This is a genomic window from Allobosea sp. P1_B10 (assembly GCF_056406735.1).
The window spans coordinates 1-461373 of the sequence record NZ_JBFTZP010000003.1; the positions used below are offsets into that span (position 1 = coordinate 1).

Consider the following 461373-nt stretch of genomic DNA (forward strand, 5'->3'; position numbering starts at 1 on the left):
GCAGCACGATGATCTTCACAGCGGGAATGGCGGTGGCTTCGACGGTCAGCATGGCAGTCTTCTGTTGGATTTAAAAACGCGCGTCAGGCCGCGCCGAGGCGTTCGCCGCGATAGACGCCGGAGCGGATGTCGCCCCACCAGCCGGGATTGTCCAGATACCATTCGACCGTGCGGCGCAGGCCCGAGGCAAAGCTCTCCTTGGGGGTCCAGCCGAGTTCGCGGCCGATCTTGCCGGCGTCGATGGCATAGCGCGCATCATGCCCGGGCCGGTCGGTGACGTAAGCGATCAGGCGCTCGCGCGGGCCGGTCGGATCGGGCCGCAACTCGTCGAGGAGCGCGCAGATCGACTTGACCACGTCGAGGTTGCTCATCTCGTTATGGCCGCCGACATTGTAGGTCTCGCCGACCTTGCCGGCTTGCGCCACCAGCAGCAACGCGTCGGCGTGATCGTCGACATAGAGCCAGTCGCGCACGTTCTGGCCATTGCCGTAGACCGGCAGCGGCTTGCCCTCGAGCGCATTGATGATCATCAACGGGATCAGTTTTTCGGGGAAATGATAGGGCCCGTAATTGTTCGAGCAGTTGGTCATCAGCGTCGGCAGGCCATAGGTGTGATGCCAGGCCCGCACGAGATGGTCGGACGCCGCTTTCGAGGCCGAATAGGGGGAGTTGGGCTGATAGGCCGTGTCCTCGCGGAAAAAGCCCTCGGCCCCGAGCGAGCCAAAAACCTCGTCGGTCGAGATGTGGTGGAAGCGGAAGGCGGCCTTGCGCGCCGCGTCCAGCCCGCGCCAGTGCCGCAGCGCCTCCTGCAGCAGCGCGAAGGTGCCGACGATGTTGGTGTCGATGAAGGCCGACGGTCCGTCGATCGAGCGGTCGACATGGCTCTCGGCCGCCAGATGCATCACGATATCGGGGTCGAAATCCGCAAAGACTGCGCGCATCGCCTCGCTATCGCCGATATCGGCCTGCTCGAAGCGATAGCGATCGCTGCCCGCGACCGGCGCCAGCGACGCCAGGTTGCCGGCATAGGTCAGCTTGTCGACCACGCAGACGCGATGCTCGGTCTTACCAATCAGCTTGCGAACGACAGCCGAGCCAATAAAGCCGGCGCCGCCGGTGACCAGAAAACGAAGTGCCAAACCTGATGTCCCCGATCGCAATTGCAGCAGGATTTGCAATGCTCATAGCGGTTTTCCGCGCCCCGACATAGCCGCGCCCCGGCATTTGGCAAAGCCCTTCAAAACAAGAGGGTTAAGCGCAAGGTCAAGTCCACGCTCTGTGCTGCCGGCAATTGCACGTCGCAGCGACGGCCCTCATATCAGGTCCGGCTGCGACGACCCGCGCTTGTCGCCACGCCTCCCGCTGGGATAACCATGATGCGGCTCGGCCTCAGCGCGAGCTGAACGGATGGCAGATGAGCTTCCATAACATCCACGCGCACGGCTTCGTGCGGATCGCCTGTGCTGCCCCGCGCCTCGGGGTTGCCGACCCCGCCTTCAATGTCGGGGAGACGCTACGCCAGTTGCGCGAAGCCGATGAACGTGGGGCCTCGCTGGCGTTGTTTCCGGAACTCGGGATCAGCGCCTACGCGATCGATGACCTGCTCCAGCAGAATGCCCTGCTCGACGGTGTGATCGCGGCGCTCGGCAGGCTGGTCGAGGCGAGCCTCTCCTTGCGGCCTGTCGCGGTGGTCGGTGCGCCCTTGCGGGTCGATGGCCGCCTCTTCAACTGCGCGGTGGCGATCCATCGCGGCACCATCCTCGCGGTCGTCCCAAAGACTTATCTGCCCAACTATCGCGAATTCTACGAGCGCCGGCAGTTTGCCTCAGGCGAGCGCGCAGCGGCCACCTCGATCAGCCTTTGCGGCCAGGACGTGCCCTTCGGCACCGATCTTTTGCTCAAGGCCAGCGATATCGCCGATTTCACCATCCATATGGAAATCTGCGAGGATGTCTGGACCCCGGTCCCGCCGTCCTCATTCGCGGCGTTGGCGGGAGCGACCGTCCTGCTCAATCTCTCCGCCAGCAATGTCACGATCGGCAAGTCGGATTGGCGCCACGCGCTTTGCAAGGCCCATTCCGGACGCTGCCTCGCCGCCTATGCCTATTCGGCCGCCGGGCCCGGCGAATCCACCACGGACCTCGCCTGGGACGGCCAGGCCATGATCTATGAGAGCGGTGCGCTGATGGCCGAGGCCGAGCGCTTCGCCACGCAGCCGCAGCTGATCGTCGCCGACATCGACCTCGACAGGCTGGTGATGGACCGCATCCGGCAGAACACGTTTGGCGACAACGCCGATGCGCTGCGCGACAGGCTGTCCTTCCGCACGGTGACGTTCGAGGCCGATCCCGATCGCGAGTCCGACCTCGGGCTGGAGCGCGAGGTCGAGCGCTTCCCCTTCGTGCCGAGCGACGATGCGCGGCTGAACGAGCTGTGCTTCGAGGCCTACAACATCCAGTCGCATGGGCTGCGCAAGCGCATGGAGAGCGCTCGCGTGGAGAGAATCGTGATCGGCGTCTCGGGTGGCCTGGATTCCACGCAGGCCCTGCTTGTGGCGGCGCAGACCTTCGATGCGCTGGGGCTGCCGCGGAAGAACATCCTCGCCTATACGCTGCCGGCTTTCGCCACCAGCCGGGACACCAAGGCCAATGCCTGGCGGCTGATGGATGCGCTGGGCGTCACGGCGACCGAAATCGACATGACGCCGGCCTGCCGGCAGATGCTGGTCGATATCGGCCATCCCTTCGCCAAGGGCGAGCCGGTCTACGACATCACCTTCGAGAATGTGCAGGCAGGGGCGCGGACCTCGGTACTGTTCCGCCTGGCCAACCAGAACAACGGGCTGGTGCTGGGCACGGGCGACCTCTCGGAGCTCGCTTTGGGCTGGTGCACCTATGGCGTCGGCGATCACATGTCGCATTACAACGTCAACGGCTCCGTCTCGAAGACGCTGATCCAGCATTTGATCCGCTGGGTCGCGCAGTCGCAGCGTTTTGGCGTGGACGCCTCGGCCGCCATGCTCGACATCCTGGCGACAGAGATCTCGCCCGAACTGGTGCCGGGCGAGGGCGACAAGCCCAGCCAGAAGACCGAGGATTTCGTCGGTCCCTACGCGCTGCAGGATTTCAATCTGTTCTACATCACGCGCTTCGGCTTCAGGCCGAGCAAGGTCGCGTTCCTGTCGCACCATGCCTGGTCGGACGCCGCGCGCGGCGACTGGCCGCCACATATGGAGGCCGCCAAGAAGCTCGCCTACGACCTAGCCACGATCAAGCGTTGGCTCGGGGTCTTCGTGAAACGCTTCTTCGAGACGAGCCAGTTCAAGCGCTCGGCGGTGCCCAATGGGCCCAAGGTGAGTTCCGGCGGCTCGCTTTCGCCGCGCGGTGACTGGCGGGCGCCCAGCGACGCGTCGGCTGCCGCCTGGCTCGCCGACCTCGACAATATTCCCGATTGATGCCGGCCTCTGTCGCGGAAAGGACATGCCGGTTTGTCATTTGACCGTGCGGTGCTAAACGCGCCGCAATCGTCTCTGCCCTTACCCCGAGGACAAACGTCGGCGACATCTCGAAAGGTGGTCCAGTCGTCACTGGATCGTCTTTAGCGACGCGATGTCGGGACTCCCGTTGGGGCGGGTTCTAATTATCTGGCTGAATGGCCCTGGAGTTATCAGATGCGCCTTGTGATGGTGGGCTCGGGCTATGTCGGGCTGGTGTCGGGCGTCTGTTTTGCCGATTTCGGCCATGACGTCGTCTGTGTCGACAAGGACCCCGCCAAGATCGCGCGGCTGAAGGCCGGCGAGGTCCCGATCTTCGAGCCCGGCCTCGATGCGCTGCTCCATGCCAACATCCGGGCCGGCCGGCTGTCCTTCACCACCGATCTCCCCGACGCCGCGCGCGACGCCGATGCGATCTTCATCGCTGTCGGCACGCCGACCCGGCGCGGCGACGGCCATGCCGACCTTACCTATGTCTATGACGCCGCCCGCGAGATCGCAGCGGTGGCGCCCGACAATGCCGTCGTGGTGACCAAGTCGACCGTTCCCGTCGGCACCGGCGACGAGGTCGAGCGGATCATGCGCGAGATGCGCCAGGGCAGCGGCATCAGTGTCGTCTCGAACCCCGAATTCCTGCGCGAGGGCGCGGCGATCGAGGATTTCAAGCGGCCCGACCGTATCGTCGTCGGCACTGACAGCGAACATGCCCGCAAGGTCATGACCGAGATCTACCGGCCGCTCTTCATCAACCAGGGGCCGCTGCTCTTCGTCAGCCGGCGCACCTCGGAGCTGATCAAATACGCTGCCAACGCCTTCCTCGCGATGAAGATCACCTTCATCAACGAGATGGCGGACCTCTGCGAGGAGGTCGGTGCCGAGGTTCAGGACGTGGCGCGCGGGATTGGCCTGGACAACCGCATCGGCTCGAAATTCCTGCATGCCGGCCCCGGCTATGGCGGCTCCTGCTTCCCGAAGGATACGCTGGCCCTGGTCCGTACCGCCCAAGAGGCAGGCGCCCCGACCCGCCTGATCGAGACCGTCGTCGCGGTCAACGATCAGCGCAAGACCCGTATGGCGCAGAAGGTCGTCGCGGCCTGCGGCGGCTCGGTCGCTGGCAAGCGTATTGCCGTGCTCGGCCTTGCCTTCAAGCCGAACACCGACGACATGCGCGACGCGCCCTCGCTGTCGATCATCCCGGCGTTGCAGGCGGCGGGCGCAGAGATCGTCGCCTATGATCCCGAGAGCATGGAGCAGGCGCGGCCTCATCTCGCCGAGGTGCGCTTCGCCGAAGGGGCCTATGACTGCGTCGAGGGGGCCGATGCCCTCGTCATCGTGACCGAGTGGAACGCTTTTCGCGCGCTCGATCTCAAGCGCGTCAAGGCGGCCCTCAAGACGCCTGTCGTCGTCGATCTCCGCAACATCTACCGGCCGCAAGAGATGAAGGCGCTCGGCTTCGCCTATCACGGAATCGGCCGGAGGGGCTGAGCCCGCCGCGGCGGCTGTCGCCGCCGCCTCATCGCATTCCGCAGTGCGAAGCTGGAGCTCCGGCGCTCCAGGTCATCAAAACGCTCTCAGAAACGCTCCCGAAACAAAAATGCTCGCCACAAGGGCGAGCATTTGAGGCTTTGAGCGAGGGCGCCCTGATCAGGCTGCGACGGCCTCGATCACCTTCTTTTCCCATTCCGGGCCCCAGACCATCACGGCATGGCCAGGCGAGACCTCGCGGAAGATGCGCTCCGGCGGCTGGAAGTCGGCCGGACGCACCGGGCTCTTGATCTCGTCGTTCGACGGCGCGGCCTTCTCGTGACGGCGAGTCGGGTCGGCGATCGGCACGGCGGCGAGCAGACGCTTGGTGTAGGGGTGCTGCGGATTGCCGAAGATGGCCTCGCGCGGACCGATCTCGACGATCTCGCCGAGATACATCACGGCGACGCGATGGCTGACACGCTCCACCACCGCCATGTCGTGCGAGATGAAGAGATAGGCCAGGCCCATGCGTGCCTGCAGCTCGAGCATCAGGTTGATCACCTGCGCCTTGACCGAGACATCGAGCGCCGAGACGGATTCGTCGGCGACGATCAGGCGCGGTTCCACCGCAAGCGCGCGTGCAATGCAGATGCGCTGGCGCTGGCCGCCTGAGAACTCATGCGGGAAGCGGTTGGCCATATCCGGCGACAGGCCGACGCGGCGCAGCAGCTCGGCGGTGATCTCGCGGGCCTGGGTGCGGTTCGCGAGCTTGTTGATGATCAGCGGCTCGGCGATCGCGGCGCCGACATTCATGCGCGGGTTCAGGGACGCGAAGGGGTCCTGGAAGATCATCTGCATCCGCTTGCGCTGCTCGCGCAGAGCTGTCTGGTCGAGCTTCAGCACATCGACGCCGTCAAGCAGCACCGAGCCGGCCTGCGGCTCGATCAGGCGCATCACGGAGCGACCGGTCGTGGACTTGCCGCAGCCGGATTCGCCGACCAGCGCCAGCGTCTCGCCTGGAAGCACGCTGAAGGAGACGTTCTCGACCGCGTGAACGCGGCCGGTGACGCGGCCCATGATGCCCGAACGGATGTCGAAGCGTGTCGTCAGCTTGCTGACCTCGAGCACCGGCCGCTCGGCGGCCTTGACGGTGTCGGGCGTCTCCTCCGGCACGTCGGACTCACCCGTCAGGCGGTCGACGACGGGGAAGCGCATCGGCCGGCTGTGACCTTCCATCGAGCCGAGCTTCGGCACGGCGGAGAGCAGCGAGCGGGTGTAGGGGTGCTTGGCGCGGGCGAAGATATCCTCGGTGCCGCCGGTCTCGACCGCCTCGCCATTGTACATCACGACCGTGCGGTCAGCGATTTCGGCGACCACGCCCATGTCGTGGGTGATGAAAAGGACCGACATGCCCTCTTCGTCCTGCAGCAGCTTGATGAGCTGCAGGATCTGCGCCTGGATCGTCACGTCGAGCGCGGTGGTCGGCTCGTCGGCGATCAGGAGCTTGGGCTTGCAGGCCAGCGCCATCGCGATCATCACGCGCTGGCGCATGCCGCCCGAGAACCGGTGCGGGTATTCGTTGAAGCGCGACTTCGCCGCCGGGATGCGGACCTTCTCGAGCAGGCGCACGGTCTCGGCCTCGGCCTCGGAGCGCGACATGCCGCGATGCAGGATCAGCGATTCTGCGATCTGGAAGCCGATTGTGAGCACCGGGTTCAGCGACGTCATCGGCTCCTGGAAGATCATCGCCATGTCGTTGCCACGGATCTTGCGCATCGCCGGATCGGGCAGCGTCAGCAGCTCCTGGCCGGCCAGCTTGATCGAGCCCTCGGTCTTGCTGTTGCCCGACGGGGTCAGGCGCATGATCGAGAGCGCGGTGACCGACTTGCCCGAGCCGGACTCGCCGACGACGGCCACGGTCTCCTTGGGCGCGATGTCGAAAGAGACATTGCGCACGACGGGCTTCCACAGCCCCTCGACGCGGAAGGAGGTCGAGAGGTTGCTGACGGAGAGGATCGGGGTCTGGGTCATGATGCGTCCATTCTCAAATCTGGGCGTTTCGGCCTGTCACGATGGCTGTCAGATCACGCGACGCGGGTCGAGTGCGTCGCGCAGGCCATCGCCGATGAAGTTGATCGAGAGCACGGTCAGGAAGATCGCCGCTCCGGGGAAGAGAGCCCAGTGCGGCGCCGAGTCGAGATGGTCCTTGGCGTCGAACAGCAGGCGGCCCCAGGTCGGGATATCCGGCGGGAAGCCGAGACCGAGGAAGGAGAGGGTGGATTCGGCGATGATCGCCGAGGATACCTCGATCGTCGACGCGACGATGACCGGCCCGATCGCGTTGGGCAGGATGTGGTGCACCATCTGGCGGTACTTGGTGGCGCCCTGTGCCCGTGCCGCCTCGACGAACTCCTTTTCGCGCAGCGACATGAACTGGGCCCGCACGAGGCGCGCCACAGGCATCCAGCGCAGGCCGCCGATGACGACGACGATCAGCACGAAGACACCGCCCTCGACGCCGAACAGGGCCTTGAGCTGCTCGCGGAAGAGATAGATCACGAGCAGCAGCAGGGGCAGCTGCGGCAGCGACAGGAACAGGTCCGTCAGCCACATCAGGAAGGGGTCGGCGTATTTCCGCGACATGCCGGCCACCGAGCCGACCACGACGCCCACGACCGTCGCCACAACCATGGCGGCGAGACCCACGGCGAGCGAGATCCGGCCGCCATACATCATGCGCGACAGGATATCCTGGCCGAGGTCGTCGGTCCCGAAGGGATGGTTCCAGGACGGCCGCTCGAGCTGGGCCGAGAAGTCGATCTCGTTGATCGGGATCGGCCAGAGCCAGGGTCCGATCACGACGCCCAGGATGAGCATGGCGAGGACCACCGTGCTGGCCATAGCCAGCCGGTGGCGCCGGAAACGGCGCCAGGTTTCGCGCCCGGGCGAGACCGCGGCGCTCTTCGTTGCTGTCCCTGCCATGGGATCAGCTGAAGGAGATGCGAGGGTCGAGCCAGCCATAAAGCAGATCCGCAATGAGGTTGAAGAGGACGACGAGGCAGGCGAAGACGAAGGTCACGGCCATGATCACCGGGGTGTCATTGGCCAGGATCGCGTCGATCAGCAAGGAGCCGATGCCTGGCACGCGGAAGATTTGCTCGGTCACGATGGCGCCGCCGAACACGGCCGGCATCTGCAGAGCGACCAGCGTCACGACCGGGATCAGCGCGTTGCGCGTGATGTGGCGCAATGTCACGGTCCGTTCGCCAAGGCCCTTGGCGCGGGCGGTCGTGACATAGTCGAGCCGGATCACGTCGAGCACCGCCGAGCGGACATAGCGGGTATAGGATGCCGCCTGGAACAGGCCGAGCACCATGATCGGCATGATCGCCTGGCGGAACATCTCCCAGTACCAGCGCCAGCCGGTCGCCGCGATATCGGAGCGATAGACGAACGGGAACCAGTCGAGGCTGACCGAGAAGATCAGGATGAAGAGCAGGCCGGTGAAGAAGGTCGGCAGCGAGAAGCCGACAAAGGCCAGCGTGTTGGCGATCTGGTCGAAGATCGAATAGGGGCGCGTTGCGGCATAGATGCCCACAGGCAATGCCACGCACAGCGCCAGGATCTGCGACGAGCCCACGACGAAGAGCGTGGTCGGCACGCGCTGCAGGATCAGCTTGTCGACGTCGATTCGGCTGGCGAAGGAAAAGCCCCAATCACCCTGCAGCATCGCCTTGAGCCACCGCGCATAGCGCACCAGGATCGGGTCGTTGAGGCCGAAGCTGGCCCGGATTGCCTCGCGGACTTCGGGCGGAACGTTGGGATTGGTCGCCATTTCCGAGAACGGGTCGCCCGGCGCCAGCGCCAGGACCGTGAACAGAATGAGGCTGATGCCGAGAAGGCTCGGAATTGCGATAAGCAATCGCCGTAACAGGTAACTGGCCATAAAAATGTCTCTGTATGCCTGGCTTGCGGATCCGCAGGCCGGTGCGCAAAGGGGCTCGCTTGCCCTTTGCATGAACTGTTCCGGTTGCACAAGGCGGGCCGAATGGCCCTCGCACGTGCCCTAAAGCACGTGCGAGGGGTCTTAGTGCAGGATCAGCTGCGATACCAGGCGGCCAGGTTCCAGGTATCGACGTCCCAGCCGCTGTGGTCATGCATCAGGTTGGTCACGGCCGCAGCGACGCGGGTGCGCGAGAGCAACGGCAGGATGATGTTGGCCTCGCAGAAGATCTCGTTGACCTTGATCAGCAGCGCGGCGCGCTTTGCAGGGTCGAGTTCCTTCTGGGCGGCCTTGTAGGCCTCGTCGGCAGCCGGGTCGGAGTAGCGCGAGACGTTGCGGCCCAGCCACTTGTTCTCCTTGGTGGCGACTTCCCACGAGGTGAACTGGTTGAGGAAGCGCTCCGGATCGGGCTGCGGCTGCGTCGTGGTGTACATCTCCATGTCGACATAGAGCTTGGTGTAGGTGTCGGGGTTCGCCACATCCGACGAGAAGAACACCGAGGCCGTGACCGACTTGAGCTCGAGGTCGATGCCGGCGCGCTGGCAGGCCTGCTTGATGATGGCCTGGGTCTTCTGGCGCGGGGCGTTGATCGAGGTCTGGAAGACGTATTTGAGCTTCTTCCCGTCCTTCTCGCGGATGCCGTCGGAGCCGCGCTTGTAGCCGGCGTCGTCGAGGATCTTGTTGGCCTTCTCGACGCTGAACTCGTATTTCAGCTTCTGCGACTTGAACTGCTTGGGCTCGTTGACGAAGCTCGCCGTCGCGATGCCGCCGCGGCCATAGATGAACTTCTGCACGGAATCGCGGTCGATCAGCAGGTTGATCGCTTCGCGGACCTTCGGATCCGACAGGGTCGGATGCTTGGTCTTGAGGCTCGAGCGCTCGCCATCGACCTCGGTCCACGGGTCGGTCGGGTTCAGGATGATGAACTCGATGTCGCCCGAGGGAACCGACGAGACCTTGCCGCGTCCGCCGGTTTCCATGCGCTTGAGGACTTCGTCCTCGACCTGCAGGTTCCAGGCATAGTCGTATTCGCCGGTCTGCAGCACGGCGCGGGCCGCCGAGACCGCGTCGCCGCCGCCCTTGACCTCAAGCGTGTCGAAATGCGGCTGGTTCTTGACGTGGTAATCGGCGAAGCGCTCGCCGGTGAGGGTGTCGCCCGGCTTGAATTCGACGAACTTGTAGGGGCCGGTGCCGATTGGCTTCAGGTTGCCGGGAGCCTCACGCGATTTGGCGCCAACATAGTCGCCGAACTGATGCTTGGGCAGGATCTGGCCGGTGACGCCGACGAAGGGGTCGGCCCAGAACGGCGTGGGCTGCGGGAAGGTGATCTTGATCGAGAGTTCGTCGACCTTCTCGACCTTGATGTCCTTGTAGGCGCCGGTGGTGTAGGCGGCGGTCGCCGGGTCCTTGGCGTATTCCCAGGTGAAGACGACGTCGTCGGCGGTGAAGGGCTTGCCGTCATGCCACTTGACGCCGGGCTTGAGCTTCCATGTCACCTGCGTGCCGTCGGCGGAGAGGCCGCCATTGCCCTTGGACGGGATCTCGGCTGCGAGCTGCGGGATCAGGTTGCCGTCCTTGTCCCAGCCGGCGAGCGGCTCGAAGAAGATGCGCGAGGCGATCTGGTCCTTGGTGCCGGACGCGAAATGCGGGTTCAGCAGTGTCGGGGCCTGCCAGAGCAGGATCTTGAGGGGACCTCCGCCGCCAGCCTTGGTTGGCTTGTAGGCGAGCGTGGCGTTGGCCATCGCGACATCGTTCCAGACCAGGATCTGGCTCGCGATCGGCGCCGCCACGCCCAGCGCAAGGGCCTTCTTGATGAATGAGCGCCGCGACAGGGCACCGTCCTTAACTTCCGCGATCAGCCGTCGCAGGTCCTGCTCTTTCATAGAATCCTCCACTTATATCAGCACACAAAAACAAGGCGGCGCTTGTTGCGCCGCTCTCTCCCACCCCCTGAGCAAGGCATGTGCCAATCGACGCGTCAACCATGCAGCGCAGCGGCGCGGTGGATGGCCTAGGCTGCATGCTCGCGATCGACCCACGGTGCCAGCCCGGCGGCGCACGGATTGTGCCGCAAAATGAGGCAAGACACAATTAACTGCCTTTCAATCGATAAAACTCACCGCTTTCTGCCGTTGAGGATAAGTCGATCTTGCACAGACTGCGGCGCCGGCTGGGCTGGCGGCAACTCTCCGTTGACGATCCGGAGCGGTGAAAGCGCGCCAGGCGTTCGCGCGGAGGGCGCCACTCAGGAGCCTCTGACGTTTGGAGAGGCCGCCGCGCGCACGCGGCGAGACGCTCGCGCGCCACAGGAAGAGGCGTCCCGGTGCGCGCCTGCCTAATGAAGTGGCGTTGCGGCGAGAGCGATCCTGCGGCTGCGGCCGGCCTGCCAGCGCCCAGGTGTGCTCATTTCAAGCCGATCTCGCCCTAAAATGAGCACTTTCAACCGTCATTTATGATAAGTTGGCTAATGAAAAATAAGCGAATACGCGCTATGATCCGCGCTTGAATCGAAGGAAACACCAGCAAAGATGACGTCGAGCGAGACTGCGACGACCATCCTGATCCACCTCGCAGGTGGCGTGGCGCTCCTGATCTGGGCGGTCAGGCTCGTGCGCACCGGTGCGTTGCGCGCCTTTGGCTCGTCGCTGCGGCAGGCTCTTGCGACCTTTACCAAGAACCGCTTCGCGGCTTTCGGCAGCGGCGTCGCCGTGACCATGATCCTGCAAAGTTCGACGGCCACGACATTGCTCGTGTCCTCCTTCGCCGGGCGCGCCCTGATCCTGCCGGCGATGGCGCTCGCCGTGCTGCTCGGTGCCAATCTCGGCACGGCGTTGGCTGCCTTTGTGATTTCGCTGGATCTGGGCTGGCTCTGGGGCCTGTGCCTGGCGATCGGCGTCGCGCTCTATCTCGGCAACGAGGCCATGGAGCGTGCCCGCAATATTGGCCGTATCCTAGTCGGCATCGGACTGATCCTGCTCTCGCTGATCGAGCTGAATGCAGCCGCGGCCCCGCTGGCACAGTCACCGACCTTCCGCACCATTCTCGCCGCGCTCGGCCATGAGCCGCTCCTGGCGGTGCTGGTGGCGATTGCCGCGACCTGGCTGACGCATTCGAGCATCGCGGTCATACTGCTCATCTCGACCTTCGCCGCCTCGGGGCTGTTCCCGCCGGCGACTGCGCTCGCGCTCGTGATCGGCGCCAATCTTGGCAATGCGCTAATCCCGGTGCTGGACCAGCTCGGCGCGCCGGCGGCGCAGCGCCAGGCTGCCCTCGGCAACCTATTCACGCGCTTGCTGCTCGCGCTGGTGCTCCTCCCCTTCACCGGGCCGCTGGCTGCCTGGATGCAGGCGCTGCCCCTGCTCGACACGCGCTTCGCCATCGAGTTCCACCTGGCGCTGAACCTCGTCGGCGCGCTCGTCTTCCTGCCCTTCGTCACGCCCGTGGCGCGGCTGGTCGAGCGTGCCCTGCCCGGCAAGGATGCCGCGGACGCCGCAGTCAGGCCGCGCCATCTCGACCCCTCTGTGCTCGACAGCCCGTCTGAGGCGCTCGCCTGCGCCATGCGCGAGGCGCTGAACCTCGGCGACCGCGTCGAGCTGATGCTGCGCGATACCATGACGCTGCTCGAGAAGGACGAACTCAAGCTCTCCCGCGCCATCGCCCAGGCCGATGACGGCGTCGACACGATCCATGAATCGATCAAGCTCTATCTCGTCCAGGTCTCGCGCAACGAGCTGACCGAGGAGGAGGGCCGCCGGCTGCTCGAGATCATCACGCTGATCACCAATCTCGAGCATATCGGCGACATCATCGACAAAAACCTGCGCGAGCTCGCCGAAAAGAAGATCCGCAAGCGCTACGCCTTCTCGGCGGAAGGGTTGGCCGAGATCCGCGATTTCCACCAGCGCGTGTCGCAGGGGCTGGTTCTGGCGCTGAACGTCTTCGCCAGCCGGGACCTCGCCCTGGCGCGCCAGCTCTTCGCCGAAAAGGCGACGATGCGGGATGCCGAGCGGCGCGCGACCGAGAGCCATTTCCAGAGGCTGCGCAGTGGCCGCTCGGAATCGATCGAGACCAGCGCGATCCATCTCGACATCATCCGCGATCTCAAGCGCATCCACGGCCATGTCGCCTCGATCGGCTATCCGATCCTGGAAGGCGCCAATGCCCTGCGCGAAAGCCGGCTCAAGGAAAATCGCAACGCCGAGTCACGACAAGGCGGCGAGGGGCTTGCCCCAGTGCCGTTCCAGCCAGCACGGCAGCCCGGTTCATGATCAGGCCGGCGCGTCAGCGCTCCGGCACGCCCGCAATGCTGCGGATCAAGCTGCTCAGGCCCGGCTCGTCGACAAGGTCCGCCGCGTCCTCGGGCTTGAACCATTGGCAGTGCCGCTGCCCCTGCTCGGCCCAGCTCGGGAGCTGAGTGCGCACGTCCAGCAGATAGAGTTTGACGCTGCACAGCACGAAATGATCGGCCAGGCGCTTCCAGTAATCATAGCGTCCGGCCGGCTTTTTCGCGATCACTCCAACGACGCCGGCCTCCTCATAGGCCTCGCGAGCAGCAGCGTCGTAGTCCTTCATCCCCTTGATCGGCCAGCCCTTCGGCACGATCCAGCGCCGTGTCGTGCGCGAGGTCACGAGCATGATTTCGAGCGAGCCGTCGCCAATGCGGCGGATCGGCATGGCCGCAACCTGTCGGCGCGGCTCGCCCGGCAAGCGCTTGGTCTTCGCCATTGTGGGCTGGCGTCTCCTGTCCGAGGCAAAAAATCGATCGGGCGGCGTCGCGAATCGCATCCGTCCCCTGCCTCATTCTCCCGCATCGAGCCTCGATTGGCGACATCCCGCGCAAGCTGCTTCGGAAAAGATTTGACGGCTATCTGTCGGCGCGCACGTTTGTCGCGGAAAGCTCTCAGCCGACCTTTGCCGGCATGAGATCGTCCGCATCAGGCGTCGTCATGTCGAGGCCGGCGGCCAATTGGGACACGCGGCCCATAGCCTCGGTCCGCGCCGCGAGGAGATCCGCCAGCGGCTGCGTGACCTCCGCGCCCGCATCGATCGCCTGCTCGACCGCGCTCGCGGCCGCCGAGAGCTGCGCGAAGCCGAGCAACCCCGCCGTCGAGACGATGGCGTGCACATCCGCCCGCAGTGCGGCGACATCCGTCGACTGGAAGCGCGTGGGCAGCTCGTCGCGGAAGCGCGTCAGCAACTCACGGGTCTTGTCGAGGCCGATCAACGCGGAGAGTTCGGTCTGGCACGAGCGATCCAGCACCGGTGGCCGGACATGGATGGCGTCGGCAGCATCACTCGTCCATCGTTCGACGATAGCGAGCAGGTCCTCGCGATAGAAGGGCTTGCCGAGGTGATCGTTCATCCCGGCATCGCGATAGCTCTCGATCTGCTGCGAGAACACGTTGGCGGTCAGGGCGATCACCGGCACATGCCGCGCCTGCCCGTCGAGATCGCGGATCCGGCGGGTCGTCTCGAGCCCGTCCATGCCGGGCATCTGCACATCCATCAGGATCAGGTCATGGCGGCCGTCGCGCCAGGCCACGATGGCGCTCGGCCCGTTATTGACCGAGGTCACGCAATGCCCCGCCGACCGCAGCATCTCGCCGACGATCTCGAGGTTGATGCTGAGGTCGTCGACCAGCAGGATCGAGCGCGGCGTCACGGCCTGCGCTGGGACCGGCCCCGGCGAGGTTCCGTCGTCGATCTCGGCTTCGGCCTCGACCAGGGGCAGGGTGAAATGGAAGGTCGAGCCCTGGCCCACGACGCTGGTCACGCCGATGAGCCCGCCCATCAGCGTGATCAGCCGCCGCGAGATGGAGAGGCCCAGCCCGGTTCCGCCATAGTGTCGGCTGATCGAGCCGTCGCCCTGCACGAAGTCCTGGAACAGATGCGAGATCCGGTCGGGCGAGATGCCGATGCCGGTGTCGGTGATCTCGACCGCCATGGCGTCGCTGCCCTCGACCGGCGCGACCGACAGCGCGACTGATCCCGAGACCGTGAACTTGACCGCGTTGTTGAGCAGGTTGAGCAGCACCTGGCGCAGCCGGGCCTCGTCGGCGACGATGCGGGCCGGGATCGAGGGCGCTACCGAACATTCCAGGGCGATGCCCTTCTGCTTGGCCAGGCCGCGCGTCATCGAAAGGCAGTCCTCGACGAGCTCGCGCAGGTTCAGCGGCCGCTCCTCGAGCTCGATCTTGCCAGCCTCGATCTTGGAGAGGTCGAGCACGTCGTTGATGATCGTCAGCAGCGACTCGCCGGCTTTCCGGATCAGCTGGATCTGGCGCCTCAGTTCGGGGTCGCGGTCCAGTCGCTCATGCGCCAGCGCGGCGAAGCCGAGGATTGCATTGAGCGGCGTCCGGATTTCATGGCTCATGGTCGCCAGGAACTGCGTCTTGGCGAGGCTTGCGCGCTCGGCGGCCTCCTTGGCCCGGCCGAGCTCCTCGGCATGGGCCTGCCGGGCCGAGATGTCGCGCGCCACCACGAAGAGCCGTTCGGGCGTGCGGCCGATCTCGTGCACCGGCGTGATGATGAAATCCCACCACTTGGCAATCCCGCCCTGGGTGCGGCACATCCGGGTGAAGCGATCGGTCTGTCCGTCGCGGACGCGTCGCAGGGCGAGCTCGACGCGGCTGCGCTGCTCGTCGGCGAAGAACGCCGCGAAGGGCGTGCCACGGACGGATTCGAAATCGGTGATCTCGAACTGCTCCTGCCCGAGATCGCTGATGAAGATGATGTTGCCGTTGAGATCGAGGAGCTGGATGCAGTCGGGGCTCGAATTCACCAGCGAATTGGCAAATGCCATGCTGGCATTCATGTCGTCGATCGCCTTCCGGCTCTCGGTGATGTCACTGTAGGTTCGCAGCGTGCTGCCGTCAGGCAGCGGGCTGGAGTGGATTTCCAGAACCGCGCCATTGGGCCGGACGCGGACATAGCGGCTTGGGTTCCGGGCTGGCAGGGCGCGCACGATCTCGTCGATCATGTCCGGGGGCATGGTCGCGAATTCGCCGCGGTTGTTCTGGTAGGTGAAGATCTCCGAGGGCCGGGGCCGGCGCGCCATCAGGCTGTCGGGCAGCTCCAGTAGTTCCAGCAGGCGACGGTTATAGATGTCGGCGTGCTGGTTGCGCCCCACGAGAAGCAGGCCCTGGTCGATATGCTCCAGCGTCGCATGGAGGAGGGCGAAGGCCCTGTCGCGCTGGCGCCTGGCCAGCACGAGCGCGATGACGAGGGCTGGGACAGCGAGCGCGACGAGAGCTGCGATCGCGACATCGCTCCAGGGACGGTCCCGCCAGGTTTCGAAGGCTCCGAGCGCCCAGACGCCCGCCAGGCCTGCGAGGAGAGCCATGACGCCAGCGGCGAGCGCGACCACGAGCGGGACGTTTCGTCCCCCAAGGCTGCGAAATCCGCGCAATACCGTCATTCTTTGTCACCCATCGCCGCGCATCAGCTGCGCAGCCGCCGGTTTCGACGCAATCATGCGTAAGGTTAACCAAACCTGAAGCCGGGCCTGCGCCCCGCGGCGCCCCATGCAGCATGGCAGGGCGCCGTGGCCACCGCCAGACAGATATTGCGTTTGGGGGCGTTGGAGCCTCGTTTCCGGCCCTGAAACCAGCCCGTTTCTCCTTGTTGGCCTTCTTCGTCCTCATGGCCTAGGCCAAGAGACAGATAGACGTGCCCATTTGGATGAGCGCCCTATCCGGCCAGTTTGGGCGACTTCGCGCAATCGCGGCGCCCATCCGGCGCATTCCTGTCGCGCCCGATCGAGCGGTGGAGTATTATGGCTCGATAGCCAGCATTGAGCCTGCAGAAGACTGCATTGCCGGAGTCGATCAGCCTAGGCCTGAAGGAGTGAATTGTTGCGACAGGTGCGAATTTTGCCGCCGGCAGGCCGATCCCGCGCACTTTACGCTTCGGCATTTCTGACGTTAGCGTTAACTCCGTGTGAAGATGCTTGCAGCCTTCTGGACCGGCCGGCGCCCTGCCGGACTGTTCTGAGCGGCCCGAAACAATGACAATGACCCGTTCCTGTGCCCTGATTGCCGATGACGACGCCTTTTTCAGGATCGCACTGGCCGCTATTCTCACCCGCCAATTCAACTTCGAGACCGTGCTCGAGGCGGGTTCGCTCGATGACGCGCTCGAGCTTCTCGGCACACGCCAGGATATCGCGCTGGCCTTGTTCGACCTGTCCATGCCCGGCATGAAGCAGGCCGAGAGCCTGGCTGCGGTTCGCGAATGTGCCGACAATGTCACGCTCGCGGTCGTCTCCGGCTCGGTCTCGCGGCAGGATATACTGGCGGCGCTCGGTGCCGGCGTGCACGGCTATATTCCCAAGGCGCTCGGGCCGGCCGAACTGGTGCGCGCGCTCGAGGTTGTGCTCGCCGGACAGATTTATGTCCCGCCGATGCTGGCCAAGGCGTCGGCTTCCGAGCCGTCCGCCGTGCCGGCCCCAGCCGAACCCGGCGCGGACGCGATGAGCAGGCTGACGCCGCGCCAGCGTGAGGTTCTGCAGGCGCTGATCAGCGGCCGCTCCAACAAGGAGATCGCACGTCAGCTCGGTCTCGGCGAAGGCACCGTCAAGATCCACGTCGCGGCGCTGCTGCGCACCCTGCAGCTGCCAAACCGCGCCGCGGCTGCGGCCTTCGGCGCCCGCCAGGCCGACTTCAACTGACAGGCCGCCTTGAACTGAGCGTCAGCGTCGCCCCGTCGACCGGCCTGACGGCGAGCACCTGAGCAGGATATAGCCGGCAACTCCCGACAGCAGCGAGCCTGCGAGAACGCCGATCTTGGTTGCGTCCTGGAGTGCGGCCGATGACGGGAAGGCCAGCAGGCCGATGAACAGGCTCATCGTAAAGCCGATGCCGCAGAGCAGGGCGATGCCGTAGAACTGCCGCCATGTCGCATGGCTCGGCAACTCCGCCAGCCCGGCCCGGATTGCGACCCAGCCGAAGCCGAAGACCCCGAGCTGCTTGCCGAGGAAGAGCCCGAGCGTGATGCCGAGCGGAACGGGCTGCGTGAGCGCCGCCAGGCCGACGCCCGCAAACGACACCCCGGCATTGGCGAATCCGAAGATCGGGATGATCAGGAACGCCACATAGGGATGCAGCCCGTGCTCGAGGCGGTGCAGCGGCGAATGCGCATCATCCGGCGCGGCGGGGGATGCCTTCAGCGGGATCGTCAGCGCCAGCGCGACACCCGCCAGCGTGGCGTGGATGCCCGACTTCAGGACGAAGAACCACAAGGCCGCGCCGACGACGAGATAGGCGGAAAGCCGCGTCACGCCCATCCGGTTGAGCACGATCAGCACGACGAGCGTCGCCAGAGCCAGTCCCAGCATCAGCGCCGACAGATCGGCGGTGTAGAAGATCGCGATGATCAGGACCGCGCCGAGATCGTCAAGGATCGCCAGCGCCGTGAGGAAGACCTTCAGCGAAACCGGTACGCGCGGGCCCAGCAGCGACAGCACGCCGAGCGCGAATGCGATGTCGGTCGCGGCCGGAATCGCCCAGCCGCGCAGGCCCTCGGGCGAGCCGCTATTGACCGCGACATAGATCAGCGCGGGCGCGACCATGCCGCCCAATGCCGCGAAGCCCGGCAGGGCCCGGCGCGACCAGTTCGACAACTGCCCGTCGAGGAACTCGCGCTTGATCTCCAGCCCCACCAGCAGGAAAAATACCGCCATCAGCGCGTCATTGACCCAATGCAGCACGGAAAGGCCCAGCACATAGCTGTTCAGCACGCCGAAATAGAGCGGCGCCGCCGGGGAGTTCGCAATCACGATCGCGATCACAGCGACCGCCATCAGGACGATGCCGCCGGCTGCCTCGCTGGTCAGGAACGCCCGCAGGACGGATGGGGGCTTCGATGCGTCGGTCGTCTTGGCCATAAATCCGTCCGGTCGGGTTGCTCGTGCGAAGCGCTTCGCGCTGCAACCCTACCGGCCCGGACCCCGGCGACCAAATCCAGCGCTAGCCCGCGACGGCCTCCACTCCGCACCACTCGGCCACGAACAGCGCCATCGAGCCGGTGATGCGCTTCAGCGAGGCCAGGCTGACGCGCTCGTCGAAGGCATGGATGTTCTCGCCCATCGGGCCGTAGCAGAGCGACGGAATCTTGTCGTAGAGCGCATGCACGCGGGCATCGAGATAGGCTGCCGTCATGAATGACTTGAGAGGCTTTCCGAGCGCCGCCTGATGAGCGCGCCCGAGCACGGCCTCGGCCTCGCTACCGGGCTGCAGCACATAGCCCTCGGCCCAGAAGCCGTTGAACGTCACCTTTGGCGGGTTGTTGGCGAGGAAGGCGTCGGTGCGGGAGGCGTTGCGGATGCAGTCCTCGATGCGCTTGGCCGCCTCCTGCGCAGTGACGCCGGGATAGAGCCCGACGCGGCAGTCGACCCGGCACCAGCACGGCACCGAGGAGGCCCAGTCGCCGCCCTCGATCTTGCCGATGTTCAAATTGATCGGATGCGCATCGTCCTCGAAATGCTCGCGGCCAACCTTTTCGGCGTTGAACTCTTCCTCGAGCGCCCTGAGCGCGGTGATCACGCGATAGGCGGCGTCGATCGCATTGGCGCCAGTGCCCATCTCGCGGACATGTGCCGGCACCCCGCGGACCTCGAACTGGAACCAGATCACGCCGGCATTGGCGCGGCACAGCATCTCGTATTCGGGCTCGGGGATCAGCGCCGCATCGGCGCGATAGCCGCGTAAGTGCGTCATCAGCGCGCCATTGCCGGTCGATTCCTCCTCGACCACGGATTCCAGATAAAGCGTCGCGGCGGGCTGCAGGCCGATGCGCCGGAGCGCGTCGAGGCAATAGAAGTTCGCGCCGTGCCCGGCCTTCATGTCGGCGCCGCCGCGGCCATAGAGCCAGTCACCCTCGATCACGGGGTCGAACGGCGCATGCTTCCATTGATCGACCGGCCCGGTCGGCACCACGTCGACATGCGCCTGCAGGATCAGCGAGCGACCCTTTTCCTCGCGCGGATGATGAATGCCGACCACGATCGGCGCGGTGGAATGCGTGTCGGAGAAGGGCGCGCCACCCGGATGGGCCGCGATCAGGTCGCGGTCCATATGGAAGCGGTCCATCGTGAAGCCGCGCTGCTTCAGGGCGCGGAAGACAAAGTCCTGGCAGGCATGTTCCTCGCCCCTGAGCGAGGGAAAGCGGATCAGTTCCTGCGTGAAGGCGACCTGTTCGGCAAAGCCGGCCTCGACGGAGGCAAGGATCTTGTCACGCAAGGCGGGTTCGAGAGGCATGGGCGGGCTCCTGAGGCTATGCCGTCATGCTCGGCCTTGTGCCGAGCATCCACGCCTTGCGACGCGGATAATGAGAAGACGTGGATGGTCGGGACAAGCCCGACCATGACGAGAAAACGCGGGGCGCAACATCAATGCCCGAACCGCCCGCCGCCCGGCACTGCCGCGAGCAGCTGGCGCGTATACGCATGCTGCGGATCGGCGAAGAGCGCCGCCGTCGGCCCGGTCTCGACGATTCTGCCGCGCTGCATCACCGCGATGCGGTCGCAGATCTGGGCTGCGACGCGGAGGTCGTGGGTTACGAACAGGATCGCCAGCCCCAGCCGCTGCTGGATCTCCTTGATCAGCGTCAGGATCTGCGCCTGCACCGAGACGTCCAGTGCAGAGACGGCTTCGTCGGCCACCAGCACGTCGGGTTCGAGCGCGAGCGCCCGGGCGATGCCGATGCGCTGGCGCTGCCCGCCCGAAAATTCATGCGGATAGCGGTCGACGGCGTTGGCCGACAGCCCCACCAGTTCGAGCAGGTCCTTCGCCTTGGCGATCGCGACGCTGCGCGCCATGCCATGGGCCACCGGCCCGTCCGAGATGATGCGCCCGACGGTCTGTCGCGGGTTGAGAGAGGCGAACGGGTCCTGGAAGACCATCTGGATGCGGTTGCGATGCCTACGCAGGGCGGACGGGCCGAGATCGCTGAGGACGAGATCGTCATGGCCCCGCCCCCGCAGCGAGATGCGCCCGCCATCGGGCTCGATCAATCGCAGGCAGCAGCGCCCCACCGTCGACTTGCCGGAACCGGATTCGCCCACCAGCCCGAGCGTCTCGCCACGCGCCAGCGTGAAGGAGATATTGTCCGCCGCCCGGACCTCGCGTCCGCCGCCGAAGAAGGAACGCTTGCGATAGGTCTTTCCGAGCCCCTCCACGCTGAGCACCGGTGTCAGGTCGGGCAGGGCCGCGCGCTGCGGCGGCGTCAGCGAGGGCACGGCCGCCAGCAGTTTTTGCGTGTAGGGATGGCGCGCAGCGCCCAGTACTTGGTCGGCGGTGCCTTCCTCGACCAGCACGCCCTTCTCGAGCACCGCGATCCGGTCGGCGATCTCGGCCACGACGCCCATGTCGTGGGTGATGAACAGCACGGCGGTGCCATGCTTGTGCCGGAGGTTGTCGATCAGCTTGAGGATCTGCGCCTGCGTCGTCACGTCGAGCGCGGTAGTCGGCTCGTCGGCGATCAGGAGCTTCGGTTCCAGCGCCAGGGCCATCGCGATCATCACGCGCTGGCGCTGCCCGCCCGAGAGCTCATGCGGATAGGCCTTTGCCAGCCGGGCGGGGTCGGGCAAGCCGACCTCGGTCAGCAGGTCGATGGCCCGCGCCCTGCGCTGCGCCTGGCTGTGCAGCCCATGCGCCTCAAACGTCTCGACGATTTGGTCGACGACCCGCATCACCGGGTTGAGCGAGGTCATCGGCTCCTGAAAGATCATGCCGATCTCCCGGCCGCGCACGCCTTGCATCGCCTCCTCGTCGAGCGCGAGCAGGTCGCGCCCCGCGAGTCGGATCGCACCGCCGTCCGGCTTCACAGCCTTGGGCAGCAGCCCCATCACGGCATGGGCGATCATCGACTTGCCGGAGCCGGATTCTCCGACGACGCAGAGCGTCTCGCCGGCGACGATCGAGAGGCTGACGCCATCGACGGCGTAGGCGCGGTCGGCGAGTGCCGGCAATGCCAGCTTCAGGGATTGGATGGCGAGGACCGGCTCGGCCATCACTCGCGTCCCCGGGCGAGGCGCGGGTTGAGCGCATCGTTCAGACCTTCGCCGGCAAGGTTGAGCGCCAGCACGGTCAGGAAGATCGCGAGCCCCGGAAAGAAGCTGATCCACCAGGCGTCGAGCAGACGCGTGCGCCCGGCGCCGACCATGTAGCCCCAGCTCATCAGATTGGGGTCGCCCAGCCCCAGGAAGGAGAGGGCGGATTCGAGCAGGATCGCAGAGCCGATCATCAGCGAGCCCATCACGATGATCGGGGCCACCGTGTTGGGCAGCACCTGGCTGAAGATGATCCGCGGCGTCGACTGGCCGATGGTGACGGCCGCCTGGACATATTCCCGCGTTCGCAGCGAGAGCACCTCGCCGCGTACCAGCCGCGCCACGGGCGGCCACGAGACCACGCCGATGGCGAGCACGATCGACCCGAGTTGAGGCTGCAGGATCGCGACCAGCACGATCGCCAGCGCGAAGGAGGGAATTGTCTGGAAGAACTCGGTGAAGCGCATCAGCGCATCGTCGACGAAGCCGCCGGCATAGCCTGCCATCGCCCCCAGCGGCACGCCGATCAGCAGCGCCACCAGTGTCGAGACGACGCCGATCATCAGCGACACCCGCGCGCCATGAACCATCCCCGACGCGATGTCGCGGCCCAGCGTGTCGGTGCCGAGTGGGAAACGATCGAGCGCAAACGGCGCCATGAACGGCCGCCCGACCATGCGCCAGGGCGATTGCGGATAGAGCGACGGCGCCAGCAGCGCGAAGGCGACCACGGCGATCAGGATGACGAGCCCGAACACCGCGCCCCGGTTGCGGCAGAAGCGCTTGAGGAAATTCATGGGCGGGCCATCCCGTCATTGCGAGGAGCGGAGCGACGAAGCAATCCAGGGGCGGCCATGCACTGGACCGCCATGGTTGGCTTCGCTGCGCTCGCAATGACGGTGAGCAACTCCTCGCCGTCATGCTCGCCCTTGTGGCGAGCATCCACGTCTTGAACGCCGCGCTCACCAAGTGAAGACGTGGGTGGTCGGGACAAGCCCGACCATGACGGCTGGGACATCACAATCATGCCCCGGCCTCGATGCGCGGATCGGCGAGCCGATAGACCAGGTCGGTCAGGATGTTGAAGCCGACGACCATCGCCGAGGAGATGAAGAACACGCCGAGCAGCACCGAATAGTCGCGCTGGACCAGCGCATCGAACATCAGCCGGCCGATGCCGGGCCAGGCGAAGACCGTCTCGGTCAGCACGGCGCCGCCCACGAGCTGTCCGGCCTGGAGACCCGCCAGCGTCACCACAGGCAGGATCGCATTGCGCGCGACATGGCGGCGCGAGACGATTCCAGCCGAGAGGCCTTTGGCACGCGCCGTCTTGACGAAATCGGCCCCGGCCACCTCCAGCATCGAGGCCCGCATCATCCGGGCATAGAGCGCGGTGAAGAACAGGCCCAGCGTCAGTGCCGGCAGGATCAAATGGTGGCCGATGTCGAGCGCGCGGGCGAGGCCCCTGTAGTTCCCACCGATTGTCTCGTAGCCGACATTGGGCACCAGCCCGAACTTCAGCGAGAACACGATCTGGCTCATCAGCGCGATCCAGAACAGCGGTGTCGCGTAGAAGACCAGCGCCAGCGTCGTGATCAGGCTGTCCGACCAGCGCCCGGCCCGGCGCGCGGCGAGCGCGCCCATGACGATGCCCAGCCCCAGTGAGACGAAGAACGCCGCACCCGTCAGCAGCAGCGTCGCGGGCAGCCGGTCGAGCACGAGGTCGAGCACCGGCTGCTGCTGGCGATAGCTGAAGCCGAGATCGAAGGTCATATAGCCCTTCAGATAGATCCAGAGCTGCGTCAGCAGGGGCTCGTTCAGCCCGAAGCGCTCGCGCAGCTGTTCGAGCAACTGCGCATCGGCAGCGCCGGCCTCGCCGGCCAGAACCTGCGCGGGGTCGCCCGGCGCGGCGCGGATCAGGAAGAAGTTCAGCACCGCGATGGCGAAGAGCGTGAGCACGCCCTTTGCCAGCCGGCCTCCCAAAAATTGCAGCAGGTTCATTCAGGCATCCGCATCGACGTGGCTCCCACCGTCATGCTCGCCCTCGTGGCGAGCCTCCACGTCCTGGACACGCGGCGCGCGAAGACGGGGATGGTCGGGACAAGCCCGACCATGACGAACAGCGTCGCGCCTGCTGTGCAAGCGCCGCCCGCCTCAATCCTTCCACGCCTCCTTGAAGCCGTCGTTCACGCCGATGGCGGTTGTGACGAGGTTCTTGATGTTGCAGCGGTAGATCGTCGGGAAATCCATCTCGAGCTGCCAGAGCACAGGGACCTCATCGGCCAGGATCTTCTGAATCTTGGTGTAGAGCTCTTGGCGTGCGGCGTCGGAGGGCGCGATCGCGGCCTCGGCGAACAGCTTGTCGATATCGGGATTGATATAGGCGCCCTGGTTGCCGAAGGGGTTGCCCTTGACGATGTTCGTCGAGATGTAGTTGCGCGCCACGCCGGTTGCGGGGTCGCCGAGCTGGTAGAGGAAGTTGAAGGTCAGGTCGAACTCGCCATTGCTGGCCTTCTGGGTCCAGCCCGGCACGTCCGTCGTCTCGATCGACAGGTTGACGCCGGCATCCGTCAGGTTCTGCTTGATGGCCTCGGCCCAGCGGTTCCAGACCTCGCCATAGGGTAGAGCCAGGAGCTTGATCGGCTCGCCCTTGTAACCCGATGCCTTGATCAGTTCCTTGGCCTTGGCGACGTCATAGCCGTATTTCGGCACGTCGGCGGAGTAGAACTTGGTCTTCGACGAGATCGGCCCGGTCGGCAGCTTGCCGAGGCCGCCCCAGACCACATCCTTGCCGAATTCCCGGTCGATCGCGAACATCAGGCCCTGACGGAACTGCTTGTTGGCGAGCGGGCCGCCGCGCGCGATGTTGGGCGTCAGCCAGGCATGGGGAGCAAACATTTCCCAGCCCTTGGTGGTCATGCAGGTGTTGGGCAGCTTCGAGAGCCGCGCGACATCGTAGACATCGACGGAACCGCCGGTGAGCACGTCGATCTTGCCGGTCTCGAAGGCAACGGCGCGGGCAGCGGCATCGGGAATGATCTGCCAGTAGACCTCGTCGAGGTTCGGCTTGCCCTTCTGCCAGTAGTTCTCGTTCTTCACGAGGTGGATGTAGGAGCCCTTCTTCCACTCCTTGAGCTTGAAGGGGCCGGTGCCGATCGGCGTGTTGTTGGCGGGGTTGGCGCGGTAATCCGTGCCGTCATAAATGTGCTTGGGGATCATCGGCGCACCGGCCGCTTCCTGCGAAAGGATCAGCGGGCCGAAGGGCTGCTTCAGGACGATCCTGACCGTGAGATCGTCGACCTTTTCGATCTTCTCGACCTGGGTGTTGGCGATCGGGCGCCAGCGCGGATGCACCTCGCGCAGGAACTTGTCGAGCGAGAACACGACGTCGTCGGCGGTGAAGGGCTTGCCGTCATGCCAGGTCACGCCCTCCTGCAGCTTGAAGGTGTAGGTCTTGGAATCCGCTGAAATATCCCAGCTCTTGGCGAGCGAGGGCTGCGGCTGGAGCTTCTCGTCATAGCGCAGCAGGGATTCGTAGATGTTGCCGGCGACCATGTTGGTCGGGCCGTTCTGGTTCAGGCCCTGCATCAGCATCGGCGGTTCCGGCTGCACCACGACATGGACCGTACCGCCCTTCTTGGGCTCCTGGGCCTGGACGGCCGGGGCCGTGACCGCGAACAGGGCGAGCGCCGTCGTCACAACGAGATGCTTGCGGATTGCCGTTAGGACCATGCTTCTCTCCCCGATGCGTTCAAGGTTCGCGCGTGGCGAACGCTGGGGAAACTAGAGCATAGCTCTCCGATCCCGCACAGGGCGCGAACGCGTCGAAAGTAGCATGCCGGTGAATATTTTTGCCGCAACACGACGATGATTTGCGCAGCCGCGCGCGCCGGGCGCGGGACGGGCCGCCGCAACGGCCGACGCCTTCGCTCTGGCGCATGCCGGGAGCGGCGCGATTGCGCCGTTAGAGCATCGCGATGGGCGAGAAATGCTGCTCGATCGCCGCCAGCAGCGACGCGCCGACGATCCAGGACGACTTTGGATTGCTGGGCGAGGGCCGGTTGGCAATACTCAGGCTCATCGTGCCGAATTCGCTGCTTGCGGTCACAATATGGGTGTTGCCGGTGGCGGCGGGATCGCAGACCACGGCGACTTCGGTCGCCTCGAAGCCGGGACCGGCCAGCGCCAGGGCCGCAGCGACGTTGAGATTCTGCGGATAGGCCGAAGCTGCCTGCCGGGCATTGCCCGAGAACAGCGTCACCGGCGCCTCCAGCCTGTCTGGATCATGGCCGAGCGCGGTCAGTTCGGCGCGCCAGGCGGCCGGCGGCTTGCGCGATTCATAAGCCAGCGAAAGCGCGCCCGCTCCACGCACCGCGCGCACATAGTCGAGCGCGCCGAGCGCGCCGGAGGCCAGCAGAAGACGCCCGCCACTGGCGCGGGCGGTGGCGACGAGCTGTTTCAGCAACGCATCGTCATGCAGCGCGCCGATCGACGAGATCAGGACGGGAAGGCCGCGTGCGAGGCAGTCGGGAACGACGCCGCGCACCGCCTCGTGACCTGCCGCCTCGACCACGAGATCGGGGGCGAAGTCTGCTAGCTCCGCGACCGAGCCGAGCACCGTGCAACCGGTCGGCACGCGCTGGCGGGAGGCGGAGCCCGGCTTCAACAGCACGCCGAGCGCATAGGCCGGCTCGCGCGTCGCCATCAAATTGGCCGCGAGATCGCCCGCGATTGCCCCAAAGCCGATCAGGACGACGCGGCGCGGCTTCATCCGAGTTCGCCGACCCATTCGGCCACGTTCGCCGTGAAGGCGTCGGGCCGGGCCACGGGGAAGAAATGTCCGCCGGTGTCGAGCATCGTCTTGCGCGAGCCGGGTAGGGCCGCCGCAAGCTCCTCCTGCAGGAAGGCCGGCACGATCATGTCGTCGCGCGCGCCCAGAACCAGCACGGGCATCACGATGGCGCCGAGATCGGCCGAGCCGTCGAACGATATCAGCGCGTCGATCCGCTCGCGCACCACCTGCTGCGCCTGCGCGGTCACCGGCGCGGCCGCGACGGCGGCCTCGTAGGTTGCCCAGTTCGCCTCGATCCAGGCTGGCGGGTAGGCCATCAGCACCGCGGTCGCGGCATAGGCCTGCGGGTTCTCGGCGAGGATGGCGCGGCGCGTGCCGAACAGGCTGCCCATGTAGCGGCTGGGCCGCAGCCAGCTGCCGCTCAGGATCAGCCCGTCGAGCCGCCCGCCGGACAGCCGCGCCATGGCCTGGCCGATGCAGCCGCCGGTCGAGTGCCCCAGCACGACCGCGCGGTCGACGCCCGCGGCATCGAGCACGTTGAAGCAATCCAGCGCCAGCTGGTCGATGGTGACGGGGGCCGTGCCGCGCGTGCTGGCGCCGATGCCGCGCTGGTCGAAGCTGATCACGCGGAAGGAGCGTGCCAGAGCGGCTGCGGTACCGCTCCAGAACCCGGCGGTGCCACCGAGCCCGCTGACGAGCAGGAGCACCTGTCCGCTGCCCTGCGACTTTGCCTGGAGGACCGCGCCATCGGCCGTCTCGGCGGTGAAGATTCCGGCCGCACCGGATTGCGTGGCGGCGCTCATTGCAGCGGCGAGTAGGAGACGGGGTTGAGGATACGCGTGTTCTGGATGTCGATCAGCCCGTCGACGCGCTTCAGGTAGTCCTGCCAGGCCGGGTCGGCGAGCATCGTCTTGCGCTTGGCTGCACGCTCGTCGAGGCTCTGGTAGCTCCACAGCGCGACGACATGGTTGAGTTCGCCGATCTCGGTGGTGAAGTAGCCGATGAAGGTGCCCAGATGCTGCTTCTGAAGCGGCAGGCCGTATTCGCCATAGATCTGGACGAACTCGCCGAGCTTCCCGGCCCTGATGCGATAATCGCGTTCTTCGTAGATCATCGAACGACCCTCCCCGTCTCGCTCGTCATGCAGGAGAACCTTCGCTCTCTGCCTGTTCATGCGTCATTTGCATCCGTACAGCCGACACGTCCGCATGCGGGCTGTTGGCCATGCGGGCGAAGCATGGCCCAGCCCGCACGCGCTAGCCATACCCGCAATGGCGGGGGTGGGACGCGGGCCATGCAGATCGATCCGATGCCGTTTCACGCCTGCATCCCCCGAACTAGGGGCAACTCTCGTCCGCAACCCCGCCGGACGGGACGCGGCCGGAACGCCGAGGAGCGCCATTCAGCGTTCATTCATATCAAGTTCATGCGATGCCGGCTAACCCTGCGTCACTTCCGGGTCGGGCGCACTCTGGTCTTGCGGGCACGGTCGTCGATCCGGGGGGACCGTCGCGCTTGTTGAAGCTCAACGACACGCCTGATGCTAGCGCCCTGCCGAGCGATCGACAGGTGACGTTGCGCTTCGCGCGTCTCACTGGCGGCTTCTGGCGCGGGCGGACCGCCCGCATAGCCTGGTTCTGGTCGCTGACGCTGGCCTGCGCGACGATCCTCACGGTCTTCGTCAATGTCACGATCAACCGCTGGAACGGCTGGTTCTTCGACGCCTTGGAGAAGAAGGACAGCGAGAGCGCCCTGATCGCCATGGCGGTCTTCCCCGTGCTGATGCTGATCGTGGCGGGTCTCGGCGTCGCCATCCTGGTCTCGCGCGAGACGTTCCAGGTGCATTGGCGCAAATGGGTCGCCGACAAGCTCGCTGATGGCTGGATCAACGAGCGTCGCTTCTTCCGGCTCGGCCTGTCCGGCCATGAGCCGGCCAACCCCGAATACCGCATCGCCGACGATGTCCGCTGGGCGACCGAGCCGGTGGTCGACTTCGCCATCGGCCTGCTCTCGGCGCTCATCACCATCATCACCTTCATCGAGATCCTGTGGGAGATCGGCGGTTCCCTCACGCTACCGGCGGCAATGGGTGCGATCACGATCCCGGCCTATCTCGTGCTGGCGGCGATCACCTATGCGGTGCTGGTATCCAGTCTCATCACCATTGTCGGGCGCCGCCTGCCGCGGCTGATGGCGGCGCGAAACGAGGCCGAGGCGCGGCTGCGCTTTTCGCTGATGCGCATCCGCGACCATGGCGAGACCATCGCGCTCGCCCGCGCTGAGGCGGGCGAGAGACGCGCCGTCGCGCGGACCTATGACGGGCTCGTCCAGCGCTGGCTGACGGTGATCCGCCAGCGCGCCCGTCTGACCTGGATCACCAATGGCAGCAGCGCGCTCGTGCCGGTCGTGCCGCTGTTGCTCGCCGCGCCGAAATACCTGTCGGGGGAGATGTCGCTGGGCGGGGTGGTCCAGGTCGCGGCCGCCTTCGTCGCGGTCCAGAACGCCTTCAACTGGTTCCTCGACAACTTCATCCGCATCGCCGAGTGGCTCGCGGCCGCTCGGCGCGTCAATGAGCTTGCCGACGCCCTCGAGAGCATCGATGACAAGCCGTCCGGCGACCACCTTGCGCTACGGCCCAGTGCCGATGGCCTTCTGCGCCTCGACGACGTCACGCTGGTCGATCGCGATGGCCGCACCTTGGCGGCCGACATTGCGCTCAGCGTCCCGCGCTGCGGCTTTCTGCACGTCTCCGGCGAACTCGGTCTCGCCAAGCCGGCGCTGATCCAGGCCGTGGCCGGGCTCTGGCCCTGGGGCCGCGGCGAGGTCGCCTTGCCGCGCGGGGCGTTGGTGACGGTGGTGCCCCAGAAGCTGCATCTCAGCGAGGGCACGCTGCGGGCCGCGCTCGACACGACGACGCCCCGCACTGAGCCCGAGATCAAGGAGGCGCTGCGGCGTTACGGCCTGTCCAGCCTCGCGCCCCGGCTCGACGAGAGTCGCGACTGGGACAAGGAACTCGCCAGCGGCGACCGCCAGCGGCTCGCCTTCGCCCGCGCCGAGCTGGAACTGCCCGACGTCGTCCTGCTCGACGAGGCGACGAGCGCGCTGGAGACCGAGGTGGCGCTCGAACTGCTCGGGCAGCTGCGGGCGCAGCGGCCCGACGCGATCATCCTCGCCTTCGGGCACAGCGCCGGCTTCGCCGAGGCCGCGACGCACCGCATCCTGATGAAGCGGGCGGGCGGCGTCGTGCGGCTGGCCTATGCCGAGGGGCGGCGCCCGGAGCTGCATCTGGCGCGTGCCGAACCGGTCGAGCCCGGTCCGTCATGAGCGGAGCGTTCTGACCCGGTGCCGCCACCCTGACCATGCCCACCACAGCCGCGCCGGGAAGCGCCGGCATCACCCTGACGGAGCCAAGACCATGACCGCTACCGCCGCGACCATGAATATCTGGGATGCCTATTGGGGCCTGCGCGTCGAGCAGTGCCCCTGTGACGTGCACCTCGTCGAATGGCTCGAGGAGCAGGGGCTGACCGGCAAGCGCATCTACCATTTCGGCACGGGCGGGCATCATTACGTCGGCATCCGCTGCGCCGAGCCCGCGCTCGCCTGCACCGTGCTGGGGATCACCGCCTCACCGCAGGAATACGACGCGTTCGTGAAGCTCGCGACCGCAAATCCGACCATCACCAAGTCCTATTCGGCCTATTTCGGCGACATCTACACCAGCAATGCCAGGCTCCTGCCGCGCTTCGATATCGTCACGCTGTTCCATACCGGCGAGTTCAGATCGGAGGCGAACGACGCCTATGGCGCGCTGACCGACCGCGAGGTCATCGATCTCTTCACCGCCCAGACCGATATCGGCGGATATATCCTGTTCTACACCGGCTCCTATGCCTACGACATCGCCGAGCGGAACATCGCGGCATGGATCAAGACCGCGCCGGTCGAAGAAGTCGCAGGCTTCAAGACCTTGCGGATATTCAGGAAAACTGCCTGAGCCGCGGCTGGCGCAGGGGCGGATCGCGCCCGGTGGGAGCCGTTTGCGCTTGTGCAACGGCGACGAGGCGCTATCTGTCGGGGCAAGGGTCGCCTCCAGCGGCCTGCCCTCCCGCCTAGGGGATTTCGCGCTCAGGCGTGGTCCCGATCAGCCTTCGAGCGAGTTTGTCCGGATGTCGTTCGGCCCGCATGAGCCAGGTACCTCACTGCGTCCGGGCATGCCCCTGCGCCGCCGCAGCCGCTGGTGGTGGCTCGGGCCGCTGGCGAGCGGACTGATCTTCTGCGCCTCGCTGGTCGTGCTCTGGTTCATCGTCAGGGAAATCCAGCCCGGCGAGTTGGCAGGCGCCTTCGCCAATGCAAGCCAGCGTCAGCTCGGCCTTGCGGTCGGCTTCACTGCGCTGAGCTATCTCCTACTGACCGGCTATGACGCCCTCGCGCTCAAGCGTCTGGGGCTCTCGATCGCCTATCGCACAACAGCGCTGGCGTCCTTCACCAGCTATTCCGTCTCCTTCACGCTGGGCTTCCCGATCGTGACCGGCGGTACGGTGCGCTACTGGATTTACTCGCCCAAGGGCGTGCGTGCCTCGGAGGTCGCGAGCCTTACCGTCATCGCGGGGCTGACCTTCTGGCTTGGCCTGGGCGCGATCCTGTGCGCCTGCCTGATCTATGCCGCGGATTCGGTGGCCGTGCTGGCGCGGACCTCGCCGCTGGTCATGCAGGGGGCAGGCGCAGCCGTCGCGCTCGGCACGCTGGGCTATCTCGCCTGGATCGCCAGTGGCGAGCGTACCATCCGCGTCAAGGGCTGGAACCTGCCTTTGCCGGGCCTCGGCATCACGCTAGGCCAGATGTTCCTGGGCGCCTGCGAGGTCTGTGCGGCGGCGGCCGTGCTGTTCGTGCTGCTGCCGGGCGGCCACAACATCGACTATCCCAGCTTCCTCGCCGTCTACGTCTTCGCCGTGCTGATCGGCATCGCCAGCCATGCGCCCGGTGGCCTCGGCGTCTTCGAGGCGACCATGCTGATCGCGCTCAGCCGCCTGCCCTATGAAGGCGTGCTCGGCGCGCTGCTGCTGTTTCGCATCATCTACTACCTGCTGCCCTTCATCCTGGCGCTGGTCATGCTGGCGCTGAACGAGATGTTCCGCCGGATCAAGCGGCGCGAGCGCTAGGCGGCCGGGCCGTGGGCGCGCGGCTCAACGCTCGCCGCCCTTGGCGAGATAAGTATCCGCCGCCAGCACGATCTCGTCGTCGATCTCGCCGATCGCCTCCTCGTCCTTGTCCTTGTAGGGGATCGCGTTCAGCACATGGCGGATCGTGTTGAGGCGGGTCCGGAACTTGTCGTTGGCGCGCACCACGCACCACGGCGCCCAGGCGGTCGATGTGCGCGACAGCATCCGCTCGAAGGCATCGGAGTAAGCGTCGAAACGGGGCAGCGCCTCGAAGTCGATCGGCGACAGCTTCCAGCGCTTCAGCGGGTCGTGCCAGCGCGCATGCAGCCGGGTGATCTGCATCTCGCGCCCGATGGTGAGGAAGAACTTGATCAGCCGGACGCCGTCGCGCGTGAACATGCCCTCGAACTGCGGCGCCTCGCTCAGGAAGTCGTCGGCCTGCTCGGGCGTGCTGAAGCCCATCACCCGTTCGACGCCGGCCCGGTTGTACCAGGACCTGTCGAACAGCACGATTTCTCCGGCCGTCGGCATTTCGGCGGTGTAGCGCTGGAAATACCATTGCCCCTTCTCGGTATCGGACGGCTTGGACAGCGCCACGATCCGGACCTGCCGTGGATTGAGATGCTGCGAGAACCGTGCGATGGCGCCGCCCTTGCCGGCGCCGTCCCGTCCCTCGAAGACGATGACGATGCGCTCGCCGGTCTCGCGCGCCCAGCTCATCAGCTTCAGGAGCTCGATCTGCAGAGGCAGGAGCGCCTTCTCGTAATGCTTGCGCTTCATGCGCTTGCCGTGCGGGTAGTCGCCGCTGCGAAACGCCGCCTCGACGATCTCCTTCGGCAGGGACGGGGCCTCGATGTCGAAAGCCGGCCCCTGATCGGTGGCGGAGGCGCCGCCGGGCCCCTTCGCCTTCGTCTTGCGGGTCGGTGTCTTGGTCTTGGCCATCTGGCAGCTCCCTTACGAAGCGACAGGCTAGAGCATGGCGCGGGAAAGGGGGAGCCTGCCATCCGGCCTGCGCCGGGCCCGCCATCCCCCGGGCCTCGTCGCGGGGGAATTGACGCGCGCCCGCGTTTTCGATCAGGAAGAAGCCGATGCGCCGGACCCTGTCGGGCATCCTGCGCCTCCCCGATCGCAGACAGCCGTCAGGCGATCACCTTCAAGGGCAACGCGTCGTGTTCACTGCCGCCGATCTGAAAGCTCCGGCGACGCTGGCCCTGATCGAGGCCACGGGCGCCGCCGTCGTCCTGCTCGACCCGCGAGGCCTGGCCCAGGCGACGAGCCCGGCCATGCGCGCGCTGATGCCCAGCCTCAGCCTGGGCCAGCCGCTCGCGCTCGTGATGCGCGACCCCGATCTGATCGACGCGATCGCGCAGGTCACGAACGGAGGAGGCCGGCAGGTCATCGAACTCGTCGAGCGAGTGCCCCTCGAGCGCACCTTCCGCATCCACATCGCCGCACTCGACGGCCCCGGCGGCCGGCACCCCGTGCTGCTGACCTTCGAGGATTTGAGCGAACAGCGCGTCACCGAGCGCATGCGCGTCGATTTCGTAGCCAATGCCAGCCACGAGCTGCGCACGCCGCTGGCCTCGCTGCTCGGCTTCGTCGAGACGCTGCAGGGTCCCGCCCGCAACGATGCCGGCGCCCGGGACCGCTTCCTCGCGATCATGCGCGAGCAGGGCCTGCGCATGGCGCGGCTGGTCGACGACCTGCTGTCGCTCTCGCGCATCGAGCTGCGCGCCCATCTCGCGCCGGAGACACCCGTCGATCTTGCCGGAATTTCGCGCGAGATCGTGGATTCGCTCACCCTGATGGCACGCGAGCGCAATGTCACATTGCGCCTGTCGATGCCCGACCAGCCGGTCATGGTCGCGGGAGACCGCGATGAGTTGCTGCGGCTGATGGAGAACCTCGTCGAGAACGCCATCAAATACGGCAAGCGCGGGGGCGAGGTCGCCATCGATGTCGTCGAGGGGCCGGTCGAGGTCAGCGTCAGCGTGCGCGACGATGGTCCCGGCATCGCGCCCGAGCACCTGCCGCGCCTGACCGAGCGCTTCTACCGCGTCGACACCGCCGCGAGCCGCGAAGCCGGGGGCACGGGGCTGGGCCTCGCCATCGTCAAGCACATCGTGCTGCGCCATCGCGGCCGCCTGGCGATCGAGAGCGCGCAGGGGGCGGGTGCGACCCTCCGCGCGGTATTCCCGCGCCAGGGCAGCGCGCCGCGGGCCCAGGCCTGAGCCCTTTGTGACAGCGATAATGACGATCTGTCATGTAGGTGTCATACAGAAGGTGTTCTGACAGGCTCGCTAAGACGTGCGACCCAGAGAGGACATCTCAATGCGCAAAATTCTCATTCTCGCGGCCGCGACGCTCGGTCTGTCCGGCGTGGCTGTGGCCGCCGACATCACCGGCGCTGGCGCGACCTTCCCCTTCCCGATTTATTCGAAGTGGGCCGAGGCCTACAAGAAGGAGACCAATATCGGTCTCAACTATCAGTCGATCGGCTCCGGTGGCGGCATCCGCCAGATCAAGGCCAAGACGGTCGCCTTCGGCGCCACCGACGCGCCTCTCAAGGGCGATGACCTCGAGAAGTCCGGCCTGATCCAGTTCCCGACCGTGATGGGCGGCGTCGTCCCCGCCGTGAACATTGCCGGCGTCGAGCCCGGCAAGCTCAAGCTCACGGGCCCGATCGTCGCCGAGATCTATCTCGGCACGATCAAGAAGTGGAACGACCCGAAGATCACCGCGATCAATTCCGGCCTGACCCTGCCCGACGCCAACATCAACCCCGTCTACCGCTCGGACGGATCGGGCACGACCTTCGTGTTCACCGACTATCTCTCTCGCGTTTCGGCCGACTGGAAGTCCAAGGTCGGCGCCAACGCGTCGGTCCAGTGGGCTGTCGGCATCGGCGGCAAGGGCAATGAGGGCGTCTCGGCCTCGGTGAAGCAGGTCGCCAACTCGATCGGCTACGTCGAATCCGCCTATGCCAAGCAGAACAAGCTCTCGCATGCCCTGGTCCAGAACGCCGACGGCAACTTCCCGGCCCCCGACGACAAGTCGTTCCAGGCCGCCGCTGCCAACGCCAATTGGAACGAGGCTCCCGGCTTCGGCATCTCGCTGAACAACCAGAAGGGCGCGCAGGCCTGGCCGATCACCTCGGCCACCTTCCTCCTGGTCTATGCCAAGCCCGACAAGCCGGAAGAGACCCAGGCTGCCCTGAAGTTCATCGACTGGGCCTACAAGAACGGCGACAAGCTCGCCCTCGATCTCGATTACGTGCCGCTCCCGGGCGCCGTGAAGGACCAGGTCCGCAACGCCTGGAAGGGCGTCACCGACCCGACCGGCAAGCCGATCTTCTGAGGATTGACGTGCCAGGGCGAAGCGGGGACACCCGCTTCGCCGCCTACGCTCTCAGCCCTTACCTGATGAGCCGCGCCGCGGTGTTTCAGCACGAGGCCTGGAGGCGGTTTGCCTGATGGTTGATCTGCCTGCGCCTATCTAACCGACGAGACCGGAGTACCAGCGGATGACCGCCGTGACACAGATGATGACCGGATCACCCGCCCCGGCCGTGCGCAAAACGCCGAAGGGCACCTTCGACCTCGTCTTCCGCAATGCCAGCTTCCTGGCGGCGCTGCTCGTGCTCGTGCTGCTCGCCGGCATCATGCTCTCTATGGTGATCGGCGGCTGGCCGGCCTTCCGCGAATTCGGCCTCAGCTTCATCACTTCGAGCGTCTGGGACACCCAGAACGACCAGTACGGTGCCTGGCCCGCCATCGTCGGCACGCTCGCCACCGCGCTGATCGCGCTGGTCATCGGCGTCCCGCTCTCGCTGGGCATCGCCGTCTATCTCACGCAGCTCGCGCCGCCCTGGTTCAAGCAGCCGGTCTCGACCGCCATTGAGCTGCTCGCAGCCGTGCCGTCGATCATCTACGGCATGTGGGGGCTGTTCGTGTTCGTGCCGCTGTTTGCGGCCTATGTGCAGGTGCCGCTCTCGAACATCGTCGAGGGCATCCCGCTGGTCGGCACGGTGCTCTATGCGCGCTCGCCCTCGGGGCTCGGCATTCTCACGGCCGGCTTCATCCTCGCCTTCATGATCATCCCCTTCATCGCCTCGATCACCCGCGACATGCTTGAGCAGATCCCCTCCGTGCTGCGCGAGAGCGCCTATGGCATCGGCGCCACGACCTGGGAGGTCGTGCGCCATGTGCTCGTGCCGCAGGCCGGTGTCTCGATCATCGGCGCGATCATGCTGGGGCTGGGACGCGCGCTCGGTGAGACCATGGCCGTGACCTTCGTGGTCGGCAACGCCAACCGGCTCTCGGCCTCGATCATGGATCCAGGCTCGACCATCGCCTCGCGCATCGCCAACGAGTTCAACGAGGCGATGGGCCTGCAGCTCAACGCCCTGATCGCGCTCGGCTGCATCCTGTTCTTCGTCACCTTCGTCGTCCTCGTCATCGCGCGCATCCTCGTCTCGCGCGTCAAGGCCTATTGAGCGGAAGCCGATCATGAGCATGACGACACCCTCCACCGTCCGCGAATTGCCGCATGCCCCCTGGGGCCGCGTGCGCCAGTCGCGCCGCACCGCCGACCGCCTGATGAAGCTCACCGCCGCCGGCTTCACTTTCGTCGCGATCTTCGTCCTGTTCTGGATCCTCGGCATGCTGGTCGTGAAGGGCATCGGCGGTCTCTCCGCCGCGACCTTCACCCAGACCATGCCCGGGCCGGGCTCGGAAGGTGGCGGCCTCGCCAACGCCATCGTCGGCTCCGTCGTGCTGACCTTCCTCGGCATTGTCGTCGCGACCCCGATCGGGGTGCTCGCGGGCACCTATCTCGCCGAGTACGGCCGCGGCTCGAAGCTCGCCAACCTGATCCGCTTCGTCAACGACATCCTGCTGTCGGCGCCCTCGATCCTGATCGGCCTGTTCGTCTATGTCGTGCTGGTCGAGCCCTTCCGCGGCTATTCCGGCTGGGCCGGCGGCGTCGCGCTCGGCATCATCGCGATCCCCGTCATCGTGCGCACCACCGAGGACATGCTGCGTCTGGTCCCGGCGCCGCTGCGCGAGGCCGGTGCCGCGCTCGGCGCCCCACCCTCCGTCGTGATCACCTCGGTGACCTGGCGCGCCGCGAAATCGGGCATGGTCACCGGCATCCTGCTGGCGCTCGCCCGCATCGCCGGCGAGACCGCGCCCCTGCTCTTCACCGCGCTGAACAACAATTTCTGGTTCTCGCCCTCGCTGGTCGGCGGCGTCTCCAACCTGCCGGTGACGATCTACCAGTTCGCCTCGGCCCCTTACGAGAACTGGCAGCAGCTCGCCTGGGCGGGCTCGCTGATCATCACGGTCTCGATCCTCGTGCTCTCGCTCATCGCCCGCCGCATAGTGCGCGGCTCCAGATAAGCCGCCGCAAAACAACAGCCCGACGTCAGACCCCGTCGCGTCCGATCTGAAGGAACCTGTCGATGCTTTCGACCCTTGAACTCTCCCCGCAGACGCTCGATGCCGAAGCCCCGGTGCGGATCGCGGTCAAGAACCTCGATTTCTACTATGGCGAGCACAAGGCCCTGAAGGGCGTGAACCTCGATTTCCGCGACCGCCATGTCACGGCGCTGATCGGCCCCTCGGGCTGCGGCAAGTCGACCCTGCTGCGCATCTTCAACCGCATCTACTCGCTCTATCCCGAGCAGCGGGCCACCGGCGAGGTCATGCTCGACGGGCGCAACGTCATCTCCAACGATATCGACGTCAACGAGCTGCGCTCGCGCATCGGCATGGTCTTCCAGAAGCCGACGCCCTTCCCGATGTCGATCTACGACAACGTCGCCTTCGGCATCCGCCTCTACGAGAAGCCGCCGAAATCCGAGCTCGACGACCGCGTCGAGGGCGCCCTGCGTCGCGCCGCGCTCTGGGACGAGGTCAAGGACAAGCTCAAGGCCTCCGGCATGGGCCTGTCGGGCGGACAGCAGCAGCGGCTGTGCATTGCGCGCACCATCGCGCAGCGCCCCGAGGTCATCCTGTTCGACGAGCCGACCTCGGCGCTGGACCCGATCTCGACCGGCAAGATCGAGGACCTGCTGGAGCAGTTGAAGACCGACTTCACGATCGTCATCGTGACCCACAACATGCAGCAGGCGGCTCGTATCTCGCAGTACACCGCCTTCATGTATCTCGGCGAGGTCATCGAGTTCGCGCCGACCAACACCATCTTCATGAACCCGCATAAGAGGCAGACGCAGGACTACGTGACCGGCCGCTTCGGCTGAAGCGTTCCAGACGATCCGCTCTCCAGCCCGCGCCGCCAAGGGAATAACGCCATGTCCGACCACATCGTCCGCTCCTATGACGCCGAACTGGAATCGCTGCGCCGCAGCCTTGCCGAGATGGGCGGCATGTCCGAGCGCATGCTCGGCGATTCCACCGTCGCGCTGGTGCGTCGCGACACCACCCTGGCGCAGAAGGTGATCGCCGCCGACCAGCGGCTCGACAACCTGCAGCGCGATGTCGAGGAGCGGGCGGTGCTGACCATCGCGCGCCGCCAGCCGCTCGCCAACGACCTGCGCGAGCTGATCTCGGCGATCCGCATCGCCTCGGACATCGAGCGCGTCGGCGATCTCGCCAAGAACATCGCTAAGCGCGCGGTCGCTATCTCCGGCCAGTTCCAGCCGCCGCATCGCGCCGTGGTCGGCCTCGAGCATATGAGCCGCCTGGTGCAGGCCCAGCTCAAGGACGTTCTCGACGCCTATGCCGCCGGCAATGAGCAGAAGGCGCTGGAGGTCTGGCACCGTGATGGCGAGATCGATGCGCTCTACACCTCGCTCTTCCGCGAGCTGCTGACCTATATGATGGAAGATCCGCGCAACATCACCTTCTGCACGCATCTCCTGTTCTGCGCCAAGAACGTCGAGCGTATCGGCGACCACACCACCAACATCGCCGAGACCATCCACTATCTGGTTACCGGCGAGTCGCTCGATCTCAATCGCCCGAAGATCGACACCACAGACATCAGCGTCGAGGCCGTCACGGGGCGGTGATACGTACGGCCAATGCGGACGCGTCATTCTCGGGCGAAGCGAAGCGCAGACCCGAGAATCTCATGACAGAATTGCATTGGTCCAGAGATGGTCGGGTCAAGCCCGACCATGACGTCAAGTCTTCAAACGGAAACGCGCCATGCCCGCACGCATCCTGATCGTCGAGGACGAGGAGCCGTTGACGCTCCTGCTGCGCTACAACCTGGAGGCCGAAGGCTTTGAGGTCGACAGCGTCGCGCGCGGCGACGACGCCGAACTGCACCTTCGCGACCACACGCCCGACCTCGTCCTGCTCGACTGGATGCTGCCGGGGCTGTCTGGAATCGAACTTTGCCGGCGCCTGCGGACCCGCCGCGACACAGAGCGCGTACCGATCATCATGCTGACCGCACGCGGCGAGGAGACCGAGCGCGTGCGCGGCCTGGCGACCGGCGCCGACGACTATGTCGTCAAGCCGTTCTCTCTGCCGGAACTGATCGCGCGCATCCAGGCGCTGCTGCGCCGGGCCAAGCCCGGCCATGTCGCAGGGCTGCTGACGGCGGGCGATCTCGAACTCGACCGCACCACCCGCCGCGTCCGCCGCGCCGGTACAGAGCTGCATCTGGGCCCGACTGAGTTCCGGCTGCTTGAATTCCTGATGCAGGCTCCCGGCCGCGTCTATTCGCGCGCCCAGCTGCTCGACGCCGTCTGGGGCCGCGACGTCTATATCGACGAGCGCACGGTCGACGTGCATGTCGGGCGCCTGCGCAAGGCGATCACGCCGGGCGACGCCAAGGACCCGCTGCGCACGGTGCGGGGCTCAGGCTACGCCTTCGACGAGACGTTTGCGCGCAGCTGAGGGCACAGCCTCCGTCGTCATTCCGGGGTGCCCCACAGGGGCGAGCCCGGAACCCGTGACGACGGTCAAAACTCTGTCTGATCGGCTGAGTCGTCATTGCGAGCGCAGCGAAGCAATCCAGTCTTTGTAGAGCGCTACGCCCTGCTGGATTGCTTCGTCGCTGCGCTCCTCGCAATGACGGTGGTGCGTCGCTCAGAGAGCCGCGCGCAGCCGGCGCGTATCGCCCTCGACATCATCGCCGCCGAACACCGCGCCGATCACGGCGATGCCGTCTGCTCCCGCTGCCATCACACTCGCCGCATTCTGCGCCGTGATGCCCGCGATCGCGCCGATTGGCAGCGCGCCCAGCACCGTGCGGGCCTGTTCGCGCAGCGCGGCATAGCCATCGAGCCCGAGCGGTGCGTCGGCATTGTCCTTGTGGACCGTCGCGAAGATTCCGCCGATGCAGGCATAGTCGATCCGCGCCGAGCCGCGATAGGGCAACTCGCTGGCGTTTTTCAGCGTGGCACCGATGATCGCGCTTTCGCCGAGCAGGCGGCGCGCATCGGCAAGCTCCATGTCGTCGGCTCCGACATGGACGCCGTCCGCGCCTGAGGCCAGCGCGACGTCGATGCGGTCATTGATCAATAGCGGCACGCCTGTGCCAGCCAGCGCCGCCTTGATGGCTCGCGCCTCGCGGACCATCTCGCGGGTCGAGGCGTCCTTGGCGCGGTACTGGATCAGCGTGGCCCCGCCACGAGCCGCAGCGGCGGAGAGTTCTGCCAGCGACCGACCCCTCCCGATCTGCGGATCGACGATGCCGTAAAGCAGGATATCGACGCTCACTGTTGTTCTCCCATGCCCGCACGCAGCGTCGCTTCATCGATGGCGGCCAGCGCGTCGATCAGCTCGACGCCAAAACTGCCGGGGCCCCTGGAGCGCTGGGCTGCGATCTCGCCGGCGATACCATAAGCGATCAGCGCCGCCGCCGCCGCGCGGGCAAAATCGCTCTCGACGGCGCAGCAGGCTGCGATCAGGGCGCCGGCCGCGCAGCCGACCCCGGTCACTTTGGTCATCAGCGGGTGGCCATGCGCGACGCGATACTGGCCCGACGCGCCCTCGATCAGGTCGACCCTGCCGGTGGTGACGCAGGTCAGGTTGCGCTCGCGGGCATCGTCGAGCGCCGAGCCGAGCGCCGCCATTTCGGTGGCGTTGCCACGGACCACGACATCACGAAGCTTCAGGACCTCGCGCGAAACATGCTGGCGCAGCGGCGACAGCTCGACGAAGACGGGATCGAACACCAGCGGCTTGCCGTGATCGCGCGCCGCCTCTAGCAGCTTGGGAATAGCGAGTTCGCTCTCGGCATTGATCGTGCCGATATTGATCAGGATCGCGCCGGCGCCGCGCGCCATCGCCGCGACCTCGTCGACATGGATCGCCATGGATGGGATCGCGCCGAAGGCGAGCAGCATGTTGGCGGTGATGTTCTGGGCGACCGTATTGGTCAGGCATTGCACGCGCGGGCGCTGCGACGCGACGCGGGCGAGAATGGCGGCAGCGCCGGCGGCATCGATATGCTGTGCCGTCATCTGGCCTGGCCGGTCTGTGGTGGTGGGGACGTTCATCTGGATCTCCTCCTTGGTCCAAGGTTCAGGAGATCCGGGTTGGTTGAGCGGGTTAGTCGCTGTTAAGCGGCCACGCCAAAGGTAAGCCGCGTTCCAGTCCCTCCGCCGGTATGACCCGGATCAGGTTCGACGGGTTTGGCCCTGCGACCATCTCAGCTCTTGCGAGCACCCCTCGGAACGACGGAGAAACTAGGCGCGAAGTCGCGCGGGTGCAACCGGCGGATGCTGCAGGATCGATCGCCGGCCCGCAAGCCGGGCATGCCGCAGGCTCACGCCGAGATGTCGACGGCGCCGCCCTGGCCAGCCGGGAGCGTTGCCTTCTGCTGGGCCACGCTCTGCTCGAGCAATTCGAGCACCGCCTGGTCGCTGGCGGCCTGCTGGCGCAGCATTTCGGTCTGCAGGGCTTGCTGTGTCGCAGCTGCACGCGTCGCCATGGCGCTTTGCGCGATGGCGAGGGATGAATCGCTCATGGTCAGGCTCTCCTGCCCGGCAGGCTAGGAGGGACATCTTTCGCAATCGTAAATCGAAACGCTCGGTTAGGGCGCGATGATCGAGGGCACGCCGCGTGGCATCGGCGGGTCACGCTCGATCTGCGACGGGTTGCTGGCCTGTCGCACATTGCGTGGCCGCGCCGGCGGCGAAGGCTGGGCCGTATCGCCCAAGGCGCGTTCGCGTTCTGCGACCGTGCCGGGACTGGGAGCAAGCGGAATGCCCGGGGCGCGTTGCCGTTGCAGGCTGGTTCCCGGGTCGGCCTGGGCAATGCGGGTTTGCTCCAGCGCGACAGCGCCGCCGGCACTGAGGCCAAGCAGGAGTGAACCGATCAAGAACCTCTTATGCATGCGCATGACCTCGGCTCCTTTCACAGGGCTCCGGCGCGGTACCGGGGCGCTAGGATATCAACCGGGATATACCGCTGCGGTTCCCTGAGAGGGCAAAGCCGAAGGGAGCGGCCAAAGCGGCCGCTCCCCAAGGTTCTCAGCGGCTCTGGCCGGTGAGCAGTGGCGTGATACGCCGCAGTGTGACGCGGCGGTTTTCGCGGGCGGCGTCCTGCGTCGCCAGCTTGAGGTATTGCTCGCCATAGCCCTGTGTCGTCAGGTTCTCGGGCGGCACGCCGAAGTCACGCGTCATGATCTCGGCCACGGCCTGCGCGCGACGGTCCGACAGCGACAGGTTGTCGATGTCGCTGCCGACCGCATCCGTGTGGCCCTCGATCAGGAAGACCTCGTTGGGCGCGGCCTGCAGCGCCTGCCGGATCGATGCCGCGATCAGCGACAGCCGCTGTGCCTGGCCGTTGCCGACGACCCAGGACCCACTCTCGAAGGTGATGGTGTCGATATCGACGCTGCGCATGCGCGCACGCAGGTCAGGTGAGTATCGGACCTCGTCGAGCGTATAGCGCCGCGGGATCGCCGCGATCGGCGGCGCTGTGATGGTCTCGTAGAGCAGGCGCTCATCGGCGCGCTCAGCGTCGACGATATAGCGCTCGCGCGGCATCGGCAGCGGCGGGGGCGGCAACACCACGACCTCGTCCGAGAAGCGCTCGGGCCGGTCGCGACGCGTGTTGTCGATGATGACGAACTCCTCGCCGCCGCGCATCTGGCGGGTCCGCCGGATCAGGCGGCCATCCTCGTCGGTTATCGTGACGATGCGGGTGCCGTCGGGACGCTCGAACACCGAGCGCGTCTCGCCATTGCCGCGCTCGACGCGCTGGTCGATGCCGAGATCGCGGAACCGTTGCGTCTCGTCGCGCCGAATGATCGTGCGGTCGTCGTCGCGGATGATCGTGCGGCCGGGCTCGCGGATGATGGTGACGTCACCCTCTCGCCGTTCCTCGCGGCGGCCGCGCACATCCTCGAAGCGCTCCGCGCCCTGCGTCGCCATGATGCCGCCAATCGCGGCGGCGCCAAGACCGATCGCGGCCGCGCCGCCAAGCCCGATGCCGCCGCGGCGACCCTGCCGGTCGGGCGGGGGAACCTGGCCGGGGAGCGGGGGCTGGCCTGGAGCCATCTGCCCGGGCGCCGCCTGCCCAGGCGCCATTTGCCCAGGAGCCATCTGGCCAGGCGCCGCGACGGGCGGAACGGGGCGCGGCATGCCGGGCTGCACTCCGGGCTGGGCCTGCGGGGCTGGTGGTGGCGGCAGCGCCGAGGGCTGCCCGGGCACCGGGACAGGCCGGCCGGTGGCGCCATCGACCCCTGCCGCTCCGGGAGGAGGCGGGGGAGCGGGCGGCTGGCCGGGGAGCGGCTGCGGCCGCGCGCCGGTGGCATCGCTGCCGGGAGCCGTGATCGGCGGCACCGGACGCGGCATCGCCGGTGCTGCGCCGGGTTGACGCGGTGCGGGCGGGGCTGGCGGCAGCGCAGAGGGCTGGCCGGGAGCCGGAGTGGGCCGGGCCGCCGGAGGCTGGCCTGCCGGCGCGGAGATCGGCGGCACGGGACGCGGCATGGCCGGTTCTGCGCCGGGCTGGCGTTGAACCGGGGCCGGGCGTGTTGCGGGCGGCTGGCCGGGAGCGGCCTGGGGCGCGGGAGGGGCAGCGCGCGGCACGGCCGGAACGGCCGGCGTTACGGGAGCAACCGGCGCGGCTGGGGCCGGGGCTGGGGCAGCCGCGGGCGGCGACGCACGGCGCGGTTCCGCGCCAGGCGTGCGTGGCAGGCCTGGCCGCAGGCCAGGTTCGGCCCCTGCGGGCGGTGCGGGCGTCGGCCTTGGCGCGACCTGGGCGGGTGCCGGGGCGGGCGGGGCGGCAGCCGGCGGGCGCGGTGCGGCGGGAGGCGCTGCATTGGGAACCGCGGGAGCAACGGGGCGCTGTATCGCGGGCGGCTGGCCAACGGGCTGGCCCGGCGCTGCGCGCGGACCGGCAGGAGCGCCGGGGCCTGCGCCAGGGCCTGCGCCGGGGCCGGCAGGGCCTCCCGGAGCGCGGGGCGCGCCTTGAGGACGTTCGCGCCTGGGCTGTCCCGGCTGATCGTCGGGGGCAGGTGGGGCCTGGGCAATCTGGACGGCCACCGGTGCTGGCGGAGCGGCAAATCCGCCCTGCGCCAACGTGATGGCAGGCAGCATGGTGCCGATCAGGAGCCAGTTCTTGGTGCGTGTCATGAGATCCGTTTCCGGTTTCAGGTCGAGCCATCGAGCGCCGGTGGCGCTGAACCCGTCGTGAACCGAAAACGGCTGAAATCGGGCGCGGTTCCCGAAGGATCGCTGCCGCGCCCGATCGGGCAGGCCTTTAGAGGCCGGCCTGTTGCTTCACATAGGCCGCGATCTCGGCATGACTGGCGAACCAGACATCGCCCTTGGCCTTGGCGTGTTCGATCAGCTTCTCGAGGATCCAGAGGCGCGAGCGATAGGTGATGATGTGCGGGTGCATCGTCAGCAGGAACAGCCCGCCATCCTCGTAGGCGCCGTCGAATTCGCGCTTGAAGATGTCGAACACGGTCTCCGGCGCCGTATAGGGCCGCAGCGCCTGGAAGCGGTTCATGTTGAAGTAGACCGCGTCGTCGCGGATCCACTCGACGGGCAGCTCCACGATGCCGGTGCGCTCGCCCTTCTCGATCAGCTCATAGGGATCGTCGTCGGCGAAGAGCGAGCTGTCGTAGAGCAACCCGAGCTCGCGCTCGATCGCGAGCGTGACTTCGGAAAAGTCCCAGGACGGCGTGCGCATGCCCACCGGACGGACGCCGGTGATCTTTTCCAGCGTGTCGGCCGAGCGCAGGTGAAGTTCGCGCTCCTGGACTGGCGGCACGGCGGTGTTGACCTCGTGGATCCAGCCATGCAGGCCGATCTCGTGGCCTTCCGCGACGACGCGGCGCTGTTCGTCGGGATAGAGCAGGGCGGTTACGGCCGGCACGAAGAAGGTCGCCTTGATGTCCTCCTTCTTCATCAGCTCCAGGATGCGCGGCATGCCGACGCGGTTGCCGTACTGGCCCCAGGACAGGCGGCCGACCGACTTGCCGCCGTCGCGCAGTTCATTGGTCTCGTGGTCGACGTCGAACGACAGGGCGACCGCGCAGCGCGCGCCGTTGGGCCACTGGGCCGGCTTGAGGTTCTGGCCGGCGCGAACGCGATCGACCTTGCCGCGCCACGTCTCCTCCGGCCACTGCCAGGGTTCAAGAACGGCGTCTGTCATCGGAAGGCTCCTTTGCTACTGCTTTTCGTCATTGCGAGCGTAGCGAAGCAATCCGGAGGCGGCAGAGCGCTTGAGTCCCCTTGGATTGCTTGCTCCGCTCGCAATGACGCTACGGGTCGGTGTCACCCCGTTGGCAGCACGGGCACGGCTGCTAGCAGCCGCCTGGTGTAGTCGTGCTGGGGATGGTCGTAGACCTCGCCAGCCGGCCCGCTCTCGACGATCTTGCCGCGATACATGATCGCGACCCGGTCGCAGAGGTGACGGACCACCGAGAGGTCGTGCGAGATGAAGATAAGCGTCAGGTCGAGCTCCGAGCGCAAGCGTATCAGGAGATTGATGATCTGCGCCTGGATCGACACGTCGAGCGAGGCGACCGGCTCGTCGCAGATCACGACATCGGGCTGCATGGCGAGCGCACGGGCGATTGCGACGCGCTGGCGCTGTCCGCCCGAGAACTGGTGCGGGTAGCGGGTGGCGAAGGCGGGATCGAGCCCGACCGCTGCGAGCCATTGCCGGACGTATTCGCCGGCCTCGGCCCGGCTGACCAGCCCATGCGCGACCGGTCCCTCGCTGATGCTGTCGCCGATGCGCATGCGCGGATTGAGCGAGGCGAACGGGTCCTGGAAGATGGTCTGGACGCGGGTCGTGATCTTGTGGGGCCGCTCGCCCGCGCTCATGACGTGCTCGCCATCGAGCAGCACGAAGCCGGCATCGGGCGGGTAGATGCCAGCGGCCAGCCGTCCGAGCGTCGACTTGCCGCTGCCGGATTCGCCCACGAGCCCGAGTGCCTCTCCGCGCGTCAGGGTCAGGCTCACCGCATCCACCGCCTGGACGATTGATGACGGCCGGCCGATGCCGAGCTTGAGGGCCAGCAGCTTCAGGACGCCGGGCTTCTGCTGGAAGCGCTTGCCGACATCCTCGATCACGAAATAGGGCGCGTCGGACTTCGGCTTGCGGGCCGCATCCTTGCGCGCCAGGCGCGGTGGCGGAGCTGCGTCGGTGCCCGCGCCACGCGACAGCAGCGCGCCGGGTTTCGCCCGCGAGGGCAGGGCGTCGAGCAGCGCCTGGGTGTAGGGATGCTGCGGCTTCGTCAGCACGTCGAGCATCGGCCCGGCCTCGACGATTTTGCCGAAGCGCATCACGCAGACCTTGTCGGCGATCGAGGCGACGGTCGCCAGATCATGGCTGATCCAGATCAGGGCGGTGCCGAGTTCGGCGACGAGCTCCTTCATTTCGGCCAGGATCTCGGCCTGGATCGAGACATCGAGCGCCGTCGTCGGCTCGTCGCAGATGATCAGCTTTGGCCGGTGCAGCAGCGCGATCGCGATCGCGACGCGCTGGCGCATGCCGCCCGAGAACTGGTGGGGATGGAAGTCGACCTTGCTCTCGGGATCGGGAATGCGGACCTGCGCGAGCGCTGCGATGGCGCGCCGGCGCGCCTCGGCCCGCGAGACCTTTTCATGGGCCTCCAGCGCCAATGTGATCTGCGCGCCGATGGTCAGCATCGGGTTCAGCGTCATCATCGGGTCCTGGAAGACCATCGAGATGCTTTTTCCCCGGATCTTGCGCAGCTCAGCCGGGGGCAGGCCGACGAGCTCGCGGCCCTCCAGCTTCACGGAGCCGGATTCGATGCGGCCTGGCTGGTCGATCAACCCGATGATCGAGAAGCCGGTGATGCTCTTGCCCGAGCCGGATTCGCCGACAAGGCCCATGACCTCGCCGCGCTTCAGGCTGAACGAGACGCCGTCGACGGCCTTCACCACGCCGGCGCGGGCGTGGAAATAAGTGGCGAGATCTGTGACCTCGAGGAGGGGGGCGTCGGTCATGGGCGCCCACTCCGAAGCGTACCGTCATTGCGAGGAGGCGAAGCCGACGAAGCAATCCAGCAAGGCGTCGAGCGCACGGCCTGGATTGCTTCGCTTCGCTCGCAATGACGAAGAGGCGCGATCATCGCTTGAGCCTCGGATTGACCTGGTCTCGGATGCGGTCGCCCACGAGGTTGAGCGCCACGATCAGCGCGATCAGGGCCAGGCCGGGATAGATCGAGATCCAGTAGCGGCCCGACAGCATGTACTGGAAGCCGTTCGCGATCAGCATGCCGAGCGACGGCTCCGTCACCGGCAGTCCGACGCCCAGGAATGACAGCGTCGCCTCCAGCGCGATCGCGTTGGCGACCTGGACCGTCGCGACCACGATCAGCGGCGGCAGGCAGTTCGGAAAGATGTGGCGCAGCACGACGCGCCAGGCCGGCAGCGGGGTCGAGAGCACGGCCTCGACGTAGTCCTTGCCGCGCTCGGCCGCGGCCGCGCCATGGGCGGTGCGGGCGAAATAGGCGTATTGGGCAGCCGCCAGCGCGGCGATCAGCTGCGCCTTGCCCTGGCCCAGCAGCGCCGAGAGCACCAGCGCCAGCAGAATCGCGGGGAAGGCGAGTTGCAGGTCGATCACCCGCATGATGAAGGCCTCCCAGCGTCCGCCGACATAGGCAGCGCCGATGCCCAGCGAGACGCCGACGACGAAGGCGATCGTGCCGGCGACCAGCCCCATCTGGAGCGAGATGCGCAGGCCGTAAAGGATGGCCGAGAACAGGTCGCGCCCCTGCGCGTCCGTGCCCAGGATATGGCTGTAGCCGGCCGAGCCGACGAAGCCCGGCGGGCGACGCGCATCCATCAGCACGAGATTAGCGAGGTCATAGGGGTCTTGCGGCGCAAACAACGGCGCAAAAACCGCGACGCCGACGATCGCCACGACAACGATCAGCGCTGCCACCGCGACCTTGCTCTCGCGAAACTCGTTCCAGAACCGGGCAGTCGGGGAGATCTCTTTCGCACTCATCGCGAGCCCGCCTTCCGCAGCCTGGGATCGAGCGCGACATAGGCGAGATCGACAGCAAAATTGATCGCGATGAAGACGAAGGCGACGAGCATGAGATAGGCCACCATCACCGGCCGATCGAGTGACTGGATCGAATCGATGATCAGCTTGCCGATGCCGGGCCAGGAGAAGATGGTCTCGGTCACCACCGCAAACGCCAGGGTCGAGGCAAATTCCAGCCCGAACACGGTGACCAGCGGGATCGCAATCAGGCGCAAGACATGCCGGCGCAGCACGGTCCATTCCGAGAGGCCGGCCGCGCGGGCGAACTTCACGGTGTCGGACAGCATCGCCTCGCGCGTCCCGGCGCGTGCCAGCCGCGTCATCAATGCGAGCTTGAAGAAGGCGAGGTTGGCGGCCGGCAACAGCAGGTGGCTGAGCCCGTTCAGGGTCAGGAAGCTCCATTCGACACCGAGGATCGCCACCGTGTCGCCCCGCCCGCCGGCAGGCAGCCATTGCAGCTCGACGGCGAAAGCCAGGATCAGCACGAGGCCGATCCAGAAGGTCGGCACGGAGAAGCCGAGGATCGAGACCGTCATGATCAGGCGCGCGAAGGGGCTGTCGGGGCGATAGCCCGCATAGATGCCAGCGGGAATGCCGATCAGCGCGGCGCCCAGCACGGCGGCGAGCGTCAACTCCAGTGTAGCGGGCAGGCGCGACAGGATCAGCTCCAGCACCGGCATGCCGAAGACAAAGGAGCGGCCGAAATCGCCGTGCAGGATGCGCCCGAGGAAGGTGAAGTACTGCTCCCAGAGCGGCCGGTCGAGCCCATAGCGCGCGATCGTCTGGAGGCGGATGTCCTGGCTGACATCGGGGCCGATCAGCACGTCGATCGGGTTGCCGATGGCATAGACGCCGACGAACACCAGCGCCGACATGACCAGCATGACGACGAGGGCCTGGAAGAGGCGTCCGACGATGTGGCCTAGCATGGTGTTGCCAATGGGTGCGGCGCGCGCTCAACCGTCATTGCGAGCACAGCGAAGCAATCCAGCGTCTCGCACGGCCCTTCTGGATTGCTTCGCTGTGCTCGCAATGACGAGAAGGGCGTCACGGCCAGTCCTCCACCAGCGCCGCGCGGGTCTCCTCGACGCCGATGCGCCAGAGCTCCAGCATCTCGGCATCGGGGCGCTCGTAGCGGCCGTGGAAATTGCCGTCGCCGAGAATCTCGCGACGTTTGGCCGGATTGGCGGCCTGGTAGAGCGGGTTGTTGAAGGGCGGTTTGATCCCTTCGGGCTGCGTCACACCCGCCAGCCGCGTCCACGGAAAATTCTCCATCCAGGAGGCGTGTGAGGCGGCGGGGTCGAGCGCCTTGACTGCGGTCTGGAAGCGTGGCCCTGCCCACCAATTGTGCATCCGCACGCTGGCATCGGTGCGCCGTCCCATCCATTCCGTGCACAGGGTCATCGCCGGCGAATTGCCGCCATGGCCGTTGACCAGCACGATGCGACGGAAGCCCGAGCGATAAAACCCTTCGAGAAGGTCCTCGATCAGGGCGACATAGGTGCTGATCCGCACCGAGACCGTGCCGGGATAGGCGGCGAAGCTCGGCGTCATCCCGTAGGCGAGCACGGGAAACACCGGAATGGAAAGGGGCTCGGCCGCATCATTGGCGACCTTCTCGGCCAGGATCGCGTCGGTGGCGAGGCTCAGATAGGCGTGCTGCTCGACGCAGCCGAGCGGCAGGACGCAGCGATCATCGACCTTGGCCTGGGCCTCGATCTGCATCCAGTTCATCTGGTCGACACGCACGGCGCAATCCTTGCATCTACTCTGCTGCGCCAGGCTTATCGTCTAGGGACCGGGCCGCCGCATCATCCTTGACTCCCGCACGCAACAGCGTCAAGTTCCATTTGGAACTAAATGAGAAGGCTGATGATGCGCCGCGCTCCGACTGCCTTGTCGCGCCTGGACAGTGAGCGCGAGGCCGCCCTGCATGCTCTCGATCCGCTCACCGTGACCAAGCTGTGGGACAACCCCTGCTGGCTGTCCTTTCGGCTGAACTTCGTCGCTTTCCGGTTCAATGACCCGGTCTATCGCTGGATCGAGACACGCTATGGCCTGGTTCGGCCGGAATTCGTCGCGCTCTATGCCGTCGGTCTGAAAGAGGGCGTGGCTGCCAAGAACATCGTGGCCTCGTCGGGTCTGCCCAAGAACACCCTCTCCCGCGCCATCCAAAAACTGCTGCAGCGCCGCTTGCTGAAGCGCGAGACCGATCGCGACGACTTGCGCAGCTTTGTCCTGCACCTGACGCCGGCCGGGCGCGCCATTTTCGACGAGACCATGCCCCTGATGGTGCGCCAGCAGACGGCGATGCTCGGGGGGCTGACGGAAGCCGAGCAGCGTCAGCTCTGCGAGCTCATGGACAAACTCGTCATCGCCTCTCCAAGCTGGCCCTCCGATCTCGATCCGCAGTCATAGCGCGGGAGGAAGCCGATCGTCTTTCCAAATATATAGCATGCCATGACAGATCTATCCTCGCCGCGATCAAAAGAACGGAAGAAACGTCTGGTCGCGACGAGTCTACTATGAAGCCACTTTATGCCGTTGGCCTTCGCGGGCGCGGCCAAACTCAGGGTAAGGAATCCTCATATGGCAATTGCATCGTCCCTTCGCCTCCTCGCCCTTGCGGGCCTGCTCGGGGCTTCCGTATCAAGCGCCGCGCTCGCGCAGAACCTGACGATCGGCGTGCGCGCCGGCCCGGAATCGATCGATCCGCATTTCACCGCGACCGGCACGCATGCCGAGGCGCTGAAGCATGTCTTCGACACGCTGACCTGGTCGGGCGACAAGCTGCAGATCGAGCCCCGGCTTGCGCTGAGCTGGAAGGTGATCGAGCCCACGGTCTGGGAATTCAAGCTGCGTCCCGGCGTGAAATTCCATGACGGCTCAGACTTCACCGCAGAGGACGTCAAGTTCTCGATCGAGCGGATTCCCGTGGTCGCCGGCCCCAATCCGACGACGATCTATGTGCGTCGCGTCCAGCAGGTGAAGATCGTCGATCCGCTGACGGTCCATATCGTCACCGACGGCCCGGCCCCGAACCTGCCCAATGATTTCATCCGGCTCTTCATCGTCTCGCACAAGGCGGCGGCCGGCCTGACCAAGGACAATGCCAACGAAGCGTTCAACGGCGGCAAGGCCGCGATCGGCACCGGGCCCTACAAGTTCGTGTCCTGGACGCCCAAGGACCAGATGGTGCTCGAGCGCTTCGACGGCTATTGGGGCCCCAAGGAGCCCTGGGCCCGCGTCACCCGCAAGGAACTGCCCAACGACGCCGCCCGCGTCGCGCAGCTGAAGGCCGGTCAGGTCGACATCATCGTGCGCGCGCCGGCCTCCGATGTCGCGACCCTGAAGCGCGACCCGAAGCTGACGGTCGCGACCATCGACACCGTCTATGTCTTCAACATGGAACTCGACATGCGGGACAAGACCCCGCAGGTCAGCGCCAAGGACGGCTCGGCCCTGCCGAAGAACCCGCTACAGGACCCGAAGGTGCGTGAGGCGATCGACCTCGCCATCGACCGTCCCGCGCTCGTCGAGATCGCGATGGAGGGCCTCGGCGCTCCGGTCAACCAACTCGTCACCTCGACCATCGCCGGCTTCAACAAGAGCCTGCCGCCGCTCAAGCCCGATCTCGCCAAGGCCAAGAAGCTGATGGAGGAGGCCGGCTATCCCAACGGCTTCAAGGCGACCTTCTCCTTCACCAGCGACCGCCTGCCGGGTGACCGCCAGGTCGGCACCTCGATCGCGCAGATGCTCGCGCGCATCGGCATCGAGATCAACGCCAACGCGATGCCCGGCGCCGTCTTCTTCCCGGCCCGGACCCGCGCCGAGTTCTCGCTCTCGATGTCGGGCTGGGGCACGCTCACCGGCGAGGCCAATTACACGCTGTCCTCGGTGGTGCACTCCAACGACCCCGCCAAGAAGCTCGGGCCCTTCAACGTGCTAGGCTACAAGAACGAGGCACTCGACAAGCTGATCGAGGACGCCGCGGTCGAACTCGACGAGCCCAAGCGCAACGAGCTGCTGTCGCAGGCCAATGCGATCGTCGCCAAGGATCGTCCGCGCCTGCCGATCGTCGCGGTGGGCTCGGCCTGGGCGATGCAGAAGGACAAGGTCACGATCGCGCCGCGCATCGACGAGGACACGCTGGCGATGGACATCAAGCCCGCCAAGAAGTGACGTTGTGACGACGGGGCCGTCTGCGAGTGGAATGGCTCGCAGGCGGCCCGAATTTTTGCGACGAAAAGACCGTTCGCGGAGCTGCTGGGTGGGCAATCAATCGCCCGAAAGAGCGCGCCGCAACTGGCTGGCCCGCTGCAGATGGCTGCGCATCAGGGCCGAGGCCACCTCGCGCTCGCCGGCGGCGAGATATTCGAGGATCCGCAGATGCTCGGTGGAGTTCACCTCGACCCGCTCCCAGCCGAAGACCCAGTCGTAATTCGAGACGCGGCGCAATTCGTTCTGGCGCCGCACAGCGGAATGAATGAAGCGGTTGCCCGAGGCGGCGGCCAGGCCTTCATGGAAGGCGGCGTTCATCTCGAAGAAGCCGATCGAGGATCCCTCGCGCCAGGGGCGCGACAGCGTCTCCAGGTGCCTGGTCTTCATCTCGGCGATCCAGCTTTCCTCCAGCCTGAAGCCGGGCTCGAGCAGGCCCATCGGCTCGATCAGCAGGCGGAAGCGGTAGCGCTCGTCATGGATGGTGGGATCATGCGGATCGTGCAGGAAGCGCCAGCCATATCCGGGCTTGCGTTCCACCATGTCGAGGTCGGACAGCCGCGCCAGCAGGCGCTGGGCCTCGAGCCGGCCGATCTCGTAGCGCCGCATCACTTCCAGTTCTGAGATCTCGTCCGCGAGGCAGCCGTTCTGGCGATCGCGCGCGATCCGCACCAGCACGACTTCCGCGCCGTCGACCGTGCCGTTCTCGGGCTCCGGCTCGGGGATGGCCAGGAGTTCGACGCCCTTGTTCGGCAGCCGCTGGACCACGCCGCGTTCCGCCAGCACGTCGAAGGCCGCGCGAACCGGCGTGCGCGAGACGCTCAGGCGCTTGGCTGTGCCGCTCTCGTTGAGGCGTGAGCCCGGCGCGAGGTCGTCTTCACGGATCATGCCGAGGATCCGTTCCGCCAGCTCGTGTTGAAGGCGCGTCGGCTGTGACATGAAATACCTTGATCGCTTTAGTTATCGATGAAATACAATATGCGGAGGCGTCATGCCAGACTGATTTTGAGTGGAAGCCTCCGATGGTCGAACCCTGCCCCTTCGTCGATGTCTCCGGTTCGCCCTATGAGCGCGGCCGCCAGCAGGGGGCCGCAGTGCCGTCCCGCGTCAAGCGCTCGATCGAGCTTTACGGTGGCCAACTCGGCGATCTCGGCTTCGACGCTGCCGCGAAGTCCGCGCTGATCGCCGAATTCGCCCGCGAGATCGAGGCGTTCGGCGCACATTACATCGAGGAGATGCGCGGCATCGCCGATGGGGCGGAGGTGGCGTTCGAAGACATCGTCATGGTCAATGCCCGCACCGAGGTCATTGCCAAGGCGAAATTCCTGAAGAGCCAGCCGGTCGGCGAGCACGAGGAACTCGACGATGGCTGCACCGGCGCGATTATCCTCCCCGAGCGCAGCGCCAGCGGCAAGCTGATCCACGGCCAGAACTGGGACTGGAAGTCCGAATGCGCGGAGACCGCGATCGTGCTGCGCGTGCGCCGCGAGGACGGTCCTGACATCCTGACCTTCGTCGAGGCCGGTGGGCTTGCCCGTTGCGGCATGAACTCGGCCGGCATCTCGATCACCGCCAACTACCTGGAATCCGAGCGCGACTTCACGCAAGCAGGCGTTCCGCTTGCCCTGATCCGCCGAAAGGTGCTCGAGCAGGAGCATTTCGCCTATGCGATCAAGGCTGTCGCCGGCACGCCAAAAGCCTGCTCGAACAACATGATGATCTCGACAGTCGCCGGCTTCGGCATCGATTTCGAATGCGCGCCCGACGAGGCCTTCCCGCTCTATCCGAGCAACGGCATGATCGTGCACGCCAATCACTGGGTCGGTGCGGTGGCGCTGTCCAAGCTGCGTGATACCGGCATCCAGCGCGTGCCCGAGAGCTTCTATCGCGACTGGCGCGTCCGCAAGCTGCTCGACGAGGCCGGTGACAAGCTGACTGTCGACGATCTCAAGAACGCGCTGTTCGACGATTTCCTGACGCCGCATTCGGTCTGCCGCCCGGTCCGCCCCAACGACACCGGCAATCTCTCTGCTACCGTCGCCATGGTGATCATGCAGCCCGACAAGGGCATCATGGAGGTCGCGCCGCTGCCCGCGCAGAACCGCGTCTTCACGAGATACAGCCTGACGGAGCAGCCCGTGACCATGGCCCGCGCCGCCGAATGACGCCTGACGACGCCGTCGGAACCACAAAAAACAGATGGGGACTGTGATGAACCGAACGCTGAAATCGACCCTGCTGACCGCCGGCCTTGCGCTGGCGGCCTTGCCGGGCATTGCCGAGGCCGCGACAACGCTGCGCGTGCAGCTGCGCGCCGACATCCGCTCGATCAACCCGGGCGTGAATCGCGACCACAACACCGACGGCATCGTTTTGCATATGGTCGAGGGCCTCGTCGCCTATGGCGAGGATGCCGAGCCCAAGCCGCTGCTGGCTGAGAAGGTCGCGATCTCCGAGGACGGCAAGACCTACAGCTTCACGCTGCGCAAGGGCGTCAAGTTCCATAACGGGGCCGACATGACCTCGGGCGACGTGGTCTGGAGCTGGAACCGCTACATGGATCCGAAGACGGACTGGCGCTGCCTATCCGAGTTCGACGGGCGTGGACTGGTCAAGGTCGAGAGCGTCACGGCTCCGGATGCCGGCACGGTCGTGTTCAAGCTCGACAAGCCGAGCGCGCTGTTCCTGAGCTCGCTCGCCCGCACCGATTGCGGCATGACGGGCGTGATGCACAAGGATTCGGTCAAAGCCGACGGGTCCTTCGACAAGCCGGTCGGGACCGGCCCGTTCAAGTTCGGCGAGTGGAAGCGCGGTGAAGTGATCCGGCTGGAGCGCTTTGCCGGCTACGCTGCCCTGCCCGGCAAGATCGATGGCCTCGCCGGCGCCAAGCGCCCGCTGGTCGACACCGTCGATTTCGTCGTTGTGCCCGATCTCGCCACCGCCAAGGCGGCGCTGCTGCGCGGCGACATCGATGTGCTCCCCGACGCAGCCAACGCCGACATCGCCGAGCTCAAGACGAACGACAAGGTCAAGCTCTCGGTCGTGTCCAGCATGGGCCTGGTCGGCCTGATCATCCAGACCCGCGATCCCGTGATGGGCAACGTCAAGCTGCGCCAGGCGATGGCTGCGGCGCTCGACATTCCGGAACTCGTCGCGGCCGTGACCGACGGCATCGGCGTGCCCAATGCCTCCATCGTGCCGACGCTGTCGGCCTATTACGGCCCGGTACAGAAGCAGGGCATCAAGCACGACGCCGCAGCCGCAAAGAAGCTGCTCGCGGAGTCCGGCTACAAGGGCGAGAAGATCGTCATGATGGCCAACAAGCGCTATCCGCAGAGCTTTGACGCCGCCGTGATCGCCCAGCAGATGCTGAAGACGGCAGGCTTCAACATCGAGATCGAGGTGCTCGAATGGGCGACCCAGCTCGACCGCTACAGCAAGGGCAACTACCAGGTTCAGGCCTTCCCCTATTCGGGGCGCCTCGATCCCGCGCTCAGCTTCGAGTCGGTCACCGGTCCGAAGGCGACCCAGCCGCGCAAGCTCTGGGACAATCCCGAGGTCCAGGCCCTGCTCGACAAGTCGATGGTCATCAGTGACAAGGCCCAGCGCCAGGCGATCTTCGACGAGCTGCACAAGCGCTTCATCGCAGATGTCCCGATGGTGATGCTCTATAACGGCATAGTTGGCGGGGCGGTGGCCAAGCGCGTCAGCGGCTACACCTCGTCGCTGACCTCGCTGCCGCGGCTCTGGGAAGTCTCGGTCGACTGAGGCGAGGCGCTGTCGGGCGCCGTGTCCCTGTCGATATGGCGATGGATCAGCCCCGACAGGGTCCCGGCGTCGCGAGCCCTGATAGCCGCGACCATTTCGTAATGGTCGCGGTCGCTCTCCAGCAGGGACTGGTGCGACGTCCAGACCGTCACGGCTGAACCGCGCGAGCGGTCCCGCAGGCCCCAGATCGTCTCCTCGATCACCGGGTTTCCGCAGAACGAATACATCAGCCGGTGAAAGCTGCGGTTGACCTCGCTCTGGCGGATGCGCGTGCTGTTGTGGATCGCATCCGTGAATGCCTGTGCGAGCTCATCCAGCCGCGCGATGCCGGCCGCATCGATTCCCTCGATGATGCCCGGCGCGGTCGCGGGCTCCAGGATCAGGCGGGTCTGCCGGATGGCGCGATAGGTCGCCATGTCGATCTGCGCGACGCGGTAGCCGCGATTGGGCACATGCTCGATCGTCTTGCGCACGGCCAGCTCGTCGAGCGCGCTGCGCACGTCGAAGCGGGTCGCCTTGAAGGTCTGCTCGAGATCGATCTGGCGCAGCCACTCGCCGGGTCGGAAGGCGCGCAGCTCGATGGCCTCGGCGATCTCGGCGGCGAGCGCGCGTTTCTGTTTCAGCTGGGATTTGGAACGGGTCGTCATGGGGCGTCCCTAGCAGATTTTGACGAATGCATCTGGAGTTGCGGCTCCCTCGATATCATGCAACATAATTGGCGCCAATTGATACGCCAATAGAAGGGCGCGTTTATGACCACGCCGTCAGCTACTGCCTCTGCGCAGCCGGAAGATTCCGCCGCCATCGCCCGCGCGCTCTACGACATGGGCCCGACGCCGGTGATTGCCTGCAAGGCCGATCCGCGCTTCAGCTATTGCCTCTACGTGCCCAAGACGCTCGGCAAGGGCGGCCAGGCTCCCGAGCTAGTCGTCGCCATGCACGGCACCGGCCGCGGCTTCACCGGCTATCGCGATGCCTTCGCGGAGTTCGGTCGCTGGAACAACTGCATCATCCTCGCCCCGCTGTTTCCGATCGGCGTGATGGGCGACGATAATCGCGACGGCTTCAAATACATGCGCGAAGGCACGGTCCGCTACGACCAGGTTCTGATCGCGATGGTCGATGAGGTGGCGCAGCGCTACGGCGCCAAGTTCGACCGCTTCGCGCTGTTCGGCTATTCCGGCGGCGGTCATTTCACCCACCGCTTCCTGATGCTCCAGCCGCAGCGGCTCTGGGCGGCCTCGATCGGCGCGCCGGGCTCGGTGACGCTGCTCGACCCGACCCGCGATTGGTGGGTCGGCACCCGCAACATGGCGGAGCTGTTCGGCGCGAGCCCCGATGTCGAGGCCATGCGCAAGGTGCCGGTGCAGATGATCGTCGGCGCGGCCGATCTCGAGACCTGGGAGATCACCCACAAGCCGGGTGGGCGCAACTGGATGCCTGACGCCAATCATGCCGGCGCCACGCGCCCCGAACGCCTCACGGCCCTGCGCGATTCCTTTGCCGAGGCGGGCATCGCGGCCCAGCTCGATCTGGTGCCCAACATGGCCCATGACGGGCTGCGGGCCGTCCCAAAGGTGCAGGACTTCTTCGCCGGCGTGCTCGCCGAGCGCCGCAAGACGACGGCCTGAGCACCGACCGTGACGTCCAACCAATCAGAAATCAGAGGGAATTTCGCAATGAAGCGCTTGCTTGTCTCCGCTGTCGCATTGGCAGCGTCTGTCGCTGGCCTGTCCGCTCCCGTCGCCGCCCAGTCCGTCACGGTGGCCGTGGCGGCCGATCTGCGCAGCAACAATCCCGGCGTCAATCGCGACGACAACACGGATGATTTCGCCCTGCAGATCGTAGAGGGCCTGGTCGCCTACCGCGAGGACGGCACGGTTGCGCCGCTGCTGGCGGAAACGGTCGAGACCTCGGCCGACGGCCGGACCTACACCTTCAAGCTGCGCGACGGCGTCACCTTCCACAACGGCGCTCCGCTGACCTCTGCGGACGTGCTGTGGAGCTGGAATCGCTACATGGACCCGAAGACCGACTGGCGCTGCCTCTCGGAATTCGACGGCCGCAGCGGCGTCAAGGTCGAGTCCGCCACGGCGCCCGACGCGAAGACCTTCGTGATGGTGATCAACAAGGCCAACGCGCTGTTCCTGGACTCGCTGGCGCGCACGGACTGCGCCATGGTCGGCATCACCCACAAGGATTCCGTCAAGGCCGACGGCAGCTGGGACAAGCCGATCGGCACCGGGCCGTTCAAGTTCGGTGAGTGGAAGCGCGGCGAATACTTCACCATGACCGCGTTTGACGGCTACAAGTCGCCCAAGGGCGACAAGGTCGACGGCTATGTCGGTTCCAAGCGCCCGCTGGTCAAGGATGTGAAGTTCCTGATCGTCAAGGACCCCGCGACGGTGAAGGCGGGCCTCACCTCCGGCGCCATCGACCTCTCCGAGATCCTGCCGAGCGACGTCGAGGAAGTCCGCAAGAACAGCAAGCTCGCCGTCGTCACCGCGCCGACGGCCACGCGCCACGCCTTGCTGATCCAGACGCGCGACCCGGTGATGAGCAACGTCAAGCTGCGCCAGGCCATTGCCGCCTCGCTCGACATGGACGAACTGGTCGCCTCGGCTTCCAACAACCTCGGCGCGCCGAATGCGTCCTTCATCTATTCGCGCTCGGCCTATTTCAGCGACGTCCAGAAGAAGGGCTTCAGCTACGATCCGGCGCGCGCCAAGGCCCTCCTCAAGGAGGCCGGCTACAAGGGCGAGAAGATCTCCCTGATCGCCAACAAGCGCCCCACCGTCCCGAGCTTCCCGACAGCCGTTGTCGCCCAGGCGATGATGCAGGCCGCAGGCATCAATGCCGAGATCGAGGTGCTCGACTGGGCCACCCAGCTCGACCGCTACAGCAAGGGCAACTTCCAGATGCAGTCCTTCTCGTACTCCGCCCGCTTCGACCCCGCGCTGGGCCTCGAGCAGTTCGCGGGTCCCAAGGACAAGCAGCCGCGCAAGGTCTGGGATGATCCGGAAGCACAGGCGCTGATCGACAAGTCCATGGAGATTGCCGACAAGGCGGAGCGCCAGAAGCTGTTCGACACGCTCCACACCAAGATGATCGCCGATGTGCCGCTGATCTTCACCTTCAACGGCGTCGACGCGATCGCCCATAACAAGCGCGTGGTCGGCTTCAAGCCGTGGCAGTCCAAGCTGCGGATGTGGGAAGTCACCGCCAACTGAGCCTCCCGGCACAACCCTAGGACCGGAGACAATCCGATGCTGCGCTTCACGGCGACCCGGATCGCCATGGCACTGCCAACGCTGCTGATCGTGGCGGTGGCGGTGTTCGGGCTGATCCGACTGATCCCGGGCGATCCGGCCGCGCTGATGCTGGGCGATCTCGCGACGCCAGCTAGCCTGGCCGACCTGCGCGCCCGGCTCGGGCTCGACCAGAGCCTGCCGGTGCAGTTCGGCATCTGGTTCGGCAACCTGCTGAGGGGCGATCTCGGCTACTCCATCAACTCGCAGGAGGCGGTGCTGCCGCTGATCCTGTCGCGGTTCTGGATCAGCGCCCAGATCGTGCTGGTCGCGGTGCTGCTGGCGAGCCTGGTCGCCGTTCCAGCCGGCGTCATCGCCGCCTGGAAGCAGGATTCGGCCCTCGATCTCGGGCTGGTGTCGACCGCGACGCTGCTGCTCTCGATCCCGACCTTCTGGCTAGGCCTGCTGCTGCTCCTGTTCTTCGGGCTCAAGCTCGGCTGGCTGCCGGTGGTCGGCTATGTCTCGATCGGGGACGATCCCTGGCGCGGCCTGCTCTACCTCGTCATGCCGATCCTGACGCTGTTCCTGCACGAGATCGGCGTGATCCTGCGCATGGCGCGCGCCTCGACGCTGGAGGTGATGCGGCTCGACTACATCACCCATGCCCGCGCCAAGGGGCTTTCGGAGATGGCGGTGCTCTGGCGCCACGCCTTCAAGAATGCCTTCGGGCCGACCTGGACGCTGATCGGCCTCGTGCTCGGCAATCTCCTTGGCGGCATCGCCGTCGTCGAGACGGTCTTCACCATTCCGGGCCTGGGCCGGCTGCTGGTCGATTCGATCTTCGCCCGCGACTACCCGGTGATCCAGGGCTGCATGCTCTTCGTCGCATTCATCTACGTGCTGGTGAACCTCGTGATCGACCTTTGCTATCCCGTCTTCGACCCGAGGGTGACGGCAGAATGAAACTCCCTGCTCCCAACGCGCTGGTCGGCGGCGCACTCATCGGAACCCTGCTGGCCGTGGCGGGCGTCGGCGCCCTCTGGACGCCCTACGATCCCCTGAAGCTGTCCTTCCGCTACAAGCTCGCCCCGCCCTCGTCGATGTACTGGCTGGGCACCGACGAGTTCGGCCGCGACGTGCTCTCGCGCCTGATGGCAGGCGCTGCGACCTCGGTCTGGATCAGCATCCTCACCGTGGCGCTGGCGGTGGTGATGGGCACCCTCATCGGCCTGTTCTCCGGCTACATGCGGGGCTGGGTCGACCGCGTCATCATGGCCTTCAACGACGCACTGCTGGCTTTCCCCGGCATCCTGCTGGCGCTGGGCCTGCTGGCGGTGGTCGGGGCCAACAAATACGGCATCATCGTCGCGCTCGGCATCGCCTATACGCCGTCCGTGGCGCGCATCGTGCGTGGCACCGTGCTGTCGTTGCGCGAGAAGGAGTTCATCGCGGCCTCGCGGGTCATGGGCAATTCCGAGGCCTTCACCATGGCTCGCCACATCCTGCCCAACTGCATCGCGCCGCTGACCGTTCTGGCGACGTCGATGTTCGGCTATGTGCTGCTCGCCGAGAGCGCGCTCTCCTTCCTCGGTCTTGGCGTGCCGCCGCCGGCGCCGACCTGGGGCAATATGCTGGCCGGTGCGCGGCCCTATATCGGCCAGGCCATGTGGCTCGGCATCTTCCCGGGCCTGTGCATCTCGCTGACGCTGCTCGGCATCAACCTGCTCGGCGACGCGGTGCGCGACCGGCTCGACCCACGGATGAAGGGCCTGCGATGAGCGCCGAAATCTCTGCCGCCGGCGCAGCCCCGCTGCTGGATGTCTCACGCCTGAGCCTGCGGATCGGTGCCTCGGGGCGCACCGTTGTCAACGCGGTCAGCTTCTCCGTCTTTCCAGGCGAGATCGTCGGCATCGTCGGCGAGTCCGGGTCCGGCAAGACCCTGGCGGCGCGTGCGGTGATGGGCTTCATCCCGCCCGCCGTCAGGCTGGTCGGCGGCACCATCAGCTTCGACGGCACCGACGTCATGTCGATGCCGGCCAAGCAGCTGCGTGCAATGCGCGGTGCCCGCGTCGGCATGGTCTTCCAGGAGCCGATGACCTCGCTCAACCCCTCGATGCTGATCGGCAGGCAGCTCGACGAGGGGCTTGCCCTGCATCGTCGCGGTCTCGACGCGCAAGCACGCCGCGCCCTGATCCTCGACATGCTCAAGCGCATCGGCCTGCGCGACCCCGAGGGCGCGCTCACCGCCTATCCGCACCAGTTCTCCGGCGGCATGCGCCAGCGCATCATGCTGGCCTCGGTGATGCTGCTGAAGCCGGCGCTGCTGATCGCCGACGAGCCGACCACGGCGCTCGACGCGGTGGTCCAGCGCGACGTGATGGAGCTGATGGTCGACCTGACCAAGGCCAACAACACCGCCGTGCTGCTGATCTCGCATGATCTCGGCATGGTCGCGCGCTATTGCAGCCGCATCGTCGTGATGTCGCAAGGCGATGTCGTCGAGCAGGGCACGGCCGACGACATCCTGGCGCGGCCGCAGCACCCGTATACCCGCAAGCTCCTGGCGGCGATGCCGCAGCGCCTGCCTGCCCGCGATCTGCCCGAGGCCCCGACCCCGATCGTGGCCGTGCGCGGTCTCGTCGTCGACTATCCCGGCAAGCAGGGCTTCTTTCGCAAGGAGGCGCCCAAGCGTGCGCTGCACGGCATCAGCCTTGAGGTCCAGCCCGGCCAGGTCGTCGCGGTCGTCGGCGGCTCGGGCTCCGGCAAGACCACGCTGGGCCAGACCATCGCCGGGCTGCTGAAGCCCAGCGGCGGCGACATCCTGTTCAACGGCAAGCCGATCTTCCGGAGCGAGACCGCTTACTGGGACTACCGGCTGAACTGCCAGATGGTGTTCCAGGACCCGTATTCCTCGCTCGATCCGCGCATGAAGATCGGCGAGCTCGTGGCCGAGCCGCTGCGGCTGGTCCCCGGGATGAGCGCCGCCGACAAGAAGGCGCGCGTGGCCGAGGTCCTGGCCGAGGTCGGCCTCGCCGACGGCTTTTCGGAGCGCTATCCGCACGAGTTGTCGGGCGGGCAGCGCCAGCGCATCGCGATCGCCCGCGCCGTGGTGCGCAGGCCGTCCTTCGTCATCGCCGACGAGCCGGTGTCGGCGCTCGACGTCACGGTGCGCGCGCAGGTGCTCGAGCTCTTCGCCGAACTCCAGCGCAAGCACGGCTTCTCCTGCCTGTTCATCAGCCATGATCTCGGCGTGGTCGAGCAGGTCGCCGACCGCGTCGTGGTGATGCATGAGGGTCATATCGTCGAGGAGGGTCCGCGCGACCAGATCTTCGACGACCCCCAGCACCCCTACACCCGAAAATTGCTCTCCGCCGTCCCAGGGCTGGAAAGCACGCCCGATGGTGGCGTGCGCCTGTTCTGGCGCCTGGGCGAGCCCGATGTGGTCATGCCGGAATCGGGTTGACGACCTGCCACGTCAGGGTCGGGCTCGACCCGACCATCCCGGAAACCAGTGTCATCTCGTCATGAGATTCTCGGGTCTCCGCTGCGCTCCGCCCGAGAATGACGCGACCGAATGCCAGAGGCTACCCCATGAAGAACGGAATGATCGTCGCGCCGCAGCCGGAAGCCGTCGAGGCCGGGGCTGCCGTTCTGGAACGCGGCGGCAATGCAGTCGACGCCGCTATCGCCTGCGCCTTCATGCAGGGCGTGGTCGATCCCTTGATGTCGGGTATCGGCGGCTTCGGCTCGATGCAGCTCTACATGCCCGGCCGCGGCGTCCACGAGATCGTCGAGTTCTATGCAAAGGCCTCGCTCTCGGCGACTGCGGACATGTGGCTCGACAAGCTCACGGGCCAGTCGCGCGACGGCTTTGCCTTCCTGCTCGAGGGCGGCATCAGCGAATTCGGCCATCTCGCCGCCTGCACGCCGGGCAGCGTCAAGGGCTATGACTTCGCGCTCTCGCGCTACGGCACGATGGACTGGGCCGATGTGATCGCACCTGCGATCGCCCAAGCCCGCTCGGGCGTGATGGTGCGCCCGCACATGCACTGGTTCTGGTCGCAGGACCAGAAGGGCTCGGGCCAGGTCAATACCGCCGACAAGCTGCGCTACAGCAAGACCGGCAGCGATCTCTATTTCCGTCCCGATGGCAGCCTGAAGCGGCCCGGCGACATTATCGTCAACGCCGACATGGCCAATACGCTGGAGCGACTCGCCAAGGGCGGCGCCGACCTGTTCTACAAGGGCGAATTGGCGCAGCAGATCGCAGCCGACTTCGCCGCCCATGGCGGCCTGATCTCGGAGCGCGATCTCGCCAGCTACGAACTCTCGATCGCCCAGCCGATATGGGGCGAGTATCGTGGCCACCGCATCTCGACCAGCCCGCCGCCCGCCAGCGGCATGCTGATGCTCCAGATCCTCAACATGCTGGAGAACTTCGACATCGGCGCGCTGACCCATGGCGGCGTCGAGCATATCCGCCTGCTGGCCGAGGCGATGAAGCGGATGACGATCGACAAGGACCAGCACATGGGCGATCCCGCTTATGTCGACGTGCCCGTCGAGCGGCTGCTCTCCAAGGAGCACGCCGCCGCCCAGGCCGACAGCATCCGGCGCGGCGAACGCGCCGATGTGCGCCGCCTGGAGCGCTCCTCCTCGCGCGAGACCACGCACATCTCGGTGGTCGATGCCCAAGGCAATGCGGTCGCTCTGACCCATACGTTGGGCTCGCCCTCAGGTGCGATCACCGACGGTCTCGGCTTCATGTACAACGGCACGATGAGCCGCTTCGATCCGCGCCCGGGCCGGGCCGCCTCGATCGCTCCGGGCAAGCGCCGCGCCTCATCGGCTGCGCCGACGATCGTCTTCAAGGACGAGAAGCCCTTCATCGTGATGGGTGCGCCGGGCGGCAGTTTTATCGCGCCCGCGATGGCGCAGGGCATCATGAACGTGATCGATTTCGAGATGTCGATGCTGGAGGCCGTCGCTGCGCCGCGCATCGTCGCGGTCTCGAACGCGATCGACATCTCCAACCGCATCCGCCGCAGCGTCAGCGACGAGCTCACGGCGCAGGGCTACGACATCAAGCGCTCGGCCCAGAGCTATCCCTTCGCGGCACTGCACGGCATCCGCATTGATGACGGGCGCTGTTCGGGCGGCGCCGATCCGCAGCGCGACGGCATGGCGATCTCAGTCCCGGCGAGCTGAGGGCTACTTCAGCGCTGCCACGATCAGCAGGAAGACCAGGAGCAAGGCGATCTGCTTCAGGCTCCAGTTGACCCTGCGCAGCATCTCGCTGACGGGTTCTGTCGGCTCTTCGCCGTCCGGGGCAGGCTCGGGCGTCGTGAACTCCGGGGCGGCGCCCCACTCGATCCGCTCGGCGAGCCCGCGCGCAGGCGTGCTGCCGTCGCCGTCCGGCTCCGGCCCCAGGCGCCAGGTCACCGGTCGGTCGGACGGCGCGTCGCGCTCGGCCTCGTCGAGCCAGAGATTGGTGGTGGCGGTGACGCCGAGGCGTCCGGCGCGGCCGCCCTCGACGTCCCGCCGGAGATCCGCAAATATATCCGCCGGCAACCACAGCGTCGCGTGGAACTCCAGCTCCTCCCCACCATGGGCGAGCACCAGCAGGATGCGCGAAGCCGTGCCGCCCGCAGGCAGCGGCCTGACCGTCAGCGGGATTTCGCTTGCATGTTCCGCAAGGCCTGCACGGCTGAGCCCGTCATCTGGCAGCCAGCCACGCCCCGCGATGCGGGTGTCGCTAGCGAAGGCGCCTTCGCGCAGCGCATAGCCGGAGAGCACCTCGAGCCCGATCGCCTCCAGCTTCAGCCGGCGCCCGGGATCCTGGACAAAGCGGGTCGCGAGGCCGGCAATGCTCATCTTGCCGTCACTTTGAGAGACGCGCTGCGGTGTCGACGAATCCATGGGCCCCCACGCCGGTTTCCGGGCGGACGATAGCAGGTCGGCTCGCCGGCGCCAGTCGGGAGCGACGCAGACGCTCGTGCCGGTTCCTGACATAACGGTGCGCCCCGCCACCGCTATGGTGCCTGCGAACCAGGGAGAGCCCGGATGTCGGACGAACTCGTTTTGTATACCCACCCGCAGTCGCGCGGACGCATCGCGCGCTGGATGCTGGAAGAGGTCGGCCAGCCCTACAGGGCGGAGATCGTGGGTTTCGGCCCGCCGATGAAAGGCGACTATCGCGCGATCAACCCGATGGGCAAGGTCCCGGCGATCACGCATGGCGAGACGGTCGTGACCGAATGCGCCGCGATCTGCGCCTATCTCGCCGATGCCTTCCCGCAGGCCGGCCTGGCCCCGGAGCCGACGAGCCGCCTGCGCGCGCCCTATTATCGCTGGATGTTCTTCGCGGCGGGGCCGGTCGAGGCGGCGGTGACCAACCGGGCGCTCGGCGTCACGGTCTCTCCCGAGCGCGAGCGCATGGTCGGCTACGGCAATTTCGGCATGGTCATGGACGCCCTCGAAGGCGCGGTCACGTCCGGCGAGTATATCCTGGGCGACAGATTCAGCGCGGCCGATGTCTATCTGGGCTCGCAGGTCCTGTGGGGGCTGCAGTTCGGCTCGATCGAGAAGCGGCCGGCCTTCGAGGCCTATGGCAAGCGTCTGGCCGCCCGGCCGGCAGCGCTGCGGGCCAATGCCATAGACGACGAACTCGTAGCCCGGCATCAGCCGTCCTGAACCCGGGCCGCGTCCCGTCTGACGCATGACGCGCTGCAGCAAGCTCGGGTTGTCGTGCGTTTTCGGAGCACCTAGACATGATGGCAGGGGCGTTTTCTTTCACCTCCGCCATCGCGCGGGGCGTGCCCGCACAGGCTGACATGACCGAGACCGCAGACTCCACGAAGCCGCGCCACGGCATGAAATTCCGTTCATTCGTGGCCTTGACCGCGGCCATGATGGCGGTGAACGCGCTCGCGATCGACTCGATGCTGCCCGCACTCCCCGAGATCGGCGAGGCGCTCGGCATCGTCGAAGCCAATCAGCGGCAATGGATCGTCACCGCCTATCTGCTCGGCTTCGGTGTGGCGCAGATCGTCTACGGTACGCTGTCGGACCGTTTCGGCCGTCGGCCGGTGCTGCTTCTGGGGCTCGGCTTCTATGTCATAGCCAGCGTCGCGGCGGCGTTTGCCGGTTCCTTCGAGCTGATGATGTGGGCGCGCGTGATGCAGGGCGTCGGGGCGGCTGCGACACGGGTGCTCGCGGTCTCGATCGTGCGCGACTGCTATTCCGGCCGCGACATGGCGCGCGTGATGTCGCTCGCCATGATCGTCTTCCTCGCGGTTCCGATCCTGGCGCCGTCCATCGGCCAGGCGATCCTCTGGGTCGCGCCGTGGCGCTGGATTTTTGGCGTGCTGACGATCTTTGGCGCGTCGGTCCTGATCTGGGCGGGCCTGCGCCTGCCCGAGACGCTGCATGAGGAGGATCGCAAGCCGATCGAGTTCCACAGCGTCGTCGCAGCCTTCCGGACGACGCTGACGACCCGCCTGGCGGTCGGCTACATGCTCGCGATGGCCTTCGTGCTCGGGGGGCTGTTCGGCTTCATCAACTCGGCCCAGCAGATCTTTGGCGATGTCTTCGCCGCGCCCGAACTGTTCACCACCGTCTTCGCGCTGATCGCAGGGTTCATGGCGGTCGCCTCGCTGGTGAACTCGCGGATCGTCGGGCGACTGGGCATGCGCAGGGTCTCCCATACCGCTCTGCTCGGCTATATCGCCTTCACCAGCGTTCATGCGCTGATCGCGATCACCGGACATGAGACGATCTGGATCTTTGCTGCCTTCCAGGGCGCCGCGATGTTCTGCTTCGGCCTGCTCGCCCCGAACTTCGGCGCCATGGCGATGGATCCGCTCGGCCATGTCGCGGGCACGGCATCCTCGGTGCAGGGTTTTGTCACCACCGTCCTGGGCGCGCTGCTGGGTTTCTTTATCGGCCAGCATTTCGACGGCACGGTCGTGCCGCTCACGCTCGGCTTCTCGCTGTGCGGGCTGGTCGCGCTGGGGATCGTGCTGGTGGTGGAAAAGGGCCGGCTGTTCAGGCCGGCGCCAGGCCGCAGCTAGCGGGGCAGTTTGTAGCGGGCTGGCTTTGCATGCGAAGCGCGGGACGGGGGCTTTCCGGACAACCGGTCTAAGCCTTTAGTCTATCCTGCACTTCGACCGCCGCCTCGATGGCGACGGGTATGCCGGGAATCGTCTTCAGTCCGGTGGAGATCGATAGAGATTCGCATTGGCTCGGGAAGCGACGCCGCCGATCGGCCTCCCGCATTCGGCATTTATCAGGCGGTCTTGAGATTGACCGCCGAGGACTTGCCGGTCTTGCGATCGGCTTCGAGATCGTAGCTGATCTTCTGGCCCTCGTTCAGGCCGCGCATGCCGGAACGCTCGACTGCGCTGATATGTACGAACACATCGCTGCCGCCCTGGTCAGGCGTGATGAATCCGTAGCCCTTGGTTTCATTGAACCATTTCACGGTACCCGTGCTCACGTGCTCTTCCTTTTAGTCTCTGTTCAGGCCGGCACATGCCGGCCGGGCGCTAGTGTATGGGGCAAAACGTCTCGGTTGCAATGATGCGGCGCACAATGGTCCGACCAACGACCTGCCGATGACCCAACCGCAGCCCTGACCCGAGCGCGCGGACCCTTGCCCCCGGCGCGCGGCTCCCGCATGAACGGGAGCACGATCACGAGGGATGCCCGCCATGACGAACTACACCATCAATCCGCCCGCCATCACCGCGGTTCCGGTCGCCGGCGGCGGGCTCTTCCCGGTGCGGCGCGTCTTCTGCGTCGGGCGCAACTACGCTGAACATACCCGCGAGATGGGCGGAGATCCCGACCGCGAGGAGCCGTTCTTCTTCATGAAGCCTGCCGACGCCCTGCTGATCAATGGCGGCGACATGCCCTATCCCCCGAAGACCAGCGACCTGCATCACGAGATGGAACTGGTCATCGCGATCGGCACCGGCGGCCACGACATCCCGGAATCCGAGGCGCTGGCCCATGTCTACGGCTATGCGGCCGGGCTCGACATGACCCGCCGCGACCTCCAGGGCGCCGCCAAGAAGGCCGGCAAGCCCTGGGACATGGGCAAGGGCTTCGATTTTTCCGCGCCGATCGGCGAGATCACGCCCGCCAGCCATGCCGGCCACCCGACGGCAGGCAAGATCGAGCTTGTCGTCAATGGCGTCACCCGGCAGAGCTCGGACCTCGCCAAGATGATCTGGAACGTACCGGAGACGATCGCCTACCTGTCGGGCCTGGTCACGCTCGCGCCCGGCGACCTGATCTTTAGCGGTACCCCCGAAGGGGTCGCCGCCGTGGTTAGTGGCGATGTGCTCGAAGGCGAGATCGCCGGCATCGGCAGCGTCCGCACCCGTATCGTCTGAAAACAACACCGAGGATTGCAGATTATGCGCCTGACACCCGACGCCAGCGGCGTCTTCCCGATCGCGCCGACGCCGTTCAACCCGGATGGGTCGGTCGACTGGACCTCAACCGAAAAGCTGTTCGCCTATTACGACGCCATCGGCTCGAACGGCACCACTGTGCTCGGCATCATGGGCGAGGCCCCTAAGCTCGAGCCCGAGGAATCGATCGGCATCGTCAAGCGCGCGGTTGCCGGCATGCCCGGCAAGGCCGTGATCGTCGGCGTCTCGGCGCCGGGCTTTGCCGCCATGCGCTCGCTGGCGCGCCAGTCGATGGAGCTTGGCGCGGCCGCCGTCATGATCGCGCCGCCGCCCTCGCTGCGCACCGACGACCAGATCACCGGCTATTACGCGCAGGCGATCGAGGCGATCGGCTCCGATATCCCCTTCGTGATCCAGGACTATCCGCTGACGCTCTCGGTCATCATGACCCCGGCCGTAATCCGCAAGATCGTCATGGACAACCCGTCCTGCGTGATGCTGAAGCACGAGGACTGGCCGGGTCTGGAGAAGATCTCGACGCTGCGGAAATTCCAGACCGAGGGCTCGCTGCGGCCGATCTCGATCCTCACCGGCAATGGCGGCCTCTTCCTCGATTTCGAGATGGAGCGCGGCGCTGACGGCGCTATGACGGGCTATGCCTTCCCGGAATTGCTGATCGACGTGGTCAGCCTGCAGAAGGCCGGCAAGCGCGATGAGGCGCATGACATCTTCGACGCGCATCTGCCGCTGATGCGCTACGAGCAGCAGCAGGGCGTCGGCCTCGCCGTGCGCAAATACACCATGATGAAGCGCGGCATCCTGGCCAGCGACGCCCAGCGCAAGCCGGGCCCGGGCCTGACCGCCGCCGCCAAGGCCGAGGTCGATTACCTCCTGTCGCGCGTCGCCAGGCACGATCCGCGCGCGAAAATCTGAGCGAGATCGTCGTTCCGGGTTCGCCTTTATGCGGCGCCCCGGAACGACGGTTGAAGCTCAGGACGAAGCGAGCCAGCCCTCGATGCCTGAAGCGGCAGCCACGCCCGTGGCAAAGCTGGCCTGGAGCAGGTAGCCGCCGGTCGGCGCCTCCCAGTCCAGCATCTCGCCGGCAACGAACACGCCGGGCAGCTTTTTCAGCATGAAGCCTGCGTCGACCTCGGCGCCTACGATGCCGCCTGCGGTCGAGATCGCGCGCGCGATCGGCGCCATCCCGGTCAGAAGCAGCGGCACGGACTTGATCAGGCCTGCAAGCGCTGCGGGATCCTGCGGCAGATCGGCGCCAGCGCTCTCGCGCATCACGGCGATCGCAGCCGGCGCAAGCCCGGCCGCCTTGCGCAGATGGTTGCTCAGCGTCTCGCCCTTGCGGCGGTTTGCAAGCCGCTCCACCAGCCGGCCGGTCTCGATGTCGGGACGCAGGTCGAGCGTGATCGCCGCCTTGCCGTCTCGCATGACCGTCTCGCGCAGCGGCCCAGACAACGCATAGACCGCGCCACCCTCGATGCCGTCGGCGTCGATCATCGCCTCGCCGGTGGCCTGCCGCTCGCCATGGCGGATCACGACGCGCTTCAGAGGCGCCCCGGCAAAGCGTTCGCGCATGATCGGCGACCAGTCGACCGTAAAGCCGCCATTGGCCGGCAGCAGCGGCGCGATCTCGACGCCGCGACCGGCGAGCACCGGCGCCCAGCCGCCATCCGAGCCGAGCCTTGGCCAACTCGCGCCGCCCAATGCCAGCAGGGTCGCGTCGGGGCGCAGGCTCTCGATGGCCCCGTCGCGTGTCTGGAAGGCGAGGGCGCCGTCAGCATCCCAGCCGGTCCAGAGCCGGCCGGCGGCGAGCGTGACGCCCAGCGCCTGCAGCCGCTGCAGCCAGGCGCGCAGCAAGGGCGAGGCCTTCATCGCCTCGGGAAAGACGCGCCCGCTCGTGCCGACGAAGCTTTGGGCGCCGAGCTCATCGGCCCAGGCGCGCATCGCGTCGGGCGGGAAGGCGCGGATCGCCGGTTCCAGCCAATCCTGCGCCGCGCGATAGCGCGTCAGGAACAGGTCGAGCGGTTCGGAATGGGTCAGGTTGAGGCCACCGCGGCCCGCAAGCAGGAATTTGCGCGCTGGCGAGGGCATGCGGTCGTAGATCGTGACGCGATGGCCGGCCTGCGCCAGCCGTTCTGCGGCGATCAGGCCAGAGGGGCCTGCGCCGATGATGGCAATGGGCTTGCTCGACATGTTGTCCTTTCACGCCATGCCGCGACGGCCGGGGCGTACTCCGTTGATTGGGCGCGCAGCGATCCAGCCCGTAGCGCGCTACGTGTCCTGGGTTGCTTCGCTTCGCTCGCAATGACGATCTAGTCTCTCACGCGCTGCGGCGGAACCCTTCGGGGCAGGAACAGGACGATCAATGCCGACCTTTGCCGCTTATGTTGCCGCTGCCCTATTCGAGATCGCCGGCTGTTTCGCCTTCTGGGGCTGGTTCAGGCTCGCCAAGCCGATCTGGTGGCTGGTGCCGGGCCTTGCGTCCCTCGCGATCTTCGCCTGGCTGCTGACATTGGTCGAGAGCGCCGCGGCAGGCCGCGCCTACGCCGCCTATGGCGGCATCTACATCGCGGCGTCGCTGGGCTGGCTCTGGGCGGTCGAGGGTTTTCGCCCCGACCGCTGGGACGTTGCCGGTGGACTGGTCTGCCTGCTCGGCGCGACGATCATCATCGCGGCGCCACGCTGATGCCGAGGGCGACGGCTTACTGCGTCGCGGGCGGGTTCAGCGGCAGTGGTTTTGGCGCTGCGGGCCGTGGCCGGGGCTTTGCCGCGAGCTTGGGGTCGCTGGTGATGCCGAGCCGCGCCCGCAGCGAAGCCGCCTTTGCTTCCGTGACCCTGGCGCCGCAGAAGCCGAACTGACCCTCGCGCTGGAACTCGCGGCATGTCAGTTCGCGCTCGGCGGAGAAGCCGGCCTGCTCGCGGGCGATGATCCGCTGCTCGACGGCATCGGCCTTGGCGGTCAGGACCCTGTAGCCCTCGCGCACCGCGCGCTCGGCCGTCCCGCGCGCCTTCTCGATCTCCCGGGCATGCGTGGCGAGCGTGCGCGAATCGGGCCCCCACAGGCCGCGCGGCTCGATCCGGCACTGGGCGGCCTCCACGACGCAAGGCGCGGTCGGCTCGACGACCAGCATGGCGCCGTCGAGCACGTCGAACACGATCGGGCAGATCGAGGCCTCGAGCTTGTAGCGTGGCACTCCGGCGGGGCGGCCGAGCGCAGTCACCGGCAGGGGAGCGTCGCCGAAGGAGATGGCGCAGGGCTCGACCAGGTTGCTGGCCTGAAAGCCCTCCGCCTTGAGCTTGAGGCCGTATCCCGTCGCGGTCTTCTCGAACACGGCCTCGCCGAAGCCGCCATTGCGCCGCAGGACGCGCCCGGTGATGGCGTCCTCGCCCGCGACCTTGATCGACGGCATGGAGGGTTGACGCGGCGCTGCGGGGGCGGTCGGGGCGCCGCCCTGGGGCAATGCCTGCGGCGCGCCGGTCTGGTTGAAGGGCTGCGCGCCGGGCAGTTGCAGAGGCTGGGCGCGAGGCGTCGTCGTGGCGCCGGCCAGGGCCAGCCACGCAAGACAACAGACAAGGCGCAGGTTTCGGTTCACGGCTCGGTCCCGGCAGGGCTTGGTATCATAGGCGCGTGTCGCGAAAACCTGACGATAAAGGCGTATCGGCCCCACGAAAGCTTCGCCACGTCCCTCCTGCATGAGATTTCGCGCGAGGCCGCGCAAGGACACAAGCGCAACACTGCGCCGCGAATTGTCGCCGCGCCCGCAATCCCGGGCGATTGCGGACTACGATCGTTGCTTAATCGGCTGTTCTGTCTTGCAAGGGCGGGAACACCCTCCCTATATACGCCGCCAAGAGGCGGTTTGACGACCGCTCGACGTGGAATGCCGGATCCGTTCGCCGCATTAGGCGGGGGCGGGTCGGTCCATGGGCCGGCAGGCGGCGCCCGAACGCGGCGCAGGTCGGCGATCTGCTCAATTTAAAAGGGATCCCCTCCATGGGTAAAGTTATCGGTATCGACCTCGGCACGACCAATTCCTGCGTCGCGGTCATGGAAGGCTCGACCCCCAAGGTCATCGAGAATTCCGAAGGCGCCCGTACCACTCCGTCGATCGTCGCGATCACGGATGATGGCGAGCGTCTCGTCGGTCAGCCGGCCAAGCGCCAGGCCGTGACCAACCCCGAGCGCACCTTCTTCGCGATCAAGCGCCTGATCGGTCGGACCTTCGACGATCCGATGACGCAGAAGGACATGCATCTCGTCCCCTACAAGATCAAGAAAGCCTCGACCGGCGACGCCTGGGTCGAAGCCGATGGCACCGACTATTCGCCGTCGCAGATCTCCGCCTTCACCCTGACCAAGATGAAAGAGACGGCCGAGGCTTATCTCGGCCAGCCTGTGACGCAGGCCGTCATCACGGTCCCCGCCTATTTCAATGACGCCCAGCGCCAGGCGACCAAGGATGCCGGCCGCATCGCCGGACTCGAGGTGCTGCGCATCATCAACGAGCCCACCGCGGCGGCCCTCGCCTATGGCCTCGACAAGAAGCATGCCGGCACGATCGCGGTCTATGACCTCGGCGGCGGCACCTTCGACGTCTCGATCCTGGAGATCGGCGATGGCGTCTTCGAGGTGAAGTCGACGAATGGCGACACCTTCCTCGGCGGCGAAGACTTCGACATGCGCCTGGTCGAATACCTCGCGGACGAGTTCAAGCGCGAGCAGGGCATCGACCTGAAGAAGGACAAGCTTGCCCTTCAGCGCCTGAAGGAAGCTGCGGAAAAGGCAAAGATCGAGCTCTCGACCACGGCCCAGACCGAAATCAACCTGCCCTACATCACGGCCGATGCCTCGGGCCCGAAGCATCTCGCCATCAAGCTGTCGCGCGCCAAGTTCGAGAGCCTGGTCGACGATCTCATCCAGCGCACGATCGAGCCCTGCCGCAAGGCGCTCAAGGATGCCGGCCTTTCGGCCGGGCAGATCGACGAAGTGGTCCTGGTCGGCGGCATGACCCGCATGCCCAAGGTCCAGGAAGTCGTGAAGCAGTTCTTCGGCAAGGAGCCCCATAAGGGCGTCAACCCCGATGAGGTCGTCGCCATCGGCGCCGCGGTCCAGGCCGGCGTGCTCCAGGGCGACGTCAAGGACGTGCTGCTGCTCGACGTGACCCCGCTGTCGCTCGGCATCGAGACGCTGGGTGGCGTGTTCACGCGCTTGATCGACCGCAACACCACGATCCCGACCAAGAAGAGCCAGGTCTTCTCGACTGCCGAGGACAATCAGCAGGCCGTGACGATCCGCGTCTTCCAGGGCGAGCGTGAAATGGCGGCCGACAACAAGATGCTCGGCCAGTTCGATCTGATGGGCATCCCGCCGTCCCCGCGCGGCATGCCGCAGATCGAGGTGACCTTCGACATCGACGCCAACGGCATCGTCTCCGTGACGGCCAAGGACAAGGCCACCAACAAGGAGCAGCAGATCCGCATCCAGGCCTCTGGTGGACTGTCTGACGCCGACATCGACAAGATGGTCAAGGACGCCGAGGCGAACGCCGCCGAGGACAAGAAGCGTCGCGAGCTCGTCGAGGCGAAGAACCAGGGCGAGAGCCTGATGCACTCGACCGAGAAGTCGTTGAAGGACTATGGCGACAAGGTTTCGGCTGCCGACAAGTCGGCGATCGAGACCGCTCTCGAGGCGCTCAAGGCCTCGCTGGCCGAGGACAACGCCGAGACCATCACCGCTCGCACCACAGACCTGATGCAGGCGTCGATGAAGCTTGGCGAGGCCATGTATGCGGCCAGCCAGGCCGAGGGCGCCACGGCGGAAGCCGGCGCCGAAGATGCTGAAGCCGCGAAGGACGACGTCATCGACGCCGACTTCAAGGACGTCAGCGACGACAAGGGTGACAAGAAGAAGAGCGCCTGAGCGCGCTCGGCTTCGACCACTGCGTCATGGCCGGGGGTGACCCGGCCATCTCGTTACTGGAAGGCCTCGTGGAGGCAAATCTCGCTGTCCGCGTGACATGGCCGGGTCGAACCCGGCCATGATGCGTCTGGAAAGCGAAGGGGCGGCTGTTTGATGTCCAAGCGCGACTATTACGAGATCCTCGGCGTTTCCAAGACGGCCAGCGATGCGGAGCTGAAAAGCGCGTTCCGCAAGCTCGCCATGGGCTGCCACCCGGACCGCCACCCCGGCGACAAGGGTGCGGAGGCCAAATTCAAGGAGCTGAACGAGGCCTATCAGATCCTGTCCGACGAGCAGAAGCGCGGCGCTTACGATCGCTACGGCCATGCCGCCTTCGAGAATGGCGGCGGCGGCAGCCAGCAGGGTCCGGAATTCTCCGACTTCATGTCGGATATCTTCGATTCATTCTTCGGCGATGCGCGCGGCGGTGGTCGTGGCGGCCCCCGCGCTGCCAATGGCCGCGAGCGCGGCGCCGATCTGCGCTATAATCTCGAGATCGGTCTCGAGGACGCGTTCGCGGGCAAGAACGCCTCGATCCGCGTGCCGACCTCGATCGCCTGCGAAGTCTGCTCCGGCAGCGGCGCCAAGCCTGGCTCCAAGTCGCGGCAATGCCCGACCTGCGGTGGCCATGGCCGTGTCCGCGCCAACCAGGGCTTCTTCTCGGTCGAGCGCACATGCCCGAGCTGCGCGGGGCGCGGCGAGATCATCGACGACCCCTGCAAGAACTGCCAGGGCGCCGGTCGCGTCACGCGCGAGCGCACGCTCTCGGTCAACATCCCGGCCGGCGTCGAGGACGGAACGCGCATCAGGCTCGCAGGCGAGGGCGAGGCCGGTCTGCGCGGCGGCCCGGCGGGCGACCTCTATATCTTCCTGTCGATCAAGCCCCACGCCATCTTCCAGCGCGATGGCGCCGACCTGTTCTGCCGGGTGCCCCTCGGCCTGACCTCGGCCGCGCTCGGCGGCGAGATCGAGGTGCCGACGCTGAACGGCGAGCAGGCCCGGGTGAAGATTCCCGAGGGCACGCAGACCGGCAAGCAGTTCCGTCTCAAGGGCAAGGGCATGAGCGTGCTGCGCTCGCGCGAGGTCGGCGATCTCTATATCCAGGTGCTGGTCGAGACCCCGCAGAAGCTGACCCCGCGCCAGCGCGAGCTCCTGCAGGAGTTCGAGCGCGAAAGCTCCGGCGCAACGCATCCCGAAGCTGCGGGATTCTTCGGCCGCGTGAAGGACTTCCTCGGCGGCATCGGCGGGGCGGCCTGACTTTCTCGTCATTACTTCGCCTTGCTCGCAAACGTCGTGGGCTTAACAAAAAAAAAGGGCCGCCTTTCGGCAGCCCGCTTCTTGATCTCGGTCTGAACGTGATCAGACCTTGTCGATCACGTTCTTGACGGCATCCTTGCCCTTGCCGAGCGCCTGCTGGGCTTCGCCCTTGCGCTCCTGAACGACGCCCTCGGCTTCGAGCTCGGGCTTGTTCAGGGCCTTGCCTGCGGCTTGCTTGACGTTGCCGGCGGCCTCGTTGGCCATGCCCTTGATCTTGTCGGCGGTGCTGCCCATGGTCGTGGTCCTTCCGAATTTCCATCCGCTGTTGCGGCTTGCGATAGGAGAACCGGCTAGCCGGGAGAAGGTTCCGAGGCGGGCTAGGACTAGTCCGTCTGGTCAGCCGCGACCGTCGGCCTTCACCATCGCGCGCAGATGCTCCGCCGTCTCCGCGTCAGCGGGAAAGAAGGTCTCCAGGGCCAGCTCCGACAGCGTGATGTCGACCGGCGTGCCGAAGACGGTGGTGGTCGAGATCAGCGACAGGACCGTCTCGCCCAGCCGCAATTGCAGCGGCACCACGATTGCCGGCTCCTGTTCCCGGGGCTGGTCCTGTCCCTTGCGTGCAGCCGGCCTCGGCACCGGATAACTCAGCAACTCCTCCAGCAGGGCGACAAGCACGGGGTCGGCGGTCGCCCTGATCTGCTGCCGCAGGCGCGAGACCAGATGCGCCTGCCATTCGGCGAGATTGACGATCACGGGAGCAAGTCCGCGCGGGTGCAGCGACAGCCGCAGCACGTTGACCGGGGGCCGCAGCAGCTCGGCATCGGCGACGAGCCCAAGCAGAGGCGCGACAGAGCCATTGGCGGCGAGCAGCGTCCAGTGCCGGTCGACCGCCAGGGCGGGATATGGCTCATGCCCCTTCAGGACCAGATCGATCGCAGCCCGCGCCGCATGCAGACTGGGGTCGTCCAGCGATCGCTCCAGATACACTGGCGCATAGCCCGCCGCCAGCAGGAGCGCATTGCGCTCGCGCAGGGGCACGCCGAGATGCTCGGCGAGGAGCAGGACCATCTCGCGGCTCGGCTCCGAGCGCCCGCTCTCGATGAAGCTGAGATGCTTCTGCGAGATCTCGGCCTCCAGCGCGAGATCGAGCTGGCTCTGCCGGCGCAACTGACGCCAGTCGCGGATCAGCGTGCCGACGAGGGGCTGATGATGCTGGTTCATGACGCAAGCCTATCCAGCCTGCCGGTGCCGCTCAATTACCTCCCGCTTAATCGACGCGTGGCCCAGGGTTGGCCGGGATCGGCTCGTCGCAACGGCCAGGGCGCCCTTGAGTGCGGGGACGCCTGCTCGTTGCAATGAGCGGGTAGCCGGGGCGGCTGCCGCTCAAAATTCTTCCCAGCCGGTATCGCTGGCGCGGCTGTTGGCGATCTTGCGGGCAGGGCCAGGCTGGCGTGCAGAGGGAGCGGCAGCGGAGGCGCGGCTCTGGGCGAAAGCGGCCTCGGCGAGCTGGCGCAGGCGCTGCGGCTCGCTCCCGGCGTTGCGCGCGGCCGGGCGCGGAGCAGCGGCCCGCGCGGGGGAAGCTTCATCGCCGGTGCGGAAGGCCGCGACGAGGTCGTTGAGCTGGCCGATGCGGCCCGACAGCGAACCCGCGGACGCTGCGCTCTGCTCGGCGAGTGCCGCATTGGCCTGCGTCATCTCGTCGAGATGCGCGACCGCCTGGCTCATCTCGTCGATGCCGTTGGCCTGCTCGCCGGAGGCCGCCGAGATGTCGGCGATGGTGGCAGCGACCTTCTGCGAGGCCGCCTGGATCTTGGTCAGCGAGGCACCCGCCTGGCGCACCAGCTTGACGCCCTCGCCGACCTCGGCGTTCGAGGACGAGATCAGTCCCGAAATATCCTTGGCAGCTGCGCCCGAGCGCTGCGCCAGCGTGCGCACCTCGGAGGCGACGACGGCAAAGCCCTTGCCGGCATCGCCGGCCCGCGCCGCTTCGACCGCTGCGTTCAGCGCCAGCAGGTTGGTCTGGAAGGCGATGTCGTCGATCACCCGGATGATCTCGGAGATCTTCTGCGAGGCGCTCTCGATGCGCGCCATGGCCTCGACGGCCTCGCCGGCGATCGCGCCACCGGCCTGGGCGGCCTGCATCGCCTCGTCTGCGATCGCAGCCGCCTCACGCGAAGCCTGCGCGGACGCTTTCACGGACGCCGCGAGTTCCTCGGTGGTGGCCGCCGTCTGCTCCAGCGACGAGGCCTGCTCCTCGGTGCGCTTGGACAGATCGTCGGCGCCGGTATTGATCTCGCGCGCCGCGAGTCCGACATCGGCCGAGGTGACCTGGATCGTGCGGACCGTCTGGGAGAGCCGCTCGACGGTGTCGTTGAAATCATCCCGCAGGCCGGCATAGGCTGCTGGAACCTCGATCTCCATGCGATGCGTCAGATTGCCTTGCGCGAGCTCCGAGAGCCCTGTCGCAAGCTCTGCGACCACGATCTCCAGCTCCTGCGTCTGCGCCCGCTGGGCTTCGGCGGCTTTCTGGCGTTCGCTGTCGCCGGTCCGGCGGGCCTCGTCAAGCATCTCGCTATGGCTCGCCGTCTGCGCCTCGAGCCCGGCCTTTGCGATGGCAGCCTGGCGCAACACGCCGACCGCCTCGCCCATCGCCGCGATCTCGCCGCTTCCGCTCAGCGCTGGCAGGGGCGAATCGAGGTCGCCCTGCGCGAGCTTGTGCATGGCGTCCTTCAGCTGCCCGAACGGCTTCATCATCCTGCGCACGATCAGCAACAGCAGCGCTCCGCCGACGACAGCTATGAGCAGGCAGGCAACGAGATTGCCGACGACCATGTCGTCGATCACCGCCAGGAAGTCCGCCTGCTTGATGCCGACGAACAGGATTCCGATGACGGCCTTGTCCGAAGCCTGAAGGATCGGCTCGTAAACCGTGAAATAGGGCTGGCCGAGAATATCGGCAGCGCCGGAATAGGTCTTCTTCTCCTTGAAAACGGTGTCATAGGCGGGGCCAGGCGCCAGCTTCGTGCCGACGGCGCGGGAGCCATCGGGCTTCTCGACATTGGTTGCGACGCGGACATCGCCCATGAAGACCGTCGCGACGCTGCCCGACAACCCCTTGACCTTGTCGACCGCCGCGAAACTGCCGTTGACCGGCTCGGAGCCGAAATAGAGCCTGTCGCCGTCCAGTCGCGGCTCGCCCTTGCTTCGCAGGAGATCGCTCAGCAGGTTGATGTTCACTGCGAGGCTGGATTGGGCGCGCTCCCTCATTGCCTTGTCGGCAGCCCTGATCGACACCAGCATGGATGCCGCAACTGCAGCCGCAACAATGACGGCCCCGACGAGTGCCAGGCGTGTCGCGATCGGCAGGCGAGCAGCTGAAGGTGTTTTCATGTCAGTATCTCGATGCGGCAAGGCGGATGAGACGCGGCAAGTCGAATCAAGATGAATGTGGAATTGTTAAAATTGAGCTTATTTTACTCGTCTCGTCTTCGAAATGTTGAAGCTGGAGGAGCTGAGCCGTATTTGAGGTCAGTGGCAGATAGATCGAGGTATTCGACAATTCGATCAAATCAGGTTTCGATACACGTGGTGCCGCAAAATGATGGATGTAGATCCGTAGTATTCGCGGAAATAGTATTTGTGGCAGGTCGATTGCGTAGGGCGTGCGATCACGTGGCTTTGCGGATGCCGCCCTTGGTCCGCTTTTGCTCGGCAGGGATCCGCGATATCGGCGACAACGGTCCGGACGTTAGCAACCCGCCAGTCTCACACGGTCCGCTTCGGCTTCTGGCCAAGAAAAAGCCCGGCTCCCCTGAAAGGGGAACCGGGCTTATCGCGCCTCACGGTCGGGGGGATGGTGAAGCGCTGCTGCCATAACGGTGCAGCTACGCTCCGGTTCCCTCGAACATGAGATGATCGTCGAATATTTTTCGCCACCTGCCGTGCTGCGAATCCGCATCCCTGGAGCCGGCTCAGGCTCAGCCGTTCGAGGCGGTATACTCGGTCTCGATCGACGAAGCGTGCGCCTCATGGTCGAAGCCATAGATATGGATCGAGATGGCCTCGACCTGATGCAGGTTCTGCATGCGGTGGATATTCGGTCCCGACGGCAGCATGCAGGCGACGAAGCCCGCCTGCCTGTCCTGGATCTCGGTTGGCACCGCCCGGCAATCGCCGATGTCGCGATACCAGGTCTCTGTCACCGTGCCGCTGACGACGCCGAAGCAGCAGGAACAATGATGGTCGTGGATCGAGGTCGCAGAGCCTGGGCTCCAGACGATCGCCCAGACGCTGACCTCGTCGTCACCGGCCAGCAGGTTGCGGGCATAGCTGCCGGGCTTGCGTTCGAGCGGCAGGCGCTCGACCAGGCCCGGAATGGAAACCAGTTCCTGCAGGACCGCGCGCGCCGCGCCGAGATAGTCGCGCGACAGGGTGTTGTCGCATGTCCGCAGGCTGCGCAATACGCCCGCCCGCCTGTCTTCGCTCAGGACACCCTGCATCGGCCCGCTCCGTCGCCATCGATTGCGACGATGATAGAGCGGGGCCGGCGCAACTGGTTTGCTAACTGGAGGAAAATCCTTCTCCTATTGGAAGCTCATTCTAAGAAGATACGGAAAAGTGGAATGAGCGGCTTCCTGATGGCAGGGTGGCGCAAGCAAATCACGTCCGGTCCGGAGCGCGCATGATCAAGCTCGACGAATTCGATCTCAAGATTCTCGCGCGGCTGCAGGAGGATGCGAGCACGCCCCTGGCCGAACTCGCGGAGGCGATCGGCCTGTCGTCGACGCCGTGCTGGCGCCGGATCCAGAAGCTCGAGAATGCCGGGCTGATCCGCAAGCGCGTGGCCCTGCTCGACCGGACGCGCCTCAAGGCCGGTGTCACGGTTTTCATCGCCGTCAAGACCAGCCGCCATTCGATGGAATGGCTCGAGCGCTTCCATGCCGCGGTCAACGACCTCCCGGAGATCGTCGACTTCTATCGGATGAGCGGGGAGATCGACTACCTGCTCAAGGCCTATGTGCCCGATATCGAAGCCTATGATGCGCTCTACAAGAAGCTGATCTCGCGCATCGACCTGAACGATGTCACCTCGATGTTTGCCATGGAGGAACTGAAGTCCACGACGGCGATACCGCTCGGATTTGCGGTACGGCCGTGATCGGTGATCCAGTCCATGCCCGCCGCGGGTCTGCGCAGCGGGCATGGGGAAAGCCTCTCCGGACGAGCGCCCGGAGCGGATTTGGCCTCAGCGCTGGGCGCGCATCAGGTTGGCGATGTTGATGTCGTAGGGGAGTTCGCTGACCTGCCACCACAGCGACGAGGCCGCACGGAACTCGTTCTGGTTGGCCAGGATCGACTTGAAGGTCGGGTTCTGGGCGCTGATCTCGGCGAAGGTTTCCTCCGCCGCCTTGAACGAAGCGGCCATGATCGCCGGCGAGAAGGCGCGCAGCTGGGCGCCGTTGGCGACCAGGCGCTTGAGCGCAGCCGGGTTCTCGTGGTCGTACTTGGCCTGCATCCACGCGTTGGTCTCTGCGCAGGCGCTGGCGAGGATCGCCTTGTAGGCCTTGGGCAGTTCCTGCCACTTGGCGTCGTTCATCATCAGCGAGATGACCGTGCCCTGGTCCCACCAGCCGGGATAATAGTAGTACTTGGCGATCCGGTAGAGCCCGAGCTTCTCGTCGTCATAGGCGCCGGTCCATTCGGCGGCATCGATCGCACCGCGCTCCAGCGAGGAGTAGAGCTCGCCGCCGCCGATCTGCTGCGGCACCACGCCGAGCTTGAGCAGGATGTTGCCGGCGAGGCCACCGACGCGGAACTTGATGCCCTTCAGGTCATCGACCGTGTTGATCTCCTTGCGGAACCAGCCGCCCATCTGCACGCCGGTGTTGCCGGCCGCTAGGCTGTGCAGGTTGAACTTCTTGTAGAAGGCGTTGAGCATGTCGTTGCCGCCGCCGAACTCCAGCCAGGCCGTGGTCTGGCGTGCATTCAGGCCGAAGGGAATGCAGGTGCCGAAGGCGAAGGTCGGATCCTGGCCGATCGCGTAGTAGCTGCAGGTGTGGCAGCATTCGACCGTGCCGGCCGATGCCGCATCGATCACCGCGGCGCCGCCGGGCACGATCTCGCCGGCTGCGAAGGGCTGGATCTCAAACTTGTTGTCGGTCGCCTCCGCAACCCGCTTGGCTAGCTGGACCGAGCCGCCGAAGAGTGTGTCGAGCGACTTCGGGAAGGCCGAGACGAGGCGCCACTTGATGGAAGGGGCGCTCTGCGCAATGGCGGGGCTGGCGATGGGCGCAGCGACGGTCGCGGCCGCAGCGCTGGCGATGAACTGCCGACGTTTCAAGTAAGCTCTCCTTGGATCATGCGCCGGGGCCACTCTCGTGGTGGGGTTGGCGCGCGGCCGTTATCCCGAAGCCGCGACGACAAGGGAATAGCAATCTTGCGCGCGCGCAATCATTTCCGCAGCTTTCTGTCGGGCGCTCGAGTTGGAGCGACTAGTTTGGTCTGGCCGCGATCAGCTCCGCCATGCGCTCGGCGATCATGATCACCGGCAGGTTGAGGTTCGCGCGCGGCGCGGTCGGCATGATCGAGGCATCGACGACGCTCAAGCCTTCGACGCCGTGGACCCGGCCCGTGGCCCCGTCCACGACCGCGTCGGGGTCGTCGGCTGCGCCCATGCGGCAGGTGCCGCAGCAATGCCACTGCCCGAAGGCATGGGCCTTCACATAGGCCTCGAGAATGTCCGGCTCGTTCAGCAGCGATTGCAGGCTGATCCCGCTCGAGACGGCGTGCTGGAAGAACAGTTTTCGCAGCGGCGGCAGGGCGTCGATCGCAAGCGCGATCGGCGCGGTGATCAGGTAGTTGCGCACGGTCTGGCGGCCGAGCGACTTGGCGAAACCGCTATAGCTCGAGGCGCCCGGCATCTCGACGAGATCTGCCAGGGGCTGCGTGGCGAACAGCTTTGCGATCAGGTGCACGGCCGCGCCCATGCGCTGGAGATCGCGATAGTCGGACAGATAGTTGAAGTCGGCGGTCGGCTCCTGGCGCGGGTCCGACGAGACCAGCCGCACGTCGCCACGCGAATGCGCCTTGTTGATCCAGGAAATGATCGTGCCGATGCGCGGCCCCAGCGGGTGCCAGGCCGATTTGGCCGCGACCATCAGGAACATGTCGGATGGACCGCAGTCCTCGACGCCGGAAGAGTAGCGCATGCCGACATGGATGTGCCGGCGCGTCGAGTTGCCCAACCGCGCGGCGGGCTTGATGTAACCCGACAGCGAAATGCCCGGATGCTCCTGCAAATTGGCGCCGACGCCGCGCCGGTCTGCACGCACCTCGATTCCGAGCGACCGCAGATGCGCTGCCGGGCCGATCCCGGATCGCATCAGCAGGGCCGGCGAATGCATGCTCCCCGAGGAGACGACGACCTCTCGCGCCGCCAGGCGCTGCTGGCGGCTGCCGCTTGCGACGTCGACGCCGACGACCCGGTTACCCTCCATCGCGAGTGTCAGGACCTTTGTGTCGGCCATGATGGTGAGGTTCGGCCGGCGCCGGGTTGCGGCGTCGAGATACGCCATCGCGGTCGAGACGCGGTGCTGGCCGTTATTGGACAGCGTGATCGCAAAGTGCCCGTCGCCGAAGGCGCCGTTCTGGTCCTTGATGTCAGGGTAGCCTTGCGCCTCCATGGCCGCCTCGGCCGCGACAGAGAAGGCCGGCCAGCGCTCATGCGGGATGCGGTGGATCGGGATGGGGCCGCTTTTGCCGTGCAGCGGCCCGGAATAGTCGAGATCGTTCTCGGCCTTGATGAAATAGGGCAGCACCGCGTCCCAGTCCCAGCCCTGCGCGCCGGCCTGTCCCCATTCGTCATAATCGGCCGGCGTGCCACGATTGGCGATCTGGCCGTTGATGCTGGAGCCACCGCCGATCAGCATCGGCTGCTCGTAGCGCTTGGGCGGCGGACGGTTGGTGACATTGTGCAGATGCGGTTGCGTCTGCACCATCAGGTCGGGCCAGTGGTTCTGCGGATCGAAGGCGGCCTTGCCGGGATAGGTGTCGAGGATCGCCGAGCCTTCTTCGCCGGGCTTGAGGTCGCGCCCGGCCTCGATCAGCAGGACTTTTCGGGCAGGGTCGGCAGACAGGCGATTGGCCAGGACGCAGCCGGCCGAGCCGCCGCCCACGATGATGATATCCCACATGGTCAGGCTCACGATGCTTGCATAGTCGGGGTAAGGTTGATCAGGCGGAGAGGCCGAGCGCCGCAAAGGCGGCTGCGCCGGCCTCGGCCACCTGCTGGTCCTGAACGGTCGAGCCGGAGCTGACGCCGATGGCGCCGATCACCTGCGTGCCGGCGCGCAGCGGAATGCCGCCCGCAAGAGTGGTGAAGCGGCCGCCATGCAGGTTCTGGATGCCGAAGCCGGGCTCGCCCGGCAGGGTGCGCGCTCCGATCGCCTTGGTCTCGACCTGGGCGCCAGCCGCGGTGAACGCTTTTGCCAGCGCGATCTCGATCGAGGTGAACTTGGCGCCGTCCATGCGCCTGAAGGCGACCAGGTGGCCCGCTGCGTCGACGATCGCGATATTCTGGGGCACGCCCATCTGCGTCGCTTCGCCGGCTGCGGCCGCAATGACGGCCTCGGCCTCGTCGCAGCCGATATTGGAGATGGAATGCATGTCTCAGCCCTTGACCGAACCCTTGGTCAGGCCGGACACGATCAGGCGGCTGAGCAGGGCGAATGCGATGAGGATGGGGATGATGGCGAGCGTCGCCGAGGCCGTCAGCGGCCCCCATTCGCGCCCGAAATAACCGATGAAGTTGTAGATAGCCGGCTGGATCGGCCGCAGGTCCGGCGTGTCGATCATCACCGAGCCCGCCACGAACTCGTTCCAGCAGGCGACGAAGGTCAGCACCCCGGCCGCACCCAGCGCCGGCCGCGTCAGCGGCAGCATGACGCGCGTCAGGATCTGGAAATGCGTGGCGCCATCGATGATCGCGGCCTCGTCGAGCTCGCGCGGTATCGCTTCGAGTGAGCCCTTGATGATCCAGATCGCCATCGGCAGCTGGTAGGCCGTGTAGATCAGCGGCAGGGTGAACCATGAATTGGTCAGTCCCAGCCGCGTGAAATAGAGATAGTTCGGTATCAGCAGCGCGGCCGCGCCCAGCGACAGCGGGATGCTGGCCACCACCAGCATGAACAGCGCACGGCGCAGGGGGAAATCAAAGCGGTCGAAGGCGTAGGCCGCCGGCAGGGCGAGAACCAGCACGCCCACCACAGTGACGACGCAGTAGAACACGCTGATCCGCATGTTGCCGAGGAAGCCGCTGTCGACGACGCGCTGGTAGTTTTCCGCAGTGGGGGTGAAGTCGAACAGGACCGGCGGCGTCCGGAACAGGTCCGGCTGCGATTTGAGCGAGGTCAGAACGCCCCAGAGCAAGGGCAGCAGGTTGAGCCCGGCCAGGATCAGGAACAGGGCGGCGATGACGAGCCCGACGGGGCCGGGCAGGATCGCACGGGCCCGGACCGGAGGGGCCTCCCGGGCCGGGACGGGCCGGGGATGGGTCGTGGAAGCTGCGGCGCTCATCACGTCTTCCACTTCGCAAGCCTGACATAGGCCATGACGAGCAGGATATTGCCGGCAAACATCATCAGGGCGAGCGCGGTGGCCGAGCCGAGGTCGAAATTCACGAAGGCGCGGTCGAATACCTCGATCGGCAGGATGCGCGTCGCATCGCCCGGCCCGCCGCCAGTCAGCACCAGCGGGGTCTCGACGGTGTTGAGGTTGGAGAGGGTCAGCACGATCGTCACCAGCAGCAGCGGCGTCTTCAGGAGCGGCAGCACGATCAGCCAGAAGATCTGCCATGGCGTGGCGCCGTCGATCTTTGCGGCTTCCTCGTAATCGTCCGGGATGCCCTTCAGTCCGGCGAGCAGGATGATCACGGCATAGCCGACCCGCTTCCAGACCGAGACGCCGATCAGCAGGGCCATGGCGCTGCCGGGGCTGTTGAGGAGCTGGACATCGGGAATGCCCGCCATCCGGATCAGCGAGCCCGCCAGCCCGATATCGCTGACGAAGACCCAGCGGAACAGCAGTGTCGCCACCACCGTCGAGATGATCCAGGGCAGGATCACGATCATCTGGACAATGAAGCCGAGCCGCTTGCCGAGGCGGTTGATCCAGACCGCCAGTGCCAGCGCGATCACCAGCGTCAGCGAGACCGCTGCCACGGTAAACACGGCGCTGCGCTCCAGCGTGGCGGCGAGCACGGGGTCGTCGAGCAGCCGCGCATAGTTCTCCAGCCCGGCGAAATCCGTCGGCGCGCCGTACTGGATGCGGAACAGACTGAACCAGAAGCCATAGAGAACCGGCGAGAACAGCACCAGCATGAGCAGGGCCATCGCGGGCAGCACATAATTGACGCCCGTGAGGCGCGAATACATCGTCATCAAGAGCGATCCCTGATCGAGGGCGGAGCCGTTTTCAGCTCCGCCCGGCTCACGTCAGCGATTGTTCTGGCGATTGAAGCGGGTTTCCGCCTCCTCGAGGGCAGCCTTGACGGCGACGCCTTCGACGATGATGCGCTGCGTCGCCTTGTTCAGCGCCTGGCGATAGCCGCCGACATTGAACTCGATCGGGGTGAGCCAGCCATATTTGCTCGCCCCTTCGGCGGCGACGCGGATATAGCCGTTGCCGGGCTGGTCGACGAAGGGCGCCACCGCCTTGGCCGTCGAGGCCATCAGCGGCGACTGCCCGCCGACGGTGACCCAGATCTTTTCGGCTTCGCTTCCGAGCATGTAGTCGACGAACTTGCCGGCTTCCTCCTTCTGCTGGCCCTTGGACCAGACGCCGACGGCCCATCCGGCCATGACGGCGGGTGAGTGCGCGGTCTTGCCGTTGCCCGGCCAGAGCATCAGGCCAACATTTTCCTTGCCGAGCTTGGCCTGCAGCGTGGAGACGCGCACGCTCGGGCCCTGGATCATCGCCACGCGGTCCGAGGAGAACTGCTCGAACAGGTCGTCGACCGTCCAGGTCGCCGATTGCGGCGGCGAGACGTTGTACTTCTTGACCAGGTCGGTCGCGAAGGTCATCGCCGCGACGCCGGCGGGGCTTGCGAAATTGGCCTTTCCGTCGGCCTTGAACAGCGTCTCGCCCTCTCCGAGGAGATAGGGGATCATCATGTGCGGGTCGGCCTGCTGCTCGCTGAAGCCCTGCGCATAGCCATAGCGCGTCACCTGGCCGGCGGCGTTCTTCACCGTCAGCTTTTCGGCTGCACTGCGGAAATCATCCCAGGTCTTGATCGAGGCCGGGTCGATGCCGGCAGCCTTCATCAGGTCGGCGCGGTAGACGATCGAGATGTAGTTGGGCGAGGCGAACAGCGCATATTGCTTGTCGCCCTTCTTGGTCAGGTCCCAATAGGCACTGGCATGGTCCTTGACCTGCTCTGCCGGCCATTTCTTCATGAAGAGTTCGTTGAGGTCGGCCAGCGAGCCCGAGCCGATGGCGTCGCCGAGGAAGTCGGTCACCACCCAGCTGATGTCGGGCGCGTTGCCGGCTCGATGGGCCGCCAGGAATTTCGGCGTCATCTGGTCCCAGACCTGGGTCTCGACGACGATCTTGGTGCCCGGATTGGCGGCCTCATAGTTCTTGATGATCTGCGCCAAGGCGACCTCGCGCGGCGTCGTGCCAGTGGCGCTCAGGAACGTCCACATGCGGATGGTCTTGGTCTGCGCCAGAGCAGGGGCCTGCGTGGCAACTGCGCCTGCCGCCACGAATCCGAGCGCGGCCAGCCCGTTCAAAACGTCACGTCTCTTCATGATGATTATCCTCCCCGTGAAAATGCGGCCGATTAGGTCCGGCTCTGTGCGAGTTCTTCGATCAGGTTGCGGGCCTTGAGATCGGCCAGCGCATCCTTGAGCGAGCGGCCCAGATGGGCGCGCACCGCCTTGGCGTAGGCGTCGGGGCTGCGGTCGCGCAGCGCCTTGATGATGGCGCGGTGCTCGATGGCCTCCGACGCATGGCGCGTGCGCCAGGATTCGATGCCGCGCTGGATCCAGGCGTTCAAGACCTGCATCTGGATGCCGCGATAGGTCGAGAGCAGAAGGTCGTTGCCCGAGAACTCGACGATCTTGTGATGGAAGCTCGCGTTCTGCTCGTGCCGGTCCTTGTGCGAGATCGCCAGAGGATCCACCTCGAGGCGACACTGCACCTCCTCGATGCCGTCGATCGCGGTGATGGCGAGGCTGCCCTCGTTCAGGCGCCCGATCATCAGTTCGCCTGCCATCAGTTCGATCGCGAGCCGCACCTGCCAGAGGTCGAGCACCTGCTTCGCGTCGGGGTCGCGGATGTGATAGCCGCGGCGCTGGATGACCTCGATGAAGCCTTCAGCCGCCAGCCGCATCAGGGCCTCGCGCACAGGCGTCAGGCTGACGTTGAAGTGCTCTGCGAGTTTTTCGGGATAGAGCCGCGTGCCGCGCTCGAAATAGCCGAACACGATCATGTCGAGCAGCGTGCGCCGCAAGGTCTCGGCGAGCGTCTCGCCGGGCTTGCCGGCGAGTTCGCCCATGTCGCCGGGGCTAAGCACTGATATTGACATCGGCCCGCTCCGGATTGGTGCCCAGTCCGTTCACGGCATAGCGGGCAAGGCGGGCCAGATCGGGCTCGCCGCCATGGCCGGGCGCATCCTGGGCGACCAGTTGTCCGGCTTCGGTGATCAGCGGGCGCACCGCCATGGTGTCGCGCAGCGGGTTGAGCAGCCGGTTCGCCTCATAGGCATGAACGGCCGGCGCGGCGCGGCAGGTATGCACGGCCGCCGAGACGGCGACGCAGGTGCCGACGCCATGAGGTGCCATCAGGATGCCCGAGCGCGCGCATAGCGCGCCGATCGCCATCAGGCCCGACACGCCGCCTGCGCGCGAGATGTTCGGTTGCAGGAAATCGACCGCGTCGGCCGCGACCAGCTTTGCGTGGGCCGCGAGCGTGAAATCGTTCTCGCCGGCCGCGATCGGCACGGGCGAGGCCCGGCGGACTTCGGCGAGGGCCTGCGGATCATCGGGGGGAACCGGTTCCTCGAACCAGCCGATATTGTAGGGCACGAGCGCCTTGGCGACGGCGATCGCGGTCGGCACGTCATAGGCGCAGTTGGCGTCCAGATAGAGCGCCTTATCGGGCCCCATCTCGCCGCGCACGGCAGCGATATGGTCGATATCGATCTGCAGGCCGCGCCCGACCTTGAGCTTGATCGCGGTATAGCCCTCGTCAAGATAGACCCGCGCGGCACGGGCCGACTTGTCGGGATGGTCCTGGAAGCCGACCGGACTGACATAGGTCGCGACCGGACCGGGCGAGCCGCCGAGCAGCGTCGCCAGCGGCAGGCCTGCAGCCCGGGCCTTGAGGTCCCACAGCGCGATATCGACACCGCTCAGGGATTCGATGGCCGGGCCGCGCGTGCTGCCCATCGCCGTGAAGTAGCGCTCGAGATCGCCGAGCATCTCACGGGGATCGCCGATCTCGGCCCCGATCAGGGCAGGCGCGATCACGCCGTTGATGATCGCGGTGGCAGCTCCTGCATGGGGCAGGCCGAAAGCCTCGCCATAGCCGATCGCGCCGTCATCGCTCTCGACGATCACCAGAGTGGAGACCTGGCCGGTGCGGGGGATCCGCCGAAAATGCGCTGCCGGAGCCAGCAGTTCCGCAGGCACCTTGTCGATACCGCCGAACACGTCCGCGAACCGCGCTTCGAGCTGGATCGCCCTGAGTCGAACAATCTTCAATGCCGCCCCCTTCACTCTTATAAATTATAATTTATTTTTTCGGAGCGCTCGTCAAGTACGGACGCAGACGAAAGCGCAAGCGGAAGCGCATCCTGGATTCTGAGCGGGCGCCGCGGGGGAGGCTGGTTGTGCCTCGGCTGGCAGGTCGTCAGCCGGAGCTGACGATCTCGACCAAGCGCCCGGCGACACGCGAGAGCGGGCGGCTGCGCACCGTCATCATGCAGATCGTGATCGGGATCGTCGGCGCGACCGGACGGGTCGTCAGTCCCTCGAAGCGCTGGGCTTCCATCAGCAGGCTGTCGACGAGCGAGACGTCGCCCTGCCGGGCCAGCAGATGGGCTGCCGAGATGCTGTAGGGCACCGTCATGAACGGTGCATAATCCAGCCCAGCCTTTTCATGCGCGCGCGCGATCAGCCAGCCGAGGGGCGATTTTTCGCGGTCGAAGCAGATCAGGCGGCGTCTTGCGAGATCTCGCAGGTCGATCGCCTCCTGCTGTGCCAGCGGATCGTCGCAGCGCAGCAGGGCGACGATCGCGCCCTCGGCCAGGGGTGTCAGCGCGATGTCATCGGTAACGCGCGGCGAGAACATGAAGCCGATATCGGCATTGCCCCGCGACAGCTCGGTCGGGCCGTCGCCCATGATCAGCTCGACCCGCGCCTGCGGATATTCCGTCATCAACTGGCGCAGGGCCCCGGCGATCAGGCTGTGTCCGATGCTGGGCGTCGAGACGATCCGGAGCGGCACCGCCCGGCCCGAGCGCAGCCCGGCGACCGTGTCGCGCAGGCTCGCCCATTCCGCCTCGACGATCCCCAGCGTGCGCATCAGCTCGCGCGCCTGCGGCCGCAGGAGGAGCCGGCCGTCCCTACGCGCAAACACCGCGATGCCGAGGCTGGCCTCGCTGCGCGCGACGATCTTGCTGATCGCCGATTGGGTCAGGTTGAGCTGTCGTGCGGCCTCCGTGGTCGTGCCGCAGCGATCCACGGCGCGCAGGACGGCCGCCTGCGAGGGCGTGAGTCCGCTCATGCCGCGCCCCGTCCCAGGCAATCGAGCAGGATCGCGGCGGCGCCTTCGAGCGGGGCGCTGCGATGATGCGCATAGGCGGTGACCCGCGGGCTCTCGGCCATGGGCAGGACCGAAAGCCCTTCGGTAAGGCCGCTGCTGATGACGAAGCCGTCGACGATGGCGATGCCGATCCCTTGCCGCGCGAGATGGCAGGCCGTGTCGGTGTGGCGCACGCTGATCGCGATGCGGCTGGCCAGGCCGGCCTCGGTGAGCGCCTGCTGGAAGCTGTCGGCCGGGCTGAACCCGTCGGGTGCATAGCTGATGAGGCGATGGGGCAGGAGGTCTCCTCGCACCAGGGATGTCCGTCCGGCCAGCGGATGCGAATGCGCGAACACGCAGACCAGCGGGCTCTGTCCCAGCACGATATTGTCGAGGCCGGCATCGGGCAGTGGGCCGTAGGAGATGGCGAGGTCGGCCTCGCCGGCGCCGAGATGGGCCGCGACATGGTCGAACATGATCTCGATGGGGGTGTCGTCATCGAGCGCGGTGCGCGCCTGCGTGATCGCCAGAGGCAGGATGCTGTGGGCGAGGCCCGGCACCGTCGCGACGCGCAGGCGCTGGGCCATGCCGACGCGGATCATGTCGGCCTCGTGCCGCGCCCGGCTCAGCGCGCCAAACGCGCCCTGGGCCTGCTGCCTGAGGGCGAGCGCTTCGGGTGTCGGCATCAGGCGGCCCTGCACCGTGCTGACGAGATCGAGGTCGAGTTCCTGCTCGGCAAGCCGGAGCGCCTTGATCACGGCCGATTGCGAGAGCCCGAGGCCCTGTGCGGCTTCGCCTGTGCCGCCGAGCCGGACGAAGGCATCCAGCACGAGGAGGGCGCCGATCTTCATCGCGTCAGGTATTCCATCTGGTTGGAGATCTCGCCAAATCTTTCATTGGCTAGACTAGGGCGGGGCGTGGAATGATGCAAATCATCGCCGGCACAGAACCGGTAGCCATTCAGGGGACTGCAATGACCAAATTCCGTTCGATGGTGTCTGCTGCCGCGCTGGCGCTCGCCGTGCTCGCTCCTGCCGCGCTCGTGCCGCAGGCCACGTTCGCCAAGGGCGTGCTGCGCCTGGCGCAGACGCAGGACCTTGTTTCGCTCGACCCGATCGCGACCAGCGACAACGCCTCGATCTTCGCGCAGCTCCTGATCTTCGACACGCTTCTGCGCCCGAGCAAGGATGCCACCAAGCTCGAGCCCGGCCTCGCCGAGAGCTGGCAGGTGTCGGCCGACGGCATGACCTACAGCTTCAAGCTGCGCGAGGCGAAGTTCTCCGACGGCACGCCGGTCAAGGCGAGCGACGTCGTGTTCTCGCTCAAGCGCGCGGGCAGCGATGCCTCGAGCTGGAAGCGCTTCTTTTCCGGCATCGATACCTTCGAGACGCCTGACGACCGCACCGTCGTGCTGAAGCTCAAGAAGACCTTCACGCCGTTGCTCAACAACCTCGCGCTGTTCTCCTCCGCGATCCTTCCGCAGAAGGCCTTCGAAGCGGCGCCCGAGAAATTCTTCGATACGCCGATCGGATCGGGCCCGTTCACCGTCGCCGCCTGGAACAAGGGCCAGGGGCTCTCGCTCAAGAAGAACGGCAATTACTGGCAGGCCGGCAAGCCCGATCTCGACGGCGCCGAACTGATGGTCATCCCCGAGGGCAACAGCCGCGTGCTGAAGCTGCAGGCAGGCGAGATCGACGCGGCGCTGGAGATCCCGCTGAACCAGTTGCAGACGCTGGGTCGGGCCGGGACCATCAAGACGGCCGTCGCGCCTGTCTTCCGCAGCGATTTCGTGCTGATGAACACCAAGAAGAAGCCCTTCGACGACGTCCGCGTCCGCCAGGCGCTGAACTACGCCATCGACAAGGAAGGCCTGGTCAAGGCGCTGCTCTATGGCACCGGCAAGGTCGCCAACTCGCCGCTGCCGCCGATGGCTTATGCTGATGCCGACCTGAAGCCCTATGCCCACGACATCGCCAAGGCCAAGGCGCTGCTCAAGGAGGCCGGCTATGGCGAGGGCTTCAAGACCTCGCTCCTGGTGCATTCGGGCCGCCCGCTGCACCGTCAGCTCGGACAGGCGTTGCAGAGCGCGCTGGGCCAGATCGGCGTGACCGCCGAGATCAAGCTCGTCGAAGGCGGCACGCATTGGTCGACGACCAAGGCCGGCGACTATGAGATGGCCGTGTCCTATGCCTCCAGCGACACCATCGATCCCGACCAGATGGCCGGCTTCCTGATCGTCAACCCCGAGCGCGCCAACGCCTACCACACCGAATGGAAGAGCGAGCGCGTCAACGAGCTCTACGAGAAGGAGCGCGTCACCAATGACGGGCCGGAGCGCGGCGCCATGTTCAAGGAAATGGTGAAGATCGCGCATGAGGGCGCGCCCTCGATCTTCCTGTTCTATCCCGGCACGTCCTATGCCTATCGCAGCCATGTCGAGGGCTTCGAGGTCCTGCCGACCTCCAACTTCCGTCTGGAGGACGTCAAGCTGAAGTGAGCCGGCGGCGGCCACCCGGCCGCCCCAGCCCTTTGGTCGCCTCGCCATGCTCAGTTATATCCTCAAACGGCTGATCCAGCTCGTCCCCGTGCTGCTGGGCATGACGCTCGCCTGCTTCTTCCTGCTGCGGGCGTTACCGGGTGATCCGGTGACGCTGCTCCTGGGCGCGCGTGGTGGGCCCGAGGAAATCGCGCTGATGAAGCAGCGTCTCGGGCTCGATCTGCCGCTCTGGCGGCAATATCTGATCTTCCTCGGCGATATCCTGTCGGGCAGCTTCGGGCGCTCCGTCGTGCATGGCCGGGCGGTGTCCGCGCTCGTGCTGGAGCGCCTGCCGGCGACGCTGTGGCTCGTCGCCTATTCGACGGTGATCGCGATCGCGCTGACCGTGCCGCTGGCGCTGCTCTCGGCGATCGAACGCGACCGGCCGCTCGACGTCGCGGTCAAGCTCGTCTTCACCGTCCTGCTCGCGATCCCGTCATTCTGGCTCGGGCTCGTGCTGGTCGTGGTGCTGGCGATCTGGCTGCCGCTGTTTCCGACCTCGGGCTACGGCACCGGCTTTCTCTCGCGCCTGCACCATCTGACGCTGCCTGCGCTGGTGATTGCGCTCGCCACGGCCTCGCTGACCATCCGCAGCCTGCGCAGCGGCATCCTCAACGTGCTGAGCTCGGACTACGTCACCACCGCCAAGGCCAAGGGCGTTAGCACCAGCCGCTCGATGCGGGTCCATGTGCTGCCCAACGCTCTGATCTCCTCGATCTCGGTGCTCGGCGCCCATACCAGCTGGATCATCGGCGGCACCGTGGTGATCGAGACCGTCTTTGCCCTGCCGGGCCTGGGATCGCTCTTCGTCGAGTCGATCTTCGCCCGCGACTATCCGATGATCCAGGGCCTCACCATCGTCTTTGCGGTGCTCGTGGTGCTGATCAACCTGGCGACCGACATCGCCTACGCGCTCGCCGATCCGCGGATCAGGCTGGATTGACCGCATGACGCGCAAGCGCCCCTCCAATCCGTCCCTTGTCATCGGTCTCGTTCTGCTGGCCGGGCTGTGCCTGTTCGTCGGGCTCGGCCAGGTCTGGACGCCGCATGACCCCTTCCTGATCGACTACGGCAACACGCTGCAGCCGCCTTCGGCCAGGCACTGGTTCGGCACCGACGACCTCGGTCGCGACGTCGCTTCGCGCGTGATGGCGGGCGGTTTCGTCGACCTCAAGGTCGCGCTGATCTGCGTGCTGGCGCCGGCCGTGCTGGGAACCGCGATCGGCGCGCTGTCGGGCTATATCGGCGGCCGCGTCGATACCGTCATCATGCGCATCACCGACATCTTCTGGGCATTTCCGTTTCATGTGCTGGTGATCGCCATCGTCGGCGTCCTCGGCCCCGGCGAATCCAACCTTTATCTGGCCTTCCTGCTCGTGAACTGGATTTCGTTCGCCCGCATCGTGCGCGGCGAGGTGCTGGTCTTGCGCGAACTCGAATATGTCCAGGCGGCGCGCAGCTTCGGCAGCTCGACCAGCCGGATCATCGCCTCGCACATCCTGCCCAATGCGGTGAACCCGGCCATCGTCTACGCCATGGCCGATGTCGTGCTGACCATCCTGGCCGTGACGTCGCTGAGCTTCCTCGGACTCGGCATCCAGCCGCCCACGCCCGAATGGGGCCTGATGATCTCGGACGGCCGCGAATTCCTCTTCGACGCCTGGTGGATCGCGACCTGTCCGGGTCTGGCGATCATCTACACCGGCGTCGCCTTCGCGCTGATCGGCGAAGGCCTCGACACCGCCTTGCGGCCCAAGGGCTGACAATGGCCGCCGTCAACCTGCCCACCAAAGCCATGGATATGAAATGAGCTTCTTCACCGAGGATGCCGAGCTGCAGCGCATCGGCGCAAAGCTGGAAGCCCATGCGGCGGCGATCTATGCGGCGCGCGGCGTTACGCAGGACGATTTCGCCTATGTGCTGCTGCGCCCTTCCAGCGACGGCGCGGCGCCGGCGGGCGCGGCACGGCGCAGCGACTGGCGCAGCTATCCCTGCTCGCTCGTAAAGGTCTTTCACCTTGCCGCGGTGCAGGCCGCCCTCGATGAGGGCCGGCTGGTTGCGCATGAGGAGCTCGACCGGGCGATGCGCGACATGATCCTGTGGTCGTCGAACGCAGCCACGAACTACATCATCGACCTGCTGACCGACACGACCGGCGACACGCTGCTCGAAGGCGAGGCGCTGGCGCAGTGGCGCGAGAGCCGCCAGGGTATCAACCGCTATTTCAGCGGGCTGGGCTGGCCCGAGCTCGACAGCATCAACCTCGACCAGAAGCTGATGGACGATCTCCGCTATGGCCGCGAGAAAATCGGTCTCGACCTGTCGCCTGTCGGACATAACAGCCTGACACCGATCGCGATGGCGCGGCTTATGTACGAGATCTCCCACGGCTCGGCCCTGCTGACGCCGGAGCGTCGAGCCGCGATGCGCGACTATCTTGCCCGCGACCAGCAGAGCCCGCATCGCGCGCGTGGCGCCTACCAGCTGCTCGGCTATCTCGGTGGCGGCATGCCCGAGGGCACGCAGATCTGGTCCAAGGCCGGCCGCACGCGCTGGCTCGGCGACGCCCGCGCGGAATTCCGCCGTCATGACGTGATCCGCGCGATCCTGCCCGGCGGACAAGACTTCGTGCTCACCGTGTTCACCAATGGCGAGGCGATTGCCGAGGATGACGGCTTCCTGCCGTCGCTCGGTGCACTGGTAGCAACCGAGATCGCCAGGGGCTGAGGCTCAGCCGCGCCATGTGTCAGGCCGAGGTCGCCTCCGTCAGGATCGCGTCGACCTCGCCGGGCTCGATCCGCCAGCGATCCAGCAGGACGCCGGCAATGCGTTTCTGGGCTGCAAGCACCGACGGTCGATACAGGATCGCGGTCGCGACGTTCGCGCAGCGTGCGCGAAAGGCGGGCTCATCGGCCGGGGCCACGAAACCGATATAGGGCAGCATCTGCTGGAGGTCGTCGGCGTGGGACTGTATCCCGCCGGGATACCATTCCAGGGCCTTGCCCTCGTTCCAGAAGATCATCTCCCCGCAATAGCCGGCCTGGAGGATCGTCACCTCGGCCTCGGCGCGCCGGATGTCGTCACTGCGCTCGCGCCGGAAGGTTCGCTGGTAGGGCTCGAAGCAGGTCTCGCCGCTGAAGCCATGCGGCGGCCGCAGCCAGGCGTGGGTGATGTAGCGCCGGTGATGCCAGCCGACGACGATGTGCCCGGCCTCGTGAAACGCGCAGGCGCCGCGGCGGATCTCGCCGGGAATCGCGTCGAGATCGCCACGCCGTTTCATGGATTCCCGCTCGTGTTCATGGAAGGTCGCGCCGGTTTACCTCAGCGCAAGCCTTGGTGCGAGAGGCGCGCAGCGCCCGGGCGCAGGTGCCTTGCGGGCCGGGCGAGTGGCAGGCCCGGTGCCGGCCCGGACGGCCTGCCGCAGAGGGAGGCAAGATGGCGCCCAGTCGAGTCCGGGCGCTCTTCTCCCGCAGCTGCGAAGAGCACGGCACGAAGCTTGCTACGTGAGGCCCACACATCTGGAGGGTCCCATGCGTCGTGCGCTTCTGAAGAACGCTTTCCTCTTCGCCATCTTGCCTGCGCTGCACGGTGCAGCCTCGGCGCAGGGCACGTTGCGGATCGGCATGACCGCCTCGGACATTCCCCTCACCACCGGCCAGACCGACAATGGCGGCGAGGGCCAGCGCTTCATGGGCTATACGGTCTATGACGCGCTGATCAACTGGGACCTCTCGAGCGCTACGAAACCCTCTGACCTCGCGCCCGGCCTCGCCTTGAGTTGGGGCCTCGACCCCAGCGACGCCAGCAAGACGAAATGGCTTTTCAAGCTGCGCCCGGAGGTCAGGTTCCATGACGGCTCGGCCTTCACCGCCGACTCCGTCGTCTGGAATCTCGACAAGCTCCTGAGGAACGAGTCACCCCAATTCGACCAGCGCCAGTCGGCGCAGGGGCGGTCGCGCATCCCCGCCGTTGCCTCCTATCGGGCAATCGACCCGATGACGCTGGAGATCGCGACGAAAACCCCTGATGCAACATTGCCCTACCAACTAGCCTGGATCCTGATGTCCTCGCCCGCAAACTGGGAGAAGCAGGGCAAGAGCTGGGACAATGTCGCCAAGGCGCCCTCCGGCACCGGACCCTGGAAGCTCACCGGCTTCGTACCGCGCGAGCGCGCCGAGATGGTTCCCAACCCCGACTACTGGGACAAGGCGCGCGTGCCCAAGCTCGACAAGCTCGTGCTGATCCCGCTCCCCGAGGCCAATGCCCGGGTCGCGGCGCTGCGTTCGGGCCAGGTCGACTGGATCGAGGCGCCCGCGCCCGATGCTGCGAAGTCGTTGACGTCGGCGGGCTTCAAGATCGTCACCAACGCCTATCCGCATAACTGGACCTGGCATCTCTCGCGCGCCGAGGGCTCGCCTTGGAACGATATCCGGGTGCGGAAAGCCGCCAATCTCGCCGTCGACCGCGAGGGCCTGAAGGAATTGCTCGCCGGCATGATGATCCCCGCCGAGGGCTTCTATCCGCCCGGCCACCAATGGTTCGGCAAGCCGAGCTTCAAGCTCGACTACAAGCCAGACGAGGCGAGGGCGCTGCTCAAGCAAGCCGGCTACACGCCCGAAAAGCCACTGGTGACCAAGATCCTGATCTCGCCGTCTGGGTCCGGTCAGATGCAGCCGCTCCCGATGAACGAGGTCGTGCAGCAGAACCTCGCGGAGGTCGGCATCAAGGTCGAGTTCGAGGTGGTCGAGTGGAACCAGCTCATCAACATGTGGCGTGCGGGCGCCAAGGATGCGAGCTCGCGCGGCGGCACGGCGATGAACTACACCTATTTCATCCAGGACCCCTTCACCGGCTTCATCCGCCATCTCCAGTGCAATCTCGCCCCGCCGGCCGGCACGAACTGGGGTTATTACTGCGATCCCGAGATGGACAAGCTCTTCGATCAGGTCCGCAGCACCTTCGAGCCGAAGGAGCAGACCGCGATCCTGCAGAAGATCCACGAGAAATATGTCGATGAAGCGCTGTTCCTGATGGTCACGCACGACGTCAACCCGCGCGCCATGAGCACCAAGGTCAAGGGCTTCGTGCAGGCCCAGAACTGGTTCCAGGACTTCTCGCCGATCACCATGGACAAGTGAGACCGCCGGTGCAGCCGCGCTGTCGCGGCCGCACCGGCCCGATGGAGGGTCAGCCTTGCTGCTCTATGCTCTCAAGCGCCTCGTCTATGTCCTGCCGGTCGCGTTCGGTGTCAGCATCGTCTGCTTCCTGCTGGTCCATCTCGCGCCGGGCGACCCGCTGACAGCGATCATGCCGATCGACGCCACCGCCGATCAGCAGGCCGAGATGCGGGCGGCCTACGGCTTCGACAAGCCGCTGCCGGTGCAATACGGGCTCTGGCTCTGGAAGGTCCTGCATGGCGATCTCGGCGCCTCGATCGCCTCAGGCCGGCCCGTCATCGCCGAGGTCAGCCGGGCTGTCGGCAACTCACTGATCCTGGCTTCGCTGGCGACGCTGATCGGCTTTGGCTTCGGTACCTTCTTCGGCTTCGTCGCCGGCTATTTTCGCGGCAGCCTGCTCGACCGGCTGGCCTCGCTGGTCTCCATACTGGGGGTCAGCGTGCCGCATTACTGGCTCGGCATGGTGATGGTGATCGTGTTCTCCGCCCTGCTCGGCTGGCTGCCCTCGACAGGCGCCGGCCCCGGCGGCTCGGGCGCCTGGCGCCCCGACCTCGAGCATCTCAGCTACATCATCCTGCCGGCGATCACGATGTCGGCGATCCCCATGGGCATCATCTCGCGCACGGTGCGCGCGCTCGTCGCCGACATCCTCTCGCAGGATTTCGTCCAGGCGCTGCGGGCCAAGGGCATGGGCGAGTGGGACGTCTTCAAGCATGTCGTGCGCAATGCCGCGCCGACCGCGCTCGCGGTGATGGGTTTGCAGCTCGGCTACCTCCTTGGCGGCTCGATCCTGATCGAGACGGTGTTCGCCTGGCCCGGCACCGGCTTCCTGCTGAACACCGCGATCTTCCAGCGCGACCTGCCGCTGCTGCAGGGCACGATCCTGGTGCTCGCCTTGTTCTTCGTGGCCCTCAACCTCGTCGTCGACGTGCTCCAGACCACGCTCGATCCACGCATCCAGCGAGGCTGAACCGATGACAGCGATCGACGCCGGAGCCATCATTACCGTCACGCCCGTCCGCAGCGAGGGCTACTGGTCCAGCGTCGGCCGCCGGCTGGTGCGCGACCCCGTCGCGATGGGCGCGCTCGCGGTTATCCTGGTGATCGTGCTGGCGGCGATCTTCGCCCCTTACGTCGCCCCGGCCGATCCGTTGCGGGGCACGATGGTCCGGCGCCTGCGGCCGATCGGTACGCCGGGCTATCTGCTGGGTACTGACGAGCTCGGCCGCGACCTGCTCAGCCGGCTGATCTATGGCGGCCGGCTCTCGCTCTTCATGGGCGTCACGCCGGTGATCTTCGCCTTCGTGCTGGGCTCCGCGATCGGCATCTTCGCGGCCTATGTCGGCGGCTGGGTCAACACGGTGGTGATGCGCGTCATCGACGTCTTCTTCGCCTTTCCCTCGGTACTGCTGGCGATCGCGCTCTCGGGCGCGCTGGGTGCCGGCATCCTCAACTCGATCGTGTCGCTGACGGTGGTCTTCGTGCCGCAGATCGCGCGCATCGCGGAATCCGTCACCACCCAGACCCGAAACCGCGATTTCGTCGAGGCTGCGCGCATTTCGGGCGCCAACACCTGGACGATCGTGCGCGTGCATGTGCTCGGCAATGTGCTCGGACCAATCTTCGTCTATGCGACCGGCCTGATCAGCGTCTCGATGATCCTGTCCTCGGGCCTGTCGTTCCTGGGCCTCGGCGTAAAACCGCCCGAGCCGGAATGGGGCCTGATGCTCAACACGCTGCGCACTGCGATCTACTCGCAGCCGCTGGTCGCAGCCCTTCCCGGCGCGATGATCTTCATCACCTCGATCTCGTTCAACCTGTTCTCGGATGGCCTGCGCGGCGCAATGGAGGTGCGGCAATGAACGGAGCCTCGACGCAAAGCGACCCGCGCGATCGCGGCGGGGCCGGCACGCCGCTGCTCGACGTGCGCGGGCTGGTCAAGCATTTCGGCGGCAAGAGCAGCCTGTTCGGCAAGCCCAGTGGCGTCGTGCGCGCGGTCGATGGCATCGATTTCGCCATCGCCAAGGGCGAGACACTCGGCATCGTCGGCGAATCCGGCTGCGGCAAGTCGACGACGGCCCGGCTGATCATGCAGATCGTCAGGCCCGACGCTGGCAATATCCTGTTCGACGGCGAGGCCGTGGGCTCCGCTGCGCTCGATCTCAAGGCCTTCCGCCGCCAGGTCCAGATGGTGTTCCAGGACAGCTATGCCTCGCTGAACCCGCGCCTGACTGTCGAGGACACCGTCGCTTTCGGTCCGCGCATCCATGGCGCGACGGCTGCCGCCTCGATCGCCACCGCCCATGACCTGCTGCATCGCGTCGGCCTGGAGCCCAGGCGCTTTGCCGGTCGCTATCCTCACGAGATATCCGGCGGCCAGCGCCAGCGCGTCAATATCGCTCGGGCACTGTCGCTGGAGCCGCGCCTGCTGATCCTCGACGAGGCGGTCTCGGCGCTCGACAAATCCGTCGAGGCGCAGGTCTTGAACCTGCTTCTCGACCTGAAGCGCGATTTCGGCCTGACCTACATGTTCATCACGCACGACCTCAACGTCGTGCGCTTCATGTCCGACCGGATCATGGTGATGTATCTCGGCAAGGTCGCCGAGGTCGGGCCCTCCGAGCCGATCTTCGACAAGCCAGGCCATCCCTATACGGCGGCGCTGCTGTCCTCGATGCCCTCGATGGACCCCGACAACCTCACGCAGGAAGCGCCACTGTCGGGTGATCCGCCCAATCCGATCAACCCGCCCGATGGCTGCCGCTTCCACCCGCGCTGCAAGCTGGTCTCGACCATCTGCAGCCATGCCGAGCCGCTGCTGGCGGATGTGGGAGCCGCGCACGCAGCCGCCTGCCATCTCGCTAACCCCGCCTCGGGCCATCCGAGATTGGTCGCGGCATGAGAAACGGCACCATGATAAGTGGCATGAGTGGCGACGCGGCGCCCATCGTCGAGGCCCGGGACCTGACTGTCGATTTCGCCGCTGGCCGCGGAAAAATCCGCGCCGTCTGCGGTGTCGATCTCGCTCTCAAGCCCGGCGAGACGCTGGCGCTGCTGGGCGAATCCGGCTCGGGCAAGAGCGTCACCTTGCGCGCGCTGATGCGGCTCCATCCGAAATCGGCTGAGATCGGCGGCTCCATAGCCGTCGACGGGCAGGATGTTCTGGCGCTGTCGCCCTCGGCGCTGCGCGCCTATCGCGGCAAGACGGTCTCGATGATCTTCCAGGATCCGGGCCTCGCCTTCGATCCCGTCTACCGGATCGGCGACCAGATCGCCGAGGCGGTGATGCGGCACGAGGGCGTGTCGCGCGCGGAAGGCCGCAGGCGCGGGCTCGAACTGTTCGAGCGCGTGCGCATTCCCTCGCCCGAGCGTCGGCTCGACAACTTCCCCCACGAGATGTCGGGGGGCATGCGCCAGCGCGCCATGATCGCGCTCGCGCTCGCCTGCAAGCCAAAGGTGCTGCTTGCCGACGAGCCGACCACGGCGCTCGACGCCACCGTGCAGATCCAGGTGCTGCTGTTGTTGCGCGAATTGCAGCGCGAATTCGGGCTGGCCATCGTCTTCGTCACGCATGACATCGGCGTCGCGGTCGAGGTCGCCGACCGGATCGCGGTGATGTATGCCGGCCGCATCGTCGAGAGCGGCCCGTGCAGGGATGTCATCGGCAACCCGTCCCATCCCTACACGCGCGGCCTGCTGGCCTCGCGCGCCCATGGCACGCTGGACAAGGGCGACCGGCTGAGGGCGATTCCGGGCTCGCCGCCCGATCTCGCGGCGCCGCCTCCGGGTTGCGCCTTCGGCCCGCGCTGCGAGAACTTCATCGAGAGCTGCGCCGGCGCCATTCCGCCGAGCCTCGCCGTCGATATCCGCCACAGCGCCCGTTGCTTCAGGCTCGCACCGGCGATCTAGGCGCGAGCGGGCGTCAGGGCCGCTATTCGGGAATGCGCTGGCCCACTGTCGCCGAGGCCTCGTCTTCCGGCTCGTCGGATTGCGGCGGGGGCTCAGAGCGTGTGATCGTCTCGACGGCATCGCCGGCCAGCTTCTCGAGCAGGTCGAGCTCGCGCTGGCCGATCGTGCGTGGATCGGTGTCGAGGATGCAGAGCGCACCGAGCACGAAGCCGTCCGCGGAGCGCAGCGGCGCGCCGGCGTAGAAACGCAGCTGCCATTTGGACACGACCGCATTGTCCGAGAAGCGCGGATCGCGCTCGGTATCGGCGATGACGAGCGTCTCGCCGCCGGAGACGACGTGGTCGCAGATCGCGTCCTGGCGTGGCAGGATCGTGCGCTCGAATTCGTCGCGCTCGAAGCCGGCGAGCGGCCGGCTCTGGCCGATGATGATCTCCTTGTCGGCATCGATTGCCGAGACCATGGCGAAGCTCACATCGAAGGCGTCCGCCGCCCGCTTCGCGATCGCGTCGAGATCGTCGCGAAGCGCCTGGTTGAGGAAGTCGGTGCCATGCAGCGCCGCGACACGCTCCGCATCGTCGGCCGGTGCCTCGGCCGCGGCCGGATTGACTGTGACCGCGGGCAGGAGGCGTTGAAGGCGCCCGGTGACCTCGGCGATCGAGGTCGCGATCTCGTCGGCCCCGAGCTCCCTGTAGGTCTCGTTGACGAGGGCGTCCGACGGCATCGTCCAGAGCGCGAGGACGATCTTCAGCTCTGGCCAAAGCCGCCGCAGCCGCCGGCAGAACTGGCGGGCGGCCCGTTCCGGTTCGCCGCTGAAATAGCTGACGCAGACCGCAGAGACACCGTCGAGCTCGAGCTTCGCGACCGAGCCGGACGAGACATGCATCAACGGTCGGCTCTCCGCGGCGATGCCCTCCAGGCTCAGCGCATGGGCCAGCATCTGCGCCGCGATCGCATCGATCTCCCATTTGCCGCCGACGCAGACGACCTTGGGGCCGCTCGGCGCGCTGGCGACCGGGTGCTCTTCGGCCATCTCGGCCAGCAGCGCATTCATCCCGTCAGAGACGCGCAGCCGATGCTCCGCCGTGGCGTGGCTGCCGTAATCATCGCTGGCGAGCCTGAGCACCTGCACGCCGACGCTGTCGTAGAACCCGGTGAGCGAGCTCTTCTCGATTTCCGCCTCGGCGATGTCGATCGCCTCCTCGACATCGTCGGCGAGCAGGCGCTGGTAGACCCTGGTCGCCGGGTTCAGCACCGGCACCGACCCCAGCAGGGTGTCGAGGAATTGCAGCTGTGGCAGGTTCTTGCCGACAACCAGCAGGCAGACCGTCAGTGGGGTCGAGAGGATGAGGCCGACCGGCCCCCACAGGGCGGTCCAGAAGGTCGCGGCCGCAATCAGCGATATCGCCGACAGCCCGGTGCTGGAGCCGTATAGCAAGGGTTCGACGATGTTGTTGCTGATCAGCTCGAGCCCGAGGATCAGCGCCACGGCCCAAAGCACCATGTGCCAGCCGGGATCGACCGCGAAGGCCAGCGCAAGCGGGAAGATGGCCGAGATCAACGGGCCGAGATAGGGCACGAACCGCATGACCGCGGCGATGACGCCCCAGAGCAGCGCGCCCGGGATACCGATCAGCCAGAGGCCGACCGTCAGCGGCAGGCCGTAGGAGACGTTTACGATCAGCTGCATCAGCAGGTATTTGCTGATCCGGGTTCCCGCCTCCTCGAGGGCGTCGGTCGAGCGGTGGAGATTCCCGCCGAAGATACGCAGCAGCCGGTCCCGCAGGTCCGTGCGATCCAGCAGGGCGAGCACGACGAAGATCAGGATGATGCCGAACGTCGCCAGCGGTTCGAGCGCGCGCCCGACCCAGACGAGCGCGAGCTCTATCTGGCTGCCGGGCGCGGGGACGACCTCGACACGCTGGACCGAGCCCGTGGAATCCTTTGCGGGCTCGACCTCCTTCTGAACAATGTCGACCGTCTTCAGGGCGCCATCGAAAATGCCGGGCGCCTTGAGCTGGGCCCGCAGGTCCGCAAGCTTGGTCTGGATCGTCGACTGGTAGGTCGGCAATTGCTCGCTGAGGGAACGGACCTGCGCTCCCAGCACGAGGACGAGCCCGGCCAGCAGGACCAGCACGACGGTCATCACGGACGCGACCGCCACAACCTTCGGCAGGCCACGTCGGCGCAGCCACATCACCGGCGGGCTCAGCGCGAACCCGATCAGGAAGGCGAAGGCGAGGGGGATCAGGATATCGCGGCCGTAATACAGTCCGGCTATGACGACGGCGGCGGAGATCAGGGCGGCTGCCGTACGCACGGCATCGCCGCTCGAGGCCTCCACCGCCTGCACGGCACCGGCGTCGGATTGCGGAACCGTACGGTTCGCCATTTGCGTCGTCATCATCCGTCGCCCCCCAGCGATAGCGATCGCTCCATCCGGCAACGCGGGGACGGTGTAGCGAGTTCCCGCTCGCCGCCGTCGCAGCGTGCATATGTCGTTGGTTCTAGCTGTACCCTGTCTGCGGGCTCGTGGGCATGTCGCGCTGCGATCGGAACGCTGAACCGCGCCGGGTTCGGCCAGACCCCGATCGGCGGCGGGGTCGCTATTCCATTGCGCCACGGCTAGAAGGAATGGGTTTCCTTCGGACGAGCCTGGGTATGACATTGCGATTGAGCCGGTTCACTGCGCTCGCCTTGAGCGCGCTTGTCGCCCTCGCGACCGTCCCACTCGCTCTCCAGTATCACTGGCTCTGGCTGCCCGCCGCGCTGGCGACGTTCCTGACGCTTGTCGGCATTTGGGATCTTGTCCAGCGCGACCACGCGATCCGGCGCAACTATCCTGTGATCGGCCACATCCGCTGGTTCGTCGAGCTGATCCGGCCGGAGCTGCGGCAGTATCTCTTCGAGGCGGATGAGGAGGCCGCGCCTTTCTCGCGCTCCCAGCGCTCGCTGGTCTATCGCCGCGCCAAGGATCTCGCCGGCGACCACCCGTTCGGAACGCTGCTCGACGTCTATCGCGACGGCTATGAATTCGTCGGACACTCGACACGTCCGGCACCGGTGTCCGATCCCGACGGTTTCCGAATCCTCATCGGCAACGACCAGTGCGCGCAGCCCTACTCCGCCTCGGTGTTCAATATCTCTGCGATGAGCTTTGGTTCGCTTTCCGCCAATGCGATCCGGGCACTCAATAACGGAGCGCGGCTGGGCGGGTTCAGTCACGATACCGGCGAGGGCAGCATCAGCCCGTATCATCGCGAGGGTGGCGGCGACATCGTCTGGGAGATCGCCAGCGGTTATTTCGGCTGCCGCGACGAGCACGGTTGCTTCGATCCCGAGCGTTTCGCGCGCCAGGCGAGCGATCCTCAGGTGAAGATGATCGAGATCAAGCTGAGCCAGGGCGCGAAGCCCGGCCATGGCGGCATCCTGCCGGCGCCGAAAGTGACGCCCGAGATCGCGCAGACGCGGGGCGTGCCCGTCGGGGTCGATTGTGTCTCGCCGCCAAGCCACAGTGCCTTTTCGACGCCGCTCGAGATGATGGCGTTTATCGCGCAGCTGCGCGTTCTGTCGGGCGGCAAGCCCGTCGGCTTCAAGCTCTGCCTCGGCCACCCCTGGGAGTTCATGGGGATGGTCAAGGCGATGCGCGAAAGCGGCGTCGTTCCCGATTTCATCGTCGTCGACGGCGCCGAGGGCGGCACCGGCGCGGCGCCCGTCGAGTTCAGCGACCATATCGGCCTGCCGATGCGGGAAGGCCTGCTGTTTGTCCATAACGTGCTTGTGGGCGCCGGCCTGCGCGACAGGGTGAAGGTCGGTGCGGCCGGCCGCATCGTCAGCGCCTTCGATATCGCCAGCGTGCTGGCCATCGGCGCCGACTGGGCCAATTCGGCGCGCGGCTTCATGTTCGCGCTGGGCTGCGTGCAGTCGCTCTCCTGCAACACCAATCGTTGCCCGACCGGCGTCGCTACGCAGGATCCTGGCCGCCAGCGCGCGCTCGTGGTGCCCGACAAGGCGCAGCGCGTGCACCGTTTCCACGCCAATACTCTGCATGCCCTCGCCGACATGCTGGCGGCAGCCGGTCTCACCCATCCCGACCATCTGACCCCCCATCATCTCGTGCGCCGCGTCAGCACGACCGAGATCCGGCTGTTCTCTGACCTTCATATCTTCCTCGAGCCCGAAGAGCTGATCCAGGGACGGTCGGAGCACGCGTTCTACCGGCGCAACTGGGAGATTGCCCGCGCCGACAGCTTCGACAGCCTCCGCTAGGCGCGCGCATGCCGGCTCGGTATCGGGGCTGACCGGCACTGGGCCTACCGGCTCGATCGCGCCCGGCTATAATCGGCGCAGGCAGTCGAGGATGAGCGGAAGCATGCGCGTTGCAATCGTAGGGGCAGGGGCGATCGGCGGTGTCATCGCCTGGCATATGACGAAGGCAGGGCAAGCCCCCCTGATCGTGGCGCGGCCGCGGACGGCGGCGCTCCTGGCCGCCGAGGGGCTTACGCTGACCAACGGTGCAGGGACCGAGACCGTGGCGGTCAAGGTGACGTCCGATGCGGCGGCTGCGGGCGTCCAGGATCTCGTGCTGGTCGGCTTCAAGGCTCATGACTGGGGTAGCGGCCTCGATGCCGTGACGCCATTGGTCGGCCCGTCGACGATCGTGCTGCCGATGCTCAACGGCATCCCCTGGTGGTATCTCGACGGGCTCGGCCCGCACTTCGGCGATCGCACGCTGGCCGCGGTCGATGCGCAGGGCGCGATCGCCGCAGCGATCCCGACGCGACAGGTGCTCGGAGGCGTCGTCTATATCGGCGCGAACCGCCCTACGCCCAACGCGATCGACTGGAATGGCAGGAAGCGGCTGATCGTCGGCGAACCCCTCCGCGCCCAGGGCGACCGGCTGGGCGAGGTCGTGGCCCTCCTGCGAGCGGGAGGCATCGACGCCGAGGCTACCGACGATATCCGCTTCGAAGTCTGGCAGAAGCTTCTCGGCAATGCGGCCTATAACCCGCTTTCGGCCGTGACGGGTGCCGCGGTCGACAGGCTCGCGGGAGATCCGGCGGTTCGGGCCGTCGCCAAGGCGATCATGGCTGAATGCGTCGCGGTCGCTGCGGCGCTCGGCATCGAAAACCTGCCGGATCTGGAAGTGCGCCTCGAAATTCCGCCGACGCTTGTCGGCGTGAAGACCTCGATGCTGCAGGACATGGAGGCGGGCCGTCCGCTCGAACTCGGCGCGATTGCGGGCGCCGTGGCCGAACTCGGCCGCAGGACGGGCGTGCCCACACCCTTGATCGACTGCGTCGGCGCGCTTGCGGGCAGTGCCTGGCAGCAACGCTGGGGACAGTGACGGGCCACCTCGTCCACCTCAGCGCAGCCCGATCCTGCTCGCGCCGTCCCTGAAATGCCGTTCGCCCTCGGGCGAAAAGTGCATCGCGGTCAGGAAGTCCTCGATCCCGTAGTCGGGCAGGGTCTTGCGGATGGCGGCGAGGTTGGCCTTGGCTTCCTCGATCCTGCCCGCAAGCGCCAGCGAGAGGGCCGCGATCGCAAGGATCTGGGCATGGGCGTTGGGCCGCGCGGCGGCCTTCACCGCCCAATCCGCGGCGTCCTCGAACCGGCCGAGGCGCACCAGCGCCATCGCCCGAGCGCCCAGCATGCCAAACAGCATGGGGTCGAACGGGCTCAGCGCGCGGGCGCGATCCGACGATGTGATCGCCATCGCCGCGTCGCCGGCCTGCGAATGCACGAAAGACAGAGCGTAGTGGCCTTCGAAATTCGGGCTGAGGTCGACAGCCTGCTCCAGCTCCGCGATCGACTGGTCATGGCGGTCGCGCAGCCAGAGCGCCCGGCCCATGGCCCAATGCGCAGCGGGATCGCGATCATCCGCGAGCAGGCTTTGCCCTGCGGCCTCGAACGCATTGTCGATATCCTGTTCGCGCCGATTCCAGCCCTGGAACGCGTTCTGGAAATGGGTGAAGGACAGCCCGGCATGGGCGCGCGAGAAGGTCGGGTCGAGCCCGATGGCTTGTGTGAAGAAGTGCTTCGCGAGGTCGTTGTCGGCCTTGTTGAAGCGGTACATGTGCCAGAGGCCGCGATGATGCGCCTCCCAGGCATCGAGGGAACTGGGGTGCCGCAGGATCGCCCGGTTGCGCTCTGCCATCTCGATCTCGCTGGCGATCGAGGCGACGATCCGGTTTCCGATCTCGTCCAGGACGAGCAGGGCCTCGTCGCTTCGCTGGTTGAAGTGTTCCGCCCACAGGATTCGTCCGCTGCCGGTCTCGACGAGCTCGACCGAAAGGCTCAGCCGTTGCTCGCTCCGGCGCAGGGTGCCGCTGAGTAGATAGTCCACGTTCAGCATCCGGGCGGCGTCGGTCGGCGCGATGCGCTGGTCGCGGAGGGCTAGGATGCTCCCGGGCGCGATCACGAACAGGCATCGCAGCTTGGCAAGCCGGGTGATCACGTCATGGGCGAGCGGGCCGGATATCCCGGTCGGCGAGCCTGAGAGCTCTGCCTGGTCGATGAAGGGCATCACCGCGATGGAGGCGCGGCGCGGCGCCGTCACTGGCGGCCCATCGAGCGGAGTCTCGGGAGCGGGCGAGATCGCGGCGGCGATCCCCGTCCCGCCTTCGGCGCGCGTTCGCGCCCCGCGCCATGCCTCGCGCAGGGGAGCGCTGTCGAGCCCCTCGGCCTCGAACAGGGGGATCGCGGCGGCGAGATGATCATGGCCCTCCCGGATGCGGCCTGTCTCGGCAAGCATCCGCAGGAGGCGTTCATGCGGCTTCAGCTCGAAGGGCGAGAGCGTCAGCCATTGGTCGAGATAGCCGGCGGCGGCCTCTGCCGGCAGCTGGTCGACGAGTTGCTCCAGCAGCGTTGCGTGGCAGGTCCTGAAACGCCGGCGCTGCATTGCCAGCCATTGCTGGAAACCGGGACAATGATCGAGCTCCAGCCCCTCCAGGAAATCGCCGGAAAACAGGTCCACGAGCGCTTGCAGCGAGGCGGTCCCAGACTGCGCCGCGTCCCGCCGCTGGGCTTTCAGGATATGCAGCGCGTCGACCGTGCAGCCATCGAGGTCGATGCTGATTGCGTCGGCCTGCGTCGACAGTCTGCGGTGCTCGGGCTCGTCGATGAAGCGCCTGATCTTGCTCAGGCACCAGCGCAGCTCGCCGCGCGGATCGTCGGGCACCTCCCAGAACATCTCGCACAGATGGCTGCGCGGCTGCGGTCGTGGCGCCAGATAGGCGAAGAGCGCCCGGGCCTTGCGGGAGGCCGGCAGGGCCAGCTGGCCGGCGCCGCGACGCAGCGACAGCGGGCCCAGCAGGCGCACGCAGAGTTGCGTGCCAGCAGGGTCTCCCTCTCGCTTGCTCGTTTCCACGGGCATGTCCATGCCGGCTCCCACGGATGAACCCATGGGCACGACCTACAGTCCCGGCCAGGGCGCGATGCCGGAGACCGGCCGCGCCGCTACGCCTGGCCGATGGAGGCCAGCTTACCACTACCGGCTCGTGAAAAGGAGATAGCGATGTTGAGCTCTTCCGCGGCGACGCAGTCCCAGCCCGTAGCACAGCCTGTCGACTATGCCGCCATCAAGGCCCGACAGCAGGGCGCCTGGTCGTCGGGCGACTACGCCGTCATCGGCACCACCCTCCAGATCGTAGGCGAGGAGCTCTGCGAGGCGCTCGACCTGCGCGCCGGCCAGGCGGTGCTCGATGTCGCGGCGGGCAACGGCAATGCCAGCCTCGCCGCTGCCCGCCGCTGGTGCAATGTGACCGCGAGCGATTATGTGCCGGCGCTGCTCGACCGCGCCCGCCAGCGCGCAGGCGCGGACGGATTGGAGATCGGCTTTCGCGAGGCCGATGCCGAGGCCCTGCCATTTCCCGACGAGCAGTTCGACGTCGTGATGTCGACATTCGGCGTGATGTTCACGCCCAACCAGGACAAGGCCGCGGCAGAGCTGCTGCGCGTCTGCCGCCGCGGCGGCAAGATAGGCCTGGCCAACTGGACCCCGGAGGGCTTCGTCGGCCAGCTCTTCAAGACCATCGGCAAGCATGTCCCGCCACCTGCAGGCCTGCGCTCGCCGGCCCTGTGGGGCACGCAGGCGCGGCTGTCGGAACTGTTCGAGCCCGCATCGGTCTCGCTGCGGGTGTCCACGCGGAACTTCGTCTTCCGCTACCGCTCACCGGAGCATTGGCTCGAGATCTTCCGCTCCTATTACGGTCCCGTTCTGAAGGCCTTCGCCGCCTTGCCGCCCCCGGAGCAGATGGCGCTCGAACGCGATCTGCTTGCGCTGCTCGCGCAGTTCAACCTATCAGGCGACGCCACGATGGTCGTCCCGAGCGAGTATCTCGAGGTCGTCATCGTCCGGCAGCGGTGAGGCCCGCGCGTCCGGCTGGTTGACACTGCCCGATCGCAACCCCGCAGCATCCCGGCGGGCTGCGGTCGGGCAAACCCGGTGGTCCCTCAGCCGCTATTTCGCGGCGGCTGCCAGTTCCCGGTGGCGTTCCTTCGCGGCCCGGACCAGGGCCAGGAAGCGATAGATGCCGTGCATGAACTTGCCATAGGGCATGGTGACGAAGAGCGCGAAGACCACGCCGAGATGCAAAGCCAGCAGCAGCCCCATTGCCGGCGTCGCGCGCAGCACCAGCAGCGCAAGGCCGGTGACGCCGGTGAGCAGCAGCATCAGCAGGAAGGCGACATCCATCCCCAGTGGAGTGCCCTCCCGCAGCGACGGGTCGCGCCGCCATTTCTCGGCCAGCAACCCGATGGGCCCGACCGTCAGCCCGATTCCGCCGGCTGTGCCGAGCAGCACCGGCAGGTCGTACCAGGGATACGGCGCCTGCATCGCCATGAGGTAGTGGTAGGCGGTTGCCGTCGAGGTCGAGGCGAAGCAGAGCATGAAGCCGTAGAAGGTCAGGTGGTGGTAGAGCCGGCGCCGGTCGCTGGGGCGCTCGCTGTCGTTCATGCAGCCCGATTTGCCGCCGTCGAGATAACGCAGGCTGCCGGCGTCCTTGAACGCCTGCCAGAGCGAGCCGGGATCCCGCAGCGTGGCCTCGGGCTCGCCGATATCGCGCCAGAAAGCGCGCACACTCATGCCGATGGCAATGATGCAGTAGAGCGAGACCAGACCGAAGATCGCCACCATCGTGTTGTGCGGCATCAACCTGTAGAAGGCGCCGGGGCCGGTATGGACGCCCAGCAGCACTGCCGGGTCGTTCCAGGCGACGAAGCCTGCGATGAACGCCGCCACCGCGACGGCCAGCGCCAGGGCGATGAACAGGCCATTGCGCGCGAACACGCCAGCGAAAGCCTGCGGCCAGGCGTAGTGCGCGTAGGATTCGGTGCGAACCTGCGCGAGCGTGGCAGGCACATGGACCATATACTCGTGCGGCGGGGAGAACTGGCAGTCGTAATAGCAGGCGCCGCAGTTGTGGCAGAGATTGGCGAGGTAGTTCAGGTCGCCGTCCGAGAACGAGCGCCGCATTTCCATTGCCGGGAAGACGGCGCAGAGGCCCTCGCAATAACGGCAGGAGTTGCAGACGGTCATGAGCCGGTCCGCCTCGGCCAGCGCGGCGCTGCCGTGGTTGGGGGTGGAACCGCCGGTCCCGGCCGGACCTGTGCCCACCGTGTCCCGCAGGAATGCGAAATCGGTCATGTCAGCGCACTCCTGGCGGCTTCGCGTCCGGCAATGCGCCCGAAGACGGCGCCGATGGTCATGCCGATGCCCGCGGCGTAGCCCTCGCCCAGGACATTGCCGGCCATGATCTCGCCGGCTGCGAACATGTTCGGGGCACCGCTGCCATCGGCCATCTGGATGCGGGCCTCCTCGTTCACGCGCACGCCGAGATAGGTGAAGGTGATGCCGGGGCGCACCGGATAGGCATAGAACGGCGCTTCCACGATCGGCCGCGCCCAATGGCTCTTGGGCGGCGTCAGGCCCTCTGTCCGGCAATCGTCCAGGATCGTATCGTCGAAGGTGCCCGGCCTGACGGCGGCATTGAATGTTCCCACGGTCCCCTCGAGCGCGTCGGGGTCGAGCTCCAGCCGGGTCGCGAGCGCCCTGATGCTAGGCGCGCTGATCGGCGGATAAAGCGAGGGCATGAACAGCTGCAGCGAGGACGCGTCGAAGATGATGTAGGCGATCTGGTCGCGCTGGGCGGCGACCAGGCGCCCCCAGATGGCATAGCGCTTGGGCCAGATGTCCTCGCCCTCGTCGTAGAAGCGCTGCGCGTCGCGGTTGACCACGATGCCGAACACCACGCAATCGAGCCGGGTGATGATGCCGCCGTCGAATTTCGGCGCGCGCGCGTCGATCGCGACCGCATGGCATTGGGTGGGGTCGCCGACCTCCTGCGCGCCCTTGTCGAGCAGGAGCCGCAGGATCGTGCCCCGGTTGTTGCGGGTGCCGCGTATCAGGAAGTTCTCGGCCGCCTCGCCCCAATAGCGCTTCAGCCACTCGATGTTGGATTCGAAGCCCCCCGCCGCCGCCACCAGCGCTTTCGCATGAATTTTTTGGCCTGCGACCGTGACTGACCGGAACCGGCCGTCCTCGATCTCGATATCGGTGACCTCCGACTCATAGCGGATCTCGACGCCCAGATCCTCGGCAGTCCGGTAGAGCGCGTTCAGCATGGCGCGGCCGCCGCCGAGGAAGAACGAATTGGTGCGCCCGAGCGAGAGCGTGCCGCCCAAAGAAGGCTGCCAGCGCACGCCCTGCTGCTCGATCCAGCCCAGCATCGACTTGGATTCGCGGATCATGAAGCGGGCCAGGGGCTCGTCGGTCTTGCCCTTGGTGACCCGCAGCAGGTCGTCGAAGAACTCGTCCTCGCCATAGGGGCCCGACAGGCTTTCGGTCGCCGCGTCATGGGCGCAGCGCATATTGCGCGTATGGCGCGTGTTGCCGCCGCGCCAGAAGACGTTCGACAATTCGAGCACGAGCACCCGCGCGCCTTCGCGGCGGGCCGAGATGGCAGCACAGAGCGCGGCATTGCCGCCGCCGACGACGATGACGTCATAGGCGACCGCCTCGTCCTGTCGCGTGGGTGTCGAGGGCGCCGTCATATCAGAGACGCGCCGACATGGGTGCAAGGGCGCCGGGTGAGAGGGCGGGCTTGCGGGCGAGCGCGTATCGGGGGGAGGGGAAATCGTGATCAGGCATGACGGTCTTTGCAGCACGAACGCCCGATCGCATCAACCTCCGCATTTGCAGGCAGCCATGACTGTCATTGCCGAGGCGGCATGGTTCGGGCCAAGGCGAGCGAGCGCCGGCGCCCGCGGGCACCAAGGAGACGATGGTCCGCGGAGATAAGTGCAATTTGGCCATTAATCGATTTGCTGGCTAAGTAATTACTCTGACTTTTTCACCCATTCCGCCACATTGGGGCTCTAGCTGACCGATGCCCGACTCGATGGCGATTCCTTCCGGCCTGCTGTACGCAACGCGCTCAAGCCCCGAGCCTATTGCGTTGCCCAACAGCGTTCTGCGCGACGCTGCCGTGAGTCGATGGATGTATACGATCGCCTTCCTGCTGCTGCCTGAGTTCTCCCTTCTCGGCGCCGTCTCGGCCGCCGAGACGCTGCGGGTGGCCAACTCCCTCTATCCCGAACCGCCTTTCCGGTACTTCTTCGTGCACGATACGCAGACCAGCGTCGCATCGAGCTCGGGCATTCCGCTGCACGCGGAGATGCATGTCCGCGATCTCCGCGAATTCGATGCGCTCGTGGTCCTGTCGAGCTTTCGCCACGACAGCTACGAGAACGCCGAGACGCAAAGCCTGATCCGGCGCTTCGATCGCCATGGCAAGACGATCGGCTCGATCGAGAGCGGCGTCTACCACCTGGCAAAGGCGGGCGTTCTCAACGGCCATGTCGCCACGGCGCATTTCAACAACCTGCCCATGTTCGCGGAGATATTCCCGCAGGTGAGCTTCGTGAAGAAGGTATACACCTGGAGTGAGAAGCGCATGACCTGCGCCGGTGGTGCTGCGGCGACCGACATGATGCTCCACCTTCTCTCGGAGCGCCTCGGCAAGGCCGTGGCGGCGCGCGTCGCCAACATCATCATCTTTCCGTACCGCCGCGAGATCGGTGCGTATCAGGACGACCTGTTTACCTCTGCCTATAACGGCTTCCCTCAGCCAGTGCGGGAAGCCTGCCGGATGATGGAGGAAGCGATCCACCGGCCGCTCGACATCGAGGTCATCGCGGAGCAGCTCTCGCTGTCGCGGCGCCATCTCGACCGGCTGTTCGAGGTCGCCTTCAACTGCTCGACATTCGACTATTACCGCATGATCCGGCTGGCGAGGGCGCGCAAGCTGGTGAAGGCCACACGCATCGAGCTCACGACGATCGCGATGCGGTGCGGTTTCCGCTCCTATCCGCGTTTCCTCGAGCGCTACCGCGAGGCCTATGGCATCTCGCCTTCCGAGGACAGGGCGTCCGAATTGCCGCAGCCGACGCAGCCCGACAGGGTTTTGCCCCTCATGGACCTTCACCCCTACCAAAGCCAGCTCGATCCGAAGCGCATGGTCTGATCGTCCTTGGTTTCGGCTCATGCTCGACTCGCTACCCGCAATGTCCATATCGGGAACTTTGAATGTCCAAATCGAGCGTATCGGCGCCGTGTGGTTTTTCTAATGATGATCTGAGCTTGAATTTGATCTTTTCCACTTTATGCCAGTGAATACTTATTGATGCGCCGTCAGATGATATTTTGTTCCGCGCTTTAATGTATTCGGCGATATTTGCCCCAGGGAAAAACGGCTTCTTGTTCGCGGTTCGTCCAAATGGGCGAGCCCAATGACAAAACATGACATGCGAGCGTCAAAGACGCCGTCAAATGCGAGGGTGAACACAATGGCAGACGGATCGATGATGACCGGCGGTTTCCTGCCGGCGGGTGCTCTGACGCGCCGCGCCTTCAGCGCGGGCCTGCTCACCACAGGGCTGATCGCGGGTTCCGGTCGCGGCTTCGCACAGTCCGCGCCGAAGCGCGGCGGCACGGTGCGGCTGGCGCTGTTCCAGCAGTCGACCGGAGACACCTTCGACTCCGCGCGCTACGACAAGGGCAACGACTATATCCGGGGCACCAGCGTCTACAGCTACCTGACGCGCATGGACGACCAGGGACAGGCGCAGCCGGAGGTTGCGGAATCCTGGGAGCCGAATCCCGAAGCGACACGCTGGGTCTTCACGATCCGCAAGGGCATCACCTTCAGCGACGGCTCGCCGCTGACAACGGACGACATCATCTTTTCGCTGCTGCGGCACCGCGAGGACAAGGTCGCGTCCACCGCCAAGCAACTCGTCGGCAACATCGCGTCCGTAACGGCCGATGGGCCGAACAAGATCGTCGTCCAGTTGACCCAGCCCGACGTCGACCTGCCGGCGCTCGTCGGCATCTTCCAGTTCGCCCTGGTCAAGAACGGCACCTACGACTTCTCCAAGCCGATCGGCACCGGTGCGTTCACGGTCAAGGAATTCCAACCCGGCATCCGTACTGTGCTCGTGCGCAACGCCAATTTCTGGAAGCAGGGCCAGCCCTACATCGACCAGTTCGAGATGTTCCCCATCCCGGACGCGTCGGCGCGTGCCAATGCGTTGCTCTCGGGCGACGTCGACATGATTCTGGAATTGCGTGGCAATTCGATCGAGCAGGTCTCGAAATCGAGCAACGCCGAGGTTTTCGTCACCCATGGCGCGCGCTACACGGCGATCCAGGCGGCCGTTGACCGGGCGCCGTCCAACAATACCGACCTCGCGCTGGGCCTGTCGTACCTGATCGACCGCAAGCGCGTCCTCGACACGGTCCTGCGCGGCTATGGCACGATCGCCAACGATCATCCCGTCAGCCCGACCAGCCCCTATTTCAACGCTGCGTTGCCGCAGCGCGAACTCGACCACGACAAGGCCAAGTTCCATTTCGGCAAGTCCGGCATCGGCAAGAGCCCCATCGAGGTCACGATGGGGGACGGCGTGCTCTACAGCGTCGATATCGGCCAGTTGATGCAGCGCGAGGCGATGAGGGCCGGCCTCAACCTTCAGATCAAGCGCGAGCCCGCCGAAAGCTACTGGACGGCGGTTGCGGGCAAGCGCCCGTTCTTCGCAACCAACTTCCACCCGCGCCCGACGCTCAACATGCTGCTCAACCTGAGCTGGAAGAAGGGCGCGGCCTGGAACTTCTCGCATTACGAGAACGAGCGCGTCGAAAAGCTGATCGACATGAGCCGCGCCGAATTCGACCTCGCCAAGCGCAAGGAACAATACGGCGAGATCCAGTCCATCATCCACAATTCTGGGGCGATCATGCTTCCGGCCTTCATCAGCTACGTCGATGGCGTCTCGAAGAAGATCAAGGGCCTGACCCCGTCGCCGATCGGGAGCCTTGGCGGCTTCAACTTCACCGACCGGATCTGGATCGAAGCCTGATCCGCATCGCGCGGATTCCGAGGGGGTAACAAAGCGTGGCTAGTTTCATCGTCTGGCGGCTGCTGGCCACGCTGCTGCTGCTGTTCGTCGTCTCGCTGCTCGTCTTCTGGGCTTGCGAGATCCTGCCCGGCGACGTCGCGCAGGTTGCTCTGGGCCAGTATGCGACGCCTGAGAACGTCAGGGCCCTGCGGCTCGAGATGGGCTTGGACCAGCCCCCCTTCCAGCGCTATCTCTCCTGGCTGGCAGGGGTGGTCCAGGGCGACTGGGGCCGCTCCTTGGTGACCAAATCCTCGGTCAGCGCCCTTCTGTCCGAGCGCGTGGCAAACACGGCCGTGCTCGCCGGCGTGACTACGCTGATCGCGGTTCCGCTCGCCATCCTGCTCGGCATCGTGATGGCGATGTGGAATGGCCGCGCGCTCGATCGCAGCGCCTCGATCGTCGTGCTGGCCCTCTCCGCCACGCCGGAATTTCTCCTCGCGACGCTGCTGGTGCTGCTTTTCGCAGTCTCGCTCGGCTGGTTGCCAGCGGTCGCCTACCTCAGCACAGGCTCGAGCCTCGGCCAGACCGTGCGTGCCCTGCTGCTGCCGACGGCAAGCCTTGTCGTCGTCGTGACCGCCCAGATCGCGCGAATGACCCGGGCCATTCTCGGCAACATCCTGACGCAGCCCTATATCGAGATGGCCATTCTCAAGGGGGTGCACGGCCGCCGCGTCGTCGCCCGCCATGCGCTGCGTAACGCGGTCGGTCCGATCGCCAATGTGGTGGCTCTCAACACGGCCTATCTCGTCAGCGGCATCGTCATCGTCGAGACGATCTTCGCCTATCCTGGCCTGGCCCGGCTGATGATCGATTCCGTACAGTCGCGAGATCTTCCCGTGGTCCAGGCCTGCGCCATGATCTTTTGCGCGACCTATGTGCTCCTGATCCTCCTTGCCGACATCCTGGCGCGGGCCTGCGACCCACGCTCCCTTCCGCAACGCCCAATGGACGCGATATGACCGGCGCCTCTCACTCTCGGCGCCTGTCGCCGACGCTGGTTGCGAGCAGCGCGATCCTGCTGATCTTCTTGCTCATCGCGTTGGTCTCGCTCGTGGCTCTGCCGCAGGACCCGTTCGACTTCCTCACAGACGAGCCGTTCAGCCCGCCTGCGGCTGGCATGTGGCTTGGCACCGATCATCTCGGACGTGACGTGCTCTCGCGCCTGATGGACGGAACCCGCATCACGCTGTTCATGGCGCTGAGCGCGACGCTTCTCGCCCATGTCATTGGCGATACGCTCGGCCTGCTCGCTGCCGCGCGCGGCGGCCTCGTCGACACCGTGCTCAGCCGCATCGTCGATGTGATCCTGGCCCTGCCGAAGATCATCGTCGGGCTGGTGGTCGTCGCCGCCCTGGGGTCCTCCATATCGGTCATCATCGGTATCGCTGCGGTGGTCTATTCGGCCGGCGTGTTCCGGATCGCGCGTGCGCTGGGCAACGACCTCAAGGAAATGGACTACGTCAAGGTGGCCCGCTCGCGCGGCGAGGGCATGGGCTGGATCCTGTTCGGCGAGATGTTGCCCCATGTCATGCGGCCGCTGGCGACCGACTTCGCCATCCGCGCCAGCTTTGCGATCCTCTTCATGAGCAGCCTCAGCTTCGTGGGCCTGGGTGTTCAACCCCCGATGGCCGACTGGGGCGGCATGGCGCGCGAGAATCTCGGCGGCCTCTCGACCAATCCCCTTGCGGCCATCGGTCCTGCGATCGCGATCGCACTGGTCTCCATCGCCCTCAACATGCTCGTCGACTCGCTCGACGGCGATGCGCGGCATTGAGGCATCCATGAGCAACACCATCCTCACCGTCGACAACCTGTCGATCGCAACCACGAGCGGAACCACCGTCCTAGACGGCGTCTCGCTGCAGGTGTCCCGGGGCGAGGTGCTGGCTCTGATCGGCGCGTCAGGCTCCGGCAAGACGACGCTCGCGCTCGCGGCCATGGGCCATCTGCGGCCCGGCCTCAAGCCGGCCGGCGGCACGCTCCACCTCGACGGCGTGGAGATGCTGACGGCTTCGCAAACCGTCCTGAACCGGATGCGTGGCAAGACCGCAGCTTACATCGCGCAGAGCGCGGCGGCGGCGTTCAACCCGCGGCTCCGCCTGGGTGACCAGGTCGTCGAGGCCGCGCTGCTGCATCGCAGCCAGTCGCCGGAGAAGGCGCGCTCCCGGGCGCAGGAACTGTTCCGCTATCTCAGCCTGCCAACACCGACGCTGATCGGTTCGCGCTTCCCCTATCAGGTGTCCGGCGGTCAGCTTCAGCGCTTCATGATCGCGATGGGCATGCAGGAGGAGCCGCTGCTGCTTGTCTGCGACGAGCCGACAAGTGCCCTGGACGTCACCACCCAGGTCGAGGTGATGCGGTTGCTCAAGCAGGTCATCGCCGACAACAACACCGCGGCGCTGTTCGTCAGCCACGATCTCGCCGTCGTCGCCCAGATCGCCACGCGCATCGCCGTGATGCGAGGGGGGCGCATCGTCGAGGTCGGCGAGACCCGGCAGATCATCGAGGCGCCGCGCGAGGCCTATACGCGCGAACTGATCGCCGCCTGCCAGCATCTTTCACTTCATGCGCTGGCGCAGACCGCGCCGCGACCGGCCTCCGGGGCCACACCCGCACTGTCGGTCAAGGGCGTCACGGCGGGATTCGGCAAGGTCAGCGACGGCAAGCCGCAGATCACCACGCTGCAGGCTGTCGACCTGTCGGTCGGCAAGGGCGAGATCGTCGCGGTCATCGGCGAATCCGGCTCGGGCAAGACGACTTTGGCACGGGTGATCGCGGGACTTCATGCGCCGGCATCGGGAACGGTTTCGCTGAACGGCGAGGCCCTCGCAGGGCTCGATACACGACGCACGGCCGCGCAGCGCCGGCAGATACAGCTTGCGCTGCAGATGGCCGATACGGCGCTCAACCCGAAGCACAGCTTGCGTCGCATCCTCGGGCGCGTGCTCTCCTTCTTCCATGGGCTGAAGGGCGAGGCGGCCGAGGCCCGGATGCGGGAGTTGCTGGCGATGGTCAGCCTGCCCGCCCATTATCTCGACCGCTATCCGACCGAGATTTCAGGGGGCGAGAAGCAGCGCGTCAACCTGGCGCGTGCGCTGGCCGCGGAGCCGGAGATCCTGATCTGCGACGAGATCACCTCGGCGCTCGATACCATCGTGGCGGGGCAGATCATCGCCCTCGTCAAGCGTCTGCGCGACGAGCTTGGCCTGACGATCATCTTCATCAGCCACGACCTCGCCACCGTCGCATCGATCGCCGATCGCGTCACCGTGCTGCGATATGGCCGCGTGGTCGAGGCGGGCGAGAGCACCGCCGTGCTCAGCGCCCCGCGCAATGCCTATACGCGCCTCCTCGTCGCCTCCGTTCCCGAGCTCAGGCAGGGCTGGCTCGAAGACGCAGCCGCCATCAGGGCGACACTCGCCGGCGAACTCGAAACCTCACGCCCAAGCGCTGCCTGAACCAGCCCAAACCGGAGATATCCAGATGCGCGCTCCCCTAGCGGACCTCGACGGTCGCTCCTTCGATGTGATCGTGATCGGTGGCGGCGCAGTCGGCGCCAGCACGGTCCAGCACATCGCTGCAGGCGGACGTACCGCATTGCTGGTCGACAAGGGCGATTTCGGCTCGGGCACATCGAGCCGCTCGAGCCGCCTGCTTTATTCCGGCCTGGCCTATTTTTCGCCCGACTACGAGCTCTGGCGCTTTGCCTACCGCCCCAAGGACCTGTTCCAGCGCGTGCGCATGGCCAAGCTAGCGATGCAGTGCCGGACCGAACTCGCCACGACCATGCCAGAGCGCGTCAGCCGGCATACCTTCTTCTTCCCCGTCTTCGATGATGGCGAGTATGCCGGCTGGAAGGTCGATCTCGGCTATCGCGCGCTGGGGCTGTTCGGTTCGCCCAAGGTGCCCCTGAACTATCGGCGCCTGCCGGCCGCCGAGGCCGCGCAGCAGTTCGGGCTGGTCAACCTGATGGATCGCAGGCGCCTGAACAGCGTCGCCGTCTTCGACGAATACCAGTATCAATGGGCGGAGCGGATCTGCCTCGACACGATCATGGACGCACAACGCTGCGGCGCGACCGTCCGCAACTACACCACCGCCACCCGGCTCGACCCACTGCCCGGCGGCGGCTGGCGCGTGACGCTCGAGGATGCCACCGCACCGGGCGTCACCGCGACGATCGACGCCGGGACGCTGGTCAACACGGCCGGTCCCTGGGCCGACCGCCTGCTGCGCAAGACTTCCGGGCCCGTGCCGCAGAAGAAGCATCTCGTCGGCATCAAGGGCGTCAACCTCGTCGTCAAGCTTCCCGATGCCTGCCGGGGAACCGGCTTCGAGATGATCAGCAGCATCGGCCAGCCCTTCTACTGCATGCCGTGGGGCGATCACCACTTCTTCGGGCCGACCGAGACCATCTTCGAGGATGAGCCCGGCTCGGTCCGGGTCCTGCCGGAAGAGGCCGATTTCATTCTGGCGGAAGCCAACCGGGCCCTGCCGTCGCTGAACCTGACGACGAAGGACATCGTCTACCGCTGGGCAGGCGTGAGGCCGCGCACGACGAGCGAGACAGCCTCGGGGGTGAAGTCCCTGACGATTCACGACATGGCCGCCGAAGGCATGCCGGATGCGATCACGGTGACCGGCTGCCCGATCATGACGCATCGCCATGCCGGCCGGACCATTGCCGCGCGCGTCGCGCAGATGGGCAAGGCGACGGGAACCGCCACGGCGCTGTCCTATTCCGCAAGGTCGATGCCGGGACAAGGCGCGCTCTCGCCCGAGCGTCTGCGCCACGTCGCCGCGCAGGAGCATGTCGAGACCCTGGTGGATCTCCTGTTCCGCCGGGTCCTCGTCGGCTGGACGGCCGGGATGGGCCTGGCTGAGGCCCGACAGGCGGCCGAGACGGTCGCCGACGTGCTTGGCTGGGACGAAGCCCGGATTGCCCAGGAGGTCGAGGGTTATCGCCGCTTCACGGCCGAGAATTTCGAGCCTCGCGCGCTGCATGAGCAGCCCGGTCGCACAGAGGTTGCAGCCTGATGCGCATGATCGATGCGGCAACTGTGCACCGCCTGCTCGATTGGCCCGGCGCCATCGAGGCGATGCGGCTCGGACATCTCAAGGACAAGCCGAAGATCGCGCGGCTGGCGATGGACCAGCCCCGCGAGGGCGGGCACCCCGACATGCTGCTGGCCGTGCCGGCCTGGCAGCCGGGCGAAGCACTCGGCATCAAGGTCGTGACCTCGTTTCCCCGCAATGTCGAAAGCTTCGGGCTGCCGACGGTCGATGCGCTCTACCTCGTCTTCGATCCGCAGACGGGCAAGGCGCAGGCGGTGATCGACGGCGAGGCGCTGATCTTTCGCAAGACGGCGTCCGACACGGCGTTGGGTGCGAGCTTTCTTGCACCGCCCGAGGCCCGGCAGATGCTGATGGTCGGGGCCGGCGCCCTGGCCCCCTATGTCATCGACGCCATGCTTGCCGTGCGGCCTTCGCTGCGACGCATCCTCATCTGGAACCGCACTCCGGAGCGGGCCCTGGCCCTGGCGGAAAAGCTTCGAGCCGAAGGAAAGCCGGCGGAAGCCTGCCTCGACCTAGAAGCAGAACTGCCTGCCGCCGATATCGTCATCGCCGCGACGATGGCCGAGCGTCCGCTGATCAAGGGTGAGTTGGTCGCGCCAGGGGCCCATGTCGGGCTGATCGGCTCCTTCACGCCGCAAATGCGCGAGGGTGACGATGAGCTACTGCGTCGCTCCGCCGTCTTCGTCGATGACTACGCCTGCCTGGAACGCTCGGGCGAATTCATCGAGCCGCTCCGCACAGGCGTGATCTCACGCGACGCCATCCGCGGCGACCTGTTCGCGCTGTGCCGCGGCGAGGTCGCGGTCCCAACCGGAGGCGGTCCGACGCTCTTCAAGAATGGCGGCGCCGGCCATCTCGATCTTTTCATCGCCAGCCATCTGCTGGGGCGTCTTGCCTCGGCCGATCCGCGCTGAGCTGCCTCCTCACCGCTCAAGGGCGAGACTGACCATGTCTTCCGATCCGCTGCTGCAACCGCTCACGATCAAGCATCTGACGCTCAAGAACCGTATCATGAGCACCAGCCACGCCATCAGCTATGGCGAAGAGGCGATGCCCAAGGAGCGCTATCAACTCTATCACGAGGAAAAGGCGAAGGGCGGCATCGGCCTGACGATGTTCGGAGGCTCCTCGAACGTCTCGCCCGATTCCGGCTCGGTCTTCGGCCAGCTCAGCGTCGGCGACGATCGGATCGTGCCGCATTTCCGCGAGTTCTCGCAGCGGGTGCACCAGCACGGCGCGGCATTGATGTGCCAGATCACCCATCTCGGCGGGCGCAGCCACTGGCGCTCGGACAACTGGCTGCCGACGGTCTCGCCTTCGCGCTATCGCGAGCCCTCGCATCGCGGCTTCACCAAGGAAATGGACCGCCACGACATCGCCCGCATCGTGCGCCAGTTCGGCGATGCCGCATGGCGGTGCCGCGAGGGCGGCCTCGATGGCTGCGAAGTCCACGTCCACGGCCATCTCGTCGGTCAGTTCTGGAATCCGATGGTCAACCGCCGGACCGACGAGTTCGGCGGGTCGCTGGAGAACCGCGCCCGTTTCGGCCTGCTCGTGCTCGAGGAAATCCGCAGGCGGGTCGGCGAGGACTTTCTCGTCGGCGTGCGCATGGCAGTCGGCGAGGGCCATGAGGAGGGCATGCCGGCCGCCGAATATCTCGAGATGGCCAAGCTGATCGAGCGCTCCGGACTGACCGACTTCTTCAACCTGACTTTCGGCCGCATCGATACGGAGGTCGGCCTCGCCGACTACATGCCGGGCATGCATGTCGGGCTTTCGCCGCAGCTTGCCCCGGTTGCCGCGGTCAAGAAGCAGCTCTCCCTGCCGGTCTTCCACGCCGCGCGCATCACCGACCTGGCGACGGCACGATATGCCATCCAGGAGGGCCTGGTCTCGATGGTCGGGATGACGCGCGCCCATATCGCCGACCCCCATATCGTCAACAAGCTGGCGCGCGGCGAGGAGGACAGCATCCGCCCTTGCGTCGGCGCGACCTACTGCTCATGGCAGCGCCGCTGCATCCACAACGTCTCGATCGGGCGCGAGGCGACGCTGCCGCACATGATCGCCAAGGCGCAGATCAAGCGGCGCATCGTCATCGTCGGTGCGGGGCCCGGTGGTCTCGAGGCCGCCCGCATCTGCGCCGAACGCGGCCATGAGGTCATCGTCCACGAGGCGGCCTCGCAGGCCGGCGGGCAGGTTCTGCTCGCGGCTCGCATTCCGCGCCGGCGCGATCTCATTGGGATCGTCGACTGGCGGGTCGCGGAAGCGGAGCGGCTTGGCGTCGTCATCCACTACAACAGCTATGCCGACAGCGAGACGATCGCGGCCCACAAGCCCGACGTCGTCATCATCGCGACCGGTGGCCTGCCCGATCGCATGGAGGACGAGATCGAGGGCGCCGATCTCGCCGAAACCGTGTGGGAGGTCCTCGAGACCCCGCGCGTCTCGCAGGGGACGGTGCTGGTCTATGACGGCCTTGGCACGATCACGGGTGYCGCCTGCGCAGAAATGCTGGCGGAACAGGGCGTACAGCTCGTCTATGTCACGCCTGACAAGCAGGCCGGCATCGAGACCAGCTATCTCGATCGCCCCTTCATCATGCGCGAACTCTACCGCGCCGGAACGGCACTGCACCCTGACCGGCGCCTCAAGCGGATCACCCGGAACGGCAACCGGATCGAGGTGACGTTCGTCAACGAATACACCGAGGTCGAGGAGACGATGACCTGCGATCGCATGGTCATCGAGCGCGGCACGCTCCCGATGGACGAGCTCTATCACGAGATGCGCGGGGACGCGGTCAATGACGGCGTCACGGACATCGAGACGCTGATCGCGGGCGCGCGGCAGGACCTCACACTGAATCCTGACGGGCAGTACGAGCTGTACCGCATCGGCGATGCGATCTCCTCGCGCGATATCCATGCCGCGATGCTCGACGCGATGCGGCTCTGCAAGGACATCTGAGAGCGGGCAATCGCTCGGACCGGCTAATGCCCCGCGCAAGCGGGGGCGTCCTACAATCGAGACGGCTTAGGCACCATGAAAATCACTTCGGCACGCATCTACCTGATCGAGAGCGGCGGCATCCGCCCGGTCATTCTGGAATTGACGACGGATTGCGGGATCGTCGGCATCGGCGAGGCCTGCATCGCCTACGGCATCGGCGGGACCGCATCTGCCGGCATGCTGAAGGACATCATCGAGCGCTACATGATGGGCGGCATCGATCCGTTCAGGATCGAGGCTCTCTGGACCGAGATCTACGATCACGGCTTCTGGGCGAAGGGTGGGGGTCCGATCGTCTATGCCGCGATGAGCGCGATCGAACAGGCGATGCTGGATATCAAGGCGCGCGGCCTCAACATCCCGGTCTACGAACTCCTGGGCGGCCGCGTGCACGACTCGCTGCGGACCTATTGCAACGGCTGGTATTTCGGCTGCACCCAGGACAGCGATCTGCCCGCTGCTGCCGAAAAGGCAGTCGCCGACGGCTATGACGCGCTGAAATTCTACCCCTTCGTCACGATCCTGCCCGAGGGACGCTTGCGCCATCCCTCCTATCGCGCCGCCAGCGACCGCAGTGTCGTCAAGCGCGCCGTCAGGACTGTGAGCGAGATCCGTCGCGCCGTCGGTCCCGACGTGGAGATCATGCTCGACCTGTCGGCTGGACTCACGCCGGACGACACCATCCGCTTCTGCCGCGAGATCGAGGCGTTCGACATCACCTATGTCGAGGAGCCAGCTGTGCCCGGCGATGTCGGCGCCTTGGTGAAGATCTCACAGGGGATCTCGCAGCGGATTGCCGTCGGAGAGCGCGTCTACTCGCGCTACGGCTTCCGCGACATCCTCGAAAGCCGAGCCGTCGACATCCTCCAGCCGGACATCGGCAATACCGGCGGCTTGCTCGAGGCCCGCAAGATTGCCGCCATGGCAGAGGCCTATGGCATGAAGGTCCAGCCTCACATCTGCGCCAGCGCGCTTTCGACGGCGGTCGGCATGCATTTCAGCGCCTCGATCCCGAACTTCTACATCCAGGAACATTTCCCCTACTGGGCCCGCATCCCCGGGCACGTCGAAGTCCTCGAAAACCCGATCGAGGCTTCGGTGAAGGGTGGCATCATCCCCGTGGACGCTGCACCCGGCTTCGGCGTCGAACTGCGCCGCAACGCTCTGGGCAATTCCGTCTACGCCGAATTCTCACTGGCGTGACCGGACCAGACAACCCCACCGCATTCCAACAGGAAAGACGATAGGCGCGACATGTTCATTGCATTGAAGATCAAAGCTAAAGACGTCTATCACGGCTATGACGAGGAGGGAAAACTTGTCATCGAGCCGGTTGGATCCGCCGGCTTCGTCGAGAAGATCATCAAGATCAGCCGGATCCTGTCGTTCACCGAGGACTACATCTTCCTAGAATGCCCGCACGACACCGTGCAGACATGGGAATACGAAGGCTCGCTTGCCGATATCAAAAGCAAGCTCGCCTCGGTCGACCTTCTGGTCTGACTGACGACGGTCGGCGCTGTTCGCGATACGTGTTCAGCGCCGGGCTTACTGCCAACGCATAGCGCGAGCGCTCGCTCTTCGGCCGGTCCGCCGGCGGACATTCGCCGCGCATAGCTTTCAGCTGCGCATGCTGCCCGTGTCGATGAAACGCTGATGCCAGGACAGGGCCTCTCCGGGCAGGCAGGGCGATTGCTGGCCGTAGGAGCCATCTTGCGCCCGGCGGAAATAGTCCTCCAGGGCGGGCCGGAAGTCCGGATGGGCGCAGTTGGAGATGATCGCGCGGGCGCGCTGCTTGGGGCTCAGCCCGCGCAGATCGGCGAGCCCCTGCTCGGTCACGATCACCTGCACGTCCTGCGTGATGTGGTCGACATGGCTGGCCAGGGGGACGATCGCGGAGATCGCGCCGCCCTTGGCAGTCGACGGCGTCATGAAGATCGAGATGAAGGCGTTGCGGGCGAAGTCGCCGGAGCCGCCGATGCCGTTCTGGATGCGCGAGCCCATGACGTGGGTCGAGTTCACATTGCCATAGATGTCGGCCTCGATCAGCCCGTTCATCGCAATGCAGCCGAGCCGCCGCACCAGCTCGGGGTGGTTGCTGATCTCCTGCGGGCGCAGGATCATCTTGTCGCGATAGCGCGACATATGCGCGTTCAGCTTCTCGGCGGCCTGCGGGCTGACCGAGAAGGCGGTGGCCGAGGCCAGGCTGAGCTTGCCGGCGTCGATCAGGTCGATCATGCCGTCCTGGATCACCTCCGTGAAGGAGGTCAGGTTGGAGAACGGCGCCTCCATCAGGCCGGCGAGCACGGCATTGGTGATGTTGCCGACGCCTGACTGCAGCGGCAGCAGCGATTCCGGCAGGCGCCCCTTCGAGACCTCATGGCCGAGGAATGCGATGAGATGGCCCGCGATCGCGCCCGCGGTGGCGTCGGGCGCCGCGTAAGGCAGGTTGCGGTCGGGTGCGTCGGTCGCGACGATCGCCACGATCTTCTCGGGATCGCAGCGGAAATAGGCCTCGCCGATGCGATCGGACGGACGCAGCAGCGGGATCGGCACGCGGTTGGGCGGCAGCGCCGTGCCGTAGTAGATGTCGTGCATGCCTTCGAGCTCTGCGCTCTGCCAGCGATTGACCTCAAGTATGATCTTGTCGGCACGCTCCAGCCAGGTCTTGTTGTTGCCGATCGAGGAGGAGGGGATCAGCGCGCCGTCCTCGCGAATGCCCGAGATCTCGACGACCGCCACGTCGAGCGGCCCCAGGAAGCCTTGCCAGGCCATCGGCGCGACCTGGGAGAGATGCATGTCGAAATATTCCATCTCGCCGCGATTGATCTTTTCGCGCGCGATGGGGTCGGAGTTGTAGGGCAGGCGGAACTCGATGCCGTCGGCCTTGGCCAGCGCGCCATCGAGTTCGGGCCCGGTTGAGGCGCCGGTCCAGACGCGAACGCGGAACGGGTCGCCTGCCGCGTGAGACGCCTCGATACGCTTGGCAAGGGCGAGCGGCACCGCCTTCGGATAGCCCGACCCGGTGAAGCCGCTGAGCCCCAGCGTCATGCCGCTCTTGATCAGTGCGGCTGCGCCCTCGGCGGTCATCGTCTTCGCGCGCAACGCAGCGTTGGCAATTCTCGACATCTGGCATCCCGTCCCTTGCTCGACTGGCTTAAGCATGTCGGTCGCAGCGTCAGTCAAGCTCGGTGCCAGCAGATCCCTCGTGCGCAGCACCCCATCCCACGGCGGTTCGGGGGCCGACCGAGCCTGGGTCGCGCCATTGCGCACAGGACCTGGAGAACAGGGGCCGACGTTTAGCATCAGCCCCGCAAGGTCAGCGCGTTCGCACGCGTCCGACCTCCCGACCTGCCATCAGTCGCCAGCCGAGCCTGCCGCGCCACCGCTGCTCTCGTCGCCCTCGCCTGCGGCAAGCCGATAGCCGACACCGGGCTCGGTGCGGATGAACCGGGGATCGGCGGCGTCGTCGCCGAGCTTTTCGCGGATATGGCCGATGGCGATGCGCAGGTAGTGCGTGTCGCTGAGATGGGCTGGGCCCCACACTGTGGTCAGCAACTGCCTGTGTCCGACGAGCTTGCCGGCATTGCGCGCCAGCAGCGCGAGCACGTCGAACTCCTTGCGTGTCAGTTTTGCTTGAGCCCCGTCAACCGCAACCATGCGGCTCGGAAGGTCGATTTCCAGCCCGCCGATGCGCAGGGTCGCCGGCTCGGCCGCGCGGTCGCGGCGGCTGCGCAGCAGGGCTCGTAGGCGGGCGAGCAGTTCGCCCGTCGCGAACGGCTTTGTCACGTAGTCGTCGGCACCGGCATCGAGCGCTGCGATCTTTTCGGCCTCGGCATCGCGCACTGAGAGCACGAGGATGGGGACGCTCGACCATTCGCGGATGGCCTCGATCACCGCCTTTCCGTCTATGTCCGGCAGGCCGAGATCCAGCAGCACGGCATCGGGCGCCATCGTCGCCGCCCGCTCGATCCCGAGCCGGCCGCGATCGGCCTCGAGGGTCTCGAAGCCGCCGGCGCCGAGCACGATCGCCAGGAAGCGCCGGATCGGCGCCTCGTCGTCGATCACGAGGATGCGCGCTGGCTTGGTCTCGGTCATTCGGACACGTCGCTGCTGAAGGGCGCAAGCGGCAGCCTGATCACGATGGCGGTGCCACGTCCAGCCGGGCCGGCCGCTGCCGCCACCGTGCCATCATGTGCCTCGACCAGCCCCTTGACGATGGCGAGCCCCAGCCCCGTGCCGGCGGGCCGCAGATCGCCATCGGCAACACGGTGGAAGACGTCGAAGACGCGCTCGCGCTCGGCCTCCGGAATGCCGCTCCCCTCATCGGTCACGGCGATTTCGGCCATCGCCCCGTCGCGCCTCGCGGAGATCCCGATGACGGTGCCCTCAGGCGCATACTTGGCCGCGTTTTCCACGACATTGGCGATGGCCTGTCCAATCAGGACCGGATCGACATGGAGCGCGGGCAGGTCGCGAGGCGTCTCGATGACGAGGCTGTGCCTGGCCAGCACGCGCTTCAGGTCGTTGCGGACGACGCCCAGGATTTCGCGCAGGTCGACCGCGACGCGCTTGGGCGCCAGCGCGCCATGGCCGAGCCGGGTCATGTCGAGCAGGTTCTGGATGTAGCGGTCGAGCCGGCGCGCCTCGTCCAGCGCCGTGGCCATCAGTTCGCTCCGGTCGCTTGGACTAAGCGTGCCCTCGGTCTCGGCCAGGCTCGATATCGCCCCGATCACGGTGACGAGTGGCGTGCGCAGGTCGTGGCTGACCGAGTTGAGCAGTGCGCCGCGCAGCATCTCGCTTTCGGCGGAAACCCTGGCATTGGCCAGGTCCTGCGCGAGGCGCGTGCGCTCGACTGCAACCGCGACCTGATCCTCGACCGCGATCAGCAGCCGGCGCGTTTCTGGATCCAGGCCACGCTGCCGGTCGCGAAAGCGCACGCCGACGACACCGAGCGTTGCACCCGATGTCGCCAGCGGCACGAACAGCCATTCGCTCATGGGGAGGGTCGCGCTGCCCGCCCCGGCCGGCTCATTCTTCTCGAAGGCCCAGCGGGCAGCGCCTTCGGCGCGTGCGTCGAGATCGGCGATGGTGGGATGGCCCTGGACCTGCTGCAAGGCCCCTGTGTCATCGGGCATCAGGATAAGCGAGTGGCAATCCAGCGTCGCCGCGATGTGGAAGGCGGCGGCCCAGAGCACGTCGTCGGTGTTGCTGGCGGATGCAATCTTGCGGGCGAAATCATAGAGCGTCGCGGTGCGGCGCTGGGCGGCGCGCATGGCCTCGACCTGGGCCTTGAGGCGGCTCGCCAGGCTGCCGGTGAACAGCGCGCCGAGCAGGAAGACCGCTACCGAGACGATGTCCTCGGGCTGGCTGATGGCGAGCGTGTAATAGGGCGGCGTGTAGAAGAAATTATAGGCACAGGAGCCAAGCACGCCCGCCGCGAGCGAGGGACCCAAGCCATAGCGCGCGCCGGTGACCAGCACCGCAGCGAGATAGAGCACCGAGATCGCGCCACCGGGCACAGCGTTCCAGTTGGAGAGGGGCAAAGCAGTCAGCGTGGCGGCAGCGATCGCCGCGACGGCGACGCCGTAGCCTTGCCAGCGCGGCAAGACCCAGCCCGGCGCCGAGCGTTTGCGCCGCTCGATGCGCGCATGGGCCGTCACCACGGTGATCTCGAAATCGGTAGCGTCGTCGAGCAGGCGGTCAGCAACCGCCTCGCGAAAGGCTCCGAGCAGCCGCTGCAGCCAGGAGCGATGCGAGCGGGGCCGGCCGATGACGATGCGCGAGACATTGCGCTGGCGCGCATAGCGCAGGACCTCGCCTGCGACATCGCATTCGGCGCGCAGGATGATCGTTTCCGCGCCCATGCTTTCGGCCAGCCGCAGGGCCTCGACCGTGACGGCCCGTGCATCGGGCGGCATCGCCTCGTGGCGGGGCGTCATCACCGTGGCCACGATCCAGGGCAGGCGCGAGCGCTCCGCCATGCGCTTGCCGGCCCGCACCAGGCTGCGCGCGACCGGCGCCTCGTTGATGCAGACGAGCAGGCGCTCCTCGGCTGGCCACGGGCCCTTGACGGCGTTGGCCTGCATCCAGTCCAGCATCTCGGCATCGACTCGGCTCGCGGCCGTGCGCATGGCGAGTTCGCGCAGGGCGGTCAGCTTGCCCTTGCCGAAAAAGTTCTCCAGCGCCTGCCCGATCTGCTGGGGCACATAGACCTTGCCGCCCTTGAGCCGCTTGATCAGCTCCTCCGGAGCGAGGTCGATCAGCTCGATCTCGTCGGCGCGCTGCAGTATCTGGTCGGGCACCGTCTCCTGCACGCGCACGCCGGTGATCCGGGCGACGACATCGTTCAGGCTCTCGACATGCTGGATATTCAGCGTCGTGACGACGTCGATGCCGGCATCGAGCACCTCGACGACGTCCTGCCAGCGCTTGGGATGGCGCGATCCGGCCGCGTTGGTGTGGGCGAGTTCGTCGATCAGCGCGATCGCGGGATTGCGCGCCAGCAGCGCATCGAGATCGAGCTCGCTCAGCACCTGGCCGCGATAGGCGACCGAGCGACGCGGCAGCTGCTCCAGCGTCCCGAGCAGGGCGGCGGTCTCGGCCCGGCCATGGGTTTCGACCAGCCCCACCACGACGTCTAGACCCGCGCGCTGGCGCACGCGGGCCTCCTCGATCATGGCGAAGGTCTTGCCGACGCCGGGCGAGGCGCCGAGGAAGATTTTCAGACGGCCGGTCCCGCTGCCGTCCTCGCCGCGCGCGGCGGCCAGGAAGGACTCAGGTGGCAGTCTTTCGTCAGGCGCGCTCGGCATGGGTCGGGGACCAGAGCATCAGCGCGCAAGCCTGTCGAGGGCGAGGTTCAGCGCCAGCACATTGACGCGCGGCTCACCCAGCATGCCCAGCAGGCGTGTCTCGGTCAGCTCCAGCACGAGCTGCCTGACGCGCTCCTCCGGCAGGCCGCGCGCCCGGGCGATGCGGCCGGTCTGGGCCAGGGCCGCTGCCGGCGAGAGATGGGGGTCGAGGCCCGATCCCGACGCTGTCACCAGGTCCGCCGGCTGGTCGCCACCGCCGAGCGACGCGACACGATCGCTGATCGCCTGCCTCAACGCCGCCGAACTCGGGCCGAGGTTCGAACCGGTCGAGCTTGCGGCATTATAGGGGCTGTCGATGGATCTGGACGCGTCCTGCGGATCGGGCGCGGTCGTGGCCGATGGCCGGCCGTGAAAATAGCGATCCGATACGAAGGACTGGCCGATCAGCGAGGAGCCGATAACCGCGCCGTCCCGCAGCACGGGCGATCCGTTGGCCTGCCAGGGAAACACAGCCTGCGCAACCCCGGTTACGGCGAGCGGATAGGCCACTCCCGTGAGGAGGCTGAAGACGGCGAGAAGTACGAGCGAGGGGCGAAGATAGGAGGTCATGATCACATCTCCTCAGGCGAGGTGCAGCAGGTCGACGATCAGATCGATCGCCTTGATGCCGATGAAGGGAACCACGAGCCCGCCCAGCCCATAGACCAGCAGGTTGCGGCCGAGCAGTTGGGAGGCTGAGGCTGGCGCATAGCGCACGCCCTTCAGCGCGATCGGGATCAGCGCGACGATGACCAGCGCGTTGAAGATGATCGCCGACAGGATCGCCGATTGCGGCGTGCCCAGTCCCATGACATCGAGCATCGCAAGGCCCGGATAGGCCGCGACGAACAGCGCCGGCAGGATCGCAAAGTATTTCGCGACATCGTTGGCGATCGAGAAGGTGGTCAGCGCGCCGCGCGAGATCAGCAGCTGTTTGCCGACCATGACGATCTCGATCAGCTTCGTCGGGTCGCTGTCGAGGTCGATCAGGTTGCCCGCCTCCTTGGCGGCGGGGGTGCCCGAATTCATCGCGACGCCGACATCGGCCTGCGCCAGGGCGGGCGCATCGTTGGACCCGTCGCCGCACATCGCGACGAGCCGCCCCTGCGCCTGTTCCTCGCGGATCAGGGCGAGCTTCCGTTCGGGCGTCGCCTCGGCCAGGAAGTCATCGACTCCGGCCTCGGCCGCGATTGCCGCCGCCGTCAGTGGATTGTCGCCGGTGATCATCACCGTGCGGATGCCCATCCGGCGCAGCTCGGCAAAGCGTTCTCGGATCCTGGGCTTCACCACATCCTTGAGGTGGATGACGCCCAGCACGACGCCGTCGCGAGCCACGACCAGCGGCGTGCCGCCCGACGAGGCGATCTTTCGCACCGCCTGTTCGACGCCGCTCGCCAGGGCCCTGCCGGTCAGCTTCGCCATTGTATCGGAGGCGCCTTTGCGGAGCGCGACGCCATTGGGCAAGTCGACGCCCGACATGCGCGTCTGCGCCGTGAAGGGCACGAAGGTCGCGCCCGCGCCTGCCGCGATATCGACGTCAAAGCGCTCTGCCGCGAGTTCGACGATCGATCGGCCTTCCGGCGTCTCGTCTGCGAGCGAGGCCAGGAAGGCCGCCTCCGCCAGCTCCCTCTCGCTGATGCCGGGCGCCGGCTCGAAGGCGTGGGCCATGCGGTTGCCGAAGGTGATCGTGCCGGTCTTGTCGAGCAGCAGCACGTCGATGTCGCCGGCCGCCTCGACCGCCCGGCCGGACTTGGCGATGACATTCGCCTTCACCAGCCGGTCCATGCCCGCGATGCCGATGGCCGAGAGCAGCCCGCCTATGGTCGTCGGGATCAGCGTGACGAACAGGGCCGCGAGATAGATCACCGGCAGCGTCGTGCCCGACCACGAGGCGAAGAAGGGCAGCGTCACCACGACGAAGAGGAACACCAGCGTCAGCGCCGCCAGCAGGATGTCGAGCGCGATCTCGTTGGGCGTCTTCTGGCGCTTGGCGCCCTCGACCAGCGCAATCATCCGGTCCAGGAAGGTTTCGCCCTGCCGCGCCGTAACGCGAACCACGAGCCAATCCGAGACCAGCCGCGTGCCTCCTGTCACCGACGATCGGTCGCCGCCGGATTCGCGGATCACTGGCGCGGATTCACCGGTGATCGCGCTCTCGTCGACGGAGGCCACGCCCTCGATGATCTCGCCATCGGTGGGGACCGTGTCGCCGGCCTCGACGAGGATGACCTCGCCGGGCTCGATCAGCTCGACCTCCTTGGTGCCGTAGACGACACGGTTGGCGGGATCGACCAGCACCTTGGCCAGAGCCGAGGAGCGCGTCGCGCGAAAGGCATCGGCGCGTGCTTTTCCGCGCCCTTCGGCGACCGCCTCCGCGAAATTGGCGAACAGGATTGTGAACCAGAGCCAGATCGCGATCTGGAGGCCGATCCAGAAGACCGGGCCGCCGGCCAGGCCCTCGCGAACGACCAGAGCGGTCGCCAGCACCGAGACCAGCGCGGTCGAGAATATCACCGGATTGCGCGCCAGACTGCGCGGATCGAGCTTGCGGAAGGCCTGCAGGATCGCGGGCCTGATGATGACGGGCGAAAACAGGCCCATCTCGGCGGGAGCGTGCTTGCTCATAAGGGCCTCTAGAAGCTCTGCCCGGCGACGATCGAGACATGCTCTGCGATCGGGCCGAGGGCGAGGACGGGAAGGAAGGTCAAAGCGCCGACGATCAGGATCGTCGCGACCAGCAGGGTCACGAAGAGCGGGCCATGGGTCGGGAAGGTGCCTGCTGTCTCGACTGCGGGACGCTTGGCCGCCAGGCTGCCGGCGATCGCCAGGATCGGGATGATGTAGCCGAAGCGGCCGAGCATCATCGCGATGCCCAGGACGGTGTTGTGCCAGGGGGTATTGGCGGTGAATCCGGCGAAAGCCGAGCCATTGTTTCCGGTCGCGGAGGTGTAGGCGTAGAGCAGTTCCGACAGCCCGTGGGGCCCTGCATCCTGCACCGCACTCTGGCCGTAGCCCGTCACGATGGCGATTGACGCCAGCACCAGGATGCCGAGCGGCATCACCAGCAAGGTGAGCGCCGCGAGCTTGATTTCGCGCGCCTCGATCTTCTTGCCGAGATATTCCGGCGTCCGCCCGACCATCAGCCCGGCCAGGAAGACCGTGATGATGACGAAAAGCAGCATGCCGGTGAGCCCGACGCCGACGCCGCCAAAAACCACCTCGCCAAGCTGCATGTTGAGCATGGCGACGAGACCGCCAAGCGGCGTGAAGGAATCCAGCATCGCATTGACCGAGCCGTTGGAGGCCGCGGTCGTCGCGGCAGCCCAGAGCGTCGAGGCCAGCAGTCGGAAGCGAACCTCCTTGCCCTCCATGTTGCCGGCGCCTTCGACCAAGCCGACATGCAGCGGGTTACCCATGCGCTCCGCGCCATAGATCGCGGCGAAGCCGACGAGGAAGAGCACGGCCATGGCCGCGAACAGGGCCCGTCCCTGCCGGCGATCACCGACAAGGCGGCCATAGGTGAAGCAGAAGGCGACCGGGATCAGCAGGATCGAGATTGTGGTCAGCAGATTGCTCAGTGCCGAGGGGTTTTCGAAGGGATGCGCCGAATTGACGTTGAAGAAGCCGCCGCCATTGGTGCCGAGCTGCTTGATGGCGATCTGGCTGGCGACCGGGCCCAGCGCGATGCTCTGCTTCGCGCCTTCGAGCGTCGTTGCATCGAAGGAGCCGGCCAGCGTCTGCGGCAGCCCGATTGCAGCTAGCACCAGCGCCAGCAGCAGCGAGGCCGGCAGCAGGATGTAGAGCGTGAAGCGCGTCAGATCGACCCAGAAATTGCCGAGCTCCCGCGTCTGCCTCGCGGCAAAGCCACGGGCCACGGCGGCTGCCACAGCCGCGCCGCTGGCCGCTGAGACGAAGTTCTGCGTCGTCAGCCCCAGCATCTGGCTGAGATTGGAGAGCGTCGTCTCGCCGCCATAGGACTGCCAGTTCGTGTTGGTGACGAAGGAGATCGCGGTGTTGAAGGCGAGATGCGCCGTGAGGCCGTCAAAACCCTGCGGATTCAGCGGCAGATGGTTCTGGAAGCGCAGCATCAGGAAGAGCAGCGCGAAGCCCGCCGCATTGAAGGCGAGCAGGGACAGGGCATAGACCTGCCAGCGCTGCGGCTGCGCCTTGGCCTGGCCGGCAAGTCCCAGGATCGCGGTCTCGACGGGCGCAAGGAAGCGGGCCTCACCGGTGAAGACGCGCGCCATATAGTGCCCGAGCGGCCAGGCCGCGAGCATCAGCGCCGCGCAGAAGATCAGGAACTGGATCAGATCGAGGGTCATCGGCATGACCTCTCAGAAGGATTCGGGGCGCAGGAGCGCCTTGAGGAGATAGGCGAGCAGCGCGACCGCGGCTGTCAGCGCGAGGATGATATCGAGGGGCATGATGCGCCTCACAGCCGGTCAGCGGCGGCGACGGCGAGACCGGCGAGCCCGAAGAGGCCGAGGCCGCCAAGCAGGAAGAGGGTGTCGATGATCATGGAAGGCTCCGATCGTGTGTCCGATCGGAGCTAGGGCCGATGCCCGTAAGGCCGCCATGTCGAAGAGCCCGGCAGGGCGTAAAGTCCTCGTAAAGTGCTCGCAGCGCCCCTGGCGGCACGTCGCACTTGCGCTGCTGGTCCACACGACCACGCCACATTGGCCCGATTGACCACGCCACTTTTCGGCCCTACTCGTGAAAGCGACGGTTCCCTCACGGGATCAAAAGGGAACGCAGTGCGGATGGCTTGCCATTCTATGCTGCGGCTGCCCCCGCAACTGTAAGCGGCGAGCCTTATCGCCACGCGCCACTGGGACCTCGGACCTGGGAAGGCGGTGACAAGGCGCTGACCCGCGAGCCAGGAGACCTGCCGTCAGTCGTGGTCACACGCGAGCACGTTCGAACGGGGTGTTTCGATCGCTGGTTCACTGCGCGCGGCCTCAGGTCTCGGGCGGGAGATCGCGTTCGCGGTGACGTGCCACAACGTTAACCGCCCGAGGTCTCCATCGTGATCCCTTCAAGCGCCGCAAGCGGCCGACTTTCGCTCGTCCTGTCCGTACTCGCAGCCAGCACCACCCTCTCAACCTGCCCCGCATTCGCGCAGGGTGAACCGATCAAGCTCGACGAACTCGTCGTCAGCGCCACCGGTACGCCGACGCCGGCGCGCGAGATCGCCAGTTCCGTCACCGTGATCACCGCCCGGGATCTCGAGGTCCAGCAGCGCCGCACGCTGCCCGATGCGCTGGCGACAGTGCCTGGCATGAACATCGTCCAGACCGGCGGGCCGGGCGGACAGACCTCGGTCTTCATGCGCGGCACCAACTCCAACCACGTCAAGGTGCTGATCGACGGTATCGAGGTCAACGATCCCTCGACGCCGAACCGTTCCTTCGATTTCGGATCGATGCTGACCAGCGACGTCGAGCGCATCGAGGTTCTGCGCGGCCCGCAGAGCGGTCTCTACGGCGCCAATGCGATCGGCGGCGTGATCTCGGTGACGACCAAGCGCGGCGACGGGCCGCCAAAGGTGACCGCCTCGGTCGAGGGCGGCTCCCATGGCACCTTCAACCAGACGGTGGGCCTGAGCGGGGGCGATGATCGCTTCAACTATGCGTTCGGCATCGCCCATTTCAAATCCGAGGCGACACCGGTGACGCCGCCCGACCTCGTCCCTGCCGGACGCCGCATCAATCCCAATTCCTACGACAACTGGAGCTATTCGGCCCGGCTGGGCTTTGCGCTCACCGACACGGTGAGCCTCAACTGGGTCGGCCGCTACAGCGACGGCTACCTGCTCTCCACCGGTGATTCCGGCTGGCCGAGCCAGCCGAGCGGTTTCCGTTCCAGTCAGGACTACAAGCAGGCCTTCACCCGTGGCGAGGTTGTCTGGGATCCGCTGGGTGGGCGCTTCGTCAACCGCTTCGGCATCGCCTACACCAATCAGGACCGCTCCAACCGTGCGCCAACCACGACGGGAGTGCTCGGGCTGCCATCGCCCAATCTGGGCGAGCGCACGAAATTCGACTGGCGCGGCGATCTCAAGCTCACCGAGGGCCAGTTGCTGGTCATGGGTGTGCAACACGAAGACGAGCGCCTGAAATCGAGTTCGCTCACGGCGTCGAGCGCCAACACCGGCGCCTTTGTCGAGCTTCAGTCGAATTTCAGCGACCGTCTCTTCCTCGTCTCGAACATCCGCTACGACAATGATCGCGAATTCGGCGGTCACACCACCTATCGCGTCGCCCCGGCCTATATCGTGCCGGGCAGCGAGACGAAGCTGAAGGCCAGCTACGGCACGGGCTTCAAGGCGCCGACGCTGAGCGAACGCTTCGTCGACTACCGCCCCTCCTTCACCTTCTACGGCAATCCCGACCTCAAACCGGAGGAAAGTCGCGGCTGGGATGTCGGTTTCGAGCAGCCGCTGCTGAATGAACGGCTCCGCTTCGGCGCGACCCACTTCCACAACGATGTCGACAACCTGATCACGACCAACAGGACCGGTACCTCCTACGCCAATGTCGGCAAGGCGACGACGAAGGGTGTGGAGGCTTTTGCGGCGCTGGAGGTGTCGTCACATTTCAAGGTCCGTGCCGACTACACCTTCACCATCGCCAAGGACGAGATTGCGCATCAGGAGCTGCTGCGCCGGCCGCGTCACAAGGCGAGCCTCACGGCCATCTGGGCTCCGGTCGAGAAGCTGACCCTGTCGGCAACGCTGCTTTATCTCGGCGAGCGCGTCGACGGGAACCGCGACTTCTCGATCTCGCGCATGCGCGCACCAGGCGCGGCGATTGTGAATATCGCGGCGGAGTACAAGCTGACCGAAAGGTTCACGGCCTTCGGGCGTGTCGATAACCTGTTCGACAAGCGCTACGAGAACCCTGTCGGGTTTCTTGTTCCCAGCCTGAGCGCCTATGCCGGCGTGAGGGCCTCCCTGTGAGAACAGCACCCGTCGCGAGCCTCAGGCAAGCGGTTGGGCTGGCGCTTGCCGCTCTCGGCCTGGCAGGCGGTATCACCGTCCTGCCGGCCGTAGCCTTGGAAAGCGCGGCGAAGCCCAAGCGCATCGTCTCGCTCAACATGTGCACGGACGAACTGGTGCTGCGGTTGGCCGATCCCTCGGCCATCGCCTCGGTGACCTGGCTGTCGCAGGATCCGCGCAATGCCAACCGGGCCGAAATGGCCCGCCAGTTTCCCGCCAACCACGGCCTGGTCGAGCAGGTGCTGTCGTTCAAGCCCGACCTCGTCGTCGCCGGCGCCTTATCGACGCGCAGCACGGTTGCCCTGCTGAAGCGCGTCGGGGCGCCGCTGCGCGAGTTCGGCGTACCGCAGGATCTCGACGGCATGCGTGCCCAGATCGCCGAGATGGCGGCTGTCCTGGGCGAACCCGCACGCGGACGGGCTCTGATCGCGGACATCGACGCACGCCTCTCGCGATTAGCGCCGCGCGTGGGCGACAAGCCGGCCACGGCTCTGGTGCTGCGGCCCAATGGCTTCACCGTCGGGCGCAGGTCGCTCGTAGACGAAATCCTGACCCGGGCCGGCTTCGTCAACCTCGCTGTCGAACTCGGCATCGAGAGCTACGGCCAGATCTCGCTCGAGACGGTCGCGCTCGGTGGCGCCGACATCCTGATCCTGAACACGACGGCCGACGGTCCGCCGTCCCTGGCGCACGAGATACTGGGGCACCCGGTCCTTGCGCGTCTTGGGGACCGGCTCAGGATCATCGCGATGCCTTCGAAACTCTGGACATGCGCGGGCCCTGCCGTGATCGATGCGATCGAGTTGCTGATCGAATCGTTTGCGCCAAAGATCGACAGGAGCGGGCTGTGAGCGCCGTGACCCACGCAAACCACCGGGATCGCGGCGGTTATGGGCGGCTGGTGGCAGGGCTTGCGCTCGCGGTCGTCGCCATGGCCCTTGCCTCCATCTCCGTCGGTTACGCCAGCCTCGATGTGCCCGCTGCCCTGGCCGACTGGCTCGCCGGCCGCGCGACGCTGCCCGCTCTCGTCCTGGTCGAGCTGCGCCTTCCGCGCGCCCTGCTCGGCGCGTTGGTCGGCTTCAGCCTCGGCATGGCGGGTGCGGCCATGCAGGGGTTATTGCGCAATCCGCTGGCCGAGCCCGGCCTGCTGGGCATCTCCAGCGCAGCCGCGTTCGGGGCCGTCATCGTGTTCTACTCCGGCTTTGCCGGCGCCTTTCTGCTTGCGCTCCCCCTCGGCGGAATAGCGGGCGCTACGATGGCGACGCTGCTGCTCTACGGCTTCGTCGGGCGCAATGCGGGCACGATGACGCTGATCCTCGCCGGCGTGGCGATCAACAGCTTTGCCGGCGCGATGACGGCGCTGGCGCTCAACCTGGCGCCAAACCCCTATGCCGCGCTCGAGATCGTCTTCTGGCTGATGGGCTCTCTCGCCGATCGAAGCCTGACCCATGTCTGGCTCGTGCTGCCGCTTATGCTGCTCGGCTGGGCGTTGTTCCTGTCGACGGCGCCTGCTCTCGACGGCATGACGCTGGGCGAGGACACGGCGCGCAGCCTCGGCTTCGACCTTGCCAGCCTGCGCGCGCGCCTGATTGGCGGCGCGGCGCTGAGCGTCGGCAGCGCGGTCGCGGTGACGGGCGCGATCGGCTTCGTCGGGCTGGTCGTGCCGCATCTGCTGCGCCCCCTCGTCGGCCACAGACCGGGCCGGCTCCTGCTCGTCTCGGGCCTCGGCGGGGCGATCCTGACGCTGGCCGCCGATACGGCGCTGCGGCTGGCGCCGATCAGGCCCGAGCTCAAGCTCGGCGTCGTCACCGCCCTGATCGGCGCGCCCGTCCTGTTCAGCATGATCCATCGTTTGCGGCGGGGGGCCTGATGCGGATCGAAGCGAAGAACCTGACCGTCAGGCTTGGTGGCAAGCCGATCCTGCAAGGGATCGACCTGAAGCTGCGACCCGGAGAGCTGGTCGGGCTGATCGGCCCCAACGGGGCCGGCAAGTCGACACTGCTCAAGGCCATGGCCGATCTCCTCGCTCCGGACGCGGGACAAGTGCTCTACGAAGGCCGTACTGCGCCTGCCTTCGGCCGGCGCGAGCTCGTGCGCCAGATCGCTTTTCTGGCGCAGGGCGGCACGGTGCACTGGCAGATGCAGGTCGAGGCGCTGGTCGCGCTCGGCCGGCTACCGCATCGCCGCCCCTTCGCGGACCAGACGGCGGCCGACCGCGAGGCCGTCGCCCGCGCCATGGCGGCCTCCGATGTCGTGCAGTATGGCGGGCGCACGGTCGAGACCCTCTCCGGCGGCGAGCGCATGCGCGTGCTGCTGGCCCGTGCGTTGGCTGTCGAGGCTGCAATGCTGCTCGCCGACGAGCCGCTGGCGGCGCTCGATCCCCTCCATCAACTCGAGGTCATGACCCTCCTGCGCGCCAGCGTCACGCCACGAGCCGGCGTGGTGGTCATCCTGCACGATCTGACATTGGCGGGCCGTTTCTGCGATCGCCTGGTGCTGATCGACAAAGGTCGGATCATCGCCGATGGCCCGCCGGAAACCGTGCTGAGCGATACGAACATCGCCGAAGTGTTCGGCGTCACCACCGCGCGCAGCCATCAGGCAGGCCAGGGTTTCGTCCTGCCCTGGCAACCCCTTCCGTCAACCCAACGAGCCCGGTCATGAGCATGACGACCCGCGATCTCCTCAGGGACCAACTCGTTTCCGCCGAGACGCAATGGAACCTCGGCACCTTCGGCGCGATCGCCGAGTTCATGCGCGAGCCCGGAGAGCCGGTGCAGATACGTGACGAGGCAAACCGCCTCTCGGCGACGACCGATCGCGGCGGCATCGCCTTAGGCGACCTGTCGGATGTCACGCTTGTCGCCTCGGAATCCGCCATCGGATCGGGCTGGAGCCACCGTGTCGCGCTGTGCCTGCCCGAAGCGTTTCGACCGCCCTCGGTCTGCGCCAATAAGTGGCTGCAGCATGGGAAAGCAAAACTTCAGTAAATTAGAATAATTCCATTCAATTGCCGGCCGCTTGCTATTTCTCCCACGAGGTTTACAGCGCGCCGTGTTCTTTATTTGCGGTCGCGTTCAATGCCTCGACTTCCGACACTGGCGGTCTTCTTAGCAGCGGTGGGGATCTGGCATTTCGCGAGTGCGTCGGGCTGGGTCAGCCCCTTCCTGCTGCCCTCGCCGCGCACCGTCTTCGAGACGCTGGTCGAGCTTGCCGCATCGGGGGCGCTCGCCAAGCACACGCTGGTCAGCCTCCGGCGTGTCGCCTCCGGCTACGTGCTCGCGATCGCCGCTGCTGTGCCTGTCGCGCTGCTGTTCAGCCTGAGCATCGTGCTTCGCCGCGCGATAGAGCCGCTTTTGGAGTTCCTGCGCCAGATCCCACCGCTGGCGATGATGCCGCTGCTGATCCTCTGGCTCGGCATCGGCGAGGCGCAGAAGGTCGGGATCATCGTGCTGTCCTGCTTCTTCCCGATCTTCCTGGGAGTGCGCGGCGGCATCGCGGCGGTGGACCGGAAGCTCATCGATGTCGGTACCGTCTGCGGCTTCAGCCGGCCCGAGATCATGTGGCGCATCGTGCTGCCATCGGCACTGCCCTCCATTGTCGTCGGCCTGAGGATCGGCCTTGGATATAGTTGGCGCGCCCTCGTCGGGGCCGAACTCATCGCCTCCTCCGCTGGCATCGGCTACATGATCGTCGATGCGGAAAACCTCGCCCGCACCGACATTGTACTGGCGGGCATCCTCGTGATCGGCGTGCTCGGCCTGGCCAGCGATCTGCTGCTGCGACGCCTCATCGAGCGCAAGGCGCGCTGGCTTGCGGGCGATCTGGAGATGGCCCGTGCTTGAGGCCCATCATCTCGGCAAGAGCTTCCGGCTCGGCGACAGCGATGTCACGGCGCTTGCCGACGTCAATCTCACCTTCCCGCGGGGCTCGATCACCACCGTGGTCGGGCGCAGCGGCTGCGGCAAGACAACCCTGTTGCGCCTTCTCGCCGGGCTCGAGCAGCCGAGCAGCGGCGAACTCGTGCGTCACGACGGTGGCCCCTTCCGGACGGGCGTCGTCTTCCAGGAGGCCAGGCTGATGCCCTGGCTCGATGCGCTTGGGAACGTCTCCTTCGGCCTGCGCCGCCGCGTTCCCGCTGCCGAGGCCGAGAAGCGCAGCCGCGCGGCGCTCGAAACGGTCGGCCTCTCGGCCTTCGCCGACGCCATGCCCGGCCAACTCTCGGGCGGCATGGCCCAGCGCGTCGCAATCGCGCGCGCGCTCGTCACCGAGCCGGACCTGCTCCTGCTCGACGAGCCTTTCGCGGCGCTCGACGCCTTCACGCGGCGCGCCATGCAGAACGAGCTCGTCGCCATCTGGCAGCGGAAGCGCGCCACCATCGTCTTCGTCACCCATGACGTCGAGGAGGCGGTGCTGCTTGGCGAGCGCGTGCTCGAGCTCGAGCGCGGCCGGGTGGTCGGCTACGAGCCGGTAGAGCTCCCGTTTCCTCGCGACCCGACCGACGCCGCGGTCAGTAGTCATCGCCGACGCATTCTCGCCAATCTGACCACGCCCTCATCGGCGCCGGGATTTTCGGACGCGGCCAGTCCGCCTTCCATCGTCAAGGAGACATCACCATGAAACTTCTAGCCTCGCTCGGCCTTGCCGTCGCGCTGCTGACCGGCCCCGTCGCCGCTGCCGACAAGCCGAAGACCGTCCGCGTGACCTATGTGACCGCCCCGTTCAACGTGCCTTCGATCGTGATGCGCGAGAAAGGCTATCTCGACGAGGCCTTCGCCAAATTCGGGATCAAGGTCGAGAACCCCGAAATCACGTCGGGCGCTCAGCAGACGCAGGCCCTCGCCGCCGGCGAGATCGATATCGCCAGCGTCCTCGGCGGAACCTCTGCGATCCTCGCCCGGGCCAACGGGGTCGATCTCAAGGTGGTTGCAGCCTATGCGCGCTCGCCCAAGGCTTATTTCCTGATGACCCGCGCGGAAGGCCCCGCGAAGATCGCCGATCTCAAGGGCAAGAAGATCGCGGGCCCGAAGGGCACGGTGCTGAACCAACTCCTGGTCGCGGCGCTGGCTTCCCAGAAGCTGTCGCTGAACGACGTCGAATACATCAACATGGACCTCCCGGCCGCCCGGGCTGCCCTCCTGGCAGGCCAGGTCGATGTCGCGACGCTCGCCGGCGCAAGCGTCACCCAGGTCGAGAAGGCCGGTGGCCGAGCGCTGACGAGCGGCGACGGCCTGATCAAGCCGACCACGGTGATAGGAGCGCGCACCGCCTTTGCCGAGGAGCACCCCGATCTGCTGGCCGCCTATTTCGAGGCCCACAGGAAGGCGCTCGAATTCATGGCCAGGAACCCCGAAGAGGCGCTGGGAATCGCCGCAAAGGAGCAGAAGATCTCGATCGAGGACGCACGCGCGCAGCTGGCGCTCTACGACTTTACCCCGGCAATGACCGAAGCCGACGTCGCGAACCTGGCAGACGACCAGAGCTTCATGGTCGAAGCCGGCATGCTACAGAAGACCAAGGCGATCGACATCAAGGCGAGCCTGATCGCCCCGTCTGCCTTCACCCTGAAATGACGCTAGCGCGGCTCCGGCTCATGCCGGCGCCGCGTCTGCCGGAGCACGCCGCATGCGCCTTTCCATCCTCGATCCACTCGTCCTGCCGAAGGGCGGCTCGTCGGGGGACGCCTTGCGGGCGGCCATCTCCATGGCCCGGGCCACGGAGCAACTCGGCTTCACACGCTACTGGATCGTCGAGCACCACGACGTCGCGTTCGAAGCGAATCCCGCACCGGAGGTCTTCGCGGCGGCTCTGGCCGGCGCGACGTCGCGGATCAGGATTGGAGTCGGGGGCGTTCTGCTGAATCACTACAGCCCCTACAAGGTCGCCGAGGCGATGCGCACGCTGAGCGCGCTCTTCCCTGGCCGTATCGATGTCGGCATCGGCCGGGCCACCGCCGGACCGTTTGCCGATCGTGCCCTGCAGCGCCTGCGCGACGTCGAGCTGCCGGACGACCATGCCGCGCAGGTGGAGGAATTGATCGGCTGGTTCGGAAACGACCTGCCCGAGAATTCGCCCCTTGCCGGCATCAAGATCATGCCCGACGAGCCTGCCGGGCCGCTGCCTTGGATCCTCGCGGTGAGCGAGGAGAGCGCTGCACGCGCTGCGGCGTTGGGGCTCGGCCTCGCCTGCAGCGCCTTCCACAAGCCGGAGCAGGCTCCGCACGCGGCGGCGACCTATGCGGCAGGCTTCACGCCATCCCGCTACGCCGCAGGTCTCGACACACCGCAGTCCTTCATCGCCGTGCGCATCATTCTGGGCGAGACTCAGGAGGAGGCCGAGCGGCTTGCCATGCCGGTCCGGGCCGTGTTCAGGCAGCGCCGCCGGCCCGAGCGGATAATGCTCCCGCAATTGCCCACGCTGGACGAGGCCATCGACATCATGGGCGGCATGGTCCCTGCGGAGGATGCTCCGTGGCCGCTCTTCATCGTAGGTACGCTGGAGCGCGTGCATGCAACGCTCGACCGCATGGCCCGCGAGACTGGGATCGACGAATTCATGATCCAGGACTTCCTGGACGACCCAAGCCTACGCCTCAGAAACTACGAGCTTTTGGCGCGCTGCCTTGCCCTGAACGCTCCTCCGCACGGAAGTTGAGCGACTGAGGAAGGCGCAACTCGCTCCCGCACACCGGGACGAAGCACGGCAGGAAATGTTCGAATATATCGAGATGCTCTACGACCCGCAACGCAAGCACGTCCGAGACGGGATGCTGTCACCCGTCGAGTTCGAAAGGCAGCAGAAAATCTGAACCGGGGACGCCCGCGAAACTTGGGGCTATTCAGAAATCGTCTGGTGAAAAGTTTAACGAGCGACCCCAAGCGAGCCTCATACCCCCACCTCAGGGTCCCGGACGAGGCCCCGACTCGGGGGCCAGGCATTGAAGTTTCGCAGCTCCTGCCCTCTGATACGGTCGTTGCGAGTGGATCTCGGGATTGGAGTCGGAATGCATAGACGCTCATTTTTATCCGCGTTGCTCGGCGGTGGCCTTCTCGCAGCAACCAGCCGCCTGGAAGCCCAGGAATTGCCCGCCGAGACTTCGGAGGCCCTCAAAACGGTCGCTGCGGAATTCACGCAGGGTCCGCCGCAGCCACGTCTCCCCGGCGCACCCCCGCCGCCCCTCGGCCCGCAAGGCCCGACACGTAATGTGCACCGGTGGCGCGCCCGCCGGCGTCGGCGGTTGCCGCCACCGCCGCGACATCGCGGCCGCCCCGCCCCGCGCTGAGGCACCCCGAGAGGATGCGGTTTGCCGGATCCTCTCGATTTCGCCTTTTCAGTTGAAGTCAGAGGTGCGTTTCCGTGGCGAGAGGGCAGGCCGCTGGCCCACGCTGTCGAGCCGACCCAGACGCGTGACGTCGATGTGGATCAGTTCGCCCGGCGCGGCGCGCTCATAGCGAATGATCTCGGGTTTCGGCTCGAGCGCCGCATACCGAGCCCAGCCGAGATCCGCGGGCCGCTCAACCGCCGACGTCTCAGCGCCGCAATCTCGGCGAAGCGCTTCACCAAGACCAGGGCGGCGTGATGTTCAACGCGCCGCCCTCACACGGAAGTCCTGACAGTCCCGACTGCGCCCGAACCTGCTCGCGACTTTCTGGATGAGATTCCGGCTGCGCTCACGAGAAATCGACAGCCCCGCGACTTCCCAACTAGGCCTTGACGACGTGCCGAACCCAGCGATCAAGTGGGGCTGGACGAAGAGACGACGCAGGAGGCTACCATCCCGGATCGCATTTCTCACTTGCCGCACCTTCAGGGCGGCGACTTCCTGGCCGATGGCGGGCTTGAAACCACGCTTGTCTTCCTGGAAGGTATCGATCTGCCCTCCTTTGCGGCCTTTCCGCTGGTCCTGACCGAGGCCGGGCGAGAGACGCTGGCTCGCTACTTCACACCCTATCTGGCCGAGGCGAGGAACCGTGGCATCGGCTTCGTCCTCGACACTCCAACGTGGCGAGCCAATCCCGATTGGGCAGAGAAGCTCGGCTTCGGCCTTGATGACGTGCTCGAGGCCAATCGCCAGGCGGTCGCATTTGCCGCAGGGCTGCGGGATAAAGTCGGCGATCCCTCGATCCCGATCGTCCTGAACGGCGTAGTCGGTCCGAGGGGAGACGGCTACGTTGTCGGCTCGGCCATGACCGCGGAAGAGGCCGCACGTTATCATCGTCCGCAGATTGAGGCGCTTCGGGAGGGAGGCGCTGATATGGTCAGCGCGGTCACGATGACATACGTGGCGGAGGCCGTGGGCATCGCGCTCGCCGCACGCGCGGCCGGATTACCCGTCGCACTCTCCTTCACAGTCGAAACCGATGGGCGACTGCCGTCTGGGCAGGGCTTGCAGGCTGCGATCGAGGAGGCCGACGCGGCAACGAACAGCACGCCAGCCTATTACATGATCAACTGCGCCCACCCTGATCATTTCCGGGAGGTCATTGCCTCGGGCGGACCCTGGCTCGATCGCATCCTCGGAATCAGGGCCAACGCATCGCGCAAAAGCCATGCAGAACTCGATGAATCGACCGAACTCGACATCGGCGATCCGGCCGAACTGGGCCGACACTATCGGGACTTGCGTTCACAGATGCCCAAGCTTCGCGTCTTCGGGGGCTGTTGTGGCACGGACCATCGGCACATCGTCGCCATATGCGAGGCGTGCCTTTGAGATCCGCGATCAAGAGGCTACGTCGCAGTAGACGACGACACGGCTGAGTCGCCGCATCGTCAGGCAGGGTCGCCACCGCGGCTGTCAGATGCTGGTCGGTCTCAGGTCCGTTTCCTGTGGCTACCAGCCACAGTCGCACGTTCCTTTAGCCCCCGCACAACCGCGGCCCACCCGACACGTTTCGAACGTGTGACCCTTGCCGCATGACCCTGTTCTCGATCGCAAATCCCGCATTGCCGAAGCAGCGGGGATCACTATCCAGCGTGAACGGATTGCGCCCGTAGCTCAGCTGGATACAGCGTTGCCCTCCGAAGCTGGGTTTTTGCCGAAAGCGCTGATCTCATTATCCTGAATTTACAGCAGCTTGCGCGTCTAAATCGCGAGCGAGGTTCGCTCACAATTCTGTTCGGCACGACCGCGGCACAACCACACGTTTACCCCATCTCGGACCATGCGCTCGCAACCAAAAGGAATTGGCTACGTCACAGCCAATGCGGTTGATCCGAACCCAATCCGAGACGCGCCTTTGTGAGCTGAGGGGGCGTCAATGAGAGCGTCGCAGCAGGCGCGATCCCGCCCACTAAACGCCCGTCATGTAAGCGCTGGTAGCAGTAGAACTCGGCGGCGGGTTGCGGAGGGTTTTTCCGTAAGTCGTGCTCAAGGCGCCCCAAGCCACGTAGCCAATGGGCGGTGCTGGCAAGCGAGACCTCGACCAGCCAGCTGCCACCCTCTTCAGCACGCCTATCGAGCGCTACCAGCGCCCCGAGTGCCATCAACTGACCGGTTGCATGATCCAATACCTGACAAGGTAATTCCTGAGGATGATCACTTCCGACGGCCCTCATCTCGGCGTCGTTGAAGCCTGTTGCCGTCTGAACAAGCGAGTCAAAGCCACGCCGATCAGCCCATGGCCCGTCGCGGCCGTAAGCTGATAGCTGCACGTAGACGATGCCGGGACGTTGTTTCGCTACGTCGAGAGGCCCAAAGCCACGCTGTTCCAAGCTATGCGGTCGATAGCCCTGAAGGAATATGTCGGCTTCGGAGAGAAGCTCTTTTAGCCGCGTGGACTGCTGGGGCACATCAAGGTCGATATGTGTGCTGAGCTTGCCTCGGTTGGTGTCGAGGACGAGCTGTGGGATCGAAGGCAGCTTGGGAGAACTGATGGCGAGGACCTGCGCCCCATAAGCGGCGAAAGCGCGGCCGCAGACTGGGCCAGCAATCACACGCGTCAGGTCCAGCACCTTGACCCCGCTCAACGGTTGAGACCCGCCATTGAGACGGGTATCGCGTGGGCCATCACCAATGCGCTCGATTCGGATCAAGGGTGCTTCAGCTGCGGATTTGGCCTGAGGCAGGGCGTCCCATTCTTCAAAGTTCTGAAGAGCTGCGCCGACCCCCCCGATTGTAATCAGAGCCTCCTGCAGCTCAAACGCGTCCCAGTTCGAAATCGCCTTTGCGAAGGCTTGCGGCTCCGGTTGCTCGGGCAGCTCTAGGAGTTGCGTGAGCTGACGTTTGTGATGAGGAAACGAGATGTGCGGCCTGAACCAGCCGCCACCTTTCGTCGGATAGATCCCTGCCAGCGGATCGCGAAAGCCCTTCTCGACGATCCCATCCACCGCAATGTAGCGCTCGCTTTGAAACTCGGCGACTGCGTGGTCCATCGCGACGGTGACGGTCTGGTGGAGACCTGTGCGCCGCTGGTGCAGTCTTGCAGCTGCAAGTCCCAACGCCGCGATAGTGGCTTGCGCGGCTGCGCCGACGCGAAATGACGATGGCAGCCCCGGCTCGTGCCCGGTCAGATTGACATCGGCGAGCGCGACCGGATCGCCTCCGACTGAGGCCCAGATGTCCGCAAGTATCTCTGATACTGACTTCATCATCATAATCCAGGCGCGGCCGGTTTCTGCCTTAGTCGATGAGCTTCAGCGATCTCAGGGTGTTGGTCACCTTTTTATCCTCGTTCGCCAGGAAGTCAGCGAACTTGTCGGATGGCATATAGAGATCGACCCAACCCCGGGCCTCGAGAAGCTTCTGCCAGCGCTCGCTTTTCACCATGTCGCCGAGAGCCTTGTCGAGTTTGGTGCGATCAGCGTCGGATATTCCGGCGGGAGCGAGAAACCCGCGCCAATTAACGAGGTCGACGTCGAAGCCCTGCTCCTTCATCGTGGGAACGTCGATGCCAGGCAGGCGCGTGGGCGCGGCGATGCCGATGGCCCGCAACACGCCTGATTTGATCTGGCTCGCGAACTCGTTGTAACCGCCCGCAGCCGTCGAGATATGGCCGCCCATGACTGGAGCCAGCAACTCTCCACCGGCGCCCATGACGACATAATTCATCTTGGAGACGTCGCCGTTGAAGGATTGAATGACCGCCCCATAGAGCAAATGGTCGCTGCCGCCGGCAGCGAAACCGCCCAGAGAAAGCGTGGCCGGGTTCTTCTTATAAGCCTCGGCGAAGTCGGACATGTTCTTGATGGGCGAATTCTTTCCGACGACAATCGTCAGGTATTCGCCGGTCATCAGGGCGAGAGGCTTCGTTTGCTCCATGCGAACGGGCGATTTGCTAGTGACAATCGAACCGACCATGCCGATGCCGGTCGCGATCAGGTTCACGCCGGACTTGTTTTTCGTGACGAATTCCGCGAGCCCGAGGGTTCCACCGGCGCCTGGCCGGTTGTTGACCTGAATCGACGTTACGATCCCCTCTTCCATGAGCGTGCTCTGAACCGAGCGTGCCAGCTGATCATACCCACCGCCTGGGCCAGCCGGTGCGATGATTTCAAATGATGTCAGTTCCGCAGCATGGGCTGTGAAAGCACTGCAAGCAATCGACAACGCGATAAGAAGACGCTTCATGGTTTCCTCCGTTTCTTATGATTAGACGTAGCCGTAAACAACGCCGGCCATCAGTTTGTTGGCCGTGGAATACACGATTGTGCGTTCTGCATAGGCGATCGACTGACTTTGCGAGACGATGGCTCCGACGCTGAGAACGCCGGACGGACTTCCGACCCGAACCTCTGGAGCGCTGCGGATCCTTGCGAGCGAGTGAGGTATCGTGCCGGGTGCCAGGGCAGCCGCGGCGAGGCACATCGCGGCAGTCAGCGGCACGGCTTTATGGGCCTTGCCCATCGAGATCATCCTGATCCCGATATCGTAGTCACCTGCGCTGATGGGCGTGCCGTCGATCGCGACGTAGTCGACGGGCGAGCTAACCACGCCGATCTTGGGGCTTGCTTGCGCGGCGGCTGCGTCGCCAGTTAGGCCCATGATGACAGCCCCTTCACGCCGTAGCGCTTCGAGCAATTGGCAGGCGCCGGTGTTGGCATCGATGTCGCTGGGCGAGGTGGCCGGTGCGATGCCGATATCCTGGTCGGCAACGAAGACGCACGGCAGTGAGGCGTCAGCAGCGCTCACTTTGATGCTCCGGCTGCCGATCTGGACAATATCGGTGGGGGCGCCAGATCGGCATAGCGGCTGAGCAGGCATCAGGTATTCGAGCGCGACGCGGCCGTTGCCTCCGGAAACGCCAGGCATCTGGAAGTCGCCCTCGTAGTCGGGCATCGCATCGGCAAGCGGAAAGCGCGCGTTCACCAGGATACCCGCATTCAGGTTTCGCATGCGGATGACGGCCTCGTCCCGATCGGGCACTTGGAGCAACCCGGCTTCGAGCGAGAATTGTGCAACTGCCGAAGACAGATTTCCACAATTCGCGCTGTAGTCGACCAGGGGCGCGTCGACCGAGACCTGACCATGAAGATACTCGATATCGGCCCCGTCATCGTCGGACTTGCGGACGATGATGACCTTGGACACCGAGGAGATGCCGCCGCCAAGGCCATTCAGCTGACGCCCGTATCGATCGGGGCTGCCCATCACCGACAAAAGGAACATGTCGCGCGCCGAGCCGGACGGCGGTAGCGCATCCTCGCGGAAGAAGACACCTTTGCTCGTGCCCCCGCGCATGTAGATCGCTGGCGCGGGATTTCGTCTCGGCTTGACGGTCATGGCTGCAACTCCTGCACCGACTTAGCGCGCGTGCTTGGAGCTGGTAAAATATATCTTTCTGTCCCCTGTGATCCGATTTCGCTATCAAAGACCATGGACATTCGAAGACTCCGATATTTCGTTACCCTGGCCGAGGAGCTTCACTTCAGGAGATCGGCCGACAAGCTCGGCGTTTCTCAACCGCCGCTGTCTATGGCGATCCGGTCTCTCGAAAGCGAACTGGGCGTCGCGCTATTCGACCGTTCACGGCGGGCGGTATCTTTGACCGCTGCCGGGCAGCGCTTTCATACCGACGCTAAGCGCATTCTCGCCTCGTTGTCGGAAGCGGTCCTGGCTGCGAAGCGCGCTGGAGAAGGTGAGGAGGGCCAGTTGCGCATCGGCCTGACGCCATCGGCCGCCTTCAATCGAATCGTGCCCTCGATCCTGAGAACCTATCGCGCGCGGTTTCCCGCCGTCGACTTCTCGCTGTCCGAGGCAAACACTCTGGTTCAGGTTGAGGCAGTGCGGGCGGGCACGTTAGACGGCGCCTTCGTCAGGCCAACCGACATCAAGCTGGTCGGTCTTGTAGCAACGACGGTCCTCGAGGAGCCTATGCTGGCCGCAATACCATCCCGGCACCGGCTGGCTAAAGCAGAGACGATCGCGCTCTCCGCCCTCAAGGGAGAGACCATCATCTTGCGGCCACGCCCGATCGGCGAGCGGCTGGTGGATCGGATTGTCTCGGCTTGCGAGGGTGCGGGATTCAGCCCCATCATCGCTCAGCAGGATGCCCCTCAGATGACTTCGATCCTGAGCCTGGTCGCCGCAGATCTCGGGATCACCTTCGTGCCGGCATCCATGGCAGGCATATACTCGGACTTCGTGGTCTACAAGCGCGTCTGCGGCGACGTTTTACCTCCAGCTTTGCTTTCGCTGGTTCGGCAGCCGAGAGGCGCTTCGACCCTAGCCCATTTCGAGATCATTGTTGAGCAGCACAAGAAAATGGAGTCTCCGCTATAGGAGCGATTCTAATACCGACGGCTTGAGCATCTAGTTGGCGATGCAGGAGCATTGCCGTTGGAAGGCAGCAGGCAAGGGAGCAGGTCCCTCCGAAGCTGGATTTCGTCGAAAGTGCTACCGAAATACCCTAATATTCACAACAAGTTGCGGCGCGAATTAGCGTTCTAGACGCGATCACAATTCGGTTCGGCACGACCGCGCCACTCTCAGGTTGATCACCGGCTCGAACGTGCGAGAAATATCGCCGCGGTCGATCATCGCTGGATGATATCCTTGCTTTCGAATCGACGACGCAGGCACGGAGAGCCCGACCTTGAATAGCATTCCAAGCGGACGCTTTGTCGTGCTCGATTTCGAGACGACCGGACTTAGCCCGGCGATGGGCGCGCGGGTGATTGAGATGTCGGCTCGCGAAGTGGTGGATGGCCGAGCAGGCCACGAATTGCTCACCTTCGTCGACCCAGGCGTCCAAGTGCCGGCCGAGATAACGCAGATCACCGGCATAACCACTGCTATGCTAAGCGGCGCACCGACCTCGGCCGTCGCTATGCGTCAATTGACGTCCTTCATTGGCTCATCGCCGATCGTTTGCCACAACGCAGGCTTCGATCGACGATTTTTTGAGCACGAGGCGAGCGAGTTTCTCGATGGGCAACCCGTTCGCACTCTTTGCACTCTCCTATTGGCTCGACGCATATTTCCAGGCCGGGCGAGTTATCGACTGGGCAGCCTCGTCGACGAAATGGGCATTGCTCCTTCCGGACGCCTGCACAGAGCGAGTGCGGATACGTTTGTCACCGCGCACCTTTTCGATCGCATCTGCGCAGACGCACGCTCTCACTGTCACGCCGAGCACTTCGATCACGACGTGTTGCACCGACTGCAGCGGATTCGGATCGCGGGAGCACATGACTGGCTGGCGACATTAGGCGGCTCTGCCCCTGCATCACGCGGCAAACCTGGATCACTCGGGCGCGGCATGCCTAACACAAGCTCGTTGAACTGACCCAAGTGACCTCCTGCTCCTGGACGATCGTGGGCTTCGACTCGGTCTGGACGGATAAGCTCACAGCACCTGGGGCCGTCCGACGCCAAGGGGCGACGATCCTCGTCCGAACCGCAGTTGGCGAACTTTGACCAGGCGCTTGAATTCATCGCGGCGGAGCGTGCAGGTTGCGACGCCTGTATCGTTGCGCTTGACCAACCTAACGAACATGCGCCCTCGTCGACCGTGTCGCGGCGTCGTTGATCTCTTGGCTCGGTGGTGGCGCTCAGCCCGCCAATCGCTCCAAGACTGGCATGTCCGACGATTCCGCTCCGATCTGGCGGTTCAAGCGCCGGTTGGGCGCGAGTGACGACGCCGAGGCCGCGAGATCCGCGGGCAGCGGCTTGTTTCTCATCGAGGTTTTCCCGGCCTCGCGCTGCCATCTCTTGAGGCAGCCTATTTTGAGCGGCTGAAGCCGTCTCGCCCACGACGGTGAAGCACTTCACGTCCTATCGCCGGAGAGTCAAAACGGGTGGCCGGCATTGATCGATCCGTCGAATGTTTCGTCAGCACTTCCGAGGCAGTTCACCCTGAACTACTGGTATTCTGTAATTGCGTAATATGTAACTTGACAAGGGAATGGCCGACAAGCGAATGGTAATGATGGCTGACTGTTAGCGCCAAACAACTTTGAGGGGGAACTCATGACCGATTTCGTTGAAAGCCGACGCAGCGCATTGCTCCTGGGTGCCGCTGCTGTCGCCGGCGCTGGTGCGTTGTCCGCGAGCACGAAAGAGGCTGCCGCGCAGGCGGCGCCGGCCAGTCTGCTACGCAAGGTAATCGATCGCGGTCAGCTGATCGTCGGCACCGGCTCAACCAACGCGCCCTGGCACTTCGAGAACGAAAAAGGCGAACTGGCAGGCATGGACATCGCCATGGCCAGGATGCTCGGAAAAGCGCTCTTCGACGACGAGAAGAAGGTGGAATTCGTTCGCCAGGACCCCGCCGCGCGCATTCCCAACATCAATACCGGCAAGGTCGACATCGTCATCCAGTTCATGACGATGTCAGCTGCGCGCGCGCAGCTCGTCGCGATGTCGCGCCCCTATTATGTCGAGGGCGTCGCCCTGCTGTCGAAGCCCGACGGCAAGATCCGCACTTATGACCAGCTTCTTGCAGCGGGTTCGGGCGCCCGCGTCTCGGTGCTGCAGAATGTCGACGCCGACAAGCTCGTCCACGATGCCCTGCCGCAAGCTTCCGTCATGCAACTCGATACGCAGGCTAATGTGCTGGCTGCTGTCGATGCGCGCCGAGCAGATGCGGCACTCGTCGATCTGTCGACGGTGCGGTGGCTCGTCAAGCAATCGCCCGATCGTTATTTCGATGCCGGCAAGAAATATCGGACGCAACTCTATGGGGCAGCGATGCGCCAGGGTGACCCGGACTGGTTGCAATTCGTCAACACGGTCTTCACGATCGGGATGTTTGGCCACGTTACCGACATCTATGACAACGCACTGAGAGAGTATTTCGGCATCGAGCCGCATTTGCGCGAACCGGGAATGCCGCGCTTCTGATCTGATCCACGGCAGCGAGCCTTCCGACTTTGACCTATCATTTCAATTTCGCCATCGTCTGGCGGCACGTTGACAAGCTGTTCTCCGGGCTCGTCTTGAGCCTGGAGTTGGCGGCGATCACGATCGCGATCGGCTGCGCTATCGGGCTTGCCTTGGCTGTCGTTTATGTCGACGGACCGCGCTGGGCACGGGCTTTGGTGACCGCCTATGTCGAGGTGATCCGCAACGTCCCGTTGATCTTGCTCGTCTACATCGTCTTCTACGGCATCCCGACTGTGGTCGACATCCGCTATGACGCGACAGTGTCCTTCATTGCGACATTGGCGCTCTACGGCGGGGCATATTTAGTCGAGATCATGCGCGCAGGGCTCGCTGCCGTCCCCAAGGGGCTGATCGAGGCAGGCATGGCGATAGGTCTGCGTCCCTGGCAGCGGCTGGTCTACATCCGCTTCCCGACGATGCTGCGCATCATATTGCCGTCGCTGAGCAATACCTTCATCTCGCTGTTCAAGGATACGTCGATTGCCTCCGTCATCGCCGTTCCGGAGCTTGCTTACAGCGCCCAGTGGATCAACACGAATACATTCAGGATCATCGAGGTTTATGCCTTGGTGACGCCGATCTACCTGGTCACCGGCTATGTCATTCTACTCGTGCTGCGGCAGGCCGAACGCCGCTTCGCCGTGAGACGGTCATCATGAACGCGGTGATCAAGGGGGTCCCCTTTCTCGTCGATGGCATCATCGTCACGCTGCAGGTCTCGGCGCTGGTCGTGCTGTTCTCGCTGATCGCCGGCGTCGTTCTCGGGCTTTGCCTGACCTTCGGCAAGGCCTGGCTGCGCTGGCCGCTGCGGGTGCTGGCCGACGTCATTCGCGGCATTCCGATCCTGGTCCTGATCTTCGCGATCTATTACGGCCTGCCGGCGCTGGGCATAAATCTCAACAATTTCTGGGCTGTCGTCGTGGCGCTGTCGGTGTTCAAGACGGCGCAGGTGATGGAGATCACGCGCGGCGCCTACCAGTCGATTCCGCTCGCACAACATGAAGCGGGCAAGGCTGTCGGACTGACTTTCCTGCAGCGCCTCATTTATGTGCTGACGCCGCAGGCGGTCCGCCGCTTCCTGCCTCCCTTCATCAACAGCACCACCGATGCGGTGAAGGGGAGCGCACTGGTCTCGCTGTTTGGCGTCGTCGACTTGATGATGGCGATGCAGCAGGTGATCGGGCGCACCTACGAGCCGATGCCGCTCTATTTGACCGGCGCGGCCATTTATTTCGTCATCAACTATTCCCTGTCGCAGGCCAGCCGCCGGCTGGAACAGCGCTATGCCTATATTCGGGACTGAGCCATGACCGGGACCTCCCAACCAACCATCAGCATTCGCGACCTGCGCAAGTCATTCGGTGCGGTCGAGGTGCTGAAGGGCGTCACCCTCGACATTAATGCCGGCGAGGTCGTCGCCGTGATCGGTCCGTCCGGCAGCGGCAAGACAACGATGCTTCGCTGCATCAATTATCTTGAGAGCTATGATGGCGGGTCTATCAAGCTCGACGGGGTCGAGGTCGGCTATCGTGACTCGGCGCTGCGTCAGCCGCGTTCAGAGGGCGAACTCTCCAGGATCCGCGCCGAGACAGCGATGGTCTTCCAGCAGTTCAACCTGTTCCCGCATCTCTCGGCCGCCGACAATATCGCGCTGGGCCTGCGACGTGTGCGCGGCCTTCGTGCCAGCGAGGCGCGGCAGCGGGCCCTGCACTGGCTCGATCGCGTCGGCCTCGCCCACAAGGCAGATGCACTGCCTTACGAATTGTCGGGCGGGCAGCAGCAGCGCGTTGGGATCGCGCGCGCCGTAGCGATGGAGCCGAAGGTCCTGCTTCTCGACGAGATCACCAGCGCGTTGGATCCCGAACTCGTCGGCGAGGTTCTCCAGGTCGTGCGCCAGCTCGCCGGTGAAGGTCGCACCATGATCCTGGTCACGCATGAGATGGCCTTTGCACGCGATACCGCGTCGCGGGTGATCTTTATGGACGGCGGCGTGATTGCAGCACAGGGCACGCCGACGGAGGTCTTCGAGACTGCCCCGCATGCCCGCCTGCAGACATTTCTGGCGCGGTTCGGCCGGGAGGCCGCTTCCGCCCATCCCCATGCCTGAACCCAAGAATCGGACCGCTGCGTTGGACGCCCAATCCCCCTATGACCGGCTCGCCAGCCTCGGTCTGGCTCTGCCCGACATGCCCGAGCCGATCGGCAATTTCCGGACCTTCGTCCAGGAAGGCTCGCTGCTCTATCTCTCCGGTCAGGGACCGACCCACGCTGACGGGACGCTCTATGCCGGCAAGGTCGGCGCTGATGTGTCGAAGGAGCAGGCCTATGACCATGCCAGGCTCACGGGCCTGAACCTGCTTGCAGTGCTGCATCACGCGCTGGGCGATCTGGGCAGGGTTCGCCGCATCGTCAAGCTGCTCGGCATGGTCAACGCGACGCCGACCTTTCTCGAGCATCCGGCTGTAATCAATGGCTGCTCGGACCTCTTCGTTCATGTCTTTGGGGACCGAGGCTGCCACGCCCGTTCCGCGATCGGCGTTGGCTCGCTGCCGCGCCAGATCACGGTCGAGATCGAAGCCATCGTCGCGGTAGAATGAGCCCGGCGCCGCACTCAGCGCGTGCGCGTCCAGCCGAGGCTCTCTTCGACGCGAGCGGCTGCACCTCTAACAGCATTCGCAAAATGCGCCTGATCGGCGGACACCTTGGATTCCGGCAGCACTATCGACACCGTGATCGGGCAGTCGCCCTCTGGGTCGAGGACGGGCGCAGCGACGCAGGCGACCGCATAGTCGGACTCGCCTTCCTGTATCCAGAAGCCGGTCTGCAGCGCGGCTTCCACCTGCTGGGCGAGCTTGGTGGGGTTGACGATGGCGCGGCCGGTCGGCGAGGTCCTGGCGACGCGGCGGAAGAAGGCGATGCGCTCGCTCGGGTTCAGCCCGGCGACGAGAAGCCGACCGGACGCCGTCCAATTCAAGGGGACGCGTGTGCCGACACGCGAGGCTACGGTAAAGTGCCCGGGCCCCTCTGCCATCGCCTCCACCACCATCATGTCGCCGTCACGGCCACAGATCTGGACGGTCTCGCCGATCTCGCGGGAGAGCACATGCATTTCATGTGTCGCCACTGTGATGATCTTGAGGTCACGCGCATAGGCGAGCCCGTAGTGATAGAGGCGCGGGCCGAGCCAGACGGCATTGTCGTCGTTGCGCGACAGCAGCTTCTTTTCGACGAGGTCGTCGATCAAGGCGTAGATCGTGGAAAGCGGGGCGCCGACGCCGCGCGCGATCTCATAGCCGGTCGCGGCGCGCCCGATGGCCTGGAGATGGTCGAATATCTGCACGGCCCTGTCGATGCCGCTAGCGCGCGGCCGTCGCAAGGCCGCCGCCGCCGGCTCGATCTCGACCACCTTCGTCAATGTCATGTCCACCAGATCCAGCTTTGCCGTCGAGACAGGCGCAGGGCCCGATTCAGACCACTCGTCATCTCCATCAGTTCAATAGTCTGACTCCAAGGAAAACGCATCATCATGAACAAGCGCGACATCCGTGAGGCGCTCGGCCTGCGCCCGATCATCAACACCTCCGGCACGATGACAGCGCTTGGCGCCTCGATCGTGGTGCCGCAGGCAATAGAGGCGATGACGGCGATCCTGCCGCAGTTCGTGGGGGTCGACGAACTCCAGAAGAAGGCGAGCCGCGTGATCGCAAGGCTGTGCGGCAGCGAAGCCGGTTTCGTCACCGCATCCTGCGCAGCCGGCATCACGGTTGCGATAGCGGGCGCCATGACCGGCGATGATCTCGCCGCCGTCGAGCGCCTGCCCGATGTGGCGGGTCTCAAGGACGAGGTCGTGATCATGATGGGCCATATGGTCAATTACGGCGCACCCGTCGATCAGGGTGTGAGGCTCGCCGGCGCCAAGGTCGTGACAGTGGGTGAGACCACCGGTGCGCGGGGCTACCAGCTGGAGGGCGCCATTACCGAGCGAACGGCGGCGGCACTCTTCGTGGTCTCCCACCATACGGTGCAATATGGCATGTTGTCCTTGCTCCAGTTCGCAGAGATCGCTCACGCCCGTGGCGTGCCTGTCATCGTTGACGCCGCCTCCGAATATGACCTCCAGCGCTTCATCTCGGACGGCGCCGATATCGCGCTGTACTCCTCGCACAAGTTTCTAGGTGGCCCGACTGGCGGTATCGTTGCCGGACGCAAGGACCTCGTCCGCGCCGCCTTCCTGCAGAACCGTGGCATCGGCCGGGGCATGAAAGTCGGTAAGGAGAGCATTCTCGGCACGATGGCAGCGCTCGAAGCTTGGGAAAGCAGAGATCATGCCGGCATTCGTGAGACCGAGATGGCGGCGCTCAACCTCTGGCAGGAGAAGCTCGGCGGTCGTCCAGGCGTGACCGCAACGATCGTGCCGGACCCGACCGACAACCCGCTCGACCGGCTGAAAGTGTCGTTTGCGCCGCGAGAAGCCCATATCTCCGCCTGGGACATGGCCGATGCGCTCGCCGCCGGCAGCACCCCAGTCATCGTCCGCGACCATGAGATTGAGCACGGCCATTTCTATCTCGATCCCTGTAACCTGCACCCGGGCGAGGCTGCTATCGTCGCTGAACGGCTTGTCGAGGAGATCGAGAAGGCACGAGCCTCCAACGAGGTGATAGAGACGTCGCTGAGCGAACGTTCCAGCAGGCGCTTCGCGGCGCTGCGGAAGTGGCCCGACTAGCAGGACAGTCTGGTGCCGGCCTGCCTCAACCATTCTTGACGATGACGGCGGAGGCGGGCCCGTGCCTTCGCCCTCAAGCGTTGAACAGCTGTAAGCGGCTCTCACCTGAGAGCATTGCCTACTGAAGGCACTCGAGATCGACCTGGTGATCACCGGAAGTCCTTGATCCTGCAGGTTTCGAGCGCGGCCTGGCCTGGTGCATCACGTGCCGCGGCACTGCCGGCGTCCTGTAGTCGTTGGACAAACAGGGCTGATCCGCAATGGCGACGATCCGGAAACTCCGGGGCAGATGGCAGGCACAGGTTCGTCGCCGTGGGATGGCACCCAGGGCGAAGAGCTTCGACCAGAAGGCTGACGCCGAGAAGTGGGCACGCTCCCTCGAGAGCGAGCTCGATCGCTGCGGCATGCTGCCGGACACGCGCGTAACTGAATCGACAACACTGCGCGCGATCCCCGAGCGCTACATTGTCGAGGTCTCGCCCAGGAAGCGCAGCGCCCACAACGAGATCTCACGCATCAAGGCGCTGCTGCGTCGATCGATTGCACATCGGACGCTCGCGCTGCTCTCATCGTCAGATCTCGCGACCTACCGCGACGAACGCCTCAAGACGGTTTCGCCATCGACAGTCATCCGAGAATTAAACACGATTGGCCACGCCATCGACACCGCGATGCGAGATTGGAACGTCGATTTGCACCGCAACCCGTGCAAGCTGCTGCGACGCCCCAGCCCGCCGCGCGGTCGCAACCGACGCCTCAACGACGACGAAGAGCAACGCCTGCTCGACGCTGCCGATGCCGGTAGAAGCATCTACATGCGCGACCTGATCGTGCTCGCAGTCGAGACCGGGATGCGACGCGGTGAACTGCTGTCGCTAGAGCTGGCTTGGGAAATCTGGACATCGGGCGTAGGTGGATTTTCGGCCTGAACGCGGCATGATTGCCGTGAACAGGAGCGGATATGACGAAACGCGTTCGCCGGAACCACAGCCCGGCTTTCAAGGCGAAGGTCGCATTGGCGGCCATCAAGGGCGAAAAGACTCTGGCCGACCTGGCGCAGCAGTTCGACGTCCACCCCAACCAGATCACGCAGTGGCGCAGCCAACTCCTTGAAGGGGCTGCCGGTGTCTTTGGCTCCGAAGCGAAGTCCGTGTCCAACGCACCAACGATCGACGTGAAGACGCTGCATGCGAAGATCGGGGAGCTGGCGCTGGAGAACGATTTTTTGTCCGGCGCGCTCGGCAAGGCCGGCCTTCTGAGCGCAAAACGATGATCGACCGCGCTCACGATCTACCCCTGAACCGGCAGGCGAAGTTGCTCGGGATCAGCCGGGGCAGCGTCTATTATCTGCCCAGGGCGGTTCCTGCCGCCGATCTGGCCTTGATGCGCGCGATCGACGTGCTGCATCTGGAATACCCCTTCGCCGGCAGCCGCATGCTGCAAGGTCTGCTGCTGGCCGAGGGGCATGTCGCTGGGCGTCTCCACGTCGCGACGCTTATGAAGCGGATGGGGATCGAGGCGCTTTACCGCCGACCGAACACGTCAAAGCCGGCGCCAGGGCACAAGATCTTCTCCTATCTCTTGCGCAAGCTGCCGGTGACGCGCCCCAATCAGGTCTGGGCGATGGACATCACCTACATCCCGATGGCGCGGGGCTTCGTCTATCTGGCGGCCGTCGTCGACTGGTTCAGCCGCAAGGTCCTGGCCTGGCGGCTCTCGATCACCGTGGACGTCGCCTTCTGCATCGAGGCCGTCGAGGAGGCGATCGCGCGCTTCGGCAAGCCGGATATCTTCAATACGGACCAAGGCTCGCAGTTCACCAGCCGCGAGTTCACCGCTCTGCTGATCGGCGCGGGCATCAGGATCAGCATGGATGGCAAGGGCGCCTGGCGCGACAACGTCTTCGTCGAGCGCATCTGGAAATCGGTGAAATACGAGGAGGTCTACCTGCGCGCCTACGCCAGTGTGTCCGACGCGCGCGCCTCGATCGGCCGGTATCTGGCCTTCTACAACGGCCGGAGACCCCACCAAAGCCTGGGACGGCAGACTCCCGATCAGGCCTACTTCAACGCGCTGCGGCCAATCCGGGTTGCGGCATAACACGGGCCGAAATCCACCTAACGACAGACCGCAAACTGTTCAGACAAACCGAGCCAGCTCTAGAAAGAAGAGACAAAGAGGCTCGACCGTAACCCCGGCACTCGCGGCTCCGCCTCGGTTGCCGCTGGTGAAGTCGGAGCCGTTATCATCGTCCTCGACGTCTCGCTTCCTCGGCTGGCAACCAGGCATCCAGCTTAGTGATGAGATCTGGCCGCAAGGGACGGCCGCGCTACAGTGCGCCGCCTAAGCTTGTGTCATTGGCTTTGCCACCGATCGCGCTCATCACCTGCGCGGTCGGGTAGCCGCCATATCGACCATGTGGATACAACGCCCGGAACCTCTTTTTTGCGTCCTCCGTGAGCCTCCCATCCGCCGATGCGACCAGCCGGGAGCTGGGAGACTCACTGAGCGGCTCTGTGCTGGCGGGGCTAGTATACCAGCCCAATGTGACGCGATGCCAGCCAGTGACTCTCCCTGCGCTTCCTAGGACGCATCCGCGCCGTCAACCAGACATGACGACTGCGACACCTCGGGGCTGCTGTATGACGACGGTCGCATCCTGCGCATCGCCATCCACGGCGTTTCCGAAGTCGAGGACGGGTTCAAGGAACTGGTGAAGCTGCTCGGGATTACCCCCAGCGCCACGTGACCTATCCCTTCGCTCAATCGACACTTTGTGGGTGATGCTTACCCTTCGGCAATGCGTCGAAGGACGGAGCGGGTCGTGATGGAAGCTTTCATACTTCTCTGCGGCTTCATCCCTGCGGCGTTTGGGGGCTTTACCAACGACATAAACCCTGGTCCGGTCGTTAGATCAGTGGCTTCTTGTGCTACCCCCGTTGACCCGCGAACTCCCAAGCTTTGTCCGACGTTGAGTGCCAAGAGGCCGAAACGGGCCTAATCATCCCTACCGACGGGACAGCATAGTCTGGTGATACTTGAGTAGCGTGCCCTCGTCATGGACGTTGAACACGAGACTGCTCGCGCGCTTCTCCCCTGGTCGCCTTCATAGGACGAGTGCAGATACGTTTGTTACTGCCCGCTTGTTTAATCGCATCTGCGCCGACGCACGCTCTCGCTCATGAACCTCAGCAGTCCCGGGAGACCCGAGAAGAATATGAAGGTCGAATGCAGCGTGATCGTCAGCGCTCTTATCGAGGGCACGCACGGTCAATTCTTCGGGGAGCGCGCCGACCTCTCGGCGATGAGTGAGGAGGAGCGCATGCAGCAGCTGCGCTCGCGCGAAGGGTGCACGCGCAAAATCAACCCGCCTTCTTCAGCTTCCAGATCGTCGTTGATCGATGAAACGGTAACCGCATCGTCGCTGATCGCGGTCTTGATGGCGTGTGCGGCTTGAGCCAGGGCGGCGCGGTCGAGCGCGAAAGTGTTCCAGGCCTCATCTTCTATGGGGCGCGATGCGCTGGCGCGCCGCCTCGATGGCCGCGAGATCGATCATGACAATGTCCCCTTGTAGGGCGCCGCGACGATCAGGCAGCAATTGCCCGGCCTGACCCGGCCAGGCTGGCGGCGACCATAGAGAACGCCGTCGGCGGCATAGTGCAGCATCTCCGGCGGGCGTGCCGGATCCCAGGTGCAATGGATGCGGCCGGCAAGCTCCCCGGCGCTGACCTTGGCGCCGTTGGCGTGGCAGGGCTCGAAGACACCATCGGCCGTGGCGTAGACATAGGCGGAGGTGCCGGGCAGCTCGAGGATCTGGCTATCGCCGCGCCTGGGCTCCGGTTTGTCGCGGGCGACGATGCCGAGATGGTCGAGCACATTGGCGACGCCGCGACGGCAGACCTTGAGCGCTTCCAGAGAGACGGTGCCGCCGCCGGCCATCTCCGTGCCGACCGTGACGAGCCCGGCTCGGCAGGCTGCGGCGGTCGCGGTTCTAGGCTCCCCGAGATTGCTGATCACCACCGTCATCGGTGCGTCAAAAGCCTGCACGGCCGCGACGTTGCGCTTGTGCAGCGCCGGATCGTCGGTCGGCTCGACGATCGCGCTCGGGATGATGTCGAGCGAGGAGCCGCCGGAATGCAGATCGAGGAAGGCGTCGCCAAGCGGCAGGATATGGTCGCTGAGATAGGCTGAGATCTGCTGGGTGATGGTGCCGCGCGGATCGCCCGGGAAGGTGCGGTTGAAGTTCAGGTCGTCGACCGGCGAGGTGCGCTTGCCGGCGACAACCGCATGGACATTGTTCGCCGGCATCAGGATCAGCCGGCCCTGCACCCGGCCGGGATCGAGATCGCGGATCATGTCGCAGATCGTGATCGGCCCCTCATATTCGTCGCCATGGTTGCCGCCTTCGAGGATCGCGGTCGGACCGGAACCGTTCTTGATGATCGTGATCGGGATACGCGTGACGCCCCAGGCATCGTCATCGGGCGAATGCGGGATCATCAGGAAGCCGATCTGCTTGCCGTCGCGCTCCGGATCGACCGTGAGGAAGGCGCTGGAGGGGCGCGGCGTCGGCTTCTGACGTGTGCTGCTCATGTTTGGCTCACGGACATGGCGAAGGGGTCGGAGCGCAGGCTCCGGTCGCCTGGGTTGGGTGGGAGAAAGGGCCGGGCGCCTTCGCGCCCGACCGGCTTCGGGCGAAGCTCAGAGCGTGGGCAGTGGGTCCATCGGCATGTCGAGATACTTCCTGTGCAGCCGGTCGAGCTCGCCGTTCATCGAATTGAAGAAGATGAAGCCGTCGAGCCAGCGCACGAGATTATGCTGGTCCATCTGCACGCCCATATGGGCCGGGCTGCGGCGGATGGTGAACTTGCGCTCGAATTCCTTGTTCGGATTCTGCTTGGCGAGCGCCTGGGCTACGATGCTGTTGGTGGCGAGCAGATCGGCCTGGCCGGTGATGTAGGCGGCTGCGGCCGTGGCGTCGTCCTCGGTGCGCATCAGGCTCGCCTTCGGCGCCGAAGCGCTGATTGCGAGTTCTTGGGTCGTGCCCTTGGCGGCTGCGACCCGGGCCGAGCCGATCGTCTCCGGGCTGTTCACGGTGGAGGATTTCGCGCCGTAGACGGCAAGGAACGTGTTGGCATAAGGCGCGGTGAACTGGATCTGCTTGGCCCGCTCCGGCGTCAGCCCCATCACCGAAATCACGATATCGACCTTATCGGTGAGCAGGAACGGGATGCGGTTGGCGCCCGTGATCTGCTGCATCTCCAGCTTCACGCCGAGGCCCTTGGCGACCATCTCGGCCATCTCGATATCGAAGCCTACCGGCTTGCGGTTCTCGTCCTGTGCGCCGAAGGGCGGCGCATCGAGCGGCACGCCGATACGGACGACGCCTTTGGACAGGATGTCCTGGAGCCTGTCGGCCCTGGCTTCCACCGTTCCGACGACGGCAATGGCCAGTGCGGCCAGGCCTGTGAAGAATGAACGCATATGTCTCTCCCCTCGTTGAGCAATAGATCGCTGTTGGCTTCGTCAGTGCAGGACCGCGCTGAGGAAGGTCTGCAATTCGGCCGTCTTCGGCTCGGCGAGAACCGCCGCAGCCTGGCCTTCCTCGTGGATCTTGCCTTCGTGCATGAAGACGACGCGCGAGCCGAAACGGCGCGCGAAGCCCATCTCATGGGTGACAAGGATCATTGTCATGCCTTCCTGCGCCACGGATTCGAGAACCTTCAGCACCTCGCCGGTCAGCTCGGGGTCGAGCGCGGAGGTGACCTCGTCGAACAGCATCACCTTCGGCCGCATCGCCAGCGAGCGGGCGATGGCGACACGCTGCTGCTGGCCGCCTGAAAGCTGCGACGGGAAGGCGTCGAGCTTGTCCTCCAGCCCGACCCGGCGCAGCACCTCGCGGGCGAGTTCGCGCGCGGCATCGGGGGGCTGTTTCTTCACGACACGCGGGGCGAGCGTGATGTTCTCGCTGACCGAGAGATGAGGGAACAGGTTGAAGCTCTGGAAGACGATGCCGACCTCCTGCCGCAGCTTGCGCAGGTTCGTCTTGGGATCGTTGACCCGAACCCCGTCGACGCTGATGGTGCCGGCCTGGATCGGCTCGAGCCCATTGATACAACGCAGCAGCGTGCTCTTGCCGGAGCCCGAGCGGCCGATCACCGCCACGACCTCTCCCTTGGCGATGTCCAGCGAAACATCCTTCAGCACGGGAACGGTGCCGTAGCTCTTGCTGATCCCCTGAATTTCAACGAGCGACATCGAGCTTCCGCTCGAGCGAGCGGCTCCATTGGGTCAGAGGGAAGCACAGGGCGAAGTAGATGCAGGCGACCGTGATGTAGACTGCGAAGGGCTTGTAGGTGCCGGCGGCCGTGAGCTGGCCTTCGCGCGTCAGCTCCACCAGCCCGATCGTCGCCGCCAGCGAGGTGTTCTTGATGAGCTGCACCAGGAAGCCGACCGTCGGCGGGATCGCGATCCGGATCGACTGCGGCACGATCACGTAGCGCAGCTGCTCGATCATCGACAGGCCCAGCGAGGCGCCGGCCTCCCATTGCGTCCGAGCGATCGAGATCAGCGCGCCGCGCCAGATCTCACCCAGGAACGCGCTGCCATAGATGGAGAATGCGATGGCTGCCGCCAGCCACGGATTGACCGAGATACCGATCAGCGGCAGGCCGAAGAAGATCAGGAAGAGCCAGACCAGCAGCGGCGTGCCCTGCACGATGAGGATGTAGGCCGCCACCAGCCAGCGCAGCGGCGCGATCGGCGAGATGCGTGCGATGGCAAGCATCAGGCCGAGCAGGGCCGAGCCTGCGAAGGCAGTCGCGGTGAGGGCCAACGTCCAGCGCGCCGCCGCGATCAGATACATGACATCGATATAGGAGAAGGTCCGGATCATCGCCTGACGAACGCCCAGTAGTAGATGCCGGCAAACAGGCCACGGAAGGCGAAGGCGAGGCCAAGATAAAGCACGCCGATCACGGTGTAGACCTCGAAATCGCGGAAGGTGCGCGACTGCACGATCGACGCGGCGTGGAACAGGTCCTCTACCGAAATCTGCGAGACGATGCTGGTCGCCAGCATCAGCAGCACGAACTGGCTGGCGAGCGCCGGGAACATCGCCTTCAGTGCCGGGAACACCACGATGTAGCGGAATACCTGCAGCCCCGAGAGACCCAGCGAATGGCCCGCCTCGACCTGCGCCCTGGGCACGGCCTCGAAGCCCGCGCGAACGATCTCGGTCGTATAGGCGCCTAGATTGACCACCAGCGCGATGATCGCCGCCGTCAGCCCGTCGAGCCGGATGCCGAAGCTCGGCAGACCGAAGAAGATCAGGAACAGCTGGACCAGCAGCGGGGTGTTGCGGATGATTTCGACATAGGCGGTAATGATGCGCTTCAGCCAGCCCGGGCCGTAGACCCGCGCCGCTGCGCAAATGACACCAATAACCAGACCGCCGAGCATGGCGCAGGCAGAGAGCAGCAGCGTAATCCAGACGCCGTCCAGAATGGACTCCCAGGCCGCAAAGACATCGCGAAATTGGAGCCCATATTTCATCGCGACCGCCACCATGGCGCCCGGAGCCATGCGGCGGCTTGCCTTAAACCGCTGGATCGGAAGGTCGCAGGCGTTGCCATCAGTCCCCTCTTTACGGGGAGGCTAGGTTGGCTTCTTATTTGATGTCAAGCTTCATATATGAAATCGAACGACATGACCGACCTCTCTGAACCCGATGATGGCGACAAGATCGCCTATGCGGCCCCGGCTCTGGAAAAAGGGCTCGATATCCTCGAGCTGCTGGCGGAGGCCGGCGAACCCCTCTCGACGCGCGCCATCGCCGAACGCCTGGAGCGCTCGAAAAGCGAGATCTTCCGCATGGTGTTCGTGCTGCAGCAGCGCGGCTATCTCGTGCGCGAGGCAGGCACGGACCGGTTGGCGCTGTCGCGCCGTCTCTTCGACCTCGGCATCCGCACGCCGGGCGGGCGGCAACTGACCTCGATCGTGCTGCCGCTGATGGAGCGCTTCAGCGAGGAGAGCGGCCAGGCGGCGCATCTGGTCGTGCTGAGCCGAGGACAGACCGTGGTGCTCGCCACGACATCGGGCCACCTCGATGCGACGGTGACCGTGCGTCCGGGTTATGGCCGCCCGGCGCTCGAAGCCAATTCCGGCCTGCTCATCCTCGCCTTCCAGTCGCAACCGCGCCGACGGGCGCTGATGCGTGACGCCAGTTCCGGGGAGCAAGAGCAACTCGAAACGCCGTCGCTGCTCGACGTCTTCGCGGATGTCCGATCGCTCGGCCATCGCATCGCGCCCAGCCGCGACATCATGGCGGTGACCGATATCGCCTGCCCCGTGATCGGCCCTGCCGGCTACGCCGAAGCCGCCATCCTGGTTCCGTCGCTACAACGGCATGGGTCTGTCACGGACGAGAATGCGATCCTGCTCGCGCTGAAAGCAGTGTGCGGGGAAGCAGGCGCCCAGCTTTCACTTTGACGGCGGACACGCCCACCCCGCCACAACCGCGGCGCGCCCGACTTGATTCGAACGTGTGACCTTTGCCGCACGGCCCTGTGCTCGATCGCAAATCCCGCATTGCCGAAGCAGCGGGGATCAGCTATCCAGCGTGAACGGATTGCGCCCGTAGCTCAGCTGGATAGAGCGTTGCCCTCCGAAGGCAAAGGTCACACGTTCGAATCGTGTCGGGCGCGCCATTTATCCCCTAAGAAATCAAACACTTAGCCGAAGCCTCGAGAGGGGCTTGCAGGCATTCGCGAATTGCTGGCACAATTTTGGCACAGTTGAGATGTGCCGAGGGGCGGTCAGGTAGATGGCTACGATTCGTGAGAAAGGCCCTGGGCAGTGGGCTGTTCAAGTTCGGCGTAAGGGATGGCCGACCAAATCCAAGACGCTTCGCACGAAGAAGGAAGCGGAGATCTGGGCGCGCGACGTTGAGAACGCCATGGACAGGGGGATCTTCGTCGACCGGAGCCCTTCGGAACGCGAAACCCTGAAGCAACTCATCGAGACTTATCTTGTCGAGGTGACCGACCAACGGCTGGGAGAGGAATCCCGGGCCGCTGAGCGAGCGAGGCTCGAGCGCTTCATGAGGGATGAGGTGGACCTCTGTGCGCACGCCGTCGCCCACCTCACGCCTAAGATGTTCGCGGACTATCGGGATCGCCGCCAGACAGAGGTATCGAGACGCGGAAAGCCCGGCGGCCGGGGACAATATAAGGCTGTCGAACACAAGCCGAAGTTGAAGAAGGATGGCACGCCGAGGGCGAACGCCGCGAAGGCGAAGGCGGCGCCGAAGCCTCCGAAAACAATCGCCCCGGGGACCGTCAAGCGCGAGCTGACCGTTCTCAAAGGAGTGATCGACCACAGTCGGAGCAGGCTCGGACTGCTGATCAACCCAATCAACACCGGCGACGTGAAGAGACCGGTGGTGAAAGATGAGCGCGACGTCCGTCTCGAGGTCGGGCAGATCGACACCCTCCTCGATGAATGTCGGGAAGCCAAGAACGAATGGGTCGGCCCTCTCGTCGAGTTCGCTTTCGAAGTCGGCGCGCGCAGAGGTTCGCTCCTCCGGCTCGAATGGCGCGATGTCAACGCCAAGAAGAGGACCCTCCTCCTTCGTGCCGTGAAGAATTCGAGGTCCCCGAAGACGGTCATCGACAGGGTGGTTGGCATGACACCGAGAGCCGTCGAAATCCTCGAGGACCTGCCTCGCATCGAAGGGGACCCGAGGGTTTTCCCGATCTCGAAGAACGTGCTGAAGGGTGCGTTCAACCGGGCACGTGGGCGGGCCAAGGTCGATCATTTCCGAGTGCACGACATCCGGCACGAACGCATCGCCAGCCTGATCGAGGCAGGGTGGAGCGACAGTGAGGTGATGGCTCAGGGCATTCACGCGGACCCGAAGAGTCTCATGCGATATGCGAACCTCAGGAAGAGCTACCTTGTCGATAAGCTTGCCGCCCTTCCCCGGAGAGGTCAGCCGAAGCCGGAGGCTGAGGCGGATGCGTCGGGGGAGTCAGCCTAAGCTGACTCCTCGGATCTCTTTGGAGTCGTTAATCATTTTCCAGGCGCGGCGCCCMCCGGCCGGTTGACGCCGACTCCCCGCGAGCTCATGTCTCTCCTCGAAACGCCGAGGAGGACGACGACATGGCTATGCATCCTGAAGTTGCCAGTTGGATGATCGCGGGCGGCATGGTCAACGCCGTTCGCGCTGCCGCTCAGCACGCCACCGACCGTCGCGATCAGCGCGCTCTCGATGCCTGGTCCAGCGAGCTGTACGCTGCCCGGGATGAAGCCGAGTCGATGGGCAAGGTCGCGGCGTATGCCCTCCGTCAAGTCGACGAGCTGGAAGGCCAGAACGAGGACCTTCGTGACGAGGTCGCCCGCCTGCGCACCCTGCTCGCGAGCCGCAACGCGCTGATCAGGAAGATCACGCAGTGATGTCCGTCGAAGACCGAGCGTGGGCGATGATGGTCGAGGAGGTCGGCGACATCGTGCACGAGGACCCGACTCTAGCTGAGGCCCTGCTCCCGAAATACCGAGAACGAACGCAGGCGGAAGACGCGAAATAGGGAAAGGCCCCGGATATGATCCGGGGCCTTCTTCGTTTCGCCGGTGATGTCGAGGGTCAGTGAGGCTGACGATCCCGACGGGTTCCCTTCACGGCCGCTACTCGAGCGGCGAACGCCGAGGGGTCACCAAGCACCTGCCCAATGGTCCCGACCGGAGCCGACAAGCGCTCGTCGGCAGCGAGCGTAAGGCGCTCCGGCAGCGGCATACCCACCAGGCCGGTGCGTCGACCAGCGACTGCTTCCATACAGATCGACGGCGACTGCGCGAGGTGAGCGAGGTGCCGCTCCGTGAGAGCCTCCAACCAGTCGGCGATGTGCGGCGGCAGCTCATCAAGATCGATGGCATCGCGCTCGTACGTGTCCGCCGATGCGTAGCGGTGGACAAGATCAGCCTCGAGCGAGATCGGCTCGTGCGAACGCATCGACCGGATGGTCTCCCGTGCGTAGCGCCCGGCCTCGATCGCCTCAAGGGCGTCGGTGACCTCCTCAGACGAACCAGACTGCCGGGCCTGCTGCGGAGGAGCGGGCACATTGCGCGATCCGGCGAGGCCCGATGCAATAGCTCCCGGGAAAGCGGCCGCAATCGAGAGCGTGGATCCAGCCAGTTTGCCGCCGCCCTCAAGCAGGGCGCCGGTTCCGCGGATGGCCTGCCCGGGAAGCTTTGCGGCGCCTTTGATGACGTCGGGGATGAGACCGGTCACTGCCTGGGTCGCACCATGGACGGCTTCGTGGAAGTACTCGACACCGGGTTCGATCACGTGGTTCGAAATCCAGGCCCCCGTTCTTGCGCACCAGGTCTTCATCGACCGGATTGCGGCCATAGCGGCGGCGATAATTGCCCTGATCATGATGCTGCCCCCCCACGACGCTTGATTGCGTCGAGAATGAGGATGCTTGCAAACAATGCATACGCAAAACCGCTGACGGATTTCTTTCGCAAAAGAAATTGACAATAACGCATGAGTGAAAGTGAAAATAAATTCTTTAATCCGCTTGCAGATGACTTCGATTGCGCCGGTGACAATCTGCACACACTCTATACGCATGCGATGGAGGGAGCAGATGGATACCAGAACAAGAGAGTTTCGCGACCTGACCGACTGGCTCGGTCTATCTGCTGCCGAAGTTGCTGAGATCATCGGCCGGTCGACGACGATGGTGCGGCAGTACCGCACGGAGAAAGGTCGGGTGCCGACCGAGGCGGTACTTGAGTGTCTCCGGGCGCATCGCCGCTCCAAGCTCCGAGGTCGCCTCGAGCGAGCCGTCGCCGATCTCAAGGCAGCAGGCTTGGAAGTGGAGATCGGATGGGGGCCAATCATGACGCGTGCTGCTGCGATCAGTGTAGCCGTAGAGGCCGTTGTCGATGGGAGAAGTCGGCTGGTGGCCTGACGAAGCGACAAGTACGGTGGCATCCATCTTCACCGTGAGATCGCCGAATTGACCGCCGCCGTCGTCGCCTACTTGATCACCGGGATTGCCTGCGTCACCTCGGATTTCCGTAAGCCCTTCCACGATCGCCCGGCGTACGCCCGGAGGCCCTCAGAGCATCTGGCCATGATCGGGATCGTCATTGTCGCGTGGCTGCCGATCAAGATCATCGCCGCCAACCGTGGGCGTCAGTGGGGCGAGGCGATCAAAGCCATCGTAACTTTTGGGGTGCTGGCCTTCGGCGGCATGATGCTCGCCTGATCTGTGTCCAGAATTGCACCCAATTTTCGATTCTGGGTACAATTTTGGACAAGCCGGTTTCGCTTGCGGGGCAATGAGATCTCCGGGAGAGTTCCTTGGAGAGGACGATCCCGTGAAACCCGACGCCGAAGCCGTCAACGACGAAGCCAGGCCGCCCTGAAAGCCGACATCGACCGGCGCGCTGCGATCTCGGCTCTCGAATCCGCGCAGGCAGCGTTGAGGAGAACTCCGGCCGTTCCCGGGACGCCGAGAATGCCGTCAGCTCGGCGCCGGATTCCGACGATGGCCCGGTCGCACCGCTGCTCGAGAACCTGCGCTCGCGGAGGTTCCAGTGAGGATGGCCGTCGTCATCATCGGGATGCTACTCGCCGGGTGCGCCGCGTCCCGGCCGGAGCCTGTCGTCGAGGTCGTCGAGCGGAAGGTCGAGGTGCCCGCCAGCCTGCTGACCTGCATGTCAGAACCCAAGGCCAAGGAGGTATGGAAGCGGCAGCGCGACGTCGCGCTTTATCTCGTCCGCCTCGCCGAGGCTGGCGAGGACTGCCGGGCTAAGCTCTTCGTCGTCAGGAGTCTACTCGAAGGCCAAGCAGCCAAACGAGCTGATTAGGTGGAGTAAACTTATCAGCAGATAAATATCTGATCAGCGCCCATTGAACTGATCAGCATGGGCATCTATGTAGGGTGGGTTCCTGCAATCGCGCAGGGGCCGGCGAACTTCGCCGCAATGGGCGAGCGATTCCCTCCAGGAAATCACAAGGCCGCTCTCATGAGAGTAATCCCATGGCTCAGACACGCGTTCACATTTTCAACTCGGTCACGGACGGGAAGGACGGCGAGTTCCGCCTCTGCTTCCAGCGCTGCCGGTACTTCTTCGCCGATGGCAAGAAGGAAGACGGCTTCCGATTCATCTGGATGCGCGACGACGGCACCCTTCAGGCCGCTCGCGGCCAAGCTCGCATTCCGAGCATCGAGCACGCCCAGAAGCTCATCGGGATGGCCCAGGACGACGGTTGGGGCGATCATCAGATCGGGCCGAACGGGCTGTTCGTTCCCGAGCGCATCCCCAACGACAATCCCTCCTTTTACGAGGGGATCCTCGGCAACGGTGACAAGCTCGGCTCCGACAATTTCACGTCCGTACAGTTCGGCGTGACGGGCGAGAAGGGGTGGGCGAACTACCAGATTGCTTACGGCAACGGGGACGTCGAGACCTTCCACGGCATGGGTCACCAGCCCCATGAGGCCGAGCGGTTCAAGCAGGACAACCTGACTCGCCCGTACAGCCGGGACGAGGTGGTCATCATGCTCAATGACGCCAAGTCGAAGCAGGCTACCTGATCGCCCTCGACCGACCTGGCAGGCCGCAATCGTCGCCCATGGCGCCGTCGACGTCGACATGCTCAATCTGTAGCCTCCGGCCAGGAGGCCGGGATGCGGATCATCGGAAAGCGCAGGCTCGCGGACATCGGAATGCGCGGGCCGACCCAAGCCGAAATCGACTTCACCGTCGAGAACTCGCGCATGGCTCCTCGCGTCGTCCCCAAAGGCGTCTATCGCTATCGGTCGCACGCTGAGGCGAATGCCGATGCGGATCGTTGGGCCGTCGAAGCCATGGTGATAACAGTCAAGCAATACGAAGGCCGATGAGATCGAGGTCAGCTAGCTGTCCATGCGGATAGCCTGCCCTGCAACAAACGAGGGTGCTGATGTTGAGTCTGAATTTCAAAGTTCGGAAAGAGCGACAGAGTGCGGTCGCGAATAACGCCGCATTCTTCAGGGATGGCAGGGTCCCCGCCGTGAAGCATCGGTAAAATGTTCCACGAGCTCAGGGTTGGTTTCACGTCGGCGTCCATAGCGCCCTGAAGTGGCTCCACTTGCTAGCGGCAATTGTAGCTACCGTTGGGCCGCATGTTGACGTGATCGTAGTCCCAACAGACGGCCCACTTAACTCTCCGGCCATATGCGGTAGAGATGGACGTCCTTCTCCCAGCTCCGATGTTCGTTGAGCAACTCCAATTTTCACAACCGCTATCGTCATCGTATCTAACTGAAACAAGGCGATCGCAATTGTTAACCAATACTCTCATTCCTAGGGGGGATCGGCCGCCATCTTCGACGCAATGACCTTGGGCAAACGTGGTGGAATTACTGAGGAGGAACGCCGCCGATGCCAGTACTGTGAATTTAATCATGACAGGAATTCCTCGAAGATTGTTTTTCCCACGCCTCGGCGAATACAATTTTTGGACTGAACGAGCATCACCCCAGAGGGTGATGATTGACGTGCCAGCAGCACTATCGCAGATGTTTCCCTTGGGGGACGGCATAGATGTTGGATGCGAACGAGTTCGGCGATGCCGTGGCAATGCTCTACGAGGCCGCCGCAGTACCGGAAGTTTGGCCTGCCGCGATCTCCCGACTGTCGCAGATTGCGGGTTGTTTCGGCGGTTTGCTGTTCACCCATTCGCAGCACGGAACAAACTGGGTCAGTTGCGACCCGGTCCGCCCCATCGTCCAGAGATTCATCGACGAAGGATGGATGCAGCGAAACACCAGGATGGAGGGGTTGCTGGCTCATTGCGGCACGGGCTTCGTCGGCGACCATGACGTCTTCAGCGGTGAAGAGCTGGAGAAGATGCCGGTCTATCGCGACTTCCTCATCCCAAACGGTTTCGGTTGGGGAGCAGCGACCCACGTCCGCTCGGCGTCGGGCGATAACATCATCCTCTCGTTGGAGCGCCGGTACGATCGCGGCCCGGTGTCGCAACGGGAGATCGAAGTCCTCGACAACATCCGCCCGCACCTGGCCAGGGCAGCGGTTCTTGCTTCCAAGCTCCAGATGCAGCGTGCGCAGGCCAGCCTGGATTCCTTCGAGCTCGCCGGATCACCGGCCGCGCTGATCGGCGCCAAGGGGAATGTATCGGCAGCCAATCCAAGCTTCGAGACCCTTCTGGGGCAGGTCATCATCCGCGCCCGCGACAGGATCGCGCTCGATGACGACCGCGCGAATGCTTTATTGCAGAAAGCCCTTGCCGAGCTTGCGCACGACCGCCTTGGCGACACCCGCTCGATCCCGATTCCGCGCAGGGATGACAGCCCCGCCTTCATTATCCATGTCCTGCCGATCCGACGACAGGCTCTCGACATCTTCTCGCGAGCACAGGCGATGCTGGTCGTCACGACCTCGAATCGGAGCCTGCGGATCGAAGCATCGCTTCTCTGCGAACTCTACGATCTGACGCGCGCCGAGGCGGCCGTGGCCAACCGGGTCCTCGAAGGGCTTACGGTCAATGAAATTGCGATCGAGCATCGGGTGTCTCGGGAAACCGTGCGCTCGCAGGTGAAGAAAGTCCTGTCGAAAACGGGTTGCCAGTCCCAGACGGACTTCATCCGAAGGCTGGCCGCGCTCGCTGTCTAAAAACGCTCAGATCGCCCGCATGCCTCGAAGGGGCTCAGCATGCTCCGAGCCTGACGCCGCGCCCAGCTCGTAGAAACGACCGATGGTGCGGACCCGGCGCAAGTCGCTGTCGGCGACAATGATGCCCGACGTATTCGATTGAAGCTTCCGGCCCGGCTCCCAAGGGTGCTTGGTGATCCACCCCACCAGGTATCCGCCGCCAGTCGACTTATACCCGGGTCGCGAAGGTCGAGGTGCAATGATGGCCAAAACAGTCGTACTCCGGTTCCCCAAGTCCATTCCGATCTACTCCGAGGATGTTGCGCGGGACGTCATGACCTTCTCGCATTGGAGCTGGACGGGCTCGGAAGAGACGCCATCAGCGCACGAGCTTGGACCGTTCAAAGGTGAGCGGGCATGGTTGTCGCGCCGGTGCAATACACCCCCGAGGACGCCGACGCACTCCTCAACCCTTCGAGTTGCCGATCGCATCGTAGTCGTCGACCACGCGGCTGTGGCTGCCGAGAAGGCCTCTACCTTCTCGAACGGGCGCTCGTGTTCTCTGACATCGAAACGCAGGCTCGCGATCGAGACGCCGAGCTCGTCGAGACGCACGAGGACCTCGATCAAGCTCTCGATGATGCGACGGAGACTTACGAGGAAGAGCAAACAACACGCTTGGCTGCCGCGACCATGGCCTCGACAGCCCGCCGGTCCGCGTCGGCGTTCGCCTCGGTGTGATTTCGGTAGAGGTAGACGCCCTTGGGAACGACCCGAGGCGCGCGGCGGGAGGCGTCGACGCTGGCATCGATCTCAGCCTGCGTCGGGCCTCTCATGCCGATGTCATGTAGGCGGCGCTTTCCGATGATCCGCATTCCGGCCTCCTGGCTGGAGGCTACCGGGTGAGCATAGCAAACTCGACATCATTGTGCGCGACGATGGCAGCTTCCTCGGCAAGCCGTCTAACCGCCTTGTCGGAGAAATCTACCGGTAGAGAACTCCCGGCCATGCCGCAATTTTCTGGCGCCGCCTGAGGGGTTTCCAGCAGTATTTATTAATGAAGCCGTTAGCTTGGCGCCTCCTTCTGTGGAGGCTACTGATAGATATCGGAACGCGATGGAATTGAGGAATGAGAATGGATTGGGAGAAGCTGCTGTGCAGCGATCGACTTGGCGACAAGCACTACGAGCCTAAGCCTAACCGGTCGATTTTCGTTCAGGATCACGATCGTATCGTCTTCTCTGCGCCATTTCGACGGCTCGCCAATAAGACCCAAGTGCAGCCTCTCTACGAGCATGATCATGTCCATCACCGCCTGATCCATTCCGTCGAGGTCAGCAGCGTCGGAAGATCGTTGGCTATGCGAATCGGCAACTGGCTCGAAGAGACGGACCAGATTGCCAGTGGCGAATCGAACAGCCTAGCGAACATCGTTCAGGCAGCGTGCGTCGCCCACGACATTGGAAACCCGCCCTTCGGTCACTCAGGCGAAGCGGCGATGGGCGACTGGTTCGCGGAGAAGTTCGGCGAAGCCAAAGGGTTGATGGCAGACATAGAGAAGCCGCACCGCTTCGAGTTCATGAACTTCGAAGGCAATGCACAAGGATTCCGAGTAGTTTCCCGCCTTGAGATGTATCGCAACGAGGGCGGCATGCGATTATCGAAGGCGACCTTAGGGGCGTTCACGAAGTACCCCGTCACTTCCGCTGTCCGCGAGAGCGTTGTCAGTGGAGGAACTGCGCCATATGTCGGCCTCAAGAAATTCGGGGTCTTCCGTTCCGAACTCGAACTGTTCAAAGAGGTAGCAGATTCGCTAGGGCTGCCCCAGGAAGTGCACCAAGCCGGGAATTGGTGGCGGCGGCATCCGTTGGTCTTCATCGTCGAAGCCGCAGACGATATCTGCTACAATATCGTTGACCTTGAGGACGCTTTCGCGACTGGTGAGCTCCCATTCGACACGATCAAGAACCTGCTGCACGAGGCCGCGAAAAATCCCAACCGTGATGTGAGCAGCCTCAGCCAAGTTGAACACATCGCATTGCTACGGGCATTGAGCATTGGGGCCGCAGTCGAGAGCTGCGTAGAGGCTTTCAAAGGCAACTACGACACCATCATGACCGGCACGTTCTCTGATTCCCTGACCGATGCGGGGCCCATGGCTTCAGTCTTCGCTAAAATGAAGGCCCTTTCTCGGGACCGGGTCTTCACCGCTCGGAGAAAGACCGAATTGGAGGTGTCTGGTCGGCGCGTGATTAGCAATGTGATGTCAGGGGTGCTTCCCGTCTTCGAGGATCTCGCCAAAGCCGAGTGGGATCAGGCCGAGCTCTCCGGTCATACTCAGCAGCTCGTCAGAGCCCTCAATCTGGACTTGCGGAACGTTGCCAATGCCGAGCAAGCACTGCACGCTCTTGCTGACTTCACATCGGGCATGACCGATCGATATGCCGTGAGAATGGCCAGAATGCTCACCGGCATCTAGCTGCGCGGGCATGGTTGGATGTCTCCGAGGACGGCACGGACACCGACGTCTTCGAGACTTCTTCAGCCCGATCCAGCGGACCTTTGTCAGCATCCACCACTTCTTGTCGGCTCGATATCTCGACTGGTACGCGGCCGACATCGCCTGGCGGGAGAGCCGTTTAGTCGAAGGTGCCGTTAGCGGCGCGTCTTTCGTGACGGAAAGATAATCATCGAGACTGCAAGACGGCGCCTCGACACGTCCACCGTGGCTGAGTAATTTCCGGGCAAACCGAATCCCTGGGGGCCTGGGATCATCAGCAACGAACCAATCTATCTTGATGCCAACGCGACGGTCGGGGCGGTGGCTCCCGTCGTCCAGGCTGTAGGTGAGGTGATGGCCGGTCCGTTCAACCCGGCAAGCAGCCATTACCAGGGCGCCTCCGCCCGGGCCTATATCACCAAGGCTCGGGATAGGGTCTGCGAGTTAATCGGGGGAGCCTACCCTGAGGGTGTCATCTTCACTTCGGGCGGTACCGAGGGCAATAATACTATTATAAGCGGTTTGGCGGCGGACCCGTCGGTTACCGTTGTCACCTCCGCTGTCGAGCACAGCTCTGTGCGCAATCCGGCAACCGCCGTCCGCCATGTCGAAGTAAGAGTCTCGGCTGACGGGCTATTAGACCCCGGCGACGTCGCACACGCATTGCCGCTCAATGGTCCAGCGCCTCTTGTCGCGTTTCAATGGGCCAACGGCGAGACGGGAATCATCCAACCCGTATCCGCCATCGTCGAAGCCGTCAGATTGCGTCGGCCGGACGCATTCATCCTCGCCGACGCCGCGCAGGCCGTCGGCCGGGTGCCTGTCTCCATGGACGGAATCGACGCTCTCACTTGTTCCGGCCACAAGCTTCACGGACCTGGCGGCACGGGCGTTCTCGTCCTCGCGGATCCGGACAATCGCCGCGTACGTCCTTTGATCCTCGGAGGCGGACAGGAATTCGGGCGCAGGTCGGGAACAGTCAACGTCGCTGGAGCGGTCGGTCTCGGAATCGCATTTACGGAAAGAGCGGCCTCGCTAAAGGAGGCCGTATCGAGCATGGCCTACATGAGGGACATGTTCGAAGACCTGCTGACTTCGTCTGTTCCCTGCCAGGTGGTCGGATCGAACTCCCCTCGCGTGGCAAACACCTCGAACCTGATGTTCGACGGACTGGAGGCCATGGCTGTCGCCGCTCAACTCGACCAACGCGGTGTCCTGTGCTCCGTCGGATCCGCCTGCTCCAGCGGCAGGCCGGAACCCTCGCACGTCCTCATGGCAATGGGGTTCAGCGAGGCGCAGGCGTATTCGTGCGTGCGCTTCTCATTCTCCGTTCTCAATACGGTTGATGAGGCCAGGGGCGCCGCCGAGCTCGTCGCCGAGGTCGTGCAGGAAATGAGGACGCGATGAACGACGCTCGCCGGAAGTTCGAGTTTGGTCGCCATGAAACCTTCACCATTCGCGAGGGATGGCTGGGCAAGGGCTTGGCTCGCGTCACTGCGATGAACGGCGAGTTCCGGGCGGATCTCGCCTCGGCAGACGCGCTCGGCCTCGGCAGCCGGATGATCAAGGCGCTCCAATACTGGATGGAGGCCACTGGCATGGCCGACATCCGGGCTGGGGAAGGCCGCACACGCGACGTTTGGCCGACGAGGTTAGCCGAGTCGGTCCTCCGAAATGATCCCCATCTCGAGTTCCCCGTCACTTGGTGGATCGTCCATCTGGCTCTTGCGCGGCGCAAGGGAAACGTCATCAACTGGTTCTACAACGACTTTCAGGACCGTATCTTCGACCGGTCGGCCTGCGTGGACGCCTTCTCACGCCACGTGAGGGACCGATCCATCAATCAAACCACCCCCGCCGTGATCCAGCGCGATGTGGCTTGCCTGCTGGCAAGCTATGCGCAGCCGTCCGCCGACATCCTCCAGGATCCCGAAGACGCCACGGCATCCCCGCTGCGCGCACTCGGCCTCGTTGTTCGCCATTCCGCTACCGGGCGGTTCGAGCGGACGCGTCCGTTGGACGCAATACCTACCGAAGCTTTCTTGGCGTGCGCCTCGCTCTTGGCCGAGGACCTCGAAAGAGGTTCCGTTTCGATGGCTGACCTTCTCGCCCGCCGCAATGCGCCGGGCAGGCTGCTCGGGCTCGACGGTGATGGCATAGATCGGGCCGTGAACCTTGCCGCGGTCGTGCACCGCGATCTCGGCGTGAGCATCAACCTGCTCGGCGCGACGCGCACATTCGACGTGCCGAGGCTGCCGATCGAGAGTTGGCTAGACATCCATTTTGACCGAATGCGGAACGCTTGATGGTTATGGATGTCCTGAGATCGGTCAGCCTGCGCGATGACATCGCTGCCCCAACACGCCTTAAGCACTACCACCCCACTTCGCGTTCGCTCCCGGTCACACGCGCCGTCCTGTCGGGCGGGGCCACGATGGTCATCGCCGCTTACGGAAGTGGGAAGTCTCTCGCCGCCGGCATCGGGTCGCTCGCAGTCGCCAACGATCCCGCAAGCCATGGTCTTCTGAAGCACTTCGCTGACAAGATGACGAGCGTGGACAGAAGTCTCGCGGACGATTTCCGGGAGCGCATCGCGTCGTCCGAACAGGGACGAGTCGTCATCCTGACAGGGCATGTCCGTGATCTCGCGTCGAGCCTGGCAGCCGCCCTTGGGCTCGGTCCTTGCGAGAACGTCGGCCAAGCCATCAAGGCCGCAGCGAAGATGGAAGGGGCCGATCGCATCGCCATCGTCTGGGACGAGTTCGGCCGCCATCTGGAGGCTCTCGTTGCGGAGGGCCGCTCGCGGGAACTCGACGATGTCCAACGTTTGGCCGAATGGGCAGTCCGCGCACGGAAACCTACTCTCAGTTTTACCTTACTGCTGCACCAGAACCTCTTGGCCTATGCCAGCAACCTCAACCAAACCACGCGCAATGAATGGCGCAAGATCGAGGGGCGGCTCGAGCAGGTTCGCTTTGTGGAGGACAGCCGCGAACTCTACGGCCTCATCGCCGAGATTGTCTCGAGACGGAAACAGCCGTCCACGTATGAGCGCAGCTTCTTCGAGAGGCAGGCCGATGGTGTGGTCGAGAACCGCTGGCTCGACGGGATGTCGAATCGCAAGCAGGTGATGGACCTGCTTATCAAAGCGGACCCGCTTACCCCAGCCGCTCTTCAAGTCGTGCCGCGCCTGGCCGCCCGGGTGGGGCAGAACGAGCGCTCCCTGTTTTCCTTCGTCGAGAAAGTGGACCTGTCCGGGCCCGTCGGGATGGACGAAGTCTATGTTGCATTCTCGGAAGCGATGCGCTCGGACGTCGGCATCGGAGGCTCACATCGCCGTTGGTTGGAAGCCGAAACTGCGCGCAGCAAGGTCACTGACCCAGTCGAGCGGGAGGTCCTTGCCGCCGCGTTCCTTATGCAGATGGGGGTTTACGGGGAACGACGTCACCTTCCGCGCTCGGCTCTCGAGTTCGCTGTCAAGGGCAAGAAGATCGACGGGCGAGAGGTCACGGAGGCAGTCGACGCGCTGATTGCGCGCAAACTCCTGATCTATCGCAAGCTCACCGACGACGTGTCGATCTGGCATGGTGCCGACGTGGACGTTGCCGGCCGGCTTGGCGATGAAAGGTTGCGCCGTCTCGAAGGGTTCGACCTGCTCAGCTTCCTGTCCGCTCAGCATGCGGCGCCTTATGTCCGGGCCGTCCGCCACAACGTTGAGCACGGGACGACACGGTATCTCGAGGGCTCCTACGTCACTTCGGCGGAACTGGACACCATCCCTGAGCCCGGTCCCGGCGTCTGGGGGCGTATCGCCTACGTAATTTGCAATTCGGCCGACGATGTCCGGCAAGCACGTGAAGCGGCCGCCGAGGCAAAACTAGGTCGAACGATCCTCGTGGTCCCGGACGAGCCCCTGCCTATCCTTGACTCCGCCCTGGAGATCGAAGCCCTCAAGGCGCTTCGCCACGACGACAACCTGCTGAGCGAGGACCCTCTGGTCGCTCAGGAAATCGACGAGTTGCTCGCCGTTGCGAGGCGCCACCTCGCCGTCGTCATGCATCACCTCACCACGCCTCGACCCGCAATGGCGACGTGGTTCCACGACGGGCGAAAGCTCGATGTTTCAACGGAGCGTTCGGCGGGGGTGGTCGCGTCCACGCTCATGGACGAATGGTTTCCGCTGACTCCGAAAATCATCAATGACCAGATCATGCGCGGCTCGCTCTCACGGCAGATGCAAACCGCGCGGATACGTGTCGTCACGCGGGTGATGGAACACGCCGAGGAAGTCGGGCTGGGCTACGCAGATACCGACTCATCGGCCGAAGCTTCGGTATACCGAACAGTGCTGGCGCGCACCGGGCTGCACATATCCCTCAACGGTCGGGGACGGTTCGTCCAAGCGATCGAGATCGAGGGCGACGCTGGCCTGCGCAGAACATGGGAGATCGTCCAGGAATTCTTCACGGCACCCGGCCTGAAGCCGTTGGCGACCGTCATCGACCGGCTTGCCGGCTCGCCGATCGGTCTGCCCCCGGGAGTGATCCCGATCATTGTCATGGCCGGTTACAAGGCGTTTGGACGAGCGGTCTCGATCCGAACCGACGGAGTCTTCGTTTCGGACGTGCTTGGGTTCGATTCCACCCGAATGTTCCTTGACCCGGAACGGCACGAGATCGAGGTCCATTCCGACCTGGAATCCGAAATCGATTACCTTTCGGAAGTCGCCTACCTCTTCTCGCACGAACGTCCTGGCGACTATGCGGAACGTGTCCGCTTCGCCAGCAACGCCATCGCAGCATGGCGGGTTGGCATCGCCGATGGCGCGCGCAAGTCGAAACGCCTCACTGACAATGCGCGGAAGCTCCTGCAAGCTCTCATGCGCGCCGAAGATCCGGCCACCCTTGTGCTCCATACGATCCCGGATGTTCTCGGGAAAGGATCGCGTCGAGGTGAACGGTTGAAGTCTGCCGTGAAGGCTCTTGAGGGTGCAAGAAACGCCGTCGACGGCCTGGTCGAGGGCTATCTCCGGGATGCGGTGGAGGTTGTGGCCGACGTGCTGCGGCTGAGCGAACCGGCGGGTGCCCTCGAGGGCGTGCAGGGCTGGGTCAACTGCCTTGATGTGGCTGGCCTGCTGAAGCGCGAGGACTTGAAGCTGACTGACAAGGCCATCCTGAGGATAGCGCGCGAAACCTCGAACGGCAGGTACACGCCGGAGAGCCTTGCTCGCGCAGTGAGTTCCATCCTGCTCCAGCGCGGGGTGGAGAAATGGCAGGACGACACCCGGGAGCATCTGCGCAAGGAGCTGCGTGAATGCCGTCTACGCATTGAATCCGCCGCGATGGACGTGGATACGCCACCTGCGGAGCTTGCGCCGATCATCCGTTCGCGCATTGATCATCTTGAGAAGCAACTGCTTCGGATCGAGGGTGGCAAGTGACAATCATCGCGACCGTCGACGAAGCGGTTCTTGACCGGACCGCGCGCCACATCGTCCCCCTCTCGGGCGGCAAGGACAGCACCGCTCTGGCGATCTATCTTTCGCTCGAATATCCGGAGATCGATTTCGAATACGTATTTTCGGACACGGGCGCGGAGTTGCCGGAGACCTACGAATATTTCGAGCGCCTCGAGCACGTGCTCGGCAAGAAGGTAACGCGCATCTCGGCACTCGAAATGCTGGGTGTTGAGGACAAGCACGGCCGGAGTCCGTTCGATGTTGCGCTCTACGAGCACTTCTCGGGCTTCCTGCCGAGCCCGCGGTCGCGCTGGTGTACGCGGATGCTGAAGATCCACCCGTATGAGAAGCACATCGGCTCGGACAAGGCCTATTCGTACATCGCAATCCGGGCCGACGAGAATCGATCCGGCTATCTCGGAACGAAGGGCAAGCCCGTTATGCTGTCCGAAGAGCCGAACATCACGCCTGTCTACCCGTTCAAGGACGACGGAATCACGATCGGCGACGTGCAGCGCCTGCTTGATGACACAGGGCTTGGCCTCCCTAAGTATTACGAATGGCGCTCCCGTTCTGGTTGCTATTTCTGCTTCTATCAGCAGATTGGCGAATGGCAGGGGTTGAAGGAACGCCATCCCGACCTCTACGAGAAGGCCAAGGAATACGAAAAAGGCAAGAATGGCCGAGAATATTCATGGGTCGACGGTCGTACGCTTGACGACGTCGAAAGGATGCCGCGTCGTGCCGTAAAGGCGAAGTCTGACGACGACGGCTGCGCAATTTGCCATCTGTGAGACCCGCATGCACGGCAACAAGCTCGTAGACTTCCTTCGGACCTACGGTCCGCTTGCTTCATCCGATTCCATCTATGACGAGCACGCGGTCAAGGCCGCGGCAGAAGCCGGCGTCGCGCCCATCGAGGTCGCGAGCGGAATTCTCAATGACCTGATCGAGAATTTCCAGTCCTCGGACCCGATGAACGTCATCCTCACCGGGACGGCCGGAGACGGAAAGACCTGGCACTGCCGCAAGGTTTTCGAGGCGCTCGGTGGCAGCCTCGAAGACTGGAACGCGGGCGTGGGACAGGTGACGATGACGCTGCCCAAATCGGGCAAGACGCTCGTCATCATAAAGGACCTAAGTCAGTTTCATGGCGACGACCGGAAGCAATTGGAAATCCTCACGGGGCTTGCGAGCGCCCTGAAGCACACGACCGACAAAACCTATCTGCTCGCTGCCAACGACGGACAGTTGTTGCGGTTTTGGCGTCGGTTCGAAAAGACCGAGCAAACCGCGCGGCAGATTGAGACCACGCTCCGAGTGATGCTGAACGAGGACCGGAGCAGTGACCCCGACCTCCGTTTGATCATGCGAAACCTCAGCCGCATGGACCATGACGACGTGTTCTCTAATCTCGTTGACGCGGTCGTGAGCCATTCAGACTGGGACGGTTGCCACGGCTGCCACGGCGTTAACGACTGCGCGATCCGGCGCAACCTGAACAAGCTAAAGTCTGGGGAGACGATGCGAGATCGTCTCGGCGACATGATTTCGCTCGCCGCCGCCAACGACACCCACTTGCCGATGCGGCATGTCCTCCTGCTCATCGTGAACATCATCCTTGGCGTTTCCGGCCGCAAGACATCACTGATGACCTGCGAGACTTCGAAGGCCCTTGCAGCGGAGGGCGTCAGTTATCTGTCGAACCCCTACGACAATGCGCTCGGCTTCAATCTCCGGCCTGGCGAAAACCGGAACTACCGCGCATTCGCGATCTTCGAAGGCGCCGGGATCGGCATGGAGACGGACAACCAGATCGACCGCCTCCTGCTCGACGATCAGCCGGAAAATCTCTACGAGGCCTACGTCGCCAATGACGATGTCCATGGCGCGAAGCTATTTAATGGCTTTCGCGAACGGTACCGCCGCGGCGAATTGGACGACTTCCACGAATTCCAGACCGAACTTGAGCGGCAGCGGCGTCGCCTGTTCTTCACGCTGCCGGGCGATTACGGCACGATGTCTCCATGGAGACTGACCGTTTTCCGCCACGGTGGGCACTACCTCGAATTCTGGGATGCCCTGAACAAAAGACAGGATGCCAGGACGATCAAGAGCAAGCTCGTTACGGGATTGAATCGAAGCTATTCGGGGGTGATGTGCGACGACGCCGACAGCGTCTGGTTCACCTCCCCGGCGGCCAATACCCAGAGTCGGGTCGGCAAGGTACTCGACATCAAGGTCCCGGTCGGCGCGGCCCGATACTCGATCGTCTCGTTCGATTTCGATGCCAAGGGGCCGCTCGGGACGCCGCGCATGGTCGTGCGCGGCCGTGACCTTGAGGGCAGGCCGATAGAGGAACACGACGTGCTGCCCCCGATGATGTTCGAATACCTGATGCGAGTCGAAGGCGGCAGCCTTCCAGGAAGCTTCTCACGTCAGTGCTTCGAGGAGCTCCGTCAATTTCGGATGCGCGTCGTGGCCCGCTTGACCTCGGCCGACATCCTCAACGCAAAAGTTCTCGACGAACTGAAGACGGTCCGCCTGCAAGACGGGCGTCTGACCGAGAACGAGATCGGCGTGACGGGAGTGCTTTGAGCATGAACATGACCTACGCCCCGCCGAAGCCGTTTCCTGCCCCGTCGGGCATGAAGGTCAAGATGTGGCTGGAGCAGCAGATCTGGGGCCATCGGTTTCTCAACGACCAGACGCCCTGGTTGCTTCTTCTCGAAGCTATTGGGATCATGGCCTCCCGCGTCGCGGACAAGAATTGCCCGGCCCTATTCGAGGGGATCGAAGCAGGGCACGAATCGTTCAAGTACACGCTTTACGCCCGCACGAACCTGCGTGCGATCCTATTCAAGGATCGACACATCGACGAGATCGCGGACGGACAGGCGACCTCGGATAGCGTGATGTGGGCGCTTTGGCTCGACCGCGTGCCGGGAGGCCGCGACCGCTTCGGCTACCTCCAGAAGCGCTTTACCAATTTCCGGAGCTTCCGAAACGCCGTCAGCCTCCTCCGAGGGGCAGAAGTTGATGCCGGGAGAAAGCGCCGACCGACCTCACGCCACCTCGCGCCACGAGGCTTCGAAATGCTGTCGGCCGATTACGGAGAGAGGAAATCCGGCTTCGACAAAGACCGCCGCTTCTTCTCCAGAGGCGGCGAGCTTCTCTACATGATGTTAAACCGCAGCGCGTCGCGACCGGAATTGGAAACGGCGGTCCGCGCTCACCTCGGCACGGACAGCCGCTGGAATGCCCTCGCTCGAGTGCTTCAGCCAGCCACCCCGCCAACCGACGAGGTGATGGATTTCGATGTCGGCTACCTTCCGCTGCCGAAGCATCCCGCCTACGACCGCGCCGGCGAGGACTGGCTCGCCATCCTGTCGCTGACGGGCCTTCCCGAGGACAACAAGCCGGAACTGCTGATGCGGCTTTCGGGCCTCTCGGTTGTTCTCTACATGCTCGAGCGCGCCGCCGAGACAGTTGGAGAGAACCCGCCGCCGATGCCTATCGACATGGTGTCGGCCAACACCACCGCCGTGCAGAAAATTTCCAAGGATCAGTTCCGTCGGAATCGCGAACTGACCCGGATGGCGATCCATAGGGTAATCGACGATTTCGTTCAGTCGGAAGACTGGAAGCAGGCCCTGAAACAGGCAAACCCGCACCGCGCCGTATCCGATCTTGTCCAGAACAAATTCGACTACACCGTACAGTCGACTATGCCGCGCGACGTTCCGGATGAGATGCGGCAGTACGCGATCGCCGCCCATGACCAGCACCTCGGACAGGTCACCGGAATTTGCGCCGACCAGATCGGGTTCTGCGTCGCCCGCCGCGGCAACGGCCGCTGGTACGGAGCGAGCGATGGTCTTCTCGAAGCCCTCGTGTTGGCGAATGTCCGCGAGCCGATGGAATACGAAGACTTCCTGAAGCGACTATGGACGCGGTACCGTATCGTCATCGGATCCGAGATCGGCCGCGAACAGTTCGAGGCGGTCAACTATTCCAGCTTCAAGGCCAATCAACGTCTCCTCGAGGACCGCCTGCGCATCCTCGGGCTGGTAAAGCGCCTGTCCGACGACTGCGCGTTCGTGAGCAATCCGTTCTTCGAGAGCAACCGATGACCATCGCGACACTGGCCGTCATCGATCCCGCCCTGAAGCTCATCTCCGACGTCGCCACTAGCCGCGTCATGGAGGATGTCCAAGATAGCCCGGGGCGCAAGTCGCTCTTCCAGATCGTCGCCTTCGACAAGTACATCACCTCGGCGATCGCCAACGAGATTCGCACACGCGTTAGCGGGGCCGAAGTTCATGTTCATCCGAAGCTGAACGATGGCACCATCCCCGGGGAGATGCTGACGGAGGCGAGCGCCACCTATTTCCGTAACAAGGAGAAGAGTCCGGGAGACGGCGTCATCGTCTTCGCCGTGCCGACAGACCATCTCGATGTGGTCGGCGCCACTGTCGGAGAGATCAAGCAGATTTCCGAAGAGACCCTGTCGAAGGCTCCGGACATCTGGATCGAGCGCTGCGCCAACCTCTCGACATTGAGGCCGCAGGAAAAACGGACCCTTTCCAGCTTCATTCAGGGAGCGATGGCGGCCAATCTGGTGACCAATGGACTGCGGATGCTCGCCGTCCTGCTGATCGAACTCGACGGCCACTTCGCAGCTATGCCGATCAACCGTGCTCTGGATCTGGCGCTGCCTGCGCTTCGCATCCCTGGCGGGGCTGGGCGGTTTAAGGAATTTGGCAGCAAGGGTCGGGCGAAATCCGTCGACAGTTGGGCCGCAGAACTCAATGAGATCAGGATCAAGGCTGAGGATGCCCTCTACCTTCGGAACTCGAAGGGGGAAAGCGTCCCGCGCGAGCGTCTCGTGGACCGCCTCACCGGGATGATCGCCGAAGGACGCGTGACAGACGACGACGCCAAAGTCCTGAAGGCGCTTGTTGAGGATCGCTCGATCATTCCAGGACGCTGGCAGCCAAGTCAGGAAGCCGCATCGAAACTGAACTGGAGTCTTTTCGAGGACCTGCTGAAATCGAGCAGGACGACAGCCAAGCAGGATCTCGGCGACGAGACGGCGGAGTTCTTCAGAACGACCAACTCGTCGCCGCTCTCCCAGGAAGATAGCAAACTGCTCGACTCCGTCGTCAGCACGGACGATGCCGATGAGGACGAAAGGGACTTTTTCTTCCGCCACCGCGAGGACATCAAGGTCAATAAGAAGCTGCTCAAACGATGGGAGAGCTTCGTCTTCCGCAAGACCGAGCAGCACCCAGACCTCCTGTCTGGTATCCTGCTGGCCGCTTCCGACCTCGTAGCATCGATCACGGCGATGCCCGAAGACCCCGTGCTCGTCATCAAACTCGACGGTGCCAATAGGCTCGCGTACTGGCAGAGCAAGAACGGCGATGTCTGTCGCTACATGCGAGACCGCTACCGGGGGCTTCCCGGCATGCTCTCGAAGGTTGCCCTCTGTGACTTCGGCGGCCTCTGGGCCCTCAGCAATGAGTGGGACACTTCTAGCGCATCGCGTTCCGGAGCTGAGGCGCGCCAGTTCAAGTTCGACATTTTCGTCATGGCACGGAAGGACCTGCCCGAGAGCGAGCATGGATCCGCCGACATCCCGAAGGACACCCTCAAGGTCGCGATCTACACCACGCAGCTCGTCTGGGATATGCCCGCGAACTCGCTAGCAGAGGCGTATTCCTCGAACATGCGGGAACTCGCCCGCCCAGATGAGGAGTGTGGCCTTATCGAGGGTAGGTTCTCACGCGCACAGCGGACCGACCGAGCCTCTGACGGCGTGCTCGACCTGGAAGACAGAGGCACGTTCCAGGACGTCTACGACAAGCCAGACGGCCTCTTCATCAATGTCAACGATCCGTCGCGCGACATATTCGCCAACATTGAACGCGCCCTTCATGAATTCGCAAGTGACGGCATCCTGACAAAACACGATGCCGACGCCATCCGATCGGACATGGCCAGGTTCCGGACGTCCTACGGGAAAGCGATGCACGCGTTCATCGACAAGGACGGTCGAGGTCTGGACGAGGAAGCGATCATCGAACAATCACGCCTGTTCGGAACTTTCCTGTCCACGCTGCGCAAGCTTGCGCGCGAGGACAAGTGCCGAACGGAGCTGTGGCGGCGGGCGCTGTCGATCGGCATCGCGTCGTCCGAGGACGCACCGTTCGTCGCGATCTCCTGTCCGTGGCACCCGTTCCGGTTAGCCGAGGCCAAAGTCAAGGCCGAGAGGATCGCGGCAGCGCTCGGTGAGGTGATGAAGTTCGGGGGCAACAGCTCCGATCTTCGGACTTTCGCTCGCAATGCCACCGCCGCGATCGATCGGGGTTGGCATCCGACGATGTCGCTCGTGCCGGCAAACACCCGGCCAGGTCTGCTCGTCGAGACCGAGCACTTTGCTCAATTCGGCCTCATGGAACCGCCTACCAAGGCTGAGGGAGCGGACGATGCCTTTGAAGGCCAGTCCCGCGAGGCCACGGCCGAATTCCTCACAGTCGCGCAGGAATACCTGGATCTCAGTCCGCATGAGCGGGCGAACTTCTCGGTCGTGCTCTACAACGCCGACAACCGCGACCTGCCGTCTAGGTTGGCCGATGCACTCGCGCGAAAGATCGAGAACGAGACCGACCTTCGCTGTGACCTCATCCTGACCCACACGCGGCAGGAGCGGCTCCGCCAGATCTACGCCGAGCAGAACGTAACGATCAGCAACGAGCTCGATGGTGTTCTGGCGAGCGAGGCGGCACAGAGCTTCCTGTCGCGCCTGAGAGTCGGTTTCCTTGACGTCGATGCGGTGAGTTCCAGCGATAGTCGCACCGCAGACATGGTCTTTCTGCACGATGTCATAGCTCGGAGCGCGCAAGCGAGCTGGAGGCGGATCGATCGCCCGAAGGATGGCTGGCCGAGCTTCCGTGACCATGTTCCCGACCTCGAGACACGCCGCAGGAGCCACGAGCGCGGCACGCAGAAGACCGAAGTCCTGCTGATCCCGGCCGTCCGTCCCTTGGAGGTGCAGGCCTATGTCGACCTCGTCCATGACCTGCATCAGGACGACCGGGACGATGGCAAGGATCACTTCGTCCCGGTCCGGGAAATCCGCTTCGATGACGAAACCGTGAAAAAGGTGATCGAGCAAGCCCACAATGTCGCATCCTGGGTTGTGACATATGACGGGATCGCCGACCGCCAGCTTCTTCGCAACAATGACATCACCGTCATTCGCTACGGCACCCGTCCTGGATCAGCGCACAACGTCATCGTGTCCACGAAGAAGGCCGACCGGACGCTGCTCAAGCGGCTCCGGGATAACGTCACCACGATCCTGGGCTCATCGGGACGGTCCGAGTCCCTCGCCGACATGTTCTTTAAGGAGGCCGCTACGATCTCCGGTCGCGTTGTCCTGAGGGCGGCGCGGATCGAACGAAACACGTTCGAATTGATGGGGCTCGTGCTCAGCAAGATGGTGATCGCCGACTCGTTGCCGTCGGACCTGACCGCGGTCGCCTGGATCTATCTCGACGATTTCGTGGAATGGCTCGGTCATCCGAAAGGGAAGCGGGCCGACATTCTGCTCGTCTGCATCGGGGACCGGGACGGAATGCCGTTCGCGGAGCTCGTCGTGATCGAAGCCAAATGCGTCGGCGAAACGGGCGAAGCCGCAGAATCGGTCTCGTCGCTTCAACAAACCGAGGCGAGCACGAACGACTTGAAGGAGCGCATCGTTCTGGATGGCGACGGTCTCAACAGGGCCACGTGGAGAGGACGTCTCGCCGATCTCATTCTCGAGCACGGCATGGTGCCGGCCGGATCGAAGGAGCGGAGCCTGCATCGCTGGGCGGATATGATCCGGTCCGATGAAGCCGACATCGGCATCCGAGGCCTGTCACTCGTCTTCATTCATGACCTGATCAACACCAAGCCTCCGGCAAATTTGCCAGGTAGCGGCGAGCAGGCGCAGTATCTGTTCGACCGCAGCGACATCGCCCGCATCCTCACCCGCATCGACGAGGACAACCCAGCGAAGACGGTGACGATTGCGTTGCCGCCTCCGGCGCGCTCGGTCGCTGCCGGAAACAACGCCTCGAACTCGCCCGCCGAGATGAAGGGGACGAAGTCGGATCAGCCCGTCCTCCATCATCCAGCCCCCGCCGAGCCGACCGGGACGGCATCCCCCATCACCGAACCGGACACGAAACCCGATCAGGCAGCCGAGCTCCCGGCGGGAGCAAGCTTCCCGGCCCCGGTCGAGGACTACCTGAATGCCTTTCCTACGGCCAAGATGGTCGACGACTCCCGTGAATGGCTCGAGACGACCAAGGGCCGCCTGAGGGTCGCGCTTCGTGGTTACGGCCTTGACGCCGAGATCATCGGCGACCGTCTCACCCCCAATTCCGCCCTGATCAAGTTCAGAGGTGGTGAGAAGATGACGGTCGCCGAGGTGATGAAGCGCCGCCAGACGCTGATGACCTCTCATGCGATCGACGTCCAGGCGGCGCGACCAGGCCTCGGCGAAGTCGTAGTCGTGGTCAACCGTCCCCACCGGGCGATCCTGGGGCTGGCCGAGCTTTGGAAGCGCCGCGGACTGGTCGACGGCGCCCCGATGCAGAATGGCAGCTTCCTGATAGGCGAGCGCGAACTCGACGGGGAGCTTCTGTATCTCAACCTCACTAGCGGTTTTGGTGGCCAGCCCATGCATGGTCCGCACACTCTGATCGCGGGCGAGACAGGCGGCGGCAAGGGCGTGCTAACCCGGAACATTCTGCTCGACCTTCTTGCGACGAACTCTCCGACTAATGCCCGGGTTAGGTTCGTCGATCCGAAGATGGGTGCTGACTATCCGTGGCTACGAACGATGCCACATCTGGACGGTGACATCGTCACCGACAAAACGAGCGCGATCGAGACGCTGCGGGAACTCGTCGACGAGATGGAGCGCCGCTATTCGGAGATAACGAAGGCGGAAGCCGCGAACATCGATAGATACAATGCAAAAGTCGATCCGGCCGCTCGGCTGCCCCGCATCTATCTATTCCACGATGAGATCGGTGACTGGATGGCCGATGGCGATGATTACAGCGACGCGGTGTCGAGTTATGTCGTCAGGCTTGCTTCGAAGGCGCGCGCAGCGGGAATTCACCTATTTCTGATCACGCAGAGGCCGGACAAGGATGCGCTACCCGGCCAGGTGAAGGCCAACATCAACAACAAGATCTGCCTGAAGACGAGTTCGGCTATCAACTCGAATATCGTTCTCGATTCCTCGGGTGCGGAGGAGTTGTTGGGCCAAGGCCACTTCGCGGCGCGACTTGCCAATGAACCCATCCGAAATCAATCTCCCTTGATTATAGGCCAGGCCCCGTTCATCGACGATGACGACGCGATCGATCTCGCCGACGCCATCACCTCGCATTGGGGACGACGCCAGCGAACTTGACGAGGGCTGAATGAAGGTCGGGAAGCGCATCGGAGGATACGTCTATGTCCACCGCGACGCGGCTGACCTCCTCGGGGAGAGGGAAGTCCGGGCGCTTGCGGACGCCCGAGCCGTAGTTCCGCAGGCCCAATGGAATGTCGCCAAAATCGGTGAGGAGTCGGTTTCGCTGCTCCTCTACGAGAGCTTCGATGCGAGCGCATTCCCGGCGCTCCTGCGGTCGACGAAGATTGTAGGGCCTGCTCCCGCGGTGACGGACTACTCGAGCCGGGACAGCCCTCCCATCCTCCACCGCAAGGAGCTCCTGCTCCGTCCCAACGACCCGCGCATCCCACGGTTCGCCGCGCTCACCGCATCCGCCGAGAAACACGGGCTGTTCAAGGACGCAAAGACGATCGGCACTAGGCGCCGCTGGATGACGATCATGACCATGGCTGGGTTGGAGCTGCGCGGGCACGATCTGGTTCGACCGACTTCGGAACCGGATGTCGCGCGTCACAAGACGGCGATCACCCGGCGTGACCTGTCGCAACCGATGTCACTCGCGATGCGGCTCGGCATCGTCCATCCAGGTGCAACAGTGCTCGACTATGGCTGTGGCCAAGGCGACGATGTCGCGGCGCTCGTCGGAGCAGGGTTCGACGCAGTTGGCTGGGACCCGCATCACGCGCCGGACGGGCCGCTGCGTCCGTCGTCTGTCGTCAACTGCGGCTTCGTCCTCAACGTCATCGAAGACCCGGTTGAACGAATGCAGGTTCTGAAGTCGGCGTGGCAACATGCCGAGCGTGCGCTCCTCGTCTCGGTAATGACCATCGGCAAGGGCGAAGTGACTAGACTCCGGCCGTATGGCGACGGATTCCTCACCGCACGGGGCACCTTCCAGAGATACTTCCGACAGGACGAGCTGCGTGACCTCGTTGCCAGGGGCACAGGACAACAGCCGCTTTACCTGGCCCCTGGCATCGTCGCTGCCTTTCGAGACAGTAATCTGGAGCAAGAGGTCTCGTATCGGCGTCGCTCCCGCGCGGCCGCTCTGGCGTCCGGTTTCACAGTCCCGCCGCGACCTCAGAGGCCGCCGGCGGCAACCCGAAACGGCGACGAGAGGCTCCGCGTCCGGATTGGCGTTCACCTTGAAGCGCTGTGGCGGACCGCACTTGAGATAGGCCGCATCCCACGACCGGTTGAGATGTCGCCGGACATCGCCGAAGCGCTCGAGTGCGCGCGGATATCGGCGGAACGAGCGATCCGCATGTGCATCGACATGGGATTCGGTGACACGGGGCTTGCCGAGGCCGCGACCGCCCGCCGCGATGACCTCCTGGTCCACTTTGCACTCACGCTGTTCCCCGGCGCGCCTCGCTACGCCTCGCTGCCTGCGAGCATGCAGAGAGATGTGAAGGCTTTTTTCGGAAGTCACGCCAGGATGATGGACGAAGCAACCCGGCTCCTGCACTCGGCGGGACGGAAGGACGCTCTCGAAACCGCCATTGTTACGGCCGTGTCCGCCGGGCTAGGCGGGGTAAAGGCTGGACGGTTCTCATTCACACTGCCGACGGTGCCCCGACTTCCGACGGTCCTGCGAGCGTTTGTCGGATGCGCCGAGGTTCTGCACGAGGACCTGTCCTCATTCGATTATGCCGAAATGGACAGCGAAGCCGCGCTCCTTACGGCCTATCGATGCGATAGACCCGATAGCGCGTTTCCGAAGATCATCGAGAGCTCTTGCACTGATTTGCGAGCGCTAAAGACCAAGCGACGACAGGGCGGCGACCGCATTCTCTATCTTAGGCACCTCCACATGCCATCGGACGCCCCGGGTCGGGAGGCGCAGCGAGGTTATGACGCAAAACTTCTGGCGGCCGGCATCATTGCTGAAGACGGCAGCGGCCCCGGCGCCAGCGGTCTCGCTTCCCTCTTGGCGGGGGCGGGACGTGATGGACCGGTCGCGGAGCCGTGCCAGAAGCACGGCGTTAGCAATGCCAACATCTGAAAATGAAAACCACGGTTCGGCGGAATGGAAGCGCCCGAGGCTAGCCGGCGGCAACACGGTCCGTGATCGCGGACCAGCGTGCGAGCGTTCGGAGAATCTCGGAGGCTTCCGCCGCGGCGATGATTGCCCGCGCCACGGCGCGGCTGCGCTTGGCTTCGCCTTCCGGAACCGCGCCCCCGGTCCGCCGCCGACCTTCTCGGCCACCGCCTCGGCGCTCGCGATGATGTTGCGGTCGCGGTCGAGGGCGGCGGCTATCTGAGAGAGACATGTGTTGCACCCGGGCGGCGTCGCGGCGGGTCGGAGCGGAGGCTGCGGGCGATCCGGCGTCCGGCGAAGCGGGATTCAGCAGCCCGTCGGCAACAGTGGAAGGCGAGGACATCGAGAAACTCCTGAGGACCAATGGCTTCAAGAATTCTTCCGTGGCGTGCAACAAACGAGTATGCTGATGTTCAATCCGAGTTTCAAAGTTCGCAAAGAGCGAACGAATGCGGTCGCGAATAACCCCGCATTTCGCAGGGTTCTCAGGGTCCCCGGCCGCGACATTCGACTGAGAGCAGTCGTCCACCAACTTCTTGTCTACCTTCCGATATTGCCTAAATATGCACCTCTGTGCCCCGGGCAATTTTGGATGCCGTTCTGCAACCTGGGAGAGGCGTCGCTGACGAGGATGGTAACGTCCGTCGCGAGGGAGCAGAGGCTCCTATTCTGACAAACGAGGTTACCGGTGTCCGCGCACCCCGCCGGTAACCGGTTATCCGGGAAGCCGCCGTAGCGCTGACAAACAACCCTTAATCCTCCGGGACCGCTCTGCTCCGCGCAGCCGGCCGCCCAATTGCCGCTGACGATTCTTTGCTTGTTCGAGGCCGCATTGGTTGGAGTTGGTTTCTGGGTCGGGGTCACCTTCTGCGGCGAGCTTGCAGCAGGTTGCGACACACTCTGACTGGCAGGCTTGCCGAAAGTTGCCTCGTATTCAGCCCTCGTCATTACTTTTTGCGATGCCAACTGACGGTTAATGGCTGACAATCGTTGGACAATCGGCTCGGAATTCCGAATGCCGCATTTCTCCCTGGCGATCTCTGTAACCTTTTCTCGGGGAAGACGTCTTTCTGCCTGCGTCACGACGTAAGTCTTCATGCAATTCACGAAACGATCGCCTTCGATCTTCAGCCTATCCAGTAAGATCCTACTCTCCTCATGAAGATTATCTTGAGCAGATGCTTGGCCGCTGCACAGGTCCAACAGGACAAGACCCATGCCAAATAGGAAACTGCGGTATGTTGCCTTCATTGTCAGCCTCCGACACGTCCAACTAAGAATCTCATCAGTGCTCGAAAGGCTAAGGGCGCAGGCAATGAGTCGTGAAAGCATGAGTGATCGTCTGCACCCAATGATCGGGTGATGGCGGCGCTATCTATCCGCCAGTCCCTACCACCACGGTTTCCAGGCGGCAGAATTCGGACCTCTTCAGATCGTTCTGTGTCAGGATCGACCAACGGCCGATCTGCCGTTCGACCTGCCCGGCCTCAGGCCGCTCAGCGGACCGGGATGCGACGAGGTGTGTTGCGCGATGGGCTAAGCAGTCGGAAGCTCCCCGCTCCCGGCACGCCTGGTAGTCGAGCATCGACGCCAAGTTCGCTGCGGATCTGATGGCGCGCTGTCCCGAGTAGGGCATCGGTGCCTGATCGTCGCGGATCAGGTTGGTGAGGATCGCGATCTCTTGGTCAGGAATCTCGCTGCGAAGGGCATCCATCCGCTTGCGGATTATGTCCCTGTCTTCATCCGACGCGATCGCGACCTTCGGGAAACAATCCAAATCGTTCTGTGGCGGAGCCTCCGGCGCGCGTACTAGACGCCAGATGGATGCAGTAATGGGGCCTCGGTCGCCTGCAATGTAACCTCCTGCTGCGCCCAACAGAATCCCGGCGAGAATGCCGATAGCTACCTTGCTCATGAAAGCCCCCAGAACCAATCAGACAGTTACTGCATTCCCTGCCGTTGTCTATCACCTTCCTGGGTGATGCAGCGAAGACGCGCCCCCACGCTCCATGAACCCAATCCTGAGATCACCGGCGGGAATTCCGGAAGAGGCCGATCCAACTATCTCGGCATCAACCCCGGCAACGGCAGCGGCGGCAACGGCCACGAGGCATCCCAGCTCGGACGCGGGAACGGGACCTCCAGCAGGGGAAACTCATCGACCGGTTCGATCGCCTCGGCCAGGGTCCATGGCCCTGACGTCAGGTCGAGGCTGGGGCGACGCCATTCTGCCCGGAGGCAGGCAAGGGCGTCGTCGATGGCGGCTTGGAGATCAGGACTCTGTGGCATGATCCGCCTTCCGAGCGAGCCTTGCGCGCGACCGGATGAGCTCGGGCGATGGGTTGTTGAAGCTTTCGGCGCGGCCCTGACCCTCATCCCGCCGTGCATAATACGTGGACATCAAACCCCTCCCGCGCCCAATGAAGCCAAGCATGAGTCCACCGGCGGGAATTCGGGAAGAAGGACTCAGATCGCCCGCATACCCCGAAGGGCCTCGACATGCTCCGGGCCGCTGGTTTCACCCAACTCATAAAAGCGCCCGATGGTCCGAACCCAGCGCAGGCCGCAGTCGGCAACGATGACACCCGACGTATTCGATTGAAGCCGCCTATGCGGCTCCCAAGGGTGCCTTGAAATCCACCCGACGAGGTATCCTGCCTCACCCTCGTAGCAGACACGCCATCTGTCGATGTGCGCGGTCTGGGCGAGGTCGGCATCGCTGGGCCGCCAGCCCGCGATCAGCCGGTCAATGTCCTCGATCAGGCTGTTGAGGTCGTCCGGGCCGTATACGCCACCGGCACCGACGGGCGGGTGATCGCGCAGCTTGCGAAAGCTCCGGGCGAGCTCGTGGAGATCGGTCGTTTCGGTGGTAGGCATCGCGGGCGTCCTCATTAAACTCGCGACGTTATAGGGATCCGATCGATCCCGGAGCCCGGCTTCGGTACCAGTCGTCAACGCGCAGGTCATGACGACCTCCGAAGGCGACTGAGCTTCTCTGCCACTCCAGGTCCCATGGGCCGATACGGAGGCGCGCTATGATACTGCCTCCCGACGATCGCTTTCGCGAAGTTGTCCGAAGTCTGCCACCGAGGCTCCACATCGAGGAAAGCATCCGAGGCGGCCCTCGAAAGCACGACCTTCTCTGAGGTACTGGCAGCGAGCCAGTCTTGATCGACCTCGTCGGGAAGCGCGGCGATGACGTACCCCCTCGCGTTCACGATCCGCATCGCCTTGGTCATCACCAAGTCGTCCAGTTCGTCGATCACGGCCCGCGGCGGCACGCGCGATCCCGTTCTGGAATGAGTGTACGCGGTAAGCGTACCTCGCGGGCGGCCGGTGAGCCTCGAGAGTTCCGGCAGGTCGACGCCGAGTTCGTGCCAAAGCTCGCGGAAACGGGTCGTGCGCGGATGCGGGTGGGTGTCGGGCTTGGTCATGGTCAGTACCCAGCCAGCTTGAGGCCGAGCAGGCAGACGACCGTGAAGCCGAGGGCCGGGGCCAGGCGCTTCGACGCGGCGCGGAGGACATCCCAAACAGAGAAGAGGACATCCAAAAAGACCATCAGCCCCCGGTCGTAGGCGCGGATGATGGCGAGGTTCTCGAAAGCGACCCTTGCGCTTGAGGTTTTGGCGTCGGTGTTCATGGTCTCGCTCCTTAGCTCGGAGGTCGTTCCCTCCTCGAAGCCGCCCGGGCGTAGGGCGGCTCGGAGGAAGGCCGGGCGGGTGCCCGGCATCCGATCAAGCAGCTTCCGGCTGGCGGGCATCGGCGATCTCGCTCTTGAGCTTGTCGAGCGCATCAGCCCATCCCTCGGTTCGGGAGACCCGGAACGAGTAATCGGGAAGATCTACGAATATTTCGACACGCGGCTGGGGGAAGCCGTCGTAGTAGGTTCGGGTGGTCTCGTAGGTTCCGCCCTGGTCGGACACGAATTTCCGGAAAGCGCGATAGTCCTTGGCTTCGAACGAGGCGAGTTTCGCCTTGATCTGTGCCGGGGTGAGCTTGGTCGCCATCTGAATCCCTTTCTTATGATGCTCTGGTTCGGAGGTTGGCCCTCCCCAGAACCGAGGTCGACGTCTCGGTCGGCTCTGGGGAAGGCCGGGCTGGAGGCCCGGCTCCTCGATCAGGCGGCTTCGGCCATCTCGATCTCACGGACGCTGCGGTAGCCCTTGCGGGCGGCAGCGATGGCCCGCGCTTCAGTCTCGTAGATATCGAGACGGAGGCTCTCGTCGTCCCTCTCGACGACGACGGCCCAAATCCTGTTGGGCTCCAGGCGCCCGCCTGCGGTGCGGTAGTCGCCCGCGATCACGAAGGCGTCTCCGGCTTTGATCGACGAGAGGTCGAAAACGCCGTCTCGGACCCGAAGATAAACTCGCTGGGGATCGACCGCGTTTTTACCGTCGAGGCGAGCGCCCAATTGTGTCCGCGCTTGTGTCCGACGAAAATAGGGCTCTCCAGCGCGCCGCCGTCGAGTTCGTAGGTCCTGGTCTTCACGTAGCCTTTGGGCTCCTCAACCGTTTCCCTGTTGATGTCGATGAAGTTGGGCATCTTCTCGGTTCCTTCCCTCATGAGCTTGCTCCAGAGACCGGCGTTGCTCATAGCCGATAAGAGAATGATGCGTGCGCGCATCGTCGGCGTAAATAGCCGGTGATGAAATATTTCAGGGATATTTCATGAAAACTTGCAAAACAATTTGACGATATTCGATTTTGGCAAGCGTTATTTATTTGAACGCGTCAACAACTTTGCGAAAACGCAGCACGATATTCGAACAAGATCGAGCCGGTGCGCCGCCGGTGGCGGGTGCTGACGGCCGAAAGGGCGGGCGGGATTTGAGGTCCCGCCCGCCGTTGGTCACGCTGCCGCGGCCGTCGTTTCGAGCTTCAGGCGTCGGCAGTACCGGCGCTTCAAACGCCAGTTACGATCGACGATGTGTCGGATCGCAACGGCTGGATTCCGATACGCTCGGAGATGATGATGACCATCGACCAGGTTATCGACCTTCCCGATCGTATGGACCATCAATCCGCCGGACATGCCGTACTCGTCGACAACGAACGAGCCCCACCCCTCGAGGCCGGTCTTTCCGAACGGGCCCTTGTATGGCCACGCCCAGACCCAGCCCTTCGAGCTAAGTCTCAGGTCCAGGATGTACCCATCCTCGTCGAAAACGCGCACTCGCTCGTGATCGATGAGCAGGATGTCCATCCCCTTGATCGCGACAGCCGTCTCGATCGGCTCCACACCGAAGTCGGTGAGGTCCCAAGTAATGTAGCACATGTCAAACAGCCTCTCAGATGCAAACAAGTCGCCTTGCTCAGCGACCATGTAATTATCCGTTGACTGCTTGATGCCGTCAAATCGACGACAAAACATGTGTGAAATCAATACATAGAACTGATCGTAATTACGGTGATATAATCATTCTAATACGCTAAAACAGGGTGCGACATTTTGCCGTCTTACTTGGAAACACGGAATTACCTGGATTCGACGCTGAATCGGGCCGCTTTCAGGGTCTGAGGGGCTTCTGGCCTATGACCGCCAATCCCGCTCGATCTGCCGGGCCAGCTCGCGGACGAAGGCCGTCTGCACGACGTCGCGCCGGGCGGCGCCCTCGACGACCTGATTGTACGGCAGCCGAGGCCTGTACCGAGCAGTCGACTGGATCGTCAGCAGCCGAGTGAGCTTACCGATGACGCGGATCCCGCGTCGCTTGGCCCGGCGCCAGTACCTCTTCACGCCGCCGACGATGCCGAAGAAGGTGCCTGGACGGTGGGTGGCTTCGTACGGCTTCGGATCGACGCCATCGCTCCAACCGGCGCGGGCGGCGTTCTCGGCTTGAAGCTCCCGGGAGAGGCGCTTCACCAGTCCGCGTGGGATGCCGCCTCGAGCATCCTGGCGGATGCCGCCGGTGAAGACATCCTTGATGCCACCGGCGCCGGGGTCACCGGGCTTTCGCTCACCGCCCTCGATCTGAAGACGGAGGTACGCCGCCTGCGCGGGCTGGGCGCGGACAGCCGCCGACATCGAAGTCAGGTCGCCTCCCGACTTGGCCTTGTCGACGCGAAAGGCGCGCATCGTGAAAGCGCTCGGCCGGTCGAAGTCCCTCTCCATCGCCGCCTTCAGCCCGCGCTGGGCGTCGAACGCGATGCCGTCTCACTCGGTGAATCCCAACGCCAACGATTCAGTCGTTCGGAATCGCGTTTCAGATCACAGGAGTAATGTGCGCGACCGTTCCAGAGGCCCCGTCACCGACGAACGATAGGTTCAAGCCGTCGCTTCAGGCGAGTGGCTACCTGACCCCGGGCGAAACCGGCCGCTAGCAACCGAGCCTTCGCTCCGGATACGATGGACCGAAGCCACTCCGGAGGCGTGGAAGCCTTCTCCGCCGCGTCGTCGATAGCCCCCAGCAGAGACTGCACGAGGGCGCGATCCACGTCATCGATCTCCGGCGTCGCCGACGCTGCCAGCCGGGCACGATACCGGCGCATGTAAGCCCGATGCGTCTCCGTGCCTGTCGTGCTCGGTCGTCCCCCCATGCTCGCCTCCCTCACTCGGTGACCTCACTCGGTGAGATCGTCGGTCACCGGCCGGAACGGGACAAGGGCCGGTGATCGACGAGCGCGTTCCGTTCAGATACCTCGGATCGACCCCGACGCGATCAGGACCGGCCCACGGCGGGGAGCCTCCTTGGGGTTGCTCATGCGCAACGAGTATCCCTTCGCGATCCAGGGCGCGATCTCGGGCAGGCTTCCGACCTTGACGTAATCGTCCTCGAACCGGCTCCTGCTGACCACATAGCTGCCGTCCGGATAGAGGTGGGGGTAGAGGACAAGGCCTGCGTCCTTGCCTCGTGATACGACCGAATGAATGCCTGCTCGTCCCGGCGACGCAGTCGTCCCCGCAGGGGTCGGGACCGGAGTTGGAGTCGGTTTGCTCTTCGGAGGAGGAGTCTCCTGGGGCGGGGGAATCACAGTCCGGGGCAACGAAGGAACGACAGTCTCCCGGAACGGGGAGCCGCCCAGTCGGGATGCCGCTTCGCTGATCTCCGCGTAGGCCTTGTCGATGCCGGAGGCACGACGGCGGGTCGGATCATCCTCGTGCAGGTCGTCGAACGAAACGTCCTTGATGAAGTAGCGAACCTGACTGCCGCTGGATCCGGCAGGGTGGGGAAGCAAGCCGAGAATCTGTTCTCGTCTGATGACCCCGGCGTCGGCGCAGTGCAACAGGGCATCCCGCGGAGTGGGGCCCAGCGCAATGTAGTGCGCGTCATCGCGAAGCAGGGCCAATGACGGCACGAAGTCTTTCTCGAAGGAACCCCGCAGAAGGGGACTGGACATGACGACGTTGAAGCTGTCGTTGAAGTGTTTCTTCCCGTCGAAGGCCGCATGAGGCACGACTGAGGTCGAATGCAGGAGCGCGGACGCACTGCCCCATAAATCCCGGGCGGATGCGATTCCGAGACGGCGATGAATATCCAAATGCTCGAGCATGCTGATTAGCCGTGTCCGCATTGCCCCCGCGAATGCGCCGGCTTCCTTGGCCACCGCGCGGGCCTCATCATCGGAACGGCCTGCCATGGCTCTGAAACGGAAGGCATCATAGGCGGCCTTCAACTGTGTGGTGCCGGGGGTAATGCCGACGATCACGAGCTTCGCCTCTCGGGCTACGTGCTCGAAAGGAATGTAACGGAGGCTGAACTTCCCATCCCTCCCGATCACGACCTCATCTGAGGCGATCGCGCCGCTGCCGGAGCGGAGGATAATATCGCGGTAATCGTCGAGAAGGATTCGATGCATGCTGCCCCCCAAAATCGGGCCGGTGCATATCCCGGAAGGTGGACGGCGTCGAGGTTGGGATGTGACAGCAGATGTCAGGATCTGCTCTCGATCTCGACGTCTGAATCCAGCGGGACCTCGGGCACTCGGTCGATGATCGCGAGCGCCGCTTACGACGTTGCTTTCCGAAGGATCTCAGGCGTCAGCAACTTGGGGCGGAGCGCGCCTGACAGGGCACGGCCGCGCACGCTGAGGGGGACACCGGGCCGACCGGCGAACGCGATGCCAAGCAGCTTCTCGATCGCCTCGGCGCCGGGCGCGCCGGACCCGAGGAGGATGATCGCGGCGTCGGCGAGCACGTCCCGCACGACGTCGGCGCGGGCCTCGATGCGGCCTTCGGCTGCGGCTGCCTTGTTCCGCTCCCGGGAGCGCCGCTTCGCCGCGCGCAAGTACTCTCGCCGCTCGTCCGGCGGCAAGGTCTTCGTGGTCGCCTTCGCCTTCGCCGCCTTGGCGATGGCCGTGTAGGCAGCCAGCAAGCGGTCGCTCTCGGTCGTCATCGTCGATCCTCCTGTGACGATGGTCCAGCGTCGGCTGAAGTGCGTCAAGTGTTGACAGGTCAACCTTTGTATCAAGGTTGACCTGTCAACTCTGAATTGAAGAATCGCGCACGGAAAGGCTTCGCCGCTCGCGCATTTCGGCTTCAGGCTCTCAGGGGATGCGGCGTCAGGCCCACGAAGGACTCGTTCTCAGGACCATGGGACTCGATGACAGGCCTTGCACGCAGAGGGGAGCCAGCCCGCAGCGTTAGCCGGTATGGAGCCGTGCCCGTGGTCGGTCCGGTCTGGAGCGCTCCTTTCCGTTGAGCCGATGCTCCGTCCGTCTCATGGCCAGGTGGGACAATCGTGGTAGGCTCGACAGAGGCGAACAGAACCGCGGAGCGGCCCGGTCAGGTCCGTCGCCCGGGCGCTCGAATCTCTCCCGGCCGGTCGTTACGCTCGGACCGTAGGGCCGGGCTGGACAGAAGGGATATGCCCGGAGGGCTCCCCACGGTTCTTCTATTCTTCCTCCCTTCCCACCCCCGGAGGGATCCGGTTCCGACAGGCCGAAGGCCCAGTCATCCGGCCCAACCGAACACATCGAACACGAAGCCTGGAACCCCATTGGGAAGACCCGAAAACACGGGACGAAGTCTATCTATTTAGAATCTGGGAAAAACGCCCCGCCGAAACACGCCGAAAACCTTTGCGCCAGCAGGCCGTGTCCACATTGTTTTCGTCACATCTTTTGCAAGCTCGACCCCCTCGAAATCGTCTTCGTCACGTTCTTTGCAACGTCTTCGTCACATCTTTTGCAAGACAGCCGTTTGGCGGCGAAGCCAGCCAAATCCGCCGACGGAATTCTTGAGCAATCACAACGAATTAGATGTCTTCGTCACGTCGATTTGCCCTATGTGACGAGGACCCCTCATCCTTTTAGTCACATACGAGCAAGGGATGTGACGAGATGGGGCTGCTGAAGACGAGATTGAGGGCGGTGACGCCGAGCCATCGGACCGAGGACGGCCTCTTCCGGCCCGCTCCCCGGGGAGACCTGTCGAAGGCCCTGACCTCCCGTGAGTCCTTTCGCGAGATCGCTCCTGAGTCCCCGCGCCCGATCGAGATGCTCGAGCATGTGACGGTCAAGGGCGACGACCGGCTGAGCGCCGACGACATCGCGCTGCACGAGCTGCTAGTCGATCATGCCTATCGGTCCACGGACCGGACGATGGATCGGCTCGAACACTCGATCCCGACCGCCCAAGTGCTGACCTTCCTCGGCGGTACGATCCGCCGGGCTGGGGTAAAGGCGTCGCTGGCCCGGCTTCGCTCGACGACGGTGACCATTGGTGCGGCCACCGGCCGTCTGTTCGAAGACGTCCAGCTCCTGATTCCCTGGACCGAGCGCGAGGGCGACGTCGACGAGATCCACTACGTGATCCCCCGGCCCATCGCGACGCTGATGGCTTCGCAGCGTCGGTATGGCTACATCGAGCTTGAGCCGATGTCGTGGATGCGCAGCCGGTACGGCATCCGCTTGTACCGGCACCTCGCGGCGGCTCTCATCGGAAAGATGTATGACCCGTCATCCAGCAATCTGCACGAGGTCCTCGTGCCTCTGGAGCAGATGGCGGAGTGGCTGGGATACCGACCACCGGAAGGTCGGCCCTTGCACGTTGGACAGATGAAGACCAGGGCCCTGGACCCGGCGATCGAGGATCTCTTCGCCGTTCGGCATTTTCAGATCCACGAGGCCCAGCCCCAGCACGCCACGACGCGCGGTAATCCTATCGAATCCTGGCGTTTCGTCCTCCGAATGATGCCGCCGTCCCATCATGAGGTCCGCCCGCTTGGCATCTCCAAAGAACTGCTTCGGCATGTTGGGGGCGTGGACGATCCGGCGTACCGCGTTGACCAGATCCTCTGGAAGCGAGCCGCTGCATATGCCTACCGGCACGGCGTCAACACCTCGATTTTCGAGATCTTCGATGCGTGGTTGATCGCCCTGAAAGAGGCGTTGACGATGGCCAAGGACGATACGGCGATGCCGGTATCGGATGGGGTATATACGCACCGCCTTCGTGGCGAGAGGCTCCTAATCGAGATCGAGACTCGCGGCGCGCAGGCGGCGGCGTGGGCATGGGCGATGGATGAGATTGCGAAGCCCGACCTCCTCATCCTCCGACACGGTAAGGAGGGCTCGGGCCTCGCTCGCGACGCCCGAAAGGCTCGCTTCGAAAGGTATCGCGCAACTGACAAGGGCCGGGAGGCGGTCGCGAAGAAGGCCAAGGAACGCCAGGAAGCCAAGGCGGCGAAAAAGGCGATGGCTCACGAGGCCGCTGCCGACGCTTCCCGGAAAGCCGATGTCGCCGCGACGTCCGCCGAGAGGCTTGTGCTGCATCTCTCGGTCGATCCAGACGAAGTCGAGTCTTTCGTAGCCGAGTTGCGCGGCACCGAGTGGACCGGCACGCGCGAGATCGGCGTCACCGTCCGCTGGAACGACGAGGAGACACGTGACGGCTTCGATGTCTGGGTCTTGGAGCCGGGCCTCGCGCTGTCGCAGGAAGACGTCCGTCGGCTGTCAGAGGACAGCCGGATTACGAACGTGGAGGGGCGGTGATGAAACAGGTGATCTTGAGGTTCTCGAAGTCCGTGCCGATCAGCTCCGAGGATGCCGCGAGGGACACGCTGGATTTCTATAACTGGCAATGGAGTGGTTCGGAGGAGACAGAGATGCCGTCCGCCTATGAACTCGGCTCGTTCCGGGGAGAGCGGGCGTCACTGCTGCGCCCGGTGAGATACACGCCAGAGGACGCTGATGCACTCATGAAGACGCTTCGGGTCGCCGAGCGCATCGTAGTCGTCGACTATGCGGCCGTGGCCAGGGAGAAGACTCGTAAGCGCCTGGTCGCTGAACGCATGCCCGCTCCGAAACCGGCTTCCAGGGAACAGGTGCCACCTTCGCTCCGCTTCCTGTTGTGCGACGAAGCGCGAGCCGAAGCCGAGCGATACTACCGCGAGACGGAGTTGTTCGGCCCCGTCGGGCTGCGGAACGTTGCGGATAATCTCGCTGATCGATACCCGTTCATGGCCCGTCTCGACGAGTGCCTGAACGGCGCAATCCGGCAGTGCCTTCGTACCGGGGCAGAGGTGCACCCGCCACCCGGAGGTCCGTATCCCTGGCGCTGGTGCGGCATCTCCGTCGCGATCGGCAACCCACAGGGCTCCGCCAGGCAGGTCGAGTGGGCCATGGAGACAATGGCGAAGTTCCCCCCGCGGCGGCAGGAAGTCAGTTCGACATCGAGGCCGAGACCATATCCTACCGTTACCCGCACCGAGGGCGGCGAGACTTATTACAAGCCGCGGGATGTGTCGGAGGAAGTCTTCGCCGCGTTCCCCGCCGAGCATCTGCACCTCCTCGGCGAACTCGCGAGGCGAGCTTTCCGAGGAGGGCGCAATCAGGATCCGGCACTCCGGGAATGGCTGGCGTCGTCGAAGTCGACGTCTGAAACCGTCTGAGCCCTCCCTTAACCAATCTCCCGGGCGACGACTTGCCTGGAGAATCGCCACCGGCTACATCGGCCGCTCCCCGATCTCCGGGGACCTGAGGACCTCATGACCTTCGTGCAGCTCATAGCCCTATCGCCAACAGCGACCTGAGCTGCCGGACGCCTCGTGCTCCGGCTTCAACCGGACATGCACGAGGTGCCTCATGACGACCAACGACAACACCCCCGCTAAGACTCCGCCCGACTGGGCTGTCGCCGACCGGCCCCGTCCGATCGAAGAACTGCTCCAGGCATCCTCCGCCGAGGTTTGCTTTACCTTCGTTATCGAGGCCGTTCGTCGGATCGACCCCGCCGAGGTTCCCTCGGTAGACGTGCTTATCGAGGCGCTGGCCACGGCGAAGATCGTCGACGACCACTCCCTCTATTTCCGCCGTGGCATCGACGCTGTCCTGCTGCACGAGGAGCTTCGTCCTGCGCTGATCCTCGGACTCGCGATCCGGGGCATGCCCGGTGCCGCCGGTGAAGTCGCGCAGGCTTTCGCCGCTCTTGCCGTCGGCCTCTCGCGCTGGCTCCGTGACTCGGCCAAGGGCGCGACGTCGCCCGATGAGAAGGCCGTCGTGCGGCGCGTGGAGCAGCGCGCCCGTATCGCTCGGCAGCTCTCCACCGGTTGGGGGGCCATCGCCGCCGGAGTCGGCTCGGACTACGCCGAGGCTGGGGCGACGACGCATGCCATGGCCTTGGGTGCCGAGATCGATGCCGCGACGGCGGCTCGCTTGGTACTGCCGGAGCCCACTTCTCGTGAGGAAGAAGCCATCCTCAATGATGGCTGGCAGCGTCGGATCGAGGCGCTCTACGGACACCTTGGCGTCGGCTACATCGCGGCGGGACGCGGTTGGTATGGTCTCATCGAGGATGCTCTCGAGGCCATCGACGCCAGCCTTCGGCCCGAGGATCGCGAAGGCTTCGCCATCAGCGACATTAAGGAGAAATACGGCACCCTCCGCATCTATTGCGACAACGCACCCGACGCCGTCGAGGCGATCATCGAGATCGCGGAGCGTCGGAGCGCCACGACCTGCGACCGCTGCGGCGATCACGGCCGCGTCGGCGGTCGGGGCTGGCTGGCGTGTCGTTGCGGTCGGCATGATATGAACTGAGGGAGGGACTCGACATGAAAATCTGGGTCCTCTCCGATCTGCATTACGAGTTGCAGCAGCATCTTCCGCTGACCATCCCCGAGGCCGACGTCGCGGTCCTCGCGGGTGATATCTCGCGTCCTCTGGAAGTCGCCGTCGAGTGGTGCGCGATGGAGCTTGCATGGCGAATGCCTGTCGTCCTCGTGCCGGGCAATCATGAGTTCTACAAGGATTCCGTGGCTGGCGGTCTCGAGCGTGGCCTTCGGGCGGCTGCTCGTCATCCCGCGGTCCACCTGCTGCACGACGCCTCAGTTGCGATCGATGGCGTCCGCTTCGTGGGCGGTACGCTCTGGACCGACTACGCTCTTGGCGCCGAAGGCGTTCCTGGTCCGGGACGTGACAGGGACATCGCGTATGCCATGCGCAATGCCGCTAACCTGCTCAACGATCACCGGGCGATCCTCAGGTCGGACCAGCAGCCCATCGTCGGCCGATCCCTCGAAGATCGGTGGATGCCGGTCGACGCCCGGCAGGCGCACATGAAGACGCGGGCCTATCTCGAATCGGTTTTGGCCGAGGAGCATCACGGCCCGACCGTCGTGGTCACCCACCATGCGCCGTCCGCCATGTCCGTCGCACCCAGGTTCAAGGGCTCACCGCTCAATCCGGCTTTCGCCAGCGACCTCACGGACCTCATCTGGCAGCACCAGCCCGACTTGTGGATCCACGGACACGTCCACGACTCTTTGGACTACGAGCTCGATCGCACCCGGGTGATCGCCAACCCACGGGGATACGAGCCCGAGAATGCTCTCGAGTTCAACCCTTCCCTGGTTGTGGAGGTTGGCTGATGACGAAGGTCGATGAACGGATGAAGGCTCTTCGGGAGCAGATGAATCGCGCTCGCATGAGGCTGGCGGCGGAGCGTATGGATCGGCGGGTGCGCGAGTTCGAGCGAAGCGCGGCAGTGCGCGCCGAGGAGGCTGAGTGCGGCCCCGGAACGGCACGGCCGATCGGCGAGCTCTCGCAGCAGCTCATGTCTGCGCTGGCGGACATCGAGCGGGGCGACGTTGAGGAGATGACCGTCGATGAGTTCCGCGTCGCGCTTCGGCGTCGGACCCTGGACTCGTGATCCCAATCGGGAGGCCGGAGCGAACCGGCCTCCCTGCTTTCACTGCTGGAACGCGGCTTGGCGAGCCATCTGCTCGAGGACGGTCGGACGACCCCGGCGCCGCTTTCCGCGAGGCGCGACAACCGGCGAAATCGATACCGGCCGCTCAGGCTGGCGATGTGCCTCGACGAAGGCCTCGAGGTCCTTCACCGCGAACATGGTGCGCCGACCGAGGCGGACGGTCCTCGGTCCACGATTGCGATAGACTAGGTCCCTGAGGGCCGGGCGAGACAGAGAGAGCATCGCGGCAGCGGCATCGTAATCAAGGAGAAGCGGGGCAGACACGGACACAATTCGACTCCGAACAGGAGCCGAGCACACGTCCCGTGCATCAGCATGATGGGCTGCTATTGAGGATCGCTCAGGCGGCGTAGCGGGGAACATCTCCCCCGGCCGTCCAAGACGGCATCCGGCTTACAGAGTCCGATACTTGGACAACACCCACACCAATGGTCCGCTGGATTTCAGGCCCCGTCAACTCGGTGTGTCGCCCGACGTCGCGATTGGTCGTGACGGATCGAACCCCGTCGACTAGTGTGTCCGCGCGTCGCGGCATGTCGGAAAGTCGCCCGGATTCAGGTGCTTAGGCGGCGTGCCGTGGCACAATTCTGGCACAGTTGGCAGCGATTTGCAGCGACATACGGCGATATGGAGCGACAGTAAGTGTTTGAAATTCCTAGATTCGATAATCTTTTCAAGGGATTTGACTGCCCTCCGAAGGCAAAGGTCACACGTTCGAATCGTGTCGGGCGCGCCATCAATTTATTGAAAATATTGGGCCATCGTTGCCTGAGCTGCAGCCTCCTGCGGCGGAAGGCGTCGAGACAAGAGCCGGCGCGGACGCCGCATCGCGTGCGCTGCCTGTGAGGTTGTCCGGGTCCGCGCTAGCGGCCCGCCTGCGCCAGCACGCAGTCCTCCCGGGCCGCCCCCCTGATCAGGTCGATCCCGTCCCGGGCAAACAGCTCCGCCAGCCAGTCGACGAAGACGCGCACCTTGTTGCTGAGATGTCGGTTGGGTGGGTAGACGATGTGCAACGGTTTCGGAGCCGCGCACCAGTCGAGCAGCAGCGGCACGAGGCGCCCCTGCGCGATCGGCTCGCGCGCCATGAAGGTGGGTAACTGCATGATGCCATGGCCGGCCAGCCCCGCGGCCATGTAGCCATTCCCGTCGTTCAGCGAGATGATGTAGCGCCCTACGATCTCGATCGTCTCCGTGCGGTTCTGGTAGATCATCGGCAGGACACGCCCGCCCAGCGCCGGCCGATAGGCGACGATGCGATGCTCCTCCTCGATGTCGCGGGGATGTCGCGGTGTCCCGAAACGGGCGAGATAATCGGGCGAGGCGCAGGTGATGAACTGCGTCTCGCCTATCCGCCGCGCGATCAGGCTCTGGTCGGCGATATCGCCGGCCCGGACCGCGCAATCGAGGTTCTCGCCTATGAGGTCGGCCGGCCGGTCGCTCATGCCGAGGTCGAGCTGGATGTCCGGGTAGCGGGCATGGAACTCGTCCAGCGCCGGGATGATGACGGCGATCGCCAGGGACGAGCTGCAATCCACCCGGAGGCGGCCGCTGGGCCGGGCCTGCGCGAGCGTCATGCTGGCATCGAGTTCGTCGAGATCGCCGAGCAGGCGCAAGGCGCGCTCGTAATAGGCGGCGCCGTCCATCGTCACCGTCACGCGCCGCGTCGTGCGATTGAGGAGCTTCGTGCGCAGATGGGCCTCGAGCTGCTGGATCTGCTTGGTAACGGACGGCTTTGGCAGGTCGAGAAGTTCGGCGGCGCGCGAAAACGTGCCGGCCTCAATCACTTTGACGAAGGCGCGCATGGCGCTGAGTTGATCCATCTTCGCGTCCGGAGGGCCCGAGTCGCCGCCGCATTGTTTCCCTCAGGAAATAATGAATGAGCGAATGAGCCATTTATTGCGGGAATGAGCTTACCTAAATGGAGCGACATCGCAACAGTGCAAGGCCTGCCATGCTCGCTCCGTCCGCCCAACCCTATCGAAGCCCGCGCGCCGTATTCTGGCGTGCGGAGACGATTGCGTCGGGGCCGGCAAACCTGGCCGCGCGGCTCTATGCGCCCTCAGACATCGCGGCCGATGCCGGGATCGTCATGCATCTGCATGGCGGCTCCTTCACCGGCGGCTCGCTCGCGCAGGGCGAGGCGGTTGCGACGATGCTGGCCGAGGCAGGCGCAGTCGTGATCTCTCTGGATTATCCGCTCGCACCCGCCCACCGCTTTCCCGAAGCGCTCGAGGCGGCCTATGCCGCGCTGCAGGCCATCGCCAGGAACCGCTCCCGCTGGGCCGCGAAGGCCGCGCCGCTTTACGTGGCTGGCGAGGAGGCCGGAGGCAATCTGGCCGCAGCGCTTGCATTGATGTCACGCGACCGGCGCGGCACGGCGCTGGCTGGCCAGATCCTGCTGTCGCCCATGCTCGACCCCTGCCTCGGCACATGCTCGTTGCGGGAAGCCGATGCCGGGCCCGTCGGTTGCCATTGGGCCGATGGCTGGGCCGATTATCTCGGCACGCCCGAGAGGGCAGCCCACCCCTATGCCGCCCCGGTCAATGCATCCCGGCTCGCCGACCTGCCGCCGGCCCTCCTGATCTCGGGGCAGGACGACCCGATGCGTGACGAGGCCGCCGCCTATGCGGCACGCCTGCGGGCTGCCGGCGTGACCCTGCACCACCATGTGCAGGCGTCCCTGACGCAATGGCCCGCGGCCTATGCCGGCGCGCCGCAGAACGGCTCATGCCTCTGCTCGGCATGCTGCCATGTCAGCGATTTCTACGCCCTGACCGCGCCTCCCTAGGCAGATTCCGGCGCTTTCTTTCATCCAGCTTTCAAATCAAGGAACCAACCCATGATTCAGGGAACGCGCCGTCGTGGCCTTTTGGGCGGAGGTCTCGCCGCCGGCGCCTCGCTCGCCACGCTCGCTCTCGCCTTCAACCTCTTCGGCGGCAACGCCCGCGGCGACGGTCCCGCCACGGCTCCCGCCGCACCGCCGGCGACCCCGGCTTCGGTCGCGACCGTCGAGCCGCGCGACATCGTCAACTGGGCGGAGTTCTCCGGCCGGCTCGAGGCGATCGAGCGCGTCGAACTACGCTCGCGCGTTTCGGGCGTGATCGAGACGGTGCACTTTCGCGAGGGCGGTCTGGTCCGGCAGGGCGACCTGCTGATCAGCATCGACCAGGCGCCCTATCAGGCCGAATTCGAGCGGGCGCAGGCGCAGGTCCTGGCGGCGCAGGCTCGCGTTGCGCTGGCGTCCGGCGAGCATGAGCGCGGCCAGCAACTCATGGTGAGCCGCAACGTCTCGCAGCGGGAACTCGATACCCGCTACAACGCGCTGCGCGAGGCCCAGGCCAATCTGCGTGCCGCGGAAGCCGCCCAGCAGACCGCGCGCCTCAATCTCGACTACACCCAGATCCGCGCCCCGATCAGCGGGCGCATCGGGCGGCTCGGCGTCACCGTCGGCAACCTCGTCGCTGCCGGTGCCTCAGCCCCGCTGCTGACGACGCTGGTCTCCGTCGACCCGCTTTATGCCAGCTTCGATGCCGACGAGCGCAGCGTGCTCGACGCGCTGGCGAGCCTCTCGGGCAATGAGCGCGCGCTCGACCGGATCCCGGTCCGGCTCGCGACCGCCAACAGCGAGGCGGGGAGCTACACCGGCAAGCTGCATTTCGTCGACAACGGCGTCGATGCCGCCAGCGGCACGGTGCGGGTTCGCGCACTGCTCGACAACCCCGACGGCAAGCTGCTGCCGGGGCAGTTCGTACGCGTCCAGATGGGCCAGGCGCGGGCCGAGCAGGGCCTCGTGGTCAACGAGCGCGCCATCGGCACAGACCAGAACAAGAAGTTCGTGTTCGTCGTCGGAGCCGACAACAAGGCGCTCTGGCGCGAGGTTACGCTTGGAGCGAGCCATGACGGGCTGCGCATCGTCGCCTCCGGCCTGAAGCCGGGCGAGCGCATCGTCGTCAACGGCCTACAGCGCATCCGCCCTGGCGCGGAAGTGGCGCCCGAGCCGGTGCCGATGGCCGAGAAATCCGAGCTGAAGCGCGGACCGGACAAGACCGAACTCGCCCAACGCTGAGCATTCCAACCGTCATTCTCGGGCGAAGCGACGCGCAGACCCGAGAAACTCCGGCAAGAGATGCTCGGGCCAGGCCCGAGCATGACGGCGCTTTCACGAACGACATCCGCTCCAAAGGGGGGCGTGCCATGAACCTGTCCAAATTCTTCATCGACCGGCCGATCTTCGCCGGTGTCCTCTCCGTCCTGATCCTGCTCGCCGGACTGATCTCGCTGCGGATCCTGCCGATCTCTGAATATCCGGAAGTCGTGCCGCCCTCCGTGGTGGTGCGCGCGCAATACCCGGGCGCCAATCCGCGCGTGATCGCCGAGACGGTCGCGACGCCGATTGAGGAGCAGATCAACGGCGTCGAGAACATGCTCTACATGTCGAGCCAGGCGACGACCGACGGCGTGATGACGCTGACGGTGACCTTCAAGCTCGGCACCGATGCCGACAAGGCGCAGCAGCTCGTCCAGAACCGCGTCTCTCAAGCCGAGCCGCGCCTGCCGGAAGAGGTCAGGCGCCTCGGCGTGACCACGATCAAGAGCTCGCCCGACCTGATGCTGGTCGTGCACATCACCTCGCCCAACGACCGCTACGACATGACCTATCTGCGCAATTATGCCGTCCTGAACGTCAAGGACCGGCTGGCGCGCATCGACGGCGTCGGCCAGGTTCAGCTCTTCGGTTCCGGCGATTATTCGCTGCGCGTCTGGCTCGACCCGCAGAAGGTGTCCGAGCACGGCCTGTCGCCGGCCGATGTCGTGCGCGAGATCAGGGCCCAGAACGTCCAGGCCGCCGCGGGCGTCATCGGCGCTTCGCCGAGCGCGGCGGGGCTCGACCTGCAGCTTTCGGTCAACGCGCAGGGTCGTCTGCAGAGCGAGGAGGAGTTCGGCGAGATCATCGTCAAGACCAGCGCCACCGGCGCCGTCACCCGCCTGCGCGACATCGCCCGGCTCGAGCTCGGCGCGGCCGATTATGCGCTGCGCTCCCTGCTCGACAACAAGCCGGCGGTGGCGGTGCCCGTGTTCCAGGCGCCCGGCTCCAACGCGATCACGATCTCGGACCAGATCCGCACGACCATGGCGGAGATCAAGCAGAACATGCCCGAGGGCGTGGACTATGCAATCGTCTACGACACCACCCAGTTCGTGCGCGCCTCGATCAACGCGGTGATCGCGACGCTGCTCGAGGCGATCGCGCTGGTCGTGCTCGTCGTCAACGTCTTCCTGCAGACCTGGCGGGCCTCGATCATCCCGCTCGTGGCCGTGCCGGTCTCGGTCGTCGGCACCTTCGCGGTGATGCTGATGTTCGGCTTCTCGATCAACGCGCTCAGCCTGTTCGGGCTGGTGCTCGCCATCGGCATCGTCGTCGACGACGCGATTGTCGTCGTCGAGAATGTCGAGCGCAATATCGAGCAGGGGCTTGCCCCGCGCGAGGCGACCTACAAGGCGATGCGCGAGGTCTCCGGGCCGATCATCGCGATCGCGCTCGTGCTGGTGGCGGTGTTCGTGCCGCTCGCCTTCATCAGCGGCCTGACCGGCCAGTTCTACCGCCAATTCGCGCTGACCATCGCGATCTCGACGGTTATCTCGGCGATCAACTCGCTGACGCTGTCGCCGGCGCTGGCCGCGCTGTTGCTGCGCTCGCATGATGCACCGAAGGACGCGCTGACACGCGGCATGGACAAGCTGTTCGGCTGGTTCTTCCGCGGCTTCAACCGCTTCTTCCACCGGTCGTCGGAGGCCTATGGCGGCGGGGTGCGCCGCATCCTCTCGCGCAAGGCGCTGATGATGGGCGTCTATCTCGTTCTCGTCGGCCTCACCGCCGTGCTGTTCCGCACCGTGCCGGGCGGCTTCGTGCCCGGCCAGGACAAGCAGTACCTCGTCGGCTTCGCTCAGCTGCCGGACGCCGCCACGCTCGACCGCACCGAGGACGTCATCCGCCAGATGGGCGACATCGCCCTCAAGCATCCCGGCGTCGAGAGCGCGGTCGCCTTCCCGGGCCTGTCGATCAACGGCTTCACCAACTCGTCCAACGCCGGCATCGTCTTCGTGACGCTGAAGCCCTTTGCGGAGCGCAAGGACCCTTCGCTGGATGGCGCGGCCATCGCGATGCAGCTCAACCAGCGCTTCGCCGGCATCAAGGAGGCCTTCATCGCGATGTTCCCGCCGCCGCCCGTCCAGGGGCTCGGCACCATCGGCGGCTTCAAGCTGCAGATCGAGGATCGCGCCGGGCTGGGCTACAAGGCGCTTGACGAGACGACCAAGGCCTTCATGGCGAAGGCCGCGGCTGCGCCGGAACTCACCGGCATGTTCTCGAGCTTCCAGGTCAATGTCCCGCAGCTCTATGCCGATATCGATCGCACCAAGGCGCGCCAGCTCGGCGTCGCGGTCACGGATGTGTTCGACACGCTGCAGATCTATCTCGGCTCGTCCTATGTGAACGACTTCAACAAGTTCGGCCGGACCTACACCGTCCGCGCGCAGGCCGACGCGCCGTTCCGGGCCTATGCCGAGGACATCGGCAAGCTGCGCGTGCGCTCCGCCAGCGGCGAGATGGTGCCGCTCAGCGCCGTGCTGAACGTGCGCAACGACACCGGGCCGGAACGCGCCATGCGCTATAACGGCTTCCTCGCCTCGGACATCAATGCGGGGCCCGCACCGGGCTTCTCCTCGGGGCAGGCGCAGGCGGCGGTCGAGCGCATCGCGGCCGAGACGCTGCCGAAGGGCTTTGCCTTCGAGTGGACCGAGTTGACCTATCAGGAAATCCTGGCCGGCAACTCCGCCATGCTGGTGTTCCCGATCGCGATCCTGCTCGTCTTCCTGGTGCTGGCGGCCCAGTATGAGAGCCTGACGCTGCCGATTGCGATCATCATGATCATCCCGATGGGGCTGCTCGCGGCGATGGCGGGCGTCTGGTATTCGGGCGGGGACAACAACGTCTTCACCCAGATCGGCCTAGTGGTTCTGGTCGGGCTCTCCGCCAAGAACGCGATCCTCATCGTCGAATTCGCGCGCGAGCTCGAATTCGAGGGCAGGACGCCGGTGGAGGCTGCGATCGAGGCGAGCCGCCTGCGCCTGCGGCCGATCCTGATGACCTCGCTCGCCTTCATCATGGGCGTGGTGCCGCTGGTGATCTCGACCGGCGCGGGCGCCGAGATGCGCCAGGCCATGGGCATCGCGGTCTTCGCCGGCATGATCGGCGTCACCGCCTTCGGCATCTTCCTGACGCCGGTGTTCTACGTCCTGATGCGCAAGCTGGCGGGCAACCGGCCGCTGGCCCGGCACGATGTCGAGGTGCCAGTGTTGCAGGCTGCCGAATGAGGTCACAGCAGCATCGGAACGGCGCCGTGCCGTGCCGATGCCGGCGTGGCCATGCGGCCGAGATCTGGGGCGATCAGCGCCCCCGACCTCGACGTCGAGCCAGAAACGGCCGCTCCGTGCGGACTAGCCCAGCGACCTGACGATCAGGCGCCCGAGACGCTCCGAGAACGATTTCGCGTCAGATGGGCGCTCGCCGTCGAGGATGCGGGCTTCGTCGAGGAGGAGATGCGCCAGGTCGTTCTTGAACGCATCGTCCTTCAGCCCGGCGAGACCGACGATGAGGCTGTGCTGCGCATTGACCTCGAGCACGGGCTTGGCCGCGCTGTCGAGCCGCCCGGCAGCCGAGAGCAGTTTTTCGAACTGGCGGTCCGGGCCCGCATCGGCGGCGACGAGGCAGACAGCGCTGTCGGTCAGGCGATCGGAGGCGCGCACATCGGCGACTTCGGCCGCCAATGCCTGTTTCATGCGCTCGATCAGTTCCGCGACCTCCGGGCTGCTCTCGGCTTGCGGCTTCGCGGCGCTGTCGAGAAGCGGGATCAGGCCGAGGTCGGCGGCGCCCTGCGTGACCGATTTGAAGGGCTTGCCCTCATAGTCGGGCGCGTTCGAGACCCAGAAGCTGTCGACGGGATCGCTGAGAAGCAGGACCTCGATGCCCCGCGCGCGAAAGCCTTCGAGCTGCGGCGAGGTGGTGATGCGCGCGGCATCGTCCCCGACGATGTAGTAGATCGCTGTCTGGTTGTCCTTCAGTCCGGCAGTGTAGTCCTTGAGGCTGCGGAGCCCCTCGGTCGCGGCCGTCGTCTTGAACCGCGCCAGGCCCAGCAACTGCTCGCGGCGCTCGAAATCCTCGTACAGGCCTTCCTTCACGACCGGGCCGAAGTTCTCCCAGATCGTGCTGAAGCGCGCAGCATCGCTGTCGGCCAGCTTGGCGAGATCACCGAGGATCCGGTTGGTCACACCCTTCCGAATCGCCGCCAGCAGCGGGCTGTCCTGGATCATCTCGCGCGAGACGTTGAGCGGGAGGTCCGAGGTGTCGACGAGTCCGCGGACGAAACGCAGGTAGCGCGGTAGCAACTCCGCCTCGTCCGTGATGAAGACGCGCTTCACATAGAGCTTGATCCGGCCCTTGCGATCGGCATCGAACAGATCGAAGGGCTTCGAGCCCGGCACGAAGGCGAGCGCGGTGTATTCGTGGCGACCTTCGGCGCGGAAATGGATGGTCGCGGCCGGCTCGTCATATTGCGCGGCCACGCTGCGGTAGAAGTCTGTGTAGTCTTCGGGCGTGATCTCGCTCTTGGGCTTGGTCCAGAGCGCGGCTCCGTCTGCGAGAGGGGTAGCCTCCGCGCCAGGCTTCTCGACCAGCGCGATCGGCACGGGAACATGGCCAGACTGCGCCTTGACGATCCGCTCCAGCGTCCAGCGCTCGGCGTAGGTCTTGGCGTCTTCGAGGAGGGCGAGCGTGACCCGGGTGCCGCGCGCGGGGGCCTCGTCGAGAGCCGCTGGCGCGACAGAGAATTCGCCCTTGCCGTCGGATGTCCAGCGCCAGGCCTCATTGCTGCCGGCCCGCCGGCTGACGACATTGACCTCGCCTGCCACCATGAAGGCCGAATAGAAGCCGACGCCGAACTGGCCGATGAGCTGGGCGCCGTCCTTGCCCTTGGCGGCCTCGACCTGCTCCATGAAGACCCGTGTGCCCGAGCGCGCGATCGTGCCGAGAGCCTCGATCATCTCGTCGCGGCTCATGCCGATGCCATTGTCGCTGATCGAAAGCAGGCCTGCCTCGGGATCGGCGGCGATGGTGATCGCGAGCTTTCCATCATCCCCGATCAGCGCCGGCGCGGCGATCGCCTCATAGCGCAGCTTCTCGCAGGCATCGGCAGCGTTCGAGATCAGCTCGCGCAGGAAGACCTCACGATCCGAATAGACCGAGTGCACCATCAGGTGCAGCAGGCGCGAGACATCGGCTTCGAAACTGCGGTTCTCTGTAGTCGCGGTGGTCATATGCTGGCCCTCAGCTATCACGAGTGACGCCGCCGATTTGCCCTCATCAGCCGGTGTTTTCAAGAGCGGAGCAGCGGCGCGCATGTCGCGGCACCGACAGAGCGCGTAGAGGATGGCGAAAAGCGTTCCCGGCTCCAACCGATTGACCCGCGCATGACAACGGGATCACAGTTTCGGACCACTCCATGGCGAGCTCGGAGGGCGCGATGCAGCCTGAGGCGCACTATGCGAAGAGCGGTGAGGTCCGGATCGCCTATCAGGTCCTCGGAACCGGGCCGCTCGATCTCGTCTTCGTTCCAGGCTTCATCTCCAACCTCGATCACTACTGGTCCGAGCCGATCCTGACGCATTTCCTGACGCGCCTTGCCAGCTTCAGCCGCCTGATCCTGTTCGACAAGCGCGGCACCGGCCTATCGGACCGGATCGGCGACCTCCCCACGCTCAGGAGAGGATGGATGACGTGCGCGCCGTGATGGACGCAGCAGGCAGCGCGCGCGCCGCGGTCTTCGGCGTATCGGAGGGGGGCGCGATGAGCCTGCTCTTCGCGGCGACCTATCCCGAGCGCTGCGCGGCCCTGGCTCTCTACGGGACTTACGCGCACTTCTTCTCCTATGTGCTGGCGCCGGAGCGGTTCGAGGCCTTCGTTGCGGGGATCGATGCGCGTTGGGGCTCGGGCGCCAGTCTCTCCGCATTCGCGCCGAGCAAGGTCGGCGACGAGCGCTTCACGGCCTGGTGGGCCCGGTTCGAACGCCTCGGCGCAAGTCCATCGGCGGTGATCTCGCTGATGCGGATGAACACCGAGATCGATGTACGGCACGTCCTGCCCAGTATCCGGACCCCGACGCTGGTCCTCCATCGCGTCGGCGACACCCGCGTGAACGTCGAAGGCGGGCGCAATATCGCGCGCGGCATCGAGGGCGCGCGCTATGTCGAGCTCGCCGGCCATGACCACGTGCTGTGGGCCGGCGATGTCGATGTCGCCGCCGATACGATCGAAGAGTTCCTCACGGGATCGCCGTCCCATGTCGAGCATGACCGCGTCCTGACCATGGTCCTGTTCACCGACATCGTCGACTCCACCCGGCGCCTGGCCGAGTTGGGCGACCATGTCTGGAAGGGGCTGATCGAACGCCACGACCACATCACTCGCCTGGAGATCGACCGCTATCGCAGCCGGGAGGTGAAATCGCTGGGCGACGGTTTCGTCATGATATTCGACGGGCCCGCCCGTGCGGTTCGCTGCGCCGGAGCGATCGCGGACGCCGTCAGGTCGCTGGGGCTCGAACTGCGCAGCGGCCTGCATACCGGAGAGGTCGAGATCAAGGGCGAGGACATCACCGGCATCGCGGTGAACACGGCCGCCCGCGTATCCTCGATGGCGGGACCCGGAGAGGTGCTGGTCTCGAGTACCGTGCGCGACCTCGTCGCCGGCTCCGGAATCCGTTTCGTCGAGCTGGGCCCTTGCACGCTGAAGGGGCTGGAGGACGAGGTCAGGCTGTTTCGCGTCGCCTGACGACGTCTCCCCCCGCCGCCTACTGGATCGAGACGGGGATGCGGATCAGATCGCGATCCCAGGTCACCTTGCAGTTCTTGAGCTGGTAACGCGTCAGGTAAAGGAAGGCGTCGCTGCCGACATCCTCGAAGGACAGCGTCCGGGCCTTGGGGTCGATCAACGCCGGATAGAACGTCGCCTCCGGCTCCGAGCAGCTCTTGTCCCAGAGCAGTTGCGTCTCGTGGACCAGGCTCGGTTCGCTCCAGTCGATGAGATTGCGTGAGGTCGACGTGAAGATGCCCTCGACGATACGCCCGCCCTTGTCGCGGCGCTTGTCGCCAAAGACGGAGATGACAACGCCCTGGTCGTCCCCGGTCTGCCTGTGTGTCGCGATGCTCCCGATCATGCGGCCCATGACGCCAGGCGCGACGGGCGCGCAGACATGGGCGTTTTCCTCGCCCGGCGTGCTGCGGAACGGGTCGATGAAGGTCGCGGCGAAATCGGTGCCGTTCCAGGCGCGCCAGGAGGCGGGGTCGTCGAGCGTCCTGGTACGGATGAGGCAATTGCCGCGCTTCTGCGCGCGATAACCGTCGGCGAAGATGAAGGCGTAGTAGTAGCCGTCGCGCGCGATGATGTTGGTCGGGTTGGAGTAGCCGACGCGGGCCTCGCGGTCGGTGGGGAAGGAATAGGGCAGGGTGGCGACCATGGGTTGGGCAGGGGCGCTCGATGATGCCGCCACGGCCTTCGTCCGTTCGGGAGCGAAGCTGCGGCCCCCGTCATGGGAGACGAGCCCGGTCACGGTGTTGAGGAGGCAGGCGCTGTAGGTGCCGGCCGCGCATTGCCCCGGCGTCCGCTCGCCGCGAAGTTCGGTATGGGCCAGCGCATAGACCGTGCGGCCGTCGATCGTATAGACGCCGCTGATCCAGCTCAGATCATCGAAATCCGCCAGTCGGGGCGAGCGCTTGGCCTCGTAGATGATCTTGCAGTCCGGCCGCAGCGTGTCGAGGCTCTGCCCCACCAGCGCGCGGTTGTCGTTGTGGCTGATGACGAGGCGGACCTCGCCATCGGCATTGCGAAAGGCCCGTGCCGGTGCGTCGGGCACATGCGACTTGGCGCAGGCGTCCCGCGACCAGTCGAACACGGTCTCCGCCGGGCCGGTGACTGCGAGGGACACTGTGTCCCCCGCAATGACCGGCCCGGCGAGCAGGAGGCTTGCGAGCGCGAGCCCCCCCGCGAGAAGCCCGGCCGCCTGGTTGCGGGGCGTCGCCATCACGCCACCTTGCGCACGGGCTGGTCGGGCCGCGCCATGACGTCGACCATCTTGGTGTCCGCGCCGTTCTCGACGAGGAACTGCCGCATCTCGCGGTAGGTGTGGTGGTAGGCGCGGTTGAACTTGTCGAACAGCGACTGGTCCCAGTAATCCTCCAGCTTGAAGTCCTTGCCCGAGAAGACATCGAAGCTCGGGATCTGGAAGGTCTCGGCGAATTCGACCGTCCGACTGTCATAGGTGAAGTAGATCGACGGCGTTCCGTTCGACAGCGCCATCAGGTTGCCATGCAGCCGGTAGCCCAGGACGATGTCCTTCTGCTGCACCAGCGCCTCATAGTCGGCGACCACATCCGAATAGAACAGGCGCTCGCGGTGCAGCTTCTCGATGGTCTCGTCCATGTACCATTCGGAGACCCATTTGTTCGCGCGCAGCGCCGCGAAGGCTTCCTCCTTCTGCTCGGGGGTACCGAACACCATCTTCTTCTCCTCGACTTCGCCCTGGGCCATCAGCACGACGTCGAAGCGGGCCGCGAGGTCCTTCACCAGGTCGCGGTGGAAGGTCAGGTAGCGCTTGATGTCCTGAGCATAGGCGGGCGAGACCTCGCGGCGCATCGTGATGCCCGCCGACTTGACCCGCTCCAGCGGCGGCAGCTTGATCTGCAGGTTCGGGTCATTGCGGCGGAAGGCGGTGGGGCAGCCGACGATGCGCACATTGCGGATGCCGATGTCCCACAGAACCTGCGCTGAATAGGCGCCGCGAACGCCGATCGAGGCGGTGGAATCCGCCATCATGCGCAGCACGAGCTTGGTCTCCTCGGAGAGCTCGATCTTGCCCTTGACGGGCGCCTGGGCGCCGATGCCCCAGGCGATGACCGGGATCTTCAGCCGCTTCAGGACTTCCGCCGACTGGCTCCAGCGCATGTCCTTGTGCACGTAGTTGGAGCCGCGCAGGAAGACATAGTCGTACTCCTCGTTGATCTGGTCGATCTTGCTGAGATCGGGATTGGCGATCGCGAGGACGTCGAGCTTGTCGTAGTTCAGCAGCTTCAACGAGGAGTCGAAGACGAAGGCGTCGCCGATGTTGTGGTAGTGGTTGATATGCGCCTGGATATCTTTGTGGCGATACCAGCGGACATTGTCGTGGTCGTAGACTTCCCCTGACGGGATCATGACGAGGACGCGTGACATTTACAGATCTCCTGTGTCTATCGGTGTCTCAGGCAGTGCAGGCAGCGATGTCGGGGGCAGCCGTCTCGGCCTGCCGCCCGGAGGCGATTGCGCTGTAGAGGTCGAGGTGGCGCCGGGCGCATTCCTCGTAGTCGATCGGCCGCGTGATGCCGTCCCGCAGGCGACCCCAGAGGGCCGGGTCTGACAGGGCTTCGGTCATGCGGTCGACGAGATCCTCCGAGGAGCCGACGCGGAAATGCATGCCGTCGACGCCGTCGGTGATCTTCTCGGCCATGCCGCCGATGTTGCTGCAGATCATCGGGCGGCCGTGGAAGAAGGATTCCTGGATGACGATCGGCGAGTTTTCCCACCAGATCGACGGGATGATCGTCCAGTCGACCGAGCTCATCAGCCGCGGCATCTCATGGTTCTGGTAGGCGCCGTAGAAGCGCACGCGCGGGCCGGCCTTCTCCAGCAGGGCCTCGATCTTCTTCTGGAAGGGCAGCGGCTGGCGCTCCAGGTTGCCGCCGAAGATCATCAGCTGGGCATCGTCGCCCCAGACGGCCTCGGGAACGCGCGCGACAGCGTCGAGCAGCACGTCGACGCCCTTGAAGGCGGTGATCTGGCCGAAATAGGCGAAGCGCGCGCGACGCCCCTTCGCCGGCAATGGTCGCGGCGCCACGGGCTCGGCGATGTGCAGGCCGTTCTCGATCACCGAGAAGCGCTCGCGGTCGAGGCCCCAGTCGACATAGCGGTCGACGAGGAACTGGCTCGGCGAGACGAAATGGTCGGCGACCTCGAGCAGGCCGCGGACGAACTGCTCGCGCAGCAGGAAGCGGGCAGGGGAGAGCTCGGGGAAGCAGGCGTTGCAATCGGCCGGCGACGAGCGCGTGCAGAGCTTGCCGGAGGTCTTCACCATCTGGCCGTGGTGGTGGCAGATCGACAGGAATTCGTGGAACGTCACGACGATCAGCGTCTCGGGCAGGGCCCGGCGCACGGCGTAGAGGCATTCCAGTCCCAGCCCGATGAAGTGGTGGAAGTGCACGACATCGGGCTTCAGCTCCCTGACCACGCGCAGGAAATCCCGCTCCACCTCGTCGGTGTTGTGGTTCGACAGCAGGAAATGGTCGTAATCGTCCGCGTGATAGAGGATCTCGCCGTCCTTCTGGCGAAGGCTGAGCAGCGCGGTCGAGCCGTGGCGCACGACAGGGTGCCCGACCCGCGCCAGGAAGCGCGAATTCGCGCCGGCGATCCGGTTCAGGCCCTTGTGCAGGTTGTAGGAGGCGACCTCGGCGCCGCCGAGCGAGAAGCTCGGATGGCCATGCGAGACGACGAGAACGCGCTTGGATGTGTCCGGCATATCAGCTCCGCATGTTTCCGACGAGCAGCGACCAGCGACGGTCGAAGCTCCACCGGTCGATCCGCTGCGACAGGCGGTTCCAGGGTGTGGAGGCGGGATCGACGCTGTCCTCGGCGGCGATCATCTCGACATCCGGCAGCCAGTAGGACCGCGTGCCGGCGAGCTTCAGCTTGAGGCAGAGGTCGCGCCCCTTGTCCGGCGCCCGCAGATAGGAGCGGCTGAACCCGCCGGTCGTTTCCAGCGCCGAGCGCGAGACGATGCAGCAGGAGGTCGAGCCCGTGATGACCTCGGTCGGCTCAGCGCCCCGGATGACGTCGCGCGGGTATCCGGCATAGCGGTCGACGAGCCGGCGGTGGCCGCCCTCGCCTTCGAGCCAGGTGCCCGCAAAGCAGATCGAATCGTCCTCGAAGACGATGGTCGGCGAGACCAGGGCCTTGCCGCCGCGGGCGCGATAGGCGCGCTCCAGCAGCGAGACCCAGCCGGCCTGCTTCGGAAAGACTCCCGAGGCGAGCAGGACGAGCGTCTCGGCCTTGGTTGCTGAGGCGGCAGCCTCGAAGGCGTCGCAGGCGTCGGCGACCTGCTCGGATGCGATCAACCGGACGCCGAGGCCGTAGAACTGCGCCAGGCGCTGGACCTCTCCGGCGAGTTTCCCGAGGGCCTCGATCGGCGCCGAGACGATGATGGGAAGGGTGCGCGTCGAGGCATCGAGGGCCAGGAGCGAGAGAATGGCCGAGGTCTCTTCGACATCGATGCCGGTGCCGACGACGAGGGCAAGCGGTGCGGCGGTCTCGTCATAGCCGAAATCGCGTGTCTCGACGATGCGAGGGGCGGGGACGTCCACCGCCTGCATCATCGGCCCGATATGACGCTCGATCGCCATCGCAGCCGTCACCGTGCGCGGATCCAGCGCCGATATCAGCCGCTCAAGCGCCCGCCGTGAGAGCACGCGCGTCGGCTTCAGCGGATAGAAGGCACTGCCCTCCTCGCCGAAGGACAATTCGAAGTAGACGGGCGTGTCGTCCCCCGCCGCAAGCCCCGGCGCGAACACGAGAAAGCCGTGGTCATGGCGGAACGGGTCGACGCGCCCGCCAAAGCTCGGGTCGTCGAGGAACGCGTTCGTCACGTCCGGACGCGGCATCCGGGCCCAGTCCTCGCTCGCGGGATGCAGGTCGGGGCCGGCCCGCAGCGACACGCTTTCGACGAGCCGGTCGACATCCAGCATCCAGCCGCCGACGAGTATGCCGCCGGGCACCGCCGCCACCATGTCGATGCCCATGCGGACCGGCTTGCCCAGGCTGGACACCGTGTCGCGACCGTCGAAACGGTCGCCCGCCGCGCGCAGGACCTTGATCGTGTCGGGCGCGCCGCTCACCCGCGAGACGACGTCGCGGATATGGGCGGGCACGTCGGTGGGCGCCAAGGCGACGCGCTTCTCGTAGATCTCGATCGCCCGCCAGCCATCGGTGTGGCGAAAGAACAGCCTCTGGATCGCCTGCGGATCGATCGAGGCATCGCTGATCCGCAGGATGCCGGCAAAGCCGGTGCCGCGCCCGGCCAGGTCCTGTCGCTCGACGAGGCCCGCGGTGAAGCTCGCGAAATGCACGCCCTCATGGACCACGATGAAAGGTGTCGTGTCCGCGACCAGCTCAGTCGCCCAGCCCTGCAGAAACAGCTCGCCGCTGTCGAGCGCGCCCAGAACCTCGACGAAGCCGTCATTACGCGCAGCCGACTGGATCATGCCGGCGATCGCCGGCAGGTGCCGGCCGGCCCGCTTGCCCGCCATGATCGCCTGCGTCACGCCTTCGGCCACATCGGGGAAGAGCACGCCGGCGTCCTGCGAGACGATCTGCATCAGTCCGGCCGGGGTCATGGCCCGGCGGTCGAGCGTGAAGCGCAGCGGATGGCCGTCCAGCCGCATCACGAAGGAGCGCAGGCGCAAGGTTCCGCGCACCGCGACGGGGACGATCGCGACGAAGCCGTAGGCGGCGGAGGGCGGGGCTCCCGTGCGCGGCCAGGATGCCATCCGGGCCGGCATCGCCATCGAGGGGTCGCCATTGAGCAGCAGCTGGATCTGCGACGGCACGGCGGGAGCGGTCCCCGCGATCAGGACGAGATCGCTGCCGAGCGGAGCAGCCAGCGCAGTCTCGCCGTCCACCGGGAACGTCGGGGGCGCAGTCCGCATACCCTTCCCCTGCCGGGGCGGCGGCGTTGCGGCATTGAAGGCCGGGCGTACGATGTTCTGGGCGTCCATGATGTCCACCCTCATGACCGCAGCAGCATGACGATGCTGGCGAGCGCGCTCGCCGCAGCGACGCTGCAAAGCATGATCAGGAGGCCGATCGCACGCCGCATCGGCCGGTCCGCCGCATTGGCGAGTTCCGTCACCCGCTCGTCGAAGCCGGCAAGCGTCCGGTCGAAGCGCATCAGGAACACCTCCATGTCCGCGACGCGCCGGGTAAGGTCTTCCTGGCTCGTCCGCACGGTCTCCAGCGCAGTCTCGATGCCGTTCTCGCTGGAGACGATCTCCTTGACCTTTGCCGCCGTCACCTCGATCGCCTCGGAGGCCTCGCGCTGGATGATCTGCGAGCGACGCTGGGCGATGATGAGAACCTCGAGCTGCTCCAGCACGCGCCCGATCGGCGCGCTGATCGCGGCCTCAGCCGCGCGCTCGTCCTGGCTTGGGACGCGAAGGGGAACCTCTTCCCCGGTCGACTGCGAGACAGCGATGATGGACAGGTTCTGGGCCTGCCCCGCGAGCTCGGCCGGAATATCGACCTCGAAGGCATAGGCGCCGTCGCCGATGCCGTTGCGGCGCAGGTCGATCCTGGGCCGGTCGGCCTGGCCCGACGAGATCATCCGCCCGTTCAGGAGCACGCGGACGATCAGCCGGTCCTTCGGCCGGGCCTTGTCCCAGACCCAGCCATAGACACGCTGGGATTCGATGGCGTCCATGCGCCCCTGGATCAGTGAGTTCACCGGCGCCGTCGGCACCTTCAAAGGTGTCGCGCTCATGCTGCCCTCCTTCTGGGATGGTCGTCGGACGCCCGCGAAAGCCCCCCGTAGAAAGCCAGATGCCGCTCGGCGACGAGGCGGATGTCGTCGGGCGCGGCAATGCCGTCGACAAGCGTCTGCCAGAGGCCGGGCGTGCGGGCCGCGTGGCTCATCGTGCGGGCGAGTTCGCCGGGGCCGTCGCTGGAAACGAGCAGCCCGTCGACGCCGTGGCGTACGGATTCGGCCATGCCGCCGATGCCGCGCGCGATCACCGGGCGGTGATGGATGAACGCCTCCTGGATCACCAGAGGCGCGTTCTCCCACCAGATCGATGGCACCACGACCCAGTCGACGGCCGCCATCAGGGACGACACGTCGCCGCGCCCATAGGGACCCAGCGGGACGACGCTCGCGCCGGCACCGCCGACGAGATCGTCCAGCCTGGAGACGAAGCTTTCCTTCTGGAACGGCGCCGCACCATGCAGGCGCATCTCGAAGCCCGGCAGCGGTTCCGCGGCAAGCTGGGTTGCGGCCTGCAGCAGGATGTCGACCCCCTTCCAGGGGTTGAAATTGCCGAAATAGCCGAAGACGGTGCGTTGCCCGTCCGGCGCCGCGCGATGAGGGGCGGGCTCGACGGGCGGGCGACCATTGGCCATGACGGAGATCGCCTCGGCCGGCAGACCCCAGGCCACGAACCGATCCTTCAGGAAGCGGCTGGGCGCGATGAACGCGTCGACATGCGAGAACATCGTCTTGATGAAGTGCTCGCGCAGGAGGAAGCGGTCCGCCCCGATATCTGGAAAGCAGCCATGGCAGCGGCTGGGCGTCGCGCGGTCGCAGCGGCCCTTGCCGTCGGTGCGCATCATCAGCCCGTCATGGGCACAGATCGCGTAGTAGTCGTGCAGGGTGACGACGATGCGCGCGCGGGGCAGGATGCGCCGCACCAGTGGGATGAACTCGGCTCCGATGAGGAGCATGTGGTGGATGTGCACGACATCGGGGCGGAAATCCTCGAGCAGCGCCGCAAGCCCCGGCATCACGCCATAGGTGTCGATCTGGCTCAGGTTGAAGGTGTCGAAATGGCCGGCCCAGAGCACGACCTCGTCGGGCGCATCGGACACGGACTGGAAGTTGGTGCCCGGCCGTTGCTCGCGGTGGACGCGGTTCGTCGCGGCCAGGAACAGCGCCTCGACGTCGGGACGGCGGCGATACTCGCTGAACAGATCATGCGCGAATATCTCCGTCCCGCCGGGGTGCAGGTCGGGATGGTTGTGCGCGACGACAAGGACGCGTTGGGTCATGCGTCCCTCCGCGGTTTGCTGGCGACGATGAGGTCCTGGTAGTGGTCGGCCTGAAGGCCGCGCCAATGGCCATGGCCGACACGCTCGATCCTCAGCCCGGCCGCCTGGATCGTGCCCTCCAGCAGGCCCTCGTTGAAGCCGATCGCGGCAAGCGGCGCCGCGGGATCGGCGATCCAGGATCCCGGCTCCGACCCGCGCAGGAACGGGATGCGCGAGCCTTTGCGCCCGACATCGCCCTCGCGGATGATGAAGGCCGTCATGAACAGCCGCCCGCCGGGAGCGAGAAGGCGGTAGACCTCGTCGGCATAGGCCTTGATCTCGGCCAGGGTGAGATGGGTCGCAACCGAGACCATCGCCGCGAAATCGAAGCTGTCGTTCGAGAACGGCAGAATCACGTCGGTGCCGCGCAGCTGGCCTTCGGGATTGTAGAGCGGATGGGCGACATCGAGCCGGCAGAAGCGGAAGTTCGGATAGACCGGCGTCACGGTGCGCGTGCACCAGGAGATGCCCTGGAGCACGGGGTCGACGCCGTCATAGGTCGCGCCCGCCTCGAGGAACTGAGTCAGCGGGATCGCCATGCGGCCGATTCCGCAGCCGATGTCGATCACCCGGTCAGCCGCCGAAAGACCGCCCAGGCGCACGAAATGTCCGAGGAACTCGGCGCCGATGGCGCGAAAGTCGCCGTCGCCCACGAACACGCTCTCCTGCGGCGGCATCGGCAGGAAGGCGTTGCGCGTCAGGGCACCCTGGAGCCAGGCGAGCTTCGCGTCGTCGTGATCCCTCGCGAGGTTCAGGTCGTGCGGGGGGACTTTGAGGGGAACGAGTGCGTTCACGATGCGGCTCTCCAGGCGTGTCGGGGCAGTGCCGGTTCGGCTTCGGGCGGCTCGGGCTGGCCAGCCCCGGCTTCCGTCGATCTGTGGCGGCGCTGGAGCGCACGCGAAAAGGCTGCGAGATCGGGGCCCCAGCGCTCGGCATGGGTCGCGCAATTATATTGCCAGGCGATGCCGCGCATGTAGTCGGGACTGTGCGAGATCGACCTGCGCTCGAGGTGATAGAGCTCGACCTCGGGCACATAGGCTATCCGGGCGTTCTCGCGCCCGGCCTTGAGGCACAGGTCGCTGTCCTCGTAATCACCGATCACATAGTCCTCGGTGAAGCCGCCGATCCTGTCGAACAGGTCCCGGAGGATGACGAGGCAGGCGCCTGTGACGGCGGGGACCAATCGATCCTCGTTGGCAGCGGGATAGTGCCGCGGCATGCCCTTGTGGAAATGATGGTTCAGCCAGCGACCCTTGAGGTCGCGGGCGAAGTACATGCCCGCATGCTGGATCGAACCGTCCTCAAACAGGAGCTTGGGGCCGGCAATCCCGACCTTGCGCCGGCGGTCGAGCCGCGCGGCCAATGTCTCCAGCCAGCCGGGACCGACCGGGATGACGTCCGAATTGACCAATGCGAGGATCGGCGCGCGCGCCACGGCGGCGCCTTCGTTGTTGGCGCGGGCATAGCCTCCGTTGCGCTCCATGACGACGAGCGTCATCGGCAGGGCGTGGACCAGATGCAGGCCGCGCAGGAGATGCTCGAGATCCCCCGCCTGCTCGGGTGAGTCGAGCACGTAGATCAGTTCGGCATGGGCACGAAACCACGGATCGGCCGCGAAGGCGGCGATCTGGAAACGCAGGAAATCCAGCACCCTGTAGAGCGGGACGATGACGCTGACGCGCGGCTTCGCTGGGGCGTCGCCGATCGCGATGTGCCGTGGCGCGCCGATTTCCGCGATGACCTGCCGGTGCAGCGAGCCGATGACGGGCGAGAGCACCTGCGCCAGCAATTCCTCGCTGACATGCTGGGGCGGCACCGAGCGCAGGGCGACGGCGCGGGCTTCGGCCGCATCGACGGGCCGCGGGCCCGGGACGAGCGCGTGGAACCCGCCGGACTTCAGCCGCAGGCGAAAACGCGGCTGCAGCACGGGGCCGGCAAAGGCCGGTGCAAGGACGGCAAAGCCGGTGGCCCGCAGGCGCGGCGCATCGGTGCCGGCATCGACGTCGACGGGGAAGAGATGCAGGGAGGGCGTCAGGTCGACCGCGCCGCCATCGGGCGTCAGCGCCTCGAGCCCGGACACGATGCCGGCGGGGTCCCTGTACCAGCCCGTAGCGAGGGTGCCGGCCGGCGTCGCCAGCGCCTGGACGATCTCTGCCGATGGCGTGGCGAAGCCGCCGGTCAGCCGGCGTGGCTGAAGCGGCACGCCAAGCTGAACCTCGAGCGCCGCCGAGAGCCCGGCATGCGAGCGCAATGAGAGTTCGCTGACCAGATATTCCCGCAAGCCCGGCATGTCCGCGCCCTTGTCGCGCAGCCATTTGACGAGGCCCGGCAGGCGCGCCGCCAACGGCGCGAGCTTTCGCGTGACGATGCCGTGCGGGCCGGTCGCCACGAGCAGCGCTCCGGGCGTCTCCAGCACGTGCTTGTCGATGAGCAGATGGCAGAGACCTTCCGCGCCTGTCGGGCGCGGCACGGCTCCCGGCAGGCGCACCAGCCCGCTGCGCGAGACCACATGGACGGCCGAGATGGCGGCGGCGTCGGGGAAGGGCTGCGTCCTGACCACGAAGAGGTCGGACGAGGCCCGGGCGGCGGGACGCGCGACGCCGCTCGGGGCTGCGACCTCCGCGAGGATCGCATGGAGCGCCGCCAGTAAGGATCGATTGCGCTGGAGGCGAAAGAGAGAGGACCACAGATTGGTCAGCGTCTGGACGAGGGCGATCTGTGCGGCAGGCTCGAGGCCGGCGGTGATGATCGCGGGGTCGAGCGGCGCGACAGCGTCCTCGGCGGCGATGGCAAGGTCGATCGCCGTGCCCTGGCCAGCGGTGCCGAGGGTCAGATTCAGGGTCGTGCCGGCGGGGCGGCGCAGGGCCCAGAGCAGTCGCATGCCGCCGTCGCCGAGCTTCAGGCGCAGCGAGGCCGTGGGCGCGATCCGGACGCCGCCGGCAGCCGAGAGCGGAATGACCGCATCGACATAGTCCGGCAGGTCCCAGGCCAGGATCACGACGTCCGCGCCGATGCGAAAGACGTGCGGAAGAGCCTGGGTTTCCGTCGCGGGCCGGACTGCGCTTCGCGTCACCATTTCGGGCATGGGTTTCCGTTGTCGAGCAAGGATCGGGGGTGGGGTGGCGCCGCGGCAACGGATGGCCGCGGCGCCGGTCTCGTCAGTTGATCGAGAAGTAGTCGTTCGGGTTTTCGTTGACGTCGTCGGCGTTGACGTTCGTCAATGTAATCGTGTCGCCATGACCGAGGTCGATGACAGTATTGTCGCCGACCTGCTGGACGCGATCGACAAGATCTTCTGCCGACTGAATATCGGTGCCGTTGATCCCCTTGGAGATCTGCAGAAGGTCTTCGCCGGCCTTGAAGTCCAGCACGACGTCGTTGCCGCCGCCGCCGGAGAACACGAAGACGTCCTTGCCGGCGCCGCCGGACAGGATGTCGTCGCCCGCGCCACCGGAGATGTAGTCGTCGCCGGCGCCGCCGCGGATGATGTCGTCGCCCGCGCCGCCCTGCAGCACGTCGTTGCCGGCGCCACCGTCGAGGATGTCGTCCCCGGCGCCGCCCTGGAGCACGTCGATGCCGGCCCCGCCGAGGAGCACGTCATTGCCTGCGCCGCCGATGAGCACGTCATTGCCGTCGTCGCCGCTCAGCAGGTCATCGCCGTCGCCGCCCATCAGAACGTCGTTGCCCTCGTCGCCGAACAGGGCATCGGCCCCATCGTCGCCGAACAGCACGTCGCTGCCCTCGCCGCCGAAGATCCGGTCATCGCCTTCATCGCCGAACAGGGCATCGCTGCCGCCATTTCCGAAGATCAGGTCAGCGCCGCCGCCGCCGAAGATCGCATCGGCATGGTCGGTGCCAGACAACGTGTCGCTATACGCGCCACCTTCAAGAGTCGCCATGGATACCTCCTTTTGAAACTGATCAGGGAGCGCAGCGGGCCTGCCGCTTCACTCCATCGCTGTGTGCGCTGCACAACAGTAAACCAAATCTGCATTAAGCTGATTGGATACGCAACCTCTAAACAGAAAGACTTTCGAATGTGACGAACGTGCGTCCATTTAAAGAAATTGATCTTAAAAACAAGATAGAGATACTAGAGGTATAGAACACCTAAACTCGTGCTGCATTGCCGCAAAATTCGAACTAATCCGCACAAGAAAATGCCCCGGCAGCGGGCCGGGGCATCTGGATGTAACGGTAATGCGTAGGCCAAGGCGTTGCTATTCCTCGCGGAACGCCCGGTTGAAGCTCTCGGTAATCGGCGAGAGGATGTAGTCGATGGCGCGTCGGGGCTTGTTGATGATGAGCGCCTCGGCCGGCATGCCGGGATAGAGGCGCACCTCGGGGTGCGCCGCCAGGCTCTGTGGCAGGATCTCGGCGCGTGCCACGAAGAAGGCCGTATTCGTGGCGGCGTCCTCCTGCTGATCTGCCGAAAGATAGGTCAGCTTGCCGTCGAGAGGCGCCACGCTGCGGTTGTTGTAGGCCGTCAGCCGGATCTGGACTGGCGCATCGACGCGCACCGAATCGATGTCGCGCAACCCGACCTTGACCTCCACGACCAGCGGCTCGTTCTCCGGCACGATGTCGAGGATAGGCTGTCCCGGAGAGATGACGCCGCCGGGCGTGCGGGTCCGGATATTCGTCACGATGCCGTCCTGCGGCGAGACGACATCGACGCGTCGCAGCACATCCTCGGAGGCGGTCAGCCGTTCCATCGTGTCGGCTAGCTCCAGCTGGGCCTGCTGCAGATCGGCCGCGACCTGCTGCTGGAAGTCGCTTTCGACCGCCAGGATCTCCAGCTCGGCGGTCGATTTCGCCTGCTCCGCCTTGGCCTTGCGCGAGACCAGCTCGGCACGGCGGCCGATCAGCTCGCTTTCGCGCGTCTGCAGCTCGCTCACCTTGGGCCGCGCCGCATAGCCCTTCTCATAAAGCGACGAGACGGCCTTGAGCTCGCGATCCAGCAGCTCGGCCTGGCGGTCATTGGCGTCCGACTGGGCGAGGGCGGCCTGGCGCTCGGCCTCCTGTTGCTCGATCGTCCGGCGCTGGATGTCGACCTTGCGCTGATACATTTCCCTGCGCGACTGGAAGACGTTGCGCTCCGCGCGCATCACCTCTGCAGCGATCAGGCTCTTGGATTCGCGCACATAGGGCGGGAATGTCAGGCTGGCCTCCTGGCCCTGCTCGGCGCGCAGGCGCACCAGCCGCGCCTCCAGGCCGGTCCGCCGGGCGCGCAGCTGCGCCAGTTCGGCCTTGGCGCGTGTGTCCTCCATCCGCACCACCGGCTGGCCGGCCTTCACCGCCTCGCCTTCCTGCGCCAGCAGCGTCTTGAGGATGCCGCCTTCGAGATGGCTCACCGTCTTGCGCCGGGAATCGACCACGACGGTGCCGGAGGCGACCGCTGCGCTGGAAAGCTGGGCGGAGAACGCCCAGCCGCCGAATCCGCCAAGTCCGATCGCGATCGCAGCGAGGCCGGCGATGACCGGCGTGCGCAGGCTCGGCGCGCGCGGCTCGTCGCTGTCCTGGTCCCAGCTGGGCGCGGGGAAATCGGCGGCCGCCTGCGCCAGTGGCGCATTGTCCCGGCGAAGCTTGAGGTCGCGCGTCATGCCGGTGCTCCCTGGGCCGCGAGCGCCGTGCGGGGTTCCTTGGCCGGCACCGTGCGGCCGTCGACGGTATCGACGACGTCGCCGCGCGGGCCGAATTGAGTGATCCGCCCGTCCTGCAGCACCAGGATCTTGTCGGCGATCTGCATGATCGAGGGGCGATGGGCGATCAGGATGACGATGGCGCCGTCGGCTCGCATGGCGTTGACGGCGCGCACCAGGGCGCGCTCGCCCTCGGCGTCGAGATTCGAGTTGGGCTCGTCCAGGACGATGAAGCGGGGCTTGCCGTAGACGGCCCGCGCCAAAGCGATGCGCTGGCGCTGCCCGCCCGAGAGGAGGTAGCCGCTGTCTCCCAGCTGCGTATCGTAGCCGAGCGGCAGGCGCCCGATCAGTTCGTGGACATCGGCGAGCCGCGCGGCATCCAGAACGTGCCGCGGATTGTCCTTGCGCATGCGGGCGATGTTCTCGCGCAGGCTGCCGTCGAGCAGGGAAACGCTCTGGGGCATGTAGCCGACCATGTCGCCGAACGAGCCGCGCTCCCACAGGTAGACATTGTGGCCGTCGAGATAGACCCCGCCGGTCGTCGGCCGCACCACGCCGACCAGAATGCGCGCCAGCGTCGATTTGCCCGAGGCGGAGGGGCCGATGATGCCAAGGACCTCGCCGGGCGACAGCGAAAAGGACACGCCTTTCAGGATAGGCACGTCCGAGCCGGGCGGCGCGTAGACGACGCGGTCGACCGTGAGTTCGCCTTCGGTGCGCGGGGTCGGGGCGACCTCGCGTTCGGGCGTCTGGTTCTGGAGCAGGTCCTGGATTCGGCGCCAGGCGGCGATGGCGAAGACCCATTGCCGCCAGCCATCCACCATGGAATCGAAGGGCAGCAGGAGCCGGCCCATGATGATGCTGGAGGCCACCATCGATCCCGGGGAGACCTCCTGGCGAATCACCAGGATCGCGCCGACCGAGAGCACGGCGATCTGCATGGCATAGCGCAGCGTGCGCGCGACCGAGGCCACGGCGCGGCCCCGTCTGGTGCCGATGTCGAGCATGTCCTGCGCGCGGGTCTGTCCGCCGCGCCAGCGCCGTGCCAGCGCCGGCAGCATGCCCATGGCCTCGATCGCCTCGGCATGGCGCAGGCTGGCTCCGACCGAGCCGACATTGTCGATCGTCATCTCGTTGGCGCGCTTCAGCGCGCGGCGGCTGACGAGGTCTGAGACGAGGCTGACCGCCACGATGATGACGGCGGCGACGACGGCCACAAGCCCGTAGAGCGGATGCAGCAGGAACAGGACGCCGAGAAAGAGCGGGCACCAGATCGCCTCGAGCGGCACGCTGATCGCATTGCCCGTGACGAAGGAGCGGACGTCGCTGAGATCGCGGATCGCCTGGCTGGCGCGGACGCCGCCTTGCCCCACCGAGGCGCTCACGGCGGCCTGCAGAACAGGCAGGTTGAGGCGGCGCACGAGGATGCTGCCCATGACCTGAAAGGTCAGTGCCCTGATGAAATCGAGGATGCCGAACAGCGTCAGCGCCACGGCCGCGACGACGATGAGCATCGTCAGCGTGTCCATGCTCTGGCTGTTGACCACCCGGTCGTGCACCTGCAGCATGAACAGCGGAACCGTGAGCTGCAGCATGTTGATGATGCCGCTCAGCAGACCTGCGTAGATCAATCCAGACAGAAACGCCTTGCGCCCGTCATGGAGAAGATCGTCGATGCTGCGAGACGCGGCTGGCTTCGATCCACGGCTCATCAGCGCGCTCCCGCCAGTATCAAGACGATACATTCACAAGAGCCGGCCAGAGAACCGGATTTGGATTGCGTCAAATTTTGAACCAAATTAGGCCTACAGTGAAGTTGTTGGATTGATTATTGACAGCCAATCATGACGATCTGATGGTCATCTTTGGTAGAGATGTATCAAATCACGCGAGTCCAACGCCAAATATAACAAATCCTTCAGAGATTTGGCTGCTAGGGAGCTTCGAAGTGCCATGAGATTGTTTCTAAATTCGTTCTAATGTTGAGGCGACAGGGGGTTTATCGATGAACGCAAAGCAGCACGCCCATTACGGCGCGGCCCTGGCGGTGTCCGACCGGCACGTGGTGATGGCTCCTGAACTACCTGCGACAGACCCCGGGGCTCCCGCCGAGGAGCGCGTAACCGTGCCGACGGTTGCCGGCGATTCGGGGACGGTCGAGCATCTCGACCTCGTCCGTCTGGTCGAGCGGGTGCATCGCCGATTCGTCGATCTGCTTCGCGTCGACCTCACCCGGCTCGGCACGGAGGATCTCAGCCCGGGCCAGGTCATGATGCTGTTCACGATCGGGGATGACGAGCTGACGGTCCGCGACCTGATCGACCGCGGCTACTACCAGGGTTCGAACGCCTCCTATAACCTCAAGCAGCTCGTGAATGCGGGCTATGTCGAGCGCAACGCCTCGGTCCGCGATCGCCGTTCGGCGCGCATCAAGGTTTCGGACAAGGGGCGCGCGCTCTGCGAGCTCGTGCGCAAGATCGACAAGGCCTATCAGGACCTGGTCGCCAGCAGCGAGCAGGATATCCGCGATCTCGAGACGACCTTCCGCACCCTGCGCCGCATGGAGGACGTCTGGTCGAACGCCCTGCGCTACGGCGAGGTCAAGCTATAGGCGTCGCGCGGCGCAGCCATGCGGGCCGTTTTCGTCCATCGCCATTATCCCGGGCAGTTCGGCCATCTCGCGCGCCATCTCGCCGAGCATGGCTGGCATGTCAGCTTCGTCTGCGAGACGGCCGACAGCCAGCCCAGCCATGTGCGCATCCTTCGCTACATGGCGCCGTCGTTGCGGCGCAGCGGGGTGCATCGTCACCTCGCCGTACCCGACCAGCATGTGCGGATCGGGGAGCAGGTGGCCGCCGCGCTCGACACGTTGCGCAAGCAGGAGGGGCCGCCCTCCATCGTCATCGGGCACATTGGTTGGGGCGGGCTGCTTTTCGCCAAGGATGTGCTGCCGACCACGCCTATGCTCGGCTATTGCGAGTTCTACTATCGCGCCGAGGGCAGCGATGTCGGCTTCAGTCCCGAGGACGAAGTCACGCTGGACGAGCGTATGCGGCTGCGCATGCGCAATACCGCGCAGGACGTCACGCTGGCGGCGATAGAGGCGGGAATCAGCCCGACACGCTGGCAGCGCGCGCAATACCCCTCCCATCTGCGCAAGCGCATCGCGGTGGGCCATGAGGGCGTGGATGTCGAGCTCTGCGTGCCCCGGAGGGACGCGAGCCTTGCCCTGCCGGGCGGAGTGGTGATTCGGCGCGGCGATCCCGTCGTGACCTTCGTCTCGCGCGATCTCGAGCCCTATCGCGGTTTTCCCCAGTTCATGCGCGCCGCCGCGAAGGTCATAGAGCGGCATCCGACAGCCCTGGTCGTGGTGGTCGGCGGCGACGGCGTCAGCTATGGGCGGGCGCGCAGCGACGGCCGGTGCTGGCGCGAGGTGATGATGCAGGAGACCGGGATCGATCCCGCCAGGATCGTGTTCCTTGGCCGTGTCCCGCATCCCGTGCTGATCACCCTGCTCCAGATCTCGGCGGTGCACGTCTATCTCACCTATCCGTTCGTCCTGTCCTGGTCGCTGCTCGAGGCCATGGCCTGCGGCTGTGTCATCGTCGGGTCGGCGACCGCGCCTGTGCAGGAGGTCATCCGGCATGGTGTGAACGGGCTCCTGGTCGATTTCTTCGACGAGGAAGAGCTGGCGAAGATGATCCTGGGCCCGCTCAGGCAGCCGGCGCGTGTCGAGGCGATGCGCGCCAAGGCGCGCCGGACCGTGGAGACGCAATTCGCGCTGCGCCCCTGTATCGACAGGCAATTGCGCATCCTGAACCGCGTGATGTCGGGGCCGATCTGAATCCAGAGGCGCTTCGCGAACCCGCGGTCACATGGTGTGAAAGGAGAAGACCGAAACGTGCCGGTAGGTCTGGCCGGGATCGAGCCGGGCCGATGGGAAGTCCGGCCGGTTGGGGGCGGCGGGCCAGCGTTGCGGCTCAAGGCAGAACGCATCGGACTGGCGGTACAGGCGCCCGCCCTTGCCCGGTATCGAGCCGTCGAGAAAGTTGCCGGAATAGAACTGGATGCCGGGCTGGTCGGTGGCCAGATCGAGCGCCCGGCCCGAGGCGCGATGCACAACCCGCGCCACGGGACGCGGGGCTGAGACCTCCGCGTCGTGCGTCACAAAGCAATGGTCATAGCCCCGCGCCAGCCGCAACTGCGGATCATCCATGCGGATGGATGTCCCGATCAGTCGAGGCCCTCGGAAATCGAACGGCGTGCCGGCGACGTCGGCCGGTGCGCCAACTGGGATCAAGCCGGAATCGACCGGCAGGAAGCGCTCGGCCTGGAGCGTGAGCTCATGGCCGAGAATGTCCTCGCCGGACGCGGTGCCGGCCAGGTTGAAATAGCCATGATGCGTCAGGTTGACGACGGTGGGCCGGTCGGTCGTCGCCTCATAGGCGATGGTGACCTGCTGGGGTCCGCTGATGCTGTAGGTCACCCGCGCGATGAGCTCGCCCGGGAAGCCCGCTTCGCGATCCGGGCTCGTGCGCGTCAGCGTCACGAAGGGCGTTGGGCTCTCGCCGAGGCTCTCGATTGCCCAGAGTACCCGGTCGAACCCCTCTGCGCCGCCATGGAGCGTGTTGGCGCCGTCATTGGCGCAGAGCGTGTGGCAGGCCCCGTCGAGCGTGAACGCCGCATTGGCGATCCGGTTGGCGTAGCGCCCGACCGTGGCCCCGAAGAAGTCGCGCCGGGCCAGATAGGGCTCGAGCGTGTCATGCCCGAGCACGACATCGGCGCAGCCCCCCGCGCGATCGGGCGCGTAAAGCGCCTGGATCGCGGCGCCCAACGTCATGATCGAGACAGAAAAGCCGGCCTCGCCGCGCAAGGTGATACGTTCGACTGCAGTTCCGTCGGGAAGATGTCCAAAGGGTTCGCGGCTGAGGCGGCTCATGTCTTGGAAAGCTTGCATGTCAGTCCTCGAATGCTGCCACGATACGCCGACGCCCGAGCAGGAAGGCATCGGCCACCAGGGCCAGCGGGGCCAGATCGACGTCGCTCTGCCCGGTCGCGATCAGATCGGTGAAGCGGCCATAAATGCCGCGATATTCGCGTTCAGGCTCGTCGACGAGGTCCTTGCCATCATGCAGGAGCCTTGCGCCGCCCGCGGCCAGGACAAGCCTGCCTGCCTCGGTTTCGATCGCGATCGACCAGATCTGCTCGCCGGTCTGGAGGAAGTCGAGTTCTGCGTGGATAGGCAGGCCCGACGCAGTCGCCAATGCGAGATCGGCCGCGATCGGCGCCTGCCGGTTGGCGGGGAAGGCGAGTTCCGCGCCGGTCACGAAAACGGCTTCCGGCAGGATCGCGGTCAGGATCGAGAGCGCGTTGATCCCGGGGTCGAACACGCCGAGGCCGCCGGGCTCGAAAATCCAGTCCTGACCGGGATGCCAGACGCGGACATCTTCCTTCCAGGTGATCTCGACCGAAAGCGCGCGATGCCGGGCCAGAAACGCGCGCGCCGGGGCGACAGCGGGTGCGAAGCGCGAATGCCAGGTGGCGAACAGGCTCAGGCCGCGCGCCCGGGCCATTATGACGAGGGGAGCGATCTCGCTGACCGTCGCGCCGGGTGGTTTTTCGAGCAGGACATGCTTGCCGGCAGCGAGCGCGGCCTCGGCCTGGTGGCGGCGGCCTTGCGGCGGTGTGCACAAGGCGACGGCATCGACCTCAGGGCATTCCGCCAGCAGCGCGTCGAGCGTTGCGAAGCACTTCACCCCGTCCAGGCTGGCATTGCGGCTGGCTACGGCACAGAGTTCGATGCCGGGCGTCGCCGCCACCGCCGGCAGATGCTGGTCGCGGGCGATCTTGCCGAGGCCGACAATGGCGAGACGGATGGGTTTCATCGCTTCGACCTGACTCGTTCGTCGGATCGCCACTGCGATGAGAAACCGTTTTCTCATTGCAGTGGCGATCGATTAGGCATATGAAAAACCGGTTTCTCAAATTGAGGCGGTCGGTGTCAAGTTTTGTGCCTGGCGAGCGTGTGACGATCTACGACGTGGCCGAGGCCGCGCGCGTCAGCACCGCCACGGCCTCGAAAGCGCTCAACAATGCCGGGCGCATGTCGCAGGAGACGCGCGACCGCATCAAGCGGATCGCGTTGGAGCTGGGGTTCCGTCCCAATTCCCTGGCGCGAAGCCTCACCCGCAAGCGCAGCTTCACCGTCGGGTTGCTGACCAACGACACCTATGGGCGCTTCACCCTGCCAGTTATGGCGGGGGTTTCCGAGGGGCTCATCGACCATGGCGTCTCGGTATTCCTCTGCGCCGTCGAGGATAATTCCGAGCTCGCCAAGCTCCATGTCGATGCCATGCTCGACAAGCAGATCGACGGCATCATCGCCACCGGCAAGCGCACCGACAAGCCGCTGCCGGTCGATCTCTCCTTGCTGACCGTGCCGGTGGTCTATGCGCTGACGGCGGGCCCCGCCGACGGCGTAACCCTGGTGCCGGACGACAGGCAGGGCGCAAGCGAAGCCATCCGCCATCTGGTCGGGCAGGGGCGCCGGCGCATCGCGCATGTCACCGGCCCCCGCGATTTCGGCGTTGTGCATGAGCGCGCGCTGGCCTGCTCACAGGCGTCGACCGAGGCCGGCGTGAGCGCCCTGCCGACGCTCTATGGCTCCTGGTCGGAGCATTGGGGGCATGAGGCGGTCGAGATGCTCTGGGCCGGGCCTCAGACGCCCGACGGCATCTTCTGCGGCAACGACCAGATCGCGCGCGGCGTCGTCGATGCCCTGCGCGAACGCGGCGTCACGGTGCCCGGCGACGTCTCCGTCGTCGGATTCGACAATTGGGAGATCGTCGCCAAGGAGACGCGCCCGCCGCTGACGACCATCGACATGAACCTGAAGGAACTCGGCCGGCAGGCGGGGCTCGCCCTGCTTGGCCTGGTCAATGGCGAAGCCGTCGAAAGAGGGATCTGGAGGCTGCCCTGCAGCCTCATCGTGCGCTCGTCCTAGCGCAGCTCGAATCTAGAAAAAACGGCCGCAAATAAAACAAGGCCGCAACCGGAGGAGGAACACATGAAGGGACTGAAAGCAGCATTGCTTGCCCTCGTCGCCATGCAGGCATCGGTGGGCGTGGCGCAGGCGCAGCAGAAGCTGACGATGTGGTCGCGTTCGAGCAGCCAGGCGTTCATGCCGGCGCTGATCGAGGCGTTCAATGCCAAGCACAAGACGCAGATCGAGCTGCAGATCGTGCCAAATACCGAGATGGTGCAGAAATACGCGATTTCGGCGGCCGGCGGCTCGGCCCCGGACCTGCTCTCGCTCGACCTCGTCTATACGCCGGCCTTCGCGGCCTCGGGCCAGCTCGAGGACCTCACCGACCTCGCCAAGGGCCTGCCGTTTTTCGATAGCCTGTCCAAGGCTCATCTCGGCGCCGGCAGCTACGAGGGCCGGATCTACGGCGTCCCGATGTCGGCCGATGCGTCGGTGCTGCTTTGGAACAAGCGCCTCTTCCGCGAGGCCGGCCTCGATCCGGAGAAGGGCCCGACAAACTGGGCCGAGATCGAAGCCTATGCCGGCAAGGTGAACGCGCTCGGCGGCGATGTCCGCGGCTTCTACTTCTCCGGCGCCTGCGGCGGCTGCAACGCTTTTACCTTCATGCCGCTGATCTGGGCCTCCGGCGGCGACATCCTGGTCGATGGCGGCAAGCGCGCCACGCTGAACACGCCGCAGATGCGCGATGCCGTGGCGCTCTATCGTGGGCTGGTGGCGAAGGGCTATGTGCCCGAAAGCGCCAAGACCGATGCTGGCCCCAACTTCTTCGGCGGCTTTGCGACCGACAGGATCGGACTCTCGCCGATCGGCGCCTTCGCGATCGGCAACCTCGTGAAGAACTATCCCAAGGTCGAGTTCGGCGTGACCTTCCTGCCCGGCAAGGATGGCGGCAAGGCCTCCTTCGGTGGCGGCGACAACTTCGTCGTCACGGCGGGGCGCAAGAACCTGCCGGCGGTGAAGGAATTCCTGACCTTCGCCTATTCGCTGGAAGGCCAGGCCCTGCTCGCCCGGCTCGGCAGCCTGCCGACCCGGGCCGACGTCGCCGCCGAGGCGGTGAAGGACCTCGATGCGCGCTATCTGACCGCCACCGAGGCGATGAAAATCGGCCGCACACCGTCCTCGCCGGTCTACAACGACATCATCAACAGCAGCACCGGCCCATGGAAGCAGATGCTGAACGAGGTGTTCTTCGGCAACGACGTCAACGCCTCGCTCGTCAAGGCCGAGAAGACGATGCAGTCGATCCTCGACACCGCCGGCAAGTAAGGCGGCGCGCAGCGCCTGCCTCCAACGCCAGCAGGTCGCGCGGGCTCTGAAGCGCCCGCGCCGGTTCCAGCCTCGTCGGAAAGACCGAGATGACCCAGCAAGAGAGACCGATAGGCCATGGGCCCGGCCGCAGGGGCGCGCGCCTGCGCCGCAAGCAACTGGCCGGACTGCTGTTCGTGGCGCCGGCGGTGCTGCTGGTGCTGGTGTTCTTCCTCGTCCCGCTCGGGATGGCGTTCTGGATGTCGCTGCACAACTGGCCACTGCTCGGCCGGCCGCGCTTCATCGGCGTCGCAAACTACGTGAACCTGATGAGCGACGAGCGCTTCTGGAACGCGATGCGCTTCACCGTCTACTACACGGTGGTCGTCACCATCGCGATCTTCGCGGTCGCCTTTCCGCTGGCGCTGTTCGTCGAGAAGGCGCGGCCGCTGACCAAGGTCTACCGCACGGCCTTCTTCCTTCCGGTAGTGATCGGCTTCGGCTCGGCGAGCCTGCTCTGGGCCTGGCTGATGAATGTCGACGTCGGCCTGTTCTCGCCGCTCGCCTACCGCCTGGGCCTGACCGAGAAGCCGGTCAACCTGCTGGCGAGCTTCGACACCACGTTCTGGTCGATCATCGCCATGGTCGTCTGGAAGACCGCCGGCTTCAACATGATCATCCTGCTGACCGGCCTCCAGGGCATTTCGACCGAAGTTCAGGAAGCCGCCCGCATGGATGGCGCCTCCTCCTGGCAGCGCTTCCGGCGCATCACGCTGCCGCTGATGCGCCGGACGATCGCGCTCGCGCTGATCCTGTCGGTCGCCGGTTCGGTGCTGGCCTTCGACCAGTTCTACATCATCGCCGATGGCGGCCCGCAGAACAGCACCGTCACCGCCGTCTACTGGATCTTCAGCCAGTCCTTCGTGTCGTTCCGCCTCGGCTATGGCGCGGCGATGTCCATGGTCCTGCTGGCGATCCTGGTCACGATCAGCGTCGTCCAGTTGCGATTGCTGCGCACGCCGGAGGGTGCCTGATGTCCCGCAAAGCCGCCAGCACGCGCCGCAGCTGGGCGTCCGTGCGCTATAATGTCTTCGGGCTGATCGCCTCGCTGTTGTTCATCGCGCCGATCGCCTGGAGCGCGCTGGTCAGCTTCAAACCGACGGCGGAGGCCGCGCGTCCGCCTTTGCCGCCCTGGCCTGTCGAGGGTTTCAGCACGCAAAGCTACGAGAACCTGGCGAAATACGGCGTCGGCATCTGGACCTATGCCGGCAACAGCCTGACGGTCGCGGCGGCGACGGTCGTGATCACCGTCATCATCAGCCTGTTTGCCGGCTATGGGTTTTCCCGCTTCCAGTTCCCGATGAAGAATGTGCTCTTCATCCTGATCATCTCCACCGTGATGATCCCGTTCCAGTCGATCCTGACCCCGCTCTTCCTGATCCTGACCAAGCTCGGACTGCAGAACACCCTGCCGGGCATCGTGCTGATCTATGTCACGCTGCATTTGCCCTTCTCGATCTTCATGATGCGTAACGCTTTCGACGCCGTGCCCAAGGAGATCGAGGATGCCGCGCGGGTGGACGGCGCCTCCGTCCTGCTGATGCTGCGCAAGATCATGCTGCCGCTCGTCCTGCCGGGCGTCGCGACCGTCGCGATCTTCGCCTTCCTAGCCTCGTGGAACGAGTTCCTGGCGGCGCTCATCCTGCTGACCGACCAGAAGAAATACACCCTGCCGGTGATGATGGCCGCGGTCCGCTCCGGCCAGTTCGGCACGATCGACTGGGGCGCGGTGCAGTCGGGCGTGATGCTGATGATGGCGCCCTGCCTCCTGCTCTTCCTGCTGCTCCAGCGCTACTACATCCGCGGACTGACCGCGGGCGCCGTCAAGTGACACCTCCAACGCTATCCATGGTGATGACATGACCTCTCTCGACCAGCCCAGGGCCCATGGCTTCAGGCCGCTCGCCGTTCCCGATGTCGAAGTCCGCGGTTTCTGGGGCGAGCGCATCGACGCGGTCGCCGACAAGACGGCGATGATTCTCTACGAGCGCTGCGTCGCTGCCGGCATGTTCGACCAGATCGACCCGACCCGGCCGGTGCCGCCGGTCAGGATGCCCTACCACACCCGCGCCGACGGCTCGCCCGACACCGTCAACGTCCAGATGTTCTGGGATTCCGACGTCGCGAAGGTCATCGAGACGGCGGCCTATGCGCTCTATCGCAAGCCCAACCCCGATCTCGAGGCGAGGATCGACGCGATCATCGACATGTTCGCCGGGCTGCAGCAGCCGGACGGCTATCTCAACTCCTGGTTCATCCGGATGGACCCTGGCCAGCGCTGGACCAACCTGCGCGACTGCCACGAACTCTATTGCGCCGGCCACCTGATCGAGGGGGCGGTCGCTTATTTCCACGCCACGGGCAAGCGCAAGCTGCTCGACGTGATGTGCCGCTATGCCGACCACATCGACACGATGTTCGGGCCGCGCCCTGGCCAGAAGCCCGGCTATTGCGGGCATGAGGAGATCGAGCTCGCGCTGATCCGGCTTGGCCGCGCCACCGGCGAGCAGCGCTATCTCGACCTCGCCCGCTACTTCATCGACGCGCGCGGCCAGCAGCCGCACTACTTCGATGTCGAGGCGGCCGCGCGTGGTGCCGACCCCGCCCAGTTCCGCCACAAGACATACCAGTACAACCAGTCGCATCTGCCGGTGCGCCAGCAGGGCAAGGTCATCGGCCACGCGGTGCGCGCGATGTATCTCTATTCAGGCATGGCCGATGTCGCGACCGAGTTCGGCGACGACACGCTCACCGATGCGCTCAAGGTGCTCTGGGAGGACCTGACCTCGAAGCAGATGTATGTCACCGGCGGCATCGGTCCCGCAGCCAGCAACGAGGGCTTCACCGACTATTACGACCTGCCCAATGAAAGCGCCTATGCCGAGACCTGCGCGGCGGTCGGCCTGATGATGTGGGCGAGCCGGATGCTCGGGCGCGGTCCCGACCGGCAGTTCGCCGACATCATGGAGCAGGCGCTCTACAACGGCGCTTTGTCGGGCCTCTCGATCGACGGCTCGCGCTTCTTCTACGACAACCCGCTGGAAAGCCGCGGCGGCCATCATCGCTGGACCTGGCATCGCTGCCCGTGCTGCCCGCCCAACATCGCCCGCACCGTCGCGGCGATCGGCAGCTACATGTATGGCGTCTCGGCCGACGGCGTCGCCGTGCATCTCTATGGCGAGAGCACGGCCAGGCTGACGGTCGGCTCGAGGATCGTGACGCTGACCCAGGCCACGGCCTATCCGGCAGACGGCCGGGTGACGATCTCCGTCGCTCTCGATGACCCCGCCAGCTTTACCCTGGCCTTGCGCGTGCCGGGCTGGTGCGACGAGGCGAAGCTGACGCTGAATGGCGAGGCCGTCGAAGCCGCGCCGACACCCAATGGCTATCTCGACCTGAAGCGCGCCTGGAGCGACGGCGACACGCTCGTCCTGGACCTGCCGATGGCGGTGCGCGCGCTGCACGCCCATCCGGCCGTCAGGGCCGATATCGGCCGCGTCGCCATCGCACGCGGGCCGCTGATCTATTGCGCCGAGGAGGTCGACAATGCCGACGGGCTCAATGCGCTGATCCTGCCGCAGGACCTCGCTGCCGCCCGCACGACGCCGGCACCCGACCTTAACGGCGCTGTCGCGATCGAACTGCCGGCCCGGCGCGAGGCGCGGCCCGAGGGAGACACGAAACTCTACGATTCCCGGCCGCCGGCCACCTCAGATACGACCGCGCGGCTCGTGCCCTATCACCTCTGGGACAACCGCGAACCCGGCGAGATGCTGGTCTGGATGAGGACCGAGCGATGAGCACGCCCGACACAGCCACGATCGAACTGCGCGGCGTCCGAAAAACCTTCGGCTCGGTCAACGTCATCCACCATCTCGACCTCAAGGTCGAGGCCGGCGAGTTCGTCGTCTTCGTGGGCCCCTCCGGCTGCGGCAAGTCGACCCTGCTGCGCATGATTGCGGGGCTGGAGGAGGTTACCGATGGCGACATCCTAATCGCCGGGCGTGACGTCACCGATCTCGACCCCGCCAAGCGCGGCATCGCCATGGTGTTCCAGTCCTATGCGCTCTATCCGCATATGAGCGTCCGCGAGAACCTCGCCTTCGGGCTCGAAATCGCCAGGACCCCGGCCGCCGAAATCAGGCGTCAGGTCGATGTCGCCGCCGATATCCTGAAGATTGGCCCGCTGCTCGACCGGCGCCCGGGCCAGCTTTCGGGCGGCCAGAGGCAGCGCGTCGCGATCGGCCGCGCCATCGTGCGCAAGCCGCTGGTCTTCCTGTTCGACGAGCCGTTGAGCAACCTCGATGCGGAACTTCGGGTCAGCATGCGCGTCGAGATCGCCCGGCTGCATCGCGAACTCGGCAACACGATGATCTACGTCACCCACGACCAGACCGAGGCGATGACGCTGGCAGACCGGATCGTGGTGCTGCGCGACGGCAGGATCGAACAGGTCGGCACGCCCCGCGAGGTCTATGAGGATCCGGCCAATCTGTTCGTTGCCGGCTTCATCGGCTCGCCGCGGATGAACATCATCGACGGGGTTAGCCTGGGCGGTGGCCGCGTGGTCCTGGCCGGCACCGAGATCTTGCTGCAAAAGCCGGTCCCCGCGGCCGTCGACGAGGCGATCAAGTTCGGCGTCCGCCCGGAGCACTGGTCGGTCGGCGAACGCCGTTCCGCCTCGCTGCCGGCGCAGGTCGATTTCGCGGAGTACCTGGGCAGCACACGCTTCCTGCATTGCAAGCTCGAGAACGGCAATGTCGTCACGGTCGAGCAGCGCGATGGCGGGGACGCCAAACCGGGCGACCGGCTCTGGCTGACCTGCCAGGATCAGGCGGTGAAGTTCTTCTCCGCAAGCGGTGAGAAGAGGGTCTGACCGAGACTGGCGGGGCAGGGGATGGGGACGGCGCAGGCGTCGTCCAGCCTCTCCTCAACGGTAATAGATGGCGATGCGGTCGCCGGCGATCTCGTGGATCGCCATCTCGATCTCGTAGATGTCTCGCATCACCTCGGCGGTCATCACATCGCACGGGCTGCCCTGATGCACGACCCTGCCGCCGCGCATCGCGACGATGTGGTCCGCATGGCAAGAGGCGAAATTGATGTCGTGCAGCACGACGACGACGGTCTTGCCGAGCTCGTCGGCCATGCGGCGCAGCAGCTTCATCATCGCGCCGGCATGCTTCATGTCGAGATTGTTCAGGGGCTCGTCGAGCAGCACGTAGTCTGTGTTCTGGCAGAGCACCATCGCGACATGGGCGCGCTGCCGCTGCCCGCCCGACAATTCATCGAGGAAGCGGTCGGCCAGAGTCTCCAGACCGAGGAAGGCCAGCGCCTGGTCGACATGCCCGCGGTCCTCGGCGGTGGTGCGCCCCTTCGAATAGGGGTAGCGGCCGAAAGCGACGAGGTCGCGCACCGTCAGCCGCGAGGCGATGTGGTTGTCCTGCCGCAGGATCGAGAGCCGGCGCGCCAGCACGTCGCCGGGCGTGCGCGCGACGTCGAGGCCATCGACGCTGATCTGGCCGGCGCTCGCCGGGATCAGCCTGCCGATCATGGTCAGGAGCGTGGACTTGCCGGCGCCGTTGGGCCCGATCACGGCGGTGACGCCCGCCTTCTTCAGGCTCAGGCTGACGCCATCGACGACGACCGTGTCGTCGTAGCGCTTGCTGACATCGCGGATTTCGATCACCGGACGGCTCCCCGGACGAGCATGATGAGAAAGACAACCCCGCCGACGAACTCGACGATGATCGCGAGCGCGGTATTGAAGGCGAAGACGCGCTCGAGAATGACCTGCCCACCGACGAGGCAGAGGAAGGCGAGCAGCACGGCGGCCGGCATCGTCAGCGCGTGCCTGTGGCTGTTGACCAGCTGATAGGCGAGATTGGCGACGAGCAGCCCGAAGAAGGCCACCGGCCCGACCAGCGCGGTGGAGGTGCTGACGAGGATCGCCGTCAGGATCAGGATACGCGAGACGGCGGCCTGGTAGTCGACGCCGAGCGCGACCGCATTGTCGCGCCCGAGCGAGAGCACGTCGAGCACGCCCAGCATGCGCCAAACGATGAGGGAGGCACCGGCGGTGACGATGGCCGCCACTCCCAGCAGGCTGGGATCGACGCTGTTGAAGCTGGCGAAGAAGCGATCCTGCAGGACCACGAAATCGGTCGGGTCGATCATCCGCTGCATCACAGCCGAGAGGCTGCGGAACATCACCCCGAGTATGACGCCGGCCAGGAGCAGCAGGTGCAGGCTGCGCGTCGTGCCGGCGAAGAGCCAGCGATAGAGCAGGCTGGCGAGAAGCGTCATCGCCGCCGCCTGGCCCAGGAACAGCAGACGCTTGTCGACGAGGCCGAACGCCCCGGAGCCGGCGACGAAGACGAGCGCGGTCTGGATGAGGATGTAGAGCGCGTCGAGGCCCATGATCGACGGCGTCAGGATGCGGTTGTTCGTGATCGTCTGGAACATCACCGTCGAGATCGCGATCGCATAGCCGACGAGCAGCAGCGTCGCGAGCTTGGTCGCGCGCAGCGGCAGCACGAAGTCCCAGCGTCCCTTGACGCCGAGCGTCATGAAGCCTGCGCTCGCCACGAGGACGAGTGCCGCGAGCAGCAGGAAGAGCGGGGCGCGGCTCTTGCCGGTTGCAGGACTAGCCGACACGGGCGCGCTTCCTCAGCAGGAGATCGAGGAAGAGGCCGCTGCCGACGACGCCCATCACGGTGCCGATCGGGATCTCGAAGGGATAGTTCAGCAGGCGTCCCGCGAGGTCGCAGAGCAGCACCATGCCTGCGCCGAGCAGCGCCGTGTAGGGCACGCTGCGGCGCAGATTATCGCCGATGAAAAGGCTGACGATATTGGGCACGACGAGGCCGAGGAACGGGATCATGCCGATGGTCGTCACCACGAGCGCGGTGATCATTGCCACGATCGTCAGGCCGAGCGCCATGACATTGCGATAGTTCAGGCCGAGATTGGTGGTGAAGTCGCGGCCCAGCCCCGCGACGGTGAGCCGGTCGGCGGCCAGATAGCCAACAGCCGCAAGTCCGAAGGCGATCCAGAGCAATTCGTAGCGGCCCTGCAGCACCATCGAGAAGTCGCCGTTCGTCCAGGCCGAGAGCGACTGGAGCAGGTCGTAGCGATAGGCCAGGAAGCTCGTCAGCGCGCCGATGACATTGCCGAGCATCAGCCCGACCAGCGGCACGATCAGCGGTGAGCGCAGCGGCACGCGCGAGAGCACGCCCACGAACATCAGCGTGCCCGCGAGCGCGAAGGCCGCCGCGATCAGCATCTTGGCGATGATCGGCAGGTCCGGCGCGAGCAGGGTCACGCTCAGCATGCCGAGGCTCGCAGCGTCCACCGTCCCGGCGGTCGAGGGCTCTGCGAAGCGGTTGCGCGCCAGCATCTGCATGATCAGCCCGGCAATCGCGATCGACGCGCCGGCGAGCATGATGGCAAGCGTGCGCGGGATACGGCTCGTCACCAGCAGCAGCGTCGAGCCCGGTTCCAGGCTGAACAGGCCGCCAAGCGACAGGTCGCCGACGCCGACAAGCAGGCTTGCGACGACCAGCACGAGCGTGGCGAGAAGTATGGCGACCGGGTGCAGCTTCATGATGGCCTGTCACGACACCGGGGCGCGGCCCGACTGGCCCGCCCCGGTTCCGTATTCGAGCCGGCAGATAGCCCGCCGGCAGGGAGTCCTGGCTTACTTCGCCGCCGAGAGGGCTGCGTCGATCTGGTCGACCGAGGCCTGCAGGGCCTGCGCGCCGCCGCCGATCAGGTACCAGTTCTGCGAGTTCAGGTAGACCACCTGCTTCTTCTTCCAGGCGGTGGTCTGCGCGACCAGCTCGTTGTCCAGGAGCTTGGCGGCGGTGCCGGTCTTGCCGATGGCGGCCTCGCGGTCGATCACGAAGAGCCAGTCGGGGTTCGTCTTCTGGATGAATTCGAAGTTCGCGGGCTGGCCATGCGAGCCGATCTTGAGGTCGGGCACAGCGGGGACAATGCCGAAGGCGTCATGTAGCATGCCGAAGCGCGAGCCGGGGCCAAAGGCGCTCATCCGGCTGCCGACGGTGAGGACGAGCAGTCCCTTGCCGGCATTGGCAGCCTTTGCCTTGACCGCGGTGGTCGAGGCGTCGAGCTTGTCGAGCAGTTCCTTGGCGCGCGCATCCTTGCCGAAGGTGCGGCCCAGCAGTGCGATGTTCTCCTTGGCACTATCATAGGGGCGCTTGGCATCGACGCTCATGTCGATCGTCGGCGCGAGCTTGGCCAGCTCGGCATATTTCGGGCGGGACCGGCCGCCGACTATGATCAGGTCGGGCGACAGCGCGGCGATCGCCTCGTAGTCCGGCTCGAACAGCGTGCCGACCTTGGCGTAGCCTGCCCCGAGGAACTTCTCGAGATAGGCCGGCTTCGAGCCACCGGGCACAGCCGCAACCTCGACGCCGAGCGCATCGAGCGTATCGAGGCTGGCGAGGTCGAACACCACGACCTTCTTCGGCGTGGCGGGGAGCGTCGTCTCGCCCGAGCCGTGCCTGAGGGTCAGCGGCTGCGCTGTCGCGCCCGTGGCCGTCAGGGCGAGGCCCATGAGCAGGCCGCAGAAATGCTTGCGTGTCAGGTTCATCTTGGTTGCTCCGTGGGAAACAGGGACGGCCAGCCGGCCGGGAACGGGTTCGGGGCGATCACGCTCGCGTCGATCTCGGCGAGTTGCCGGCGACCGGTGGTCGCCATCGCCGCCTCGAGCTCGACCGAGAGGATGGTCAGCGCATGGGCAACGCCGGAGGCGCCGGCGACCGCGAGCGCGTAATAGAGGGGCCTGCCGACGAGCACGGCGCTGGCACCCAGCGCGAGCGCCTTCAGGATGTCCGTGCCGCGTCGGGTGCCTCCGTCGAGCAGGATAGGGATGCGCCCGCCCAGCCGCGCCGCGATGGCCGGCAGGAGGGCGAGGCTCGGCGGCATCGTGTCCAGCACGCGCCCGCCATGGTTGGAAACGATGATGCCGTCGCAGCCGATCGCCTCGGCCTGCGCCGCGTCATCGGGATCGGTGATACCCTTGAGCAGGAGCGGCAATGTCGTCTGGCTGCGAAGCCAGGCGATGTCGTCCCAGCCGGGCGCATGGTCGAGCAGGCCGCGGAAGATCGGGCTCGTGCCGGGTCCGACCTGCGGTGCCGGCGGCGCCTGGAAGTCGGCGAGGTTCACCGCAGAGATACCCGCCGGCAGGACAAAGCCGCTTCGCTGCTCGTCATTGCGGATACCGCTGACCGGCGCATCGACCGTGACGATCAGCGCGCGATAGCCCGCAGCCTCCGCCCGACGCACCAGCGAGAGCGTGTGCTCGCGGCTGGCTTGCATGTAGAGCTGGAACCAGAGCGGGCCATGGGCCTGCGCCGCGACCTCCTCCAGCCGGATGCTGGCCTGCGTGCTCACCACCATCGGCAGCTTCACGGCGGCAGCGCCCAGCGCCATCGCGTGCTCGCCCTCCGGATGGACGAGGCGCTGGAACGCCATCGGCGCGACGAGCACCGGCAAGGGCAGGTCCATCCCGAACAGCGTCGAGGCCGTGCTGGCACCGCGCATTTTCCGCAGCACGCGGGTTTTCAGGAACAGCCCGTCGAAAGCCGCGCGATTGGCCCGGTCCGTCAGGCCGTCGGCGCTGGCGCCGGCGATATAGGCGCAGACCGGCGCTGGCAGGCGCTGCCGCGCATGCCGCTCGTAATCCGCGAGGCTGACGATATCGGGGGCGATCACGCTCATGCGGTCGCTATCCGGTCGGGAGCGCTGTCCCTCAGCCGGGCGAGCGCCCGCTGGCCGAGGCTGCGCAGATCGGGATCGCGGCTCCCGGCGAGGTCGTCGGCGACACTGCGCCAGAAATCGGGAATACCACCCTCGATCGAGCGCTCAAGCCATTGCAGGGCGCCCGCCCGCTGGCCGGCACCGAACAGCAGCCGCGCATGGTTGAACTGCCCGCGAAAATCGCCGCCCTCGGCCGCGCGACGATACCACTGCGCAGCGGCGGCGGGCCGAGACCCCCCGGCCCAGCCTTCCTCGCCATAGCGCCCGAGCATGTTCATCGCCTTGGCGTGCCGCCGCCGCGCGGCGCGCAGGAACCAGAGCCGACCCTGGTCGAGGTCGCGCTCACAGCCATGGCCGTCGAACAGCAGCATGCCGAGGTTGAACTGTGCCCAGACATGGCCGGTCTCCGCCGCCTGTCGATACCACCCGGCCGCGAGGTCGGGCCGAACGTCCACGCCCCAGCCCAGTTCGCAGCAACGCCCGGCCATGTTCGCGGCTTCGGCGTGTCCGCTGCGCCCCGCCCGCTCGAACCAGCCGAAAGCGGTGGCCTGATCCTTTTCCGTGCCGTGCCCGGACAGCAGCAGGTGCCCGAGCGCCGTCTGGGCGCGGAGATCGCCGGCCTGCGCGGCGGTCCGCACGGTCTCGAAAGCCTCCCGGTCACCGCCCGCAATGGCATCCGACCAGTCCTGCACCGACAGCGTCCGGCTCTTCGCGCGGAAGCCGATCTCGAGCCCGGGCTGGGCGGCGAGCGGCGCGAAGGACGCCGGCTTGGCCAGCGCATTGCCGATAGCGGTGCGGATCGAGCGGATCATCTGCGGCGAGCCAATGTCAGGACTTCATGGCCGAACTCAGATCTCGGCCCACTGCCGCAGCAGGTTGTGGTAGGTGTTGGTCAGCGTCAGCACGGAGGGGTGATCGTCGCGCAGCTCCTGCCGCAGGCGCATGATCGCCTGGTCGAGATTGTAGAGCAGCGTGCGGTTGCCCTGGTCCCGGATCATCGACTGCGACCAGAAGAACGAGCCCCAGCGACTACCTCGCGTAATCGCATTGACGCTGTGCAGCGCCGTCGTCGGGTAGACGATGAGATCGCCCGCTGGCAGCTTCACCGCATGCGAGCCGAAGGTGTCCTCGATCATCAGTTCGCCGCCGTCATAGTCCTCGGGGGGCGTCAGGAACAGCGTCGAGGAGATGTCGGAGCGCATGCGCGCGCCGCCGGCCGCCGTGCGGAATGCACCGTCGACATGCGATCCGAACTTCATCCCGACATCGTAGCGGTTGAACATAGGCGGCAGCACGCGCAGCGGCAGCGCGGCGGATGTGAAGATCGGGTTGCGGCCGAGGGCCTGCAGCACGATCTGGCCGAGTTCGCGCGCCTGCGGCGAGTCCACCGGCAGTTGAAGGTTGAACTTGACCTTGCGCGCCTGCTCGCCGGCAGTCGCGGAGCCGTCGGTCCAGTCGGAGCTCTCGAGGATGCTGCGGCAGTGACGAACCTCGTCTGCCGTCAGTAGGCCGGGGATATGCACGAGCATGTCATCGCCTCAACAGAAACAGGTGGAGGGCCGGTTACGACCCTCCACCTCCGCATCGATCGGTTTTGCGCAACTCAGAAGGTGGCGCCGACAGTCATCACGACGGTCCGTCCCGCACTCGGGATGGCGCGCGAGGTGTTCAGGTTCTCGCCCTGGAAATACGTGTCGTAGTTGCGACGGTCCGTCAGGTTGTAGCCGTTGATGGCCACGCGCCAGTTCTTGTACTCGTAGGAGACCAGCGCATCGAGCGAGAAGCTGTGCGGCAGTTCCGACATCTTGTCGTTGCGGACATACATCTTGTCCCGATAGGTCACGCCGCCGCCGACCAGGAGCTTGCCGGGGATCGAGGCCGGAAACAGCGTGGCGACGTCGTAGGTCGTCCACAGCGAGGCGGAGTTCTTCGGCACACCCGGGACGGGGTTGCCCTTGATGGCGGTGCTCGTCGTGCCGATGATCTCGCTGTCGAGATAGGCATAGGACAGGTTGAGCGACCAGGCATCCGTGACCTTGCCCGAGAGCCCGGCCTCGAAGCCGCGGACCCGCTGCTTTTCACCTGTCTGGGTCAGCGTGCCGCTGGCCGGATCGGAATAGTAGGCGTTGTTCTTCGTGATCTGGAAGATCGCGCCGGTCAGGCCGAGACGGCCTTCGAGCAGGTTGATCTTGGCACCGAGCTCATAGGTGTCCGTCCGCTCCGGATCGAGATTGGTACGGGCGGCCACGATCGGGTTGGTGTCCGAGGCGACATACTGGCCGAAGGGCAGGTTCGCCGCCGAGGCATAGGAGGCATAGAAGGTGTAGTCCTTCGTCGGCTCCCAGATGATGCTCGCCTTCGGGCTCCAGAAATTGGCGTCGGCCTTCGTCACCGACCGGCCCGTCGAGGAGGTCAGGTCGTATTCCGACTGGAAATAATCCCAGCGCACGCCAGCGAGCACGGAGAGCTGGTCGGTGAACCACACACGATCGCTCGCGAAGACGCCGACATTATCGGAGTTCGAACGCTTCACATTGTTGGCGTTCGGGACGATCGTGTAGTTTGCCCAGGTGTTCGGCGTCCACAGGCGCGGCAGCGGGCCCTTCGACGGCGAGTAGGAGAAGCCCTGGCGCTTGTCGTCCTGGTGGTTCATGTCCAGGCCGAAGATCAGCTCGTGGCGCAGGAAGCCCGTGTGGAACTTCGCCGTGCCGGTCGAGACGTTCTGGATGCCCCAGGTCTTCTGCTCGTTGGTCGGACCGCCGCCAGCGCCCCAGGCGAGCAGCGGATCGCCGCCGGCGAAGAAGCTGTTGGCGCAAGTCTGGTCGCAGGTGGCGGTCGTCGCGCTGAAGCGGCGGTCGTAATAGGACAGGCGCGTGTCGTTGCTGAAGGTCAGCCAGTCGGTCACCTTCGTCTGGAAGCGCGAGGTGATCATGTCGACATTCGACACGTCCTCGTCCGTTGACTTCCCGTAATAGGACCCGCGCGGGATGCCGAACTCGGTCACCGGCCGGCGTACGCTCGACGCGGTGCGGCCGATCATCGGCACGCCGTAATCGGGCGTGCGGTCATTGTGCTGGTGGAAATAGTTCAGGTGCCAGGTCGTGTCGGTGCCGAGCCCCATGCCGAGCGAGGCGGCCAAGCCCCAGCGGTCGGACTTCACGCCGTCGCGGTCGACGATGTCCTGCTTGTTGGCCATGCCATTGATGCGGATGGCGGTGGTGTCGTTGATCTGCTTGTTGACGTCGAAGGTGCCGCGTCCGAGCGAACCGGAGCCCAGCGAGCCGTTGACATCATAGCGGTCGCCCAGGCGCGCCTGCTTGGATGTGGTGTTGATCGCGCCGCCCGAGGTGCCGACGCCGAAGCTTTCCGAGGACGGGCCCTTCAGGACCTGGATCTGCTCATAGTTGAAGGCGTCGCGGACATAGACGCCGAAGTCGCGCAGGCCGTCGACATAGTTGTCGCCGAGCGCCTCGAAGCCACGGATGCGGAAGCGGTCGCCCTGCGGGCCGCCATTGCCTTCACCGATCGAAGCGGTGATGCCCGGCACATTGCGCAGCGCCTGCTCCAGCGTCGTGATCTGCTGCTGCTTGATGATCTCCTGCGGGATCACGTTGACCACCTGCGGGATATCCTGGACCCGGCCCGGGAGACGGCCGATGCCGGTCTCGGCCGTGTTGGCATTGCTGGTCTCGGCGCCCTGCACATCGATCGTGGGCAGCTGCAGCGATGCGTCGGACGGCGCCTGGGCCATCACCTCGAAGGGGGCCAGGGCGGCGGCGCCAACTGCGAGGCCGAGCACCCATGTTGCCTGGCTGGACTCGTCCCGATCGATTATCTGGTTCATCGTAATTCCATGTGGAGCGCGAGTGTGCGTTGACCGGCTTATAGACTCCGCCCATTTTTAGCCTCAATCGCGATGTTTCGGAGCCTGTCTAAGTTTCGTTTTTCGCAAGTGAGAACGATTCTAAGGGAAGCTTCGGTGAGACGCGGCTGTCGGCGTCCCGCGTTGACAGGCGGCCGCGCGGCATGGCCAGAAGATGATCATGGACAATCCCGGCGACCCCGCGAAACACGCGATATTTGCTGAGGCCGCCGGCGTCGCCCTTGCGCGCGGCGGCGGGAAGTGGCGCGCTAACCATCTCGGCAAGCTGCGCCTGCTGATCGCGCTCGATGCCCTGCTCGTGGCCGGCAGCGTCAACGGCGCCGCGCGCGAGATGCAACTCAGCGTCCCGGCGATGAGCAGGCTGCTTGGCCAGATCCGGGCGGAAATCGGCGATCCGATCTTCGTTCGGGCCGGGCGGCAGCTCGTGCCGACCCCTCGCGCCGAGGCCATGCGGATGAGCCTGCGGCGGCTGGTTTCGGATGTCGAGCGCGTGTTCGACGGGCCCGGCGAGGCACCTGCCACCCAGCCCTGGACGCGCCCGGAGGCGACGGTCGATCTCGGCTTCAGCCAGGCGCCGCCCTTGTCGCTGCGTCCCAGCACGCTGCTCGAGGGCCAGCCGACCCCGGTCCAGTTCGCCACTGTCCTGGCGGGGCTTGCCGATGCCTCCGACCCCAGGCAGCGCCTGGCGCGCTACATCGCCCTGATCGGCCGGGGGGTGGGGCATTCGCGCCCCTTGTCGATGGACGAGGCCGAAGAGGCCTTCTCGATCATCCTGGCCGGACAGGCCGACCCCTACCAGATCGGCGCCTTCCTCCAGGTCATGCATTATCGCCGGGAGACGGCGGCCGAACTCGCCGGGCTCGTGCGGGCAACGCGCCGGCATTTCGGGCTCGCCACCGTGCCCTCGCCGGGAGCGGATCTCGACTGGCCCGTCTATCTCGCCCAGCTGTTCCGGCGCCCGCCCTGGTTCCTGCAATCGGCGAGGCTCGTGGCCGATGCCGGCTACCGCGTCCTGCTCCACGGGGCCGATGGCGGCGTCGCCGACCCCGCGATCGATCTCGCGACGCAGACGCTCGGCTTTTCGGTGTCGACATCGCTGGCCGCCGCGCGCAGCGCGGTTCACGCACGTGGCATCGCCTTCCTGCGGCTGGACGATTTCGCCAGCCAGCTGCCCCGGCTCCTGGCCATGTATCCCCTGGTCCAGTCGCGCTCGCCGGTCCATTCGATCCGCCACATGCTCAATCCGCTCGGCGCCACGGCAAGCCTGCTGGGGGTTGCCCGAACCGCCTATTTCGGCCTCCATCGCGACGTCGCGCAGGTGCTGGACTGGCCTCGCGTATCGGTCCTCGCCAGCGCGCGCGACGTCGCCGAACTCAACCCATTCAAGGCGGCGAAGGTCTATCGCTGGGCCGACGGGGCAGCCGACGATATGAGCCTTGCCGGCGTTCCCTCAGTGCGCTCTCCCGTGCGCGCGCATTTCTCGGCGCTGGAACATTGGCAGGCGGTCTGGCGGGGCAATGAGCGCGACGTCCGCGCGCAGAAAACCATCGTGAACACGGCAGCCGTCGCGCTGATGACCATTCGAGGGGAGGGCGCGTCCGCCTACCCCGCCGCGCAGGAAGAGGCGCTGGCGCTGTGGTCGAGGCGCCATGAGGCACGCGCGCCGACAGCATAGGCTGCGTTCAGGGGGCCGCACAGGGCTGTTGCGCCGCTGGCGAACTCGGCCGAGACTGGCGTGCCATCGACGCCAGTGCGAGGTCCGCGTGACGCATCCGCCGCTCTACATCGATTTCCTGAACGCGCTCGATGTCGAGGCGCTGGCCTTGACCGACGCAGAGATCATCGGGGCCGTCGAGGCGGGGCTGGCGGCCCAGGGCCGCAAACAGACCGAGATCGAGCCGCGCGTGCATCTCATGCCGAAGGCCGGCGCCAATGGCCACTTCAACGTCCTGCGCGGGGCCATTCGCGCGCCCTTGAACCGGGCCGGCGTCAAGGTGATCGGCGACTTCGTCGACAACTACAAGCTCGGCCTGCCCTCCGAAATGGGGCTTCTGCTTTTGATGGACCCGATGACCGGCGTGCCGACCGCGATCGTCGACGGCAGCCACCTCACCGACATGCGCACCGGTGCAATCACCGCCATCGGCGCGAAGTACCTGGCTCGCAAGGGCTCGAAGGTGCTCGGCCATGTCGGTGCGCGCGGTACCGCCTACTGGAATGTCCGCCTGCTCGACTCGCTCTTCGATTTCGACGAGATCCGCGTCCATTCTCGCCGGCCCGAGAGCCGCGATGCCTTCGGGGCAAGGCTCTCCGCCGATCTCGGCAAGCGCGTCGTCGTCACGCTGGATTGGCGCTCCTGCGTCGAAGGCGCCGACATCGTCGTCGAGGCCTCGCGCCTGAACGCCCCGGAGCCGCTGCTGAAGACGCAGTGGATCAAGCCCGGCGCCTTCGTCGTGCCCTATGGCACGATGAGCGCGGTCGAGCTCTCCCTGACCGACATCATGAGCAAGCTCGTGGTCGACGACTGGGGCCAGTGCAAGGGCGGGCCCTTCGGCTCGCTGCGGGCGCATGTGGAGGCCGGAAAGCTCTCGGAGCGGACGCTCCATGCCGAGATGGGCGAGATCGTCGCCTGCCTGAAACCGGGTCGCGAGCGCGATGACGAGACCATCCTGTTCTGGCATCGCGGGCTCTCGCTCTCGGACATCGCGCTCGGCCATTTCATGCTGGAGAAGGCGAGGGAGATGGGTCTCGGCCAGCGCCTGCGCTACGCGTGACCCTTGTTGCCAATGCGCGGATGTATGCTGTCGATGCGGCGACCGCCGCCGCATGGACGCGGCTCTTCGCCTATGTCTCCGAGCACAGCGGCGTCGCGCTCGATGTCATCGCCCATGCCGCGCCGGCCCCGCTGGAAGAACTCTGGCAGCGCGACGATCTCGGCCTTGCCTTCATCTGCGGCTACCCGTTCGCGCGCGTCGGCTTTGCGGTTCGCCCGGCTGCTGCGCCGATCCCGGCCTCGGGCGACGGCCGGCCGCTCTATGCGAGCCATCTCGTGGTGCGCGGGGACAGCGACATCTCGACATTGCAGGGTAGTTTTGGCCGCCGGATCGGCTGGACCGTGGAGCATTCGCAATCGGGTTTTAACGCCGTTCGCACGCATCTGCTGCCCTATCGCCAGCCGGGCAAACCCCTCTATGCCGCGAGCCTCGGCCCGCTCCTGACGCCGCGCCGGGTGATCGACGCGGTGCTCACTGGGACCATCGATATCGGCCCGCTCGATTCCTATTTCTACGATCTGCTGGTGGTGGCCGAACCGGAAACGGCAGCCCGCCTGCGCATCGTCGCGACGACAGCGCCTCGCCCGATGCCGCTGCTGGTAGCGTCGCAGAGCGTCGATGATGCGACCGTCGCGGCGTTGAGGCAGACGCTGCTGATGCTGGCCGACGATATTGACGCGCGCGGATTGATGCCACGCCTGCGGCTGTCGGGCTTCGTCGCCATCGAGCCGAGCAGCTATGACGTGCTGATCCGCGAGGCCGATGCTGCGGATACGGCAGGCTACACACAACCCGGCTGACAGGGCTCCCCCGTCATTGCGAGCGAAGCGAAGCAATCCAGGGGGGCGTAGAGTTCCGCGGCCTCTGGATTGCTTCGCTTCGCTCGCAATCACGATCAAGCCGACGCCGTTCCCGCGCTCCGGGCACGGATCGCCGCCAGCGTGATCTGGCCCAGCGGTGTGTCGGTCTCATCGACGATCGTCGCGGCGTCGCGGCCTTCCGCCAGCAGCGCCGACAGGACCTCGCGGACCGACAGCGAGCCTGCGAGCCTCGGTCCGCCTGACGCTTCGCCCGGCTCGACCGCGTCGCGCGCACGCACCAGCGAGAGCCGCCGCAGCGCGCGGTCGGCTCCGACGAAATCGGCCACGAACGCATTGGCGGGCGCCGCCAAAAGCCGGTCCGGCGTATCGTATTGCACGAGCTTGCCATCGCGCATGATCGCGACGACGTCGCCCATATGGATGGCCTCGTCGATATCGTGCGTGACCAGGATCACGGTCTTCTGGAGCCGCTTCAGGATCGCCAGAAACTCCTCCTGCAGGCGTCCACGCACGATCGGATCGACCGCCCCGAAGGGCTCGTCCATCAGCATCACCGGCGGATCGGCGGCGAGCGCGCGGGCAACGCCGACGCGCTGGCGCTGGCCGCCCGAGAGATGGCGCGGATAGCGTGACAGATATTGCGAAGGATCGAGCCCGACGAGGTCCAGCATCTCCTCGGCGCGCGCCTTGATGCGGGCCGTATCCCAGCCCAGCAGCTTAGGCACCGTCGCGACGTTCTGCGCGATCGTCATGTGCGGAAACAGCCCGATATGCTGGATGACATAGCCGATATGGCGGCGCAGTTCGACTGGATCGGCCTTGGTGACATCGCGCTCGCCGACCAGGATGCGCCCCGATGTCGGCTCGATCAGCCTGTTGACCATGCGCATCGTCGTGGTCTTGCCGCAGCCCGAAGGCCCGATGAGCACGCAGATCCTGCCCTTCTCTATGGTCAGGTCGAGCGCGTCTACGGCTGGCCTGGCTACGCCGGGAAAGTGCTTGGTCACGGCTTCCAGCTGGATCGTCATGAGGTCCCCAATCGCAGCTGGCGGGTCATCAGGCGTTCGAGCAGGGCAAAGCCGACCTCGACTAGGAGCGCCAGAGCCGCGACTGCGACGGCGCCGGCGATGAGCTGGGGGAAGTTGAAATTGGCCATGCCGGCCGTGATCAGCTCGCCCAGCCCGCCGCCGCCGATGAAGGCGGCCAGCGTCGCCGCCGAGACAATCTGCACGGCCGCCGTCCGGATGCCGGCGAAGATTACCGGCAGGGCGAGCGGAATCTCGATGCGGGCCATCACCTGCGCGTCCGAGAAACCCTGGCCGCGCGCGGCATCGACGATGTCGGCATCGACCTCGGTGAGGCCGGTATAGGTGTTGAGCAGCAGCGCCGGCAGGCCATAGAGCGTCAGGGCCACGACGGAGGGCAGGAAGCCCGTGCCGAGCAGCGGCAGCATGATCACCAGCAGCGCCAGCGAGGGGATCGTGCGCAGGATGTTGACCAGGGCTATCGCGGCATTGGCCAAGCCGCGATGGCGCGTCAGCGCCAGGCCGGCCGGCAAGGCGATGACGAGCACTGCGGCCAGCGCGACCCCGGTCAGCCAGAGGTGGTTCTGCAGGGCCACGATGAAGATCGAGGGATTGGCTGCGATCCAGGCGCTCATCACGCGCTCTCCGCCTGGTTGGCGCGCAGATGCACTTCGAGCCGTCGCAGGCTCTCGTCGCAGAGGATGGCAAGCGCCGAGGTCACGACCGCGCCGGCAACGACCTTCTCGCCGAAATCCTGGGTGATGCCCTGGAAGATGATGTCGCCGAGGCCGCCGGCATTGATGAAGGCCGCGACCGTCGCGACCGAGACCTGAGTCACCACCGTAATGCGGATTCCCGCGATGATGACGGGGAGCGCCAGCGGCAGTTCGATGGCGAAGAGCCGGCGCCAGCGGCCGAAACCCATGCCGTCTGCGGCATCGAGGATGTCAGGCGAGATCTCGCGCAGGCCTGTCGAGACGTTGCGGATGATGATCAGCAGGGCATAGGCGACGAGCGCCACGATCGCCGGCCAGAAGCCGAGACCGAGATACGGGATCAGCAGCGCGAAGATGGCGAGCGCCGGCACGGTGTAGAGGGCGCCGGAGACCAGCAGGACGACAAGCGCGAAGCCCGGCCGCCTGGCAGACAGCACGCCGAGCGGCAGGCCGATAGCCAGCGCTATGACGAGGCCGACCGCCACCAGCTGGATATGCTCCCAGAGCGCCAGCAGCAGGCGGTCATAGTTCTCGATCGTCCAGCTCATGACGGCGCCCCGTCAGGGACGACAGGCGCGGCCCTGATCAGCTCGCCGGCCTCGATCGCCAGTGCCATGTCTTCATACTCGGCGCCCATCGGCCGGTCGTCATCGAGCCCGGCGACCCGCCCGCGCATGTAACGCTGCGCCAGATCCGTGCCCCGGCCGAGCCTGATCGCGCCGCGGAGATCGACCGCCTCGGCCGCGACGACGAGTTCGACGGCCGCCAGCCGCGCCAGCCTGCGGGCGAGCGCATGGGTCTTCTCGACGATGCGCGGCGTCATCGGCGCATAGTCCTCGACGCCATCGGCCACCGGCAAGGTCATCGCCCCGAGAGGCAAAGCCAGGTGGCGGATCTCGGCCTCGAGTGCGGCGGCCGTCTTCTGCGACGTGGCAAACCCCGCATGCGAGCCTCCATGCCTGGTCAGGAAGCGCGGCAGGTCGCTCATGGCGGGCGACATCAGCTTGACGATGCGCGCCGCCGAGGTCGCGGCGAGATGCGAGAGCGCCAGGCCCGCCGCCTCCAGCGTCAGGGCAAGCTCCGTGGTGTCGAAATTCACGCTGGAGAGCAGCGCCTCGCGAGCAACCAGAACGGCGGGGCTGTCGGGTACGCTCGCCAATTCGGCTTCGACCGCGCGGCGTGCGGCGGCGACCGCAAGGCTTGCGTGTCCGGCGACCGGGGCAAGGCAGCGAAAGGACAACGGATCCTGCACCCGCCGCGCCGCGCCCGGCGCAAACAGGTCGCTACCGGCCAGGATCGCCCGGATCTGTCGGGTCCCCGCGATATGGCCCGGCATCGGGCGCAGGCGCGCGAGTTCGGGATCCAGCGGCGAGAGGTTGGCGCGAAAGCCTTCCAGCGCCAGGGCGCCGGCCAGGCAGGCGGCATGCAGCGCCTTTTCCATCGTGTCGACGGCAAGGGCCGCCAGGCCGACGCTCTGCGCGTTGGCGTTCAGCAGAGCGAGGCCATCCTTGGGGCCGAGTGCGGGCAATGCGATGCCGGCCGCCTGCATTGCCTCTGCACCGGGCAGCATCGCGCCACGGAATTCCGCGTCGCCGGCACCGACAAGCGGCAGGAAGGCTTGCGCGAGCGGGCTGAGGTCGGCCTCGCCGAGCGACCCGATTCGCCGCACGACGGGATGCACCCCGGCGTCGAGCATCGCGGCGATGGTCTGTGCCAGACCCGGCGACAGTCCCGATGCGCCATGGCAGATGCCGACGAGGCGCACCGCCAGCATGGCGCGCACCTCCTCGGCCGAAAGCCTCTCGCCCACGCCGACGGCTCGTGCCCGGATCGCCCTCGCCTGGAAGGCGGGGATCGCCTCGCGGCCCAGCCGCGTATCGACCGCGGCGCCCAGTCCGGTGGTCAGGCCATAGACGGTTTCGCCGCGCTCCAGCGCCTGCAGCACGACCATGCGCGCCGCTTCGAGCCGCGGGCCGACCGCTTCGTGCAGCACGACACGCACGCCACGCGCCACGGCGACGATCCCCTCAATGCCGAGGGGGGCGTCGCCGATCACGACCGTGGTATCGGCAAGCCGCCCGTTCATCGCGGGAGCCGCAACGCCCAGCTCAGAGCCCCTTGGCCTTTAGGAAGCTGGCCGCCACCGTGCGCGGCTCCTTCTTGTCGACCTCGACCTGGCGGTTCAGTTCCTGCATCGTCGGGTTGTCCAGAGCCGCGCCGATCTTGTCGAGGATCGCGACGATCTTGGCGTTCTGCGCGATTTCGGGGCGGACCACCGGCGCCAGGAAATAGGGCGGAAACAGCGACTTGTCGTCGTCGAGGGCGACGAACTTTTCGGCCGCAATCTGCCAATCCGTCGAGAAGCCGTTGGCGACCTCGATCTGCTTCTGGTTCAGCGCCTCATAGCGCAGGCGCAAGGCCGCGAACTGCTTGAACTCGGCGAATTCGGCGCCATAGACCTCTTTCAGCCCGGCGATGCCGTCACGGCGATCGACGAACTCTGTACCGGCGCCGAGCCTGAGCTTCGACGAGGCCTTGCCGAGATCGCTCAGGGTCTTGAGGTTGAACTCCTTGGCGGTCTCGGGCCGGACCACGATGGCATAGCCGTTGTTGATGCCCGACGGCTTGAGCCAGGTCAGGTTGAACTCCTTCTCGTAGAAGGCCTTCACCATGCCGCGGACCTTCTCCGGGTCGGTCTCGGTCACCCCTTGCGCCTTCATCACGGCGTTGAGGCCGGTGCCGGTATATTCGGGATAGAGGTCGATTGCGCCGCTCTTCAGCGCCTCATGCGCCACCAGCGTGCCGCCGAGATTGATCTTGCGCTCGACCTTGAAACCGGCGTTCTCCAGCGCCGCGGCATAGAGCTCCGCGACGACGAACTGCTCGGTAAAGTTCTTCGAACCGATCTTGACGGTCTGGGCCGAGACGGTCGAGATGCCTGCTGCGAACAGAGCCGCCGCGGCGAGGAATGTCTTGATGAAGCGCATGGCGTTGAATTCCTTGGTTTCCAAGAGTTTTCACGTCCAAGAACGGCAGGCTAGCAAGCAGCGCTGCCGATGCAAGCGATCAGGCGGGCAAGCGCGCGATCGCAGGATCACCTTATCGTGGCCGCGCCGGCTGCGCGGCACGCTAGGGCAGAGTGTTGCGTTCGCCGCCCGCGATAGCGACGGGAAGGCGGTTCTCGATAGGCGAAAGCGGGCAGATCCAAGCCTCGGAATAGGCGCAGGAGGGATAATAGGCGAAGTTGAAATCCAGGATCAGCCGGCCCTGGGGCGTCGCGCCGAGATCGGCGCTCTTGATGGTGTCGAGCAGATAGCGCCCGCCGGCAAAACTCTCGCGCCCATTGCTGGCATCGCCGAAGGGCAGGAAAACGCCGCCGCCATAGCCCTCGATCCAGTACAGCGTGAGCTCGCGGCCCAGCGCTGCGTCGAGGCCCTCCGTCAGAGCGAACGGCACCAGCGTCATCGTTCCGTCCTTGCCGGCCTCCAGCCTGATCGTCTCGCGCTCCCGCGCCGGGCCCAAGCCAGCCTCGAAGCGCAGTGTGGGGTCGTAGGGGAAGCAGTCGATGCCGCGAAACTGGGCGCGGCGAGCGACCGATAGCGGCGATTGAGGATGCTCGCGGAACAAGCTGTCGCGGGTGCTGCGCCAGAGCTCCCAGCCCGCCTTGCCCGGCTGTGCGCGCACCCCGGCATAGAGGTCGGCGACCTGCCGGCGCCAGTCATGCAGGCTCGCAAAGCGCTGCAGCGTCATGTCGGCCGGCCCGCTCGGGCTGGTCCGGGTGAGCTGTTGGGTCATCGCACGCCTCCTGCACTCGATCGATGCCGCCGTGTCGGGCGCAGCGTTGTCAACGCGCCAGAGCCCATCAGGTTGCGGGTCGGGATGAATGAACACAGGTGCGGTCAGCTCCTGTCAGGGGCATGGCACCCATGGCCTGGCAGGCCGTGCCGGGTGGCGGCGCTTCGGAGGCAAGCGGCTGGCAACCCCGGAGTGGCCGCGCTATATCAATCGTTCCTATTCCGTTCACGAGGTTCCAGGCATGACCCGGCGATCCGGCAGCGCCGACCTGCCACTGCATCACGGCCGCGTGCCGGCCTGGCTCGGGCAGCGGATGACGCAGCTCGGCGCGGTGATCTGCGAGGCGATCATCCATCATTATGGCCGCGAGGAACTGCTGCGCCGGCTGGCGCATCCCTTCTGGTTCCAGTCCTTCGGCGCGATCATGGGCATGGACTGGCATTCCTCGGGCATTACCACGAGCGTGATCGGGGCCCTGAAGCGGGGCCTGACACCGCTCTCGGGCGAGTTGGGCCTCCATGTCTGCGGCGGCCGTGGCCGGCACTCCCGTCAGACTCCGGTCGAGCTGGAGCGCATCGGGGCCAGGGTCGGCTTTGACGGCGCGGAACTCGCAACCGCGAGCCGGCTCGTCGCGAAGGTCGACAGCGCGGCGGTGCAGGATGGCTTCGACCTTTATCTCCACGGCTTCTTCGTCACCGATGACGGCCAATGGGTCGTGGTCCAGCAGGGCATGAATGGCGATGGCGGCCTCGCACGGCGCTATCACTGGCAGTCGGAGGGACTGGGCAGCTTCGTCGAGGCGCCCCATGCCGCCATCGACGGCGAGCGCCAGGGCAACATCATCAACCTCACCGACAGGCGTGCCGCAACTTCGCGCGACGGCCAGCTCGCCTTGCTGCGCGAGATCGGGCCCGATGGCATCGTCCGGGCGTTCTCGGCTCTGGAGCGCGACCGCGCCCCGCCGGTCCCTGCGCCGGCACAGCTGGCGCTGCCCCATCTCGTCATGCCGGCTCATCACGATGTCAGGCCCAAGGATGTGATCGCCCGACGGCTGCATGGCGCGCTGACGGCGGCAGCCGATAGCGGTCCGGCGGACTTTTCCGAGCTGCTTCTGGTGCCGGGTGTGGGCGCGCGCACGGTGCGCTCGCTGGCGATGGTCGCCGAGGTGATCCATGGCGCGCCCTGCCGGTTCGCAGATCCTGCGCGCTTCTCGCTGGCGCATGGCGGCAAGGACCGGCAGCCCTTCGCCGTGCCTACCAAGGTCTATGACCAGACCATCGCAGTGCTGAAATCCGCCGTCGACCGCGCCAAGCTGGGGCAGGACGACAGGCTCGCCGCCATCGCCAGGCTCGACCGGGAAAGCCGCCGCCTTGAGCGCGTCTCAACCGGCCCTACGCTCGACGAGTACGTCACGGAAGAGCGGCTGCGCTCGGCCGAATACGGTGGCCGCAGCGTCTTCGGCTGGGAACAGGCGGAAGCCGAAAGCGAACCGCTGGGAACGGCTGAAGCCGGGAAGCGCTGACGCGCCCTTCGCGATCCCGGTAACGGCCGAGGCGCTGCTCACCATAGTCGAACTGCGCTCGATTGCATATTGGCGATTTTATCCAATTGACAGGACAGGGGCCCGTCCGCTTTGTTCTGCCGGTCCTGAACCGGGAATTGCGATGGCTGCGACACACTCTCCTCGTCCCAAACTGCCGCAATTCCGGCAGACCGTGACAGGGGCGGCCGTGGCCGAGCTGCGCCGCCGCATCCTGTCCGGGGCTGTCGCGGCCGGTGATGCGCTGCGGCAGGACGCGCTGGCGAAGGAGTTCGGCATCAGCCGGATCCCGATCCGGGAGGCTTTCCACCAGCTTGCCGCCGAGGGGCTCGTCACGTTGCATCCGCATCGCGGCGCCGTGGTCACGTCGCTCTCGGCCTCGGATATCGCCGAGCTCTTCGACCTTCGGGCCATGCTTGAGCCCGACCTGATCAGGCGTGCCGTGCCGCATCTGCTGCCGGGCGATTTCGCGCTCGCCGAGGGAATCCTGGCGGATTACGAGACCGCGATCCGCGAGCGCGACCTCGATGCCTGGGGCGAGCTGAACACCGAATACCATCTCTCGCTCTATCGCGCCGCGGGGCGCAGCCAGACGATCGAGCTGGTGCGGGTGCTGCTCGCCAACACCGATCGCTATACTCGCGTCCAGCTCGCCATGTCGGAGGGCGCGATCGCGCGGGCGAGACGAGAGCATGCCGCGCTGCTGGCGCTGTGCCGCGCCGGCGATGCCGAGGGGGCGGCCAGGCTGACGCTCGACCATGTGCTCGCGGTCCGCCAGGACCTGCTGCAATTGCTTCAGCCCGACGCCGACGAGGAACTCGCGCCCGGCGCCTCGGCGGCCTGACGCGCCATCATCGCACTCATCACGAACAACAGACGGGGATCACGGGCATGACGATCGGGGTGGGCGGATCGAGCTTCGAGGCGGAACTCGCCAGGCTGAAGCCGATGACGGACGGCATCGAGCCGATCGCGGTCGCGGAATTCAAGGAGCGGGTCGCCAAGGCACAGGCACTGCTGCGCGAGCAGGGGCTGCAGGCTCTCTATCTCGATACGTCGACCAGCCTGGCCTATTTTACCGGCATAGAGCTCGGCCTGAGCGAGCGCCTGCACGGCGCGGTCATCCCCGTCGAGGGTGAGATCGCCTATCTCAGTCCGGCATTCGAGGAGCCCAAGACGCGCGAATACATGAAGTTCGGAGACGATGTCCGCTGCTGGGAAGAGCATGAGGACCCGACCGAGCTGGTCGTCGAGACCATCCGCAGCATGGGCTACGAGAGCGGGCAGGTCGCGCTCGATCCGCATACGCCGTTCTACATCGTCGATGGGCTGCGCAAGGCCGGAAACCGCTTTGCCTTCACGCAAGGGGCCTCGATCACGGCCGCGTGCCGGCAGCTGAAATCGGCCGCCGAGATCGCGCTGATCCAGCGCGCCATGGACATCACGATGGAAGTCCATCGCGCCGCTGCCCGGGCGTTGCAGGTCGGCGTCACGACAGCCCAGGTGAAGGACTTCCTCGAGCGCGCCCATCTCAAGCTCGGCATGAGCTGGACGAGCGGCGCCGCCCAGTTCGGCGAGGCGACCGCCTACCCACACGGCGTGCCCTATGAGCAGACGCTTCAGGATGGCGACATGGTGCTGATCGACATGGGCACCAAGCTCGGCGGCTATCGCTCCGACATCACCCGCACCTATGTCTTCGGGACCCCGACGGAGCGCCAGCGCGAGATCTGGGACCTCGAGAAGCGCGCGCAGCTCGCCGGATTTGCCGCCGCCCAGCTCGGCGCCCCCTGCGAGAACGTCGATTTCGGCGCGCGCGGTGTCATCGAGGCCGCCGGCTTTGGTCCCGGCTACAAGGTCCCGGGCCTGCCGCACCGTACCGGCCACGGCCTCGGCCTCGATGTCCACGAGGAGGCCTTCATGGTGAAGGGCAACAAGACGCCCCTCCAGGCCGGCATGTGCTTCTCGATCGAGCCGATGATGTGCATCTACGGCGAATTCGGCGTCCGCCTCGAGGACATCGCCTACATGACACAGGACGGTGCCCGCTGGTTCACCCAGCCGGCGCATACGGTCGACGATCCCTTTGCCTGCGAGGCCTGACCGGCTCCGCCCCGGCCGCCTTTGAACCGCTCCCCCATCCCACCAAAAAGGAAACGCCAAATGGCTTCGGATATCTTCTCCGGCACGATTCCGGCCCTGATGACCCCCTGCAAGGCTGACCGCAGCCCCGATTTCGACGCGCTCGTCCGCAAGGGCCAGGAGCTGATCGCGGCCGGGATGTCGGCGGTGGTCTATTGCGGCTCGATGGGCGACTGGCCTTTGCTGACCGACGAGCAGCGCCAGGAGGGCGTCGCCAGGCTCGCCCAGGCCGGCGTTCCCGTCATCGTCGGGACCGGCGCGCAGAACACGCAGCGCGCCGCATCCCTCGCAAGGCACGCCAGCGAGGTCGGGGCCAAGGGCTTGATGGTGATCCCGCGCGTGCTCTCACGTGGCCCCTCGGCGACGGCTCAGCGCGCGCATTTCTCGGCCATCCTCGAGGCCGCCAACGGCCTGCCCGCCGTGATCTACAACAGCCCCTATTATGGCTTCGAGACCCGCGCCGACCTGTTCTTCGACCTGCGTGGGCAGTTCCCGAACCTGATCGGCTTCAAGGAGTTCGGCGGCGCCAAGAGCCTGACCTACGCGGCAGAGACGATCTCGGGACAATCCGCAGACATCACGCTGATGGTCGGGGTCGATACCCAGGTCTTCCACGGCTTCGTGAATTGCGGCGCAAGCGGCGCGATCACCGGTATCGGCAATGTTCTGCCCAAGCCGGTGCTGCATCTCGTGGCGCTGTGCGAGCAGGCTGCCAAGGGCGATGTGGTCGCCCGCCGCAAGGCGCTCGAGCTCGATGGCGCGCTTGCGGTCCTGTCGGGCTTCGACGAGGGTCCGGACCTCGTGCTGTTCTACAAGTACCTGATGGTGCTGGAAGGCAGCCCGGAATACGAGCTGCACTTCAACGAATCCGACAGCCTGAGCACGGCCCAGAAGCACCACGCCAAGACACAGCTCGCGCTGTTCAACACCTGGTACAAGGCCTGGGCCGCGGCCTGAGCCTGCCGAAGGTTCAGCGCAGGCCGAGCTTGTCCAGGGTCCGGGCAATCTCGGCTTCGGCTGGCGCGGCCAGGGGCAGGATCGGGCGCGGTGGCTCGGTCCGGGTCAGGCCAAGCACCCGCGCCGCCGCGTAGACCACGCGCAGGCTTGTGTATTTGGTGAAGAGATCCCAGAGCGGCTGCAACTCGGCGTTAAGCCTGCGCGCCTCCGTGGCGTCGCCCCTCTGGATGGCGCGGACAATGCGCATGCAGGGCTGAGGGAACAGGCCGCCGAGCACGCTGTACCAGGTCTCGCCCCCGGCCAGCAGCGCCTCCGTCGCGTTCCAGTCGACCGAATATCCCAGCGAGAAACCGGCTGGCACCAGCCCCCGCAAGGACGCGAGATGGGCGGCGACGGCATCGGCAGCCGGCGCGGGGTTCTTCACCGCCGGGACTTCAGGCATCTGGCTGAGCCGCCCGATCAGCTCCGGGCTGAAGCTGAAATGCGTGGTGCCGGGATTGTTGTAGATGCACAGCGTCAACCCGGCCGCGCGCGCGACGCTGGCAAAATGCTCAAAGACCTCGTCATCGGTGAGGGGCGTATAGGAGACCGGGGCCAGCAGCCCGGCGGCTGCGCCCGCAGCCCTGGCGTCCTGTGCCAGCGCGACGGCCTCGTCGGTGCGCAGTGCGCCGACACCGGCCAGGATCGGGATGGAGCCGACATGGGCGACCGCGATCTCGATGGCACGCCGGCGCTCGGCCCGCGACAGATAGGGATAGGAGCCGGTGCTGCCGAGCAGGCCGATCGAGGAAACACCGGCCTCGACCAGGCGCGTCAGCAGGCCGCGCAGCAGATCGGCGTCGACACGGCCGTCGGCATCCATCGGCGTGATCGGGAAGGCGGAAAGGCCCTTGAAGGACAGCATGGTGGAAATCCCTGCGGAGAAAGTCGCGACGGTCTAGGCGTGAAGAGCTGGCACGGAACGGTCTCGTCATCCTGGACAAGCCGCGCAGCGGCGCAGATCCGGGATCCATCGAAAGGCCTGAGCGCTTTACGATGGATCCCGGGACGCCCTCCGGCCGCCCAGGATGACGATGCAATTCCGTCAGGTCTCGGTGTCCTCTAGGCCTTTAATGGCTCAGCAAGAAGGGCCGGAAATGCTTGCTATGGGCAGGTCACTTCAGGCTGCGCTTTCTTCTAGTGCATCCCGGATACCCTGCACCGCGCCCTTGATCGCGTCGGGCTGGAAGCTGCCGAAGCCGAGGATCAGCCCGTACCGGACGTCGCCGCCATTGTAGTAGGGCGACAGGGCACGCGCCTCGATCCCGGCGCTTCTGAGCCTTTGCCCAAGCGCGACATCGTCCGTGCGGTCGCGGAGGCAAAACACCGTATGCATGCCCTGGTCGCCCTCGACCATCGCGCCGAAGGCAGCGAGTTCGGCCGCGCATTCCTGCAGCAGCACGCGCCGCCGCTTCGCGAAAATGAATTTTATCCGCCGGATATGTGCCTCGTAGTGGCCGCCAGCCATGAACTCGGCCAGCAATTGCTGCTCGGCGCTGGCCGATTGCCGGTCGATCAGCAGGCGCGCCCCGGCAAAGGCGGGGATCAGCGCTTTGGGCGCGATCATGTAGCCCAGCCGCAGGCCCGGGAAGAGCATCTTGCTGAAGGTGCCGAGATAGACCACCGCCTCGTCTGCGCCGTCGAGCCCCTGCAAGGCGGGGAAGGGCCGGCCGGCATAGCGCAACTCGCTGTCGTAATCGTCCTCGACGATCCAGCCGCCGCTCTCCCGCGCCCAGTTCAGCAGGGCCAGGCGGCGCTCCATCGACATCACCATCCCCAGCGGGAACTGGTGCGAAGGCGTCACGAATGCGCCTTTTGCCGCCGGGGACAACGCAATGCCGGCCTCGACCATCATGCCCTTGGCATCGACCGGCACAGGTACGGGGACGAGCCCGGCGTCGCGTGCGACGGCCATGAGCGGCTGGTAGCAGGGGTTCTCCATCCAGACGGCATCGCCGGCCGAAAACAGGACGCGCGCGCAGAGATAGAGCCCCTGCTGCGTCCCGGCCGTGATCATGACCTGGTCGGGCTCGCACTGGATGCCCCGCATGCGCCGGACATAGTCCACCACCTGCTCGCGTAACGGCCCGAAACCATGGGGCGGGGCGTAGCCGGCATTTCGCCACGGCGTGCGCGCCAGCCCCGCCGAGATCCGGGTCCAGGCTTTTCCCGGCGAGAGTTCTTCCGTGGGAACCCCGACGGCCAGCGGCAGTGGCCGCTGCGGCGACTGCATCTGCGCAGCCCCTGCCAGCAGCACCGCCTTCGCGGGCAGGGAGCGGGTGCCGGTGCTGGCCGCATTCCGCGGTTTTGACGCCCGCGACGCGACCGAAAGCGTCTCCTGCGGGAGTTGTGCGGCGATGCGCGTCCCCGAGCCGATCCTCGTCTCCAGATAGCCTTCCGCGACGAGCTGGGCATAGGCGGTATCGACGGTCGCGCGGGCGACTTTCAGGCGCGTGGCGAGGTCGCGGATCGAGGGCAGGCGATCGCCCGGCCGTAGCGCACCCGTCATCGTCGCCGCACGGATCTGCGCCGCCATCTGGTCGCTGATCGCAGGTGCGCCCGCCTGGCGGCGCAGGCTGATCGGCAGGGCGATGTCGGCTGAACCGCGGCGGCTCATGCGAGGAAACCAATCGGCGCGCTCATGCAAAGTGACCTGGTCGAATGGCGGGTTTCCGTGCCTCGTGCCTATACCATCCGCGCGCTATCAACGGCAATGACGGGTCCGCTTCGGGTTCGCCGATGGGAGAATGTCGTGACAGAGAGCCTGCAGAACTGGCAACCCCGTCCCCGGCCCGCGCGTGAGACGCTTGAGGGCCGCTATGTGCGGCTGGAACCGCTCGATCCCGCCCGGCATGGCGACGAGCTCTATGTAGCCAGCAGTGTGCCCGATGCGGCCGAGCGCTTCGCCTGGCTGTTCGAGGATGCGCCGGAGAGCCGTGCGGCCTTCCAGCCCTGGCTCGAGCGCGTGGCCGCGAGCGAGGACCCGCTCTTCTTCGCCGTCATCGACAAGGCGAGCGGTGTCGTTGCAGGGCGCCAGACGCTGATGCGGATCGACCCGACGCACGGAGTCATCGAGATCGGCAGCATCTATTGGGGCCCGCAGATCGCGCGTCGCCCGGCCGCCACCGAGGCGCAGTACCTCTTCATGAAATACGCCTTCGAGACGCTGGGCTACCGGCGCTACGAGTGGAAATGCAACGACCGCAACGGCCCCTCCAAACGCGCGGCCGAACGTTTTGGCTTCAAGTTCGAGGGACTGTTCCGCAACCACATGGTGGCCAAGGGCGAGAACCGCGACACCGCCTGGTTCTCGGTGATCGCCGGCGAATGGCCGGCCTTGGGGCAGGCCTATGAAGCCTGGCTCGATCCGGCGAATTTCGACGCCGACGGCGAGCAGAAGCGCAGGCTGGAGGAGGTTCGCGCGGATTTCGGCGCCTGAGGCCCGCTGAGTTCCAATCGAACGCGCCGTCATCCTGGGCGCCCGAAGGGCGGCCCTGGATCCACTGGAGCGTTCCGGAGCCTTACGATGGATCCCGGATCTGCGCCACTTCGCGGCTGGTCCAGGATGACGCGATGGGTCCATGCGAACCCAGCCTGCTCCATCGAGCGCGCATGAGGAACCACAACCTTAAGTCTCATCAGGGTGCTTGCGCCTCGCGTTGCGGCAGGTCGCCCAGATTTCCCTTGCAACCACTGCGGCGATATCGTGTGCATCGACGCTGCCTTGCTTGCGGAAAGACCTGCGATGACCACCTCGGATGCCACCCTGACCGACGCTCCCGCGACAGACGAGACGTTCAAGCCGCATACCTCGCATTGGGGCGTGTTCTCGGCCCGCATGCGCGACGGCGAACTCGAGGTGCGCCCGCATGCGGGCGATCCCGATCCCAACGAGATCATCCAGAACTTTCCGGCTGCGTTGCGCCACCGTGCGCGCATCGCGCAGCCCATGGTGCGCCGCGGCTGGCTGGAGCACGGACCCGGTCCAGACGACCGCCGCGGCCGCGATGAGTACGTCTCGATGTCATGGGAGGCCGTGCTGGATCTGCTCGGAGCCGAGCTCAAGCGCGTGCGCGACGGCTTTGGCCCGGGCGCGATCTTCGGCGGCTCCTATGGCTGGGCGAGCGCGGGGCGCTTCCACCATGCCCAGAGCCAGATCCACCGTTTCCTGAACACCTCGACCGGCGGCTATGTGAAATCGGTCAACAGCTACTCCTCGGGCGCCTCAGCCGTGCTCGTGCCGCATATCATCGGTGAGTACGAGGACCTGGTGAAGCGCAACGTCTCCTGGGAGCAGATCGCCGATCACAGCGAGATCGTCATCGCCTTCGGCGGCATGGCGCTCAAGAACAGCATGGTGGCGGGCGGCAGCGTCAGCAAGCATGTCGAGCGCGGCGCGATGGAGCGGGCGCAACAGCGTGGCTGCGAGTTCCTGCTGGTGGGCCCGCTGCGCGGCGACCTGCCGGAGGAGGCGGGCGCCGAATGGGTCTCCTGCCAGCCTGGCACCGACACCGCCCTGATGATGGGCCTGGTCCACACGCTGGTCGCGGACGGGCTGCACGACCGCGCCTTCCTCGAACGCTACACGGAAGGCTGGCCCGTCTTCGAGCGCTATCTGATGGGCGAGACGGATGGCCAGCCCAAGGATGCCGCGTGGGCCGCCGGGATCGCGGGCATTCCCGCCGACGAGATCGTGGCGCTTGCCCGGCGCCTGCATGGCAAGCGCGCCTTGGTCGTCGTGGCGCATGCACTGCAGCGTGCTGAGCACGGCGAGCAGCCTGTCTGGATGGGCATGGTGCTGGCGGCTGCGCTCGGCCAGATCGGCCTGCCCGGCGGCGGCTATGGCTATGCGCTGGGCGCGATCGCCTATTACGGGCGCCGCTACAACGCCGTGCCGGTGCCGACCTTCTCGCAGGGCAAGAACCCGATCAGCGACTTCATCCCCGTCGCGCGCATCTCGGACATGCTGCTCAACCCCGGCACGACCTATCGCTATAACGGCCAGACCCGGACCTATCCCGAGATCAAGCTGGTCTACTGGGCCGGCGGGAATCCCTTCCACCATCACCAGGACCTGAACCGCCTGCGGCAGGCCTTTGCGAAGCTCGACACGCTGGTCGTCCACGAACTCGCCTGGACCGCCACTGCAAGGCATGCAGACATCGTCCTGCCCTGCACGATGACGCTGGAGCGCGAGGATATCGGCGGCAGCTCCAACGATCCGCTGCTTCTGCCAATGCACCCAGTCGTGGCGCCCTATGGCGAGGCGCGCGACGATTACGCGATCTTCGCCGGGCTGGCCGAGCGGCTAGGTACCGCGCAGGCCTTCACCGAGGGGCGCAGCGTCCGGCAATGGCTGGAACATCTCTACGAGCCGACCCGCACTGGCCTGGCTGCGGCCGGCCTTCCGGCGCCGAGTTTTGCCGAGTTCTGGGCCAGCGAAGGCTATGAACTGCCGCAATTGCCCGACGATGGTGGCCGCCTGCGCGCCTTTCGCGCCGATCCGGCTGCGAGCCCGTTGCCGACGCCGAGCGGCAAGCTCGAGATATTCTCCGAAACGATTGCCGGCTTCGGCGAACCCGACTGCCCGGGCCACCCGACCTGGCTGGGCGCCACCAACGTTCCCGACAGCAAGACGCCCTACGTGCTGGTCGCCAACCAACCGCGCACCCGGCTGCACAGCCAGTTCGACTTCGGCGGCCACAGCGACGGCGCCAAGCATCGCGGCCGCGAGGTCGCGCGGATGCATCCGCAGGACGCCGAACTGCGCGGCATCAAGGACGGTGACATCATCCGCATCTCCAACGAGCGCGGCGCCTGCCTCGCCGGCGTCCGCGTCACCGATGGCATCCGCCAGGGCGTGGTCCAACTGCCGACGGGCGCCTGGTACGACCCGATCGACCCCACCGAGGACAAGCCGCTCTGCGTCCATGGCAACCCCAACGTGCTGACGCGCGATGTCGGCACCTCGGCGCTCTCGCAGGGCTGTACCGGGCAGTTGACCACCGTCCAGGTCGAGCGCTTCGACGGCAACCTGCCGCCGATCCAGGCCTTTGAACCGCCTGTGCCGGCGCGGGCCTCCTAGGGCTACCCTGGCCCCGGACGCCGTCAGATCGCTTTAGCTGCGCAGGCCGGGCGCTTCCTGGCCTGTTCGCGCGACGTATTCGGTATAGCCGCCGCCATAGGCGTGGATGCCGTCGGGCGTCAGTTCGAGCAGGCGGTTCGAGAGCGCGGCCAGGAAGTGGCGATCATGGCTGACGAACAGCATGGTGCCCTCATACTGCGCCAGCGCCGTGATCAGCATTTCCTTGGTGGCGATGTCGAGATGGTTGGTGGGCTCGTCGAGCACGAGGAAATTCGGCGGATCATAGAGCATTTTTGCCATGACAAGCCGCGCCTTCTCGCCACCTGAGAGCACCCGGCAGCGCTTTTCGACATCGTCGCCGGAGAAGCCGAAGCAGCCGGCCAGCGAACGCAGCGAGCCTTGCCCGGCCTGCGGGAAGCTGTCCTCGAGCGACTGGAACACGGTACGGTCGCCGTCGAGCACCTCCATGGCGTGCTGGGCGAAGTAGCCGAGCTTGATGGTGCTGCCGAGCGCCACCGTGCCGGTGTCGGCCTCGCTCGCCCCGGTCACCAGCTTCAGCAGCGTCGACTTGCCGGCGCCGTTGACGCCCATCACGCACCAGCGCTCCTTGCGCCGGATCTGGAAGTCCAGCCCCTCATAGATCGTGCGGCTGCCATAGGCTTTGTTCACGCCCTTCAGTGTGACGACGTCCTCGCCCGAGCGCGGCGCGGGCTGGAACTCGAACGACACGGTCTGGCGGCGCTTGGGCGGCTCGACGCGGTCGATCTTGTCGAGCTTCTTGACCCGGCTCTGGACCTGCGCAGCATGCGAGGCACGCGCCTTGAAGCGCTCGATGAAGTTGATCTCCTTGGCCAGCATCGCCTGCTGACGCTCGAACTGCGCCTGCTGCTGCTTTTCGGCCAGCGCGCGCTGCTGCTGGTAGAATTCGTAATCGCCGGAATAGCTGGTCAGCGCGCCGCCATCGATCTCGACGATCTTGTTGACGATGCGGTTCATGAACTCGCGATCATGCGAGGTCATCAGCAGGGCGCCGTCATAGCCCTTCAGGAACTCCTCGAGCCAGATCAGGCTTTCCAGGTCGAGATGGTTGCTCGGTTCGTCGAGCAGCATCGCGTCGGGGCGCATCAGCAGGATCCGGGCGAGCGCGACACGCATCTTCCAGCCGCCCGAGAGCGCGCCGACATCGCCGTCCATCATCTCCTGGCTGAAGCCCAGTCCCGCCAGAACCTCACGCGCCCGGCCGTCCAAAGCATAGCCGTCGAGCTCCTCGAAGCGCGCCTGGACCTCGCCATAGCGGGTGATGACGGCGTCCATATCGGCCTGGTCGGGATCGGCCATCGCGGTCTCGAGCGCATGCAACTCGGCCGCCACGGCGCTGACCGGGCCGGCACCATCCATCACCTCGGTGACCGCGCTGCGGCCGGCCATGTCGCCGACATCCTGGCTGAAATAGCCGATGGTGGTGCCGCGATCGACGCCGACCTGACCCTCGTCGGGCAGCTCCTGGCCGGTGATCATCCGGAACAGCGTGGTCTTCCCTGCGCCGTTGGGGCCGACGAGCCCGACCTTCTCGCCCTTCTGGAGCGCCGCGGAGGCCTCGATGAAGACGATTTGCTGGCCGTTCTGTTTGCCGATGTTTTCGAGGCGGATCATGCTGCTCACGGGATCTTTGAGGAGGTCCCGGGGGGCTTACGCTATGGCTGGCGAGCATGGAAGTGCGTCAACGTCGCCACCTGCCGGCTGCGAAGTGCCGGCGATCCCCGGCCCTAGCCCGGGATAGGGACGTGTGGCTCTCCAGCCAGCTGGGAGGGTGAGCAGGCGAGCCACACGGCGTCGGTGAGGACGCCGTCGATAACACCGCGATGGCCCAAGAGTTCCCGACGCCCGAATTCCGCATTGCGTCGCCGCCGGAATCCTGTACCGGCGTCTTGAGCCCGAACGCATCCGGCCGGGCCTTCGCTGCCTGATCGCGGCTTCCTATCGAGGTGACTTGTCTTGATCGATCTCGCCGATATCCGCGCCGCCCGCGAGCGCATCGCTCCCCACATCCGCAAGACCCCGCTTCTGCCCTTCGCCCATGCCAAGAGCGGCGTGGATTTCGGCGGCGGCGTCATGCTCAAGCTCGAACTGTTGCAGCCGGCCGGCTCCTTCAAGGCGCGCGGCGCGATGAACCGCCTGCTGACGCTGGCGCCAGAGCAACTGGCGCGCGGCGTGGTCACGGCGTCCGGCGGCAATCATGGCCTCGCCATCGCCCGTTCTGCCCATGTGCTCGGGGCGAAGGCGATGATCTTCCTGCCGTCCAACGTGGTGCCCGACAAGGTCGCAAAGCTCCGGCAATGGGGCGCGAGCGTCGAGATCGTCGGCGATATCTGGGATGACGCCAATGCCGCAGCGCTCGCCTATGCGCAGAAGACCGGAGCGACCTACGCGCATCCCTTCAGCGATCCGGTCGTCGTGGCAGGCCAGGGCACGCTCGGGCTCGATATCCTCGACGAGTTCCCCGATGTCGATGTCATCCTGGTCGCGATCGGCGGCGGCGGCCTGATCTCGGGTCTCTCGACCGCGATCAAGGCGCTGCGCCCGCAGACCCGCATCATCGGCATCGAGCCGGTGGGTTCGCCAACGCTGCACGCATGCCTGGCGGCCGGGCGGCTGGTGGCGCTCGACAGGCTGGAGACGCGCGTCGCGACCATGTCCTGCCGCCAGACCGACCAGGCGATCTTCGAGACGGTGAGCCGCAATGTCGACGAGGTCGTCCTGGTGACCGACGACGAGATGCAGGAGGCGGCGCGCTCGCTCTGGTTCGATTTCGGCCTTGCCGCCGACCTGTCCGGCGCAGCCGCCGTCGCAGCGCTGCAGTCGGGACGGGCCTCGTTCGCGACAGGCACGCGCATCTGCGCCCTGGTCTGCGGCGCAGGAACCGACGGCCTCTCCGCCAACTGAGCCCGCCCGCAATTGCTGCGTGCGTGGCGCGATGCTAGGCTCCCGCATCGTCAAACCGTGAGAGGAGGGCTGCGCGTGGACGTCTACTTCCGGCACCATCGCCAGCGTGGCCCGGTTCAGGCCCTGCAAATGCGTTTGCAGGGCTGACCAGACACCGTTTCCCAAGAACTCCTGGTCTGCCCTTTCGTGGCGCGCGCTGCCCGGCCTGACGGTCGCGAGTTGTTGCGCGCCTGCATTGCAGTAGCGACGCCTCGCATGGCCGAGGGCCCAGAGCCCCGCCATGGCGGCTCGCGACGTTCGGCCAGGATACCCTCATGAGCCTCCTCACCCTCCGCAATCTCGGCATCACGCTGTCGAGCCCGCTATTCTCCAATCTCAACCTGACCGTCAATTCCGGCGACCGCATCGGCATCGTCGCCGCCAACGGGCGCGGGAAGTCGACGCTCTTCCGCTTGATGGCGGGAACTATCGACCCCAGCGAAGGCGAGATCACCAAGGCGCGCGGCTTGACCATCGGCCATGTCGAGCAGAGCCTGCCGCCGGCGCTCGCCGACAAGACATTTCATGATGCGGTGCTACAGGCGCTGTCGGCCGAGCAGGCGCAAAGCGAGGGCTGGCGTGTCGATGTCGCGCTCGAGGCGCTGGAGGTGCCCGAGGCGCTGCGGCACAGGCGGGTCGCCGCGCTCAGCGGCGGCTGGCAACGCCTGGCGCTGCTGGCGCGGACATGGGTGACCGAGCCCGACCTGCTCCTGCTCGACGAGCCGACGAACCATCTCGATCTCGCAGGCATCGCGCGGCTCGAATCCTGGCTGAACGCCTTGCCGCGCGATGTCCCGGTGATCGTCGCCAGCCATGACCGGGCCTTCCTCGATGCCACCACCAACCGCACCCTGTTCCTGCGGCCGGAGCAGTCCCAGCTCTTCGCGCTGCCCTATGGGCGGGCGCGGCTGGCGCTCGACGAGGCGGATGCCGCCGATGCCCGGCGCTACGAGCGCGACATCAAGACCGCCGACCAGCTGCGCCGGCAGGCGGCGAAGCTGAAGAACATCGGCATCAACTCCGGCAGCGATCTCCTCGTCAGCAAGACCAAGCAGCTGAAGCAGCGCGCCGAGAAGCTTGAGGATATGGCCAGGCCCGCCCACCGCGAGGCGTCAGCCGGTGCGATCCGCCTGGCGCATCGCGGCACCCATGCCCAGGTGCTGGTCACGCTGGACGATGCCGCCGTGCACGCGCCCGACGGCACGCTGTTGTTCACGACAGGAAAGCGCTTCATCTGCCAGGGCGACCGGATCGTGCTGCTCGGCCCCAATGGTGCCGGCAAGACCAGGCTGGTCGCGCTGCTGCGCGCGGCGATCGGGCAAAGCGGGGCGCAAGGGGCTGTGCGGGCGACGCCCTCGCTGGTGCTCGGCTATGGCGACCAGGCGCTCGCTGACCTCGACGACGCAGAAACCCCGATGCGCGTGATCACGCGGCGCTTCGATGTCGGCGAGCAGCGCGCGCGCTCGTTACTGGCCGGGGCCGGGATGTCGGTGGAATTGCAGGAGAAGCGCGTCGGAACGCTGTCAGGCGGGCAGAAGGCGCGGCTCGGCATGCTCGCGCTCAGGCTCGCCAATCCCAATTTCTATCTGCTCGACGAGCCCACCAACCATCTCGACATCGACGGTCAGGAGGCGCTGGAGGGGGAACTGATGGCGCAGCAGGCGAGCTGCCTGCTCGTCTCGCATGATCGCAGCTTCGTGCGCTCAGTGGGCAACCGCTTCTGGGTGATCGAGCGCAAGAAACTGGTCGAGGCCGACAGCCCCGAGGCGTTCTTCACGGCGATGCGGGGCGCGAACTGAACGTTTGTCTTTCTGAAGCCTCGCCCGCGACGCAGCGGCGTCGCGGGCGAGGCTGTCGCTCTACGCCTCAGCGCAGCTCTTCATGCGCGGTTTCGCGCAGGGTCGCGATCACGATGGCCGAGGCGATGGCCGCCAGGATCAGGTAGTAGGTCGGCGAGATCGGCGAGCCCGTCGCGCTGATCAGCCAGGTCGCGATGAAGGGCGCAAAGCCGCCGAACACGCTGGTCGCCAGACTGTAGCCCGTCGACATCCAGGTCGAGCGCGAATTGGTCGGGAAGATCTCGGCGATCGCGGCGGGGCCGGGACCGGAGAACATCGCGATCATCAGGCCGAAGACCAGCTGCACGCCGATGACATGCATGAGCGAGACGCCCGACAGCATGTAGGAGAACAGCGGATAGGTCAGCAGCGCGAAGGCGAGGCAGCAGCCCAGCAACAGCGGCTTGCGGCCGATCCTGTCCGACCATGCGCCCATGAGCGGGATCGTGACCACCAGGATGACGAGGCCGATCGTATTCGACCAGAGCGACTCCGTGCGGCTCAACCCGGCATATTTCTGGGTGAAGGTCGGCATGTAGTAGAGGATGACGTAGTACGACACGGTCCACAGGATGGTGAAGCCGAAGGCCTTGGCGGCCAGGATCCAGCCGGGCGTGCGATCCTGCGGCACGGCGTCCTGCGCATCGCGATAGGCCGGGGTCTCCTCGATGTTGCTGCGCATGTAGATGCCGACCGGCACAAGCAAGAAGCCGAGCAGGAACGGCAGGCGCCAGCCCCAGGATTCCATCTGGTCCGGGGTCAGGACCGTGCTGAACAGCGCGGCAACGCCGGAGCCGAGCAGCAATCCGCCTGCGACGCTGGCCTGCTGGAAGCTGCCGAAGAAGCCGCGACGGCCCTTGGGAGCCCATTCGACGATGAACGCCGTGGCGCCACCCCATTCACCGCCGGCCGCGAAGCCCTGCAGCAGGCGGCAGATCACCAGCAGCAACGGCGCCAGGATGCCGATCGAGCTGTAGTTCGGGATGAGGCCGATCCCGACCGTGCCCAGCGCCATCATGAACATGGTCAGCACGAGCGCGGCCTTGCGGCCCTTGGTGTCGCCCATGCGGCCGATGATGATGCCGCCCAGAGGGCGGGCAACGAAACCGATGCCGAAGGTGGCGAAGGTCGCGAGCAGCGCACCGACCTCGTCGCCGCCGGGGAAGAAGTTCTTGGCGATGATCGTCGCGACGAAGCCGTAGATGGCGAAATCATACCATTCAAGCACGTTGCCGATGACGGCTGCACTGACGGCGCGCCTGCTTTCGGCCTCTGTGGGTGCCTGTCCGGCGGCCTGCGCCGGGACCGTTCCTGCTTGACTGCTTGCCATCTGGCCTTCCCCTTGCCCGGCAGAAACGCATCTGCCCACATTAGTCGCATTACAATTTCTTGAATTGCAATGTAATATGTGAAATCGTAGGGAAAATCGCGGAGATGTCAATAAAGTGGCGACGAGTCCCGTGCGCGAAGACGCGCTTCATGTCGCATCTGTGGCAAAAGCGTTTCGTGTGCTGGAGGCCTTCCAGCATACCAACAGCGATCTCAGCCTGATCGAGATCGCAGCCCATACCGGCCTCGACAAAAGCGCGACACAGCGCTTCGCCCATACGCTGTGGCAGCTGGGATATCTTGAGAAGGACGAGCGCACGCGCCGCTTCCGCATCGGCAAGCCGGTTCTCGACCTGAGCTTCTCGTATCTACGCTCGAATCCGCTGGTCGAACTGGCCACGCCCGCGCTGCTCGCCCTGCGCAACGATTGCGGCGAGCGGGTCAACCTGTCGCTCTATGACGACACGACCACGATCTACGTCATCCGGCAGCAGATGAAGCGCGAGTATTTCGACAGCACGCTGGTCGGCCGGCGCATCCCGGTGTTCTGCACGGCGGGCGGGCGCTCGATCCTGGCACAGCTGCCGCATGAGGAAGCCGTGGCCATCATCGCCCGCTCGAATCTGGCGCCGCGGACTGCGAAGACGATCACCGATCCCGCAGTGATCCTGGAGAAGGTCGCGGAGGCCGGGCGCAATGGCTACGGCTTCGCCGTCGAGGAGACCGTTCTCGGCGAGGTCACGGTCGGGGCTGCCGTGATCGACGCCGCGGGACGCCCGCTCGCGGCGGTCCACATCGCCGCATCGATCACGGAGTGGGCGCCCGACGTCTTCGTCGAGCGCTTCGCGCCGCTGGTCATCGAGACCGCGCAGTCGCTCAGCCGCTCGCAGGGGCGCGTGATGCTGCGGACCCGCTGAGCGCTTCCCTTGGCTTAGGCCGACATGTCGAGCGGCGGCGCGATGTCGTCGGTGATCGGGTTCTGGAAGGGGTTTTTTGCGCGGAAAGCTGCAAATTCCGCCTTGGCCGCCTGGAGCAGCTCCGGCTGCGTCAGCACGTCGACCGCGACGCCCGCCATCGCCTTGGCCGCAAGCGCCAGCCCCTTATGGGCGGCCGGCGCCAGCCCCTGCGCCACCAGCTGCCAGGAATGGCCCGGCGTTCCCACCGCATAGCAGGCGACACGGCACTGCACGGTGGGCACGACCCAGCTCACCGTGCCGACATCGGTCGAGCCGACAGAGCCGTTGCTGATGCGGTCGAGCGGATAGATCTCGTCGTTCAGCGCTTCGCCCTCGCGTACCGGCAGGCCGGCGCGGGCATAGGCGGAGCTGATGTCCTCGGGCGAGAGCGTCGCCTGGAACTGCGCCGCGAAATCATGGTCGGCGGCGTCGAAGCCCGGGCCGCCCAAACGCATCAGATTGGCGTGCATCGCCTCCTCGAGCGGCCTGTTGCCGACGAGGTTGGCGTCGCCCGAGATCTGCTTCGCCTCGACCCGCGTCTCGCTCATCAGGGCCGCGCCGTCGGCAATATTGCGCACGCGCCGCACCAGATCCCACATCTCGCCCAGGGTCCGCGCCCGGATCAGGTGGCGCACGGTGGCCTTGGCCTGCACGACATTGGGGGCGATGCCGCCGGCATCGATCACTGCGTAATGCACGCGCGCCGAGGATGGCATGTGCTCGCGCATGTAGTTGACGCCGATATTCATCAACTCGACCGCATCGAGCGCGCTGCGGCCCAGATGCGGCGCCGCTGCGGCATGCGAGGCGCGCCCATGGAAGGTGAATTCGACCTCGACGCAGGCGAGCGACACGGCCTCGCTGACGCCGGTGAAGGCGGCGGGGTGCCAGCAGAGCGCGACGTCGACATCGTCGAACAACCCGGCGCGGACCATGAAGCCCTTCGACGAGCCGCCCTCCTCGGCGGGGCAGCCGTAATAGCGGACCCTGCCCGCGATGCCGTTGGCCTCGAGCCAGTCCTTGACGGCGGTGGCGGCGAGCAGCGCTGCGGAGCCCAGCATGTTGTGGCCGCAGCCATGGCCGTTGCCGCCGGCCTCGACCGGGGCGGGTTGGGTGACGCCGGCTTTCTGGCTGAGCCCGGGCAGGGCGTCGTATTCGCCCATGATCGCGATCACAGGGCCGCCGGCCCCGGCCTCGCCGATCACGGTCGTGGGCATCCCGGCAACGCCCGTCTCGACGCGAAAGCCCTCGCTTGCCAGCATCGCGGCATGCTCGGCCGCGGCATGCCGTTCCTGGAAGTTCAGCTCCGGCACCGCCCAGATGCGATCGCTGAGATCGAAGAAGGCCCGGCGCTTGGCATCTGCCAGCCGCCAGATTTCGGGAGTGTTCTGATGGACCGTCATGCTCGTACCGGTGATGCTAGCGGAAGAAGATCAGGGTCTGCAGCAGGAACAGCGGGATCAGGATGCCGCCGGACCAGAGCATGTAGCGGAAGAAGCTCGGCATCGCGACCTTGCGGTCCTTGGCGATGGCATAGACCATGAAGTTCGGGGCGTTGCCGATATAGCTGTTGGCGCCCATGAAGACCGCGCCCGCCGAGATCGCCGCGAGCGTCAGCGCGCCCGTCGTCATCAGCGTCTGGGCGTCGCCACCTGCGAGCTCGAAGAAGACCAGATAGGTCGGAGCATTGTCTAGGAAGGACGAGAGCGCACCCGTCAGCCAGAAGTAGGCGACATTGTTGGGCGAGCCGTCGGGATTGGCTACCATGGCAACGAGGCCTGCAAAGGCGCCGTTGCGACCAGCCTGCAGCATCGCCAGCACGGGGATGATGCAGATGAAGATGCCGGCGAACAGCTTGGCAACCTCCTTGATCGGGCCCCAGGTGAATTCGTTGCCGGCCCGGACCGGCTTGGGGGTCAGCGCCAGCGAGAGCGCAGCCAGCCCCAGCAGCACGATGTCGCGCACGAGGTTCTGCAGTTCGACATGCACGCCCCTGACGTCGAAGACGATGCCGGGCTTCCAGCGCGCCGAGACCAGGATCGCCAGGATCACGCCACCCAGCAGCGCGATGTTGATCTTGCCGAAGAACTTGATCGCGCGATCGGGCGTCGGGTCCTTGACCTGGGGAGTTCCCTCCTCCTTGCGGAAGAGCCAGCTGTCGAGGGCGTAGAACACGGCCAGCAGGACAAAGACCGCAAAGCTGGTCTGGGGCAGGAGATGCGTCGTGGTCCAGAAGAAGTCGACGCCGCGGAGGAAGCCCAGGAACAGCGGCGGGTCGCCTAGCGGGCTCAGCGAGCCCCCGATGTTCGAGACCAGGAAAATGAAGAACACCACGACATGGACGTTGTGGCGCCGCGCGTCGTTGGCGCGCAAAACGGGCCGGATCATGATGATTGAGGCGCCGGTCGTGCCGACAAAGCTCGCCATCAGCGTGCCGATCGCCAGCAGCGCGGTGTTGGTCGCCGGCGTGCCATGCAGGTTGCCGGTGATCAGAATGCCGCCCGCGATGGTGAACAGCGCGAAGAGCAGGATGATGAACGGCAGGTATTCAAGCAGCGCGGTATGCAACAGCGCGCCCAGGGCCGGCTCGAACCCGCGAAACAGCACCAGCGGCAGAAGCGTCAGCGCCGCCCAGAAAGCCGCGAACTTGCCGTAGTTCAGCTCCCAGAAATGCGGAAACAGCACGGGTCCCAGCGCGATCGAGAGCAGCATGCCAGCGAAGGGCAGCGCCCAAAGCCCGCCCAGCGTCGCTCCCCCCAAATCACCCGCGGCCAACGCCGCAGTCGGAAACAGGCAAAGCAGAACCAGGCTGGCAACAGACTTCATCGTGATCAATCCCCCCTGCCGCTTGCGCGGCGATCCGGCGCAGGAGCTATAGAGGCAGCTCGCGACGCTTTCACCTGAATTGTGCCGGGGGTCGCGGAGCCCGGCCAGTCTCCGCAGCCTGGCGGGGTCGCCCCGCGGTCATTACACAGGATGCTCCAGGATTTCAGCGACATGATCGGCATATGCCCGACGGGAAGTGCAGTAACAGTTTCGCTCACGTGACGTCGTGTTGGAATGCGATGCCATTTAATGAAATCGACAACGGCAGTTTTACCGGATGACTGTAGGTAAGCAGGTCAGTGCTGATTGGCTTGCCGGGGGGCAGCGTGCTTCGATTGCAGAACACAGTTCTCGAGATGATTGCGCGCGGCGAGCCGTTCCACGCGACGATCGACAGGCTGTGTCTCGAGGTCGAGCGGTATCTGCCCGGCGTTCGTGCATCGGTGCTGATGATAGACCGGGGCAACCTCGTGCGCTCCGTCGCCGCGCCGGGCTTCCCCGCCGAGATCCGCAGCAGCCTCGAGGGCGTTCTGATCGGGCCTTGCGCCGGCTCCTGTGGCTCTGCTGCCTATACACGGACCCCTGTGGCGGTCGAGGACATCGAGCACGATCCGAAATGGACGGCGTTCAAGGCGCTGTTTCGGCCGATCGGCGTGCGGGCGAGCTGGTCCTATCCGATCTGCGATCTCGCGGGGGCGGTGGTGGCGGTTGTCGCCTTCTACTATGGCGAGATGCGGGGCCCCACGAGGCGCGAGCGCCGTGTCATGGAAAGCTGCCGCCGCCTGTTCGACATCGCATTGGAGCGCCATGCGCGCGTGCTTGATCGCGAACGGCGGATTCTCGTCGATGCACTGACCGGCCTGGCAAACCGGGCCGCCTTCGACCTGGCGCTGGCGCAGCTGCCGAACACGGATTCAGGCAACTGGGCCTTGTTCATCCTCGATCTCGACAATCTCAAGGTCGCCAACGACACCTTCGGCCATCATGCGGGCGATGTCCTGCTTCAGCGCGTGGCGCGCCGGATCGCCGATGCGATGATGCCTGATGTCGCTTTCCGCCTCGGTGGCGACGAGTTCGCCGTGCTCATCCAGAACCCGGACAGCCTGCGCGCGCTCGATGACACGGCATCGCGCGTGCTCGCAGCCGTTGCCCAACCGGCCGATTGCGGCGGCCATATCATCGTGCCGCAGGCGACGATCGGCGGAGCCGTCTACGACGCGGCCGAGGGCGACGCCGACGACGTCCGCCAGAACGCGGATTTTGCGCTCTATCATGCCAAGGAGACGGGGCGCGGCGGCTATGTCCGCTACTGGCCCGGCATCGGCACCCGCATGACGCATCGGCGCATGGCGATCAAGGATCTCGCCGAGGCGCTCGAGGACGGGCGCATCGACGCCTACTACCAGCCGGTGGTCCGCCTCGACACCCGCGAGATCATCGGTCTCGAGGCGCTCTGCCGCCTGCGCACGCGCGCCGGGGCGATCGTGACGGCGTCCGCCCTCCAGGACGCGACCTGCGATGTCCGGGTCGCCTCGGCGCTGACACGGCGCATGCTGAGCCTCGTCAGCGTCGACATGCGCGGCTGGCTCGACGAAGGCCTGCCGATCCAGAAGGTCGGCGTGAATATCTCGACCGCCGATCTCCACGCCGGAAATTTGGTGCAGGAGATCGCCGAGACCTTTGGCTATAATCGCGTTCCGCTCGGTCTGCTGGCGCTGGAGGTCAATGAAAGCGTTTATGTCGGGCGGCGCGACAATGTCATTGCCCGCGAGCTCGAGGCCTTGCGGGTGCATGGCATGAGCGTGTCGCTCGACGATTTCGGCACCGGCTACGCATCGCTGACGCATCTGCGCATGCTGGCGGCCGACAACATCAAGCTCGACCGTTCCTTCATCGCCGATTTCTCGACCGGCGATTCCAGCATGGCGATCGTCGCCGGCGTGCTTGGCATCGCGGAGCGCCTGGGGATCCGCGTGGTCGCCGAGGGCATCGAGACCGTCGACCAGGTCGAGCAATTGCTCGCGATGGGCTGCACGCTTGGCCAGGGCTTCCTGTTCTCCCGAGCGGTCGACCGGGATGCGACGGCCGCGCTGCTGCGTCGCCACGCGCAGGGTGTGCCGGGGGCGGTGCCGATGCCGCTGGATACCGACTGGGCATCGGTGGGGCACAGCGACCCGCGGGCCCGGGCCGCCTGACGGTCGCCGCGGTCGCGCCTCAGCCGCCGGCTGCTATAGCGAAGAAATCGGGCGGCCCCATCTGTCCGCCCTTCAGCACGATATCGAGGCCGTCTAGGCGCGGCGTCGCGCTATGCGTCCGGCATAGCGGCGCGCCCGCCACCAGCGGCGCGCGATAGGACAGGCCCCAGATGTCGAGCGCCTTGATCGCGAGCGTCGAGGTGTCGCCGCCCGCGACAACGAGGCGGGAGACGTCTGCCTCGGTCATGATCGAGCGCAGCAGGGCCGCAGTCGCAGCCGCTACGCCTGCGGTATTCGACGGGGCAGCCTCGGGGCGGTCGGTGATGAGCATGACGTTTCCACTGCCGAGCGCGTCGCATGCCTGCTGGGACAGTACCTCGCCATAGCTGGCGTCGGCTGTGAGGCGTCCTGCGTCGATCGCGACCCGGGCGTAGCCGGTTGCAGCCTCGACCTGCGCGCGCGTCACCGGCGACAGGCTGCCGACCAGGGCCAGAACCGGACCAGAGGCCGGCGCCCCCGCGGCGCGCTCGCTGCCGCTCGCCTCCTGCGACTGCGCAGGCATCATCTGGGCCACGGAGCTGGCTCCGACCACGAGCATGGGTGTTGCGCGCGCGTGCTCCAGGAGAAGCCTGCCGATTACAGCCAAATCCGAGGTTTCGGCCACGTCGAACAGCACGGCCTCAGGCGATGTCTCCATTGCGGTGGCGAGTGCAGCGCCGGCTTCAGCGGCCGTGTAGCTGCGATAATCCACCAGCGCGATGTGTCCGAGCCCCTGCGCCGAGAGGTGCCGGCGCAGATCGGCCTCGGCCATCGGCGTCACCGGATGCACGCCCATGGTCGGATGACGGTCGATGCGGTGCACGGTGCCGCCGAGTCCCGCCGCCGCAAACAGCGTGCCGAACAGGCAATAGCGCCCGAGATTGGGTTGCCCGCCCAGAATAGGCACGAGCGGGTTGGCAAAATGCGGCCGCAGAGCCCGCACAGCCGCACCGATGCTGCCGATCGCGGGCGCGCTGTCGAAGGTCGAGCAGCATTTGTAATGCATCAGCTCGACGCCCTGCGCCGCAAAGAACCGCCCCGTCGCGTCGAGTTCGCCCGCGATCCCGGCCGGCGCCATCGTCCGCGTCGCACCTGCTATGCCGATCGCATCCAGCGGCCCGGCGGCGGTCAGCTGGGTTTCGGTGGGTACGGCGAGGAACAGCAGCGCCCGCAGCCCGCGCTCGGCCAGCGTCGCCAGCGTGTCGGAAGCGCCGGTGAAATCATCGCCATACCAGCCATAGCGAGGCATGCGCTGCGATCTCATCAGGCGCCCTTGCCGAAGAAGTCGAGCGCCTGGCGCAGCTCTCCCTGTTCGCGCGCGGCGTCGGAGAGCGTCACGCCTGCTGCGACCGCAGCCCATGCCTGCCGGATGCTGGCGACGCCGGCGGCGGGTCCACCGGGATGGGCCAGGATGCCGCCCCCTGCCATGAACAGCAGGTCGTCATGGCCGATCGCGTCCCAGGTCGGTTGTGCGGTCCCGGCCCATTGCCCCGAGGAGAAGGCCGGCAGCACGCGGTCGTCGAGGCCTTCCGCCAGCGGCGTCACGCAGTCGCGCGCCGACGTCACGACCTCATCGTCCTCCTGCGCGAATTTCCCCGCGAGGCCATGGACATGCATGTGGTCGACGCCGGCCAGCCGCCACAGCGTCTGGTAGGCCTGGAACGAGATCCCGAGCATGGGATGGCGCGAGATCGCGCCAAAGCCGTTGCGATGGCCATGCAAGGCGAGGTCGGTCGAGCGGCGCAGGCTCTCGATTGCGGAAAAGCCGCACCAGTTCAGGCTCGCCATCACGCAGGTGCCGCCTTCTCGCGCCACGAGATCGGCGTGGCGGCGCATCGCATCGGTCTCGTCGGTGATGTTGAAGGCGATCATCACGGCCTTGCCGGTGCGGTCCTGATGCCGGCGCACCGCGTCCATCACGGCAGGAATGCGCTCGGCCAGGGGCGCATGCACCGGGTCGGCCGAAATCTCGTCGTCCTTGATGAAGTCCAGCCCGGCGCCGCAGAGCGTCGTCACCAGCGCCGCCGTCTCAGCCGAGCTCAGGCCGACATTGGGCTTGATGATCGAGCCGACCATCGGCCCCTGCGCGACGCCGGTCAGCCGGCGCGTACCCGCAATGCCCTGCGTGGGCATGGCAAAGCGGCTGCGGAAGGACGCCGGCAGCGTGATCGTGTCCAGCCTCATGCCGGTGACTTCGCCGAGGTCGTAGAGGTTTCCGGCGACGATCGAGGCCAAGGTCGCGAGGTTGGCCCCGACATTGTCGACCGGGAACGAGATCGCGACCCGCGCCCGACGCCAGGGCCCGGCGACGCCTTTCCGAGCCAGCCAGGCGTTGGGAAGGCTCGGCTCGTCGACGGTCTCGAGAGGCGCGACCGCGGTCACGGCCGCGCGGGTGCGCGAGCGCAATTCGTCGGTCTCGCCCGCGACGCGGGTGAAGGTCCCGCTCGACTGCTCGCCGGCCATGATCTCCGCGACCTTGGAGGGGTCGAGCGGCGTCTCGATCAGATAGGACGCCTCGAAGCGTTCGCTGGTCATCTCATCATTCCTGCGGCCGGCTTTCCGTCATTGCGAGGAGCGCAGCGACGAAGCAATCCAAGGGACGTAGAGCCCTATGGGACTGGTTTGCTTCAACTCCGCTCGCCATGACGGGGACGGATCGGCACCACGTATCCTCAGAGCTTGCTGAGATCGGGGAACGGCCGGACCGGGTCGGTCCCGTCCCAGCTCTCGCCGGCCTCGCGGATCAGGCGGAACATTTCGCCCTTGGGGCCGGCGACCTCGGAAAGCTCGATCACGGTGCCGGGGTGATAATGTGTGTCGAAATAGCAGAAGCGGCCGCGCTCGCCGACTTCGCCCGACATTACTACCTTGAAGCCCTGCGCGGTCAGCCGCTCGAGATCGGCGTCGTAGTCCGAGGTCCAGTAGGCGACGTGCTGCAGGCCGCTATGACCGGCATCGGTGAAATCCTTGTACATCGAGGGCACCGCGTTGCGGCACTGGATCAACTCCACCTGCAGCGGCCCGGAATTGGCCAGCGCCACGGAGTTGTGGGGCTCATAGGCCTCGCCCTTGTAGCGGTAGTTCCTGATCGGAACCTTCGGGTTGTAGAAGAACGGCCCGACGCCGAGTTCGCGGGTCCAATACTCCATCGCCGCCTCGATATCGGGGACGACATAGCCCAGCTGCCGGATCTGGCCGAAAAAGCGGCTCATCTGCGAATGCCCTTATGCTCGAATGTGTCGTGGGGATCAGAATTTCAGGAAGCCGGTGGAGATCCACGGCACTGCGGCCACCACGACAAGCCCGATCAGCAGGGCCGCCATGTAGCCCCAGATGTATTTCAGGCCCTCGTCGGGATTGACCTTGCTGATCGCGCAGGCGCCGTAATAGCCGACGCCGAAAGGCGGGGCGAAGAGGCCGATGCCCATCGCGAAGACCACGACCATCGCGTAGTGCACCTCGTGCACGCCGACCTGCTTGGCGATCGGGAACAGCAGCGGGCCGAACAGCACGATCGCCGGGATGCCCTCGAGCACGCTGCCCAGAATGATGAAGGCGACGATGGAGATCGCCAGGAAACCCCAGGTGCCGCCGGGAACCGCGGCCATGATCTGCGCCAGGTCATGCGAGAAGCCCGATTGCGTCAGGCCCCACGCCATGGCGGTGGCGCAGCCTACGATGAAGATGATCGCGCCGGTGAGGGAGGCGGTGTCGACCAGCATGCGCGGAATGCGGCGCCAGTCGAACTGGCGGTAGAGCAAGAGCCCCGCCAGCACGGAATAGACGATGCCGATGGTCGAGACTTCCGTCGCCGTGGCGACGCCCTCGACCACCGCGGCGCGGATCACGAAGGGCAGCGCCACGGCCGGCAGCGCGATCAGGGCAAGCTTGGCGATCTCGCGCTTGGGCATGCGCGCGACATGGCTGAGATCCTCGTGCCGATAGCGCCAGCGCACGACGATGCAGAGCGCCAGACCCAGTACCAGGGCCGGCAGCAGGCCGCCGGTGAACAGAGCCGCGATCGAGACGCCGGTGACCGAGCCGATGGTGATCAGCACGATCGAGGGCGGCACAGTTTCGGTCTGCGCGCCGGTGGCCGAGAGCAGGGCGACAAGGTCGCCGGGCTCTGCGCCGCGCTTCTGCATCTCGGGAAACAGCACGGGTGCGATCGCAGCCATGTCGGCGATCTTCGAGCCGGAGATGCCCGAGACCAGGTACATCGCGCCGACCAGCACATAGGACAGGCCGCCGCGGACATGGCCGAGCAAGCTGGCCAAGAACTGGATCATGGCCTTCGCCATGCCGGTCATCTCGATCAGCGCACCCAGGAAGATGAACAGGGGAACGGCGAGCAGGATCAGATGGCTCATACCCTCGTCGAGCCGGCCGACCATGACGATCATCGGCGTCGTGGTGGTGCAGGCGAGATAGCCGAAGGTGGCGAGCGCGAAGGAGAACGCGATCGGCACGCCGGAGAAGACGTTGAGCGCGACCACGCCGACGAAGAAGACGATCAGGTTGAGCTTGCCGAGCGGCTTCAGGGTGGGGCCGGCAAGGTAGAACAGCACGACCAGAGCGGCTGTCAGGCCCGCCGCCAGCAGGACAGGCTTGAGCGAACCGAACCGAAACAGCCGAAAGCTCGCCGCCAGCAGCATCAGTCCCATGCCGACAGGAATCGCAGCCGCCCGCCAGGCATTGGTGATCTCGAGCGCCGGCGTGACGATGAAGCTCTCTTCCTCGGCATATTCGATGGCATGCGGGATGATCATCAGCAGGAAGGCGATCGAGGCCGTGATCGCCAGGGCTTCCAGCAAGGCGCGTGTGCCAGGCGAGACGCGGCTGACGAGCCCGGTCATGCGCATGTGCTCGCCGCGCCGCAGGGCAACGACCGACCCCAGCATCGAGAGCCAGAGGAAGAGGATCGAGGCGAGCTCGTCCGACCACACCAGTGGTGCGTGGAAGACGTAGCGCGCCGTCACGCCCGCCGCGAGGATGACCATCTCGACGAAAACGAGGATCGCGGCGGCGGCCTCGACGAGGCCCCCGACGGCGCGGTCGAGCCGGTCCGCCACCCGCCCGAGGCCGGTGTTCGGGCGGGTGACGGGGGCGTGCAGAGTCGTTGCATGGATGTCCATGGCGGGCGCGTCCTGATGTTCTTAGCGTCTTCGCGCCGTGTAGTGCGAAATGGGCCGCTCAGGCCAGCTTGCCGACGGCATCTTCGAGAAGCGCCCAGGCTTCGGCGCCGAAACGCTCCTGCCATTCCTTGTAGAATCCGGCCTCGCGCAGCTTGGCGCGGAAGGAATCGGGGTTGGTCTTGTTGAAGGCGAGGCCCTTCGACTGAAGGTCTGCCTGCACGGTCTCGTTCAGCGACTTGATGTCCCCGCGCTGCCGGACGCCGGCGGCGTTGATGGCATCGCCCACGATTTTCTGGACGTCCGGCGGCAGGCCGCGCCAGGCGCGGCCATTGGCGATGAACCAGAAGCCATCCCAGATGTGGTTGGAGACGGCGCAGTTCTTCTGCACCTCGAACAGCTTGGCGACCTGGATGATCGGCAGCGGGTTTTCCTGCGCATCGACGACCTTGGTCTGGAGCGCCGAATAGACCTCCGAGAACTGCAGGCTGGCGGGCGCCGCCTCGAGCGACTTGAACATCGAGATCGACAGCGGGCTCACGGGCACGCGGATCTTCAGGCCGGACATGTCTTTGGCGTTCTCGATCGGCTTGCCCGAGGTGGTCATCTGGCGAAAGCCGTTGTCCCACATCTTCTCGAAGGCGAAGAGGTTCACCTTGGAGATCGCCTCGCGCACATGGGCACCGAGCTTGCCGTCCATCGCCTTCCAGACCTGGTCGTAATCGGCGAAGGCGAAGCCGACCGCGTTGATCGCCGCGACCGGGACCAGCGTTGCGATCACCAGCGCCGAGGGCGTGAAGAAGGTGATGCCGCCATTGCGGACCTGGCTCAGCATGTCGGTGTCGCCACCAAGCTGATTGTTCGGGAAGATCTTGATCTCGACCCGGCCGTTGGTCTTCTGCTTGACCTCTTCGGCGGCCTCGGCGGCACGGATGTTCAGGGGATGGCTGAGCGGCAGGTTATTGCCGTATTTCAGCTCGATCTCGGCTGCGCGGGCGACATGCGGCATGCCGATCAGCGATACGGCCGGCGTGGCGGCAAGGGTGCGCAACACCGTGCGGCGGGTCAAATGGGTCATCGTCATCTCCCTGGCGTCGCTGAGCGACTTGATTGATCGTGTTCTTGCCAAAACGATAGGAATTGCGGATGACGGAGGTCAAACTCATTTTCTGATTGTTTCTGATGGATTTTGCGTGAAGGCCCACTCGGATGCTCGCGTTCCTCCCGACAACACGACGGCGCCCCGCCGCCGCCTGATGGCGACGGTCGAGGACGTCGCGCGCCTGGCCGGTGTCTCGACGGCCACGGTCGACCGGGTGCTGAACCAGCGCCCCGGGGTTCGTTCCGTCACGGTCCAGCGCGTGCTCCAGGCGGCGGGCGAACTCGGCTACATCCTCGATGCCAGCCTGCCGGCGGGGGCGCTCAAGCCGCTGCAGCTCGCCTTCCTGCTCCCGGCCGGTGGCAACCGGTTCCTCGGAATGCTCGGGCGACTCATCGCAGGCTCCCAGAACCAGCTCGCCTCCTTCAACATGCGCGCCCGCGTCGACTACATCGAGAGCTTCAAGCCCGATCTGCTGGCCCAGCACCTGCGCAGGCTTGCACGCGATGTCGACGCCGTGGCGTTCATGGCGCTCGAGCACCCCACTGTCCGCGAGGCTGTCGACTGGCTTGCCGATCGCGGCGTCCCGGCGGTGACGCTGATCTCCGACATCGCCAGCACCCGCCGCGTCGCCTATGTCGGCCTCGACAACCGCTCGGCCGGGCGCACAGCCGGATACCTCCTGGCCCGCTTCATCGGGCCTCGCCCGGCGAAGGTCGCGGTGATTGCAGGCAGCCTGAGCTACCGCGCCCATGAGGAGCGTGAAATGGGCTTCCTGCACCTCTTCCAGGAGCTTTTCCCGGCGATCGAGGTCGTCGCGATGCGCGAAGGCCATGACGAGGAGGCGCGCAATTACCGACACACCAAGACGCTTCTGGCCCAGCATCCCGATCTCGCCGGGATCTACAATATCGGCGGCGCGCCCGAGGGCATTGTCCGCGCGCTCAGGGAGGCTGGACGCCAGAACGACGTGGTCTTCGTCGGGCATGGCCTGACGCCCGACACGCGTGCGTTGCTGATCGACGGTGCGATGGACGCCGTGCTCAACCAGAACCCGCAGGCCTCGCTGATGGATTGCGTCTCGATCTTCGCCAATCTCAGGGCAGGGCGCCCGGCGCTGGAAGGCACGACCGGCCCCAGCACCGAGATCATCCTGCGCGAGAACCTGCCCTGAAGCGGGCACCCGTTTGGGCCGGCGGCGGCGCGCTGGAATCCGGGGGCGCTTGGCCTTATAGGGATGTCCCCGACCCAACCCCTCGGTGGAGTTTCGAATGGCGACCGCGCCTGTTCTGGCAAAGACCGTGATCATCGGCGCAGGCGGCCATGCCAAGGTGGTGATCGATTTGATTCGTGCCGAAGGCCGCCATGAACTCGTCGGCCTCATCGATTCCGCCATGGTGGGGACGCTGGTCAACGGTGCCGCGATCATCGCCGGCGACGATGACCTGCCCCGGCTGCGAAGCGAGGGCATCACCCATGCCCATGTCGCGATCGGCAACAATCGCGTTCGGCTCAAGCTGGCGCGAGCGCTCGAGGCGATGGGCTTTACCCTCGCCAACGCCATCAGCCCCACGGCTACGCTGTCCCCATCCGTGATGCTGGGCCGGGGGATCGCAGTGATGGCCGGCGCCGTCGTCAATGCCGACAGCCGCCTCGACGATGCCTGTATCCTCAACACCCGGGCCAGCCTGGATCATGACGGCCATATCGGTGAGGGCGCGCATGTGGCGCCGGGCTGTGCGCTGGCCGGCAACGTGACGATTGGACGCTTGAGCTTCCTCGGTGTAGGAACGAGCGTTATCCCCGGGATCGTGATCGGTGAGGACACGGTCATCGGCGCCGGGGCCTGTGTCGTTCATCCGATTCCCCCGCGCGCGAGGGCCTATGGCGTTCCCGCGCGTATCGTCACGCCTCCAATTCCGAGCTGAGATTCATGACCTCGTCGAATGTGAAGCCGCCTTCCTCGCCTGCCGACGCCAAGCCGGCCACCATGCCGCGCATTCCGGTTGCCGCGCCCGTGCTCGACGGCCGCGAGACCGAATATGTCATGGAGTGCATGCAGACGACCTGGATTTCGTCGGCCGGGCGCTTCATCGGCGCCTTCGAGGAGGCGTTTGCCAAATTCATCGGCGTGAAGCATGCGATCGCCACCAACAACGGCACCACGGCGTTGCATCTCGCGCTGGTCGGCCTGGACCTGCAGCCCGGCGACGAGGTCATCGTGCCGACGCTGACCTACATCGCCAGCGCCAATGCGGTGCGCTATTGCGGCGCGACGCCGGTGTTCGTCGACAGCGATCCGCGCACCTTCAACATGGATCCCGCCGACGTGGCGGCCAAGATTACGCCCCGGACCAAGGGCATCATGCCTGTCCACCTCTATGGCCATTCAGCTGACATGGATCCGTTGCTGGCGCTCGCCAAGCAACACGACCTCTTCATCCTCGAGGATGCCGCAGAGGCAATCGGCGCGACCTATAGGGGCCGCAAGGTCGGCTCCCTCGGCGATTGCGCGACCTTCAGCTTCTTCGGCAACAAGATCGTCACCACCGGCGAAGGCGGGATGATCACAACCGATGACGACGAGCTGGCGGCGCGCCTGCGCCTGTTCCGCGGCCAGGGCATGGATCCGCAGCGGCGCTACTGGTTCCCGGTCGTCGGCTACAATTACCGCATGACCAACATCGCCGCCGCCATCGGTCTTGGCCAGATGGAGCGCGTCGAACACCATCTCGCGGTGCGGCAATCGATCGGCGAGAGCTACAATGCCAAGCTGGCCAAGCTCGGCAACAAGATCGTCCTGCCGACGGTGGAGCCCTGGGCCAACCATGTCTATTGGATGTACACGATCGTGCTCGGTGATGCGGTCACCCGCACGCGCGACGAAGTGATGGCCCGGATGGACGCGCAGGGCATCGAGACGCGGCCCGTCTTCTACCCGATGCATGTGATGCCGCCTTATCTCGAGGAGGGCGCCAGCTACCCGGCTGCGGACCATTGCTCCGCTCGCGGTATCAACCTGCCGACCCATGGCATGCTCTCCGAGGAGGATATCGACCGCATCGTCGCAGCCTTGCAGACCGCGATCGACTGACCGCTGCATGAAGATCTGTCTGGTCTCGTCCTATGTGCCGTTCATCAACGGCGGCGCCCGTTTCATCGTCGAGTGGCTCGAAGAGAAGCTGCGCGAGCACGGTCATGAGGTCGAGCGCTTCTACCTGCCCTTCACCGACACTGCCCCCGACCTGCTGGACCAGATCGCCGCCTTCCGCATGATCGATCTGACCCAGTCCTGCGACCGGATGATCTGCTTCCGCCCACCCGCCTATGTCCTTCCCCACCCCAACAAGGTGCTCTGGTTCATCCACCATATTAGGGTGTTTTACGACATGTGGGACACGCCTTACCGGCCGATCCAAGACAATCCGACAGGGCGGGCATTGCGTGAGGCGCTAATCGATGTCGATACCCGCACAATCCGCGAAGCCCGGAAGGTCTACACCAACTCCCAGGTCGTGAGCGATCGACTCAAACACTACAATAAGATCGACTCGATGCCTCTCTATCCACCGATCCTAAACCCGGAGCGCTTCCGCAACGAGGGTTATGGCGACGAGATCGTCGCGGTCTGCCGCATTGAAAAGCACAAGCGACAGCATCTTCTGGTCGAGGCGATGGCCCATGTCCGCAGTGGTGTGAAGTTGCGCATCTGCGGCTCCAGTTCCTCGGCCCAGCACACCGAGGAGTTGCGCCAGTTCGTTGCCCGCAAGGGGCTCGCCGAAAAAGTTATCATCGACGAGCGCTGGATCACCGAGGAAGAGAAAGTCGAGTATCTCGCCCCCGCGTTGGCCGTAGCCTATCTTCCCGAAGACGAGGACAGCTATGGCTATCCGTCCCTCGAAGGCGCCCATTCCAAGAAGGCCGTGCTGACGACGACCGATTCAGGCGGCGTGCTCGAACTCGTCGATGACGGCGTCAACGGCTATGTCGCGGCTCCCGATGCGCGCGCCGTGGCCCAGGCCATGGATAAGCTGTTCGTCGACCGCGCCAAGACCAAGACGATGGGCGAGGCCAATCTGCAGCGCCTGTCCGACATGAAAATCGACTGGAATCACGTCGTCGAGGCGATGACGACATGAAGATCCTCGTTACCACGAATGCCGTCCCCTTCGTGCGCGGCGGTGCTGAGGAACTGGCCGAGCACCTTGTCCACCAGTTGAACACACGCAAGGGTATCAAAGCCGAATTGTTGCGCATTCCATTCCGTTGGGATCCCGCTGAACGCCTGGTGGATGAGATCGTCCTCAACCGCACGCTGAAGCTGTACAATGTCGACCGCGTTATCGGCATGAAGTTTCCGGCCTATCTGATCCCGCACAGCAATAAGATGCTCTGGCTGATGCATCAATACCGCCAGGCCTATGACCTCTATCGCGAGGGTCTGACAAACATCCCGCTCGGGCCGGCCGGCGAGCCGCTGATCAGGGCGATCCGCTCCGCCGATAATGCCTGCTTCGCCGATGCCAAACGTATCTTCACGATCTCGCCGGTGGTCAAAGATCGGCTGGAGCGATTCAACCAGACGTCGGCAGACGTGCTGCACCATCCGCTCAACGATCCCGAGCGCTTCGGCGGCGGCAGCTATGGCGGCTATATCTTCGCTGGTGGGCGCGTCGGCAACGGCAAGCGCCAGCACCTGCTGGTCGAGGCGATGAAGCATGTTCGCGCCGATCTCAAGCTGGTTGTCGCAGGCCCTCTGGAGAGCGCCGCTTATGGCAAGCAACTCGTCGCTCTCGCCCAGCGGCTCGGGCTCGAAGACAGGATCGAGTTCCGCTTCGGCTTCCGCCCCCGCGACGAGATCATCGGGCTGGTCAACGGCGCGCTGGCCTGCGCGGCTGCGCCGATCGACGAGGATTCGATCAGCTACGTTGCGATGGAAGCCTTCGCCGCGGGCAAATGCGTCGTCACCACGACCGATGCCGGGGGCTTGCTCGAAATCGTCAGGGACGGAGACACCGGTCTCGTCACGCCGGCGACGGCCAACGCGCTTGGTCGCGCGCTGGAGACGCTTGGCTCCGACCGCCCCAAGGCGAGGCGCCTGGGGTCCGCTGCCCGAGAAGCCTGGGACCGTCTCGACATCTCATGGGGCTCGCGGATCGACATGCTACTGTCTTAAATTCGTCCGCGCTTCAAAAAGAAACTCAGGACCTATTCAGTGAAACGCTTCAACTTCGGCCCAGCGATCCGCAATGCGATGCAGACGGGCTCCGCATCGGGCCCCGACGGTGCCATGCCCGGCATGGCCTTATCGAAGGGCCCGCTATCGTTGAAGCGTCGACTGTTTCAGATGGTGCGCGCGCCACTGGATCTTGGGCGGCGTTTCCTGACCGGCGGGCTCGACATGAAGCTCGACGTCGTGCTGAAGAAGCTCGACCACGTTACGGCTCGTCTCGACGCGCTCCACCCCAAGACCGATCAGGTTCTCAGTCGCGCGGATATCATCGCGCGTCTCTCGGGAACGCTGCAGCAGAACTCCGTTTCGCAATCCGAGCGCACCGACGAGTTGATCAGGCAACTGGGCGCAGTACATAACACGCTCGACACCCGTTTGCACCAGATTGACATCAAAGTGCGTGGACCGCTCGCCTACGACGAGGCGACTCGCGCCGTACGCACGGTAGACGGTTACGTTCTCGTCCCCAAGGCAGCGCGCGAACTCTACATTCTACTGGCGGATTCCCCCGCTGAAGGCCTTGAGCCCGGGACGCATCGTTGCCTCAAGGCTTTGGTCGACCCCGGCATGACGGTGGTCGATGTCGGGGCCAATGTCGGCATGCTGTCGTTGGCCCTGGCACGCTCGGTGGGAGCACAGGGCAAGGTCTATGCTTTCGAAGCCGAGCCCCAATTCCAGGATCTGCTGGCTAAATCTTTCGTCTTGAACGGGGTCCCCTGGGTCGATCTGCGACGCCAGGCAGTGGGGCGCGCGGCGGGGCAGGCAACATTCCATGTCAGTCCCATTGCCGGTCACTCGTCGCTCTATGATCTTCCTGGTGAGGAGGCTTCAAGCGCGCGCCAGATCACGGTCGAAGTCGTGGCACTCGACGTGGCGCTGGCGGATGTCAGCAACGTCGACCTCGTCAAGATCGATGTCGAGGGCGCTGAGCTCGATGTGCTCGCCGGCATGGAGCGCTTGATCGCGCGCAGCCCTAACCTGGTGATCGTCGCCGAGTTCGGCCCCACCCACCTCACCCGTGTCGGGCTGACCGCAGAGGGTTGGTTCGAGGCCTTCGAGGGCCACGGCTTCCAAGCCTATGCGATCGACGAGGCGACCGGGACATGCAGCCGCGTCAGCGCCTATGAGGTCGCAGACGTGGTATCTGTCAACATCGTCTTTGCCCGGCCCGGGTCTCCGGCGAACGATCGCCTCAAGCGGATGGATCGCCAGAGCTGATGCGCATCACCTTCTACACGCCGCTGAAACTGTCGTCGGCGATAGGCCGCGTGGCCGTCGACATCGCCGACGAACTGCAAGCCAGGGGCCATCGTGTCAGCTTTGTGCGTAGCGAGCACGATCGCGACACAGAAGCCGCAATCCATCCAACGTCACTGCCGGTACAGTGGTGGCATGACGTTCAGCCGCGCGACATCGTCAATGACAGTGATATCGTGCTGCTCAACATTGGCGACAACTTCGGCTTCCACGCCGGTATCGCCTCGATAGTCGATCAGACTCCCTGCCTCGGCATCTTTCACGATTTTTTCCTCTACAGCTTCTTCAGGGACTGGGCGCTGGCTCGCGATGCGGGCACTTTCGGCCTGCATGACACCGAGGTCGCGCGGGTCTATGGCGCCAAGCAGGCCGACATCGCCAAGTTGGCCGGCAATGAATGGTCGCTTGCCGAGATCGCCCAGCGCTTTCCGATGACCGAATGGTTGGCGGCGCGGTGCGGCGGAGCACTGGCGCATTCGCAGTATTACCGCCCGCGGTTGGAAGCGGCGTGCGCTGGACCGGTCGCTGTCACCGCCCTGAGCTACGCGCCGCGCAACGTTCCGCCGCTGCCGCAGCGTAAGGATGGGCCCGTCAGCGTGCTCACGGTGGGCCATGTCAACCAGAACAAGTGTTGTGCGGAGCTCATCCAGGCGCTGGCGGGTTCGACACATGGCAAGGACAGCCGTTATCGCATCGCCGGCCCTATCACGCCCGCAGACAGGGCCTGGCTGGAATCCGTGGCGAACGAAGCCGGCTTTGCCGGGCTCGACATTCTCGACTCCGTCAGTGATGCCGCGCTGGTGGAGGAGCTTGTTCGGGCCGACATCGTCTGTTGCCTGCGCCGGCCTGTTCTGGAGGGCGCATCTGCGTCGGCAATCGAGGCGATGATGGCCGGTCGGCCGGTGATCGTCGCCGATGCGGGCTTCTATGCGGATCTACCCGACGGCATGGTCTTCAAGGTGCCGCCCGATGTTCCTGTCCAGGCGCTGGGCGCGGCGCTTGACCGTCTGATCGCCGACGAGCCCTTGCGGCGCGAAAGCGGCGCGAAAGGACGCGAATGGTCGCGCAAGACTTTCACGCGTGAGGCCTATGTCGATGCTTTGGAAGGGTTGATCGACGACGTCATCGCGACCCGTCCCTATGCCGCCGTCAGTGTCCGTATCGGCCGGGAACTGACGGCACTCGGATTCGGCCCCGCAGATCCGGCTGCCGGCCGCCTTGGCGAAATTCTGCAGGGGCTATTTTCGCCAGTTTCTGGCTGATCGGCGAGATCAGACCTGATTTCGGCGCAGACCCATCGGACGAGCTCCCGACGTGACCGAGACTAAGCGCCCGCTTCACCGACCCCGCGAAAACACCCTGACGCGGAAATCGCCGTCGTCGATCTGGCGCGTCACTTTGTAGCCGGTGCGGGCCGCCAGCGCTTCGGGCGCGCTGCCGAGCGGAAAGAAGACGTGAAACCGCGGGAAGGCGTAGCACCATTCGTAGCAGGGCGAAGCGTGTGCCATCCGCCCTGAGGGCTCCAGAAGCGCCGAAAATTCCGTGAACTGCTTTGCCGGGTCGAGCAGGTGCTCGATGACGTTGTGAGAGAATATGCCGTCGAACAGCCCGGTCACTTGCTCGCGCGAGCGGAAGACATGGGGGTGGTCGACTGCCGCGTTGGGCTCGAAGCCCCAGACATCGTAGCCCTCGGCCCGGAGTTGGTCGATTGCAGCGCTCCAGGCGCCGCTGCCCCAGTTCAGGTACCGGCCTGACTTGTCGGGGTCGAGGGCCCTAAAAGTCCGGATTTCGCCTTCAGTGGAATTCGCCTCGGAGTAGCCGGCGTAGAGCTGCGTATAGTCGAGATCGATGATCGGCTCGGGAAGCTGGAGGTATTTAGTCGGTCCAAAGACGCAGCCGCAGCGCGGGCAGCCATAGCGGATGAGCCGGCCGCCACCGAAAATGCATTGGTCTTCCTTCAAGGCGAAGGCGTCGGTCTCGTCCGCGATCCCGCAGGCCAGGCAGGTCAGACGCGCGGGTGGGGTGAAAGCGTCGATCGTGTCGATCGCGTGCCAGATGGCAGACACCCCGAACCGGGAAACATGGCCAAGCCGCTGTTCCAGCCCGGCGAGGTCGCGGCGCAGGGCCAGATTGTCCGTCATCAGGTTCGAGATTTCGGCGCGGATGGAGCTGGTTTGCTCGCGAAACTCGCTGAGTTCGCGACGCGTTGCTTCGTCGCGAAGCGACAGGCGGTATTCGACACCGGCCGCGCCGGTCAATCTCTTGATCCAGCTCTTCAGAATCACGTCTATCCTCCGAAAGAGCTTTGGCCTAGCCAATTGGCGGGACCGGGCCCTGCATGGATTCCAAAGGATATGGACCGAATGTCAAGATTCTCTGTCTTTATCGCCATCTGCCTTTTGGGCATGTCCGGCGCCCTGGCGCAGACGAGCGATCTGGCCGGACGTTATCGCATCGAAGGTCGTAATCCCTCCGGAAGTGGCATCTACCGGGGAGGGGTTCTGGTTTCGCGCAACGGCGACGCCTATCATGTGCGCTGGCAACTCGGCAGAAGCGCTCAGGTCGGGACCGGGCTCGTCCTGGACAAGGTATTCGCAGTCACCTTTCAGGCAGGTGCGGGGCCTGTCGGGGTTGCGGCCTTCCGGATCAACGCAGATGGCAGCCTGACGGGAATCTGGGCAGGGCCGGGGACCTCCATCATCGGCACCGAGAGTTGGGTTCCCGCCGATCGAAGCTGAGCCGCGGGCAGTTGTGCGATGGCTAACGTAAGGGAAATGCGCGGAAAGGCGGCCGTACAGCAAAGATTGAACAACCGGATCAGATGAGATATGAGATTTGTATCAGTGCCATAGTTGGTGGCGTCCTTTTATCTTTTGAGGGAAAACGGCAGTCATGTACGGAAATCCTCAGAGGCGCGACGCGCCGGAGACCCTTGAGTTGCGTCGAAGGGCTGGCCGCTGGCTTAAAACGTTACGTGAAGAGGTCGGCTTGTCCCAGCGTCAGCTCGCCAACAAGGTCGGGTCTGACTACTACACCTTCATCTCCCAGCTCGAGGCCGGTCGCGGCCGGATCCCGCCCGACAAATACCTGGTCTGGGCTTCCGCGCTCGCCTGCGAGCCGCGGGACTTCGTCAAGGAGATCATGCGCTTCTATGATCCCGTGACCTACGGAATCCTCTTCGGCCGGGCCGATGAGCGCTACGCACCAACGGCCTTCCGGCCGGCGAACGATCTCGGCGTGAGCTAGGGCTTGATGGTGATGTCGATGGAATTTGGCCCCGTTCTTGACTATCGGCGGGCGCAGGCTGGAAGGCGCGTGCAGGATGTTCGCGACTGGACGCAACAAGAGCTCGCTCAATTCTACCGGGTCGAATGGGCTCTGGGTCAGTCCGGCATCGCCATCGAGACTGACAGGGGACTGTCCGACGAGGGCGATCCCTGGTTTGCGTTCTGCCGCGCCAGCGATGCCGAGGTCGTGATCCACATCGCGCGCGAAGGCGACGACTATCTCCTTGCCGGTTTCCTGTCGGATCGCGTTCAGCGCGGCCGCGACTTCGCGCATCTTGTGGAGCGGCTCCTCGCCGAGCATCCCGCGAAGGCGATCGACAAGCGCGGCGCGAGCAATGTCGTAATGCATCCAGCGACGCTGCTGGCGCTGCTCGTTTCGATCGCGTTCCTGCAGAGCAACGAGGGCAAGGCCGAGACGACCCACGACCACAGCGAGGACGCAGGTCTGCTGCGATCTGCCGCCGTGTCACCGGTGCCGTTCGCCGGGGCGAGCCTCCGCTCGGCTGCGACGCTGACGGGTTCGATCGTCGCGCTGGCCGCGACGCTCGAACTGGCCCAGGCGATGACCATCCTGCGTGTCGCGAAGCTGATGGACCAGGACCCGGCGGACCCCGTCTCGGGGCCTCATCAGGACGCCACGGCTCATCGGGACAGCTCGGTTGCCTGGACGCCTCAGGACAAGCGCGCGTCGACCGCCGATGCTGCCAGTACCGATCATCATCAGACGATGGAAGCGCATGCCTCCTCCGCGCTGGACATGTCCTCCGTGTCGTTGCCGCAGGCGCAGGGCGGCGGCATCGACATGCTCCTGCAGATCGTCGCGAAGCTCTGGACGTTCCCCGATGCCGGAACGGCAATCGCCGACAGCCTCGGCGTTCCAGCAGCCTTGGCATTCTTCGCTGGAACGACAAATGGATCGGGCGACCTGTCCGTCGCATTGCGCACGCATCAGCAGGTCCGGCCACAAGCCGAGGCGCCCTCCGGCGATGCGGCGATCCAGCATGCTGCCGTTCAGGACCAGGTCCCGGCCGGGTCCACCGTGACCATCATCCATACGTCGGGTGCGTCGGATTCGATGGCGCAGACGATGCTGAAGCTGAGCTTCGCCGACAAGAGTGAGGTGACGATCAAGGCGGCCGACGTCGCCGATGCCGGGAAGCTCGTTTCACTGGTCAGCGAAATCGTCGCCCACGCCAAGGGTGAGATTTCCATCGGCCAGGGCTCCGTCGCCCTGTCGCTCGGGCGTGTCGATCTCGATGCTCAGCCCTTGCTGGGCGGTGTCCTGGCCGAAAAGCTCGGCGATGCTCTGGCTGTCGAGCCAGACGAGGTCAAGGAGCTTGCGGCAGCCCCGGAAAAGGTCGTCGCCGAGGAGAACTACACCACGTTCTTCGGCGATGGCGCGATCAAGCACAATGTCCTCAACAAGGCAGGCGAGGCTTCGGTCGAGCGGGCGATCGCCGCATTCAAGGACGATGTTGCGCATTACTCGATCGCGGTGTCGGGCAAGGACGTGATATTTTATAGTCCAGACGCCGTAATCCATCATAGCTCCGAGGTCGTCGTCGAGCTCTGGCAGTTCAAGGACGGCAGTTCGATCGCCCTTGTAGGTTTGGGCCTCGATGGGGCTTTGCCTTATTTGCTTTGACAGCAAACATTTACACATAATCGAAGATGATGATCTCGCGTCGCAGTCTCGCGGCAGAGTTCGGGCACAAAAAAGTCGCTGGAGCCACCTCGGATGCAATCCCCACCTAAAGCTCCGACGCCGCTGAACACGGCGTTGAAGGCAGCGCGACCAGCGATCGTCATAGCGGCCATCTTCAGCCTCTTCATCAATGTCCTCGCGCTCGTCAGCCCGCTCTACATGCTCCAGATCTATGATCGGGTGCTGAGCAGCCGGAACGTCTCGACGCTGATCTTCCTGACGCTGATCGCGCTCTTCCTGTTCATCGTGTACGGGCTGCTCGAGGGGCTGCGGACGCAGATCCTGGTGCGCGGCGGCATCCGCTTCGAGAATTCCCTGCGCTCGCGCATCTTCTCGGCGGTTCTGTCGGGAGCACTCGGTTCGCGCGCCGGCGCCGAGGTCCAGGCCTTCCGCGATGCCGATTCCGTGCGCGACTTTCTCACGGGCTCGGGCCTGATCGCCTTCTGCGACGCGCCCTGGGTTCCCGTCTTCGTCTTCGCCTGCTTCGTACTGCACCCGATCTTCGGCTATCTCGCCATCGGCGCGGGCGTGATCATCTTCATGCTCGCCATAGCCAATGAACTCGCGACCAAGCGCGCAATCGGGCTCGCCAACCAGGCGGCCATTTCGGCGCAGAACAACGTCACGGCGACGATGCGCAATGCCGAGGTCATGCGCGCCATGGGTATGATCTCCGGCCTCCAGAGCCGGTGGTCCAAGCGCCGCGACGACCAGATCGCCTGGCAGGCCCTCGCCAGCGACCGTGGCGGCGGCATCATGGCCGGCATCAAGTTCTTTCGTCAGGTGGTCCAGACCCTGATCCTGGGCATCGGCGCCTATCTCGCGATCCAGGGCGAAATCTCGCCCGGCTCGATGATTGCGGCCTCGATCCTGATCGGCCGCGCCCTTGCGCCGATCGAGCAGGCTGTCGGCAGCTGGAAATCCTTCGTCGGCATGCGCGGGGCCTGGGGCCGCGTGCAGCACATGTTCCGCGCCATCGGCGACCTGCCGGAGCGGATGCGACTGCCGCCACCGGTAGGAGCCATCGACTTCGAGAACGTCATGGTGGGCGCTCCGGGCGGGCAGGCTCTGATCCTGAAGGCGGTCTCGCTCAAGATCGAGCCGGGCAAGGCAGTTGCCGTCATTGGCCCCAGCGCCTCGGGCAAGTCCAGCTTCGTGCGCGCGCTCGTGGGTGTCTGGCCAGTGGCCAGCGGTACGATCCGGTTCGACGGGTCCGACATCCGGCACTGGGATTCCGAGGAACTCGGCCAGTATATCGGCTATCTCCCGCAGGACGTCGAACTCTTCTCCGGCACGATCGCCGAGAATATCGCGCGCTTCCGCGAGGTCGACGAGGCCGAGGTCATCGCGGCGGCGAAGCTAGCCGGCGTTCACGAACTCATCCAGTTGCTGCCCGGCGGCTACAACACGCAGATCGGCGAAGGCGGGGCGACCCTGTCCGGTGGCCAGCGGCAGCGCGTCGCCCTGGCGCGCGCTGTCTATGGTCGGCCGCCTTACATCGTTCTGGACGAGCCCAACGCCAATCTCGACTCTGCGGGCGAGGCGGAGCTCCTGGCTTGCGTCCATCGCCTGAAAGAGCTGGGCTCGACGATCATCTTCGTCACGCACAAGACCAATATGCTGGCTTGCGCCGACAAGATCCTCGTTCTCCAGCAAGGCATCGTCCAGGCCTTTGGAGATCGGGACGAGATTCTGGCGAAGCTCTATGGCGGTCCGCGCGTGGTGCCGGCGCAGCCTCAGGGGCAGGTGGTCGCGCAGGGCTGAGCCCAGGCGTGACGCATTGAACGGTCGCCGGGCCCGTGGCTCGGCGTAAAGGCCCAACGGAAACGAAGATGCAAAAGCACAGCCTCCCTGTAAACGACAGCTTTCGCGGCGTCGCGATCGCAGGCTTCTCGGTCATCGGCCTGACCTTCGGCGTGCTCGGCGGCTGGGCCGCGACTGCACCGCTGGACAGTGCCGTCGTCGCGTCGGGGCTTGTGACCTCGGCATCGAACCGCAAGACCGTGCAGCATTTCGAAGGCGGCATGATCAGCGAGATCCGCACTGCCGAAGGCAACTCCGTCAAGCAGGGCGAGGTCCTGTTCGTGCTCGACTCGACGCAGGCCCGGGCCGGTGTCGAGATCATCCTGAACCAGTTTCACCAGAACCTCGCGCGCGAGGCGCGGCTGAACGCCGAACTCATAGGCGCCCGCGAAATCCAGTTCCCCGTCGAACTCGCCAATCTCAAGCTCGACCCCTCGGTGACGCAGGTCCTGAACGATCAGAAGCGCCAGTTCGAGGAGCGCCGCAATTCGCTCGACGGCCAGGTCGCCATCCTGCGCTCGCGTCGCGACCAGTTGCGCACTGAGATCGAGGGTGTCGATCGCGAGCACCAGAGCACGATCCAGCAGGTCGCTTTTCTCGAGGATGAACTCACCGGCCTGCGCACGCTGTTCGAAAAGGGTCTTCAGCCAAAGTCGAGGCTGCTCGCGCTCGAGCGCGAGAAGGCCCGGCTCGACGGCAATATCGGGCGTCTGACGGCCGAGCGTGCCAAGGCGGAATCCGGTATCGGCGAGGCCGAGCTGCAGATCCAGCAGTTGCGCCAGCGCCAGCAGGAAGAAGTCGGCAAGGAACTGGTCGAGGTCCGCGAGAAGATCAACGATCTTCGCCAGCGCTTGCCGGTCGCCCGGGACGTCTTCCGTCGGCTGGAGGTCATGGCGCCCACCGATGGCACAGTCCAGAACCTGAAGTTCTTCACGCCCGGCGCCGTCATCCGTGCCGGGGAGCCGCTGCTCGACATCGTGCCGGCCAATGACGACCTGATCGTTCAGGCCCATGTCTCGCCTCTCGACGTCAACAGCGTCACGGCCGGGAGCCACAGCGAAGTGCGCTTCCCCTCGTTCAAGAGCCGTACGCTGCCGACGATCTTCGGCAACGTCACCAGCATCTCGAAGGATCGGCTGATGGACGATGCGACCAAGCAGCCTTACTTCCTGGCGCTGATCAAGGTCGACACGGCTCATATCCCGGAGGAGTTCCGCTCCAAGCTGACCCCGGGGCTGAATGCCGAGATCATCCTACCGACCGGTGAGCGTACGGTCCTGGCCTACCTCGTCGATCCCCTGCGCGACACCATGCGCAAGACGTTTCGCGAGAAGTGAGAGGATATCGCCCGGCCCGACGCCGGGCGGATTCGCTCAGCGGCAGTCCGGCGTCTCCGGGACGCAGGGTGACAGCAACAGCGGGCCACTGCGATGCCACTCCGCCCGGAACCCCTCCAGATCGCCTTGCTGGAGCCGGTTCACCACGGTGAACTCGAGGCCCCTTGATCGCACCAGCCTGATCTGGTCGTAGGGAATGGTCCTGCCGTCCAGCGTGGCATTCGCGACCCCGTTGCCGTCCTCCATGAAGCTGACGCTTGGTCCCTGCTGCAGGCCCGCATAGATCCCCGTCGAGGGAACGAGCCGGAAATCGATCGTACCATCGGGAAACCACGTCCTGGCATAGACCGGGCTCAGGATGTCGAGAGAGAACCAGCGCCCGCCGTCGTCGAGCAGGACAAGGTAGTGCAGCTTGGTGGCGTCTTTGGCCTGGCCGGCCGCGTCATGCACGATCGCCCGGCGCAGGTTGCGCTCGCTCGTCGTCAAGGAGACCTGACGCTCGTTATGGGCAAGCGAACCCAGCACGGCCAGGGCGAAGCATGTGGCAACGCCGCCGCGCCAGAGCCAGTTCGCAGCCGCTGTCGGCACGCAGCGGACAGCCACCCCCAGCGCCGCGAGATAGAGCACCGGGGTGGTGAACTGATAGATCATCCGCCAGCGTGACCCCGCTGTCCATTGCGTGCCGACGGTCTCGACCAGAAGGGTCGGCAGGGTCAGGCAGCCAGCAAGAATGATCAGGCTCAGCAGGCGCTGTGGCCCGAGGCCGGGAAGGCGCGCGGCGGCGAACGCAGCCAGAAAGACGAGCGCGGCGGCCACGGCAAAGGCCCAGCGATGCGGCGACAGCGCCCATACCTGGCCCATCAGCGTGCTGTCGGGATGCCACAGCCCCGCCTGCAGCGACTTCAGCAGACGCGCTGCCGTCGGGGTGCCGACAAAGCTGTCGCTGGGCACGGAGGTGGTCTGCCAGATCAGGAGGAACAACAGCAGGGTCGCCGCGAAAGGCCAGGTCGCCGCGACCACGTCGCGCAGTCCATCCAGCCATTCCGTTCTGCGGCTGCTGCCCGCCGGATGGCGTTCGCGCAGGCTCCAGGCAGCGAAGGCAATCGCGGCGATCGCCCCGGTCTGGATCGTGTAGGTCGCAATCGCTAGGAGCCAGAGCACCAGCGCTGCCGCAAGCCATTGCCCGCTGGGGGGCGCTTTGCGATGGCGCAGATAGCAGGTCACGCAAAGGATCGAGCAGGCCAGAGCCACCTGGAAATTCCAGTAGATCTGGTCGAAAAAGGCGTTGGCGGTGAAGACCGCGATCAGGCAGCCGACTGTGACCGCGAAGTTGCGGGCCTTCGATCCCAGCCATGCCACGATCAGCCCGTAGCTCGAGAGTGCAAGCGCGAGCCCCACGAGATGGCGCAACAGGAACAGGCCCTCGGGCCATCCCAGGATCATGCGCTTGAAGGCGATGTACCACCACGGGGAGAGCGGATTGCGGTGATCGATCGCCCAGAGACCCCGCGCGGTCGCGCCAGCCGAGGGCTGCATCAGGAGGCTGATCCAGTTGCGGTCCTCGCCCATCGGCCAGACCATCAGTCCAGTACCCTGGCCGAGCCAGCCCAGCGCGGCGAGCATGGACAGCCATAGCGCCCAGGCTGCGCAGATCAGGAGCAGGGCACGGCTATTGCTGACGGCGGGGCTGGCTTCAGACATGGCAGGGTCAGGGTCGATCCACAATATGGGGCCGGTTCGGGAGCCAGACCCCGGCCTGGCGTCCGCCGACATAGCTGAACAGGCTGGTGACGCCCGCGGCGATCACGATGATCGCCCTGTCGGGAACATGGAGCCAGACACAAAGCGCGGTCACCACGCAGCCGATCGCGAAGGCCGCCAGATAGATGGCGCCCATCACGACGGCGTTCAGCAGGTTCGCCTCGCGCCTGAATACCAGCCTCGGATAGACCAGCATGACGATGGCGACCCCGACGCACCAGGCCAGCACATAGGCCCTGAGCGGCGAGGTCAGGCTTACCGCAGCCTGATAGACGAGGATCGTCAGCAGCGTGTTGCCGACGCCTGCCGCCACGAAGCGCCCGAGTTCCGGCAGGATATCCCGCCCGCGCGACACGCCTCTACTTGCCCTTGGCGAGGGAAGTGAACTCGCCATAGTCGAAGATGTAGTCGGCCCGATCATACGGCGCGGAGGCCAGGACGAGCAGCGTCGCGCCGGGAGAATAGGCGAACTGGCTGCCCCACAGGCCGTGGGGCATGAACAGCGCGCGATCCGGCCGGTCAAGCTTGATGGTGAAAGCCCTGCTGCCGTCGTCGAGCGCGGCCGTCACCGACCCGGATGTCGCGATCAGGATCTGGTCGCAGGCGCGATGGGCATGGGCGCCACGAAGCTGGCCGGCGGGCACATTGTCGACCATGAAGACACGCTGCGGCACGAAGGGCATGGCCGAGGCCTCGGCGCTGGTGAGCCGCCCGAGCGCATTGAGATGCGTGCCGAAGTCCAGCATGCGCGCCGGGAAGTCTTCGGGAAACTCGGAGCCAGGCGCGAGTGGTTCGGCATCGGCATAGCCGACGATGCGGGCCGGATTTCCGACGGCGACGACGCGCGGCGGCAGGTCGAAGGTGACCACGGCGCCGGCCCCGACCATGGCGCCGCGCCCGATCGTGATGCCGGGCAGGATCGTCGCGTTGGCGCCGATCGAGGCACCTTCCTGCACGGTGGTGACCGCGAAGGCCTCCGGCGGCTGCCGCGAGCGCGGGAAGCGGTCATTGCTGAAGGTCGCGTTGGGGCCGACGAAGACGCCCTTCTCGAGGCGGATGCCGTTCCAGAGCTGGACACCGCACTTCACCGTGACGTCGTCGCCGACGATGACATCCTCCTCGACGAAGACGCCATCGCAGATATTGCAGTTCCGCCCGATCCTGGCGCCCGCCAGCACATGCGCGAAAGCCCAGACCCGCGTACCCTCGCCGATTTCGCCCTCGCAGATGGCCTGCGGATGAATGTAGGCGCTGGTCGACGGCGCGTGGACCCCTGGCGCTGCCTGGGCAGTCGAAAGCTGAGGATCGGACGTCTTGTCAGGGAACGGCACGAACGATTTTTCCTAACACTGAGCCAAAAGGTGTCCCGGCCCCATGTGAATTCTACTAGACATATGTGTCTGGTGGGCAAAGTAAAACTATATGATTATAAATTTCGATGCGGTGAGGGGGCTTTCGTGTCGCGTTTCGCACACGACGTTACGTCAGAAAGTAAAAACAGTCGGTTTCGGGCTACGATGCGACTTTGTCCGTCTGCTCCCGCGTTCTCCCGCGTTCTCCGGCGGGGCAAGAGTGGGCCGCCGCAAAGCCGGCCGGCGGCTGACATTCAGGCACCTGGCCGCAGTGGCTGCATCGGCGCAGCTCCCGAAGGCGGTGGCTTCCCGACAGATAGTGCTGTCGGCATGTGCCAGCCGACCCTAAGGCCGCAGCTCGGGCCGGCATAGAGCTAACCCGGTTCCACCGCCTCGGTCGTTACCGCCATGCGGTCGAGCTTGGGCGCCATCGTGTCGAGCAGGGGGAGTGCTGCGGCGCCCAGCGCCGCTGTCAGGCGGCCCGTGGCGCCCCTTTGCAACCGAGGCACTGCCCGTTCCGGGCGGTTCGAGACCGAGACGGACAGGGGCGTCATGGCGGCGATCAGCGCGTCGATGACGCCGTCAGGAAGCCCGCCGCCGAGGATGATGGTCTCGGGATCGAACAGGTTCTCCAGCATCACCATCACGGGCGCGAGCAAGGCGGCGGCCTCTTCGATCCAGCCCAGCACCGCGGGTTCGCCTTCGCGATACAGCTGCTCGATCTCTTCTGTCCCGGAGCCGAGGAAGCCGGCCGCCTGAAGCGTCTCGGTCAGGGCGTGGATCGAGGCATAGCGCTCCAGGCAGCCCCGGCCGCCGCAGCCGCAGGCGTGGCCGTTAGCGCGCACCGGGATGTGGCCGATCTCGCCGGCATTGCCGAAGGCGCCGCGATAGGGCTGGCCGCCGATGATCGTGCCGAGGCCGAGTCCTGCTCCGAAATAGACCAGGCAGAAATGCCTGAGGTTGCGCCCGAGCCCATGCAGATGCTCGCCGACGGCGGCGGCGGTCGCGTCGTTCTCGATCGTCACCGGGGTGTCCAGCGCATCCGACAGCAGGGCCCCGGCATCGCGACCGGCCCAGCCGGGCATTGGCGTCTCACCGACCGCGCGCATCCCGTCGATCTCGAAGGGACCGGGCATCACGACGCCGCAGCCGAGCAGCCGGCGCGGCAGGGCGGCCCCGGCGCGGGCGAGCGCCAGTTCCACGCGCGCCAGCGTGCGCACGGCGTCGAGCCCGGCATCCACCAGCGGCACGATACGCTGGGCGCGAACGCTCCCGGCCAGGTCGACCAGCACTGTGGTGATGTGATCGGCCGCAATCTCGATGCCGGCGGTCATGCCGCCATCTGGATTGACCGCGAGCTCCATCGGCGGCTGTCCGCGCGCGGTGCGGCGCCGTCCCTGCTCGATCAGGAAGCCTTCCCCGACCAGTTCGGCCACGATGTTCGAGACCGCCTGGGCAGTCAGGCGCGTCAGCGCCGCAATATCCGAGCGCCCGAGCTGGCCGTGCTGGCGCACGGTTTCCAGCACGACGCGGCGATTATGGCTGCGCGTGCGCTCCGGATTGGTGCCGATGGCGACACTGCGTGCGGGGGCGGCTCGTCTGATTGGCATCGTGGGATCGCTGTCCTTGCTCGCCGCAGGCTGCCCCGCCGATTAATCCAACTCAAGTGAATTAATCGGTTGACAGGGTGGGCTCGGCGGTAGGAGCATTATGACGTCGTTGCGACAGGGGAGAAGAACATGCGCGGCTTGCGAAAAATGCTGTTTGGCCTGCTGGTTTCCGCAGGCACCGTCACGGGCGCGGCGGCGCAGACGGTCGAGATCGAATACTGGCAATATGTCTTCGACGCCCGCATCAAGGCGATGACGGAGCTGATCAAGCGCTTCGAGGCTGCCAACCCGACCATCAAGGTCAAGCAGACGACCTTCCCCTATGCCGACTACCAGACCAAGATCGCTGCTGCGATGCCGGCCGGGCAGGGCCCCGACGTCGTCCAGTTGTTCTATGGCTGGCTCGACAATTTCGTCGGCGCGAAATTCATCCAGCCGCTGCCGCGCGACGCCTTTCCGCCGGCGATGATCGAGAAGGATTTCTATCCGATCGTCTCGGCCATGAAGCGCGACGGCGAATATTACGGCCTGCCGACCGCTGTGCGTTCGCTGGCGCTGTTCTACAACAAGAAGCTGTTCCAGGAGGCGGGCCTCGATCCGGCCAAGCCGCCCGCGACGCTCGACGCCTTCCTCGACGCCGCCAAGAAGACGGTCAAGCGCGATGCTGCGGGCAACATGACCTCGGCTGGTGTGACGCTCGATTTCCCGGGCCAGGACTATCATTGGTGGCGCGAGACGCTGCTGCGCCAGAATGGCGGCAAGCCCTACAGCGACGACAACAAGACGGTCGCCTATGACAGCGAGGCCGGCGTCAAGTCGCTGAACTATTACGCCGATCTCCAGCGCGTCCATAAGGTTGGGCAGGTCGGCTTCATGGATGAGGGTCAGGCGGCCTTCCGCGCCGGCCGCGCCGCGATGACCATCGACGGCTCGTTCCGCCTCGGCGGTTTCGGCGCGATCAAGGCCTTCGAATGGGGGGTCGCCGAACTGCCCGCCAGCGCAGACGGCACCAAGTCGAACTTCGCCAGCTACTGGGTCAACGCCATCACCACCAAGCCCACCGGCGCCAAGCTCGAAGCGGCCAAGAAGTTCATGGCCTTCGTCACCACGCCGGAAGCCATGCAGCTCTGGCTCGAGACCGTCGGCGAGCTCCCGGCCCGCAAGGCCGCGGCCGAAACCGAGGCCAACCTCAACCACCCGATCTACGGGCCGTTCCTGAAGGCGCTGAACTACTCGCATGCGACGGTCTTCGTCGACGAGCTCGGCCAGCGCCAGGTTGCGCTCGACCTGATCAACCGCGTCCTGATCCAGAATCAGGATCCCAAGGCCGCGCTCGCCGAGGCTGCCAAGACCGAACAGGCAATTTTGGACAAGTTCTACAAGAAGTAATCGCGAAACCTCGCCGTCGTTCTCGGGCGCCGCGCAGCGGTGACCCGAGAATCTCCGGAAAGAAAATCTCCGGCCAGAGATGCTCGGGTCATCCCCGAGCATGACGCACAGGCCGCCAGCCGGCATCTGAAAGACCGATCAGCCCCGATGAGCCTTTCAATCGACAATTACCGCTCCGGCGGCCGCTTCTGGGGTGCGCTGACGCTGCGCCAGAAGCAGGTCGTCTGGGCCTGGGCCTTCCTGGCCGTGCCGATCCTGTTCTATGCGCTGATCCGCTTCTATCCGACGCTCGAGGCCTTCTACATCTCGACCACGAACTGGAACCTGCTGACCAAGCCCGGCTTTGTCGGCATGGCGAACTTCAAGCGGCTCTGGGCCGACGTCGTGTTCTGGCAGGTGTTCCGCAACACGGTGCTCTATCTCCTGATCGGCACGCCGGTCAGCCTGCTGCTGTCCTTCATCATTGCCTATCATCTCGACCGCGTGCGCTTCATGCACGGCTTCATCCGGGCGCTGTATTTCCTGCCGTTCCTGACCACGGCCGCAGCCATGGCCTGGGTCTGGCGCTGGTTCTACCAGCCGGTGCCGATCGGCCTGATCAACGATGTGCTCTCGAGTGTCGGCCTGCCGCAGCAGCCCTTCCTGCGCTCGACCAGCCAGGCGCTGCCGGCGGTGCTGGCGCCGGCTGTCTGGGCCGGGCTCGGCTTCCAGATCGTGATCTTCCTGGCTGGCCTGCGCGCCATTCCCAACACCTATTATGAAGCGGCGCGCATCGACGGCGTCTCCGACATGACGATCCTGCGCCGCATCACGATTCCGCTGCTCAAGCCCACCATCATCTTCCTCGTGGTGTTCTCCTCGATCGGGTTCCTGCGCATCTTCGACCAGGTCTACAACATGACCAGCGGCGATCCCGGCGGGCCCCTGAATGCGACCAAGCCGCTGGTGCTGATGATTTACCAGACCGCCTTCTCGTCCTTCGACATGGGCTATGCAGCCGCGCAGACGGTCGTGCTCTTCCTGGCTCTGCTGGTGGTTTCGCTGGTGCAGCTACGCCTGCTGAGGGACCGCTGATGTCCGCGCTGACGCTTCGCGGCTCCGCCCGCTTCCAGCCTGGCCGCATCATCGCCTGGCTCCTTCTGCTAGCCGGCGGGATCCTGATGATCACGCCACTGTTGTTCATGTTCTCGACGTCGCTGAAGGACGCCTCCGAGGTCTACGATCTCAGGTTCCTGCCGGCCAATCCGAGCCTCGACAACTATGCCACCGTGCTGTCTGACGGGCGCTTCCTGCGCTGGTTCGCCAATTCGCTGGGCATCGCCACTGTCGTCACCCTGTCCAATGTCTTCTTCGACAGCCTTGTGGGCTACACGCTGGCGAAGTTCCGTTTCCGCGGGCGCTATATCGTGTTCCTGGCGATCCTCTCGACGCTGATGATCCCGACCGAGATGCTGGTCATTCCCTGGTATGTCATGGCCCGCAATTTCGGCTGGCTGGACAGCTATTGGGGCATCATGTTCCCGGGCATGATGACGGCCTTCGGCACCTTCCTGATGAAGCAGTTCTTCGAGACTGTGCCCGATGACTTCCTTGAGGCGGCGCGCGTCGACGGGCTCAACGAGTTCGCGATCTTCTGGCGCATCGCCCTGCCGCTGGTGACGCCGGCCCTGTCTGCGCTGGCGATCTTCACCTTCCTGAGCAACTGGACGGCCTTCATCTGGCCGCTGATCGTGACCACCAGCAAGGAGCTCTACACCCTGCCGGTGGGACTCTCGAGCTTCGCCGTGGAATCGCAGATCCAGTGGGAGCTGATCATGACCGGCGCCGCGCTCGCGACGCTCCCGACGCTGACCGTCTTCCTGCTGCTGCAGCGCTACATCGTGCGCGGCGTGGTGATGGCCGGTCTCAAGGGCTGACATGAACGCTCATAACCACGCCGTCATCCTGGACAAGCCGCGCAGCGGCGCAGCTCCGGGATCCATCAAGGGGTACCGGAACGCTATGATGGATCCCGGCACTCCGCTTCGCTTCGGCCAGGATGACGGCGTGTGTCCGAGCAATCGTTCAAAGCGTGGATTGAACAATGACTGATCACATCGACCCGCGCCTGAGCGACACCACCGTCTTCCCCGATCCCGTCTACAAGGAGACGGTGCTGCGCCCGCTTTTTGATGGCGCCAGGACCCATCACGTCGAGAGTTTCCGCGCCATCGACCGCGCCCATCTGGTGATGCTGGCCGAGACCGGCATCCTGCCGCGCGCGACCGCCGGGCGCATCGCCCGCGCCCTGGCCGCGATCGACCGCGAGATCGACCCGGCGACGCTGAGCTATACCGGCGAGGTCGAGGATTTCTTCTTCCTGATCGAGGCGGAGCTGCGCAAGCGCCTCGCACCCGACGATGCCGGCCGCCTCCATACCGGCCGCTCGCGCAACGACATCGACCACACTTTGTTCAAGCTGGCGCTGAAGCCGCGGCTCGACCGTCTCGCCGCAAAGCTGCGCGCCCTGATCTCAGCCGCGCTTTCGCTGGCCGAGCGGGAGAAGGCGACGCTGATCGTGGCCTATACCCATGGCCAGCCAGCGCAGCCGACCACCTTCGGGCACTATCTCGCCGCCGCCATCGAGGTGATGCTGCGCGACCATGAGCGGCTGGTGCAGGCGCGCGCTGCGCTCGACCTCTCGCCGATGGGCGCCGCCGCGATCACCACCTCGGGCTTCCCGCTCGACCGAGCCCGCGTCGCGCATCTGCTCGGCTTTTCCGCGCCGCTGGAAAACTCCTATGGCTGCATCGCGGCCGTCGACTACGCCACCGGCACCTTCAGCGCGCTCGAGCTGGTGTTCCTGCATCTGGGCCGCCTGATCCAGGATTTCCAGGTCTGGACGGCTTTTGAGGTCGGGCAGCTCTATGTACCCAACGCCTTCGTGCAGATCTCTTCGATCATGCCGCAGAAGCGCAATCCGGTGCCGATCGAACACCTGCGCCATCTCGCCTCGCAGACCACGTCACGCGCGCGCATCTATCGCGACACCGTCCATAACACCCCGTTCACCGACATGAACGACGCCGAGGGCGAGACCAACGAGGCCGGCTATCAGGCCTTTTTCACCGGCGAGCGCGTGCTTGACCTGCTGGCGGCGCTGCTGCCGGCGCTCAAGGTCGATGGCCGGCGTGTCGCGGAGAACATCCGCCGCTCCTGCATCACCATCACCGAGCTCGCCGACACGCTGGTGCGGCGCGAGGGCCTGTCCTTCCGGGCCGCCCACGAGATCGCGGCTTCGGTCGCGCGCGCGGTGGTCGCGATCGACGGCGATCTCCCGCGCGACGGCTACACACCCTTCGTCGAGGCTTTTCGCCATGCCACGGGCCGCGAGCCCGCGCTGGCCGCCGCCGCCTTTGCCGTGGTGGTCTCGCCGGAAAACTTCGTCGCCGTGCGCGAATGCTTTGGCGGGCCGGGCGAACAGGCTCTGGGCCGGGCGCTGGCGGGCTATCGCGCCACGCTCGACAGGGCGACTGCCACCGCCGCCACAATCGCCGCCCGCGAGACTGCGGCGCGACATGACCTCGACGCAGCATACGCTGCCCTGATGGAAACAGAATAATGGCCGGGATCGACATCAACAGCCTGGTCAAGCGCTATGGCAAGACGCAGGTCGTCCACGGCATCGACCTCAGCGTCGCCGATGGCGAGTTCGTCGTCTTCGTCGGCCCCTCGGGCTGCGGGAAGTCGACGACCCTGCGCATGATCGCGGGTCTCGAAGACATTGATGGCGGCACGATCTCGATCGGCGGCAAGGTCGTCAACCAGCTCGAGCCGAAGGACCGGAACATCGCCATGGTGTTCCAGAACTACGCGATCTATCCGCATATGAGCGTGGCCGAGAATATCGGCTTCGGGCTCCACACGGCCAAGCTCGACAAGGCGGAGAAGCGCAAGCGCATTGAGGAGGTCGCTGGAATCCTCGGCCTGGAGCCGCTGCTGGAACGCCGGCCCTCGGCCCTGTCGGGCGGCCAGCGCCAGCGCGTCGCGATCGGCCGCGCCATGGTGCGCGACCCCACGGTGTTCCTGTTCGACGAGCCGCTCTCCAATCTCGATGCGCAATTGCGCGCGCAGATGCGGCTCGAGATCAAGCGCCTGCACCAGCGGCTGGGCACCACCATCGTCTTCGTCACCCATGACCAGGTCGAGGCCATGACCCTGGCCGACCGCATCGTCGTGATGCGCGATGGCCACATCCTGCAGGTCGGCGCGCCGATGGAGCTCTATGAGAAGCCGGTCGACGTCTTCACCGCGCGCTTCATCGGCTCGCCGACCATGAACATCCTGCCCGGCCGGGTGACGATGCTGGCGGGCACGCCGATGCTCGCGATGGGCGATGCGCCCGTGCCGCTGCCGGCCGGCCATGCGACGCTTCCGCCCGACATCCTTGTCGGAGTGCGCCCGCAGAACCTGCGGGTGCTGGGTGATGACGAGAGCGCCGATCTCATCCTGCATGGCACTGCGGCGGTGATCGAGCCGCTGGGCTCGGAGACCTTCGTCCATGTCGAGCATGGCGGCGGGCTGATCCTGGCTGCGGCACCCGCAAAATCGCCGCCTGCAGTCGGCCAGAGCGTGCGTCTGGGCGCCAATGTCGCGACCCTGACCCTGTTCGACGCCGCGAGCGAGCGCGCGCTGTGACGGCTGGGCGCGACCTCGTCCTCAGCATCGGACGGCTCTACTGTGACCTGATCTTTCGCGGGCTGGACGCATTACCGGCTCTCGGCCAGGAGCGTTTCGCCAGCGAGATGTCGCTCGTGCCCGGTGGTGGCGGCTTCATCACAGCGTTCCATCTGGCAGCGCTCGGGGCCAGGGCGGCGCTGCTCGCCCGCATCGGCACCGACCTGCTATCGGGGGCGATCGAACCCGCATTGGGCGCGAGCGGCGTCGACCTGCGCTGGCTCGAAAAGGCAGAGGATGCCGGGCCACAGCCCACGGTCGCTATGGTGAGCGGCGGCGACCGCGCCTTCCTCTCGCGCCGTGCCGGAACAGCAAGGCCCGCGACGCTGGAGGCTGCGCTGGCGAGCCCCGCAGCGCGCCACCTCCACATCGCCGAATTTGCGACGCTGGCCGAAATTCCCGACCTCGTGGCCGCCGCCAAGCAGGCGGGCCTGAGCGTCTCGCTCGACCCGAGCTGGGACGATGCTCTGATCCATGACCCCCAGTTGATCGCGCGCTGTGCCGGCGTCGATATCCTGATGCCCAACGCATCCGAGGCGCGCGCCATTGCGGGCACCGAGGCTCTGGACGAAGCCGGCGCCAGGCTGGCGCAGCGCTTCCCGATTGTCGTGATCAAGGACGGCGCGCAGGGCGCAAGGCTGTTCCGGGGCACAACTCAGTTCGCACTGCCCGCGCCTCGGGACGTCGAGGTGCTCGATACCACCGGCGCCGGGGATGCCTTCAACGCCGGCTTCCTGGCCGCCTGGCTCGCAGGCCAGCCGGATCGCGAGGCGCTGGCGCAGGGCATCGCCTGCGGCACGATCTCGGTCGGCGCCGTCGGTGGCGCAGGCCAGCGTCTCGACCCCGCAGAGGTCGCGCGCGTCGCGGCCGACATTACAAAGCAGCCTGTTCATGCCTGAAACACTGTTGGAGCGGGAGGCAGCCGAAGCCCCCGCCGTCGCCCGGCGGCAGTTCGTCGAGAACGCCGCGATCATGGCCGATCTCGTCGACCGCCTGCGCGTGCTCAAGCCGGCCTATGTCGTGACCTGCGCGCGCGGCTCCTCCGACCACGCCGCGACCTACGGCAAATACTTGATCGAGCGCGTGCTCGGCCTGCCGGTCGCGTCCCTGGGTCCGAGCCTGGCTTCGGTCTATGACGGCGAACTTCACCTGTCGGGCGCGCTTTTTATCGCGATCTCGCAATCGGGTCGCAGCCCCGACATCCTCGGACTGGCGCAAGCCGCCAAAAGCGCGGGCGCGTTGGTAGTGGGGCTCGTCAATGACGAGACCTCGCCCTTGGCCGACCTCGTCGATGTTCTGATTCCGCTGCGCGCCGGCCCCGAGCGCAGTGTCGCCGCGACCAAGAGCTTTCTGGGCACCTGCACCGCCTTGCTGCAACTGGTCGCTGCCTGGAGCGGTCGTCCCGATCTGCTGGCCGCTCTAGCGCAGGCGCCGCGCGTCCTGCACGAGGCCGGCGACTGCGACTGGAGCGAAGCGCTGCTCGCCCTGCAAGACGCCCAGAGCCTCTATGTTGTCGGACGCGGGCTCGGCCTCGGTATCGCGCAGGAACTGGCGCTGAAGCTGAAGGAGACCTGCCGCATCCACGCCGAGGCGTTCAGTGCGGCGGAGGTCCTGCACGGCCCGTTCGCGCTCGTCGGTCCCGGCTTTCCCGCTTTCGTGCTCGATCCCGGCGACGAGGGCGGCGAAAGCTCGCGTTCCGTTGCCGAGCGGTTTGCGCAACTGGGAGCCAGCATCGCCTTTGCGGGAGCGGGGCTGCCCGGCAGTCACGGTCTTGAAATGCCCGCCAATGTCCCGGTGCCCCTCGTCCCGCTGGCGCAGATCCGGGCGTTCTATGGCGCAGTCGCGAAACTTGCCATCGCGCGGGGGCTCGATCCCGACAACCCGCCGCACCTCAGCAAGGTCACCCGCACGACCTGAGGCGCGCTCGCCCTCCCGGAAGGATGCTTCGTCCACGGCACGCAGCATCGGGAGCAAACGATTCCAAACTGCGCGTGATCGCTCACAACGCTCTTGTGAAATCTCACAGAGCGATCCAGACTTCGTGCCATGCTCGACACGTCGTCTCCGTTCGTTGCCGCTGCCACCGCCCCGATCGCCGAGGCCCGGCTCGACGTGGCGACCAGGCGGCTGCGCAAGGCGATCGTCACCTGCGAGCTAACCCCCGGCGAATTCATCCATGAAGCGGCGCTGGCCGAACGCTTCGGGCTCGGCCGGGCCAGCGTCCGCGTGGCGCTGACGGAGCTTGCAGCCGCGCGCTTTGTCAGCCGGCATGCACGCCAGGGTTGGCGGATCGCCCCGATAGATGCCACGCTGATCGCAGCCGTGCTGGACGGGCTCCGACGGCTCGAGCCTTCGCTGGCGACGCAGGCCCTGCCGGAGCCTGCCCGTTCCGGCGCCGTGACCCTGCTGGGCATGGTGAATTCGGTCTCGGGCCGGAGCGAACCGGCCGCGCTCGCAACGGCACGCAGCGCCGAACGCCAGCTGCGCGAACTCCTTGCCGCCGGTGCGGGAGCCTTTGCCCATCGCTGGCTCCACGAGATCCGGGATCATGCCGACCGCATCGTGCGCAGGCTCGATCTCGCCGGCCATCCCATCCTCCCGGCCGATCTCGGCGACCTCGTCGCGGCGCTCATCGCGGGCGATCCCGAAGCGGCAACGCAGGCGATCGCGCGCGATCACCGGAGCTTCGCCGATGCGCTCGCCCATGGTTTTCTGGCGCTCTCCGCCCAGCCGTCGGCCCCGCCCGCCCGGTCGGCCCGCCGGGGCGGGCGCCGCCCTGCCGTTACCACCGCAGATCAACCGATCTCCCTGACGAAGGAGCAGCAGTCATGACCCTAGCCTGGCGGACCTATCCTCGCGCGGCCGCTTGCGCTGCGGTGCTCGTTCTGGCTGCGGCCGCTCCGGCGCAGGCTTCGAAGGAGCGCTTCGTCGTCGATCTCGTGAACGAGCCGTCATCGCTCGATCCGCAGCTCCAGTGGAACCCCGACAGCTACTACGTCTACCGCAACATCTTCGATAATCTCGTCACCCGCGACGACAAGGGCGAGATCGTCCCGGAGGTCGCGACCTCGTGGACATACACGTCCGACACCGAGATCGAATTCGAGCTTCGCCCCGATATCACCTTCCATGACGGCTCGAAGCTGACGGCAGACGATGTCGTCTACAGCGTCAAGCGCATCACGGATCCCAAGTTCGGCAGCCCGCAGCTCGGGCAGTTCGACAAGATCACCAATGCGACTGCGATCTCTCAGACCAGGGTCAGGCTGACCACGGACGGCGCCTATCCGGCCCTTTTGGCCCAGCTCGTCAAACTCTCGATCGTGCCCAAAGCGGTGGTCGAGGCTGTCGGCAAGGACGCCTTCAACCTGAAGCCCGTCGGCAGCGGACCCTACAGGTTCGAAGGCTGGCAGCGCGGCGTGGCCGTGACGCTGGCCCGCAACGACGCCTATTGGGGCGCCAAGGGGCCGTTCCCCGCCGTCGCTTTCCGCGCCGTGCCCGATGGCGCGACGCGGCTGGCCAATCTCCAGGCCGGCACCAGCGATCTCGGCGTCACGCTCGATTCCGACCAGGCCGCCCAGCTGAAATCCGCTGCCAGGGCCCAGGCACTGATCGGCCTGACCGAGCGCGTCGCCTATCTCCGGCTGAACACCGCGAAGCCGCCCTTCGACAACGTCAAGCTGCGGCTCGCCGCCGCTTATGCCATCGACAAGGAGGGGCTGGTCGACGGCCTGCTCGGCGGCTTCGACAAGCCGGTCTCGCAACTGGGCACCCCGGCGAGCTTCGGCTGGATCGAGGGCCTCAAGGGCCCGACCTATGATCTCGCCAAGGCCAAGGCGCTGGTGGCAGAGGCGGGTCCTGCGGCCAAGGTCGAGATCGAGCTGGCGACGGCGCCGGTGTTCGACCAGCGCATCGTCCAGGCGCTGCAGCAACAGCTCGGAGATGCCGGCTTCACCGTGAAGATCGGGATGTCGGACATGGCGAGCTATCTCAAGCGCGCGCAGGCGGGGCCGGAAGGCACCTCGACGCTCAGCTTCGGGCGCTGGTCCTGCGCCTGCCAGGATGCCGATGGCACGCTGTTCCCGCTGATCCACAAGAGCAGCGGCTGGTCGGCCTATCGCAACCCGAAGGCCGATGCCCTGCTCGAGGAAGCGCGCCAGACACTCGACAAGGACAAGAGGCTCGCCGCCTACAAGCAGGTCCAGGAACTCATCGCCGCGGAAGTGCCGCTGGTGCCGCTCTATCAGTCGGCCGTCATCTACGGGGCCACCAAGAGCCTGAAATGGCAGCCGACCCCGAATGAAAGCCTGTTCCTGAACCGGATGAGCTGGAGCGACTGACGCGAGATCGCGGCGATCGAAACGCCGCAAAAGGCGCCGGGAGGAGACCGGGCGCCCAAACGACAAAAGAGGGGATGACGTCATGAAGAAAACACGCCGGATGCTGACCAGCGCGCTGGTCGCAATCTGCCTGGCCCTGCCGGGCGGCGCGGCCCTTGCCGCCAAGGACCGCCTGACGATCGATCTCGTCGGCGAGCCGAACTCGCTCGATCCACATGTCCAGTGGAACCCCGACAGCTACTACGTCTACCGAAACATCTTCGACAATCTCGTCACCCGCGACGACAAGGGCCTGATCGCGCCGCAGGTCGCGACCGCGTGGAAGCAGCTTTCGGACACGCAGATCCAGTTCCAGCTGCGCGACGACATCACCTTCCATGACGGCTCGAAGCTGACGGCAGACGACGTCGTTTTCAGCGTCAAGCGCATCACCGATCCGAAGTTCGCCAGCCCGCAACTCGGCCAGTTCGACAAGATCACCGAGGCCGTCGCCAACGATGCGAAGACCGTCACGCTGACCACCAACGGTGCCTATCCCGCCCTGCTGGCGCAGCTGGCCAAGCTCTCGATCGTACCCAGGAAGACCGTCGAGGCCGTCGGCAAGGACGCCTTCAACCTCGCCCCCGTCGGCAGCGGCCCCTACAAGTTCGGTGCCTGGCAGCGTGGCGTCTCGGTTACGCTGGCCCGCAACGACGCCTATTGGGGCACCAAGGCGCCGTTCCCCAACGTCGTCTTCCGCGCCATTCCCGACGCCGCGACGCGCGTCGCCAACCTGCTCGCCGGGACCTCCGACCTCGCCGCCAATCTCGATGGCGATCTCGCCGCCCAGCTGAAGACCTCGCAGCGCGCCATGCCCGTGCCGGTGCTGACCGAGCGCGTCGCCTATCTCGCGATGAACGTGCAGAAGGAGCCGCTGAACGATCCGCGCGTGCGCCGCGCCATCGCCCAGGCCATCGACAAGCAGGCGATCACCGATGGCGTGCTCGGCGGATACGAGAAGCCGCTCGCGCAGATGCTCTCGCCCGCCCATGAGGGTTTCGTCGAGGGTATCAAGGACCTGCCCTTCGATCTCGCCAAGGCCAAGGCCGAACTCGCCGCCGTCGGGCCGAAAGCGAAGCAGGAGATCGCTCTCGTGACGGCCCCGGTCTACGATCAGCGCGTCGTGCAGGCGTTGCAGCAGATGCTCGTCGATGCCGGCCTCAACGTGAAGATCGAGATGACTGACATGGGCTCCTGGCTGAAGCGCATGCAGAGCGGCCCCGACGCCATTCCGGTCATGGCCTTCAGCCGCTGGTCCTGCGGCTGCCAGGACGCCGACGGCGTGCTTTTCCCGATCCTGCACAGCGCCAGCGGCTGGGCCAACGCCAAGGACAAGACGATCGAGGATGCGCTTGAGACCGCGCGCCAGACGCTCGACCCCGCCAAGCGGCTGGCCGCCTACAAGATCGTGCACGAACGCATCGCCAGCGAGAATTTCGTGATCCCGCTCTACCAGGCGGCGCAGATGTACGGCACGGCGAAGAACCTCGTCTGGACGCCCACGCCCAACGAAAGCATCTTCGTCAACCGCATGAGCTGGAAGGACTGACGGCCCGGTGCCCGGCTTCCTGCTCCAGCGCGCCGGACAGGCGCTCGTCACGATCCTCGGCGTGGCGACGCTGATCTTCTTCGTCCAGCGGCTGACGGGAGACCCGACCTATCTCCTGGTGCCAGAGACCGCGACGAAGGCCGATATCGACGCCCTGCGCCATGCGCTGGGCTTCGACCGGCCGCTCTTCATCCAGTATCTCGACTTCCTCGCCGATCTCGCCCGCTTCGATCTCGGGCAATCGGTGGTGCAGCGCGTGCCGGTGCTGACCATCATCGCCTCGCGCCTGCCCTATACGCTGATGCTGGCCGCCGGCGCGCTCGTCGTCGCGTGCGGCATCGGGGTGCCGATCGGCATCCTGCTGGCTGTCTATCGCGACAGCCCGGTCGCCAAGGCGGCGGCTGGCTTCGTGCTTGCCGCCCAGAGCATGCCGACCTTCTGGAGCGGCATCCTGATGATCATGGTGTTCTCCGTGCTGCTGGGCTGGCTTCCGCCGTCCTCGACAGGCGACCTCTCGCATCTGGTGATGCCGTCCTTCGCGCTCGGCCTGCTCAGCATGGCGACCTTCGCGCGCATCACGCGCTCGGCGCTGCTCGACGAATTGTCGAAGGACTATGCCCGTACCGCCCGTTCGCGCGGCGTCCGGAAGCCCCGCCTGCTGTTGCGCCACATCGCCCGCAACGCCTCGATCCCGTTGATCACCGTCGCGGCGCTGGAGATCTCCAACCTGCTCGCCGGCGCGGTCATCGTCGAGACCGTCTTCGCCTGGCCCGGCATCGGCCAGGTCACGGTTCAGGCCATCCTGGCGCGCGATTTCATGATCGTGCAGGGCGTCGTCCTGCTCGGCGCCTTCGTCACGGTGGCGCTGAACCTGCTGTCGGACGTGCTCTACAGCATCGTCGACCCTCGCATCGTGCTGGATGGCGCCCGATGAGCACGCTCGCGTCCCCCCGTCCGCGCCAGGGGCTGGGCCTGCGCCGCTGGTGGCCGCTGGCTATCGTCGGGCTTGTGGTGCTGGCGGCGATCTTCGCGCCCTGGCTCGCGCCCTACGAGCCCAACCAGCAGAACCTGATCGGCCGGTTGAAGCCGCCGGGCACCGTGTCGCGCGCCTTCCACTACTGGCTCGGCAGCGACGAGCTCGGCCGCGATATCCTCAGCCGGATCATCTACGGCGCGCGGGTATCGCTGGTCGTCGCCTTCGCCTCGGTCATCCTCTCCGGCGCGGTCGGCACCACGCTGGGCATGATCGCCGCCTACCGGCGCGGCTGGGTCGAGACCGTGGTGATGCGCGTCGTCGATGTCTTCCTCTCGATACCGGCCGTGCTGCTGGCGATCATCACGGTCGCGGTGCTGGGTCCGAGCCTCGTCAATGTCATCATGGTGCTCGCCCTGACCCGCTGGCCGCGTTACGCGCGCGTCGCCTACAGCCAGACCTTGTCTGTTGCCACGATGCCCTATGTCCGTCTCGCCGCGCTGATGGGTGCGGGTGCGCCACGGGTCCTCTTCCGCCACATCCTGCCCAACATCATCGGTGCCGTCAGCGTCGTCGCGACGCTCGAATTCGGCCTGATGATCCTGTTCGAGGCGGGCCTGTCCTTCCTTGGACTGGGCGTGCAGCCGCCGACGGCGAGCTGGGGCTCGATGCTCTCTACCGGCCGCAACTACGTCGCCACCGCCTGGTGGGTGGCGACACTGCCCGGCCTCTGTCTCTTCGTGCTGGTGCTGGCGGTCAACCTGACCGGTGACGCCGTGCGCGACCGTCTCGATCCCCGTTTCCGCTGAGGAAGATCTGGCTATGTTCGACGACATCAAGGGCAAGCGCGCACTCGTCACCGGCGCCTGCGGCGTGATCGGCAAATGGATCGCCCAGACGTTGCACGAAGCCGGCGCGACCCTGGCGCTGACCGACGCCAAGGGTGACGAACTCGAAGCCTTTGCCAAGACGCTGGGCCTCGGCGGCGACAGCTTCTGGAAAACCGCCGATCTCACGGACGAGGCCTCGATCAAGGCGTTGACGGCCGAGATCGGCACGCGCTGGGGCGCGCTCGACATTCTCGTGAACAATGCGGGGATCTATCCCAGCGCCTTCCTGCTCGACACGCCGACCGAGGAGTTCGACCGCATCTTCTCGATCAATCTGCGCGCGCCCTTCATCCTGAGCCGCGAACTCGCGACGCAGATGGTGCGCAAAGGGATCAAGGGCTCGATCATCAACATCTCGTCGGGCGCGTCCCGCAAGATGCGGCGCACGGCCACTGTGTATTCGACCTCGAAGACGGCGCTCGACCGCTTGACCAAGGGTTTTGCCGTCGAACTCGCCGAGTACGGCATCCGTTCGAACGCGCTCGAGCCGGGCTTTGCCGCCGGCAGCACGGTCAGCGACCTCAGCGAGGCGCATGTCCGCAATACGATCGCGCAGATCCCGCTCGGCCGCCCGTCCTCCCGCGCGGATGTCGGCAATGCCCTGCTGTACCTTGCCAGCGACGCGTCCTCCTACGTCACCGGCGCGACCCTGACGGTCGATGGCGGCGGCTCGGCCGGCACGCTGGCCGTCCACCAGGACAAGAAGAGCGCATTGTGATGAACCCGGCCACCTTGTCGCCCGCGACCTTTCCGAACGCCGGCTATGAATGGCCGCAGGGCAAGAGCAGCGCATTCTGCTTCAGCGTCGATGTCGACGCCGAGAGCCCCTATCAATGGACCCTGCCGGCGGATGCGCCGGCCACCCTTGGCCAGATCGAGCAGCGCCGGTTCGGGCCGCGCATCGGCATCTGGCGCATCCTCGACCTGCTCGACCGCTATGGCATCAAGGCCACTCTGTTCGTGCCGGGTCTGGTCGCCAGGAACCACCCCGAACTCCTGCCGGCTTTCGTCGAGCGCGGTCACGAGATCGGGCTTCACGGCTATTTTCACGAGCTCGCTACCGAAGCGGGCCCCGAGGAATTCGCCCGCGCGCTGGATGAATCGCTGGCGCTGTTCAAGAGCCAGGCCGGCATCGTGCCGCGGGGCTTTCGCTCGCCGGCCTGGGAGATGACGCCGTTCATGCTGGCCGAGGTCAAGCGCCGCGGCCTGTACGACTCATCGCTGATGGGGTTCGATCACCCCTACACCATCGATGGCGTGACCCAGGTGCCGGTGCTCTGGGCTGTCGACGATGCCATCTATTTCCGCTTCACCGGCAGCCCGACCGACCGCGCCCCGCCTTCGCCGCAGGGCGGTATCCTCGAGGCCTGGCTCGACGAATGGCATGTCCTGCATCGCGAGGGCCGCATGATGATGCTGACGATCCATGACTGGATCTCGGGCCGCGCCGGGCGCGTCCGCATGCTGGAAAAACTGCTCGACGCCGTCACGGCCTCGCCGGGAACCTGGATCGCGACGGTCGGCGAACTCGCCGCGCATCACGCCGCCAGCGCCAATGCCGAACGCTTCAGCGTGCCGATGCACCTGCCCGAGGCGAGCGCACCCCACCGCTTCCGGGCGCCGCGCTGATGCAGACTTTCACCATCCAGAGACCCGCGGTGCAGTCGGCCCATGGTCTCGTCGCCGCCCAGAACCGCCATGCGGCGCAGGCCGGCGCCGATGTACTCTCCCGCGGCGGCAATGCCATGGATGCGGCTGTCGTCGCAGCATTGGTGCTGAGCACGGTCGAGCCCTGGCTCTCGGGCATCGGCGGCGGCGGCTTCCTGGTCCATGCCGATGGCGTGACGGGTGCGACCGAAACGCTCGATTTCAACGTCCGCTCGGCCGCTGGGCTCGATCCCGCGGATTATCCGCTTGCCGATGCCCAGGCCGGAAACTGGTTCAGCTGGCCCTCCGTGGTGGGGGACCGCAATGTCTCCGGCTATGGCGCGATCTGCGTGCCGGGCGCCATCGCCGGGCTCGCTGCCGCGCTCGAGCGTCACGGCTCGATCTCGTGGCAGGACGCGCTGCAGCCGGCTATCGAACATGCCGAGCGCGGGCTGGAGATCGACTGGTTCGCCGCGCTCTGCATCGCGATCGAGGCCCCGGCGCTGGCCCGCGATCCCGCGCTGTCGGCAATCCTGCTCGACGATGGCCACGGCCCCAAGGCCGGCGCCGACACGCGCCGCTTCAAGCCGATGACGCTGAAGGCCAGCCTGCTGCGACGGCTCGCCAAGGCGGGCGCGCGCGACTTCTACGAGGGCGAGAGCGCGGCGCTGATCGCGGCCGACCTCGAAGCCGGTGGCTCTTCGATCAGCCCCGGCGACCTCGCCGCCTATGAGCCGGTCTGGGCGCCTGCGCTGACCGGCCGCTATCGCGACTACGAGATCGCGGCGGTGCCGGGCCTGAGCGGCGGCCCGACCTTCTTCGATGCCGCTCAACGCCTGGCCGATGGGCCGCTGTCGCGCGAGACCTCGCCGGCCCAGACCGCTTTGCTCTACGCCACCGCCATCCGCGAGGCCTATGAGACGCGCCTGACCACGCTCGGCCATGCCGCGACGCCCCAAGTCGGCTGCACCTCGCATGTCTCGGTCGTCGACCGGAGCGGCACCATGGTCTCGCTGACCAACACGCTGCTCTCGCGCTTCGGCGCGAAAGTCGCGCTGCCCCGGGCCGGGATCATCATGAACAACGGCATGATGTGGTTCGATCCGCGCCCCGGCCAGCCCAACAGCATCGCGGCTGGGCGGCAGCCGCTCGCCAACATGTGCCCGCTGGTGCTCAGCCGGGGCGGGCGGCCGGTGCTCTCGATCGGCGCGGCAGGCGGGCGCACGATCTTCCCGACGGTGCTGCAGTTGATCTCGGGCATGGCCGATTTCGGCCTGACGCTCGAGGAGGTGTTCCATCGTCCCCGCATCGACGCCTCGACGCCGCGGATCAAGATCGATGCGCGGGCACAGGCCGATGTCGCGGCTGCGGTCGCGGGCGCCTATCCCATCGAGATCGTCGAGGACACGCTCTATCCCGTCAATTTCTCGATACCATCCGCAGTGATGGCGTCGGTTGGCGGCGGTTTCACCGGCATGGCCCATCCGACCAGCCCATGGGCGGCCGTGGTGGCGGCGACCGCATGAGCGCGGCCGCTGTCCCTGTCCTGGCGATAGACGACCTCGTCATCGATATCGCGGGCAACCGCATCGTCGACCATGTCTCGCTGAGCGTCGCGTCCGGGCGCATCCTCGCCATCGTCGGCGAGTCCGGCTGCGGCAAGAGCCTGACCGCCCTGTCGGTGCTGGGCCTGCTGCCGAAGGCGGCGCGCATCGGGGGAGGAGAGATCCGGCTCAATGGCCGCGACCTCCTGCCGCTCGATGAGGACGCCCTGTCGGATGTCCGGGGCAACGAAGCCACGATCATCTTCCAGGAGCCCGTCGCCTCGCTGAATCCGCTGATGCGGGTAGGCGAGCAGGTCGAGGAGGCGTTGCGCCTGCATCGCGGGCTCTCGGCTTCGGCGGCGCGCGCAGAGGCGATCGCGATGATGACGCGCGTCGGCATCCCAGATGCGAGCCGGCGTGCGCGGCAATACCCCTTCGAACTCTCCGGCGGCATGTGCCAGCGCATCATGATCGCCTCGGCGCTGATCTGCCGGCCGGCCCTGCTGATCGCCGACGAGCCGACGACGGCCCTGGACGTGACGATCCAGGCGCAGATCCTCGAATTGATGCGCGATCTCCGCCAGGATGTCGGCAGCGCCATCGTGTTGATCACCCACGACATGGGCGTCGTGGCCGATCTCGCCGACGAAGTCTGCGTGATGTATGGCGGGCGGGTCGTGGAAAGCGGGCCGGTCGAGGCGATCTTCGACGCGCCGCGCCACCCCTATACCAAGCTGCTGCTGGCGACGATCCCGACCCTGCACGGCCAGCGCAAGATGACGCTGCGCACCATCGAGGGCATGGTCCCCAGCGCCGAATCCTGGCCGGATGGCTGCCGTTTCCGGACCCGCTGCCCGCTGGCCGACGAGGCCTGCCTCGCCGTGCCGCCCTTGGCGGAAACCGGACGCGACCATGCCGCCGCTTGCTGGCATTCGGCCCGGGTCGGGGCACTGGCATGAGCGCTGCGTCGCTTCTTCGGGTTCGCGACCTCAAGGTCCATTTCAAGCTGCGTCGCGGTGTCGGCACGCCGGGCGGCGTGGTCAAGGCGGTCGACGGCGTCTCCTTCGACGTCGCAGCCGGCCAGACGGTCGCGCTGGTCGGCGAGTCCGGTTGCGGCAAGTCGACGACGGCCTATGCCGTGATCGGGCTCGAACAGCCGACGTCCGGCCAGATCCTGTTCGATGGCCGCGACATCACATCTCTGCGCGGCAGCGAGCGCGCCAGCCTCTCGCGCGACATCCAGATCGTCTTCCAGGATCCGAGTGCCGCGCTCAACCCCAAGATGAGCATCGCCGACAGCGTCAGCGAGCCCCTGGCGATCGCCGGCTGGACCCGGAACGACCGTCGCAACCGCGTCGCCGGACTGCTCGACCGGGTCGGGCTGCCGGCCGCCTTCGCCGAGCGTCTGCCGAGCGCGTTGTCGGGCGGGCAGCGCCAGCGCGTTGTGATTGCTCGCGCGCTCGCTTTGTCGCCGCGCCTGCTGATCCTCGACGAACCGGTCTCGGCGCTCGACGTCTCGATCCGCTCGCAGGTGCTCAACCTGCTGCTCGAATTGCAGCGAGATCTCGATCTCGCCTATCTCTTCATCTCGCATGATCTCTCGGTGGTGAGGCATATCGCAGACGAGGCGATGGTGCTCTATCTCGGCTCCGTCATGGAGCGCGGGCCCATCGACGTGATGTTCGAGGCGCCGCAGCACCCCTATACGCAGGCACTGCTCTCGGCGATCCCGCTGCCGGACCCGGTCCTGCAGCGCAAGCGCGCAAAGATCATCCTGACGGGAGACCTGCCGAGCCCGCTCTCGCCTCCGCCCGGATGCCCGTTTGTCAGCCGCTGCCCGGTTCGCGTCGAGATCTGCCCGACGGCGCGGCCGCCGCTGCTGCCGACCTCATCGGGCAGCGAGGCAGCCTGTTACCTGACGGCATAGCCCGATTGGCCGGGATTTAGGACTTTGGTCATCGCCCCGCTTTAGACTGACCCATCGGAACTGGCGCTCGTCCCGACCCCGACACATGGCGACGCAGGCTCTCGGCCCGGAGCGCAGGACGCGCGCGGCTGATCTCTTGATGGCGGCGAAGTGGCGTTCAGGCATGATCGAGGCGGTGACCCGGAAAACCGTGGCCGGCAGGACGCTGGCCCGGACGCTCATGATCTTTGCGCCCATCGCGCTGGTGGCGATGGTCGTGTTCTATCTGCTGTATGCGACACAGATCTCCGCCACGCAGCGCGTCATCGCCGCCGGCCAGAAGCAGCTGGTCGATGTCGGCTACACCACGCTGACCAACACGCTGGCCACGATCGGCAATGATGCCGGCTTCGTTGCCGATCAGCCCGTGCTGCAGCGCTGGCTCCGCACCGGCAGCCCGTCGGACCGCGAGCTCCTGCTCGAGCAGTTCCTGTCCTTCACAACTCACCGCGCGCTCTATGACCAGGTCCGGTTCATCGGGCTCGACGGCCGCGAGGATGTCAGGGCCAACTGGAATGGCGGAACACCGGCCATGGTTCCCGCCGACCAGCTCCAGGACAAGTCGGATCGCACCTATACCAGGCAGGGGCTGAAGCTCGAACGCGACGAGGTCTTCTACTCGGCCTTCGACCTGAACGTCGAAGGCGGCGAGATCGAGCAGCCGATCAAGCCGACGATCCGGGTGACCTCTCCGGTCTTCGACCATGCCGGCCGCAAGCGCGGCATCGTCGTGCTGAATTATCTCGGGCAGCGCGCACTCGACAGGGTCCGCAGCCTGTCCGCGCAGGGGTTGGGCGAGGCCTGGCTGATCGACGGCAAGGGGCACTGGCTGCTGGGCCCTCGTCCCGAGGACGAGTGGGGATTCATGTATCCCGACCGTGCCGACCGCACCTTCGCGCGCGCCCATCCCGCCGCCTGGGGCCATATCGAAAAGGCCAACGGCAAGGGCCAGTTCTCTGCAGACGGCGATCTCTTCAGCTTTGCCGCGATCGATCTGCCCGACACCGCGGTCACCGGGCCCAGCGTCCTGTCCCCCGCTGCCGTGGCGCCGAGCTGGTACCTGGTCACGCGGACGCCCGCCTCGGTCTATTCGCAGAGCAATCGCAAGCTCGCCTTCGACTATCTTGCGGCGCTGCTTGCGGTCCTGCTGCTGCTTGCCGGCATCGCCTGGGTTCTGGCCGATCACGGCGAGCGGCGCCGCGAGGCCGAGCGGCAGGTCCGCCATCTCAACCAGCGCCTCGCCCGCGACAATGTCACCCTGCAGGGGCTGAACCGAGAACTGGAGAGCTTCAGCTATTCGGTCTCGCATGACCTTCGCGCGCCGCTGCGCTCCATCGACGGTTTCAGCAAGGCGCTGCTCGAGGACTATGGCGACACGCTCGATGCAACCGGCCGCGACTACCTGATGCGGGTGCGCAACGCCGCGCAGCGCATGGGAAACCTGATCGACGATCTCCTGAAGCTCGCCCGCGTCTCGCGCGCCGACCTCAACAAGGACGTGGTCAACCTCAGCCTCGTGGCGCGCAAGATCTGCGCCGATCTCAGGCAACGCGATCCCGAGCGCAATGTCGAGGTCACCATCGCGCCCGATCTGGAGGCCGACGGCGATCCCCGGCTCCTCCAGATTGCCCTGGAAAACCTGCTGGAGAACGCTTGGAAGTTCACTTCCAGGCAGGAATCGGCCCGGATCGACTTCGGAAAGACGATCATCGATGGCGCCACGGTCTTCTTCGTGCGCGACAACGGGGCCGGCTTCGACATGGCTCACGCCGACAAGCTCTTCGGCGTCTTCCAGCGGCTCCATGCCATGACCGAATTCGAGGGTACCGGTATTGGTCTGGCGACGGTCCAGCGCATCGTCTACAAACATGGGGGGCGGGTTTGGGGCGAAGCGGAAAGGCACCGCGGCGCTGTATTCTTCTTCGCCCTGTGACGGGGGGGCGAGAACGATGAAGCCGATATTGCTGGTCGAAGACAACCCCGATGACGAGGCCCTGACTCTGAGGGCTTTCCGGAAGAACAACATCAAGAACGAGATCGTGGTGGCGCGCGATGGCGTCGAGGCGCTGGACTACCTGTTCGCCACCGGCGAGCATGCCGGGCGGGAAGAGGGCGCGCCGCAGGTCATCCTGCTCGATCTCAAGCTGCCCCGCATCGACGGCCTCGAGGTGCTCAGGCGCGTCCGCTCCGATGATCGCACCAAGCTGATCCCGGTCGTGATCCTGACCTCGTCCAAGGAGGAGCAGGACCTGGTCGACGGCTACAGCCTCGGCTGCAACAGCTATGTCCGCAAGCCCGTGAATTTCGACGAGTTCATGGAGGCTGCGCGCCAGCTCGGCATGTATTGGCTGCTTCTGAACGAGGCATCCCCGCGGTGACTTTGAGTGCGGGGGCCGTCGAGGGGACGCCACGTCTGCTGATCATCGAGGATCTGCCGGACGACGTCGAGCTGTTGCTCTACAGCCTCCGGCGTGCGGGGCTGAAGCCCGAATATCGCGTCGTCGATACCGTCGCGGCCATCGAGGATGTGCTCGCGAGCGAGCGCTTCGACGTCGTGCTCGCCGACTTCAACGTGCCGGGCACGGATTTCCCGACGATCCTGCGGCTGATCAGATCTCTCGCTCCCGACCTGCCGGTGATCGTTGTATCGGGCTCTATCGGCGAGGAGGCTGCGGTCGAGCTGATGCGCGACGGCGTCGCCGACCTCATCCTGAAGAACAACATGGCCCGGCTCGCGCCGGCAATCGTGCGCGAGGTCGCAGCCTCGCGCCAGGAGCAGGCCCGGCGCGAGGCCGATCAGCGCTTCAGCAACATCGTCGAGGTCACGGGCGACTGGGTCTGGGAAACCGACGAGCAGCATCGTTTCACATTCTTCTCCAAGACGCTCGCCACGAATGACTGGTTCGACCCGGCCACCGATCTCGGCAAGGCCCGCTGGCAGGTCGTCGGCGCGCAGCCTGATGGCGATCCCGGCTGGCAGCGCCACAAGGCCGACCTGGCCGCGCGCCGCCCGTTCCGCAACTACCAGGTCTGCTTCGGCGAGGGCAGCGCGCGCCGTCATCTGGTCACCAGCGGCGTGCCCTTCTGCGACCGCACCGGCGCCTGGCGCGGCTATCGCGGCGTCACGCGCGACGAGACCCCGTTGATCGAGGCCTATCGTCGGGCCGAGGATGCGGAATCGCTGCTCCACGATGCGGTCGACAGCATCTCTGAAGGCTTCGTCGTCCTCGATGCGCAGGACCGCATCGTCATGGTGAACGAGGCCTATCGCAGCATCCACGCCGAGATCGCCGACATGATCGCGCCTGGCGCGAGCTTCGAGTCCGTGATGCGCGCGGCGGGAGAACGTGGCGTTTATGCCGAGGCCGAGGGGCGTCAGGCGGAATGGCTCGCCGAGCGCATGGCGGAACACCGCGACCTCAGCGGCAACAACCTCCACAGGCTGCGTGACGGCCGCTGGATGCTCGTCACCGAGCGGCGCATGCGCAATGGCGGCACGGCCGGATTGCGCATGGACATCACCGCCCTCAAGGCGGCCCAGGCCGAGCGCGACTACCTCGCCTATCACGACGCGATCACCGGGCTGCCCAACCAGACGCTCTTCACCGATCGCCTGGCGCAGGCGCTGGTGCAGATGCAGCGCTCGGGCGAGGCGGTCGCCGTAATGAGCCTCGAACTGACCTCGCTCGCCGACATCCGCGCCAGCCAGGGGCTCGAGGCTGGCGAGGCCGCCCTGCACGAGACCGGCCGCCGGATCCAGAGCGCGCTCGCCGCGGGCGATACCGTCGCCCATGTCGGCAATGGCCGCTATCTCGCCTTCTCGGCCGATGCCGGCAGCGAGGCCGGGCTGGTGGCGATCGTCGGTCGCGTCCTTTCGGCTGCCGAGGCCGATTTCGAGTTCGACCGCAGCGATGTGCCCTTGCGCATCGCATTGGGCGTCAGCCTTGCGCCCACCGATGGCGAGGACCCCGATAGCCTCGTCCGCGCCGCCGCCACCGCCCTGAGCGAGGTCAGGGCGAATCCGCTGCGCCGCTACCAGTTCTATCGCGCGGAAATGACCAGCGCCGCCGTCTTCCGCTGGAACATGGAGGCGGACCTGCGCCGCGCCATCGAGCGCAAGGAGTTCCTTCTGCACTACCAGCCGCAGCTCGACACCCGCAGCTTCGGCATTGTCGGGGTCGAAGCGCTGATGCGCTGGGCCCATCCCGAACGCGGCATGATCTCGCCGGCGCAGTTCATTCCCGTGGCGGAGGAGACCGGCCTGATCGTGGCGCTCGGCGATTATGCCCTGCGGCAGGCCTGCACCGATGCCGCCGCCTGGTGCGCGGCGCTGGCGACGCCGGTGCCCGTCGCGGTCAACCTGTCGGCGGTCCAGCTCGCCGAAGCCTCGCTCGAGGCCAGCATCGTGGCGATCCTGGAGGAGACGGGGCTCGCGCCCGGCATGCTCAAGCTGGAACTAACCGAGAGCGCGATCCTGAGCGATGCGGCCGCGGCCACGCACACGATGCGCAATCTGGCCGGGCAGGGCATCCGCTTCGCGCTCGACGATTTCGGCATGGAGCAGTCGTCGCTGAGCTATCTCTCGCGCCTGCCGATCGACACGCTGAAGGTCGACTACGCCTTCGTCTCCAAGATGACGGCCGACCGCGCCCATGCCGCGTTGGTGCAGGCCATCATCTCGATGACCCATTCGCTCGGCATGGTCGCCATCGCAGAGGGCGTCGAGCGGCCTGACCAGCTGATCTATCTTCAGGCCTATGGCTGCGATGCGTTGCAGGGCTTTTTGTTCAGCCGCCCTGTGCCGCTGGCTGGCCTTTTGCCGATCCTGACGAGCGGACGCCTCTCGCCCACCGAGGCCTGATGGCGGCGTGCGCTCGCAAGGCGCCGCGCTTCAGGCCGTCGGCCGCGACTGCGCATCCCTGATCGCGCGCCAGACCTTGGCCGGCGTCGCCGGCATGTCGAGATGCGTCACGCCGAGCGGCCGCAGGGCGTCCAGGATCGCGTTCATTACCGTCTGCGGCGCGCCGATGCATCCGGCTTGGCCGACGCCCTTCGAGCCCAGCGGGTTAGCGCTTGTGGGGATCTCCACCATCTGAATATCGAACAGGGGAATGTCGTCGGCGCGCGGCATGGCGTAGTCCATGAAGGTCGCGCTCAGCAATTGCCCGGACTCCGGATCGTATGACGCCTCCTCGAGCAGGGCCTGCCCGATGCCCTGCGCCAGCCCGCCATGCACCTGCGCCTCCGTCAGCAGCGGGTTGACCAGCGTGCCGTAGTCGTCGATCGCGACATAGCGCTCCAGTGTGACGGCGCCCGTCTCGGGATCGATCTCGACCTCGGCGACATGCGCGCCATTGGGGAAGGTGATGGCGTCGCTGACATTGTCGCCATGGCTCGCCAGCGCGTCGCCGGTGCTCTCCAGAACATGTCGGGCAACCGTGAACAGGTCGATCTCGCGGAGCGGTTCGTCCGCAGCTTCCGTCCGGAAACGGCCCGTAGCGAAGCGCAAGACCTCGGGCTCCACCTGAAGCAGCTGCGCCGCCACCGGCAACGCCTTTGCGATCAGCCCGTCGGCTGCCATCACCAGCGCGGTTCCGCCCAGATGCAGCGAGCGCGCGCCGCCATGGCCGCCGCCGCGAGGCACCCGGGCCGTGTCGGCCTGCACGAGCGTAAAGGTCTCGACCGGCAGGCCCAGCCTTGCACTCGCGACCTGCGCGAAACTGGTCTCGTGACCCTGCCCGTTGGACTGCGTGCCGACCGCCATGTCGATGGTGCCGTCGTCGCGCACCGTGAGCCAGGCTTCCTCATTGGGCTGGCCGCGCGAGGTCTCGAGGAAGCAGCCGATGCCGAAGCCGCGGAGCTTGCCGCGCGCCTTTGCCGAGCGCCTGCGCTGGGGCAGGCCGGCGCGATCGGCCGCCAGCAGTACCCGGTCGAGATTCCCAGAGAACGCGCCACAGTCGATCACCGTGCCGAAGGCGCTGCGATGGGGGAAGTGCCGGATGAAATTGCGCTGGCGCAGTTTCGCCGGGTCGATCTTGAGCCTATGGGCGGCCTCGTCGATCAGTCGCTCCAGCAGGTAGTTCGCCTCGGGCTTGCCCGCGCCGCGATAGGCATCGACCGGCACCGTGTTCGTGAACACGCCATGCACGTCCATCGACATGGCGGGGATCTCATAGAGCGTACCCATCGCCGTCGAGGGCGCATTGGTCGTGGCGCCGGGGCCCAGCGATGAGACATAGGCACCCAGGTTGCCTGTGGTCTCGACCGCCAGCGCCAGGAAACGCCCCTTCGCATCGAGCGCGAGCTTGGCACTGGTCAGGTTGTCGCGGCCATGCACACCACTGGTGAATTCCTCGAGCCGGTCGGCCGTCCAGTGCACGGGATGGCCCAGCCGCCGCGCCGCCCAGAGCACCAGCGCGAACTCGGGGTAGGTGACGTTCTTCATGCCGAAGCCGCCGCCGACATCGGGGCAGGAGACCTCGATCCGGTCGAGCGGAACCCGGAAGACGCCCTCGGCGAGTTCGCGGCGGATGGCGTGCACGGAGGCGCCGCTGATGGCGAGGTGGTAGACCCCGCTTGCGGTATCGAAGCGCCCGAGCGCGATGCGCGGCTCCATCGCCGCCGCCACGATGCGATTGTTCACGAGCTCGCAGGAGACGACATGGGCGGCGCTCGCAAAGGCTTTCGCCACGGCCTCGCTGTCGCCACGCTGGAAGCGAAAGGCGACGTTCCCGGGCGCAACGCCCGGCCAGATCTGGGCTGCATCGGGCTCGCGCGCGCGCCCGAGTTCCGTCACCGAGGGCAGGATGTCGTACGCGACCAAAACCTGCTCGGCGGCATCGCGTGCCTGCTCGCGAGTGTCGGCGACGACGAAGGCGACGAGGTCGCCGACATGCCGGACGATGTCCCGTGCCAGCGGGTAACGCGGCGGCACGATCAGCGGATCCACCGTCTTGACCGCGATGTAGCAGGGCAGGGGATGCAGCCCGTCGAGGTCGTCGGCGGTGAAGACCCCGCGCACCCCCGGCAGTGCTGCTGAGGCGGCGCTGTCGATCGCGATGATGCGGGCATGGGCATGGGGCGAGCGCACCATCGCGGCGAAGAGTTCGCCCGCGACGGGATGGTCGTCGAGATAATCGCCGGCACCGACGAGGAAGCGCTGATCCTCGCGACGCCGCAGCGAGCGCGGATCGGTGGCGACCGTCATGCCGTCATTCATTTCGACCTCGCTCTCGCTGTGTGAAGGCAGAGCCCGCAAGCCTTGCCCGCAACATGGCGGTATAGGAGACACGGGCGCCGGTCGAGACCGTGCGGCGACCCCGCGATATGACGTCCATGCAATCGAGAGCGCATCCGAGATGACCAACACCGTCCTTTATCTCAGCCAGGCCGATATAGGCACTCTTGCACTGGACCCGACGCGCCTGCGAGGGGCCGTGATCGCTGCCTTCAGGGCCCATCAGGCAGACCGGGGCATCAGCAAGCCGAAACTCGCCTTCGAGATCGCGCCCGGCCACGCCTTCCAGTCGCTCTGCGCCGCCTCCGCCGAAATCGGCATGGCCTCGACCAAATGGCTCGGCATGGCGCCGTCGGCAGAGAGCGGCGGCGCCAATATCGACGCGCTGATCGCGCTCAACGATTTTACGACAGGGCGCCTGCTCGCGATCATGGATGGCAATGTGCTGACCGCGGTGCGCACTGCCGCGATGTCGGCGGCCGCCGCGGCCTCGCTGGCCCGCCCCGACAGCACGACCATCGGCTTCGTCGGCTGCGGGGTGCAGGCGCAGGCTCATCTGCCGGCGATGAAGGCGCTGCTGCCGCACCTTTCAACCGTGCTCGCCTTCGGCAAGGGCCGCGCCAGCACCGAACGCTTTGCCGACCAGGCGAGGTCGCTGGGCTTTGGAGTCGAGACCTTTGCCGATGCGGAGGCGGTGGTGGCCGGCAGCGATGTCGTGATCACCAGCGTACCGACGCGGGCCGGCTTCACGCCGTTCCTGTCGCCCGAGTGGCTGAAGCCCGGCAGCTTCGTCGCGGGCGTCGACATCGCCCGCAGTTGGCAGCCCGAGACCTTGCGCGCGCTCGATATCCTCGCCACCGACGATCACCAGCAGATGGGCAAGACGCCTCCGCTCTCGGCGACGATAGGTCCCGTGGGGAGCTTCGATGCCGATCTTTCCGAACTCGCCGCAGGCGTGAGACCGGGCCGGAGCGACGCGATTCAGCGCGCCATGTTCGTGTTCAGGGGCTTTGCGGTCGCCGATCTGGCGGTTGCAGCCAGCGTATACGCCGCCGCGACCGCGCAGGGTGCCGGCACCTATCTGCCACGCTAGTGCCCGTTCTGATCCGACAGGATCGTCATTGCGAGCGACAGCGAAGCAATCCAGGGGCGGCAGTGCTCTGCACGCGCCTGGATTGCTTCGTCGCTCTGCTCCTCGCAATGACGCCAATCGCCAGCATCTCGTAAAAGCTAGCGGGCGGAGAGGTCTCCCCCTCCGCCCGCCAATAGCTGGACCGCCGCAATCAGGCAGCGGCGCCGATCACTTGCTCTTCTTGCCGACTTCCTCGTCCCAGCGGCGGAAGGCCTGGACCATCTTGTCGGGCGTGAGCGGCACTTCGATCGGGTTGTTGGCGATCAGGTCGGCATATTCGGGCCGGCCATACTCGGCGATCGCCTTCTGGCTGCTCTCCGGAGCCATGGAGAGCGGCACGTCCTTCACTGCCGGGCCCGGATAGAAATAGCCCTCGTCATAGGTGTAGGCCTGCTGCTGAGGCGTCATGGTGTGGCTGATCAGGTCGAGCACCACGGCGAGCTTTTCGTTCGAGACGCCCTTGGGGACGTACATGTACTGGGCGTCGGAGACCCAGTGGAAGCCCTTGAGCGACTGGACCTTCGCCTCTTTCGGCACGATGCCCAGCGCGCGCGGGTTGATGTCCCAGCCTGTGGTCGTGATGATGATGTCGCGCGAGCCGTCGCCGAACTCCTTCATCGTCGCGCCGGTGCCGGTGGGATAGTACTCGATGTACTGGCCGATTTCCTTGAGATAGGCCCAGGTCTTCTCCCAGCCATTGACCGGATCCTTCGGGTCCTTGTCGCCCAGCAGATAGGGCAGGCCCATGATCCAGGTGCGGCCCGGCCCGGAGTTCGCCGGACGCGCATAGAGGAAGCGGTTGGGGTTCTGCTTGGCCCAGGCGAGCAGTTCCTGCGCCGTGGTCGGCACCTGCTTGACGCGGTCGGGCATGTATTCGAGCAGCGGCCCCGAGGGATAGTAGACCACGCACATGCCCTGGCCGGAGCCGAGCTTGTGCATGTCGAGCGCAGCCGGCATCAGGATCTTGGCGGGATCGGGCAGCGAGGCCGAGTGATCCGGGAAAAGCTTGACCCAGAGGTTCTGCTCGATGCCGGCCGCGAGCGCGTCGAGGCCGCCGATGACGAGATCGATGTCGACGCGGTTGGCTTCCTGCATCGCCTTGATCTTGCCCGGCAGCTCGGGCGCCGGCGCCTTGATGAAGGTCATGCGCGAGACCAGGTTCTTCTTGGCGTCGCGATAGTTCTCGAGCGGCTTCTGCAGCAGTGCCAGCGCGCCGCCGACATCGATGATGTTCAGCGCGACCGGGGCTTTCGGCAGCGGCAGGCCCTGCGCGAAGGCACCCGTGGCCCCCAGCACCGGCAGGCCCGCGAGTGCGGCGACGCCGCCTCCGACGACCTGGCGGCGGGTTGCATTCATCTTGTGGTCGTCCGTCATGGTGTTTCCCTCCGGTGGTGGTTGTGATGCGTCAGGGTTTGCCCTGCCGTCGTTGACCGCATCCGGTACATGGATGCGGAACTCGAATGGCGCATGCTCGCGCCGGGTGCTTGCCGCACGGTGCCGGCTTCCCCTAGATCGCTCGATGCGACCGCCCCTGAGCGGGAGCCAGGGGGAACGATGCCATGAGCGCTGAAACCGCAGAAGCCCTTTCGGACTGGCTGGTGCAGGACCTGCTGCCGGGCTGGCTCGCCCGCGTCTACGACCCCGCTCGGTCGGGCTTCGTCGAGATGCTGGAGCCCGACGGTACGCCCTCCACGAGCGATATCCGCACTACGCTGGTGACGGCGCGGCTCACCTACAGCTTTGCCCACGCGCATCTGCTCGGCGTGCCGGGCGCGCTCGAGGCGGCGCGGCATGGGCTGGATTTTCTCTGGAACACCTGCCGGCGTCCCGATGGCCGCTTCAGTCATCGCTGCACGCAAGGCGGCGACGTCATCGACGCCCGCTCCGACTTCTACGATCTCGCCTTCGTGCTGTTCGCGCTCGGCTGGTACGGGAAGGCGAGCGGCGAGGCCGAGGCCTTTGCGCGGGCCGAGACCGTCTATCGCTTCATCGAGAGCGAACTGGCTCATCCCGCAGGCGGTTTTCGCGAGGACACGCTCGGCACCCTGCCGCGCCGGCAGAATCCGCATATGCACCTGCTCGAAGCCTGCCACGCTCTCGCCGGAGCCTCTGGCGATGCGCGCTGGCTCGCGCGCGCCGATGCGCTCGTGAAGCTGATGCAGGCAAAAATGGTCGATGGCGCCGGCTCGCTCGCAGAATTTTTTGGCGAGGACTGGAGCCCGGCGCCGGGGCCGCGTGGCCTGATCCGCGAGCCCGGCCACCACTACGAATGGACCTGGCTGCTCCATCATCACGCCCACCTGACCGGCTCGGACGCGGCCCGCGACAGTGCCCGCCAGCTTTTCGCCTTCGCCGCGCGGCATGACCGTGGCGGCGCTGTCGTCAACGAGATCGACCCGAGGGGGGAGGTCCTGAACGCCAACGCCTTGCTCTGGCCGCAGACGGAATATCTCAAGGCGCTGGCCGCCCGCGCCGAATTCGAGGGCGACGGGGAGGCGATGGAAAAGCTCGACGCGCATCTCGCGCTGACGTTCCAGCTTTTCGTCGATCGCAAGACGGGGCTTTGGGTCAACCAGCTCGACGCCGCCCGCAATCCGGTCACCGATCCCGTCCCGGTGCGCGTGCTCTATCACCTGCTGCTGGCGCTGGTGGAGGTGATCCGCGTCAAGCGCTTGGTTGGCGCATAAAGCCGTCACGCGGGGGCGACCTCTGTGAGGCGCCCCGGAATTACGGCGATGTGCCTGCGCCATTCCCATGCCGCCTAGCCCTCCGCCGCCTTGCCCAGGATGGCGTCGACCAGCCGCTGCGAGGCCAGCGCCTCCTCGCCGGTCACCACGGGGTCACGACCGGTCGCTATGGCCTCGACAAAATCGGCGATGACGGCGCGGTGCGCGTCATGCGGGAAATCCATGATGTTGGCGCCGCTGCCGGTGGAGCCTTCGGCCTCGACCACCTCGGAGGTGCCATCGAGGAAGGACAGCGAGAGCCTGCCGCCGACGAGCGAGGCAAAGCCCTTGGTGCCGATGATCTCGATGCGCTCGGGATGGCCGGGATAGGCCGCCGTCGTCGTCATCAGCGTCGCGGGCGCGCCCGATGTTGTCTCCAGCAGCGCGGAGACGTAGTCCTCGGTCTCCATCGCGTGCAGCTTGGTCGTGCGGACCTGCGAGGCGACGACGCGGGAGACGCCGACAAGCGAGCGGAACAGGTCGAGCGAATGGATCGCCTGCGTCAGCAGAACGCCGCCGCCGTCGCGGGCCAGGGTGCCGCGGCCGGGCTCGTCGTAATAGGCCTGCGGACGCCACCATGGCACGCTCAGCGAAGCGCCTTCGATCGCGCCGAGCTCGCCGCCGTCGAGTACCGCTTTCAGGCGCAGGCTGGCAGGCCGGAAGCGGTGCTGCAGCACGACGCCGAGCACCTTTCCCGATGCGCGAGCCGCGGCGACGAGTTCCGCGCCGCGCGCGCTGGTCAGTTCCAGCGGTTTTTCGACAAGGACGTGCTTGCCGGCCTGGAGGCAGCGCGTGGCGACGTCGCGGTGGCTCGATGGCGGCGTCAGCACGATCACGGCCTGCACGGCTTCATCCGCCAGCACGGCATCGATGTCGGTCGTCACCGGGAACGGGAACTGCCCGGCATAGGCTGCGGTGCGCTCGGCCGAGCGGCTCGCGGCCCAGCGCATGTCAACCTTGTCGGCGAGGTCGAGCAGGCTCTTTGAATGGGGCAGGGCGGCGGGGCCGAGCCCGATGACGGCAATGCCGAGCTTGCTCACTGCTGCGAATTCCCTGTGCTGGATTGGGCTGGCCTGATCGGCAGGCGCACGGCGCGAGCTTGAGCCTCCAGTGCCAGCCGGCAGACGGTGAAGACATGGGTCTGTGGCATCGCGGTCTCGCTGCGCGCGCCGACATCGGCGATGAGATCGCGAAAATAGGTCAGCGGTTCCCTGGACGCGTCGATGTGGCGCGTGCCGTTGCGGTCGACGAGGAAGACGTGGTCGGTGCCGGGCCGGCCTGCGATATCGACATATTTGCGCAGCTCGATGGTGCCGTCCGTGCCCAGGATCGTCAGGCGGCCGTCACCCCAGGTCGAGAGCCCGTCGGCGGTGAACCAGTCGACGCGGATATAGCCGCCGGCCTGCGGGCTGCGCAGCAGGATCTCGCCAAAGTCCTCGAAGTCCGGCAGGTCGGGCTCGCCGAAATGGCCGGTTCCCGAGGTCACGATCTCGGCGGTGCTCGACCCCGTGAAATGCAGGAACTGGTCGATCTGGTGCGAGGCGATGTCGGTCAGGATGCCGCCGAACTTGGCTCTGTCGAAGAACCAGTCCGGGCGGATCGGGCGGTTCAGGCGGTGGGGTCCGAGCCCGATGGTCTGGACGACGCGGCCGATCGCGCCATCGGCGATCAACTTCCCCGCGACGATGGTGGCGGGCACGATGAAGCGCTCGGAAAAGCAGACGGAAAAGATCCGGCCGGTCTCGGCGACGCAGGCCTCGACCGCATCGAGCTGCGCCAGCGTCGTGACGCCGGGCTTGTCGACCATGACGTCCTTGCCGGCGCGCATGGCCCGCACCGCCAGCGCCGCGCGTTCGCTGGGAATGCCGGCACAGGCGATCAGGTCGATCCCGGGATCGTCGAGCAATGCCGCCGCCTCCCGCTCCACGAGCGCGGGAAAGCGCTCGCGGAACCCGGCGAGGACGCGCGGGTCACTGGTCGTCGGATCGAAACCGGCGCAGTCGGCGCCGGCCTCGATCAATCCTCCCACCATGTGGAAGATATGGCGGTGGTCTAGCCCTATGGCCGCGAAGCGCATGCTATTGCGGCGCGTTGTGCCCGACGCCGATTTCCTGGTCCCAGCGCCGGAAGGCGGCGACGAGGCGCTCGGGCGTCAGCGGCGGACGGGTCGGCAGCTTTGCGATCAGGTCGTCATATTCGGGCCGCCCGAACTCGGCGAGCACGTCGCGGCTTTCCTGCGGCGCCATGGCGAGCGTCACGCCCTTCACCGCTGGGCCCGGATAGAAATAGCCCTTGTCGTAGGTCGCGGCCTGCGCTTCGGGCTTGAGCATGTGCGACATCAACTGGAGCAGGACCGCGATTTTCTCGGCCGGCACGCCCTTGGGGATGCACATGAACTGCGTGTCGGGGATCCAGTGCGTGTTGGCGAGGACGAAGACCTTCGCCTCTTTCGGCACGATGCCGAGCGCGCGCGGGTTGATGTCCCAGCCGCAGGTTGAGACGATGACGTCGCGCGTGCCCTCGCCGAGCTCCTTCATCGTCGGCGTGGTGCCGCCCGGATAGTAGTCGATGCCGGTGCCGAGCTCCTTGAGATAGGCCCAGCTCTTGTCCCAGCCCTTCATCGGGTCGCTGGGGTCGGCATCGCCCAGGATGTAGGGCAGGCCCTGCAGCCAGGTCCAGCCGGGGCCGGAATTGACCGGCCGCGCATAGGTGAAGCGCTTCGGGTTCTGCTTGACGTAGGCCAGGAATTCCTCGGCGGTCTTCGGTACCACCTTGAGGCGCTCGGGCGCATATTCGAAGAGCGGGCCGGACGGCGAATAGACCACCGCCACGCCCTCGTTCTGGCCGAAATTGCGCTGCATCATCAGCGCCTGCTCGTGGTAGATCTCCTCGGCCTTTGGCAGCGCTGCGGCGTGGGACTTCCAGACATCGACCCACAGGCCCTGCTGGATGCCGTCCGACATGGCGCCAGGCCCGGTCAGGACGAGGTCGATGTCGACGCGGTTGGCCGCCTGCTGCGCCTTCAGCTTGGCCGGCAGTTCCGGCGACGGCGCGCGCGAGAAGTTGACGCGCGAGACCAGTTTCGGGTTGGCCTTGACGAAGGCCTCGATGGCCACTTGCGTCAACTGCAGATTGCCGGCGACGTCGATGATGTTGAGCGCAACCGGGCTCGCCGGGGCCTGCGCGAAGGCGCTGCCGGCACCGAGTGCCGCCAGGCTCGCTGCGCCGCCAACGACGCTGCGGCGCGTGAGGTTCAACCCTGCCTTGTCTGTCACTGTCTCTCTCCCTGGGATGTGCGTGCCCTCTATCGGCCTCCCGTGATTGGGAGGCCCGGGGCTTTGCGCGTTCTTGCACCATGCCGGCTTTCGCCGGCATGGACGTTTCATGTCCTCAGCGCTTGCCTCCACGCCCGACGATCTGCGTCGGGTTGACGAAGCGAAGCGCGATGATGAGCCAGACCAGCGTCGTCACCATGTAGATCACCGCCATCGCGTCGATCGACTGCACGGCGCGCACGCCGGCGGCGAAGACCGCGTAATAGAGCGCGACAACCAGCGTCTGGCTGGTCGGCCCGGCGGTGAGGAAGGTCAGCTCGAACATCGCGATGGTACGCACCAGGACCAACAGCAGCGAGGCCAGGATGCCCGGCATCAGCAGCGGCAGCAGCACATAGACGAAGAGCTTGAAGGTGTTGGCGCCGAAGACGCGCGCCGCGGCCTCGATCTTGGTGTCGATCTGCTCGATGAAGGGGATCATCACCAGGATGACGAATGGCACCGTCGGCACCAGGTTGGCGAGCACGACGCCCGACATCTGGCCGGCGAGCCCGGCGCGGTAGAGCACCGTCGCCAGCGGGATGCCGTAGGTGATCGGCGGCACCAGCAGCGGCAGCAGGAACAGCAGCATCACCAGCTTCTTGCCGGGGAAATCGCGTCGCGCCAGCGCATAGGCCGCCGGCACGCCGATAAGCCCGGAGAACAGCACCACCAGGAACACGATCTGGAAGGTGACGCTGAGTACGTCGCCGAGCTGGAACTCGGCCCAGGCGGCGTAGTACCAGCGTGTCGTCCAGCCGGCCGGCAGCCACGTCCCGAGCCAGCGCGTGGCGAAGGAACTCGTCACCACCGTGCCGATCATGCCCAGCAGGTTGAGCAGGAAGAAGCCGATCAGCGCCCAGTTGGCGGCGGCCCAGAGTTTTGTCGAAAGGCGGGTATCTGCAACCATGTCCTCAGCCTTTCCCGCCACCGGCAGGGCCACGATAGAGCAGGCCGCGCGCACTCAGGACCAGAACGACGATGCTGAGCTGGACCACGCCCATGATCATCGCGATCGCCGAGGCCATTGAATAATCGTACTCCTCGAAGGCCGCCTGATAGGCCGCGATCGAGATCACGCGCGTGGGACCCGCAGGCGCGCCCAGCAGCACGGCCGAGGGAAACACCGAAAACGCCTGCACGAAGGAGAGGCAGAAGGTGATCGCCAGGCCCGGCAGCAGCAGCGGGAACATGATCGTCTTGAAGCGCTGCCAGGGGCCGGCGCCAAGCGTCGCGCCTGCCTTCTCGAGGGCGGGGTCGATGCCCGAGAGATAGGACAGCGTCAGAAGGAAGGTGAAGGGGAAGCCGGTGATGACGAGCGAGAGCACCACGCCCCAGTAGTTATGGATTAGCTTCACCGGCGTCTTGATCAGGCCGATGGTCATCAGCGTGCGGTTGAACCAGCCCTGTGGCCCCAGATAGTTCAGCAGGCCCTCTGCGACGAGCACGGTGCCGAGCGTGATCGGGATCACCAGCAGCGTGGTGAGCAGGCGCTGATGCTCCATCAGCCGGACGCGGAAGGCGATCGGCACCGCAAACAGCAGCGTCAGGAACGTGACCGGCAAGGCGAGCCAGAGCGTGGTCGCGATCGTGTCGTACAGGAAGGCGTCCGAGAAGAACTTCGCATAATTGGCGAAAGTCCCGCCGGCCTTGGGCGTGAAGGACAGGAACAGCCCGTACATGAACGGGTAGATGAACAGCGCCAGCAGGAATATGATTGCCGGCAGGACGAGCAGCGTCAGCCCGTCTATGCCACGCGCCGCAAGCCGCTGCTTGAGAGGGATATGGTCGAGGGCGGCGCTCATGCGGCCGTCCCCGTGAAGACGAGCACGCGGGCGGGGTCTGCGCCGAGCGTCACAGTGGCGCCGGGCTCCAGCTTCTCGGCGGCGAGGAAGGACAGGTCGGTGCCGTCCTCCATCCGGGCAAAGCCGACGAATTCACGGCCGCGGAATTCGGTCGAGATCACGGTCGCGACGAGCCCGCTCTGGCCTGCCGGCAGGGGGTGCAGGTCCTCGGGGCGGATCGCGACCTGGGCGGCGGCCCCGCTCTGCACGGGGCCACGCGTGCGGCCGGCGACGCTCGCGCCGCCGACGGCGACGTCCGCACTGCCGCCGGACACCGCTGAAACTCGGCCCGAGACGACATTTCGGAAGCCCATGAACTCGGCGACGTCGATATGGTCAGGCCGCGAGAACAGATCCTCCGGCGTGCCGACCTGGCGGACCTCGCCGTCGCGCAGCACGACGATGCGGTCGGCCAGCGAGAGCGCCTCTTCCTGGTCGTGCGTCACATAGATTGTGGTGGCGCCAAGCGTATTGTGGATGCGGCGGATTTCGGCGCGCATCTCGAGGCGCAGCTTGGCGTCGAGGTTGGAGAGCGGCTCGTCCATCAGCACCAGCGGCGGCTCGACGACGATGGCGCGCGCGATGGCGACGCGCTGCTGCTGGCCGCCCGAGAGCTGGCCGGGCAATTTGTCGACCTGGCTCTGCAGCCGGACCAGCGCAGCGGCTTCCGCCACGCGCTTGTCGATCTCGGCATTGGGCAGGCCGCGCATCTTGAGGCCGAAGCCGATGTTCTTCTTCACGCTCATATGCGGGAACAGCGCGTAGTTCTGGAACACCATGCCGAAGCCGCGCTCCTCGGGCCGCAACGGATCGATGCGGCGGTCGTCGAGCCAGATGCCGCCACCGGTCGCGGGCAGGAGCCCGGCGATCAGGTTGAGCGTCGTCGACTTGCCGCATCCCGACGGGCCGAGCAGGGCAATGAATTCGCCCTTGCCGATCGTCAGGGAGACGTCCTTCAGGGCGTTGTGCGTGCCGAAGTCGCGGCTGAGCCGGTCGAGCCGGAGCTCTTTGAAATTGGCTGCGTTGATCGTCATGAATGCCACAAAGTTGCAGCAGGCGCGTGGCCTGCGATCGATCGGGGGAATTTGGCGAGCCGGCAGAGGGACCCCATCTGCCGGGACAGCCTGAGATCCCGCGCAGGCTCGGCCGAGCTCAGAGCTGCGGCGGCGAGGCGGAAATCGGGTGTCGCGGTGATCTGGTCTTCCATGCCGTCTCCCTCGATGCCGGCTGTTTCGCTCGGCTTGTTGCCCGGCATGACGCTAAGGGAAGGGCCCTTCGCGGCTGACCGATGCGTTTGCCATCCTGCAGCGGTTGACGCTGCCGCGGATGGGTTGGTATGCTAGTATACCAGTGAGCGGAACCGATGCAATGACCTTTTCTGCCGCACGGCAGGGCACCGAGCAGATCTATCGTGCGCTCCGCAACGATATCCTCCAGGCGGCGACACCGCCGGGCGCCGCAATGTCCGAGGCCCGGATGGCCGCGCAGTTCGGTGTCAGTCGCACGCCGGTGCGCGAGGCGTTCAAGCGCCTGGTCGACGAGGGCTTCCTCGTCGTGATCCCGCAGGTTGGCACCTTCGTGGCGCCGATCGATCTCGCCGCCGTCTATGACAGCCAGTTCGTGCGCGAGACGCTCGAGTGCCGCATGGTCGTGCTCGCAGCCGAGCGCATCGACGGAGCCGGCAAGATCGTGCTCGATGATCTCGTCGCCCAGCAGAAGACAGCGATGCAGGCCGGCGACCGGCCGGCCTTCTTCCAGCTCGACGAGGCCTTCCATGCGGAATTGTCGAGGCTTGCCGGCTACGCGTCGGTCTGGGGCCTGATCGAGTCCGTCAAGGCGCAGCTCGACCGGGTGCGCTGCCTCTCGCTCGAGACGCCGTCCTGGTCGGACATGATCCTGCGCGAGCATCAGGACATCGCGGCCTGCGTCGGCAGTGGCGACGCCGCTGGCGCGGAGGCTGCGATGCGCGGTCACCTGCGCACGGTCTTCGATGCGATCGACAAGATCGCGCAGGCGCATGTCGACGCCTTCGACAAGAGCGCGCTGGCGCAACGGCGCGGCTGAACAACAAGGACGGCGCGCCAGGCGCCGCACTCGGGAGAAACGCTATGGCAAGGGGATTTGTCTGATGGAAGAAACCTGGCGCTGGTTCGGCCCCAAGGATGCCGTCGGCCTGTCGCAGATCCGGCAGACGGGCGCGCGCGGGATCGTCACCTCACTCCACGATATCCCCTATGGCGAGGTCTGGAGCCGGGAGGCCATCCGGGAGCGCCAGGCGATCATCGGCGCCGACCCGTCGCTGGGCCTGGAATGGCGCGTGGTCGAAAGCCTGCCGATCCATGAGCGCATCAAGCTCAACGAGGGCGATCTCGCCCCGCTTTTCGACAATTACCGGCAGTCGATGCGCAACCTCGCCGCCTGCGGGGTCAAGACGATCTGCTACAACTTCATGCCGGTGATCGACTGGACCCGGACGGAGCTTGCCCACCCGCTTCCGGGCGGTGGCACCGCCCTGCGCTTTGGCATCGTCGAGTTCGCCGCCTTCGATTGCTACATGCTTGAGCGCCCCGGCGCCGAAGCCGAGTTCTCCGAAGATACGCTTATCAAGGCCAGGGCCTGGGCCCAGTCCGCCACGGAAGCGACCAAGGACAAGCTGCTCGCGACCATCATGGCGGGGCTGCCGGGCGCCTATGAGCGCTATGACATTCCCGGCCTGCGCCGGATGCTCGACCGCTATCGCGGCATCACCCGCGATATCCTGCGCGACAATCTCGCCCGCTTCCTGCGCGAGATCATTCCGACTGCCGAGGAACTCGGCATGCGCTTCGCCATCCACCCGGACGACCCGCCACGCTCGCTCATGGGGCTGCCCCGCATCGTCTCGAGCGGCGACGATATCGGCTTCGTGCTCGGCGCCGTCGACAGCGTCGCCAACGGCCTGACCTTGTGCTCGGGCTCGCTCGGCGCAGGCCCGCATAACGACGTGCCGGCAATCGCCAGGCGTTTCGCCTCGCGCATCCATTTCGCGCATCTGCGCAATGTCGCCAAGGATGCCGACGGTTCCTTCATGGAGGCCGACCATCTCGACGGCGATACCGACATGGTGGCGCTGGTCTCGGTGCTGATGGAGGAGCAGGAGCGCCGACGCGCGGCAGGCGAGGCCAGCTGGCGTATCCCGATGCGGCCCGACCACGGCCACGAACTGCTCGACGATATCGGCCGCCCGACCCATCCCGGCTATCCGATCATCGGCCGGCTCAAGGGCCTCGCCGAACTGCGCGGCGTGATGCGCGCGGTCTCCGCCCACAAGGGCTGGCCGCTGTCCTGATACCCGTTTCCACCTGGCCTTATGCTGACGGGCAGGGCTTCCGGCCGGCCTGCTTTTGGAGTTCATAGACAGACATGTTCGATATCCGCATCGTCCCCGACAAGGATACGCTCGGCTCGCAGGCAGCCGCGCTCGGCGCCGCCGCGATCCGCGAGGCGCAGGCGCGCCATGGCCACGCCAACATCATCGTCGCCACGGGTGCGAGCCAGTTCGAGGTGCTGACCCATCTGGTCGTGGCCGAAGGCATCGACTGGTCGAAGGTCACGGCCTTCCATCTCGACGAATATGTCGGACTGAGCGAGGCCCATCCGGCGAGCTTCCGGCGCTATCTGCGCGAGCGTTTCGTGGCGCCGTTGGGCGGCAAGGTCGAGTTCGTGCCGGTCGATGGCGAGGGTGACCCGGAGGCCGAGACGAAGCGCCTCAACGCGCTGATCGGGGCTAAGCGTATCGATGTGTGCTTCGCCGGAATAGGCGAGAACTGCCACCTCGCCTTCAACGATCCGCCGGCGGATTTCGACACCGTGGAGCCCTATATCGTCGTGAAGCTGGACGACGCCTGCCGCAACCAGCAGTTCGGCGAAGGCTGGTTCCCGACATTCGATGCCGTGCCGGAACGCGCGATCTCGATGAGCGTGCGCCAGATCATGAAGAGCGAGCTGATCATCCTCTCGGTTCCCGACGCGCGCAAGGCAAAGGCCACGCGCGATGCGCTGGAGGGACCGGTCAGCAACCTGCATCCGGCCTCGATCCTGCAGAACCACAAGAACACGGTGGTCTTCCTCGATCCGCCGGCCGCCTCGCTGCTGGCGAAACTTTGAGCGGCGGGGAGGGGAGCGCGCTCATGCTGACCTCCGGCCTCGTCGATCTCCAGGTCAACGGCTTCGGCGGTGTCGACTTCAACGCCGACACGATCACGCCCGCCGAAATCGACCGCGCGCTGGAGGCGATGCTCGCCACCGGCGTGACGCTCTGCCTGCCAACGCTCATCACCGCCCATCCGCATGAGCTCGCGGCGCGGCTGAAGGCGCTGGATGCTGCGATTTCCGCAAGCACGCTCGGGCCAGCGATGTGCCCGGGCTACCACATCGAGGGCCCGTTCCTGAACCCGGGGCCGGGCTATTGCGGCTGCCATCCGGCCGAGGCGATGACGGCGGCCGACCCCGCGCTGATCGAACGGCTGCAGGCAGGGCTCGACCGTCCGATCCTGATGGTGACCCTCGCCCCCGAGATCGCGGGCGGGCTTGGCTTGGTGGCGAAGCTTGCAGCCGCAGGGGTCGTCGTGGCGCTGGGCCACACCRCGGCCGATTTCGATCAGGTCGCGGCTGCAGTGGATGCCGGCGCGACGCTATCGACCCATCTCGGCAACGGCATGCCGCAGCAGGCGCACAAGCTCAACAATGCGATCATCGCGCAGCTTGCCGAGGATCGTCTCTGGGCTAGCTTCATCGCCGACGGTATCCACCTTCATCCCAAGGCGCTGAAAGTCCTGCTTCGCGCCAAAGGATTCGAACGCTCGATCCTTGTCACCGACGCGGTGGTGGGTGCCGCGGCCGCGCCCGGCCGCTACAGCTTTGCCGGCATGGCGGTCGAGCGCGGCAATGATGGCTCCGTGCGGCTCGCCGACAGCACTTCGCTGGCGGGCTCGGCGCTCTGTCTCGACGAAGCCGTGCGCAATGTCGTCGCCTGGGGGCTGGCCGGGTTCGACGAGGCGATCGCGATGGCCTCGCGCCATCCGCTCGCTGCCCTTGCGCCTGCGCTCGAGGCAGCGCGCCTGTCGCCGGATGCGGGCGAGGTCGAATGGGACGCCGTTCTCCGGGTTCGCCGTGTCCGGCTCGGCGACATCAAACGTGATTTTACGACCGGCCAGCACTTGTCTTCATCAAGCGCGGCCTGATTCAATCAAAAAAGGGGAGACAGACGACATGAGCAAGACAGGATCGGGTATCGACCGCCGCACCGTGCTGGGCGGTCTGGCGGCTGCGGCCACGGGGGCGCCTGGCGCTTTCGCCGCATCGCCGGCGCTGCCGGCAGCGCCGGTGACGATCAGCGTCATCGATGTCGGTGGTGCGCTCGCGCTGATGCAGAAGGCCTTTGAGGACTACCGCACGGCCAACCCCAAGCTGGTCTCGCGCATCGCCTTCGTGAAGGCGCCGGCGCCCGAACTCGCCAGCAAGATCAAGGCGCAGCAAGAGGCCGGCCGCGCCGATCTCGATCTCGTCCTGACCGGCAGCGACGGCCTGGCCGCCGGCCTCGACCAGAAGCTCTGGCTCAAGATCCTGCCTGACTACGCCGACAAGTTCCCCAATATCGAGGCCAATTACGAGCCCGCCGCGCTCAACCTGCACAAGGTCCAGGGCGACGGCTTCGGCGTGGTGATCAACTACTATCCGTCGGGTCCGCTGCTCGAATACATGCCCGACCGCGTCAAGCAGGTGCCGACCACCGCCGAGGAGCTGCTGGCCTGGGCCAAGCAGAACCCCAACAAGTTCATGTATGCCCGTCCGACGAACTCCGGCCCGGGCCGTACCTTCATGATGGGCCTGCCCTATCTCCTGGGCGACAAGGATCCGCAGGACCCGGTCGGCGGCTGGGACAAGACCTGGGCCTATCTCCAGGAGCTCGGCCAGTACATCGAGTATTATCCCGCCGGCACCGGCGCGACGATGAAGGAGTTCGGCGACGGCTCGCGCGACATCATCATCTCGACCACCGGCTGGGACATCAATCCGCGCGCGCTCGGCATCGTGCCGAAGGAAGCCAAGATCCAGACGCTCAAGGGCTTCCACTGGGTCTCCGACGCGTTCTTCATGTGCGTGCCCAAGGGCATCCCGAACGACCGCCTCGCCGTCGTGCTCGACATGATGGCCTATGTGCTCACCCCCAAGGCGCAGGCCTATTCCTATGACGAGGGCTATCTCTATCCCGGCCCGGCGGTGAAGAACGTGCCGCTCTCTCTGGCCCCTGAGTCGAGTCAGAAGGTCATCGCCGAGTTCGGCCGTCCCGAATATGCCGACCTCATCGCCAACAACCCGATCGAACTGCCGCTGAAGCCCGACAAGATGGTCGTCGCCTTCCGCAAATGGGACGAGCTGGTCGGGGCCAAGCGCGCGCGCTGAGCGCAGCGACGCGTCCAACGCCTTGACGCGTGGCGGCAGACCCCTGCCGCCACGCGTATTTTTATTGTGCGCCCCGGAGATGCGCTCCTGCGCAGGCCGGGGAGCTATCGCTGCAGAGTTCCGCAATGCTCCCGATTGGCGGCACCTAAGACCTATTTCCGACAGATTTGAACTTGCGTGAAAGCGTCAGTTGACGCAAATGCGTCTGCTTCCAGCAGGGGCAACCGAAGATGACTGACGACTGGATCAAGCAACGCGCTGAGAAATCGCTCTCCCAGATGATCGACTGGATCGGCCGGCATGACAGCCGCAGCGCAGGCCTGATGGGCATCACGGTGGCCATGATGGGCGCGCTTTCGGCCGCGACCCCGGCCGTCAAGTTGTGGAGTGGCCTTTTCATGGTCGCGCTGGCGCTGTCGGCGACCGGGTTCGGCATCGTGCTCTACCAACTGATGCGCGGCCAGATTCCCCGGATGCGGGCAGGGAAGCCGTCATTGTCCTTTTTCGGGAGCGTGGCGGGCATGCCTCAGGATGAATTCCGCGAGCGTTTCATCAACCTCACCGAGGAGGAATACCTCGAGGACGTCCTGAACCAGTGCTACGTCAACGCGCGCATCTTGCGGTCCAAGTTTCGCTGCCTCAAGCGCGGCCTGACTGCTTTGCTGATCACGGCTCTGCCGTGGACATGGGCGATTTCATTGGCTAAATCTCTATAAAGTTTATACATATACAATCAGCTGCGGTGAATCGTGCCATGAGATGCGCGATCCCTTGCGGCATGTGTAGTATACGCGCTGCGTCCGCTCCAGGGGGGCGCTGCCGGGCTGGGCATTCGGGGCATCGTCATGTTTCGTCGCGTTATCGGCCGGGGCCTTGCCGGCCTGCTTGCAATGAGCGCCCCGGCGGCCGCCCTGGCGCAGGAGCCGTTTCCGCGCGCTGCCGGCCGGGTCGGCGCCATCGTCGCGACCAAGGGTGGCGAGGAGCTGCAGTTCCCGCGCGAGCCGAGCTGGCGTCCCGCGATCGTCCGGCAGGATGTCGTCGGCGGCGATACGCTGCGCACTGGCGAGATCGGTACGCTCGGCATCACCTTCGCCGACCAGACCACGATCCGCGTCGGCCGGCAGTCGACGCTCGTCGTCAACCAGATCGCTGCGGCGTCCCCGACCGGCAATACCGAGCTCACTTTGCCGGCCGGCAATGTCTGGGCCCGCGCCTCGCGCGGCGGTTCCGGCGTCACGGTGAAGACTCCCGCGGCCTCAGCGGCGATCCGCGGGACCGACTGGTCGCTGTCGGTCCAGGGCGACCGCACCTCGCTGGTGGTGCTGGAGGGCGTTGTCGAGTTCAGCAATCCGCAGGGCTCGGTCACGGTCCGCCAGGGCGAGGGCGCCAGCGCGCGTATCGGGGAGCGGCCAACCAAGATCGTGCTCGTGCGGCCTGACGACCGCGAGCAGATGATGTTCTACATGGAAATGCGCGCGCTGTTCCGGGGCTTGCCTGCAAGCCGCCTCGACGGCTCCGCACGCCGGAGCGAGCGCAGCCGCCTTGCGGCCATTCCCGTGACGGCCCGCAGCACCGAGGACTGGGTCGGGATCGCCGAGAACGGGCTCGGCCATGACCGGCCGGAGCTCGTGCTGCAGGCGGTGGCCGAGGCGCGTCGCCAACTGGGCCAGAGCCCGGCCTTCGTGCCTGGTCCCAATGACGACTGGACTGCCGGCCGGCCGGAGAGGCGCCCCCGCGCCGGTCATGGCGCGCTCAGTGCGCGGCTCGATCTGGTCGAGGCGATGCTCGCCGGCATGGCCAAGCGCTACAAGGAGGCCGCCGTGCTGTTTGCGCGCGCCGAACGCGGCACGAGCGGTCGCCAGCGCCAGACTGCCCGATGTGGGTATTTCGCCGCAGCCACCATGGCCGACCCCAAGCGTGTCCGGCCGATGCCGCGCCCGGGCAATGCCGACCAGAATATCTGCGCCGCTTTCGCCGTCGCCTTCGGCAAGGGTCTCGAGGACGCTCGGACGATCCTCGACAAGAACGAGAAGGCCGCGCCGAGGAACCTGCTGTCGGCGATGCTGTCCGCCCAGGTCTCTCTGCTGCTGAACCGCCGCGACGAGATGCGCGCGACCGTCGAGCGGATGCGCGCGGTCGATCCCGACAGCCCCGAGACCCTGCTGGCCTCCGGCTATCTCAAGAGCGCGATCGACAGCGATCTCGACGGGGCCGTTGCGGATCTGACGCGGGCCGCGCAGATCGCACCGGGCGACGGGACGATCTGGAACGGGCTAGGCCTTGCCCAGAGCAGCCGCGACGCCAATCAGGAAGCCGAGGTCGCTTTCCGGGAGGCCATCGCCGTCGACCCGTCCGATCCCGTGCCTTACGCCAATCTCGCGATCCTGCTGCTCGACCAGAGCCGCGTCGAGGAGGCCGGCGCGCTGATCGAAAAGGCGCTGTCGCTCGATCCCTCGCTCTATGTAGGGTACACCGCCAAGGCGCGCTATTTCCTGCAGAAGGGCGACACTGCCAAGGCAATGGAGTTCGCGCTCGCCGGCAGCGCCGCCAACCCGGCTTCGGCCCAGAGCCTGCTCGTCACCGCGATCACCCAATACCAGAGCGGCGATCTCGACGTGTCCGCGCAGGCGCTCGACAATGCCGACCGGCTCGATCGCAACGACCCCGTCACCTCGATCGTGCGGACCGCGATCGCCGTCGACCAGATGGACGCCGACGCCGCCATCATCAATGCCCGCGAGGCGGTGCGGCGCTATCGCAACCGCGGCGGATACTTCGCGGCGCTCGCCTCGACCCGCACCGGCGGCTCCTATCTCGGCCAGGCCTATCGTCTGCTGAACCTCGAGGACTGGGCCCGCTTCTATACCGACCGCGTCGCCGATTCCTTCACGTCGAGCAGCTATTTCGATCAGGCCATCGCCCGCCGCCCGAGCCCCTTCTTCGCGCGCCCGACGCTCGACCAGGTCATCGGCGCAGACAGTTCGGCCGTGGCCGGCAGTCTCGCGATCCAGGGGCTGCTGCTGGACCCACTTGCGGTCGCGGGGCGTGTCGGGCGCATCGACCTGCTGCGCATGCCCTTCCTCGATGCCGAGATCGGCGGCGCCGCGATACATCGCAACGGCCGCGCCGGCTGGCAGCAGGACGTGCTGGTTCAGGGCTTTGCCAACACGCCCGTCCCGACATCGGTCTCGATTTCGGCGGCCCAGGAGCGCACCGCATCGCGTCGAGGCGCACCCGGCGGCGTCGATAGCCGCAGCGCCAGCCTGTTCGTCGGCATGGCCCCGAGCGCCACGGATCGCTTCCTGCTCTGGGGCACGGCCAATTCGACAGCGCCCGACCTGCTGTCACCGGACCGCAATCTCGGCGATGCCGATGTCACCAAGCTCAAGGCCTACCAGCTTGGTGTCGGCTGGAGCCATTCGCTCGGCTATCGGAACGTCGTGACGGCGACGCTCCAGGCAAACCGGGCCGACGAGACGCGGGATCGCTATGCGCTTGCCGCGACGGTCGATCCCTTCTTCGGCCTGCTGCCCACCTTTATCGCAGGCCGCACCCTTTCCAAGGCGCGGGTCGACTCGCTCTCGGGCACGATAGGCCATGCCATCGGCGTCGGCGACTTTACCCTGCGGACGGGCCTGGAAGGGGCTCTCGGCCGCATCTCGGGCTCCACCGCCACGGAGGAGACGCTTTCGATCCCCGCGATCCCGTTCACGGCAGCGGATTCGAGCTTCGACGGGGCCAAGTCTCGCTACAAGGCCGGGCGCGCCTATGGCAACCTGATCTGGCAGCCCTCGGACATCTTCCAGCTCGAGGGCGGCGTGCATCTGGTGGCGACCGATTTCGACCAGCTCGGCTCCAAGACCTATGTCGATCCGCGCGTCGGCGTCGCCTTCTCGCCGCTGGACGGGCACTGGCTGCGCGCCGCCTGGCGCCGCGATGCCGGGCTGCCGGCGGGCTTCACCTTGTCGCCGATCACCACGGCGGGCCTGCTGCCCAACCAGCTCCCGGTCGAGCTCGGTGGCAGCACGGAAACGCTGGCGCTTCGCTGGGACGCGGAATGGACGCGCAACATCTTCACGTCGGTCGAGTACCAGAGCCAGCAGGCAACGCAGCTGCGCTTCGCCTTGCCCGATACGCTCGATCGTTTCGACCTCCGCAAGGCCCGTATCGACTACGTCACCGCCACCGCCAATATCTGGCTGACGCACGGCATCGGCGTGTTCGGCACGGTTGGCATGGCCGATTCGAAGACGCCCGACGGCCTCGGCGGAGATGTCGACGTGCCCTTCGTGCCGCGCCGCTTTGCACGCGCCGGCGTGACCTTCGTCCATCCCAGCCGCATCAAGCTCTCGGTGATCGAGAACTACATCGGCGAGCGCTACGATTCGCCCGGCGGCATCAAGCTCGACCCGTTCTGGACCACCGACCTGACCGCGAGCTACGAGACCCCCGATCGCCGCTTCCTGTTCGGCGTCGCGGTGCTCAACCTGTTCGACAAGCGTTATGATCAGGTCGCGGCGCGCGCCACCAGCGATGCCATTCCCGGCGCCAGCCGTACCATCGCGGGTTCGCTCAGGGTCCGGTTTTGACCGTCGACGCCCAGCCCGCATTGGGCCGGGCCCCCGGTTTCGGGCGGCGCTACCACGATTTGCTGCGGGCGCTGCGCGCGCGCCCCCGCCTTCGCAATGTCCTGCTGGCCCTTCTGGTCTCGCTTCTGGTCGCGCCTCTGCATGGTCGAGCCGGTATCCGCACGCTTGAAGCGATGGCCTTCGACATCCTCTCCACGACCGCGCCTCTGCTGCCGGCACAACCGGGAGCGATCATCGTCGGCATCGACGAACCCTCCTTTGCCGAATTGCCGGAGCGTTGGCCCTGGTCGCGCAGCGTCCATGCCAGGCTGATGGAAAGCCTGAAACGCGCCGGCGCGGGCCCTGTCGGCCTCGATATCGTCTTCTCGGAACCGTCCACGGAGGCGGCCGATGCAGAACTCGCCGCAGCGCTGGGCCCCGGCCATGTCCTGGCCGCCGACCGCGAGGTCATCGCGATGGCGCATGGCACGCAGGTGTCGCGGATAGGTCCCTTGCCTGCCCTGACAGCCAAGGGCGCGGCATCGGGCATCACCTCGGTCGATCTCGATGGCGATGGCGTGCTGCGGCGCTTTCCGGCCGTGCCCGAGAGCTTCGCGGCGGCCCTGCTGCACGAGCGTGGCGAGACGGTTCCCGTCATTCCGGATCGGGCGCTGGTCCAGTATCTCGGCGGCGCGCGCACCTACCCGACCGTGTCCTATTACCAGGCGCTCGACCCCGCTGGCTTCCTGCCGCCCGACTTCTTCAAGGGCCGCACCGTCCTGGTCGGGCTCAGCCTGAAGTCCGCGCCGACGGCGCAGGCAGGCGGCCCCGACGCCTTCGAGACGCCGTTCACGACCCAGACCGGGACGCTGACCGCCGGCGTCGAGGTTCACGCAACGTTGCTCGACAATCTCAGCAATGGTCTCTGGATCAGCCCCGCCTCTCTCGGCGCGATCGCCGCCGCCATCGCCCTCTGCGCGCTCCTGGGCTGCGGGACCGGCGCGGCCGCGATCTCCTGGCGGACGGGCGCCACCGCGATCGTCCTGCTCTTCTCGATCGTGGGCGCAAGTTGGCTGCTGCTGCGCTTCGGCCGCGTCTGGCTGCCGCCCGTGACCCCGGCGCTGGCTGCCTTTACAGGATTTGGCGCCCGGTTCGGTCTCGACTACGCCCGGGAAAGGCGCCTGCGCGCGGCGGTCTCCGAAGCCTTCTCGCGCTATGTCACGCCGGATCTCGTCGACGAACTCGCCCGCAATCCGGACTCTCTGAAGCTCGGTGGCGAGAGCCGCGAACTCAGCGTGCTGTTCTGCGACGTCCGCGGCTTCACCAGCCTGTCCGAAAGGCTCAAGGACGATCCGGCGCGCCTGACCAGCCTGATCAACAGGCTGCTCGACGCGCTCTCTGAGCAGGTGCTCGAGGCCCGGGGCACCATCGACAAGTATATGGGCGACTGCGTCATGGCGTTTTGGAACGCGCCCCTGCCGGAACCCCGCCATGCGCGCGCGGCGGTAAGCTCCGCGCTCGAAATGGCGAAGGCGGTCGACAGGCTCAACCGCGAACTGCAGAGCGAGGACCCGAACCTGCCGCCACTCGCCGTCGGCGTCGGCGTCAACACGGGCATCTGCGTCGTCGGCAATATCGGCTCGCGCTGGCGCTACGACTACTCCGTGCTGGGCGACACCGTGAACCTGGCCTCGCGGCTCGAAGGCATGACCAAGGAGTACGGCGTCGGCATCATCCTGGGCGAAGGCACGGCCGCGCTGCTCCGGGAGGATTATTTCGTGTTCGAACTGGACCGCATCGCCGTGCGGGGCCGCCAGCAGGCGACGCCGATCTTCACGGTGCTCGGCCCGGCTGGCTTGCGCGACACCGCCGACGGCGCGCGTCTGCTCGCCGCCCATGCGCGATTGTTCCGGGCGCAGAGCGAGGCCGATCTCGCGGCCTGCCTCGATGCCCTAGCCGAGTGTCGCGCCGCCTGGCCCGCGATGACGGCCTATACCGCGAAGATGGCGGCGATCCTCTCCGAGCGGCTCGTCTCGGCCTGAGGCTCAGCCGGCGCCGAACACCGACCAGCCGGTGGCATCGGCCACCCGCTCCAGCGCCAGCGTCCCCAGCATCGAGTTGCCGTTCGCGTTCAGCCCCGGGGACCAGACCGCGATCGCGGCCTTCCCGGGGGCGATCGCCAGGATCCCGCCGCCGACCCCGGATTTTCCCGGCAGCCCGACGCGGAAGGCGAAATCGCCCGAGGCGTCGTAATGGCCGCAGGTCAGCATCAGGGCGTTGATCCGGCGTGCCCGCTGCGCCGAGATCACCCGCGGGCCGCCGGGTTCGTAGAGGCCGCCATGCATCAGGTATCGGCCCGCCAGAGCGAGCTGTCGGCAGCTCATGGCGATGGCGCATTGATGGAAATACACCCCCAGCGTCCGCTCCGGCGGATGAGCCAGGTTGCCGAAGGACTTCATGTAGTTCGCCAGCGCGGCATTGCGGAAACCGGTCGCCTGCTCGGCGCGCGCCACCGTCTCGTCGATTGTGATCCCGTCGTCATCGGCGAGGTAGCGCACGAAACGCAGCAATTCGCCGATTGAGACGCGCGGCTCGTGCCCGCCGAGATTGATGTCGGCGACGACAAGCGCGCCTGCATTGATGAAGGGGTTGCGCGGGATGCCCTGCTCGCGCTCGAGCTGGACGATCGAGTTGAAGGCGGTGCCCGAAGGCTCGCGCCCGACCCGACGCCACAGGGCATCGCCGACCTTGCCCAGGGCCTGCGTCAGCGCGAAGACCTTCGAGACGCTCTGGATCGAGAAGGCCTCTTCGCTGTCGCCGGCCGCGTGGACCGTGCCATCGGCGGTGACGATGCAGAGACCGAAGCGGGCTGGATCGACGGTGGCCAGCGGTGGGATATAGGTCGCGACGGCGCCGCGCTCCGGCGCGGCGGCCATCTCGGCGGCGATCTCGCGGACCAGCCGTGCAATGTCAGTCACGCCCCGCCCCCTGATCCGCCCGGCCCGCGCGAACCAAGCCCGAGCCATCCCTCACGGTCAAGCGGGCAGCCGGTGCTTCAGCTGGCCTGCGCCAGGACCGGCGGCGGTTCCGGCGCCCAGCGGCGGTTGCGACCCTCGGCATTGGCGATGATGCAGCGCGACTTGCCCTGGGACTTGGCCTGATACAACGCGCCGTCTGCCATGGTCAGCAGGCTCGTCATGTCCTCGCCGTGTTCCGGCGCGAGCGCGATCCCGACGGAGGCGCCCACGGTGACCTGTCTCCGGTTGTCCAGCGCATAGGGCCGCGAGATCTCGCGGATCAGCCGCTCGCCGAAGCCGAGCAGCGGCGCGGAGTCGGTCTGCTGCGACAGCACGATGAACTCGTCCCCGCCGATCCGCGCGACCAGATCGCCCGAGCGCAGCATGCCGCGCAGGCGCTCCGCCACGAGTTGCAGCAGCCTGTCGCCGACCATGTGGCCGTAGGTGTCGTTGATTGCCTTGAAGCCGTCGAGGTCGAGATAGATCAGGGCAAGGCGGCGCGCGCTCGCCTGCTGGGCCAGCCGTTCCTCCAGGGCCTTTGCCAGGCCGGAGCGGTTCGACAGGCCGGTCAGCATGTCGTGGCGGGCGTGGAATTCGTGCTCGCGCTCGGCCCGCATCGTCGAGACCAGCATGGCGTTGAGCTTGAAGCCGGCCATTGTCATGCTGAGCAGGTAGAACGGGATCTGGAAGAACACGATCAGCATCATCGGTTCGCCGAGGAAGGGCGCGGCAAAGCAGCAGGCGCCCAGCGTCAGGCTGATCATCAGCCCGGCCATGCGCGGCGCGCCGAAATTGCGGAAGCAGATTCCTCCCACCATCGCGGCAGCCGAGAGGCAGGCCAGCGTCGCCGCGACCCAGTCTCCGCTCGCCAGGCTGATGAAGGTGCCGAAGCCGACGCCGCCGGCCCAGGCAAGGCCCAGCAGCAGGTACAGGTCGGTCGGGGTGTCCTCGCCACGCGCCGCACGCCGCTGCGCCGTGATCAGGACAGTCAGGCGGACGAGGCAGCAGACCACCTCGAAGGCGCACCAGGCGACGAAGATCGGTGTCGGGATACGCCAGGCGATGAGGAAGGAGACCGCCAGCGTGTTGATCACGCCACCGGCGAAGATGGGTAGGGTTCCGAACAGGCTACCGATCAGCGCGACCCGGATCTCGGGTGGTACGTCCTGGCCGGCATCGGCCAGCCAGCGCGTCAGACGCCAACGGGGCAAGCTGTAACGTAACGCCTTGCCACTCATGCCCCGCCGTACTCCACCCCGCTAGCCACTCGAAGGGCGCCACCGAAGTTTCGCCCGCGGCAGAGGCCTACAGCCGATGGGTTACCATTCGGTACCCGCCGACGATTAAAGCTGCTCTATGCGGTGTGGAAAATTGACGCTGGGCGAGCGACGCGCGGGACGAGCGCCCGTCAGCTCTGCCGGTAGACCCAGACGCGCGCAGGCGGGATGTTGCGCAGGACCCAGTCGGATGCGAAGGCCTTGAGGCCCGAGCCCTTGCGCGGAACGGGCGAGATCACCGAATAGGTGAACTGGATGAAGGGCGCGCCGTCCACCATCAGGCCGAACGCGTCCTTTGCGAGCGCGCTGCGCATGGCCGGCGGCTTGTTGAACAGCGGCAGGCTCGAGACCACGGCGATGGCCTTCTCCGTCAGATGCCCGGCCAGCGTCGTCGACAGCGCGTAGGCGTCGCCCTCGATCACGGTGGCGCGCGGAAAGCGCTCGCGCAGCAGCTTGCAGAACTCGGGGCTGTACTCGACCAGGATCAGACGGCTCTCGTCGATACCGCGCTCGATCAGCGCTTCCGTGACCGGGCCGGTTCCGGGGCCGATCTCGATCACCGGGCCGGGGATGGCGGGGTCGACGAAGGATGCCATGCGGCGGGCCAGGAACGGGCTCGACGGCGTGACGGAGCCGGTACGGCCGGGATCGTCGATCCATGACTTGATGAAGCGGGCCTCGTCGCTCAGCTTCGACTTGGCATCGCCCGCCGCCTTGCTGACGCGCGTCTTCAGCTTCTCGGCGGTGCTGCGGACCTCGCCCTCGACCTTGTAGCGCACTGCGGCAACTTTGAGCCGTGCCTCCGCGACGCTGTCGACGAAGTCAGCAGCGGTCACGCGCATCTCGCCTTCGATGCGGGCGGCCACGCTCGACTGGCCGATACGCGCGGCAAGCGATGTGCGGCGTGGGCGCCGACCGGGGAACGATGCTGACATTGGGCCTCTGACCGCGCCGCGACATTCCGGCAACCGTAACAAGTTCGTGACGTTACCTGCGCCGCATAGGGGGTTCAAGAGCGATTGCCTGCCTCGGCGGTGCGATTCAACTGCAATCGCGCAGGCCAATGGCCTGAAACGACGCATCCGAGACAGTCCTGGCCTGGCCTGATATCAGCGGCATTAAGAGTGTGTTCACACATCCTGGCTTGGCCCGCGATGGAACCGTCTCTCCTCGGACAGCGTTATCACTGCAGAAACCGGCCGAATGCCGGCTAGCCGACGCTGCGGGAGATACAGATGTTGAACGACAGCTTTGCCCCCATCAAGCGCGCTTCGCTTTTCTTCGGCGTGATGGGAATCGCCATCGCAACCCTCACGCTCGGCGCCGGTCTCCAGCTCCCCAGCGACGAGAGCTCGACGACGGTCGCCCAGGCCAAGGCCGATCGCAATGAACCCACCGATCTGCGCTTTGCGGCAGTGAATCCCTCGCAGCAGCAGGCAAGCCCAGCCAAGCGCGCGATCGCCACCTCGCAGCAGGCCATGCTCGAGCATGCGGATCGGGCGGTCCTTCGCTGAGCCATACTTTTTTCCAAGGCGGCGGAACAATCGCCGTCTCGCCAGGTTTCGAGACCGCGCTCCCTCGCGCGACGCCTTCACGAGCCGCCTCAGGGCGGCTTATTTTTTGTCCGTCATGCCTGCGTGATCGCGGCATGGCCAGCTGATCTCCCGGCGACGTCGTTCGCGAGGACCTCATGTATCTGCGCATCCGCCACGCCACGACCTATCGCTATGCCGGCCCGGTCCAGTTCGGGCCGCATCGGCTGATGCTGCGGCCGCGCGACAGCTTCGACCTCCGCGTCGTCGATACCGCCCTGTCGATTGCGCCGCAGGCAAAGCTGCGCTGGATGCATGATGCCTATGGCAACTCCGTCGCGATCGCGAACTTCGGCGCCCCTGGCGACACCCTCGACATCGTCAGCGAACTGGTGATCCAGCGCTTCGGCTCGGCGCTCCCGCGCACGGAGATCGAGGCCTCGACCGCCGTCACGGGTGTGGTCTACAGCGAAACCGAGCGGGCCGTCCTCCAGCCCTATCTCGATCTGGCAGCTGCCGATCCCGATGGCGTGCTAGATGCGTGGCTGGCGAATTTCCGCGCGCGCATAGGGCAGGGTTCCGGCCATCTGCTGCGGGACCTCGCGCATGCGATCTACACCGGCCTGGGCTACGCGCTGCGCTACGACGAGGGCACGCAGCATCCCGCCGATACCATTCGGCAGGGGTCAGGCTCCTGCCGCGATTACGCCTGGCTCTTCATCGAGCTCGCCCGGCGTATGGGCTTCGCCTCGCGCTTCGTCACGGGCTACATCCATGACCGCACGCCCGATGTCGGCGGGCTCGTCTCTGCCGTGGGGCTGACCCATGCCTGGGCCGATGTGTTCATCCCCGGCGATGGCTGGGTCGAGTTCGACCCGACCAACGACCTCGTCGCCGACCGGCAACTCCTGCGCGTCGCCGTGGCCCGCGTGCCGGAGGATGCCTCGCCGATTTCGGGCAGCTTCGTCGGCCTGACCGGCTCGTTCATCGGGCTCAGCGTCGGCGTCACGATCGAGCCGGTCCAGGAACCTGGGCTGCGCTCCGTCGCAGTCTGAAGCGGCCTATCAAGCCCGCTGATGGCCAACCTGCCAGACGCCCAGCGAGCGCCCTTCAGGCGCACTGGCCTGGATGGCCTCGACCTGCGAGACCAGCCCGGCGAATAGCTTTGGCGGCTGGGTATGGGCGATATCGCGGTCCGTGGTCATGACGATCTCCATCGTCCGCTCGTCGAGATCCCGGATCGCCACCCGGATTGTCACGCCCGGCGTGCTACGCAGCGCCCGCGACACGACGTCGACGATCAGGAACCCCAGCGGGATGATCCTGTCAACCGAGAGAGAAGCCTGGGTTTCGATCGCGCCGATAACCCATTGGTCGCGCCGGCGCAGCAGGTTCGTGATCATCGTCAGGACATCGTCGATGAACAGGTCGACCCGCACCGGCTGCATCTCGCCATCCGCCAGGGTGAAGCGATAGGCCGCCGAGAGGACGTGGACGTGGCATTCGGCGTCGGCCAGCGCCAGCCGGGCTTCACCGCCATGGTCGCGCTTGGTCAGCCCGATATAGCTCTGCACCACCTGCAGGCTGTTCTTCACGCGGTGGTGGAGTTCACGCACGAGGAAGCGGTTGTCGTTCAGCGCCGTCTGGAGCCGGCGCTGCCTGACCTCCTGCTCGTCGACCATGGTGTTGAAGGCTTCGGCCACGCTGCGGATGTCGTTGGGCATCTCGTCGGCGGTGACGGCATGTGCAGGCGTCTGGCTCGAGCGGGCCCGCGCCGCAGCCTCGATCCCGCGCAACCAGCGAACACAATGGCGGTCGATCGCGCGCAGATAGACGACGCAGAGCAGGGTCAGCGTCAGGAGCGGCGCCAGCAGCAGGACGAGGAACTGGGTCCGGGCCGCGCGGCTCGGGGCGTCGTCGAAACTGGCGATCACGTAGAAGTCCGGCGCCGAGATCATCCGCGCGCCATAGTTGCGGGTCTCGCCGCTCCGGCTGACCGCCTGCCAGCGATCCCCGGTGTCGGGGACGCCGGCATCGGCAGGGAGCCAGGCGCTGTCGCCCTCGCGGCCGGGCTCGTCGCGCGAGGCGATGATGCCGGCCTGGCCGCTGACGAGCGCCACCGTCTGGCCCTTGTCGCTTTCGCCGAGATCGAAGACCTGGTCGAGCGACACGGGGTCTGCCAGCAGCAACCCTTCCCGGAGCGAACCCTGGCCTTCATTGCTGCGCGCATAGACTGCGAGATAGGGCCGTCCGGCGATCACGACATGGTCGTAGCGCGCCTTTGCGAGCGCATCGCCTGTCGAGGGCTGGTCGGACGGTTTGCCGCTCAATGCTGCCGCAGCCGCGGCCAGCTCTGCGGCATTGATGCTGCCATCGACCGAGGATGTGCAACTCGCGCCCTGTCGGGTCAGGACATGGAAGGCGCGATAGCCCCGGACCTGCGCCAGCATCGCCGCACCGACGGCATTGCAGTCGCCATTGCCCGTCTGGGCCAATACGGAGCCGCTCGCGAGCAGGGATTTGAGGGCCCCGTGATACCAGAGCTGCGTGCGCACGGCGTAGTCATCGACGGTGCGCATCTGCGCAGCGTCGATTGCTCCGGTCACGGTCTGGTATGTGGTGAGAGCGGTCAGCGCGGTCAGGCACGCGATCGGGAGCGTAATCCCGACGAGGAGGGCCAGAAGGCGACCCCTGACCGTTCTGAACCGAGCAAGCCGCATCAAAGTCCGACGATTTCGGAACCGACCCTCTGGACGGCTGCCGCCGTCTTGCGATCAGGGCCGAGATCGTCGATGCCGCCGATGGACAGTAGTTCGGCCAGCTTCGTGCGCGCCCGGTTGACCCGGCTCTTGATGGTGCCGATCGCGACGCCGCAGATCTCGGCGGTTTCCTCATAGGACAACCCGGTCGCGCCGACCATGATCAGCACTTCGCGCTGCTCTTCCGGGAGCTTGGCAAGCGCCTTGCGGAAATCGGCGAGGTCGAGATGGCTTTCCTGGTTGCCATGCGTCGCCATGCGCTCGGCATAGGTGCCCTCGCTGTCCTGCACCTCGCGGCCGCGCTTGCGGTAGAGCGAGTAGTAGGTGTTGCGCAGGATGGTGAAGAGCCAGGCGCGCAGGCTGGTGCCCGGTTCGAACTTCTCGGAATTGCCCCACGCCTTGAGCAGGGTGTCCTGCACGAGATCGTCGGCCAGCTGCATGGATCCCGACAGCGACGCCGCGAAGGCGCGCAGGTTCGGAATCTCCTTGATCAGCCCGTCCTTGAATTCAGTTGCGCTCATCGGAACCATCTCCCGCTGCCGCGCGACGTTCCTGCGCTTCGAGCTGCGCCAGCAGCACCAGGAATTTGTCAGGCACAGGCGCGTTGACGATGTCGTCGTAATGCGCCTTCAGCGATCGACCGATCGACTCCTGCACCTTGGGGTCGAGGATGAAGTCCGGTTCGTCGTTCCCACCCCCACCAGGTTCGGTCATGGAGAAATCCACCATATTCATGTCAGCCCTCGCACTCGGCAGGCCCACTTTTTCCAGCGGGTCCGGCAACGCTCAATCTATGTCGCCGATCCCTGACGTCCAACCGCCCGAAACGGGGCGATCAACACTGCGATGCCGACACTACTGCGCCATACGAACCGGGCGGAGCTTGAAAAGTTCCAATTAAACCCAAAAATAAATCGCTTGTCAGTTGTGCGCTGTCGGTGCTCATTTCCCCCATGCTAAAAGGGACACCTTAATGTCGATAGCCAAAGAAATTGCGCCTCATTTGCCCTATTTGCGCCGGTTTGCCCGTGCGCTCAGCGGCACGCAGGCGAGCGGCGATGCCTACGTCGTAGCCATGCTCGAAGCTCTGGTCGTCGATGCCACGACCTTCCCGCGCGACATCAATGCGCGGCTGGGGCTGTACCGCACCTTCCTGAAGCTCTGGTCCTCCGTGGGGGTCAACACGACCGCCGCCGGCGTGGTCGAGTTCGATCACTCCTCGGTGGAGCGCAACCTCGAAGCGCTGACGCCGCGCCCCCGCCAGGCCTTCCTGCTGCGTACGGTGGAGGGTTTCTCGATCGACGAGGTCGCAACCATCATGGACATCTCGGCCGCAGAGGCTGCCTCGCTGGTCCAGGCCGCCGGCCAGGAGATCGCCGAGCAGGTCGCAACCGACGTGCTGATCATCGAGGATGAGCCGATCATCGCGCTCGATATCGAGACGATGGTCGAAGAACTCGGCCATACCGTGACCGGCGTCGCGCGGACCCATCGCGAGGCCATCGCGCTGGTCGCCAAGAAGCGCCCCGGTCTCGTGCTCGCCGACATCCAGCTTGCCGACGGCAGCTCGGGCCTCGACGCCGTCAACGAGATCCTGTCCTCGATCGACGTGCCGGTGATCTTCATCACGGCCTATCCCGAGCGCCTGCTGACGGGGGACCGTCCGGAGCCGGCCTTCCTGATCACCAAGCCTTTCCAGCCCGAGGCGGTGAAGGCGGCGATCAGCCAGGCCCTGTTCTTCGACCGTCGCGCCGGCCGCAAGGCAGCCTGAGGCAGCGACGCACCAGAAACCATCAAAAAAAGCCCGCGACGTCGCCGTCGTGGGCTTTTTTGTGAGGCGGGAACCTGCTTCAATCCTGGCGGGGACGTGCCTGAAAAAATCGAGCTGCGAAGCCGGAACAATCCTGTTGGACCCGGGTTTGCACGCGCAAGAATGAGTGCCGTTTCAGGTGACACCAGTGGCGTAGACCGGAGTTGAGGGGAGGGTTCGATGGCAGGAATGTTTGTCGGCGGCTTTGTCTCTGCGGTATCGATGGGTGCGGCTTTGTTCGGAGGCATCGTACCGGCAGGCGCACTCAGCGCCGACCTCCTGTCGCTGGCGCTGGCTGTCGCGACGGCGATCACCGTCGCAAGCGCATCGGCCCTCGACGGGTGACGGCGCTGATCTCCCCCGGTACGGACGATTGAGGTCGCGCTGGCGCGACACGGTCCCTGATGGGGGGGCCGGGCTTGTAGCAATTCTTCTTGCGCTTCCCGCAAGCGTCGCCTGGAGCGCAACTCCATCTCCTGCGCGCCTCGTCAGTCCCCTGCCGCCGCCGCGGCCTGCGGAGTTGTCCCGTCCTGGGCCGCAGCCGTCGGCTCCCCCGCCGCCTGGTCCAAGTGCCCCGCCAGAGCCGTCAACGGCGCGTGGGCGCGAAAATCCGGGCCAGGACGGGGCATGTCTCGCAGCCTTGCGCGCACGCTTTGGCGACGGCATCCGCGCTGCGCAGAGTGGCGCCAAGCCGTCACGCACCGATCTCGCCTGTCAGGTCACGGAGCCGGTCGAGGTCTCGGCGCTGCATGTAGGTAGCGCCGAGATGACGCTGCAGCCTCCGGTGACGCTGAGCTGCGAGATGGCCACGCGCGCGGCGGCATGGCTCGTCGACAGCGTCCAGCCGCTGACACGCGGCAGCTTCGGCCGGGAGCTTGCGGGATTGCGGGTCGGCGGTGGCCATGAGTGCCGCCTGCGCAACCGCGCCACGACCGGGGTTGTGAGCGAGCATGCGACGGCCCGCGCGCTAGACATCTTCGCGTTCGTGCTGGCGGGTTCGGGGGAGGGGGCTGTGGTTTCGGTCGAGCGCCCCGAGAACGAGGCCCAGCGCCGGTATCTGGCAGCCATCAGGCAGTCGGCGTGCGGTGCCTTTGCAACCAGCCTTGGGCCTGGCGCCGACAGCGCCCACTCCAATCACCTGCATTTCGATATTCAGGCCCGCCGCTCGCCTGCGACGCGGTTCTGCCAGTAGATCGTTGCACGGGAAACGCCAGGCTGCGCCAGCCACGCCGTCCGGTGCAATGCGTCGACGGACGCGGCGTTCTGGCGGTGATTGCGCTCGATCAAGACGGCAAGCGCCTGTTCGCAGGTCAGCCCGCTCTCTATCAGCGCTTCAAGCTCCCAGAATGGCGGGCTTGCGCCGCCTGTTGGGGTTGCGGTTTTTGTGTTCGCGACGTTCGCGGCCATCTGCACTTCCAGCTGGGGTCGGGTTACAACGCAACTGGCCCCATCGGGTTCCATACGACCAAGGAACTGTGGCCCGTCTGCGGCGTTCCTGAGACAGTCCGATTTTGGGAGTTGTTCATGTCCATCCGCCAGCACTGCCTTCGTGCCGCCGCTTGCCTGACCGCGGGAGCTGGTCTCCTCGCCTTCCAGCCCGCCGCGATGGCGCAGTCCGGGCCGCCGGCGGGACGCCTGAGCTGCAGCGTCGCGCCAGGCCTCGGTCTCGTGATCACCTCCCAGCGTCCGATGGAATGCCGCTTCACGCCGCGCCGCGGGCCTGTACAGCGCTATCTCGGCGTCGTCCGCAATTTCGGGCTCGATCTCGGCACCATCCGCCGCAGCACGATGAGCTGGCGCGTCTATGGCCCCTACGCACGGGCGCCGCTCGGCGTCCTGAGCGGGCAGTATGTCGGCGTCACGGCAGGCGCCTCGGCCGGTGTCGGAGCCTCCGGGAACCTGCTGGTCGGCGGTAAGGACAGCAGCGTGACGCTGCAGCCGCTCTCGCTCCAGAGCTCGCGCGGGGTCAATGTCGCAATCGGTGTGACCGGCTTCGAACTCGCCTTGCGCGGCCGTCGCTGAAACCCACCTCGAACCCGTCCCTCACGGGTGTATCGTTACCCTTCGGTAACGATAAGGCGGCATTTTTAAGCGAATTTTACGATGTTTCCACAGGTGGCGCGGATATTCGAGGAACATCGCGCCTGAGCTGACGTTTCGTTTTGATATAATGGACCAGGGAAAAGAAAGGGAGGTCGGATCCTATGTCAGATATCCGCATCCTGATCGTAGAAGACGACCCCTTCATCGCAATGGATATCGAATCCGCGGTGGCTGAAAAACTCGGCGCAGGTGCCGAGCTGATCGTTGTCGAATCCGTCGCAGAAGCGCGGGCTGCCGCAGCTTCGCATGTCTCCTGCGCCTTGCTCGATATCGACGTCGTCGGTGGCAAGACCTTCGACGTCGCGACCAGCCTGCTTGCCAAGGGTACGCCGTTTGCCTTCGTCTCCGGCTCAACGCCGGGCGATGTGCCGCATCCGCTGCGCGAGGTCCGCTTCCTGCGAAAGCCCTTTTCGACGCATGAGATCGCAGCCTTCGTGTCGCACGCGCTCCAGGCACGCGGGACCGCGATCAAGCTTCCCTGACGCTTGCGCATCCACAGGGGTGCGCGCTCAGTCCCTCTTCGGAAATGTCAGCGTGACGCATGAGCCCGGACGCGCGGCGCCGGGATTGGCGGGCTGTGCGGCCATCGTGGCGCGCATGCTGCGCATAAGGCTAGCGATCACAGTCTGACCCAGGCCTTTTGCTTCCAGAGCCTCCGAAGTGCCGACGCCGTCATCCTCGACCGACAGCACCAGGCACGGCACATCCTCGATTTCGGCCTCGCTGAGCCGGACCACGATGCGGCCGGCCATCCCGTCCGGAAAGGCATGTTTGATCGCGTTGGTGACGAGCTCGTTGACGATGACCACGAAGGATACCGCGTCGCGACCCGGAAGCCGGATCGAATCGATATCGAGCTCGGTCGTGATCGGCCGGCCTTCTGCCGCCTTGCCGATCTCGTCCAGCAGATCCTCCATATAGGGGCGGGCATCGATCTCGTCGGTTTCGATGTCCAGCCGCAGACGGCGCTGGCCTGCCGCGATCGCCTGGATCCGCGACTGTGCCTGCGCCAGCGCGAGGCGCACCGCAGGTTCGCGCGCCTGACGGCTCTGGACGTTGAGAAGCGCCGAGACCATGGCGAGGTTGTTGCCGACGCGATGGTTCACATCGCGCAGCAACGCCTCGATCCGCAGCCGTTCCCTTTCCAGCTGCTGGGTGCGCTCGCCGACGATCTGCTCGAGTTCGGCGTTGGTGACCGCGAGCGAGGCGCTGCGGCGCTGGCGTGTGCGCAGTTGCAGCCAGGCTGCGAAGGCAAGCCCGGCAAGCGCGACAACGATGCCTACGCTCGCCATCACCCGGCGCCGCTCTTCGTCGCGGTTCAGTTTGACGAGCCGGATATTCTCTGTGAGCTGGATCTGCTGGACCATGGCGCGCAGAGCGTCCATCGCGCTCGTGCCCGGCCCCTCGCGCAGTTGCTTCACCGCTGCTGCCTGTTCGCCTTTGCTGACCAGGGCGACGCTGGCGTCGAGCTCGTTGAGCTTCAACTGGGCCTCGCTGCGGGCCTTCGCGAGGGACTCGTTCTGCTGGGGGTCGGCGGCGGCCAGTCGCTGCAGCGCCTCGAGTTCCGGGAGCGCGGAGGCGCGTCCCTTGGTGAACGGCGCGAGATAGGCGGGGTCGGACGTCAGCAGATAGCCGCGCTGCCCGGTCTCGGCATCGCGCATGTGCCCGAGGAAGCGCTCGGCCCGTTCGCGGATCTCGATCGAGTGCGAGACGCTCGCGGCGCTGTCGCGCGCCTGCGCATTGATCCACGCGGCCAGGATGACCGCGATCCCGACCACGGCAATCGCCATGATCGTCGTCGTCGCGGACCTTACGCGTGCGCTGAGGGCGGTAATGCGGGGTAGCTGCAAGCGGCTATTGGGTCTCACCTGGGTGGGCATGCCGACCGTGATAGAGGATCGACCCGGCAAACCCTATAGAAAATGACACCTGCCGCAGAGCGAGGTGCAGCGGAAATTGAACTGACCGCGCGCTGCTAGGCGTCATCGCCGTCGCCGCCGTTGAAGAACTGGCGCCCCAGGATCGCACCCAGCACCACCACGCCGCCGAGGGCCGCTGTCCGCCAGCTCAGCTTGGAGCCGAGCAGCTTCGCCGCGACCGGCGCCGCGACAAAGGCCGTCTGCGCCAGTGGGCGCGAAGGCCGGGGGCGCGATCTGACATAGGATGCGACGCCGACGCTGATCAGCCCGGCGAGCAGCAGCCCGCCGGCGATCCACAGGCTTGCGGCAACCGCGCCATAACTCGCCAGCAGCACGGTATGCAGCGCATTCAGCGCGTATCCGCCCGCGCAAAGCACGAGCAGGGCACCGAACCCATACAAGCCGAAGACAATGACATTGCGCCTGACCGCCCCGGACACTTCCGACGCGATGAAGGCTCCCAGCCCCCCGAGCATGACCTATCGCGCCGCAATGAAGCCGACGAACAGGCCGACGGCCGCCGCCAGCCCAAGCGCCCGCAACGGACGCTCCTGGATCTCCTGAGCAATCAGGCGCTGGAGATCGGTGGCCTGCTCCTTGGCGACATCGACCATGCGGTCGGTGTCGACGCCGACCGAGCGCAGCGTGTCCGTGACCGCAGCGGTCAGTTCTTCGGCGCCGCGCGTCAGGCTGGCCTCGAGATCGCCGGCCTGGCTGCGGACCTTGCGACCTGCCGCCTTGGCCTCCGCCGCGATGTCTTCGGCGCCAGCGACGACATCGTCCTTGACGCCCTTGACGGCGGCCGCGGCCTCGCGTTTCGCGGAAGTGGGGGTGGCCATGTCGCGTAGTCTCCTGTCGATGCCGTCACGATCGTGTGGGGAAAATCTCGCAGCCGCAAGGCTGCACGGCCCTCTTCTGCCCAACGCCCCGGTGGCGCTTGGGTTCCGTCCGTCTCGCGTCCGGGAAGCTTTGCTTGCACGTCCGTTCCGGTCCGGACAGCGCGCGGTTTCCTCGCGCCACCATGGCAACGCGCTGGGATGAAGTCGAGAGGGGCGCGCGGCTGCGGAAGGTGGCGCCGGGCGAGGGCGCCCAGAGTCCTGCCGTTGCACCTGCGCTCAGTGCGCCTCGTCCCAGTTGCCGGCCGCTCGTGCGTCGACCTGCAGCGGCACCTTGAGCTGCACCGCCGGGTGGGGCGCCTCGACCATCACCTTGGTGATGACAGGCAGGGTCGCCTCCACCTGGTCGTCGGGAACCTCGAAGACGAGCTCGTCATGCACCTGCAGCAGCATGCGGGCGTCGAGCCTGGCGCCGACGAGGGCTGCTTCCATGCGAACCATGGCGCGGCGGATGATGTCGGCGGCCGAACCCTGGATCGGCGCGTTGATCGCCTGGCGCTCGACGAAGGCCCGCTCAGACGGGTTCTTGGAGGCGACGGCCGGGAAATGGCAGACGCGGCCGAAGATCGTCTCGACATGACCGTTGGCGCGCACAAAGGTTTTCGTCGCGTCCATGTAGTCGCGGATGCCCGGGAAACGCTCGAAGTACTTTCGGATATAGGCACTCGCCTCCTCGCGCCCGATGCCGAGCTGGTTGGCGAGCCCGAAGGCCGAGATCCCGTAGATGATGCCGAAATTGATCGCCTTTGCGCGACGGCGGACATCGCTGGGCATGCCCAGCACCGGTACGCCGAACATCTCCGACGCCGTCATCGCATGGATGTCGATGCCGTCGGCGAAGGCCTGCCGCAATTGCGGGATGTCGGCGATATGGGCCAGCAGCCGCAGCTCGATCTGGCTGTAGTCGGCCGAGATCAGCTTGTGGCCGGGCTCGGCGATGAAGGCGGTGCGGATCTTGCGCCCGGCCTCGGTGCGGATCGGGATGTTCTGCAGGTTGGGTTCGGAGGAGGACAACCGCCCCGTCGTCGTCGCCGCCAGCGCGTAGGAGGTGTGCACGCGCTTGGTCTGCGGGTTCACATAGGTCGGTAGCGAATCCGTGTAGGTCGATTTCAGCTTTGAAAGCTGGCGCCATTCGAGAATGCGCGAGGGAAGCTCGTGGCCCTGCTCGGCAAGTTCCTCGAGCACGCCGGCACCCGTCGCCCATTGCCCGGTGGCCGTCTTCTTGGCGCCCGCCAGGCCCATCTTGCCGAACAGGATGTCGCCGAGCTGCTTGGGGCTGCCAATCGTGAATTTCTCGCCCGCGATCGTGTGGATCTCGTCCTCCAGCCGCGCCAGGGACTGGGCGAACTCGCCGGACAATCGCGACAGGATCTGCCTGTCGATCGCGATGCCGCGCCCCTCCATGCGGGCGAGCACGTCGATTAACGGGCGTTCCAGAACCTCGTAGACGGCGGTCTTGCCTTCCGCCACGAGCCGGGGCTTCAGCACCCGCCACAGCCGCAGTGTCACGTCGGCGTCCTCGGCCGCGTATTCCGTGGCCTTGTCGAGCGCGACCTTGTCGAAGGAAACCTGCGCCTTGCCGGTCCCCGCCACCTGGCCGAAGGTGATCGTGGTATGGCCGAGATGCAGCTCGGAGAGCCGGTCCATGCCATGCCCGCCCTTGCCGGCATCAAGCGCATAGGAGATCAGCATGGTGTCCTCGACGGGGGACACCTCGACGCCATAGCGCCGCAGCAGCACGAGGTCGTATTTCAGGTTCTGCCCGACCTTGAGCACGCCCGCGTCGCAGAGCAGGGGTTTCAGGGCAGCGACTGCCTCTGCCACCGGGATCTGGCCGTCGAGCATGCCGCCGCCGAACAGGTCCGCGCCGCCGCGATGCTGCAGCGGAATGTAGCAGGCCTTGTTGGGCGCGACCGCCAGCGAGATGCCGACGAGGTCGGCCTGCATCGCGTCGAGCGCGCTGGTCTCGGTATCGATGGCGACCACGCCGGCCTCATAGGCGAGGCCGATCCAGCGCTTCAGCGCCTCCATGTCGCGCACGCATTCATAGGTGGTGCGGTCGATCTTGCCGGCGATGCCCTCGTTCTTGCGGGCACCGGCGAGATCGGTTGGCCTGAACCAGCCATCCGCGTCGGCGGCAGCAGCATCCGTCGGGTTGACCGGCACGGCGGCAGCCGCAAGCCCCGGCACGCCGGTCTCGACGGCATCGGCGCCGATATAGAGCGCCTTCAGCTCGGCTGCTCGCGCGCCGCCCGGCGCCAGAGCGGGATCGGCATCGATCGCCGACACGTCGGCCTCATAGGCCTCCGCCACCCGCTTGGTGATCGTGGTGAACTCCATCGCCTTGAGGAAGGCGATCAGCGGAGCCGGATTCGGCTGGCTCAGCGTCAGATGCGAGATCGGAGTCTCGACCTCGACATCGTCGACAAGGGTGACGAGCTTGTACGAGATCCTGACCTTCTCGACGACCTCGGGATTGGTCAGCGTCTCCCTGCGCTTGGGCTGTTTGATCTCGCCTGCTCGCGCCAGCAGCGTTTCGAGATCGCCGTATTCGCCGATCAGCTGGGCCGCCGTCTTGATGCCGATGCCGGGAGCGCCCGGGACATTGTCGGTGGCGTCACCCGCGAGCGCCTGCACATCGACGACGCGGTTGGGCATCACGCCAAAATACTCGACGACCTCGGGCTCGCCGATCTTGCGCTCGGGTCGGAAGCCAGCGCCCTTCTTGGCGTCGCCTGAGGCGGGGTCGTACATCGCCACGCCCGGACCCACGAGCTGCATCAGGTCCTTGTCGGCCGACACGATCAGCACGTCGGCGCCGGCCTCGCGAGCCTGCCTCGCATAGGTCGCGATCAGGTCGTCGGCCTCGTAGACATCCTGCTCGACCGGGATCAGCCCGAAGGCGCGAACGGCCTCGCGCATCAGCGGGAATTGCGGGATCAGGTCAGGCGGCGGGTCCGAGCGGTTGCCCTTGTAGGCGGGGTAGAGCGCCTTGCGGAACGAGTTCTCGGTCTTGTCGAAGATGATGGCGAGATGCGTCGGCTTCACGCCGAGCACGCCCTCGCGCACGAACTGGAACAGCTTTGTCGTGAACAGCCGCACCGCGCCCGAGGGCAGCCCGTCCGAGCGCGCATTGTATTTCCGGTCCTGGTTTATCGACTGGAAGTAGGCGCGGAAAATGAAATTCGAGCCGTCGACCAGGAAGAGATGGTCGCCGGGCTTGAGATCGGGGGCGGTGGTCACGGGGGCTGTATCGCTCATGGCGCGGACCATAAGGGCGAGCCGGTCCGCGGTCCATCGCGCCGGCGCGCCGATCGGCAAGAAGCTGTCAGGATCGAGCGAGTGCCTGGGGCGTCATGGCCGGGTTTGACCCGACCATCCCGGAAACCAGAGCCATCTCGTCATGAGATCCTCGGGTCTGCACTTTGCTTCGCCCGAGGATGACGGCCGGCGCGTGCCTTTACTTCGTGATCGCGTCGATCTCGGCCAGGTCCTCGGCACTCAGCGCCCATTCGGCGGCCTTGACGTTGGCTTCGATCTGCTCCGGCTTGGTTGCGCCGGCGATCACACTGGAGACGACCGGCTGGGCTGCGAGCCAGGAGAAGGCGAGTTCGACCAGCGTCTTGCCGCGGGCTTCGGCAAAGGCGCTCAGACCCTCGATCTTGGTCCAGTTGCTCTCGCTGAAGATCTGGCCGGCGCGCTCAGGCAGCTTGGTCAGGCGCGCGCCATCCGGCATCGGGGCGTTGCGGCGGTATTTGCCGGTGAGGGCGCCGTTGGCCAACGGGAAATAAGGCAGCAGCCCCATGCCGTAGTACTGGGCCGCGGGGATCAGCGCTTTTTCGGCGCCGCGCACCAGCAGGCTGTATTCGTCCTGGGCGGAGGCGAAGCCGGGCACGCCGAGGTCGCGCGCCGTCCAGGCCGCGTCGGCCATCTGCCAGGGCGCGAAGTTCGAGCAGCCGATATAGCGGACCTTGCCCTGGCACACGAGGTCGTCGAGAGCGCGCAGGGTTTCCTCGATCGGGGTGAGCGAGTCAAAACGATGGATCTGGTAGAGGTCGAGCCAGTCGGTCTTCAGGCGCGTGAGCGATTCCTCGACGGCCTTCATGATGTAGTGCCGCGAGCCGCCCTTGCCGCCGTGGAACATCTCCATGCCGAACTTGCTCGCCAGCACGATGTCCTTGCGACGCGCGCCAAGGACCTGCCCCAGCGCGGTCTCGGAGCCGCCCTTCTCGCCATAGATGTCGGCGGTGTCGAACAGCGTGATGCCATTCTCGATCGCGGCGTCGACGACCTTGCGGGTGGCATCGAGATCGATCCGGCCACCGAAATTGTTGCAGCCGAGGCCGACGAGCGAAACGCGCAGGCCTGAGCGGCCGAGATTACGAAACTGCATGGCGAGGTCCTTCCCCTTGGTGCGACGCAAGGGATCAGAGCCGGGGCGCCGGCGCAACTGCGCCCGGCGCAGAGCGGTCCCACGAAACAAAAATGCCCGGCGCGAGGCCGGGCATTTCATGTCGTCTGACGGTCCGGCGCAAGCCGGCCCGGTTGCAGGCTGGCTCAGGCCACTTCCTGCTTCATCTTCTGCGAGCGCTTGCGCTCGTTGGGGTCGAGCACGCCCTTGCGCAGGCGGATCGACTTCGGGGTCACCTCGACCAGCTCGTCATCGTCGATCCAGGCCAGCGAACGCTCGAGCGTCATGCGGATCGGCGGGGTGAGGCGCACGGCCTCGTCCTTCGAGGTGGTGCGGATGTTGGTGAGCTTCTTGCCCTTGAGCACGTTCACCTCGAGATCGTTCTCGCGGGTGTGCTCGCCGACGATCATGCCCTGATAGACCTTCCAGCCGGGCTCGATCATCATCGGGCCGCGATCCTCGAGGTTCCACAGCGCATAGGCCACGGCCTCGCCGGTCTCCATCGCGATCAGCACGCCGTTGCGGCGACCGCCGATCTCGCCCTTGTAGGGGAGATAGTCGTGGAACAGGCGGTTCATGATGGCCGTGCCGCGGGTGTCGGTGAGCAGTTCGCCCTGGTAGCCGATCAGGCCGCGCGTCGGAGCGTGGAAGACCAGGCGCAGGCGATTGCCGCCGGACGGGCGCATCTCCAGCATGTCGGCCTTGCGCTCGGACATCTTCTGCACGACGACGCCGGAATGCTCCTCGTCGACGTCGATGATGACCTCTTCGATCGGCTCCAGCAGCTGGCCGTTGTCGTCACGGCGCAGCACGACGCGCGGACGCGAGACGCCGAGCTCGAAGCCCTCGCGGCGCATCTGCTCGATCAGGATCGCGAGCTGCAATTCGCCACGGCCGGAGACGATATAGCTGTCCTTGTCCTTGGCTTCCTCGATCTTCAGCGCCACGTTGCCCTCGGCCTCCTTGAACAGGCGGTCGCGGATGACGCGGGTGGTGACCTTGTCGCCCTCGGTGCCGGCCAGCGGCGAGTCGTTGACCATGAAGGTCATCGACACGGTCGGCGGGTCGATCGGCTGGGCCTTGATCGGGGTCTCGACGGAGGGGTCGCAGAAGGTGTCGGCGACCGAACCCTTCACCAGACCGGCGATCGAGACGATGTCGCCGGGGATGGCTTCCTCGATCGGCGTGCGCTCGAGACCACGGAAGGCCAGGATCTTGGTGATGCGGCCGGTCTCGACCACGGAGCCGTCGCCCGAGAGCACCTTGATCTGCTGGTTCGGCTTGGCCGAGCCGGAGACGACGCGACCGGTGATGATGCGGCCGAGATAGGGGTTGGCTTCGAGCAGCGTGCCGAGCATGCGGAACGGACCTTCCTCGATGCGCGGCTCGGGCACATGGCTGAGGATCAGGTCGTACATCGGGGCGAGGCCCTGGTCCTGCGGACCGGCCGGATCATGGGCCATCCAGCCCTGCTTGCCCGAACCGTAGAGGATCGGGAAGTCGAGCTGCTCGTCGGTGGCGTCGAGCGCGGCGAAGAGGTCGAAGACCTCGTTAATGACTTCGGTGACGCGGGCGTCGGGCTTGTCGACCTTGTTGATCGCCACGATCGGGCGCAGGCCGAGCTTCAGGGCCTTGGAGACCACGAACTTGGTCTGCGGCATCGGGCCCTCGGCGGCATCGACCAGCACGATGGCCGAATCGACCATGTTCAGGATGCGCTCCACCTCGCCGCCGAAGTCGGCGTGGCCAGGGGTGTCGACGATGTTGATGCGGGTGTCTTTCCAGACGACCGAGGTCGCCTTGGCAAGAATCGTGATGCCGCGCTCTTTCTCGAGCTCGTTGGAATCCATCACGCGTTCGATGACGCGCTGGTTGTCGCGGTAGGTGCCCGACTGCTGCAGGAGCTTGTCGACCAGCGTGGTTTTGCCGTGGTCGACGTGGGCGATGATGGCGATATTGCGCATGGACATGCGGGTCAGGGCCTTGTTTCAAGACCGCAAGCCGGCCAGGTCAACCCTGCCGGCGCAGCCCATTCGTGAGGAATTAGGAATTCGCTGCGCTGCACATAAACGCTGGAGGGCGTTTGGGCAACCTTTGTGGTGAGCGCTTGGTTACGATCGGCGCGCGGGCCCGTGTCAGAGGGGGGTGCAATCCCTCACGCCTCGGCCATTCCCCGTTGCCGCTCGGCGACCGCGCGCCCGACCTGGTCCATCACCAGCCGATAGGCGGCAAGACCGGACCCGTCGAGGTCGCCCTTGGCGAAATCGCTGAGGACGCGGGTGAGGATCGCGTCGGCCTGCTGCTCGAAGCGTGGCAATTCGAGTTCGTCCTCGCAGGCCCGGATATCCGGCAGCAGAGCGAGCAGTTCGTCGAGGCCCGACATCGCCCGCCGCCGCCTGGCTGCGCTGTCGCGACTGAGGATGGCAGCGCCCCCCGTCCCCAGCATCGAGAGCGCCATCACGCCCAGATAGAACCAGTCGCCATAGCGTTCGAAAAAGGTCTCCTGCTCGCCATCGATGAAGGCGGCCGCGCCGGTATGGACCGGCAGCGGTGCATCCTTGTCGGTGGCCGGCGTCTCCAGCCCCTGGATCGCGGGCAACTCGGCCGCGAGCGTCAGGCGCAGGCCCAGCAACTGCTTGACGAGCTCGCCGACGAGGTTGTCGTCCAGGCTCTGCGCCGCCATCAGGCGCGAGGTGATCGAAATCGTCGGCAGGCTCTCGGAAGGACGCGGGGGATCGCCGCCGAGCGCGCCGCGCACGATCTCGCCGGTCTCGATCGAGCGGTAGCGCGCGGAAATCGCATCCGCCTCGCGGATCGGGATCAGCACGGGGTCCTCGCCCCAGGCCGAGCGCAGCCGGCTCAGGCCCTCATTGTTGGTGCGCGCCCCCACGGCGCTGATCGAGAAGAAGACGTCGATCCGCTTTTCCTTCGCGGCGGGTACGACCTCGTCCTGGGTGAGCTCGACGATCTCGACGTCTTCGGGCTTGACCTCGTACTGAGCGAGTACGTGCTTCAGCAGCGCCAGGTTGCCGGCGGGATTGCGGACCACGCCGAGCCTGCGTCCCCGGATATCGGCGATGCGTCCGATGGCGGTTTCCTTCGTGGTGATGAAGAAGGGGAAGGTCCGCCTCGTGATCAGGGCGGTGTCGGCCTGGGCGGGCAGGGCGATGTCGGCGCGCACGATGGCGAGGTCGGCCTTGCCGGTGTCGATCCGCTTGGCGCTTTCTTCCGAACCCTCGGTCAGCACGAGCCGGATCCGGACGGAGGATTTCTCGCGGCTGAGCCCCTGGACGAAGCCGGCTGCCATGCGGGCATCTTCGGAGCCGAGCGGCCCGACGGCGAGGCGCAGCGTCCTGGGCTGGTTGAGGAGGTAGAAGATCGACGCGGCGATGCCCGATATCGCCAACAGGCCCGCAAGAGCCATGAATCCGCGTCGCCCCATGTCGAACCGATCCTTGCTGCTCTCGTGTCGCTGCCCGAAGAATGGCTTTGCCGGCCATCATGTCGCAAGTGCGGCGGTGCGCCCGATCATGCTATGGCGGCCCGATGAATGATGTTGAAACTCAGTTCCTGGTAAAGATCTGCGGGCTCTCGACGCAGCAGATGATGACTGTCGCTCTGGATGCCGGTGCCGATATGATCGGACTGGTCTTCCATCCCCGCAGTCCGCGCTACGTCACGCTCGAGCGTGCCGTGGAACTCGCCGCCATGGCGCGGGGCAGGGCCGAGATCGTCGCTCTGATCGTCGACTGGAGCGAGGCGCAGGCGGCCGATCTCGTCGCCGCGCTGAAGCCAGACTGGCTGCAATTGCATGGTCGCGAGACGCCGGGGCAGGTCAGCGCCATCAAGGCCGCGACCGGCCTGCGCGCGATCAAGGCGCTCGGCATCGCCGGAGCTGACGATCTCGCGGCCATCGAGAGCTATCGTGGCGTAGCCGACCGCATCCTGCTCGACGCAAAGCCGCCCCGGGACGCCGCCTATCCCGGCGGCCATGGCAAGCCCTTCGACTGGTCGCTGCTGGCGAACCTCGACCCGAGCTTGCCCTTCATGCTAGGGGGCGGGCTCGATCCGGCGAATGTCGGCGAAGCGGTCCGCATCGCCCGTCCGACCGGTGTCGACGTCTCCTCCGGGGTCGAAAGCGCACGTGGCGTCAAGGACGCCGGCGCGATCAGGGATTTCATCGCGGCCGCACGTCTCGCGGCTCAGGATTTGAAGAAGGCAGGCCGGACATGAACGCGCCCCAGACCCCGAATACCTACCGCAACGGTCCCGACGAGAACGGCCGCTTCGGGATGTTCGGCGGCCGCTTCGTCGCCGAGACGCTGATGCCGCTGATCCTCGAGCTTGAGCAGGCCTATAACGAGGCCAAGGCCGATCCGGCCTATCACGCCGAGACGGCGTATGGGCTCAAGCACTATGTCGGCCGCCCCTCGCCGCTCTATTTCGCCGAGCGCCTGACCGAGCATTTTCGTGCAAAAGCGGCGGCCGCCGGCCAGTCGGGCGGCGCCAAGATCTACCTGAAGCGCGAGGAGCTGAATCACACCGGCTCGCACAAGGTCAACAATGTGCTCGGCCAGATCCTGCTGGCGCGGCGCATGGGCAAGAAGCGCATCATCGCCGAGACCGGCGCCGGCCAGCATGGCGTCGCGACCGCGACCCTCTGCGCGCGCTACGGGCTCGAATGCATCGTCTACATGGGCGCCGTCGATGTCGCCCGGCAGGCTCCCAACGTGTTTCGCATGCAGATGCTGGGCGCGACCGTCGTTCCCGTCGAATCCGGTACCAAGACGCTCAAGGACGCGATGAACGAGGCCCTGCGCGACTGGGTCACCAATGTCGGCTCGACCTTCTACTGCATCGGCACGGTCGCCGGGCCCCACCCCTATCCGGCGATGGTGCGCGATTTCCAGTCGATCATCGGCGTCGAGACCAGGGAGCAGATGCTGGAGCTCGAGGGGCGCCTGCCGGATTCGCTGGTCGCCTGCATCGGCGGCGGCTCGAATGCGATGGGCCTGTTCCACCCCTTCCTCGACGATCCCAGTGTCGAGATCTACGGCGTCGAAGCCGCCGGCCACGGCATTCCGTCTGGCCTGCACGCGGCCTCGCTGACCGGCGGCGCGCCCGGCGTGCTGCATGGCAACCGCACCTATCTGCTGATGGACGAGGACGGCCAGATCAAGGACGCGCATTCGATCTCGGCAGGCCTGGACTATCCCGGCATCGGCCCCGAGCACTCCTGGCTGCACGATGTCGGCCGGGCACAGTACATCTCGGCGACCGACGAGGAGGCGCTCGAGGCGTTCCAGCTGATCTCCAAGCTCGAAGGCATCATCCCGGCGCTGGAATCGGCGCATGCGCTGGCGCGCGTTGCCGATCTCGCCCCGCAAAAGCCGCAGGACCATTTGATGGTCGTCAATCTATCGGGCCGCGGCGACAAGGACATTCCGCAGGTCGCCGAGATCCTGGCGGGGAGGTAGCTCTTCCCGCGTTGCCACGCATGAGGACGAGACGATGAAGAAGACCCTGCTCGCGGCCGTTCTGGCCCTGTCCAGCCAGATGCCCGCCTTGGCGCAGAGCGCCGGCCCGCTCGCGCCCGCGGAGGGCATCGTGATCCGGACGGAGGGTGAGGTCCGGGTCAAGCCGGATATCGCGGTCATTCAGGCCGGTGTCGTCAGCGAGGGCAAGACCGCGGCCGAGGCGCTTGGGCTGAACACGCCCGCGCTGGCCAAGCTGATCGAGGCCGTGAAGGCGGCCGGTGTCGCTGCCGGCGACGTCATGACCTCCCAGGTCGCGCTGGCGCCGCGCATGACACAGCCCCCGGTAGCTCCGGGGCCCCGGCCACCGCGCGCCGCCACGATCGACGGCTACGAGGCCCGCACCGGCCTGACCGTCACCGTGCGCGACCTCGCCAAGGCCGGGCCGCTGATCGACGCGCTGGTCAAGGCCGGCGCCAACGAGATGTCGGGCATCAGCTTCGGCCTCGCCGACGAAAACAAGGCCAAGGACGCCGCGCGCCAGAAGGCGGCCGAGGCAGCCAAGGCCCGCGCCGCGCTCCATGCCGGCGCCCTTGGCGTGAAAGTCGGCGAGCTCGTCTCGATCGTCGAGGCGGAAGCCGAGACGTCGGGACGCGGCAACGGCGATGTGCGCGCCTTCCGCATGGCGGCCGGTGCCGCGCCGATGTCGGTCGAGCCGGGCGAATTGACCGTGACCAGTTCGCTGCGCACGGTCTGGCGTATCGAGAAATAAATAGCCGGCTCAGCGCCGATAGCGCAGCGCATCCGCCAGGAGCGGGTGCGCTGGATCGGCGAACGGGTTGATCAGGGTGACGCCGCGATGGACGAAGCCGTGTTGCATGTCCTCGGAGAGCAACTGGCAGAGGCGACGAGCGCCTGCGTTGCGATCACCGTCCTCTCCGGGCCGAGCGCGATCCGGATCGGATCGGCGGATTCAGGCCTCGTCCGATCGTTGATGCCGGCGGCGTACTCCCGGACATCGCGGCCCCATGCTATCGGGTCCTCTCATGACACTGCGCATCGTCCGCCTCGGTACGCCCCGCCTGCCTGACGAAGGTACCCGTATCGGCACCGTGCGCCGGCCTCCCCGCGGCGTGCGCAAGGAGCGCTATGCCGCCGACAACTGGTACGATGTCTGGTTTCCCGAGCTTTCGCCCAGTCCCGAACTGGTGAAGTCGGCCCTGAATTCCGAGAGCGAGGTCGAATGGACAGGCTTCGTCCGGGCTTTCCGGGCCGAAATGGCGCAGCCTGCGCCGAGCCGAAGCCTCGATCTCCTGGCGGCGCTGTCCCATGGCGGGCACTTCTCGGTCGGCTGCTATTGCGAGCGGGAGGAGCGTTGCCACCGTTTGGTGCTGCGCGCGCTGCTGAGCGAACGCGGCGCCGATATCGCCTGAGAAACCACGGTCCGGTGGCATACCCTCTCGCCAAGCCGGCCCCGGCCATGCTAACCGCAGCCCCATGACAACGATCGGCCAAACCCGCATCCAGACCCGTTTTGCCGCCTGCGCCGCCGAAGGCCGCGCGGCGCTGGTGACGTTCGTCACCGCAGGCGATCCGGATTTCGACACTGCCAGCGCGATCCTCGCGGCTCTTCCCGCAGCCGGCGCGGATATCATCGAGCTCGGCGTGCCCTTCACCGACCCGATGGCGGACGGCATACCCGTCCAGCTCGCCGGTCAGCGCGCGCTGAAAGGCGGCCAGACGCTGAAGAAGACGCTGGCGATGGTCGCGGCCTTCCGCGCGGCCGGCCACGACACGCCGATCGTGCTGATGGGCTACTACAACCCGATCTATGTCTACGGCGTCGATCGCTTCCTTGCGGACGCCAAGACTGCCGGCGTCGACGGCCTGATCGTCGTCGACCTGCCGCCCGAGGAAGATGCCGAGCTCTGCCTGCCGGCGATGGCCGCGGGCGTGAACTTCATCCGCCTCGCCACCCCGACGACGGACGACAAGCGCCTGCCGAAGGTGCTGCAGAACACCTCGGGCTTCGTCTATTACGTCTCGATGACCGGCGTCACCGGCGGCACCATCGCCAATTACGATGCTGTCGGCGAGGCCGTCGCCCGCATTAAGCGCCACACCGATCTGCCTGTGGCGGTCGGCTTCGGCGTCAAGACCGCGGCCGATGCGGCTGCCATTGCCAAGGGCGCAGACGGTGTCGTCGTAGGCTCCTCGCTGGTCGATCGCGTCCGGCTCTCGCTCGATGCCGACGGCAAGGCCACGGAAAAGACGGTTTCGGCTGTCACCTCGCTCGTTGCCGAGCTTGCTGCGGGCGTGCGCCAGGCCGCGAAAGCGGCCGCGTGAGCGCGCCAGACCAGTCAGGGATTAAATTATGAACTGGATTTCCGAAGTCGTCCGGCCGCGGATCAAGACGCTGTTCAAGCGTGAGAGCCCGGAAAACCTCTGGATCAAGTGCCCCGATTCCGGGCAGATGGTCTTCCACAAGGACGTCGAGGCCAATGGCTTCGTCATCCCCGGCTCCGAACATCACATGCGCGTCACGGCGCCCGACCGGCTGCGCCTGACCTTCGACGAAGGCAAATGGCTCGACGTCGCCTTGCCCGAGGTCGCCATCGACCCGCTGAAATTCCGCGACGAGAAGAAATATGTCGATCGCCTGAAGGATGCCCGCGCCAAGACCGGTGCGGTCGACGCCTTCAAGGTCGGGCTGGGCCGCGTCCATGGCCTGCCGATGACGATCGCGGTGCAGGACTTCCACTTCATGGGCGGTTCGCTCGGCATGGCCGCCGGCGAAGCCTTCATCAGGGGCGCCGAGACCGCGCTCGAGAAGAAGACGCCTTACGTCGTGTTCGCGGCCTCGGGCGGCGCGCGCATGCAGGAAGGCATCCTCTCGCTGATGCAGCTGCCGCGCACCACGGTCGCCGTGCGGATGCTGCGCGCCGCGAAGCTGCCCTACCTCGTCGTCCTGACCAACCCGACCACGGGCGGCGTCACGGCGTCCTATGCCATGCTGGGCGACGTCCATATCGCCGAGCCCGGCGCGTTGATCGGCTTCGCCGGCCCGCGCGTGATCGAGCAGACCATCCGCGAGAAGCTGCCCGACGGTTTCCAGCGCTCGGAATACCTGCGCGACCATGGCATGGTCGACATGGTCATCCACCGGCGCGAAATCCCTGAGACGCTCGCCCGGATCTCCCGACTGCTGATGAAGCAGCCGGCGCAGGGTGCGGCCGTCAAGGATGGTGCAGCCAAGACGCCGGCCCCCGTGGCCGAAGCCGTCTGATCGTGGCCGGGCGGCGAGCCTCTCCGGTTACATCATGAGCTCGTCGGATACGCTACTGGCGCGTTTCCTGGCGCTGCATCCCAAGCTGATTGACCTCTCGCTGGGGCGCAGCGTGCGACTGCTCGAGCGGCTCGGTGACCCCCACAAGCGCCTGCCGCCCGTGATCCATGTCGCCGGCACCAACGGCAAGGGATCGACGATCGCCTTCATGCGCGCGATCCTCGAGGCGGCGGGTCTCAGCGTCCACGTCTACACCTCGCCGCATCTGGTGCGTTTCCACGAGCGCATCCGGCTGGGCGCGCCCGGTGGCGGCCGCTTCGTCGACGAGGGCGTGCTTGTCGCTGCGCTTGAGCGCTGCGAGGTCGCCAATGCGGGCGAGGCGATCACCTTCTACGAAATCACCACGGCTGCGGCCTTCCTGCTGTTCAGCGAGCATCCCGCCGACGTCGTGCTGCTGGAAACCGGGCTCGGCGGCCGGCTCGACACCACAAATGTCATCGACCATCCCGCCTGCACGGTGGTGACCCCGGTCTCGCTCGACCATGCGGAATATCTCGGCGACACCGTGACCAAGATCGCCGCCGAGAAGGCCGGCATCTTCAAGCGCGGCGCGCCCGCCGTGATCGCGCCGCAGGAACCGGAGCCGAGTGCTGTGCTCGAGGCTACGGCCGAGCGCGTCGGGGCCTCCAAAATCCTGATCGGCGCGCAGGATTTCGACGTACACGAGGCCGGCGGCCGGCTGGTCTATGAGGATGGCGACGGGCTGCTCGACCTGCCCCTGCCGCGCCTTGCCGGGCGCTACCAGCATATCAACGCCGGCACGGCGATTGCGGCCTTGAGGGCTGCCGGCTACGGCGGATTGCCGGCGGCCGCCTTCGAACAGGGCATGCGCGACGCCGACTGGCCGGCGCGCCTGCAGCGCCTGGCTCGCGGCAAGCTGGTCGAGCTGATCCCACCCGGCGCCGAGCTCTGGCTCGATGGCGGCCACAACCCCGATGGCGGGCGCGTGCTGGCGCAGGCGATGGCCGATCTCGCGGACCGCAACCCGGCGCCGCTGGTGATGATCGCAGGCCTGCTTGCCACCAAGGACGCGCGCGCCACGCTGAGCCATTTCAAGGGCCTTGCGCAGGAGCTACTGGCGGTGCCGATCCAGAATTCGCAGGCTTCGCGCCCGGCAGACGAGGTCGCGAGCCTCGCCCGGGAGGCGGGGCTGGCCGCGACAGCTATCGGCTCTGTCGAAGAGGCGCTGCGCGAGATCGCGGGGCGCGACTGGCCCACACCGCCGCGCATCCTGATCTGCGGCTCGCTCTATCTGGCGGGCGAGGTTCTCTCGGCAAATGGCACGCTGCCGGTCTAGGCGGCTTCCGACGGATTGAAGCACAACCCTGCGGGGAGCAAGGCGACGAAGCAATCCAGGAGTTCGCCGGGCACTGCCGCCCCTGGATTGCTTCGCTGACGCTCGCAATGACGCTTCAATCCGATCAAATAGTGCCCTAGACCACAACTGATTGCGACGGAGGACGGCCATGGTCGGAGGCGGGTTTGGACTGGGCTCGGTCCCGCGCATAGGGCAGGGGAGCTGGTATATCGAGCAGGCGCAGCGCAACCAGGCGATTGCTGCCCTGCAGCGTGGCCTTGATCTCGGCCTGAGCCATATCGACACCGCCGAGATGTATGGCGACGGTCGCTCCGAGAGCCTCATCGGTGAAGCGATCGCCAGCCGCCGCGACAAGGTTGTCCTGGTCTCGAAGGTGCTGCCGCACAACGCCTCGCGCGCCGGCGCGATTGCCGCCTGCGAGGCCTCGCTGAAGCGCCTGCGGACCGACCGGCTCGACTGCTATCTGCTGCACTGGCGTGGCTCCTATCCGCTGGCAGAGACCTTCGCGGCCTTCGAGACCCTGAAGAAGGACGGCAAGATCCTGTCCTGGGGCGTCAGTAATTTCGATGTCGACGATCTCGACGAGGCGCTCGCTGTCGCCGGCGCCGGTGCGATCGCGTGCAATCAGGTGCTCTACCATCTGCAGGAGCGCGCCATCGAGCATGCGGTGATCCCGTGGTGCGAGGCCAATGGCGTCACGGTGACGGCCTACAGCCCGTTCGGCCATGACGACTTTCCCGAACCGGACAGCGCCGGGGGCAGGGTGCTCGCCGAGGTCGCGGCTGGTCATGACGCAACCGCCCGGCAGGTCGCGCTCGCCTTCCTGACACGGCGGCCGTCGGTGGTCGCGATCCCCAAGGCGGCCAAGCAGCGCAATGTCGAGGACAATGCCGGCGCGCTCGGCCTGCGGCTTTCGGAGGCCGAAATCGCCCGCATCGACGCATCCTGTCCACGCGGGAAGCGACCGCGTTCCCTGCCGATGCTGTGACGCGCCACGGATCTGCGGAAACCACATTTCCGCTTTGAACTTTACACCGCAGGGCCTCAGGTGTTGACTTCACCTCATGGCGGCGGCGCTCGCGCTGACAACGCCGAATGCTTCAACAGTGTGTTGTGTGTCCGGAGTTGTGTGATGCGTCGCGTAATCGGCATCCTGACCGTGTGTCTTCTGTCGCTGTTCGGCATGGCCTCGGCCCAGGCGGCCATGTCCGTCCGGGTCGACATCGCAGCCCAGCGCATGCAGGTCACCACCACCGACGGCGAGGCCTATAACTGGGTCATCTCATCGGGCCGCAAGGGCTTTCGCTCGCCCAATGGAGTCTTCCGGCCGACGCGGCTGGAGAAGAACTGGTACTCGCGCAAATATGGCGGTGCGATGCCCTACGCCGTGTTCTTCCGCGGCGGCTACGCGATCCATGGCACCAATGCGGTCGGCGCGCTCGGCCGTCCGGCCTCGCATGGCTGCATCCGCCTCCACACCGCCAATGCCGCAAAGTTCTTCGCGCTGGTCAGGAAGCATGGCGCAGGCCAGACCCGCATCGCGCTGAACGGCTCGGCCAATGACGGGCTGTCGCAATTCGCAAAGGTATCCGCTTCGTCAAAGACCAAGATCGCCAAGGCGAATTCAGGCAAGCGCAACGCCGTCGCCCAGAGCCGGAAAGCTCCGAACTGGGATGCCGCCCGCGAGCAGATCCTGCTTCGCCCGTCGCTCCCCGACGGAGCCCTGGGCTACCAGCCCTACGACCTCCAGCGCTACAAGCAGACCGGCCCGCGCTGGCGCTGAGCGCGGCTGGGTCCGGGATCAGCGCGCAGCAGAGTCCGCACTCGCGGGGCAGTCTTCAGATCGCCTCGGGCGCGATCCGCAGCCAGCCTGCCAGGGTCTCGCCGGGTTGAAGCCGCATGAGCGGCGCCACGGCCCGCGCGGCGGGCTCGCTGGGTGAACCGATCGCATGGCTCTGCGGCTCGACGCACAGAAAATCGGCGCCCGGCGGAGCCCAGACCACCGGACAGCGCAGGCTCTCGCTGGCTGTGAGCGTGATCGCGAGCCCGGTCGATGGCGTCTCGATCCGCGCCGTTCCATCCCAGCCCAGGAAGCTCCAGGCCGTCTCGAGCCCCGTCGAAAACACCGGGGCGCCGGCATAGGGGCCGCCATCCTCGATCTCCTTCGAGCCCGTGGCGCGGAAGGCGTCGCCGAAGATCAGCGTACCGGTCGCGGTCATACCGAGCCGCGTATCGGGCGCGCAGGCAAACCAGGGATGATGCCCGATGCCGAAAGGTAGTGCCGTGTCCGCCTCGTTCAGGATCGCGATCGCGATAGTCATACCGGCTTCGTCCAAGCGGAATTCCTGCCGCGCGCGGTAGCGATAGGGGTCTGGCCCGGCGCTGCGCCGGTGTTCGAGCACGGTATGGCCGTGGTCGGACTCGACGACATCCCAGGCCGCCTGCCAGCCGAAGCCATGGATATTGCCGCCGCCATACCGGTTGTTGTCGGGCACGCGGAAGCTGATCTCGCCATCGTCGACCAGCCCGTCGAAGGCGCGGTTGGCGAAGGGCAGCATCGCCCAGCTCCCGAACATGTTGGGCGTCTCGGTCGAGGGCACGGCGCCAGCGGGAGAATGCAGCAGCTTGTGGAGCCGCCCATCGGGCCCGCGCCAGTCCAGCGCCGCGACGATGCCGCCGGCGTCCGGGACAATGCGGGCGCTGAGCGGTCCAGCCGAAAGGTCAAGCATCGCGTCTCTCCCGTCTCATGAAATCAGCGGCCGGAGCATGGCCTGCATGGTCCGCATCCGCGGCAGGAAGCGCTCGGTCATATCGCCGGCAGAACTGCGTTGCACCTGCCCGGAGATGTTGAAGGCTGCGACGACCTCGCCACGCGCATTCAGCAGCGGCATGGCCAGCGAGACCAGGCCGAGCTCCAGCTCCTGGTCGACGACGCAGTGCCCGGCCTCGCGGACGCCTGCAAGCAGCGCCATCAGGTGCTCGGGGTCGGTGATCGTACGCGGCGTCAGCTGTTGCGGGCGGCCCGCCGCGATCAGGGCGCGGGCTTCCTCTTCTGGCCGCGCCGCCAGCAGTACGCGCCCCATCGATGAGCAGAAGGCTGGCAGCCGCGAGCCCACCGACAGCCCCACCGACATGATCCGGCGCTGGGCCGAGCGCGCGAAATAGACGATCTCGTGGCCGTCGAGCAGGCTTGCCGAGGAGGATTCATGGGTTTCCTCCGACAGCCGCTCCAGGAAGGGCTGGACCAGTTGCGGCAGGGCGGTCGAGGCGAGCCAGGCATAGCCAAGCCGCAATACCCGTGGTGTCAGCCGGAAGAATTTTCCGTCGAATGTCGCATGGCCCGTGCGCGTCAGGGTCAGCAGGCAGCGCCGGGCCGCGGCGCGCGAGAGGTCGGTGGCGCGCGCGACCTCCGCGATCGTCAGCCTGTCATGGGCCGCATCAAAGCACTCGATCACGGCCAGCCCTTTTTCGAGGGCGGCCATATGGTCGCGGTCGGAGGGTTCTGCCGTCATGCTTGACCGGGGCCGCCTCTGCGCCGTAAAGTTCGATAAATGACTATATGTGCGATTAACGCACAAATCGAGGAGGCGTCAAGGTGGCGGAATTCATGTCCCTCAGCGAGGGGGTCGAAGCCGTTCTGAGCGATGGCTGTTCGGTCGCCATGGAGGGTTTTACGCATTTGATCCCCCATGCCGCCGGCCACGAGGTCATCCGCCAGGCCCGCAGGCGCCTGACGCTGATCCGGATGACGCCGGACCTGGTCTATGACCAGTTGATCGGCATGGGCTGCGCTGAAAAGCTGGTCTTCTCCTGGGGCGGCAATCCCGGCGTCGGTTCGCTGCACCGGTTTCGCGATGCGGTCGAGAACGGCTGGCCGCACCGGCTGGAGATCGAGGAGCACAGCCACGCTGCCATGGCCAATGCCTATGAGGCGGGCGCAGCGAACCTGCCCTTCGCAGTGTTTCGCGGCTACAAGGGTGTCGACCTGCCCAAGGTCAATCCCAGGATAAAATCGGTGACCTGCCCCTACACCGGGGAGGTGCTGGCGACCGTTCCTGCGATCCGGCCCGATGCCGCGATCATCCATGCGCTCAAGGCCGATCGCGAGGGCAATGTCCTGCTCGAGGGCATTGTCGGCGTGCAGAAGGAAGCGGTGCTGGCGGCAAAGCGCTCGCTCGTCACTGTCGAGGAGATCGTCGAGGATTTCGGCCCGCGCAACGCCAATGCCGTGATCCTGCCGGCCTGGACCGTTACCGCGATCGCCCATGTGCCGGGCGGCGCCTATCCGTCCTACGCCCATGGCTACTACAAGCGCGCCAACGACTTCTACATCGCCTGGGATAAGATCGCCCGCGACCGCGACACGTTCCTGGCCTGGATCAAGACCAATGTGCTGGAACAGGGCCCCGATGCATTTGCCAGGCATGCTTACCCGGCGCGGCAGCTGGCGTGAGGTGATGGCGATGACCGCGACTCCCACAGAAATGATGACCATCGCCGCCGCGCGGCTCCTGACCAACGACGACGTCTGCTTCGTCGGCATCGGCGCGCCCTCGGCTGCGTGCAATCTCGCCCGGCTGACACATGCGCCGAAAATCACGCTGATCTACGAATCCGGCACGCTCTCGACCCGGCCGACCGTGCTGCCGCTCTCGATCGGAGATGGCGAACTCTGCGACACCGCCCTGACCACGGTCTCGGTGCCGGAAATGTTCCGCTACTGGCTGCAGGGCGGGCATATCACGCTGGGCTTCCTGGGCGGCGCCCAGATCGACCGCTTCGCCAATCTCAACACCACGGTCGTGGGCCCCTACGAGGCCCCGAAGGTGCGCCTGCCGGGCGGCGGCGGCGCGCCCGAGATCGCGATCCATTGCGGCCAGATCTTCATCACCATGGCGATGGGCTCGCGCGCCTTCGTCGAAAAACTGCCCTTCATCACCTCCTTCGGGCATGGCGCGGGCAAGGGCGATCGCGCGGCGCTCGGCCTCACGACCAGGGGCCCGACCAAGGTGATCACCGATCTCTGCGTGCTCGAGCCCGATCCGGAGACAGCGGAGCTGACCGTGGTCTCGCTGCATCCCGGCGCGACACGCGAGCAGGTTCAGGCCGGCTGCGGCTGGACCTTGCGCTTCGCCGCCGAGGTCACGCAGACGCCGCCCGCGACACCGCAGGAGCTGGGCGTCCTGCGCGATCTCCATACCCGCACCAGACAGGCCCATGGGGTGGCGGCATGAGCCTGATTTATCCGCGGGACAGCCTGGGTGCGCATCCGGCCAACGCCTCGTCGGCCTATGGCTCGACGCTGAAGCGCGCACCCTCGCAGCCGTTGATCCTGCTGCCGCACACACTGTCGGAAACGACCGGTCCCGTCTTCGGCCATGGCAGCATCGCTGCGGGCGATGCCGACCTGACCCGCCAGCACGAGGGCGAGCCGCTCGGCGAGCGCATCATCGTCACCGGCCGCGTGCTCGACGAGGATGGCCGGCCGGTGCCGCACACGCTGGTCGAGATCTGGCAGGCCAATGCGGGCGGTCGCTACGTCCATGTCCGCGACCAGCACCCGGCGCCGCTCGACCCGAATTTTACCGGCGCGGGCAGGGCGCTGACGGATGCCGACGGGCGCTATCGCTTCGTCACGATCAAGCCCGGCGCCTATCCCTGGCGCAACCATCATAATGCCTGGCGTCCGGCGCACATCCATTTCTCGCTGTTTGGGCCGAGCTTCCTGTCACGCGTGATCACACAGATGTATTTTCCGGGCGACCCACTGTTCAAATACGACCCGATCTTCCAGTCGGTGACCGATGAGCGCGCCCGCGAACGCCTCGTCTCCCGCTTCGACATCGACACCACCGAGCCCGAATGGGCGCTCGGCTACCAGTTCGACATTGTCCTGCGCGGCCGCGATGCAACGCCGCTGGAAGAGCCGCATGACCACTGACGCGAAGTCCGAGCCCACGCTTGGCATCACCCCCTCGCAGACCATCGGGCCGTTCTTCGCCTACGCGCTGACGCCGCGCGCCTATGGCGGCCCGGAACTGGCGACCGGCCAGATGGCGCCCGAGGGCGTGCCCGGCGAACGCATCCGCATCGAGGGAGCGGTCTATGACGGCGATGGCCTGGCTGTCTCCGACGCCATGATCGAGATCTGGCAGGCCGATCCGAAAGGCCGCTTCCACGCGCAGGGCAATGCCGGCTTCAGCGGTTTCGGCCGCATCGAGACGGGCGCCGAGGGCGGCTTCGTCATCGACACCGTGCGTCCCGGCCCCTTGCCGGGGCCGGATGGAGTTGAGCAGGCGCCGCATCTCACAGTGTCGGTGTTTGCGCGCGGCCTGCTGGTCCGACTGGCGACACGCATCTACTTCTCCGACGAGGCCGCCAACGCCGCCGATCCCGTACTGGCGCTGGTGCCGCCGGACCGCCGTGGCACCCTCATAGCCCAGCGCAGCGGCAACGGCGCGTTCCGGTTCGACATCCGGCTTCAGGGCGAAGGCGAGACGGTGTTTTTCGAGGCGTAACAGCGCCCGTCCCGTCATTGCGAGCGCAGCGAAGCAATCCAGGAATCGTAGAGCGAGCCGTTCTGGATTGCTTCGCTGCGCTCGCAATGACGGTCGGGGCTTGACCATATGCCACTCCGGCAGCGAAACCTCGCTGATCTCAAGACGAGCCGTCCGACCGGAGCCCGCAGCCCATGCCGACACCCCTGATCGCACTCGACTGGGGCACTACCCGCGCCCGCGCCTTCCTGATCTCCGAGACTGGGGAGGTGCTGGAGCGTCGCGTGGCCGACCAGGGCATCCAGTCGGTGCCGGCCGGCGGCTATCCTGCCGCCTTCGAGGCGCTTGCCGGCGACTTCCGTCGTGCACATCCCGATGCGCGGGTCGTGCTCGCCGGCATGGTCGGCAGCCGCAATGGCTGGATCGAGGCGGCCTATGTGCCATGCCCGGCCTCGCCCGAGGCCATCGCCGAAGCCGGAATGCGCGCGACCTTGTCGGACGGCACCGACGCCACCATCCTGCCCGGGCTGAGCTGCGATCTCGGCGCCTTCGACGTGATGCGCGGCGAGGAGACGCTGATCGTCGGCCTGGGCCTGAGCGATGGCCTGGCCTGCCTGCCCGGAACCCATTCGAAATGGGCCAAGGTCGAGGGCGGCAGGATCAGCGGTTTCGCCAGCTTCATGACCGGCGAGGTCTACGGGCTGCTGCGCGAGACCTCGATCCTGTCGCGCCTCGCCGAGCCCGCCGATGCCGAGGGCGAGGTCGATGGCACGGCGCGAGGCCTTGCGGCCGTGACGCGGCCGGGTGGCCTGCTCAATGCGGCCTTCGCCGCGCGCACCGAAATTCTGGCCGGGCGCATGCGAGGCGCCGCGGTTGGTCCCTATCTCTCGGCCTTGCTGGTCGGCAGCGAGATCGCCGGAGCCCGGGCGCTGTTTGGCGATTTCGGGACGGTGCATCTCGTCGCGGACGGCGTGATGGCCAAGAGCTACGGCGCGGCGCTGGCGGCGGCCGGGCTGGATGTGCGGCTCACCAGCCCCGAAGCCGCCTTCATCGCAGGCGTCAGCCGTCTTGCCGGCGGCCTGGCTGCATGATCGTCGTCTTTGGCTCGCTCAATATCGACCTCGTGACACAGGTCGAGCGCCTGCCGGGAGCCGGCGAGACGGTGATCGGCCCGGCCTACGCGCTCCACCCCGGCGGAAAGGGAGCCAACCAGGCCCTTGCCGCCCGTCGCGCTGGGTCAGACGTGACGCTCATCGGCGCGGTCGGCCGCGACGGCTTTGCCGCAATCGCGCTTGAACTGCTGGCGGCCGACGGCGTCGATCTCGAGCATGTGGAGCGTGTCGATGCGCCGACCGGGGCCGCCTTCATCGCGGTAGACGCTGAGGGCTCCAACCAGATCGTGGTCGCGTCGGGTGCAAACGCCTTCGCCCGCGCGGGCGCGATCGGCACGCTCGCCCTCGGCCGGCGCGACATCCTGCTGCTGCAGCGCGAGGTGCCCGAGTCGGAATGCCTCTCCGCAGCCAGGTTGATGAAGGCGGCCGGCGGACGCGTCATCCTCAACCTCGCCCCGGCCGGAGCGCCCGATCCCGAGCTGCTGGGCTGTCTCGACTTTCTCCTTGTCAACGAGCATGAGGCTGTGGCCTTCGCGGAGTCGCGGGGCTGGCCCGAGCGTGAGCCTGACGCGATCGCCCACCGCAGCGATGCCGAGCTCGGTCTCGCCTGCATCGTCACCCTGGGCGCGGAGGGGTGCGTCGCCTGGTATGGCGGGGTCCGCCGCAGGCTCGAGGCGCCCAAGGTCAAGGTGGTCGACACGGTTGCGGCAGGCGACAGCTTTGCCGGCGCTTTTGCGGCTGCACTCTCGGCCGGCTATGGCCTGTCGGGCGCCTTGCAGCGCGGGCTGGCGGCGGGGTCTCTGGCCTGCACGCAAGTCGGGGCGCAGCCCAGCGTGCCACGCCGCGAGGCGATCGAGGCGCTGATAGGCACGTCCTTTCTGTGACCGGCGCAACCGGCGGTTAAGCCTGTTTGCTTCGCGCTTGCCGCGTCATCCGCCAATGCGCGCAATCGAGATAGCGTTTTTCATGCTTCCGCAGGGAGTCTGGGCCATCGTCGGCGCCCAAGGTGCAGCGGGGACGGGTGGTCTATGGCGCAACGGCCGATCATATGGGCGCTCGGCGTGGCCGCCGCAGCCATCTATTTCGGATTGTCCTATAGCGAGAAACTCGCGCGCGCGACCGGGCAGGACGAGCCGTCGGGCCGTGTCGCCGCGGTGTCGCACGCGCCGGCCGCCAAACCGCCGGAGCGCCCGACGCTGACCGTCGCTGCGGATTATCGCGGCCACTACATGGTCCATCCCACGATCGACAATTACCGCATCAGGATGATGGTCGACACCGGCGCCACCATGGTCGCCCTGACCGCGCAGGATGCGGTCGCCCTGGGGCTCAATCTGCGCCCGAGCGACTACAAGATGGGGCTCAGCACCGCCAATGGCGTCGTGCGCGGCGCCCGCGTGATGTTGCGCGAGATCAGGCTCGGCGACATTCTCGTGCGCAATGTCGAGGCCGTGGTGCTGCCTGCAGGTGCGCTCTCGATGAGCCTGCTGGGCTCGTCCTTCCTGGGCAAGCTGCGCGGCTACGAGGTCCAGACCGGCCGGATGGTGCTGCGCGGTTAATTCCGTCCGGCGTGGTGCCCTATTTCGGGCACATCGCCACGCCCGCGCGCTCGATCTGTTCGATGCTGAGCTTGCCGCCGGCCTTGCCGGTGCGCGCGCGCATATAGAACGGGCCGCCACTGATCTTGAGGACCCCGGTCACGACGTAGCCGATGACGGGCTCGAAATCATAGGTCGCGGTCGCCATGATCACCGAGGTGTTGGGAACCCTGACGCTGGCAGGGAGCGTAATGGCGCCTGTCTTCAGGGCCGCGCTGTTGCGATGGGCGCTCCAGCATACCGTTGCGGCACCCTTGTCGTCGACGACGACGCTGGACACGACCATCCCGGCCTTCACGCTCGTATAGGGTATCATCACCGTGTCGGCGGCATCGAAGATGGCGTTCAACTCGGCGTCCGAGAGCGAGACGCTTCGCGTCTGCGCCGTCAGGTCTCCGACCGTGCGCGCCAGCGCGGTGAGCTTGCGCTCGACCATCACGCCCTGTCCGAGTTCGACGGTGCCGAAATAGATCAGCAGCATGATCGGCAGGACGAAGGCGAACTCGACGGCAGCGATGCCGCGGCGGTTTGCACCCAGCCCGCGCAGCAGGCGGCGCAGAGCCGCACGGTTGCGGCGCATGGAGAAGAATCGGGTCATGCGGTGCAACCTCATGTTCCGAAGGGCTCTGTGCGGAACGTCGTGGACGCAACGATCGCGCGTTTGCCGGCGCCAATATTGGCCAGGGCCGAACTCCACTGCGTGAAGAACAGCGAGTATTCGAGCACCGCCCGGACGACCACGATCTGTTCCGCCGCCGGGGCATTGAATCCGAAACCGTTGGTGTCCAGACCGCCGCCCTTGATCGGGCTGGCGCCGTCCGTGCCGGTCTTGGCCGCGGCGAAGCTGCCATAGCTGCGCACGTCGATCTTGAGTTTAGCGCAATCCACCAGCACCGATGCGTTCTGGCAGACCTTCTGCCGGAACGCCTCGGTATTGGCGGCCTTGCCTGCCGCATTGTTCGCGCCGGTATACTCGGTCTGCGACTTGCCGGTCAGGAGGCTGCGTGCAGTGACGGACACGGATTCCTCGAGGACCTGGCTCGTCCAGAGCATCATGGAGGTTTCGACAATGGCCGCGATCAGCATGAAGAACGGCATCGCCACGAAACCGAACTCGACGGCAGTTGCGCCGCTTTGCGACCGTCGAAAGCGGCGGAACAACGTCGGCTTGGCCTGGGATCGGCCCACCATCTCGGTCGGCGCTGTCTCGACCGGCTTTGCGCTGGGTTCGCCTGTCATGCTGTCATTCGTCCGCCTGGCGTGCCACAGGCTGCGTCGGATTGCCGACGGCGCAATCGCCGCGGTGACCATGACGCAGCCACGAGACCAGTCGGCCTCGACCGTTCAATTCTTACGGGAAAAGAATTTCCGATCTCTTATAGGCACATGCGTGCCACCGAACGTACCGTTAGCAGGTCGTTCACCTTGCCTGGCGTTGCGTCGCCTCGGCCTCAGGGGCGGCCGCCGCTGCCGGAGGCCATCTGGTTGTGGACGTTCACCTGCTCGTTGGCGTCGTTGAAGTAACGCGTGGCGTCGCCGAGCTGGACCGAGGGCTGGCAGGTGGGTGTGCAGGAATAGCTTTCGCGGTCGAGCCCGCGCTGCACGGTCAGCACGGAATCGGAAGCCGCGCTCACGCGCACGAGCGATTCCGCCAGAAGGCCGCCGCCTGCGTCGAGTGCGATCAGGTTCGTGACGCCAAAGCTCTTGCCGGTGACGATCATCACCCCGTTCTTCTGGACCGCGACGTCGGCGATACCCGGATTGCCGACGATCACGGTCTTCGCCTTCTCGGGCAGCCTGACCACCTTGGCGTGGTCGACCATGACGATGACGGTGTCGGCGGGGTTCGTGGGCGGGGCTGCCATGGCCGCGAGCGGCAGCGCAATCAGGCCGCACAGCAGGGCCACGACGGCTGGAGCCGTCGCAATCGAAGAGGCCTTGCGGTGCCGGATCGGGCGCTCGGAAGTGAACATGGCTGCGGCCTCAAGATTTCCAACGCCCACAGCAAAGCGCAAAATGATGAATCAATCCCTAATTGGCTGCGCCGAAGGGCTTTTTGCGACATTCCTAAGGCATTTTGAGCAGGGATGTGCGTACAACTGCCTACGGTAGATCGCGATTCCAATCGTAATTTAATAGAATAAACGCTTTCTAAAGGATGGTATTTCTCATAGATATTTCGATATCCCAAGATAATATCTAGGTATATGCATTATTCGACTGGATAAATACAGCGTTAACCATCGTTTCGATGTCCGTAAAATCAATCGAATTCTTCATTCGGTTTAACTGATCGGCAAGGGGTGCGGGGTAATGTCCATTTGTCGCTGACCGAAGCCGCCTAGAGCAACGGCAGCAGTCAAACCGTGGTGCAAAAGGAGTTCCAACATGACCAATCTTTTCGCTCGCTTCGTCAAGGATGAGTCCGGCGCAACCGCCATCGAGTACGGCCTGATCGCCGCCCTCATCTCGGTCGTCTGCATCGGCGCCTTCACGACCATCGGCTCCAACCTGAACACCCAGTTCGGCAAAGTCTCGGACGCGCTTAAGTGATCTTAAGGCCGGCTTAGGCCTGGCCAGGTCATCACTATCAGGGGCGCTCCGGATCGCATCGGGAGCGCCCTCGATCGTTTTAAGATGTTGTTCCCGGGACGATGCGGGAACTGTCGAGATGCCCAAGAGGAAGATGAACATGACACCGGCATTGCTGACTGTGCTCGTCGTCTTCCCGGCTGCCATGGCCTATGCCGCCTGCAGTGACCTCTTCTCGATGACGATCTCCAACCGGGTCTGCCTGGTTCTCGTCGCCGCGTTCGCCTTCTATGCTGCCTGGCTCGGCCTGCCCTGGAGCACGATCGGCTGGCATGTCGCGGCCGGCGCACTCGTTCTCGTGGTGTGTTTCAGCTTCTTCGCAGCCGGCTGGATCGGCGGTGGCGACGCCAAGCTCGCCGCGGCCACGGCACTCTGGTTTGGTTTCGAGCCCCTGGTGGCCTATCTCGGACTGGCCGGCTTTGCAGGCGGCTTGCTGACGCTGGCCCTGCTCAAGCTTCGCGCCTGGCCGCTGCCTGGCGTCGCCTCGCGCTGGTCCTGGGCAATCCGGCTGCATTCGCCGACCGAGGGCGTGCCCTACGGTATCGCGCTTGCCTTCTCGGCCTTGTTTATTCTTCCCGAGACAGCGATTTGGCGCTTCGCAATCGGTGCCTGAACGCTGAGTTCAGCCGCTACCGCACCGGAAGATCAAAAAAGATACCTCCGGTTAACCATAAGTTGACGATTCCAGTCGCACGATCCCAGTCGAAAGCCATCCCGGTTTGGCTGAGGGTCAGTCGCAATGAGTCCAGCCCGTATCATCATCCTCCTGGTCGCGCTTGCAGCCGGTGTAGGCGCGGCGCTGCTGATGCAGCGTCCCAAGGCCCCTGCGCCTGTCGCCGAGGTCCATGCGCCGACGGTGCCGGTGCTTGTGGCCGCGGCCGATATTCCCGTCGGCAACACCCTGGCCGCTACCGACATGCGCTGGATCGACTGGCCTCTGGCCAGCGTGCCAGCCGGCGTGGTTCGCAAGGACGAGGCTCCCGAGGCTGAAACCGAGCTCGCCGGGCAGGTCGCACGCTATGCGCTGCTCGGCTCCGAGCCGATCCGGCGCGAGAAGCTGATCAAGACCGATGGCACGGGCTTCCTCTCGGCTGTGCTCCCCTCGGGCATGCGCGCCGTCGCGATCACCACGGACGGCCGCGGCGCCAACACGGCCGGCGGCTTCATCCTCCCCAACGACCGCGTCGATGTCGTCGCCACGCTCAAGGGCGAGCCGGTCAACGGCAAGGGCGAACTCTTTCTCAGCGAGACCATCCTGCGCAATCTGCGCGTCCTGGCGATCGGCCAGAACATCCAGGAGCGCAATGGCGAGAAGGTCGTCATCGGCGAGACCGCGACGCTGGAAGTCGATCCCGGCCAGGTCGAGACGCTGATCCAGGCCCAGCGGGCGGGATCGCTCTCACTCGCCCTGCGCAGCCTCAAGGACGCCAACGAGGCGGTCTCGGCCGCCACGGCTCCGGAAAGCGCCCTGACCCTCGTCAAATACGGCATCACCATGAAGAGCGTGAAATAATGACCGTGGAACGCATCCTTCTGTCGGCCGCGCTGGCGCTCGCTCTGACCGGCCCTGTCCGGGCCCAGAATTCTGATCCCTCGGCGCTGAACGTCAGCACCAGCGAGCATTCGGCCTCGCGCCGGCTGGACCTGGCGATAGGGCGCTCGGTCGTGCTGGAATTGCCGCGTGACGCCAAGGAGGTCTTCGTCGCCAATCCTAGGATCGCCAACGCCGTCGTCCGCTCGGCGCGCAAGCTCTTCATCATCGGTATCGCCGATGGCTCCACCACGATGTTCGCAACCGATGCCGAGGGCCGCCAGATCGCGGCGCTCGAGGTCATCGTCGGGAGAGACCTCAACGTGCTGCGCCAGACGCTGCGCGTCGCGCTGCCCAGCGCCCAGATCGACGTCAAGCCGGCGGGTACCTCGGTCCTGCTGATCGGCAGCGTCGCCAATGCGGGCGAGGCGACCCAGGCCGTCGACATCGCCAACGCCTTCGTCGGAACCAGCGGCGGCTTCTTCTCCTCGGCCAAGGGCTCGGTGATCAATTCGCTCACGATCCGCGGGCGCGACCAGGTCATGGTCAAGGTCGTGATCTCGGAAGTCTCGCGCAAGGCGATCAAGCAGCTCGGTATCAACTCGACCGGCGAGTGGAAGCTCGGCAACTTCTCGATCACGCCCACGCTCGACAATCCGATGCCGCTGCAGCCGCAGGCGCTGTCGGCGACGGCGATCCGGGCCGGCATCGGCAATTCCAACAACTTCACCCTGCGCGCCCTCGAGCGTGCCGGTCTCTCTCGCGTGTTGGCCGAGCCGACAGTGACGGCGATTTCCGGCGAGAGCGCCAAGTTCACGGCTGGTGGCGAGGTCCCGGTCCCGAAGGGGCAGAGCTGCACCTACGACATCCTCAATCGGCGGACGTGCACGTTCCAGATCGAATACAAGCCGATCGGCGTCGCGGTGAACTTCACGCCGATCGTGCTCTCCGACAACAAGATCAGCATGCGCATTGCGAGCGAGGTCACCGAGCTCGATTTCGAGAACCAGATCCGTCTCAGCGGCCAGGAGCAGGAGGGCCTCAATGCACCCGCCTTCCGCGTCCGCAAATCCGACACCACCGTCGAGCTGCCCTCGGGCGGCACGCTCGCCACGGCCGGCCTGATCCAGCGCGTCTCCAAGCAGTCGATCAACGGCTTCCCGGGGCTGATGAACGTGCCTGTCATCGGCATGCTGTTCCGCTCGCGCGACTATCAGCGCGAGGAGACCGAGCTGATGATCACCGCGACCCCCTACATCGTGAAGCCGATGGAGCCCAACCAGGTCCAGCGTCCCGATGACGGCTTCGTCGAGGCCCACGACGCGCAGGCTGTCCTGCTCGGGCGCCTGAACAAGATCTACGGGACCAGCGGCGGTCCGATTCCGCAGGCATACAAGGGCCGCGTCGGCTTTATCGCGGATTGATGATGCGGTTGCACGAGAGAGGGATCGCAGAGACCATGACGGCTCGATCGGACAAGACGACCCTGGGCAGAGCCGGCGGCCTCGCGGCCGTGCTCGCAGCCACGCTGCTGCTGGGGGCCTGCGCCAAGCGCGGCGAGACGACGGGCTCGCTCGCGCCCACCGACATTCGCGAGCGCCATCCGATCGTGCTGCGCGATGCGCCCCGTTCGCTCGATGTCTTCATCGGGCGCGCAGGGGGCCGGCTCGATCCACGCCAGGCAGAGGATGTCGCGAATTTCGCGCGCGATTACGCCAGCTCGGGCCGGGGCGGTCTCGTTGCCGAGGTTCCCACCGGCACGCGGCGCGATCTCGCCGCCCATGACACGCTCAACGCCATTCGTGCCGTTCTCGCTCGCTCGGGCGTCTCGCCGTCGGTACGGACCTATCCGGTCAACGATCCCAGTCTCGCCTCGCCGATCCGCCTGACCTTCGCCTCGCTCCAGGCCAGCCTGCCGCATTCCTGTGGGCAGTGGATCGACGACGCAGGCGTCTCGGACATCGGCAAGAGCGCCTCGAATACCTCGCAGTGGAACTTCGGCTGCGCCAGCCAGGCGACACTCGCAGCCCAGGTCGCCGATCCCATCGATCTCGTGCGCTCGCGCAGCGAGGGCCGACCCGACTTCACCAAGCGCATGGGCGCGATCACGAAACTGCGCCAGGGCCAGGATCCCTCGACGCAGTACCGCCAGGAAACGCCGCAGATCAATTCCACCGTGGGTGGCCGCTGATGGACATCGATCAGGATTTCCAGCCGCATCTCGACGGTCCCGCCAGCGAGATCGTCATCTCGCCGCTGCCGCGCATCACCATGCAGGCCTTCTGCGAGACGCCCGGCGTCGCCGCGACCATGCAGGCCGTCATTGCCGATCGCCGCATGGACAAGGCCCATGCCCGCATCCAGATGGGCGGCGCTGCGGCGGCGGTCGAGGCTTTCCGCTCGGCGCCGACGCCCAACATCATCGTGCTCGAGACGGTGTCGGATCCCTCCGTGCTGGTCGGCCATCTCGAGACCCTGTCGGAGAGCTGCGACGCCGGCACCAAGGTGGTGGTGATCGGCCACGTCAACGACGTCCAGCTCTACCGGGACCTGATCCGGCGCGGCGTCAGCGAATACCTCATCGCCCCGCTGGGCACCCTCGACGTGCTGCGCACGCTCTCTGAGCTCTACGCGTCGCCCGGAGCGGCCAATCTCGGCCGGGTCATCGCGGTGATGGGCGCCAAGGGCGGCGTCGGTGCCTCGACGGTCTCGCATAACGTCGCCTGGGCGATCGCGCGCAATCTCGACGCCTCGACGGTGATCGTCGACCTGGATATCGCCTTCGGCACCGCCGGCCTCGACTTCAACCAGGATCCGCCGCAGGGCGTCGCCGAGGCGGTCTTCGCGCCCGAGCGCCTCGACGCCAACATGCTGGACCGCCTGCTCTCGCGCTGCAGCGACAATCTCGCATTGCTCGCCGCGCCGGCCATGCTCGACCGGACGCTCGATCTGCCCGACGACGCCTTCGACCAGTTGCTCGACCTGCTGCGCGCCAGCGTGCCCTGCGTCGTGCTCGACGTGCCCCATGTCTGGAGCGGCTGGGTCAAGCGCGCCCTGATCTCCTCCGACGAGATCGTCGTGGTGGCCGGGCCGGAGCTGGCCTCGCTGCGCAACGCCAAGAACATCATCGACCTCGCCCGTGCGAGCCGGCCAAATGATTCCGGGGCCCGGCTGGTCCTGAACCAGGTCGGGATGCCCAAGCGGCCGGAGATAGGCGCACCCGAGTTCTCCAAGGCGCTCAATGTCGAGGTGCTGGCTTCGATTCCCTTCGATGCGCAACTCTTCGGCACGGCCGCCAACAACGGCCAGATGATTGCGGAGGTCCAGCCGTCCGGCAAGGTCAGCGAGGCGTTCGTCGCCATCGCCAGCATGCTGACAGGGCGTGGCGAGGCCAAGCGCGGCAAGCGCAGCCTGTTCGAGCCGCTGGTCTCCAAGCTGCGTCGCAGGGCCTGACGATGCGCGACAGCCACGCTCGCACCAGCGCTTATCCGGGTGATGTGCAGCGCGCGGCTGCGTCTCTCGGCGCGAAAGAGGGTTGATATGTTTGGAAAGCGATCCGCAGGAGCCGCGACGCCTCCGGCCCTGAACGTCAGGTCCTCAGCGCCCATGGCCGCACCGGCCCCGAAGGCGCCGTCCGCTTCCACGGTGGATCCGCGCCGCACGCAGGTGTCGGCACCGGCAGCCGTCGAGCCGACGCGGTCCGACGAATACTACCAGATGAAGAGCATGATCTTCGGGGCGCTGATCGAGGCGATCGACCTCTCCCAGCTCGCGAAGCTCGACGGTGAATCCGCGCGCGAGGAAATCCGCGACATCATCAACGAGATCATCGCGCTCAAGAACGTGGTGCTCTCGATCGCCGAGCAGGAGGAACTGCTCGACGATATCTGCAACGACGTGCTCGGCTACGGGCCGCTCGAGCCGTTGCTGGCGCGCGACGATATCGCCGACATCATGGTCAATGGCGCGACCCGCACCTTCATCGAAGTCGGCGGCAAGATCACGCTGACCAATGTCCGCTTCCGCGACAATGCCCAGCTGATGAACATCTGCCAGCGCATCGTCAGCCAGGTCGGCCGCCGCGTCGACGAGAGCTCGCCGATCTGCGACGCCCGCCTCGCCGACGGTTCGCGCGTCAACGTCATCGCGCCGCCACTTTCGATCGACGGTCCGACCCTCACCATCCGTAAGTTCAAGAAGGACAAGCTGACGCTCGACCAGCTTGTCCGCTTCGGCGCGATCTCGCAGCCCGGCGCCGAAATTCTGCAGATCATCGGACGCGTCCGCTGCAATATCGTGATTTCCGGCGGTACCGGCTCCGGCAAGACCACGCTGCTCAACTGCCTGACGAACTATATCGACGAGGACGAGCGGGTGATCACCTGCGAGGACGCCGCCGAGCTGCAGCTGCAGCAGCCCCATGTCGTGCGCCTCGAAACGCGCCCGCCCAATATCGAGGGCACCGGCGCCATCACCATGCGCGACCTAGTCAAGAACTGCCTGCGCATGCGTCCCGAACGCATCATCGTCGGCGAGGTGCGCGGACCCGAAGCCTTCGACCTGCTCCAGGCCATGAATACCGGCCATGACGGCTCCATGGGCACGCTGCACGCCAACACCCCGCGCGAATGCCTCAGCCGTATCGAATCGATGATCACCATGGGCGGCTTCTCGCTGCCCTCGAAGACGCTGCGGGAGATGATCTGCTCGTCCATCGACGTCATCATCCAAGCCCAGCGCCTGCGCGACGGCTCGCGCCGCATCACCCACATCACCGAGGTAATGGGCATGGAAGGCGAGGTCATCATCACACAGGACCTGATGACCTACGAGATTCTGGGCGAGGATGCTGCCGGCAAGCTGATCGGCCGCCATCGCACGACCGGTATCGGGCGCCCGCGCTTCTGGGACCGGGCCCGCTATTTCGGCGAGGAGCAACGGCTGGCCGCCGCGCTCGATGCGCTGGAGCAGCAGGGCGAAGGCATCGCGGCCTGATGAGGCGCGCCAAGCGGAGGCACAGACCATGGACCTGAGCGTCATCGCGGTCATCGTGCTCGCGGTCCTCGCCGTGGGCGGCGTCGCCTATGCGCTGTTCTACCCGATGCTCAGCGGCCAGGCCCGCGCCGAGAAGCGCCGCAAGGAATTCACCGGTCCCGTCGCACGCGGCGTCGACCGCGAGGCCGTGGCACGGGCCAAGCGCGGCCAGATCGTCCAGAGCCTCAAGGAAATCGAGGCCCGCGAGAATGCGCGCCACAAGATCTCGCTCGACCAGCGCATCGCGCAGGCCGGCCTGACCTGGTCCAAGCAGAAATACTACGTCGTCAGCGTCGTCATGGCGGTTGTCACCGGCCTCGTGCTGCTGATCCTGACGGGGAACACGATGCTGGCTGCGGCCGGCCTCTTCATCGGCGGCTTCGGATTGCCCGCCTGGTTCCTGAAGCGCTGCAAGGCGAGCCGGCTCAAGAAATTCGGTAATGCCTTTCCCGTGGCCATCGATGTCATCGTGCGCGGCATCAAGGCCGGACTGCCGCTGAACGACTGTATCCGCATCGTCGCCAACGAGGCCGAGGAGCCCGTGAGGAGCGAGTTCCGGCTGATCATCGAGAGCCAGACACTCGGCCTGCCGCTGACCGAGGCCGCGCAGAAGCTCTACGAGCGCATGCCCTGCGCCGAGTCGAACTTCTTCGGCATCGTGCTGGCGATCCAGCAAAAGACCGGCGGCAATCTCTCGGAGACGCTGGGCAACCTCTCCAAGGTCATCCGCGAGCGTCGCAAGATGCGCGACAAGATCCAGGCCGTCTCGATGGAGGCCAAGGCCTCTGCCGGCATCATCGGGGCCCTGCCGCCCGTGGTCGCGATCATGGTCTACCTGACCAGCCCGAAATACATCGAACTGCTTTGGCTGACCTCGGCTGGCAAGGTCGCCCTCGTCATCTGCGCCTTCTGGATGCTGACCGGCGTCATGGTGATGCGCAAGATGATCAACTTCAACATCTGAGGCGAAACCGATGATCGTGATGCTCGCGGACAAGCTCGCCGACGGACAGTTCCTGCTATCGGTGCTCGTCGCAGTGGCCGCCGCCGCGACCGTGCTGACCCTGGCGATCCCGCTGACGGAGGGCAATGCCCTCCAGAAGCGCATGAAGAGCGTCGCCGTCGAGCGCGAGAAGATCAGGGCGCGCGAGCGCGACCGCCTCAACCGGCCCAAGGACAAGGTCTCGCTGCGCCAGGAGCCCAAGGAGTTCATGCGCCGGATCGTCGACCAGCTGAAGCTGGGCGACTGGCTGGGCACCGAAAGCGCCAAGAAGCAGCTGGTGATGGCGGGCTATCGCGGTCCGCAGGCCGAGATCAGCTTCCTGTTCTTCCGCTTGGTGGTGCCGATCGGGCTGTTCCTGTTCACGCTGTTCTACATCTTCTTCATCAATGATTTCGGGCAGCCGCTCTCGATCAAGCTCGGCGCCGCGGTGGCCGGCGCCTATATCGGCATCAAGGCGCCCGAGATTTTCCTCTCGAACCAGACCACCAAGCGCCAGCTCTCGATGCGCGCAGCGTTCCCCGATGCCCTCGATCTCCTGTTGATCTGCGTGGAATCGGGCATGTCGATGGAGCATGGCTTCCGAAAGGTCTCGACGGAGATCTCGACCCAGTCGGTGCCGCTGGCCGAGGAGTTCGCGCTCTGCACGGCGGAGCTGTCCTATCTCGCCGAGCGCCGGCAGGCCTATGAGAACCTCGCCCAGCGCACGGGGCTGGAGGGCGTTAAGGCGGTCTCGACCGCGCTGATCCAGGCCGAGCGCTACGGCACGCCGCTGGGCACTGCGCTGCGCGTGCTGGCCCAGGAAAGCCGCGACCAGCGCATGATGGAAGCCGAGAAGAAGGCCGCCGCCCTGCCGCCGAAGCTGACGGTGCCGATGATCCTGTTCTTCCTGCCTGTGCTCTTCGTCGTGATCATGACGCCGGCCCTGATCAAGACGTTCAAGTGGCAGTAAAGCGATAGAGCGCTGGCGGATCTCATCGAAGATGAGACTGTCTCACTGACGGTGAGACTGGTGTGGAAGCCAGCTTCCCGGCAAGTGCCTGGTCCGTTGATGCCATTCGGTACCCTCGGCAGCTTGTTACGGCCGGCAGTTGCTCGCCGCCGCAACCGGTTATCGGACACCCTGCTTGGAGTACGACTTCGGAAGCGCACCTGAATGTTGGCGGACGTGCCTGTAGGCTTCTCGCTTCGAAGTCCTTCGCGATGCGAAAGAGCAGTCATGGCCATTGTTCACGGGACAAATCGCGCCGACAATCTGCCGGGAACGGGTGATGATGATCTGATCTATGGGCACCGGGGCAACGACACGCTTACAGGCGACGCCGGCAATGACAGCCTCTTCGGCGACGCCGGAAACGACTTGCTGGACGGCGGCGAAGGCAGCGATACCCTTTGGGGTGGCACTGGGAATGATACCCTCATCGGCGGCGTGGGGGATGACCCGAGTCCCAAGTAGCTCGCCTCTCCAGGGATATCGGCTCAGCCGAGGGCCGAGGTGAGGTTCGTCGCTCACGGCTCATCGTCTGCCGCGAGCGGCCGCGCTGCTTGCGAAAAATTAGCGCGCAGCAAGCCGCGCGAGACGGAACGCTCTGCGTCGGCAAGCAAGGGACGCCGGTCCAGCAACACAGCGCGCAAAGCCGCACGCTCGCTGCCTCGTTCAGCCGCGGGGGGCGGGGGCGGCGCTTGCCGTTGTCTCGGGCCTTTGCGCCGCTGCAGGCTTTGCCTTGCCCTTGAGCATCTCCCAGCTGTTCTGCTGGCTGACGCTGCGCTTCAGATAGGCGATCGTCGCCGCGGCTTCCGCCATGCTCTGGTCCTGCCGCGCAAGCGTCTCCGCCTCGCTGAAGCGTCCCTGCAGGCCCAGCACGAGCACGAGGTTCTGGCGCACGCGGATATCGCTGCGGCTCGAGGCTGCGGCTTCGGTCAGGACGCGCTCGGCCTCCGGGAGGCGCTTGGCGAGCGCCAGCGACAGGCCGAGATTGGACATCACGGTGGGCTCGCCGGGGGCAATCTTGAGTGCGGTCTGGTAGAGCTGCTGGGCGCGCGCGTGGTCGCCGAGCTGGTCTGCCACCGTGCCCTGCGCCGACAGGATGCGCCAATCCGGCCGCTCCGGCGAATGCGCCCGCGAGAGCACGTCGTCGGCCTCCCTCAGCCGGCCGTTGTCGGCGAGCGCGCGGCCATAGGCGCCGAGCAGTTCGAGATCGTTGGTGTGAACCAGCACCGCGCTCTGCAGCACAGCCAGCGCCTGCGCATGCTGGTCCAGCGCGCGCAGGGCGCGCGCGTGCTGGAAGGCTGCCTCGCGGTCCTTGGGGTTGGCGTCGTAGCGCTTGCTCCAGCGTTCCGATTCGGCCCGCCAGTCGGTCTGGCTGCGCGGCTGCGCCTCGCTGCGGCCGATGGATCCGGTGACGTCGCCGAGGCCGCGGCTCTGGCAGCCGGCCATGGCCAGCGCGGCCATGCCGATGGCGGCGAGCAGAGCAGGGCGGGTGAAGGCGCGCGCGGCGGCGGGGCTAGCGGATAGGCGGGTAAGCATGGGCTGGAGCGCCTCGCGACGTAGGAAGATCTGGTCCCTTCGGTGATAAAACGTTAACCCTAATGCATTCTTAACCGCCGCCGGCGCGATGCGCCTGAGCCGCCTCGTCGGGAACCTCGCTGGCGCGTGGCAGGCGGTTTCGTGGTAAGCAGCGGGCGCTCCTGACCGAACTCGATGGATTTCCCTGCCGTGCATAGCCTCCTGACCGCTGCTTCGCCCGCCGCCGTTCCGGTCCATGTCGTTTCGAAGACGGGCTGGGCTGACCTCCAGCCGACGCTGGCGCCCGCAGCGTTGCGCTTCGCCCTGGCGCAAGGGTTTGTCGCGCGGCCGGGCCAGCATCTCGTGCTGCCCGACGCAACGGGGGCGCTGGCCGCCGTCCTGCTCGGGGTCGATGTACCCGGCGCGCGCCAGCGCGATGCCTTTGCGCCCGGGCGGCTCGCGGCCCTGCTTCCGGCGGGCGATTATGTCCTGTCCGGCGAGATCGACGATCCCGCGCTGGCGGCGCTGGGCTGGCTGCTGCAGGGCTATCGCTTCGACCGCTACCGCAAGCCGGCTGCCGTGCTGGCCCGGCTCGTCGTGCCCGCCGGGGTCGATGGCGAGGAACTCGGCGTGATCGCAGACTCGGTCGCCCTTGCACGCGACCTCGTCAATACGCCCGCCAATGATCTCGGTCCCTCCGAGATAGAGGCGACAATCCGCGACCTCGCAACAGCCTGCAACGCAACCGTCGCCAGCGTCGTCGGCGAGGATCTGCTGGCCCGCAATTTCCCGATGATCCACGCGGTTGGTCGCGCCTCGCCGCGCCAGCCCCGCCTGGTCGACCTGGTCTGGGGCGACCCCGACCACCCCAAGGTTACCCTCGTCGGCAAGGGCGTCGCCTTCGACACCGGCGGGCTCGATCTCAAACCGTCGGCCGCGATGCTGCTGATGAAGAAGGACATGGGCGGCGCGGCGGCGGCCATCGCGGCTGCCCGGATGATCATGCTGGCAAAGCTGCCGGTCCGGCTGCGGCTGCTCGTGCCGGCCGTCGAGAACGCGGTCTCGGGTTCGGCGTTCCGCCCCGGCGACGTGCTCGCCAGCCGCAAGGGCCTCAGCGTCGAGATCGGCAACACCGATGCCGAGGGCAGGCTGATCCTGGCCGATGCGCTGGCGCTCGCCGACGAGGAGGCGCCCGAACTGCTGATCGACTACGCCACCCTGACCGGTGCCGCCCGGGTCGCGCTCGGGCCCGATCTGCCGCCCGTCTACAGCCATGATGACGAACTGGCGCAGGAGATCGCGCGGCTGGGCCTTGCCGTGCACGATCCGGTCTGGCGGATGCCGCTCTGGGCGCCTTATGACCGGATGCTCGAGTCTAAGATCGCCGACGTCAACCACGTCTCCAGCGGGGGCATGGCGGGCTCGGTGACGGCCGCGCTGTTCCTGAACCGTTTTGTCGAGAAGACCTCCTCCTATGCCCATTTCGACATTTATGGCTGGACCCCTTCCGCCCGGCCGGGCCGCCCCGAGGGCGGCGAATGCCAGGCCGCGCGCCTGACCTACGCGCTGGTCAAGCAGCGCTACGGCACCGCATGAGGCCTCGTCTGCCCCGCTTCGGTTAAGCCTGATTCGCATCCGCGATTGCGCGGATGTGCGGGCCGCATAATGATACGGTTCCGTAACGATCTGGACCGCGCACGCAGATGCCCCTGGAGATCAAGCCCTCGCAGGCGCTGAGACTGTGGCGGCAGGTGCATCTCGACCTCGTCCGGGATGGCCAGGCCGATCTGTCCGCGCGCCAGACGGCGATCCTGCTGACGATCTATCTGGAATTGCCGCCCCACACGGTGCGCGGGCTGGCGCAGCAGCTCGGCGTCACAAAGCCGGTGATCACGCGGGCGCTCGACACCATGGGCAAGCTCGGGTTGGTCAGTCGCCGGCGCGACGAGTTCGACAGGCGCAATGTCGTGATCCAGCGCACGGTCGCCGGTGCGTTGGCGGTCGAGAGGCTTGCCGATCTCGTCACCGAGAGGGCGCGCGAGATGGGTGGCTCCTAGCAGGCAGGTTACCCGCCGGGCCGGCGATGACGGATTTGGCCCGCCCGGCGATTCAGCTTGGTGGCAACATGGGCTAGGGTGCCGGTATGGACCCGATTCTCGACCGCCGCATAACGCCGTTCCGGCCCGATCTCGCCGCCCGCCATCTTGTCGGGCAGGTCGAGGCGCGCGCCTTCGCCGATCCCGAGCCGATGCGCGTGATCGCTCCGGTCGTGCCGGTGCGGCGCGAGCCGCGCCCCGACGCCAGCCTCGATACCGAGGCGCTCGCGGGCGAGGCGGTCCAGCGCTACGAGAGCTTCGAAGGCTGGGCCTGGGTCCAGCTCGCCGGCGATGGCTATGTCGGCTATGTCCCCGACACCGCGCTACGTGCCGACAGCCCCGCGCCGACGCATCGTGTCTCGGCCCTGCGGACCTTCGTCTATCCCGGCCCCTCGATCAAACTGCCGACCGTCGATGTGCTGTCGATGGGCGCGAGTGTCGCGATCACGGGGGAAAAGGGCGAATTCCTGATCACGGCCGACCAGGGCTACATCTGGGCTGGCCATCTCTGCGCGCTCGATGCCCGCGCGCCCGATTTCGTCGCGGTGGCCGAGCGCTTCCTGCATGTGCCCTATCTCTGGGGCGGCAAGACCAGCCTGGGTCTCGACTGCTCCGGCCTGACGCAGCTCGCCCTGGCCGCGGCAGGTATCGCCTCGCCACGCGATTCAGATATGCTGGAGGCCTCGGTCGGCACCAGGCTGCCCGTCGACGAGAGCCTCTCGGGCCTTGAACGCGGCGATCTCGTGTTCTGGAAGGGCCATGTCGGGATCATGACCGATGCCGACATGCTGCTGCATGCGACGGCCTACAGCATGACCGTGATGAGCGAGCCCTTGCGCACCGCGCGCGATCGCATTCGCGACAAGAGCTTCGGCGCGATCACCAGTATCAAGCGACTGGGGAGACAGACATGGCCACGGTGAACATCACACTTCCCGACCAGATGAAGGCCTGGGTCGAGACGCAGGGCGAGAGCGGTCGCTTCAGCGATGCCAGCGACTATGTCCGCGATCTCATACGCCGCGATCAGGAGCGGCAGGGCAGGCTCGCCGAATTTCAGCGCCGGACCGACGAGCGCCCCGTGACCCGCGTCAATTCGCGCAGCCTCGACGAGGCCTGGGTGCGGGCGTTGCACAAGGCGCGACCGGCCGGCGTGGGGGTACGGTAGTCCGGTTACTGACCCGATCGATCCTGCCCGTCATTGCGAGGAGCGAAGCGACGAAGCAATCCGGCAGGACGTAGCGCTCTGCCGCCCCGGGATTGCTTCGCTGCGCTCGCGATGACGAGCGTGCCCTCTCCAAGGCACTGGGCACCGCCCGTACTCAGCTCAGTCCCTTGAGGCGGTAGAGCGCCTCCAGCGCCTCGCGCGGGGTCATCTCGTCCAGATCCATCCCGGCCAACGCCTCGCGCAGGCCATCGGGTGCCTCCGCTTCCGCGCTCACGGCCACCGCGCGCCGCAGCGGCACGGCAAAGAGCGGGAGATCGTCGACCAGCGATGCGACCGGTTTCTCACGCTCGGTCTTCTCGAGCTCGCTCAGGATGGCGCGCGCCCGTTCGACCACGGCGGGCGGCAGGCCCGCGAGCTTGGCGACCTGGATGCCGTAGGAGCGGTCGGCCGCGCCGGCCACGACCTCGTGCAGGAAGATCACCTCGCCATTCCACTCGGTGACGCGCACGGTCGCATTGGTGACGCGGTCGAGCCGGTCCCCGAGCGCGGTCAGCTCGTGGTAATGCGTCGCGAACAGGCTGCGGCAGCGATTGATCTCGTGGAGATGCTCGATCGCAGCCCAGGCGATCGACAGCCCGTCGAAGGTCGCGGTGCCGCGGCCGATCTCGTCGAGGATGACCAGCGCACGCGGGCCGGCCTGGTTCAGGATCGCGGCGGTCTCGACCATCTCGACCATGAAGGTCGAGCGCCCGCGTGCGAGGTCGTCGGCGGCGCCGACACGCGAGAACAGACGGTCGACGACGCCGATCCGGGCGCTCGTCGCGGGCACGAAGGCGCCCATCTGGGCGAGGATCGCGATCAGAGCGTTCTGGCGCAGGAAGGTTGATTTACCGGCCATGTTCGGGCCGGTGATCAGGCAGATCCGGCCGCCATTGCTGCTGGCCTGCGGCGGTGACAATTCGGTGTCGTTGGCGACGAAGGGTTTTCCGTCGCGCTTGAGCGCAGCCTCGACGACCGGGTGCCTTCCGCCGGTGATCGCGAAGGCGCAGCTCTCGTCGATCACCGGACGGGCCCAGCCCTCGCGGGCGGCGAGTTCGGCAAGCCCGGCGAGCACGTCGATTTCGGCCAGCGCCAGAGCGGCGGCCTTGATCGTCTCGGCCTGTTCCAGCACCGCCTCGCTCAGCGCGGCGAAGACGGAGAGTTCCAGCTTCAAGGCGCGGTCGGCGGCCGAGGCGATCTTGGCCTCGAGTTCGCCAAGCTCGACCGAGGAGAAACGCATCGCATCCGACATAGTCTGGCGATGCACGAAGGTCGCCCGCCAGGGCTCCTTGAGGAAGTCTTCGCCTGCCGCTTGCGGCACCTCGACGAAATAGCCCAGCATCGAGTTGTGCTTGATGCGCAGCGTGCGGCAGCCGGTCTCGGCGCTGTAGCGCGCCTGCAATTGCGCGATGACTTTTCGCGAATCGACCTGGAGCAGGCGCAGTTCGTCGAGGTTTGCGTCAAAAGCCTCGCGCACGAAGCGGCCGTCGCGGCGGTTGAGCGGCAGCTCGTCGGCGAGTGTCGCCTCCAGCCGCGCCGGCAGCGCGGGGTCGGTGTCGAGCAGCGCCTGCGCCGCGCCGGCGAGATCACGCGGGAGGCCCGGGCGGCTCTCCAGCAGGGCCGCGATGGCGCGCGCCGCGCTCAGGCCCGCCCCCAGGGCGGCCAGGTCGCGCGGTCCGCCGCGCTCGAGCGAGAGCCGCGCCAGGGCCCGCGCCACGTCTGGCACGCGTTCCAGCAGGCGCTGCAGGTCCTCGCGCAGGGCGGCGTCCTCGACCAGCATCGCGACCGCGTCATGGCGATGGCCGATGGCGGCGATGTCGGTCAGCGGCCCCGCGAGCCGTTCAGCCAGCAGGCGTGCACCGCCCGGCGTCACGGTGCGGTCGATCACGGATAACAGGCTGCCGCCGCGCTCGCCCGACAGCGTGCGCGTCAGTTCGAGATTGGCGCGGGTCGCGGCGTCGATCAGCATCGAGGCGCCGCTGGCATCGCGCACCGGTGCCGAAAGCGGCGGCCGCGCGCCGAACTGGGTGCGCTCGACATAGGCCAGCGCCGCGCCGGCCGCCGCGATCTCGGCCCGCGAGAAGGCCCCAAAAGCATCGAGCGTGCCGACGCCGAAAAATTCCTTGAGCCGGCGTTCGGCCGAGGCGGCATCCAGCCCCTCGCGTGCCAGCGGCGTCACGGGGACACTGACCTCGCGCCAGAACTCCTTGAGCGCGGGGTCGTCATGGATCGCGTCGGGACAGACGATCTCGCGCGGCTCGAGCCTGGCGAATTCGATCGCCAGCCGCTCCTGCGGCGCCTCCGACACGGTGAAGCGGCCGGTCGAGATGTCGATCGCGGCCAGGCCGTAGATCGCGCCGGCATCGCTCGCCTTGCGCCGCGCCACCGCCAGCAGCAGGCTCGCGCGGCCAGGTTCGAGCAGGCGCTCCTCGGTGATGGTGCCCGGTGTCACGAGCCTGACCACGTCGCGCTTCACCACCGATTTGGGGCCGCGCTTCTTGGCTTCGGCAGGGTCCTCGACCTGCTCGCAAACGGCGACGCGATGGCCGGCCGCGATCAGCCGCTGAAGATAGTCGTCGGAGCGCTCGACGGGCACGCCGCACATGGCGATGTCGTTGCCCTGATGCTTGCCGCGCTTGGTCAGCACGATTCCGAGCGTCCGCGAGGCGATTTCGGCATCGCGGAAGAACAATTCGTAGAAATCGCCCATCCGGTAGAACAGCAGGCTGTCTGGGTAGGCCGCCTTGATCTCGATGTACTGCGCCATCATCGGCGTGACCTTGGCGGTCTCGGTGCCGGCTGGAATCGGGGCCTCGACGGGGGGCTCGTCGGGTGTCTGGGCGGTGATCGTGTTGTCGTGGCGCATGGCGCGGGACGCTATCAAAATCGACGGGATGCGCCATCCATCAGGGAGACTTTCAACAATTGAAAGCAGGCGCCTGCGTCGTCATGCGAGCGCCGGTCGCCCTGGACCGCCCTCGCCGGGGATTGTCTCCGTGCGGGAAAGAACGCTGCTCGCACAGCGCGCCTTGTGGTTCGGGCGGACGCTGCCGTATGGTCCGTGCCCGAGGAAACGCTCAAAAAGAACAGCTACATGAACGATCGTCCGATCAAGCACGCCCGCCCGACCTTCACCGACCAGGAGGCGCTGCTCTTCCACTCGCAGGGTCGGCCCGGCAAGCTCGAAATCGTGCCGACCAAACCGATGGCGACGCAGCGCGATTTGTCGCTGGCCTATTCGCCCGGCGTCGCAGTGCCGGTGCTGGCGATCGCGGCCGACCCGTCCAAGGCCTATGACTACACCACGCGCTCCAACCTCGTGGCGGTGATCACCAACGGCACGGCGATCCTCGGCCTCGGCAATCTCGGCGCGCTCGCCTCCAAGCCGGTGATGGAGGGCAAGTCCGTCCTGTTCAAGCGCTTCGCCGACGTCGATTCGATCGATCTCGAGATCGACACCGAGGACGCCGACAAGTTCATCGACGCCGTGCGCTATCTCGGCCCGTCCTTCGGCGGCATCAATCTCGAGGACATCAAGGCGCCGGAATGCTTCATCATCGAGCAGCGCCTGCGCGAGTTGATGGACATCCCCGTCTTCCATGACGACCAGCACGGCACAGCGATCATCGCCGCAGCCGGCCTGATCAACGCGCTCGATCTGACCGGCCGCGACATCAAGTCGACCAAGCTCGTCATCAACGGCGCGGGCGCCGCCGCGATCGCCTGCACCGAACTGCTCAAGGCGATGGGCTTCAAGCCCGACAACGTCATCCTCTGCGACACCAAGGGCGTGATCTACCAGGGTCGCACCGAGGGCATGAACCAGTGGAAGTCCGGCCACGCGGCGATCACCGACAGGCGCACGCTGGCGCAGGCGATGGACGGCTGCGACGCCTTCTTCGGGCTGAGCCAGAAGGGCGCGGTGACGCCCGAGATGGTCGCCTCCATGGCTCCCAATCCGATCATCTTCGCCATGGCCAATCCCGACCCCGAGATCACCCCGGAGGAGGTCCACGCCATCCGCGACGACGCCATCATGGCGACGGGCCGCTCGGATTATCCCAACCAGGTCAACAACGTCCTCGGCTTCCCCTTCATCTTCCGCGGCGCGCTCGATGTCCGCGCCAGCACGATCAACATGGAAATGAAGATCGCCGCCGCCGAGGCGCTGGCCTCGCTGGCCCGCGAAGATGTGCCCGACGAGGTCGCCGCCGCCTATCAGGGCGCGCGGCCGCGCTACGGCAAGGAGTACATCATCCCGGTGCCGTTCGATCCGCGCCTGATCCATGTCGTGCCGATGGCTGTCGCCAAGGCCGCGATGGAGAGCGGCGTCGCCGGCAAGCCGATCGTCGATACGGCCGCCTACAAGGCGCAGCTGTCGGCAAGGCGCGATCCGGTCGCTGGCACGCTGAACCGCATCTTCGAGCGCGTCCGGCGCTATCCCAAGCGCGTCGTCTTCGCCGAGGGCGAGGAGGAGCAGGTCATCCGCGCCGCGGCCTCCTTCGTCAGCCAGGGGCTCGGCCGCGCCATCCTCGTCGGCCGTGAGGATCGCATCACCGCGACCGCGACGTTCCTCGGCGTCGACCTCGAGGGCAAGGGCATCGAGATACACAATGCCCGCCTCTCGCACCGCAATTCGGCTTATGCGCAGTACCTTTACGAGCGGCTGCAGCGGCAGGGCTATCTCTTCCGCGACTGCCAGCGCCTGATCAACCAGGACCGCAACCACTTCGCCGCCGCCATGGTCGCGCTCGGCGACGCCGACGCGGTGGTCACCGGCGTCACGCGCAACTACTCGATCGCGCTGGAAGAGGTCCGCCGGGTCGTCGACGACCGGCCCGGGCATCGCCTGATCGGCCTCTCGATCGTGCTCTCGCGCGAGCGCACCGTGCTCGTCGCCGATACCGCCATTACCGAGATGCCGACCGCGCAGGAGCTGGCGGAGATCGCGATCGAGGCCGCCGGCGTCGCGCGTCGGCTCGGCTATGAGCCGAAGGTCGCGATGCTCGCCTTCTCGACCTTCGGCCATCCCGCCGGCGAGCGCTCGGACAAGGTGCGCGAAGCCGTAAAAATCCTCGACGGCCAGCGCGTCGACTTCGAGTATGACGGCGAGATGGCGGCCGATGTCGCGCTCAACCGCGATATCATGGCGCAGTACCCGTTCTGCCGCCTGACCGGGCCCGCCAATGTGCTGGTGATGCCGGCGTTCCACTCGGCCTCGATCTCGACAAAGATGCTGCAGGAACTCGGCGGCGCCACCGTGATCGGCCCGCTGATTGTCGGCCTCGACAAGCCCGTGCAGATCGTACCGCTCGGCGCCAAGGACACCGACATCGTCAACATGGCGGCGCTCGCGGCCTTCAACATCGGCGGCTGAGGGGGCGGACGGCCTTAACGCGCGTCATCCCGGGTGACCGCAGGGAGACCCGGGATCCATTCCTGGGCCTCACCGGCGGGCGCTCCGGCACGGCTCCCGGATCTTCGCTTCGCTGCGTCCAGGATGACGGCGCGCTTTTTCCTGCCTCGGCATGAGGCTCTCATCTCTGAACGGCTGGGCAACTGGCCATAGTGCAGGCGGGTAGACCATGGACGACCGACACCTCATCAGTTCCGGCGCCCTGTCGGCCAGCATCGCCGCGCAGGGCGCGGAATTGGTCAGCCTCAGGGATGGCGCGGGGCGCGAGTTGATGTGGCGTGGCGGGCCGGAATGGCCGCGCCATTCCCCCGTCCTGTTCCCGATCGTCGGCAAGCTGACCGACGATACGCTGCTGCACCGGGGCAAGGCCTATCTCCTGACCCAGCACGGCCTCGCGCGCGACCAGCGCTTCGACTGGATCGAACGCGGCGCGACGCGCGCCGTGCTGGAACTCGTCGAGAGCGAGGCGACGCTGGCGCTCTACCCGTTCCGCTTCCGCCTGCAGATGATCTACGAGATTGCCGGCGGGGCGCTGACGGTAACCGCGCGCGTCGCCAATCCCGGCGGCGAGACGCTGCCCTGCGGCATCGGCGCCCATCCCGCCTTCATCTGGCCGCTGGCCGACGGCGTGCCCAAGGACCGACACGCCGTCGAGTTCGGCGCGCAGGAGCGAGGCGAGATGCGCTCCGTCGCCGGCGGGCTGATCGGCCCGGCCATGAAGCTGCCGGGCGACGGCAAGCGCATCGCATTGTCGGAAGAGCTGTTCCGCAATGACGCGCTGGTCATCCCCGATGTCGTCAGCGATGGGCTGCGTGTCGTGGCCCTGGACGAAGCGGGAAATACGGTCCGCGCGCTGAATTTCACCTGGAGCGGCTACAAGGACCTCGGCATCTGGTCGAAGCCGACGGGTGCGGATTTCCTCTGCGTCGAGCCCTGGTACAGCATGGCGAGCCCTGTCGGCTGGCAGGGCGAGTTTTCGGAAAAGCCCGGGCTCCTGCACCTCGCGCCGGGCGAGAGCCGCGATTTCGCCTGGAGCGTCTCGCCCGTCATTGCGAGGAGCGAAGCGACGAAGCAATCCAGGAAGGCGTAGAGCACGAGGGCCCCTGGATTGCTTCGCACCGCTCGCAATGGCGGCTGGGGCACTACCCCAGCAAACTGCGACGCAGCAGTCCAGGGCGACGTCGAGCACGGCCGCCCCTGGATTGCTTCGCTTCGCTCGCAATGACGGCTGGGCGTCAGCCCAGCAAATTCCGCAGCGTGCGCATGAAGGCGCGCGCGCCGGGCGCGATGGCGTCGTCGGGGAAATCATAGTCGGGGTTGTGCAGGTTCGCGGTGGTCTCCCCCGAGCCAAGCTGGAACATCGCCGACTTCGCGCCCCGGCCGAACAGCCCGAAATCCTCGGAGCCGCGCGAGGGGCCGTCGGCCTCCTGGTGAGGCAGGCTCTCATCGGCAAAGGCCTGCCGCAGATGCGCGACCGCCTCGGGATCGTTGACGCAATCGTGGAAGACGTCGTGATAGCTCATCGCGACCTTGAGGCCCGCTTCCGTCGCAGCGCCCTGCACCAGTGCCTCTGCTGCCTTGCACAGCCCGTCCATCTGGGCGTCCGAGACCGTGCGCAGCGTCGCCCAGATTTCCGCCTGGCCGGGCGCGATGCCAAAGGCCTGCGCGCCCATGCTGGCATGCGTGACCGTGACAAGGGTGAAACCCGCATCGAGCGCGCCACCGCGGCCGAGGGCGGTAAGCCCCGGCATCAGCCTTGCCACCGCCTGCATCGGAGAAACCCCGAACTCGGGCGTCGAGGCATGGGTGGTCTCGCCGGTCAGCGTGATCTTGAGGCCGCGCGAGGCGCAGTTGGCGGGGCCGACCGACAGCCTGATATGGCCGACCGGCATTCCAGGCCGGTTATGCAGGGAAAAGGCACAGTCGGGCGCGATCTCGGCGAATTTGGGATCGGCGATGACTGCCGCGGCGCCAGAGCCATCCTCCTCCGCCGGCTGGAACATCAGCACGACGCGGCCGCGTTTCGGCCGCTGCCGCCCTAGCCCGCGCGAGAGCGAGGCCAGGATCGCCATATGCCCGTCATGACCGCAGAGATGCCCCTTGCCGGGGACCTGCGAGCGATGGTCGCTGTCTGAAATCTCCTCGATCGGCAGCGCGTCGAGCTCGGCCCGGACCATCACGGTCGGGCCGGGCTCGCTGCCCTCATAGATCACCGCGACGCCATGGCCGCCGAGCCCGGTGACGATGCGATCGGGCCGGCTCGGCTCGACGAAGGCGACCACGGCCTTGGCAGTCTCGCGCTCCTCGCCGGAGATTTCCGGGTTGCGGTGGAGCTGCCGGCGCCACTCGACGAGTTCGACCATGTCGGAATTGCTGAGAAACATGGGCGTCGGCTCCGTTGGGTCTTGTTGTCGCGCGGTGGGCGCGGAGTGGCTTGAACTTGTTCTCGAACACAAACCGCGCCGTCATCCCGGACGAAGCGAAGCGCAGATCCGGGATCCATTCCGGAGCGCTTGTCTTTCAAGCTCCGGAATGGATCCCGGGTCTCCCTCTGGTCGCCCGGGATGACCCGCGAGTCGCGAAACGCTATTCGCTAACGACCCCGGCCTCAGTTCTTCTCGATGTTCCAGAACAGCATGACCGGCGCGGCCAGGACGCCCGAGATGTTGGCGCGCTTGGCATAGGGCTGGTCGAACTGGCCGAGCACGCGATAGGGCTGCACCTCGGCCAGGCGCTTGTGCAGGGCCTCAAGCGCCTGCTTGCGGCTGGGCTCGTCGGGCGCATCGACGAAGGCGCCGCGCAGCTTCTCCGCCTCGGCATCGCAGGGCCAGCCCGACCAGGCCTTCTCGCAGGCCATGTTGGTGCCGATGTTGGTCAGCGGGGACTGCATGGTCGCGCCCGAGGCGGTGGTGACGAACAGGTTCCAGCCGCCTTGGTCGGTGGTGCCGCGGTTCTGCTGGCGCGTCGTGACGGTGCCCCAGTCGGCGAACTGCAGGTCGATGTTGAAGCCGACCTTGCGCAGCGCATCCGCCGCGACCTCGGCCATGCGGCCGATCGGCGCGATGTCCATGCTCGAGCTCAGCACGAGCTTTTCGCCCTTATAGCCGCTCTCGGCCAGAAGCTGCCTGGCCTTGGCGAGATCGGGCTTGCCGAACATGTCTGCGCCGGCCTCGGTGCCATTGGGGCCGCCGCAGATGAAGTAGGAGTTGCAGCGCTTCCACCACTGCTCGTCGCCATAGCCGCCGGCCATGAAGTCGGCCTGGTCGGTGGCATAGGCCAGCGCCTGCCGCGCCTTGACGTTGTTGAAGGGCGGATGCAGTTGGTTGGCGCGCAGCATGCCCTGGTTGGACAGGTTGCTGTAGCGCTCGACCTTGACGTTTTTGTCACCGGCCACGACCGGGATCAGATCCTGGCTCGGCTGTTCCCAGATGTCGATCTCGCCGGTCTGGATGGCGGCCGCCGCGGTCGCCGGGTCGGGCATGATCATCCATTCGACGCGGTCGACCTTGACCACGCGCCCGCCTGCCAGCCCGTCGGCGGCTTCGGAGCGCGGCACGTAATCCGTGTTGCGATCGTAGACGACTTTCGCGCCGCTGCGCCATTCGGTCTTGTTGAAGCGGAACGGCCCGCTGCCGATCGTCTCGGTAATCGGCTTCATCGGGTCGCTGGTGGCGTCGCTGGCGCGCATGATCACCGGGATCTGGCCGACCGCCGAGCCCAGTGCGAAGGGCACCAGCGCCATCGGCCGCTTCAGCTTGAGCGTGAAGGTGCGGTCGTCCACCAGCTCCATCGTGTCGGTGTATTCGCCGAGCTTGCCGCCGATGGTGTCGCGCGCCATCCAGCGCTTCAGCGAGGGAATGACGTCCTTCGTCGTCACCGGCTGGCCGTCATGGAATTTCAGGCCTGGCCGCAGCGTGAAGGTCCAGGTCAGCTTGTCGTCCGAGGTCGAGAAACTCTCGACCATCTGCGGCTTCGGATTGAGGCCCGCATCCCAGGCGAACAGCGTCTCGTAGATCATCAGCCCATGCATGCGCGTGATCACGATCGAGGCCGCTACCGGGTCGAGCGTCTTGAGATCGGCATGGGGCGCGACCCGCAGCACCTTGCCGGGGGCCGGCTGTGCCTGTGCTGGAAAAGCGAGGCAGGCGGCGGTGACGGCGAGGGCAGCGAGGCGCGTGAGCTTCATGACCGGGTTCCTTTTAGGCGATGCGGTCGAAATGCAAGATTCGGGCGCGGGGGCCCGAGAGACGCAGGCTGCCGTCATCCTGCAACGTCAGGCAAGGCCGGTAGAGCCAGGGCCCGTGCTGATGACTGGCCAATGCACGCCCGCCGGGCAGGGGCGTCAGGGCGCAGTCCAGACCCGTGTCGCCCGCCCAGGGCATCCTGGCAGTACCGTCGGCGCGGATCACGAGATCCGTCCCGAAGACGCGCTCGCGCCACGCTCCCACGAGCTTTTCGTCGAGCTTTGTCCCAGCAGGAACCTTTTCGAGCTTCCGCAGGACGCCGCCGATCGTGCCCTCGAGTGTCGCGGGAGCTGTCTGCGTCAGCTTGATCTCAAGCGTCGAGGGCAGGCTGCGCAGGGTCCCGTCATCGCCGTCGAGAAGGCGCTCGGAACCGCCCATGAAATTGATCGCGCCCGGCGTCACCTCGGCCCAGAACGGTCCCTCGCGCGTCGCGTAGAGCCCGTGGGCATCGAGTGATGAGGGCTTGGGCAGCGCCTGCCCGGTCAGGGCGCTCATCACGCGCAGCGCCGACCAGAGCGCCTCTTCCTCGCGGTTGGTGAGGATGACGACGCCGATGCCGCGCTCGGGCGCCATCAGCAGATGGTTGCGATAGCCCGGCAGCGATCCGCCATGGCCCGCGAGCGCGACATCGCCGAGGCTGCTGCAGGTCAGGCCGAGGCGATAGCTGCTCGGCTCGCCATTTTTGAAGGAGCGGGGTGCACTCAGCCGCGCCAGCATGCCGGCGAGCGGGCCGCGGCCCGAAAGCAGCGCCGAGCCCCAGCCCGCCAGCCCGGCTGCCGTGCCCGCGATTCCGCCCGAGCCGGACATGTGCATGCCATAGCGGCCGCGCCGCCAGCTCTCGCCGTCGCGCCAGTAGCCCGTCGCCAGGTTAGGCACGATTTCGGTCTCGTCATAGGGAAAGCGGATCGGAAGGCCGAGTTCGCCCATGATCTGGTCGATCGCCTGCGCATAGCCGATGCCGAGCCGGGCCTCGAGCACGCGCTGCGCAATGCGCCAGCCGGTGTTGGAATACGACATCTCCGTGCCGGGCTCGGCGTTCAGCGCCGGGAAGCGGCGCAGGGCTGCAAAGATCTCGTCGGCGCTGAGCGTCGCGGTGTAGGGAATGCCGCGCTGCCAGAACAGCTCCATCATGTCGGGCAGCGCGCCCGTCATGTCGAGCGCTCGCCCAAGCGTCACCGCTGCTACAGCGGGTGGCAGATCGGGCAGAAGGCTGCCCAGCGTCGCATCGAGCGGGATTTCGGCCTTGAGCAGCAGCACGGCCAGCATGTGCTTGCTGATCGAGGCGTAGCGGTTCGTGGTGTCGGGGGTGAAAGGCAGCCCGTGCTCGATCGACGCCAGCCCGCCGCTGGCATGCGCGCGGACGCCTTGCGTATCGAACAGGACTAGAGCGCCACCGGGGCCGTCCCCGGACCACTCCGCCGCGATGCCAAGAGCCTCATCCCGGCCCCGTACCCAATCGACCATGCCATCCCCTCGAGAATCGATGCGGCTCCCGCGAATGCAGTGCGGGATCGCTGGCGCGACTGTGGCCGAGGCGCGCTCGCGCAGGCAAGCGCCTGGCCATGCCGTGGCGACACGTGGGGCCGGTGCGCGGCGCGGATCGGGGAGCCCTCGACGCAAGCTGCCTCGATGCAAACCTCGACGTCATCCTGGGCGAAGCGTAGCTTCGGCCCGGGATCCATCACCGTATGCGACGAACTTCAGGATGGATCCCGGCGCTGCGCGGCGTCGCCGCTTGTCCCGGATGACAGTGTGAGGACGATTTCGGGAGCGCTAAGCCCGCGCCGCCCTGCGCGCTTCGTCAAGGAGATCGCGCAACGTGTCCCGCATCGTCAGGCGCGGCGTCCAGTCGAGCAACTCGCGGGCGCGGCTGGCGTCGCCGAAGAAGCGAGGCGTATCGCTCGGCCGCATCCGCGCCGGATCCTGCTGCACCGTGATCGCGACCTGGCTCATCGCCAAGAGCTCTTCGAGCAATTCGCCGACGCGGCGTGGCTCGCCTGATGCGATGTTCAGCACCGTGCCGGGCTTCAGGGCCTCGCTGCGCAAAGCCGCCTGCGCATAGGCGTCGGCGACGTCGCGCACGTCGAGGAAATCGCGCTCGGCGTCGAGATTGCCGACGCGGATCACCGGCTCGGCCTTGCCAGCCTCGATCCGCGCGATCTGGGCTGCAAAACTCGGCAGCACGAACTCCTCGGTCTGGCCGGGGCCGGTGTGGTTGAACGGCCGCAGCCGGATGCAATGCAGGCCCTGGCCGGCCAGCGCGCCCAAGGCGAGATCGGCGGCTGCCTTGGTCACGGCGTAATCGCTGGTGGGGGCCAGCACATCGTTTTCGGTCATGGCGCGGTCAAGCTGGGCGGTCTCGCCATAGACCTGGCCGGAGCCCGCGAAAAGCAGCACGCAACGCGGCACCGCAGCCTGGATCGCGCGCGCGATGGCGAGCGTGCCGCCGACATTGACGCGCCAGGCGAGGTCGGGGTCGGCGCCCGCGCCCGACAGCGAGGACACGGCGGCGAGATGGACGATATGGGTCGGGGCGACCTTGGCTATGACGGAGGCGACACCGGCCGCATCCTCGAGGTCGATGATATCAGCGCCATGGGTGGCGGCTTCCCGGGCATTGCGTACGCCGAGGACGATCTCGCACGCTCCCGCAGCGGCCTTGCGCAGGGACTCGGCGACATACGGCGCCACGAAGCCGCCGGCACCGGTGATCAGAATGCGCATACCCAACGGCTCCGGCACCTCAGCTCCGCGATAGCGGCGTGGCAACTGCGCTCGCGCGACGGGCACGCCATCCAAGGCTTGAATCAAGGGCGGTTAAAGACTGCCGTCAGGCCTTATACAAGCGAAACTTCGTATCTCTGCGTTGCGCGCATGAGCCATCGCGGCCGCAAAAAACCCCGGACGCTTGCGCATCCGGGGCAGGTGCCTGACAGCGATGATGCCAGGTTGGGAGAGGGATTTACCAGCCGGCGAGCACCGAGCCCTTGAAGCGCTCGGCGACGAAGGCCTTGATCTCGGGGGTGTGATAGGTCTCGACCAGCGTCTTGACCCAGGGCTTGTCCTTGTCGACGGCGCGCACCGCGATCAGGTTCACATAGGGGCCCTTGGGGTCTTCGCGCAGGATCGCGGAGGTCGGCTCGATCTTGGCGTCGACGGCATAGTTGGTGTTGATCGCGGCGGCGGCTACGTCCTGCAGCGAGCGCGGCGTCTGGGCGGCCTCGATCTCGATGATCTTCAGCTTCTTGGGGTTGGTGGTGATGTCGGCCACCGTGGGCTTGAAGCCGACGCCGTCCTTGAGGCCGATGATGCCCTTGTCCTTCAGCAGCAGCAGCGAGCGGCCGCCATTGGTCGGGTCGTTCTGGATCGCGACGGTGGCGCCATCGGGCACCTCGCTCCAGTTCTTGTACTTGGCCGAGTAGATCCCGAGCGGGAAGTTCACGGTCAGGCCGGCGCTGACCAGCTTGTAGCCGCGGTCCTTCACCTGGTTGTCGAGATAGGGCTGGTTCTGGAAGGAGTTGGCCTCCAGTTCGCCGGCGTCGAGGGCCTGGTTGGGCACGACATAGTCGGAAAACTCGAGGATCTTGAGCTCGATGCCCTTCTTGGCGAGCAGCGGCTTCAGCTTCTCCAGGATTTCGGCGTGGGGGCCGGGCGAGGCGCCGATGCGCACGACCTGATTGGTCTGGGCGAGCGCGGGGACGCTCACGCCGAGCGCAAGGGCGGCGGCAAGGGCAAGGCGGCGGGTGATGGTGGTCATGGGGCAGTCTCCGTTTGGAATGGGCGTTGTTCGATTGGCTATCTGAAATTCCGGGTCATCCCGGGCGAAGCGCAGCGCCGACCCGGGATCCATTCCCGATCGGGAGCAGGTTAGGGTCAGGAATGGGTCCCGGGTCTCCCTGCGGTCGCCCTGGACGACATTGTCCTATTCTTTGTCAGGCGTGGCGCAGGCGCTTGTTCAGCCGGCGCGCCAGCCGGTCGCCGATGCTCTGGACGGCCTGGACGAGCACGATCAGCACGGCGACGACGGCGGCCATCACATCGGGCATGAAGCGCTGGTAGCCGTAGCGGATGCCGAGATCGCCGAGGCCTCCGCCGCCGACGGCGCCGACCATGGCCGAGAAGCCGATCAGGCTGACGATGGCGAGCGTCAGGCCCAGCGTGATCGCCGGCCAGGCCTCGGGCACCAGGACCTTGCGCACGATCTGCACCGGCGTTGCGCCCATCGAGCGGGCCGCCTCGACCAGCCCCTGGTCGACCTCGCGGATGGCACCCTCGATCAGGCGGGCGATGAAGGGCGTCGCCGCGATCGTCAGCGGCACGATCGCCGCATTGGTGCCGATCGAGGTGCCAGCGATCAGCCGGGTGAAGGGGATGATCGCTACCACCAGGATGATGAAGGGCGTCGAGCGCGTCGCGTTGACGACGACGCCAAGCACCGCATTCACCGCCGGGGCGGCAAAGAGTTCGCCGCGCTTGCTCGTCGCGAGGAAGACGCCAAGCGGCAAGCCGAGCAGCGTGCCGAGCCCCGCTGCAACCGCGACCATCAGCAGCGTGTCGCCGGTGGCCTGGATGATCAGGCGAATGATTTCAGGAGACATGACCGACGACCTCCGCCTTGAGTTCGAGGCTCTTCAGCGCGCCGAGTACGGCAGCGAGGCCGGGTTCCGTCGCCGGTACCGAGACCAGCAGGCTGCCGAAGGGCTTGTCCGCGATGGCGTCGATGCGCCCCGCGAGGATGTTGACGTCGACGCCGATCGTCGAGGAGAGCCGGCTGATCACCGGCGCGGTGGCGTTCTCGCCGGTGAAGGTGATGCGCAGCACCGTGGCGTCGCCGGGGCGTGCGTCGGCATGGATGCGCTGGCTGAGATAGGCCGGCACCTCGACCCCGGTCACCGCCTCGACGAAGCGCGCCGTGGTCGGGTGCTGCGGCCGTGTCAGGACCGAGAAGACCTCGCCCTCTTCGACAATGCGCCCGTTCTCGATCACCGCGACGCGGTCGCAGATCTCCTTGATGACCGGGATCTCGTGGGTGATCAGCAGGATCGTGATGCCGAGCTCGCGGTTGACCTGTCGCAGCAGCGCCAGGATCGACTGCGTCGTCTCGGGGTCGAGCGCCGAGGTCGCCTCGTCGCAGAGCAGCACCTTTGGCTCCGTCGCCAGCGCCCGGGCGATGCCGACGCGCTGCTTCTGCCCGCCCGACAGTTCGGCAGGGTAGCGCTCGCGCTTGTCGGCGAGCCCGACGAGATCGAGCAGGCGAGCCACCTGGGCCTCGATCTCGGCCTTGGCGGCGCCCGCGATCTCCAGCGGCAGCGCGACATTGTCGAACACAGTGCGTGACGACAGCAGGTTGAAATGCTGGAAGATCATGCCCGTGGCGCGGCGTCGATCGCGCCATCCGGCCTCGGTGAGACCCGTGACATCCTCGCCCTCAATCAGGATGCGGCCCGATGTGGCCCGCTCCAGACCGTTGACGAGGCGGATCAGCGTCGATTTGCCGGCGCCGGAGCGGCCGATGACGCCCACGATCGCGCCCTTGGGCACGTCGAGGTCGATGCCGCTCAGCGCCGTCACGACGCTCTGGCCACCGCGACCGGGATAGCTCTTGCCGACCTGCTCGAAGTGGATGATCGGCGCGGGCAAGGGTGGAATATCGGCGCCGGCGCGAAACGCGTCGGGCTTCAGGGGGGCATTCATAATCACCTCAGAACAGGGTGTGGAAGGTCCAGTGGGTGATGCCCAGCTGTTCCATCGTCACGTCATGGACGGATTTGCGGCGCGCCTCCTCGGCGCGGGCAAGAATCGGCCGCTTGCGGGGTCCCGACGACGCCGGATTCAGTGCCGGGGCGAGCAGCACGCCAACGTGCTGCCGCAGGTTTTCAAGGATGCGCATCGCCCGGCCTCAAGCAGCCAGCCGCGCCGCACCCCGGCGACGGGGGGAGGCGAGCTGGCGGGCTGCGATCTCGGCAGCGTCGGGAGTGGCGAAGCGGTGTCCCTCCAGCGCCCTGAAGGCCGAGGACGCCGAGATGAAGGTGAAGAATCGCTCGTCGGCACGCCGATTGACCAGGCCGGCCTGGACCTCGCCGACTTCGATGACATAGGCCTGCTGGCCGTCGCGGTTTGTTCCCTCGGCCTGCCGGCCCGGGTTGAAATGGTGCTGTGACATGATCGTGCCCTTGCCGCGGCTTTGCGGCGCTCGCTGGAAAACTGATGGGGATCGGGCCGGAGGTCGGCCTTCAGCGCGGGATCAGCGTCGACAGCAGCGCATTCGCCGGGAGGCGGCGGGCGGATTGGGCAAAGTGGACTTGAGGTCCATGGTCTTCTCCTCGAAACCGGAGCCCACGACCACGTCGTGGCGCTTTAGCGTTTGGTGACGCGGCGCAAGCTGCTCGCTCAAATCCCCGCGGCCACAGGCCTAAGCCCGATGACACCCTCAATCTGACGGATATCGTCCTGTTTGTCAATCGCATCGTTCTTTTAAAGAGACACGTCCGGGCAAAAGATCATTTCACGGAAGGGCGCTTTGACGACATCTTTCTTCCCCGGGCCTCCCTGCGACTTCGCGCGGCTTGACGGCAGCGCCCGCGCGGAGCCATCTGCGCGCCATGCCGGCTCCCGCTTCCTCGTTCGAGACGATGCGCCGCTCCATGCTCGGAGCCTGGCTCGCGGTGGCCTATGCCTTGGCCGTGCTGGCCGCCGGGCTCGCGCCGCAGGCGGCGATGGCGCACCCGGCATTCGACGGCGCCGTGCTCTGCTCGGGCCTTGCGGCGCCGGGCCCAGGCGAACCCACAACCCCTGCCGAACCCAGTCACTGCCAGGGCTGCCCCGCCAGTTCCCCCTTGGCGGCGCTGCCTCCGGTGCAGCAGACCATCCTGGCGCCGCGGGCGCATGCGGTCACGCTGGACCGGCCCGCCGAGCCCGGCATCCGGCTCGCCGCCGCCTGCCGTTTGCCGCAATCGCGCGCGCCTCCTGCCGTCTGAGCTCCAGCCTTCCACGTCACCGTCTTCGCGTCGCGCGCGCCGTCGAGCCGCACATCGCTTCGTCCGTCAGGCCGTCCAGCCACGGCCGCCAGGTTTGGAACCATCCATCATGACCATCTCCCTTCGCGCATTAGCCGCTGCGGCAGCGCTGCTCGCCGCCACCGCCGCCTTCGCCCATGAATACAAGGCCGGCCCGCTCAAGATCGGCCATCCCTGGTCGCGCGCCACGCCCGACGGCGCAAAAGTCGGCGGCGGCTACCTCTCGATCGAGAACACCGGCACGGCTCCCGACCGTCTGGTCTCGGTCTCGGCACCTTTCGCCGGACGCAGCGAGATCCATGAAATGGCCACCACCAACGGTGTCATGACGATGCGCCCGCTCGAGGCCGGGGTCGATGTCCCTGCTGGCGGCAAGGTCGAGTTCAAGCCGGGCGGCTTCCACATCATGTTCATGGACCTCAAGCAGCCCCTGAAGCAGGACGAGCGCCTCAAGGGCACGCTGACCTTCGAGAAGGCCGGTACCGTCGAGGTCGAGTTCAAGGTCGAGAGCATCGGCTTCAAGGGCGGCGGCAGCGATGCCGACGCCCATAAGGGCCACTGACCCGCATCCGCAGGGCATCCCGGGCGCTCACAGCGCTCGGGGAGCCCGTTCCGTGCGCCGCGAGGTTCCGCCCGAACCGGAATCAACCTGCCGCGTTTGGCGCAGGTGAACGGGAAGGAGCGAGATGATGACGACGCCATTGCCGGAAGGCACCGACGTCACCTGGCGCTGGGGCGCACACACGGCAAAGGGCCGCGTCGAGCAGGTGTTCACCGAGCCTGTGACGCGCGTGATCAAGGGCACAGAGGTCCGCCGCAACGCCTCGCCCGACAATCCGGCCTATCTGGTGACGCAGGCCAGGGGCGGCTACGCGCTGAAATCCCACAGCGAGTTGGAGCGGGCCTGAAAGCAGGTGCCTTGCCGTCGGTCGCCGGGTAGCTCAACCCTAGCCGCTCGCCGTCAGCCGCCTTGCAAAGGTGCGTCCGCCATCGCCGGTCGAGATCTCGCCGACGCGCGACAGCGACACCAGAATGCCGCGCACCGGCAATCTGATCTGCAGGCCTTGCTTGAAGCTTTTCGCGATGTCGTCCTCGCTCAGCGGCGCAGACCCATTTGCCAGCGTCGCCAGTACGGCGGCGACGCGCTCCACCGGCGCGGCGGGAAAGCTCTCCTTCGCGGCAGCGAGCGGCGCGGCAGCGATGAGTTCCGCTGCTTCGATCTGCTCTCCACCCTTGCCGTCGCGGGCGAAGCGGGGGCGCTGGTAGTCGGGCCGCAACCAGCGCACTTCGCCGCGCGCCTCGTCCCGCGCCCGCTCGGCATTGAGCGCGACGAGGCGTGTCACGATGTCGACGTCGGAGAGGTCCGCGGGCCAACCATATGCAGCCGCCACGGCGGCATCGAGCGCGTCATGGTGTTCGTTCATGATCAGGACGAGCCCGCGATCGCGGATGCCCTCTTCCACCGAGGTCAGGATGTGCCCTGCGAGAAGGGCCTCCCGGACATTGTAGAGCTTGGTCAGGGTCAGGTCAGGGTGCGCGTCCAGGACCTGCTTGCGCAGCGCATCGAGCGCTTCGGAGGGCGCTCGGATTGCCTGCTTCTGCGGCTCCGTGGATTCCGGGAAAGGGAAGGGATCGAAGCAGCGGGATTTCACATACACGGCGTCGCGCTCGTAGATGCCAAGCTTTCCGGCGCTGGCCAGGTACCAGCTTTCGTGAATTCGCGACGACAGCACGCCGAGGGCATGAGCATCCGAGAGGCCGACCGCTATAAGCTTGTTATCGGGCAGGATGCTGCTGTCGAGAAACTGGAAGACGCGATGTTTTGCGGTCTCGACGGTCGCGATGTAGCGCTGGAGGTTTGCTGTGAAGCTCCGCATGTCGGTGTTCCGGCGGCCGAACAACCACCAGTTTTCGCGCCGATACGCCTCGTTGTTCCTGTCCCTCTCAGGCTTCACGCGTCGCAGGAGATGTTGGTAGACCTCGGGGAAGCAGTCGCGGATCTCGTGGCTTCCGAGCCCATCGAGATCGATCACGAGCCGACCCCGCGGCCGGGCCATCAGATCGCGGCCGTTGCGGTAATGTCGGATATGGCGCTCCAGACCCGCGTGCCGACCGAGGCCGAGGGTGCTCGCTTCCGCGGGGGTAATCATGAAGCCCGCCCCATGCAGGGGGACACCCCGCGAGGCCAGGCCTTCATTTGCCCGCAGGGCTTGAGCCCTTGAAACATCCGCTCCGATCGTCAGCCCCGCATTGATCCATCCCCTTCTCTCCCTGAACTCGATCTGGGGCTGATCGGTATTGAGATCGGCTTCGGAGACGATCTCGCAAAGCTTGCCCTGGTGGCGCCCCGCCACGGCGACCGTCATCGCGATGCGGACGGCTGCGGTGTCGCGCCCTGCCTTCGTCCAGGGGTGGTCCGCAATTGCCATCACCAGGGAGATCGGATTCTGGCCAGCAAGGTGCCGCTCGACGACACGGCGCTGGAAGAGCTGGGTGATGGAGTTGGTCGTGACGAAGCCGAAGCGCCTCAGCATCGTGCCTGGCCGCGCCAGCTCCTTCGCGGCACGGTCCCACCAGTACATGACGAGATCCGCACCCTCGTTCATGCCGGGATAGGCGATCCTCAGAGCGGCGACATAGCAGCCTCCAAGGCGGCGGCGAATGTCCTTGCCGCCGATGAAGGGCGGGTTCCCGACGATGAAATGCGCTTCTGGCCAGGCAGGGCTCGTCGGATTGCGGGGGGCGACTTCGCGCCCTCCCTCGACAGCGGGAACGGGCCAATCATCCCAATGCAAAAGGGCATCGCCATGCGCGATCTGCTTCAGCTGCTCGAGAATGGGCTCGCGCGGCGCGTAGGACTCGGTCCTCATGTGGAGCTGAAGATAGCTGATCCATAGCATCAAGTCGGCGATCGCCACGGCTCGCCGGTTCAGGTCCAGCCCGAAGAACTGCCTCGGGCCAACACTACGGATAGCAAAGCCTCCAAGCCGCTCCATCGCGCCGAGCTCTGTCGCGACTTCGAGCACTTCGCCTTCGAGGCTCTTCATCAGCTCCTGAGCGACATGAAGGAAGTTGCCGGTCCCGCAGGCGGGGTCGAGCACGCGGGTGTTGCAGAGCTGCTCGTGGAAACGATCGACAAGTCCGAGCGCCTTGCGCCTGTTGCCCTCGTCGCGCGCCTGTTGCACGGCGCCCAAGACCGCCTGCCAATCGGCGCGCAGCGGCACGATCACGGTCTCGATGACAAGCCGCTGGACATAGCTGCGAGGCGTGTAATGCGCGCCTAACCGTGCTCGCTCGGTCGGTTCCAGCGCATGCTCCAGCAATGCGCCAAAGATCGAAGGGTCGACCTTGCTCCAGTCGTGTTCGGCCGCGATGAGCAATTCGGCTATCGCCTCGCGGCTGAGGGCGAAGACGAGCGGTTCCGCAAAGAGGCGCCCGTTGAAGCGCTTGATCGTTGTCCGCAGGCCCGCGCAAAACCCTCCATGGTCCATGGCGCGCCAGAGGTCCTCGACCAGCGGCTTGAAAGCGGCAGGCTTGTCCAGGCAATCGCGCAGCAACTGCTTGAAGCTGTCCTTTGGCAGGAGGCCCACATCTTCTGCGAACATCGTGAACAGGCAGCGCATCAGGAACAGCGCGACGTCCTCGGGCAAATACCGCTGCTCCAGCATTCGCGACACGGCGGCGAGGCGCTTGGCGATCTGGCGCGTCGCTGCGGCCGCTTGCCGGGCGGGGTCGAGATCGAGCGGCGTCGTCCAGATCCGGGCGATCCGCGCTCTGACCGCCGGGTCCTCCAGATCCTCGAGATAAACCCGGAAGCGTTGGCGGCTGGGGAATTGTGCGTAGTTTTTTCCCTGGCCGGTGAAGTCGGCGTAGAACTCGAAGCAATGGCCGACATCGCAGAGGATGATGAAAGGCGGCCAGCCATGACTGGTCGGCAGGGCCTTGGCGTAGCGCTCGGCCTGGTTGCGTGCGTTCAGCATCAGCACGTCGAGGCCGTGGTCGGCGCCGGGCCGCCCTCTCACATGCATGGCGTCGGCTTCGCTTGTCGATCGGCGGCCCTGCGCAGGCAGGAGTTCCTTGCACTGCCCCTTCAGCCGGCTTTGCTTGGCCTCCAGGACGAAGGCGCCCTTCTTGTAGAGGTCGATCCGCCCTGTCGTGCTGCCGCCTGCCGCATCGGGAAATTTCACGGGATACTCGAAGCGATAGCTCACCGCCTCCGGATTGCTCGTTGGCGGGTCCGGTGGGGCCACCCCGATAAGGTCGCAGAACTCTTTCAGGAACTGCGCATAGGCGGCGCGCTCGGAGCCTTCCGAATTGCGCCAGCGCTCGATGAAGATCGCGACCTCTTCCGCGGTCGCCCCGGTCCCGCCCCCCGACATGACCGCCTCCCCAATGATTGCAATACATCGTAAATGCAATCATTGGTTGCATGGATCGTCCTGTCAACTCCTGTCAGCTATGCGCTGGCTTGGGGCGCTGGCCCCTCGCGCCCGGGCGGGTTCCGCCCCATATTGCGGCCATGTCAAAGAGCCCGGACACACCCGCCAAGCCTGAGCCCACGAGCAAGCCCAAGCCGGCCAAGAAGCCTGCCAGCGCCCGCACGCCCAATTCGAAGGCGTCGCGCCAGGAGTTGAAGCCGCTGGAGGGCTATCTCGCCGACCTGCTCAACCCGGCGATCAATCGCGGCAATGCGGTGCCCGGCGGTGCGGCCGGCTTCAAGGACACGCCACAGGCCGGCTACGAGGCAAAGCAAAGCTATGCCATGGAGCGGCCCGGCGGCGAGGAGAGGCCCAAGCGCAAGCTCACGAAGAGGGCCGATTCCGCCTTTGACGGCATCGAGGGCGAGACCGCCGCGAGCCTGACCGCGCAGTCGCTGCAGACCCTGCTGGAGACCGGCAGCCCCTTCATCGAGCCCGGAAAAGCCTGGACGCCGCATCGGCCGCCGCGCCCCGACAAGTCCGAGGGCGGCATCCGCTTCCGCATGCAGTCCGATTTCGAGCCCGCCGGCGACCAGCCCACCGCGATCGCCGATCTCCTGGACGGCATCAGCCGGCAGGAGCGCGACCAGGTCCTGCTCGGCGTCACCGGCTCCGGAAAAACCTTCACCATGGCGCAGGTCATCGCCCAGACGCAGCGCCCGGCGCTGATCCTGGCGCCCAACAAGACGCTCGCGGCCCAGCTCTATGGCGAGTTCAAGAGCTTCTTCCCCGACAACGCGGTCGAGTACTTCGTCTCCTATTACGACTACTACCAGCCCGAGGCCTATGTGCCGCGCTCGGACACCTTCATCGAGAAGGAATCCTCCATCAACGAGCAGATCGACCGCATGCGCCACTCGGCCACGCGCTCGCTGCTGGAGCGCGACGACGTCATCATCGTGGCGTCGGTCTCCTGCATCTACGGTATCGGCTCGGTCGAGACCTATACGGCCATGACCTTCGGCATCAAGCTGGGCGAGCGCATCGAGCAGCGCCAGCTCATCGCCGATCTCGTTGCCCTGCAATACAAGCGCACGCTGGGCGATTTCGCGCGCGGCTCCTTCCGCGTGCGCGGCGATGTCATCGAGCTCTTCCCGGCGCACTATGAGGACCGCGCCTGGCGCATCGGCCTGTTCGGCGACGAGGTCGAGCAGATCTCGGAGTTCGATCCGCTGACCGGCCAGAAGACCGCCGACCTCGAATTCGTGAAGGTCTACGGCAATTCGCACTACACCACGCCGCGCCCGACGCTGACGCAGGCGGTGAAGTCGATCAAGGAGGAGCTGCGCGGCCGCCTCGACGAACTCAACAAATCAGGCCGCTATCTCGAGGCGCAGCGGCTCGACCAGCGCTGCACCTTCGACATCGAGATGATCGAGGCCACGGGCTCCTGCAACGGCATCGAGAACTATTCGCGCTATCTCACCGGCCGCAAGCCGGGCGAGCCGCCGCCGACTTTGTTCGAATACCTGCCCGACAATGCGCTGGTCTTCACCGACGAGAGCCACGTCACCGTGCCGCAGATCGGCGGCATGTATCGCGGCGACTTTCGGCGCAAGGCGACGCTGGCCGAATACGGTTTTCGCCTGCCCTCCTGCATGGACAACCGACCCCTGCGCTTCGAGGAATGGGACGCGATGCGCCCGCAATCGGTGCATGTCTCGGCCACGCCCGGCAGCTGGGAGATGGACCGCACCGGCGGCGTCTTCACCGAGCAGGTCATCCGGCCGACAGGGCTGATCGACCCGCCGGTCGAGATCCGCCCCGCAAAGCACCAGGTCGCCGACCTCCTCGACGAGATCAAGGAGGTCACGGCGCAGGGCTATCGCACGCTGGTCACGGTGCTGACCAAGCGCATGGCCGAGGACCTCACCGAATACCTGCACGAGAACGGCGTGCGCGTGCGCTACATGCACTCCGACATCGACACCATCGAGCGCATCGAGATCCTGCGCGACCTCAGGCTGGGCGCCTTCGACGTGCTGGTCGGCATCAACCTGCTGCGCGAGGGCCTCGACATCCCCGAATGCGGCTTCGTCGCCATTCTCGACGCCGACAAGGAGGGCTTTTTGCGCTCCGAGACCTCATTGATCCAGACCATCGGCCGCGCCGCCCGCAATGTCGACGGCCGCGTCATCCTCTATGCCGACCACATCACCGGCTCGATGGAGCGCGCTCTGGCCGAGACCGCCCGCCGCCGCGAGAAGCAGGAGGCCTACAACCTCGAACACGGCATCACGCCGCAGACGATCAAGCGCGCCATCGGCGACATCCTGGGCTCGGTCTATGAGCGCGACCATGTCACGGTCGATGCCGGGCTCTCGACGCCGGCCGCCGGGCACAACTTCAAGGCGGCCCTGGCCGATCTCGAAAAGCGCATGCGCGAAGCCGCCGCCGACCTCGAATTCGAGACCGCCGCGCGCCTGCGCGACGAGATCAAGCGCCTGCAGGCAACCGAGCTCGCCATCTCCGACGATCCGCTGGCGCGGCAGAGCGACATCGAGGCCTCGGCCGGCAAATACAAGGGCGAGCGCTCCTACGGCGCGAGCGCCAACCTGCCGACGCGCGCGAAGAAGCCGACAGACGCCGACATGGGCCCCCACAACTTTGGCGGCGGCGAAGGCAAGCCGCTGGCCCGCCCGCGCCCGAAGAAGCCGACGCTCGACGAGATGGGGCCGAGGCCGGAGTCGCGGCCGGTGGGGGCTGGGGAGAGCAGTGGGAAGCGAAGGGGGCGGAGATGAATGTGTAGTCGTGCCTATCTGGGCGGAGCGCTTCTGGTTTTTTTGACGAAGAACTTTCTAGGCAGAATTTCAGCGTCTTCTATTTCTATATAAGACGCGCTTCGATCTTCGACTCGAGGTGCGGGCCTACCTTCATACCAATCAAGAGGTTTACCTTGGCTATCCTTTCGTTTGGATTTTTCAAAAATATCTCGGTACCTTCTTGGTGATATTCCTAAAAACGGCTCAAAAAGAACTTTTCGATCAGCTTGAGACTTCTCGAATGTTATGGAATCGGAGTGCAATTTTTTTGCATAGCTCTTCGGATATGGCTCAAGAAACACAACTTTTCTGATGCCCGAAGCAACGATGTGCTTTGCGCACATATGACAGGGAAACGTAGTACAAAACAATATGCCGTCGCGAATTGCGCTTCCGTTGCGAGCGGCGTCAGAAATAGCACTCATTTCTGCGTGAATCATCCTCCCAAATTCGATAATATCCATAGCTTTAGAATTTTTAATTTGGGCAGATTCGACGAATTTTCTGAATTCATGATTTTTTAATAGTTTATTCAATTTGTCTTTTTTAATAAATTCTACTTTGTCTAATCTTTCGATCAGATCGCGTATGATAACTGTTTTATGAAGCTGGTTAGCGTCAACGCCCTCTTCAAAATCTCGATGTCCATTGGGAGCATCATCGTCCCAATATGTGCCGCCGAAGGCCTTCGGGACTTCGTTGCAACCTAACGATATTACCTCTCCACGGGAAGAAAAAATCGCAGCCCCGACCTGTCGAGATAAGTCTATAGATCGCAAGGAGGCGCCGGCCGCAGTGTACATGCCATATTCCATCCTTGTGGGAGAGACTCCGTTATGGCCGAAAAAAGCTTTTATAAAACGCGATATTGTTATTTCTATTGCCGATTTATTTGCTCCATCTACAAAAACATCGCCTTTATGAAATATTAGAGAGACTTCTTGTCCATGTATTTCATTGTCTTCTTGGGAGTCCTTTGTCATTAAATCCATAGCTTCTCTGTCGTTATCTTGATCAGAAGAAGTCGTCGCCGTGTACTGAAATATTCTTTTAACTAGGGTTTCTCGTCTATCATTCTCGTTTAGGTAGACAGATACGAGTACGAATTTCCTCCCATATATTTTTTTAAGAAGATCGACCTCCGCCTCTCTCTTGAGCTGTCTTATAATAAAGGCATTACCAAAGGCTGGCTTAATGAACTCTGAGGTCATCGATTTACGAATATCTCGGATTTTTGCAACCGCAAGGCGTGCGAGGAAGTCGGCGGAGCCGTAGTCGACGCAAATCCGATCTGCTTCCGATATTAGCGATAGATATCGCTTCGAATACGATGAGTCGTCGATTTTTATAGAGAAAGGAGGCGATTTCAAAATATCGGTGATTTTTATGGTGTGACTTTTATAGCTGACAGATTGAAGTTGCGTCTGTATCTGATCAATTATGATATCAAGATCGACGCCTATTGGGCCGACTAAGCCGATTATAATTTCTGGATCAAATATTTTTTCAAAGTTTTTACTTGTTAACGATTTTTTCAACAGATTGATCCCCCCTTATAGCTTTCAACCCACGAGGCGCTAGTCTAATGTCTGATTCGCCAAGCAGGGAGGAGGCATCATGAAACGACGCGACGCGTTGGCAAGTGATATGTCTAACGACTGGCTTACTGCTCAATGGCGTGAGGCGGCGCACACGCTGGAGGCTCGGCCTTCGTCGCGGCGCGGCCCTACCTTGATTTCAGATGAGGCGCTGAAAAATTGTATCGATCTGATCAATTCCGCAAACGCCTTGGTGGCGGCGGCAGAGGTCAAGAGATTGCTGCCAGCATGAAAACCGTCTGGCTTGCGGTCTTAAGTGGAATTGAGAGCCAATCTTAGCTGGGCGCGGAACCCTTCTCCCGGATGGGAGAAGGGCAGGGATGAGGGTGTGCCTGACATTTTCGAGGCTCAACGCAGCCGTCGCGCCTTCTGCTGAAACGCTACTCCCTCATCAGGCGCTCCGCGCCATCGTCTCCCATCCGGGAGAAGGAGAGAGGCGTTGCGGTTCCCTGGCATCGCCCAACCACCAGCCCTCATCCTGAGGAGCTGCGCAGCGGCGTCTCGAAGGATGGTCCAGCGGGCGCGGGACCTGGAGCATCCTTCGAGACGCCAGCCCTGCGGACTGGCTCCTCAGGATGAGGGCTGCGGGGGCTGAAGCCGTCGAGACGTCCTCGGACAGCGCACGCCCTCAACCGGCCCTGCCGAGACACGTCTGCACTGAGGGAGAGTGAGAGAGCGCGCGTCATTCTCGGGCGCAGCGAAGCGCAGAGCCGAGACTCTCAGGCAGGATGAGGCGCCGGACCTCTGGTCATGAGATGCTCGGGTCAAGCCCGAGCATGACGAAACTCGACGCAAAACCCGTCTCCCGCGAGGGGAGACGGGACGAGGCGTCACGGCTGCAGCAAAAAACTTGTCCCCGGCCTTGTGCGGCGCGGCCATAGTGCCGGCACCTCGTTCCCGAGGGGCAGCCATCCGGAGGCAAGCCGTTGGCGGGGGCGGGGGCGGCGCCTGCGGCCGGGCTTGCACCCCGGCCCCGGGAGGTTTCGGGAACCGCCCTGGGGGTATTACGGCCCCTGCGCGAGGAGCTCGCTGGACGGCCCGGCGGCAAGGGTTTTGCTGGACAACGACATGATGAGCCCCTGGGCAAACTGGTGTCGAACGCCGCAAGACCTGCACCGCCCCGCCCGATAAGCGCGGCCCGGGATCGTCAAATCGCCGACAGGCGGAGCGCCACGGGGCGTGCGGAGGGTGGCTCAATCCCTCCGCGCCGCAGCCGGGCTTACAGGTTGCGGATCACTGACCTCGCGCCTCGCGGCGCTCCGCTGCCCCTCACTTGCAAATCCGCCGCGCCGCTGGCGCGGGCGGGCGAAAAACCATGTCCGGGCCCGGTCGAACTCCACGCACGAAAAAGGGCCCGGCCTTTCGGCCGGGCCCTCTCGCTGAGCGAAGAACTCAGTAGCGGTTGTAGTAGCGGTCGCGATCGCGACGGCCATAGGCGCGGGCATGGGGCGGCGGGCCGTGATGGCGGCCATAGCCGTAGCCGCGATGACCGTAGCCTCCGCGACGCTGCATCTCCTGCGTGCGCTGGATCTCCCACATGCGATGCTCGCGGTTGTGGCGGGTATAGGTGACCTCGAGCGTGTCGAGGCCCTTCGCTCCCGAATAGGCTTCGCTGGCCGCGGCGGGCGTGATGGCGGCGCCCAGCGCGAGGGCGGCGGCGATCAGAATGTGACGCATGACGGTCTCCCTGTTGACTTCATGCCGCACTAGAGCAGGAGCGAGCGCAACGGGACCTGAACGAAGCCGTCGGCTCCCGTTCATCTGGCGGCAGGATTCGTCGCGCGCCGCGCTGCGGTCGCAGCAGCATCTGCACCGGAATCAGCCCGGCCGCGCCGCCCGCGCACTCGACTCGGCGGAAGAATCCACGCACAAAATCGCGCAGCGTTCGTTCCATACGGAACTACGCGATTTCACTGCGGGGATATCGCTCCATGTCGACCATCGCTCTCGCCATCCATGGCGGTTGTGGCACGCTGCCCAAGGCGGAATTGTCCGAGGCCGAATGGGCCAAGGGCCGGGCCGATCTCGCGGCCTCGCTGCGGGCCGGCTGGGCGATCCTGAAGAAGGGCGGCTCGGCGGTCGACGCGGTCGAGGCGGCGGTGCGGGTCATGGAGGATTCCGACCAGTTCAACGCCGGCCATGGCGCGGCCTTCAACGCCGATGGCGAGCACGAGCTCGACGTCGCGATCATGGATGGCGCGACGCTGGCGGCCGGCGCGCTCTGCGGCGTCAAGCATATCAAGAACCCGGTGTCGGCGGCCAAGGCGCTGATGCTGCGCGGCGATCCGCTGCTGCTCTGCGGCGCGGGCGGCGACAGCTTTGCCGAGCATGAAGGGCTGGAAATGGTCGAGAACGAATATTTCTCGACGGAGCGTCGGCGCAGGAACCTGTCCTCGATGAAGATCCGCGAGCTCGTCGGCTCGGCCGCGAGCGCCAGCGAGGCCGAGAAGCACGGGACGGTCGGCGCGGTGGCGCGCGACAGCAACGGCCATCTCGCGGCCGCGACCTCGACGGGCGGCTACACCAACAAGCCGGTCGGGCGCATCGGCGATTCCCCGATCATCGGCGCGGGCACCTATGCGCGCGATGGGCGCTGCGCCGTCTCGGGCACCGGCAAGGGCGAGGTCTTCATCCGCCACTGCGTCGGCCACGAGATCGCGTCGCTGATCGCCTATAAGGGCCTGAGCCTGAAAGAGGCGACCGACACGGTGCTGGCAGAGCTCTCGGGCTACAGGATCGGCGCCGGCCTCGTCGCCGTCGGGGCCGAGGGCGAGGCGGTTGCGCCCTTCAATACGCAAGGCATGTATCGTGGCTGGGTCAGCGCCGACGGGCTCGTCCATGTCGCGACCCATGCGGAAGTCGAGATTGCGGGGCAGGCATGAGCACGGACAAGACCGGGGACACGAGCATGGCCGAACCCATCCTGATCTGGGGCGCAGGCGCCATCGGCGGCACGCTGGGCGCCTACTGGGCGCGCGCAGGAATTCCAGTGCTGCTGGTCGACATCGTGCCCGAGCATGTCGAGGCCTGCCGCACGACCGGGCTGGCGATCACCGGCCCGATCGAGGAATTCCGCCAGGTCATCCCGGCGGTGACGCCAGCCGAACTGACCGGAACCTACAGCCGCATCGTGCTGGCGGTGAAGGCCGGCGCGACCGAGGCCGCGCTCGAAGCGCTGAAGCCGCATCTGGCCGAGGACGGCTATGTGCTCTCGGCCCAGAACGGCCTCAACGAGCTGACGATCGCACGCCATGTCGGCGAGGCCCGCACCATGGGCTGCTTCGTCAATTTCGGCGCCGACTGGCACGGGCCGGGCGAGATCCTCTACGGTAATCGCGGCGCGGTGGTCGTCGGCGAACTTGATGGCAGCACGACGCCGCGCGTCGAGGCGATGTTCGAGCTGCTCAAGCGTTTCGATGCGGATTCCGTGCTGACCGACAACATCTGGGGCTATCTCTGGGGCAAGCTCGCCTATGGCGCGATGCTGTTCGGCACGGCGCTGACGGGCGAATCCATGACCGCGAACTTCGCCGATCCGCAGCGCCGTCCGGTCTGGCTGGCGCTGGGCCGCGAGGTCGGCGCGGTCGCGGCGGCGCGGGGCATCACCTCGCTGGGCTTTGGCCAGTTCGATCCGATGGTGTTCGCGCCGGGCCGCCCCGAGGGCCCGCAGGTCGAGACCATTGCCTGGCTCGCCGACTACACCTCGCAGAGCGCAAAAACCCATTCCGGCATCCACCGCGACCTCGCGGTCCGCAAGCGCAAGACCGAGGTCGATCCGCAGATCGGCATAATCGGCAAGCTCGGCCGCGAAAGCGGCGTTGCCACGCCGACACTCGAGCACCTGGTCGCCCTGATCCACGAGATCGAGGACGGCACGCGCCCACTCTCCTTCGCCACCCTGAAAGTGCTGATCGACCAATGCAAATCCGCTTCGACACCCGCGTAGCCCTCGTCACCGGTGCAGCCCAGGGCCTCGGCCGCGCCATCGCCACCGCGCTCGTCGCAGCCGGCGCCACGGTGCATCTCGCCGACATCGACGCCGACGGCGTTGCCGCCACAGCCAGCAGCCTCGGCGCGACCGCGCATGTGGCCGATCTCGGCTCGCCCGAGGCAGCGCAGGCGCTGATCACCGACATCGTCGCGCAGAGCGGCAAGCTCGATCTGCTGGTTCATGCAGCCGGCGGCGTACGCGGCCAGGTCGGACGCGCCATCGAGGAGATCTCGGAGACCGACTGGCGCGTGATCTTTGCCGCCAATGTCGATGCCGCCTTCTTCCTCGCCCAGGCCGCCGCGCCGGTGATGAAGCAGTCCGGCTATGGCCGCATCGTCGCGATCTCGTCGGGCGCGGGCCTGCGCCCGAGCCTCACCGGCATCCAGGCCTATGCCAGCGCCAAGCACGCGCTCGTCGGGCTGACCAAGCAGCTCGCCTGGGAGTTCGGGCCGCATGGCATCACGGTGAACTCGGTCGCGCCGGGCTTCGTGCGCTCCAATCCTGCGAGCGAGCGGCAATGGGAGAGCTACGGCCCCGAAGGCCAGAAGCGCATGGTCGAGGGTATCCACACCCGCCGGCTCGGCACGGCCGACGACATCGCCGCCGCAACGCTCTTCTTCCTGAGCGAGCAGGCGAGCTGGATCACCGGGCAGATCCTCTCTGTCGATGGCGGGCGGTCTTAAGTCTGCTCCGTCGTCATCCTGGGCGACCGAAGGTCGTCCCGGGATCCATCGTATAGCGTAGCGCCCCGCGATGGATCCCGGCGTCACGCCTCGCTGCAGCCGGGATGACGACTGAGGATCAGGCGCTAGACGCTCAAACCTTCGGCAGGTCCGGCACGCGATAGGCGGTGGTCGACTTGATCCGCTCCATCGCGAAACGCGAGGTCACGTTCTTGAGCGGGATCGTCTCGATCAGCCGCTTGTAGAAGGTGTCATAGGCCGACATGTCGGCGACTACGACGCGCAGCATGTAGTCGACATCGCCGGCCATCCGGTAGAACTCCATCACCTCGGGCATGGCCGAGACGTTCTGGGCGAACTTGTCGAGCCACGGCCCGGAATGGTCGGATGTCTCGATCTGGACGAAGACGGTCAGGCCGAGCCCGATCTTCTCGGGCGCAACCAGCGCGACGCGCTTCACGATCACGCCGGACTGTTCGAGACGCTGGATGCGCTTCCAGCACGGCGTCTGCGAGAGCCCCACACGATCGGCCAGTTCGGCGATCGAGATGTTGGAGTCGTTCTGCAGCACGGTCAGGATCTTGCGGTCGATCGCATCCATTCTCTTAGTCCCATTCAAGATAGAAGAAAGCCGTCGCTGACATCTGCGGGAATGGAATAATATTCTTATTGACCCGGGCGACTTGCATTCAGATAGAAAATCCTTTTCTCAATCTGTCAATGGGCGTGTTTTCGCACTGCCGTTGACGAGGGATTTGATCGATGGATCGCCGCCAGTTACTGATCGCGGGCACCGCGCTTTTGGCCACGCCGCTGCTGCCGCGTCTGGCGTCTGCGCAGACAGTCACGGCCCGCGCCGGCTTCATCCCGGTCGTGGGCACCGCGCCGTTCTTCGTGGCGCAGGGCGCGGGGTTGCTGAAGCAGGCGGGCCTCGAGATCACGACCACGGCCTTCGAATCCGGCCCTAACATGATCCAGGCACTGGCCTCGGGAACGCTCGACATCTACATCGCCGGCGTTGCGCCGCTTGCCGTGGCACGCTCGCGCGGCATCGATGTCCGCGTTGTGGCGGCAACCGCCGTCGGCGAGAACGTCGTCGTCGCCGCGCCCGCGCTGTCGAAGCACTTCACCACTGGTATCAGCGCGGCAGCGGCCTTCAAGGCGTTCCGCGCCGCCAGCGGCAAGCCGGCCCGGCTGGCCACGCAGCCTGCGGGATCGGTGCCCAACACGACGCTGCAATACTGGCTCTGGGAGGTCGCCAAGGTCGACAAAGCCGATGTCGAGATCGTGCCGATGGGCATCGACGCGACCCAGCAGGCGATCTTGGCCAACGCAGTCGACGGCGGCAGCGTCCGCGAGCCCGCTTTGACCATCCTCCAGAGCCGCAATCCGCAGATCAAGCTGATCGCAGGCGGCGAGGAGGTCTTCCCGGGCCAGCCCGGCACGGTCGTCGCCGTCACCGGCGCCTTCGCGACCAAGAACCCCGAGGCCGTGCAGAAGCTGGTGGAGGCCCTGATCACGGGTGCCGACCTGATCGCCAAATCGCCTGCAAAGGCAGCACCTCATGTCGGCGCGGCGCTTGGCAAGGGCATCGTCGATCCCGAGTTGATCCAGAAGGCGCTGGTCTCGCCGGCGAGCAAGTTCGAGATCGATCCGCGCAAGATCATCGAGCCCTCGCGTGCGATGCAGGCCTATCAGGTCAAGCTCGGCTCGCTGGAGAAGGAACTGCCCTTCGACGGCCTGTTCGAGACGCAGTATTTCGAGCGCGCGCTCAAGGCTGGTGGCTGAGGCGCATCGGCAGCTACAACCGGTCCGTCGTTGCGAGCGTAGCGAAGCAATCCAGAGGCGGACGAGCTCGACGTCCCCCTGGATTGCTTCGCTACGCTGCAATGACGGAGCCACCACGTAACCACCGCGGATAAGTGATCTTGAACTCCCTCCGGGCCACGGCCCTCGCTTTCGCCGGCCTGGTCGCTTTCCTGCTCCTGTGGGAAGCCGTGCCGTATTTCGGGCTGGTCAACCCGGCCTTCCTGCCGCCGCCGAGCGTCTTGCCAAAGGCGTTCTGGCGTGAGGTGACCTCCGGCGCCTGGTCGACCGCGATCCTGGGCTCGCTCTGGCACTATTTCGTTGGCCTGTTCACCGGCACGGCGCTCGGCGTCCTGCTGGGCGTCATCGTCGGCATGTGGCGCAGCGCCGAGGAGGCGACGGCCTGGGTGGTGCGCGTACTGCGGCCGATCCCGGGCCTCGCCTGGGTGCCCTTCGCGATCATCTGGTTCGGCGTCAATCCGTCCGCCGCCGTATTCATCATCGCGATCGCGGTGTTCTGGATCGTCTTCTTCGCGGCGCAGGGCGCGGTGCGCGGCGTCGACCGAGACCTGATCGAGGTCGCGGACGCCTTCGGTTTCCGCTCGCCGCTCCAGCGTCTGGTGAAGATCCTGCTGCCCGCCGCGATGCCGGGCATCCTGGTGGGCGTGCGCACGGCTCTCGGCCAGGCCTGGATGGCGGTGGTCGCAGCCGAGATTTTTGGCGTCGCCGGGGTCGGCCAGCGCATGATGCAGGCCTCCAGCCTGCTCGCGACCGATATCGTCGTGGTCTACATGCTGACGATGGCTGCGCTCTACGGCCTGCTCGATACGCTCTTCGTCGCGGTTCAGAAATGGGTGCTGCGATGGAAAGCGTGATCGAGATCAAGGGCCTGTCGCTGACGTTCACCCGCGACGGCGAGCAGACCGAGGTCCTGCACAAGCTCGACCTCAGCGTGAAGCGCGGCGAGTTCCTGGCCATCGTCGGCCCCTCGGGCGTCGGCAAGTCGACTCTGCTGCGCGTCATTGCCGATCTGGCGAGGCCCAGCGGCGGCGAGGTCGTGATCAACGCCCGCGACGAGACCCGTCGGCCGGTGGCGCTGGTGTTCCAGGATTCGCGCCTGCTGCCCTGGCGCAAGGTCGTCTCCAATGTCGGCTTTGGACTCGAAGGGCAGGTCCCGCGTGCAGGGCGGCTGGCCAAGTCGCAGGAGATGCTCGATCTCGTCGGTCTGGGCAATCTGGCGCAGCGCTGGCCGCATCAGCTTTCGGGCGGGCAGCGCCAGCGCGTCTCGCTGGCCCGCGCGCTGGCGGTCGAGCCGGAGATCCTGCTGATGGACGAGCCGTTCTCGGCGCTGGACGCGCTCACCCGCGAGACCCTGCAGGACGAGTTGATCCGCGTCTGGCAGCGCACCGGCAAGACCGTGCTCTTCGTCACCCATGACATCGACGAAGCCGCCTATCTCGCCGACCGCGTCGTGGTGCTCTCGGGCGCGCCCGGGCAGATCATCGCCGAGCATCGGATTACCGCTGCCCGTCCGCGCAAGCGCGGCGAAGCCGCCGAGGCGAAGATCGTGCGCGCCGTTCGCCTCGGGCTCGGCGCCGACGTCGTCGCTGACGGCGCCTCGATCTGAAGCGCAACACCCGTCATTGCGAGCGCAGCGAAGCAATCCAGGGGCGGCAGCTCTCTAGGTCTGCCTGGATTGCTTCGCTGCGCTCGCGATGACGGCGACGACGTCACGCAGGCCTCACTGGCTTGTCATTGGCCTTACAAGGCGCGATGAGCCATCTGGAGACGGCGGTTTCCGTGGAGGATGTGGCGAGCGCGATGTTGGATGGCTTCTGGACGGCGTCTCTGAGGAAGGTCGCTCTGGCCCTGGCCCTGCTTGTGCCGGGACTGGCCACGGCGGCCGAGACGAGCCCTGTCTCGACCCCGCGCGTCACGGCGGCGCTGCTTTCCAGTCGCGATGCGGTGCAGCCCGGCGAGCGTTTCCAGGTGGCGCTGGTCCAGAAGATCGCGCCGAAATGGCATACCTATTGGCAAAACCCCGGTGATTCCGGCGAGGCCACCCGCCTCGACTGGACGCTGCCCGCAAGGACCTCCGCCGGCGACATCCAGTGGCCGGCACCCAAGGCGATCCGGGTCGAGCCGCTGGTCAATTTCGGCTTCGAGGGCACGGTTCTGCTGCCCGTCGAGATCACGGTCCCAGCCGATGCCAAGCCCGGCGAGACGCTCAGCCTCAAGGCCAACGGCACCTGGCTGGTCTGCGAAAAAATCTGCATTCCCGAGGAGGGCGCGTTTGCGCTCGACCTGCCCATCGCCGCCACCAGCGTGGTTGATGAAGCCGCGCAGGCGCGCATCGACGGCGCGCGTGCAGCGCTTCCGCAACCCGCCGCCTTCAAGGGCAGCCTCAAGGCCGATGGCGAGTCGCTCGCCCTGGTGCTTCCGGGGCTTGGCAGCGGCGCGAGCGATATCCGCTTTTTCCCCTATTCCGACACGCTGATCGAGCACGCCGCGCCCCAACCGGCGACGGCCGACGGCGTCGGCACCACGCTGAGGCTCACGCGCTCCGGAGCGTTCAAGCTGCCGTCCAGCGAGGTCGCTGGCGTGCTGACCTTCAAGGATGCAGGGCTGCCCCGGTCGCTGGCCGTGACGGCCGAGGCCGAGCCTGCGCTGGTGGCGGCGGCGGCTACCGATGCGCCGGCCGCAAGCCCGGCCGTGGTGCGGATCCCGCTGCCGCCGGAAGGCGCCAACCTCACGCTCTGGGCGGCGCTCGCCTTCGCCTTTGCCGGCGGGCTGATCCTCAACCTGATGCCCTGCGTGCTGCCGGTGCTGTTCATCAAGGCGCTCGGCTTCGTCCAGATCGCGCGCGCCAGCCGCGCCGAGGTTCGCGAACAGGGGCTGCTGTTCCTGTGCGGCGTGCTGGCGACCTTCATGGTGCTCGCAAGCGTCGTCATCGGTGCGTCGTTGCTCGGCTCCAGCATCGGCTGGGGATACCAGTTGCAGTCGCCGCCCGTGGTGATCGGGCTCGCGGTGGTTATGACGCTGATCGGCTTCAACCTGCTCGGCGCCTTCGAGGTAGGCACCTCGGCTGGCGGCATTGGCCACGATCTCGCCGGGCGGGGAGGGCGTCTCGGAGCCTTCATGACCGGCGCGCTGGCCGTGGTTGTGGCGACGCCCTGCACCGCGCCCTTCATGGGGGCGGCGATGGGCTTTGCGGTGGCGCAGCCGCCGGTAGTCGGCCTCGCCGTGTTCATGGCGCTGGCGCTCGGCTTCGCCCTGCCGGTGGTGGCGCTCTCCTTCGCGCCGGGGCTACTGCGGCTCTTGCCCAAGCCGGGCCGCTGGATGGTCGTGCTGAAGCAGGCCTTCGCTTTCCCGATGTTTGCGACCGCGATCTGGCTGGTCTGGGTCGCCTCGGTGCAGACCGGTCCCGATGGCGTGCTCGTCGCGCTGGCGGCCATCCTCGCCGCGGGCTTCGTGCTCTGGCTGCTGGGTGTCGGGCGGGGTCGCGCGCGACTGGCGACATCAGCCGTCGCGATCCTAGTGACGCTCGGCACAGGCTGGCTCGTGGTTCGCAACGCCGTGCCCAGCGTCGCCAGCGAGGCCCGCGCGGGCGATGTCCAGGCCTGGACGCCGGAGCGCGTCGCGGCGTTGCAGGCGCAGGGCAAGCCGGTCTTCGTCAATTTCACCGCGGCCTGGTGCATCACCTGCCTCGCCAATGAACGCGTCGCGCTCTCGCGGCAGGAGGTCAAGGACACCTTCGCGCAGCTTGGCGTGGCCTATCTCAAGGCCGACTGGACCAACCGCAATGCTGAGATCGCGCAGGCGCTCGCCGAGCAGGGCCGGGCCGGCGTGCCGTTATATCTGTTCTACCCCGCCACCAAGGGCGGGCAGGCCGAGATCCTGCCGCAATTGCTGACGCCGGATATGCTTGTCCAGGCCGCGCAGCGCGCCGCCGGCAAGGCCCTGAAGACCGCCCTCCATCAGACTCGATGACCAGCCAGAAGGAGACGTCCCCGTGAAAGTCCTGCTGACCAGACAAAGCGTCATCGCCGGCCTCGCGCTTGCCGGCCTGTCATTCACCTCCGCCGCAGCTCTGGCCCAGAGTGCCGCCAAGGTCGGTGCGCCGGCACCCGCCTTCCAGGCGGTGGATGTCGACGGCAAGACCCGCAGCCTCAAGGAATTCGCCGGCAAGACGGTGATCCTCGAATGGACAAATCACGACTGTCCCTATGTCCGGAAGCACTACAACTCCGCCACCATGCAGACCCTGCAGAAGGACATGGCGAAGGAAGGCATCGTCTGGCTCTCGGTAATCTCCTCGCCGGTGGGTGAGCAGGGCCATGTCTCGCCCGCGCAGGCAAAGGAATTGTCCGCCAAGCGCGACGCTGCGCCCGCCGGCATCCTGCTCGACCCCAACAGCAAGGTCGCCCGTGCCTATGGCGCACAGACGACGCCGCATATGTACGTCATCGATCCCAAGGGCACGCTCGCCTATATGGGCGCGATCGACGACAAGCCCTCCGCCAGCGCATCCAGCCTCAACGGCGCAAAGAGCTACGTCCGCCAGGCCATCGCGGAGCTGAAGGCGGGCAAGCCGATCTCGGAAGCTGCGACCAAGGCCTATGGCTGCGTGGTGAAATACGCGCCTGTGAGCTGAGGCGATCAGACCGCCGTCATGCTCGGGCTAGACCCGAGCATCTCCTGCCAGAGGCTCTCGGGTCTGCGCTTCGCTCCGCCCGAGAACGACGCCGAAACGCTACACCCGCCCCAGCCGCGCGCCCGTCTCGACGTCGAACACATGCACGCGGTGCGGATCGACGGTGATCCAGATTCGGCCGGCCTGCGCCGCGACCGTGTCCGTCGCCGCCTGCATCACAAAGGGCAGGCCTGCAAGCTGGCCATGGAAGAGCTGCGTCGCGCCGAGCTCCTCGATGAACTCGACGTCGAAGGGCAGCGCCCCGGCCTCGTCTTCGGACGAGAGTTCCACGTCCTCCGGTCGCAGGCCGACCTCGACCGTCGCGCCCGAGGGCAGGTCCTCGCGCAGGTCGTGGGCTTCGAGGATGGCGTCGCCGAGCGCCACGATGCCCGGCCCGTCGATCAGGCCCGGCAGGATGTTCATCGGCGGCGAGCCGATGAAGGTCGCGACGAACTTGCTCGCCGGCTTCTTGTAGACGTCCGCGGGTAGGCCGATCTGCTCGACCCGGCCGCCATTCATCACCACCAGCTTGTCCGACAGCGTCATCGCCTCGACCTGGTCGTGGGTGACGTAGATCGCGGTGACGCCGAGCGAGCGCTGCAGCTTCTTGATCTCGACGCGCATCTGCACGCGCAGCTTGGCATCGAGGTTGGAGAGCGGCTCGTCGAACAGGAAGACCTGCGGCTTGCGGACGATGGCGCGGCCCATGGCGACGCGCTGGCGCTGTCCACCCGAGAGTTGTTTCGGGCGCCGGTCGAGCAGCGCCTCGATGGCGAGGATGCGCGCGGCTTCCTTCACGCGCTTGTCGATCTCGTCCTTGGGCGTGCCGAGGTTGCGCAGCCCATAGGCCATGTTGTCGTAGACGCTCATATGCGGATAGAGCGCGTAATTCTGGAACACCATGGCGATGTCGCGCTCGGCCGGCCCGATCTGGTTGACGACGCGCTCGCCGATCGAGACCTCGCCGGCCGAGATTGTCTCCAGACCCGCCACCATGCGCAGAAGCGTGGACTTGCCGCAGCCCGACGGGCCGACGAGCACGCAGAAGCCGCCATCGGGAATGTCGAAGGACACGCCTTTGACCGCCTCGACGCCGCCGAAATAGACCTTCTTGACGTCCTTGAGCGTAACCTGAGCCATATGCGCGCTACTTCTCGGTTTCGACCAGGCCCTTCACGAAGAGCCTCTGCATCAGGATGACAACCGCGACCGGCGGCAGCATCGCCAGCATGGCGGTGGCCATGGCGAGCTGCCATTCGGTGAGGGCGTCGGAGGTGACGATCATCTTCTTGATGGCGATGACGATGGTCTGCATCGAGTCCTTCGTCGTCACCAGCAGCGGCCAGAGATACTGGTTCCAGCCATAGATGAACTGGATCACGAACAGCGCTGCGATCGTGGTGATCGAGAGCGGGATCACCGTGTCCTTGAAGAAGCGGAACGGCCCGGCGGCATCGATGCGCGAGGCCTCGAGCAACTCGTCGGGGATCGTCATGAAGAACTGCCGGAACAGCAGCGTGCCGGTCGCCGAGGCGATCAGCGGCACGGCCAGGCCCTGATAGGTGTCGAGCATGTTCAGGTCGGAAACGACCTTGAAGGTCGGGAAGATGCGCACCTCGACCGGCAGCATCAGCGTCACGAAGATGATCCAGAACGCGGTCATCCGGAACGGAAAGCGGTAGTAGACCACCGCGTAGGCCGAGAGCACCGAGATGAAGATCTTTCCCAGCGCGATCGCCATCGCCATGATGAATGAGTTCAGCATCATGCCCAGCACCGGCTCGCGCGTGGTGCCCGACGTGCCGATGAACAGCACCCGGTTGTAGTTCTCGAGGAAATACGGGCCCGGCCAGAGTGGCAGCTCACCGTTGATGATCGTCGCGGCGTCCCAGGTCGAGGCGACGAAGGTCAGCCAGACCGGGAAGGCGACGATCAGCACGCCGATCGTCAGGATGATGTAGGCGATCGCATCGCCCAGGCGGCGGTCCTCGACCATCAGCTCCAGACCTCCCTCTTGCGCAGCCAGTTCGCCAGCGTCTCGGCGCAGGCCTCGACGATCGCCTCCCCCTTGCCGGGGCTGGCGCGGCGGGCATCGCCTGAGACGCCCGACTGAGTCTTCTCGCGATAGGACCTGTGCCGCGCGACAGATGAGCGGCCCTTCTTGCGGGCCTCGGGAGCCAGGTGGTCATGGGCATCGGGCAGTCGCGCAGTGCGAACGAGATCCGGAGCCACCGCCATCATCAGCGATGTCTCGACCTCGCAGGCATGCATCATGCGGGTCTGGTCATCGAGACTCGAGGTGATGGCGTCAGCAGCCATGTCGAAATAGGTGCAGGCCATGATGGCGAGATCGGTCTCGCGCGAGAAGTCGGGCAGAAAGGCCTGCAGGGCATTGGTGTTGCCGCCATGGCCGTTGACGATGAGCACGCGGCGGAAGCCGTGACGCTCGATGCTCTTGAGGAAAGACAGCAGCACGGCGCGGTAGGTCGGGATGTCGAAGGTGAAGGTTCCTCCGAACGGCATGTGATGCTCGGCCATGCCGCACCACAGCGTCGGCGCCACCACCACCGACCCGTCACCGACGCGCTCGGCCGCAGCCTTGCAGACGGCGCCGGTCAGGATGGTGTCGACGCCGACAGGCAGATGCGGGCCGTGCTGCTCGACCGAGCCGACGGGCAGCACGACGATCGTGTCGGCCGCGGCCTTCGCGCGCAGCTCTTCGGCAGTGAGTTCGAGCCAGAGTACGGACGTCATCGTCTGAAACCTTGGTGCTGGGCAGTGGTCGCGAAGGAGGGCCGCATCAGTAGCTCACCTTGCGCTCGATAAAGCGGAACTGCACCGCCGTCAGCGCGATGACCATCACCAGCAGAACGACCGACTGGGCCGCCGATCCGCCGAGATTGGAGCCGCCCTTGCCATCCGAGAAGACCTTGTAGACCAGCGTTTCCGTCGCGCCGGAAGGCCCGCCGCCGGTGATGGTGTCGATGATGCCGAAGGTATCGAAGAAGACGTAGACGATGTTGACGACCAGCAGGAAGAAGGTGGTCGGCGAGAGCAGCGGGAAGATGATCGTCCAGAACCGGCGCATCGGCTTGGCGCCGTCGATCACGGCGGCCTCGATCACGCTCTTGGGGATCGATTGCAGCCCGGCGAGGAAGAACAGGAAATTGTAGCTGATCTGCTTCCACGTCGCGGCGAGGATCACCAGCGTCATGGCGTCATTGCCGTTGAGGCGAGGGTTCCAGGCGATGCCGAGCCGGCCAAGACCGCGCGCCAGCATCCCCAGCGACGGGTCGAACATGAAGATCCAGAGCACGCCGGCCACGGCGGGCGCCACCGCATAGGGCCAGATCAGCAACGTCTTGTAGACCTCGGCGCCGCGGAGCTGACGATCCGCCATGACCGCGAAAAGCAGAGCGATTGACAGCGACAGCACGCAGACCACGCTGGAAAAGATCGCGGTGTTCTTCAGCGCCTTGTAGTAGCCGGGGTCGGCGAACAGGGCGGCGTAATTCTCGAACCAGACGAATTCGGTCGAAGTGCCGAACGCATCCTGAAGCAGGAAGCTCTGCCAGACGGCCTGGATCGCCGGCCAGTAGAAGAACACGACCGTGATCGCCAGCTGCGGCAGCAGCAGGAGCAGGGGGATCGTCAGACCGCTGAAATAGGCGTTCTTCTGCATGGTGTCGCTGTCTCGGCATGCCGCCGGGAAGAATTCGACGGCCGGGATATCCTCATCGTCATCCTGGCTGCAGGCCGGGATCCATCATATGGCAGAGACGATGCTCTACGATGGATCCCGGGACGACCTGCGGTCGCCCAGGATGACGCGAAGGTGATGAAAACGCTCAGCGCGAGGCGGTCCGCTCGAACTGGCGCAGCATCTGGTTGCCACGCTCGACGGCGGCGTCCAGCGCAGCCTTAGGAGGCTTCTGGCCGTTCAGCGCGGCCTCGATTTCCTCAGACCAGATGTCGCGGATCTGGACCAGGCTGCCGAAGCGCAGGCCGCGCGAATTCTCCGTCGGCTCCTTGTTGTTGAGCTCGAGGATCGGGGTCTCGAGATAGGGCTTGTCCTTGTAGAAGCCCGACGCCTTGACCTTCTCGTAAGCGGCCTTGGTGATCGGCAGGTAGCCGGATTCCGTGTGCAGCTTCACCTGGCGGTCGACGTTGGACAGGAAGGTGAAGAACTTGGCCACGCCCTTGTATTCCTCGGCCTTCTTGCCGCCCATCACCCACAGCGAGGCGCCGCCGATGATCGAGTTCTGCGGCGCGCCCGCGGCCTCGGGATAATACGGCATCGTCGCATTGGCCCAGTCGAACTTGGCGTTCGCCTTGACGTTGCCGAAGAAGCCCGAGGAGGTCAGCATGATCGGGCATTCGCCCGAGGTGAAGCGGCCCTCGCCATTATTGGTCCGGCCGGAATAGTCGTAGGTCTTGTCCTTCTGCAGCTCGACCAGATTGGTCAGGTGCTTGACGAAGAGCGGGCTGTTGAAGTTCAGCACGGCGTCAAAGCCGTCGAGCCCGTTGGCCTTGGTGGCAATCGGGATGTTGTGCCAGGCGCCGAACTGCTCGATGTTCGCCCAGGTCGCCCAGGCATTGGTGAAGCCGCATTTGTCCCAGCCCGCGGCCTTGAGCTTCTTGCCGGCTTCGAACACCTCCGGCCAGGTCTTGGGCGGTGCGTCGGGGTTCAGGCCCGCCTTCTTGAAGGCGTCCTTGTTGTACCACATCACCATCGAGGACGAGTTGAAGGGCATCGAGAGCATGTCGCCCTTGGCCGTGGAATAGTAGCCGGTGATCGCCGGCAGATAGGCCTTGGGGTCGAAGGTTTCGCCGGCTTCCTTCATCAGTTCGAAGACGGGCTTCACGGCGCCCTTGGCCGACATCATCGTGCCGGTGCCGACTTCGAAGACCTGGAGGATGTGCGGGGCGGTGCCGGCGCGGAAGGCGGCGATGCCGGCGTTCAGCGTGTCGGGATAGGAGCCCTTATAGGCCGGAACGACCTTGTACTCTTTCTGCGAGGCGTTGAAATCCTCGGCCAGCTTCACCACGACATCGTTGTTGGCGCCTGTCAGCGCATGCCACCACTGGATCTCGGTCTGCGCTATGGCGGGGGCGGCTGCAGCAAGCGCTAAGGCGGCTACGGACAGCCGGATCGTCGATTTCACGGTCATCTGCTTCTCCCTTCCACCCTGGAAGACAAAGGGGGTGGCTGTTGTCGTTGGTGCGCAAGCTAGCATGAAGCACAGGTGACGCTTCAACGACAAAAGGATGACACATCCCGGGATCGACATCCTCTCCTATGGGTACTTGCGCAATCGGCCGGAAGCGGCTGTTCTCCGCAGCCCAGTTGCTGCTGTCCGATGGATCCCGACGATGACATTCGCCCTGACGCCCCAGAACACCCTGCCATCGGATGCCGGGAGCGCTGCGCTCGTCGGCCGCGTCTGTCTGCCGGATGTCGCGGGCCCCGCTGTGGTCGCGCTGCGTGACGGGCAGCTCGTCGACATCACGGCGACTTTCGCGACGAGCCGCGATCTCTGCGAAGCCGCCGATCCCGCCGCCGCGCTGAAGGCGGCCGGCGGACAGGCGGTAGGCTCGCTGGCCGCCATCCTGGCCAACACGCCCATCGACGGCCGCGATGCGACAAAGCCCTGGCTGCTTTCGCCGCTCGATCTCCAGGCGGTGAAGGCGGCCGGTGTCACCTTCGCGGTCTCCATGCTGGAGCGGGTCATCGAGGAGAAGGCGCGCGGAAATCCTGCAGCTGCTGTTGCGATCCGTGAGGAGATCGGCAAACTCATCGGCGACGATCTTTCCAAGCTCAAGCCCGGCTCGCCCGAGGCGATGCACCTCAAGGACGTCCTGATCAAGCAGGGCGCCTGGAGCCAGTATCTCGAGGTCGGCATCGGGCCGGACGCCGAGATCTTCACCAAGGCGCCGCCGATGTCCTCGGTCGGCACCGGCTTCGACGCCGGCCTGCACCCGTCCTCGACCTGGAACAACCCCGAGCCCGAGATTGTCCTGATCGTTGCTTCCGACGGCCGCATCGTCGGCGCGAGCCTGGGCAACGACGTCAATCTGCGCGATGTCGAGGGTCGCTCCGCCCTGCTGCTCGGCAAGGCCAAGGACAACAACGCCGCTGCTGCGGTCGGCCCCTTTATCCGCCTGTTCGATGCCGGCTTCACGCTCGACCATGTCCGCAACACCACGGTCACGCTGACGGTCGAGGGTGAGGATGGCTTCAAGCTCGAAGGCTCCTCCTCGATCGCAAAGATCAGCCGCGACCCCGCCGATCTCGCGGCGCAGATGATCGGCCCGCATCACCAGTATCCGGACGGGGCGGCGCTCTATCTCGGCACCATGTTCGCGCCGATCAAGGATCGCGACACCGTCGGCGGCGGCTTCACCCACAAATACGGCGACATCGTCACGATCGCTGCGCCCGAGCTCGGCGCGCTGGTCAACCGCATGCGCCGCACCGACGAATGCGAACCCTGGACCTTCGGCGCCTCGCATCTCATGCGCAGCCTCGCCAGGCGCGGCCTGCTCTGACGCTGCGCGGAGCGACGCGATGCGCCTGAGCTATCTCGATTATCACACCTGCGGCGAGCCTGTGCGCATCGTCACTGCGGGCTATCCCGAACTCGCCGGCGCGACGATCCTGGAGAAGCGCCGGGATGCCCGCGACAACCACGATCATCTGCGTCGCGCCATGATGCTGGAGCCGCGCGGGCACGCCGGCATGTACGGCGTCATCCCCGTGGCGGCGTCGCATCCCGAGGCCGCCTTCGGCGTGCTGTTTACGCATAACGAGGGCTATTCGACGATGTGCGGCCACGCGACCATCGCGCTTGGCCGCTATGCCGTCGAGCATGGGCTGGTGCCCGCCGTCGAGCCGGTGACGCGGTTTGCAATCGAGGCGCCGTGCGGGCTCGTGCGCCTGGCCTGCGCGGTCGAGGGCGGCAAGGTCGGGCAGGTCGTCTTCGAAAGCGTGCCGGCTTTCGTCAATGCCCGCGATCTCGTGGTCGCTGTCCCCGGCCTGGGCAGGGTCGTCACAGACATCGCCTATGGCGGCGCCTTCTACTGCATCCTGCCGGCCTCGGCCTTGGGGCTAGATCTGTTCGCGACCCCGGTGTCGGAGATCGTTGCGGCTGCCGGCGCACTCACCGATGCGGTGCGTGCGGGACACGCGATCAGCCATCCGACTGAGCCTGATCTGGGCTTTCTCTACGGTACGATCGTCACCGACGAGGCCGGGCCGCAGGAGACGAGTTTCAATCTCTGTGTCTTCGCCGAGCGGCAGATCGATCGGTCTCCGACCGGTTCGGGCGTCACCGCACGGATGGTGCTCGACCACGCCAAGGGCCTGCTCGAAGCCGCCCAGACCCGGCTGTTTCGCAGCATCACCGGCGGTACCTTTTCGGGGCGCGTCATCGCTCCCGCTGCGTTTCCCGCCGATGACGCAGTGACAGTCGCCGTGGGTGGCACCAGCCATTTTGCCGGCGAGGGCACCTTTACGCTCGAGGCCGATGATCCGCTCGGCCTCGGTTTCTCGCTGCCGACGCGATTTGCCGAGATTGCTCGCGGCTGACGGGCGGTAGGCTGATCCTTCAGCCGTGGTCCGCCGTCTGGCCGGCTTCCCATCCCAGAATGGCGCGCTTGCGCGTCAGTCCCCAGTGATAGCCGGTCAGCGCGCCTGATTTGCCGATGACGCGGTGGCAGGGCACCACGAAGGAGATCGGGTTCTTGCCGACCGCCATGCCTACAGCGCGTGCCGCGCTGGGCTTGCCGATATGGCTGGCGACGTCGCCATAGGTGGTCGCGCAGCCCACGGGAATCCGCAGCAGCGTCTCCCAGACCCGGACCTCGAAATCCGTGCCGATCAGCACGACGCGCAAAGGCGTCTCCGCCGACCACGCGGCTGGGTCGAAGATGCGCGCCGCATAGGGGCGCGTCGAAGCGGGGTCGAAGCGGTAATCGGCATGGGGCCAGCGCCGCATCATGTCGGCGAGCGCCTCCGCCCTCCCGCCCACGACCTTGCCGCCATCGACCAAGGTCGAGACCCAGCCGAGCCCGGCCAAGCCGCGTTCCGTCGTCACGATCAGGGCTTCGCCGAAGGGCGAGGCGTGGAAGCCGTAGGACAGCTTCAGCCCGCCGCCTCCGGCCTTCCATTCGCCGGGCGACATCGCCTCATGGGTGACGAAGAGGTCGTGCAGACGGCCCGGCCCGGAAAGCCCGACCTCGTAGCTCGTGTCGAGGATGCTGGCCGAGGCGCCGAGCAGGCTCTTGGCGTGGTCGAGCGTGATCGCCTGCAGGAAGGCCTTTGGCGTGAGGCCGCACCAGCGCCGGAAGAGATGGTGCACATCTGTCGGCGTTGCGCCGGCTGCCTCCGCGATCGCCTCGATCGTCGGCTGCTCACGCCAGCGCTCGGTGATGAAGGCCAGGATCTTGCGGACCGTATCGTAATCCGATCCCGGCGCTGCAACCGGGAAATCGCCCTCGGCGGGCATGGCTTCCGTGGCGCGGGCCAGCACGGCGTTGGAGAAACGTGTAGGCGTCATCGCGGTTTTCATGGGGTTGTGGACATTCATCGTCGTGACCCTCGTGTCTGTCGTCATGACGCGAAGTTAGGCCCGGCACCATGCCGGCTCCACCCGAAAGCTGGCAAGAGCGCTTGCGCTGACCGGTTCCGGTACGGCAGGACTGCTCAAGCGATCCAAGCCGGCTGCCGACAGATCAGGAGACGCCGATGGCCACCGATGCCGACGCCATCATCGGCCACTACAGTCGCCATGGCAGGGCTTGGGACGCCGCGCGCGGCAAGACCCTGTTCGAGCGGGCCTGGCTCGACCGCTTCCTGCACGCTCTGCCCGCAGGCAAGACGATCCTCGACATCGGCTGCGGCTCGGGCGACCCGATCGCCCGCTATTGTCGCGACGCAGGCTTCGCCGTCACAGGCATCGACAGCTCCGACACACTGATCGAACTCTGTCGCGAGCGTTTTCCGGACGGAGACTGGCAGGTCGCGGACATGCGCAGTCTAGCGCTGGGGCGGCGCTTTTCGGGCCTCATCGCCTGGGATTCGTTCTTCCATCTGGACCACGACGACCAACGCGCCATGTTTGCGGTCTTCCGCGCGCATGCCGCACCGGGCGCCGCGCTGATGTTCACCAGCGGTCCCTCGCATGGCGAGGCTATCGGGGAGTTCGCGGGCGAGCGGCTCTATCACGCCAGCCTCGATCCGGCCGAGTACAGGTCGCTGCTCGCTGCCTCGGGCTTCGATGTCGCGGCCCATCGCGTAGGGGACCCCGAATGCGGCGGTCGCACGATCTGGCTGGCGCGCTTGCGCTGATCGCGCTGCGGGAGGACTATCTCCGTCACCCGGAGCGGGCACGCTCCGGCGGCATCGCGGCTGACGTCGCAGGCTGTGGCAAGGGGGACCGACATGCCTGCAGAATCTCCGACGAGCGATGGCGTCGAGCCCTTTCCCCGCGACTTCCGGCTGCGGGACATCGACACCAACGGCACTACGATCCATGTCCGCACTGGCGGCGCCGGCCCTGCCGTGGTGCTGCTCCATGGCTATGGCGAGACCGGCGA

The 461373-nt window shown here is 65.9% G+C and carries 398 protein-coding genes, 2 tRNA genes, 1 pseudogene and 2 riboswitches (1 of these 403 only partly in view); of the genes and pseudogenes, 225 read left to right on the forward strand and 176 right to left on the reverse strand.

What is annotated here, in order from left to right; all coding sequences use genetic code 11:
* Positions 1-83 precede the first annotated feature (83 nt).
* Positions 84-1139, reverse strand: a complete 1056-nt coding sequence (rfbB, locus tag AC1D2L_RS07545) for a dTDP-glucose 4,6-dehydratase (protein WP_476845234.1) — start codon at positions 1137-1139, stop codon at positions 84-86.
* A 275-nt stretch (positions 1140-1414) separates the two neighbouring features.
* On the opposite strand from rfbB, the gene AC1D2L_RS07550 reads away from it, so the two are divergent.
* On the forward strand, positions 1415-3454 hold the full coding sequence (locus AC1D2L_RS07550; RefSeq protein WP_476845235.1) for an NAD(+) synthase: 2040 nt from the start codon (positions 1415-1417) through the stop codon (positions 3452-3454).
* A 216-nt stretch (positions 3455-3670) separates the two neighbouring features.
* A complete protein-coding gene (locus tag AC1D2L_RS07555) occupies positions 3671-4978 on the forward strand; it encodes a UDP-glucose dehydrogenase family protein (RefSeq protein ID WP_476845236.1) in 1308 nt (435 codons plus the stop codon).
* Between the two features lie 159 nt (positions 4979-5137).
* Here AC1D2L_RS07555 and AC1D2L_RS07560 read toward each other — a convergent pair whose 3' ends face one another.
* The 4 genes from AC1D2L_RS07560 to AC1D2L_RS07575 all read right to left on the reverse strand — a co-directional run bounded on the left by AC1D2L_RS07560 (position 5138) and on the right by AC1D2L_RS07575 (position 10846).
* Positions 5138-6991: an ABC transporter ATP-binding protein gene (locus AC1D2L_RS07560; RefSeq protein ID WP_476845237.1), complete on the reverse strand. Its 1854-nt coding sequence runs from the start codon at positions 6989-6991 to the stop codon at positions 5138-5140.
* A gap of 48 nt (positions 6992-7039) precedes the next feature.
* The gene (locus AC1D2L_RS07565; protein ID WP_476845238.1) at positions 7040-7981 is read right to left on the reverse strand and encodes an ABC transporter permease; all 942 of its coding nucleotides are present in this window, start codon (positions 7979-7981) and stop codon (positions 7040-7042) included.
* The gene (locus tag AC1D2L_RS07570; protein ID WP_476845239.1) at positions 7947-8906 is read right to left on the reverse strand and encodes an ABC transporter permease; all 960 of its coding nucleotides are present in this window, start codon (positions 8904-8906) and stop codon (positions 7947-7949) included. Before AC1D2L_RS07570 ends, AC1D2L_RS07565 begins: the two co-directional genes overlap by 35 nt.
* A gap of 152 nt (positions 8907-9058) precedes the next feature.
* Positions 9059-10846, reverse strand: coding sequence for a peptide ABC transporter substrate-binding protein (locus AC1D2L_RS07575; RefSeq protein WP_476845240.1), 1788 nt, complete (start codon positions 10844-10846; stop codon positions 9059-9061).
* A gap of 645 nt (positions 10847-11491) precedes the next feature.
* Here AC1D2L_RS07575 and AC1D2L_RS07580 point away from each other — a divergent pair.
* Positions 11492-13231 carry a Na/Pi cotransporter family protein gene (locus tag AC1D2L_RS07580; protein WP_476845241.1) on the forward strand — a complete coding sequence of 580 codons (1740 nt, stop codon included), beginning with the start codon at positions 11492-11494 and terminating at the stop codon, positions 13229-13231.
* 13 nt (positions 13232-13244) lie between these two features.
* Here the strand turns inward: AC1D2L_RS07580 and AC1D2L_RS07585 are convergent, their stop codons facing one another.
* Both AC1D2L_RS07585 and AC1D2L_RS07590 read right to left on the reverse strand, forming a co-directional pair.
* A complete protein-coding gene (locus AC1D2L_RS07585; protein WP_476845242.1) occupies positions 13245-13688 on the reverse strand; it encodes an NUDIX hydrolase in 444 nt (147 codons plus the stop codon).
* 175 nt (positions 13689-13863) lie between these two features.
* On the reverse strand, positions 13864-16380 hold the full coding sequence (locus AC1D2L_RS07590; RefSeq protein WP_476845243.1) for an ATP-binding protein: 2517 nt from the start codon (positions 16378-16380) through the stop codon (positions 13864-13866).
* A gap of 594 nt (positions 16381-16974) precedes the next feature.
* On the opposite strand from AC1D2L_RS07590, the gene AC1D2L_RS07595 reads away from it, so the two are divergent.
* Entirely contained in the window at positions 16975-17631 is a 657-nt protein-coding gene (locus AC1D2L_RS07595; protein ID WP_476845244.1) for a LuxR C-terminal-related transcriptional regulator, read from the forward strand.
* A 21-nt stretch (positions 17632-17652) separates the two neighbouring features.
* On the opposite strand, the gene nhaA is transcribed toward AC1D2L_RS07595, so the two are convergent.
* From nhaA to AC1D2L_RS07640, 9 genes are all read right to left on the reverse strand, one after another.
* On the reverse strand, positions 17653-18846 hold the full coding sequence (gene nhaA, locus AC1D2L_RS07600) for a Na+/H+ antiporter NhaA (protein ID WP_476845245.1): 1194 nt from the start codon (positions 18844-18846) through the stop codon (positions 17653-17655).
* A gap of 82 nt (positions 18847-18928) precedes the next feature.
* The gene (locus tag AC1D2L_RS07605) at positions 18929-20218 is read right to left on the reverse strand and encodes an ArgE/DapE family deacylase (RefSeq protein WP_476845246.1); all 1290 of its coding nucleotides are present in this window, start codon (positions 20216-20218) and stop codon (positions 18929-18931) included.
* Positions 20219-20349: 131 nt separating this feature from the next.
* Positions 20350-21972: an ABC transporter ATP-binding protein gene (locus tag AC1D2L_RS07610; RefSeq protein WP_476845247.1), complete on the reverse strand. Its 1623-nt coding sequence runs from the start codon at positions 21970-21972 to the stop codon at positions 20350-20352.
* On the reverse strand, positions 21972-22808 hold the full coding sequence (locus tag AC1D2L_RS07615) for an ABC transporter permease (RefSeq protein WP_476845248.1): 837 nt from the start codon (positions 22806-22808) through the stop codon (positions 21972-21974). The genes AC1D2L_RS07610 and AC1D2L_RS07615 overlap by 1 nt, the downstream gene beginning before the upstream one ends.
* 226 nt (positions 22809-23034) lie before the next feature.
* A complete protein-coding gene (locus tag AC1D2L_RS07620) occupies positions 23035-24012 on the reverse strand; it encodes an ABC transporter permease (RefSeq protein ID WP_476845249.1) in 978 nt (325 codons plus the stop codon).
* 153 nt (positions 24013-24165) lie between these two features.
* Positions 24166-25743: an ABC transporter substrate-binding protein gene (locus tag AC1D2L_RS07625; protein ID WP_476845250.1), complete on the reverse strand. Its 1578-nt coding sequence runs from the start codon at positions 25741-25743 to the stop codon at positions 24166-24168.
* A gap of 232 nt (positions 25744-25975) precedes the next feature.
* Positions 25976-26782, reverse strand: a complete 807-nt coding sequence (locus AC1D2L_RS07630; protein ID WP_476845251.1) for an aspartate dehydrogenase — start codon at positions 26780-26782, stop codon at positions 25976-25978.
* Positions 26779-27606, reverse strand: a complete 828-nt coding sequence (locus AC1D2L_RS07635) for an alpha/beta fold hydrolase (protein ID WP_476845252.1) — start codon at positions 27604-27606, stop codon at positions 26779-26781. The genes AC1D2L_RS07630 and AC1D2L_RS07635 overlap by 4 nt, the downstream gene beginning before the upstream one ends.
* A complete protein-coding gene (locus AC1D2L_RS07640) occupies positions 27603-27917 on the reverse strand; it encodes an NIPSNAP family protein (RefSeq protein ID WP_476845253.1) in 315 nt (104 codons plus the stop codon). The genes AC1D2L_RS07635 and AC1D2L_RS07640 overlap by 4 nt, the downstream gene beginning before the upstream one ends.
* A 401-nt stretch (positions 27918-28318) precedes the next feature.
* Here AC1D2L_RS07640 and AC1D2L_RS07645 point away from each other — a divergent pair, with 401 nt between their 5' ends.
* The 3 genes from AC1D2L_RS07645 to AC1D2L_RS07655 all read left to right on the forward strand — a co-directional run bounded on the left by AC1D2L_RS07645 (position 28319) and on the right by AC1D2L_RS07655 (position 31965).
* Positions 28319-30127, forward strand: coding sequence for an ABC transporter ATP-binding protein/permease (locus AC1D2L_RS07645; RefSeq protein ID WP_476845254.1), 1809 nt, complete (start codon positions 28319-28321; stop codon positions 30125-30127).
* Between the two features lie 91 nt (positions 30128-30218).
* The gene (locus tag AC1D2L_RS07650) at positions 30219-30800 is read left to right on the forward strand and encodes a hypothetical protein (protein ID WP_476845255.1); all 582 of its coding nucleotides are present in this window, start codon (positions 30219-30221) and stop codon (positions 30798-30800) included.
* A 217-nt stretch (positions 30801-31017) separates the two neighbouring features.
* Positions 31018-31965 (forward strand): lysylphosphatidylglycerol synthase domain-containing protein, encoded by a 948-nt coding sequence (locus AC1D2L_RS07655; RefSeq protein ID WP_476845256.1) that lies wholly within the window; start codon positions 31018-31020, stop codon positions 31963-31965.
* 24 nt (positions 31966-31989) lie between these two features.
* On the opposite strand, the gene ppk2 is transcribed toward AC1D2L_RS07655, so the two are convergent.
* Entirely contained in the window at positions 31990-32907 is a 918-nt protein-coding gene (gene ppk2 / locus AC1D2L_RS07660; protein WP_476845257.1) for a polyphosphate kinase 2, read from the reverse strand.
* 146 nt (positions 32908-33053) lie between these two features.
* On the opposite strand from ppk2, the gene AC1D2L_RS07665 reads away from it, so the two are divergent.
* From AC1D2L_RS07665 to phoB, 7 genes are all read left to right on the forward strand, one after another.
* A complete protein-coding gene (locus AC1D2L_RS07665; protein WP_476845258.1) occupies positions 33054-34196 on the forward strand; it encodes an ATP-binding protein in 1143 nt (380 codons plus the stop codon).
* 100 nt (positions 34197-34296) lie between these two features.
* Positions 34297-35322 carry a phosphate ABC transporter substrate-binding protein PstS gene (gene pstS / locus AC1D2L_RS07670; RefSeq protein WP_476845259.1) on the forward strand — a complete coding sequence of 342 codons (1026 nt, stop codon included), beginning with the start codon at positions 34297-34299 and terminating at the stop codon, positions 35320-35322.
* Between the two features lie 166 nt (positions 35323-35488).
* The gene (pstC, locus tag AC1D2L_RS07675) at positions 35489-36460 is read left to right on the forward strand and encodes a phosphate ABC transporter permease subunit PstC (protein ID WP_476845260.1); all 972 of its coding nucleotides are present in this window, start codon (positions 35489-35491) and stop codon (positions 36458-36460) included.
* Between the two features lie 13 nt (positions 36461-36473).
* Positions 36474-37364 (forward strand): phosphate ABC transporter permease PstA, encoded by an 891-nt coding sequence (pstA, locus tag AC1D2L_RS07680; protein ID WP_476845261.1) that lies wholly within the window; start codon positions 36474-36476, stop codon positions 37362-37364.
* A 62-nt stretch (positions 37365-37426) separates the two neighbouring features.
* On the forward strand, positions 37427-38227 hold the full coding sequence (gene pstB, locus AC1D2L_RS07685) for a phosphate ABC transporter ATP-binding protein PstB (protein ID WP_476845262.1): 801 nt from the start codon (positions 37427-37429) through the stop codon (positions 38225-38227).
* A gap of 51 nt (positions 38228-38278) precedes the next feature.
* The gene (gene phoU / locus AC1D2L_RS07690; protein ID WP_476845263.1) at positions 38279-38998 is read left to right on the forward strand and encodes a phosphate signaling complex protein PhoU; all 720 of its coding nucleotides are present in this window, start codon (positions 38279-38281) and stop codon (positions 38996-38998) included.
* 139 nt (positions 38999-39137) lie between these two features.
* Positions 39138-39836: a phosphate regulon transcriptional regulator PhoB gene (gene phoB / locus AC1D2L_RS07695; RefSeq protein ID WP_476845264.1), complete on the forward strand. Its 699-nt coding sequence runs from the start codon at positions 39138-39140 to the stop codon at positions 39834-39836.
* Between the two features lie 192 nt (positions 39837-40028).
* Here the strand turns inward: phoB and thiE are convergent, their stop codons facing one another.
* The 10 genes from thiE to AC1D2L_RS07745 form a co-directional block, all read right to left on the reverse strand.
* On the reverse strand, positions 40029-40661 hold the full coding sequence (thiE, locus tag AC1D2L_RS07700) for a thiamine phosphate synthase (RefSeq protein WP_476845265.1): 633 nt from the start codon (positions 40659-40661) through the stop codon (positions 40029-40031).
* Positions 40658-41443, reverse strand: a complete 786-nt coding sequence (thiM, locus tag AC1D2L_RS07705; RefSeq protein ID WP_476845266.1) for a hydroxyethylthiazole kinase — start codon at positions 41441-41443, stop codon at positions 40658-40660. The genes thiE and thiM overlap by 4 nt, the downstream gene beginning before the upstream one ends.
* 79 nt (positions 41444-41522) lie before the next feature.
* Positions 41523-41626, reverse strand: a riboswitch (TPP riboswitch).
* Between the two features lie 86 nt (positions 41627-41712).
* Entirely contained in the window at positions 41713-41913 is a 201-nt protein-coding gene (locus tag AC1D2L_RS07710; RefSeq protein ID WP_476845267.1) for a hypothetical protein, read from the reverse strand.
* A gap of 66 nt (positions 41914-41979) precedes the next feature.
* On the reverse strand, positions 41980-42267 hold the full coding sequence (locus AC1D2L_RS07715; RefSeq protein WP_476845268.1) for a hypothetical protein: 288 nt from the start codon (positions 42265-42267) through the stop codon (positions 41980-41982).
* A 151-nt stretch (positions 42268-42418) separates the two neighbouring features.
* On the reverse strand, positions 42419-43882 hold the full coding sequence (locus AC1D2L_RS07720) for an OmpA family protein (RefSeq protein ID WP_476845269.1): 1464 nt from the start codon (positions 43880-43882) through the stop codon (positions 42419-42421).
* A gap of 772 nt (positions 43883-44654) precedes the next feature.
* Positions 44655-45554 (reverse strand): polysaccharide deacetylase family protein, encoded by a 900-nt coding sequence (locus tag AC1D2L_RS07725; protein ID WP_476845270.1) that lies wholly within the window; start codon positions 45552-45554, stop codon positions 44655-44657.
* Between the two features lie 122 nt (positions 45555-45676).
* A complete protein-coding gene (locus AC1D2L_RS07730; protein ID WP_476845271.1) occupies positions 45677-47380 on the reverse strand; it encodes a dipeptide ABC transporter ATP-binding protein in 1704 nt (567 codons plus the stop codon).
* Positions 47381-47501: 121 nt separating this feature from the next.
* Positions 47502-48386, reverse strand: coding sequence for an ABC transporter permease (locus tag AC1D2L_RS07735; protein ID WP_476845272.1), 885 nt, complete (start codon positions 48384-48386; stop codon positions 47502-47504).
* A complete protein-coding gene (locus tag AC1D2L_RS07740; protein WP_476845273.1) occupies positions 48383-49357 on the reverse strand; it encodes an ABC transporter permease in 975 nt (324 codons plus the stop codon). Before AC1D2L_RS07740 ends, AC1D2L_RS07735 begins: the two co-directional genes overlap by 4 nt.
* Positions 49358-49475: 118 nt before the next feature.
* On the reverse strand, positions 49476-50177 hold the full coding sequence (locus AC1D2L_RS07745) for a creatininase family protein (RefSeq protein ID WP_476845274.1): 702 nt from the start codon (positions 50175-50177) through the stop codon (positions 49476-49478).
* Positions 50178-50300: 123 nt separating this feature from the next.
* Between AC1D2L_RS07745 and AC1D2L_RS07750 the strand changes: the two genes are divergently transcribed.
* Both AC1D2L_RS07750 and AC1D2L_RS07755 read left to right on the forward strand, forming a co-directional pair.
* A complete protein-coding gene (locus AC1D2L_RS07750; RefSeq protein WP_476845275.1) occupies positions 50301-50846 on the forward strand; it encodes a MarR family winged helix-turn-helix transcriptional regulator in 546 nt (181 codons plus the stop codon).
* A 171-nt stretch (positions 50847-51017) separates the two neighbouring features.
* Positions 51018-52610 carry an ABC transporter substrate-binding protein gene (locus AC1D2L_RS07755; RefSeq protein WP_476845276.1) on the forward strand — a complete coding sequence of 531 codons (1593 nt, stop codon included), beginning with the start codon at positions 51018-51020 and terminating at the stop codon, positions 52608-52610.
* 96 nt (positions 52611-52706) lie between these two features.
* Here the strand turns inward: AC1D2L_RS07755 and AC1D2L_RS07760 are convergent, their stop codons facing one another.
* Positions 52707-53585 (reverse strand): GntR family transcriptional regulator, encoded by an 879-nt coding sequence (locus AC1D2L_RS07760; RefSeq protein WP_476845277.1) that lies wholly within the window; start codon positions 53583-53585, stop codon positions 52707-52709.
* Positions 53586-53668: 83 nt separating this feature from the next.
* Between AC1D2L_RS07760 and AC1D2L_RS07765 the strand changes: the two genes are divergently transcribed.
* Both AC1D2L_RS07765 and AC1D2L_RS07770 read left to right on the forward strand, forming a co-directional pair.
* A complete protein-coding gene (locus AC1D2L_RS07765) occupies positions 53669-54811 on the forward strand; it encodes a C45 family autoproteolytic acyltransferase/hydolase (protein WP_476845278.1) in 1143 nt (380 codons plus the stop codon).
* Between the two features lie 46 nt (positions 54812-54857).
* Positions 54858-56414, forward strand: coding sequence for an ABC transporter substrate-binding protein (locus AC1D2L_RS07770; RefSeq protein ID WP_476845279.1), 1557 nt, complete (start codon positions 54858-54860; stop codon positions 56412-56414).
* Here the strand turns inward: AC1D2L_RS07770 and AC1D2L_RS07775 are convergent.
* Entirely contained in the window at positions 56360-57061 is a 702-nt protein-coding gene (locus tag AC1D2L_RS07775; RefSeq protein ID WP_476845280.1) for a GntR family transcriptional regulator, read from the reverse strand. The two genes, AC1D2L_RS07770 and AC1D2L_RS07775, sit on opposite strands and share 55 nt — an antisense overlap.
* Positions 57062-57166: 105 nt before the next feature.
* On the opposite strand from AC1D2L_RS07775, the gene AC1D2L_RS07780 reads away from it, so the two are divergent.
* The 6 genes from AC1D2L_RS07780 (at position 57167) to ggt (ending at position 64870) form a co-directional block, all read left to right on the forward strand.
* Entirely contained in the window at positions 57167-58045 is an 879-nt protein-coding gene (locus AC1D2L_RS07780; protein ID WP_476845281.1) for an alpha/beta hydrolase, read from the forward strand.
* Between the two features lie 48 nt (positions 58046-58093).
* Positions 58094-59644, forward strand: a complete 1551-nt coding sequence (locus AC1D2L_RS07785; protein WP_476845282.1) for an ABC transporter substrate-binding protein — start codon at positions 58094-58096, stop codon at positions 59642-59644.
* A gap of 36 nt (positions 59645-59680) precedes the next feature.
* On the forward strand, positions 59681-60625 hold the full coding sequence (locus AC1D2L_RS07790; protein WP_476845283.1) for an ABC transporter permease: 945 nt from the start codon (positions 59681-59683) through the stop codon (positions 60623-60625).
* The gene (locus AC1D2L_RS07795; protein ID WP_476845284.1) at positions 60622-61440 is read left to right on the forward strand and encodes an ABC transporter permease; all 819 of its coding nucleotides are present in this window, start codon (positions 60622-60624) and stop codon (positions 61438-61440) included. The genes AC1D2L_RS07790 and AC1D2L_RS07795 overlap by 4 nt, the downstream gene beginning before the upstream one ends.
* The gene (locus AC1D2L_RS07800; RefSeq protein ID WP_476845285.1) at positions 61437-63125 is read left to right on the forward strand and encodes an ABC transporter ATP-binding protein; all 1689 of its coding nucleotides are present in this window, start codon (positions 61437-61439) and stop codon (positions 63123-63125) included. The genes AC1D2L_RS07795 and AC1D2L_RS07800 overlap by 4 nt, the downstream gene beginning before the upstream one ends.
* A gap of 128 nt (positions 63126-63253) precedes the next feature.
* Entirely contained in the window at positions 63254-64870 is a 1617-nt protein-coding gene (gene ggt, locus AC1D2L_RS07805; protein WP_476845286.1) for a gamma-glutamyltransferase, read from the forward strand.
* Between the two features lie 3 nt (positions 64871-64873).
* Here the strand turns inward: ggt and AC1D2L_RS07810 are convergent, their stop codons facing one another.
* Positions 64874-65581 (reverse strand): hypothetical protein, encoded by a 708-nt coding sequence (locus AC1D2L_RS07810; RefSeq protein WP_476845287.1) that lies wholly within the window; start codon positions 65579-65581, stop codon positions 64874-64876.
* A 144-nt stretch (positions 65582-65725) separates the two neighbouring features.
* Between AC1D2L_RS07810 and AC1D2L_RS07815 the strand changes: the two genes are divergently transcribed.
* Together AC1D2L_RS07815 and AC1D2L_RS07820 are read left to right on the forward strand one after the other, a co-directional pair.
* Positions 65726-66355: a glutathione S-transferase family protein gene (locus tag AC1D2L_RS07815; protein WP_476845288.1), complete on the forward strand. Its 630-nt coding sequence runs from the start codon at positions 65726-65728 to the stop codon at positions 66353-66355.
* 179 nt (positions 66356-66534) lie between these two features.
* The gene (locus AC1D2L_RS07820; protein WP_476845289.1) at positions 66535-67734 is read left to right on the forward strand and encodes a multidrug effflux MFS transporter; all 1200 of its coding nucleotides are present in this window, start codon (positions 66535-66537) and stop codon (positions 67732-67734) included.
* Positions 67735-67949: 215 nt separating this feature from the next.
* Here the strand turns inward: AC1D2L_RS07820 and AC1D2L_RS07825 are convergent, their stop codons facing one another.
* Entirely contained in the window at positions 67950-68159 is a 210-nt protein-coding gene (locus tag AC1D2L_RS07825) for a cold-shock protein (protein ID WP_054210450.1), read from the reverse strand.
* 214 nt (positions 68160-68373) lie between these two features.
* Here AC1D2L_RS07825 and AC1D2L_RS07830 point away from each other — a divergent pair, with 214 nt between their 5' ends.
* A complete protein-coding gene (locus AC1D2L_RS07830; RefSeq protein ID WP_476845290.1) occupies positions 68374-69060 on the forward strand; it encodes a fumarylacetoacetate hydrolase family protein in 687 nt (228 codons plus the stop codon).
* Between the two features lie 24 nt (positions 69061-69084).
* Positions 69085-70014: a dihydrodipicolinate synthase family protein gene (locus tag AC1D2L_RS07835; RefSeq protein ID WP_476845291.1), complete on the forward strand. Its 930-nt coding sequence runs from the start codon at positions 69085-69087 to the stop codon at positions 70012-70014.
* Positions 70015-70071: 57 nt separating this feature from the next.
* Here the strand turns inward: AC1D2L_RS07835 and AC1D2L_RS07840 are convergent, their stop codons facing one another.
* Positions 70072-71289 carry a TIGR03862 family flavoprotein gene (locus tag AC1D2L_RS07840; protein ID WP_476845292.1) on the reverse strand — a complete coding sequence of 406 codons (1218 nt, stop codon included), beginning with the start codon at positions 71287-71289 and terminating at the stop codon, positions 70072-70074.
* Positions 71290-71461: 172 nt separating this feature from the next.
* Here AC1D2L_RS07840 and AC1D2L_RS07845 point away from each other — a divergent pair, with 172 nt between their 5' ends.
* A complete protein-coding gene (locus AC1D2L_RS07845; protein WP_476845293.1) occupies positions 71462-71782 on the forward strand; it encodes a YnfA family protein in 321 nt (106 codons plus the stop codon).
* A gap of 16 nt (positions 71783-71798) precedes the next feature.
* Here the strand turns inward: AC1D2L_RS07845 and AC1D2L_RS07850 are convergent, their stop codons facing one another.
* On the reverse strand, positions 71799-72689 hold the full coding sequence (locus AC1D2L_RS07850; RefSeq protein ID WP_476845294.1) for a hypothetical protein: 891 nt from the start codon (positions 72687-72689) through the stop codon (positions 71799-71801).
* A gap of 401 nt (positions 72690-73090) precedes the next feature.
* Here AC1D2L_RS07850 and dnaK point away from each other — a divergent pair, with 401 nt between their 5' ends.
* Together dnaK and dnaJ are read left to right on the forward strand one after the other, a co-directional pair.
* Complete coding sequence (gene dnaK, locus AC1D2L_RS07855) at positions 73091-75016, forward strand: molecular chaperone DnaK (protein WP_476845295.1); 1926 nt, start codon at positions 73091-73093, stop codon at positions 75014-75016.
* Positions 75017-75169: 153 nt separating this feature from the next.
* Positions 75170-76312, forward strand: coding sequence for a molecular chaperone DnaJ (gene dnaJ, locus AC1D2L_RS07860; RefSeq protein WP_476845296.1), 1143 nt, complete (start codon positions 75170-75172; stop codon positions 76310-76312).
* 102 nt (positions 76313-76414) lie between these two features.
* On the opposite strand, the gene AC1D2L_RS07865 is transcribed toward dnaJ, so the two are convergent.
* The 4 genes from AC1D2L_RS07865 to AC1D2L_RS07880 all read right to left on the reverse strand — a co-directional run bounded on the left by AC1D2L_RS07865 (position 76415) and on the right by AC1D2L_RS07880 (position 80811).
* Positions 76415-76606, reverse strand: a complete 192-nt coding sequence (locus AC1D2L_RS07865; protein ID WP_476845297.1) for a CsbD family protein — start codon at positions 76604-76606, stop codon at positions 76415-76417.
* Between the two features lie 102 nt (positions 76607-76708).
* A complete protein-coding gene (locus AC1D2L_RS07870) occupies positions 76709-77533 on the reverse strand; it encodes an MmyB family transcriptional regulator (protein WP_476845298.1) in 825 nt (274 codons plus the stop codon).
* 162 nt (positions 77534-77695) lie between these two features.
* A complete protein-coding gene (locus tag AC1D2L_RS07875) occupies positions 77696-79702 on the reverse strand; it encodes a methyl-accepting chemotaxis protein (RefSeq protein ID WP_476845299.1) in 2007 nt (668 codons plus the stop codon).
* Positions 79703-80289: 587 nt separating this feature from the next.
* Positions 80290-80811 carry a cysteine dioxygenase gene (locus tag AC1D2L_RS07880; RefSeq protein WP_476845300.1) on the reverse strand — a complete coding sequence of 174 codons (522 nt, stop codon included), beginning with the start codon at positions 80809-80811 and terminating at the stop codon, positions 80290-80292.
* A 182-nt stretch (positions 80812-80993) separates the two neighbouring features.
* Between AC1D2L_RS07880 and AC1D2L_RS07885 the strand changes: the two genes are divergently transcribed.
* Complete coding sequence (locus tag AC1D2L_RS07885) at positions 80994-81470, forward strand: Lrp/AsnC family transcriptional regulator (protein WP_476845301.1); 477 nt, start codon at positions 80994-80996, stop codon at positions 81468-81470.
* 87 nt (positions 81471-81557) lie between these two features.
* On the opposite strand, the gene AC1D2L_RS07890 is transcribed toward AC1D2L_RS07885, so the two are convergent.
* From AC1D2L_RS07890 to AC1D2L_RS07935, 10 genes are all read right to left on the reverse strand, one after another.
* Entirely contained in the window at positions 81558-82652 is a 1095-nt protein-coding gene (locus tag AC1D2L_RS07890) for a TRAP transporter substrate-binding protein (protein ID WP_476845302.1), read from the reverse strand.
* A gap of 151 nt (positions 82653-82803) precedes the next feature.
* Positions 82804-84516, reverse strand: coding sequence for a GMC family oxidoreductase (locus tag AC1D2L_RS07895; RefSeq protein ID WP_476845303.1), 1713 nt, complete (start codon positions 84514-84516; stop codon positions 82804-82806).
* Between the two features lie 28 nt (positions 84517-84544).
* Positions 84545-84976 (reverse strand): GlcG/HbpS family heme-binding protein, encoded by a 432-nt coding sequence (locus tag AC1D2L_RS07900; protein ID WP_476845304.1) that lies wholly within the window; start codon positions 84974-84976, stop codon positions 84545-84547.
* Positions 84977-84979: 3 nt separating this feature from the next.
* Positions 84980-85885: a carbohydrate ABC transporter permease gene (locus AC1D2L_RS07905; RefSeq protein WP_476845305.1), complete on the reverse strand. Its 906-nt coding sequence runs from the start codon at positions 85883-85885 to the stop codon at positions 84980-84982.
* Positions 85885-86748, reverse strand: a complete 864-nt coding sequence (locus tag AC1D2L_RS07910) for a carbohydrate ABC transporter permease (RefSeq protein WP_476845306.1) — start codon at positions 86746-86748, stop codon at positions 85885-85887. The genes AC1D2L_RS07905 and AC1D2L_RS07910 overlap by 1 nt, the downstream gene beginning before the upstream one ends.
* 54 nt (positions 86749-86802) lie before the next feature.
* Positions 86803-88116: an ABC transporter substrate-binding protein gene (locus AC1D2L_RS07915; protein WP_476845307.1), complete on the reverse strand. Its 1314-nt coding sequence runs from the start codon at positions 88114-88116 to the stop codon at positions 86803-86805.
* Between the two features lie 32 nt (positions 88117-88148).
* Complete coding sequence (locus AC1D2L_RS07920) at positions 88149-88895, reverse strand: GntR family transcriptional regulator (protein ID WP_476845308.1); 747 nt, start codon at positions 88893-88895, stop codon at positions 88149-88151.
* Complete coding sequence (locus AC1D2L_RS07925) at positions 88876-90072, reverse strand: mandelate racemase/muconate lactonizing enzyme family protein (protein ID WP_476845309.1); 1197 nt, start codon at positions 90070-90072, stop codon at positions 88876-88878. Before AC1D2L_RS07925 ends, AC1D2L_RS07920 begins: the two co-directional genes overlap by 20 nt.
* Before the next feature lie 148 nt (positions 90073-90220).
* Positions 90221-91096 (reverse strand): LysR family transcriptional regulator, encoded by an 876-nt coding sequence (locus AC1D2L_RS07930; RefSeq protein ID WP_476845310.1) that lies wholly within the window; start codon positions 91094-91096, stop codon positions 90221-90223.
* Positions 91093-91965 (reverse strand): LysR family transcriptional regulator, encoded by an 873-nt coding sequence (locus AC1D2L_RS07935; RefSeq protein WP_476845311.1) that lies wholly within the window; start codon positions 91963-91965, stop codon positions 91093-91095. The genes AC1D2L_RS07930 and AC1D2L_RS07935 overlap by 4 nt, the downstream gene beginning before the upstream one ends.
* A 122-nt stretch (positions 91966-92087) precedes the next feature.
* Here AC1D2L_RS07935 and AC1D2L_RS07940 point away from each other — a divergent pair, with 122 nt between their 5' ends.
* The 4 genes from AC1D2L_RS07940 to AC1D2L_RS07955 are packed head-to-tail and all read left to right on the forward strand — an operon-like array spanning position 92088 to position 96377.
* The gene (locus tag AC1D2L_RS07940; protein WP_476845312.1) at positions 92088-93611 is read left to right on the forward strand and encodes an ABC transporter substrate-binding protein; all 1524 of its coding nucleotides are present in this window, start codon (positions 92088-92090) and stop codon (positions 93609-93611) included.
* A 46-nt stretch (positions 93612-93657) separates the two neighbouring features.
* The gene (locus AC1D2L_RS07945; protein WP_476845313.1) at positions 93658-94593 is read left to right on the forward strand and encodes an ABC transporter permease; all 936 of its coding nucleotides are present in this window, start codon (positions 93658-93660) and stop codon (positions 94591-94593) included.
* Positions 94594-94597: 4 nt separating this feature from the next.
* Positions 94598-95413 (forward strand): ABC transporter permease, encoded by an 816-nt coding sequence (locus AC1D2L_RS07950; protein ID WP_476845314.1) that lies wholly within the window; start codon positions 94598-94600, stop codon positions 95411-95413.
* A 43-nt stretch (positions 95414-95456) separates the two neighbouring features.
* Positions 95457-96377 carry a serine hydrolase gene (locus AC1D2L_RS07955; RefSeq protein ID WP_476845315.1) on the forward strand — a complete coding sequence of 307 codons (921 nt, stop codon included), beginning with the start codon at positions 95457-95459 and terminating at the stop codon, positions 96375-96377.
* Positions 96378-96396: 19 nt separating this feature from the next.
* Here the strand turns inward: AC1D2L_RS07955 and AC1D2L_RS07960 are convergent, their stop codons facing one another.
* Positions 96397-96930, reverse strand: coding sequence for a hypothetical protein (locus AC1D2L_RS07960; protein WP_476845316.1), 534 nt, complete (start codon positions 96928-96930; stop codon positions 96397-96399).
* Between the two features lie 250 nt (positions 96931-97180).
* Here AC1D2L_RS07960 and AC1D2L_RS07965 point away from each other — a divergent pair, with 250 nt between their 5' ends.
* Genes AC1D2L_RS07965 through AC1D2L_RS07985 form a run of 5 tightly spaced genes read left to right on the forward strand, consistent with a single transcriptional unit; the run spans position 97181 to position 102736 of the window.
* Complete coding sequence (locus AC1D2L_RS07965) at positions 97181-98788, forward strand: ABC transporter substrate-binding protein (RefSeq protein ID WP_476845317.1); 1608 nt, start codon at positions 97181-97183, stop codon at positions 98786-98788.
* A 55-nt stretch (positions 98789-98843) separates the two neighbouring features.
* Positions 98844-99797, forward strand: a complete 954-nt coding sequence (locus AC1D2L_RS07970; protein WP_476845318.1) for an ABC transporter permease — start codon at positions 98844-98846, stop codon at positions 99795-99797.
* A 4-nt stretch (positions 99798-99801) separates the two neighbouring features.
* The gene (locus AC1D2L_RS07975; protein ID WP_476845319.1) at positions 99802-100689 is read left to right on the forward strand and encodes an ABC transporter permease; all 888 of its coding nucleotides are present in this window, start codon (positions 99802-99804) and stop codon (positions 100687-100689) included.
* Positions 100686-101729 carry an ABC transporter ATP-binding protein gene (locus AC1D2L_RS07980; RefSeq protein WP_476845320.1) on the forward strand — a complete coding sequence of 348 codons (1044 nt, stop codon included), beginning with the start codon at positions 100686-100688 and terminating at the stop codon, positions 101727-101729. Before AC1D2L_RS07975 ends, AC1D2L_RS07980 begins: the two co-directional genes overlap by 4 nt.
* 23 nt (positions 101730-101752) lie before the next feature.
* Positions 101753-102736, forward strand: a complete 984-nt coding sequence (locus tag AC1D2L_RS07985) for an ABC transporter ATP-binding protein (RefSeq protein WP_476845321.1) — start codon at positions 101753-101755, stop codon at positions 102734-102736.
* A gap of 22 nt (positions 102737-102758) precedes the next feature.
* Here AC1D2L_RS07985 and AC1D2L_RS07990 read toward each other — a convergent pair whose 3' ends face one another.
* The gene (locus AC1D2L_RS07990) at positions 102759-105125 is read right to left on the reverse strand and encodes an AI-2E family transporter (protein WP_476845322.1); all 2367 of its coding nucleotides are present in this window, start codon (positions 105123-105125) and stop codon (positions 102759-102761) included.
* Positions 105126-105367: 242 nt separating this feature from the next.
* Between AC1D2L_RS07990 and AC1D2L_RS07995 the strand changes: the two genes are divergently transcribed.
* On the forward strand, positions 105368-107002 hold the full coding sequence (locus AC1D2L_RS07995) for an FMN-binding glutamate synthase family protein (protein ID WP_476845323.1): 1635 nt from the start codon (positions 105368-105370) through the stop codon (positions 107000-107002).
* 103 nt (positions 107003-107105) lie between these two features.
* Entirely contained in the window at positions 107106-108080 is a 975-nt protein-coding gene (locus tag AC1D2L_RS08000) for a ketopantoate reductase family protein (protein ID WP_476845324.1), read from the forward strand.
* A gap of 18 nt (positions 108081-108098) precedes the next feature.
* On the opposite strand, the gene AC1D2L_RS08005 is transcribed toward AC1D2L_RS08000, so the two are convergent.
* Positions 108099-110114, reverse strand: coding sequence for a transcriptional regulator (locus tag AC1D2L_RS08005; RefSeq protein ID WP_476845325.1), 2016 nt, complete (start codon positions 110112-110114; stop codon positions 108099-108101).
* A 135-nt stretch (positions 110115-110249) separates the two neighbouring features.
* Between AC1D2L_RS08005 and AC1D2L_RS08010 the strand changes: the two genes are divergently transcribed.
* A complete protein-coding gene (locus AC1D2L_RS08010; RefSeq protein ID WP_476845326.1) occupies positions 110250-111101 on the forward strand; it encodes a class I SAM-dependent methyltransferase in 852 nt (283 codons plus the stop codon).
* 93 nt (positions 111102-111194) lie between these two features.
* Here the strand turns inward: AC1D2L_RS08010 and tcuB are convergent, their stop codons facing one another.
* Together tcuB and tcuA are read right to left on the reverse strand one after the other, a co-directional pair.
* Entirely contained in the window at positions 111195-112379 is a 1185-nt protein-coding gene (gene tcuB, locus AC1D2L_RS08015; RefSeq protein WP_476845327.1) for a tricarballylate utilization 4Fe-4S protein TcuB, read from the reverse strand.
* Positions 112376-113785: an FAD-dependent tricarballylate dehydrogenase TcuA gene (tcuA, locus tag AC1D2L_RS08020; protein ID WP_476845328.1), complete on the reverse strand. Its 1410-nt coding sequence runs from the start codon at positions 113783-113785 to the stop codon at positions 112376-112378. The genes tcuB and tcuA overlap by 4 nt, the downstream gene beginning before the upstream one ends.
* Positions 113786-114231: 446 nt before the next feature.
* Here tcuA and AC1D2L_RS08025 point away from each other — a divergent pair, with 446 nt between their 5' ends.
* From AC1D2L_RS08025 to AC1D2L_RS08070, 10 genes are all read left to right on the forward strand, one after another.
* Positions 114232-115257, forward strand: coding sequence for a GlxA family transcriptional regulator (locus AC1D2L_RS08025; protein ID WP_476845329.1), 1026 nt, complete (start codon positions 114232-114234; stop codon positions 115255-115257).
* A 322-nt stretch (positions 115258-115579) separates the two neighbouring features.
* Entirely contained in the window at positions 115580-117151 is a 1572-nt protein-coding gene (locus tag AC1D2L_RS08030; protein ID WP_476845330.1) for an ABC transporter substrate-binding protein, read from the forward strand.
* A gap of 35 nt (positions 117152-117186) precedes the next feature.
* On the forward strand, positions 117187-118149 hold the full coding sequence (locus AC1D2L_RS08035) for an ABC transporter permease (RefSeq protein WP_476845331.1): 963 nt from the start codon (positions 117187-117189) through the stop codon (positions 118147-118149).
* A complete protein-coding gene (locus AC1D2L_RS08040; protein ID WP_476845332.1) occupies positions 118146-118964 on the forward strand; it encodes an ABC transporter permease in 819 nt (272 codons plus the stop codon). Before AC1D2L_RS08035 ends, AC1D2L_RS08040 begins: the two co-directional genes overlap by 4 nt.
* A 7-nt stretch (positions 118965-118971) precedes the next feature.
* Positions 118972-120648, forward strand: coding sequence for an ABC transporter ATP-binding protein (locus tag AC1D2L_RS08045; RefSeq protein WP_476845333.1), 1677 nt, complete (start codon positions 118972-118974; stop codon positions 120646-120648).
* A gap of 25 nt (positions 120649-120673) precedes the next feature.
* Positions 120674-122227, forward strand: coding sequence for an FAD-dependent oxidoreductase (locus AC1D2L_RS08050; protein ID WP_476845334.1), 1554 nt, complete (start codon positions 120674-120676; stop codon positions 122225-122227).
* Entirely contained in the window at positions 122227-123180 is a 954-nt protein-coding gene (locus AC1D2L_RS08055) for an ornithine cyclodeaminase family protein (protein WP_476845335.1), read from the forward strand. The genes AC1D2L_RS08050 and AC1D2L_RS08055 overlap by 1 nt, the downstream gene beginning before the upstream one ends.
* Before the next feature lie 34 nt (positions 123181-123214).
* A complete protein-coding gene (locus tag AC1D2L_RS08060; RefSeq protein ID WP_476845336.1) occupies positions 123215-125236 on the forward strand; it encodes an oxidoreductase in 2022 nt (673 codons plus the stop codon).
* A gap of 75 nt (positions 125237-125311) precedes the next feature.
* A complete protein-coding gene (locus AC1D2L_RS08065; RefSeq protein WP_476845337.1) occupies positions 125312-126481 on the forward strand; it encodes a mandelate racemase/muconate lactonizing enzyme family protein in 1170 nt (389 codons plus the stop codon).
* A gap of 51 nt (positions 126482-126532) precedes the next feature.
* Positions 126533-126781 (forward strand): hypothetical protein, encoded by a 249-nt coding sequence (locus AC1D2L_RS08070; RefSeq protein WP_476845338.1) that lies wholly within the window; start codon positions 126533-126535, stop codon positions 126779-126781.
* 117 nt (positions 126782-126898) lie between these two features.
* On the opposite strand, the gene AC1D2L_RS08075 is transcribed toward AC1D2L_RS08070, so the two are convergent.
* The 7 genes from AC1D2L_RS08075 to AC1D2L_RS08105 form a co-directional block, all read right to left on the reverse strand.
* Positions 126899-128407, reverse strand: a complete 1509-nt coding sequence (locus tag AC1D2L_RS08075; protein WP_476845339.1) for an acetyl-CoA hydrolase/transferase family protein — start codon at positions 128405-128407, stop codon at positions 126899-126901.
* A 228-nt stretch (positions 128408-128635) separates the two neighbouring features.
* Positions 128636-129376: a response regulator gene (locus AC1D2L_RS08080; RefSeq protein WP_476845340.1), complete on the reverse strand. Its 741-nt coding sequence runs from the start codon at positions 129374-129376 to the stop codon at positions 128636-128638.
* Positions 129373-132090, reverse strand: a complete 2718-nt coding sequence (locus AC1D2L_RS08085; RefSeq protein WP_476845341.1) for a DUF4118 domain-containing protein — start codon at positions 132088-132090, stop codon at positions 129373-129375. Before AC1D2L_RS08085 ends, AC1D2L_RS08080 begins: the two co-directional genes overlap by 4 nt.
* An 18-nt stretch (positions 132091-132108) precedes the next feature.
* Entirely contained in the window at positions 132109-132699 is a 591-nt protein-coding gene (gene kdpC / locus AC1D2L_RS08090) for a potassium-transporting ATPase subunit KdpC (protein ID WP_476845342.1), read from the reverse strand.
* 12 nt (positions 132700-132711) lie between these two features.
* Positions 132712-134754, reverse strand: a complete 2043-nt coding sequence (gene kdpB, locus AC1D2L_RS08095; RefSeq protein WP_476845343.1) for a potassium-transporting ATPase subunit KdpB — start codon at positions 134752-134754, stop codon at positions 132712-132714.
* Positions 134755-134762: 8 nt separating this feature from the next.
* A complete protein-coding gene (gene kdpA / locus AC1D2L_RS08100; protein WP_476845344.1) occupies positions 134763-136451 on the reverse strand; it encodes a potassium-transporting ATPase subunit KdpA in 1689 nt (562 codons plus the stop codon).
* Between the two features lie 12 nt (positions 136452-136463).
* Positions 136464-136553, reverse strand: a complete 90-nt coding sequence (locus tag AC1D2L_RS08105; RefSeq protein ID WP_476845345.1) for a potassium-transporting ATPase subunit F — start codon at positions 136551-136553, stop codon at positions 136464-136466.
* A 282-nt stretch (positions 136554-136835) separates the two neighbouring features.
* Positions 136836-137036: riboswitch (cobalamin riboswitch) on the forward strand.
* Positions 137037-137155: 119 nt separating this feature from the next.
* Here AC1D2L_RS08105 and AC1D2L_RS08110 point away from each other — a divergent pair.
* The 11 genes and pseudogenes from AC1D2L_RS08110 (at position 137156) to AC1D2L_RS08160 (ending at position 147839) form a co-directional block, all read left to right on the forward strand.
* Positions 137156-139087, forward strand: a complete 1932-nt coding sequence (locus tag AC1D2L_RS08110) for a TonB-dependent receptor plug domain-containing protein (protein WP_476845346.1) — start codon at positions 137156-137158, stop codon at positions 139085-139087.
* Positions 139084-139977, forward strand: a complete 894-nt coding sequence (locus AC1D2L_RS08115; protein ID WP_476845347.1) for an ABC transporter substrate-binding protein — start codon at positions 139084-139086, stop codon at positions 139975-139977. The genes AC1D2L_RS08110 and AC1D2L_RS08115 overlap by 4 nt, the downstream gene beginning before the upstream one ends.
* Positions 139978-140057: 80 nt before the next feature.
* Positions 140058-140996 carry a FecCD family ABC transporter permease gene (locus tag AC1D2L_RS08120; protein WP_476845840.1) on the forward strand — a complete coding sequence of 313 codons (939 nt, stop codon included), beginning with the start codon at positions 140058-140060 and terminating at the stop codon, positions 140994-140996.
* Positions 140996-141790 (forward strand): ABC transporter ATP-binding protein, encoded by a 795-nt coding sequence (locus tag AC1D2L_RS08125; protein WP_476845348.1) that lies wholly within the window; start codon positions 140996-140998, stop codon positions 141788-141790. Before AC1D2L_RS08120 ends, AC1D2L_RS08125 begins: the two co-directional genes overlap by 1 nt.
* Positions 141787-142116, forward strand: a complete 330-nt coding sequence (locus AC1D2L_RS08130; RefSeq protein WP_476845349.1) for a DUF6925 family protein — start codon at positions 141787-141789, stop codon at positions 142114-142116. Before AC1D2L_RS08125 ends, AC1D2L_RS08130 begins: the two co-directional genes overlap by 4 nt.
* Before the next feature lie 90 nt (positions 142117-142206).
* Positions 142207-142971 carry an ABC transporter permease gene (locus AC1D2L_RS08135; protein ID WP_476845350.1) on the forward strand — a complete coding sequence of 255 codons (765 nt, stop codon included), beginning with the start codon at positions 142207-142209 and terminating at the stop codon, positions 142969-142971.
* Positions 142964-143746, forward strand: a complete 783-nt coding sequence (locus AC1D2L_RS08140; RefSeq protein WP_476845351.1) for an ABC transporter ATP-binding protein — start codon at positions 142964-142966, stop codon at positions 143744-143746. Before AC1D2L_RS08135 ends, AC1D2L_RS08140 begins: the two co-directional genes overlap by 8 nt.
* Positions 143743-144699, forward strand: a complete 957-nt coding sequence (locus tag AC1D2L_RS08145) for an ABC transporter substrate-binding protein (RefSeq protein ID WP_476845352.1) — start codon at positions 143743-143745, stop codon at positions 144697-144699. Before AC1D2L_RS08140 ends, AC1D2L_RS08145 begins: the two co-directional genes overlap by 4 nt.
* Positions 144700-144751: 52 nt before the next feature.
* A complete protein-coding gene (locus AC1D2L_RS08150; protein WP_476845353.1) occupies positions 144752-145780 on the forward strand; it encodes an MsnO8 family LLM class oxidoreductase in 1029 nt (342 codons plus the stop codon).
* A 34-nt stretch (positions 145781-145814) separates the two neighbouring features.
* Positions 145815-145934: pseudogene (locus AC1D2L_RS08155) on the forward strand (IS3 family transposase); the annotation flags it as partial.
* 930 nt (positions 145935-146864) lie between these two features.
* Positions 146865-147839 (forward strand): homocysteine S-methyltransferase family protein, encoded by a 975-nt coding sequence (locus tag AC1D2L_RS08160; RefSeq protein WP_476845354.1) that lies wholly within the window; start codon positions 146865-146867, stop codon positions 147837-147839.
* A 482-nt stretch (positions 147840-148321) separates the two neighbouring features.
* Here the strand turns inward: AC1D2L_RS08160 and AC1D2L_RS08165 are convergent, their stop codons facing one another.
* Genes AC1D2L_RS08165 through AC1D2L_RS08175 form a run of 3 tightly spaced genes read right to left on the reverse strand, consistent with a single transcriptional unit; the run spans position 148322 to position 151847 of the window.
* A complete protein-coding gene (locus AC1D2L_RS08165) occupies positions 148322-149716 on the reverse strand; it encodes a CoA transferase (protein ID WP_476845355.1) in 1395 nt (464 codons plus the stop codon).
* Between the two features lie 31 nt (positions 149717-149747).
* Positions 149748-150695, reverse strand: a complete 948-nt coding sequence (locus AC1D2L_RS08170) for a Bug family tripartite tricarboxylate transporter substrate binding protein (protein ID WP_476845356.1) — start codon at positions 150693-150695, stop codon at positions 149748-149750.
* A 21-nt stretch (positions 150696-150716) separates the two neighbouring features.
* Positions 150717-151847 carry a PrpF domain-containing protein gene (locus AC1D2L_RS08175; RefSeq protein WP_476845357.1) on the reverse strand — a complete coding sequence of 377 codons (1131 nt, stop codon included), beginning with the start codon at positions 151845-151847 and terminating at the stop codon, positions 150717-150719.
* A 93-nt stretch (positions 151848-151940) separates the two neighbouring features.
* Between AC1D2L_RS08175 and AC1D2L_RS08180 the strand changes: the two genes are divergently transcribed.
* The 7 genes from AC1D2L_RS08180 to AC1D2L_RS08210 all read left to right on the forward strand — a co-directional run bounded on the left by AC1D2L_RS08180 (position 151941) and on the right by AC1D2L_RS08210 (position 158047).
* The gene (locus AC1D2L_RS08180; RefSeq protein WP_476845358.1) at positions 151941-152846 is read left to right on the forward strand and encodes a LysR family transcriptional regulator; all 906 of its coding nucleotides are present in this window, start codon (positions 151941-151943) and stop codon (positions 152844-152846) included.
* A 313-nt stretch (positions 152847-153159) separates the two neighbouring features.
* The gene (locus tag AC1D2L_RS08185) at positions 153160-153852 is read left to right on the forward strand and encodes a 3'-5' exonuclease (protein WP_476845359.1); all 693 of its coding nucleotides are present in this window, start codon (positions 153160-153162) and stop codon (positions 153850-153852) included.
* 683 nt (positions 153853-154535) lie between these two features.
* Complete coding sequence (locus AC1D2L_RS08190; RefSeq protein WP_476845360.1) at positions 154536-155408, forward strand: transporter substrate-binding domain-containing protein; 873 nt, start codon at positions 154536-154538, stop codon at positions 155406-155408.
* A 29-nt stretch (positions 155409-155437) separates the two neighbouring features.
* Positions 155438-156109, forward strand: a complete 672-nt coding sequence (locus AC1D2L_RS08195) for an amino acid ABC transporter permease (RefSeq protein WP_476845361.1) — start codon at positions 155438-155440, stop codon at positions 156107-156109.
* A complete protein-coding gene (locus AC1D2L_RS08200) occupies positions 156106-156753 on the forward strand; it encodes an amino acid ABC transporter permease (protein ID WP_476845362.1) in 648 nt (215 codons plus the stop codon). Before AC1D2L_RS08195 ends, AC1D2L_RS08200 begins: the two co-directional genes overlap by 4 nt.
* A 3-nt stretch (positions 156754-156756) precedes the next feature.
* Positions 156757-157557 (forward strand): amino acid ABC transporter ATP-binding protein, encoded by an 801-nt coding sequence (locus tag AC1D2L_RS08205; RefSeq protein ID WP_476845363.1) that lies wholly within the window; start codon positions 156757-156759, stop codon positions 157555-157557.
* Positions 157550-158047 (forward strand): RidA family protein, encoded by a 498-nt coding sequence (locus tag AC1D2L_RS08210; RefSeq protein ID WP_476845364.1) that lies wholly within the window; start codon positions 157550-157552, stop codon positions 158045-158047. The genes AC1D2L_RS08205 and AC1D2L_RS08210 overlap by 8 nt, the downstream gene beginning before the upstream one ends.
* 14 nt (positions 158048-158061) lie before the next feature.
* Here AC1D2L_RS08210 and AC1D2L_RS08215 read toward each other — a convergent pair whose 3' ends face one another.
* Positions 158062-158871 carry an IclR family transcriptional regulator gene (locus tag AC1D2L_RS08215; protein WP_476845365.1) on the reverse strand — a complete coding sequence of 270 codons (810 nt, stop codon included), beginning with the start codon at positions 158869-158871 and terminating at the stop codon, positions 158062-158064.
* 105 nt (positions 158872-158976) lie between these two features.
* Between AC1D2L_RS08215 and AC1D2L_RS08220 the strand changes: the two genes are divergently transcribed.
* From AC1D2L_RS08220 to AC1D2L_RS08235, 4 genes are all read left to right on the forward strand, one after another.
* On the forward strand, positions 158977-160176 hold the full coding sequence (locus tag AC1D2L_RS08220; protein ID WP_476845366.1) for an aminotransferase class V-fold PLP-dependent enzyme: 1200 nt from the start codon (positions 158977-158979) through the stop codon (positions 160174-160176).
* Positions 160177-160580: 404 nt separating this feature from the next.
* Positions 160581-161105: a hypothetical protein gene (locus tag AC1D2L_RS08225; RefSeq protein ID WP_476845367.1), complete on the forward strand. Its 525-nt coding sequence runs from the start codon at positions 160581-160583 to the stop codon at positions 161103-161105.
* 32 nt (positions 161106-161137) lie between these two features.
* Positions 161138-162276, forward strand: a protein-coding gene (locus AC1D2L_RS08230) for an IS3 family transposase (RefSeq protein ID WP_476845368.1) whose coding sequence is annotated in 2 segments (ribosomal slippage) — positions 161138-161396 and positions 161396-162276 — 1140 coding nt in all. Because the reading frame shifts where the segments join, the coding sequence is not laid out codon by codon here.
* Positions 162277-163393: 1117 nt separating this feature from the next.
* Positions 163394-163633, forward strand: coding sequence for a hypothetical protein (locus AC1D2L_RS08235; protein WP_476845369.1), 240 nt, complete (start codon positions 163394-163396; stop codon positions 163631-163633).
* A gap of 95 nt (positions 163634-163728) precedes the next feature.
* Here AC1D2L_RS08235 and AC1D2L_RS08240 read toward each other — a convergent pair whose 3' ends face one another.
* The 5 genes from AC1D2L_RS08240 to AC1D2L_RS08260 form a co-directional block, all read right to left on the reverse strand.
* Entirely contained in the window at positions 163729-164769 is a 1041-nt protein-coding gene (locus AC1D2L_RS08240; protein ID WP_476845370.1) for a succinylglutamate desuccinylase/aspartoacylase family protein, read from the reverse strand.
* A 108-nt stretch (positions 164770-164877) separates the two neighbouring features.
* The gene (locus AC1D2L_RS08245; protein WP_476845371.1) at positions 164878-165660 is read right to left on the reverse strand and encodes a transporter substrate-binding domain-containing protein; all 783 of its coding nucleotides are present in this window, start codon (positions 165658-165660) and stop codon (positions 164878-164880) included.
* A 42-nt stretch (positions 165661-165702) separates the two neighbouring features.
* Positions 165703-166434, reverse strand: a complete 732-nt coding sequence (locus AC1D2L_RS08250; protein WP_476845372.1) for an amino acid ABC transporter ATP-binding protein — start codon at positions 166432-166434, stop codon at positions 165703-165705.
* The gene (locus AC1D2L_RS08255) at positions 166421-167068 is read right to left on the reverse strand and encodes an amino acid ABC transporter permease (protein ID WP_476845841.1); all 648 of its coding nucleotides are present in this window, start codon (positions 167066-167068) and stop codon (positions 166421-166423) included. The genes AC1D2L_RS08250 and AC1D2L_RS08255 overlap by 14 nt, the downstream gene beginning before the upstream one ends.
* Positions 167068-167760, reverse strand: a complete 693-nt coding sequence (locus AC1D2L_RS08260) for an amino acid ABC transporter permease (protein ID WP_476845373.1) — start codon at positions 167758-167760, stop codon at positions 167068-167070. The genes AC1D2L_RS08255 and AC1D2L_RS08260 overlap by 1 nt, the downstream gene beginning before the upstream one ends.
* Before the next feature lie 123 nt (positions 167761-167883).
* Between AC1D2L_RS08260 and AC1D2L_RS08265 the strand changes: the two genes are divergently transcribed.
* The 4 genes from AC1D2L_RS08265 to AC1D2L_RS08280 all read left to right on the forward strand — a co-directional run bounded on the left by AC1D2L_RS08265 (position 167884) and on the right by AC1D2L_RS08280 (position 170631).
* Positions 167884-168666: an IclR family transcriptional regulator gene (locus AC1D2L_RS08265; RefSeq protein WP_476845374.1), complete on the forward strand. Its 783-nt coding sequence runs from the start codon at positions 167884-167886 to the stop codon at positions 168664-168666.
* A 141-nt stretch (positions 168667-168807) separates the two neighbouring features.
* Positions 168808-168884, forward strand: a tRNA-Arg gene (locus AC1D2L_RS08270).
* A 116-nt stretch (positions 168885-169000) separates the two neighbouring features.
* On the forward strand, positions 169001-170215 hold the full coding sequence (locus tag AC1D2L_RS08275; RefSeq protein WP_476845375.1) for a site-specific integrase: 1215 nt from the start codon (positions 169001-169003) through the stop codon (positions 170213-170215).
* 167 nt (positions 170216-170382) lie between these two features.
* The gene (locus AC1D2L_RS08280) at positions 170383-170631 is read left to right on the forward strand and encodes a hypothetical protein (protein WP_476845376.1); all 249 of its coding nucleotides are present in this window, start codon (positions 170383-170385) and stop codon (positions 170629-170631) included.
* A gap of 187 nt (positions 170632-170818) precedes the next feature.
* Here AC1D2L_RS08280 and AC1D2L_RS08285 read toward each other — a convergent pair whose 3' ends face one another.
* Positions 170819-171793 carry a hypothetical protein gene (locus tag AC1D2L_RS08285; RefSeq protein WP_476845377.1) on the reverse strand — a complete coding sequence of 325 codons (975 nt, stop codon included), beginning with the start codon at positions 171791-171793 and terminating at the stop codon, positions 170819-170821.
* Between the two features lie 31 nt (positions 171794-171824).
* On the opposite strand from AC1D2L_RS08285, the gene AC1D2L_RS08290 reads away from it, so the two are divergent.
* From AC1D2L_RS08290 to AC1D2L_RS08315, 6 genes are all read left to right on the forward strand, one after another.
* On the forward strand, positions 171825-172151 hold the full coding sequence (locus AC1D2L_RS08290; RefSeq protein WP_476845378.1) for a hypothetical protein: 327 nt from the start codon (positions 171825-171827) through the stop codon (positions 172149-172151).
* A gap of 48 nt (positions 172152-172199) precedes the next feature.
* Positions 172200-172451, forward strand: a complete 252-nt coding sequence (locus AC1D2L_RS08295; RefSeq protein WP_476845379.1) for a hypothetical protein — start codon at positions 172200-172202, stop codon at positions 172449-172451.
* A gap of 337 nt (positions 172452-172788) precedes the next feature.
* The gene (locus tag AC1D2L_RS08300) at positions 172789-173055 is read left to right on the forward strand and encodes a hypothetical protein (protein ID WP_476845380.1); all 267 of its coding nucleotides are present in this window, start codon (positions 172789-172791) and stop codon (positions 173053-173055) included.
* Between the two features lie 173 nt (positions 173056-173228).
* Positions 173229-173786 (forward strand): hypothetical protein, encoded by a 558-nt coding sequence (locus AC1D2L_RS08305; RefSeq protein ID WP_476845381.1) that lies wholly within the window; start codon positions 173229-173231, stop codon positions 173784-173786.
* Positions 173787-173879: 93 nt separating this feature from the next.
* Entirely contained in the window at positions 173880-174095 is a 216-nt protein-coding gene (locus AC1D2L_RS08310) for a hypothetical protein (RefSeq protein ID WP_476845382.1), read from the forward strand.
* A gap of 682 nt (positions 174096-174777) precedes the next feature.
* Positions 174778-175866 carry a helix-turn-helix transcriptional regulator gene (locus AC1D2L_RS08315; protein WP_476845383.1) on the forward strand — a complete coding sequence of 363 codons (1089 nt, stop codon included), beginning with the start codon at positions 174778-174780 and terminating at the stop codon, positions 175864-175866.
* 632 nt (positions 175867-176498) lie between these two features.
* On the opposite strand, the gene AC1D2L_RS08320 is transcribed toward AC1D2L_RS08315, so the two are convergent.
* Complete coding sequence (locus tag AC1D2L_RS08320; RefSeq protein ID WP_476845384.1) at positions 176499-176720, reverse strand: hypothetical protein; 222 nt, start codon at positions 176718-176720, stop codon at positions 176499-176501.
* 260 nt (positions 176721-176980) lie between these two features.
* Here AC1D2L_RS08320 and dgt point away from each other — a divergent pair, with 260 nt between their 5' ends.
* The 9 genes from dgt to AC1D2L_RS08365 all read left to right on the forward strand — a co-directional run bounded on the left by dgt (position 176981) and on the right by AC1D2L_RS08365 (position 195268).
* The gene (dgt, locus tag AC1D2L_RS08325; protein WP_476845385.1) at positions 176981-178324 is read left to right on the forward strand and encodes a dGTP triphosphohydrolase; all 1344 of its coding nucleotides are present in this window, start codon (positions 176981-176983) and stop codon (positions 178322-178324) included.
* A 309-nt stretch (positions 178325-178633) separates the two neighbouring features.
* Complete coding sequence (locus AC1D2L_RS08330) at positions 178634-179752, forward strand: cysteine desulfurase family protein (RefSeq protein WP_476845842.1); 1119 nt, start codon at positions 178634-178636, stop codon at positions 179750-179752.
* Complete coding sequence (locus tag AC1D2L_RS08335) at positions 179749-180651, forward strand: DUF4007 family protein (protein ID WP_476845386.1); 903 nt, start codon at positions 179749-179751, stop codon at positions 180649-180651. The genes AC1D2L_RS08330 and AC1D2L_RS08335 overlap by 4 nt, the downstream gene beginning before the upstream one ends.
* The gene (locus AC1D2L_RS08340; RefSeq protein WP_476845387.1) at positions 180651-183785 is read left to right on the forward strand and encodes a hypothetical protein; all 3135 of its coding nucleotides are present in this window, start codon (positions 180651-180653) and stop codon (positions 183783-183785) included. Before AC1D2L_RS08335 ends, AC1D2L_RS08340 begins: the two co-directional genes overlap by 1 nt.
* Positions 183782-184597, forward strand: a complete 816-nt coding sequence (locus tag AC1D2L_RS08345; protein WP_476845388.1) for a phosphoadenosine phosphosulfate reductase domain-containing protein — start codon at positions 183782-183784, stop codon at positions 184595-184597. Before AC1D2L_RS08340 ends, AC1D2L_RS08345 begins: the two co-directional genes overlap by 4 nt.
* 7 nt (positions 184598-184604) lie before the next feature.
* On the forward strand, positions 184605-186401 hold the full coding sequence (locus AC1D2L_RS08350) for a hypothetical protein (RefSeq protein ID WP_476845389.1): 1797 nt from the start codon (positions 184605-184607) through the stop codon (positions 186399-186401).
* Between the two features lie 2 nt (positions 186402-186403).
* Positions 186404-187936: a hypothetical protein gene (locus AC1D2L_RS08355; protein WP_476845390.1), complete on the forward strand. Its 1533-nt coding sequence runs from the start codon at positions 186404-186406 to the stop codon at positions 187934-187936.
* Positions 187933-193281 (forward strand): FtsK/SpoIIIE domain-containing protein, encoded by a 5349-nt coding sequence (locus tag AC1D2L_RS08360; protein WP_476845391.1) that lies wholly within the window; start codon positions 187933-187935, stop codon positions 193279-193281. The genes AC1D2L_RS08355 and AC1D2L_RS08360 overlap by 4 nt, the downstream gene beginning before the upstream one ends.
* Before the next feature lie 10 nt (positions 193282-193291).
* Positions 193292-195268: a DNA phosphorothioation-associated putative methyltransferase gene (locus tag AC1D2L_RS08365; RefSeq protein WP_476845392.1), complete on the forward strand. Its 1977-nt coding sequence runs from the start codon at positions 193292-193294 to the stop codon at positions 195266-195268.
* A 576-nt stretch (positions 195269-195844) separates the two neighbouring features.
* On the opposite strand, the gene AC1D2L_RS08370 is transcribed toward AC1D2L_RS08365, so the two are convergent.
* The 12 genes from AC1D2L_RS08370 to AC1D2L_RS08425 form a co-directional block, all read right to left on the reverse strand.
* Positions 195845-196555 (reverse strand): hypothetical protein, encoded by a 711-nt coding sequence (locus AC1D2L_RS08370; protein WP_476845393.1) that lies wholly within the window; start codon positions 196553-196555, stop codon positions 195845-195847.
* A gap of 124 nt (positions 196556-196679) precedes the next feature.
* Positions 196680-197219 carry a hypothetical protein gene (locus tag AC1D2L_RS08375; protein WP_476845394.1) on the reverse strand — a complete coding sequence of 180 codons (540 nt, stop codon included), beginning with the start codon at positions 197217-197219 and terminating at the stop codon, positions 196680-196682.
* 551 nt (positions 197220-197770) lie between these two features.
* Positions 197771-198181, reverse strand: a complete 411-nt coding sequence (locus AC1D2L_RS08380) for a hypothetical protein (RefSeq protein ID WP_476845395.1) — start codon at positions 198179-198181, stop codon at positions 197771-197773.
* Positions 198182-198267: 86 nt separating this feature from the next.
* Positions 198268-198738, reverse strand: coding sequence for a hypothetical protein (locus tag AC1D2L_RS08385; protein ID WP_476845396.1), 471 nt, complete (start codon positions 198736-198738; stop codon positions 198268-198270).
* 2 nt (positions 198739-198740) lie between these two features.
* On the reverse strand, positions 198741-198944 hold the full coding sequence (locus tag AC1D2L_RS08390) for a hypothetical protein (protein ID WP_476845397.1): 204 nt from the start codon (positions 198942-198944) through the stop codon (positions 198741-198743).
* 94 nt (positions 198945-199038) lie between these two features.
* Positions 199039-199311 (reverse strand): hypothetical protein, encoded by a 273-nt coding sequence (locus tag AC1D2L_RS08395; RefSeq protein WP_476845398.1) that lies wholly within the window; start codon positions 199309-199311, stop codon positions 199039-199041.
* 110 nt (positions 199312-199421) lie between these two features.
* A complete protein-coding gene (locus tag AC1D2L_RS08400) occupies positions 199422-199607 on the reverse strand; it encodes a hypothetical protein (RefSeq protein ID WP_476845399.1) in 186 nt (61 codons plus the stop codon).
* Complete coding sequence (locus tag AC1D2L_RS08405; protein WP_476845400.1) at positions 199604-199846, reverse strand: hypothetical protein; 243 nt, start codon at positions 199844-199846, stop codon at positions 199604-199606. The genes AC1D2L_RS08400 and AC1D2L_RS08405 overlap by 4 nt, the downstream gene beginning before the upstream one ends.
* Before the next feature lie 306 nt (positions 199847-200152).
* Complete coding sequence (locus AC1D2L_RS08410; RefSeq protein WP_476845401.1) at positions 200153-200626, reverse strand: hypothetical protein; 474 nt, start codon at positions 200624-200626, stop codon at positions 200153-200155.
* 207 nt (positions 200627-200833) lie between these two features.
* The gene (locus AC1D2L_RS08415; protein ID WP_476845402.1) at positions 200834-201415 is read right to left on the reverse strand and encodes a hypothetical protein; all 582 of its coding nucleotides are present in this window, start codon (positions 201413-201415) and stop codon (positions 200834-200836) included.
* A 518-nt stretch (positions 201416-201933) separates the two neighbouring features.
* Positions 201934-203100, reverse strand: a complete 1167-nt coding sequence (locus AC1D2L_RS08420) for a hypothetical protein (protein WP_476845403.1) — start codon at positions 203098-203100, stop codon at positions 201934-201936.
* A 149-nt stretch (positions 203101-203249) separates the two neighbouring features.
* Positions 203250-203636 carry a hypothetical protein gene (locus AC1D2L_RS08425; protein WP_476845404.1) on the reverse strand — a complete coding sequence of 129 codons (387 nt, stop codon included), beginning with the start codon at positions 203634-203636 and terminating at the stop codon, positions 203250-203252.
* Between the two features lie 946 nt (positions 203637-204582).
* Between AC1D2L_RS08425 and AC1D2L_RS08430 the strand changes: the two genes are divergently transcribed.
* From AC1D2L_RS08430 to AC1D2L_RS08450, 5 genes are all read left to right on the forward strand, one after another.
* Positions 204583-206235, forward strand: coding sequence for a replication initiation protein (locus tag AC1D2L_RS08430; RefSeq protein ID WP_476845405.1), 1653 nt, complete (start codon positions 204583-204585; stop codon positions 206233-206235).
* Complete coding sequence (locus tag AC1D2L_RS08435; RefSeq protein WP_476845406.1) at positions 206235-207134, forward strand: hypothetical protein; 900 nt, start codon at positions 206235-206237, stop codon at positions 207132-207134. Before AC1D2L_RS08430 ends, AC1D2L_RS08435 begins: the two co-directional genes overlap by 1 nt.
* Before the next feature lie 193 nt (positions 207135-207327).
* Positions 207328-208281, forward strand: a complete 954-nt coding sequence (locus AC1D2L_RS08440) for a hypothetical protein (protein ID WP_476845407.1) — start codon at positions 207328-207330, stop codon at positions 208279-208281.
* A gap of 14 nt (positions 208282-208295) precedes the next feature.
* Positions 208296-209111 carry a metallophosphoesterase gene (locus AC1D2L_RS08445; RefSeq protein WP_476845408.1) on the forward strand — a complete coding sequence of 272 codons (816 nt, stop codon included), beginning with the start codon at positions 208296-208298 and terminating at the stop codon, positions 209109-209111.
* Positions 209111-209392 (forward strand): hypothetical protein, encoded by a 282-nt coding sequence (locus AC1D2L_RS08450; protein ID WP_476845409.1) that lies wholly within the window; start codon positions 209111-209113, stop codon positions 209390-209392. Before AC1D2L_RS08445 ends, AC1D2L_RS08450 begins: the two co-directional genes overlap by 1 nt.
* A gap of 39 nt (positions 209393-209431) precedes the next feature.
* Here AC1D2L_RS08450 and AC1D2L_RS08455 read toward each other — a convergent pair whose 3' ends face one another.
* Complete coding sequence (locus tag AC1D2L_RS08455; RefSeq protein WP_476845410.1) at positions 209432-209815, reverse strand: helix-turn-helix domain-containing protein; 384 nt, start codon at positions 209813-209815, stop codon at positions 209432-209434.
* Between the two features lie 269 nt (positions 209816-210084).
* On the opposite strand from AC1D2L_RS08455, the gene AC1D2L_RS08460 reads away from it, so the two are divergent.
* Positions 210085-210188 (forward strand) — tRNA-Arg (locus tag AC1D2L_RS08460).
* Between the two features lie 127 nt (positions 210189-210315).
* Here the strand turns inward: AC1D2L_RS08460 and AC1D2L_RS08465 are convergent.
* Positions 210316-211272, reverse strand: a complete 957-nt coding sequence (locus tag AC1D2L_RS08465) for a LysR family transcriptional regulator (protein ID WP_476845411.1) — start codon at positions 211270-211272, stop codon at positions 210316-210318.
* A gap of 131 nt (positions 211273-211403) precedes the next feature.
* Between AC1D2L_RS08465 and AC1D2L_RS08470 the strand changes: the two genes are divergently transcribed.
* From AC1D2L_RS08470 to AC1D2L_RS08480, 3 genes are all read left to right on the forward strand, one after another.
* Positions 211404-212240, forward strand: a complete 837-nt coding sequence (locus AC1D2L_RS08470; RefSeq protein ID WP_476845412.1) for an alpha/beta hydrolase fold domain-containing protein — start codon at positions 211404-211406, stop codon at positions 212238-212240.
* Between the two features lie 51 nt (positions 212241-212291).
* Positions 212292-213518, forward strand: coding sequence for an efflux RND transporter periplasmic adaptor subunit (locus tag AC1D2L_RS08475; protein ID WP_476845413.1), 1227 nt, complete (start codon positions 212292-212294; stop codon positions 213516-213518).
* Positions 213519-213646: 128 nt separating this feature from the next.
* Positions 213647-216826, forward strand: a complete 3180-nt coding sequence (locus AC1D2L_RS08480; RefSeq protein WP_476845414.1) for an efflux RND transporter permease subunit — start codon at positions 213647-213649, stop codon at positions 216824-216826.
* Between the two features lie 123 nt (positions 216827-216949).
* On the opposite strand, the gene htpG is transcribed toward AC1D2L_RS08480, so the two are convergent.
* Complete coding sequence (htpG, locus tag AC1D2L_RS08485) at positions 216950-218824, reverse strand: molecular chaperone HtpG (RefSeq protein ID WP_476845415.1); 1875 nt, start codon at positions 218822-218824, stop codon at positions 216950-216952.
* Positions 218825-219009: 185 nt separating this feature from the next.
* Between htpG and AC1D2L_RS08490 the strand changes: the two genes are divergently transcribed.
* Positions 219010-219297 carry an alpha/beta fold hydrolase gene (locus AC1D2L_RS08490; RefSeq protein WP_476845416.1) on the forward strand — a complete coding sequence of 96 codons (288 nt, stop codon included), beginning with the start codon at positions 219010-219012 and terminating at the stop codon, positions 219295-219297.
* Positions 219276-220337: an adenylate/guanylate cyclase domain-containing protein gene (locus AC1D2L_RS08495; protein WP_476845417.1), complete on the forward strand. Its 1062-nt coding sequence runs from the start codon at positions 219276-219278 to the stop codon at positions 220335-220337. The genes AC1D2L_RS08490 and AC1D2L_RS08495 overlap by 22 nt, the downstream gene beginning before the upstream one ends.
* A gap of 19 nt (positions 220338-220356) precedes the next feature.
* On the opposite strand, the gene AC1D2L_RS08500 is transcribed toward AC1D2L_RS08495, so the two are convergent.
* The 11 genes from AC1D2L_RS08500 to AC1D2L_RS08550 form a co-directional block, all read right to left on the reverse strand.
* Positions 220357-221586, reverse strand: a complete 1230-nt coding sequence (locus tag AC1D2L_RS08500) for a hypothetical protein (protein WP_476845418.1) — start codon at positions 221584-221586, stop codon at positions 220357-220359.
* Positions 221586-222773: a polysaccharide pyruvyl transferase family protein gene (locus tag AC1D2L_RS08505; RefSeq protein WP_476845419.1), complete on the reverse strand. Its 1188-nt coding sequence runs from the start codon at positions 222771-222773 to the stop codon at positions 221586-221588. Before AC1D2L_RS08505 ends, AC1D2L_RS08500 begins: the two co-directional genes overlap by 1 nt.
* Before the next feature lie 28 nt (positions 222774-222801).
* Positions 222802-224112 carry a glycosyltransferase family 4 protein gene (locus tag AC1D2L_RS08510; protein ID WP_476845420.1) on the reverse strand — a complete coding sequence of 437 codons (1311 nt, stop codon included), beginning with the start codon at positions 224110-224112 and terminating at the stop codon, positions 222802-222804.
* Between the two features lies 1 nt (position 224113).
* Positions 224114-226363 (reverse strand): glycosyltransferase family 2 protein, encoded by a 2250-nt coding sequence (locus AC1D2L_RS08515; protein ID WP_476845421.1) that lies wholly within the window; start codon positions 226361-226363, stop codon positions 224114-224116.
* A gap of 11 nt (positions 226364-226374) precedes the next feature.
* Positions 226375-227124, reverse strand: a complete 750-nt coding sequence (locus tag AC1D2L_RS08520; protein WP_476845422.1) for a hypothetical protein — start codon at positions 227122-227124, stop codon at positions 226375-226377.
* Positions 227121-228404 (reverse strand): glycosyltransferase family 4 protein, encoded by a 1284-nt coding sequence (locus AC1D2L_RS08525; RefSeq protein ID WP_476845423.1) that lies wholly within the window; start codon positions 228402-228404, stop codon positions 227121-227123. Before AC1D2L_RS08525 ends, AC1D2L_RS08520 begins: the two co-directional genes overlap by 4 nt.
* Complete coding sequence (locus AC1D2L_RS08530; RefSeq protein WP_476845424.1) at positions 228401-229237, reverse strand: class I SAM-dependent methyltransferase; 837 nt, start codon at positions 229235-229237, stop codon at positions 228401-228403. Before AC1D2L_RS08530 ends, AC1D2L_RS08525 begins: the two co-directional genes overlap by 4 nt.
* A complete protein-coding gene (locus tag AC1D2L_RS08535) occupies positions 229234-231528 on the reverse strand; it encodes a glycosyltransferase (RefSeq protein WP_476845425.1) in 2295 nt (764 codons plus the stop codon). Before AC1D2L_RS08535 ends, AC1D2L_RS08530 begins: the two co-directional genes overlap by 4 nt.
* A 73-nt stretch (positions 231529-231601) precedes the next feature.
* Positions 231602-232342: a calcium-binding protein gene (locus AC1D2L_RS08540; RefSeq protein ID WP_476845426.1), complete on the reverse strand. Its 741-nt coding sequence runs from the start codon at positions 232340-232342 to the stop codon at positions 231602-231604.
* Positions 232343-232663: 321 nt separating this feature from the next.
* Positions 232664-234046 (reverse strand): HlyD family type I secretion periplasmic adaptor subunit, encoded by a 1383-nt coding sequence (locus tag AC1D2L_RS08545; protein WP_476845427.1) that lies wholly within the window; start codon positions 234044-234046, stop codon positions 232664-232666.
* Positions 234043-235797, reverse strand: a complete 1755-nt coding sequence (locus AC1D2L_RS08550; RefSeq protein ID WP_476845428.1) for a type I secretion system permease/ATPase — start codon at positions 235795-235797, stop codon at positions 234043-234045. The genes AC1D2L_RS08545 and AC1D2L_RS08550 overlap by 4 nt, the downstream gene beginning before the upstream one ends.
* A gap of 293 nt (positions 235798-236090) precedes the next feature.
* Between AC1D2L_RS08550 and AC1D2L_RS08555 the strand changes: the two genes are divergently transcribed.
* Together AC1D2L_RS08555 and AC1D2L_RS08560 are read left to right on the forward strand one after the other, a co-directional pair.
* Complete coding sequence (locus tag AC1D2L_RS08555; RefSeq protein WP_476845429.1) at positions 236091-236696, forward strand: MarR family winged helix-turn-helix transcriptional regulator; 606 nt, start codon at positions 236091-236093, stop codon at positions 236694-236696.
* A gap of 18 nt (positions 236697-236714) precedes the next feature.
* On the forward strand, positions 236715-237929 hold the full coding sequence (locus AC1D2L_RS08560) for a glycosyltransferase (RefSeq protein WP_476845430.1): 1215 nt from the start codon (positions 236715-236717) through the stop codon (positions 237927-237929).
* A gap of 27 nt (positions 237930-237956) precedes the next feature.
* On the opposite strand, the gene AC1D2L_RS08565 is transcribed toward AC1D2L_RS08560, so the two are convergent.
* A complete protein-coding gene (locus AC1D2L_RS08565) occupies positions 237957-239042 on the reverse strand; it encodes an aldose epimerase family protein (protein WP_476845431.1) in 1086 nt (361 codons plus the stop codon).
* Position 239043: 1 nt separating this feature from the next.
* The gene (locus tag AC1D2L_RS08570) at positions 239044-239970 is read right to left on the reverse strand and encodes a Gfo/Idh/MocA family protein (RefSeq protein ID WP_476845432.1); all 927 of its coding nucleotides are present in this window, start codon (positions 239968-239970) and stop codon (positions 239044-239046) included.
* Positions 239971-240083: 113 nt separating this feature from the next.
* Between AC1D2L_RS08570 and AC1D2L_RS08575 the strand changes: the two genes are divergently transcribed.
* The 6 genes from AC1D2L_RS08575 (at position 240084) to AC1D2L_RS08600 (ending at position 247311) form a co-directional block, all read left to right on the forward strand.
* Positions 240084-241088: a LacI family DNA-binding transcriptional regulator gene (locus AC1D2L_RS08575; RefSeq protein ID WP_476845433.1), complete on the forward strand. Its 1005-nt coding sequence runs from the start codon at positions 240084-240086 to the stop codon at positions 241086-241088.
* Positions 241089-241151: 63 nt separating this feature from the next.
* Positions 241152-242396 carry an ABC transporter substrate-binding protein gene (locus AC1D2L_RS08580; protein WP_476845434.1) on the forward strand — a complete coding sequence of 415 codons (1245 nt, stop codon included), beginning with the start codon at positions 241152-241154 and terminating at the stop codon, positions 242394-242396.
* Positions 242397-242485: 89 nt separating this feature from the next.
* Positions 242486-243409 (forward strand): carbohydrate ABC transporter permease, encoded by a 924-nt coding sequence (locus AC1D2L_RS08585; RefSeq protein WP_476845435.1) that lies wholly within the window; start codon positions 242486-242488, stop codon positions 243407-243409.
* Complete coding sequence (locus tag AC1D2L_RS08590; protein WP_476845436.1) at positions 243409-244266, forward strand: carbohydrate ABC transporter permease; 858 nt, start codon at positions 243409-243411, stop codon at positions 244264-244266. Before AC1D2L_RS08585 ends, AC1D2L_RS08590 begins: the two co-directional genes overlap by 1 nt.
* A 28-nt stretch (positions 244267-244294) precedes the next feature.
* Positions 244295-246235: a glycoside hydrolase family 127 protein gene (locus AC1D2L_RS08595; RefSeq protein ID WP_476845437.1), complete on the forward strand. Its 1941-nt coding sequence runs from the start codon at positions 244295-244297 to the stop codon at positions 246233-246235.
* Positions 246232-247311: an ABC transporter ATP-binding protein gene (locus AC1D2L_RS08600; RefSeq protein ID WP_476845438.1), complete on the forward strand. Its 1080-nt coding sequence runs from the start codon at positions 246232-246234 to the stop codon at positions 247309-247311. Before AC1D2L_RS08595 ends, AC1D2L_RS08600 begins: the two co-directional genes overlap by 4 nt.
* A gap of 54 nt (positions 247312-247365) precedes the next feature.
* Here the strand turns inward: AC1D2L_RS08600 and AC1D2L_RS08605 are convergent, their stop codons facing one another.
* The 8 genes from AC1D2L_RS08605 to AC1D2L_RS08640 form a co-directional block, all read right to left on the reverse strand.
* Positions 247366-248124 carry an iron ABC transporter ATP-binding protein gene (locus tag AC1D2L_RS08605; RefSeq protein WP_476845439.1) on the reverse strand — a complete coding sequence of 253 codons (759 nt, stop codon included), beginning with the start codon at positions 248122-248124 and terminating at the stop codon, positions 247366-247368.
* Positions 248121-249092, reverse strand: coding sequence for an iron chelate uptake ABC transporter family permease subunit (locus AC1D2L_RS08610; RefSeq protein ID WP_476845440.1), 972 nt, complete (start codon positions 249090-249092; stop codon positions 248121-248123). The genes AC1D2L_RS08605 and AC1D2L_RS08610 overlap by 4 nt, the downstream gene beginning before the upstream one ends.
* The gene (locus tag AC1D2L_RS08615; RefSeq protein ID WP_476845441.1) at positions 249082-250041 is read right to left on the reverse strand and encodes an ABC transporter permease; all 960 of its coding nucleotides are present in this window, start codon (positions 250039-250041) and stop codon (positions 249082-249084) included. Before AC1D2L_RS08615 ends, AC1D2L_RS08610 begins: the two co-directional genes overlap by 11 nt.
* A 93-nt stretch (positions 250042-250134) precedes the next feature.
* Complete coding sequence (locus AC1D2L_RS08620; RefSeq protein WP_476845442.1) at positions 250135-251049, reverse strand: siderophore ABC transporter substrate-binding protein; 915 nt, start codon at positions 251047-251049, stop codon at positions 250135-250137.
* Positions 251046-252179 carry an alpha-hydroxy acid oxidase gene (locus AC1D2L_RS08625; protein WP_476845443.1) on the reverse strand — a complete coding sequence of 378 codons (1134 nt, stop codon included), beginning with the start codon at positions 252177-252179 and terminating at the stop codon, positions 251046-251048. Before AC1D2L_RS08625 ends, AC1D2L_RS08620 begins: the two co-directional genes overlap by 4 nt.
* A complete protein-coding gene (locus tag AC1D2L_RS08630; RefSeq protein ID WP_476845444.1) occupies positions 252176-253030 on the reverse strand; it encodes a tetratricopeptide repeat protein in 855 nt (284 codons plus the stop codon). Before AC1D2L_RS08630 ends, AC1D2L_RS08625 begins: the two co-directional genes overlap by 4 nt.
* A gap of 36 nt (positions 253031-253066) precedes the next feature.
* Positions 253067-253747, reverse strand: coding sequence for a Fe2+-dependent dioxygenase (locus AC1D2L_RS08635; RefSeq protein ID WP_476845445.1), 681 nt, complete (start codon positions 253745-253747; stop codon positions 253067-253069).
* Positions 253748-253821: 74 nt separating this feature from the next.
* A complete protein-coding gene (locus AC1D2L_RS08640; protein WP_476845446.1) occupies positions 253822-256062 on the reverse strand; it encodes a TonB-dependent receptor in 2241 nt (746 codons plus the stop codon).
* A gap of 199 nt (positions 256063-256261) precedes the next feature.
* On the opposite strand from AC1D2L_RS08640, the gene AC1D2L_RS08645 reads away from it, so the two are divergent.
* From AC1D2L_RS08645 to AC1D2L_RS08655, 3 genes are all read left to right on the forward strand, one after another.
* Positions 256262-257776 (forward strand): glycosyl transferase family protein, encoded by a 1515-nt coding sequence (locus AC1D2L_RS08645; RefSeq protein WP_476845447.1) that lies wholly within the window; start codon positions 256262-256264, stop codon positions 257774-257776.
* An 88-nt stretch (positions 257777-257864) separates the two neighbouring features.
* Complete coding sequence (locus AC1D2L_RS08650; protein ID WP_476845448.1) at positions 257865-258875, forward strand: ornithine cyclodeaminase family protein; 1011 nt, start codon at positions 257865-257867, stop codon at positions 258873-258875.
* Positions 258872-259675, forward strand: coding sequence for a phosphate/phosphite/phosphonate ABC transporter substrate-binding protein (locus tag AC1D2L_RS08655; RefSeq protein ID WP_476845449.1), 804 nt, complete (start codon positions 258872-258874; stop codon positions 259673-259675). Before AC1D2L_RS08650 ends, AC1D2L_RS08655 begins: the two co-directional genes overlap by 4 nt.
* A gap of 95 nt (positions 259676-259770) precedes the next feature.
* Here the strand turns inward: AC1D2L_RS08655 and AC1D2L_RS08660 are convergent, their stop codons facing one another.
* The 6 genes from AC1D2L_RS08660 to AC1D2L_RS08685 form a co-directional block, all read right to left on the reverse strand.
* Positions 259771-260724, reverse strand: coding sequence for an ABC transporter ATP-binding protein (locus AC1D2L_RS08660; protein WP_476845450.1), 954 nt, complete (start codon positions 260722-260724; stop codon positions 259771-259773).
* A complete protein-coding gene (locus tag AC1D2L_RS08665; RefSeq protein ID WP_476845451.1) occupies positions 260721-261356 on the reverse strand; it encodes an ABC transporter permease in 636 nt (211 codons plus the stop codon). The genes AC1D2L_RS08660 and AC1D2L_RS08665 overlap by 4 nt, the downstream gene beginning before the upstream one ends.
* Positions 261356-261985, reverse strand: coding sequence for an ABC transporter permease (locus AC1D2L_RS08670; protein WP_476845452.1), 630 nt, complete (start codon positions 261983-261985; stop codon positions 261356-261358). Before AC1D2L_RS08670 ends, AC1D2L_RS08665 begins: the two co-directional genes overlap by 1 nt.
* Positions 261982-263523: an aromatic amino acid lyase gene (locus AC1D2L_RS08675; RefSeq protein ID WP_476845453.1), complete on the reverse strand. Its 1542-nt coding sequence runs from the start codon at positions 263521-263523 to the stop codon at positions 261982-261984. Before AC1D2L_RS08675 ends, AC1D2L_RS08670 begins: the two co-directional genes overlap by 4 nt.
* Positions 263524-263545: 22 nt before the next feature.
* Entirely contained in the window at positions 263546-264424 is an 879-nt protein-coding gene (locus AC1D2L_RS08680; protein WP_476845843.1) for a glycine betaine ABC transporter substrate-binding protein, read from the reverse strand.
* Positions 264425-264566: 142 nt separating this feature from the next.
* On the reverse strand, positions 264567-265232 hold the full coding sequence (locus AC1D2L_RS08685) for a DUF1684 domain-containing protein (protein ID WP_476845454.1): 666 nt from the start codon (positions 265230-265232) through the stop codon (positions 264567-264569).
* Positions 265233-265473: 241 nt separating this feature from the next.
* On the opposite strand from AC1D2L_RS08685, the gene AC1D2L_RS08690 reads away from it, so the two are divergent.
* The 4 genes from AC1D2L_RS08690 (at position 265474) to AC1D2L_RS08705 (ending at position 269871) form a co-directional block, all read left to right on the forward strand.
* Complete coding sequence (locus AC1D2L_RS08690) at positions 265474-266754, forward strand: DUF763 domain-containing protein (RefSeq protein ID WP_476845455.1); 1281 nt, start codon at positions 265474-265476, stop codon at positions 266752-266754.
* Between the two features lie 142 nt (positions 266755-266896).
* Positions 266897-267616, forward strand: coding sequence for a GntR family transcriptional regulator (locus tag AC1D2L_RS08695; protein ID WP_476845456.1), 720 nt, complete (start codon positions 266897-266899; stop codon positions 267614-267616).
* 47 nt (positions 267617-267663) lie between these two features.
* On the forward strand, positions 267664-268875 hold the full coding sequence (locus AC1D2L_RS08700; protein WP_476845457.1) for a M24 family metallopeptidase: 1212 nt from the start codon (positions 267664-267666) through the stop codon (positions 268873-268875).
* Between the two features lie 60 nt (positions 268876-268935).
* Positions 268936-269871, forward strand: a complete 936-nt coding sequence (locus AC1D2L_RS08705) for a dihydrodipicolinate synthase family protein (RefSeq protein ID WP_476845458.1) — start codon at positions 268936-268938, stop codon at positions 269869-269871.
* 13 nt (positions 269872-269884) lie between these two features.
* On the opposite strand, the gene AC1D2L_RS08710 is transcribed toward AC1D2L_RS08705, so the two are convergent.
* Positions 269885-270775 carry a dihydrodipicolinate synthase family protein gene (locus tag AC1D2L_RS08710; protein ID WP_476845459.1) on the reverse strand — a complete coding sequence of 297 codons (891 nt, stop codon included), beginning with the start codon at positions 270773-270775 and terminating at the stop codon, positions 269885-269887.
* A 255-nt stretch (positions 270776-271030) separates the two neighbouring features.
* Positions 271031-272527: a MocR-like pyridoxine biosynthesis transcription factor PdxR gene (pdxR, locus tag AC1D2L_RS08715; RefSeq protein WP_476845460.1), complete on the reverse strand. Its 1497-nt coding sequence runs from the start codon at positions 272525-272527 to the stop codon at positions 271031-271033.
* Between the two features lie 96 nt (positions 272528-272623).
* Here pdxR and AC1D2L_RS08720 point away from each other — a divergent pair, with 96 nt between their 5' ends.
* Both AC1D2L_RS08720 and AC1D2L_RS08725 read left to right on the forward strand, forming a co-directional pair.
* Positions 272624-273349, forward strand: a complete 726-nt coding sequence (locus AC1D2L_RS08720) for a GNAT family N-acetyltransferase (RefSeq protein ID WP_476845461.1) — start codon at positions 272624-272626, stop codon at positions 273347-273349.
* A 306-nt stretch (positions 273350-273655) separates the two neighbouring features.
* Positions 273656-275995 carry a molybdopterin guanine dinucleotide-containing S/N-oxide reductase gene (locus tag AC1D2L_RS08725; RefSeq protein WP_476845462.1) on the forward strand — a complete coding sequence of 780 codons (2340 nt, stop codon included), beginning with the start codon at positions 273656-273658 and terminating at the stop codon, positions 275993-275995.
* A gap of 33 nt (positions 275996-276028) precedes the next feature.
* On the opposite strand, the gene AC1D2L_RS08730 is transcribed toward AC1D2L_RS08725, so the two are convergent.
* Positions 276029-277648, reverse strand: coding sequence for an ABC-F family ATP-binding cassette domain-containing protein (locus AC1D2L_RS08730; RefSeq protein ID WP_476845463.1), 1620 nt, complete (start codon positions 277646-277648; stop codon positions 276029-276031).
* A gap of 342 nt (positions 277649-277990) precedes the next feature.
* On the opposite strand from AC1D2L_RS08730, the gene AC1D2L_RS08735 reads away from it, so the two are divergent.
* Both AC1D2L_RS08735 and AC1D2L_RS08740 read left to right on the forward strand, forming a co-directional pair.
* Positions 277991-278938 carry a threonine ammonia-lyase gene (locus tag AC1D2L_RS08735; RefSeq protein WP_476845464.1) on the forward strand — a complete coding sequence of 316 codons (948 nt, stop codon included), beginning with the start codon at positions 277991-277993 and terminating at the stop codon, positions 278936-278938.
* A gap of 314 nt (positions 278939-279252) precedes the next feature.
* Positions 279253-280776: an ABC-F family ATP-binding cassette domain-containing protein gene (locus AC1D2L_RS08740; RefSeq protein WP_476845465.1), complete on the forward strand. Its 1524-nt coding sequence runs from the start codon at positions 279253-279255 to the stop codon at positions 280774-280776.
* A 67-nt stretch (positions 280777-280843) separates the two neighbouring features.
* On the opposite strand, the gene AC1D2L_RS08745 is transcribed toward AC1D2L_RS08740, so the two are convergent.
* Positions 280844-282145 carry an MFS transporter gene (locus AC1D2L_RS08745; RefSeq protein ID WP_476845466.1) on the reverse strand — a complete coding sequence of 434 codons (1302 nt, stop codon included), beginning with the start codon at positions 282143-282145 and terminating at the stop codon, positions 280844-280846.
* A 115-nt stretch (positions 282146-282260) separates the two neighbouring features.
* On the opposite strand from AC1D2L_RS08745, the gene AC1D2L_RS08750 reads away from it, so the two are divergent.
* A complete protein-coding gene (locus AC1D2L_RS08750; RefSeq protein WP_476845467.1) occupies positions 282261-283061 on the forward strand; it encodes an IclR family transcriptional regulator in 801 nt (266 codons plus the stop codon).
* A gap of 14 nt (positions 283062-283075) precedes the next feature.
* Here AC1D2L_RS08750 and AC1D2L_RS08755 read toward each other — a convergent pair whose 3' ends face one another.
* Together AC1D2L_RS08755 and AC1D2L_RS08760 are read right to left on the reverse strand one after the other, a co-directional pair.
* The gene (locus tag AC1D2L_RS08755) at positions 283076-284503 is read right to left on the reverse strand and encodes a M20 family metallopeptidase (protein WP_476845468.1); all 1428 of its coding nucleotides are present in this window, start codon (positions 284501-284503) and stop codon (positions 283076-283078) included.
* 16 nt (positions 284504-284519) lie between these two features.
* The gene (locus tag AC1D2L_RS08760) at positions 284520-285926 is read right to left on the reverse strand and encodes a sodium:proton antiporter (protein WP_476845469.1); all 1407 of its coding nucleotides are present in this window, start codon (positions 285924-285926) and stop codon (positions 284520-284522) included.
* Between the two features lie 326 nt (positions 285927-286252).
* Here AC1D2L_RS08760 and AC1D2L_RS08765 point away from each other — a divergent pair, with 326 nt between their 5' ends.
* Complete coding sequence (locus AC1D2L_RS08765) at positions 286253-288121, forward strand: putative bifunctional diguanylate cyclase/phosphodiesterase (protein WP_476845470.1); 1869 nt, start codon at positions 286253-286255, stop codon at positions 288119-288121.
* 19 nt (positions 288122-288140) lie between these two features.
* Here AC1D2L_RS08765 and AC1D2L_RS08770 read toward each other — a convergent pair whose 3' ends face one another.
* From AC1D2L_RS08770 to AC1D2L_RS08790, 5 genes are all read right to left on the reverse strand, one after another.
* Positions 288141-289409 carry a four-carbon acid sugar kinase family protein gene (locus AC1D2L_RS08770; RefSeq protein WP_476845471.1) on the reverse strand — a complete coding sequence of 423 codons (1269 nt, stop codon included), beginning with the start codon at positions 289407-289409 and terminating at the stop codon, positions 288141-288143.
* Positions 289410-289423: 14 nt separating this feature from the next.
* Positions 289424-290695 carry a ribulose-bisphosphate carboxylase large subunit family protein gene (locus AC1D2L_RS08775; protein ID WP_476845472.1) on the reverse strand — a complete coding sequence of 424 codons (1272 nt, stop codon included), beginning with the start codon at positions 290693-290695 and terminating at the stop codon, positions 289424-289426.
* Positions 290696-290832: 137 nt separating this feature from the next.
* Positions 290833-291372 (reverse strand): VOC family protein, encoded by a 540-nt coding sequence (locus AC1D2L_RS08780; protein WP_476845473.1) that lies wholly within the window; start codon positions 291370-291372, stop codon positions 290833-290835.
* Positions 291373-291408: 36 nt separating this feature from the next.
* Positions 291409-293295, reverse strand: a complete 1887-nt coding sequence (locus AC1D2L_RS08785) for a TRAP transporter large permease (protein ID WP_476845474.1) — start codon at positions 293293-293295, stop codon at positions 291409-291411.
* Between the two features lie 58 nt (positions 293296-293353).
* Positions 293354-294370, reverse strand: a complete 1017-nt coding sequence (locus AC1D2L_RS08790; protein WP_476845475.1) for a TRAP transporter substrate-binding protein — start codon at positions 294368-294370, stop codon at positions 293354-293356.
* A 115-nt stretch (positions 294371-294485) separates the two neighbouring features.
* On the opposite strand from AC1D2L_RS08790, the gene AC1D2L_RS08795 reads away from it, so the two are divergent.
* From AC1D2L_RS08795 to AC1D2L_RS08825, 7 genes are all read left to right on the forward strand, one after another.
* Positions 294486-295565 carry a LacI family DNA-binding transcriptional regulator gene (locus tag AC1D2L_RS08795; RefSeq protein WP_476845476.1) on the forward strand — a complete coding sequence of 360 codons (1080 nt, stop codon included), beginning with the start codon at positions 294486-294488 and terminating at the stop codon, positions 295563-295565.
* A gap of 97 nt (positions 295566-295662) precedes the next feature.
* Entirely contained in the window at positions 295663-296319 is a 657-nt protein-coding gene (locus AC1D2L_RS08800) for an acetyltransferase (RefSeq protein WP_476845477.1), read from the forward strand.
* A 5-nt stretch (positions 296320-296324) separates the two neighbouring features.
* Positions 296325-297485 carry a DegT/DnrJ/EryC1/StrS family aminotransferase gene (locus AC1D2L_RS08805; RefSeq protein WP_476845478.1) on the forward strand — a complete coding sequence of 387 codons (1161 nt, stop codon included), beginning with the start codon at positions 296325-296327 and terminating at the stop codon, positions 297483-297485.
* A 7-nt stretch (positions 297486-297492) separates the two neighbouring features.
* A complete protein-coding gene (locus AC1D2L_RS08810) occupies positions 297493-298530 on the forward strand; it encodes a glycosyltransferase family 4 protein (RefSeq protein WP_476845479.1) in 1038 nt (345 codons plus the stop codon).
* Complete coding sequence (locus tag AC1D2L_RS08815; RefSeq protein ID WP_476845480.1) at positions 298527-299567, forward strand: glycosyltransferase family 4 protein; 1041 nt, start codon at positions 298527-298529, stop codon at positions 299565-299567. The genes AC1D2L_RS08810 and AC1D2L_RS08815 overlap by 4 nt, the downstream gene beginning before the upstream one ends.
* A 39-nt stretch (positions 299568-299606) precedes the next feature.
* Entirely contained in the window at positions 299607-300842 is a 1236-nt protein-coding gene (locus AC1D2L_RS08820) for an FkbM family methyltransferase (RefSeq protein ID WP_476845481.1), read from the forward strand.
* Positions 300842-302143, forward strand: a complete 1302-nt coding sequence (locus AC1D2L_RS08825; protein WP_476845482.1) for a glycosyltransferase family 4 protein — start codon at positions 300842-300844, stop codon at positions 302141-302143. The genes AC1D2L_RS08820 and AC1D2L_RS08825 overlap by 1 nt, the downstream gene beginning before the upstream one ends.
* Before the next feature lie 75 nt (positions 302144-302218).
* Here the strand turns inward: AC1D2L_RS08825 and AC1D2L_RS08830 are convergent, their stop codons facing one another.
* Complete coding sequence (locus AC1D2L_RS08830; protein WP_476845483.1) at positions 302219-303022, reverse strand: methyltransferase domain-containing protein; 804 nt, start codon at positions 303020-303022, stop codon at positions 302219-302221.
* Here AC1D2L_RS08830 and AC1D2L_RS08835 point away from each other — a divergent pair.
* From AC1D2L_RS08835 to AC1D2L_RS08855, 5 genes are all read left to right on the forward strand, one after another.
* Positions 302963-303619 carry a hypothetical protein gene (locus tag AC1D2L_RS08835; RefSeq protein ID WP_476845484.1) on the forward strand — a complete coding sequence of 219 codons (657 nt, stop codon included), beginning with the start codon at positions 302963-302965 and terminating at the stop codon, positions 303617-303619. The two genes, AC1D2L_RS08830 and AC1D2L_RS08835, sit on opposite strands and share 60 nt — an antisense overlap.
* Positions 303620-303773: 154 nt before the next feature.
* The gene (locus AC1D2L_RS08840; protein ID WP_476845485.1) at positions 303774-304127 is read left to right on the forward strand and encodes a helix-turn-helix domain-containing protein; all 354 of its coding nucleotides are present in this window, start codon (positions 303774-303776) and stop codon (positions 304125-304127) included.
* A 69-nt stretch (positions 304128-304196) separates the two neighbouring features.
* Positions 304197-305813, forward strand: coding sequence for a hypothetical protein (locus tag AC1D2L_RS08845; RefSeq protein WP_476845486.1), 1617 nt, complete (start codon positions 304197-304199; stop codon positions 305811-305813).
* Positions 305814-305906: 93 nt separating this feature from the next.
* Complete coding sequence (locus AC1D2L_RS08850; protein ID WP_476845487.1) at positions 305907-307637, forward strand: type I secretion system permease/ATPase; 1731 nt, start codon at positions 305907-305909, stop codon at positions 307635-307637.
* A 68-nt stretch (positions 307638-307705) separates the two neighbouring features.
* Positions 307706-309013 carry an HlyD family type I secretion periplasmic adaptor subunit gene (locus tag AC1D2L_RS08855; protein WP_476845488.1) on the forward strand — a complete coding sequence of 436 codons (1308 nt, stop codon included), beginning with the start codon at positions 307706-307708 and terminating at the stop codon, positions 309011-309013.
* A 36-nt stretch (positions 309014-309049) separates the two neighbouring features.
* Here the strand turns inward: AC1D2L_RS08855 and AC1D2L_RS08860 are convergent, their stop codons facing one another.
* From AC1D2L_RS08860 to AC1D2L_RS08875, 4 genes are all read right to left on the reverse strand, one after another.
* A complete protein-coding gene (locus tag AC1D2L_RS08860) occupies positions 309050-310714 on the reverse strand; it encodes a hypothetical protein (RefSeq protein WP_476845489.1) in 1665 nt (554 codons plus the stop codon).
* A 7-nt stretch (positions 310715-310721) separates the two neighbouring features.
* Positions 310722-311129 carry a GtrA family protein gene (locus tag AC1D2L_RS08865; RefSeq protein WP_476845490.1) on the reverse strand — a complete coding sequence of 136 codons (408 nt, stop codon included), beginning with the start codon at positions 311127-311129 and terminating at the stop codon, positions 310722-310724.
* A 4-nt stretch (positions 311130-311133) separates the two neighbouring features.
* Positions 311134-312105: a WxcM-like domain-containing protein gene (locus AC1D2L_RS08870; RefSeq protein WP_476845491.1), complete on the reverse strand. Its 972-nt coding sequence runs from the start codon at positions 312103-312105 to the stop codon at positions 311134-311136.
* 395 nt (positions 312106-312500) lie between these two features.
* On the reverse strand, positions 312501-313736 hold the full coding sequence (locus tag AC1D2L_RS08875; protein ID WP_476845492.1) for an ROK family transcriptional regulator: 1236 nt from the start codon (positions 313734-313736) through the stop codon (positions 312501-312503).
* 129 nt (positions 313737-313865) lie between these two features.
* On the opposite strand from AC1D2L_RS08875, the gene AC1D2L_RS08880 reads away from it, so the two are divergent.
* The 20 genes from AC1D2L_RS08880 to AC1D2L_RS08975 all read left to right on the forward strand — a co-directional run bounded on the left by AC1D2L_RS08880 (position 313866) and on the right by AC1D2L_RS08975 (position 337650).
* Entirely contained in the window at positions 313866-315125 is a 1260-nt protein-coding gene (locus AC1D2L_RS08880) for an extracellular solute-binding protein (protein ID WP_476845493.1), read from the forward strand.
* Positions 315126-315272: 147 nt separating this feature from the next.
* The gene (locus tag AC1D2L_RS08885; protein WP_476845494.1) at positions 315273-316199 is read left to right on the forward strand and encodes a carbohydrate ABC transporter permease; all 927 of its coding nucleotides are present in this window, start codon (positions 315273-315275) and stop codon (positions 316197-316199) included.
* On the forward strand, positions 316199-317041 hold the full coding sequence (locus tag AC1D2L_RS08890) for a carbohydrate ABC transporter permease (RefSeq protein ID WP_476845495.1): 843 nt from the start codon (positions 316199-316201) through the stop codon (positions 317039-317041). Before AC1D2L_RS08885 ends, AC1D2L_RS08890 begins: the two co-directional genes overlap by 1 nt.
* A gap of 167 nt (positions 317042-317208) precedes the next feature.
* Complete coding sequence (locus AC1D2L_RS08895; RefSeq protein WP_476845496.1) at positions 317209-318726, forward strand: lyase family protein; 1518 nt, start codon at positions 317209-317211, stop codon at positions 318724-318726.
* Positions 318726-319802, forward strand: a complete 1077-nt coding sequence (locus AC1D2L_RS08900; RefSeq protein WP_476845497.1) for an ABC transporter ATP-binding protein — start codon at positions 318726-318728, stop codon at positions 319800-319802. Before AC1D2L_RS08895 ends, AC1D2L_RS08900 begins: the two co-directional genes overlap by 1 nt.
* Positions 319799-320740, forward strand: coding sequence for a carbohydrate kinase family protein (locus AC1D2L_RS08905; RefSeq protein ID WP_476845498.1), 942 nt, complete (start codon positions 319799-319801; stop codon positions 320738-320740). The genes AC1D2L_RS08900 and AC1D2L_RS08905 overlap by 4 nt, the downstream gene beginning before the upstream one ends.
* Positions 320733-321758, forward strand: a complete 1026-nt coding sequence (locus AC1D2L_RS08910) for an SIS domain-containing protein (RefSeq protein ID WP_476845499.1) — start codon at positions 320733-320735, stop codon at positions 321756-321758. Before AC1D2L_RS08905 ends, AC1D2L_RS08910 begins: the two co-directional genes overlap by 8 nt.
* Positions 321759-321887: 129 nt before the next feature.
* Entirely contained in the window at positions 321888-322673 is a 786-nt protein-coding gene (locus AC1D2L_RS08915; RefSeq protein WP_476845500.1) for a GntR family transcriptional regulator, read from the forward strand.
* Positions 322670-324181, forward strand: a complete 1512-nt coding sequence (locus AC1D2L_RS08920; RefSeq protein ID WP_476845501.1) for an ABC transporter substrate-binding protein — start codon at positions 322670-322672, stop codon at positions 324179-324181. The genes AC1D2L_RS08915 and AC1D2L_RS08920 overlap by 4 nt, the downstream gene beginning before the upstream one ends.
* A gap of 82 nt (positions 324182-324263) precedes the next feature.
* On the forward strand, positions 324264-325769 hold the full coding sequence (locus AC1D2L_RS08925) for an ABC transporter substrate-binding protein (RefSeq protein ID WP_476845502.1): 1506 nt from the start codon (positions 324264-324266) through the stop codon (positions 325767-325769).
* Between the two features lie 7 nt (positions 325770-325776).
* Positions 325777-326703: an ABC transporter permease gene (locus tag AC1D2L_RS08930; RefSeq protein WP_476845503.1), complete on the forward strand. Its 927-nt coding sequence runs from the start codon at positions 325777-325779 to the stop codon at positions 326701-326703.
* Complete coding sequence (gene nikC, locus AC1D2L_RS08935) at positions 326700-327551, forward strand: nickel transporter permease (RefSeq protein WP_476845504.1); 852 nt, start codon at positions 326700-326702, stop codon at positions 327549-327551. The genes AC1D2L_RS08930 and nikC overlap by 4 nt, the downstream gene beginning before the upstream one ends.
* A gap of 13 nt (positions 327552-327564) precedes the next feature.
* Positions 327565-328350 (forward strand): SDR family NAD(P)-dependent oxidoreductase, encoded by a 786-nt coding sequence (locus AC1D2L_RS08940; protein WP_476845505.1) that lies wholly within the window; start codon positions 327565-327567, stop codon positions 328348-328350.
* Positions 328350-329261: a polysaccharide deacetylase family protein gene (locus AC1D2L_RS08945; protein WP_476845506.1), complete on the forward strand. Its 912-nt coding sequence runs from the start codon at positions 328350-328352 to the stop codon at positions 329259-329261. Before AC1D2L_RS08940 ends, AC1D2L_RS08945 begins: the two co-directional genes overlap by 1 nt.
* The gene (locus AC1D2L_RS08950) at positions 329261-330805 is read left to right on the forward strand and encodes a gamma-glutamyltransferase (protein ID WP_476845507.1); all 1545 of its coding nucleotides are present in this window, start codon (positions 329261-329263) and stop codon (positions 330803-330805) included. The genes AC1D2L_RS08945 and AC1D2L_RS08950 overlap by 1 nt, the downstream gene beginning before the upstream one ends.
* Positions 330802-331782 carry an ABC transporter ATP-binding protein gene (locus tag AC1D2L_RS08955; RefSeq protein ID WP_476845508.1) on the forward strand — a complete coding sequence of 327 codons (981 nt, stop codon included), beginning with the start codon at positions 330802-330804 and terminating at the stop codon, positions 331780-331782. Before AC1D2L_RS08950 ends, AC1D2L_RS08955 begins: the two co-directional genes overlap by 4 nt.
* On the forward strand, positions 331779-332750 hold the full coding sequence (locus AC1D2L_RS08960) for an ABC transporter ATP-binding protein (protein ID WP_476845509.1): 972 nt from the start codon (positions 331779-331781) through the stop codon (positions 332748-332750). The genes AC1D2L_RS08955 and AC1D2L_RS08960 overlap by 4 nt, the downstream gene beginning before the upstream one ends.
* An 85-nt stretch (positions 332751-332835) precedes the next feature.
* Positions 332836-334722, forward strand: coding sequence for a sensor histidine kinase (locus tag AC1D2L_RS08965; protein WP_476845510.1), 1887 nt, complete (start codon positions 332836-332838; stop codon positions 334720-334722).
* 16 nt (positions 334723-334738) lie between these two features.
* Complete coding sequence (locus tag AC1D2L_RS08970) at positions 334739-335167, forward strand: response regulator (protein ID WP_476845511.1); 429 nt, start codon at positions 334739-334741, stop codon at positions 335165-335167.
* On the forward strand, positions 335164-337650 hold the full coding sequence (locus AC1D2L_RS08975; protein WP_476845512.1) for a putative bifunctional diguanylate cyclase/phosphodiesterase: 2487 nt from the start codon (positions 335164-335166) through the stop codon (positions 337648-337650). Before AC1D2L_RS08970 ends, AC1D2L_RS08975 begins: the two co-directional genes overlap by 4 nt.
* A gap of 30 nt (positions 337651-337680) precedes the next feature.
* Here the strand turns inward: AC1D2L_RS08975 and AC1D2L_RS08980 are convergent, their stop codons facing one another.
* The gene (locus AC1D2L_RS08980) at positions 337681-339996 is read right to left on the reverse strand and encodes a xanthine dehydrogenase family protein molybdopterin-binding subunit (RefSeq protein ID WP_476845513.1); all 2316 of its coding nucleotides are present in this window, start codon (positions 339994-339996) and stop codon (positions 337681-337683) included.
* Positions 339997-340147: 151 nt separating this feature from the next.
* Between AC1D2L_RS08980 and AC1D2L_RS08985 the strand changes: the two genes are divergently transcribed.
* Complete coding sequence (locus AC1D2L_RS08985) at positions 340148-341119, forward strand: hypothetical protein (protein WP_476845514.1); 972 nt, start codon at positions 340148-340150, stop codon at positions 341117-341119.
* Positions 341120-341326: 207 nt separating this feature from the next.
* On the opposite strand, the gene AC1D2L_RS08990 is transcribed toward AC1D2L_RS08985, so the two are convergent.
* Positions 341327-342514 carry an ABC transporter substrate-binding protein gene (locus tag AC1D2L_RS08990; RefSeq protein ID WP_476845844.1) on the reverse strand — a complete coding sequence of 396 codons (1188 nt, stop codon included), beginning with the start codon at positions 342512-342514 and terminating at the stop codon, positions 341327-341329.
* A gap of 203 nt (positions 342515-342717) precedes the next feature.
* Here AC1D2L_RS08990 and AC1D2L_RS08995 point away from each other — a divergent pair, with 203 nt between their 5' ends.
* A complete protein-coding gene (locus AC1D2L_RS08995) occupies positions 342718-343845 on the forward strand; it encodes an AGE family epimerase/isomerase (protein ID WP_476845515.1) in 1128 nt (375 codons plus the stop codon).
* Between the two features lie 74 nt (positions 343846-343919).
* On the opposite strand, the gene AC1D2L_RS09000 is transcribed toward AC1D2L_RS08995, so the two are convergent.
* The 6 genes from AC1D2L_RS09000 to AC1D2L_RS09025 form a co-directional block, all read right to left on the reverse strand.
* The gene (locus AC1D2L_RS09000) at positions 343920-344924 is read right to left on the reverse strand and encodes a Gfo/Idh/MocA family protein (RefSeq protein ID WP_476845516.1); all 1005 of its coding nucleotides are present in this window, start codon (positions 344922-344924) and stop codon (positions 343920-343922) included.
* A complete protein-coding gene (locus AC1D2L_RS09005; protein ID WP_476845517.1) occupies positions 344921-345961 on the reverse strand; it encodes a Gfo/Idh/MocA family protein in 1041 nt (346 codons plus the stop codon). The genes AC1D2L_RS09000 and AC1D2L_RS09005 overlap by 4 nt, the downstream gene beginning before the upstream one ends.
* Position 345962: 1 nt before the next feature.
* Positions 345963-347141 carry an ABC transporter substrate-binding protein gene (locus AC1D2L_RS09010; RefSeq protein ID WP_476845845.1) on the reverse strand — a complete coding sequence of 393 codons (1179 nt, stop codon included), beginning with the start codon at positions 347139-347141 and terminating at the stop codon, positions 345963-345965.
* 133 nt (positions 347142-347274) lie between these two features.
* Complete coding sequence (locus tag AC1D2L_RS09015; RefSeq protein WP_476845518.1) at positions 347275-348108, reverse strand: ABC transporter permease; 834 nt, start codon at positions 348106-348108, stop codon at positions 347275-347277.
* Positions 348109-348112: 4 nt separating this feature from the next.
* Positions 348113-349003: an ABC transporter permease gene (locus tag AC1D2L_RS09020; protein WP_476845519.1), complete on the reverse strand. Its 891-nt coding sequence runs from the start codon at positions 349001-349003 to the stop codon at positions 348113-348115.
* Entirely contained in the window at positions 349000-350076 is a 1077-nt protein-coding gene (locus AC1D2L_RS09025) for an ABC transporter ATP-binding protein (RefSeq protein ID WP_476845520.1), read from the reverse strand. The genes AC1D2L_RS09020 and AC1D2L_RS09025 overlap by 4 nt, the downstream gene beginning before the upstream one ends.
* A gap of 334 nt (positions 350077-350410) precedes the next feature.
* Here AC1D2L_RS09025 and AC1D2L_RS09030 point away from each other — a divergent pair, with 334 nt between their 5' ends.
* From AC1D2L_RS09030 to AC1D2L_RS09065, 8 genes are all read left to right on the forward strand, one after another.
* Positions 350411-351106 carry a GntR family transcriptional regulator gene (locus tag AC1D2L_RS09030; RefSeq protein ID WP_476845521.1) on the forward strand — a complete coding sequence of 232 codons (696 nt, stop codon included), beginning with the start codon at positions 350411-350413 and terminating at the stop codon, positions 351104-351106.
* 64 nt (positions 351107-351170) lie between these two features.
* The gene (gene uxuA / locus AC1D2L_RS09035; RefSeq protein WP_476845522.1) at positions 351171-352370 is read left to right on the forward strand and encodes a mannonate dehydratase; all 1200 of its coding nucleotides are present in this window, start codon (positions 351171-351173) and stop codon (positions 352368-352370) included.
* Between the two features lie 74 nt (positions 352371-352444).
* Positions 352445-353188, forward strand: coding sequence for a glucosamine-6-phosphate deaminase (locus tag AC1D2L_RS09040; RefSeq protein WP_476845523.1), 744 nt, complete (start codon positions 352445-352447; stop codon positions 353186-353188).
* A 23-nt stretch (positions 353189-353211) separates the two neighbouring features.
* On the forward strand, positions 353212-354264 hold the full coding sequence (locus AC1D2L_RS09045; RefSeq protein WP_476845524.1) for an N-acetylglucosamine-6-phosphate deacetylase: 1053 nt from the start codon (positions 353212-353214) through the stop codon (positions 354262-354264).
* Positions 354265-354292: 28 nt separating this feature from the next.
* Positions 354293-355486, forward strand: coding sequence for an ABC transporter substrate-binding protein (locus tag AC1D2L_RS09050; RefSeq protein ID WP_476845525.1), 1194 nt, complete (start codon positions 354293-354295; stop codon positions 355484-355486).
* A 230-nt stretch (positions 355487-355716) separates the two neighbouring features.
* Positions 355717-356202: a Pycsar system effector family protein gene (locus AC1D2L_RS09055; protein ID WP_476845526.1), complete on the forward strand. Its 486-nt coding sequence runs from the start codon at positions 355717-355719 to the stop codon at positions 356200-356202.
* Positions 356203-356331: 129 nt separating this feature from the next.
* Positions 356332-360075, forward strand: a complete 3744-nt coding sequence (locus AC1D2L_RS09060; RefSeq protein WP_476845527.1) for a FecR domain-containing protein — start codon at positions 356332-356334, stop codon at positions 360073-360075.
* A complete protein-coding gene (locus tag AC1D2L_RS09065; RefSeq protein WP_476845528.1) occupies positions 360072-362096 on the forward strand; it encodes a CHASE2 domain-containing protein in 2025 nt (674 codons plus the stop codon). The genes AC1D2L_RS09060 and AC1D2L_RS09065 overlap by 4 nt, the downstream gene beginning before the upstream one ends.
* A 3-nt stretch (positions 362097-362099) precedes the next feature.
* Here the strand turns inward: AC1D2L_RS09065 and AC1D2L_RS09070 are convergent, their stop codons facing one another.
* The 3 genes from AC1D2L_RS09070 to AC1D2L_RS09080 form a co-directional block, all read right to left on the reverse strand.
* Positions 362100-363032, reverse strand: coding sequence for a glutaminase (locus AC1D2L_RS09070; protein ID WP_476845529.1), 933 nt, complete (start codon positions 363030-363032; stop codon positions 362100-362102).
* 77 nt (positions 363033-363109) lie between these two features.
* Entirely contained in the window at positions 363110-364282 is a 1173-nt protein-coding gene (locus tag AC1D2L_RS09075) for a diguanylate cyclase domain-containing protein (RefSeq protein ID WP_476845530.1), read from the reverse strand.
* A gap of 197 nt (positions 364283-364479) precedes the next feature.
* Positions 364480-365283 (reverse strand): class I SAM-dependent methyltransferase, encoded by an 804-nt coding sequence (locus AC1D2L_RS09080; protein WP_476845531.1) that lies wholly within the window; start codon positions 365281-365283, stop codon positions 364480-364482.
* Between the two features lie 300 nt (positions 365284-365583).
* On the opposite strand from AC1D2L_RS09080, the gene AC1D2L_RS09085 reads away from it, so the two are divergent.
* On the forward strand, positions 365584-365862 hold the full coding sequence (locus tag AC1D2L_RS09085; RefSeq protein ID WP_476845532.1) for a hypothetical protein: 279 nt from the start codon (positions 365584-365586) through the stop codon (positions 365860-365862).
* Positions 365863-366038: 176 nt separating this feature from the next.
* Positions 366039-366935, forward strand: a complete 897-nt coding sequence (locus AC1D2L_RS09090; protein WP_476845533.1) for a transglutaminase family protein — start codon at positions 366039-366041, stop codon at positions 366933-366935.
* A gap of 9 nt (positions 366936-366944) precedes the next feature.
* Here the strand turns inward: AC1D2L_RS09090 and AC1D2L_RS09095 are convergent, their stop codons facing one another.
* From AC1D2L_RS09095 to AC1D2L_RS09105, 3 genes are all read right to left on the reverse strand, one after another.
* Positions 366945-368459, reverse strand: a complete 1515-nt coding sequence (locus tag AC1D2L_RS09095) for a histidine kinase dimerization/phosphoacceptor domain -containing protein (RefSeq protein WP_476845534.1) — start codon at positions 368457-368459, stop codon at positions 366945-366947.
* 140 nt (positions 368460-368599) lie between these two features.
* Positions 368600-369160 carry a sigma-70 family RNA polymerase sigma factor gene (locus AC1D2L_RS09100; RefSeq protein WP_476845535.1) on the reverse strand — a complete coding sequence of 187 codons (561 nt, stop codon included), beginning with the start codon at positions 369158-369160 and terminating at the stop codon, positions 368600-368602.
* Positions 369147-369374 carry a NepR family anti-sigma factor gene (locus AC1D2L_RS09105; protein WP_476845536.1) on the reverse strand — a complete coding sequence of 76 codons (228 nt, stop codon included), beginning with the start codon at positions 369372-369374 and terminating at the stop codon, positions 369147-369149. The genes AC1D2L_RS09100 and AC1D2L_RS09105 overlap by 14 nt, the downstream gene beginning before the upstream one ends.
* Before the next feature lie 238 nt (positions 369375-369612).
* On the opposite strand from AC1D2L_RS09105, the gene AC1D2L_RS09110 reads away from it, so the two are divergent.
* The 3 genes from AC1D2L_RS09110 to AC1D2L_RS09120 all read left to right on the forward strand — a co-directional run bounded on the left by AC1D2L_RS09110 (position 369613) and on the right by AC1D2L_RS09120 (position 371641).
* Positions 369613-370410 carry a response regulator gene (locus AC1D2L_RS09110; RefSeq protein ID WP_476845537.1) on the forward strand — a complete coding sequence of 266 codons (798 nt, stop codon included), beginning with the start codon at positions 369613-369615 and terminating at the stop codon, positions 370408-370410.
* 219 nt (positions 370411-370629) lie between these two features.
* Positions 370630-370794: a hypothetical protein gene (locus tag AC1D2L_RS09115; RefSeq protein ID WP_476845538.1), complete on the forward strand. Its 165-nt coding sequence runs from the start codon at positions 370630-370632 to the stop codon at positions 370792-370794.
* A gap of 295 nt (positions 370795-371089) precedes the next feature.
* The gene (locus tag AC1D2L_RS09120) at positions 371090-371641 is read left to right on the forward strand and encodes an extensin-like domain-containing protein (protein ID WP_476845539.1); all 552 of its coding nucleotides are present in this window, start codon (positions 371090-371092) and stop codon (positions 371639-371641) included.
* On the opposite strand, the gene AC1D2L_RS09125 is transcribed toward AC1D2L_RS09120, so the two are convergent.
* Positions 371602-371856, reverse strand: coding sequence for a hypothetical protein (locus AC1D2L_RS09125; protein WP_476845540.1), 255 nt, complete (start codon positions 371854-371856; stop codon positions 371602-371604). The genes AC1D2L_RS09120 and AC1D2L_RS09125 overlap by 40 nt on opposite strands.
* Positions 371857-371973: 117 nt before the next feature.
* Here AC1D2L_RS09125 and AC1D2L_RS09130 point away from each other — a divergent pair, with 117 nt between their 5' ends.
* Positions 371974-372471, forward strand: a complete 498-nt coding sequence (locus tag AC1D2L_RS09130; protein ID WP_476845541.1) for a DUF992 domain-containing protein — start codon at positions 371974-371976, stop codon at positions 372469-372471.
* Positions 372472-372653: 182 nt separating this feature from the next.
* Positions 372654-373034, forward strand: coding sequence for a response regulator (locus AC1D2L_RS09135; RefSeq protein WP_476845542.1), 381 nt, complete (start codon positions 372654-372656; stop codon positions 373032-373034).
* A 27-nt stretch (positions 373035-373061) separates the two neighbouring features.
* Here the strand turns inward: AC1D2L_RS09135 and AC1D2L_RS09140 are convergent, their stop codons facing one another.
* From AC1D2L_RS09140 to AC1D2L_RS09170, 7 genes are all read right to left on the reverse strand, one after another.
* Positions 373062-374342 carry a sensor histidine kinase gene (locus AC1D2L_RS09140; RefSeq protein ID WP_476845543.1) on the reverse strand — a complete coding sequence of 427 codons (1281 nt, stop codon included), beginning with the start codon at positions 374340-374342 and terminating at the stop codon, positions 373062-373064.
* Positions 374343-374527: 185 nt separating this feature from the next.
* Positions 374528-374947, reverse strand: coding sequence for a hypothetical protein (locus tag AC1D2L_RS09145; protein WP_476845544.1), 420 nt, complete (start codon positions 374945-374947; stop codon positions 374528-374530).
* A 3-nt stretch (positions 374948-374950) separates the two neighbouring features.
* Positions 374951-375310 carry a hypothetical protein gene (locus AC1D2L_RS09150; protein ID WP_476845545.1) on the reverse strand — a complete coding sequence of 120 codons (360 nt, stop codon included), beginning with the start codon at positions 375308-375310 and terminating at the stop codon, positions 374951-374953.
* 276 nt (positions 375311-375586) lie between these two features.
* Positions 375587-378628, reverse strand: coding sequence for a DNA polymerase I (gene polA / locus AC1D2L_RS09155; protein WP_476845546.1), 3042 nt, complete (start codon positions 378626-378628; stop codon positions 375587-375589).
* A 199-nt stretch (positions 378629-378827) separates the two neighbouring features.
* The gene (locus AC1D2L_RS09160; protein ID WP_476845547.1) at positions 378828-379760 is read right to left on the reverse strand and encodes an aldo/keto reductase; all 933 of its coding nucleotides are present in this window, start codon (positions 379758-379760) and stop codon (positions 378828-378830) included.
* 164 nt (positions 379761-379924) lie between these two features.
* Positions 379925-381748, reverse strand: coding sequence for a translational GTPase TypA (gene typA, locus AC1D2L_RS09165; protein WP_476845548.1), 1824 nt, complete (start codon positions 381746-381748; stop codon positions 379925-379927).
* A gap of 185 nt (positions 381749-381933) precedes the next feature.
* On the reverse strand, positions 381934-383220 hold the full coding sequence (locus AC1D2L_RS09170; RefSeq protein ID WP_476845549.1) for a TAXI family TRAP transporter solute-binding subunit: 1287 nt from the start codon (positions 383218-383220) through the stop codon (positions 381934-381936).
* A gap of 104 nt (positions 383221-383324) precedes the next feature.
* Here AC1D2L_RS09170 and AC1D2L_RS09175 point away from each other — a divergent pair, with 104 nt between their 5' ends.
* From AC1D2L_RS09175 to AC1D2L_RS09215, 9 genes are all read left to right on the forward strand, one after another.
* Positions 383325-384011 (forward strand): phosphoribosylanthranilate isomerase, encoded by a 687-nt coding sequence (locus AC1D2L_RS09175; RefSeq protein ID WP_476845550.1) that lies wholly within the window; start codon positions 383325-383327, stop codon positions 384009-384011.
* Positions 384008-385255: a tryptophan synthase subunit beta gene (trpB, locus tag AC1D2L_RS09180; protein WP_476845551.1), complete on the forward strand. Its 1248-nt coding sequence runs from the start codon at positions 384008-384010 to the stop codon at positions 385253-385255. Before AC1D2L_RS09175 ends, trpB begins: the two co-directional genes overlap by 4 nt.
* 34 nt (positions 385256-385289) lie before the next feature.
* Positions 385290-386024: an SIMPL domain-containing protein gene (locus tag AC1D2L_RS09185; protein WP_476845552.1), complete on the forward strand. Its 735-nt coding sequence runs from the start codon at positions 385290-385292 to the stop codon at positions 386022-386024.
* Positions 386025-386298: 274 nt separating this feature from the next.
* Positions 386299-386685, forward strand: a complete 387-nt coding sequence (locus tag AC1D2L_RS09190; RefSeq protein ID WP_476845553.1) for a DUF488 domain-containing protein — start codon at positions 386299-386301, stop codon at positions 386683-386685.
* A gap of 64 nt (positions 386686-386749) precedes the next feature.
* Positions 386750-387598, forward strand: a complete 849-nt coding sequence (gene trpA, locus AC1D2L_RS09195; protein WP_476845554.1) for a tryptophan synthase subunit alpha — start codon at positions 386750-386752, stop codon at positions 387596-387598.
* Between the two features lie 28 nt (positions 387599-387626).
* Positions 387627-388538, forward strand: a complete 912-nt coding sequence (gene accD / locus AC1D2L_RS09200) for an acetyl-CoA carboxylase, carboxyltransferase subunit beta (RefSeq protein ID WP_476845555.1) — start codon at positions 387627-387629, stop codon at positions 388536-388538.
* A gap of 34 nt (positions 388539-388572) precedes the next feature.
* Positions 388573-389895 (forward strand): bifunctional folylpolyglutamate synthase/dihydrofolate synthase, encoded by a 1323-nt coding sequence (locus AC1D2L_RS09205; RefSeq protein WP_476845556.1) that lies wholly within the window; start codon positions 388573-388575, stop codon positions 389893-389895.
* A 169-nt stretch (positions 389896-390064) separates the two neighbouring features.
* Entirely contained in the window at positions 390065-390904 is an 840-nt protein-coding gene (locus tag AC1D2L_RS09210; protein WP_476845557.1) for an aldo/keto reductase, read from the forward strand.
* Between the two features lie 144 nt (positions 390905-391048).
* Entirely contained in the window at positions 391049-391699 is a 651-nt protein-coding gene (locus AC1D2L_RS09215; RefSeq protein ID WP_476845558.1) for a L,D-transpeptidase, read from the forward strand.
* Positions 391700-391754: 55 nt separating this feature from the next.
* Here AC1D2L_RS09215 and AC1D2L_RS09220 read toward each other — a convergent pair whose 3' ends face one another.
* Together AC1D2L_RS09220 and AC1D2L_RS09225 are read right to left on the reverse strand one after the other, a co-directional pair.
* Positions 391755-392645 (reverse strand): aldose epimerase family protein, encoded by an 891-nt coding sequence (locus AC1D2L_RS09220; RefSeq protein ID WP_476845559.1) that lies wholly within the window; start codon positions 392643-392645, stop codon positions 391755-391757.
* A 15-nt stretch (positions 392646-392660) separates the two neighbouring features.
* A complete protein-coding gene (locus AC1D2L_RS09225; protein WP_476845560.1) occupies positions 392661-393428 on the reverse strand; it encodes an IclR family transcriptional regulator domain-containing protein in 768 nt (255 codons plus the stop codon).
* A gap of 83 nt (positions 393429-393511) precedes the next feature.
* On the opposite strand from AC1D2L_RS09225, the gene AC1D2L_RS09230 reads away from it, so the two are divergent.
* The 7 genes from AC1D2L_RS09230 to AC1D2L_RS09260 all read left to right on the forward strand — a co-directional run bounded on the left by AC1D2L_RS09230 (position 393512) and on the right by AC1D2L_RS09260 (position 399084).
* On the forward strand, positions 393512-394369 hold the full coding sequence (locus AC1D2L_RS09230) for a CoA transferase subunit A (RefSeq protein ID WP_476845561.1): 858 nt from the start codon (positions 393512-393514) through the stop codon (positions 394367-394369).
* A gap of 4 nt (positions 394370-394373) precedes the next feature.
* A complete protein-coding gene (locus AC1D2L_RS09235) occupies positions 394374-395150 on the forward strand; it encodes a CoA-transferase subunit beta (RefSeq protein ID WP_476845562.1) in 777 nt (258 codons plus the stop codon).
* Complete coding sequence (gene pcaH / locus AC1D2L_RS09240) at positions 395147-395857, forward strand: protocatechuate 3,4-dioxygenase subunit beta (protein ID WP_476845563.1); 711 nt, start codon at positions 395147-395149, stop codon at positions 395855-395857. Before AC1D2L_RS09235 ends, pcaH begins: the two co-directional genes overlap by 4 nt.
* On the forward strand, positions 395847-396434 hold the full coding sequence (gene pcaG / locus AC1D2L_RS09245; RefSeq protein WP_476845564.1) for a protocatechuate 3,4-dioxygenase subunit alpha: 588 nt from the start codon (positions 395847-395849) through the stop codon (positions 396432-396434). Before pcaH ends, pcaG begins: the two co-directional genes overlap by 11 nt.
* A gap of 173 nt (positions 396435-396607) precedes the next feature.
* Entirely contained in the window at positions 396608-397504 is an 897-nt protein-coding gene (locus AC1D2L_RS09250) for a 2-dehydro-3-deoxygalactonokinase (protein ID WP_476845565.1), read from the forward strand.
* A complete protein-coding gene (locus AC1D2L_RS09255) occupies positions 397501-398409 on the forward strand; it encodes a ribokinase (RefSeq protein ID WP_476845566.1) in 909 nt (302 codons plus the stop codon). Before AC1D2L_RS09250 ends, AC1D2L_RS09255 begins: the two co-directional genes overlap by 4 nt.
* 144 nt (positions 398410-398553) lie before the next feature.
* Positions 398554-399084 carry a retropepsin-like aspartic protease family protein gene (locus tag AC1D2L_RS09260; protein WP_476845567.1) on the forward strand — a complete coding sequence of 177 codons (531 nt, stop codon included), beginning with the start codon at positions 398554-398556 and terminating at the stop codon, positions 399082-399084.
* A 19-nt stretch (positions 399085-399103) separates the two neighbouring features.
* On the opposite strand, the gene AC1D2L_RS09265 is transcribed toward AC1D2L_RS09260, so the two are convergent.
* The 3 genes from AC1D2L_RS09265 to AC1D2L_RS09275 all read right to left on the reverse strand — a co-directional run bounded on the left by AC1D2L_RS09265 (position 399104) and on the right by AC1D2L_RS09275 (position 401096).
* Entirely contained in the window at positions 399104-399721 is a 618-nt protein-coding gene (locus AC1D2L_RS09265; protein WP_476845568.1) for a TadE/TadG family type IV pilus assembly protein, read from the reverse strand.
* Positions 399722-399732: 11 nt separating this feature from the next.
* On the reverse strand, positions 399733-400362 hold the full coding sequence (locus tag AC1D2L_RS09270; RefSeq protein ID WP_476845569.1) for a TadE/TadG family type IV pilus assembly protein: 630 nt from the start codon (positions 400360-400362) through the stop codon (positions 399733-399735).
* 212 nt (positions 400363-400574) lie between these two features.
* Positions 400575-401096, reverse strand: coding sequence for a pilus assembly protein N-terminal domain-containing protein (locus AC1D2L_RS09275; protein WP_476845570.1), 522 nt, complete (start codon positions 401094-401096; stop codon positions 400575-400577).
* A gap of 415 nt (positions 401097-401511) precedes the next feature.
* Here AC1D2L_RS09275 and AC1D2L_RS09280 point away from each other — a divergent pair, with 415 nt between their 5' ends.
* The 10 genes from AC1D2L_RS09280 to AC1D2L_RS09325 all read left to right on the forward strand — a co-directional run bounded on the left by AC1D2L_RS09280 (position 401512) and on the right by AC1D2L_RS09325 (position 410736).
* A complete protein-coding gene (locus AC1D2L_RS09280; RefSeq protein WP_476845571.1) occupies positions 401512-401676 on the forward strand; it encodes a Flp family type IVb pilin in 165 nt (54 codons plus the stop codon).
* Positions 401677-401815: 139 nt separating this feature from the next.
* Positions 401816-402328 (forward strand): A24 family peptidase, encoded by a 513-nt coding sequence (locus tag AC1D2L_RS09285; protein WP_476845572.1) that lies wholly within the window; start codon positions 401816-401818, stop codon positions 402326-402328.
* A 126-nt stretch (positions 402329-402454) separates the two neighbouring features.
* On the forward strand, positions 402455-403228 hold the full coding sequence (gene cpaB / locus AC1D2L_RS09290) for a Flp pilus assembly protein CpaB (protein WP_476845573.1): 774 nt from the start codon (positions 402455-402457) through the stop codon (positions 403226-403228).
* Positions 403228-404670, forward strand: a complete 1443-nt coding sequence (locus AC1D2L_RS09295) for a type II and III secretion system protein family protein (RefSeq protein ID WP_476845574.1) — start codon at positions 403228-403230, stop codon at positions 404668-404670. The genes cpaB and AC1D2L_RS09295 overlap by 1 nt, the downstream gene beginning before the upstream one ends.
* A 35-nt stretch (positions 404671-404705) precedes the next feature.
* Complete coding sequence (locus AC1D2L_RS09300) at positions 404706-405437, forward strand: CpaD family pilus assembly protein (protein ID WP_476845575.1); 732 nt, start codon at positions 404706-404708, stop codon at positions 405435-405437.
* Positions 405437-406699, forward strand: coding sequence for a CpaE/TadZ family protein (locus AC1D2L_RS09305; RefSeq protein WP_476845576.1), 1263 nt, complete (start codon positions 405437-405439; stop codon positions 406697-406699). The genes AC1D2L_RS09300 and AC1D2L_RS09305 overlap by 1 nt, the downstream gene beginning before the upstream one ends.
* Before the next feature lie 87 nt (positions 406700-406786).
* Positions 406787-408241 (forward strand): CpaF family protein, encoded by a 1455-nt coding sequence (locus AC1D2L_RS09310; protein WP_476845577.1) that lies wholly within the window; start codon positions 406787-406789, stop codon positions 408239-408241.
* Positions 408242-408269: 28 nt separating this feature from the next.
* A complete protein-coding gene (locus AC1D2L_RS09315; protein WP_476845578.1) occupies positions 408270-409244 on the forward strand; it encodes a type II secretion system F family protein in 975 nt (324 codons plus the stop codon).
* A 10-nt stretch (positions 409245-409254) separates the two neighbouring features.
* Positions 409255-410232: a type II secretion system F family protein gene (locus tag AC1D2L_RS09320; protein ID WP_476845579.1), complete on the forward strand. Its 978-nt coding sequence runs from the start codon at positions 409255-409257 to the stop codon at positions 410230-410232.
* 267 nt (positions 410233-410499) lie between these two features.
* Positions 410500-410736, forward strand: coding sequence for a calcium-binding protein (locus tag AC1D2L_RS09325; protein WP_476845580.1), 237 nt, complete (start codon positions 410500-410502; stop codon positions 410734-410736).
* A gap of 201 nt (positions 410737-410937) precedes the next feature.
* Here the strand turns inward: AC1D2L_RS09325 and AC1D2L_RS09330 are convergent, their stop codons facing one another.
* Positions 410938-411807, reverse strand: a complete 870-nt coding sequence (locus AC1D2L_RS09330) for a tetratricopeptide repeat protein (RefSeq protein ID WP_476845581.1) — start codon at positions 411805-411807, stop codon at positions 410938-410940.
* 174 nt (positions 411808-411981) lie between these two features.
* Here AC1D2L_RS09330 and AC1D2L_RS09335 point away from each other — a divergent pair, with 174 nt between their 5' ends.
* The 4 genes from AC1D2L_RS09335 to AC1D2L_RS09350 all read left to right on the forward strand — a co-directional run bounded on the left by AC1D2L_RS09335 (position 411982) and on the right by AC1D2L_RS09350 (position 415050).
* Entirely contained in the window at positions 411982-413382 is a 1401-nt protein-coding gene (locus AC1D2L_RS09335; RefSeq protein ID WP_476845582.1) for a leucyl aminopeptidase family protein, read from the forward strand.
* Between the two features lie 107 nt (positions 413383-413489).
* The gene (locus tag AC1D2L_RS09340; RefSeq protein ID WP_476845583.1) at positions 413490-413843 is read left to right on the forward strand and encodes a MarR family transcriptional regulator; all 354 of its coding nucleotides are present in this window, start codon (positions 413490-413492) and stop codon (positions 413841-413843) included.
* An 86-nt stretch (positions 413844-413929) separates the two neighbouring features.
* Positions 413930-414805: a C40 family peptidase gene (locus tag AC1D2L_RS09345; protein ID WP_476845584.1), complete on the forward strand. Its 876-nt coding sequence runs from the start codon at positions 413930-413932 to the stop codon at positions 414803-414805.
* Entirely contained in the window at positions 414793-415050 is a 258-nt protein-coding gene (locus AC1D2L_RS09350; protein WP_476845585.1) for a type II toxin-antitoxin system ParD family antitoxin, read from the forward strand. The genes AC1D2L_RS09345 and AC1D2L_RS09350 overlap by 13 nt, the downstream gene beginning before the upstream one ends.
* A 154-nt stretch (positions 415051-415204) precedes the next feature.
* Here the strand turns inward: AC1D2L_RS09350 and mutS are convergent, their stop codons facing one another.
* A complete protein-coding gene (gene mutS / locus AC1D2L_RS09355) occupies positions 415205-417955 on the reverse strand; it encodes a DNA mismatch repair protein MutS (RefSeq protein WP_476845586.1) in 2751 nt (916 codons plus the stop codon).
* Between the two features lie 228 nt (positions 417956-418183).
* Here mutS and AC1D2L_RS09360 point away from each other — a divergent pair, with 228 nt between their 5' ends.
* A complete protein-coding gene (locus AC1D2L_RS09360; protein ID WP_476845587.1) occupies positions 418184-420466 on the forward strand; it encodes an NADP-dependent malic enzyme in 2283 nt (760 codons plus the stop codon).
* Positions 420467-420674: 208 nt separating this feature from the next.
* Positions 420675-421595 (forward strand): aldose 1-epimerase family protein, encoded by a 921-nt coding sequence (locus AC1D2L_RS09365; protein ID WP_476845588.1) that lies wholly within the window; start codon positions 420675-420677, stop codon positions 421593-421595.
* A gap of 145 nt (positions 421596-421740) precedes the next feature.
* On the opposite strand, the gene AC1D2L_RS09370 is transcribed toward AC1D2L_RS09365, so the two are convergent.
* The 9 genes from AC1D2L_RS09370 to AC1D2L_RS09410 all read right to left on the reverse strand — a co-directional run bounded on the left by AC1D2L_RS09370 (position 421741) and on the right by AC1D2L_RS09410 (position 430912).
* The gene (locus AC1D2L_RS09370) at positions 421741-422889 is read right to left on the reverse strand and encodes an amidohydrolase (RefSeq protein ID WP_476845589.1); all 1149 of its coding nucleotides are present in this window, start codon (positions 422887-422889) and stop codon (positions 421741-421743) included.
* 224 nt (positions 422890-423113) lie between these two features.
* Complete coding sequence (locus AC1D2L_RS09375) at positions 423114-424691, reverse strand: ABC transporter substrate-binding protein (RefSeq protein ID WP_476845590.1); 1578 nt, start codon at positions 424689-424691, stop codon at positions 423114-423116.
* 13 nt (positions 424692-424704) lie between these two features.
* Complete coding sequence (locus tag AC1D2L_RS09380; protein WP_476845591.1) at positions 424705-426213, reverse strand: serine hydrolase domain-containing protein; 1509 nt, start codon at positions 426211-426213, stop codon at positions 424705-424707.
* 309 nt (positions 426214-426522) lie between these two features.
* Positions 426523-427473: a GDP-mannose 4,6-dehydratase gene (locus AC1D2L_RS09385; protein WP_476845592.1), complete on the reverse strand. Its 951-nt coding sequence runs from the start codon at positions 427471-427473 to the stop codon at positions 426523-426525.
* Positions 427474-427711: 238 nt separating this feature from the next.
* Positions 427712-428506, reverse strand: coding sequence for a MetQ/NlpA family ABC transporter substrate-binding protein (locus tag AC1D2L_RS09390; RefSeq protein WP_476845593.1), 795 nt, complete (start codon positions 428504-428506; stop codon positions 427712-427714).
* Positions 428507-428681: 175 nt separating this feature from the next.
* Positions 428682-429347: a methionine ABC transporter permease gene (locus AC1D2L_RS09395; RefSeq protein WP_476845594.1), complete on the reverse strand. Its 666-nt coding sequence runs from the start codon at positions 429345-429347 to the stop codon at positions 428682-428684.
* Positions 429337-430443 carry a methionine ABC transporter ATP-binding protein gene (locus AC1D2L_RS09400; protein WP_476845595.1) on the reverse strand — a complete coding sequence of 369 codons (1107 nt, stop codon included), beginning with the start codon at positions 430441-430443 and terminating at the stop codon, positions 429337-429339. The genes AC1D2L_RS09395 and AC1D2L_RS09400 overlap by 11 nt, the downstream gene beginning before the upstream one ends.
* Positions 430444-430450: 7 nt before the next feature.
* The gene (locus AC1D2L_RS09405; RefSeq protein WP_476845596.1) at positions 430451-430639 is read right to left on the reverse strand and encodes a hypothetical protein; all 189 of its coding nucleotides are present in this window, start codon (positions 430637-430639) and stop codon (positions 430451-430453) included.
* A 9-nt stretch (positions 430640-430648) separates the two neighbouring features.
* The gene (locus tag AC1D2L_RS09410; RefSeq protein ID WP_476845597.1) at positions 430649-430912 is read right to left on the reverse strand and encodes a hypothetical protein; all 264 of its coding nucleotides are present in this window, start codon (positions 430910-430912) and stop codon (positions 430649-430651) included.
* Between the two features lie 439 nt (positions 430913-431351).
* Between AC1D2L_RS09410 and AC1D2L_RS09415 the strand changes: the two genes are divergently transcribed.
* The 3 genes from AC1D2L_RS09415 (at position 431352) to AC1D2L_RS09425 (ending at position 432673) form a co-directional block, all read left to right on the forward strand.
* Positions 431352-431726 carry a hypothetical protein gene (locus tag AC1D2L_RS09415; RefSeq protein ID WP_476845598.1) on the forward strand — a complete coding sequence of 125 codons (375 nt, stop codon included), beginning with the start codon at positions 431352-431354 and terminating at the stop codon, positions 431724-431726.
* Between the two features lie 109 nt (positions 431727-431835).
* On the forward strand, positions 431836-432327 hold the full coding sequence (locus AC1D2L_RS09420; protein ID WP_476845599.1) for a copper chaperone PCu(A)C: 492 nt from the start codon (positions 431836-431838) through the stop codon (positions 432325-432327).
* A gap of 127 nt (positions 432328-432454) precedes the next feature.
* Positions 432455-432673 carry a hypervirulence associated TUDOR domain-containing protein gene (locus AC1D2L_RS09425; RefSeq protein WP_476845600.1) on the forward strand — a complete coding sequence of 73 codons (219 nt, stop codon included), beginning with the start codon at positions 432455-432457 and terminating at the stop codon, positions 432671-432673.
* Between the two features lie 39 nt (positions 432674-432712).
* Here the strand turns inward: AC1D2L_RS09425 and AC1D2L_RS09430 are convergent, their stop codons facing one another.
* Entirely contained in the window at positions 432713-436144 is a 3432-nt protein-coding gene (locus tag AC1D2L_RS09430) for a class I SAM-dependent DNA methyltransferase (RefSeq protein ID WP_476845601.1), read from the reverse strand.
* A 140-nt stretch (positions 436145-436284) separates the two neighbouring features.
* Here AC1D2L_RS09430 and uvrB point away from each other — a divergent pair, with 140 nt between their 5' ends.
* Entirely contained in the window at positions 436285-438984 is a 2700-nt protein-coding gene (gene uvrB / locus AC1D2L_RS09435) for an excinuclease ABC subunit UvrB (protein ID WP_476845602.1), read from the forward strand.
* A 14-nt stretch (positions 438985-438998) separates the two neighbouring features.
* Here uvrB and AC1D2L_RS09440 read toward each other — a convergent pair whose 3' ends face one another.
* Complete coding sequence (locus AC1D2L_RS09440) at positions 438999-440543, reverse strand: anti-phage dCTP deaminase (protein WP_476845603.1); 1545 nt, start codon at positions 440541-440543, stop codon at positions 438999-439001.
* 79 nt (positions 440544-440622) lie between these two features.
* Between AC1D2L_RS09440 and AC1D2L_RS09445 the strand changes: the two genes are divergently transcribed.
* The gene (locus AC1D2L_RS09445; protein ID WP_476845604.1) at positions 440623-440835 is read left to right on the forward strand and encodes a hypothetical protein; all 213 of its coding nucleotides are present in this window, start codon (positions 440623-440625) and stop codon (positions 440833-440835) included.
* Positions 440836-441995: 1160 nt separating this feature from the next.
* Here the strand turns inward: AC1D2L_RS09445 and AC1D2L_RS09450 are convergent.
* Positions 441996-442280, reverse strand: a complete 285-nt coding sequence (locus AC1D2L_RS09450; protein ID WP_476845605.1) for a hypothetical protein — start codon at positions 442278-442280, stop codon at positions 441996-441998.
* Positions 442281-442534: 254 nt separating this feature from the next.
* On the opposite strand from AC1D2L_RS09450, the gene AC1D2L_RS09455 reads away from it, so the two are divergent.
* Genes AC1D2L_RS09455 through AC1D2L_RS09465 form a run of 3 tightly spaced genes read left to right on the forward strand, consistent with a single transcriptional unit; the run spans position 442535 to position 445277 of the window.
* Positions 442535-443485 (forward strand): isoaspartyl peptidase/L-asparaginase family protein, encoded by a 951-nt coding sequence (locus AC1D2L_RS09455; protein WP_476845606.1) that lies wholly within the window; start codon positions 442535-442537, stop codon positions 443483-443485.
* 26 nt (positions 443486-443511) lie between these two features.
* Complete coding sequence (locus AC1D2L_RS09460; RefSeq protein WP_476845607.1) at positions 443512-444549, forward strand: ketopantoate reductase family protein; 1038 nt, start codon at positions 443512-443514, stop codon at positions 444547-444549.
* Positions 444522-445277, forward strand: a complete 756-nt coding sequence (locus tag AC1D2L_RS09465; protein ID WP_476845608.1) for an SDR family NAD(P)-dependent oxidoreductase — start codon at positions 444522-444524, stop codon at positions 445275-445277. Before AC1D2L_RS09460 ends, AC1D2L_RS09465 begins: the two co-directional genes overlap by 28 nt.
* 133 nt (positions 445278-445410) lie before the next feature.
* Here the strand turns inward: AC1D2L_RS09465 and AC1D2L_RS09470 are convergent, their stop codons facing one another.
* Entirely contained in the window at positions 445411-445878 is a 468-nt protein-coding gene (locus AC1D2L_RS09470) for an Lrp/AsnC family transcriptional regulator (RefSeq protein WP_476845609.1), read from the reverse strand.
* Positions 445879-446039: 161 nt separating this feature from the next.
* On the opposite strand from AC1D2L_RS09470, the gene AC1D2L_RS09475 reads away from it, so the two are divergent.
* The 5 genes from AC1D2L_RS09475 to AC1D2L_RS09495 all read left to right on the forward strand — a co-directional run bounded on the left by AC1D2L_RS09475 (position 446040) and on the right by AC1D2L_RS09495 (position 451737).
* A complete protein-coding gene (locus tag AC1D2L_RS09475; protein ID WP_476845610.1) occupies positions 446040-447065 on the forward strand; it encodes an ABC transporter substrate-binding protein in 1026 nt (341 codons plus the stop codon).
* A gap of 140 nt (positions 447066-447205) precedes the next feature.
* The gene (locus AC1D2L_RS09480) at positions 447206-447958 is read left to right on the forward strand and encodes an ABC transporter permease (RefSeq protein ID WP_476845611.1); all 753 of its coding nucleotides are present in this window, start codon (positions 447206-447208) and stop codon (positions 447956-447958) included.
* Positions 447946-448710 carry an ABC transporter ATP-binding protein gene (locus AC1D2L_RS09485; RefSeq protein ID WP_476845612.1) on the forward strand — a complete coding sequence of 255 codons (765 nt, stop codon included), beginning with the start codon at positions 447946-447948 and terminating at the stop codon, positions 448708-448710. The genes AC1D2L_RS09480 and AC1D2L_RS09485 overlap by 13 nt, the downstream gene beginning before the upstream one ends.
* A 146-nt stretch (positions 448711-448856) precedes the next feature.
* Complete coding sequence (locus AC1D2L_RS09490; RefSeq protein ID WP_476845613.1) at positions 448857-451073, forward strand: protein-disulfide reductase DsbD family protein; 2217 nt, start codon at positions 448857-448859, stop codon at positions 451071-451073.
* Between the two features lie 22 nt (positions 451074-451095).
* Positions 451096-451737: a thioredoxin family protein gene (locus AC1D2L_RS09495; RefSeq protein ID WP_476845614.1), complete on the forward strand. Its 642-nt coding sequence runs from the start codon at positions 451096-451098 to the stop codon at positions 451735-451737.
* Between the two features lie 99 nt (positions 451738-451836).
* On the opposite strand, the gene AC1D2L_RS09500 is transcribed toward AC1D2L_RS09495, so the two are convergent.
* From AC1D2L_RS09500 to ugpB, 5 genes are all read right to left on the reverse strand, one after another.
* Positions 451837-452916: a sn-glycerol-3-phosphate import ATP-binding protein UgpC gene (locus AC1D2L_RS09500; protein ID WP_476845615.1), complete on the reverse strand. Its 1080-nt coding sequence runs from the start codon at positions 452914-452916 to the stop codon at positions 451837-451839.
* A 7-nt stretch (positions 452917-452923) separates the two neighbouring features.
* Positions 452924-453772, reverse strand: coding sequence for a sn-glycerol-3-phosphate ABC transporter permease UgpE (gene ugpE, locus AC1D2L_RS09505; RefSeq protein ID WP_476845616.1), 849 nt, complete (start codon positions 453770-453772; stop codon positions 452924-452926).
* A complete protein-coding gene (locus AC1D2L_RS09510) occupies positions 453772-454530 on the reverse strand; it encodes a creatininase family protein (RefSeq protein ID WP_476845617.1) in 759 nt (252 codons plus the stop codon). The genes ugpE and AC1D2L_RS09510 overlap by 1 nt, the downstream gene beginning before the upstream one ends.
* Before the next feature lie 46 nt (positions 454531-454576).
* Positions 454577-455458 (reverse strand): sn-glycerol-3-phosphate ABC transporter permease UgpA, encoded by an 882-nt coding sequence (gene ugpA, locus AC1D2L_RS09515; RefSeq protein WP_476845618.1) that lies wholly within the window; start codon positions 455456-455458, stop codon positions 454577-454579.
* A 166-nt stretch (positions 455459-455624) separates the two neighbouring features.
* Positions 455625-456947: a sn-glycerol-3-phosphate ABC transporter substrate-binding protein UgpB gene (gene ugpB / locus AC1D2L_RS09520; RefSeq protein WP_476845619.1), complete on the reverse strand. Its 1323-nt coding sequence runs from the start codon at positions 456945-456947 to the stop codon at positions 455625-455627.
* A 202-nt stretch (positions 456948-457149) separates the two neighbouring features.
* Here ugpB and AC1D2L_RS09525 point away from each other — a divergent pair, with 202 nt between their 5' ends.
* Positions 457150-458325, forward strand: a complete 1176-nt coding sequence (locus AC1D2L_RS09525) for a fumarylacetoacetate hydrolase family protein (protein WP_476845620.1) — start codon at positions 457150-457152, stop codon at positions 458323-458325.
* Between the two features lie 19 nt (positions 458326-458344).
* Complete coding sequence (locus AC1D2L_RS09530) at positions 458345-459364, forward strand: proline racemase family protein (protein ID WP_476845621.1); 1020 nt, start codon at positions 458345-458347, stop codon at positions 459362-459364.
* Between the two features lie 19 nt (positions 459365-459383).
* Here AC1D2L_RS09530 and AC1D2L_RS09535 read toward each other — a convergent pair whose 3' ends face one another.
* A complete protein-coding gene (locus AC1D2L_RS09535; RefSeq protein WP_476845846.1) occupies positions 459384-460283 on the reverse strand; it encodes a methylated-DNA--[protein]-cysteine S-methyltransferase in 900 nt (299 codons plus the stop codon).
* A gap of 239 nt (positions 460284-460522) precedes the next feature.
* Here AC1D2L_RS09535 and AC1D2L_RS09540 point away from each other — a divergent pair, with 239 nt between their 5' ends.
* Positions 460523-461125, forward strand: a complete 603-nt coding sequence (locus AC1D2L_RS09540; RefSeq protein ID WP_476845622.1) for a class I SAM-dependent methyltransferase — start codon at positions 460523-460525, stop codon at positions 461123-461125.
* 93 nt (positions 461126-461218) lie between these two features.
* Positions 461219-461373: the 5' end (the start) of an alpha/beta fold hydrolase gene (locus AC1D2L_RS09545; RefSeq protein ID WP_476845623.1), read on the forward strand. The gene runs 736 nt beyond the window's last position; the window shows 155 of its 891 coding nt (coding positions 1-155); its start codon is at positions 461219-461221; its stop codon lies off the right edge, out of view.

Excerpts from the sequence above, each read along its gene's own strand:
- AC1D2L_RS07935 (WP_476845311.1), bottom strand. The coding sequence starts at position 91,965 with ATGAAGATCGGCGCCCTCCTCGTGCTGGATGCCTTCGTCCGGCTCGGC.
- AC1D2L_RS08915 (WP_476845500.1), top strand. The coding sequence starts at position 321,888 with ATGCTCGACACGTCGTCTCCGTTCGTTGCCGCTGCCACCGCCCCGATC.
- AC1D2L_RS08010 (WP_476845326.1), top strand. The coding sequence starts at position 110,250 with ATGTTGAGCTCTTCCGCGGCGACGCAGTCCCAGCCCGTAGCACAGCCT.
- AC1D2L_RS08860 (WP_476845489.1), bottom strand. The coding sequence starts at position 310,714 with ATGTCTGAAGCCAGCCCCGCCGTCAGCAATAGCCGTGCCCTGCTCCTG.
- AC1D2L_RS08665 (WP_476845451.1), bottom strand. The coding sequence starts at position 261,356 with ATGAGCGCCTGGATCGCAGCCAATCCCTCGATCTTCATCGTGGCCCTG.
- AC1D2L_RS08985 (WP_476845514.1), top strand. The coding sequence starts at position 340,148 with ATGACCAACACCGTCCTTTATCTCAGCCAGGCCGATATAGGCACTCTT.
- AC1D2L_RS07720 (WP_476845269.1), bottom strand. The coding sequence starts at position 43,882 with ATGCCGCGTCCCGTGCCGCCGATCTCCGCGCCGGCAGGCCAGCCTCCG.
- AC1D2L_RS07945 (WP_476845313.1), top strand. The coding sequence starts at position 93,658 with ATGCTCAGTTATATCCTCAAACGGCTGATCCAGCTCGTCCCCGTGCTG.
- AC1D2L_RS08615 (WP_476845441.1), bottom strand. The coding sequence starts at position 250,041 with ATGAAGCTGCACCCGGTCGCCATACTTCTCGCCACGCTCGTGCTGGTC.
- AC1D2L_RS09380 (WP_476845591.1), bottom strand. The coding sequence starts at position 426,213 with ATGGTCGATTGGGTACGGGGCCGGGATGAGGCTCTTGGCATCGCGGCG.
- pstB (WP_476845262.1), top strand. The coding sequence starts at position 37,427 with ATGCTTTCGACCCTTGAACTCTCCCCGCAGACGCTCGATGCCGAAGCC.
- AC1D2L_RS07605 (WP_476845246.1), bottom strand. The coding sequence starts at position 20,218 with ATGCCTCTCGAACCCGCCTTGCGTGACAAGATCCTTGCCTCCGTCGAG.
- AC1D2L_RS08310 (WP_476845382.1), top strand. The coding sequence starts at position 173,880 with ATGCGGATCATCGGAAAGCGCAGGCTCGCGGACATCGGAATGCGCGGG.
- AC1D2L_RS08440 (WP_476845407.1), top strand. The coding sequence starts at position 207,328 with ATGACGACCAACGACAACACCCCCGCTAAGACTCCGCCCGACTGGGCT.
- AC1D2L_RS08040 (WP_476845332.1), top strand. The coding sequence starts at position 118,146 with ATGACCGGCGCCTCTCACTCTCGGCGCCTGTCGCCGACGCTGGTTGCG.
- AC1D2L_RS08425 (WP_476845404.1), bottom strand. The coding sequence starts at position 203,636 with ATGACGACCGAGAGCGACCGCTTGCTGGCTGCCTACACGGCCATCGCC.
- AC1D2L_RS07570 (WP_476845239.1), bottom strand. The coding sequence starts at position 8,906 with ATGGCCAGTTACCTGTTACGGCGATTGCTTATCGCAATTCCGAGCCTT.
- AC1D2L_RS08415 (WP_476845402.1), bottom strand. The coding sequence starts at position 201,415 with ATGGAGAGGGACTTCGACCGGCCGAGCGCTTTCACGATGCGCGCCTTT.
- AC1D2L_RS07730 (WP_476845271.1), bottom strand. The coding sequence starts at position 47,380 with ATGACCGACGCCCCCCTCCTCGAGGTCACAGATCTCGCCACTTATTTC.
- AC1D2L_RS09345 (WP_476845584.1), top strand. The coding sequence starts at position 413,930 with ATGGACCCGATTCTCGACCGCCGCATAACGCCGTTCCGGCCCGATCTC.
- AC1D2L_RS08895 (WP_476845496.1), top strand. The coding sequence starts at position 317,209 with ATGACTGATCACATCGACCCGCGCCTGAGCGACACCACCGTCTTCCCC.
- AC1D2L_RS08275 (WP_476845375.1), top strand. The coding sequence starts at position 169,001 with ATGGCTACGATTCGTGAGAAAGGCCCTGGGCAGTGGGCTGTTCAAGTT.
- AC1D2L_RS09205 (WP_476845556.1), top strand. The coding sequence starts at position 388,573 with ATGAGCTCGTCGGATACGCTACTGGCGCGTTTCCTGGCGCTGCATCCC.
- AC1D2L_RS09300 (WP_476845575.1), top strand. The coding sequence starts at position 404,706 with ATGACGGCTCGATCGGACAAGACGACCCTGGGCAGAGCCGGCGGCCTC.
- ugpA (WP_476845618.1), bottom strand. The coding sequence starts at position 455,458 with ATGCAGAAGAACGCCTATTTCAGCGGTCTGACGATCCCCCTGCTCCTG.
- pdxR (WP_476845460.1), bottom strand. The coding sequence starts at position 272,527 with ATGAGCCGCCGCGGTTCAGCCGACATCGCCCTGCCGATCAGCCTGCGC.
- AC1D2L_RS08335 (WP_476845386.1), top strand. The coding sequence starts at position 179,749 with ATGAACGACGCTCGCCGGAAGTTCGAGTTTGGTCGCCATGAAACCTTC.
- AC1D2L_RS08250 (WP_476845372.1), bottom strand. The coding sequence starts at position 166,434 with ATGTCGCTCGTTGAAATTCAGGGGATCAGCAAGAGCTACGGCACCGTT.
- AC1D2L_RS08630 (WP_476845444.1), bottom strand. The coding sequence starts at position 253,030 with ATGATCCGCTCGATCCGCACCGCTATCGGCAATGCGCTGGCCAAGCCG.
- AC1D2L_RS09445 (WP_476845604.1), top strand. The coding sequence starts at position 440,623 with ATGAAACGACGCGACGCGTTGGCAAGTGATATGTCTAACGACTGGCTT.
- AC1D2L_RS09530 (WP_476845621.1), top strand. The coding sequence starts at position 458,345 with ATGCGCCTGAGCTATCTCGATTATCACACCTGCGGCGAGCCTGTGCGC.
- AC1D2L_RS07990 (WP_476845322.1), bottom strand. The coding sequence starts at position 105,125 with ATGGCGAACCGTACGGTTCCGCAATCCGACGCCGGTGCCGTGCAGGCG.
- AC1D2L_RS09025 (WP_476845520.1), bottom strand. The coding sequence starts at position 350,076 with ATGACGATCAACGCAGCCAATTTCAAAGAGCTCCGGCTCGACCGGCTC.
- AC1D2L_RS09395 (WP_476845594.1), bottom strand. The coding sequence starts at position 429,347 with ATGTCTCCTGAAATCATTCGCCTGATCATCCAGGCCACCGGCGACACG.
- AC1D2L_RS08280 (WP_476845376.1), top strand. The coding sequence starts at position 170,383 with ATGGTCAACGCCGTTCGCGCTGCCGCTCAGCACGCCACCGACCGTCGC.
- AC1D2L_RS08470 (WP_476845412.1), top strand. The coding sequence starts at position 211,404 with ATGCTCGCTCCGTCCGCCCAACCCTATCGAAGCCCGCGCGCCGTATTC.
- AC1D2L_RS07810 (WP_476845287.1), bottom strand. The coding sequence starts at position 65,581 with ATGGATTCGTCGACACCGCAGCGCGTCTCTCAAAGTGACGGCAAGATG.
- polA (WP_476845546.1), bottom strand. The coding sequence starts at position 378,628 with ATGAGCGATACAGCCCCCGTGACCACCGCCCCCGATCTCAAGCCCGGC.
- AC1D2L_RS08785 (WP_476845474.1), bottom strand. The coding sequence starts at position 293,295 with ATGGACATCCATGCAACGACTCTGCACGCCCCCGTCACCCGCCCGAAC.
- AC1D2L_RS07835 (WP_476845291.1), top strand. The coding sequence starts at position 69,085 with ATGCGCCTGACACCCGACGCCAGCGGCGTCTTCCCGATCGCGCCGACG.
- AC1D2L_RS08635 (WP_476845445.1), bottom strand. The coding sequence starts at position 253,747 with ATGCTCGTGCATATCCCCGGCCTACTGACGGCAGACGAGGTTCGTCAC.
- AC1D2L_RS08465 (WP_476845411.1), bottom strand. The coding sequence starts at position 211,272 with ATGGATCAACTCAGCGCCATGCGCGCCTTCGTCAAAGTGATTGAGGCC.
- AC1D2L_RS09265 (WP_476845568.1), bottom strand. The coding sequence starts at position 399,721 with ATGACCCGATTCTTCTCCATGCGCCGCAACCGTGCGGCTCTGCGCCGC.
- AC1D2L_RS08810 (WP_476845479.1), top strand. The coding sequence starts at position 297,493 with ATGAAGATCTGTCTGGTCTCGTCCTATGTGCCGTTCATCAACGGCGGC.
- AC1D2L_RS07615 (WP_476845248.1), bottom strand. The coding sequence starts at position 22,808 with ATGAATTTCCTCAAGCGCTTCTGCCGCAACCGGGGCGCGGTGTTCGGG.
- AC1D2L_RS09140 (WP_476845543.1), bottom strand. The coding sequence starts at position 374,342 with ATGGCGATTGCCGTGGTCGGGATCGCGGTCATCCTGGCCGCGTGGATC.
- AC1D2L_RS08805 (WP_476845478.1), top strand. The coding sequence starts at position 296,325 with ATGACCTCGTCGAATGTGAAGCCGCCTTCCTCGCCTGCCGACGCCAAG.
- AC1D2L_RS08565 (WP_476845431.1), bottom strand. The coding sequence starts at position 239,042 with ATGCAAGCTTTCCAAGACATGAGCCGCCTCAGCCGCGAACCCTTTGGA.
- AC1D2L_RS08080 (WP_476845340.1), bottom strand. The coding sequence starts at position 129,376 with ATGACCGAGACCAAGCCAGCGCGCATCCTCGTGATCGACGACGAGGCG.
- AC1D2L_RS09060 (WP_476845527.1), top strand. The coding sequence starts at position 356,332 with ATGTTTCGTCGCGTTATCGGCCGGGGCCTTGCCGGCCTGCTTGCAATG.
- AC1D2L_RS08625 (WP_476845443.1), bottom strand. The coding sequence starts at position 252,179 with ATGAGCGTGATCGCCCCCGATATCGTCAGCCTCGCGGATTACGAGCGG.
- AC1D2L_RS07755 (WP_476845276.1), top strand. The coding sequence starts at position 51,018 with ATGGCAATTGCATCGTCCCTTCGCCTCCTCGCCCTTGCGGGCCTGCTC.
- AC1D2L_RS07640 (WP_476845253.1), bottom strand. The coding sequence starts at position 27,917 with ATGATCTACGAAGAACGCGATTATCGCATCAGGGCCGGGAAGCTCGGC.
- AC1D2L_RS09185 (WP_476845552.1), top strand. The coding sequence starts at position 385,290 with ATGAAGAAGACCCTGCTCGCGGCCGTTCTGGCCCTGTCCAGCCAGATG.
- AC1D2L_RS09335 (WP_476845582.1), top strand. The coding sequence starts at position 411,982 with ATGGATTTCCCTGCCGTGCATAGCCTCCTGACCGCTGCTTCGCCCGCC.
- AC1D2L_RS09350 (WP_476845585.1), top strand. The coding sequence starts at position 414,793 with ATGGCCACGGTGAACATCACACTTCCCGACCAGATGAAGGCCTGGGTC.
- AC1D2L_RS08430 (WP_476845405.1), top strand. The coding sequence starts at position 204,583 with ATGGGGCTGCTGAAGACGAGATTGAGGGCGGTGACGCCGAGCCATCGG.
- AC1D2L_RS08300 (WP_476845380.1), top strand. The coding sequence starts at position 172,789 with ATGGCCGTCGTCATCATCGGGATGCTACTCGCCGGGTGCGCCGCGTCC.
- ppk2 (WP_476845257.1), bottom strand. The coding sequence starts at position 32,907 with ATGGCCAAGACCAAGACACCGACCCGCAAGACGAAGGCGAAGGGGCCC.
- AC1D2L_RS08025 (WP_476845329.1), top strand. The coding sequence starts at position 114,232 with ATGTATACGATCGCCTTCCTGCTGCTGCCTGAGTTCTCCCTTCTCGGC.
- AC1D2L_RS09030 (WP_476845521.1), top strand. The coding sequence starts at position 350,411 with ATGACCTTTTCTGCCGCACGGCAGGGCACCGAGCAGATCTATCGTGCG.
- AC1D2L_RS07950 (WP_476845314.1), top strand. The coding sequence starts at position 94,598 with ATGACGCGCAAGCGCCCCTCCAATCCGTCCCTTGTCATCGGTCTCGTT.
- AC1D2L_RS08225 (WP_476845367.1), top strand. The coding sequence starts at position 160,581 with ATGCTGCCGGACACGCGCGTAACTGAATCGACAACACTGCGCGCGATC.
- AC1D2L_RS08755 (WP_476845468.1), bottom strand. The coding sequence starts at position 284,503 with ATGACGGTCCATCAGAACACTCCCGAAATCTGGCGGCTGGCAGATGCC.
- AC1D2L_RS08170 (WP_476845356.1), bottom strand. The coding sequence starts at position 150,695 with ATGAAGCGTCTTCTTATCGCGTTGTCGATTGCTTGCAGTGCTTTCACA.
- AC1D2L_RS07710 (WP_476845267.1), bottom strand. The coding sequence starts at position 41,913 with ATGAGCGATTCATCCCTCGCCATCGCGCAAAGCGCCATGGCGACGCGT.
- AC1D2L_RS07595 (WP_476845244.1), top strand. The coding sequence starts at position 16,975 with ATGACCCGTTCCTGTGCCCTGATTGCCGATGACGACGCCTTTTTCAGG.
- AC1D2L_RS08525 (WP_476845423.1), bottom strand. The coding sequence starts at position 228,404 with ATGACCCAACGCGTCCTTGTCGTCGCGCACAACCATCCCGACCTGCAC.
- AC1D2L_RS08790 (WP_476845475.1), bottom strand. The coding sequence starts at position 294,370 with ATGACCCATTTGACCCGCCGCACGGTGTTGCGCACCCTTGCCGCCACG.
- nhaA (WP_476845245.1), bottom strand. The coding sequence starts at position 18,846 with ATGGCCAAGACGACCGACGCATCGAAGCCCCCATCCGTCCTGCGGGCG.
- AC1D2L_RS07770 (WP_476845279.1), top strand. The coding sequence starts at position 54,858 with ATGAACCGAACGCTGAAATCGACCCTGCTGACCGCCGGCCTTGCGCTG.
- AC1D2L_RS09145 (WP_476845544.1), bottom strand. The coding sequence starts at position 374,947 with ATGCTCGGGGGGCTGGGAGCCTTCATCGCGTCGGAAGTGTCCGGGGCG.
- AC1D2L_RS09050 (WP_476845525.1), top strand. The coding sequence starts at position 354,293 with ATGAGCAAGACAGGATCGGGTATCGACCGCCGCACCGTGCTGGGCGGT.
- AC1D2L_RS08435 (WP_476845406.1), top strand. The coding sequence starts at position 206,235 with ATGAAACAGGTGATCTTGAGGTTCTCGAAGTCCGTGCCGATCAGCTCC.
- AC1D2L_RS08555 (WP_476845429.1), top strand. The coding sequence starts at position 236,091 with ATGAACGCAAAGCAGCACGCCCATTACGGCGCGGCCCTGGCGGTGTCC.
- AC1D2L_RS08705 (WP_476845458.1), top strand. The coding sequence starts at position 268,936 with ATGGCTTCGGATATCTTCTCCGGCACGATTCCGGCCCTGATGACCCCC.
- ugpB (WP_476845619.1), bottom strand. The coding sequence starts at position 456,947 with ATGACCGTGAAATCGACGATCCGGCTGTCCGTAGCCGCCTTAGCGCTT.
- AC1D2L_RS08850 (WP_476845487.1), top strand. The coding sequence starts at position 305,907 with ATGCAATCCCCACCTAAAGCTCCGACGCCGCTGAACACGGCGTTGAAG.
- AC1D2L_RS09465 (WP_476845608.1), top strand. The coding sequence starts at position 444,522 with ATGCAAATCCGCTTCGACACCCGCGTAGCCCTCGTCACCGGTGCAGCC.
- AC1D2L_RS08045 (WP_476845333.1), top strand. The coding sequence starts at position 118,972 with ATGAGCAACACCATCCTCACCGTCGACAACCTGTCGATCGCAACCACG.
- AC1D2L_RS08960 (WP_476845509.1), top strand. The coding sequence starts at position 331,779 with ATGAGCGCTGCGTCGCTTCTTCGGGTTCGCGACCTCAAGGTCCATTTC.
- AC1D2L_RS09475 (WP_476845610.1), top strand. The coding sequence starts at position 446,040 with ATGGATCGCCGCCAGTTACTGATCGCGGGCACCGCGCTTTTGGCCACG.
- AC1D2L_RS08240 (WP_476845370.1), bottom strand. The coding sequence starts at position 164,769 with ATGAGCAGCACACGTCAGAAGCCGACGCCGCGCCCCTCCAGCGCCTTC.
- AC1D2L_RS07610 (WP_476845247.1), bottom strand. The coding sequence starts at position 21,972 with ATGGCCGAGCCGGTCCTCGCCATCCAATCCCTGAAGCTGGCATTGCCG.
- AC1D2L_RS08835 (WP_476845484.1), top strand. The coding sequence starts at position 302,963 with ATGGCCAAGCCGCTGTTCCAGCCCGGCGAGGTCGCGGCGCAGGGCCAG.
- AC1D2L_RS08490 (WP_476845416.1), top strand. The coding sequence starts at position 219,010 with ATGGCGAGCTCGGAGGGCGCGATGCAGCCTGAGGCGCACTATGCGAAG.
- pstC (WP_476845260.1), top strand. The coding sequence starts at position 35,489 with ATGACCGCCGTGACACAGATGATGACCGGATCACCCGCCCCGGCCGTG.
- AC1D2L_RS08660 (WP_476845450.1), bottom strand. The coding sequence starts at position 260,724 with ATGACGATCCAGCTGGAAGCCGTGACCAAGCACTTTCCCGGCGTAGCC.
- typA (WP_476845548.1), bottom strand. The coding sequence starts at position 381,748 with ATGTCCATGCGCAATATCGCCATCATCGCCCACGTCGACCACGGCAAA.
- AC1D2L_RS08395 (WP_476845398.1), bottom strand. The coding sequence starts at position 199,311 with ATGGCGACCAAGCTCACCCCGGCACAGATCAAGGCGAAACTCGCCTCG.
- AC1D2L_RS07985 (WP_476845321.1), top strand. The coding sequence starts at position 101,753 with ATGAGTGGCGACGCGGCGCCCATCGTCGAGGCCCGGGACCTGACTGTC.
- AC1D2L_RS08450 (WP_476845409.1), top strand. The coding sequence starts at position 209,111 with ATGACGAAGGTCGATGAACGGATGAAGGCTCTTCGGGAGCAGATGAAT.
- AC1D2L_RS08535 (WP_476845425.1), bottom strand. The coding sequence starts at position 231,528 with ATGCCCGAAATGGTGACGCGAAGCGCAGTCCGGCCCGCGACGGAAACC.
- AC1D2L_RS08315 (WP_476845383.1), top strand. The coding sequence starts at position 174,778 with ATGTTGGATGCGAACGAGTTCGGCGATGCCGTGGCAATGCTCTACGAG.
- AC1D2L_RS09150 (WP_476845545.1), bottom strand. The coding sequence starts at position 375,310 with ATGGCCACCCCCACTTCCGCGAAACGCGAGGCCGCGGCCGCCGTCAAG.
- phoU (WP_476845263.1), top strand. The coding sequence starts at position 38,279 with ATGTCCGACCACATCGTCCGCTCCTATGACGCCGAACTGGAATCGCTG.
- AC1D2L_RS08980 (WP_476845513.1), bottom strand. The coding sequence starts at position 339,996 with ATGACGGTCGCCACCGATCCGCGCTCGCTGCGGCGTCGCGAGGATCAG.
- AC1D2L_RS09130 (WP_476845541.1), top strand. The coding sequence starts at position 371,974 with ATGTCCATCCGCCAGCACTGCCTTCGTGCCGCCGCTTGCCTGACCGCG.
- AC1D2L_RS08410 (WP_476845401.1), bottom strand. The coding sequence starts at position 200,626 with ATGGTCGCTGAGCAAGGCGACTTGTTTGCATCTGAGAGGCTGTTTGAC.
- AC1D2L_RS07555 (WP_476845236.1), top strand. The coding sequence starts at position 3,671 with ATGCGCCTTGTGATGGTGGGCTCGGGCTATGTCGGGCTGGTGTCGGGC.
- AC1D2L_RS08130 (WP_476845349.1), top strand. The coding sequence starts at position 141,787 with ATGAGCATGACGACCCGCGATCTCCTCAGGGACCAACTCGTTTCCGCC.
- trpB (WP_476845551.1), top strand. The coding sequence starts at position 384,008 with ATGAACGCGCCCCAGACCCCGAATACCTACCGCAACGGTCCCGACGAG.
- AC1D2L_RS09260 (WP_476845567.1), top strand. The coding sequence starts at position 398,554 with ATGGCGCAACGGCCGATCATATGGGCGCTCGGCGTGGCCGCCGCAGCC.
- AC1D2L_RS08200 (WP_476845362.1), top strand. The coding sequence starts at position 156,106 with ATGAACGCGGTGATCAAGGGGGTCCCCTTTCTCGTCGATGGCATCATC.
- AC1D2L_RS08050 (WP_476845334.1), top strand. The coding sequence starts at position 120,674 with ATGCGCGCTCCCCTAGCGGACCTCGACGGTCGCTCCTTCGATGTGATC.
- AC1D2L_RS08880 (WP_476845493.1), top strand. The coding sequence starts at position 313,866 with ATGCGCGGCTTGCGAAAAATGCTGTTTGGCCTGCTGGTTTCCGCAGGC.
- AC1D2L_RS08290 (WP_476845378.1), top strand. The coding sequence starts at position 171,825 with ATGGATACCAGAACAAGAGAGTTTCGCGACCTGACCGACTGGCTCGGT.
- AC1D2L_RS08670 (WP_476845452.1), bottom strand. The coding sequence starts at position 261,985 with ATGAGCTGGACGATCGAGAACTATGACCGCCTGCTGCTGGCGCTCTGG.
- phoB (WP_476845264.1), top strand. The coding sequence starts at position 39,138 with ATGCCCGCACGCATCCTGATCGTCGAGGACGAGGAGCCGTTGACGCTC.
- AC1D2L_RS08680 (WP_476845843.1), bottom strand. The coding sequence starts at position 264,424 with ATGCGCTTCATCAAGACATTCCTCGCCGCGGCGGCTCTGTTCGCAGCA.
- AC1D2L_RS08405 (WP_476845400.1), bottom strand. The coding sequence starts at position 199,846 with ATGCCCAACTTCATCGACATCAACAGGGAAACGGTTGAGGAGCCCAAA.
- AC1D2L_RS09340 (WP_476845583.1), top strand. The coding sequence starts at position 413,490 with ATGCCCCTGGAGATCAAGCCCTCGCAGGCGCTGAGACTGTGGCGGCAG.
- AC1D2L_RS08145 (WP_476845352.1), top strand. The coding sequence starts at position 143,743 with ATGAAACTTCTAGCCTCGCTCGGCCTTGCCGTCGCGCTGCTGACCGGC.
- AC1D2L_RS08825 (WP_476845482.1), top strand. The coding sequence starts at position 300,842 with ATGCGCATCACCTTCTACACGCCGCTGAAACTGTCGTCGGCGATAGGC.
- AC1D2L_RS08175 (WP_476845357.1), bottom strand. The coding sequence starts at position 151,847 with ATGACCGTCAAGCCGAGACGAAATCCCGCGCCAGCGATCTACATGCGC.
- pstS (WP_476845259.1), top strand. The coding sequence starts at position 34,297 with ATGCGCAAAATTCTCATTCTCGCGGCCGCGACGCTCGGTCTGTCCGGC.
- AC1D2L_RS07775 (WP_476845280.1), bottom strand. The coding sequence starts at position 57,061 with ATGACGACCCGTTCCAAATCCCAGCTGAAACAGAAACGCGCGCTCGCC.
- AC1D2L_RS08945 (WP_476845506.1), top strand. The coding sequence starts at position 328,350 with ATGAACCCGGCCACCTTGTCGCCCGCGACCTTTCCGAACGCCGGCTAT.
- nikC (WP_476845504.1), top strand. The coding sequence starts at position 326,700 with ATGAGCACGCTCGCGTCCCCCCGTCCGCGCCAGGGGCTGGGCCTGCGC.
- AC1D2L_RS08380 (WP_476845395.1), bottom strand. The coding sequence starts at position 198,181 with ATGCCTACCACCGAAACGACCGATCTCCACGAGCTCGCCCGGAGCTTT.
- ggt (WP_476845286.1), top strand. The coding sequence starts at position 63,254 with ATGAAGAACGGAATGATCGTCGCGCCGCAGCCGGAAGCCGTCGAGGCC.
- AC1D2L_RS09135 (WP_476845542.1), top strand. The coding sequence starts at position 372,654 with ATGTCAGATATCCGCATCCTGATCGTAGAAGACGACCCCTTCATCGCA.
- AC1D2L_RS08360 (WP_476845391.1), top strand. The coding sequence starts at position 187,933 with ATGACCATCGCGACACTGGCCGTCATCGATCCCGCCCTGAAGCTCATC.
- AC1D2L_RS09490 (WP_476845613.1), top strand. The coding sequence starts at position 448,857 with ATGAGCCATCTGGAGACGGCGGTTTCCGTGGAGGATGTGGCGAGCGCG.
- AC1D2L_RS09405 (WP_476845596.1), bottom strand. The coding sequence starts at position 430,639 with ATGCGCATCCTTGAAAACCTGCGGCAGCACGTTGGCGTGCTGCTCGCC.
- AC1D2L_RS07795 (WP_476845284.1), top strand. The coding sequence starts at position 60,622 with ATGAAACTCCCTGCTCCCAACGCGCTGGTCGGCGGCGCACTCATCGGA.
- AC1D2L_RS09080 (WP_476845531.1), bottom strand. The coding sequence starts at position 365,283 with ATGTCAGCATCGTTCCCCGGTCGGCGCCCACGCCGCACATCGCTTGCC.
- AC1D2L_RS09100 (WP_476845535.1), bottom strand. The coding sequence starts at position 369,160 with ATGAGCGCAACTGAATTCAAGGACGGGCTGATCAAGGAGATTCCGAAC.
- AC1D2L_RS08480 (WP_476845414.1), top strand. The coding sequence starts at position 213,647 with ATGAACCTGTCCAAATTCTTCATCGACCGGCCGATCTTCGCCGGTGTC.
- AC1D2L_RS07625 (WP_476845250.1), bottom strand. The coding sequence starts at position 25,743 with ATGGTCCTAACGGCAATCCGCAAGCATCTCGTTGTGACGACGGCGCTC.
- AC1D2L_RS07975 (WP_476845319.1), top strand. The coding sequence starts at position 99,802 with ATGACAGCGATCGACGCCGGAGCCATCATTACCGTCACGCCCGTCCGC.
- AC1D2L_RS09540 (WP_476845622.1), top strand. The coding sequence starts at position 460,523 with ATGGCCACCGATGCCGACGCCATCATCGGCCACTACAGTCGCCATGGC.
- AC1D2L_RS08125 (WP_476845348.1), top strand. The coding sequence starts at position 140,996 with ATGCGGATCGAAGCGAAGAACCTGACCGTCAGGCTTGGTGGCAAGCCG.
- AC1D2L_RS08720 (WP_476845461.1), top strand. The coding sequence starts at position 272,624 with ATGACGGGTCCGCTTCGGGTTCGCCGATGGGAGAATGTCGTGACAGAG.
- AC1D2L_RS07750 (WP_476845275.1), top strand. The coding sequence starts at position 50,301 with ATGATGCGCCGCGCTCCGACTGCCTTGTCGCGCCTGGACAGTGAGCGC.
- AC1D2L_RS08570 (WP_476845432.1), bottom strand. The coding sequence starts at position 239,970 with ATGAAACCCATCCGTCTCGCCATTGTCGGCCTCGGCAAGATCGCCCGC.
- AC1D2L_RS09115 (WP_476845538.1), top strand. The coding sequence starts at position 370,630 with ATGGCAGGAATGTTTGTCGGCGGCTTTGTCTCTGCGGTATCGATGGGT.
- AC1D2L_RS09460 (WP_476845607.1), top strand. The coding sequence starts at position 443,512 with ATGGCCGAACCCATCCTGATCTGGGGCGCAGGCGCCATCGGCGGCACG.
- kdpC (WP_476845342.1), bottom strand. The coding sequence starts at position 132,699 with ATGACCTCCTATCTTCGCCCCTCGCTCGTACTTCTCGCCGTCTTCAGC.
- dgt (WP_476845385.1), top strand. The coding sequence starts at position 176,981 with ATGGATTGGGAGAAGCTGCTGTGCAGCGATCGACTTGGCGACAAGCAC.
- AC1D2L_RS07840 (WP_476845292.1), bottom strand. The coding sequence starts at position 71,289 with ATGTCGAGCAAGCCCATTGCCATCATCGGCGCAGGCCCCTCTGGCCTG.
- AC1D2L_RS07905 (WP_476845305.1), bottom strand. The coding sequence starts at position 85,885 with ATGAGCGCCGCAGCTTCCACGACCCATCCCCGGCCCGTCCCGGCCCGG.
- AC1D2L_RS08550 (WP_476845428.1), bottom strand. The coding sequence starts at position 235,797 with ATGAGCCGTGGATCGAAGCCAGCCGCGTCTCGCAGCATCGACGATCTT.
- AC1D2L_RS09455 (WP_476845606.1), top strand. The coding sequence starts at position 442,535 with ATGTCGACCATCGCTCTCGCCATCCATGGCGGTTGTGGCACGCTGCCC.
- AC1D2L_RS08885 (WP_476845494.1), top strand. The coding sequence starts at position 315,273 with ATGAGCCTTTCAATCGACAATTACCGCTCCGGCGGCCGCTTCTGGGGT.
- dnaK (WP_476845295.1), top strand. The coding sequence starts at position 73,091 with ATGGGTAAAGTTATCGGTATCGACCTCGGCACGACCAATTCCTGCGTC.
- AC1D2L_RS08210 (WP_476845364.1), top strand. The coding sequence starts at position 157,550 with ATGCCTGAACCCAAGAATCGGACCGCTGCGTTGGACGCCCAATCCCCC.
- AC1D2L_RS08710 (WP_476845459.1), bottom strand. The coding sequence starts at position 270,775 with ATGCTGTCCTTCAAGGGCCTTTCCGCCTTCCCGATCACGCCGATGGAT.
- AC1D2L_RS08580 (WP_476845434.1), top strand. The coding sequence starts at position 241,152 with ATGAAGGGACTGAAAGCAGCATTGCTTGCCCTCGTCGCCATGCAGGCA.
- AC1D2L_RS07585 (WP_476845242.1), bottom strand. The coding sequence starts at position 13,688 with ATGGCGAAGACCAAGCGCTTGCCGGGCGAGCCGCGCCGACAGGTTGCG.
- AC1D2L_RS07780 (WP_476845281.1), top strand. The coding sequence starts at position 57,167 with ATGACCACGCCGTCAGCTACTGCCTCTGCGCAGCCGGAAGATTCCGCC.
- AC1D2L_RS08305 (WP_476845381.1), top strand. The coding sequence starts at position 173,229 with ATGGCTCAGACACGCGTTCACATTTTCAACTCGGTCACGGACGGGAAG.
- AC1D2L_RS09270 (WP_476845569.1), bottom strand. The coding sequence starts at position 400,362 with ATGACAGGCGAACCCAGCGCAAAGCCGGTCGAGACAGCGCCGACCGAG.
- AC1D2L_RS08055 (WP_476845335.1), top strand. The coding sequence starts at position 122,227 with ATGCGCATGATCGATGCGGCAACTGTGCACCGCCTGCTCGATTGGCCC.
- AC1D2L_RS09175 (WP_476845550.1), top strand. The coding sequence starts at position 383,325 with ATGAATGATGTTGAAACTCAGTTCCTGGTAAAGATCTGCGGGCTCTCG.
- AC1D2L_RS08445 (WP_476845408.1), top strand. The coding sequence starts at position 208,296 with ATGAAAATCTGGGTCCTCTCCGATCTGCATTACGAGTTGCAGCAGCAT.
- AC1D2L_RS08540 (WP_476845426.1), bottom strand. The coding sequence starts at position 232,342 with ATGGCGACTCTTGAAGGTGGCGCGTATAGCGACACGTTGTCTGGCACC.
- cpaB (WP_476845573.1), top strand. The coding sequence starts at position 402,455 with ATGAGTCCAGCCCGTATCATCATCCTCCTGGTCGCGCTTGCAGCCGGT.
- AC1D2L_RS08180 (WP_476845358.1), top strand. The coding sequence starts at position 151,941 with ATGGACATTCGAAGACTCCGATATTTCGTTACCCTGGCCGAGGAGCTT.
- AC1D2L_RS09375 (WP_476845590.1), bottom strand. The coding sequence starts at position 424,691 with ATGAAGCTCACGCGCCTCGCTGCCCTCGCCGTCACCGCCGCCTGCCTC.
- AC1D2L_RS07565 (WP_476845238.1), bottom strand. The coding sequence starts at position 7,981 with ATGGCTGGCTCGACCCTCGCATCTCCTTCAGCTGATCCCATGGCAGGG.
- AC1D2L_RS08690 (WP_476845455.1), top strand. The coding sequence starts at position 265,474 with ATGACCCGGCGATCCGGCAGCGCCGACCTGCCACTGCATCACGGCCGC.
- AC1D2L_RS08150 (WP_476845353.1), top strand. The coding sequence starts at position 144,752 with ATGCGCCTTTCCATCCTCGATCCACTCGTCCTGCCGAAGGGCGGCTCG.
- AC1D2L_RS07800 (WP_476845285.1), top strand. The coding sequence starts at position 61,437 with ATGAGCGCCGAAATCTCTGCCGCCGGCGCAGCCCCGCTGCTGGATGTC.
- AC1D2L_RS07740 (WP_476845273.1), bottom strand. The coding sequence starts at position 49,357 with ATGCTAGGCCACATCGTCGGACGCCTCTTCCAGGCCCTCGTCGTCATG.
- AC1D2L_RS07560 (WP_476845237.1), bottom strand. The coding sequence starts at position 6,991 with ATGACCCAGACCCCGATCCTCTCCGTCAGCAACCTCTCGACCTCCTTC.
- AC1D2L_RS08990 (WP_476845844.1), bottom strand. The coding sequence starts at position 342,514 with ATGAATGCAACCCGCCGCCAGGTCGTCGGAGGCGGCGTCGCCGCACTC.
- pcaG (WP_476845564.1), top strand. The coding sequence starts at position 395,847 with ATGACCACTGACGCGAAGTCCGAGCCCACGCTTGGCATCACCCCCTCG.
- AC1D2L_RS09390 (WP_476845593.1), bottom strand. The coding sequence starts at position 428,506 with ATGACCACCATCACCCGCCGCCTTGCCCTTGCCGCCGCCCTTGCGCTC.
- AC1D2L_RS07955 (WP_476845315.1), top strand. The coding sequence starts at position 95,457 with ATGAGCTTCTTCACCGAGGATGCCGAGCTGCAGCGCATCGGCGCAAAG.
- AC1D2L_RS08920 (WP_476845501.1), top strand. The coding sequence starts at position 322,670 with ATGACCCTAGCCTGGCGGACCTATCCTCGCGCGGCCGCTTGCGCTGCG.
- AC1D2L_RS07655 (WP_476845256.1), top strand. The coding sequence starts at position 31,018 with ATGCCCCTGCGCCGCCGCAGCCGCTGGTGGTGGCTCGGGCCGCTGGCG.
- AC1D2L_RS08730 (WP_476845463.1), bottom strand. The coding sequence starts at position 277,648 with ATGATCCGCCTCGAAAACATCGGCAAACAGAACGGCCAGCAAATCGTC.
- AC1D2L_RS08970 (WP_476845511.1), top strand. The coding sequence starts at position 334,739 with ATGAAGCCGATATTGCTGGTCGAAGACAACCCCGATGACGAGGCCCTG.
- AC1D2L_RS09535 (WP_476845846.1), bottom strand. The coding sequence starts at position 460,283 with ATGCCCGCCGAGGGCGATTTCCCGGTTGCAGCGCCGGGATCGGATTAC.
- AC1D2L_RS08590 (WP_476845436.1), top strand. The coding sequence starts at position 243,409 with ATGTCCCGCAAAGCCGCCAGCACGCGCCGCAGCTGGGCGTCCGTGCGC.
- AC1D2L_RS08645 (WP_476845447.1), top strand. The coding sequence starts at position 256,262 with ATGGACAATCCCGGCGACCCCGCGAAACACGCGATATTTGCTGAGGCC.
- AC1D2L_RS08120 (WP_476845840.1), top strand. The coding sequence starts at position 140,058 with ATGGCCCTTGCCTCCATCTCCGTCGGTTACGCCAGCCTCGATGTGCCC.
- AC1D2L_RS08890 (WP_476845495.1), top strand. The coding sequence starts at position 316,199 with ATGTCCGCGCTGACGCTTCGCGGCTCCGCCCGCTTCCAGCCTGGCCGC.
- AC1D2L_RS08775 (WP_476845472.1), bottom strand. The coding sequence starts at position 290,695 with ATGACCAGCGAACGCTTCGAGGCGTCCTATCTGATCGAGACGCCGCTC.
- AC1D2L_RS08165 (WP_476845355.1), bottom strand. The coding sequence starts at position 149,716 with ATGAAGTCAGTATCAGAGATACTTGCGGACATCTGGGCCTCAGTCGGA.
- AC1D2L_RS09020 (WP_476845519.1), bottom strand. The coding sequence starts at position 349,003 with ATGAGCGCCGCCCTCGACCATATCCCTCTCAAGCAGCGGCTTGCGGCG.
- AC1D2L_RS09105 (WP_476845536.1), bottom strand. The coding sequence starts at position 369,374 with ATGAATATGGTGGATTTCTCCATGACCGAACCTGGTGGGGGTGGGAAC.
- AC1D2L_RS08390 (WP_476845397.1), bottom strand. The coding sequence starts at position 198,944 with ATGAACACCGACGCCAAAACCTCAAGCGCAAGGGTCGCTTTCGAGAAC.
- AC1D2L_RS08085 (WP_476845341.1), bottom strand. The coding sequence starts at position 132,090 with ATGCCGAGCGCGCCTGACGAAAGACTGCCACCTGAGTCCTTCCTGGCC.
- AC1D2L_RS09430 (WP_476845601.1), bottom strand. The coding sequence starts at position 436,144 with ATGTCGGGGGGCGGGACCGGGGCGACCGCGGAAGAGGTCGCGATCTTC.
- AC1D2L_RS09420 (WP_476845599.1), top strand. The coding sequence starts at position 431,836 with ATGACCATCTCCCTTCGCGCATTAGCCGCTGCGGCAGCGCTGCTCGCC.
- accD (WP_476845555.1), top strand. The coding sequence starts at position 387,627 with ATGAACTGGATTTCCGAAGTCGTCCGGCCGCGGATCAAGACGCTGTTC.
- tcuB (WP_476845327.1), bottom strand. The coding sequence starts at position 112,379 with ATGACCGATTTCGCATTCCTGCGGGACACGGTGGGCACAGGTCCGGCC.
- AC1D2L_RS07785 (WP_476845282.1), top strand. The coding sequence starts at position 58,094 with ATGAAGCGCTTGCTTGTCTCCGCTGTCGCATTGGCAGCGTCTGTCGCT.
- AC1D2L_RS08475 (WP_476845413.1), top strand. The coding sequence starts at position 212,292 with ATGATTCAGGGAACGCGCCGTCGTGGCCTTTTGGGCGGAGGTCTCGCC.
- AC1D2L_RS08640 (WP_476845446.1), bottom strand. The coding sequence starts at position 256,062 with ATGAACCAGATAATCGATCGGGACGAGTCCAGCCAGGCAACATGGGTG.
- AC1D2L_RS08260 (WP_476845373.1), bottom strand. The coding sequence starts at position 167,760 with ATGGCTCCGGGCGCCATGGTGGCGGTCGCGATGAAATATGGGCTCCAA.
- AC1D2L_RS07965 (WP_476845317.1), top strand. The coding sequence starts at position 97,181 with ATGCGTCGTGCGCTTCTGAAGAACGCTTTCCTCTTCGCCATCTTGCCT.
- AC1D2L_RS08030 (WP_476845330.1), top strand. The coding sequence starts at position 115,580 with ATGGCAGACGGATCGATGATGACCGGCGGTTTCCTGCCGGCGGGTGCT.
- AC1D2L_RS08005 (WP_476845325.1), bottom strand. The coding sequence starts at position 110,114 with ATGGACATGCCCGTGGAAACGAGCAAGCGAGAGGGAGACCCTGCTGGC.
- AC1D2L_RS07575 (WP_476845240.1), bottom strand. The coding sequence starts at position 10,846 with ATGAAAGAGCAGGACCTGCGACGGCTGATCGCGGAAGTTAAGGACGGT.
- AC1D2L_RS07875 (WP_476845299.1), bottom strand. The coding sequence starts at position 79,702 with ATGAAAACACCTTCAGCTGCTCGCCTGCCGATCGCGACACGCCTGGCA.
- AC1D2L_RS09225 (WP_476845560.1), bottom strand. The coding sequence starts at position 393,428 with ATGACGGCAGAACCCTCCGACCGCGACCATATGGCCGCCCTCGAAAAA.
- AC1D2L_RS07865 (WP_476845297.1), bottom strand. The coding sequence starts at position 76,606 with ATGGGCAGCACCGCCGACAAGATCAAGGGCATGGCCAACGAGGCCGCC.
- AC1D2L_RS08545 (WP_476845427.1), bottom strand. The coding sequence starts at position 234,046 with ATGACGCGCGACCTCAAGCTTCGCCGGGACAATGCGCCACTGGCGCAG.
- AC1D2L_RS09040 (WP_476845523.1), top strand. The coding sequence starts at position 352,445 with ATGTTCGATATCCGCATCGTCCCCGACAAGGATACGCTCGGCTCGCAG.
- AC1D2L_RS08520 (WP_476845422.1), bottom strand. The coding sequence starts at position 227,124 with ATGAGCGCGACACCTTTGAAGGTGCCGACGGCGCCGGTGAACTCACTG.
- AC1D2L_RS09090 (WP_476845533.1), top strand. The coding sequence starts at position 366,039 with ATGTATCTGCGCATCCGCCACGCCACGACCTATCGCTATGCCGGCCCG.
- pstA (WP_476845261.1), top strand. The coding sequence starts at position 36,474 with ATGAGCATGACGACACCCTCCACCGTCCGCGAATTGCCGCATGCCCCC.
- AC1D2L_RS08585 (WP_476845435.1), top strand. The coding sequence starts at position 242,486 with ATGACCCAGCAAGAGAGACCGATAGGCCATGGGCCCGGCCGCAGGGGC.
- AC1D2L_RS08220 (WP_476845366.1), top strand. The coding sequence starts at position 158,977 with ATGAACAAGCGCGACATCCGTGAGGCGCTCGGCCTGCGCCCGATCATC.
- AC1D2L_RS09170 (WP_476845549.1), bottom strand. The coding sequence starts at position 383,220 with ATGGGGCGACGCGGATTCATGGCTCTTGCGGGCCTGTTGGCGATATCG.
- mutS (WP_476845586.1), bottom strand. The coding sequence starts at position 417,955 with ATGCGCCACGACAACACGATCACCGCCCAGACACCCGACGAGCCCCCC.
- AC1D2L_RS09415 (WP_476845598.1), top strand. The coding sequence starts at position 431,352 with ATGCCGGCTCCCGCTTCCTCGTTCGAGACGATGCGCCGCTCCATGCTC.
- AC1D2L_RS09110 (WP_476845537.1), top strand. The coding sequence starts at position 369,613 with ATGTCGATAGCCAAAGAAATTGCGCCTCATTTGCCCTATTTGCGCCGG.
- AC1D2L_RS08495 (WP_476845417.1), top strand. The coding sequence starts at position 219,276 with ATGGATGACGTGCGCGCCGTGATGGACGCAGCAGGCAGCGCGCGCGCC.
- AC1D2L_RS08675 (WP_476845453.1), bottom strand. The coding sequence starts at position 263,523 with ATGAACGGGCGGCTTGCCGATACCACGGTCGTGATCGGCGACGCCCCC.
- AC1D2L_RS09280 (WP_476845571.1), top strand. The coding sequence starts at position 401,512 with ATGACCAATCTTTTCGCTCGCTTCGTCAAGGATGAGTCCGGCGCAACC.
- AC1D2L_RS09190 (WP_476845553.1), top strand. The coding sequence starts at position 386,299 with ATGACACTGCGCATCGTCCGCCTCGGTACGCCCCGCCTGCCTGACGAA.
- AC1D2L_RS08740 (WP_476845465.1), top strand. The coding sequence starts at position 279,253 with ATGAGCCTCCTCACCCTCCGCAATCTCGGCATCACGCTGTCGAGCCCG.
- AC1D2L_RS09210 (WP_476845557.1), top strand. The coding sequence starts at position 390,065 with ATGGTCGGAGGCGGGTTTGGACTGGGCTCGGTCCCGCGCATAGGGCAG.
- AC1D2L_RS09510 (WP_476845617.1), bottom strand. The coding sequence starts at position 454,530 with ATGACGTCCGTACTCTGGCTCGAACTCACTGCCGAAGAGCTGCGCGCG.
- AC1D2L_RS09160 (WP_476845547.1), bottom strand. The coding sequence starts at position 379,760 with ATGCAGTTTCGTAATCTCGGCCGCTCAGGCCTGCGCGTTTCGCTCGTC.
- AC1D2L_RS07900 (WP_476845304.1), bottom strand. The coding sequence starts at position 84,976 with ATGCATTCCATCTCCAATATCGGCTGCGACGAGGCCGAGGCCGTCATT.
- AC1D2L_RS08205 (WP_476845363.1), top strand. The coding sequence starts at position 156,757 with ATGACCGGGACCTCCCAACCAACCATCAGCATTCGCGACCTGCGCAAG.
- AC1D2L_RS09310 (WP_476845577.1), top strand. The coding sequence starts at position 406,787 with ATGTTTGGAAAGCGATCCGCAGGAGCCGCGACGCCTCCGGCCCTGAAC.
- AC1D2L_RS08350 (WP_476845389.1), top strand. The coding sequence starts at position 184,605 with ATGCACGGCAACAAGCTCGTAGACTTCCTTCGGACCTACGGTCCGCTT.
- AC1D2L_RS08070 (WP_476845338.1), top strand. The coding sequence starts at position 126,533 with ATGTTCATTGCATTGAAGATCAAAGCTAAAGACGTCTATCACGGCTAT.
- AC1D2L_RS07815 (WP_476845288.1), top strand. The coding sequence starts at position 65,726 with ATGTCGGACGAACTCGTTTTGTATACCCACCCGCAGTCGCGCGGACGC.
- AC1D2L_RS09220 (WP_476845559.1), bottom strand. The coding sequence starts at position 392,645 with ATGCTTGACCTTTCGGCTGGACCGCTCAGCGCCCGCATTGTCCCGGAC.
- AC1D2L_RS09500 (WP_476845615.1), bottom strand. The coding sequence starts at position 452,916 with ATGGCTCAGGTTACGCTCAAGGACGTCAAGAAGGTCTATTTCGGCGGC.
- AC1D2L_RS08965 (WP_476845510.1), top strand. The coding sequence starts at position 332,836 with ATGGCGACGCAGGCTCTCGGCCCGGAGCGCAGGACGCGCGCGGCTGAT.
- AC1D2L_RS07980 (WP_476845320.1), top strand. The coding sequence starts at position 100,686 with ATGAACGGAGCCTCGACGCAAAGCGACCCGCGCGATCGCGGCGGGGCC.
- ugpE (WP_476845616.1), bottom strand. The coding sequence starts at position 453,772 with ATGGTCGAGGACCGCCGCCTGGGCGATGCGATCGCCTACATCATCCTG.
- AC1D2L_RS09215 (WP_476845558.1), top strand. The coding sequence starts at position 391,049 with ATGCGTCGCGTAATCGGCATCCTGACCGTGTGTCTTCTGTCGCTGTTC.
- AC1D2L_RS08955 (WP_476845508.1), top strand. The coding sequence starts at position 330,802 with ATGAGCGCGGCCGCTGTCCCTGTCCTGGCGATAGACGACCTCGTCATC.
- AC1D2L_RS08455 (WP_476845410.1), bottom strand. The coding sequence starts at position 209,815 with ATGTTCCCCGCTACGCCGCCTGAGCGATCCTCAATAGCAGCCCATCAT.
- AC1D2L_RS08840 (WP_476845485.1), top strand. The coding sequence starts at position 303,774 with ATGTACGGAAATCCTCAGAGGCGCGACGCGCCGGAGACCCTTGAGTTG.
- AC1D2L_RS08995 (WP_476845515.1), top strand. The coding sequence starts at position 342,718 with ATGAGCGCTGAAACCGCAGAAGCCCTTTCGGACTGGCTGGTGCAGGAC.
- AC1D2L_RS07630 (WP_476845251.1), bottom strand. The coding sequence starts at position 26,782 with ATGAAGCCGCGCCGCGTCGTCCTGATCGGCTTTGGGGCAATCGCGGGC.
- AC1D2L_RS08505 (WP_476845419.1), bottom strand. The coding sequence starts at position 222,773 with ATGTCACGCGTCCTCGTCATGATCCCGTCAGGGGAAGTCTACGACCAC.
- AC1D2L_RS09305 (WP_476845576.1), top strand. The coding sequence starts at position 405,437 with ATGGACATCGATCAGGATTTCCAGCCGCATCTCGACGGTCCCGCCAGC.
- AC1D2L_RS08685 (WP_476845454.1), bottom strand. The coding sequence starts at position 265,232 with ATGACCCAACAGCTCACCCGGACCAGCCCGAGCGGGCCGGCCGACATG.
- AC1D2L_RS08065 (WP_476845337.1), top strand. The coding sequence starts at position 125,312 with ATGAAAATCACTTCGGCACGCATCTACCTGATCGAGAGCGGCGGCATC.
- AC1D2L_RS07885 (WP_476845301.1), top strand. The coding sequence starts at position 80,994 with ATGATCAAGCTCGACGAATTCGATCTCAAGATTCTCGCGCGGCTGCAG.
- htpG (WP_476845415.1), bottom strand. The coding sequence starts at position 218,824 with ATGACCACCGCGACTACAGAGAACCGCAGTTTCGAAGCCGATGTCTCG.
- AC1D2L_RS09485 (WP_476845612.1), top strand. The coding sequence starts at position 447,946 with ATGGAAAGCGTGATCGAGATCAAGGGCCTGTCGCTGACGTTCACCCGC.
- AC1D2L_RS08620 (WP_476845442.1), bottom strand. The coding sequence starts at position 251,049 with ATGAACCTGACACGCAAGCATTTCTGCGGCCTGCTCATGGGCCTCGCC.
- AC1D2L_RS07880 (WP_476845300.1), bottom strand. The coding sequence starts at position 80,811 with ATGCAGGGTGTCCTGAGCGAAGACAGGCGGGCGGGCGTATTGCGCAGC.
- AC1D2L_RS08800 (WP_476845477.1), top strand. The coding sequence starts at position 295,663 with ATGGCGACCGCGCCTGTTCTGGCAAAGACCGTGATCATCGGCGCAGGC.
- AC1D2L_RS08515 (WP_476845421.1), bottom strand. The coding sequence starts at position 226,363 with ATGGACGCCCAGAACATCGTACGCCCGGCCTTCAATGCCGCAACGCCG.
- AC1D2L_RS08385 (WP_476845396.1), bottom strand. The coding sequence starts at position 198,738 with ATGACCAAGCCCGACACCCACCCGCATCCGCGCACGACCCGTTTCCGC.
- AC1D2L_RS09315 (WP_476845578.1), top strand. The coding sequence starts at position 408,270 with ATGGACCTGAGCGTCATCGCGGTCATCGTGCTCGCGGTCCTCGCCGTG.
- uvrB (WP_476845602.1), top strand. The coding sequence starts at position 436,285 with ATGTCAAAGAGCCCGGACACACCCGCCAAGCCTGAGCCCACGAGCAAG.
- AC1D2L_RS09055 (WP_476845526.1), top strand. The coding sequence starts at position 355,717 with ATGACTGACGACTGGATCAAGCAACGCGCTGAGAAATCGCTCTCCCAG.
- AC1D2L_RS09365 (WP_476845588.1), top strand. The coding sequence starts at position 420,675 with ATGGACGACCGACACCTCATCAGTTCCGGCGCCCTGTCGGCCAGCATC.
- AC1D2L_RS07930 (WP_476845310.1), bottom strand. The coding sequence starts at position 91,096 with ATGAGCGGACTCACGCCCTCGCAGGCGGCCGTCCTGCGCGCCGTGGAT.
- AC1D2L_RS07550 (WP_476845235.1), top strand. The coding sequence starts at position 1,415 with ATGAGCTTCCATAACATCCACGCGCACGGCTTCGTGCGGATCGCCTGT.
- AC1D2L_RS08830 (WP_476845483.1), bottom strand. The coding sequence starts at position 303,022 with ATGACGGACAATCTGGCCCTGCGCCGCGACCTCGCCGGGCTGGAACAG.
- AC1D2L_RS07665 (WP_476845258.1), top strand. The coding sequence starts at position 33,054 with ATGCGCCGGACCCTGTCGGGCATCCTGCGCCTCCCCGATCGCAGACAG.
- AC1D2L_RS09325 (WP_476845580.1), top strand. The coding sequence starts at position 410,500 with ATGGCCATTGTTCACGGGACAAATCGCGCCGACAATCTGCCGGGAACG.
- AC1D2L_RS09005 (WP_476845517.1), bottom strand. The coding sequence starts at position 345,961 with ATGCGCTTCGCGGCCATAGGGCTAGACCACCGCCATATCTTCCACATG.
- AC1D2L_RS09015 (WP_476845518.1), bottom strand. The coding sequence starts at position 348,108 with ATGGTTGCAGATACCCGCCTTTCGACAAAACTCTGGGCCGCCGCCAAC.
- trpA (WP_476845554.1), top strand. The coding sequence starts at position 386,750 with ATGACAACGATCGGCCAAACCCGCATCCAGACCCGTTTTGCCGCCTGC.
- AC1D2L_RS08365 (WP_476845392.1), top strand. The coding sequence starts at position 193,292 with ATGAAGGTCGGGAAGCGCATCGGAGGATACGTCTATGTCCACCGCGAC.
- AC1D2L_RS09410 (WP_476845597.1), bottom strand. The coding sequence starts at position 430,912 with ATGTCACAGCACCATTTCAACCCGGGCCGGCAGGCCGAGGGAACAAAC.
- AC1D2L_RS09360 (WP_476845587.1), top strand. The coding sequence starts at position 418,184 with ATGAACGATCGTCCGATCAAGCACGCCCGCCCGACCTTCACCGACCAG.
- AC1D2L_RS09425 (WP_476845600.1), top strand. The coding sequence starts at position 432,455 with ATGACGACGCCATTGCCGGAAGGCACCGACGTCACCTGGCGCTGGGGC.
- AC1D2L_RS07590 (WP_476845243.1), bottom strand. The coding sequence starts at position 16,380 with ATGACGGTATTGCGCGGATTTCGCAGCCTTGGGGGACGAAACGTCCCG.
- AC1D2L_RS08420 (WP_476845403.1), bottom strand. The coding sequence starts at position 203,100 with ATGCATCGAATCCTTCTCGACGATTACCGCGATATTATCCTCCGCTCC.
- AC1D2L_RS07725 (WP_476845270.1), bottom strand. The coding sequence starts at position 45,554 with ATGACAGACGCCGTTCTTGAACCCTGGCAGTGGCCGGAGGAGACGTGG.
- AC1D2L_RS07915 (WP_476845307.1), bottom strand. The coding sequence starts at position 88,116 with ATGAAGAGACGTGACGTTTTGAACGGGCTGGCCGCGCTCGGATTCGTG.
- AC1D2L_RS08320 (WP_476845384.1), bottom strand. The coding sequence starts at position 176,720 with ATGCGGATCATCGGAAAGCGCCGCCTACATGACATCGGCATGAGAGGC.
- AC1D2L_RS07995 (WP_476845323.1), top strand. The coding sequence starts at position 105,368 with ATGGGTTTCCTTCGGACGAGCCTGGGTATGACATTGCGATTGAGCCGG.
- AC1D2L_RS08075 (WP_476845339.1), bottom strand. The coding sequence starts at position 128,407 with ATGTCGAGAATTGCCAACGCTGCGTTGCGCGCGAAGACGATGACCGCC.
- AC1D2L_RS09085 (WP_476845532.1), top strand. The coding sequence starts at position 365,584 with ATGTTGAACGACAGCTTTGCCCCCATCAAGCGCGCTTCGCTTTTCTTC.
- AC1D2L_RS08245 (WP_476845371.1), bottom strand. The coding sequence starts at position 165,660 with ATGCGTTCATTCTTCACAGGCCTGGCCGCACTGGCCATTGCCGTCGTC.
- kdpA (WP_476845344.1), bottom strand. The coding sequence starts at position 136,451 with ATGACCCTCGATCTGATCCAGTTCCTGATCTTCTGCGCGGCGCTGATG.
- AC1D2L_RS07765 (WP_476845278.1), top strand. The coding sequence starts at position 53,669 with ATGGTCGAACCCTGCCCCTTCGTCGATGTCTCCGGTTCGCCCTATGAG.
- AC1D2L_RS08500 (WP_476845418.1), bottom strand. The coding sequence starts at position 221,586 with ATGGCGACGCCCCGCAACCAGGCGGCCGGGCTTCTCGCGGGGGGGCTC.
- AC1D2L_RS07650 (WP_476845255.1), top strand. The coding sequence starts at position 30,219 with ATGACCGCTACCGCCGCGACCATGAATATCTGGGATGCCTATTGGGGC.
- kdpB (WP_476845343.1), bottom strand. The coding sequence starts at position 134,754 with ATGAGCAAGCACGCTCCCGCCGAGATGGGCCTGTTTTCGCCCGTCATC.
- pcaH (WP_476845563.1), top strand. The coding sequence starts at position 395,147 with ATGAGCCTGATTTATCCGCGGGACAGCCTGGGTGCGCATCCGGCCAAC.
- AC1D2L_RS09450 (WP_476845605.1), bottom strand. The coding sequence starts at position 442,280 with ATGCGTCACATTCTGATCGCCGCCGCCCTCGCGCTGGGCGCCGCCATC.
- AC1D2L_RS09525 (WP_476845620.1), top strand. The coding sequence starts at position 457,150 with ATGACATTCGCCCTGACGCCCCAGAACACCCTGCCATCGGATGCCGGG.
- AC1D2L_RS07960 (WP_476845316.1), bottom strand. The coding sequence starts at position 96,930 with ATGAAACGGCGTGGCGATCTCGACGCGATTCCCGGCGAGATCCGCCGC.
- AC1D2L_RS08950 (WP_476845507.1), top strand. The coding sequence starts at position 329,261 with ATGCAGACTTTCACCATCCAGAGACCCGCGGTGCAGTCGGCCCATGGT.
- AC1D2L_RS08910 (WP_476845499.1), top strand. The coding sequence starts at position 320,733 with ATGCCTGAAACACTGTTGGAGCGGGAGGCAGCCGAAGCCCCCGCCGTC.
- AC1D2L_RS08815 (WP_476845480.1), top strand. The coding sequence starts at position 298,527 with ATGAAGATCCTCGTTACCACGAATGCCGTCCCCTTCGTGCGCGGCGGT.
- AC1D2L_RS08595 (WP_476845437.1), top strand. The coding sequence starts at position 244,295 with ATGACCTCTCTCGACCAGCCCAGGGCCCATGGCTTCAGGCCGCTCGCC.
- AC1D2L_RS08900 (WP_476845497.1), top strand. The coding sequence starts at position 318,726 with ATGGCCGGGATCGACATCAACAGCCTGGTCAAGCGCTATGGCAAGACG.
- AC1D2L_RS08700 (WP_476845457.1), top strand. The coding sequence starts at position 267,664 with ATGACGATCGGGGTGGGCGGATCGAGCTTCGAGGCGGAACTCGCCAGG.
- AC1D2L_RS09255 (WP_476845566.1), top strand. The coding sequence starts at position 397,501 with ATGATCGTCGTCTTTGGCTCGCTCAATATCGACCTCGTGACACAGGTC.
- AC1D2L_RS07870 (WP_476845298.1), bottom strand. The coding sequence starts at position 77,533 with ATGAACCAGCATCATCAGCCCCTCGTCGGCACGCTGATCCGCGACTGG.
- AC1D2L_RS08855 (WP_476845488.1), top strand. The coding sequence starts at position 307,706 with ATGCAAAAGCACAGCCTCCCTGTAAACGACAGCTTTCGCGGCGTCGCG.
- thiM (WP_476845266.1), bottom strand. The coding sequence starts at position 41,443 with ATGAACGTCCCCACCACCACAGACCGGCCAGGCCAGATGACGGCACAG.
- uxuA (WP_476845522.1), top strand. The coding sequence starts at position 351,171 with ATGGAAGAAACCTGGCGCTGGTTCGGCCCCAAGGATGCCGTCGGCCTG.
- AC1D2L_RS08235 (WP_476845369.1), top strand. The coding sequence starts at position 163,394 with ATGAAGGTCGAATGCAGCGTGATCGTCAGCGCTCTTATCGAGGGCACG.
- AC1D2L_RS09385 (WP_476845592.1), bottom strand. The coding sequence starts at position 427,473 with ATGCGCATTCTGATCACCGGTGCCGGCGGCTTCGTGGCGCCGTATGTC.
- AC1D2L_RS08190 (WP_476845360.1), top strand. The coding sequence starts at position 154,536 with ATGACCGATTTCGTTGAAAGCCGACGCAGCGCATTGCTCCTGGGTGCC.
- AC1D2L_RS08875 (WP_476845492.1), bottom strand. The coding sequence starts at position 313,736 with ATGCCAATCAGACGAGCCGCCCCCGCACGCAGTGTCGCCATCGGCACC.
- AC1D2L_RS08600 (WP_476845438.1), top strand. The coding sequence starts at position 246,232 with ATGAGCACGCCCGACACAGCCACGATCGAACTGCGCGGCGTCCGAAAA.
- AC1D2L_RS08370 (WP_476845393.1), bottom strand. The coding sequence starts at position 196,555 with ATGAAGGCAACATACCGCAGTTTCCTATTTGGCATGGGTCTTGTCCTG.
- AC1D2L_RS08745 (WP_476845466.1), bottom strand. The coding sequence starts at position 282,145 with ATGGCAAGCAGTCAAGCAGGAACGGTCCCGGCGCAGGCCGCCGGACAG.
- tcuA (WP_476845328.1), bottom strand. The coding sequence starts at position 113,785 with ATGACGGCGCCCTCGACACCCACGCGACAGGACGAGGCGGTCGCCTAT.
- AC1D2L_RS07790 (WP_476845283.1), top strand. The coding sequence starts at position 59,681 with ATGCTGCGCTTCACGGCGACCCGGATCGCCATGGCACTGCCAACGCTG.
- AC1D2L_RS09285 (WP_476845572.1), top strand. The coding sequence starts at position 401,816 with ATGACACCGGCATTGCTGACTGTGCTCGTCGTCTTCCCGGCTGCCATG.
- AC1D2L_RS09400 (WP_476845595.1), bottom strand. The coding sequence starts at position 430,443 with ATGAATGCCCCCCTGAAGCCCGACGCGTTTCGCGCCGGCGCCGATATT.
- AC1D2L_RS08940 (WP_476845505.1), top strand. The coding sequence starts at position 327,565 with ATGTTCGACGACATCAAGGGCAAGCGCGCACTCGTCACCGGCGCCTGC.
- AC1D2L_RS09470 (WP_476845609.1), bottom strand. The coding sequence starts at position 445,878 with ATGGATGCGATCGACCGCAAGATCCTGACCGTGCTGCAGAACGACTCC.
- AC1D2L_RS09095 (WP_476845534.1), bottom strand. The coding sequence starts at position 368,459 with ATGCGCACCGTCGATGACTACGCCGTGCGCACGCAGCTCTGGTATCAC.
- AC1D2L_RS07845 (WP_476845293.1), top strand. The coding sequence starts at position 71,462 with ATGCCGACCTTTGCCGCTTATGTTGCCGCTGCCCTATTCGAGATCGCC.
- AC1D2L_RS08135 (WP_476845350.1), top strand. The coding sequence starts at position 142,207 with ATGCCTCGACTTCCGACACTGGCGGTCTTCTTAGCAGCGGTGGGGATC.
- AC1D2L_RS09330 (WP_476845581.1), bottom strand. The coding sequence starts at position 411,807 with ATGCTTACCCGCCTATCCGCTAGCCCCGCCGCCGCGCGCGCCTTCACC.
- AC1D2L_RS08000 (WP_476845324.1), top strand. The coding sequence starts at position 107,106 with ATGCGCGTTGCAATCGTAGGGGCAGGGGCGATCGGCGGTGTCATCGCC.
- AC1D2L_RS08215 (WP_476845365.1), bottom strand. The coding sequence starts at position 158,871 with ATGACATTGACGAAGGTGGTCGAGATCGAGCCGGCGGCGGCGGCCTTG.
- AC1D2L_RS07830 (WP_476845290.1), top strand. The coding sequence starts at position 68,374 with ATGACGAACTACACCATCAATCCGCCCGCCATCACCGCGGTTCCGGTC.
- AC1D2L_RS08355 (WP_476845390.1), top strand. The coding sequence starts at position 186,404 with ATGAACATGACCTACGCCCCGCCGAAGCCGTTTCCTGCCCCGTCGGGC.
- AC1D2L_RS08695 (WP_476845456.1), top strand. The coding sequence starts at position 266,897 with ATGGCTGCGACACACTCTCCTCGTCCCAAACTGCCGCAATTCCGGCAG.
- AC1D2L_RS09370 (WP_476845589.1), bottom strand. The coding sequence starts at position 422,889 with ATGTTTCTCAGCAATTCCGACATGGTCGAACTCGTCGAGTGGCGCCGG.
- AC1D2L_RS09275 (WP_476845570.1), bottom strand. The coding sequence starts at position 401,096 with ATGTTCACTTCCGAGCGCCCGATCCGGCACCGCAAGGCCTCTTCGATT.
- AC1D2L_RS08770 (WP_476845471.1), bottom strand. The coding sequence starts at position 289,409 with ATGCCTCGCTATGGCTGGTATGGCGATGATTTCACCGGCGCTTCCGAC.
- AC1D2L_RS08725 (WP_476845462.1), top strand. The coding sequence starts at position 273,656 with ATGACCACCTCGGATGCCACCCTGACCGACGCTCCCGCGACAGACGAG.
- AC1D2L_RS07620 (WP_476845249.1), bottom strand. The coding sequence starts at position 24,012 with ATGAACCTGCTGCAATTTTTGGGAGGCCGGCTGGCAAAGGGCGTGCTC.
- dnaJ (WP_476845296.1), top strand. The coding sequence starts at position 75,170 with ATGTCCAAGCGCGACTATTACGAGATCCTCGGCGTTTCCAAGACGGCC.
- AC1D2L_RS07760 (WP_476845277.1), bottom strand. The coding sequence starts at position 53,585 with ATGTCACAGCCGACGCGCCTTCAACACGAGCTGGCGGAACGGATCCTC.
- AC1D2L_RS09250 (WP_476845565.1), top strand. The coding sequence starts at position 396,608 with ATGCCGACACCCCTGATCGCACTCGACTGGGGCACTACCCGCGCCCGC.
- AC1D2L_RS08510 (WP_476845420.1), bottom strand. The coding sequence starts at position 224,112 with ATGCCGGACACATCCAAGCGCGTTCTCGTCGTCTCGCATGGCCATCCG.
- AC1D2L_RS07820 (WP_476845289.1), top strand. The coding sequence starts at position 66,535 with ATGAAATTCCGTTCATTCGTGGCCTTGACCGCGGCCATGATGGCGGTG.
- AC1D2L_RS08760 (WP_476845469.1), bottom strand. The coding sequence starts at position 285,926 with ATGAAGTCTGTTGCCAGCCTGGTTCTGCTTTGCCTGTTTCCGACTGCG.
- AC1D2L_RS08925 (WP_476845502.1), top strand. The coding sequence starts at position 324,264 with ATGAAGAAAACACGCCGGATGCTGACCAGCGCGCTGGTCGCAATCTGC.
- AC1D2L_RS09125 (WP_476845540.1), bottom strand. The coding sequence starts at position 371,856 with ATGGCCGCGAACGTCGCGAACACAAAAACCGCAACCCCAACAGGCGGC.
- AC1D2L_RS07735 (WP_476845272.1), bottom strand. The coding sequence starts at position 48,386 with ATGAGTGCGAAAGAGATCTCCCCGACTGCCCGGTTCTGGAACGAGTTT.
- AC1D2L_RS09295 (WP_476845574.1), top strand. The coding sequence starts at position 403,228 with ATGACCGTGGAACGCATCCTTCTGTCGGCCGCGCTGGCGCTCGCTCTG.
- AC1D2L_RS08265 (WP_476845374.1), top strand. The coding sequence starts at position 167,884 with ATGACCGACCTCTCTGAACCCGATGATGGCGACAAGATCGCCTATGCG.
- AC1D2L_RS07910 (WP_476845306.1), bottom strand. The coding sequence starts at position 86,748 with ATGACGATGTATTCGCGCCTCACGGGCGTCAATTATGTGCTGCCCGCG.
- AC1D2L_RS09320 (WP_476845579.1), top strand. The coding sequence starts at position 409,255 with ATGATCGTGATGCTCGCGGACAAGCTCGCCGACGGACAGTTCCTGCTA.
- AC1D2L_RS07635 (WP_476845252.1), bottom strand. The coding sequence starts at position 27,606 with ATGAGCGCCGCCACGCAATCCGGTGCGGCCGGAATCTTCACCGCCGAG.
- AC1D2L_RS07580 (WP_476845241.1), top strand. The coding sequence starts at position 11,492 with ATGACGTCGAGCGAGACTGCGACGACCATCCTGATCCACCTCGCAGGT.
- AC1D2L_RS07940 (WP_476845312.1), top strand. The coding sequence starts at position 92,088 with ATGACCAAATTCCGTTCGATGGTGTCTGCTGCCGCGCTGGCGCTCGCC.
- AC1D2L_RS08340 (WP_476845387.1), top strand. The coding sequence starts at position 180,651 with ATGGTTATGGATGTCCTGAGATCGGTCAGCCTGCGCGATGACATCGCT.
- AC1D2L_RS08780 (WP_476845473.1), bottom strand. The coding sequence starts at position 291,372 with ATGAGCCGCTTTTTCGGCCAGATCCGGCAGCTGGGCTATGTCGTCCCC.
- AC1D2L_RS09235 (WP_476845562.1), top strand. The coding sequence starts at position 394,374 with ATGGCGATGACCGCGACTCCCACAGAAATGATGACCATCGCCGCCGCG.
- AC1D2L_RS08375 (WP_476845394.1), bottom strand. The coding sequence starts at position 197,219 with ATGAGCAAGGTAGCTATCGGCATTCTCGCCGGGATTCTGTTGGGCGCA.
- AC1D2L_RS08560 (WP_476845430.1), top strand. The coding sequence starts at position 236,715 with ATGCGGGCCGTTTTCGTCCATCGCCATTATCCCGGGCAGTTCGGCCAT.
- AC1D2L_RS07920 (WP_476845308.1), bottom strand. The coding sequence starts at position 88,895 with ATGTCAATATCAGTGCTTAGCCCCGGCGACATGGGCGAACTCGCCGGC.
- AC1D2L_RS08105 (WP_476845345.1), bottom strand. The coding sequence starts at position 136,553 with ATGCCCCTCGATATCATCCTCGCGCTGACAGCCGCGGTCGCGCTGCTC.